Origin of the sequence: Paenibacillus solani, assembly GCF_050475945.1 — a bacterium.
Classification (GTDB): Bacteria; Bacillota; Bacilli; order Paenibacillales; family Paenibacillaceae; genus Paenibacillus_AQ; species Paenibacillus_AQ solani_A.
In genome coordinates, this window is sequence record NZ_JBCMXJ010000005.1 from 173,015 (window position 1) to 634,387 (window position 461,373).

Genomic DNA, 461,373 nt, shown 5'->3' on the forward strand with positions numbered 1-461,373 from the left:
ATATCGGCATCAGGCCGCAGGCCAAAACTTCGCGTTGTTTTCGAAGATCCTCCCCATGGAAAATATCCGCCACACTATCTTCGTGCAAATTACCGACACTGAATTCCGGGAAGAACTTGCACGGATTCACTTTGCCATCCGGCATCACGTCCATCCGGTTAGAGATTGAGAAACACTGCGTCCGGTTCATGGCCGGCTTCTCGCTGCCCCGGATAAATCCCTCCACTTCCTCAGGCTCCAGTGCAGGCTGATAGCGGATGCGCACATTCCACACGCGGGAATTAACTCGTTTAAGCTCTTCGATTAGCGTATCGTAATTGTCCGGTGAGATATGGAACGTAAAGGAGTGCCAGCTGTTCTTGTGACCGTCAGCAAAGCGGGAGGCAAGATGCGGAAAATGGGCATCGAAATAGGTGTCCATTTTCTCCGCTGTATCGGAAGGGATATACCAAGGGAAGCAGAAGTAGACGGAATCTACGCCCATCTCTTCGAAAAACTCCATAAAACTGTATAACTGACCAACCATTTGGTCGTTTACCGTCAGAGCGACAGACACCTTGCCTTTATACAGACCCTGCTTCTGCAAATCGAGCAGCAGCTGTATGGCATGAATCACTTTTTTGAACGTGCCTTTGCCCCGGATTGCGTCATTCTCCTTCTCGAAGCCTTCCAGGCTGACCAGCATGACCAAATTTTCTGACATCTTCAGAATGGAATCCAGCTTCTGCTCAATGAGAATAGCGTTTGTGCAAATGGTCGTATATCGGTCTTCCTTGGCAAGCAGCTCGGCCAACTCATCGAACTTGGAGTAGAATAGAGGCTCCCCGCCCCATAGGAACACACGCGATTTACGTTCCCTCGTCTCCGCCAACAGCTTCTCCACGACGGGAATCTCAATTTCATCATTCTTCACTTCTCTGGCAAAGCCATGATGGAAGCCATCCGGATTCCATTCGAAGCAATGCTTGCAGCGCAGATTGCAGCCGTTATTGAGCTTGATGCCGATCTCGTAAGGTACAGGGGCTGCATAGGTCGGGTCTTCCCGGCGTTTCCTTCCTGTTTCAGCGAGTGGAACTAAAGTTCTCTTCATATTACGGAATGTCTGTGGGTCAAACGTAACTGCTGTTTTCGGCTGCATAGGTATTCCTCCCAAAATGGTTGATTTTTGACCGCTGCTCAAGCAGACGTCTGCATATCTCCTCCAGAAGATGTTCTGAACAATTCCGTGCTTTCCATTCCGCAAACCGGATACCCAGACCGCGGGTTTCCCAATAGGTTGAATTATGAAGCTCATGATCTCCGAACGGCTCCAACATGACAAAAGGAATTCCGTACGACAGTGAGTCGTTCAGAGTCGCTCCCCCCGGCTTGCTGATAATCGCGGCACAGTTCCTTATCACGTTAGTAAAAGCGGCGTAATCCCGTAGCGGGTATTCCTGAAGAGCCCCGCCTTCACGAACATAACGTGCCATAGGAGGGAAAGTATGATGTCCCTGCGTATCCCGGTTCCATGGATCCCAAGAAGCCACTGTTCCGAAGTAGCGTGTAACGCCGTCATCTTCCTCTACCTCAGTAGGATCATACACAATCACATCAAGGCAGTAACCAAGCTGATTAAGCTCTGAGATAGTTCCCGCATAGGTCCCGATCCCCCAGCCACCACCATGGATCAGCAATCGCCCTGATCGCTGCTCGTAAGGTAAAGGCTCCGTTTCATCCGAGGCAATGTAGCTGCTAGGAGACAACTCAGAGGGATCGTATAACCAGACGTTTTCGTAGTTAGGATACAACTGCTTATGTACCTTGAAGGACGGTGTATCCCACGCATCCAGCCGAATCAGACGAATGTCCAAAGGTTCCATAACAATTGTCTTGTAGCGTTCCAGAATCGGCAGCCAGAAACCAGTAAACACTGCAAAGCTGGTGACTTCGGCTTCCTTCCAAACGTCCAGCAGCTTCAGAACTGCCTCCTCATTCAGTGAGTTGTCGATGGGCTTGGCTAGCTTATGCCCCATACGGGCAACAGAAAAATCAGCATGAAATGCTCTTTTGGTGGATCGGATTTTGTTCCGGACTTCTTCGTGATACAAGTTCTCCAGCACATGAACGTCCGTCTGGATTCCTCTATCATGTAGGTACATATGCAGATGCATGGCGGGAATGTATGCACCGAGCGAATTGCCCGACGCCAGCAAGGCAACCTTGGATGAATTCATGCGTACCTCCCCTGTTCCAGGTTTAGTTGTACACTTTAACGAACATATCGGCGAGCACCTGCCTCAGGCTTTCGACCAGCTGATTGCGATGTTCATCGTCACGGCCAAGTACCGATACATACAGTCTGCCCTTCGGCATGCCTCGGTTGATCTGTAACCCCTCGGACACGAGGCGGCGGTTTATAATCTCATTTACCATTACAGTATTGGATGAGAGAGGAACGATTCCGTAATTCCCCATGGCTGTCACTAAAAGCCCGGAATTACCCAGTACCTGCAGCAGCTTCCCGATCGTGAATCCTTCCGGAAGACCAAGGGACAAAAAGGTAAGCAAGCCTGTCTGCCCGTATGGTTCCCAGTGCTTATCGAGATACGAGTTAATCAGGCCCATAGACTTGCGGGCGTTAATCTCCACGATGGGTACGACTTCACCATCCATGAGTATCATCGAGTCGAAGCAAACGAAACCGTGGTAGCCATCCTCCACCAGAAGCCGGAGGGCTTTGTCTATTACGTTGAAATAGCCGGCATCCTCCAGCAGTCGGATCAAATCTTCATCTGCTTTGATCGACCCGCTATAATTTTGCTGGTGATTCATCATCCGCTGAACGGAGATAAACTCTGTCTTACCATCCTCTTGAATAAACCAATGTGAACTGAAGTCGGTTTCTTTATGCAGCAGCGGCTCCAGTAAGAATTGAGAGCGCAATCCTCCAGACTCCTGAGCACGCAGGTGCTTAGCTATAATTCGCTGCATGGTTTCGCTCTCAATTAGCAGGTTCCCCTTCCCGGAAACTCCGAAGGGATCTTTCAACAAATACGGCCCCTGCTTTAGAAGTATATTACCAGTTGCCTCTATTTCTGCTGCGCTGTTTGCCTCCGTGCCGTAGCTTTTCTCGCCAATTTTAGCCAGGAGCTGATTGGAGTACAACTTGGAGTTAACGCGTACAACTGTTTCAAAGTTCGGCAAAGGTCCAAACGGTTCGGTGGTGTGCAAGTAAGCCAGCGTATCAGCCGTAATCGCGTAAGGAGACAGAATATGCGTGGCGTGGGTGGTTGCAGCTTCATCCGTTGATTGCGCTTGCTGTATTTCTCCGGTGGCGTTCATAAGTGAGATAAAACCCGGCAAGACCGCGTTCTCAAGATAATTCGAACCGGCCGTTTGCAGCACCCTGTTTTCTGATGTGAAATTCTGAGCTCGATCGGCCGCAAGCATGAACATGCACTGCTTAAAAACATCCGGTCCAGGCAGAGGCATCTTATCATCGTTTAAATCATAGAGATAGCGCGTATGAAAGGAAAAGTTGAGTCCATTTAGGTATTCGTATAACGCCGGATCGATTCTGCAGCGACTATAGAGTACATCCTGAGGTCTACAAAATGGAAAAAGCAGCTCGTCCATACACAGTACAATTGCCTCTCGCTCCTTATCAGGCATAGCGGGCAGGCGGGTCAGATTCGAATCTCTCCAACGGGTTTCAGGGTCAAAGGTACCCATAATGATTTTTGGAATCACATCGGTTTCACTGCTTGACATCTTCGTATAATGGCTGCGCCTGTGGCTGGCAGCTTTTCAGAAAAGTAATAAAAGCGTCGATCGACCGGAGATGTTCGTAATCGAATTGATCATAATCAATGACTACGTTTAACTGATCTTCTACCTTGAGCATAAACTGGATCATTTGTAGGGAATCGAGACCTATATCGTTGTTTAGATCCGTTTGGGGGGATAGGGATTGGCGGAGTTCTGGCTGATCATCTTTGATAGAGCACAAAATATCTACGATTTTATCGAACATGACTACACTCCTTTAGGGCTAATGTGTATGGGGAACCGAATCCTTACATACCTAATCCAATCAACTAGAAGCGTACTTCAGTGCTTCCCCCTTCCTTTTCCTGAGTTACTATTATTATCTTTATTATGTTAAAAACTGTCAACTGTTAATAGAGAATGGCTAAAAGTCTTATAGCAAAAAAACGCGCCCCCCCTTCTTTAGGAGAAACCTAGTTCATTGCTTGAAGGTCATTGTTATCTACCTCTACTCTTTCAATCAATGGGATGCCATTATGATCATTCACTTTCATTACAAAATTGGAAGGCAGCTCTTGAATGCATAAGCGAATATCCTCGCGTAAAAACTCCGGTCTCTCATCGTCGTAGAACTTTTCGGCTGCCGCTGACTGTGAAATCCGGGCAACGATTTGATCGGCCAATATCCGATCGGAACTTTGGAGAATCTCCGCCATATACTGCGCGCATGCCAAGTCGTCATCCCCTGTAGGATGCGAGGCGATTAAGTTAATGGTCATGTTCTCCTCTTTTAATAAACTCCTCTTAATATACGCTGCTGTTGTTCTAGCATTAGAGAAACCAGTAACAAAAACGTGTTTGGCATTCAACGAATTTATGGTTGCCCTCACTCCATTCGTTGTTTTCTGGATCAGGATTTTTCCATTAAGATCCGAGGCTTGTAAACGTGCAGGTGAATTGTCGATTTCGAACCCGGGTATGGGCAGCCCCTTTATTTCGCCTGCTAATACATACTGAGGGAATCGTTTTTTAATACGCAAAGCCTCGTCTACAGTGCCTGCAAGCATGATCCCTTGTGCCCCGTTCATAAAAGCATAATGTGCGACGGTAAAAGCTCGTATTACGTCTATGACAACATTAATGTTTGATGCTTCCAGCGAATGGTCGTGTCCTTGAATAATTTGTATCGCCCTCATGTCATTTCCCCTCTCAATCAGCATCCTTGATGTCAATTCATTACAGTATATTGAGCCGACCGTAAGGAAGTGCCCATAAATAACCGAATAGATATTCGCGATGTGGTGATAATTAGGAAGCATGATAAAATGAGCAATTTTCTTTTTTAACGAACTTCCAGGCCAAGGAGCGAAATCATGGAAAAGACCAAAAAACGAAAACTGAACATCAGTTTTATAAGCGATATCGAACTGCCAACCGATTCTGATGAAAAGAATGAAAGCGAAGCTGCCGAAAGCTCACATTCTTCTGGCCGTTCAAAAGGTAAAATCTCAGAATTTATTGCACTCGCGACAATTCCCATCGTGCTTGTGTTCGGAAACTCCATGCTAGTTCCGGGACTCCCTGAAATGCAAAGGGAACTTGGTATCAGTAAATTTCAAAGCAGCCTCATCATCTCCATCTTTTCACTGGCAGCGGGCTTATTTATACCAATCATCGGGTATTTATCCGATCGATATGGTCGTAAAATCATTATCATTCCGGCCTTGATCATATATGGAGCTGCTGGTATCCTGGCTGGTTTTGGTGCGATATGGGATTCCTATGCGGTGATCATTACCGCCAGGGCGATTCAGGGGCTGGCAGCTGCTGGAACTGCACCGATTGCGATGGCACTCGTAGGGGATTTATATGATGGCGGAACAGAGAGCAAGGCATTGGGTCTTATCGAAGCGTCTAACGGCGCAGGTAAGGTACTCAGCCCGATCATTGGTTCCCTGCTCATGTTGATCGTGTGGTATGCCTCTTTTTTCGCGTTTCCCGTGTTCTGCGCGTTATCACTGTTAGCCGTCATTTTTATGATCAAAGAATCAAGTCATAATTCAAGGCAGGAATTAGGGAAATATCTCGCAAAAATTCGGGGCATATTCAAAGAAAAAGGACGCTGGCTCATAACGGCTTTTTTTGCCGGTTCACTAGGGCTTTTTATCTTGTTTGGCGTACTTTTTTATTTATCCAACATTCTTGAAGACAAACCTTACCAGATCGACGGAGTTAGAAAAGGCCTGGTCCTCGCTATTCCTCTATTGGGACTAGTGATTACTTCATACACTACAGGAAGCTTAATCAAGAAGAACGGCAAGCTGATGCGCTGGTTAATGAATATCGGGCTGCTCGCCATGACCGTTTCACTGGCGCTGACTCTCCTCTTTTTTAAGAACATTTATGTATTCATCGGACTGCTGACAGTCAGCAGCATCGGAACCGGAATGCTTCTTCCCTGTTTAAATACGATCATCACTGGCGCCGTTGAAAAAAGCGAGCGTGGTATGATCACTTCACTTTACAATAGCTTGCGATTTTTAGGAGTTGCTGCAGGTCCTCCTTTATTCGGCTGGATGATGGATCTGTCGGATTACGTCGTGTTTATCACGGTTTCGTCTCTATCCTTGATCACGTTAGGGTTGGTATTCTTTTTGATTAAGCCTCCTCGGCAGATTGGGTAATGACAGTCCAAATGGCAGATAGCATAAAATGGGCACCTGTCATTAGGAAAGCGCATATGATACCAATGTCACTTGGATGAAACGACTAAATCAAAAAGGAATTGAGGAGATCCAAAATGAACAATTCCCTGCGAACATTTTGGCCCGTGGAGATATGTGATCCGAGCGGGCTGCGCGAAAATCCCGAACACGGTAAGAAAAACTACGAAACCTTCGGGGTCATGGAACGCGGGATGACGATGATCATTGACAAAGGCCTTGGAAGAAACATGTTTTCGGATGTGATCGAAACAGCTTCCGATTACATCGATTGTCTCAAATTCGGTTTTGGAACGGCTCCGCTTTATCAAACGGAGATATTGCTCTATAAGATCAATCTAGCCAAACAATATGGAATCACCGTAATGCCCGGTGGGACCTTGCTTGAGACGGCCGTACAGCAGGACGTGGTCTCCTCATTTTTCAACACGATATCCCGTCTCGGTTTTAATTCCATAGAAGTATCCGACGGCACGATTGAGATGTCCCGCAAGAAACGAACGGAGCTGATCCGGGAAGGCAAACAACGAGGATTTCGAGTCTTTACAGAGTATGGCAAGAAACAATCCGGTTCCCTCATCGACGCTGATAAGCTTGCATATACGATGGATGCTGATTTGGAAGCTGGTGCCGAGTTTATCACGGTTGAAGCTCGCGAATCAGGAATCGGCATTGGTATTTTCGATAAGGATGGCGAATGTCGGGAGGAAATGATTGATAATATTATCGAAACTGTGCCGGATGCAAGTAAGCTGCTTTGGGAAGCACCTCTTAAACAGCAGCAAGCGATGCTTCTGCGCAAATTTGGATCCAACGTGCATTTGGGTAATATCCAGCCTACAGAAGTTCTTGCCCTTGAAACGATGCGCCGGGGACTTCGTCAAGATACGTTTGAACTTGGAGTGAAGGAACCATCGGCTGATGATTTTTGTTACATTATTTAGCCCCTGTCTGCAACAAGAGTATAACGAACAGAGTCCACTCTTACACATATCTTAATGAAATCCCTTTCGGCTCACCTTTTGCCGGCATTCTGACAAGGCGTTATGCCCAGAATGCCGGCATTATCTTTTTAACCTTACCGGTATCCCCTTCATATGACTAGCATACATTTAAAAAAGCAGGACTAGCTCATCACTCCATTTCAACGAAGGATGATATTGTGTGAACATACAGAAAATACGCCATCTAAGAAATACATATTCCTATGGCCTTATTTTCAGGAGGTTCTTCCTCATTACTGCTGGCTCCATACTACAAGCTTTTGCCATGTCCGTATTCTTGTTTCCTCACGCCATTCCCTCCGGGGGAGGTGCCGGAATCGCAGTCATTCTCAACCACGCATTCAGTATTCCCATCAGTATCGGGCTGTGGTTAGCCAATTTTGTTTTCCTAGTCTGTACAGTCTCTTATCTTGGCAGCGTTAGTGCCTTCGGGACCATATTTGTAATAACAGTTACTTCCGTGTCCGTTAATTTCTTCGAGGTGTTTGTAGAACCTCCGTTTGGAAACGTATGGATCGATCTTCTATTCGGCTCTGTCCTTCTTGGAAGCGGCGTCGCCATCCTCATCAGGCAGCGGGTGTCCAACGGAGGAATAGGATATGTAGCTCTGGCGATTTACAAATACAAAAGAATCAACCCAGGCACCTCTTTATTCTGGATGAATGGTATTATATTCGCCTTTACCGCCTATGTAATCGATTGGAAAATTATCATTCTTGCCGTAATATGCCAATGGCTATCGACCCGGATGATAAACTGGATTCACCAGTTCCCTTCGCCCAAATCGACCTATAAACCCGCTTGGCGCAAAAAGTGAACGTAGACATTTCCTTTATTTTAATCTATGGTTTCCAGAACAACTGTCTTTCCGAAGTCATCACTTAATAGGATTTCTATTAATCTAGACGCTGTATATTCTGGCGATTGCAGCTTCCCTTCCTCTGATAGCTTGATAAATTCATTAACATACGGAAAATGTTCCAAACTTACGGATCGAATGTCAGATTGTAGTTTGGTATCTATCATGCCGGGATAAACAGCAGCAATTTTCGCAGGAAAATCAACAAGTTCTTGTTCTAGGGCCATACTTTTTGTAAATGAGTCAAGACCCGCTTTAGCAGTACTGTAGCAGCTTTGCGATGGCAGCAAATATTTAGCTGAGGCAGAGGAGATATTCAGGATTCTCTTGTCCGCATTCATATGTTTCGTCCATTTTAGATAATTGGAGCTAATAACCATCGGAGCTACTAAGTTCAAGTGAATATTGTCTATGATTTGCTCAGTTTCTATAAGCTCAATGGGACTGACTGGATTCAACATCGCGGCATTATTGATCAAATAGATGGCGTCATCATTGGAATTCAGGTGAACCTTATGAAAAATATCACCAAAGAGCTGGTCAATCCCGCTCAAGTTAAGTAAATCATAGCTAATATAATCAAGTGTAGCGTTCTTCTCCTTCGCTTGATCCACCAGCCCTTGGTTAACTGACCGAGATATGCATAACAAATGATGGTTCTCATCCATCAATTGTGCAGCCAACGATTCACCGATCCCTCTTGACGTACCTGTAATTATAAAATACTTCATCTATCAAACTCCTCTACGTCTCTGGATATCAGCCTTTGGTTTCAAGAGGCCTATTGAGAAGCTGTTTCACTTTCAGGCCAAATAGGACACAACAAGTCAAGACGGCACAGAAATCTGCGATCGGTTCTGCAAGAATGACAGCATCGGTTTTCGAAGTAAAGAACATAGGAAGTAAATACACCAACGGGATCAGCAATATAATCTTACGCAACACAGCAATGAATATCGAAACTTTAGCTTGACCAAGCGCAATAAATACTTGTTGAAACGCTAATTGCAAACCATAAATGCAGGTCCCTAAAAAGAATACTTTCATTAGCTTCGCAGTTAGTGCAATCAACTCAGGATTGTTCGTGAAAATCATAATAGGCAGCTCCGGCAAAAAAATAGCTATGCTCCACATCGCTAGTCCGAATACACCACAAAAAATGCTGCAAAACACTATGGTTGATTTCACTCGTTTTAGATCACCAGATCCGTAATTGTATCCGATAATAGGCTGTGCTCCTTGTGCAAAACTCGTCAACAACAATGTGAATATTTGCATAAGGCTGCTCATAATTCCCATGGCTCCTATGTACAGATCTCCACCATATCTGGCAAGTGATGTGTTAAATACAATTTGGACAAGGCTTTCTGTCGATTGCATGATAAACGGGGAGAGCCCTAATGCGAGCACACTACCTGCTATTTTAGTACGCAAGCCCATGTGTCTTATTCGAAGGCGCAGATTCGATTTTTTCGAGATTAAAAACCTTAATACCCAAGCTGCCGAGAATGTCTGCGAGATGACAGTTGCCAGCGCTGCCCCTTGAACTCCCATCTTCAGACCAAAGATAAAAATAGGATCAAGAATGATGTTAATAGCTGCACCTACGCATATCGTAAACATGGCAGTTTTCGCAAAACCTTGAGCAGCTATAAATTGATTCAAGCCGAGCGAGATTAATACGGGCCCCGTTCCGATCAAACAAATGGTGAGATAATCATTGGCATAGGGTAATGTGTCAGGACTTGCTCCGAATAAAGTTAGAATCTGACTCTTAAAGAACAACAAAGCTATCGTCAATCCCAAGGACGCGATCAACAACATTGAAAAGCAGCTTCCCAATAATTCCTCGGCCTTATCGTGTTTTCCCTCCCCCATCTTAATCGAAGCTAACGGAGCTCCCCCAAATCCGATAAGTGCAGAGAATGATCCGATCATCATAATGATCGGAAATACAATCCCAATGCTGGTCAAAGCAATTGTACCGGTGCCCGGCATCCTGCCGATAAACATTCGATCGACCACATTGTAAAGCGCATTAATTAACTGAGCTACAACGGCCGGTGCTGCGAGTGAGAGAATGAGCTTGGGGATTTTTTCATTAGCAAATCGGTTATTCATCATAACGTTCATTCCATTAACTCCTTATGAAACAGTTATTAAGTGAATAGTCGGAGTATGGATATACTTAAGTCATTTCCTCTGATTATATCCTCTATCATTATAGCATAATATTTATGATGAAATCGGGCTAACACAATATGATTTTGTATCATTAAACCCTTCTATTTTTGATTTTAAAGGACTTTAAACACCGCGTTAATGATCCTATACAATAATTGAATATAAATCCCGTACAAAGGAAGTTAGAAGGTCATTAGAGAGATGGTTTTGATGGTGGTTTTCAAATTAAATTGCTAATTTACATTGGTAAATTTATAAAAGCCGCCAATATGGCGACTTTCACACCTTCAACTTATATTTCCTCAAACATCGCATCCGCGACAAGAAACGATATGCCATCGTACACATAACGCAGCCTTACCGCGACCGGGAATTCGCCTTGCCATACTTGAACCGGCATGGACGCATACAGGGTGTTTCCTTCCACTGAGAAGTTAACAATACTGCCAAGAGCCGGCTCACCCTGCCAAATGCCAGCCTCCTCTTCATTATATTTGAAGGTTCGTGTCTCATCATCCAGCTTAATTCGAACGATGCGTTTCCCCGCTTCCGTTTTGACATCAGCCTGTATCTTGGACTCTGCCGTGAGCACCGGATCAGCAGCTTTCACTTCAGTGAAATCACTCCTAAGCAGCCTAAGCACAGACTCATGTACACCGGTACCATAACCGGTTGTCAAAATGATAGCCAACACATCCTGCTCATTATCCAGGGCGGTCAATAAACCGGCTTCCGGATAATAGGAGTCGTTGTTCACATTGCTCCAATCTTGAAAGATTCGTTCCTTATCTTTATATTGAACGCGGATTGAGCGAATCATGCCCTCATTCGGTGATAGAGTTCCCGTTATCTTCAGGCCCATCTTCGGATCTTCTTTTAAAGTTACCGTTCGTCCCTTTACTGCTTCAGACTCATATTCATCTAACGGAGTGCCCGTTTCGTCCGTATTCACCAGCTCGATAAGTGAAATTTTGTGAGTATTATTACGAATCGTAACGTCTATCGTCTCCTGATAAACCATAGGAATTGAATCTCGCAGCTGCAGTCGGAGTCCATACACGGTTTGCCCCTCTTCTGTACGGACCTCTTGTACGTAAACTTCGTATACCCATGGACTGGATACGTCAAAGCGTTCGAGGGGCTCCTTAACCTCAGGAGTCTCCCAAATGTCCGGGGTTGGTCCGCCCCAGATGCCTAATTCCCGATTCATGAACGCAAGAGCCAGCTTCACGATGGTGTCATCATTACCCTGAAGTCCCTCACGATCGAAGCTCCACCACTCAAAGCCGCCTCCGCCTCCTGGCTCAAAGCTCGATTCATAAGAGCCTCCCCCCTGCGTAGTCGGACTTGGGTCAGCCGGATTGTGGTTAGGAGCTTCCTTGATTCCGAACCATATCCCTGCGCCCAGTATAAGCAGCAAAGCAGGGATAAAGACCATAGCTGTACGACGAAAGCGATGCCGAGAACGTTTCCCTTCTATAACCTTAATCCGTTGTTCTACACGTTCCATCAAATCTGCATGAAATTGCTGCTTCTTAAAAGGGCGTATTGCCAATCTGCGATTCCAATCAGGTCTCCAATCACTCATCGTCCTTCACTCCCTTCCATTCAGCGGCTACTTTCTTTTTAGCTCTGTGAATTCTGGATTTAACTGTCCCTGTCGATAGTCCTGTAATGGTCGATATTTCCTTCATAGACAGCTGATAATGGACACTTAATACGAGCGGGTCACGAAATTTACCAGGCAGCTGCAGAACCTGATGCCACAATTCATCAGCGATTTCCTGCTCAAAGTATTCTGACTCCGCAGACGGCGAAGATGGTCCCCGATTTATCCGGTTCAGCCCATCGTCAGATGTTCTATCGCCAACCAGCACGACTCTTCGCATAAACGTCCGTTTCAGATAGGATAGTGCAGTATTTCGCGTGATTTTGAGCAGCCATGTCTTGACTGAGGACTCACCTCGAAACGAAACAAAATGTTGATAGGCTTTTATAAACACATCTTGTGCGACATCATCTGCTGTATGTGTATTTTTAGTGATGACATAAGCATAACTCCACACGTCTTCGCCATAGGTTTCCATAAGCATTCGAATATCCGGTAGGTCCTTTTCCGCGGCATGCAGAATCTGCATCTCTCTCAAGTCCTTCTCCTCCCCCTTTAATCAAACTGACTCCATGAGCAAGGTGAAAGTTCCCAACCCAAGATAATAAATATCAAAGACTGCTCAGAAGATAAATTGAAAATGTGTAGGACAAGTACATACACTATAATTAATGTCATTAATAACACTAACAATAGCAGCATCAATGCGCTTTTAACGAAATTTATATTAACGTAGAAAAGTGAAATGTAATGATTGGATCATCTAATGCCAGAAAATTATTTCTTGGGTAATCGCAAAAATCACACACTTTCGACAGATGATTCGACTCCCACCAATCCGACTTCCTTCTGCACCGGCTCATACGCTACAACTGTGGCTGTAAATCTCCCCCTCCCTACCTAGCCGTTCCATACATAAAATACGCCAAATGAGGGATACTCTCTTTACTAACCAAAAATATATCCCTACATATGGAGATTAGAATCCATGGCTACGATAAAAAAGCTGTCTCTGATTGATGTTTACTTTATTATGCTGTTATCTTTAGGGATCACCAATCATGTTACGCTTATCCCACTAATCCTTCAGACTTCAGGCAGGGATGCATGGATGGGCACCCTGCTGACCATGATTCTTCATCTAGGCTGGGTTTATATTTTATATTTCATAATGAAGAGAACCGGTCAACAATCCATCGTCACCTGGTTTAAAGATCATTTTGGTCCTATCGTTGGTTGGATTTTTATTATTATAACCACGCTCTATTTTTTTTGGATGACCATGGTGATTCTAAGAGAAACCACAACATGGATCGGAGTCACCTATCTGCCCCAAACACCAAAAATAGTCGTCACCCTGTCGATAATGCTGCTCTGCTTGTATGTGGCGAATAACGGTCTTCGCTCTATCGCCATTATATCCGGCATATTGCTGCCGATTGTATGGGTGCTGGGTCACTTAGTGGCAATATCAAATCTCGAATACAAGGATTACTCCTTGTTGACTCCGTTGTTTGTGGATGGATATACCCCTTTGTTCAATAGCATGATCGTGGCAGGCGGAGGATTTATGGAGATGATTCTGCTGATCTTCCTTCAGCATCACATGAAACGAACCATGCATTACCTTCACATCGTAATATTAGCTATATTGCTGGGTGGATTAACGCTGGGACCTTTAATGGGCGCAATTGCCAGTTTCGGTCCTGTTCCGGCAATGGAATCCCGCTATCCGGCATATGAACAATGGATGCTTGTGACACTTACGAAATATATAAGCCATGTAGACTTCCTTGCTTTATATCAATGGATCTCTGGAGCACTTATCCGAATTTCGTTATTTTTGTTCATCATTGCTGAGGGTATTTCTATGAAATCGTCCAAACGTCGCTTTTGGTCCATTTTGGCCACAAGCGTAATACTATGTTTCGTCCCTCTCATTCCCATAATCGATAGACAACTTGAGTTATTTGTACTGGGTGCATACTCGCTTGAAATTCTCGGTTTTCTATCCGTACTTACAGTATGTATTGCCTTTGCAGTTATATTTAAGACTAAAGCAAAAGGTGGATAGCAAATGCGCAACCACAAACCTCGAATTCAGTTCCGATCAAATATGAAACCAAACGAATCAGATATGGAACGTACTTCCTCTTCGAAACTGTTGGACGAGGAATCTCTGCGTTCCAAGTTTTCTTCTTCTGCCGATGTTGTTTTCAAATCCTTCCCGGAAACTCAGGACTCTCTCCCGGTACGAATGCTGTATAGCGAAGGAATGATTGATTCCAGAGTTATGACTCAATATGTGCTGCCTGATCTGATGGATAAATTACAGCGTTTCCATAATTGGGAGTCCCTGGATAGAGATTTGGAAAACTCGATGCAATGGAGCAAAATCGAGCAGCTCGATGACATTGAAAAGCTCTTGTTCTCTGGACGGGTGATTCTATATCCTCCTTCTGTAAGCAGCTGTTATTCCATTGATATCGCAGACCTTCCTAATCGACAACCCGAAGAGTCCAACACGGAGGTTTCAATCAAAGGAGCGAAAGATGCTTTTACGGAGAATCTGAATACAAATGTGGCACTTGTGCGAAAAAGACTGTGTACAGCCTCACTTCACAATGAGAAATGGACGATCGGAGTTCGCAGCCAAACGAGAGTAGCGCTGTTGTATATATCGGATATCATAAATCCGCACTTCATTGACGAGGCTAAACGACGATTAGAAGGGATCAAAGTCGATGCACTAGTAACCAGCGGTCAACTGGAGGAGGCACTTTCAGATTCTTCGCTCTCCTTGTTTCCGCTTATCGATTATATCGGGAGACCGGATTTTGTCGTTGAGAATTTGCTCCGTGGCCGTTTTGTCATCTTAGTGGATGGTTCGCCAATGGCCTTGATTGGACCTTGCAATTTGCTGGAGCTGTTAAAAACCCCCGAAGATTCCTATTTTCCTTACCATTTCGTCATCTTCGAGCGACTCCTGAGAATACTGGGCCTCCTGCTTGCCATTATGCTTCCAGGATTCTGGGTTGCCTTAACATGCTATAACATGGATCAGCTTCCCTTTTTGCTCCTTGCAACTGTCACCGTCTCCCGATTCGGGCTTCCGCTATCCGCTCCCATAGAGATCCTGTTGATGCTGGGCATGTTTGAATTATTCAGAGAGGCTGGCATCCGGCTGCCCAAAGCTGTCGGTCAAACTCTTGCGGTCTTAGGCGGTTTGATTATCGGTGATGCAGCCATCCGTGCGGGCCTGACGTCACCAACCATGCTGGTAGTTTCAGCCACAACTGCAGTTGCAACCTTCACCTTGGTCAATCAGACACTAAGCGGAACTGTCAGCATTATTCGTCTATATGTGTTGCTGTGGTCTTCCTTGCTTGGCATGCTCGGCTTCTTTATCGGATTATTCAGTATCATTGCATACCTCTCCGTATTGGAATCCTTCGGGCTTCCGTATCTTGCTCCTCTATCACCACTGACTTTCAAGGATCTAATGAGTTCTCTCTTGAAAAAACCGTGGGCTTTCAACAAAGAAAGACCCGAAATGCTTAAAACGATAGATAACACATCTGAAGAGAAGGAACCTGTATGAGATGAGAAGCTGCATCAGCATCATAAAATTCATGTGGTTAATGATAGTACTCAATATGCTCACGGGCTGCTGGGACATCAAAGAAGTGCAAGACATAAACTACATCACAGCGATTGGCATTGACCAAGAGGATGGTAAATTTGTCGTTTACACGCAGATGATGGACTTTTCATCTGTAGCCAAAAGCGAATCGGGAAAGACGGACAAGCCCGCCCAAGTATGGACGTCCAAAACCAGTGGCAAAACGTTCGATATGGCAGTAAACTCAATGTATAATTCGGCGCAGGTACGCACAAGCTGGAGCCACGTCTCTTGCATTCTCATTAGTAATAACGTATTGAAATCGAATGTTCTAACCAAACTGGATACCATCGGTCGCTATCAGGAAATTCGGATGACACCATGGGTATATGGAACAGAAGAATCAATCGAACAATTATTTAATGTTCCCGCATTCTTTAATCTCTCTCCATTAAATACGTTGGCTCATGAACCTGCCGAGGAGTACAAGCAGAGATCCTATGTTCTTCCGCTTCGATATTTCGACTTCATGTCCTTGATGACAGAACCAGCAAGTACGGTGCTCCTCCCTAGTCTATCGGTCGATAACAAGACTTGGAGTCTAAATCAAAAAGAAAATCCGAAGCTGACTATTAACGGAGTATTCGCAATATCTAATGGAGTATCCAAAGGCTTATTCACCAATGACAAACTCACAGGTTTACGCTGGTTAGAAACCAGCACAAAACGATCACCGCTACCAATCACAAGTAAGAACGGTGAGTATGCTGGAGTCGTGGTATTAACCAAACCTAAAGTTCGTAAGAAATTAGACATAGTCAACGGAATACCCAAATACCGGGTGCATGTAAAGTTGCACGGTAATGTAGTAGAAGCTCTTAATAACCTAAACAAAACTCAACTAGAAAAGCTGGTTGCATCCGAGGTTCGTGATGAAATCCTGGCTACGTTTAAAAATGGAGTAGCTATAGATACGGACCTGTACAGCTTGGAGCATGTGTTGTTTAAGAAGGACACCCGTCTTTGGAAAAAAATCAATAAGTCGTCAGCCCAGCCGATTGATCCAGATTCGCTGGAAACCGTCCATGTAGAGGTTCATCTGGATCATGCAGGCATGAAATTGCTGCACCATCACAATGGCTCGCTTAATCCTGCAAACCAATACGAAACTGACCCCTGACACTCTGCGACTTAATAAGAATATCAACGATACAGGCAGCCCTTTCTTATCACTAAGAACGGCTGCCTGTTTGTTGCGGATTATTCCTTAATGTATATATGTTAAAGATCTTAATCGTCGTCGTTGTTCAAGTGAACCACCATGCCTGTTTTATCGTCGGATTTTTTGAATCTGGCATGTGTCAAGCACTCGGGGTCAGCTTCTTCAATTCCCAGTAAATCATGTGCATATTGCTCCAAGCCCTTCTCAAGTATACGCTGTGCGGTATATTCCCAATAGGATTGGTCAACGGGTATATCCTTAGGAGGCCAGAATAGTCCGTCCGTTAAGAGAATTACATGCTTTAATCGTGATTTGTTAATATTTCCATATTCTAGAAATCGAACAGCTTGGGGCTCACCGTTCAGTACTCCATAACCTTCATCCGTGTTACTCTTAAAACGATTTTCCCTGATCGTGTCAATAACTGTCTCGTGCAGGTCTTTTTGACTTGATAATCCCTGACTCACACCTTCCTCCCATTTTGCGATAGCCGAGGATTCTAAATGAGCGACTTGTCTCCAGGTTAACGGGCGCACTGCTCCATCTTGGTATACGGCAATAATCATGCAGTCGCCGGTCTGTATAAATTCCAATCGATCCTCATGAAGACGTACAAGAGCCATGGCCGTACCCCAGAGCCCGTCTTTCTTCTCCATATCGATATTGGCTTTCAGCATTAGTTCTCTTAGCTTTTGGTTCGCTTCCGCAGCATGCTCTATAAGTTGTTCAGCTCGTTCCAGAGATTCGAAGTAATTCTTCACCGCTTGAGCCGCAATGAAACCTCCAGTTTCCTTCTTGTCGCTGAGGTAGGGGACAATGGATGAAACTCCATCTAACACGCCATACAAAGCGGCTCGTTCGTTTATGATAAGTGCGTCTTCATTTAAGAAATGGATTCCCCTAAGCGTGAATTGCTCAATGATTACCATTATGATCCTCCTGTCGTGGATACAATTTTATTACGAGATAGGCTATTTGCTCCTCGCAGCCCTCCAAAACACTAGACATGTTATTAGCAGCGCAAGCAGAAAACTACTGATTGCCGGGACGACAAGCTGCAGCACATATCCCAGTCCTTCCCCTTCAACCACGGATACCCATGCAATAAGCATAACTACAACATACACAGCGGCCATTAGACACCAGAAAGGGAAGCATGAATAAGTAGAATGCTGTCTTCCATGATGCGGTACGAATAAATGACGGTGAATCCACCAAGCGATAAGTACCAAGCCCACTAGACTGCTGCCATGCTGGCATATTTTATATACCGGAATTTGAAGAGAATCAATGTATATGACTTGGCTCAAAAGAGAAATCCAATTAACGATCCATGCTCCCTTATGCGTAAACTGATCCCACAGCAGATGCGTACCTACACCTGTCATTCCCAGCAAGAACACGGTTAACCAACCGATTGGAGTGGCCGGCAGCTTCCCGTTCCGATTCCACCGGTAAGGGAACCAAGAAGGTAAATAGACATATAGCACCGGTCGAACCACTATCTCGAATATAATATACAACAATACAACCAAGGGAAGATTAAACGTCAGAATCCCTAGTCCCTCATGACTCCAAACGGCTGAAGCACGAAATCGCAGGAAATACTCAAAATCGGGGGCCATGCACCCGATGATGAGAGCGGATACCGGCAAAGTCTTCTTCTTCCACCAAGGCATCGTGATTACGGGGTGAGCGAATGTAAACGGCATGTTATCTCCTAACTGAGGTATAATATGATATCTAGCCATCCATATTTTACTATTCTATCATTTAAGAACGCCATAGGGATAACTTCGCCAACTAAAAAAGGGACAGGCATCAGCCTGTCCTTTCATGTCCTTCTATTACAGCAGTTCGCGCGCGAGCAGGCGGTAGACCTCCAGCCGTTTCTCTTGCGAATGCGGTATGCTGCATATCATTGCCTCGTGGAATCCATAATGTGCTTGCTCTTCTTGTAAACGTGACGCAATATCTTTAACCGCGCCGACAAGATGAATCTTGCGTCCTTCCTGAATAGCCATCCGGTCGATCTCAGTAAGTGATACAGCCTGTGCTTCTTCTGGTGTCAGCACCTGCGTAATGCGGCCCTTACTCATCATCAACCGAAATATATCCTGCGGAAGCGCCTCATACTCGGCCTCTTCCTTCGTTTCGGCTGTCGTCACCATATAGGATACGTTAATTTCCGGCTTCTCCATGAATTTGGATGACTTGAAGTTATTACGATATTGATCCAATATATCATTGCTCATCGCACCATTAAAGAATTGCGCAAAGGAATAGCCGACACCCATCTGAGCCGCTTGCTGCGCACTGTTGCCGCTGGACCCAAGCAGCCATACTTCAGGCAGGGCGACACCCGTTGGAGCAGCAGCGTTCTTGGCATACAGTTCATCATCCGGTATCTCATCGCACAGAAGCTGCATGGTAACTGCAAGCTTATCATACATGTTATGAAGCATAAGCTGCCGACCTTCCGACAATGCATACATGGCGCTTGTATCACCGCCGGGTGCTCGGCCTACGCCGAAATCAATCCTACCAGGAGTATAAGCACTTAATGTCTTAAACACTTCCGCCAGTTTAAGAGGAGAATAATGCATCATCATGACGCCTCCGGTGCCGATACGAATTCGCTGAGTTCTTGCGGCAAGCCGTGCAGCTGTCACTTCAGGGGCGGAGCTGGCAAACGTATGACCACCATGATGCTCGGCCATCCACATTCTGCTATAACCCAATTCATCTGCGAGAATCGCCAGCTCTTCGGCTTTATGCAAGGCACCTTCCGCCGTGTTACCGCTTGTTACAGGTGCCTGATCCAATACGCTTAATCTCATGCAATTCCATCCCTTCTTCGGTCAGATGACCATTCTCTTGCTGACCCATTCCTCTAAAGCAACTATTTTGTCCTTAAATGGTTCACTGCGCATTTCTTCTGATAACGAAGCAATAGTCTCTCGCTTCAATACCTCTTTCCAGGAGGATTCAGCCTCTTCCATCAAATCGGTTAGCAGGCAGCAGCTCTCCTCTCTCTCCAATTCCAGCATGTCCTTGAGGATACCGTGGGATGAGTACAGGGATTGCTGTCCTTCCACTGCGAGATACACATCATATACACGGATATGCTCAGCCTTCTGTTTTAACCTGAACCCGCCCTTCATACCGGGAACTGATGTAATTAGGTTGGCAGTTACCAATTTCCTCAACAATTTTTGAAAATAAGTTGCCGATGTTCCGAGCTGCTGGCTTATGGCTTCACCAGGCAGCACTGCTTTACCCGGAAGCATATTCAGCAGCAGCAGAGCATACACCGACTGCTCCACGCCGGTTTTCATGTGCACGACTAACACCTCAATAATAGAGAGACATAAGGAATCCCAAATCAATTTCATTCGATTCTCTAAAAGTGGATAATGATTATCCACGTTATATCTTATTTTAAACAGTAAACACTTCAATAGCAAACCCAACCACCAGCGTCAGGTAGTCGTAATTGGGAAACACCGAGATTTGGTCATGCTCCTCTTAATCCCTTATACTGGATAAGAAACTATCTTTTTCGAGAGGAGACCATATCCAATGCATGCGAACGAATCTCTGAAAAATAAGTTGTTTACGAAGGAATTTACACATAATCCATACCCTGTTTACGAGAAACTAAGGCAAAGCGAGCCCATTCTCAACCTGCAATTTCCGGATGGACGATTCGGCTGGCTTATAAGTAACTACGACCATGCCGCAGCTGCTCTTAAGGATAGTCGTTTTATTAAAAATGTCGCAAAAGCATTCGGTGAGGAACACACCAGTGTATTCAGTACCAACATGCTGTTCTCCGATCCTCCCGATCATAAACGGCTTCGCGGTTTAGTACAGAAGGGCTTTACACCGCAGAGGATTGCGGATATGCGGGATCATATCCAGGAAATTGCAGACAGTCTTCTAGACGCTGTCTCATCCAAGGACACCATCAACCTTATTGACGAGTATGCCTTCAAGCTGCCCATTATCGTCATTAGTGAAATTCTTGGTGTACCGACTGAGGACCAGGATATGTTCCGAGTATGGTCCAACTCCATCATCGGCGCTTCTAATCGGGTAATGGATGAGCAAGTTGGCCGCCATATGAATGAGTTTATAGCTTATTTGAAGAATTGGTTTGCCAAGGTTCGCGAGAATCCCGGCGACGATATGATCAGTCAACTGGTCATTGCCGAGGATCAAGGTGATCGATTATCCGAGCAAGAACTATACGGCGTTGTGACATTAATGATCATCGCTGGTCATGAAACGACCGTGAATCTGATTGGAAATGGTGTAATCACACTCTTGGAGCATCCGGATCAGCGCAAGCTATTGCAGGAGCAGCCCGAACTCATTCACAGTGCTATCGAGGAAATGCTTCGATATAATGGACCCGTGGAATTCAGCACGTCCCGCTGGGCAGCTGAAGATATGGAATTCCACGGCGTTCACATGAAAAGAGGGGACCTGGTGGTCATAGCCTTGAATTCTGCCAATCGGGATGCCGCTCAATTCGAGAATCCGGAAATATTCGATATCTCTCGAGAGAAGAGCCAACATTTAGCCTTCGGCAAAGGGATTCATCTCTGCCTTGGGGCACCGCTCGCCAGGCTGGAGGGTGAAATCGCAATCAACACCTTACTCAGGCGTTATCCGCATTTCGAGCTTCAGTCGGATATCGATCAGCTTGAATGGCGACCTGGTATGATTGTGCGGGGCGTAAAGGAAATCCCCCTGCACCTTCATCCGAAAAGCACGACTTAGGAACTCTTTTCCTTAACCTTAATTCCATATTCCTTTACCCTTACATCATATATTTGAGGCGGATCCATTCGTTGGATCCGCCTTTATCTTTTCCCAAGCTATCGTTTCCACTTACAAAAATCATCTGTTGTTAACATAATATTTAATATGTTTACACTTTAAATAGCCGTTATGGTTATGGAAAGAATGGGCAAGCTAAACACTATAACTATGAAAAGGAATGAAGTGTATGGAGCAAGAAAAAACAGCGGATTATGCCATGCAGCGTGCGAGATTCTCAGCTCGTAATCTGGGATCCGGCGTTTTATTCGGTTTGGGACTGGTCGGTTTTATCGACGAGGCGGTGTTTCACCAATTGCTGCACTGGCATCATTTCTATGACAAAGCCACAAGCGATATCGGTCTTGTCTCCGATGGCTTATTTCATGCTTTCAGTTGGTTCGCAACCATCGGCTCATCTTTTATGCTTGCTGATGTGCACCGCAGGCATGCGTTTTGGCCAAAGCGGTGGATCGGTGGGGTTCTACTAGGAGGCGGTATATTCCAAATGTACGACGGCATTATCCAGCATAAATGGATGCGATTGCATCAAATTCGTTATAACGTGGATATCCGTCCCTATGATTGGATCTGGAATGTGATCGCTGCAATCATGATTATCGTTGGCATTATTCTCATAGTCCGCACTCAAACACGCGTATCTATGACAAAAGGCAGTAAGTCATAATGAGTAAACAGATGATGAGTTTCGTGTCAGTGATGCCTAATTATTCGGTGGATTGGCTCCTTATCGATTGGATCGGAGTTCTATTCATTTTTGTGATGATCTTTATCTATATAGCAGCTGCTTTAATATCCAATCGTAATTATCGAACATGGCCAACCCATCGTTATATTTGCTGGTTAGCAGGAGCAGCATGTATTGGTTTGTCTCTATCAGGACCATTAGCACGACTAGCTCACACGAATTTCACCGCACATATGGTAGGACATTTGCTGCTTGGGATGCTGGGCCCGCTGCTTATTGCGTTCTCGGCTCCTATGACCCTGCTGCTCAGGACGCTTCCTGTGCCTGTCTCCAGACGAATCACGAATGGGCTGAAGAACCAGGCGATCCGTACTCTCATGCATCCAGCGACAGCATCAGTATTGAATATCGGAGGCTTATGGGTCCTGTATACAACCGGGTTATATATGTTAATGCATCACAACCCTTCATTGCATATATTGATTCATATTCATATATTTGCAGCCGGGTATTTCTTTACCGTATCACTAATCTACGTAGATGTGACCCCCCACCGATACAGTTATCGGGTTCGGGCCGTTATCCTGATCATTGCCATAGCCGGACATGGGATACTATCCAAACATATCTACGTCCAACCGCCACAAGGCGTGCCTGCTGAACAAGGAAGACTCGGCAGCATGCTAATGTATTATGGAGGCGATGCCATCGATTTAATTCTGGTATTTTGGCTCTGCATGCAATGGTATAAGTCGGCTCGTCCACTGACATTCGTAACAACTATTCACAACAGAGACTAATGACCATTAACCGGATTATGCTTGGTGTTATCACGGATTTCCTCTGGCAAATGGTTGGAAATGCTCGGTACATTCCGCGGTTTATACTCGATGAGCTCCGACGAATATATGGAAACGGTCATTCTTCCCCCACTCCCGAAAGCCCGGATAAGAACAGGTTGGTTATAAATATTCTCAAATACAAAATCAGGCCCGCCCCAGCTCACGGTAGCATCTCGTCCTGGCAATACATAAGGCACATTTCGACTATGGGAATACCGCTTCACAATCTTAAGCCCCGCCCGATCGATCGCATTATACAATGTAGAAGATACCTGACAGATCCCTCCGCCGACACCCTCAGACAACTCACCTCTCACAATCACACCTGCGCGTTTATAACCTCTGTCCACCGTTCTCATGCCAACCACTTGATTAAACGAAAATGTTTCTCCCGGGAATACAACAGCACTGTCAATGGCTTTGGCGGCTAATGCAATATTGTGCGAACGATTGCTATTATTCGAATTAAAATAGGTGACATAGTAACCGATTGGTTTCACTCGAAGGGAGGCAAGAAGCTCCGTATCCACTTTTGGATAAATAGGATAACTAGGCACTTCGATGGATCTTGCGCCAGTACCGTACCAATACGAATAGTATTGCTCCATTAGCTTACGTCGATCTAGACGGCTTCCATTCTGTCCTGAAACAATCTGATTATTGCTGCCAATTTTAGCGTTCTGGGCTTCCCGGTAAGTTTTCCGCTCAATTGCGTCCACCCACTGATCATATTTCTCCATATCCAGCAACGGAAAAACCACAAGTGCATGCTCGCTTCGATTGACGCTTCCCATGACCTTCCCGTCTTGCGTAATCGTTAAATCATGATTCTCTGGTTCATTCCCTTGCAGGAACAGAAGCGATAGTGCTATAACTGACATCCATTTCAAGCTGGCTCACCTGCTTATCTCTGTGTTTATCCTACTTTAATCTACTCGAATGCTTCGATGCAGCTGTTCTTCTCTTAAGGTATTATGATTGCAAAGACCTTAATTCATTCAAATCTGATCATTCACAAGAAAAAAGAAGCCCCGGCGTCAAGATGGCGCGGACTTCTACTTAAAACCATGAATCAGACTTACCGATTACATCGTGATATTCGACTTTGTATTACGGCTGCGAGGCACAACAAGGAACAGGAAGGAACACACAGCAAGCCATTCAGCAACCCCGATAACCGTCCCCATCGGCGCAGCAGTAGTTCCATCTCCAAGCCCTACAAGAGGACTTGCCGCTGCTCCAAGCAATAAGGGCAGCAATCCCAGAAGTGCAGACGCACTGCCTGAAGTATGTGCTGCTTGCTTCTGCATCGCCAAGGACGTCGTTGTTGCACTAACCATACCGACAGCAGAAACTATAAGGAATAACATCGGTGCAATCAGCATTAATCCGCCCCCAAGCCAAGTAATGGCGAACAGCGAGGTTCCGCCAAATACAGCAATGAGGAGACCGGCCTTCAGCAGCTGGGTTTCACCAGTGCGTGAGGCAAGTCTTCCTGTAATTTGCGAAAAGAGTACGATACCAATGCCGTTCACAGCAAAGAACAGACTGTACATCTGAGGAGAGACACCATAAATATCCTGTAATACGAATGGCGAACCCGAGATATACGCGAACATACCGGCTGATACGAATGCTTGGGAGAGTGCATAACCTATGAATACGCGATCTCGAACCAGCGTACCGAAAGTACGAAAGGTTTGCTGAATGCCTCCGCTGGCTCTCTTCTCCCGGTTTAGAGTTTCAGGGAGACCAAACCATACCGCGAGCAGCATAAGCAGTCCGATCACAAACAGAACAACAAACACGCCTCGCCAAGATACGAAGTTCAGAATAAAAGCGCCAAATACGGGCGCGATAATCGGAGCTAAACCATTGATCAGCATGAGCAATGTGAAGAACTTGGTCAATTCCGTACCGGTGTATAAATCCCGAACAACTGCCCTGGAAATGACAATGCCCGCTGCCCCGCTCGCTCCCTGAATAAACCGGAGCGTAATCAGAATCCATATGCTGGGTGCAAATGCACAGAGCAAAGAAGTGATCGAATAGATCATTAAGGATATAATAAGAGGTCCCTTTCTTCCTCGAATATCGCTCAGTGGTCCTGCTACAAGCTGACCCAGTGCAAGACCCAACAAGAAAGCGGTCAAACTTAACTGAGCGAGTGACGCTGTCGAGCCCAAACTTTCGGAAAGCTTGGGAAGTGCAGGTAAATACATATCAACCGATAGTGGGCCAAAAGCCGATAGCGAGCCAAGAATCAAGGCAAATCGCATTCTTTTACTACGTGTTAACACTAAGGTTGAGCCTGCTTCATTAGTGGAAATCGACATACAATTTGCTACTTCCTTTCCTTTTGCAACACAAAGATGCATGATATATGATAGGAGCACCCCTGCCCGGACTGCTCAATAACTATCCTATCATAGGATAAAAACGATGATAGTGCCATCCGAAATTTCTATGCAAGTGGAAATCGCAAGGTAAATGTCGTCCCGATACCAAGCTCGCTTTTGACGGATATTTTCCCCTCATGGTCCTCCACGATTTTCTGACACAATGAGAGTCCAAGCCCCGTTCCTTCTTCTTTAGTTGTATAAAATGGATCGAAAATTTTGGATAAGTCTTCAGCAGGAATCCCTTTTCCGGTATCCGATACTTGTACTACTGCCATATGTCCCTCCATGCTTAAGGTGATTTGAACTGTGCCCGTAGATTCCATGGCTTGGAAGGAATTACGTATGAGATTGATTAGGACCTGAATGATTTTGTCGCGATCCATAATAATATCCACCGGTATATCACTTAATTCAATTTTAAACAAGTGACCATATGAAGCAGCCTCCGATTTGCATAAGGAATAGACGCTTACCACACAATCCGTTAAGGATTCCTTCTTCATATTGCTGGCATGGGGTTTGGAGAAATGCAAAAACTCTGCTGTCAACTCACCCACCCTTGTAATTTCCCCCATAATAACCTCATACCACGGCTTAATGTTATAGCCCTGACTCTTTGAAAGCTGAATGAAACCTTTAATGGATGTAAGAGGATTTCGTATCTCATGGGCCATGCCGGCAGCCAATTCCCCCACCATTTTCATTTTCTCCGTGCGGAGCACTTCTTCCTGACCCTTCATCCAGGAATTTCGGCGCATCTGAAAGATCCGTTCTTCTGCGGTAGTGATCATCTCTTGATATGTTGTCGCTTCCTGTGGATAGCATGTAATGCTGTAAGTTACCTGTATACCAATATGATCAAAATTAAACTTGCTGCTGTCAATCTCCACATCCACCGGCAGCAATACGGCGAAGCGATCTCCTGCGTACCTGGATGCAGCCAGCATATCCTTCAGGAATAACTCGCGCAAGGCACGAGAAAAGCTGATGAGAATTTCATTGGCGGTCGTAATATTCATCGCGTTTAATGACTTGAAATTGTTGATATCCAGCAATACCAGCTGAAAGGGTTGGTTCGCTTCAATGAGTTGCTGCATTTTATGCAAATAGCCATCATAATTCAGCAAACCCGTTAAAGGGTCATGAAAAGTTAGATAATCATTTTGTTTATATAGCTTCTTCTTCTCGGATTCAAGAAAGCTCACAAAGTAAAATGAGATTACAATCACAAGAGTTGATAAGAAATCAAAAGCAATGACCATAATTTGATACTTGTTAAACGGCATGTAAGTTAAGCGGATAAGAGAATACTGAAGGATGATAAGGAGACAGAGTGGCAGCATTTCCCTGAACCGCTTTTTCTTATGTATGAGATTAATAATCAGAAAGTAATACAACAAAATACACCAATTCAATTGGCTGACATAGTGAAATACACCAAGTAAAAAAATCTGAACATAGCGTAGCCACTCATACTTTCGATCATAGATGACGGACAAACCTAATAGAATCGCGCTGACCAGCAAGGTCAAAACCGATGTATGGTATCCCAGAATCATCGACGAAATCGTGATGAATAGCAATATCAAGGGCACAAATAGGAGCTTAAGCACGATAAATGGCACATAAATCACTCCTGAACGCGAAGTACTAGCGCATAATGTTGAAATTCGGAGGCAAGTTTCACCAAATATGGTACACCATATGCAAGCGTCTGAACAGCAGGAAAACAAGACTTCGGGTAAAATAATGGTATTTTTTCCCGATTATCTTGTTATTCCTGTAAGTAAGAAGCTCATATCCAGTTAGAACTCTTCGAAACGTATCGATAGAAACTGCTTCTTTATGGGATGGTAGGCAACAGTCGCATAAACACCGAACTCTTGTGATCCCTTCTTCAGCCATAATTTGAATTTTTCCTCTGCCAATACGCTGGTCCTATTCGCTAGCGCTTGGGAGAGGTTGGATAAATATCAGACAAAATACACACACTGTGACAGACTATCCAGGAAATCTGAGGTGAATGACTCGTGAGGATCAAGCAGAAGTTACAGTCCATCTTTCTAGTTAGCGATGAGCAATCGGCCCCCCCTCCAACCCCTCAAGAGAATCAACAGGAGGAGAATTTAATAGGAGGAGAACCGGTCACGCTGCAGCATATTCTGGATCAATTCGATGATTCGGCTGACTTCATTCACAAAACGTATCAGAGTGAACATCTGGATCTTCTATATTTCAGTCATTTAGTGAATGAGGACCGACTGGAACGTGATGTTCTCCCCCCTTTGTTAAATGCGGAGTCGCCGGTCGACGTTCTATCTGAACAATCAAAATATGTTCGAGTAACGAATGCAAAGAAATGCGTGGAAGGCATTCTAAGCGGCATGGCAGCTATCTTTTATCAAGAACAAGCATACCTGATCGATGTCATATTTCCGGTATCCCGGACGGTGGCTGAATCCGAAACAGAGTCCATTATCGTTGGCCCGCACGAGGCTTTTACCGAACAGGCTTACACCAATCTGTCATTAATCAGAAAAAGAGTTCAGAGCTCTCATCTCAAAGTCATTCAACTATCCGTAGGCGAGGTGACCAAATCGAGAGTCTATGTTCTTTACATAGAGGACATCGCTAACGAAAAATATATACAAGAAGTCATTAATCGCATCAATCATATTGAGATTGATGCCATTCATGATACCAATATGCTGATTCAATGTATCGACGATGATCCCTATTCAATTTTTGCTCAGTATCTCACAACAGAACGTCCGGATACAATAGCATCCAAGCTTGTCTCGGGTCGAATTGTAGGCATTATGGATGGGAGTCCCACAGCCTTCAGCGCACCGGTCAGCTTTTTTGAATTCTTCTCATCTTCCGATGATTACTACCAGAGGTGGAGCATCGGTACGGCAACATTATTCTTGAGATTTGCGGCTCTGATCATAACCGTGACTTTGACAGCCCTTTACGTCGCGGTAACGTCCTTTCATTATGAGATGGTTCCACAGAATTTGCTCCTGACACTTACGCAGTCGAGAAGCAAGGTGCCTTTTCCCCCGATTATTGAAGCTCTGCTGATGGAGACAACCATCGAGTTGCTGCGAGAGGCGGGGGCACGGCTGCCAACCAAGATCGGTCAGACCATTGGTATCGTTGGTGGTATAGTCATCGGACAAGCGGCAGTACAAGCTGGACTAACCAGTAATATCCTGATTATTTCCGTAGCTTCATCCGCTATCGCTTCATTTGTCATTCCCAATTATGTCATGAGCGCCGCATTTCGCCTGTTCCGATTTGGGCTTATTATTATGGCGGGCTTATGGGGTAACCTGGGATTAGCCATAGGTTTGGCATATATTGTAATACATTTGAGCGGATTAACGAGCCTTGGCTCCTCATATCTGACACCGGTTGCCCCTTTTGAGCCCTATGATTGGAGGGATGTATTCCTGAGACTCCCATTTTCCCAACTCAAAAAGCGGCCAACTCAAGCCAAAACTAAAAATAAGGTCAGACTAAAAATGAAAAGGTGAGGAACATTGAACGAAAAACTATCCCAATTTCACACCGCGATCCTCATCTACATGATTCAAACGGGTGTCTATGTTTTCAGCTTTACGCAGACCGAAGCCAAATATTTTGGTACGAATGGCTGGCTTATCATGATTCCCGTATCCATTCTGGTGTGCCTGAACATCTATGAGATTTATTGGGTATACCGACTCGGAAATGGGCAATCAATCTTCGAAATATTGGAGAAAAGCATACCGAAGTTTATTTTGACCCCATTCTATCTGGCGTTCAGTACGGTCTGGGCGCTGATCGGTTGTCTCGTTGCGAAACAATATGTGCTGATTTTCCAGATGTTTGCATTTCCCACAACTAATCCGATGATATTCAAAATTGCCATAGATATTCTCGCTTTTATGCTTCTGACGAAGGGGTTATATAACATCTCCAAAGCATCGACCGTCTTCTTTTGGTGTACTATCTGGCTGAGTTTTCTCCTTCTTTACTTTATTGGAGATATCCGACTCGTGAGATTAACACCTTATCTTTTTAAGGAAAGCACCAACATGGTTGAAGGCTTTTTTCAAATTTATATGGCCTATTTAGGGTATGAGCTCTGCTTGCTCTTGTTCCCCTATACCGATAAGAAGACTCGATTATTCAAAGCAGTCCTCTATGGACACCTATTGCGTTCAGTCTCCTATGTGATTCTGGGCTTCGTCTCGTTTGGCGTCATTGGAGCTGACATGCTGAAGGTCATGATGTTCCCGTCATTAGATTTGCTGGCTTATATCAAGCTTCCATTTATAGAACGAATCGAGAATCTCTTTTACGGTTTTTTCTTGTTTACGACTCTCATTACCCTTGTGCTTTACTTCTGGGCAGCCGGTGAAAATACCCAGAGAATCTTTCCGAAGATTAAAATGAATGTCCAGTATTTTTTTATCGTTCTGACAGCCTTGCTCATATCCTACATTCCAACCGTATTGGATACCATTCGGGAATGGGTGATGATCCTGAGTTATATCCAGATCGGTTTTGCCTATATAGTTCCCTTGATCTTAATTCTGCTGCTGCTGTGGCAGCGGCGAAAAAAGGCAGTGTGAGATCTTTATGTTAAGAAAAAGTATATGCTTACTCTTTCTATTATGCCTCATTCCTATATCAGGTTGTGGCGATCAACGGATCCTCGAAAAACTGGGGTTCATCCAAACAGTCAGTTACGATCTCCGTCCGGATAATAAGCTAGCCGTTTCGTTTTCGATCCCCCAGGCAGATCCGGAAACATCGGCTAAACGGGAAGTGCTGTCGGCAATAGCTGCAACCAGTAAAGAAGCGACAATGCTGATCTCACGTGAAACAGGCATGATGGTGGTGAGCGGACAGCTGCGCAACGTATTATTCAGTCAAGATATGGCTGCAATTGGTCTCCATGGGCATCTGGATACATTGTATCGAGATCCTTCCATCTCATCTCAGGTAAAAATCAGTATAGTTGAAGGCAGCGCAGGCGAACTTTTGAGTGAAGACTATAAGCAGCATCCGCGTACAGGTCGTTATATCGATTTGCTGCTTAAGAAGGAAGCTATGGGACAGACCATTCCGAGGGTAACATTGTTTACCTTTGCCAGAGACTATTTCGATCATGGTACAGATCCCGTGGCACCCATCCTAAAGCAGCATGAAAACAAATACATTAAGACAAATGGAATTGCGTTGTTTAAAGATGATCGTTATGTAGCTAAGATTGAACCTGAGAACGCATTGATCTTCGCCTTTCTGAAGGACAGCTTCAGAGAAGGTCAGATCAGTCTTGACTTGGCAGAGACCAATGGCGAGAAAGAAGTCGTTATGTTCAGTTCGTTAATCAGTTCACGTAAAGTCAAAGTCATACATGATGCTGAAGGCGCTAAAAAAGTAACATTTCACGTGAAAATTAGTGGATCCGTTCTGGAATACATTGGTGAAGCCAGATTAAGCAATGACCGGGAGCGACATGAGCTGGAGCGGCGGATCAGTAAGAAAATTTCCGAAAAAGCCGATGCCATGATCTCACTAATGAAACAGCATCAGGTAGATAATCTGGGAATCGGTAGGTACGTCCGCAATTCGATCGGTTATGAGCAGTGGAAAAAGATAAATTGGCGCGAGGAGCTGCAGAAACTGCCGGTGGAATGCTCATTTGACGTGAAGATCAAAGATTATGGTAAGTTTCGATAGAATGACCAATCGGATTCGCTTTACGCATAAAAACCATGAACCCCTATGAGGAGTTCATGGTTTTAGCGTCGTTCAGTCGTTTCTTAACAGAGCATGTGAGCATGCCGTCTGGAGATCTCTCCAGCAGCGATTAACTTCTGTATCCTCCATGGCTGCAGACAGTCCTAGCAGCGGAAAAACATGCTGGCCGCAGAATAGTGCGGCTTGGGCTGCTGCTAGACTTGTCGCCGTCACGCCTGCTTCGGTAGCCTCCGACAGCCTGCCTTCCTGCAAGAGTTCCTTCCACGAGTCCTCTACCGTTTCATAAAAAATCGAAAGTGCTTGCTCAAGTGCAGCCTTGCATTCGCTCAACTTATCGAACACCAAAGCCGAACGGTTCCGCTGCCGCGCAAGCGACTCGGCTGCCTCAAGAAAATGATCCGCAATTCCGGCTCCAACAGCGGCAAATGATACCTGCGCAAAGGGTAGAAAGGGATACTGGTAGATTGCTTCTTCCTCATATGCTATGGATTCAGTAAGAGAGAACGTCATCTCAGTCGGGACGAATGCTTCAACAGCCGATATAGTATGGCTTGCTGTTGCCCGAAGTCCAAAGGCATTCCAATCCTCCACGATCTCCACCTGATCCGGATGCAGAATGAAGGAACGAATCTCGGACTCGACACGAGTCGATGAGGTTTCATCACTTCCAGCATCATGATCCGTACAACCCGAATCAATGACAGCATTGGCTGTAAAGGTCGTTGCATAAGTTGATCCACTGCAGTATTTCCAGCTCCCGTTAACGATATAGCCACCGTCCACCTTCCTTGCCGTACCTGTCGGCATACCGCTGCCCGCGATCACAGCTTCGCGATGTGCAAATACGCGCCGGCTGATCTCGTTAGACATGTACGCAGCAAAAAAACCTCCGCCTGCACCTATCGTAACCAACCATCCTAAATTACCATCGATTCTGGCGCTTTCCTGAAAGATACGCGCGGCCTCAGTAAGCGACGTCATTCTTCCCTCAAGCTCATCGGGAACAAATAGGTGAAACAATCGATGATCATAAATCGTCCTCAGCATTTCTGGAGATACTCGTCTATGCTTGTCCATCTCAAGCGCTTGTTCTCTAATGGTCTGTATTTCCTCTATTGAAAAAAACATATCCCCACCGCTTTCTGTTTATATTCTCTGTGTTGTTATGATTGTCCCAAGGTACAACGGGCTTCTTTACTCTTCGGGATCTGCTTCATCCAGCCGGCTCAACATCTTCACCAATGAATCCATCATGGAGCCACGTTGTTCTATATGAGTCTTGTATGTAATCATTAACCTATCGATATGGGCTTGTATATCACTCCCTGTTGATCCGGTTTCTGTCGTGCAAACAGGATGATTAAGTCCGGCAACATCCATCTGACCTAATTGTTCCATGATTCCTTGCTCTGAAAGATGAATCTCCATCATCTCTTCAAGCAGCATCTTCACCTTCACGCTCTTGGCTAATCGCTGTTCGTTGCTCCACTGCTCCTCGAGTGTTGAAGCATCAACAAGAGAAATACTGTAATTTCGCATTGCATCCAGATCACCGGTATAGGTTAATGCTCCTAGTTGGATCAAGCAGCGAACCCGATATTCGATAAAAGAATCGGAAACAGCTAATTCACTATGGCCAATTACCTCGCCTACAATGCGAGCTGACTTCTTGAAGAATCCGTTTCTGGCTTCAATGCGATATGCTGCCTTCAATATTTCATTATCATAATAAGACTCAGGAACCGTAACTAATACGTCACGTTGCAGAACCCGAAAGGTCCCGTCTTCGTTCAGGAGTCGCTGCCAATCTTCACGGTAACTAGCCTGTTCTTGCCTTGTTAACCTAACATACTCGGTGGTGTCCAGCACGTTCTTTAGTGAATCCGGCCCAATCTCAAATGTACCTCTATATGAAACATTCGGATTTTGATTGTGAAGAATACTTGCCGCATTCACCAGCATAACGTTAGGATGATCCGGTATTAGAGATAACAGCCTGCGCAGCCCTAACTGTTCCGAAGCAGCATTCCCTGCCCATATAACACAAGGCCATTCCATCAACTGACGCGGCCATGTCAACCAATCCACAGCCGACTCCAGCAGCATTGACTTTTTCTCATCCGCATCTGAAACGCTATACCGCGCTTGAAACCAATCCTTCCGGGCAGCTAATGAACGGGAGAAGTCTAAGTCTTGGTCCTTCACAAGCGGTCCTACCATTAGGTCATCGCTAAGCGTGACTACCATCTCACCGGGTATTGATCGCAGCATAATTCGTAACGATCCTGCCGTCGAATCATCAAATGCTATATGAACCCTTGATACTTGTCCCCGATGGATCGGAGATTCATGCAGGTATGACTCATTTCCCATTGCCCATTCTTTATCGAACGCCCTAAGGAACAGTTCGACTTCTTGGTGCTTGCCAGTCGCAAGGAGCTTAGCCGATTCTGTATTCAAGAGACCTTTCAGCTTTAGAAGCTTTTCATAGAAATGGTTTATAACAGTGCTGCGGCCCTTACGATATTCCTCACTTGTCATTTGTGTACGAAGCGGGATAGCAGGATCATACATGCTCTGTCCCTTCCATCCCGAATATGCAAATGAACGGGCAACCCCGATGGCGCCAATTGCATCCAGACGATCAGCATCCTGTACGATCTGACCTTCCAAAGTGCGCATCGGCTGCCCTGAACCGCCTGAGAATGACATTGTATGGATGATCTCCAGCACAAGCTCCTGGTCTGTAGCTTCGACTCCGGTCTGCATTAGCCACTTCTGAACCCGTTTGTAACCCGCTTCCTTCGACTCATTCAGTTTCTCATCAGCGATGTCATGGAGATACGCAGACAATACACACAGGTATGAATTAGCACCTTCAAGATATGCCAGAATCCTGGCGAGGCGTGTAACACGCTCAATATGCCACCAATCATGGCCGCTGGAATCTTCTCCATGAACGGCGCGTGCAAAATGTTGGGCTTGTTGAATGATATAACTTTGAGTCGAGTTCATCAGATTTTATTTCCCCTTCCCAAATTCATGTCTAAGCTATATTATTTCCGATATATCTCGGTACCGCAACAAATAAGACGACTGAAAACAATATGGTATAAATGATGAACTGGTCTAAATTCCACAAAAAAGAGCCGGACCTTTACAGCATTCTGCATGGATACGACTCCTTGTATGGATATCTTGTACGGGTGCGCCTATACTTTTTTATCCACAATATGCTTGTTTTCTTTGAGCTCCTTCATGTCTTCACGCAGCAACCGCATCTCTTGGAGCATAGCATCCATTCTAATGATGACTTTGGATGAATTGATTGCGTAACGAATGACGATGATGGCAACGATTATACTGATTACTGTCATGAACAATCCGATTATTTCCATATTAATATGTAACCTCCAAATCTATTTCTGAATGAATCCCTTGAGCAAGCCTTGCATCATCGCAAAGATCAGTTCAGAATCCTGAAGCTCGTTATCTCTGATTTGACGCAGGCAATCTTTCACACTCATCCTAATGACGTCAATGTTCTCGTAACCTTCCAACTGTTGTTCCGCTTGGCTGATTACCTCATCTGTGTAATAAACATGAGCGATCTCATTACATCTCCAGGATGCCGGGTATAACTTCCCAAGATAATGAAGTTTACCGCAGCTGCAGCCTGTTTCCTCCAGCATCTCGCGACGGGCTGCTGATTCCAAGTCTTCTCCATGGTCTACGCCCCCTCCAGGGAGCTGAATGACGTAGTCATCCACAGGAGCGCGGTACTGGCGGATCAACAACAACTGATCATTCTGCTTGGCCAGTACCACAACCGACACTTCATTCTCCTTGGTATAATACACTTTACCTGATGCTTCCTCATAAATCGATATACCATTATGGTGTGTCAACAATTTCGTATCTCTCATGATAGACGCCTGCTCCTTCTCAACCTTACATTAACAACATTTGTATTAGATTTCGAAATCTTCCCGCAGAACCGAGAACAAATAAGAGTCATGAAAAGCGCCTTTGAACCACAGATGCTGCCGGAGATGTCCTTCCTGCTTCATGCCAATCTTACGCATAACATTTGCTGATCCGACGTTGCCTGGGCGGCAAGTAGCATAGATGCGGTTTACCCCCAGCTCCTTAAAGCCGAAACGACACATGACGAGGGCAGCTTCCGAAGCGTAACCCTGTCCCCAATAAGCGGAATTCAAGCAATACCCAAGCTCTGCATTCGTCTTCAAGCGGTGAAGCCCTACGCCCCCGATTAAGCGGCCGCTATCTTTGAGGACAAGCGCCAGCTCATAGCTGTTGCGAGGGTCCTGCTCCTTCATTCGGCGTATTTCTTCTAAGTAATTTACAGTCTCCTCTTCTGTGTTCGGCCCCCACATTGTAAACTCCGTAACGATGGGATCCGCTGCATAAGCATGGACACTTGCAAAGTCCCCCTCTTCGAATTCACGGATTATCAGCCTTGTTGACTCCAGCTGCATCTGCCATCTCCCCTTCATGATTATGTCTCTACTTATAGCCCATTACGAAAATTTTCCCAATTATACCACAACAATAAAGGATCGATTGGAACAAAAAATGAAGCCTGAGTGTTTTACCACTCAAGCTTCATCAAGCGCTTTGTATCAGGATATTCCCTTTAATTTCTCCTTATTGTGATGCGCACCGAATCTATGAACATGGCGGGAAAGCATACCGTGTTTCGGAGAGCATAGAAAACTGACAACAAATACAATTCCGGTAGCAAATGCCATAGATCCAGAGATGGAGGTGTCCAGCCATACGGCAATGTAGTAGCCCATGAATGCGGACATCACACCGAAAGCGCCACTGAGTACCAGCATGATGGAGAGCTTATCTGTCCACAAATATGCGGCAGCAGCAGGTGTTATAAGCATGGCTACCACCATAATCGCACCGACAGCATCAAATGATGCAACCGTTGTGATGGAGACCAGTGACATAAATACATAGTGCAAGAGTACGACTGGAATGCCGATACTGGCCGCAAGGGCTGGATCAAAGGAGGTTATTTTCCATTCCTTATAGAAAGCCAGAATCACAATGAGAACGACGAGTAGAACGGCTGCCAGCATGAATGTAGCCTTTGGCACTTCACCCAATAGCGGAACATGCATGACATCCCAAGGTACAAACGTAATCTCACCCATGAGGGCGTGCTTGGTATCCAAATGCGCATTACCTACCTGGGTAGCGATCAGGATGACGCCGATGGCAAACAAGGTAGTGAACACCACGCCGATCGATGCATCCTGCTGAACGCCGCGGGAATGAAACCATTGAACAAGAACCGCTGTCAGCAGTCCTGCGATAATGGCGCCGATTAGCATATGCGGCCCGCTTAATTCTCTAGTGACTAGATAGGCTGTAACAATGCCCAGCAGCACAGTGTGGCTGATGGCATCAGCCATCATCGCCATTCTTCGCAGAATCAGGAACACGCCGACGATGCCGCAAGACAAACCAACGAGAGAGGCGGTGAGTAATATCCATCCTGTATAAGTCATTGATTGCTCCCCCTCCCAGGCAAACGAGGGCTTAGAACCGAAGGATTCGGATTAGCAGCTTCCAAATGTTCTTTTTTCTGCGAGCGAAGCAGCATTGCTTGGGTTAACAAGCCTTTCTCCACACCGAAGACCAAAGATATCGTGAACAATACGGAGGACGCCACCACGATGAATGGTCCTGTAGGCCATCCCTTACCCATGGTACTGACCAACGTGCCGACAAAACCCGATCCACCTCCGAAAATCGCCGACAGGATGACCATCATCCTGAAGGATTGCGTCCAATACCTTGCGCTCACAGCAGGTATGATCAGCATAGCCGCCATAAGTATGACACCGACCGCCTGGATACCAATCACGATAACGAGCACAAGGACTCCCATGTATAAGCTATTCATCAGTCGACTATTCAAACCTAACCCTTTGGCAAAATCGGGATCGAAGAGAAACAGCTTCCACTCCTTGAAACCAATGAAGACGACCAGCATTACCAGAACAGCCAGAATTAACATCGTAACCACATCCTTGCGGACCATGGATGCAGCCTGACCGAAAATAAAGTTATCGAGTCCACTCTGATTTCCGCCCGCTGTTCGATTGACGATCGTAAGCAGCATGATGCCTAATCCAAAAAACACAGATAAGATCATGCCCATGGCGGTATCCTCCTTAATGCGGCTGGTGGAGCGAATCCACTGGATCATCCACGCGCCGATCAGAGCGCTAACAGCTGCTCCAAGGATCATGACGAGCAAGTTCTTGCTCCCGGTCAGCGCAAAAGCAACTACGACACCAGGCAGCGCTGCGTGAGACAGCGCATCACTCATCAAGCTTTGCCGTTTCCAATAAGCGAGACATCCAATCATCCCAGCAGCCATTCCCAGTATTAACGTGCTTAACAGCACCCATTGCGTATTCGGTGATAATAAGGAATTCAGCATGATTACGCCTCCTTCATCCAGCGAAGCGAACCACCGTATGCGCGGTACACCTGCTCTTTCGTGAAGACATCTTTCGTCTTCCCGTGTGCAATGACCGTGCGGTTCAGGAGCAGCACATGGTCAAAATAGTCCTCTACGGTTTGCAGATCATGATGGACCACCATGACGGTTTTGCCCGCCATCTTCAAATCGTTGAGCGTAGTCATAATTGCCCGTTCGGTTGCGGCGTCCACCCCGGCCAGCGGCTCATCCATGAAATATAGATCAGCATCCTGGACGAGCGCCCTCGCGAGGAATACACGCTGCTGCTGACCGCCTGAAAGCTGACTGATCTGACGATCGGCATAGTCTGCCATGCCCATTTGGTCAAGCGAAGCCATCGCTTTTTCCTTGTGATGCTTGTTTGGCCGTTTAAACCAACCCACCTGACCATATAGACCCATCATGACAACATCCAGGGCATCGGTCGGAAAATCCCAATCTACGGACCCCCTCTGCGGAACATAGCCGACCCGGGTTTTCATACGGCTTAAGGTTGAGCCGAAGAATGAAACATCTCCGGACAATTTGGGATGGAGCTCCAGCATGACCTTTAACAGTGTGGATTTACCGGCGCCGTTTGGTCCTACGATGCTGGTCAGGGAGCCTTGCTCCACTTCAAAAGTGACATCGTGCAGAACTTTGTTTTTACGATAAGAGGCATTTAGATCTTTAACTTGAAGTACGGACATTTTATTCGTCACCTCCGCTTAAAGCATGATAAATCGTTTCGACATTATGACGATACATTCCAATATACGTCCCTTCTGTTGTGCCTTCCTCACCCATGGCATCCGAGAAGAGCTCCCCTCCAAGCTTTAAGTCCAGCCCTTTCTTAGACGCACCTTCAATAACGGCATTGATCGAAGCAGGATTCACACTGCTCTCAACGAAGACGGCAGGGACCTTGTGCCGAAGCAGAATATCAATCGTTTCATTAATATCCGAGAGTCCGATTTCAGCCTCTGTGCTCAGCCCCTGCAGACCAACGACTTCCAGACCGTGCATGCGGCCGAAATATCCGAACGCATCATGCGCAGTTACCATAACTCGCTGCTCTTCAGGAATCTGGCTCAACTTATCCTTGGCCTCCGCCTTCAATTCATCTAATTGGGCAAAATATTGCTGCTTGTTCTTCTCGAAATAATCAGCATCCTCCGGGTACAGTGACTTCAGCTTCTCTACAGCAGAATCCAATGATAATTTCCATAGATCAATGTCAAACCACACATGCGGATCAGTGGCCTGCGCGTCATCCTGAAGCAGCTGATCCTTCGGGATCGCATCGGCAATGGCTAACACAGGCTTGTTCTTGCCGATCTGTTCGAAGATTTCCGTCATGTTGCCTTCCAATAATAGACCGCTATAGAAGATGACATCCCCGCTATCCAATTTCTTAATATCGCCTTGCGTAGCATTATATAAGTGCGGATCAACACCTGGTCCCATCAAGCTCAGCACCTCTACCCTATCTCCGCCGATCACGGAGATAGGCTCGGCAATCTGACCAATCGTGGTGACTACACGAATCTTATCTCCCGCCTGCTTTCCTGCTGCACCCTGCTGCTCGGCTTCACCCGAAGCACAGGCTGATAATACCAGCAGCAAACTAAGCATGGCTGCTCCGATGAGTTTCCTGCTTCTTATAATCCTCCGATGTTTCATTTCTCTTCCTCCTCCACTCTACCTCAATTAGGTTTGCTTTTTGCTTATGTACAATTGAAAATATCATCCTGCGCATAACCAATAAAATTGCCTTTGTGCAACTTTAATTGCCATGTACAAAAAATAATCCATATTCAGAATTTTGTCAACATGTCTTTTGGTTTTTCAAATCTCATTCAATAGATTTTTCCTCCATATTTCCTTGTCTATATTGGGTTTATGTGAATATAAAAGAATTTATTTTTCCCTAACGAAAGTTATTTATCTATACGCAAATAAATTTACGATTTCATCTTCTCCTTACTTAGAACACAAAAAAGACGACTTCCCTGTGAGAGAAATCGTCTTACTTTCATATGTTCAGCTATCGCTAATACTCTACATGCTTATCCAAAAAATCGAATATGGGCGAATTTGGTTTTGATCCGATCAAATTTTTTCTTAGTTGAACCGCGATGATCCGGCAATAATTCCACTTGTGCCATAGTACCGATAGTCTCTACCACTTGGTCAATTGATAGATGATCGGTGTCGATATGATGTTGGAACACTTCGCTCGTGAGTCCGTGAATACAGCGGTCAATCTGATGTGCAGCCCATGAATTAGAGCTTTCTCCTCGGCTGCGCAGACGTCTGAGTAGCACTTCCTTGGAGGCGCATAACGTAAAATGCTGTATAACCACACCATCACGTCTTAATTTCCCCACGATTTCATCGAAATAATCCACGTTCGTGATGGTCATCGGTGCCAGGATCAATTGATCGGATTCCTGGTCCAAATACTTAAACATGGAGTAATTGAACTCCCTCCACATCGGATAATGCTGAAAATCATCACGCTTTGCATCCAGCGGCACATTATCCCGAATGAAGTAACCTGCATTCTCTGGATCATATACGTAGGAGTTCGGTATTCTTCGCTGAAGCTCAAACGCTGCCTGGGTCTTACCGGAACCGAACGCGCCGTTAATCCATATAACCATCTCTGTCCCCTTTCGTTTGTTAACAGATCAAACTTATGTATACAGGGTGATAGGGAATCTAATCCTTTCGAAGAAAGTCAGGCATCCGGGTCAAGGTTTTGCCATGATCACGGACGAAACCGAATTGCTCGTATAAACCATGGGCATCGCGTGTAGCCAATATACCGAACAGATTACGATAATCATTGTGTGTGGTAATCGTTTCGATCAGTTTCTTGCCAACTCCTTGTGACCGATAAGCTTCATCCACGAATACATCACATAACCAATAGACAGTTGCACCGTCAGACACGACACGAGCAAAGCCGATCTGCCGGTTATCGTAATATGCGCCAAAGCAAATGGAACCCTCAAGGGATTTCTTAATGAGACCATCAGATCGCTTGTTAGCCCAATAGCTTTGTCGCAAAAAACGGATAATTGCGTCCATATCCAACAGCGAAGGGTCGCTGCTGATGAGTATGCGATTTATATCCATGTCCGCCACCACTTCCACTATTCCTTTTTTCCGCTACCAAATGCAATGACATAGTTATCCGGATCTTTAATCGCAAAATCCTTCCATACTCCCCAGTCAGCTTCTGTTAATTGGGGTTCTTGTACCACTTCAGCACCTCGTGAGATGAGTTCCTCGTACCATTCATCCAACTCTTGGTGTGTATCCACGTAAGCGTATGTATCCCATGGCGTAACTTGGCCCTTGCCTGGGGGATTGGGCTTAATATCACTGCTCGATGCAGCTTGCATCAGCTTGAATCCGAGCGCAAAATCATCCCGGACTGCCCATACGTCATTCACTTCGCAACCCAGCACTTCTTCATAAAATTGTTTGGAACGGGTAAGATCAGATACCAAACGAACTTGAACTGAGAATTGAATCCTGCTCATCACATCATCTCCGTCTATTTTTTTTACTTCATATTACAACCAATCAATTCACATAACAAGAACTTTTCAAGCACAAGATTTTCAAATATCAGAGATGTTGGAAAATAATACTAGTCACACTCAACATATTGGCCCGAGTCATGTGGACATCGGTTCAAGGGATCCGTTTATGCGATAGGTGTTCCATTAGGGAGGTCGAATTCCGGCTTCAGGAGCACAACATCCCCCTGTTCCGGAACACCGCCGAGTACGAGAACTTCGGATAGGTAGCCGGCAATCCGTCTGGGAGGAAAGTTGACGATGGCCGTTACTTGGCTTCCCACAAGAGATCTGGCATCATAACGTTTCGTGATCTGAGCGCTTGTCCGCTTGATTCCAAGGGGTCCAAAATCTATCTTCATCTTGATGGCCGGTACGCGAGCTTCCGGAAATGGTTCTGCTTCCACTACCGTTCCGATTCGAATATCCAGTTTGCTAAAGTCTTCAATGGTTGCCATTGTATATCTCCTTTACAGATAGGTCGTCACATTAAACATATAATTCGAGTAACGAACCAAGTTTATGACTCATCATATCAACCGAGACGACGTGTGAGCAAGAGTCAAAATGGCTTAGTCCGTTTTATACTGACATTTTTAAACCGTGATAATCCTCACATATCTACTTCCTAAATCTTCCTGATATGTTATCATTGCTATGAATGTAACCTTACAGAAGACGCTGTAAAGACAGCTTCTCTATAAGGTATGCAAGTCATTTAGAAGCTTTAATACATATCGACAAGGGAGAGAATCATTGTATGATCAAGAATGAAACGCAGCGGCCGACCCGTGCAGTTATCATCGGAGCTGGAGCAGTCGGAACAACAACAGCCTATACCTTATTTTTGCGTGAGAGAGTATCAGAACTCGTATTAATCGACACCAACCATGATAAAGCTTTGGGCGAAGCTCTGGATATGAATCATGGACTCCCCTTTGCCGGAGGTGTCAAGCTCTGGGCTGGAGATTACAGCGATTGCAAGGATGCCGATATCATTGTCATTGCCGCAGGCTCCAACCAAAGACCCGGTGAAACGCGAATTGATTTATTGAAACGGAATACAGCTATTTTCGAAGACATTATTCAAAACATTGTAAAGTATAACGATCATGGCATTATTCTTGTCGCAACGAACCCGGTGGATATTTTATCCTATGTCACTTTGAAGAAAAGCGGATTCCCTGTCAATCGGGTTATCGGATCAGGTACACTGCTGGATAGCGCTCGTTTCCGATATTTGATCGGTCAGAACAAAGGCATTAATCCTCGCAGCATCCACGCCCATATCATTGGGGAGCACGGCGATTCTGAGCTGCCGTTATGGAGTGTTGCCAACATCGCGGGAATCGGGATCGATCTTACAGATGACGAGCGAACGGATATTTTTGACCGCACAAAAAATGCAGCCTATGAGATTATTAACGCCAAAGGCGCGACTTCCTATGCTATTGCGTTAGCCCTAGATCGTATCATCGCTTCCATCCTGCTGAATGAAAGCTCTGTGCTGAATGTATCAACGTTGTTAACAGACTACCATGGTGTGTCTGACGTATACTTGGGCGTGCCTTGTGTGGTTGATCGTACAGGAGTCCGGGAAGTTCTTAATCTTGAGCTGAACGATGAGGAATTGACGCGTTTCCACGCATCGGCTAATAAGCTCAAGGAGCAAATCGCAAGCATATTTGAATAATACAAACAAGGCTTTCCGGGTAAACACCTTGGGAAGCCTTGTTTATTGAGTAAGCATTGTTATGACGATGATAATGCGAGAATATCAGTTCACGGCAAAAATAGAAACTGCACTATATATCAGAAGTAAACCCATAACCAGATTAAACGGGCGCTCATACCGAGATAACAAATTCTTGAACAACGAACCGAACAACGCCCAGGTCATATTGGCGCATATGCCAATGATCGTGAGCCCTAGAGAGTAGAACAACAACTGTATAGGCGATGTGGAAAGCGGCATCACGAAGGAAGATATGGCTGTAATCCCGTATAATATCACTTTTGGATTCATGAATTGAAAAATAAAACCGAAGGTAAAAGTACATAATCCAGCATTGCTACTTTCTGCATCTTGTGGCTTGCTTCGCATAATCTTTATGGCAAGATAGATCATATACAGGCATCCGAGTATATTCATCATAAAATTAATCCTGGGTATGAAAGGATTAAGTACAAGGTTGAAATAACTCCACAGCAACATGATGACCATACAACCGGCTGCCACGCCTCCGATAAAGCGCATCGTTTTTCTTACACCTTGGCTTCGTGCATTGGTCATCGAAATAATATTATTGGGTCCTGGCGTAAAGGAAGAGACGATGGCATAAGTCAACAACGGAATGATAAACACGATATGACCCCCTTCAATTATATATGTTATAGTGTATTGAAATGTACGCCAAAGCGCACGTACGTTGTAATTATACATTATGTACGCTATAACGTACAATATACAAATAGGAAGTGAATTCTATTGAAGCCCATTAACGAAATATTAGCGGATAATCTGAAGAAGCTGCGGGAGCAAAGAAAACTTAGCTTGGATAAAGTCGCGGAAATGACTGGCATCAGCAAGACCATGCTGGGACAGATTGAACGTGGAGAATCAAGTCCCTCCATAACGACCGTATGGAAGATCGCGAACGGTTTGAAGGTTTCTTTTACTTCACTGATCCAAGAACCTCATTCTGATACCGTCGTTGTTTCTCGTGAAGAAGTACAAGCATTAATTGAGGATAATGGGAAGGTAAGAATCTATCCTTATTTCCCATTCGAGGACGGGCGGCGTTTCGAGATGTACACATTAGAGATGGAGCATAACGGTTATATTAGCGCAGAGTCGCATATCCAGGGGACCGAGGAGTTTATTACCGTCTTTGAAGGAGAGGTCACCATTTGTATCGATAACGAGGAATATTGGTTAAATGAGGGGAAATCCATTCGATTTAAAGCGGATAAGCCTCATAGTTACCGCAATACGGGTGAATCCATGAATCGATTAAGTATGGTGATTCATTATTCCAATTAAGGAATGAGGTATGTAAATATGAGAAGCAGCACCCTATTCATAAAGGGTGCTGCTTCGTACTCTCATGCAACATAATTAACGACGCAGTGAATTCGTGCTGACTACGCCATATCGGGACAGCAGCTTACGTCCCAGCAGCCCAACCGCACGATCCGTTAGGAATCCCATTAACCCCAAGCAGATCAATCCGATAAAGATCCAATCGGTACGAAAGAACAAGCGGGAATTCCAAATCAGGTACCCTACCCCTTCATTGGATGCGATCATCTCCGCTCCGATAATAGCCATAAACGAGGTTCCCATGGCAAGCCGGATACCAGTAAAGATGTAGGGCACGGTTGCCGGGATCATGACATGGATGACGATCTGCCACTCTGATGCCCCCATACTGCGAGCGGAACGGACCTTATCCTCTTCCACGGACAAGATGCCAGTCAATGTGTTTAGCACTACAATGAAGAAGGTCGCATAAAGAATCAGCATAATCTTTGACGTTTCTCCGATGCCGAACCAAACCAGAAACAGAGTAATGAACGCAATGGGCGGAATGAATCTGATGAAATTAAGGAACGGTTCGGCAAAAGACCGGATGGGCCCTACCTTTCCGATGACGATCCCAACCGGAATCGCGATCAAGCTTCCTAGCGTCCAGCCGAGCAACACCCGGTATGAACTGATCCCTATGTATTGGAGCAGCGTACCGTCCATCAACAATTCGTAACCGCCCCTAGCGGTATAGATGGGTCCTGGAAGGATTTCCGGACCATAGGCAAGCGATAAGATTTGCCAGAGGCCAAACCCGGAGATCCATAACAGCAAGTGAAGCGACCATTTTTTAAGTGGAATATTCAATGGTCTTCCCTCCTTTCTACTCACCAAAATGGGATTGGATTACGTTATACAGTGCATGAAAGCTTGGATCGGCCAGATCCCGCGGATAAGCAAGCGGCACCTCATAAATATCCGTAATCTTCGAGGAGGGTCCCGCTGACATAATGCCAATGCGCCCTCCGAGCAGAAGCGCCTCCTGAATATCGTGCGTGACGAAGATGATCGTCTTATCTGTATTCTGCCAAATGCGTACTAACTCCCGCTGCATCGTTCTTCTCGTCATAGCATCAAGTGCGCCAAACGGTTCATCCATGAGCAGAATTGCTGGATCGTTCGATAACACTCGCGCCAGCTGTACCCGTTGTTTCATGCCACCTGACAGCTCGCGAGGATATTTGCTTTCATGTCCCGCTAGGCCTACAAGCGCTATATATTGGTCGGAGATTTCCTTTCTCTGTGCGGCAGGTACGCGTTTCATCCGGAGACCAAACTCAACGTTCTCCCTCACGGTTAGCCATGGAAACAAGGAAGAGTCTGCCTGCTGAAAGACGACGGCGCGGTCCTGACCGGGCCGCTCCACCTCCTTCTCTCCCACTTTGACCTGACCCGATGTTTTGGACACGAAACCAGCAATCATACTAAGCAGTGTCGACTTTCCGCAACCACTCGGGCCCAGCAGAACAAAGAACTCCCCGCCCTTCACAACCAGGTTGACGTCCTGAATAATATAATGCAAATCACCCGCTGCAGCGTGCTGTGCATAGCTTTTATCCAGCCTTTCAATATGGATTTCATTCTGTCTTGATGCTGCTCTCATGACCACCCTCTCCTTATTTCAGGTTTATTACGCGATCAGGAAAAGCCTCCCGTACCAAATCGAGGTTCAATTTGTCGTTCAATTCGAAGTCTTTCTCGATAATGCCGTTTGCGACCATATACTCCTTCTGCCCTTGCAAGCCAGCGTAGGCTTGCTCCGTAAAACCGAGGTTCCATGGATTCTTCGGCAAATCCTTCAAAGTCGCCTCTCTTGGCTGCTTCACTTCTTCATACATCAAGTCAGCCGTCTCCTCGGGATGGGTCTGTGCATAAGCAGACGCTTCATCCAGTGCTTTCAAAAGGTTTACAAAACCTTTCGGATTACTGCTGATAGCATCATCCGAAGCGATCAACCCCGTGCCAAGACGAACAGGCGTCTTGGACATATCCGATAACTCTTTGGCTTCCGACAGTGCGCCAAACTTCTCGTTCAGCACAGCGCCGTATACCCATGCTGCATCGATTTCACCTTTTTTGAGCGCCACGTAAGCTTCATCGAAACCACCCTGTCCGATGAGCTCCACATCCGACAGTGCAACCCCATACTCGGCTAGATAAACATCCCATAAATAAGGAATGAAAGTCCCTCTGGAGAAACTCAGCTTCTTGCCTTTAAGATCCGCGGCACTTCCGATTTCTTTACGGACGAACAGCTTCCATTCGCTGGCACTTAAATCCGTTGCAGTTCCCGATGAAGCGAAGATGGTGTAGTCGCCTTTACTGACGGCATTCAGAAGTGGAAAGTCTGCACCAAAGGCAACGTCTACCTGCTTGATAAATAACGAATTAACGCCTTCAGCCGGCGTAGCAAAATTCACAAGCTCGGCATCAATCCCATGCTTGTCGAAGAACCCTTTACTCTTCGCCACGCGAAAAACGGTGTTCGTAGAAATATCGGCTATTTTCAGCTTAAGTTTGCCCTCTTTATCCTTACCAGTAGCAGTACCGCATCCGCTGATTACACTGATTGCAAGAATAGAACTTAGTATAAAGGCTATCCATTGCGTCCTTCGCTGTTTGCTCATTGTGATCTACCCTCTTTCTGGGCAGTTTCATCACTTCTGGCTACGCATAGAGCTCCCTCGCCATAAGAGATCGTACCCTCCACTTCCACGGCGGTTATGGCACCCCGAGGGGCAGCACCGGGAAGACGGAAGTCAGCAACATCAATTGGAGTTATTTCCGTTTCCACAGGCAATTCAAGCTGAGGTACCCATTCATAAGGAACCCGATACGCACGATAAACCATGTTGGAGTTACGAATGTTCTTGTAAGGTGAGATATATTCCCATACCAGCTCGAATTCTCGCGTAATCTCGAAAATCCTGCCGTCAGCCCCTTCCGTGATTAAGGTGTTACCGTTTGGCAAGCGCTGAGCCGAGCTGATGTAAGGGCTGTAGAAGCGGTAAGAGTCAAGCGGCGCTTGAAATCCCGCTTCCGTCGGTGTGTATTGCCATTCAATCTCCAACGTAACCGGATTAATCTCCAGGATACGGGAATGGTCGCGTCGCGCTATTTTCAGCCCATCCGCTGATTCCGGGTTTGGACGCCCATAACCACCCCAGCCTCCATTGTCAAAGATCAGAATATTTCCTTCCCCTGGCAAACCCTGCGGAATCAGATGAGCATGGTGCTGTCCAATAATCCAGCCGATATGCTTCGTTTCTTCTGTAGAGTAGTCAGGTCCCAGCTTCCAGACGATTTTGCCCGTTCTTTTGTCGGTTATGGCTATAATGTTGCTTTCTCGTGCATCCCAGATAATATTATCAGGATGGAATCGTTCATCCCCCGCATCATAGAACTTATTAGGTCCGAGTACCGAGGCCGAATTGATGTGCATCCAGTCCCCGGCATGCGCACCGAATCCCCGAGTGTTCGGGTCGCGAGATATCGCCAGCTTGGCATCTTCATCGAAGCCCAGCTCCTCAAAATGATCACTAACAGCCCATTCCCAGATGACGTTACCCTCCCAATCGACTTCGATAATCGTGTCATCCAGCAGTTCAATATCGGATATCTCGGAACGATTTACATTTTTATGAGCGAGAATCAACGTATTGCCGGAATCCACTTTTGGCTCCTGCCCGGGAACATAATAGCCAACGGGGTTGCCTTCCCGCTGATAATCATGATGTTGACGAGCCATCCATTGAGCCGGGTGACCCGGATCCTCTATGTACTCATACCGATCGAATTTCCAAACAATATTGCCGTCCCAATCCACCTGGACCAGATTGGTCTCATCCTGGAACCCGTATTTCGGATCGCGTTCGGATGTACTGCCAAGAACATAACCTCCAGGAAACAGCTTGTTCGGGAATCCTCGCAATCCTTTCCATAAGCGGACCTCTCGGCCATTCATATCAATCAAGAGCGCCCCTGTTTCCGCAGCTTGATAAATCGTGTAGCCGCTCCAAGCTTTCTGCGGATTGTAAACCGTCGTACCTGTTGGATAAATCGTTGGATGTCCCATATTTCCCTACTCCCTCTCCAATTATTTTTTTAGTAAGAAATATATTTATTCGAGCGTTTGGCTCTGTCTTTATTAGCCGTCTGGACGTTTGTGTTCCATGTTCCTGTAGAGGATTGGGATTGGTCAAGTACAGCTTCCGCGAACCCATCCAGATGTTCATTCAGCCGCTCAAATAAACAGATTAATTCTCTAAGCTCCTCTTGTGAAAAAGAACCAAATAAAAGATCGATCATGTACCCGCCAATATGTTCGTTGCGCTCCAACATCTCTCTTCCTGTATCCGTAATGTCCAGGACGATCGCTCTCCGGTCGTTCTTGCTTCGCCTTCTAACCGCAAATCCGGCAGCCTCCAGTTTGTCACATACAGCTGTTACCGCTCCGGATGTGAAATCGAGCTGGTTCGCAAGTTCGCCAAGTCTTTGCGCTCCCGTGCGATGAATCGTGTTTAAGATCAGCAAGCCGGGCAGTGATATGCTTTCGACCGAAATTTTGTCACGCTCTCTAACAAATCTGCGTACAACTCTGCGAAAATGCCAATCCGCTTCCTCCAGTAAAGCCCAGTTTCTCTCTTCCATGTCGCTCCTCTCTCATGGTCTTCGTCCTTGTCTGTCAGTCCATTTCCATTCATGGCAACCCACGAATAAACGTAAAAGACCCCCGTCTACTCCTCCGTTGTCAAAACGAAATTGGAGTAAACAGGAGCCTTTGGTGGACCAATCGGCTGACCTATAGTTTAAAGTTAAGATAATGAAAGTTCATTAAATGAATGACTGATTGATGGCTTGTGGCTAGATTAAACCAATTAATACCACCTGTCAAGTAGGAATTATCTTTTTCAGATACAGAACCTGATTGTCTAATGTGGATGGCGTCTAATTTGGAAGCGAAAATATTTATTTGTTGAAAGCTAGAATACTCCGGTGAGTACTAACCTCTCCACACCACAACTAACAGTACAATAATTCCGAGCCAAATCAGCCAGCTTACTGGGTGACCGAAATTTAATCCCCAGCCGACTCCGAACCTTTTCTCGACGATAAGGTTTGGATCCTTGCGATTGAAATAAATCATACCTAATAGCCATTTATCATCATCATGGACAGGTCTGACATTGGATCGATCGGCAGATCGCTCTAATCTGCTTCCGCCCTGACCAGCCCAGAACGATAAGGCGAAGGCGTATAGCATGATAAAGGCTATTATGATTAGGATAATGGGGATAACGAAATTGATGTTAAGCAGAGATATCATGTTTAGTTGCACGATGGAAATCAGGATAACTATTAAGAAGCTTGCTGTAATCATAAAACATGACCAAGCACGGCGGAAAGTTACGTCTTGTCTGATGGAACGGCTCGGATCAGTGGGTTGAACCTGCTGCTTTACTCTGCGAATACTCCAATTCTCAAATAGGAACACAAGTGTTATGAACACTTGAATTATCGTAGGCATAAACACAGAACTATTAGATTTAGCTGCATAGCGGTCTACGTTCCAACTGCTGTTGTAATGGATCGGAATCTGATCAGGAATCTGATCGTAGTTGCGTAACACAGTTACAATACTAACAACCATAATTAAAGCATGAATAAGGAACCAATAACTAGACAAGCCAATGTTTCTTTTTCGAAAAGCAGTGTCCACTGCCATGATCGATGGTTCAGGAGCAATAGGAAGCATAGGTAGTAAACTTTTCATTTTGAAATGATAGCTAATGTTTGTGACTAGGGAGATTACGACCATGGCGAGTGAATAAGTGACAATGATCCAACTTTGTTGCTTGGAATGTTCATCACCGTATATTAGGCAGATGATACAAACAATGAATAGGATGGTATGCAAGGTACCACTAATCCTAGCATATGACTTCCGCATCTGGCGCAGAGGTTCACTGTGGAATTGTACAGCGCTGACGGTGACCCCAAAACTAATCGTCTCTCTAGTTAAATAAGGCATGCTTACCATGAATACAATGGTAGGTACAAATACAAAGATCATAACTATAACAGGCATTATCGTCATATCATTCGCTTCCTCTTATACATTAGTATGTATTCGAAAACTCTATAACCCTTAAAGCATAGGCGATTCATCACTATGCCTTTTTGCGTATGATTATCCTATTACTTAGGATAGGTAATCCACTTGAACATATATTTAATTATAATCGATTTTAGTGACTATAAGGGTTAAATTAACAATTTAACCAGATCTTTTTGCTACGCAGAGCTACTCATCTGACAATTGAATTATGGCAAGTACATCTGTTTGAAATTCTGTGTAGGTAAAAGGATCCCAATTTTTTTTCGATGCTTAGCCACGAAACGATAGTCAGGATTTCGGATGAAGGGTGGGATAACCAGCAGCATAATTGGGCGAAATGCTCGCCTCGTATCTGCAATGGCGCGGATTAAGTCCGTCCATGCTTAAAAAATCCGAGATCATTCTCGAACAGCTTGGGTACCAACCGTATCGGGTTTAGCAAAAAATCAATAAATTCCTGTTTTCTTCGATGTTTGCTTTATGACGTTTGTACCATCCTCAGCAAAATCAGCAATCCGGACCTGCGCTTCGACAGAATTGTTGTGAAGGGGCGAGATTATCTATCGATCCTCCGTATCAACCATATAACCAGACCCTATTCCATCGTGTAAAAAAAAAAAGGCAGCTGCTATCACGCAGCTGCCTTTTTTATTTAGCTGAAATGGAAGTTTTGCTGTCCTTCCAAGCCAGATCAGGTCGCGTTAAGGAATATACGGCACAGACTAACGACACCAAGACGATCCCCCCGCCTACCCAAGCGGTGCTGACCACCGTGCCCCCCTGCTCTAATACGAGACCACCGATGGCGGAGCCTAGGGCAATTCCGATTTGCAGGGCGGAGTTGTTGAAGCTCTGCTGAATATCGGACGAGCCCGGATCCACTTGAATCAGATAGTTCTGTAGTGGAGGAGCCAGACTCCAGCTCAATGCACCCCACAACATCATCACGACTAAAAATACACCAATGGAGAATGTGGATAATGGCAGCAGGAACAGTACCAGCATGAATGAAGTAATGATGATCAGGATGCTTTTATGCGATCCAATCTTGTCAGCAAGCGTACCTCCGAATGCCCCGCCGCCGACCGCGGATAAGCCGAACAGGAAGTAACAAATGCTGATCCAATAAGGACTGAGTCCAAGTTCTGATTCTAGAAAAGGCGTAAAATACGCATAAATCGTGTAATGTCCTGCAAGCATGAACAAGGTGGCCAGATGTGCACCCGCTATTTTTGATTTACCCAGCGCCTTGATTTGAACAGATAACGGCGTAACATTCTCAGGCTTGATACGATCCAGGAACATATAGATCAAGATCATGGAGCCGATCGATAGAATACCGATGCCAAGGAATAATACCCGCCACCCGAAAGCTTCGCTGATCAAAATGCCAAGCGGCACGCCAAGCACCAATGACGAGCTGATCCCCATATAGATTACACCAAGTGCCTTTGCCCGGTGGGCAGGCTCAACCACTTTGGCAGTCATCGTTAGTGATAATACAATGATAAGTGCTGTACTCATCGCGGTTAGTATTCTGGCCACCATAAGCAGCGGAAAATTCGGGCTAATAAAAGCCAGTACGTTGCCAATGAAAAAGATAAACAAAGATATCATGTAGAGTCGTTTTCTTTCCACTTTCGCCGTAAGCGCAAGGAGAACCGGACCAGATATCGCGAAGACCAGAGCGAAGACCGTAATCAGCTGTCCTGCTGTACCAAGTGAAATATGCAAATCATTCGCTATGAGCGGCAGTATTCCACCTACAATGAGTTCAACCAGCCCGACGCATATCGTCGAGATTGCTAGAATAATTACTTTCAGATTCATCTGGAATGGCATCCCCTTTCATCGTTGTTTAATAGCCTATGGCCAACCAAAAAAATAAAATCCTGACTACAAAAAATGAGAAACATTTTCTGTAGTCAGGATTTTACGGTTCCTGGTAGAGACCCTCAGACCATATTAATGAGGTTATACATTTAAAAAAACAAACTTTATTCATGTAAGCAACAACCGTTGACTAATTTATCACATTCATTATGAAAGATCAACCGTCTTTACCCGAATAAAATCCCCTATTCGCTTTGCAGCTGCCTCTAAATCCGATTCTTCCTGTACGAGCGCAATCCGCACATAACCTTCTCCTTCGGAGCCAAAAGCATCTCCGGGTATTACCGCGACGCCTGTATCAAGCAGCAGATCCCGAGCGAATCGACGCGAGTTCCATGCTGCATCATGAAAAGCTTCTGGCAGCCGAGCCCATAGAAACATGGTGGCCCCCGGTTTAGGGACGACCCATCCTGCTTCGGCAAGCGAAGCTATGAGTAGATCACGTCGCTGCTCATACAGTGAAGCAACGCTCCGTTCTTCGCCGGTAGTTGACATGGCTTGTCGCAAAGCATGAACGGCTGCTTTCTGAATGGGCTTGAAGATACCAAAATCGATGTTACTCTTGAAATCCCGCAGCGCCCCCACTACAGCTGCATTTCCGGCCAGAAAACCGATACGGCAACCCGCCATATTAAAGCTTTTGGAGAAAGAGTGAAATTCAACCGCGATGTCAATGGCATCTGGTATTTGTAGAACACTCATCGGTCTATAGCCGTCAAATCCCATTTCGGAATATGCAAGGTCATGCACTATGAGTACATCCCATTTTTTAGCCAAGTGGATCAATTTTTCAAAAAAGACAGCATCGGCCTTCACGGCAATCGGGTTACCCGGGAAGCTAAGCAGAATGAACGTTGCTTTTGCCCAAATCTCATCCGGAATAAGATCAAGCTGGGGTACAAATCCGTGCTCTTCCCTAAGCGGAAGATACCAAGGCGTAACGCCGGCAATAGCAAGTGCACCGGTATATATCGGATACCCCGGATTCGGCACAATCGCAATATCACCTGGATTGCATATCGCTTGGGTCAGATGGGATAATCCGTCCTGAGAACCCATCAGGGACAGTATTTCGTTATCCGGATTGACTTGTACACCGAATCGGTATTTCATCCAAGCCGCTGATTGTTCTCGAAATTCAACGCTTCCTGTAGTTCCCGGATATGTATAGTTATCCTCCTTCAGCGCTTCCTGACTAAGCACCTCACGGATATCTAGGGCAGGTCCCCGGTCAGGGCTGCCGATACTCAAATCAATGATCGACCTTCCTGCTGCAAGAGCCTCTTGCTTCCACTCGTTTACCTCGGCAAATATGGAAGATCCGAGGTGCGCTAATTTATCTGCACGCCATGAAGACTTCTTAGTTGGGTTCATCCAGTTATCCACCTACTCCATTCTTTTTCTCATCATTATAGCATGAAGACTGAACAATCTAGTGATAATTGACAATTGAGGCTTGACTTGAAAGGCCTTTCATAGCGTAAGATCAGATCATAAATAGAGATATCAGGAGAAGAGACTACCATGACTAGAACGAGAGAAACCCTCTTTATAATCGCTTTTACCTTTGCAGCTTTTGTACTCGGAACCACGGAATATGTTATTGTCGGACTGTTAAAAGACATTAGTATGAGCCTCAGCATTTCGCTGGCAGCCGCAGGCGTCCTTGTGTCAAGCTTTGCCATTGCGTATGCAGTCGGCACACCATTCGCCGTAACATTACTAGGCCGTATACCGCGACATGTGACCATATTCGGTGCTTACACCGCGGTATTGCTATTCAATTTCTTGACCATTTTTGCAGCCTCATATCCTGTCATGTTATGCATCCGTATCATAACCGCGATGCTATGTGGGTTAACCTTATCCTTGGCCATTGCCGCCACCAGCGAGCACATGAGTCCCTCACGCAGAGCCGGGGCAGTTGCCTGGATTATCGGTGGTTTTTCGATTGCCAATGTGCTGGGCGTACCCGTTGGAACTCAAATCGGCCAAATGGCAGGATGGGAGACAGCATTCACCGTGACTTCACTCGTTGGCATCATCCCGCTTGTTCTGATGCTTGCCGTCATGCCGAAGAGCAATACCATCAGCGTAAGCTCGATGAAAGACCAGTTTGCCTTGTTCAAGAACAAGCGAATTCGCCTGGCTTTCTTCATTCCGGTTCTGGGCGTAGGCTCCGTGTTTATTGTGTATACGTACATCACCCCCTTGTTAGAGAATGTTATGGGGATTTCTCAGCAATGGATCAGCACCGTATTGTTAGCCTATGGTGTTTTCACCATCTTAAGTAATTGGCTCGGTGCCAAAGTGGCGCAGGGTAACTCGAGAGTGAAGTTAAAAGTAATCTTCATCATCCAGGCGACGATCATGGTCATCCTGGCGCTTACTCTATCGCTCACCTGGATCGCCTTAATAACCTTGATGCTGGTTGCCTGTTTCTCTTTTGCGCTCAGCACCGCTGTTCAGCTCTACCTTATTGATCTTGCGGATGAATCATCTCCAGGTTCGAAAGATTTCGCTTCTACACTCATGCCGGTTGCTTCCAACTTGGGTATTGCTCTCGGTTCTCTACTGGGCAGTGTTGTCGTAGATCGTATAGGACTTCAATATCTGCCATGGGCAGCAGTTGCTTTTGCAATCGGAGCATTTGCCGTTACTTCACGTTGCCATCAACTGGATCAAGAGCAGCTTGATCTCACACTGCTGGCATCCGCTAAAGCTTCTTAAGAACGCTGATCCCAGATCCTTCCTGTTTCATGAGAAGCGTTCTCTTCATCATAAAAGGCTGCCGAGTGGCAGCCTTTTATTGTACAAGATTGTTCTATTATGTTATTTCCCGTGTTAGGCAGCCATTTCCCGGCACACTTTTGCACATCGAAGACATGCTTCCGCACACTCCTGACAGTGCTTCATATCATGCTTCTTGCACTCATTCCCGCAAGCTTCACATACTTCCGCACAGATTCTGCATATTTCTCGGGCATACTTGCTGTTCGTGGACATGGCCTGAGCCGCAAAACCGCAAATATCTGCACATTGCCGATCCAGCCGGATACATTCTTTCATCATAGCAACGTCTTCTTCTTCCAGACATGCAGTGTAACAATGATTACACGCTACCATACAGCGCAAACATTCCTCGATACATTGTTTAAATTGTTCATGTGACATTCAGCATTCTCCCTTCAAGTATCTTACAAGGTTAATTTCCTCCAGACGAGGTTATATGTCATTAACCAGAACTTGTGAAGATCTTATGAGGAATACTTACATTCCACAATTTACCGTGATGAGTTTGGCGTTGACGCTATCCTAAGAAGATGACAGCTCCTTCTGATGTATCGAGTTCCACACCATAAAACAAGAGACCTCATCTCTCATGGCAGCGACTCGGCTATAACCGGATCGTCCTGCTTGAGAGAGAAGTCTCTTGTCATCTTCTTAGCGGTTTTTTTCAGGCATTTGGGTAAACAGCAAGTTAACCGGCAGATTGCTGCCCGGTGCTGCTGTAAGCATGATCTCAACCTTCTGTTCAAAATCTCCTGTACGATACAGAACCGCTTGTTCGCCCGGAGATACTTGTCCAAGAGAATAGATCGGCACAATCGTTCCGTTCATCATGGCATATCCCGAGTATTTGCCGCCCCGCGGATTGAAGGAGATCAAGGTGTCAGGCGCAACGCGATCCAGTGTAATTTTATACAAAACACCGAAGTTGCCGGTATTGTGCGTGATGTCTCCCACCATAGGATCCGTGCCTTCCAGGTTAGGATCGTCCTGGTTATCACCTAGAATGAGACGCTCCGAGTCAGCTCCTACCAGCTCAGAATATTGAATAACACGCGTTGAATTAGGATAGGTTCCGCGGTTATGAACACCATCCCGATTCAGGATTGGCAGAGTATTCAGCACTTTCAATGGATCCGATTTCTCGTCAATCATCACAACATCGAACTGAATCGGCAAGTTGCTATACATATCGGCGTACAGAGAAATAACATGTCCCTGCTTCATTCTAACATCGCTCAATTCCGTCATAACCAGCTTTTGTTCCCCTGGCTTAAGCGTGATCGATGCTTTCTTCGAATCATCCTGCATGGACTCGAAGTAGTTTAACACTGATTTCTTGCCCGCTGCCGTGGCGATTGGCGATGGACCTGCGAAGCCCAAGTAGTCTTGTCTAAGTGTTACTGGGGTGCTGTTCTTATTCGTAGCAATGACGTACATCTTCACATTTTTGTTCAGATTGTTTACATGGTGGATCATGAAGCGCATGTCGCCAGATGCTGTTTCCCGGTATACGATACCCTCGGTATTCACGGTTTCCGGGCTATTACTGCGAATCAATGTGCTTGGCTCATCATAGAAATCATAATTGATTTTTTTACGCGATGTAACATTGCCTATGAACGAGAACTTTTCTCCTTCAGGGATGAAGAGCATATTGAAATCTTCTTCTTCATACAAGGTCTCTTGTGTAATATTGACCGTTACTTCATAAGTCGAGCTCAGCCCCTGCTTGTCCGTAGCGGTCAGTGTGATGGTATGAACGCCCGGCGTGAAGAATGCGTACTTGTTGTTCTCCCACTTGTAAACCAAATCCTCAGGCTTGTCCTGATCATCATAACTTTGATTCGTATAAGTAATCAGCTCACCCATTTTATATTCGGACTTGTCCGTCTCGAAGAGGGCTGTAGGCGGCTGGTTTGGCATGATGACATTGATCGTTTGGCTATAAGGATCACTCCATGCCCCGGTTGAATCTTGTACCGAGTACGTGACTATGTATTGACCTGGCGATTCGAAGATTTCCTCGCGGCCTTCCCAGCGTTCATCGATAATGGCACCTTGTGCATTTTCCACTTGAGGTGTGTAAATTACGGTAGTTTCACCAGCAAAGATTTCTTTAGGTCCTACCGTAAACTTGGCGATCGGCTTGGTCTCCAGATTCATGATGACACGCTTTCCCACATTATCCACTTTATATTGGATGTCCAGTGCCTGGGTAATCGCTGTCAGCGGAACCATGAACGTGCTGTTCGTCTGGTATGAAGTCCCTTTCATTTCTTTGGTTACGCCATTCACGGTATATTTACTGCTGTCCGTTTTGAAGCGAAGTTCGTTGCTTCCTTTTGTAATGACGGTTTCTTTTGTCTTCTTATCATAAGTGACCTTGAAGCCTACACGGTCCACGAGGGCACGAATAGGAACGTAGGATACACCTTTTTTGACCTGCATTGGCTGTGGTGCATTATAGGTAACACCGTCTTGAACCATCTTCGTACTGTTAAAATAAAGGATAAGTTCCTTGCCCGTTCCGGTTTGCTGACTAGGCTGTCCATCTTGATCATCCGTCGTGACTTCGCCCGTAACTTGTTCTGGAACCTCGGTTGCTTCTTCTATAGGTACTTCCGTTACTTCCTCAGCAGGAACCTCGGTTGTTGCTGCATCAGTTGGAACGCTAGCCTTTTCGGTATCTGTAACATCCGTTGTCTTTGGAACAGATGCCGATTCCTTGGTTTTTGGATTGGATGATGTTGCCGTGTCTTGCTGCTCATATACTTCTTGCGTGACTGCCGGTTGCTTGTTGCCTGCGGGGTTTGTATCCGCGCTCGCCGGATAAGCTGCAGCTAATTGGGCAACAACCAAAACGGTTAGCAATGATAGTCTTCTCAGTTTCATTCCATAACTCCTTCTAATCCATTTTGATATATTTATTTAGGTCATACTATTAGACGTAAATTTTGGTAAAAAAGTTTCTCTATTCTATGAATTATATTTCAATCATATAGAACACTGCGGAAAACAACGATTAAACCCGTTACAGCTGCTTGGCCGAGTGCGGGATATATAAAGCTAGTTATGGCGTATTGTGTTTATGCAGGACGTAAAGCTGCCATGATCCTTATTTTACCGTATACAGATGATTATTGTTTGTTGCCAACCGCGATCCAGCGCCCGTCCACATCCTCAAAGACAAATTCATGATTGCTATAATCTGTAGTAGATAATGGCCTTACAATCTTCACTTCCAAATCTATTAACTCTTGCTCGATTTCAAGTTGATTATGGGTTATAAAATAAGCATCGTAGCCATAGCCGTAACGAATTCGATTCGGAACGACCTCAACCTCTGTCTTGGTTAATACGATCTCAATCGAATCCCTATACAGACACACATGAGGTTCAGCAGCATCCCAATAATTCACAGCACGGAACCCGATTCGCTCATAAAATTGACTTGTTTTGTTGAAGTCAGAGGTGGGAAATATTTGCAGGCAATGAGAAAAACCCTTATTCATCATTCTATCTCCTATATGATTCAAAATTTACGGCCATTCATTTCTAAGTATACGTCTTTATCAACCTACTTGGAATCAAATGCCCTAACCGTTTCTCAGTCCGCCAGATGCGCCTTCAGTTCGTGTTCTCATTCTTGGCTGTCACAGCTGTTCCGAACCCGTGCAGGACCGCCAAGAAAAATGGATACAACCCGAGTGCTGCCAGCGCAATGAGTCCTGTTACCGGATTCGGTTTATCCGCCGGGTTCGTGATTGGAATCCAAGAAGCGAGAATTCGGATCAGGATCAAAAAGTAGGGTATCCATAAAACAAGTGAAAAGAAAGATGCTTTACGTCCACCCAGCCAATGCCTGATCAGCTTTGGAAATCCGAAGCATGAGAATAGAACTCCACAGATGAAGAAGCCCAAGGTTAGAGCATTCACCAATTCCAGACCCCATCCTGTCACTCGACTTATGCGATAAACATTGACCATGAGCTCGATGCAGGCAACAGGAAACAGCGCGTATAAAATACTCGACATATTTAAGCGAATGAAGAAGTTCATCTCTCCCCTCCTCCCCATCAACACATCTAATTGAAGCTTACTCTCGGTAATATGCTGAATATCCCTGTTCTTATTAGACCAATTCCTTAATCAAATACAGATTCAAATCGTCATCTGCGCATACCATGCTGCCAGGCACTACAGGCTTATGGTGATACATGAGTCCGTTGCCGTCAGGAATGTAACCGCGTCGTACATATACTCTTTGAGCTGCACCATAGTCTTTGTATAATCCCACTCCAATGCCTATGCGTGGTAATCGCTCACGAACGATATTCTCGAATTCCTCGATAATCCTGTTAGCAATCCCGTTCCTTTGATATTCCGGAAACACATTCAGGTCATTGATTTCGGGGATGTTCTGATCTTTGAAGTAAGGATAATCCGATTCGAATTTCAAGTGGGACACACCGGTCAGCTTCTCTTGAACAAAAGCCAATAGCGTGATACGAGTTCCTATTTGATTCTCATACTCACATCGATCATAATACGCTTCGGGCCGAGGTATGTTGTGCTGTTCGAACGCTTCCTGCCAAATGACTTTATACTCTGGTTGATCCAGAACTTTCAATGTAATGTCCATTCGTATACCTCGCTTTGATTATAGTATGAAATGGCGATTATAACTTCGTAATGAATAGGGTTCATCGATTGAGAATTCGAATACGAATAATTCACAACACAAACCAAGCTCCTTATTTCTGCGCTGATATAAGCAAGAACATGGGGCGATGACACTCTTCCTCCCATTCAGGATGTGCTGCCAACTGTTCATCCGAAGGGCCCCAATCCTCGACATGAGTGATGGTAAAACCAGCCTTGATCATCATGTTCAGATAGGAGCCCAGCGTTCGATGCTGCTTAATCACGCCTTCAGCAAGCCAATTCGTCGTTCGCGCTCCCTCTTCTTGGTAGTGATCCACAGGCCAGGTACGATGCCCGCTCGGATGCTTAATCCATTCAGGATCGCTGGACGCCGTATAAATTGGATGCTCAACCGAGCATACCAGGCTTCCCCCCGGCTTAAGAGAACTGTACACTTCCTGTATCAGGCACTGCAAGTTTTTAATATAATGAAATGCAAGCGAACTGTACACCAAGTCATACGATTCTGATTCTAATGCCAGTGTCTCCATGTCCGCTCGAATATAGCGGATGTGCGAATCCTCCGTTTTGGCCTGAGCTCGTGCCAGCATGTTCTCAGACACGTCAACCCCCATGACCTGGTTCGCGCCGTGTTCTCTCGCCCAGCGGCTAAACCAGCCGAAACCGCATCCCAAATCTAGGACATCAGCTTCCCTCAGATCTGGCAGCATTGATTGAAGTGTTGCCCATTCGGGAGCCCCATCAAGCCCATGTACTGAACGGCTTAGTTGACTGTACCCCTGGAAAAATTCAGCATTGTCATATATATTTTGCGTCATAAAAACTCTCCCTCTCTGCCTTAATATACCTCCTCTAACTTACCTCTTACATCAGAACTTCTCAAGCTTATAATGCCTTCTGTCTTGATGCCAAGGCTTCGCTCTGCAGGTTTAGCTCCCACTGGACTGAACAATACGCTCCACCGCTTCTTGCAAAGTGATGGTAAGCTCCGTACCGTCGTTCATTCTCTTAAGTCGCACCACTCCAGCTGCCGCTTCATCTTCGCCGATCAGGATGGCATATGGAATGCCTTCAGTTGAAACTGAGGCAAGTAATTTTTTCAATTTGCGCTGGTTGCTTGCCAGTCTTGTACGTATTCCCCGGTTTCTGAGCTCTGCTGCTGTCAGCAAGCCTTCAGGGATGGTCTCCCCGATCGGGATGATCACAGCAAGCGGTTTACTTAACTCAAACGGCCGGTTTCGGATCATTTCCATAATGGATTCCATGCCAAACGAAAGCCCAACTGTTGGATAAATAATATCATCACGTCCCACGAGCTGCCCAATGATCGCATCATATCTTCCGCCTCCGCCCAAGCTTGATCGAAATCCGCTTGTAGCATCAAAGATTTCATAGACGGTTCCCGTATAGAAAGACAAGCCTCGAGAAAGAAACGGATCAAATACACAGATGTTCTGCAATCCCACACGCCGGATCATTTCCTCCAGTACTCGTACTTCTTGTACACCTTGCTCCTGTTCAAAACAATATTTTCTAGAAATCTCTTCGTACGTTGGCTCGCTCAGATCAACAAAGTCCAGAACTTGTTGACAAACATCCGGGGCGAGCGCCTTATTCGCAAGCTCTTGCCCTACCCCTTCCCTGCCGATCTTATCCAGTTTATCGAGTGTCAGCATTACGGATGGTTTCATATCAGCCGGTACACCTATTTTCCCCAACACTTCACCCAGAAAGCTTCGATTATTCCATCTGAGTATAATGGGTACATCAAGTCTTTGGAAAACCTCGGCTGCAAGCTGCATCAGTTCTACCTCCGCTTCTGGACCCGCCACCCCGACTACATCTACATCGCATTGTAAGAACTCTCGCAACCTACCGCGTTTTACTGGCCCATCCCGGAATACCTTCCCCATCTCGTATCGCCTAAACGGCTGAGAGAGGCTAGGATTAAGTGCAACCACCTTGGCAAAAGGGATCGTCAGATCATATCTCAGCCCCAAACGTCGTGAACCCTGATCCGTCAACTGATACATTTCCTTCAGGATCTCTTCGCCACCTGCATATTTGGAAGTCAATAATTCCGATTCATTCAGAATGGTTGACTCCATTTCCGTATAATCATAACATTCAAATACTTTGCGGAGGGTAGACTGCACCTTTCTTCGAACGGCCTGTTCCTGTCCAACATAATCATAAGTTCCTTTAACATTCTGCATCGTAAATCATCCTTTCTTCTTAGAAAATAAAAAACGCGCCGGACCTCTTGGTCCCGCGCGCTTTTATATGCGGCAGGGAGGCCAACGCGAACAGCGTTAGCCCGCCCTGTAGATTTACAGGAGTGCTAACGCTGCTTGTGATGATGAAGTTGATTAAGTTTGATGTTTATCATGATATAATCCCCTTCACTTTCAGCAAATGATTTACGGGAATTATACCGGAATCACTCTCTATTGACAAGTGTTATCAAATCAAGGGTTATTAAGCCCTACCCTGTTTAAATGGCACGCGACCAATGGCGATGCGCGGCAATCGCTTCTATGAAGGCTTGTCCAAACGGTTTGAGATCCTCACCCTCAGCTGCAATCACGATCCCATCACCACTTGCGGAAGGCAGCAAGTTTACCCCTTCGGCTATGGCAGCAATCGGTTTGAAATGCTGATATGCTTCCTTAATGAAGTCTAAAACCTTCTGCTCGGTCAGAAGCTCCGATACGCTTAGGGCACCGCCTGCAACCAGCACCGCGTCGAAGAGTACAGAGTCCGCGCCAAGTAGGGAATGCTGCACTTCCAATTCTCCACCGCTTCTGCCTTGAATGAGGCCAAGCTTCGCGCTGACTACTTCGGTGATGACCCCGGCTTGCTGCAGCTGAGTTAGCACGAACGGTAATTCGTCCGTGAATCCATTGCCTGCCAGCACGGCCACTTTACGGGTTAACGGCAGCTTTACGGTATTCATCATGCTAAGTGCCGGAGAGGATTCGCTGGAAGCGGAACCGCGTGTTTGCGGAGGGATGGTGCCAAGGCCATCCGAAATCCGTGTCGCCAGATCACTGTCGACATTCGCGAACATATCGACAACCTGCTGGCGGATTTCTTTTCGCTGCACTTTACCGAGCTCAAAATGGAACGCAGAAACGATATGCTGCTTCTCAACCTCGGACATGCTGTTCCAGAACAGAGCCGCCTGGCTGTAATGATCCTTGAAGCTGTCACTACGGGCCCGTATCTTACGGCCTTCCACCTTCTCGGAATAATGTTCATAGCCGCCTTGCTCAGGTGGAACAGGCTTTGGAGTATTGCCAGCAATGCCGTTCTTATGGTAGCTGACAGGCCCCTTATTAATGGTCATACGGTGCATCCCATCCCGCTGGTTGTTATGAATGGGGGCAACCGGACGGTTGATCGGAATTTCGTGGAAATTCGGTCCGCCCAGCCGGGACAGCTGCGTATCGGTATAAGAGAACAGACGTCCTTGCAGCAGAGGATCATTGGTGAAATCAATCCCCGGTACGACATGTCCGGGATGGAATGCAATTTGTTCCGTCTCGGCGAAGAAATTTTCCGTGTTGCGGTTGAGTGTCATTTTGCCGATAATTTTCACCGGGATGATCTCTTCCGGCCAGATCTTGGTTGGATCAAGAATATCAAAGTCAAAACTGAACTCTTCTTCTTCCGGGATCATCTGTACGCCAAACTCAAACTCAGGATAATTCCCTGATTCGATGGCATCCCATAAATCCCGGCGGTTAAAGTCGGGGTCCTTCCCAGCCAGCTTCTGCGTTTCATCCCATACAAGCGAATGCGTACCGAGCACCGGCTTCCAATGGAATTTCACGAAATGCGCCTTACCTTCCTCATTCACAAATCGGAAAGTATGCACGCCGAAGCCTTCCATCATTCGAAAGCTTCGAGGAAGTGAACGGTCCGACATTGCCCACATAATCATATGTGCGCTTTCTGTATTGTTAACAACGAAATCCCATAATGTATCGTGAGCGGTTTGGGCTTGCGGAATCTCATTGTGAGGTTCGGGCTTTACGGCATGGATGAAATCAGGAAATTTCATGGCATCCTGAATAAAAAAGACTGGCATGTTATTGCCTACGAGATCATAATTGCCTTCTTCGGTATAAAATTTGGTTGCAAAACCGCGGACGTCACGAACGGTGTCGGCAGATCCTCTGGACCCTGCCACTGTGGAGAATCGGACAAATACCGGCGTAACTACGGAAGGGTCCTGCAGAAATTTGGCTTTCGTATAATCCTTCATTGATTCGTATAACTGAAAATAGCCATGTGCACCAAAGCCGCGGGCATGTACGACGCGTTCAGGGATTCGTTCATGGTCGAAATGCGTCATTTTCTCTCTAAAATGAAAATCCTCCATTAAGGTCGGACCGCGTTCGCCAACCTTTAATGAATGTTCATCCTCAGAGACGTTCAATCCCTGATTGGTTGTCAGATTCTTACCGTCATTGTCTACCGTAAATTGCTCCAGCTGTTGGTCCTTGCTTGTCTTGATCTGTTTGTTGTTAACATTCGGATTCGAATTGTCCATTTGTCGGGAACCTCCTGGTATGTAGTAGATAACTAACTGACGAGTGTTTCTCATGGCAACAGATCCGCTTGGCGAACCCGAGAGTTAATTACCCTGCAAAATGGAATACGAATCCAGATTTAGAATTCCTTCACGAAATGCTCATCAAACCAGACTCTCGTTATGATGATACGAACACTTAATTCCTTTGCTCCTTGTCACCTTCTCTATATGAACACTCTAATATATGATATATAGTATATTTTATATAAAGCTTACTTCTAACAAGCTGACAACAACGAAAGATGTGGTGATCGAATGAGTAACCCGGCAAATAGCCTGGATGTAAACCTGTATCTCGATCGGATCGGATACACGGGCCCCATCGTTAACAGCGCATATATGCTTGCCAGATTGCAAGAACAGCATGTGCATACCGTGCCGTACGAGAATCTCGACATTCTTAATCAAGTTCCCTTATCTCTGGACATACCCGATTTGTACGATAAAATTGTAAACCGTCATCGCGGTGGTTATTGCTTTGAGCTCAATGCGCTGTTTGGCTGGCTGCTTGCGGAATTAGGTTATACGGTCACACACTACTTCGGACGCTTCTGGAGGGATGAAACTCATACTCCAGCTAAGCGCCGTCACCATATACTTCAGGTGGATATCGACGGCCAGCGATTTATTACCGATGTTGGCGTTGGTGGAGCGGGGCCCAGACAGCCACTGGAGCTGGTTGATGGTCTGGAACAAACCCAAGGGGATGAAACCTACCGTTTCACTCATACCGAAGCGTATGGCTGGATGCTGGAGGAATGGAAAAAAGAGGCTTGGGATCCCGTTTTCTCATTTACAGAGGAACCAAACCTCCCCCAAGATTTCATCACCACCTCCTATTGGTGTGAGCATGCTCCCGATTCGCCATTCAATAAAACAGCACGGATCTCCATCCGCACGGCAGAAGGTAGAAATACAGTGGATGACAGAGAGTTCAGAATATTTAAAACAGACGATGTGTACACCTTTGTACCAGGGAATGAACAGGAATATGCCGCGGCGCTTTCTGCTTACTTCGGGATTATCGTCACATCGTAATACAACATACAAACCCAAAAACCAGGCTTCCTATACAGGAAGCCCGGTTTGTTTTCATCCTAGTATTCTATTTTATTCTCTGCAGCACTCCATGCTTGAAATGGCAGAAAATAATCATCAATTTGAAGCTGCTTCATGGAGATGGAGCGCTGATCCATCGGCTTTGCGATTTCATCGTATATGAATTGATCATCAAATCCGACTTTTGCAGCATCCTTTTTCGTGCTTGCATAATAAACCGCATCAGGTCTGGACCAGTAGATCGCACCCAGACACATCGGGCAAGGTTCACAGCTGGTATAAATGATGCAGCCAGTTAATTGGAAATCGTTAAGATGTTGGCATGCTTCTCTTATGGCCAGGATCTCAGCGTGAGCTGAAGGATCATTTAATACGGTAACCTGATTCCTCCCCCTTCCGATCACTTGCCCATCCTTTACTACAACGGCTCCAAAAGGCCCGCCCTCCACGTTTTGAACGTTCCGATGGGCTTCTGCGATCGCTTGCTGCATCCATTGCTCATGTTGATGTTTGCTCACTATGTACAGCTCCCTCCTATTGTTCTTTCCGCTCCCGGTGCGCCTATTCACTACTCTTTAACTTCTATGGGCACGGCTCGCTTCTATCATAGCATAACTCCTGACATTCCCTGCATAATTCAGTTGTATTTATATCGGTAAAAGGGATTGACGAATTGTATACATATGTATACAATAATCAGTATCGGTATACAGATGTATACATACCAAGAACTAGGAGGCTGATGATATTGCGAGAAGAGAGAGGAAATTCGAATAGATCTGATCAGGAACGTTTTGAGCAACGCGAGCGGGAGCAGCACCGCCATGGCGGGAGACATGGAAGACGCCGTGAGTCAGGTTATGGTGGCAGAGAAGGTACAAAGATGGCTCAAACGTTTCGCAGGGGCCGCGCACTGTCGTTTTTGGACCAACTTATTGTGAAACGGGATACCTTGAAGAAACAAGTCAATGACCCGGATTTTCAAGCCATAAGAGAAGTGGTTAGCGGCGAACTTAAAGCGGTGGATCAGATCATACAGGAGTACATTCAGGCTTTTGAGTTGTATGATACAAAGCTGTCAGATGATGACCAATAATGGTTATCGACCTGGCCCTGGGAACGAACAAATAACTCGTCAACGATAGGACTTGGAGTGTGATTATTTTTGATTAAACAGTTTTTTTCGTATTATCGACCCTATAAGGGTTTATTTATTCTAGACTTCACCTGCGCGGTGATTGCCGGTCTTCTGGAACTGGCTTTCCCGCTGGCCGTCAGCAAATTTATTGATGATTTGCTGCCAAGCCAGGATTGGCCGCTCATTCTGATTGCCTGCCTGGTACTGCTCTTCATCTATGCATTGAATACAGCCCTGCAATATGTCGTGACTTACTGGGGGCATATGCTGGGGATCAATATCGAGACCGACATGCGGGAGAACATGTTCGCCCATATTCAGAAGTTATCCTTCCGCTTCTTTGATAACAACAAAACCGGTCATCTCATGGGCCGCATTACGAATGATCTGAATGATGTCGGAGAAGTTGCCCACCACGGACCCGAAGACGTATTTATCGCCGTGATGACACTGCTTGGTTCGTTTTCATTAATGGCGTACATCAATCTTGAGCTTGCGCTGATGACCTTCATCATCGTGCCGTTAATGGCATGGCTGATCATTAAGTTCGGCGGCAAAATGACCTCGACCTATCGGCAGCTGTTCCGTAATGTCGGTAATTTTAACGCCCGGATCGAAGACAATGTGGGTGGTATCCGTGTTGTTCAATCGTTCGCTAATGAAGAGCATGAGAAAGCTCTTTTTCAGGAAGAGAATAAACAATTTCGGGCCACTAAGCTTATGGCGTATAAAACGATGGCCAAAAGCATCTCCGTCAGCTACATGCTGATGCGCTTAATTACGGTATTTGTCATGATCAGCGGTGCTTGGTTCTTCCTGCAAGGCAAGATCGAGATCGGGGAATTCATGGCCTTCCTACTGCTATCCAACATTTTCTTCCGTCCGATCGAGAAGATCAACGCAGTTATTGAGAGTTATCCAAAAGGGATTGCCGGCTTCAAGCGCTACCTGGAGATTATGGATACCGACCCGGAGATTGCCGACGTACCTGATGCCGTTTCCCTATCCTCAGTACGGGGAGATATCCGCTTTGACGGGGTTACTTTCGGTTATGAACCATCCCGGACCATATTGAATAACATCCAACTTTCGATCCGTGCAGGGGAAACGGTCGCATTCGTCGGTCCATCCGGCGCGGGCAAGACAACCATCTGCAGCCTTCTTCCCCGCTTCTATGATGTGGATCAGGGCAGGATTACGGTGGATGGGATCGATATCCGAAATATTAAATTGCAGAACCTCCGCAAGCATATCGGAATCGTTCAGCAGGATGTATTCTTGTTCTCCGGGACGATCCGCGACAACATTGCCTATGGCGACTTGCATGCAACGGACGATCAAATTTGGGAGGCCGCACGGCGCGCATCCCTAGATGATCTGATCCGCAGTCTGCCTGAAGGTATGGAGACGGTGATCGGGGAACGCGGAGTCAAGCTGTCAGGCGGACAGAAACAGCGTTTGTCCATTGCGAGAATGTTCCTTAAAAATCCGCCGATTCTTATCCTGGACGAGGCCACTTCGGCATTGGATACGGAGACGGAAGCACAGATTCAGAAGTCCCTGGCTGAGCTTTCTGTCGGCAGAACAACACTTGTGATCGCTCACCGATTGACCACGATCCAGAACGCGGACCGCATTATTGTCATCCATCCCGATGGCATAGCCGAGCAAGGCACGCATCAGGAATTGATTCATTCCGGCGGCGCGTACAGCAGACTTCATCAAGTTCATTAATGATTGCATATGCATTCGATGGTTGCGGATGCGCTCAACTGCAACATTCCCGTTATCCTCTTTATAAAAGGATGGCTCCCTGCCTTGGGAGCCATCCTTTTTTGTCGAGATCGTATTGAGTTAAAACTGAGTGCTCGGTATTTATGCCGTTACCACTAAATTTATTGTCCATGGATAATAAAGTTGTTACGAGGAAACATTAGTGGCGTACTGCAATTACATTCATACAGGAGGACCTCTATGTATTATCTTTACAGTGCCGGTTTGCTCTTCGGGGGATTATCGATCATTAACCTTGTTTTCTCCTATCAAGCCAAACACATTCAACATCTGTTCTGGCCTACACTGCAGTTTCAGTTGGTTATGCTTCCTCTGTTTCTAATCGCCAACATGTGTATCGGTTACGGAATTCGCTATGGTTTTAAAGCTACCGATCAATTAGGGTTCACTCTGATTTTCTCCAAATGTCTGGAAATTCTGATATCGTTAGGGGTGGCTTATGTGTTCCTGAAGGAAGTCCCTACATGGAAGAACTGGGCAGGGATCGGCATCATTGCACTGGGCATTTTCCTCGTGAAACAGAAGTGAATGCAACATGATCTAAATGTGCCTGCTATAACATTCATGAACCTCTCTCGTAGAGCAGAATCTGTCTATTACCTTCTTTTCCTCATCCAGCCTTGCTCAAAGGCATAGCGAGTGAGCTGGACCCGGTTCTCCAAATGCAGCTTTTGTAAAATGTTTTTCAGATGGTTCTTCACGGTATTCTCCGATATGCACAAGTCGACTGAAATATCGCGATTGGACATCCCCTCGGCTACAAGTTCCAATATTTCTATTTCCCTTGCGGTTAAGGGACTGTCATTGGGATCGGGCTTTTCATACTGGGAGAATTCTTTCAGAATGCGAAAAGCCAACTCCCTGCTCATCGGTGCTTCATCCACGGCAATGGCTTTCAGGTACTCATGCCACGACTCGGGATTAAGGTTCTTCAACAGATACCCCTGAGCGCCGCGTTTCAACGCGTCAAACAGATGGGCGATGTCGTCGGACACCGTAACCATCACAATCTTAACGTAAGGAAACTTGTCTTTTACCAGCTTTGTTGCTTCCAAGCCGTCCATGTCGGGCATCTGAATGTCCATCAGGATGATATCAGGCATCCAAATTTCGGTCAGTCTCAGTGCTTCCTCCCCGCTCTTTCCTTCGGCCACAATCTCAAATGTTGGATCACTACTCAATATCGTGCGGATACCTTCACGTGCAAGATCGCTGTCATCGATGATTAATACGCGAAATGGCTGTTGTATCATGTTGCATTCTCCTTCTGTATGCTGACCATCGTTTTGTCATACTGTCTTTCCATCTTAAATGTCCATCCCATTGTCTTGGCTCGATCCTTCATGATGTTGATTCCATAACGATTGCCGCTTGGCTGTTTATCAATGTCAAAGCCTTTGCCGTCATCGCTCACCGTACACAGCCAGCCTGTCGATGTCTCGGAAGCTGTAATGTATACATGATTTGCTTCGGCATGCTTATGGATATTTAATAAGGATTCCCGGATCGAAGCCAGCAGCTCCGCCTTTTCTTTGGCAGACAGCATCGTGTCGGGAATATCCCATTGTATGGTGAAATGGAGGTTCGTCTCCTGCTTGATTTCCTCAATCAAGCTGTTCATGCTTTGCATCCAGGGGATAGCTAGCGGATCAGCGGGATACCGGAGATTGGCAATCGCCTCTCTTACGTAGACATGCGTGCGGTGGACGCTTTTCTTAATTTCCTGATATGGAACTTCGCCCATCGCTCCCTCCCTCTCCAGCCGGTCAATTTGTGCACTCAACAAGAACAAGGATTGGGCAATACCGTCATGAAGCTCTCGGCCCATCTTCTCCCGTTCCTGCATGGCTGCCTGCAGCGCCCTGGATTGATTCAGCTCCTCCTGATTTCGTTCAATCAGCGAGAACAACTGAGTGAGGAACAGGATAGATACCAGAAAAACGATGACAGGTGCGAGCCAATTACCGAGGTCCATAGATATATAGGGAAGCAAAAATTCATGACGGACATATTCCCAAAGACCAATCGTTAAGGTTGGAATAATCAGAATCAACCATTTCATTTGTTTATAGGACATACGCTGCCTCCTGAATGTTTATAATGAAGATGAGCAGCAAGCTCCTCTTCCATCATAGTATCATGAGTGATCCCTACATTCTAATGAAGTTTTCCTGTTTACGATATGACTCTAAAGAGCTACAGATTATGTTATTATTTGTCTTATCTGCAATAAACTATTTACAAGTCGAGTGCATATCGCTTATATAGAGTTTAAGTTATCATTTTTTTCCACTTCCGATGAAGGGGGCTGCAGTTATGAAGACGCAAAAAATTGCAGTGATCATAGTACACGGATTGGGAATACAGAAGAAAGACTACGCAGATAAATTTATGAAAAAATTGAGAGAAACCTTCTCTCAAATCTCAGGAATTCCTGATCAAGAACTGGCCATGGAAGCCGTACATTGGGCCGATGTATTCGCGTTACGCGAGGAAGAGATCATCAGGGGCAGCATATTACCACACCGTTTACGTTATCGACGACTTCGGCAATATGTGATTCACCATCTGGCGGATGCTGTGGCTTATCAGCCTGTTGAATCGGAAGATCAGAACTACGAGGCCGTGCATCGAACCATTAGCGAGGCGCTGCATAGACTTTCCATGTCAGCAGGCCCCTCTGCTCCGCTATGCGTCATCTCGCACAGTTTGGGATCCGTGATCGCCAGTAATTTTTTCTACGATTTGCAATTCTCCTCCCGTGGCCATCGCCTGGTCATTGATCCGACTTCCCCGCTAGAACGGGGAGAACTCCTCACAATGTTCTACACACTCGGAACGACCTTGCCACTGTGGAGCATGCGTTATCGTGATTTCGATAAACCGATAGAGGTTCCTGCTGAACAATTAAAGCAATATCATGCCCAGCTTCTAGGCGAATGGGTCAATTTCTACGATCAAGATGATATCCTTGCTTATCCGCTAAAAAGCATTAATGAAGCATATGATCGCACGGTGCTCCAAGATATACCGGTTAATGTGGGCAACTGGTTGACCAGCTGGAACCCGCTGTCCCATAGTGGTTACTTCTACAGTCAATCGATTCTTGACTACATCGCCTCAAATTTGGAAATCACCTGGCGCGCAACTAATCCATATAAATAACAACAATGCCGCCAAGACGCTACTTCCTGGCGGCATTGCTATCAAATTGCTGATCTCACACTAAAAGACCAGCCCTTCAGGAGGGACTGGTCTTCAAAACCTTTGGGTTATGGATCATTGTGACTCGCTTATGTCTCAGATACTATTTTCAAAAATTGATTCATCATCTCAGGAGTAAGGATTGAGTTCTCCTGCCCATTTGCCGCCGCTCCTTGATCGGCTGATTGGGTTGCTGCATGGGATTGGCCAGCACTTGCTAAAATATTGGACCGTGCCTTCCCACCAAGGACATCAATATGACCATGGTTGGCAAGCATAATCATGAGAGCCACACTTCCAAGTCCTACCGACCAAATATTCATGATGTTCTTCTTGTTCATCTGCGCTGCTCCTTTCATCACTTGTGGTGACATACATAGTATAAGGCGGGAACCTTAGCGAGAGATGAAACCGATATAAAAATCATTTAAGCAATCAAAAAAACAACCACCTCCATCTTGTAAATAACCTTGAGATGAGGTGGTTGTCACAGGAAATATCATTAATTCAAATGACTAGGATGTATGCTCAATAGTTGTTGCCGATTTCTCATCCGTCATGTTATGAACCTTGCCTGGCCAAAACGCCCACTTGCCGAGCAATGTAGTAATTGCCGGTACCAGGAATGGTCTCACGATGAATGTATCAAGCATAACGCCGATGGCTGTGATAATACCAAATTGTACTAATACCTGGATCGGTAGCGATGCCAGTACAGCAAATGTGCCGGCTAAGATTAACCCAGCGGATGTGATGACAGAACTGGTCTCGCCAACACCCTCCCGTATGGCCTGCTTCAGCGGCATTTGTTTTCGCTTTTGCCAGATGCTTGAGATCATAAATATGTTGTAATCTTCGCCTAAGGCAACCAGGAATACGAAGGAATATAGCGGTATGGCCCCTTGAATCGCATCTGCTCCCAGGCCATAGTGAATGATGATCCAGCCAAGGCCTAATGCCGAGAAGTATGACAAGATAACGGTAGCGATCAGATAGACAGTGGCTACAATAGATCTCAAATAGATTAACAGCAGAAACGCAATTAACCCGATCACCACAGGAATGATAATTTTGGCGTCATGTTCACCAGCAACCTCTGTGTCATACTGGGTAGCCGTTTGCCCGCTGATCCACACGGCCTCAGCCGGGTTGCTTATTCCTGCCTCTTGAAGGGAAGCTTCTGAGATTTCCCTAAGATCAGGAATATGCTGCATCGCTTCCATGGAATAAGGATTCATGGAGAGCTCAATCTCATAACCGATAATATTGCTGTTCTCGGCCCCATTCTGAGGCTCGGATACCTGATCCACATATGTTTGAGCTTTCAGGCGCTCTTCAAGATCCAAGGATTTCCCCCCACTGTCCACCATTAACCGGACAGGTGCAAGCTCTCCTTCCGAGAACTGCTCTCCGATGATTGTAAATCCTTCTCGTGAAGGAACATCCTCAGGAAAAGAAGAGAGCAGATCGTAGGTAAACTTGATTTGGGATGAGAATGTCGCAAGACCACCCAGCAAGACTAACGCGACCAATACAACCGTCCATGGTTTGGTGGTTACGATACGGCCGATCCAGCTTTCCTTCTCCTTGTGAGGAGCGGGTACAGGCTTGCCTTTTTTCCGTGCTCGTTCCGCTTGCATTTCCGGTGTGCGCGGAATGAAAGGATAGAAAGAACCTCTGCCGAATATAGCTAACAATGCCGGCACCAATGTCAGACTGGCAATAAACATAATCAGAATCGATAAACTGAATGGCACCGCAAAGCGTTGATATGCTCCGTACTGCGCCAATAGCAGGGCGAACAACGATAACACGACCGTAAAGCCGCTCATTGCAATGGCGCCAGAAGAGCCCGTGATTGCTTGAAACAAGGCTTTACGTTTATCAGGCTCATGCCATAGCAGCTGTCGGAATCTCGAGATAATGAATAAGCAATAATCCGTTCCGGCTCCAAACAGCAGCACGGTCATAATGGCGATGGATTGAGAGTCCACCGTGATGATACCTTGATCAGCCATGAAACCGAGAATCGGACTTGTTACCATATAGGCAAAACCGACTCCTACCAGCGGGATTAACGCCAGGATTGGAGAGCGGTAAATCAAGAGCAGCAATATCAATACTAGCAGCACGGTGGCTATCATGAGCGAAACATCCGCATCCGCAAACAAACCGGTGGCATCGATTGATATTCCGACAGGTCCCGTTACACGGGCACTGATTTCTTCACCACTTTTGACAGCCGTCTGGAATGGGTTGCTGCCCAGTATTTGTTCGGACCGCTGCTCAAGCTCTGCAATTCCTTCCTTGAGCTCATCCGTTTCCTGATCTTCATCAAAGAAAACCGGCAGCACGATTGTACTTTGATCCTCCGATAACTGGGCACTTAATGCTTGCGGAGGCAGCTGATGGAAAGGAACAACGAATGTCTGATATGGAAGAGGATTTGACTCAAGATTTGCTGTCAATTCCTGCAGCTTGATCAAGTCACCTTCCTTAAGTCCATTTTCTTTGTGCCATACGATAAGGGCCGGTACACCACCATTGCTAGGGAATTCTTTATCGGCCACGGCTTCTGCTATAACGGATGGAACATCTTCCTTCAAGTTGGCCGCATTATTATCCTCTTTATCGCCAACAGCTGGCCATAGCAGATTCAATGCCAGCGCAAGGAGCACCCATACACAGAGCGTAACCCACTTGCTTCGCTTTCCCGCAACCCATCTGCCATAATCCGGTCCTGATTCGTGCATTTGTAGATCCTCTCCATTCCATGCATGATTTGTGTGTAATCCTAATTCTTCCTGAAAAAAAGCGAAAGATATCAACGCAAAATTAATTATATATACCGGTAGGTTAATTTTCAATATTTATTTTGAAAAAGAACCCGGCATGTCTTACACTATAGACAGGAGGTCATCATGACAAAAATACGTAACCCCCGCAATCCTGGACGTCCCAAAGCAGCAGCTGATCAGGCACCGATCCAGGAAACCATCCTATGGACTGCCTCCATGCTATTCATGGAGAACGGCTACGAATCCGTGTCCCTGCAACATATCGCGAAGGCTTGCCAAGTGACCAAGGCTTCTATATACTACCATTTCACAAGTAAACCTGAGCTGTTTAAAATAGCGGTCACCACGATTTTAAATAAAGCGTATGCATCCACTCGTCGGTTTCTGGAAGAAGCCGAAACCCTTGAAGCCGGATTAATCAAGGTGGCGGAAGCAAAGATTGCACGCCCCCATGCCGAGATGGAAACCATGATGCGAGAAGCGGAGCCTTTTTTATCCCAAGAACAAATGGCCGCGATTCGTGAGGCCGAACAGCGAATCCATGAAGTCCTTGCTGAATATATCAGTCAAGCGATGCAATCCGGCGAACTACGGGCAGGTAATGCCATGTTAATGGCCCAAGCCTTCTCGGCCATGCTCATGCTGGGTAATCGCGAAGATACACGAAGCGGATATGACAGTGCCCGTGACATGGGAGCCGAAATCGTCGATCTATTCCTGCATGGAGCTTTGAAGCTTCCAAGATGACATGGGGTTCCTTACCCTTGAATGACACACCTGAATCGGGATATCTTTTAATGCTTTGGAGATCGAGTCCATAGTACAACTAAAGAACGGGGATCCAGACAGGATCCCCGTTTTTCTCGTTAGACTTAAATTTCGTTCCAGAATGCGACGTCCTCTAGCGGCAATCTTACCGTCGGCCGGCCTGGAGCAGCTGCCTTTCCGATCGCAATTAACATCACGCTGCGATAGTGGGAAGGTACTTTAAATTCCTCTATGAATTGAACCTTATTATATCCGCCCATCGGTACGGTATCATAACCTCTTGCCCGTGCGCTCAGCATCAGCTGCATGGAGATTAACCCTGCGTCCACGTCTACGATGCTTTCTTTCACGGATGAGTCCATATTCGCATAAATATGTTCTGCTGTATAGATAAAACGCTGTTTCACTTCTTCGGTCATATATCCCGCTTCTTCGGCCATGGAATAGATTTTCTCGCCCTTCTCATACCACTTCATATCTCCTAATACGGCAATGACAGCAGATGCCTGAAGAACTTGCTCCTGATTGTTAGCAATCGGGTGAAGCTTCTTTAAGCGTTCAGCGTCATCAATTACAAAAAAGCGCCATGGCTGCAAATTACTCGAAGATGGTGCCAATATGGCGTCCTTGAGAATCTCTTCCATCTCTTCTCTTGAAATTTTTACGGACGGGTCGTATTGTCGAACAGAGTGCCGTTCACGAATCACGGTTTGAAAATCGGGTTTAGTTATGGTAGACATGGTAATCCCTCCAAGTTTATATTGTGCAATTTAATGCACAGTTCAGCACGTAATTAACTGTGTTGTTTAATGCACAGTATAATGCAGCCTTAATTTCATTGTCAACATTAAAATTGATTGCTTAATTCGCCATATCAGCAATGGTGCGGGATCCCAGAATTTGCAGCGTGCTCTCCTCAATTTCAGCTAATATCTCGTGAAAAGACTCCTTGATCCCCTCTGCAAAATCATGTCTTCCTGTCGCATCCATCATGCTGCTGCTGATCGAGTCATGAACCTGAAGAACCGAATATACTTCAGCCAGTGTGATATCGCTGGCACTCTTGTTCAGACGGTATCCGCCGTCTCGTCCTTCACGCGATACAATAATGCCTGCTTGGGCAAGCGTCTTCATTATACGTCTGATGAGTGTAGATTCTGAATGCATGTATGAAGCGATATCACTGCTTGAGCATTTGCCAGCGTGTCTCTCAAGCGCCACTAGGGCTTGCACTGCCAAGCTGAAGGTTTTATATGTAGACGGACAGGTCATTGTCGTTTTCTTGGAAGCCTCTCTGTTGATGCTCATATTCCTATCCCCTTTGTGAGAATGGGCTTGCCTTGGTTGCCATTCATGGTCCGGCATGCTTTTCATTATTGTAGCCCAAACCTAAGGTACCATCAAGCAGAACAAGGACCATATCTTAAATGGTCCTCTGCTCCTTTTCTTGTGCTTATGCTTGCGATTCATACAGATGGGCTTCGCGGTAGTTGATGTCCATTCTCAGGTGGCTGGCCTGCGCTCGATCAATCTCTCCTTCTTCAAACATGCTCTGAATTTGGTTTCGCTCCGCCTGAATCGCTTTGAGCTCGAGCTCCATGCTTTCACTGGTGAATTCCCGTTTCCTCCGGCTCCACACACGATCATTCAAGAGCTCATGCTCCATCGCACGATAGTCTGCAATCACGGCTCGCAAGATCGCTGGTTTTTCTACGTTTTCCATCGCTTGAATCTTATGGATAGCTGCCTGAATAGCCTCTTGCTTTAATACTTTATACTCCTCCCATTGGGGGTGATCTGGAGACATGGGTATCTCGTTAATCTCAGAAGACTTGTTCGTGAGGCGCTTTAACTGTCTCCATAAGCTTCGTATTAACAACTTGAACTTATATCGGCTGGTCAGCAGCATTTCGACTTTATTTAGTGAAACCAGGAACCCCTCCACCATCCTAGAAGATCCCCTGCGTTCTTTAAGCCATGTTTCGGCCACATGCCGTTCGGCATCCAGTCCGATTTGTCTGATGGCAATTGTGGATGACCAGAATTCACGCATGTCGCTTTTATTCATGATTTGGGCCTGCTGAATTCGCTTGGAATAGGTATAGATCAGCTGCATGGCTTCATCTTTGTTCTCATCCGACATTTCTTCACGTATGGCGCAAAGGCCTGCTTTCAGCATTTGAACCCGGGCATTTCGTTCATCATGCTTGGCGTCAACCACATCATCATGACTCTCACGCGTTAAGATCGGCAGCAGGATGCTGGCGATCATCAGTGTTAAGAGAATCACTCCAGCGCATATAAAGAGCATCAGGTTCCGCTCCGGAAAAGGGCTGTTATCCGACAGAGTAAGGGGTATCGAAAATGCCGCAGCGAGCGTTAAAGCACCTCGGACACCTGATAGGGCAGTCAGCAGAGAAGATTTAAATTGACGATTCGTCGAGGCCCATACCCATACAAACCGCAGTAAAATGAGTACAGCCGTGATTAGTAAGACATAGCCGATGACCTGCCCATTATTGTACGCGGGGTCACTCCAGATTTCATTCACGACATCGGGTATTTCATGACCTAATAAAATAAAGACCAGTCCGTTTAACGTGAACAGAATAACAGACCATGTGCTATCGGATACGACCCGCAATTTAATAGATGCCGACCGCATCCGGTCTCTCTCAACGGCATGAGTGACACCGGCAGCTACAACTGCCAAAATGCCGGATACATGAAACTCCTCGGCTACGAGATATATGATAAAAGGCGTCAAGATGATGATCAGCATATGAAGCGTCACATCTTCCATACCAAAACGGCGGAGGAGCATGCGGAACCATATCACAAGAAATCCTAATAAAGCTCCGATAACGATGCCTCCAACTGCAATGACAACGAAGCTGCCTATGGCTTTTGTCAAGGAGAAATAGCCTGTCACTGTAGCCGCAATCGCGAAATTAAAAGCGACAAGACCCGAAGCATCGTTCATGAGGGCTTCACCCTCAAGCAAACGCATAATCTTTCCAGGAAGCTTCACTCTGCCGGACAAAGAGCCTACCGCCACGGCATCTGTTGGTGACAGTATCGCAGCCAGTGCGAAAGCAGCCGATAATGGAATCGCCGGAATGAGCCAGTGAATGAAAGGCCCTGCAATGAGGACGGTAGCAAATACCAGACCAAGCGCAAGCAGCAGAATGTAGGATCTGAGCTTCCATAACTCGTCACGTGGAGTTAGCTTCCCGTCATTAAACAGTAGCGGCGCAATAAACAGGACCAGGAACAATTCAGGATTCAACTCCACATGATGGAATCCGCGGACATACGCGGCACCAATCCCGAGCGCAATCTGTATCAGCGGAACCGGGATAAAGGGAATGAATCGATGAATGATATTCGATATTCCGATAAGGACCAAGAAAATAAGCACCATAATAAATAGTTCCACAATCCGCCTGCCCCTTTTCTCAAAGATGTAGATCACATGCTCTGTCATGGATTCATTTAGAATATGTAGAATAATGCAGGTTTATTTACTTCCTGGAAAAATATCAGAAATCATACTTATGCATCTTAATAGATATACCTCATAATTATCATTCTAATCACCCATTCTTGGGAATTCGGATATAGAAGCAGCTTCCGCCATTGTCCCCACCGCTCTCGGCCCATACCTGACCGTCATGTTTGGATACGAGCTGTTTCACGATAGCAAGTCCCATGCCGCTGCCTCCGCTTAACCGGTTCCTTGATTTATCACCCCGGTACAGTCTCTCGAATATATACGGCAAATCAGAAGAGGAGATACCTCTTCCTGAGTCTTTGATCCTGATAAGCGCATTTGTCCCTTCGTCTAAGAGCTCCGCATGTACTTCCCCACCCTCTGGCGTATGAAGCAGCGCGTTACTTAGCACATTGATTAATACTTGTAGCATCCTGTCAGCATCAATGTTGGCTATAATCGATACACCGCTGCTGCTATATTGCAGATCCACTTGTTTCTCATGATACATCGCGATTGATAGATTGATGGCCCTCTCTAAGATCTGTCCCAAATCTTGATCCGTTCGGGATAACTGGAACTCAGGAGATTCCATATCATGAAGATCTTCAAGTTCGGTCACAAGTTGAATCAACCGGTCGATTTCTTCAAGACAAGTTCGAAATCGCTGAGCGGTTGGCTCCCATACCCCATCCTCAAGTGCGCGGGTGTGACTCTTTAAAGTGGTAAGCGGCGTGCGCAGTTCATGAGCGATATCTTGTGTCATGTTGCGTCGCAGCTGTTCCTGTTTCTGCAGCTGCACAGCCAGCTCATTCAGCGAAGACCCCAGCCCTTCAATTTCGTCATAACCCCTCGTGTTGACACGGATATCCAGATCCCCCTGCGTCATTTTCTCTGCTGCTTTCTTCATCTGCACCAAAGGAGCGGATATCTTTTTGGCTACATATATTCCGATAATGCAAGCAACAGCAATAGCTAGCAGACATGTCAAAATAATGGACTGCATTAGTGCCTGCTCCAAGTGAAAGTTCAGCTGTTCCATTCCATGCTGCCCGGCAGATTGCTGCTGAAACATGGTGATATGATAATGATTGGTTATGATGTTGATGACGGTAAAGACAATCAGAATCCCTGCCGTGATGCTAACGATAATGGCAGCCAGCTTAAGGTCTAGCCGATGCTTCACGCTCCGTCACCCCCAAAGCGGTATCCGAATCCGTAGACGGTAATAATAAACTTGGGCGCTTTAGGATCCACTTCAATCTTCTGCCTCAAATTCTTGATATGCTGATCAATAATGCGATTGTCGCCAATAAAATCATAGCCTAGTACCCGCTCGACCAGTTCTTCACGAGAAAAATTCCGCTGAGGGTACTTGGCCAGCAGAAGCAGAAGTTTATATTCACTTGGCGTCAAATTCACGATCTGTCCATGGCAAGTAACTTCATGTTTTAACGAATGAATAACAAGCGCGCCTTGCTGATATGTAATCACGTCGGCCAGCAGCTGATGATCATCCCCTCTTCTCATAACGGCTTTCACTCTCGCCACAACTTCCCGAGGGTCAAACGGCTTCACGATGTAGTCATCAGCACCGCTGGTCAATCCATCAATCCTGCTGCTCTGTGCCACTTTGGCGGTCAGCATAATGATCGGTACCGAGCTGAACGTTCGTATGTCCCGGCACACCTGTTCACCATCCAAATCCGGCAGCATGAGATCCAGAATAACCAAATCCACCGTACGGTGCCGCAAAGTGTCTAACGCTTCAGAGCCGCTCCCCGCCTCCAGTGTCAGATAATTTTCTTTGTTCATATAGGATACAAGAACTTCCCGAATATTGGGCTCATCATCCACGATTAGTATGGTCTTCATTCAGGTCCTCCTTATCGCATTCTTCATTGACATACACCCACTTTAACATAGGGTTTAATTGTAACTAAAACTTGTGAAGAATCTGTGAGGACATGCCGAAAAAGGCCCCTCTAAATATCATGGGCCTGCAGAACTGAACAGCCACCGTAATTCCAATATCCCTGCACATTATCACAAAGGCATCCCTCCTAATTGAAAGGAAAAGCCGAAGGATATGCTCCTGCGGCCAGGTCACTTCTTATTTTTTTACCATATATTTGCGAATATCAAATGCCACTGCAGCTACAATAATAAGCCCTTTAATGATCAATTGCCAATACGGACTGACCCCGATAAAAGTTAAACCGTAGTTGATCACACCGAATATGAGTACACCGGCCATGACACCGGGAACGGTACCGATGCCTCCTGCAGTGGATACACCACCTACCACACACGCGGCAATTGCATCAAGTTCATACATGTTGCCGTAGTTGTTCGTCGCGCCCCCAGTTCTGGCAGCTTCCAGCACACCAGCGATGCCGTACAATGCACCCGAGATGGCGTAGATCGCTATGAGGTTTCGGGCGACATTAATACCCGAGACATGAGCAGCTTGCACATTCCCGCCGATAGCATACATATTTTTACCGAGCCGAGTCTTATTAAAGATGACCCAACAGATGAATGCAACAAAGATAGCAATGATGACGATGTATGGAAGTGAGTAGCCGCCGCCGAAATCGATATAGCCGCTCCCCCACACGGTAAAATCAGGTCTTAAACCGCCAATCGGCTGGGATTGATTCGGCTCCATATCAAAATAGATTGAATTGACGCCGTAGATCCCGACCATCGTTCCGAGCGTCGCAATAAAGGGCGGCACATGGAGCTTTGCGACGATAAAACCATTGATTAAGCCAACGATAAGCCCTGCTAATACCCCGATTATCATCGGCATCATAACCCATACCTCAGGCAAATCCGGGAAGAAGCGGTTCGCGTATACCTCCGTTTGCAGCATCGAGGCCGATACAACCGCAGTTAATCCAACGACGCGTCCGGCGGAAAGATCCACCCCTCCCGTAATCAGAATGAATGCCGCGCCAAGCGCGATAATTAATCTTGTAGAAGATTGCTGCAGTATATCCCGCAAAGTGGAGAAGGCCAGAAAATTGGGGTCTGCTACGGCAATCCCAATGACGAGTAATATCAATACTACGAATATGGCGCGCTGCGCTAAATAATCTTTAACCTTTACGATGGATGGTGTATTCATCGATTTCCCCTCCTGGATCAACTGATCGCTGCTGGGCAGCTAGCCGCATGATTTCCTCTTCATTTGCTTGATTCCTGTCAAGAATTCCGGTCATTCGCCCTTCACTCATCACCATGATTCGGTCGGACATTCCGAGCAGCTCTGGCATTTCGGAGGAAATCATTATGATGCTCTTCCCTTGCTTGGCTAACTGCATGATAATGGAATAAATCTCGAACTTGGCCCCGACATCAATTCCACGTGTCGGCTCATCCAGAAGCAGGATATCAGGCTCCGTAAGCAGCCACCTTGCCAGCAATACCTTCTGCTGGTTGCCGCCAGACAAATTTCTAATCTGGGTATTTACTGATGGCGTCTTGGTTCTCAACTTCTCCACATTCTTTCGAGCATCCTCGATGCCTCTGCGTTCATTCAGCAGAAACGCGAAGTTCTGATACCTCCGAAGATTGGCAATGACCGTATTCTCATAGACAGAGAGTACCGGGAATATGCCGGTGACTCTACGCTCCTCCGTCAGTAGTGCCATGTTGTTTTTCTTCGCATCGGAAGGCGACTTGATTTTCACCGGTTTTCCGTTAATTGATATGGTTCCAGAGGCCACCGGACGTAACCCGAAGATAGCCTCAACCAATTCCGTTCGCTGAGCGCCAACAAGCCCGCCAATGCCCAGAATCTCGCCCTTTTTCAACTCGAAGGATACGTTCTGAAACGATTTTGGGTTGGTGGAACTCAATTGGCGAACCTGCATCCAAATATCGCCCGGAATGTTCGTCCGTTCAGGATACCGCTCCGTCAATTCCCGCCCCACCATACGGGTTATGATCAAATCGGTCGTCAATTCTCCTGCCTGCCAGGTTCCCACGTATTTGCCATCACGCATGATGGTTACATCATCGGATATTCGTAAAATTTCTTCCATTTTGTGCGAAATATAGACGATCGACACACCTTGTGATCGCAGCCTGTTCATGATGCTGAACAGATGCTCCACCTCATTGCCCGTCAGAGATGAGGTCGGTTCGTCCATCACAATCACCTTGGAGTGATAGGAGACCGCTTTGACAATCTCAAGCGATTGAATCTTAGATACAGACAGAGCTCCCGTTCTGGCGCGAGGATCAATATCAATATCGAGCTCGTGGAACAGGCGGAGCGTGTTCTCTGCCATCCTCTTCTCGTTCACGAATTTCAAAGGCCAAAAACCCATCATAGGGAATCTTCCAAGCCAGATATTCTCCATCACACTGCGGTGCGGTACGGGGTGAAGCTCCTGATGAATCATGGATATTCCGTGATCTAATGCATTCTTGGAGCTGTTGATCGTTACATTGCTCCCGTTTAGGTAAATGTCGCCCTCATCAGGCTTATATATCCCGAATAAACATTTCATCAGTGTAGATTTGCCTGCCCCATTCTCGCCCATGAGCGCATGCACCGTTCCAGGTCTTACCTTGAATGTTACGTTGTCCAACGCCTGAACACCTGGAAATGACTTCGATATATTCCTCATCTCCAATACGTACGGTTCTGCCAATTTGGATTCCTCCTTCGCTTTCCGGTCCAACAAAAGCCAATATAAAGGGACAACGGTATGAATAGCCGCTGCCCCTTCATATAACCAAGACATTATTTCGCGTCGGCGATATTGTCCTTCGTTATTTTTTTGTAAGCGATCCACACATATTTGCCATCGGTAATATCAAAGCCGGTATTATCCTTGTTTGGCGTTTCCCCTTTGGATAGCGCCGCAGCAATCGCTACGGAAGCTTTGCCTTGACTCTTGGCATCATTAAGCACGGTTCCAAGAAGCGTGCCGTCTTCAAGCGCCTGAATAGCAGGGGCTGTTGCATCAACACCTACGACCGGCATATATTTGTCACCGCTGTAGTAGCCTGCTGCCTTCAATGCCTCAATGGCTCCAAGCGCCATATCGTCATTGTTGGCGAGAACCGCTTCAATCTTATCGCCATGAGATGCGAGGAAGGTCTGCATCTTCTCCTGACCTTTCACGCGATCCCACATCGCGGTATCCACGGCGAGAGCTTCCACTTCAATGCCGGCATCTTGAATGGCCTGGACAGAAAATTTGGTTCGCAGTTCCGCATCCTGATGGCCCGGCTCGCCCTGCAGCAGCACGTACTGAAGCTTGCCATCCCCGTTTTTATCCGCCTTCGGATTAGCCTTCCAATAATCGACGATGAGCTGACCCGAGATCGTCCCGGATTCCTCTGCTTTCGCTCCCACGTAGTACACCTTATCCCATTTGTTCATATCTTCAGCCATCGGTTCCCGGTTCAAGAAGACAACCGGCATATTTGCCGTCTTGGCCTTATCGATAATGACGCCGGCGGCCGTGCGATCCACAGGATTGATGATCATAGAGCTGTATTTTTTCGAAATAAACAGATCGATTTTCTCATTCTGTGTAGGCTGAGCATTTTGGCTATCCACGATATCCAGCTTGGCCAAGCCATTTGCCGCGTCAGACATCGCATTTCGAACACCTGTCATAAAGGTATCGTCGAATTTGTAAATCGCAACGCCAACTTGAGGCGTACTGCCACCCGCTGCTTCACTTCCCTTGCTGTCACCACCGGTTGAACTGCTGCTCCCGTTACTGCATGCCGCCGTGGTCAGCATCATGCTTGCCATAAGGACAAACAACCATTTTTTCTTCACCTGGGTTGACCTCCCTGTTTCATTCGGTATTCAGTGATCGGTACGGCAGACCATGGCCGCATCACACTGTCTACGGTTATTATGCCGCAATGGTTAGAACATTCGAATTCAAAATCCTCATGCTTTCTATCAAAATCCTCATCACTTTAGCTTTTGAGAAAAGTCATTTCACAAAGGGAAATAATACCTTCTGATTATCCATCCAGAACATGTTATCAGCATCAATCACCTTGGTTTCGAGTACGATCGGTTCATCATACCTGGAACCATCCAATACTTTCACGGCCTGTTCTACTCCCAGATAGCCCGTGCTGAACCCGTTCTGTACCACCAGCTTGTGAATGACACCATCTTGTAGAAGCTGCAGCTGCTCCAGATCGCTGCCGAACGTGACAATCTTGATCTTTCCCTGCTCTTTACGCCTAGCGACCTCCTTGGCGGCTCCTAATGATGCCTGAATATCAAGTGCCAATATCCCATCGATAGAGCTGCCTTCCAGCAATTGTTTAGCTGCCTGCCAGCATGCATCCTCACGTTTACCGCATGCGGCACCGTCCGCTATTTCAATTCGACCGATCTCTGACCATGCCCGTTTGGCTCCCTCTTCACGGGCGATTAAGTCGGGGTCCTCCCTGTCGGAACGCAGGATGGCAACTGTACCCCGACCTTTAATCAAGTCGGCCAGCTGCTCGCCCGCTTTATGTCCGGCAGCTTCATTATTGATCGCAATAGCGGATAAGATGCCTGTGGTCATTCGTTCATCATTCAATGCAATCACGGGGGTACCCGCTGCCGCTGCCTTATCGCCTAATTCCTGAAGCACAGCCTCCGACGCCGGGTCGATCAAGATCGCGGAGGTGCCCTTCTCCAACATCTTCAATGCGGCCTGCAGCTGCTCCGCCTCATCGTCGCTAGGCTCCAGGAAAACATAATCGAGCGCCAATCCGTATTCCTTGGCGGCCGCCTCGGCGCCTAAACGGATCGCATCCCCCTGTTCTTCGGCGTGTACGGGAGCCACAAGGGCAATATGTTGAAGCTCGGGCTCCACATCCGGGTCCTTATCGGTTGAACACGATGTTAAGAGGATCAGGACTGCGACAAGCACAGCGATACAGCCCATAGGACCAATCGGTAACTGTTTCGGCCGAAAAGTTCTAATCATGCTCGCGTTCCTCCTCGTCCATATCTTGAATGAGCGGAATCCGTATGCGAACGGTAGTGCCCTCCTCCTGCTCGCTCACGAATTCCAGCCCGTACCGTTTACCGTAATACAGACGAATCCGGTCATGAACATTTCGAACGGCCACGCCGGAACCGGCCGTATTGATAAATTGAGCCGGGTTATGAGGCGTCTCTTTAGCATCCAGGATTCCTTCAACCATCTCGGGCGTCATCCCAACCCCGTTATCCGTAACCGTCATTTCCAACAATTCGCCGTTTACAGCTGCTCCAATGTGAATATGACCCTGATCCACTATATACTCGATGCCGTGTACAATGGCATTCTCGATTAAGGGCTGAAGCACCAGCTTGAGGGTATAACAAGATAGCGCGGCTTCATCCGCTTCGATCGCAAAATCGAATTTCTGTTTATATCTCATCTGTTGTATGGTCAAATAATGCCGTGCGTGCTCCAGCTCTTCCCGAACGCTTATCGTCGTCTTCCCTTTACTCAAGCTCAAGCGAAACAGCTTAGACAAGGAAGTAATCATCGTAATGACCTCCTCCTTTTTGCTCATTCCTGCCATACGAACAACCGAATTCAGGGTGTTGTACAAAAAATGTGGGTTGATCTGGGCCTGCAAGGCTTCCAGCTCGTATTTACGTTTCGATTCCTGCTCCTTCATAATCTGTTTCATGAGCTGCCTGATCTTATTCAGCATCAGATTGAAACGACTGGACAGCTGCACTACTTCCAGAGGTCCCTGCAACGGGAGCTCCACGTCGAAATCACCCCGTTCCACGGCTTTCATCGTTCTGCCCATGCGGCGGATGGGCCGGGTGAGCATGGCCGAAAGAATCAGGGATACCGCGATGGCCAGTACCAGGACAATGGCAACCACCCGGACCAAATAACGGTTGACCTCTTCTCTTGTGGTCATGATCTCATCCAAATAGGATACGCCAACGATTTTCCAGCCTATGTTGACGACCGATTTGACTGTATTAAGCCGCTTGACCCCATCCGATTCATCGATGTAACTCTCCGAGGAGGTTAGCGCCCGCTCAACGCTCTCATTTCGAAGTCCCATGTAGATTAATTGCTGCTGTGGATGGTACACGATATTTCCCGCTCCTTCGTCGATGATGTACGCATATCCGCGCTTCCCCAAACTGATGCGGCTGCTGAGCTCGTCGATCTTTTTGAAGTTGATATCCACCAGCAGAATGACGTACATCGGCTCCCCGTCATGAACGACCATAATGCCTTTGCTCATCGTGACGACCCATTTAAATGTTTGGTCGTATAAATTCTGAACATGGGGCAGGGAGAAACTCAGATGGTCGGAGACTCTCATGGCCGAGTGAAACCAGCTCTGTTCCGTTACCTTGGCGCTGGGCTTGACCGGAATAGCCGGATGGTTCCTCAGCATTTGGCCCTGTTCATTAAATAAAGCGATCGAGACGATATCATCACGGCTGCGCATGATGGTATCCAGCTGTTTCGTAATTTCCTCATCGTTCCACTGCCCGTCTGCCAGCATATTTTCCTCAATTGCCCGATACAACTGCGCCATCCCGTCCACATAATCCTCAAGATTATAGCTTACCTGATCCACGATTTGCTGGGCATTCAGGAAGACGCTTTGCTCTGCTGATCGAGAGAATTTATTGAAAAGAAGAATGGCAACCACGATCACAATGAATAGAATAAAGATCGAGAAGGACCACATAATGATGGATTGAATGCTATGTGCGCGAAATCGCAGAGCCCATCGGTGAATGATCGGCTTGATCGAGTATCGCTTCGTATAGGTGATTTTCACCGATGCTTTACCCCCTCGCTTGCGACCGGTATTCCTTAGGTGAAACGCCGACCTGCTTCTTGAAGCAGAAGCTGAAATAATTCGGATCGGCGTATCCGACACGCTCAGCGATTTCGAAAGCCTTCAAATCGGTAGATCGCAAAAGCTCTTTGGCCGTTTCCATTCGTAGAAGTAACAAATAATGAACGTAGGTCATTTTCAACTCTCTTTTAAACACGCCGCTAAAATAGCCAGTACTGATATGAAGCTGCATGCACACCTTCTGTAGGGAAATATCCGGGTCACCGTAGTGCTCCCGTGTATATTGGAGTGCCTTCTCCACAATATCTTTGTAGGCATGCTGCCTCGAGCTGGAGATATGCTTGCGAATGGTCAGACTAATGTCCTGAAGCCAAATTTCAGCCTCCTGTAAAGTAGAAAACTTGAAGATCGCAGCATGCAGCTGAAATCCCGCACCGAATAATTCCTCCATCTCGATCCCGGATGCTTTCGCTGTCCGAAGAACAGCTGTTACCACTTCAAGAACATAGACCTGAACTTCTTGAATGGTGTAGGAAGCACCATTTAGCTCATCAAATATGTTCGAGATAGCATCGTTTAATTCTTCTGCTGTTCCAAGCTTGAGATTCCGGATCAGAGCCTGCTCCTTCAGTTCATCCAGCTGTAGCCCTTCCTTCCTCGGACTTTCCACGTCATCGATAAAGATGACTTTTTCAGCGCCGAGAATGAGGCGGTAGTCGAGCGCCAGCAGCGCGTCCTGATAGGACTGCTTGAGATTAGACAGCGTCCGGACCTTTGAGCCCACCCCAATCGTAACCGACAGCTTCAAATAGTGAAGAATACTTTTTAATAAACGGTCTAACATTACTTGCAGGTTACTAAACCATGCTTCATCGTCGCAGCCATCATTCGTCATCAAAAGAACAATACTGTCTTGATATATGAATGCGCTTCCAAAATACTGGAGATCCACAACCTCTTTCGCGATGTTCAACATGGCGTGGAGCATCAAATCCAAATCACCCGAATGTCGTAGTGAGCTTGAAGACGTCTTCTCCTTATCCTGGGCTGCCGGGTATAAAGCCATTACCGCCGTCAAGTAGCAGCCTCCATTCAATAGTAGTCCATAGTTTCGAGTTTTTTCTTCAATGATGGACCAGGGCATTTTGCGAGTGAGCAGCGACGCAAGAAACGATTCCCGAAGCAAGGGCAGGCTTGTGCGATAATGTTCCTTTAGCAGACGAACGTCTTCACGCTCCGCCACTTCCATATCGATCTTGTCTTTGATTTTCCGCAACAGCTCCATGAAATGCTCAGCTGAGAATGGCTTAAGCAGATACTCATCCACGCTGAGCGTAATCGCTTGGCGGGCGTAATCAAATTCATCATATCCGGTTAAGATTACAATTTTACATAGGGGTTGATGCTCCCTAAGCCATGAAGCCAACTGCAGCCCATCCTGGAAAGGCATGCTGATATCGGTAATGACAACATCGGGCTCCAATCGTTCAGCAAGCTCCATGGCCTCTCTTCCATTCTCGGCCGTTCCCTCGATCATAAATCCGCATGCTTCCCATTGAATTTCCAGTGCAAGCCCCTCTCTCACATCCGCTTCATCATCCACTAACAGCACTTTATACAAAGCGACCCCTCCTGCTTTTTTTCTTGTTCAATAGCTAACTAAAGAATCTATTGTGATCTTACCTCGCCACTTCAAATTTTGGAAAGAAGCACTTTTACGTTAAGAAGCCGATTAAAAAAAGAACGAATGCACGGCTCTTTCAAAACAGAGGAATATCTGTTCTTGGAGTCGTGATTCGTTCTGAAGTCGGATGTGTTTCTTCTCCTTATGCCTGAACAGGTATGGAGACAGGTTTTGCTGGGGTGCTCAATCTCTTAATGCTCAGATAGTAGGCAATTCCTAGCGGGATCACGGCTCCCAGCCAAGCAAGCGGGTTGGCCAGGCTCGCTCCGAGAAATCCGATTCTAGCGGTCAGGAAGATGGCAGCCAGTACCCTCATGATTAATTCCATAATGCCGGCAACGGTTGGGATCAAGCTCTGTCCCAGCCCCTGCAGCGTGAAGCGGTAAATGAACAGCAGCGACAGAAGCAAGTAAGTGCTGCCGTTCGAATAGAAATACAGGCGGCTTAGAGAGAGCAATTCCTCCTGTCCTTGGCCGACGAAGAGGCTGACAGCTAGCGGACCCGCGAATATGACCAACAATCCAATGACGATGCTGAACGATCCTGATACCCAAATACATTGTTTAACTCCGAGTTTGATCCGATCCATTCGCTTGGCTCCGAAGTTCTGGGCTGTGAACGTCGCCATCGTGATGCCAAAAGAACTCATCGGCTGCGTAGCGAGCATATCAATCTTCTGGGCCGCAGTATAGGCGGCTACGGCTGTAGCCCCGAGACCATTCAGGGTAATCTGCAGAATAATGGCACCAATCGCAATGATGGAAGCCTGGAAGCCCATTGGAAAGCCAACCCACATATGCTGGCGAATAAATTTCCAGTCGATGGACCAATCAGCATTCTTAAACTGCAAGAGGGGTACCTTTTTGTGAATGTAGATCAAACAGAGAAGGCAAGAGAACAACTGTGATATGACCGTTGCCAATCCCGCTCCGGCTACCCCCATTTTAAATACGAGAATAAATAATAAATCAAGCACGATGTTCAGAATGCTCGCCACAATCAGGAAGAGCAGCGGCGTCCGGCTATCGCCAAGTGCTCTTAGCAAGTTCGCCAGTAAGTTGAACAAGACGGCTGCGCCAACACCCCAGTTAATGACGATTAAATACGAATAAGCATCATCCAAGATTTCTGCCGGTGTGTTCATCATGACGAGGACAGGCCTCGTAAATATTACACTCACAATGGTGAGGAAAATTGTGAATACCAGGCTAATCCACATGCTTGTGCCTACGCTTTTTCGAACACCGGCAATATCCTTCGCGCCGAAGCGCTGGGCTGTAATAATGGACAAACCAGCTGTCAGACCTTGGGCAAAACCAATAACAAAAAACAAAATACTGCCCGTCGAACCGACGGCTGCAAGGGCGTTCACGCCTATAGTGCGACCTACGATTAGCGTGTCAGCCATATTGTAAAATTGCTGAAAAATATTCCCGATCAAAAGCGGGATCGTAAACATGATGATCAGCTTGATCGGATTACCTTGTGTCATGTCTCTCATGTAAATTCTCCTATATCGTCAACGTTTTCTATATTTAACCATAGCCAGTCTATAACTGGCATTTAAAGTTCTGTCTTTATGTACAGATACAGAATCTCCATCGTTTGTTTTCTTGTGTATCTTATCATGAACAGCTGCAAAATTCCCCACTTTTATTTTCAGCACGGTAACATGGTAGCGAATCATAAAAAAAGGCCCGCCGATGTATCCGGCTGACCTTATTTATGGCTTCGATCTAAGCAACTGCGCTGCCGCGTTTACGCTTCTTCAACAGTGAGCTTATCCAACGCCAGCTTCGCGCGCAAACGAGCTTCTTCAATGCTGTCGGCAGTGGACAGAGCGACGGCTACGCGTCTTCCGACCTTCGTTACCGGCTTTCCAAAAATACGCAGCTGCGTATTCGGAACAGCCAGCGCTTGTTCCGCTCCGGTAATCGTGTAATTCTCCAGCTCATGCGCTGCTTTCAACGGACGGCTGGCACCTGGCGTGATCAATTCGATCTCTGGAATTGGAAATCCTAGAATAGCACGGACATGAAGAGCGAATTCGGATAAATTTTGCGTAACTAGCGTTACCAACCCTGTATCATGCGGGCGGGGTGACACTTCACTAAAATATACTTTATCCTCAGTCAGAAACAGTTCAACCCCGAACAAGCCATACCCTCCAAGCTCGTCGGTAATCGTTTTTGCAATCCGTTTAGCTTCCTGGATCTGCGCTTCCGACATATCATGGGGCTGCCAGGATTCGATATAGTCTCCACCCTCTTGAATATGTCCGATAGGCGCACAGAAGCTCGTACCATTAATTGAGCGTACGGTTAACAGCGTAATCTCTGACTGGAACGTAATGAATTCCTCAATGATCACTCTTCCGTTCTGAACGCGCCCGCCTTCCATCGCAAGATTCCAGCAGGATTCGATATCCGCTGCTGAGCGGCATACGCTCTGACCTTTGCCGGAAGAGCTCATCAAAGGTTTAATAACACACGGATAACCCATTTCCTCAACAGCCTGTTTAAACTCCTCATACGTATCGGCAAACTGATAGCCCGCAGTCGGCAGTTCCAATTTCTCTGAGGCAAGCCGGCGAATCCCTTCACGATCCATCGTCAGCTTCGCTGCTCTGGCGGTAGGAATAACCCGATATCCCTCTTCCTCCAGCTCCACGAGTTCTGATGTAGCCAGCGCCTCGATCTCGGGTACGATCAGATCGGGCTTTTCCTGCTCAATAATTTCACGCAGCTTGGCTCCATCCAGCATATCGATGACATGGCTTTGATCGGCAACATGCATGGCAGGCGCATCGGCATAACGATCAACGGCCACAGTTTCAACACCCAGTCTTTGGGCCTCAATCACGACTTCCTTCCCTAGTTCTCCAGATCCTAGCAGCAGTATTTTTTTCGCTTTCAACATCGTGTTCATAACCCCTTTTCATAGTTTCAAAAGACGAATAAAAGCATGGAAATCATAAAGAGGCAAGGGAAATAATCTTCCCTTACCTCTGCCCAGGCGTACGGCCGTTGTCATCGATGTGCTCCCTCATGGTTCCCCATGTTACGCCAGTTACACATAAACCTATATATTATAAAAGAATCATACTTAATCTTTTCTTTAAATGCAATATCATTACACACACCACACACCGAAATTCAAGCTTCTGATTTCAATAGTTCAATCGCATCCCGCAGCGAGTTGGACAGCCACTTTTTGGGATGAACCGCCATTTGAATGTCTAGTCGAATGTCAGGGTGGGTAAAGGGAAGAATCGCCAGCTCACCCCGCTTGATTTCCTCCTCTGCAACCATCCTCGGCAATAGAGAAATGCCTGTTCCGGACATCACATATCTTTTGATTGCCTCGGGGTTGCCTAGTTCGAGCCCTATTCGCAGAGGAACTCCGCTCGCACGAAGCACCTTTTCCAGCATCAAACGGTAATTACAGCTATCCTCGGTCATAATCCATTCAACATCAGTCAGATGCTCCAGCTCTATGACGGGCTTTGCAAGCAGCGGATGATCCGGACGGGCAATCAACAGTAGAGGTTCTTCGCGGATTGAGATCCAATTCAAGGAGGAGTCTTGAGGTTTATTATCCAAAATAAGACCCAGATCGTACTCGCCCTCTCGCACCTTATGCACAATACGATCTTCCCGATCCGGTTGCAAGCGAATCGTAAGATCCTCGTGCTTTTCTCTTAGATGATGGATGACCGAGGGGAGAAAATAAGCAGCCAGTGAGTCTATCGCGCCTATTGATAATGTACCTCCACTTTGCTTCGTCAGCTTTTCCTTCGATTGCTGGTACAGATCCAGAATTTGAATCGCATACTTAAGCAGCTCTTCTCCGGACTTCGTCAGGCGCAGGCCTCGCCCATATCGTTCAAACAGCTTGACACCGTATTCCATCTCCAGCTTCTGAACCTGGGTGGTAACGCTGGATTGTGCATAACCCAACTCCTCAGCAGCTTTGGTAAAGCTTTGGCGGGCAGCTACTTCCCTGAACGTGTGCAGGTAATTGAGATCCATCGCCCTCCCCCTTATCAATTATTTTGATAATCATTATCTATTATTATAGATAACGTTGATTATCGAATCCATGATAAAGTAATCTCACACCTCAAGAATGGAGGAAGGATCATGATGAATCAGCAGGATTTGCAGGGGATTTATGTTCCGGTGATCACGCCTTTTTTAGAAGATGGCGAATTAGATTTTCTGTCTTATCATCGTTATTTGAAAAGTTTACTGACACATGATATTCAAGGCTTGGTCATCAATGGGACGACCGCAGAAGCTCCAACGGTAGCATGGGAAGAAGTCGTTCAGATTGTAAAGGAAACGAGGAAAGGTCTGGACGAACGGCAATTGCCGCTCATCATAGGTACGGGTACGAACGATACGGTCTCCAGCATCAAACGGACGGAGCTGGCAGGTCAGATCGGGGCAGATGCAGTTATGGTAGTCACACCCTATTACAGCCGCCCTTCGATTGAAGGCATCCTTCAACATTTTCAAAAAGTAGCCGAGGTAGGGGTACCGGTTATTATGTATGAAGTTCCTTCGCGTACGGGAATCCGCTTACCTGTCGATGCCATCAGAAGGATCATGGACATCCCCGGTGTCATCGGAATGAAGGACAGCACTTCAGGTACCGAGCTTATAAGAAGCTTAGCACCCTATGATACCAAGCCAATACTCTGTGGAGATGATATCCACTTTCATGAAATGCTCTGTCATGGAGCAACCGGTGGAATATTGGCGTCAGCCAATGTGAATACCGAGGTTTACATTCAAGTTTATCAATTAGCGCTTCATAGAGATTATACACGTGCCCTGAAGCTGTTTGAAATTTTGAAACCCTATATTTATAAGCTGTTCGAAGAATCAAACCCTGCGCCGCTCAAATGGCTCCTATCCAGGCAAGGTCTTATCTCATCGGACACCCTTCGTCTACCAATGGGTCCCATCACGGATGAACTTAAGCTGTCTTTTGATAAACTCCTTCACGAACAGCATGATCCGATCCATTAATAAACATCACTTCGAAAGGGGGAAACAAGCTGATAACCAATATAATAAAAGACTTCCCTAAACAAGAAAGGGACTTTGCTTCTTAGACTCCGGTACGCGCTTTCGCTTGCCGGGGACGGGTTCGCATGGAGCTTCATATCTTCTGCCATCATCATGGCCCTCTTCATATGCAGCGGGTCACTCACGATAAGATACGAAGATAAGCCTGCCTTCTCACCGATCTCTTTAGCATAATAAAGATTCTGCTCGGTGATTGTCGACTTGGTCTCTATCAGGATGTCACTCTCAGGAACACCATGGGCGATGGCATATTGGTGGGCTACTTGAGATTCGGCAGGCTCCTCTTGCGATCCCCGTCCCCCTGTAAAAATCAGCTTATTCACAAGCTCCTGCTCATACAGCCATATGGCATGATCTATGCGTCCCTGAAATACAGGCGAAGGTCTCTCGTCCCACACGGCTGCGCCGAGCACGATCGCTGCATCTGACGGCAAACTCACCGTTCGCTGTGCATAATTCCAAATGGTGCATCCAACATACAAAGTATATATCAGAACGATACCAATCAGTGTCAGCAAGGCTCGAATGAAGAAGCGCTTTCTGTTAACTCGTATCTCTCTAGCCGGGTTATCCCGTATCATGCTGCACCTCCACTATCTACTCTTCGTATGAGATTGCTCCCATTCTATCACGCTTGAGTTCCTTGTTCATCGACAGCACAACAAGAAGCCTGATATTCCGCTAAGAATATCAGGCTCCCTGCCCGGCCTTGCAGTGTAACATCGGTCTGATGGATCAAGCCATCGATCCCATAGCTGCCTCAAGGCTGGCCGCAGATTGAAACAACTGTGCTAAGCCATTCGCCATTCCGACGCTAGCATAGCGTAGAAATATTCATCCCACCAGCTATTCCCGTGAGGGATACACTCTTTAAAATAGCCTTCTCGCCTCATGCCGAGCTTCTCCATCACCCGGTACGACGGTGTATTCTCAGGCTGGCATGTGGCAATAAGCCGGTGTATACCCAAAGTCTCGAATCCATATTGAAGCAAGGCCCTCGCTGCTTCCGTAGCATACCCCTTACCATGATAGGCGGAATTGAATATCCAACCGATCTCATACGTATGTTCTCCGAACCACGGGAAGAATACGATATGACCAATTACTCGCTGTTCATTAGGAAGCACGACCGCATAATTGCGGACTTGATCACCCTGATTGTCCTTCAGGAATTGCTTCACCGTTTCTTCTGTATAAACCTGATCCGGCATGTAATGCATTACCAAAGGATCCGATGTATATTGAAGAACATCCTGCCAATCCCCCGGTACAAACTCACGAATGATCAATCTTTTTGTTTCGATACGCATTTGCCTTAACTCCTTTTTTGTTGTATTCAAGTGTCCTCTTCAACCCGCACACTTAATACAGTGGCAAATGCGATTCGCCGTGTATACAGATATGTATCTGTTTGGATAACGCCGGTTCACCCTCTTTCATGAGACGCTCTATTCTGTATATTCGATCCGAATCAAGAAACTCCTTTAACCTGTGATCATCTTATTTTAAAGGCAAAGAAGACAAGCAATTTCTCTAAATGAGACTGTCGCTTGCCTTCTTTATTATATGTGGGCTCCCTAACTTTATAGGGGTCACGGATTTTTATCCCTGCGCTGCCACATGTGTCATTTCAATCAATCCAGAAGGCGGCACCTCAAGAACATGGGCACCCTGCTTCATGGTTACAATCTCATCTTTTACCGTCAAGCCATAGCAATTCCTCACGATCATTCGCAGATTGCTGGCAGCTTCTGTCCAGTTTACGATCAGACGATCTTGAGACGTGCCGTTAACCAACCAATAACTTCCACTTACTGTGCGATCCATCGAGGCCACGAAGTTCTCGCCATACACTGCCGCCAGCCAATCGTTGTCGTGATAGGCATATACGATCGGATACATCATCTCAGGGGACATGGGACGAAGCGTACCCTCCAGCAAAAGTGAACGATGCTCTTTCCAAAAAGCCAGCCAATAGGCAGCAACCTGCTGATGTGTTTCCGGGATTTCATCCAGCCGTACCGATATTTGGGGCACGGAGAACAGCGAGTGGATAAACTGCAGAGCTACATTCTCATCTAGGTCTCCCTTATTCCACATCATCATGTCGGAATGAACGGCTGTGTTCCCGCTAAGCAAGCGAATATCCAGCGAGCCGATCCGGTTTTGATTGTGATGGTTTGGACAGTCCGCGACCCGGAACATATTACCGTATTTACGCATCAAGGGACCGATATAGTTTTGACGGAACTCAATCATGACATTAGGCTTAATCGCTCGCAAGCGGGCCATGACATCAGTAAGCAGACGGTCTACTGCCTCAGGTACAGAATCATAATCTCTTCCTTCTCCGCCCGAAAATCTCATATCCTCGGATAACAGGAAGGAGTCGACAAAATCCAATTTGAACCCGTCAATTCCCCAAACGTTCAAGGCCTGCTCATACGTATGAATCAGATATTCTCTCACCTCTGGAAAACGAGGATCAAGAACCGCTGTATCCTTCCCGCCATATGTATTGATGTACTTCCCTTCAAATCTCTTCCACGCTTGAGAATGTACACCTACAAAAGGCACCGAGTACCACAACATAAATTTCATGCCCAGTTGATGAACACGGTCAACGAATTGCTTCATATCCGTTATCCGCTCAGGGCTAACCTGCCAATCACCGCAAAACGCATATCCACGCTCATCGTTTGCTGTTTGCCAACCATCATCTACGATGACCGTTTCACAGCCGAGCTCTTTCGCAAGCAAACACTGGCGCTCAATCTCATCCGGATCGACTTGCTGGTGAAAGCTGTACCATGTGGAATACATCGGCTGATATGCTGCCTCTGGAACATGGGATGGCGTATATCCCGGCAAGCCTTCCCACCATCCGCTGACCTCCCTTAAACTCTCCGCATAGAACATATTCCGTGTATCAACACGCATGATAACCTCATAGTCTGTCATCTGTGGACTTGCTTCCGTAAAGAGCTTGATCCACACTTCAAACTGGGCTGATTCTTCGTGGATGCCTACACGAAACTGCATTGGACGAAGTGCGTCAGACAATGCAACGGTCAAGCGGTTAGCTCCAGCCGAGTTATAAAGACTGAAGACCGGAGCAGAGAAAGTCGCTTTGCTTGCTGAAGGCTCACTGAAATCAATCCGAAGCCCTTTATCCCGGTTAGCGGTAGGATCCCAGTATCCATGAATATCCACAGCCGGGTGTTTCCAGGACAGAGTAACCGGATCTGGATAGTGTGCTTTATTTGCATGCTTCGAGAATCTTATATAATCCACGCCCTGATCTGAATATAGATGCTCTACCTTGTATTGGAATTTCCCCTCTCCGCCTGTTACGGAAATGATACGACCACCTGCTGAAAAATCCATTTGTTTACATCCTCCATTCCGATTTCTCTAGTTATCCTTTTACTGCCGAACTTACGGTTAACGCGTTCTCGACCTGTTCAGAGAACAACAGATATACGAGGATGGTCGGTACGGTGGACAAGACCATTACAGCGCCCATAGCCCCCCAATCGGAGCTGAACTGCGTCTGGAAATAGAGCAGACCGAGCGGCAGTGTTTTTAGAGCATTATCACTGATCATCACAAGTGCGACCAAGAATTCATTCCAGGCGAACAAGAATACGAAGATGCTCACCGAGGCAATGGCCGGTACGACAAGCGGTACCATAATGCTGAAGAAGGTCCGATACACGTTGGCACCGTCAATCGCAGCCGACTCTTCGATTTCTTTTGGCAAGGACCGGAAGAAGGCATAGAAGATAATACATGCAAATGAAAGCTGAAATGCTGCATAAGGAACGATGACCGCAAGATAGCTGTTTTGCAAATGCATGGAGCGCACGATCATTAACAGCGGAATCAGAATAATTTGCATCGGAATGAACATGCCTGCGGTCATGTATATTCGCGCCGCGTTGGACAGTCCCCATTTCATCCGGGCTGAAGCGTAGGAGAACATCAAGCCAAGCAGTACTGTTAAAACTACCGTTCCGATGGATACGATGAAACTGTTTTTGAAATACATAATTAAATCGAATGATTGGAAGGCGTTAACATAGTTTTCAACGCGCCACTCTTTCGGAATGCCGAATACATTCGTCGAGAAAATTTCCTCGTTGTTTTTAAAAGAATAGAACAGCAGCCATACCAACGGGTACAGACTGACCAATACGTACAACAGGAGCGAACCGTATTTTAAGGTTCCGTTCGTAAGTCGTTTAATCATTGTGTCATCCTTCCCATCTAATAGCTGATTTTTTCCCGGGCTACGAATTTGTTAATCAGGATCGTGAACAACAAGCATTCAATAACCAAAATGGCTGCTGCCGCTGAACCATATCCATATTCGTTAGACCGGAATGCGGCTTTGTACATCATAAATGTGAAGGTGTACGAGATATTGCCTGGTCCGCCATTCGTCATGACAAACATGTTTTGGAAGGCGTTCAGACCCCCGGTAATTGCAATAATTAAGCCGAATTTATAAGTTTCACTCAAAAGGGGTATCGTTATTTTGCGATGAGTGTGCCAGAACGAAGAGCCATCAATTAATGCAGCTTCATACAGATGCTCAGGTATCGATTTAATGGCTGTATAGATCAGCACAAGCAGGATACCCATGTTCTGCCACGCGTTTGTGAAGGCAATGGCCCAAATAGACGTATGCTCCCCGCTCAGCCAGGCCTGCTGATAATCCATGCCGAGGGCTGCGAATATACTGTTAAGCAGTCCCCCCTCCGGATTATAAATAGCAATCCACAGCTGTGATACCACGACGCCGGAGAGTACAACCGGAATAAAGAAGGTGGTCTTAAACCATTTCCGGCCGCGTACAGCCTTGCTGCTCAGCACAATAGCCAGAATCGTTCCAAGCCCGATTTGATAAACGACTAGTACGAACGCAAAGATCAGACCGTTTTTCAGAGAAACCCAGAAATCAGGATCATCAAAGAGCCTGAGATAATTATCAAATCCGATAAATACGGGAGTGCTCAAGCCGTCCCAATCAAAGAAGCTTTTCTGGAAGGTTTGCAAGATAGGTATAAACACAATGATCGTAAAAAAGAGTAGTGTGGGTACGGTAAATACCAGCAGAGCCACTTTATTTTTCCATTTTTCTGACATGGGACCTCCTTAGTCAAAGAGGTTATTCTTTGTCAGAATAACCTCCCTGTCACCGTACCTATTATTTTCGTGCCAGTTCAAGAGATTTGTTCATGGTGTCGATAAATGCATTGGTGTCGTAATCCAGCATCAGCTTTTGAACATTATCTTCAATCGCTGTTTTGAATTTGGCATTAACCAATCCCCAAGGGAAGGTAGTCATCGTTTTGAAATTTGCAGAATCCTGCTTATACTTTTCTTGGAGCGGGGAAATTCCATTTAACGGTTCAGGGTTTTCCTTCAGGATCGGGTTAGGGTCGCCCAAATGAATAACGCGCTGCTTCGCAAATTCGATCGAGAACAATGCGGCATATTTAGCTGCAACCTCAGCATTTTTGGAGTTCTTCGACACAGAGAAGCCCTGGTTAAAGCCGCCACCGCTGACGTTCCACTGTACCTGATCCACTTTATCAGCATCCGCAAGTGGCGTGTACAAAATGTCGGCCTTGTCTCCCATCGCTTTCGCAATGTCACTCATTGCCCATGCACCGTTCAGCACCATTGCCGCTTTTCCGGAGGTAAACTGGGCCAATGCATCATCCCAAGTCGTGTTGAACGCGTTCTTGGACAGCATTCCTGCTTTGGACAATTCGGCAATCTTCTCAGCTCCTTGACGATATGCCTCATCGGAGAAGGTTCCTTCACCGCCATCAAGCTTTGTCAGACCAGCTGGTTCAGAGCCAACAACAGCCATATCATACAGCTGCACGCCTGGCCATTTTTCTTTGGCGAACAAGGCCAGCGGGGTAATTCCCTTGGCACTGAATCCTTTTACAGCTTCGAGGAACTCATCATAGTTAGCAGGAACCTTAATGCCGTTTTGCTCGAACAACTCCTTGTTGTAATAGATCAAGGATGACCATTGTCCAACGTTTGGTACTGCGTAAATATGACCGTCTTCATGACGGAGCATTGCTTTTGAGGTTTCATTCAGCTGATCTTCGATTTTATTGTCTTCCACTGCCTTATCCATCGTATAGAGATTGTCCGAATTTTTGAGAGCTTCGATCAGTCCCGAGGATGCGAAGAAAATGTCAGGCAAAGTGCCGCCGGCAGCATACGTTTTAATCTTCTGCTCATCGTCCTGTGCAGCAACCTCGAATTCCACATCCACTTCAGGCATGATCTTTTTCATTTCTTCTTTGGCTGCATCGTATACAGCCGTATTTTCTCCGCTGTATTGTGCATAGAACTTCAATTTCACTTGTTGATTTCCACTCGAAGCTTCTCCAGCGGAACCGTTTGTGCCGTCATCTTTCGCGCCGCATGCAGAAAGCGCTAACATCGCGGTGGCCAATAGAATCGGCAAAAATATTCTTCTCTTCTTCATTGCCTTTTGTTCCCCCTTATTTCTCTTGATGGGTTCATTCTACCTAATATCGGGCTAGTGCCGTGAGGGACAAAACGGAACACATTTGTATATTTCGACCTACTTTTTATGCAGTACCTCATACTCACTTGGCGGTAATCCAGTATATTTCTTAAAGCTTTTACTAAAATGAGACGGATCGCCGTACCCAACCATCTCTGAGATTTCGGATAATTTCAAATTATGCCCAGCTAGCAAAAGCTCCTTTGCTCTCTGCATGCGGACATCCGTGATATAGTCACTGACGCCTATGCCAAGCTCCTGCTTGAATATCCTTCTTAAGTATCTGGACTGGATATACAGGCTTTGGGAGACCTCCTCAACTTTTAACTGGCTGTCCTGGTAATGGTTCTGGATATATTCGCATGCGGCCGCTAGTATTTTTGCTGATTTAGAATGTTTTACGCTCTTTGAATACTGCATAGCTGTCGTGTATAGATTCGTAATCCATTCAAAAGCCTCTTTTAACGTAGGTTGATTGGTGATTTCCTGAAACGGCGAGAACTCCGGAGTGAATATTTCCTCAACGGTTTTGCCAATCTCATAGATGTAGGTAAGACATAACGAAACAAGCCCGGCAAGGATCATATGAATATAATCTCCGGACAGTTGCCGATCACGAATATAATGCTCAATGGCCGCAAGTTGTTTACGAATTTCTTCTTCATCATGAAGGCGGAGTGAAATCAGCAGATTCTCATTCATCTCACTCGGGTAGAATCCAACATTCGATGTGCGTGTTGCCGTATCCCGATAATGAACGACGTTTGCTTCTTCTGTTGATATTCGGTTTTTAAGTGCGATGACAGACTCCATGTAAGACTTGCGAATCGATGAAATTCCTTGTCCTGCATTTCCGATTCCGATTGATACACTAAAGCCGAAACGATCGCGAATCAGCATAAACAATTGATTGTATCCTTTTAAACTGAACTGTTCATAGTCTTCGTCAGCGGCAAACTGGAGCAGTGATACGATTCGATTCTCCGGTCCGTTGAAAATAAACTGATGACCCTCCAGCTGCACCAAATCCATCAGCAAGTTGGATATAATATATTTCTTGAAACGGATATCGTTTAACTGCTCCCATTCATGTAATAAATCATCGATTTCAACCGATATGACCTGGAACACGGCGGGATACTCAGCAAAATCAAACTTAGTCATCTGGTGCAGGATATATTCGTCATCATCCCGGTATTCACCGCTGATAAGGAGATTCAGGAAGCTTTCCCGCCATAATTGACGTTCCTCCTGTTCCTGGTGTTGTCCGATTATGGTCTTTTGCAAATTGTTTTTCACCTGATGTAGAGCCGATAGCAGCTCCTCCTCATCAAAAGGCTTCAGGATATAATCCTCAATCCCGATTTTGATCGCTTTGCGTGCGTACTCAAACTCACTGTGACCGGTGACTAATATGACGACCATATCCGGGTTGAACTCCTTCAGCTTCTGCGCTAAATCCATCCCGTTCATGTAAGGCATATTAATATCGATCAGAGCGAGATGCGGCTTCTCTTTCTGTACAAGCTCCCAGGCTTCCATGCCGTTCTTCGCTTCCCCGCAGTATTCAAAGCCCTCCGCTTCCCAATCCACCACACCACGTAGGTACTTGCGAAAAACCGCTTCATCGTCTGCGATCACAACTTTATACATCTTGTAAATCTCCTCTCGTTGTTAGCGGGATGACAACAATGACCTCGCTGCCTTCACCCGGTTCGCTGTGAATGCGGGTTCCATACCGTTCCCCGTAATACAGCTTTATTCGTTCGTCCACACTGCTAAGTCCAAAAGAACCGCGTTCCTCGCTTCGCTTGCGGTGCATCTGCTTCAGCAAATTCGGTGAGAAGCCGATACCGTCATCCTTGACAATCAGCTCCAGAACATCGTCTTTCTTCACACCTTCAATCTGTATATGACCGAAGCTTCCCTTCTCTTTGAGACCGTGATAAATCGAGTTCTCTACAAGAGGCTGAAGTGTCAACTTGGGTATCGCATAATCCATCATGTCATCCTGAATCTTAATCTGGAAATCGAATAGATCGGAATAGCGTGTACGCTGTATCGATAAATAGCTGTTCACATTTCTGATCTCCTCGCGAATGGTAATGATCTCCTGTCCATTGCTGAGCGCAACCCGGTAATAATCGGCCAGAGATTTCGTTGCCTTGCCTGCCGTTTCGCTCTCACCGGATTTACATAACACATAAATCAAGTCCAAGGTGTTGTAGAAAAAATGGGGTTTGATCTGATTTTGGATGAGTGCCAATTCATACTCTCGCTTCTTCTTCTGCTCATCCTTTACTTTGACAAGCAGATCATTAATCCGGCCCAGCATAACGTTTAGGCCTGAACCGAGAATTCCAATCTCATCATTCGTCCTTACATCGATCGGCTGATCAATATTCTCCTCCCGGATTCGCTTCATTTGTTTACTCAGCTGCATGATCGGATTCCCGATAGATCGCGACAGCATGATGGCTCCAAGAACAGCTAGTATCAAACAGATGCCTCCGATCATGAGAATGATCTGAGATACCTGCCTCGTGTCCCGAGTCAGTTCCCGGACCGAAATCTCATTGATAAGCTTCCAGTTCATCTTGCTAAAGCCCACGGAGGATAATAAGATGTTATGGCCATCTGGTCCCGGTATTTCTTCCATCATGGACTCCTGACTCATCACATCTACCCTGCTCATTTCTTCCATCGGCTGCAGCATTTCGCTTTTATTCTGGGATGAGATAATGGTTCCTTGCTCATCGATGATATAGTAACCGTTCGGCTGCAGCGGCCCGATGCTTCGGTATACGGAGGATAATGTCTCTTCCTTGATATTGACGAGCAAGATCCCGAGCGGTTCAAGCGTCTCGGTGTCCAGTATTTTTTTGCCAATGGTTAGAATAGGCTCTTCGGTATGAGTCACCCAGTAATCCCGATTTTCCATCGGAAACCATATAGGTTTACCGTTACTCTTGTTCACATCTCGGTATATCTCACTCCGCAGACCCTTCTCGGTACCGTACTGCATGTTGGAGTTCGTACTGTATACGTTTTCAGCCCTGTCAATGAAAAGAGCGGATTCTACCTCCGGAAAGATCATCTTCGCAAAATCCAGTCTGTTCTCGATCGCTCTAAGAAGCTCATAGTCGACAGGATCACTATTCAGCTGATCCCCCTTTTGCTTCAGCTTCAGCTTCTCTTCCTTGTTCAGCTCCAGCATCGAGACATTTGCAAAACTTTCCGCATTGGACAATATCGTATCGATCCTAGTGGTGATCAAACGGGACTCATCCTGAACATTCTTCTTCGTTTTATTTATGGATGAAGCCGTATTGATCTGATAGGAGAATATCCCCAAGGTCAGTAATGGTATAAAGACCAGCGGGAGGTATATCGCAATAATCTTCGTTTGAATCCGCTGGTTTCGAAACCAATGAACAATTCGTGTTCTCATGGTATCTTCTGTCCCCTCTATGTCAATTACATCGATAAGTATACCTCATAATTCGACTTTGTTTTACAAAACCTGCACGGGCCTATGTATATAGAACCCTCTCTATAAATTGTTCTATTGAACAATTTCGATCGGCTGTGCAACATTCGTAAACTTTCTCCGTCTATGGTTATATAACAGCCAGTACATTTTTCCAGCGCGACTTGACTTGGCTGTATCCTGCTTCACAGGATAATCGATAATTGGAGGAATCTACCATGAACAACATCTACAAAGTACTGGCAACCACTGCAATTCTCGCTATGGCAGCTCTGCCGGCAGCAGCACATGCACAGGCCGTCCCTCCCGCTTCTATACATGCAGGACAAGGGAATTTCGTAAACCAGGAGAAGAAAGTGGTACCTGGAACTATGGGATACATAACAGACTACGTTAATGACGAAACAGGCAAATGGATTACTGTGACTGGCCGCGGCCTGGGAACAGCCGATCAATCAGAAATAAAGCTCTCTATATCCAAAAATACGAAGATCGTTGACGCCACAGGCAAAAAAGTCCAATTGCAGACTATCGTGGACCAGAACAAAGCGGTTAAAGCGTTCTATAGTCCAAAATTGACGAAGAGCCTTCCCGCTCAAGGGTCTGCACTGACTATCATCGTTCAGGAGCAAGACTTCTCTGCTATTGATGGAACGATTACCGAGGTAAACGACAAAGCAATCCTTGTCGAGGGTACGAATTTGTATCGCGATGGCGAAGAAACCATTCTGTTGCATCTGGATCCAAAAGCGAAAATCATCGCTCCTGATGGTAGCACGCTGCAAGCCAGTGATCTTAAGACTGGTATGAGCATCCGTTCCTTCTATGGACCTGCGGTTGCATTGAGCTTGCCGCCTCAATCCACCACCAACTATATTCAAATTCAAGCTGAAGCGGAAGCACCTGTACAAGAAGAGCCGGCTGGAACGAATGGTATTATTACAGCTACGTCCGATAACAATATCACCTTGATCGGTCAGGCACTTGAAACAGGCGGTGTTAATTATGTAATTCTAACCGTCGATAAAGAAACAGAAATCGTGGACGCGAATGGTAAAGCGTTGACGGCTAAAGCTTTGAAGGAAGGTCTTCGTATAGAAGCCCATTACAGCCAAGTCATGACGATGATTTATCCTGCCCGCACGCATGCGGACAAGATTGTGGTTTCGGAAGTTTCGGCTCCCAAGATTGAAGGCACCATCGCAGCTTCAGATCGCACGTCGAAAGACCAGCTCTACATTAATGTAGGTTCCGACCAATCTACGGACAATGATATCATCCTCAACATTACGGAAGATACACAAGTGATTACGGCTCTTGGTATAGAATCAGAACTGAAACCAGGTACAAAAATCGTGGCTTACCACTCCCTAATGATGACGAAATCTATTCCAGCCATCACCTCAGCCGAAGTAATTCTGGTTCAAGCTGACGAATAGACTGCTACCCCTGTTGGCAGAATTAGAATCCATCGTGTAACAGCAAAAACCATCGTACTCAGCAATGCTGGGTACGATGGTTTTTTAATGAATCAAATTGTATATGGTTATTCTTCGAATTCAACGTTGTGATACACCTGCTGAACATCCTCAAGATCCTCAAGTGCATCTATCAGCTTCTCAAATTGCGCCTGTCCATCTTCCGGAAGGGAAACAAAATTCTGTGCCAGCATCGTAAGCTCGGCTACGGTGAAGTCAGAGATGCCAGCAGCTTTGAACGCCTCTTGAACCGCGTGGAACTGATCTGGTTCAGCGTATACAATCACTGCTTCATCCTCTTCAAGGATATCACGGACATCCAGATCGGCCTCAAGCAAGAGATCCATAACTTCCTCGGCTGTCTTGCCTTCCACGCCAATTACTGCCGTTTGATCAAACATATAAGATACCGATCCGCTGACACCCATATTACCGCCGTTCTTGTTAAAAGCAGAACGAACAGCCGGCGCCGTACGATTCACATTGTTGGTTAATGCGTCCACAATGATCATGGAACCATTCGGACCGAACCCTTCATATCGCAGCTCTTCATAATTCTCATCACCGCTGCCTTTGGCTTTATCCAAGGCGCGGTCAATAATAGCTTTAGGCACATTATACGTTTTAGCACGTTCAAGAACGACCTTTAGGGCGCGGTTGGATTCAGGATCCGGTTCGCCTTTTTTGGCGGCAACATAAATTTCCACACCGAATTTCGCATAGACGCGACTTGTATTAGCATCCTTGGATGCTTTCTTTTCTTTAATATTATTCCATTTACGACCCATATATTTCGCTCACTTTCATTGTTGAATCTGTAACTGGTATTCGATAAATACCCTTGTCCATTATATCTCTATTAAGTCCTGTGAACAAGGTTAAGAGCGCAGATCCGGAAAATAGAAACATGCCCGTAATAATCAATCAGACTCGAAGGTACTTCAAGCGCATGAACCGATGCGGGAAGTGCCTTTTTGGCGAGCGATATATAGGAACCACAAAATTAATGTTGATTATTTATAGACAAAATATTATTATGTCTATGTATTAACAAACGAAATGCGCATTCGATTGTTTTTTATAATGTCCGGCCTGAAATATGCGGGCCACGAAAGGAGTGTCATTCATTATGCTTAACAACCCGTATGTCCGAACGGTTGTGTTCTCACGCGTACTCTTGAACCTCGGCATTTGGGTTCGCAACTTCGCCATTCTGTTATACGTTACGGACATGACAGACAACAATCCAGTGTATGTATCTCTCATATCCGTAGCCGAATTCGCCCCTATTTTCTTGTTTGCCTTCATCGGCGGTACTTTCGCGGACCGCTGGCGTCCTAAACGTACCATGGTCTGTTCGGATGTTTTGTCTGCGTTATCGGTATTTTTCGTGCTGATCGCCGTTCATAATGGGTCGTGGCAGGCATTGCTGGTACTCACGTTCTTCTCTGCCACCGTGTCACAATTCTCCCAGCCCTCGGCGATGAAGCTGTTCAAACAGCATGTGCCCGCTGAACAGCTTCAGTCCGTAATGGCTATGTTTCAATCCATGGTTGCCTTCTTTACGGTTATCGGCCCGATCGCAGGCGCATTTGTATACCAAAAGTACGGCATAGAAATATCGCTGATCGCCACAGGCACGCTATTCCTGGGCTCTGGCTTGATTCTGGCTTTGCTGCCTCGTGATATGCTGGAAGAGGCACAATCCAAGCGACAGAACCTGCAGCAAGAACTTATCGAAGGCCTTCGTTATGTATGGAGTAATCAAACGCTCCGAACACTAGGTGCGGCCTTCGCCGCCGCTGGCTTGGCATCGGGACTTATTCAGCCGCTCGCGATATTTGTGACGATGGAGAATCTCGGTCAGGATAAGTCATTCTTGCAATGGCTGTTAACCGTCAATGGGGTGGCGATGCTAGTTGGAGGCGGGTTCGTCATGGCATTTGCCAAGAAAATCCGCCCTCAAACCTTGCTAGCTCTTGGCCTGACCGTTAGTGCTGTCGGAAACCTCGGAATCGGCTGGTCAACAAGCATCATGTTTACGCTGCTGCTTCTAGTGCTTAACGGATTCTTTTACCCCACCATCCACATTGGAATCAACACCCTGATCCTAAACAATACGGAAGGGCCATATATTGGTCGGGTAGGCGGCGCCCTCACCCCGATCTTTATGGGCATGATGGTGCTGGGCATGTCGCTGGGCGGATTGCTCAAAAACCAGCTGTCCCTGTTCTTCGTCTATGCAGCAAGCGCACTCTTGCTCCTCATAGGTTCAGCACTGCTGATCCCATTGTTTAAAAAGAAAACGAGCACCACCGGCGTATTGGAGCAATGAGTAGCAAAAAAGAGCCGCCTCCCAATTTCAAGAGGCGGCTCTTTGGTTTGAAGTATGGGGCGAGACAGAAAAGAGGTGAGATGAACATAACAACCCGGAGCCCTTCTAGAAGAAGAGCTCCGGGTTGTTAATAACTAAGTATAATTACGCGTGAAATTGTTGACCATCCAATACTTCCTTTACAATGCCTGCCCGAATCACAAAATCACCAAAATGTTCGCCCTTCTGACGCTCTTGGGCATATTGCTTAAGGATTGGACGCAGCGAATCAAGAATCTCCGCCTCGCCAATGTTCTCCTTGAAGAGCTTATTCAAGCGATGTCCGGAGAAACCGCCGCCCAAGTACATATTGTATTTCCCTGGCGCTTTACCGATAAATGCGATCTCAGCCAGCATCGGTCTGGCGCAGCCATTCGGGCATCCTGTCATACGAATAACGATATCCTCTTCGATAAGGCCATTTTCCTCCAGTATCGGATCAATTTTGTCCAATAGGGTTGGGAGATAGCGTTCGGATTCAGCCATTGCTAAACCGCAGGTTGGCAAGGATACGCACGCCATAGCATTTCTTCTTAATGCAGAATAATGATGGCCATCCGTAAGTCCATAACGATTGATAAGTTCTTCAATCTTTTTCTTCTTGTGACTGCTGACGTTGGCAATGACCAAATTCTGATTTGCTGTTAAACGAAAGTCTCCGTTATGAATGTTGGCAATCTCTCGAAGACCTGTCATCAAGAGGTAATCGGCCTGGTCCTTAACGCGACCGTTCTGAATGAACAGGGTAAAGTGCCATTTGCCGTTGCTGCCTTTTACCCATCCATAACGATCTCCATTATGGTCGAAATGATAAGCTCTTGCCTCCTCCAGCTTCCATCCCAGACGATTACTGAGCTCATTAACAAACCAGTCGATCCCACGGTCATCAATCGTATATTTGAAACGAGCATGCTTGCGCACCGCGCGGTCTCCATAATCCCGCTGGATCATGACCGTCTTCTCGGCCAAATCAATGATCTGTTCCGGTTTGCAGAAACCGATAACTTTTGCCACTTGTGGGTAGGTTAATGGGTCACCATGCGTCATTCCCATACCGCCACCAACCGAAACGTTGAAGCCAATCAATTTCCCGTCTTCCACGATAGCAATGAAGCCAAGGTCTTGCGAGTACACATCAACATCATTGGAAGGCGGAACGGCCATACCAATCTTGAATTTCCGCGGCAGATATACCGGACCGTAGATTGGTTCCTGTTCTGCTCCATCCGCAAGGCTGTCTACAACTTTCTCGCCATCAAGCCAGATCTCATGATATGCACGTGAACGTGGGTCAAGATGATTGCTGACTTTGCGGGCCCACTCATACACCTCGGAGTGAATTTCGGATTGATAAGGGTTTGGATTACACATCACGTTACGATTGACGTCACCACAAGCAGCCAGTGTACTAAGCATTGATTCATTGACTTCTTGGATTGTGCTCTTCATATTCCACTTCAGCACACCGTGCAGCTGGAAAGATTGTCGCGTTGTTAACCGAATCGTCCCGTTCGCATATTTCTGGGCAACGCGATCCATCATCAGCCACTGCTCGGGTGTTACAACTCCGCCGGCAGCACGAACCCGCAGCATGAACTGATAAGCGGGCTCCAGCTTTTGCTTATGTCGTTCGTTACGCAAATCCCGGTCATCCTGCATGTAACTTCCATGGAACTTCATCAGCCGGTTATCATCTTCCGGAATGGATCCCGTTATACGATCCTCTAAAGTTTCTACAAGGCTACCGCGCAAATAGTTGCTGCGACGCTTTATATCTTCCACATCACTGTGGGGTGCACTATTTGGCGATAACAGATTATTATCAGACATGTTTCTTATCTCCTCTCGCAATCACGGTATGCACCTCAATATACATCCCGTTGATAACGTTTCTGCTGCTGCATGAGCGCCAGATATTCCGTTGCTTCTTCAGGACTCATACCGCCTTCTTGTTCAAGTATAGTGCCAAGGGCGGAATGCACATCATGAGCCATCTTCTTCTCATCGCCGCAGACGTATACGCATGCTCCTTCTTGCAACCACTGATACAGCTCCTTGCTCTTCTCCAGCATCCGGTGCTGTACATATACTTTCTTGTCCGTATCCCGTGAGAAGGCCACATCCATGCGTGTCAGCACCCCATCCTTTAACCAGCGCTGCCATTCAATCTGGTATAAGAAGTCGGTCGCGAAATGCTGATCTCCGTAGAACAGCCAAGACTTTCCTTCTGCGCCCGTTTCTTCCCGCTCCCCAAGGAAGGCCCGGAATGGAGCAACGCCTGTACCAGGTCCGATCATAATAATCGGCGTGTCCGGATTCTCAGGCAGCTTAAAATTCGGATTGTGCTGGATATAAACAGGAAGCGAGTCTCCGGCTTCCAGTCGTTCTGCCATTTGGACCGAACACACTCCATATCGTTGTCGGCCATGAGCTTCATAACGAACACTCCGAACGGTAATGTGGACTTCATCCGGGAATGCTTTCGAGCTGCTGGCAATAGAATACAGGCGAGCTGGGATCTTGCGTAATATGGATACAAAATCGCTTGCAGGCAAGTGTTGAAGTCCATAATCCTGAACCAGATCAAGCAAATCCCGCTCGTCGATATAAGTTCTCAGTTCTTGTTCATGACCAGGCTCAAGCAGTTTGCTCAGCCCCTCATTTCCTGAGAGTTTGGCCGCTTGCTCAATTAGAGGTTTCGTAAGAACCGTAATTTCATAATGGCGCAGTAAGGCGTCCCGAAGCGTTCTTGCTTCCCCGTTCTTAACTACGACCACCTCATCTGCATTCCAGTTCATGATTGAGATAAGGTCATCTACCAGCTGAGGATGATTCTCCGGGTAGATTCCAATGCTGTCTCCCGGTTCATATTGTAAATTCGATCCTTCAAGAGAAATTTCCAAATGGCGCGTCTCTCGGTCGGATCCTCTTCCATTCAAATTCAAATTCTCCAGGATCTCGGCTTGAAACGGATTGCTTCTCGAATATTCCGACTCCGTATCCTCGCTCAAGGCTGTAGCACTCACACTGATTGTTTGGTTAGACCCGGCGCCAGCCTCATTCAACGACGACAATACTTGGTTCATCCATTCTGCGGCAGACTCATCGAAATCCACGTCACAATCCACTCTAGCCGTCAAGCGTTTGCCGCCTAATTCCTCTAGTCGCTTGTCAAAATCTTTACCCGTCTGACAGAAGAATTCATAAGAAGTATCTCCCAGCGCCAATACCGAATATTGCAGCTGCTCTACTTGAGGTGCACGCTTGCTATGGAGGAATTCGTAGAACGGAATCGCATTATCTGGCGGCTCGCCCTCTCCGTGCGTGCTTACAATAATAAGAAGATTCTGCAGCTTCTTCAGATTATTCGGTTTAAAATCGCTCATTGAAGACAAAGTGACCGTAAGTCCTGTCTCTTCAAGTTTCTTAGACAATTTCTTTGATAATCCGTGCCCATTGCCTGTCTGCGATCCGTATAAGATCGTAACTTCTTTAGGTTCGGCTGCTACCTTTGTCGGCACCGCTCCCGCAGTGTTTTGCTGTGGTACAGCTGCAATGGCTGCACTCGCAGCCGTTGTCTGCAGCGCAGCGATAAAACCGCTGAGCCAGGTCGCTTGCGATTCCGTCAAAGTCGGCAGCAAGCGGTTTAGCAATTCCACCTGTTCCTGATTAAAAGGACTGTTCGTTACTTGGAGTTCCAAACTATATCCACCTCTCAAAAGCGCCCATGATTAATTCCTACTATTACGATACAATTAATTTATTTCTCCTCTGAACCTATCACAGCTTGATGGAAGGGTCAATTCCAATCTTCTTATAGCATTTATCAGTTTTATTGATAAATTGACGAATCGTGTTTAACTAGATGTGGAGAACGGCCCTCAATATAGAATATCGATATGGGGAAATGGTCATCATAAACATGATAAGGAGGGATAACGGATGCTAGATCAGAATTGTAATTTTACACCGCTTAAACACAAATTGAAGGAACAGCTCACGGACATTACAGGACATTTAACAAAGGTGATCGTTCATTTAGACGATAACAGTTCTTGTCTGCTGGGCGAACTCCACATGGTAAGAACAAAATTTATGGAAGCTGAATCCATATCCTCTACGTATTATCTCAATTGTTTTCTCTTTCCCTTCACAAGCAAATATCAGGAAATCGCCAGATCCATATATCATCTCGCTCAAAAAAAGCGGGGCGCACTCATCGTCATTCAACGGGAAGATCAGCTGGACTCGTTAATGACGCCAGGTATCCCTTTATCCGCCGAAATTACAAGTCCCCTGCTTGAATCCATATTCGTTCCCGGCAGTCCCCTGCACGACGGAGCCGTGCTTGTACGTAAAGATATGATTATTTCTGCCGCAAACGTGCTGCCCTTAACATCCAAAACCTATGGTGACCGGAAGCTTGGTACGCGTCATCGTGCAGCTATTGGACTATCTGAAATGTGCGATGCCTTGGTACTCGTTGTTTCAGAAGAGACCGGAAAAACTTCCTTCTGCCTAAAAGGAACACTATACCCTCTTTCCATCAGCAGTCCATAGTGCCTGAAGTTGGATTCAGACACTGCCTGCTTTAGAGGGACCCACCAAGCCATAACATAACAGACCAAACAAAAAGAACCACAGATTCCTGTGGCTCTTTCTATCGTCCATTACAAGATGGACATTATGCGAATGTATACGTCCAGAAGCGCTCTGTTCCGAAGCGCTGCTCAACTTCCTTGGCTTTCATCTGTTTCTTACCCATCAACTCGGCTGCTTGGAACTGAGAGCGATGAGCTTGAATGGAGTTCAACTTCTGCACCATAAACATGGACACATCTTGGTAAACATCCGGTTTGCCAAGCTCCTGCTCGCAGTTGTTCGAGAACGCCAAGCATTGAACCAACGGTCTATCCTCTGCTGGCATCTTCTGAATGGTACGAACGACAGCTGCGCCTGTGGCATCATGGTCAGGATGAACGCTGTATCCTGGATAGAAAGTGAAAACCAATGACGGTTTTACTTCCTCAATTAATGATGCAATTACGCTATCCAGTCTTTCTTGATCCTCAAATTCAATCGTTTTATCATGAAAACCAAGCAATCTTAAATCCTGTATGCCGATAGCTTTACAGGATTCTTCCAATTCTGCCTTACGAATGGTCGGCAGTGTAATACGGTTCGCAAACGGAGGGATACCCATGTTGCGCCCCATTTCTCCAAGTGTTAAACAAGCATAGGTAACATGCGCGCCTTCAACAATATATTTAGCCAACGTGCCGGATAAACCAAATGCTTCGTCATCCGGATGCGGCAATATGACCAGTATGTTTTGCTCCATAGTCTCGTCTCCTTCCCCTTATTAAAAAGGCTTCCGGCTCAGCTGTAAAGCAACGACCAGCTTGCCCTGATTGTCATGACCCGCCATGATCAGACGGTCCGTATCGGCCTGTTCAAAATGGGTGAGCCCTTCCGTGTACACCCAGCCATGATTCATCTTCAAGCCAACCCGATAAGGTCCATTACCGGATATGGCACCATGGCTGTAACGAATGATGGCATTCGTTATAAAGTTAGCTGCAGGATGCTTGGTGCTGTCATAATGTGCTGCATAGGCACCTGTCGTCATCTCAAGATGAATATATAAATCCTGATCCTTCAATTTATCAATCATTTGCTGTACTTCTGTTTGATTAATAAGCTCCATAGTTCCCTCCAATATAAAGAATCTCAACACTATAAGAAGTTGATATGATAATTCTATCATATTTAATGGATCAGGACGAAATCGCATATACCATTAATAATACTACAACTTAACTTGCTGAAAAAAGGGATGCATATTCCGGCTGGGCTGCATAGGCACTGAGCTCATGTTCAGAGATCACCGTGTAACCTTCCCTGCGCAGAAGTGCTGTTGTTACGCCCGAGCCGGCTATCTTCTTATTGTCAAATTCACCGTTGTATATCTTTGAACTGCCACAAGATGGACTGTCCTCTTTCAATACGATCAATAAGGCTCCAAGCTCCCGTGCCGTTCTGAGCGCCTGCTGCGCACCTTCTATATACCTCTCAGTCACGTCTCTTCCCGACAATTCAACCACTCTGGCATGCCCAGATAGAACATCATCCCCTGTCCCACCAACAATTTCGGCAGGCTCACGCGGAATTGAGAATCCACCAAGGAGCTCAGGGCATACGGTTACAGCCTTCTGGGCTTTTACAAGCTGTTCGATATTCTTGTCCAAGCAGTCTGAACCATTATAACGAACCTTCAAACCGGATAAACAAGCACTTACAACAATCAAAGATGCCACCTCATATCTATTTGTTCTTACAAAGGAACTGCCCAGGCCATTTGTGCTCATATCAGCAACTTGATCTATCAAAAATATCAATTATATGCACCATCGGCATGGCTCCAGTCACCTTCACACGAAGAACAATTGTTCGCGCTTATACTATCATATCCCTCAAATAAATGGAATCTTTTTCTTGTCGGTCAAGATTATATTATCAGAAAAAAAGCCGCGCTGGTATGCGCGGCTTTCGTCTCTTTTTATAGATCCGGAATATGAATCTCCACTTCTCTCTTGCTTTGCGAAGAACGGAGGATTCCATCCAAAATCGCTTGATTGCGAAGCACCTCTTCACCCGGAATGGGAGCGGGCTTACCTTCACGAACTGCGCGGACGAAATCCTTGATTTTCTCCTCAAATACGTTGAGCTGATGGTTCATCAGCGGAATAGGACTCTCCGTGTGATGTCCTTGTATATCGTGGAACAAAGAGATGGATCCTACCTGCCCATCCCATACACCGCTCCAAGGTCCCGAACCTGCCGGCGTAATTTTCAAGCCTGCATCGGTCCCGAGGAACATCGTCGCACCTAAGGTATCCATATGCATAGCCCAGGATGTTTTGAAGTTCAAGACAAGATCCCCTTCGAACCGAACGATGGCTACGCCGAAATCCTCCACATTAAATGATGCGTGTTCCGCATGATATTTGGGATTCGTTCCAAAATAGTTCGAAGTGTAGGCCGATACCGTTAGAGGTTTAGGATACCCTAGGGCACTAAGCGCCATATCCAGAGAATAACATCCGATATCCGCCATAGCTCCGGCCCCGGAAATTTCTTGTCGGATAAATGTACCGCCCGGCATGCCTCGGCGACGCCCGCCACCGGTTTCAACATAATAGACTTTTCCGAGCTCACCGTTCTGAACAAAATCTCTAATGATTCCCATATTGGGGTCATAACGTGGCTGGAAGCCAACATTCAGCATGTTCCCGGTCTTCTTTGAGAGCTTAACCATCTCGATCGCTTCATCTAAAGTGACCGACATCGGTTTCTCAAGCATGACGTGTTTACCCGCCGACAGTGCATCAATGGTTGTTCTATAGTGAGCGACATTTGGCGTACAGATGCTGACGCCATCCAGGTCGAGATCCAACAATCTGCGATGATCATCGAACCCGATCGCTCCCTGCAAACCCCAACGCTCAATAAATTGATCGGCTCTACCAGGTAAAATATCAGCCACGGCGACGATCTGTACATCTTCAATCTTTTTGTAATATTTAGCGTGCTCCCCCGCAATGCCGCCGCTTCCAATGATTCCAATTCGTATGATTTTGCCCATGGCTGATACTCCCCCTACACTTTCACATTCTTTGCACGATAGGTTGATGGTGTATACCCATATCGTTTACGAAATACAGTATGCAGATAACTGCCGCTTGAGAATCCCTCATGCATGGCGATTTTATCGATCGGCCATGTGGTCTCGATCAGTTTCCGGCAGACCGCTTCAAGTCGCACATGCTCAAGGATTTCACTGAACGAATGCCCGTCCGCCTGTTCCTTGAATATACGCTGCAGCTGCCTTGAGCTGATATGCAGCTTCTCAGCGACGTCATCCAGCACGATCTCACCCGATGAGTTCGCATAAATATATTCCAGTGCCAGTTGATAACGGTAAGCCTTCATATCTCTTGAGGGTAATTCAGCCTCCGTTGGCTCGGACTCATATGCGCGTACTGCACGCAGTAATATCTGGATAATGCACTGCTTGATCGTGGTGTACAGACCCGGATACCTCTCCTGGGAAGCTTGATAAGCCTCATGAAAATAAGGCATCGCACGATGGATATCCATCGTTGGCTTCAGAGGCATCCCCCGCAGCTTCTCCATGCAATCATCAGCTTCTGCAATTTCCCATGGGTCCGACATCGGCCTTACCTGATTCGTATCATTAGCTACCTCTTCAAGCGGAATAATGTCCACATGCAGACATAATTCATCCATCGCTTCCGTTTGATCAGCCTCCTGATAATGAAGCACATTCGGACCCGTGAGATAGAACATGCCTTCACGCAGGGCATAAGGCTGCTCGTCCATAATAACCGTTCCTTTGCCGCGTGGTATGAAATGGAATTCATACTCTGCATGTTTATGGAAGGACACAATCTTTCCTGGCGGGAAGGTCGTGAGATGGAACCGTAGAACCCGGATCTCATAGCGTCCCCAATACACCTTCAAATCGAGTCGTTCCAAAGCATCCTGCCGATCTTTCATTCGTTCATACGAAAAATGATTATTCATATGGCAGTATCATCCCTAATTCTTATCCCTGCAATTCATCCAATCGAACGGCGCGATGCTCCTTAGCCGAACGGTTGGACGCCTCCATCAGTTTGGTTAACTCAACCGCATAAGCGATATTCTCTTCTGCCAATGTACCTTGTTGAATATGTGTCACCCATTGTTCAAATGCACTTGCACGGTTTGCAGGAACCGGCAGTTCCACCCACTTGTTCGAATACTCTTCTTTCTTCGTTGTACGAATCAGAAGCTTGTCGTCCGGTGTTCCGTACAGAATCGTTCCATCCGTTCCATGAATCTCAATAGTAAACGGCGAGAAGCTGTTCACAAAACCGGCCTCTACCACGCCCACAGCACCTGAAGCCGTGGAGAGAGTAGCTACCGCGTTGTCTTCAACCTCTTTACCTGTAATGTATCCAAAATTGGCATGAACATCGACCGCTTCTTCACCGAGGAACAGGCGTGTCAAATACATTGGATGACATCCCAGGTCAATCAATGCTCCTCCTCGACATTCCTCCAAGCTGTAAAAATGTTCAGGCAGCCAGCCGGCAGTTGCGCCATTATGAGATAAACGTACCCGGACAAGCGTTACAGTGCCCAGTAATCCTTCTTCCAATACCTTGCGAATTGCCAATGTATAGCCGTCGTTCAGACGCGGCAGCGAAACCGTTAATTTCACCTGATTCTCATCCACAGCACGGATGATGTCATTGACCTCTTGCAGGGTAGCAGCGATTACTTTTTCCGTGAAAATATGTTTGCCTGCCGCCGCAGCTTTCAGCATCACTTCTCTATGCATCGATGTAGGAGCATCTACGATTACACCATCGATCTCGTCGCTTTTCAGCATTTCATCCAAAGATTCATAAAAAGTCACACCCTGCTTCTCAGCGGCTTCTCTTCCGCGCTCGGGATTCTCATCCCATACCGCTACGATTTGAGTATCCGGATGCTCCTGCGCTTGTTTCGTATAATCCCATGCATGCACATGCCAATAACTAATTTTACCGATTCTAATCATTCTGGTCACCTCAGTATCTAATATTAAGACATCATGCAATTAATCTATCACACGAATCGCCTGATTCACAGTGTAAGATTGCGACAACCAAGTTAGATATTACGACATCGGGATCCATATAAAAAACTCCGCCAGAAGGCGGAGCAGTAAACTCGTTATGTAGGGTGCTCATACTACATAAAATCAAAAGCACTTCAAAGAAAATACGTCCCATGCTATGCCATATTCATCCGCATTTTTCAGTAATGATGCCGAGACTCATTAGCATAAACTTCCCTGTTAAGCACCTCATATGGCACCGGATTCACATCAGCCCACTCTCTTGAAGGACGGTAATTTTGCTGAATATCCATCAATCTTGTCAGAACTGATCGCGCCGAATCCTTATGTGTATTCATGGCTGCTTTTCGCTTCATCTCTTGCAGAATGGAAGGACTCGTCATTAAAGTCAATAATTGATGCTGTAGTTCTCCTGCCATTGCTTGGCGTGCCACCCCAATGCCAACCAGATAATCTGCGTTATCCTGTTCTTGGCCAGGCAAAGGTTTAACCAGCAACATAGGGCACTTCATCGTAAGCGCCTCGGAAATCGTAAGTCCTCCCGGCTTGGTCACCATCAAATCGGCCATCGCCATCAATTCATGCATGCGGTCCACATAGCCCATGACTTTAATTTGTGGATGATCGGCAAAATCCTCCAGCAGCGTTTGATATAGCTTCATATTGCGACCGCATACCACCATAAAACGTACATGTTGCGGGTATCTCCTTGATTTCATTAGCTCGATAATTTCTTTATCGATCATTCCTTCCCCGCCGCCCATAATCAGGACTACCTTCTCCGATGTTTTCAAGCCATAATACGCTCGAAGCTGGTCCTGATCCACCGGTTGACTATAAAGCGGATGGACAGGAATACCGGTCATGGATATTTTGGCGCTCGGTACGCCTTTGCGCTCCAACGCTGACTTCACCCTGTCGGAACCTACCATATAATAATCCGTATGCGAATGAATCCAGTAACTGTGATCTGTATGATCCGTCATCACGGTAACTGTTGGTACATCTGTGTACCCCATCGCCTTCAGCAGGGACATCCCCGCCGCTGCCGGAGGAAATGTGCTGACCACGATAGCTGGCTTTTCCGCCTCCAGCATCGTTCCCAGTTTATGCAGACTAAAGGTGCTGGAACGTTTCAGCATATGGATCAGCGCGTTTTCTTCACGAGTTTTTTGAAAAAGATATCCGTAAACAGATGGGAAATGCTTCATCCACTGCACAAAGAAAAACTGTCCGGCCACATGCAGCCTGGGATGGGTTAATTCCATGTAATCAATAACTTTAACGCGCAGATGAGGGTAGTTTCTTTTTGCGGATTCCATAATGGCCTTTGATGCCTGGTTATGACCCTCTCCCAGACTTCCGGTTAATACGATGATTTTTTGCTCATTCATGGATCTCATGGATATTACTCCTTATCTAACGTTATATGATAATTGCAATCAGAGGGGGATACCCGAAGATCCGCTCTTCGAGCTCCCTCAATCATTCATTCTTACCTGCCGTAACGTCAATTGAATCCTCTTGTCCTTGCACGCTTTGGACTTCCGAACGTTTTTTCTTACGGTTCTTTACGTAGCGTACGGTTAGCCAGATACCCCCAATCAGAGCACCGACTGACAAAAGAATAATGGTTAACACACTGTCCACCATATTCTCAGCTGTACGGCCATACACGTAGAACAACACACCTACAGTATAGAACTTCACAGCACGTCCGAGAGCTGCATAACTGAGAAGCTTCCATAGGGGATAACTCATGCAACCGGATAGAATGGTAAAAATTTTGAAGGGAATTGGCGTGAATGCACCGACTAGAATAGCGGCTTCCCCATGCTTGGTGAATAAGGCGGTTGCAGAATCATACCATTTTCGCTTCATGATCTTGTTTAGGACCAGGCCCCCGGAAGCCTTGCCAATTCCATATCCGATCGGCGTACCGATTAAGCATCCGACAAAACCGATTGAGGCGAGCCAGATCGCACGATCCGGACTCAAAGCACTCAAAGAAAGCTGTGAGAACAATGCCGGAATTGGAAAAATAATCGCATCGATCATAGCATGAATGAATAATCCGATATCGCCTAAATTACGTAGAAAATCCATCCAGGCTTTTCTCCTCTGCTTGGCTGCCAATCAGGCAGCAAGTATATTGCGTGACCTCGTTGGTCAAACTCAAGTTCGAATTCATTCGTTCCATTCCCTCTCTCGTACCATGTTAATGTAAGGATATCATGTTTGAAAAAGGATGCCTTCCGTCTTCAGACGAAATTGAACCTAGACTTAGGTCTAGATACTAATAGTAGATCTAATATAGTAGATATAGTATAAACGAGTTGTATGATCAAAAAGTTGGGTTTATAACCTGCAGGATCAAATAAAAAACAGTTTAGCCAAAACACGCGGCCAAACTGTTAAACTCTTTCATCTTTTTAACTATTCAAATTGGCAAATCCCTGGGACTTCCCGGATCGAGTTCACGACATAATCAGCTTGCGACAAATCCTGATTGCCCGAGTTCGGGTTTACGAAGCCGATGCATTTCATTCCGGCTGCCTTTGCTGCTGCGACGCCATGCCGGGCATCCTCCAGCACCATGCAGTGCTCCGGTTTCACACCCAACAACTCAGCAGCCTTAAGGTATACATCCGGGGCCGGTTTTCCTCTTTCCACCTCTTCACCGCTCACCACGCATTCGAACTGATCCAGAAGATTGAACTTGCGCAATACGGCCGTAATAAATACGGGCGGCGATGATGATGCTATGGCAGCTGGGATCTGACGCGCTTTCAGTTCCGCTAGAAGTTCGTGTATGCCGTCAATCGGCTCCATTTCCCTACCCGTGAGAATTTCTATTTTATTGGACAATTGATACTCAATAATTTCGGCAACGGATTGGCTAAGCTGATATTCATTTTTAATGACGGCCCACATCTCGGGATTGGTCATGCCTACATACTTCTCCAGATCTTCATGAGTGATGGCTGACCCAAAGTCTTTCATCACCTGAATATCCACTTCAAAATGCAGCGGTTCACTGTCAATAATGACGCCATCCATATCAAAGATAAATGCCTGTATCATGCTTTATTCTCTCCTATTCTGAAATATAATGCTAACGCCATATGATATCTAACACCGTTCCGAGCACACCGGACTTATGACCTCTAAGCACATCGGGATTGAATACTTCCACGAACCCGCACTGTCTGCAGGATACGAAGAGATAATGGTGATAATCGATATCGAAAATTTTGCTTAAACCTGTGCGCACGATGTACTGTACAAAATGCATGTACCGTCTCTCCTACGTCATCCCCTGCTGGTCATTCCGATGAAATTATATCACGCAGCTCTCCGAGCGTATGAATCTCATACTTGGGCTTGATGGATGTCGGATTTGACTTGCGCTGCGGGTTATACCAGCAAGTATCAATCCCGTAACGAATGCCTCCTAGTATATCTGAAGTTAATGAGTCACCAACAATGAGAACATCCATCTTCTCAGGAGAATCCAGTTTATCAAACGCATAATCAAAGATGCCTTCGTGAGGCTTTTGAGACCCGGCATCCTCTGATACAATAATACATTCAAAGGAATCACATAGCGGCGACACGCTGATTCGATTAAATTGCACTTCCTTGATTCCATTTGTGATGATGGCCATTCTTTGTCCGCGTTCGGCCAGTTGCCTGCAGATCTCTTCTGCTCCTTCCGTCAGAAAGGAGCCTTGTCCTAGATACTTTATGTAGGCATTGCTAAAAGCTTCAGCATCCAAATCGCATTGAATGTCGTGTTCGGCGAGCAGGCGTTCAAACCTGGCCGTACGCAATTCGCTCTGAGTAACGCTCCCCTGCTCAAATTCGTTCCACAGCTTCTGGTTAATGCTTCGGTAACTGTCTACGATAGCATCTGTGCATTCCTGATCAATCTCGCCAAATACACCGGATAACGCGAATGCCTCCGCTTTGGCATAGTCGTATAACGTATCGTCTGCATCAAATAATATGACCTTATATCGCAATGCTGTGCCTCCTTACATGCTGCTTACCTTTAACAATTCGCCCTATTAGAGTTGTTAGTCTCCATGCTGCCTTATGTCCACTTTGCGAAGTTTATAGTGATGATGTCGCTCCTGATCCAGTTCAATCTCACCCACATACTCAAACCCGTTTTTTTGAATGACTCTATTGGAAGCGTGATTATGAAGAGCAGCGACAGCATTAAGCTCGCGCTCCCTTGTATATTGAAACAAGTAACGGATTAACGCTTGTACAGCTTGAGTTGTATATCCTTTATTGTAATACCGGTTGGAAATTCCGTACATGATCTCTCGGTTGGGAAGGGGCATTTCTTCTTTGGGTCCTGTATTGCACCATCCGATACACTCGCCGGTTTCCTTTAACACGATAGCCAACCGCAGGCGCAGCTGCCCAACATCCCCGCCATCTTGAGCGGCTTTCAAGAACTGCCGATTCTCCACCATTTCATAGTTAATTAGCCATTCCTGCCGCTGTTCTCTGGACACGTCCCAACCGGGCAGAAACGTCCGGATCTCCGGTTCATGTGTGATCTGGTAGATCGCATCAAGGTCTTCCATCATATACTCTCTGAGCAGGATGTCCTCACATTCAATGATAAAGGGTTTATCTTGGCAATCATTAGTAGGCTTGTTATACAAAATCGTCCTCCTGCATCTATTCGTTTAATTACTTAGGCTCCCGGTAACGAGCGCGATCAACTGATCGGGCCGCGTATAAATATCATCGGGTTTAACGCCGAAATGTGCATTCTGAACCGTATCAAACCAATGCGCCCCAATGGTCAATACCTGGGCTGATTTGCCTGCTGTTATATCCGCATCGCTGTCACCGACAAAGACTACCTCTTCCGTGCTCAATTTCAGGGTCTCAAGCGCTTTGAATATCCCTTCAGGGTCGGGCTTGGATCGCTTGACCTCATCTCCCGCGATCGTAGCGACAAAATAACCCGTCAATTTAAGATTTTGCAGACAAATATCCAGGCATCTTCTACTTTTGCCAGTAATAATTACCATGGGTATTCGTAAGGCAGATAACTTCAATATAAGAGCTTGGATCGCTTCTGACAATTGAACATGTTCATGCAAATCCTTCTCGAAGACTTCGTAATAATATTCGATGGCTTCATCTACGTGTGCTGGGTTCGAAATATGATTCGTAATAATTTCTTCCTCCGTCGGACCGAAGGTCTGCACGATCTCTGCATCTGTCAGCAGCTTTCCTTCATATTTCAAGAATACCGCTCGGAAGGCATTAAACGAGACTGGCAGCGTATCGGCTAAAGTACCATCAAAATCAAACAACACCGCTTGCACGATCCTCATACCTAGTTCCCCCTTTCACCCTAATAGCAGATGAAATTCATACATATTCATCTTAAACCAAATTCAGTCTCATCTGAATAGTAATCATTTTTCGATGACCATCTATAGTTGTAATACGCACATCAAAAGGCTCAAAACCAAGCTTATGATAAAAAACAAGCCCTCTTGAATTCGTGTTATGACAGCTAAGATGAATTTGTTTCATCCTATATTTGTCCCTGGCAATGGCTATCATGGTCTGCATCAGCTTCTGAGCTGCTCCTCGTCCTCTGTGTGATGGAGCAACGATAACATTGCCAAGCCACAGAGTCCCATCCGTCTCTTTATAAAAATTCGCATAACCGATCACCTGCCCCGTGGTTTCCTCTATCAAAACCGTAGGCTCATAACGATTCTCGAGCAAACTCAGGATTTGCTCGGGCGTCAAAGGAAACTCCGATCTGGGACTTATATACAGCAGCTCTTCTGGCGTTTGGGGAAAGTTGCAAATCGCTAGTAGATCTTTGTCCATCAGCGGCCTATAGGTGTACATATCGCTGCCTCCTTTTTACTTCGACACACGGGCAATATACATACCTCTTCCAATCAAGCCTTGTGGATCATGCTCCACATCCAGTCCCGCCTCTTGGAATGCCTTGATCATCTCCTCCACGGTGAAGAGCCCCAAGCGATGCTCCTCTGTGTTATGCTCAATTCCATGCTCGCTGCCAAACAAATATTCGAATTTCATAATCGAGATATTGCCTTCGCGATCCGAATGACTCATCCTGCTCATATGGATGCCTTGACGCTCAACCGTGATTGTATCGACTCTTCCAACAGTCCATACATCCGGAGTAAACCATGGCTCAACCAAAATGACTCCATCCTCGTTCAGATGTGTCTTGAACTGTATAAGGGTTTTCACCAGCAGATCCAGCGTCCTCACATAACCGATAGAGCTGAATAGACACATAACTACATCATATTTCCTTTCCAAGTGAAATTGGGTCATATCAGCAACTGAATAATGATCCTCAGGATGTTTCGAGTTTGCAATCAAGATGAATTCGGGATTTAGATCAATTCCATCCACATCATAATATGGCTTTAGGAAAACAGCATGCTCTGCTGTTCCGCAGGCAACGTCGAGTATGGCCCCACACTCTTTTCCCTGATTCACGAGATAATCACGAACCTGCCGTGCTTCCTGCTCATAATCCTTAGAGCTATAGATGACATCATAATATTTGGAAGATAAATCGAACATAATATAACCTCTTTCTACTAGAATTGACCCGGTTTAGAGAGCATAATCCAAGCTTAGCTCATCCGGCATAGTCTTTTCCATGATTATACATCTGCTGTCAAACGGGACCCTTTCGTAACGCAAATATCGAGGCGATTTCGCTGAATGCCTTAATCCCTTACGTTCTTACATCTATACCAATATGTATAAATCTCTTTATATTGCAGACCATCATACAGACGGTTAGCTGGAACATTATGTTGTACCACTTGTAGATAACTGCTTGAAGCTCCTTTCGCTTTGGCCCATTGAAGAATATGAAGCATCAGCTGTTTGCCGAATCCCCGATTTCTTGAGGATGGCAATACAGCAATATCATAGAGTCCCAGGATTCCCTCTTCTATTGAACCTATTCCGCATGCTACCGGTTTGGATTGATCATAAAGCGTAAAGAAACCATATGGTATAACGGATTGACTTAATAGCTTTCTAGTTATCGCTAGATTCTTATCTGGGAGCCCCGTTATTTCACCCAAGATTGTTAGCCAACGCTCGTCTAAATGCTCTTGAATCAGGATTTCATCATGTGTTGGAATGGCGATATCATTCAGATCATCCAATACTTTTACGCTGGATGGCTCAAGCAATGAATAACCCAAACCATCTAAAGCAGAGTCCAAACCGGGCGGATTAAACGGAGTGATTTTGAAAATAACATCAAGTCCGGCTTGAGCATAGTATTTCTCACATTGAAGAATCTGTGCATGCAGGTCCATCGATTGCTCTGAGTACAGTGCGTTAATCGAGTTAGCTCTCTTCGTATACCCATCAGCAAATCGTAACAACCAGCCATGATGGACCACGGTTTGAAGTGCTGGCCAAGCATTTAGCGTCAATTCTTCGATCCGTTTGTGCATGTATATCACTCCCGTTAATATGTTGGGAATAAATATACATTATAATAGATTTTTATTCAAAACTTATTTCACACATATTTTTTGCATGTTTAATTCTTGAGAATCACAATCCCCAAGCATATCCAGCAAAAAATATGATCGTGGTTTTACCACTCGGAGCTCATCCCATTAGAGCAACTGGAGGGATCAATCTTCAGGATCTCCGCCTTCTATCCGTTATCCTGGATATATTTTGTTTTCTCTGACTAGTGGTCCCCCCCCTTATCTTTCCTTAACTCGTTTCGGATGTCCCACAATGCAATCAAGATCGCCCTTAAATATACGATTACCAATACAAAACCAATGCACAAAATAAATGCGATCGACTCCAATGTTTCTCCCTCCTTCCATCGCGTTGGGAGGCCTAAAACAATCCGGCCTAAATGTAATCCCGCTCACCCTCGGCATTTTTCCGTATCCTCAGCTGATCAAACAACCGACCTTCATCGTCGATAGCACGAATCTCCAAACGATCCTCCGTTACAATGACCTGCAGAAAATGAGGCACCGCCAAAGACTGCGATGTATGCCATTCTCGCTTAGGGAGAAGCCAGTTCGGCATGGCACCAGCACCGCCCGCAACGATGTAGACGATCCCGTTGTCATAATCCACTTTTCCTTTGGTTAGCGGGTGACTACGTTCGTACACAATGGTGTGCGAGTTGAGAACCAGATCTACCCCATATTTCTCCAACAGCGGGCATAGCTGACGTAAATCCTCAACCTGATAACCACCTGAAACATAAGGCGGGTAGTGAAAGAATACAATTTTCCATCTTGAAACGCTGCTCGATAATTCGTGCACCAAGAAATCATACTGCGCATTCCCCGGACTCATCTCGCCTGAGCTGTGGGGATAATCTTCTTTTCTAATGAAATCCGTACTGTCCAAGCAGATGAAATGAACATCCCCATAATGAAAGGCATAAAAATTCTTCGGTTCCGGAAATGCAAAGAGATCATAATACCAGGAAGCGTTGTCCTCGTGATTCCCCAAACAGCTATAAAAGGGTGTATCCACGAGAAAATCACGGCCAGGATCGAAAAAGTACTTATTCCAATCTTCCTCATTCTTTCCATCATTGACGACATCTCCTACAAACAAAGCGATATCGGGCCGATACTGCTTCATCAAGCTGAAAATTCTCTGATTGATACGACCGTCAGTTGAATCGAACCCGCTATAACCTCCAGTTTCACTGGTCACCGTAAAAGAGAATGGCTTACCTTGTCCTGCTGCCGTCTTGAATATATAAAAATCCGACTCAATCTCATCCGATTCATGCTGGGAGTAGACCTTGTAATAATAAGTGGTTCCAGGCTCGAGGCCCTCCACGGTGATTTGGTGTATCCGTGTTGGAGACTCTTCAGCAAAAGTACCGAATAGGTCTACAGGCTGCTTGTAGTTCCCTTGATGTCCGCTATGTATTCTCTCGGCATGCAAGACGTCCACCCTGGAAGTTGCTGGGTAAGTTGTTTCCCACATTACGGTCATGGTGTGTCCGGTCGGGTTTTGCAGGTACGGCCCTTTCACAATGGAAAGCATGTTACAGCCTCCTTCGAATTTGTTATTCGGAAAATGATGATTGCCTGACTTCGCTACCTCTCTAATTATAACTATCTTTTCAGCTGAAAAGTTACTCTTAACCATCAGCATCCTGACGTTGATGAGTCTCATGCTAATGGCATGCAATGGGAGTAGTGAGCCCGCTTCGTTCAGCAAGATACGGCTGGCACCACCATTCAGTCAACCGCCCGTACAATTTCGACTGAGGAGCTGCCCTTCTACGCCGGTGACCGTATCTTTATGCTTATTCCCGGCAATTCCATATCGAAGCAAGCCGCGAAAGTCATGATGCAGTCCCCGTTATGGGGCAACTTGCCGGCTGTCCGAAACGGACTCGTTCATGTGTTGGAGGCAGAACGCTGGAACAACGGGCCCATACGCTGGTAAAGCTTCTGAACCTGCTGCCTGAACTACTATGGTCCTCTTCCAGTACCACCTTATAGTTTCTCAATAATACACAGAAGAATAGGAAAGCCATTCATCCTATCCGTTAATATAATCCGTTCCGCCACAACTTTATCCGCCAGCAGGTAGCGAGTAATCGATAGTATACTTTAGGCTTATGAATAGCAATGTTCACAACGTAATGTTGCTTCAAATCGGAACGATAGGAGGAAACAATAGAATGGCTAGAATCCGGATCGGCATGTTCTTCAGCGTATTTGTCGCCATGGTCGGATTAATGATCATCGCTCCCGTTATGCCGCCCTTGATCAGAGAATTGGGATTAAGCGAGACGCATTCCGGCTTAATCATATCCCTAGGTTCCATCGCAATGGCCGTCATGGGACCGGTATGGGGAGATTTAAGTGATTCCAAGGGCAGGAAGCCTGTCATTGTATTTGGTTTTATTGGCATGTTCGTTAGTTATATGTTATTCACTGCGGTTATGTACCTGGGTCTTCATGATAGGATCTCCGGTGTGCTGCTTATTCTTCTGCTCATTGTTACGCGGGCTATGGTGGGTTTCTTTATTCCGGCGGTTCCCTCTTCGGCTCAGGCGTATATCGCCGATGTGACCGACGAGAAAGGCCGCTCCGCCGGAATGGCACTGCTTGGCGCGGCTAACGGGTTAGGCTTAGTATTGGGTCCTGCTATTGCCGGCGGGTTTGCGCTCATCAGCCTGATCGCCCCGCTGTATGCTGGTGCCCTTCTGCCGGTAATCGCTGTGGTTGCTGTTCTTTACCTTGTCCCTGCCACAAAACCGGTCATTCAGCAGAAGGCCCCCCGTGTGAATCCGTTCCAAAAAGGAGTTCGTCTTTATTTATTTGCGGGCCTGGCCACCATGCTGGGCATCATTACGGTACAAGTCATCGGCGGGTTTTATTATCAGGATCAGCTTGGCCTGGCGACCCAGGAAACAGCCCGTATGATCTCCCTTAGTTTAATGATCAGCGGAGTCGCCATGATTGTCACGCAGGGCCTGCAGATGAAGAAACTCAAATGGTCTCCAAAAGCGATGATTCTGATCGGCGCTGTTCTGCTTATGGTCAGTATGCTGCTGCTGCTCATCACCGGAAGCTTGATAAGCTACTTCATCGCATTCTTCTTATTCGGTGTAGGCACCGGACAGATGATGCCTGGATTTATGGCAGGTGCTTCGCTTGCGGTTAACCGCGAGCAGCAAGGCGGTGTAGCCGGTCTGGTGTCTGCTGTTCAAGGCATTGCTGCCATGATCTCCCCGATTCTCAGCACGACCCTCTATCGAGTGGACAAACATATCCCGTTTGCGCTGATCGGGATCATTGTCCTTCTGATGGCATTGGTTGTGCTTGGAACACGGGATCAAAACTCTGCGAAGTCCTGGCAGCACAACATATAAGCCGTATAATTAACATATCGATTTGTCGTTATCATGGATCATTGAGGCTTGATTCGACGACTTAAACGAAATAAGGCGTCCCCAAACGGGGATGCCTTATTTCGATCACAAGAAAGTTAAACGAATTCGTGTAAATCTCCGTATCAGTAGTATTTCTTAACTTTAGAAGGGCTGACACCATAAGTTTGGCGAAATGCCTGCGAGAATGCACTCACATTGCCATAACCTACGGCCAAGGCTGCCTCGGTCACGTTAGCCTCCCCGTTATGCAATAATTCCATCGCCCGCTCCATCCTGATCTTCCGGATGAACCCATATACGGTTGTTCCGTAACATAGCTTGAAGCCCAGCTTAAGTTTATAATCATTCAGCCCAATTTCTTTGGCAAGCTCCAGCAACGAAGGCGGTGAAGCATATCTCGACTCCAGAATCCCATGAGCGAGGTTTAGCTTGCGTACATCCGCCGCTGATAGCCCTTCAGGTAAGGATTCATGACCGAACAGCTGCTGGATCATTCGATCCAGCAGTTCATAAGCTGTACCTTCAACAAGCAGCATGGACCGCATGGGCTGACAGACATCATGAATCAATCTCTTAACCAGTTCTTGTTCAAGGGAGCTGGAAGACAAGTGGATTTTTTGAAATTCGGAAACGTCCAGCAGCTTCCTGAAATGATTCTCTTCACGCCCTGCAGCCTGTGCCACCGCAAAATTAAACAGGGAGACAGGGACTCCGAGCGAGAATGACTGATGCCGCTCTTGGTTCGGCAGCGTAAAGCGAACGTCAATATCCTCCATCAACAGCAAGGCGCTTGTCCCACGGTCCAAGGTGCGATCCTTTCCGCCAATATGGATATGCCGTTCTCCGCTAAAATTGAACTGAATTTCGACCATGGGCTCTTTCGATTGAAACCGGTTCGTAAACCGGCGATGATATTGATAATCCGAATAGCATATCTGTAGGCCGCTAAAGGTCCGCAAACGGTAGAAGCCACCTTCTCCCGCAGATGGAGCGAGCATATAGGCATTGCTGCCGGACTTTTGAATATTTAAAGTGGCAAAATAAGCATCATAGATCATCTGCAATGATTCCGAGCAGCGTGAAGCTGCTGAAAAATCCGGCTGCATGCCGGGCACCCCCCACCTTGGATTACAATGTTGATTTCATCATGAATTGCATAAATCACATACCTTTTTCTACTATTAATACAGCTCGGTTGACCTGCATGCACAGATCACATACCGCCCATAGATTTGCGCTCCCTGATAACACCATTCACGTCCGATATAAGGATGTACATAGCGCGATATGCAATCCTGACACTTTGCCCGCTGTCCCGGAGGGTCGCTCGTATACCACCAACCAGCGGGATAAGGACATAGACCTTTGCAGTCGTCGATCACCGACTTTGGGGTGCAAATGACATAATCAGACGGACATGAAGCATCTGCACCACAGCCCGAGCAGTATTGTCCATGCGGAGGCCGACAAGGACCGGCAGCAAACGAGATTTTGACGATATCGTTTTCATCGGGCCTGACTAATACTTTGGCAAGCGTCTCCGCCGTTTTTTGCGCAAATTTATTCAAGAGAGACTTCCGATTCATCTTTCGCGTAACCCTGCTGATCAATACTTGTGTCTCTTCGTCATTGTTCTCCGGCTTTCGCCACATACACTCACCCCATCTTATGAAACCCTTGATGCTATCGCATATGCTTCAAGCTGTTCCCGGCTGTTCACCAATCCCTTATGCCTGATGACGCCGTTCATATCCACCGCATAGGCATAGGGGGTGACCTGTACATCCAGATGATTCGCAAACTCTGAACTTACGATCAGCACCTCATCATCATACGCTATTTTTCGGATATAATCAGATGCAACATCTACAGACGAGAATAACAAAAGAATCGGTTTCACATTATTGTTACGGGCAATTCGCTGAAAATCCGGCAGAATATCGGCGCATTCCTTACATGTGGGCGATCCAAACAGCAAGATGGAAGGTGTGCCAATCAACTCGCTCGTGGACCACTCAGCTCCTTGCAAGGTCCTCGTTGTGGCCCTGGATATTTTTTTGCCAACCGGAATACCGGACTGATTCACGCCTCTCGCAGTCCCCATCACCATAATCCCCAACTGGCGGAACAGGACCAAATTCAGAATGATCAAAGGTACGACCAGAATCCACAGCATGGTATATGAGATCCAGAAGAACGTGTTCATCGCGGCCTCCTTACAACCTTTTTATTTTGGAAACATGAGGTGCGGCAACCTCGCGGTATACCCGGATCGCATATAGCGCATCCGGAACTCCTACAATGATTAACAGGGTTACCAGCAGCAGCATTCCTTCTAGCATCAGGCCAGTTATTGTGAAAGAGTGACTATGCACAAACCAGACAGGATGGCTATAGAGCAACCCCATGAGACCCATCAGCAGGTTAAGCACAATCAATGGAAAGCCAAGCTTGGAGTTGATCTGAGGTCCGAGACAGCCGCAGTCTACTCTTCCTTTTTTTCGAATGAAATAAGCAACGCCCAATCCCTGAACGAAATAAAGTAAAGAGATGCCAAGGAAGCTAAGCCGTGATGGATAACAATATACCATGGTCACAGACAGGACTTGCAGCAGGATGAGCAGAACATGCAGACGGCCACTTCCAGGGAATAGATCCGGATCACCGAATACACGGCTCCAACCAAAACTCACAACCGACAACAGTATGGGAAGAGTCACGGATATCGCTAGCAGTTCATGCATGTGCTTGTATGCTCCTCTCTCTTCAGTAGAAGATAATCCAGATGATGGAACCGATAAGCAGCAGCTTGGAGGCAGCTTGTCGCACCGCGGTTAGCAAGGTGAGGTTACGTACCCTTAGTTCAAGCATACGGAACACGATGGATCGGGTCAGCGGGAGACTAAACACGGTACCGCGAACGATCCCAAATATGGCTCCAGCCAGCGGACTAAGCCACCATGGAGCAGCGAATAAGGAAACCAGAATATAGGCATGAAAGAGAACACCCACCTGCAGGGTGATGAAACCCAAACCTAGAATCAAGCCCCATAATGCCGCGGAGCGGTACCCCGCGTGCTTGATCCATTCGGAGGGAACAATGAAATTGCCGGATGGAAGAATGCCCGTCTTATGAATGAACTCCAAGCACAAGAGTATGGCCAATAGCACAACCAAAATATAGTTATGAAATAAATCAACAGAGGCTAATTTCAGCAAAAAATTTATAAATCCAATCGCCAGTCCCGTCACTGCGCCGCCCAGGGCACAAGATAAAATATACACCAGCGCATACTTGGATCTATTGACCTTCGTGCTCTCCAGACTGCCTAACACATTCAGGCCGCAGGTGGTGTCCACACTGGCCACTGCGGCACAGACAGAAAATATAAAGAGCAGCATCGGCAGCAAGTTATGCCACCTCCCCATCATCCTTAGAATTGAAATGAACCCTTCACTTCTTCATCTTATGAGTCACAGCCTGTCGATTATTTGCACAATATTTAAGAAGCGTGGCTTAAGACGATTAGGAACCATAAGTAACTTTATTTAGAATAAAAAAACGTCCACGGACTTTCTCCGTAGACGCTTCTAAAGTAAGACGACTTGACCCTGTGGCTCCAATTGTCTTCTTTCCGATATCGAAAACCTCCTCTTCAGCGAGGAACGAGTGTGAATTAACATCAACGGTACGAGTTGCTCGGTTCTGCGATCGATACGGCTTTTACCCTCTGGGTGCATAACAGTCAATAAAATGCGCAGGTAGGAAGTAGTCAGCTTCTGAAACAGGCCCGATTTCATGGCTCGATGTTCAAAACCGAGTCCGTGCGTTAATCCGCGATGCAGCAGCGTAATCCCCACCAAGGCGTTGACTTTGCTGAATTCGGACTGGCTTTCATAAGCACGGCTAATCTGCTGCATGGACTTTCTTCCGAGTCTCGCTATTTTCAATGCCGCGCGATCCGCTCCCTCCGATCGAATGAGCTTCAATATGGTCTCATTATCCAAATGAAGCTCGCCTACCAAATCTCCATTCTGAATGACCGTTGCATCCTCGCAAATGATAGATTCCCCCCGGTGCTTCTTGATGATGACCGTGCATATGCCAAAGCGCGAAATATGGACGCTTCGAAACCTCGATAAGAAGCTAAAGAGGCGTTCCCATATCATCCAGGTACTTTGCATTATAGTTTTCAATAGCTTTTGCAGCAGATAAACTCCCCCGCTCATAATTTAGTAAATTCTCTATACCACCATTTTCCTATCTAATCCTATCATAGAGGAGTCACGTATGGTATTACACAGTCCCAAGTATAGGATCGGGCTCGGTCCTGAGACTGATATGCGTATTGAGCGATCTTCTGTCGGTCCGCTTTATCTGCCTAGGGTTCTATTTTCTTTTTTTTGCAATATAAGAAAGTAAGCGCTTCAAAAACCAGGTACAATATTTCCTTCACCAACAAGCTATGCTGCCCGCCGGTAAAGTCGATTCAAATTACACCAAATTGATAAGGATGTGATAACATGATGCTCTTACAAATACGAAGGTATGTCCTTGTGTTATTGGCAGTAGTGTTACTTCTTCCTGGAATCTGTATTCGAATTCCAATATCCCATGCTCAGGCTGGGACGTTCATCACCTTGGATTCTCATCAGAATGGACAAGCGATTCAACCCGGAGTTGCCGAGTTATTCGGTACTTATTCCGGCGTATATGATCTCCAACTGATCGTAAACGGTAAGTTCATTGCTGATGTTCTGATGGATGATCCGAATGGCGATGATATAGGGTCATGGTCGTACAAGCTGGACACTAGTCAACTTGACGGTACCATTGAACTGGTTCTGAAGGGTAATGATACGGTTTCGCGTTATGGTATTTGGTCTCCTTGGACCCACCTCAACATCGATAATCCCGCCGCTCATATTCCCGAAGTACAAATTACAAGTTCATCCGGACCTTCCCAGCAGCTGAACAAGCTTGACATCAACATATCAGTCGAAGGTAAAAATCCGATATCACTAGTTGAGCTCCGCGTTAGCGGCGGTGATTGGCTCCAGGTCCCCCCCGCCAAGAACGGGTATCATTACAAATTTAAGTTGCCTCATGCTCGTCAGCCCGTTTACAGTTTAGAAGGCAGAGCTACCGATACATTTGGCAATACGGGCTATAGCTTAACGTACTATGCCAAAGTCGGTTCCCATCCCCGTGAGAACAGCAGCAATCCTGCGTCAGTAACAGAGAATGTCTATCAAGATCAAATACTTTCTCCGGCTCCTGCTGGCTTAATGGAGGGTGACGATGCTTCCTGGGAGAACAAAACTGAAGCGCCAATAGGCAGAATCTTTAGCTCTCCCCCGCTGCCGGATCAGGATCGCGCAATCTGGATTTGGGAAAATGCATCCTATCCTCTAATACTGAATCCTAATTCACGGGAAGTCCTTTCTTCCATGGCGAAGGATACAACAACCTTCCAGCAGCGCCCTATAACAACGTTGTATTTGGCCGTAGGACAATATAACCGAGCTACTATGCTGGAAGACTATCGGTATGAAGTTCAACAATTCATCGAATGGGCTCACGAGGAGGGCTTTCAGGTTCAAGCCTTAATAGCCGGAGGCACCTCCCCTCCCTATTTCGGAGCTTATCAGCGCTATCATACCCAAGCGGTAAAGGAGTTTGAGCAAATCTTAAATTACAACTTGGCTTCCGGTACATCTGCTCGCTTTGATGGTGTAAATGTGGATACCGAACCTTATATACTTCCGGATTTCAAAACAGCAAAGCCTTCTGTGCAAATTCAATACCTGGATATGCTGCAGCTTCTCATGGAGCGCAAAGAAGCATCGGGACTCCGTTTGTCTGTTGGCGCAGCTATTCCAAGATGGTATGACACTTCGCCAGATGCCAGTGATATCTCCTGGAATGGAGAGACCAAATGGCTGTCTGAGCATATTCAGGACACTGCCGATTATATCTCGATTATGGATTACCGTGATCAGGCGGAAGGAAGTGTAGGTATTATCGCACAAGCACTGAATGAACTGGCCTACGCCAATAAGATTGGCAAGCCGAAGTCGGTTGTAATCGGCGTTGAGACAAAAGACATCGCAGATGGCGGGGATCCGGAAACTATCAGCTTCCATGAAGAAGGGCGAACCTATATGGAGGAAGAGTTAATCAAGGTATACCAAGCATTCCAGAATGATTCGGCATTTGGCGGCATTGCGCTCCATCATTATTCATCGATTCTTGATTTTCCTAGCGAGTGGGGACCTGGAGGCTACACTTGGCAGCCGCCTGCCGACCACGAACCGCCAAGTACAGTTCAGGGGGCAATGGCAGCAGCATTTGATTTCCAGCGGATTCAAATCACGTATGATATGGCAATGGATAATACAGCCGTGAATTCGTATCGTATCTATCGTGGAACCGAAGCCGATTTTCATATCGGACCCAATACTTACGCAGGTACTTCAAAAGGACTTTCTTACAAAGACAGCGGGCTGCTGCCGGACACCACATATTATTATAAAATCACTGCCGTCGATATCAGCGGCAATGAAGGGGCACCCAGTATGGCTGTATCGGCAACGACGGAGCCATCGAGCATGAAGCCGATGGTTATTGAAGAGATGAGCATCGTGTACTCCTCTGGCATTGCAACCGTAACCGTGAAAATGGTCGACATGGTAACAAGAGAGCCTGTTACTGCCAAAATCAACGGGCGTTTCACTCATATGGCAGGTAAGTATGTTAATGCTGCGACAAACGCGGAGGGTCTGTTCCAAGCACAATCCGAGACAATCCCAGCGCTCCGTGGTGAGATCGGCTTCCTGCCGCGTCGTATCATGGCAGACTCCTATTATTGGGCTAGTGCCTACGACCAGCTTCCATATCCGACTGTAATATGGGAGCCATAAGACGCACAATGCTGCGGAATTTCTAATACAGCAAGAATAAACCCAGGCCGTGTCCTGGGTTTATTTATTTTTTCGATAGCATCGGTCCACCAATTGTCTCGTCTCACCTGAACCTTTTATTTGGTATTGTTGATGTTGACGGTCGAATAGATTCCATTCTCGTAGATTAAGCAATTCAGCTGCATGCCATATGCACAACCACCATCAATACCAATCTTGTCATCCTGGAACCATACATCTGCCGAATCATGGAGTTCAATGGCTCTGGTATGTCCAAACACTACCGGTTTGTCTAAATCTAGCCGGGCATCATGGAATTCCTTTTTAATATACATGAAGTCATAATCGGGTTGTGTACGCCATTCTGCATAGCTCGGATTTATACCGGCATGCACGTAAATATGATGCGGATCCTCATGATATAGCGGTAGGGCCTCCAGGAACTCAATATGATCTATGAAGTTTTGTTGAATATGTATTCTTGCTTGATTAAGTAACTCTTGATCAACATCCGTGCCAATAAAATCGCAATAGCTTTGGAGCGTCTGCAGTCCTCCGTGCTCCAAGAACTTAGCCTGAACAGCAGCATCATCCGTCCGAATCAAATCGACCAGCCGCTGATCATGATTGCCTCGAAGAGCAATAACATGATGATCAATCACCAATTTTTTCACTTGTTCCACCGTCTCTTTACTCATAGGCCCACGGTCCACATAATCGCCAAGCAGTACCAAGGTGTCACGATCAGGACGATAATCCACCTTCTCCAGCAGTTTCAGAAACGGGTCATAACAGCCATGAATATCACTTATCATAAGAATTCTTTTCAAAAAGATCATCTCCATCACTGTGATATAAAGGTATTTATCAAAATATTTATCTTGATGAAGGCCAGAATTCCAAATATGGGCGGATTGAATGGTCGTCCCATATCTGCGCTTCAATATAGCGCTCCGGTCCTAGATCTCCATGTTTGTTCCAATCCTGCGGCCAACCATATTCATTCACCAGCCCAAGGATTTCATCCTTTAAGTAGATCTTTCCTCTGTATGGCTTGTCGTCTTTATAACGCATGGTAGGAAATAAATCGCCATACGTAAAACTCATGATCTCAGGGTCAACATCATCCAGCAGAATCTTAATTTCCTCCCCATTCGGGTACCAGCGTTTAATCCACTCACAGGGACCAAGAGTCATATAATGCGGATGTTCCTTCGTTGGTCTGCCGCCCTTCGCTATGAATTGCTCTCTTGCTAGCAGTTCTACTTTCCGCCGGATGGACACATAATCATCAGCTCGTTGACTTGCATACCAATCTGTATTATGTTTCAGTCTTTGTTGTATTTGCTGCGCTTCATTCACAGGGAGAGCTGACAAATTCCGAAAGGGACCCGTTGTTGCATCATAATAATGATATAAAAACAATGCCATGCTACCCTCTTTTCACCGGACTTTTTTCACATCGAATAACTGTCGATTTTCTTCTTTTCCCTGTCTATGTAGTCATATACTTTGTGTATCTCTTCCTCGTAATTATTCTGAATTTCAAAATAAGCCACACCCGATGCCAGACACTTCTCTCGGAATACCTCATGCTCAAGTATAAAATCAGCGGCAGTACTCTCTTCGGGGTACATACGTGTTTCGATAACGTTTCGATGGTGAATGATGTTGGAATGGAAATGCTGCTGTATGTATGAGGTTGAGAACCCTAAGAAAACGGCAATAATCTGCTCTTTGTAAGGCGACTCCATTGTCCTCAAGATGATGAGGCAGTATGTAACAGCCCTCGATGATAAGGTTTTGCTTATTCTCGATGTTCGTCATCATGATCCCCTTAAGAATCGGCCATAATTTTTCTCCGATATCCTCAGTTGAATCCATCGGCGTAAAGCCACAGTTCATATCGGCTCGATACAGCCCCATTTTCAGATGATCGATCGACAGATATGGAACATGATATTTCTCAAGCAATCGTTGAGCCATATAAGTCTTGCCCGTGGAGCTATTCCCGCTGATTAACATGATCATGAACAATCCTCCCGTATCAGCAAAGCCATGTGATCGTCGTTACGTTTGCTACTCAAAGTACCTTTTATAGTTATCCAATAATTCTACAGGACTTACCTCATCTTCATCATTAAAGGTATCCTGATCCGATTCAACCTGATAGACGCGGGCACTTACCTGGAGATCAATTACGCTCTGAAGCAATCTCATGAGACTATGATTGAAGTCATACTCAAGAACATTATGGTCTCCGTCTTCGTGAACAGATCTATAGCCGTCACCGTCGCTTAAGATCGAAAGAGATCCATGTGGGATGACTACGAAGATCTTCGTAATTTCAAGATCCGTAAGATCCTGAAGATATTTACTTGTCTCAGCATTTGATTCTTGTATATTCCAAAATTGCTCGACTGACATTTCCTCACTAGAATCCTCATCAAAAAGTTTGATTGTTCCTCCTAGTTCTTGAACAGCGGTGATTATATTATTTACGACCTCACATTCATCATTATCGTGGGAGTTAAACGTAATAATGGTCTGCTCATTCAAAAATCTATTGGTAAGTTCCGCGATCCCAAGTCCTGTATACTTTCTCAACACGGGTATGAATTTGATAGGACTATCAACACGACATAGTTTCATATGTATTATTGAAATCTTGATCACCTCGTAAAGTTAATGCTTGACCCCAAAACTCACAAATAGAGAACTCCATTATACGATTGTTGCACAATAACCATTTTCTTTACCTTTTATAACAGCCTGCATGTACCCTTCGAAATAGAAAGGAATATGATCCTCAGCACCATTTAATATTCTTCCTCTTACTTTATCAAAAGCCAATATGGAGATAGAAAAATCCGGTTCACCCGTAACAAATACAGGTTGATTTCTCTCTTCACTCCAATAATATTTCCCGCCATGTTGTCTTCTTGCGATTTCCATGATGTAACACCCCACCATAGAAGAAACCGAGTTTACATGGTCCTCTTCAAGTTCATAATCACACAACTCGTCTAAAATATCCTCAACAACCTGTAAGCTTTCAATGCTAAAATCAAGGTTTCCTCTATCTGAAAAGTTATTCTGAAAGCTCTCAGCTGTCGATATGATATCTTGTTCTAATTCGCTTCTCATAAATTCCTCCCCATTAAACAATACATCTTCGTTTTATGTTACATATACGTTTCTGAATACCATAAGCTAATAAAAAAAATGATTTCAAACAAGAACAACATCATAAACAATAGGATGACAATAACTAAAATGATTTTCATCACTTGCTTAAAAATATTTTTCAATCGGATCGTGTTCATATTTTGGCCCTCATCATTCATTGTTATAAGAAGTATACAGTATCTATCCTATAAGAATGAATATTTTCCATAACTATTCAGAAAAAAAAGAAATAAAAAGCTCCGCTGCATGATCCGCAGCAGAGCCTTCCTCTCATAACTCCACTAGTGAAATCTCCGATTCATTCGCACTTGAGTGCTATGGATTTTTATTCATCTCCCTCTCCTTCTCGTTCCTGCTATCCTTGACCGCCTTATCACGCTCTTCCCAGGTTTCAGCCAAAAGAACGACTGCCCCTTCCTGCCGGAAGACAATCGCCTTGTAATACTTAAAAAGAGAAGAACCCTTTTGTTACAATATACCATACCAGAATATTCTGTAATCAAAATCCGGGATCATACCAATGGCTTCGGCAATTCGAATAGACCCTGTATTTTCCGGAGAGCAGTCCCAATAAGGTTGAATCCCTGTTTGATTACATTCTTTCACGTAGGCTGTGGCTGCTTGCACGCCATAATTCCTTTTTCTATATCCTTCTATAGTTTCAATGTCGATCGCATGGGTTTGACCTGCAACAAAAGCTGAGAAACATAAGCTCACTAGAGTATTATTTTCTTCGATATAATACCCGAATCCTTGCTGTAAGAAAGCATCCACGGAATCCCAAAAATGAAGAAGCTTCTTCTCCAAAAATGAATGGTTGCCCAATCGTCTTGATTCCAGCAGATCTCTATCGATTCTATGAATCCCAGGAGGATGAGGTATATCAGGTTTTTTGGCTAGTAGATTGCTTTCTGAACAAAATACATGTTGAATATCGCTTAGAACATTGCGGTTATTAAATATGGTATGGATCGCGCTATCCCATGTATCCAAATCCGCACCAATCTCCACCACGCTGATATTTTGCTTCTTTAGTACAGGTTCAATGTGGGTAATCATATAGTCGTTCAAACCTGTTAGAAAGCCTTCACTCTGCGGATCGCCAATCATCTGAAACCCTTGTTGACCTTGAATCCAAATCAAGGCTGCGGTTGGTTCGGTTTCTCGATCTACATAGATGCGTCCCGGACTGTTCCCCTGAACCACTGCTCTGACCTCGATATTCCTGCACTGTTCAGCAATGTAACGTATTCTGTAATACTCCTCTTTCTTTAGTTCTAATATCATAGCTTAGCTCCAATTCTAATCATATGTCATATGTACTCCGTCAAATCATCCCATAGAATAACAAATTGTCCTTGTTGAATATGTGAAAGTCACACTACTACATGAATCTCAAAGGTGCCCTCCTTAAAAAATACGGAATCCTCCTCTGGAAATGATCATGATTTCGGTTCAGCATGAGAATCCGATCTCCATCCTGGATCATGCATAAGGTCCATATTTTATAGTTAATGTTATTCATAGAATCCTCTGTTTTCCTAGAATAGGTTCTAATTTCATGATCCCCAGTTCAACCGATGTCTCGATATAGCCAATAATTTGTACCATCGTAAAAAGACGCAGGTCTTCGTTTATTGTTTCCTTATCGTATTCCATATCACCTAATACATAGGGTATGAATGCATCAACGTCTTCACGCTTGACCTCTTCCAAATCTACGATGTCAGGGACATGACTAAGCAATCTTTTCAGCTCATCTGCACATCCATAATGCTCCAACAATTTACCGTTTAATGATCGAAAATCCTGATGAGATACATCATATAAATGCGGGTCAGCTTCCATTCTGTTTCTTAACCAGGGAAGATTGAACCCTCTTAACCAAATATCGTCAGCAATTAAATGGGTGTAATAACCCAATACATAGGGGCTAGTCCTCTCCGATTGATATGTAACTAAGAATTCCTGATATTCAATATATCTTGTATAGTCCTGTACTTCACCTTTGAAAAAATGGGATTCGTTTTTAGTCGAGACGGCATCCGGAGCAACACTCCCCACTAAGAATGATGTTCGATCTTCGATCGACAGATTCTCTGCAATTCGATTGGCTATGATCGCGTGCATGATTCTTGAACCCATGGTTTCCATCCCCCTTTCGATTGTTGAGAAACCTCCATACGATACATATTACTGGATGTTAGCGCTTTCTAAGGGATATGCAGATTTCTTGAATTTTTGCATTCTATGTTTAATGCGTATCGATTTGTTCAGATGCAAGAAGATATGTCTTGTTGCTGGCATCAATATTAATCCTGCTATCGTTTTATTCCCCCAATAATCAAGTAACCACAGAGCTTCATCTTTAACAGCATTTTGCTCTTTAAGCTCATTGATTCTGTTGGCTTCGACTTTCTGCTTAAAATCACCTGGGGATAAACAACTCACGATTTCACGAGTTTTACGTCCAACTTCCATGCGATATTCCATAAGAGCTTGAATATCCAGTTTCGCACTTAAATCAGCAATCTCGGCTTCTGTCATTTCATTTCCAGAATGCGCATAATAGGTTTGAAGTTTCTTGCCCCATCCTCCCAAGTGCCAAACTTGCTGGTCGTGATGGACCAGTACATTCATGGTCATATCTTCGATTCGTGTGATATGCCACATATGCCAAGCTATCGAGTTTTTCGTATCCGGGGCCGATACAGGATAGTTCCGCCACGTTTCTTCTCTCAGATTCGTCACTAATTCATCTTCCAACGTAGCAATGGGTGAATGACTCATCTCAGATGCATGCAGCAAACTATGCTGCTTCAGGAACAAATCCACAGCCGCCTGATGTTCAGCTGGTTTCAAAATGATGTTTGTCAGTTTCTTATGATTCGCATTCCATTGCTTTCTCTGACTTAAATCCATATAGAACCTTCCTATTCTACCACTTCGTTTTATATACTCCTGCTTCACCTAAGAAATCATCCCGGGTCAGTCCTTCTTCCCCTAACAACATACGATAATTCGTGATCGTACCATCATGGGAAATGATGATGAGACGCTTCTGCCTTTCTTGGCACCAACTTAATAATTGCAAGGCATATGTCTCAAAAAGCTTTTCATCTATTCGATTGATTCCTTCACGCCAGCAGTCCAAACCGAGGTCGAGGATTTCTATGCCATGATAATGTGCAGCTAGCTCATCTTTTGAGTAAATCTGGTCACACATCAATGCTGGAAGCTCTGGAAGCAGCGGGAACATTCTCGGACCAACAAGAGGAGAAATCATAAAATCATTGGAATTCGTCAGGATGTGCGCTGTTTCTATCGTTCGTTTAGTCGGGCTTGCCAGGATCAATTCATCATTAGTCCAATCAAATTGTTCACGAAGCTTCCTCACCTGCATTTTTCCTAATTCCGTAAGGCCTGGATGTAAGGTATGTAAACGATTTGGATAGTCTTTGAGATGTTCACCATGTCCATGGCGAATGAATATAATTTCCATGAAGTCACCTCATTCATATGTATGATGGTCACGAACTGCCTACCTACTTTAAAATATGGCTTCTTGGCTAAGGGGATATTCGAACGATTACCTTCCATAATTATACATAGAGCTACCAGACTGTGGAAGCCATTCAGTATAATTATCAGGGCTAGTCATTATTCTTCGAATCTAATTCCAATATCCATTTCACAGCTTCATTTACATCCTCAGCGATAAAGTCCGGGTAAGCTTCTAACCAATCACCAACATATTCGTTATTTCTATATTGATCAAGATCCCTCTGACCAGATCCTGTTTTCACAAGAACTTTAATACACCCTGCTTCTTGTGCTGCAACCATATCCGTCCATCGATCTCCAACAACAACACATCTCTTCAAATCCAGATCATTCTCTTCAGCTGCTTTTAAGAGCATTCCTGATGATGGTTTTCGGCAATAACATCCCTCACCATGCTTATGAGGACAAAGATACACCTTATCAAAGCCAAATGATCGTAATTCTGCCTCAAAGTCTTCACGCTTTGCTTCTCCATCTGCAATTGTTGGCTGGTTCGTAAAAGAATAAATTCGTATACCTGATGTTTTCAATGAATCTATCGAATCCTTTACCAATGGAAAAAGTTTAAAATCACCTGGTAGGATGACATGATCAATTCCGCCGATTGTCCCATCCCGATCAAGAAATACGGCTTGGATTGATAATAATTTCAATATGTATTCTCCTTTATTTCATATTACTAACCTGATTGTAATAAAGATTCCTTTCAGCTAAAAATCCCCTTTAAGTCTACTCCTCTCGCCCTCTGGATAGAGTGTCACTTAAAGGGGATCTCGCTATAATAGACTTTATCATTGTACTACCAAGTCTATGCCCAATACGGAGTCAATTTTAAGTAGTCAATGTTGAGTTCGTGATGTTATGTAACTGTACTTGTGTAGCGTTAGCATTAACTATTTGAATCGTAGTAGGAAAAACCACACCGCCAACGATCAGAAGGGTCCCTCCATCGTTTCCTGTAAATGGATCAGAAGGAACGGCTGTTCATAGCGAGCTGGTTATATGTCAAGTCGAACTTTTTGACTATTTAGCTGGATGCCGAATTCGTCTACTAATTAGCGTGCCTAACGTACCAGTCTGGAAATCAAAGAATTCTTCCTTAAAAAAAACCTTGAATGGCATTTCGCCAATCAAGGTTAGGTAAAATCAATCTTTATATTTTTCAGGCAAATATTCTATGTTCATAATGGTTTTAATAAGACTTCTTAAATCATTTTGATAAGAAGCCAGTTCTTCCCGATTTTCACAACCGGTAAGTTCGTATATTTGCTTCTCAGAACAACTGTTTAATACAAACTCAATACAATTTTCATAAACCATCAATTCGCCCTCTGATATTCTTAGATCAAACAAAGTGACACTTGCTATTTCCTCTTGTTTTAACAACTCCATTTTACCACCTCACATATTCGGAGAATATCTTTTTAAATTCCTGAAGTTCATTTTCTGAAGGTCTCCTCCATCTTCCATCTTGAATCCGCATATTAGTATTTTTACTTGGATTTTTAAATGAAGTTACAACTTGGCTTCCATTAGGTTCAATAATATGAATTCTTCCATTTTCCCCCTTAATAACCCACCTACCATCTTCTTGTTTTAAAATATCTGCTTGTCTAGCTTTTTGCACATCATTTATTGCAGAACCAACTGGCCTTCCCTCTTTACTTCGTAGTACGGCATGTTCACTCCTCTCAAGTTTACCCGTCACCTTATTCTTCTGAATCTGAGCTATAGCCTTTTCAAGCTGCTTCTTTATAGGGTTCGTCATGGTCACAGGAGGTAGTTTTGGACTTGTTACTCTGTTCGGTAACTTATAACCTCCTCCGCCTCTAATAGCTGCATTAGCACTGTAACCAGATAAGCTTCCACCGCTTCCTCTAACACAATTGTGTGTCCAAATTTTTAAATTCGAAACAAAGTAGGTATGATAGTCACCCACACTGAAATTATATACCGGAATCTTTTCCTGTTTAATTTCAATGTGATCTAAAACATATTCAGTACCTTCATCAGTAACGAAAACATCACCTTCATACAAGTCTCTTGACTCTACCCACCCTTTTCCTACTACCCAGAATGGATGCTCAGCTGTCGTTACTATCGTGACCCCACCTACATAAAGATGGTAAGTTTCTTCAGTTATCCGATTGAAGGTTTCTTCCACTGGTTTATAAGCTACATCTCCAGTCTCATCGCTCTTCGCTAATACATAGTCTCCGACATTGATCTCTTCAATAGCTTTCAAACCATCTATGGTTTCAATCATCGTACCGGCAGCAAAACAAAGAAACGCGCATGTTTTGGCTGTAGCCGGGCTGTTTCCACTTGGATCTACATAAATCAGTGGATTATTCTCCACATAGGTATACAGATTCTGACTTAACGGATTCTCTAACTTCCCTTCATACGTATCCTCATTCATAAAGCGTCCAACACTTGGATCATACCATCTAGCTCTTAGATATTGCAGCTTGCTCGCTTCATCCCAATATTCACCTGAATATCTGAAAGGATTATGCACCCTTTCCTCCTGTGAGATTATATTCCCCCACAGATCATAGGAATATCGATTAAGAACTTGGCCTGACTCGTCTTGAAGCTCCGTGATATCCCCGTGACCATTAGATAACACATAAGCTCTTGAGCCATCAGCATAATCAATGGCTTCAAGTGCATTCCCTCTGATATAAGTTGCTTTATGAATAGGTTGACCATTCACCACATTTGCTTCCGCTATGATCTGATCACCATCATAATAATATCGACTCTTTACTCCATTCTCAACACGTTCGACGAGAAGTCCGTCACCGTTATATACATACTGAACGGCCTTATTTCCACTGACTACTTCCTTCAAACGATCCTGATCGTCATAAGTGTTATTTATTGTATCGGTTTCAATCAATTTATCCGAACTCATAGTTAGTCGATTACCTAACTTATCGTAAGTATATATCTCTCGAAACACACTGGATTCTGCTATACGGTTTAGGGCATCATAGGCAAATGTATCTTCTACATTATTTTGAAAACGTTTGTTAATATTATTGTTGGCATCGTACTGATACTGGTAACGATTTACAAGTTGCTGTCCACGCACCTGCTCTTTCTCCGTCAATTTTGTACCATGGTAACGATATTTCGTTGTCAAGAGCCCATTCATTGTAGATTGATTGAACAAGCCGTTAGCATAATATGAATACTTGAATTCATCTATTCCAACTTTAGTCCCCATAGACGTCAGTTGATTCATAGCATCATATTTAAAAAATCTCTTGGCACCGAAAGGACCCAACGCTTCGGATTTATTGCCATTTGCATCATACTTGAGTCGTAGTTCCTGTCCATCTGGATACTGAGTTCGAGTCAACAGCCCTTGTATTGGATCATACTCATATAAAGTGGTACCTGTTTGATCTGACATAGAGACTCTTTTACCAGTTGCATCGTAGTTGAAAGCTGTCGTTTCGTCTGCACTTACTCGCTGTACTAAACGATCACGATTATCATAACGATAACTAAGCGATTTCCCGTTACGATCCGTTTTTCGTATCAAGTTGCCGTTACCATCATAATACAGTTTCTCTTGTTGGCCTTTCTTGTCTCGCTTTAGAATTACTCGATTGAGTTCATCATATGTTTTATACGTTTTCACACCGTTTGGATCTGTTACAGTAATTAAATTGCCATTGGTATCATAGTCATAGTTAGTTGTGTTACTTAATGCATCTCGTACAAATTTCAACTGTCCTAGTGGTGTGTATCCATATTGCGTTATGTTTCCTTTAGCATCGGTTTTCCTTAGAACTTGTCCACCGATCGCATCAAAACTTTGCTGAACCATTAATTTTCCGGTTTGATCCTGGGGCGACTGTTCCTCTGATTTAAGCACTTGACCGTAGATATCAAGATATTCTCTTTGAATATATCCTTCTGCATCTCGAACAGAACGAACCCGATTCACATCATCGTATTGGGTTGTTGCTTGTGTTGCATCTGCAAATACAGTAAGAATCTGGCGACTCCATCTATCATAGCTGTTTTGAGTACGTTGACCAAGCGCATCCTCATTCCATATCGCTCGCCCATGTGCATCATAACCAGTCCGGGATTTAACATATAACCCCTTATCCGTAAGGATTCCTTCTTCTATTTCCCAACCAAGTGAGCTCCAACGTGTTTTCGTTTTCTGTCCAAGTTCATCCGTTACTATTAATGTATTGTTGATGTCATCATATTGTGCTACCAGCCTAGTAAGATCTGGATACGTAACGCCCACGACTCGTCCAAGAGCATCATACTGGTAGGTTGTGTTCTGCTGGCGTGCATCAGTAAATGAAGTTACTTTACCAGTAGCTTTATCATAGGTTGATAAGACGGCGGTTTCCGAAACATTACCATCAGCGTCCGTCACTGACATACTTTGTCTGGTTGGATAAGCATAGCTGTACACTGAATTGTATTCTGTAATTACGGTGTTTCTCTTACCGCTCTGTATTTCTGTCTCACTTATCATGTTTCCATACGTATCATAGCCAAACTGGGAGTGTTTTAAGATTTGTCCTGTCGCATGATCTTGGCGTACGATCAGCTCCGTAATATCTCCCTGTGCATTTCTGCTATACGTTGTGTGCAGATCCACTCCCGTGGCTACACGCTCTGTTGATTGAATCAACCAGTGACGGGCATTGTCATAAGTATATCTGGATGTGGCTCCTCGTTCATTCGTTTCCTGTACCACATTTCCGTAATCATCATATTGGATCGTTCGTGTTAGCGTATCGTTATTACGGTTATTTGTGTCTGTTATATTCGTTGGTACCGGAACAGCATAACTACGGCTTCCAACCTTTTTAGTATAGTTATAACTAGTCTTCTTCTCCATTCCTTCTGCACTTGTTATAATCTGATCCAAATAATACTGCGGATTAATATTTTGATCGATATGCTTTTTGGTATATTGATATCTGCTCGATGTAAGCCCATCGTCAAGAACTGTTGAAAATGTGTGATTTTGACCATATGAACTTCCTAAATCACCTGAGTAAAAATACCCTATTCGATTGAAATCTTCTTTGCTTCCGTTTTGATATTGAACCTGATCCTTTCGTGCTAAAATACGGTAACTTTCATTCTGGGAGCTATCACCAATATAGCGTTTAATAGGCTGATCTTCATACGAATATTGTGTAATTGCACCTGTCGGATGCAAAACGGAAGTCAACAACGCATAAGGATTTGAAATAGCTCGTTCAGGGCTTTCAGTGAACAAATTAAAACGTGCAGGTGCAACTTTGTAAGTATAGGTTGTTCTTCTTCCCAGCTCATCTGTTATTCCGCTTAATAACTCGGCACCATTTTGTGTTTGTTTTTCATAAGTGATGACTTTTTGTCCCTGTCTTATCGTTACGTTACTTGTTGTATAGTCGAGTTCTATCGTGTTACCTATTGCATCTTTTACCTGGGATAGCAACTTCCGACCGTATTGCGGATTCTGGGTGTAAAAGAATTGAGTATTGTTATTGTATGGATCCGATACTTGGATAATACGACCATCCGATGTAAAGTATTGACGCGTTTGACCGTCATCCGTATATAATTTATATTTTGATGTTTCATTACCAACCACCACAGTGGTATCCGTTGTTAAACTCACTCCTTCCCAATCATAGCCTTTCAGTTTGGTTCCTTCGACTTCATAGGACCCACCTTCTGTAAGGTATACATATTGTTTGCCTTCCTTGGTTTTCACAGATGGCAACTTCCATGACCAACCTTTGCCTATCGGATACAATTGTTCCTCATACTTAGGCAGCGTCTGATTATGGTATGTAACCCCGGTACCAATCCCTGCCACATAAGCTTGTACAGAAGCACTTGGTTGAGAAGCTACATAGTAACTATATTGATCATCATACATAAGGAATTCATTGGGAGAAGTATTAATTAGATTTCTGAGTTCCTCAGCTTGTGACCAATAATCATAAGTTATCGATGTTAGGGTAGTGTGACTACTTGCACCTTCCGTGATGATTGTCTCTACCCAAGGCTGTGCCGATACATTGTAAGCATAGCGGTATTGGTATGAAGGCCCTGTTGAAATCCATGGTCCATAACGCCGATCGGACGTCTGAGCTGGTTTAATAACTATGCCCGTAAATTTCTGTCCCCATTGCCGTGTATCATATCCGGGTTTAGTCACCGTTCCGGAATAATTCGCTTGGAAACTCTTTGTACAAACATAATTGGGTGTACCCGGTGATAGGCACGCTTTTATTGTAGTCGTCGATGTACGGTTTAATGTTCCGCTGAAACCACCACTATTGTAAGTTATAGTACTTGGGCAATCAGTTCCAGGACCGGTTTGAACCCATTGACCCGAAGAATTGTATTTTCCAGGTATATTATTGGTGCAGCTTGACGTTTCAGTTCTTGATTGCGTCGGCACATAGGATCCTGATACAACATAGGAATCTCCGTCTCTGGTGAGTGTTCCGCTGAATCCTTGCTGACTGTAATAAATAGATCCCGGGAAACTATTTGTTCCACTATATCTATGCTCCGATACCGTTCTTCTTTCTTCCGGGGTGGTATAGGTAATGCGCTGGCTAGCTACCTGCCTTGCTTCATTTTCAGTATTATAGATTCCCTTAGTCCTGTCATATGTATTCATAATGGCAGTTTCATAATCTACAATGCCATCCCCGTTTCGATCCTCCTGTATCCATTCATTTTCTGTATAATTAACTTCGTATTTCGTGATAAGCTGCCTTCTTAAAGCAGTAAACTGCACATAATAACGATACAAATTATAATCATAGGTAGTATAACCATAGTCCATATCATAAAATTGAGAGTTGCCAGAATCGTATTTTCTTGTCAGGGCAAAAGACAATCCATTCCGACCAGGTAATGTGATATCTGTTTGTTCGATGGATAGGTTTCCTGAAAGACTGGAAATAGCTTCACCGCTTGATCCAATAGAATACGGGGCTTCATTAAATGAAGAAACATTATATACAGGTGCCTTTTCTAAGATTGGATTTTGCTCCCCACTTCCCTTGGCAGCATTTGTTGCCATCCTCATATTTTCTACGTTTTCTTGTTCAACATCCAACTCTGAAGCGCTTTCTTTTTCTGGTTCTACATCAGATTCCAGTGCGTCGGTAGACTGCTCTTCCTTATTTTCCGAATTAAGTTCGCTTGAATTATCTTCTTCTTTAGGACCGCTTTCCTTCTCTGGCCCATAAACCTCTTCTGTGACGGTAAAAGAATCATAATATCGTACTATGCTGGAATCTTCCTGTTCAACGAATGTAATGTCAGTTAAACCATAGACCGCTGATGTAACAGTGTTTTCAGATAAACTATTTATTCTTTCTAACCCATATACCGCTGAAGAAACTGTCGGTGTTACGGTTGTAGATAAATTGATCTCCTCAGGAAATAGGCTGCTTAGAGCCTCCTCAAAAGTCATATTATTTATTCGAGCTTTATACAGTGCTGAGACTATATGATTTAAAGGATATCCTTCATCCAAATAGCTCTGTATCCAGGAAGGAGAAACAGAGAATTGTTCGGATATTTTTTGAATCTGATTCTCTGAATCTGAAACTACATCGGAAGCTAACGCTTTGGGGTAAAATGCGAGCATTTCAAATAACAAGATCACAATAAGTAATCCGGATAAAATTCTATTCCCTTGAGATTTTTTCTTCACCAAAAAAATCCTTCCCCATTCTAATATTATTTTGGATTCTTATTTTATTAAGGATGAGCTATCGTTTTAATAAGATTACCGTTCCTATCATACTCGAAGCTTTTGATAGTTTTACCGGAACCATTGACGATAGATATTAGTCGTTGATTCTCATCATAGATGTATCTATAAGTTCCTGATGTCTTTACAGCCAAAATACTAGGTTCAGAAGTATTGTCCGATAAATCCACTGCAATAACCGAGAATGTGTGCAAGGTATTATCTTTCAATCCTGTTGCTTTATAAGTAGTTGATGTTGTAGAACCTAATAGCGAACCATCCTTATAGATTTTATACAACTTTATTCCGACATTATCAGTAGAGGGCGACCACGAGAACGCAACCGAATTAGAATCAACTGAAGTAACGGTTAGAGCCCCTGGTTTTGTAGGCGGGACATTATCAGGGGTAAAGGATACTGTATTGCTAGTCCAAGATAAGGTTCCTCCCCCATCGACAGCCTTTACAGAAAAATTATAAACAATTCCACCTTGCAGACCTCTCACTTCATATCCTGGAATATTCGAATCAGTAGACCCTATCTCTATACCGTCATTATAAATTTTATATTGACGTACCCCTAGGTTGTCTGTTGAGGGATTCCATATAAGGTTAGCAGAGGTTGAAGTTGAACTTCTTACAACTAACCCCGTTGGAGCACTAGGGGGAATTGTGTCTTCGCCTTCCACATCATATGTAATAGTAATAGTTAACTGAGTTACGGAAGGTACTATTTCTAAACCGTTATATGTATCACCTGGTACATCACCAACCCCAGCACCCGAGATGTATTTTACTTGAGGATACCTTTCTCGTAACGAGCTACCTAGTATTCTAAATGATTTCCATCCGGCAGTTATTGGATAGGTATCTACTTGAATCAATTTTTTATCAGCGTCCGAAACATAGACCCCAATATCACCACCAGCTGGGTGGGATGGCCAAGAACTATTATGACCACCCGTTACAACTCTAAAGCTTACAACTTCCACGTCAAGAATTATTTGATGAATATGACTCACAGGCATATTTTTATTCATTAAGGAATGTAAACCTGTAGAAAATTCTCTTGCATAATTTTTCATAACCCCCGTAGTAGGATCAATTAATATAGGATATTCAAGTTCTGAATCATCCAAACGAAGTGTGATAATACTTCCTTTCTTTGAAGGTGATATATCTACCTTTAGTGGTTCATACCTCAGTTCCTCACTCGAAGCATCTTTCACCCACATTGGAGGTATCGTGAACTCTACATCTCCATTACTGTCAATAAAATCGATAGATCCATCATCATTCTGTTTTGTAGTTACATTATGAACACCAATTTGAAATTGAAATTTCTTAGGGCTATTCTTATCCTTTAGAAGGATAAACATTTTTACTCCTGCAGGATTTACCGTATAAGATACATCCGTATTTTCCCACATATTTTCATATACAATTGTATTATCAACAACCTTGCCAGTTACTGAATTAGCGCCTATGGCCTGATAGGATACTGATGCATTCTCATAACTAATTTTAATTGGTTTTTTGCTGTTTTTATTTAACTTAGTTTTGTAAGCGTTCTCTGTTACACCTAAATCAAAACCTGCTTCCGACTGATCTTTTAAAATGTCAGTATTGATTTCATTCCATTTGCCACCCGCTCTGTAATGCTGAGGTATGTTAGAGATAACAGTGGTGTATGTATTGTCAGTATTTTCAAATGTTTTACTAAATTGATTCCTCTTCGCCGAAATCTCCTTGCTATTTTTTTTATTGTTTTTTATTTTTTCAGGTGGAGGACTATACTCTGCTACAAATTCCTCAATAGATTTCTTTTTAGAACTTGCTTCTACCACATTACTCATCACAAAGCAGGCCACTATAAAAAAGACCCCAGTAATTATGGGAATAAACATTTTATTAAGGACCTGAGTATTATTCGTGTATTTATTCATTTTCGACTCCTTGTTCTTGTCTTTTTTAAACATGTCGTTCTTAGTGTTACAGAGTGCTCTGATCTACTAATTCTTATCAAAATATTGCCATTTGAACACCTCACTCCATCATTTATGAATAATGAAAACAGATGTAAAAACCATCAATGTTGTAAAATATACCCTTTTTCTGTCTTGCTTTAAAATATAATAAATATCGAGTCGGAAGCTGTCAGATTGTGATGTCGAATAATCTTTATTTATAGAAAGATAAGGTGCTTTTATGTACACAATACTTAATGCGCACTTGACAAAAACCAACACAGATTATGTTTATAAGTACATCTAGTAGCGTCCAAGGAACACCGTCCCTCAGACACAACAAAAAAGGCCAGAAGCGATCTTCCCGCTCTGGCCCTTACACCCCCTCAATCCTCTTACGATCCATTCAAAAACTCACTCATTTGCTAGACTTACGACATTCACACTTACGTTAAGGTTCAAACCCCTTCTGACTTACAAACAACTGCTCCTTCGGAAATACCTTGCTGAAACAATCGTAGACCACTTCATATGCAGCCGGATCATACCACTTCTCCTCACCGAGTTCCTCGTACAGCCCCTGAATAGGCAGTCGCTTCGTCCGTTTACCACCGCTGCCGTCCCCCATGAAATAATCGTCAATGCAAACACGATGAACGAGCGGTCTCAGTAGATGAGGAAATTGCTCCGTACTTGGAAGCACTGGGGCAATGGCGACCTGAGTGGGAATGCCTGCGTCTCTCAGCAGCTCAAGCGTTTTCAGTCTGGCCTGGATTGGCGGGGCTGACGGCGTAAAATGCTTGCGTATATCCTCACGATCCGTTTCGACCGTTATGCTCACCCGCACGCGCTCCCCTAACTGCTGCAGCAGATCGATATCCCGGCGGACCAGCGGACTGCGTGTCTGTACCAGCAGAAAATCCGGCGATTCGCTAACCATGACTTCCAGTAGAGTGCGAGTCACTTCTTCCTTGGCCTCAGTCGGTTGGTACGGATCGGTGCTGGATGACATGAATATCGTGACAGGTCCTTTGCTCTTGGCACGCTGCAGCTCTTTTCGCAAGATGGCTGCAGACTCGAGCTTCACATCAACCCAGCTGCCCCATTCCTGTTTCCGAAATAACGATACCGGCATTTGCCGGACATAACAATAAGAACAAGCGAAGGTACAGCCCGTATACGGATTTAAGGTATGACTGTATCCATTCAAGAATCCTGTTCCTTTATTGAGCAGGGTCTTCGGCGTTTTATAGAGCACCTCATGTTTCACCTTGAACACCCCATTTCTACACTTTCTTCTATTATACTATTCCCCTCCCCACATCCATAACGAATGAATGAGCACCCTTATGCCCCCTTACTTAGCATCATGAAAAATAATCCCGAGACTGTATCTTGTCCCCGACGTAATCGTGCTGACGCCATGCCGGAGTGTGGTCCGATAATACCCACGCGTCCCCTCAACAGGACGTTGACTGGTCGGAAAGATCAGCCCCGCTCCCTGTTCCAAGGTAATCACATGTCCTCGGCTTTGTGCTCGCGGCCGCTGCTCCATGAGCAGAAACTCTCCTCCAGTGAAATCGACTTCCTTCTCATTCAGCACAAATAACACTTGAAACGGGAAGAACTCATCTCCGTACAAATCCTGATGCAAGCAATTATAACCGCCCTCTTCATATTTCAAAATTAACGGCGTTGAACGCTCCTGCCCTTGCGCATGGCACATCTCCAGATACTCATCCAAGCTCACCGGGTACCTCTCCTCATGCCCAAGCTGGGTCAACCAGCGGTTAGCCGTCAGCGCAAGCTCGGGATAGAAGCCCTCGCGAAGCTGCTGCAGCACTTCCGGCAGCGGTGCTTGATAATACTTGTATTCTCCCCGTCCGAACCGGTACCTCTCCATATTGATCGTGCTCCGAAACCGTTCCTCATCCGAATAGCTGTTCATCATGTCTGTGCATTCTTCAGGCAGAAGCAGCTTTGGAAGTACAGCAAATCCCTGTTCATCCAAAGCTGCTTGTAACGCTTGCCAATCCAGCTCCTCTATACGCTTCGGTAACGGTTTAGACATACTCCATTGTCTCCCTCAATGAGACGTGCTCTCGCTCAAGATCAAGCAGCCGGGTCTTCATGTCCAGTCCCCCGCGATAACCCGTCAAGGCACCACTTTTGCCAATTACCCGGTGACATGGCACAGTAATAAGCAGGGGATTGGCCCCGATAGCCGCTCCTACCGCTCGAACAGCCGCCGGTTTTCCGATCTGGTTGGCGATGTCTGAATACGTGAGAGTTTCTCCATAAGGGATCTGGCAAAGAGCATTCCATACCGCATTTTGAAAAGCGGTCCCCTTATAATCCATAGCCATCTCAAATCGTGCACGCTTTCTTTGAAAATACTCCTGAAGCTCAGCAACATAAGGTTGCAGTTTTGCATCATCCTGCACTAGTTCACTACCTGGATATTTTGCCTTAACCCAATCCGCCAGCTCATCAAACGGCTTATCCTGTGAACCGACGTAACATAATCCTTGCTCTGAAGCTGCTATATACACATTCCAATGATCATGATGCAGTCGAGTCCAGCTTATGATCGAATGATTATTTTTCATGGTCGTGTACCTCCGCACTCGTATTTTTTGAATATTGTCCTCGATAATTAAGGGGGGTCAACCCCGTCTTCTTCTTGAATAACGTGATAAAATAAGCCGGATTCTCCAGGCCCACCCTTGAGCCGATATCAGAGATCGACAGGCTGGAATGCTTAAGGAGCTCCTTGGCCTGATCGATTCGGAAATTCTGAATGTATTCCATTGGCGTTACCCCGGTGACGCGCTTGAATATCCGGTGCAAATGGTAAGGACTGCCGTGACTCACATCCGCCAATACCTTGAGCGTCAAATGATCTGTATAATGTTGGTTGATATACTCCATGACAAGTTCAATCCATTCATGGTCCGGCAGACGCTCGCCCGTCGGCTTGCACCTTTTGCATGGCCGGAAGTGCTCCGCTTTCGCTTCATCGGCCGACTGAAACACACGTACATTTTCAAACCGCGGAGGTCTGGATTTACAGGATGGTCTGCAGAAAATCCGGGTAGTCTGCACCGCATAGAAAAACTTGCCGTCACTTTCTTTGTCATTATGGATAATGGCCTTCCACTGGTCTTCGGTTGGCTGAATGCGTTCTGCCACGTTTCCTCACCTCCGCTAACATTATAACCACAGGATCGTCTTGTTGTACGCTTTTTGGAATAGAAGAGCAAGATAACAAAATGATAGCATTCATAGTTATGGTACAACTAGTATAGAAGAGATTAGGAACCGAAAGGAGACGCTGACCATGCAGGAACCCAACCAGACTCATTGTAACAATCACTACACCAAACATGACCAGCTTCCCTCTGACAGCTGGCAGGACCATATCCATACAATAAAGCTGTTTGTTCCGCAGGAATTCAGCTTTACGCAGAACCTCCATTATCTGCAAAGATCGCCAAACGAATGTCTGTACCATATTCGAAATAACAGCATCTACCGTGCTATCCCGCTTGGGGAGGACATAGTTGTGATTGAAGTCAGCGAAGCTCCTGAAGAGCAAGCCATCATGGTTCGTTTTCTGGGAAACACCGCACCAACCGATCCAGCTAGACGTTCGGAAGCAGCGGCTTATGTTCGGGACTGGTTCGATTTGAATACGGATCTCGTCCCGTTCTATATGATGGCTGAGACAGATCCACTGCTCAGTCAAGCTGTCCAGTCCTTCTACGGACTTCGTAACATGGGCATTCCCGACCTGTTCGAAGCCCTGTGCTGGGGAATTCTCGGACAGCAAATTAACCTGGCTTATGCTTACACATTAAAGAGACGTTTCGTTGAAGCCTTCGGCCACAGCGTAGAGTGTGAAAATGAAGTTTTTTGGTTATTTCCGAAGCCTGAAGACATTGCTCGATTGCAAGTTGAAGACCTGGCTGGTCTGAGAATGACCTTGAAAAAATGTGAGTATCTCATCGGAGTTGCGAAGCTGATGGCAGATGGGGAATTAACGAAAGAGCAGCTGCTTGCAGCAGGCAGCTTGAAACAAGCGGAGAAACAATTGGTCAGCATCCGTGGCATCGGCCCGTGGACAGCTAACTATGTGCTGATGCGCTGCTTGCGCATGCCAAATGCTTTTCCCATCGACGATGTTGGGCTGCATAATGCCATCAAACACCTCATGGGCTTGGAAGCAAAACCGACCAAGAAGGAGATATTAGAGTTGTCAGCCGCCTGGGCGAATTGGGAGTCCTACGCGACCTTCTATCTGTGGAGGTATCTCTATTAATAGTCAATAAGAGGAGGTCTCCTGATCTGCATGGCAGATTGCTAGGGGATCTCCTCTTACTCATTATTTTTTCAGTTAAATGTCACTATTCAATAAAATACAGCTTGCCGTCAACCTCAACCGAAATAGCTTCTTGTGCGAGATCGTCCTTGAGCTTCTTCGCGTAGTCCACCACTTGATTGAGCGAATTCTTATCCAGTTTCTCGGCAAAAGCGTAAACAATCGTCACTTTTTCCTTGATTAAAGTTTTGCTATTGTCCACCCATGCTCCTTCTCCAGGAATGGCAGTCGCACCTCCAAACCAAGCGGACAGCTGCTTCAGCGTCTGATCTACAAATTTCTGATGAGCCGTATCCGTAATCGGGATATCTCCCTTCACGGTCGAAGGCACATAAATCTTTACGACATGATCCAAGTGAAACTGATTGTTCAGAGCACTCTGTGTGATCGCTGATGCCGATGGATTTCCTTCCGCACTATAGGACTGCTGAACCGGAATTAAAATAAACAGTAACAGTACGGTCGCAGCGAATGCGATAAGCCAACCTTTTCTCTTCATTCCCATTTCTCCTCTATGTATGTTCTAGTTCCTCCATAATCAAGCAATCAATAAAGCATATACATCAGCCTTCTCGATATCCTCGTGTAGCAAGAACTAGACCATATTATATACCGGACTATATCTGTCAGCTATGGGACAAATGAAGTATATTGGTTGGAGTAATATAAAAATACATATTAAACCGATAAGTAAAGTAATTGTATCGACTCACCGCGATTGAAAACTTCTATTTTATGGTCCCAATCCAGGTTAAATCTCTCACCGTCCGATGATCCATGCTGCCATTCAGAATCGCCTGAACATCTTGCAGCATATCTTGCAGCGGCACCCGCTCACCCGGCAATCCTGTATAAGCCTCGGCAACAAAAAAAGGCTGCGTTAGATACGCCTCAAGCCGTTCTCCTCGCTCGTAAACTTCTGTTTCCGACGCCGGAATGGCCTCCATTCCACGTACCTGAACCAGGGAACGGAGCTCGCGATAACGGCGCAGCAGCTTCTGGCCCCGCTGCTGGGTGGATAGGTGGTTCTGCTCCAGATGAACACCTTCCAGGACGGATGATGTGGAGTATAACGGGTTCACAGCCGGGAACATTTGCCTTGCCGCAAGGTCGGCATCGAAATACCAGAGCGTCTCCAGTGGCCCGTAAGGCAAATCTTCGTCAACAACGGCGCCTTTAAGATCCACCAGAAAAGTTGTAACCTGCGTCAAACCTTCCACTTGGAAACGTTCCTGAAGATCGTAGATTTTGCCCGTCAAGACATGCTCCCGGTCCGCAGCAAATACGATCTCGCGACTGGCACTCGTATCTGCCACAATTGAATAGGCTTCTTCGATTGAATAGACAATCCGTTCAGCATCATCCAGCAGCTCCTGCAACCCGGGATATTCACCTTCAGGCTTCAGAATGATCGTCAGATAACCTTCCTGCTTGAAGTGATGAAACAATTCGCTAAGCAGCACCAGCTGTCCCATGCCGGGACGGGCAACCAGCCCGACTGTGCCGCCTTTTGCCAGAGGAGCAAACAGATCAAGCGGCTTGATACCTGTCTCGATCATGTCCACTCGCTCGCCGCGCAGAATTAATTCATCAAGGCTGCATTTAGCCAAGGATGCCAGAGCTGCTATTGTTCGGACTTCTGCACGTCCCACAGGGATCTTCCCGGTGCACAGATTAGAAACCGTGGCTGGCCGTAATCCAACAGATTTGGCAGCACTGGTCAGGTTCGGAACCCTTTGCCGTAAAAGTGATACATTAAGCTTCAAATGATCCACATGCTTACACCCTTTTAATAGTAGATTAATGGTTGCTTGTAATTTCGCTCATAAAAGTATCGGCCGTTTGGATAAACATATCCGCATCCGGTTCAAAAATATTGTGATCATGCTGCTCGAATTCTACGATTTGAGCCTGAGGCAGCACAGTCTTGTAATGTTCCACTGCTTCTAATGATAACCCGGAATGGGGTTTGGCGCCACGGATCACCAGCACGGGACAAGTCAAATGAGCCAATTCATCCCACAGCTTTACCTTCTCTGACTCCTTCTGCAGCGCGTGTAACGTCTGTAGTTTCATCCGATCAAAGAGCGCTTTTCCTCTCCAAGGCGGAAGCGAAGCTAAGAACTCCACCCACCCCTCTGGTAGCTTGGTATGAACCGCTGGATAGTCCCCGATGATCAGTCCTTGAATGCGCTTAAAATTCTGTACGGCGTAGCCTAGTTGATAGGACACTCCCCGGGAGTAACCCATGAGAACGAATGAATGGAGTCCAAGATGCCGGATGACAGCATCGATGTCGTTAATATGATCGTCCAACGTATATCCCGAAGCAGGAACATCACTTTGGCCCCGGCCGCGAAGTGTAATGACAACCATATGCCTTGGCGACAGTTTTTCCATAATACTAATATAATCTTCAAATGACTCGGATAGCCCCGGAATAATGACCAGCGGAACCTGTTCGTTCCGGAGTTCTCGATGCATCTCCGTGACATGAATAAGAACCCCATTGTTATTAACCATCGTTTCATACAATTTCATCGGTATGTCCTCCTTAATATAATAGGAATGAATATATCTTTAAGATCAATTCTCTCAGCCGGGATATCCCTTCTCCCCTATCTCATCGCGTCAAAAGGTAAATATGCATGAACGCCCTTTACCATATTCACGATCTGAGTTACCCGCAGGTCAACAACCAAGGTGGCATAAGCATACGCCTCCGTTCTTGAAATTGAGTAAATCTCGGTCATCAGATCCAGCATCCCGCTTAATGCTATCCACATCGCTTCATTCAGGTCCTCATGCAATCCCATCGTAATCCAGCCCGTGTTTGTTTTAGCTCTTGGCATTGTTAATGGCATATCATCACGGACATGGAAGGTGAGACTCACCTTCTCCATGGGACATTCTAGCGCGGGTCCGCTAACTTCACCATCTCCCTGTGCCGCGTGACCATCTCCTGTCGAGAACAGCCCGCCATCAACAGGAATCGGCAGGTACAACGTACTACCAGCGGTAAGCTCTTTACAATCGAGATTGCCTCCAGAAGGACGCGGTACAAATGTCGAGTGCTGACCTTTTTCCGTAGGAGGCATGCCCATTATCCCCATAAACGGTTTCAGGCCAACACTGTATTTGAAATTTCCGAACTGACTCCGGGCGATCATCGCTCTTGTATCCAATTCAAAATCCAATAAGACTTCCTCGCTGTCGACCATACCGAGCTTCTCGTTCCAATAGCTAGGAAAGCCCCCGGCAGAAGTCCACCCCCATGATCCTGGAAGGATCTCGTTGATCTGGACTTCCAATGTATCCCCGGGTTTCGCCCCATGAATATGTACGGGACCCATTAATGCATGGCCAAACTCCCTCTCCTGCCGCTCTGTCTTCCGCTCTGTAAACTTCGTTCTCGGCCGCCCTGGGGCCGCTCGCTTCTTAAGTCCCCAACCCGCATCCAACGTTTGATATATAACCGTATCTCCTGGCTGAATACATAGGGCAGGCTCCAACTCCCTGCTGAAAAATCCATGCAGCGTGTGAATATCCGGCTTTAACATATGTACCTTGGACATCTGATCTCCTCCTTTGCTCACAAAATGAATGTAGTATACAACCGAACACTTCTATGATGTTACTTTATAAAGTAATTAATATTACTTCATAAGTCAATCACAAATTACTTTGAAAAGTAAATTATATTACTCTCTGAATATAAAAAAGCAGCCCTAGTTATACCAGAACTGCTCTTCTTCTGCGAATTAAGATAAAGACAACCTCGAGCTTTCAAGCGTTTGTAGTGAACTCGCTGATCATGTCATCCAATAACCGACTGACTGCATTCTCTGAAACGGCTGGAGTGTGATAACCAACGGATAAGGTAAGTGTGTTTTGATAAGTGCTGGCCCCCACACTAAAAAATGGAGAGTACATAATAGGCGCCGTCATATAGCTCTCTTCCACTTCGAAATCTCCAAAATGAATGGATGACTCCGAAATTACGCCTAGATTAGTCAACAAGGGCAATGCCATTTGTGTCTGCTTGGCCATCTCCACCTGAGTTCCCAACATCGCCTTTGCCGATGACAGCGGCATAGAGGCCATTTTTTCCAATCCGACTGCAGAGGAAATTCCAGGTTTATTCTCTTTGATCATATCCATAGCTCGTTTCGCCTTATGCAATGTCATATCTAACGGCTCTTTTTCATCCATCTCAATGACGGGCACTTCTATGGCAGACAAATTACACAGGGTGCCCGTGGTTCGGTTCGGTAAATAACGTCTCAGATTGACCGTAATGCCAATCGCCTTACCAATGGTGCGTGGCTCCATATAGATAGCCTGTTTAGCGATGGAACGAAAATATGCAGCGAGTAATCCGTCATTAACGGTTGCACCGTTAGCTTTAGTAATGCTGATCAGCCGCATCATCTGCTCCCTACCCAGTGTCCGGGTTGTGATTGCCGGAGTGAGATTATCAAGTGTGGAAGGAATAGACCAGAGCGAAGCCGTTACTGGCTCCTGAAGAGGAAACGTAGAGATATCGGCAATTCCTGCTGCTTCGAATAGCGGTCCTTGATCCCGAAAGCCCGCTTCCTCTCCAAGCAGTTCATTCTCGATCCAGTCGTATGGCTCCTTCTGGTGCAAGCGAGTGTACAAGGAAGCTATCAAATGGGTATATTCCTTCAATCCGGCTGCATCCGAACATAAATGCGAGATCTTGATACATAGTACATCACGTTCAGACCTGAATAAAGTAGCCTGAACCATCGGCCCTGTTATCCAGTCCATAGGCTCAGCAAGATGTGCTTCCAACCAAAGTGCTTCTTCTTCTCTAGTACAGGTTTTAATTTTTAAAATTGAATCTTCAATCTCGCCAGTGAATTTCTCCCAATACGGAACCTCGTCCTCCACAAAACGGCAGCTTAGAATCGGATACTTCTTAATGGTCAGACGCACAGCCTGCATGAACAAGTCTGTATCAAGCTGATCGGATAATTTCATTACAATGCCAATCTGCTGTACTGCCGAAAACACTCCCAACAAATAGTTCATACGATCTTGCGGTGTAACTGAATAAGAATGGACGTTAGTATGCTCCGTCATTATGTTCATCCTCCTACAATGAATATTCATTTCAAATCAATAAATTAAACTGCAAATTATAATAACGTCTATTAATATAATAGATATATTTATTTTTGTCTATAAATTTAATAGAATCAACTAAAAAAAGAAGATGCACATTTATTGCGCATCTTCTTCCGTCTATTCTAATGGAATAGTCACTCCGTTTTTTCCTGAAAAATGTCAATTATTCTTCATTCTGTTTCTAATAGACAATATGTTCTGGATAATCCCATAAATCAACAGGACATTAAACAAATAAAATAGCAATTGAATTTGAATGTCCGTGATTAACCAAGGATTGGTATATAAAGAGTCGGACATATGATTCGGGTAATGCTTAATAATAAATCTAAATGGAAAACCATATTCAATACGTGCTACGTCTCCACCCTCGATGATTACTTTTCCAGGAGTGAGTAAAATCGTTAGCAGAGCTAACCACGCTGAGAGATTAAATATCCTCCTCCTAATAATTCTCATTCGTTCTCCTCCTTTAGCGAGTTGAATTTAGAAACTTCAAACAGAGCTAATCCCATTTTTCCAACAACTACATATTATGTTTATTTCTAAGCTGCGTAAACACCCAGTGTAGATTCAATCAAATCTTAACAACAAAAAAACCGCGTTTTATGCGGTTCTTCGTAAGATTCTATCCATCCTGACGAAGAGCCGCGTAAGCTGAGAGCTTGCGCGGCTCTTCCAACCTTACGAGGTTGGGGACTGTTTCATAACTTCCTCAATCCATTGTATCATTTCCGCTTCGGTAGCATCTTCGCTTGACACCTGACTATTCCACAAATAATCCAATCCGTCTTTTGTGAAAGTTCCATTCGAACCGTCAGAAATATCTTTTACATAGGTATGACTTGTGACGACACCTTCCGAAGGAAAAACGGAATATTTAAAGTGATGCTGCACCTCATTTACGAAATCCAACTCAATCTGTTGCGCTTTTTTGTTCGCTGGAATAATTTCATAACCGAATTCTTGCCCGGATGTAACCGAACTTAAAGCGTTATACCCCTCGTTCACATGGTAGCGGCAGCGTGCGCAGGTTCCTCAGTACTATTTCGATATCTTTCCTCAGCGTTTACCCACCTTTTTAAACTTTGTTATGTCACTTAGTAAAGTTGTATGGAGGAATACATGAGCAGTATCTAGATGACATAAATCATGTTGCTTTTCTGTTGTGAATTTTTCATATGTTGAAATAATGTAATAAATGGCGATGTAGGCTCAGTCTCATCTTCACAACAAAAAAACCGCGTTTTTACGCGGTTTTTAAAAGGATCTATCCATTCTGACGATGATATGGTGCCTGCTGATTACACGATGTGAAACTCACATTCTCTAAGCCGGAATCCCGTTCATTACGATAGAACCCCCACAAATCACGGGCACACTCAAAATACGCTTCGTACCAAGCCACCATCAATTCGGAGCGCCGAACCGTTGATTGCGGAGGATTTGGGACAGCTAAGATAGGTGACAAAATCGGCGATCTCTTCCGGACGAATCAACCGCTGAATAATGGACGTCGACCGATTTTCCTTCATAAAACGCTGCTCGGCTTCTTCAATGGTGAGGTTCTCATTGGGATAGAGGGTATCCAGCATCGTTTCAACGCCTTCGGTGAGCGTGGACCCAGGCATGACGGTATTTACCGTTACACGGGTACCTGTCGTAAGCTCCGCCAGGCTCCGGGAGAGGGAGAGCTGCATTGTCTTGGTTGCGCTGTAATGCGCCATCTCCTGGGACGGCATGACAGCCGCTTCACTCGCGATAAAAATAACTCGTCCTTCATTGCGATTGATCATATTCTTCAAATAGTGCCGGGTTAACCGAACACCGCTCATAATATTGGTCTCAAAGAACTTGAACCAATCCGCATCTGAAATATCGAAAAATTCAGCAGGCTCAAAGATCCCCAAATTATTGATGAGTATATCAACAACCGGAGCAGCTTCCCTGACTTGATGACAGCCCTCCTCCGTTCCGAGATCAGCCACAACGGAGCGCAGCTCGGCATCCGGATGTACGGCATGAATGTCATGAATCGTCTGTTTAACTTTATCCTCATGTCTTCCATTAATAATAACGGAAGCCCCCTCTGCAGCAAGCGACATGGCAATCGCTTTACCGATGCCAGACGTCGAGCCTGTGACCAATGCAACTTTGCCCTTAAGATCCAGATTCATTTCGCTCTCTCCCTCCAATTTATGTAGGAATGGACTCTCCTGAATCCATCGTTACTGTCCGAGGTTCAGGAGAGCCGCAATATTCATTAATCTTCTATTCTTGTATGAACACAGACTTCTTTAGAAATCAAAGTTATCCGGGTCCGGTCCTACTCTGTGATTTTGATTCAAGCTATCGATACGCTGCATATCCTCATCGGACAATTCAAAATCAAAGATGGATGCATTTTCGATAATGCGATGTTCCTTGGTCGATTTCGGAATCGTGACCACACCGTTCTGCAGATCCCAACGAAGAATGACCTGGGCGATGGATTTATGATATTTGTCTGCAATTTGCTGAAGATCCTCCTGATTCAGCAGCTCTCCCTGCATTAATGGAGACCAAGCCTCAAGCTGAATTTCGTTCTCCCTGCAGTACGCCTGCAATTCTTTTTGCGTTAGACGTGGATGATATTCCACCTGGTTTACCATCGGTTTGATTTCTGCTTCCTTCATCAGCTTCTCCAGATGATGAATTTGGAAGTTGCTCATGCCAATGGCTTTTACGCGCCCTTCCTTGTATAACGTTTCTAACGCCTTCCACGCCTCTATATATTTTCCTTCAACTGGCCAGTGAATAAGGTACAAGTCCAAATATTCCAGACCCAGCTTTCGAAGGCTTTCCTCGTATGCCTTCAAAGTCGATTCATAACCCAGATCGGCATTCCAAACTTTGGAGGTTACAAACAATTCTTCCCGCTTGATACCTGCAGCTGCCAAACCTTCGCGGATGCCTTGTCCAACTCCTTCTTCATTACCGTAGATGGCAGCCGTGTCGATGCTGCGGTAGCCATGCTTAATGGCTGTACGAACGGCATTTACCAGCTCCGGTCCTTCCTCTACTTTAAATACGCCTAGTCCAAACCAAGGCATGTTGACGCCATTATATAAAGTGGTTGTATCTTGTAAGTGTTTTGCTGTCATGTTGATAAACCTCCATATTTTTTCTAGTTGGTAAAAAAGTTCAGCCTAGTTACAGTATTTCCGATGACACGTTGAAACATCACCCCCCTTTATCATAAAAATAAATATTTAAGCTGCCTGCAAAGCCTGCTGATCAGAGTTTTCCGAATCTTTTCGTTCCAGCTTCAGGCTCCAACCCGTGAGCAGGACCGCACCGAGTACCATCAGGGCTCCGATCCATGCTGTATGAATCAACCCCAATGAATTTGTGATCAAACCTCCGAGAGAAGCGCCTATGGCGATGCCGGCATTGAATGCGGCTATATTAAGAGCAGACGCCATATTCACGGCCCCTGGTGCAAAACGCTCGGCCAGCATCACGACATAAACCTGTAATCCAGGCACATTCATGAACGCTAGAAAACCCATAAGAATAATCGTGATTAGTCCCGCGACTTTAAACGGCACTGTAAAAGTGAGCACCGACAGTACTAGCGCCTGGGCGATAAACATATAGAGCAGAGCTCTCAGAGGCCTGCGATTGGCCGCCTTCCCGCCGATCACATTGCCAACAGCAATTGCAATCCCGTATACAAGCAGGATGAGTGTCACCGTATTTTCCTTGAAGCCTGTTATATCCTGCAGTAATGGGGATAAATAAGTGAAGACAACAAAGGTTCCGCCATATCCAAGAGCTGTGATCAGAAGCATAAGCAGCAGTCTGCCATTCGTGATCAATTTAGCTTGGTCACGTAATGAGGTTCGTTCTCCTTTAGGAAGGTCCGAAGGGACAAGGATACTGTTCGCAATGAGTGCAATAATACCCACCACAACAATAGCGACAAAAGCCAGCCTCCAGCCCCATTGTTGACCTATAAATGTTCCAAGGGGAACACCGGTGACCGTAGCTACCGTAAGACCCGTAAACATGAAGGAAATCGCCGATGCCCTGCGGTTCTCTGGGACCACGCTTGCGGCAATGATTGAGCCGATCGACATGAACACACCATGAGAGAAGGCTGAAAGGATGCGAGCGGCAAGCAATATGCCAATGGAAGCTGCACCCGCTGCCAGGCTGTTACCGATAATAAAAATGATCATAATCCAAAGCAGCAGCGTCTTCCTGGACATCCTGGATGTTAGCGATGTAAGAATCGGTGCGCCGAAAGTAACGCCAAGTGCGTACATCGAAACTGTTAACCCGGCGGTTGTTACGGATATGTTCATATCATTGGCAATCAACGGCAGCAGCCCTACACTGATAAATTCTGTTGTGCCGATGGCGAAGGCACTGACGGCAAGCGCTATAAGCGCAAGCAAACTTCTTCTTTTATCTATAAGCATGATGTTCCTATATTCCCCCTATCCTATTCTCTTGCTTGTGTATTGTAAAAATATTGTGTATGGCGTTATCCTCTCGGCAAATGCTATTATGATTCATATCATCACTTGTGTGAAGAACGTACTTTTTTGTAATGTAGGCACCTTGGGGTACCCTAGGTACTTTTCAGTGCCTATTAGAAATAGGAGGCTGAATATGCAAACGAAGAAATACAACATCGCCGTTGAAGCGACATTGGAAGTCATCGGGGGCAAGTGGAAATGCGTCATACTATGTCACCTGACTCATGGCCGTAAACGCACTAGCGAGCTGAAACGCCTCATGCCGAATATTACGCAAAAAATGCTCACACAGCAGCTGCGAGAGCTAGAGGAAGATGGTGTGATTAATCGCATTATTCATAATCAAGTACCGCCTAAAGTCGAATATGAGCTCAGCGAGTATGGCAGGAGTTTAAGCGAAATTCTGGATATGCTCTGTACATGGGGCGAAAAACATATTACGAAAGTTTACGGAGACAAATTCAGTGTGCTTGAGGACAGCATCCTGAATGATAAACTGAAGGTCTCGGACGAGCCCACATCCACAGAGACACGCTAAACCTGATTAATAAACAATCCTGATACAACAAAAAGGGCAAGGTCTGGATCACGGACCTTGCCCTTTTCATATTCTCTCTATTGCATCTTCAAAGAAAGTAAATTATAAGAAACTGAGACGAATCGTGAATGGGATACTGATCCCGGAAATAGCGTTTCTGTAAATGATAGTCCTTACAGATCACGAGACCGCTGTTTAATTCGCGTTTTCCTTCTCTTTTTGGCTGACGATCATTTCCGTCACTTCCTCGGCCTGAGCCAGGACAGCTATAGGATCAAACGGCCAGAATCGTTTGGCATCGAGATAAAACACGCGATCCTGTTTGACGGCATCAATCGAAGTCCATACTTTGTCCTTCTTATCCATCTCCGCTCCTTTGGACTCATCAAAGAAGATGTAATCGCCAGCATAATCATTCAGAACTTCCAAGGATACCTCTTTGAAGGTCTCACCAGGGGCAATCAGTTCTTTCTGGATTCGTTCTGGAGGCGTAAGCTTGAGCTCCTTGTATATCGCCAATCCTCCCCGATAAATGCCATCTCCATACAGATAGAAGGTTTTGCCGAATGCGCCAAAGATAGAAAAGGTTTCTCCCTCTTCAATAACGCCGTTCACTCTCGTGCGTAGCCCTTCTATTTTCTCATCAAAATCAGCGAGCCACTTCTTCGCTTCTTCTTCTTTGCCAAGAATAGCACCCAATCCCTCGACTTCTTCGTGCACACTTCGATAGGTTTCATAAGGAAGAATGATCGTAGGAGCGATTTTTGACAGCTTTTCGAATACTTCCGGATCGGAGTTAGCGCTAATTATCAGGTCGGGGTTAAGTTGCAAAATTTTCTCTGTCGCGTTTTCCCCTGTGCTCTCTATTCCTGCAATTATATCCTGGATGTGGACATTCTCAAGGTCTTTCGCTGTTGCACCTATCGGCTTCTCTCCTAGTAACAATAAGGTAGGTAAATAGGCATCGACTACAATCCGTTGTGGCTCGGCGGGATACTCGATGGCACCATGAATCGTATCAACCTTTCTAGTCGTGGCTACTGAGGCTTCAATCTGGAGCTTGTCCGTGCCTGTAGCTGTTTCACGTGAAGTACCAGCGCTGTTGGTGGTATTACCATTCCCGCCACATGCGGAAATCAAGAATGAGCATACGATGAGCATCGAGAGAGCTGCTCGAAATTTATACGTGAACATATTTTCATACTCCTCATAAAATTTATGCTTGGATCAAGCACCGAATTGAGCCCGATGCAATCGGCTATATATACCATGCGCTGCGAGCAGATCTTCATGGACACCTTGTTCGGCGATGCCTTTGTCTGCAACCACCACAATGCGGTCTGCATTCTTGATCGTAGCAAGTCGGTGTGCAATCACCAGCGTCGTACGTCCCTCCGACAGTTCGGCCAGCGCTTGCTGAATCGCTGCTTCGGTCTCCGCATCCAATGCAGACGTTGCTTCATCCAGAATAAGAATCGGCGGGTTCTTGAGGAACATCCGAGCTATCGACAGGCGCTGCTTCTGTCCACCGGACAGCTTAACGCCTCTCTCGCCAATTAAGGTGTCCAGCCCATCCGGAAGCGAAGCAACCAGATCTTCAAGCTGGGCACGTCCCACCGCTTTCATAATGTCGCTGTCTTCAGCATCCAATCTGCCATAGGCAATATTTTCACGGATGCTGCCATCAAACAGGAATACATCCTGCTGCACGATGCCGATATGGGAACGAAGGGATTGCAGCGTCATGTCCCGGATATCGATCCCGTCAATCGTAATCCGACCAGCAACTGTATCATAGAAACGCGGCAGCAGAGAGCACAGCGTGGTCTTGCCTGCCCCGGACGGACCTACAAGCGCAACGGTTTCACCAGCTCGTATGGACAAATTGACATCCTGCAGTACTTGATCTTTATTCTCATAACCGAAGGATACACCGTGAAAGCGAATATCTCCCTGCAGATGGTTAACGGGCTTCGCATTAGGCGAATCCGCAACATCCGGTTCGCTCTCAAGCAGCTCCAAATAACGCTTAAATCCGGCGATTCCTTTCGGATACATCTCAATAACCGCATTGATCTGTTTGATCGGACCGAGGAACACATTGGACAGCATGACAAAAGCGATAAATTCCCCGTTGGTCATCCGCCCCTCAATCACGAACCAAGTACCGCACACCAGCACGAACAGGGAGATGAATTTCATCAGGATAAAGCTGATCGAAGAATTCCACGCCATGATGCGATAAGCAATCAGCTTCGTTACGCGGAAGCGGTTGTTGTTCTCGGCAAAACGTGCCATTTCATGCTCCTCATTCGAGAAGGCTTGTACCACACGAATACCGCTGACGTTGTTCTCCACCCGTGCGTTGTAATCGGCAATATCGGAGAACATGCGCTTAAACGCAGCCGACATTTTCCCACTGAAATACAGCGATAAATAGATCATCAAAGGAACAATCACAAACGTCATCACGGCAAGCTGCCAGTTGATCCCGAGCATGATGCCCAAGGCTCCGGCAAGCGTCATGACAGCAATGAACAGATCTTCCGGTCCATGGTGGGCAATTTCCCCGATATCCATCAGGTCATTCGTCATCCGCGAGACTAAATGTCCCGTCTTGTTGTTGTCAAAAAAACGGAAGGATTGCTTTTGAACCCGATCAAACAATTTTTTGCGCATATCCGTCTCAATGTTGATACCGAGTTTATGCCCCCAATAGGTGACAACATAATGTAGGAAAGAACTGACAACATAAATGCCGAGAAGACCCAGACAAGCGTATAAGATCCACTTCCAGTTGCCGCTCGGCAGCAAGTCATCAATCACGCGGTTGACAGCAACCGGAAATATTAATTCAAGTAAAGCCGCAAAGATAGCGCAGCAAAAATCCAGGATGAACAACCCTTTATAAGGCTTGTAATAAGAAAAAAATCGACGCAGCATAAGGTCCTCCTTAATCCGATATTCCGTTATAGAAATGAGCAAGTCCTTCCTTTTAATAATCGCCCATATTTAGATCCGTCACGAACTTATCCTTATTAAGCTCTCGACCTGGATAACAGGTACAGAAAATAGGGAGCACCGATCACCGCAACCACGACCCCCGTCGGAATCTCAGAAGGCTGAATGAGCCAACGTCCAAGGGTATCTGCTGTGATAACCAGCAGTGCACCGACCAGCGCCGTTACCGGCAGCAGCATCTGATGCTTCGCACCGACCAACCGTCTGGACAGGTGGGGTGCGATAAGTCCGACAAATCCAATGCCGCCGCTTACCGCGACGCAGGAGGCCGCCAAGCCAACCGCCGCTGCCAGCAGTTTCAGCTGCTCCCTGGTGACGTGAGCACCGAGTCCGGTTGCCATCGGTTCTCCAAGATTGAGAACGTTCATCACCTGCGCTTTATACATGACGAAGGGCAGAAGCACAAGAATCCATGGGAGCAAAGCCAATACAAACTTCCAGCTCGAACCCCAGATGCTGCCCGCTAACCATGTGGCAACAAACTGATATTTTTCAGGACTCAAGCGCAGCGTTAGCACGATCATAGCCGCACTGATGCCAGCCGCAACGGCAATCCCCGTTAATAGCAGCCCCGTCGGCTTAAAGCCTTCATTCTTCTTATAGGCCAGCACGCATATTAATGCAGCGGTTAAGCTCGCCCCAATCAATGCAAGCACCGGCAGTAGATAGACAGGGGCCGCCGTCGTACTTGGGAAAAATGAAATGAACAGCATCACCATCAAGCCTGCTCCTGCATTAATCCCCAAGATTCCCGGATCCGCCAGCTCATTACGGGATATTCCCTGCATTACACATCCCGATATCGCTAACCCGGCCCCAATAAGCAGCGAGATAACGATCCGCGGCAAGCGAAATTCGAACAGCACCAGCTCCTGCTTATCCGTCCCGCTCCCAAACAGTGTTTTTATGACCTCAAGCGGCGATAAACGAATGACGCCCGTGTTCATACTGATCAGAAATATCAAAACGATCAGTGCAGCCAGCATAGACAGGATGATGATTTTGCGTTTTTTGTCTTTTCGCCCATGCATGGTGTTTGTGACGGTCTCCATTTTACAGTTCCCTCCTTTCTTTGCGTGCCAGGTAGAGGAAGAAGGGCACCCCGATCAACGCGATGATAGAGCCCACCGGTGTCTCGTATGGAGGGTTCACCATCCGTGCTGCCAGGTCGGCAATGACGACCAGTAAGCTCCCAAGAACCGCCGAGCAAGGAATGATGAGGCGATAATCCACACCGACCAGCTTCCGGGTGACGTGCGGAATCATGAGACCGACAAAGCCTACCGCACCGACAACCGAGACGGCAGCCCCTGCCAGCACCAGCACAATCACCGTTCCGGCCAGCTTGACGAGTCCCGTCCGCTGCCCGAGCCCGCGGGCGATCTCATCGCCAAGGCTTAGCATGGTAATAGAGCGTGACAATCCAATAGCTCCTAATATAGCAACGACGATCCATGGCAGCATAATCTTCAGATGGAACCATTTAATCCCCGCGGTTCCGCCGGCATACCAGAATGCCATGTCCTGTCCGACCTGAAAATACAATGCAATGCCCTCGCTAAGCGCACTTAACAAAGCACTAAGGGCAGCACCCGCAAGAACGAGGCGTACCGGTGTTAGCCCCCCTTTTGCCATGGAACTGACCCCATAGACGAGGACCACACCTAATCCTGCTCCAAGGAATGAGAACAGAATCAGATACATATAAGGCAGTCCTGGAAAAAACGAAAAACAGAGGGCAATGGCAAAACCAGCTCCCGCATTTAAACCAAGCAAACCTGAATCAGCGAGCGGATTGCGGGTCATCCCCTGCATGATCGCACCCGATACGGCAAAGCAGGCGCCTACCATTGCCCCACCGAGAACCCTCGGCAAGCGCAGTTCCTTTATGATCTGATGCTCCGTCACATCAGGATTAAAGAAGAACACCGCCTCCCATACATTTCGCAGATCAATCTCAGCCGCTCCGAGCGAGATCGATAAAGCTATGCCAAGCACCAGCGCTGCCACGCCTCCCGTAAGAATCAGGGTCGCAGCCCATGGTCGCCCCTTGAGTTTAACGTGGGTCTTGGAATCTGTAAGACTTGGATTGGACATGTTTGATGACATCATTTTCCCCTCAATACTATGATATTGATTCTCATTATCATTTGTAACTATAAAATAAAGCTCTTCCTTCGTCCATGGACATATTCAAGTTCTTATCTGAAAAAAGTCCATGCCCAAGATTTTTTTCCAAAAAAAGTGATACTTCTTTGGACTCAATAAAAAGCTCCGCTCCTATGGATTGTGCCATTGACATAGAAACCTATATTCCATTACAATAAATGCAAATTGTATGAGGCGATGGAGTTCGCCATAACCGCTTTCATAGCTAATGACTCCTACCAGAGGTTGTTTCCCTGGTAGGAGTCTGTTTGTGTATAGAGAGGGTAGCGGCGAATTTACAGAAACGGGTGAGTTTACATGATGAAGAAAAGGTTTGAACAGATCAACCAGTGGTCTTACGCAATGCTATCTGGATACTTGATCAAATGGATATTTCTCGGGAGCTTGGCAGGGCTGTTGATCGGAAGCGCTTCCGCCTTTTTTCTGTATAGCCTGGATTATGTAACTTCCCTTCGTGTGGACAACCCATGGCTTCTCCTCCTCCTACCGATAGGAGGTGCATTCGTCAGCTTCCTGTACTACAAATATGGCAAGAGCAGTACCAAAGGAAATAATCTGATTATCGAGCAGATCCATGGCGGAAACGAGTCTATTCCCTTCCGTATGGCTCCATTGGTTCTGATCGGAACACTGATTACGCATCTGTTTGGAGGCTCCGCAGGACGGGAAGGCACCGCAGTCCAGATGGGGGGCAGTTTATCGGAGGGGCTAGGTAAGCTTCTTCGGGTCAAGCCGCTGGATCGAAAAATACTGCTTATATGCGGGATCAGCGGTGGTTTCGGCTCCATCTTCGGTACGCCGCTTGCAGGAACGCTGTTTGGTCTAGAAGTGCTTGCCATCGGATTGATTTCACACCAGGCATTGCTCCCGGCATTCGTGGCCAGCGTGGTCGGAAACATAACCGCAACTTCTTTATGGGGTGTTACTCATTTGCATTATCCGATCGGAGAAATTCCTGCGCTGAGCTTGATCGTGTTACTAAAGGTCATTCTAGTCTCCATTCTCTTTGGCCTGACAAGCAGACTTTTCAGTGAGTTGACCCATGCCCTGAAGCGTTGGTACAGCTATTTCTTCGCAAATCCAATGATAAAGAGCGCTGTAGGCGGCGTCATCATCATTGGACTGGTTTATTTGCTCGGTACACGAGACTATCTGGGTCTCGGCATTCCCCTGATTGAAGAATCCTTCGCTGGCGATGTGTCGCCATTTGCTTTTCTGGGAAAAATTATATTCACTTCGCTCACGCTTGGAGCAGGGTTCCAGGGCGGTGAGGTAACCCCGCTGTTTGCCATAGGGTCGACACTGGGCAACGCTTTATCAGGATGGGTCGGATTGTATGCGCCTTTCCTGGCTGCCTTGGGATTTATCGCTGTTTTTTGCGGAGCAACGAACACCCCGATTGCTTGCTTTATCATGGGAATTGAACTGTTCGGAGGGGAAGGCGCTGTATATATGTTTATGGCCTGTGTTATCAGCTATTTGTTCTCGGGACATACCGGCATCTACACCTCGCAGGAGATCGGCACTTCCAAACATCCATGGCTCTTGTTCCCTCAGGGTACTACACTTGCAGGAGCGAAGGCTGTAACTAAAAAGAAGCCCAAACAAAAGACGTCCGAGTAATCGGACGTCTTTTACTTGGTGTAACAGCGTTAACAGGAATGTTTCGTACACGGAGCGTTTCAGAAGCATCTATTTGTTACTAAGCAGTCACTACACCGTTGACTTACGCAGAAACTGACGAGAACACACCGTCAGGGTCAGCACAATCGGAATGATCCATAGTGTCAGATCAAATGCAGTTTGCTTAGTAAACCATATAAAGATCGTTCCCCACCATTCATACCGCATCGCGATTAAGCTCAAGCCGGAGATAATAATCATTACAGCGGCTAGCATGATAAAAGTTCTGAGCCCTCTGAATCTTAAGAAAAACGCACCAATACCAAAGCCTAACATAGCAAACATCATGAGCAATATGAGATTCACAACAAATTGGACGAGCCATGATCCATCATTGAGATATGGTAGATGGAAGAAATGGACCGTATCCCCCCATGCCCCACTCCATACCTCAACGTAGGAGAGCACCACCAGCGCAGCCGAGCTAAATATACTGATCAATAGAATAAAGACAAAAGTCCCCAGGAAAAAGTCCATTCTCCGTATGCTAAACCCCATAGAAAAAGGAAACAACTGCACTGCTGTGACCAATGAGGTAACAAACATAAATATATAGATCGCCCCTAGACCACCTGTGTATAATGTCTCCCCGTCAATCAGCACGCTGATCAGCAGATTAACCAAGAAGTTGAAGGAAATGATGATCCAAGGCAAATAGAACCAACTTAGTTTATGCCTTAGATGAATCTTCATAACACTGGATATTCCTCTCATCAGCGGTTCGCCACCTTTCCGTTTCTCGTTAAATGAACAATTAATTGTTGCAGGGATACAGGCGCCGTTTCCAAGCCAGCTTGTTTAGCTTCTTGTTTCACAGCAGTTTCTGAGGTTCCCATCACCGTCGCCGAAACCGTCGACCCCAACATTTCCCGATGGATGACTTCCCGGCCTTGTATGAAGGACTCAACCTCAGATTGTTGTCCGATTACGGTATAAGTGCGTCCACGCAGTTCATCTGTATCCGTGTCCAGCAATATTTTTCCGCCATCTATTACGATGATATGCTCCAGCAGTCTGCTAACCTCATCAATCAGATGAGTGGACAGAATAATGGTACGCGGATGATTGGTGTAATCCTCGATCAATTGATCATAGAACAGCTCTCTGGCTACTGCATCCAATCCGAGATATGGCTCATCAAAAACCGTGATGGGCGCGCGGCTGGCAAGCCCGACGATGATACCTACTGAAGACAGCATACCCCGGGATAATTTTTTTACAAGCCGCTTCATTGGCAATCGAAATACATCGATCAGTTCCTTGGCATATACCGTATCCCAGTTCGGATAAACGTCGGCTGCCGTTTCCATGACATCCCTAACCGTATATAAATCCGGATACTTCTGGCCTTCCTTAATAAAACATACCTGTTGAATGACGCTACTGTTTTCATAAGGATGCTCTCCGAATACTCGGATCTCTCCTTGCGTTGCGAATAGCTGTGCTGTAATCATGTTCATGATGGTTGTTTTACCGGCTCCATTTCTCCCCAGTAAACCATAAATCTTATTTGCTTCGATTTTGAAGCTCACATTATCGACGGCTGTTGTATCCTTGTACACCTTACTCAGATTCTTGACTTCGATCACGGTTTGGCTCATCAGTCTTGCTCCCCTCTGCGGATCATTTCCGATAATTGATCTTTGGTAATGCCCAGCTTAGCTGCTTCCTTAACCATGGAAACAACATACTGTTCATAGAACTCCGTCTTCCGCTTCTCCATCAGCTGTTCACGAGCTCCTGAAGCTACAAACATGCCAATCCCCCGTTTCTTATACAGAATTCCTTGATCTACCAAAAGATTGACACCCTTGGCAGCTGTAGCTGGATTGATCTGGTAAAAGGCCGCAAACTGATTTGTTGATGGAACCTGTGTCTCTTCAGGCAGTCGTGCTTCTATGATGTCGTCTTCAATTTTGTCCGCAATTTGCATGAATATTGGCCTGCTATCATCAATCTGAAATGCCATTTACCTCACCACTTTCAATTATGACCTTATTTGCATAACTGGTTAGTTACTCATGTAATTAACCATACAAGAGGCTAAGTGTATTGTCAATGGTTTACCGACACTTTTTAACAAAAATAAACGAGAACCCAGACTTTTGAACTAAATAAATAGTCCTGATCATCCGATAAAAAATAGGCGCAGCAACTGCGCGGCTCAATACAGACACAGATGAGAAAAGGAGCTTAAGAGGAAACATGAGAAGAATCATTGCAATCGTATTACTAGCTATGCTGATGGTAATCACACCACTGTATGCTGCATCACCGCCCAAGAATCTAGCTTACGTCGACAAGAACAGCCACTCCTATATTTCGGTTGGGGTTCTCAAAACCTATGATGGAGTGAATGTCGTTTATACCCCTGCCGAGAAGAAGCTAGATATTACACGCGAAGATACAGCGCTTACGCTCTATTTGGGTAGTCGAAAAGCATATATTAACGGCAAGCAGGTTCAAGCCAACGCAGCTCCGTTCTCAGAGAATGGCTCGACATACGTTCCGGTGCAATTTGTCAGCCAACACCTTGGATTAACATTATCTTGGGGCAAGAACAGATCTACCTTGAAAATCACGGATGGCAGTGTGGCTAATACCCTGCCTGTTATATCGGGAACCATGATATCCAGCCAATCCAAACCCGTAACTACAGCTAGGAAAACCTTCAAAGTAGGGTCGCGCTCGTTCAGCGCGCAGGTTGTTACCGTTTCACTTCTTCACCCGAAAGTGGAGCTTGATGTTGTCCTTGCAGGCAATAAAGCTGGAAAAGTTGAGGATTTGCGCAGTATAGCGAAGCGCAGTAATGCACTCGTGGCTATTAACGGTACATACTTTGATGCTTATACTTCTGGTTCATATAAGGCTCCGTACGGATATTTAGTCAGTAAGGGGAACATCTTTCACAAAGCCTCAGGCGATAATCGGACCATCTTTACTTACGACAGCAACAATCTGGCTTCTATGATGCCAGGACTTGATTTCAAATCCGTCTACGAAGCCGGACATATGGAAGGAGCTCTTCAAGCCGGTCCTCGTCTGCTGACAGATGGCAAAGTGACGCTAGACGTCAAGAAGGAAGGATTCAAGGATCCAAAAATTCTGACAGGCGGCGGAGCACGAAGCGCGCTTGGCATCACGAAGGATCATAAGCTGATTCTGTTAACGACAGGCGGGGCAACCATTCCCCAACTGGCAGAAATCATGAAGCAAGCTGGCGCATATCAAGCGATGAATCTGGATGGCGGTGCCTCCAGCGGTTTGTATTATAACGGGTCTTACCTGACTACGCCTGGCCGGCAAATCAGTAATGCAATTGTCGTCAAATATAAATGATCTACCCAAACCTTCTCTGGCTGTCTGGAACTTTCTCTTCCGGACCTGCCTAGAGGAGGTTTTTTCTATTGCAAAAATAGGGACAATTTTTGGAACAAAACACATCAGGGAATAAAGGAACTGTTTCAGGGAGAAGCACCGTTGTGTAAGTATAAGGAAAACTGTTTATTAGCAGCAATAGTAGAGCTGAGGACAGATCAATCTATTATAACGACAAGGAGAGCGATTTCATGTTTGAATTTCACGGCTGGGCTACGATCCGGCAGAATCCTGCTGAATCGGATCAGGAGCAGCTCGACATCATCATTCAGAAAATCCAGCTTAAGATTACCGAGTTTGCCTGGGGCAGCGGGTTGCTTTCCTTGAATGCGGCTAACGGCTCCTATTATCTTCATGTCGGAGGCTTTACGAATCGCAGGGAAAAAGAGGCTGACGAGATTGTAGAATTGTACCAATGGATTGGAGAGATTGCTCCGGGTTCATACGGTCTTCTGTACACCAGGGATGATGAGAATATGGAAGGTTTCGATAACGAATTCCGTGTTCAAGTGTTGTCCCGCGGCCAATTACAGGACCAACGCGACCCGTTCCTCTCCCCTTGCATCCCGGTGATCGAAGATCAAGCTGTTTCGAGAAAGCCTGAACGAATGTAACCAGATAAATAAATCCCGCAATCCTGCCCTACCATGTCCTCATGGAAAGCGGATTGCGGGATTTTTATGATTCTCAAATAAGTAAAGGAATTGTGATTACAGGATACTGCTTAAATTCTAATAGCACGCACTACGAGTGTTCGATTAATTGGTCAATCGTGGTCTGTATGATGATCCTAAGCCCATTCAACATCATTTCATGGGACAATGTCGGCAAGGAAGGCTTCTCTACAGCCATCTCGGTTGAAGCCGGAAAATGCACGAAGCCGCCAATCGTCTTATGCTGCCGCATCCGGATTTCGTTTAAAACGGCGTACATCGTATTGTTACAGATATAAGTTCCTGCTGTGTTGGACACCGTTGCCGGAATCCCCACTTCCTTGAGTCGAGTCACCATGGAGCGGATCGGCAGCGTGGAGAATAATCCATCAGGACCATTGGGATCAATGAGTTCATCCTGCGGTTTGGCTCCCCGATTATCCGTAATTTTGACTTCCGGAGGTATATCCTTAATGTTAACAGCAATTCGTTCAGGTGTGATAGCTGTTCGGCCACCCGCAACGCCACAAGCAATGACGGCATCAGGTTGGTATAGATTCATCTCCTTCAAGAGAATATCAGCGCACTCGTCGTAATGAACGGGAAGTAGAATCGTTTTAATTTCTGCATCAGCAAAAGAAATAGAGCTAATCTCCTCGATGAGCCTTTCCGTAGGATTAACTGAATCTCCTCCAAAGGGTTCAAACCCCGAAATCAATATTTTCTTCATTCAATCAGGCTCCTGTTCTTGTGATTATTGAGCTTATCTTGTCTTGTATAAAAACCGCAAAAATCTGCGTACTCTCCCTGTGAGCACGATGCTTGGTTCGGCATGCTTGGACAGCGGCCATCTTGTAGACCATACTCGTTTAGAAAAAAGCTTGTACACTCATGCCTTCCGCTTCAAGTCTGGCTCTTAAGGTACGAGCAAATAAAGATGCATTTGCCCCGTCTCCATGAATGCAGATCGTGTCTGCTTGGATCGGTATCATCTTTCCCGTCAGTGTAACAACCGTACGTTCTTTGACCATCCTGACCACCTGTGCGATCGAATCTTCAAGCTCGGTGATGATGGCATTCGGCTTATTTCTTGGCGTGAGGGAACCGTCTTCCTGATATGTACGATCCGCAAACACTTCACTTGCCGTGCGAAGTCCTGCAGCCTCCCCTGCCTTGATCAGCTCACTGCCTGCCAATCCATACAGGATAAGCGTCGGATCAAGACGGTTAATTGCAGATGCAATCGCATCCGCAAGAGGCCTGGAGGCTGCTGCCATATTATAAAGAGCACCGTGAGGCTTCACATGCTGAAGCCCGGAGCCCTCTTGTATCGCAAAAGCCATTAGCGCGCCGACCTGGTAAGTTACCATATCATAAGCTTCTTCGGGCGTAATATCCATCCTTCTTCTTCCGAAACCTGCCAGATCCGGCAAACCGGGATGTGCTCCGATCGCGATCCCCTTCTCGATTGCCTGGCGAACGGTTGCTCGCATGACGGCCGGATCACCTGCATGATAACCGCAGGCAATGTTTGCAGAGGTAATGCTGTGAAGGAGCTCCATATCATTACCTAACGAGTAGGCACCGTAACTTTCCCCCATATCACAGTTCAGGTCTACATGAATCATGCTGACTCACCACTCCTTCAGTTTCCTTTTGATCATCGCTTCTATGAGTCGAACTTCTCGAATGCGGGCCCTGCTTAGCTGCTCTGCTTCTGGCAAGGATATTTCCTTGAAACGGATCCTACCTCCCGCTGGCAGCTGGGCAAGCAGTGGAACATCGACAGAAGCAATCTGTGCGATCTTCGGGTAGCCTCCTAGCGTCTGCCGATCCGCCATGAGAATGATCAGCTGGCCATCAGCTGGTACCTGAACCGTGCCGAGGGCTACCGGCTCAGATATGTATTCGTTGGAGTGACTTACTCGAAGCGTAGGGCCAGACAATCGATAACCCATGCGATCCGATTGCGGAGTTACAGTGAAGCATTCATCGAACAAAGCCTGCTGACTCAACTCGGCAAAGTCATCATATTGGCGTCCTTTAAGCACACGTATCTCGGTCTCCCGATTGGAGTCAGTATACCCGCCTGCTGAAACAGACCATCTCACGGTGAAAAAACTGCCATATTCAACAAGAAATCGTCCCGGAGCATCTAGCGAGATCTTGGAAGGGTGAACAGACAGCGTATCTCCTTTCTTCAGAGCTCTCCCCTCATAACCTCCGATGCCAGCCCTTAGATATGTACTGTAACTGTTCATCATGATTGGAACATCAAATCCGCCCGACACGGCAAGATATGCACGGCAGCCAGAAACCGGCTGTTGAAAGCTCAAGCAGCTGCCAGCCTTAATCAACACGGGGCGCCACATCGGAACCCTCTCTCCGTCAATGGTTGGCGTCAGATCTCCACCTGTTATCGAAATCCACAAGGAACGCTGGAATTCCACGACGAATCCCGACCATGTAATTTCCAGAGTACCCTGTTCATCTTCATTACCGACCAGCCGATTGGCAATGAGGCAAGCAAAGCTGTCCATGGCCCCCGCCGGGCTAATTCCGTGTTTACCATAACCATATCGCCCAGTATCTTGGAGGGTAACAAGCAGTCCCGGCTTGATGACGGTTATACTCATACAATCACTTCCCTCAGATGTTCATACTCCTCCGCTGCAATTGGCCGAAACCGGATATACTGCCCACTGTTCAACAACGTCGGCGACTGAGCTTCCGGCTGAAACAAAGCAAGCGGTGTTCGCCCGATGATCTGCCAACCGCCAGGTGTCTCAATCGGATAAATGCCGGTTTGCATACCCGCGATTCCTACGGAACCCGCTGGAATACGCAAGCGCGGCGTCTTCTTCCGCGGTGTTGCGATCTTCTCCGAAACCCCTCCGACATAGGGGAAACCTGGCGCGAATCCGATCGCATAAATGAGGTAATCCTGTCCGCAATGAAGCCGAATAACCTCTTCAGGTAAAAGTCCATTCGTCTGCGCTACTTCGTCCAGATCCGGACCATAATCGCCTCCATAACAAACGGGTATCTCAACAATCTCTTTATCCGCGCCGCCATTCTCTGCTGCTGCATCGGTATCGATCAGCTGCTCCAGCATGTTACAAACATAAGCATACACCGTGTCGTAGCCATCAGGCTTTATGATCTTACGAGGATCATAGTACACCGCAATGCTGGTAAATGAAGGAATACTCTCGACCCAGCCTAGAAACGGCATTTGTTCCAGCGCCTTTACGGCCGCTGTGACTTGCCGATGAACCTCCTCGCTGACGATATCTGGGAATTGAATGAGAACCGCTGCATCTCCGAGAGGATAGAATGAATAAGACTTACTCATATGGCATTCTCCGTTCTGTTATTCCAAACCTGATATCCACGAAAATTTCAAAGATTACTCCTATGATAGCAGAGAAACAGGCATTCCTTGAATAGGTAGCTCGTAATTTGCTGTGTAAAAAATCGCTTATCCTGTATGGAAAAACTCCTGCCTTGCTGCTTTTTTTACTGCATAATATGAGGACAGGATTGGCAAAATACAGAAGTCGTATTTGATAAGGGAGGTGCCAATATGAGCAAAGAAAACCGTAATAGCAATGAACCAACCAAAGCAGAAGTACAAACGACTAAATTAAACAAAATGCCGCTTCCAGGTGATTTTGACGTCGAGTTCTCGGCTGAAGAAGCAGCTGAAGTGTTTGAACAACAGCCTAACGAGGGTCATAATTCCGAGAACCAACAATAATACATGTCGAAGACCTCCGTGTGCATCATGATTGATGATGCCCGGAGGTCTTTTATTATCATTCTAAATATTTCAAGTATCCTATGCCTCGCCCAATGATCTGATGGTTAGCTGATCGTCGCATTCCATGCTTCCAGCTTCTCCTCGATAAATCGAATCCATTTACCGTCGGAATCGGCCAAGACAGGAGTCCATGACAATGACTCGGCTGGAGCCAAATTTCTCATTTGATCATCTACATAAATGATGTTGCTTCCTGAAGCCAGTTTGGATGCAATGATATGATAAAATTGAAGATCCGGCTTACAGCGCCCCGCCTCACTTGAAATCGTGACACTGGTGAGATAAGGCTGAATTGGCGCAAGCAGCACTTCCAACCATTCTGATCTGTGATTACTGAGTAGATGGATGTCAGCTTGCTCACTCCATTTTGGAATCAAATCGAAGGCTCGCATAGTTTTGAGATTATTGAACAATTGCTTTTTCAGTTCTAATGGTTCTATCGGACAGTATCTTGCTAGCCAAAGCCAGAAGTCCTCTTCGCCTATTTGTCCGGTCCATAGCGGCTTGCGTATTTCTGCGGCAAACAGGCGTTTCAACTCTTCATAAGTGATTTCGCTGACACGTGCAGTTTCATCCCAGAATCCAGGTGAGAAGTTTGTGATTAATACACCGGCAACATCAAGGACCAATTGTATATTCTTCATGTTCCATCTCCATGAATATTAGATTTTAGACCGCCTCACATTCTGGGTATTTTCCGCAAACTACCTAAGTTTTCTCTGTCATTCCTATTTTTTGACCTGGTATCGCCCTGTTCTGATCTCAAGTATGTACTCTTCAGGATGAGGCATTCCGGACTGAAGAGCATCCTGTACCGCCTGCTCTATGGGGTAAGGCACCCGAATGAATTGAATATTCAGCGGAGCTGGAATTTCGCTATCATAGGTCCCTTCCAGAATGACATAAGAAGCTTCAGGCAATTCAAGGGGATTCCCGACGCTGCCGGTATTAAACAGAGTTCTTCCCTCCAGATGCTCTTGAAATGCATTGTGAATATCCGCATAACCGGCGACATCTGCTATTCTAGGACTTGTGCATAGAGGAGAACTATCAAACAGGGTAGCCCGTTTCTCCTGGTCATCCCAAGGCTGAATCCGCTCATACACGCTGCGAGGCGAAGCATGAAATAATCGGATCCATTTGCCGCTCATCATAAATTCTATCGTGAAGGGAAGACTCGCAAGATACTGAAGCCTCTCGCTTCCCAATCTATTCTGATGCCATAACAGAGTTGGGTCGTCGGTTTCCTTGCCGATAAAGTCATCCCAGTTCCCCCTGATAACCTGCTGGCATTGGGCTCTCACCATATCAACCGCAATATCTCCATGCGGGCCTTTGCCAATCAAGTCACCAAGGCAGTATATCGCATTGATTTCACGCTGCTGGATATCCTTCAGAACGGCCTCTAATGCAGGGATGTTTCCGTGTATATCAGCAATCAAAGCAATTCTCGTCATGACCCCGCCTCCTCTGTTGATTAATTTGGATTGCATTATATATATTACAAGATATTAGTTCTTTCAATTCAATCTGCCAGTCCACATTTCTTTTTCCATACAATATTAACTTATTATGAGAAGGGTTTGAAGCATGCAAAGAAAAAGCACCCAACAGGATGCTTAATGATGTATCTAACTTTTCTCCTTTTTCGCATACTTAAAAGGCAAAACGGATTTCATAAGAGGCTTGGCAGCAGCCTCCCCATTCGTAAACACATCTGATCTTAACCGGAAAACGCCATATTGCTTTCAAGTCCAAAAACTGCTTGCCTAAAGTTCTTATCTGCATGCTGTTGAACGAAAAGATCAAAGAGGGCCGCAACAGCTGCCTCTCAGCAGCCTGTCACAACCCCCAAACCCGCTTACGATGCGGCAACAGTACTAATATTTAGCGTGCAAATAAAACCAATTAACGGTTCCTTCGTTGCCTTCAAATTGGGCTTGTACAACTACAGGATTAGCGTAAGGATTTGAATACGTTGCAGAGCAGCAATAAAGATCGGGACCATAAATCACTGCGCTTCCGCTGGAGTCAAGTGTAACGGTGACGTCAGAACCATAGACAGGTTCACGTTGTCCCGAAGGTCCTTTGTACATCAAAGTGACAGTTACTTCGGTATTCGGTTGTCCCGTAACAGACACTTCGTAGGCATATTTATAGTGATTCACCGAGCCATATCTCGTCTCTTGTGATTCCGCAGTATATGCGGCAGAAGCCGAGCTGGAGAAAGCTAGCATCGCAATGAGGACTAATAAAACTACTCTTTTCATTATTTTCACCTCCTCTCTGCGAAAGAATCGTAAAGAAATCAGCACACTATTTGATGAAATAAATGGTAAATCATATATATTATATAAAAAATGACGGAAATAAGAAACGAATATTTCATTTAGCATTCCATCCTATTGGGTCAGGCACGAAACGCCGCATCGTGCGCATGCGCCTTCCTGTTAGAGTTCCTCGATTTAGAAAGCGAGACTTTAATAAATGAAGAATTAATATGGGAGATTAATCCCTGTGCGCAAGGCATATGTGGGGCATGCTTGGATGGCTGTCGGCCACATGTTAGAATGAAATGGATATCTGAAATGGAGGAATACTACATATGGACCATTTTGACAAAAATCTGGAGAAATACGCAGAGCTGGTCGTCAAAGTAGGCGTTAATATTCAGCCTGGCCAAGTGCTGCTTGTCAATGCACCAATCGAAACAATAGAATTAACACGCCACATCGTAGCCAAAGCTTATGATGCAGGCGCCAAATACGTTCAGGTCGACTGGGACGATGAGAAGATCACTCGCATTCGCTATGAAAGAGCAGCCGATGATTCTTTCGGATATTATCCGCAATGGCAGGCGGATGCCATGCAGCAGCTTGCTGAAGCAGGAGGAGCCCTGCTGCGGATCAAGGTTCCGGACCCCGAGCTGTTCCGCGGAATTGATTCCAACAAAGTATCCACCGCGGTTAAAGCTGCTGCTGTGGCTAACGAGAAATACCAGGGATACGTGCGAAACAATAAAATCAGCTGGTCACTCATTAAGGCTCCTACCCGCGCCTGGGCTGATAAAGTATTTGCGGATCTTCCCGAAGAAGAACGTATTCCAGCTATGTGGGAAGCAGTATTCCAGATGAACCGTGTTGGCAGCGATGATCCGGTTGCGGCATGGCGGGAGCATATCTCCCGATTGAAAGAGCGCCAGCATCATATGAATGGCAAACGTTACAAGAGCTTTCACTATCGTGCGCCGGGAACCGATCTGCGCATCCAAATGCCTGAGGGTTACCTCTGGCTCGGAGGCGGTGACGAGAATGAGGCTGGTGTGTATTTTGTAGCGAATATGCCGACAGAGGAAATCTATACGATGCCTCACCGTACAGGCGTGAACGGAACGGTTACCAGCACGCTTCCGCTTAATCTGAACGGTCGTCTTGTTGAAGGGATTAAGCTTACCTTTAAGGACGGCAAAGTAGTTGAATATGAAGCAGAATCCGGCCGGGAGCACCTCACAACACTGCTGGAGACCGACGAGGGAGCATCTTATCTTGGTGAAATGGCGCTCGTTCCGCATGACTCGCCTATCTCCCAGCTGAATCGCGTCTTCTATAACACAGGTATCGATGAGAACGCATCCTGCCACTTCGCACTGGGCAGTGCCTATCCCGTCAACATCGAAGGCGGCACGAAGATGAGCAAGGAAGAGCTGCTCGCACACGGTGCCAATGTAAGTCTGACTCATGTCGATTTCATGATCGGATCAGCAGAACTGGACATTGACGGCGAGCTGGAAGACGGGACATTTGAACCTGTATTTCGTGGCGGCCGCTGGGTATAAATGCAATCTAGAGAATAAATCGAACATCCTTCATACCAGTCAATCACAATGAGAGAACTGAACCAAAAGAGGCTGACACTAAAGCATCCGCTCTAGTATCAGCCTCTTATTTGAATTCATTTACTGTTTCTGCTGCTCCTCATTCTCCAACATGCGAAGAATCATCATCACCGCTTCCGCGCGGGTCGCCGATTCCCGAGGAGCAAAGCGATTACCCGAACGGCCATTCACGATACCAGCCTCGGCCGCTGCCGCAATTTCCTTCTCTGCCCAAGCCGGAATATCCTGTTGATCTTGGAATCCCGTTTTGGTTCCTTGTGGTACAAGACCTAGGAAACGCGTGATCAGTGCTGCCATCTCTGCCCGATTGACCGATTGATTCGGCCGGAATGAATCGTCTTCATAACCCTTCACCAAGCCTTCGGACACTGCCCATTGGATCGCTTCAAGTGCCCAGGAGCCGATAAGAGAGCTGTCCTTGAAGCTCAACTTCCCAGAATTCCCCTGACCGTTCAGTGCGTTGGCCATCATCACCATAAACTCAGCACGAGTTACCTGACGGTCCGGTTTAAAGGACTGATCTGGATAACCATCCACAATCCCCAGTTCAACTGCTTGTTCTATCGCTGAGGATGCCCAGTGCCCAGCTGTATCTGTGAACAGCAGCGGCTTTGGTTGTTCCTCTACAGCTTTCGCCTTGCGATGAATGTTCAACTGATATGTGCGGGTAGTACCGTTCTCTGCCCGAACTACAAGTTTTAACAGGTTATCCCCTTCCATTAATTTGATAACCTGATCCTTCTTCAGAGGTTGTTCTCCAAGAATCACTGCTGCTTTGTTATGAGCTGCTTCAACACGGAGCTGCACGGATTCAGTTTCGGTATCCAGACGATAATCGGTTATGTTTTCGTTGAATGCAGGCGTAAGTACAGCTGCTGTGCCACCGATCATGACTTCAAGCTGCTTTAATCTGGAGTCACCAGACAATACAGGACCTGTTGGTGGAGAATCTGGTCTTGATATCGGCGGGGAAGGATTCTCTGGTAAAGTAGGATTCCCCGGCGATGGAACAACCGCAGCGTCATACGATCTGATCGCAGCTTGCAGGGCGTTAATCGCCTCTTTTACATCCATAGCAGTTACATCTTCTCGTTCAGTTAATGCACGTGCACTTTCAATAGCAGCTCGGAGACGGGACCGAGCATCAGCAGGATACTGCCCAGGAGAAGATCCTTCACTTGTTTCATCAAGTCTTCGCTGTGCTGAATCGATCCATCTATTCAATTCACTCTTATCCACTGCCGCCGCTTTTGTTGTGACTGAGCCATGCAGCCCGGCACTCTCTCCAGCGGCATTATAAGCTTTTACCGTAAAATGATATTGAGTATCCGGCTTAAGTCCGGAAGCGGTATAGGAATATACATCGTTAGTGACGCTAACGATCGGTTCGGTAAGACCCTTCAGATAAACGCGGTATTCTTCCACTCCATCATCCGCCGTTGCCTCTGGCCAGCTCATGGTTACACTGTCTTCCATGATATCCGTAAAATCAAGTTCGCCAGATCCCCATACTGGAGCACCTGGGATTTCTACAGATTCAGTGATTACTGTTAAAACATCACTTCGATCGGATTCCGTCCCTTGAGCATCCAAAGCGCTTACTTGGAATTCATACAGCGTATCCGGCGTGAGCTCTGTTGCTTCATACACGCTATCCGTAACTGTAGCTACGCGTTGACCGTCTTGATACACATTATAAGTAATGGGCTGCTGGTCCTGACTTGTTACAGGGTCCCACCCCAATTGGACCGTCGACGATGTCACATCAAGCACCTTCAGATTCGTGGGAGCAGCCAGATTCCCTTCATTTGTAGTGAATGTCCACACATCTGATCGAACGTTGCCTCCGAATTTGTCCTTGGCAAGCACAAACCAGGAATATGTTCCGTTCGATTGTAGATCGGTCCATGTCTGTGCAACCTCAGCACCGCTCGCTACGGTTTGCGATGCACCGATGGACTCGCCCCGCAGATGATTCACTTGGATCGAATCGGTTGCTACGCGTTTTAATTTAGGTTCCAAATCCAGATTCATCGTAAATTCATCCACACCCGGTTTCTCATAATAATTATACTTATCCAGGTAAGGAGAATACGTATTTACATAAATCTCCTTGCTGTCTTGATTAAAATGGAGCAATCTCAAATACCCGCTGCCGCCTTCGGCATGTCCTTGATAGTCTGCAAGCATTTGATATACGGTCCGATCTATTATGCCATCCCCGTCATCATCCAGCTCATTTTTAAGCAAGCTCGCACCTGTATAGTGTCCGCTCAGGACAGCAACCACATTTGGATTCGGCACAACTACTTCTTTGTATAACCTGTTTCCTACACCAGAGCGGGAACCGTTCGCGAGCATATAATCATGGAAATTGAGGAAAGCCATATGATTTGGATACTGCTTAAGGACTTCATTCATCCACTCGATATCCTCGTCCTCAATCCCCCATCCCATATACAACATGATGAAGTCATTGCCTTCAACATTGATCAGGTCATAATGCCCTCGGTTATCCTTGTAGGAACCACCGTAATACGGCTGATTCTTATATCGGTCTTCTCCGAAATACTGACTGTAGGTGGTGTAATCCCAATCATAGCTCCCCACATCGTGATTACCGGCAAGCACGCCATTTGGCAGATTGGCATCCTCCAGCATTTTCATGTAATTACTGGCCCGATTCCATTGATACTGCGCAGTAGGATCGTTCACAAGGTCACCGGTATGGAATAAATATTTGATGTTCATTTTCTCAATAGAATCAACAATCCAGTCGAATTGCTTCTGTTGAATATGCGGATACAGTTCTGTGAGAAATTGAGTATCCGATACCCAGACAAAGGTGTAATCATAATCCTCACGGGAGACGATCTCATCTTGTACAATGACATCAACTTTGTTGTTCTGTACGTAGTCTCCTGCAGCCAATTCGCCCCGAAGTGTAAAATCCGCCTCGGATTGGGCTACCGACTTGGTTATTTCCTTCCACTTGTTCTCATTGTGGTTCCAGGCATACATCGTTACTTTTCGCCCCGGAACCGTATGACCTTCCCATGCAACCTCGATACTGTCGCCCGGCTGGACAGAATGCTCCAGCTCTACTTCAAACCGGATATAAGGGAACTGAGACGTTGAATCCACAGTCACATACTGATCATTAGATTCGGATATCGTCTTCAATTCCTCTGCGGTCAGCAAGGTTTCACCAGCAGGGAACCGATCTTTAGGAGGTTCTTCATCCGAGGCGTTCTTGGACAGTTTCACGCGATCGCCACTTAAGGGATGATACGTATAAGCCTGATGGAAGGAAACCTCAAGCTCGTCATCCGTAGGATCACTGACTTGAACCCTCAGCTCAGGAGACAGCCCGGCACTGGTCGCCTTATCTGCTGGTGATACCAATTCAGGGGCATTCGGCTGCTCCTGTGCTGTCTGAAACTTAATCGTGCGTTCTGATTGATTGCCACTCTTGTCTTCTGCACGGATTTCGAGTTTATGCTCACCTGGATCAAGTTTAGATGATGATGTTTCATACGGTATCTGGATCGTGCGGCCATCAAGCAGAACCTTTACTTTGTCTACGCCGGACACCATGTCTTCGACAGACACATCAATCATGAAACTTCCCTTGTAGCTTTTTCCCTCTTCAACGGATGCAGTGATACTCGGACCATTGTTGTCTACCCGGACCGTAGCATGGGCTTCAGGCTGACCTTTTACATTCAGCTCAATCCGGTGCTCACCGTCCGAAACCGCCTGGGTATCCCATGTATGGGATAACGCTGTTAATTGATTGGCAGGAATTTCGAAGTTGAATGTCACATATGGCAGAAAACGTCCGTCATCGCCGAGGTCATAAATAACAGTGGGGTCACTATGTAGCGGATCTCTTATCTCCGACCCATCCCCTAAGAGCAGGCGTACATTCCGGACATTAAAATCATCCAGGTTCCCCGTTGGCTTATCATCTTCAAAATAGGTTTTGTCGTTATCGCCTGCCCGAAGAGTAATTTCGTTCACACCATTTGTCAGCCACTCTGGCTCAATCGGAGCCACGATGGTTTGATACCCATCAATGTTAGGATCGGTCTGAAACAGAACGTGCTTGCCGATGGTAACCGTGTTGATTCCGTCGTCAATGCCATCCCCTTCAAACATAAAGTAAGCACTGTGTTCCATAACAGGTGTTCCTTGAACGGGTTGTCCATCGATTTGAAGCTCAAGATCTGCAGGACCTGCTCCATCTGCAGCGCCACGGATATAGGTGGTTCCGCTGACTGTTTGCTGATCGTCAACATTCAGGCTAGCTGGAGCACCGTTGCCTGTAAGATCGACTTCGTATGTGGGGCTATTTACTTCTTTAAAGGTGTTGGACGCTGTGAAGAAGTACTCCAGCTTTTTCTTGCCTAGAAGCTCCAGATAAGAAATCGTATGGCGGAAGCCTTCCTTCCCTTCCTGTAGCTGTACAACTTGGTAAGTGCTCTGTCCATCGACTCGATAGTTTAACGCAAGTGAAGTCACCATACGCTCATCGTGCGCATCTGCGATGATCTCCAGATCATCTCCAGGCTCCACATTTGTAGTAGTTGTCAGGTTGGTTACGGTCGGTTCCTTATCAACGTTGATCTTTACCGGTTGGGTGGGCACCTCGGAATGTACTAGAGAGCCGGGTGTTGCAAAATGCTCTTTAAACGAGATCGTCTGCATTTTAAGACTTCCATCTTCCGGGTACTTGTAGAAGATTCCTTGGTCTTCAGCGTTCTGTACTTCCCCGTCATTGTAGAATGCAGATACAACCAGGCGTCCGGTGTTCGTCACAACGACGACCTCCCGCATGCGTGAATTGGACATGCCGCCTGAGAAGATCTTTACGATCTCTGTGTCTTCTTGCAAGTTGGTTCCGTAATTTTGATTAAAATCGGCAACTGTGGAATTCTTGTTCTGACTGTTAATAATCCAGAACACCAGCGTGCCTTGAGAGGGGATCGTCACTTGGTCGGGCACATGCGCCCATAGCGTATCACTCTCCAAGTAACGGTAGCGAATCTTGTAATTACTGAAATCAATGTCTTTGTCCGTATTGTTATAGACTTCGATAAACTCATAACCATCTGCGGTGCCTACATTCGTAGAATCAGGCACAAGCTCGGTAATCAGGAGTTCAGGCATACTATTCACTACATTGGATGGTTGTGCTGAGGCTTGTCCGGCTCCTAGGGTAAACGAGGCCGACAAGATAATACAGAGGATAAGGAAACAGGATAAACATCGATTAAGGACAATCTTAAACATGGATAACCTCCTAGAAATGATGTTGTGGAACAATCAATTCAGTTTCCCAATTCTCCAGGTCTCCATGGGATTTCCAAATTATTATTTAATAAAGCGCTTACATTACATTATCCCTCACGATCTTATTTTAGGTTTATCCCCAGAGGGATGTATTCAGCTGTTCACCTCCCAAGATCCATAATTACATATTCCAGCCGTTTTTGAAACCACTTTATGTAAAATCTGATAAATGATACATAAGTCCCGCTATCCATCTACGAACTAGTTATTTAGGTTTAAATGGATAATATAACTTCTTCACTATACTATTAGCATCTTCATATAACATAGGATCTATATACCTTTTCTGAAAGATGTATATGTAAAAGAGTCTTCCTGCCTATCCCTGTCTCTTATGTGTCTGAGTGACCACCATTCTCAATTCTTGTTACAGATGATGTGTGAAAGCTAAAATTAAACAAAAAAAGACCCTGCGAATATATCGCAGGATCCTTATGCGTGGGAAGCGATTTAACATTCATTATGCAGCGATTTTCCAATTGCTAGGGTGCTTTACCAGAAAAGAATCGAAGAAACCTCGCTCTTCTTCTCCTTTTACGAGTGTTCATGGTGAATCAACTGCCTTTCGGAATGACATCAAGTTCTTCCGTCCGTCGATTGACAATACCACTTCCCACTTATTCTATATATACCCGGTTCTTCTATTTACGAAACACTTCTGTCCTCATAATTTTCTGATAAATCCGTCTCTGGTATATTTCCTAGGCTCGATTAATCTGTTTAACAATAAGACTGGCCGTCTTCTCCCCGTTCGCTATGCAATCCGGGATCCCAACACCATAATAAGAGCAGCCCGCTAAAATTACATTAGGATATAAGTCCTCCATTTTGCGTTCCAATGATTCTACAACTTGTCTGTGCTTCAAATGATAATTCGGCATATTATCATGCCATTTGGTAACTTCACATGAAACAGGCTCTGCTGAAATGCCTAGACTAAGTCTGATATCGTCCATTCCGACCCGTTTCAATTCCTCATCAGTTAATTGGATCAATTCCTCATAATGCGGACTGGAGCTCTTGTAGAACAACCGCATTAATAAACGCCGATTCTCCGATGTGTGCTCCCACTTGCGGCTTGTCCACGTGCAGGCATCGCACTTCACCCCGCTATCCTGGGACGCAATAAACCCCGTTCCATTATAGGTAAGCTTATCATCCGAAATATCATAAGCAAGATACACGCTGATAAGTGATTTGGTATACAGCTGATCAAAATCCTCGTTTAGCCGGGGATCCTGCAACAGTTCTTTTGCAGCAGATCCAAGCGTGCTTATTACTACATAATCCGCTTCAAGCACTTCCCCATTAGACAGGTCCAGTCGATAACCATGAGTTTTTCTCTCCAGCTTCTTGGCAGCGGTGCCCTTGTAAATCTTCGCACCTCTTTGAACCGCCGAGTGTTCCAATGCGTCAATTAGTTCCGAGACGCCTTGTTTGAAAGAGATAAACTTCTTGTTTCCCGAGCCCAGATACTTCTCCTTATTCGCTGCCAGGCCTCCCATAATACTGCCGTACGTATCCTTGTATTCGAGCAAATAAGGGAATGTGGAAGCAATCATTAGATCATGCAGGGCTCCGGAGTAGACGCCTGAAATAACGGGAGCAATCTGCTTCTGTACAATTTCTTCACCTAGAAATGCTTCCAGGAATTCTCCGAGAGAATCATGCTTGGTAAAGGACTCATTCGGTGTGTAATAGTCCTTGAGTGCCTCAACCTTCCCCTCTGCCGACACCAGTTCGCTCTCGGCCAGAGATTGCAGGCTTAGCGGGATGCCAAACACACTTTCATCGGGAATTTTCTTCAAGCCCTCATTCGTATAGATGAACGAGGTACCCGTAGCATTATATACAACCTGATCCGACAAATTAAGCTCCTCCAGAAGAGGAGCCACATTCGTTTTTCGGGATACGATCGAATCCGCACCGGTCTCCATTATAAATTCACCGTCGCGAACGGTCCGAATTTTGCCTCCAAGCGTTTCGTTTGCTTCGATTAATACCAATTCTATATCCTGCTGCTGATCCTTTAGCTCATTTTGCAGATAGTGCAGGGTCGAAAGTCCAGTGATTCCTCCGCCTATAACTACGATAGTTGTCACTTCATATACACCTCGATTATGTAGGTTCATCACGTTTCGCTCAACTACTATTACCATTCTCTCCAATTGTTAATTATATCATAGTCACTTTGAAATCATAGAACGCCAATCCCTCAAAATTGTGACAGCTGCACAGGATTGAGACCACGAATTTCATATCCACCCGTTATGAAGCAACAAAAAAACTCCACGAGATAACTCGCAGAGTTTTTTCTTAGGTGGGAAGCGGTTAAATCCATTCTAATGCAATCATTACATTGCTTAAGTTGTACTTTGGGAATAAATCAGGCTAGGCCTTCCTTATTCCTCATCATGTTGTCCATGGGTATCAAATCCTTTCGGTCAGTCCGACAATACGTCTTGTTTCCGTCTGGTGTTGATGTGTTTCCACTTCCCACTTAGGATATATATACCCGGTGTCGCCGTGATGAAACAAAGAACACATAAATTTTCTTCAAGTCATCGCAGACGCTTATTGATCTTCAGTCAATACTTCAAGCAGACCTGCCGGCAGCTCGTATTTGCGGTTATTGATTTGAATGCTCTTCAGTTCTTCCAGTAAGGAATCATTACTGTCGGAATCCTTAATGGCTTGTACCTCATGATGCAGCTGCTCCATCTGACGATCCAGCGCATTCGCTGTGTCCGCCGCTTTCTTAAGCTCTCCCAGCAGAGCCTCTGGTACCGATTTATTATATTTGTAAAAAATCTTATGCTCCAAACTCGCCCAAAAATCCATGGCAATGGTCCGAATTTGTACTTCTACGCATACCTTCTCCACCCGATCTGAGAAAAAAACAGGAACTTGAACTAACAGATGCAAACTCTGGTATCCGTTTGGTTTCGGATTCTTAATATAATCCTTAACATCGAGAACCGTTAGATCGCTTTGCTTCTGCAGCATATCACTGATTTTGTAGATGTCGGTAATAAAAGAACAAGTAATTCGAAGTCCCGCAATGTCCTTAATGTTATGCTCAATGGAAGAGAGTGATATGTCTCCTCCTTTGCGAATCAGCTTCTTCATAATGCTTTCGGGCGATTTCAGACGGGATTTCGTATGTTCGATCGGCGTATAATCATGAAGAGCTTGAAACTCCTCTTTTAATATTTCGATTTTGGTTTCAATCTCGTCTAGAGCGAATTTGTATTTCATCATAAATCGGGTAATTTCATTCCGAATGATTTTGAGCTGCTCGATCTGCATAGAATTCATGGAATACTTCCTTTCAATTGTGTGATTCTTTAAACACTATCTCTATAAAGTTTAGATGATAACGAGGCATGCCTGCAACTTTAGTACGATAACGTGAAAAAACACGCCACAATCACAAAGCAGCAGCGTCTTCATCATATGCTGGCACAGAGCCAAGTGATTCACCTTATAGCCTATCTCTGTGCCGCCGGTACCCCCGCCTACCTCTGCGCAGCCATTTGCGGATAGGCGATGCCCAGCAGGATGACAACGACGCCTATCCATTGCAGTACGGTTACCTGCTCACTCAGCACCATCACGGAAGCGATAACCGCGACGGGTAGTTCCCCTGCTCCGAGGATGGTTGCCAGCCCCGTGCTGATTTTGGGAGCACCGAGAGCAAACAGCAGCACAGGCAGTACAACGCCGAATAATCCTAAGATAAGACCATACATCCATAATCCATTGTCGAATATAGAGACCTCTGTGTACACTTTTGGCGTGAGCAGAATCGTCAACAGGATAAGACCACCTGTCGAGGTATAGAAGCTCCGTGTTATCGGTGACATCTGAGTCTCAACCCGGCCGCTGAAGAAAACGAACAGAGCCATCATCAGCGCTGCAGCCAGTCCCAGTAAAGTCCCTACCCAGTTCAGTTGGATCTCACCCGCACCCATAATACCTCCTGCCATCAACGTCCCAAAGAATAGGATGACAACCGAGATGATCGTCGGTTTATCCGGCCACTGCCGGTTCACGATCGCTTCAATCACGACACCAATCCAGGTGAATTGAAATAGAAGAACGACGGCAATCGATGCCGGTATGCTCTGCAAGGCGAGATAATAGGTGACGCCTGTCAGACAGGTACACAATCCAACCCCGGTAAGGCGCAAGAATTGTTTACCTGTAACTTTTTGCCTGCCAAACAGAAGCATAAGAACGAGCAGGATTAACCACCCTGAGGTAAATTGACTGATCATGACCTCTTGAAATACAAAGCCATTCTGATACGCAAGCTTGACTACGGTCGATAGAATGCCAAAACAGCAGGCACCCAAAAAAACAAACAGCGAATTTTTCAACAAATGAAACAACTGAACTCCTCCTAACACAACAAAAGCCCCATTTTTCACTGTTTTGGAATCCAGAAAACAGTAAAAAGTGGGGCTGCCTCAGTTTGATATCGAATTATGATCAATCTTAAGATAAAATCTCTACATTGTAAATACTAAATTGTAGATAGCATCCTCTACGGGAGTTCCTAATTGTTGACCTGCATTATTTGGACAGCGCTGCATACATTTCTTTCAGCTTGGCAACAACATCGATCTCAAGCTCCTTTATTTCTTGTATCAGGGATATCGCCTTTGTTGCCTGAGCTTTCGATTTGGGGTCACCGCCCTCCGGGAAAGGAAACATCTGATGCAGAACACTGAACCTTTTGCACATTTCTGTATATAACACACGCGTTTGTTCAAATTTCGGCGCAAGATCCGGCCATTCCCCAATCTCACTCGGCCAAACAGACGTCAGTTCCTTGAAGAATTCAGCACCGTAATACCTTGCATCTCGTAATACTTCAATGTTATAGGCATGGCCATTCGGTTCAATTCCATTTCCCTGCAGCGCTTCAATCCAGGCATCATAAGCGGCTACCCCCTTCACTGCATTCGGCACGGCGCCCTCTCTTCCTTCATAATGCTCAATGGCCGTTTCCAGCGCACGCTGCACCTGCTGCCCGAGTGTTACATCCATGGGGCTCTCAATGGCCAAGACAAACAAATCTTCCATGACGCTTCTGCCGAGATTTTCGTACGCCAGCGTATCCACTCGTCCGCATACCTCTCCATAAAGGGTTCTGGTTTCATCGTCGTAGCCATACAGTAATCCAAACTCCGGGAAGAAAATATCCCAGGCCAGCACCGGATATCCCCGGTCAAGTGAAGCGTGAATTAGATCGAGTGCCCTTGGCAGCTCCTGATGAATGCTGCGTTTGTTCATGGCTCCCTTATCCAAGGCGGTTGAATCCAGAAGATTGGCATTGGGACCGATGCCGTCTGACATACCATCTACATATTTGCAGGTGAATCCGAGATTATGAAGCCCGCGTGATAATACCTCGCCGAAATAGAAAGCGGTCGGTCCGGCAATATGAACATCGTTTGGTATAATATTGATGCGGAAAGCGTGCCCTGTAAGCCCCATCACCATCGACAGCGACAAGCTCCGATCTGTAAACTGCAGCATCTTGTAAGTGGCATCCGCAGCGGAAGTCCATGTTCTGCTTTCTCTCCGTGACTCTTCATAAGGAAGTATCTTCTTTTTCATAATTCCCAAATCCCTTCTCGTCTTAATATAGGAGTCAACGGTGACGCGAATTTTCTCCTGGACCACCTTCTTGCGTGATCTAGATATAATCTGATACACATTGGCCGAGGAGAGTTGAAACAGTTCCGCAATTTCTTGTGGAGACAGCTGATCGAAAAAATGGGATTCGAAAACAAGCCGTTCACGGGGATTCAGGCACTTTATGATATCCGTTAATACGCGCAGCGTTTCCTGTTGAACAATTCGTTCCTCCGGTGCGTTGATATCTGCCACAGCTTCACATGCAGAATGGTTGAGTCTGCCGAGAATGCTGTCCAGGTTGTTCCATTTGCCCAAGTCTGCTCCCGGATCATCAAGCCTGGCGATGCCTTCAAGCTCGGTAAAGGTCTGTTCTCTTCTGGCTGAGTTCCCTTTAAGCCGGGTGTATGCATGATTCCGAACGATTCGATGGACCCAAGGCAGGAACCGTTGAACATCGACCAGCTTGCCCAAGTGCATAAATGCCCGCATAAGCGCTTCCTGCACAATGTCCTCTGCCAGATAGGACTCACGCGTGATCGTTCTGGCATAACCATATACCTTCGACCGATGACGCCGTACGAGCTCACCGAAAGCCTCGCGCTCCCCTCCCTGCGCATATTTCACCAAATCACGATCTTCCATCTCATCCCACTGAAACTTCTTGACTGTCTGCTCCAATTGTTCAAACCCTCTTTCGCGTCGTTGACTACTTATATGACTCGAGAAGTTTATCATTTCTGACATTTTCATCGAAAAATATTATACCTTTTATTAATCAGGAGTGAACAAAAAGAACGTTTCAAGATGACCTTTAATCTCAGTCACATTGAAACGTTCTTTAGCCTGCCATACTATTTTAGATTATTTCGGCCGCCTGAGGAGCTTCCTGGCGAAAATGTCCCACTTCGGGACGCGCCAGACCCAGATGCTCTCTCAGCGTTGTGCCGCTGTACTCGGTACGGAACAATCCTCGCTCCTGCAGTACAGGGATCACCAAATTCACGAAATCGTCCAGATCACCCGGCAATACAGGCGGCATAATGTTAAACCCATCGCAAGCATAATCTTCAAACCACTCCTGCATCAAATCAGCTAATTGCGAAGCTGTACCCACAAACTGCATATGGCCCCGTGAGGACAAGATCTTTCTGCCTAACTCCAGAATGGACAGATTGTCCTGATACGCCATATCCATGTATAACTGAACCCTGCTCTTCATGCCGTTGGAAGCCGCAACAGGATCCGGTATGTTTCTTGGCAGCGGCTGATCCAGCGGATAACCGGTCAGATCGTAATTCAAAAATCCGGACAGAACGGTAATGGCCGAGGCTGGAGGGATTAACTCCTGCAGCTCGTGGAACTTGCGCCATGCCTCCTCCTCTGTAGCTCCAATGACAGGCGAGAGCCCCGGCATAATTTTTAGACTGCTGCTCTCCCTGCCATAGCTTGGCAGCTTTGAGTGAACACTTGCGTAGAAATCCTGCGCTGCCTTCTTGGACTGCTGTGCTGTGAAGATGACTTCGCCATACTGTGCTGCAAAGTCCTGTCCTGGTCCGGAAGAGCCAGCCTGAATGAGCACGGGATAGCCTTGTGGAGGCCTGGGGACATTCAGAGGACCTTTAGTGGAATACCATTTCCCGGTATAATCTACCGGGCGCACCTTGGACCCATCCGCATATCTGCCCGATTCCCGATCGAGCACCAATGCATCATCTTCCCAGCTGTCCCACAAACGGGTTACCACTTCAACAAACTCACGTGCCATTTCATAGCGAAGGCCATGCTCGGGATGCTTCGGCTTCCCGTAATTATGAGCTTCAAGATCCAATTGGGACGTCACGATATTCCAGCCGGCTCTCCCCCCGCTGATGAAGTCGAGGGAAGCGAATTTCCGCGCCACATTATACGGCTCATTGTATGTGGTGGAGACTGTTGCGGTCAGACCCAGTTTGTCCGTAACAGTTGAAAGTGCTGATAGCAGCGTTAAGGGGTCCAGCATGCCGGAAGCGGAATTCTCGACATGAGTCACATACAGCAAGTCGGCCAAAAACATCATGTCGAACTTTCCCCGCTCCGCGGTAGCGGCAAGCTGCTGGTACAATTCGATGCCAAACATCCCCTCCACGTCGGAATCAGGATGGCGCCATCCTGCATGATGATGACCGGTATAATAAATGAAAGCACCCAAGTGCATCTGTTGATCTCTGCGATTCTTCGTTACCATGGCTATAACACTCCTTCTCATCCCATTGACTAAGCTCTGAGTTCCCTCCGGTTAGCCCTTATAAGTCTCTCTCCAGTTCAATAACCTGGTTTCAAGCAGACGCACACTGGAATCGGACAACTTGCCTATCATTGCAAAAATGATAATGCCTACAAAAACGATATCGGTCTGCGAATAGGCTCTGGCATCTTGAATCATATAGCCGACGCCAGCGCTGGTCCCCATCATCTCCGCAACGACCAGAACAAGCCAGGAAACGCCGAGTGACAAACGGATGCCAAGCAGTATATTCGGCAAAGCGGAAGGGAGGATCAACCGGGTCAGCAGCTGCAGCTTGGAATATTGGAAGATCCTCGAAACTTCATACAGCTTCGCATCCACGCTTCGAATGCCAAGAAATGTGTTCACATAGACTGGAAAGAACGCACCGAGAGAAATCATCAATATCTTCGAGAACTCCCCGATGCCAAACCACAAAATAAACAGCGGGATCAACGACAAAAGCGGCACGGTGCGAAGCATCTGGATCGACGGATCCAGGGTGCGCTCTGCCATGCTGCCAAGTCCGGTAAACAACCCTAGAGCAAGACCCGTCAAACCACCTAAGATAAAGCCTGAGAGCGCCCGCAGGATGCTGACCTGAAAATGCCCCCACAACTCACCGCTAGCTCCCAAATTTACGAATTGCTTGGCAATCATAAGCGGAGTGGGCAGCAGGGTCTGTGAGATCCACCCCAATCCACCAGCCATTTGCCATAGCGCTGCAATAGCCACTGGTACAAGCCAGGCATGCAGTGACCAAGGGATGAAGCTCAGCCACCCCTGCTCTGCGGTTCCACGAATGGCTGCTTGTTGATTCTTCAATGTTTGTCAGCCCCCTTATAGCTGTCCTGCCAGCTCAGCAGCCTGTGCTCAAACCATTTCACAATTGAATCCGAGAATTTGCCGAGAAGTGCGAATACGATAATTCCGACAAATACAACCGTCGTCCAAGAGAAAGAGCGGGCATCGTTGATTAGATAGCCAATCCCGGAGCTTGCTCCCATCAGCTCTGCTACGACCAGACCAAGCCATGCAACCCCAATCGACAGGCGAATTCCGAGAAATATATTGGGCAGAGAAGCTGGAATGATCAGCCTGCAGATCAGGTCCCAGCGGCTGAATTGCAGAACATGGGCAACATCAAACAACCTGTTGTCCACGGACCGGATGCCGAGGAATGTGTTTACATAGAGCGGGAAAAATGAGCCTTTTGCGATTAAAAGTATTTTCGACGTTTCCCCAAAACCGAACCACAAAATAAACAACGGCGCAATCGCCAGATGGGGAAGGGTTCGCAGCATTTGCAGCGAGGGATCGACGAGCCGTTCTGCTTTGTAGGAGAATCCCACCCATATACCCGCAGCCAAACCCAGACTGCCGCCAAGCAGGAATCCAAGCAAGGCACGCCAGGACGATACCCCCAAATGGCTGATCAATTCGCCAGTGCTCACCAACAGAACGAATTCGTTCCAAATCTCCAGCGGAGTCGGAAGCAGGATCGGATTGAGCAAACCAAATACGCCGGCAATCTGCCACGTCAATACGAACAGGAGCGGAATAAGCCAGCCGATGAGTACATTTGTCAGCTTCAACAGCCGCTTGCGATCAAGTTGCTTCTTTAGAGGCTGGGCAGGTTTGGCCGGTACAATCACCGCCCCATCGCTGATCCTTTCTTGAAGCATTCCAGCTCCCCTCCTTTTAAATTTGTTGTTTGATGTTTTATTTGGATGCTGCCTCAATATATTGATTGTCAAATACCTCTTGAACCTTAATCTTTTTGCGGATCGTTTTCTGCTCGAATTGGAAATCGGCTGTTTTCTGCTGTTCGGCAATAATTTCATCCGATACCGGGATGTTAATGGACCTGGATCGATTAAAAGTCGCTTGGATCACTTCTTGGGGAATGCCGCGTTCATCGGCATAACGCTTAAGGGCTTCCGCTTCGTTGTCCTTCTCCCATGCCAGCGTACGGTTCAACACTTTTAGATACAGCGTAACCAGATCTGGATATTGTTCCGCGAATTCCTTGCGTACAATCTGGAACGATGGGGACAGAACGCCGAGCTGCTCGCCATCTACCAGCACTTTGCCTTTGCCTGGAAGGGTGTTCAGTGTAATATAAGGGTCCCAGATTGCCCAGGCATCAATGCTCCCTGAATCAAAGGCTGGCTGAGCTTCATCAGGCTGAAGCTGGATGATCTCAATATCAGACACCTTGATCCCCTGATCCACTAAGCCCCGGTAGAGAAAGTTGAAAGCATTGCTTCCCTTGGTTACTGCAACCTTTTTCCCCTTCAGATCACTCAGCGTTTGTGCTGTACTGTCCGGCGGTACGATGATAGCTACATTCTTCTGTCCGTGCAGGCTCTGTGATATAACCTTAAACTTAATATCCGCAGCTTGTGCGGCAATAATCGGCATATTGCCAAGCCCTGCGAAATCCAGCCGATTGGAGGCCATCGCTTCGGTCATCGGGGGACCGCTCTGGAATTCCGCCCACTCGACTTTGACTCCCAGCTTGCCAAATTCCTCTTCGAACCACTTCTCTTCACGCGCCTTACCGAACAATCCGCCGCTTCCTTGAACTCCAAGTCTGACCGTTACATCTTGATATTTACCATCCGGCCCTTTCTCTGCGGCTTTAATATTGGACTGGCCAGCGTTGCCGCATCCTGCTGCCAGAATGGCTATGACTAGAAACAGGATGATGGTTATTTTGGTATGAATAAATCTCATAATGAAACTCCCCCCTGGTTATCTATCTTTCATCTGGCCGGATGGCCGATTATGGATCTTGTATTTCGAATTTAAATACCCGCACCTGTATCGAACTCCGGTTCTTCCACTTTCTCAAACTCGCGCAGAACCTTGGTCCGCAGTTCCTGAAAGGATGAACTGGTCCGTTTGCGGGGAAATGGCAGATCGATGGGTTGGATGGAACGGATGTGACCAGGTCTGGGATTCATAATGACGACACGCTCGCCAAGGAATACAGCCTCATCCAGATCGTGGGTAACAAAGAGCATCGTTGTACGGTTATTTTGCCAAATATCCAGAAGCACCTCCTGCATGTGGGAGCGCGTGAACGCGTCCAGGGCGCCAAATGGCTCATCCAGCAGCAGCACGTCAGGATTCCGCAGCAGAGCACGGGCGATTGCTACTCTCTGAGCCATTCCACCCGACAACTCCCGTGGATATGCCTTCTCGAAGCCTTCTAGCCGGACAAGTGCAATAAATTCCTCCACCTTCTTGCGAACGTCTTTGTGCTTGAGCGACAGATTGCCTGCAATATTTTTCTCCACCGTCAGCCATGGGAACAAGCGCGGCTCTTGAAAAATAAATCCTTTCTCAATGCTGGGGCCCGATATAGGTTTGTCGTTCAGTAAGACGCTGCCCTCGTATGATGTATCCAGCCCGGCAACAATTTTTAGCAAGGTGCTCTTGCCGCAGCCACTCGGACCAATCAAGGTGATGAATTCTCCCTTTCGAACCCGCAAATCGATTCCTTTGAGTGCAGTAACTTTTCCAGCCGGGGTTTGAAAGACTCGGTTTACCTGTTCAATGATTAACGTGTCCGCTGACATATCCATACACCCTCCAGTCCATAAATTTATTATTCCTACATGTTTACTTGGTTAAAAGGCATAAAAAAAGAGATATTACGCATGTCTAAGTACCTCGAATGAGATGTACTTAAATCTTGGCGTTATATCTCCAGTTTACTGGTCGATTAACTCGGTATTAAAATGGTATGAGGCTATATTACAACTGTCGTGTAAGGCTGTCAACCCTTTTTTCTCCAATCTATCCACCATTCAGAACCTACTTATCCTCGTGAGCCCCATGGACAAATAACTCCCAAAAATGCGACAATATACTCTGTATGTCATGACCAAACGCGATAGAATATGAATATGCTATTCATTGATGCTGTATGGCACCACCTAATAAGAAGGGAACGAAATCATGGCTCAATTGTTTTTTAAGTATGGTTCTATGAACAGTGGTAAATCCATTGAAATTTTGAAAGTTGCTCATAACTATGAGGAGCAGAACAAACCGGTCCTTCTCTTTACGTCCGCTATCGATGACCGGGATGCTGTCGGCTACATTTCTTCTCGAATCGGACTGCGCCGCGAAGCGATACCGGTGTCGGAAACAACCGATATCTACGGGATCGTAAAAGAGCATAAACCTAAACCCTACTGTGTACTGGTGGATGAATGCCAATTTCTGTCCAAGCATAGCATTCTTCAGCTGGTCCGTATTGTAGACGAACTTGATGTGCCTGTAATGGGCTTCGGCTTGAAGAACGATTTCCGCAACGAGCTGTTCGAAGGCAGTCGCTGGATGCTGACTTATGCCGATAAAATCGAAGAAATGAAGACGATCTGCTGGTTCTGCGAGCGAAAAGCCATCATGAATCTTCGCGTCATCGACGGCAAACCCGTGTATGACGGTGAGCAGATTCTAATCGGCGGGAATGATACCTACTTCCCCGTCTGCCGCAAATGCCATACCCATCCTCCTTTAGCATAGATCGATTACCAAGCCAAGCTATCCTCACCCTTAGGAAAGGAGCAGGAAGAACCATGCCTATTGTCAGACCATTATTGACCGATACGGACTTTCAAGAAGTAATGGAGCAGCAGATCCGCATACGCATCTTCAAGGATAACCATCTGGTTGATTCGGGAAGTCTGGTTATCCGATTTACGGACGAGACCATCATTACCCAATCCAGTGTTAGCTCATTAGGTTACCATAAGCGGGATGAATGTGAATTTTTTGAAGTACGGAAGTAGTTGTCGGATTGCCTGGATGCCATCTTGTTTCCCATCTCTTTAATAGAACTATCGATACTCTCCCCAGGCAATCCGTACCTCTCCCACGCATAAAAAACAGCGGTCTTCTGCAGACATAGCTGCAAAAAACCGCCACTAACTCATGATCATCCTAAATTTCTAGTGTATGTCGGACTTCGCCATGCTTCCGCCGAGCACATCGGCAACATTCTGAATCGAAATAAATGCACTCTTGTCAATCTCCTGCACAACGGTTTTTAGCTTCGCAATCTCAAGCCTCGTAACGACGCAATAAATCATCTGTGTCTCCTCTTGCGAATACCCGCCCTTGGCATAGATCATTGTCGTGCTTCTGCCCAGACGCTGCATGATGGCGCTGGAGATCTCTTCATATTCATTGGATATAATCGTAACGGATTTGGATTCGTCCAAGCCCTCTACCACAATATCCATTACTTTTGCCGCTATGTAATAAGAGAAGATCGAATACATGGCCGAATCCGCACCGAATACAAATCCTGCCGTGATAAAAATAAATATGTTGATAAACATAATGATCTGTCCGACCGGAATCCGCAGCTTTTTGGACAATAAAATCGCTACGATCTCCGTCCCGTCCAGTGCTCCCCCATAACGGATAACCAAACCCACACCAAGACCTAATACCAGTCCGCCGAACAAAACTGCCAGAATCTTCTCGTTCGTAAACGGTTCGAAATGATGCAGAAAGGATGTCGCAACGGATAATACGATAATCCCATATAAGGTAGAGAAAGCAAAAGTCTTACCGATCTGTTTATAACCGATGAACAGAAACGGCAAGTTAATCAGGAACAGGAATATTCCCAGATTAATGGGTGTAATTGCCGATAGAACAATGGAAATACCCGTGATGCCACCGTCGATAATTTCATTAGGCACCAGGAATATTTCAAGCGCCACGGCCATCATGATAGCACCCACTGTAATAAAGATGAGTCGCTTAACAATTTCGCCGATTGTCAATTTCTTGTGATTTTTGACCATGCCATTCTCCTTTTTTATCATGTTTCATGCAAATAATGCCTGTCGAAGAACAATTGTATTAAAAAAAGGAACAGCATGTCAACTTAGGAAGCTCTTCACCTTCATATCAACTGTCATTTCCATTACTAGCTTGCCGTTTATGATATCGAATCCATTTATGCTATAATATACTTCATCCGCAATCGACCAGAAATATACATAATTTCACCAAATGCAGGAAAGGATTTACTCATCATGTTGGAATGGCTACAGAACTTATGGACCCATTTGAAAGAAATTAATATGGATCAAGTACAGGGCTGGCTAGAGCAGTATTCACAGCTTGGGCCCATCCCGGGCATACTGCTTCCATTTATTGAGGCGTTTCTTCCCATCCTGCCCCTCATCGTGCTGGTGATGGGAAATTCCGCAGCCTATGGATTATGGTGGGGATTCTTCCTGTCCTGGATCGGGGTTTGCCTGGGATCCATTTCGGTGTTTTGGATTGTTCGCAAGCTGGGAGGCAACCTGGGCATGTATATTCAAAAGAAAATGCCAGGATCACAGCGTTTCTTCCACTGGATTGAAGAAAAGGGCTTCACGCCGATCTTTATCCTGTACTGCTTTCCCTTTACACCTTCCTCGCTGATCAATATCGCATCAGGTATCAGCACGGTCTCGGCAACAACCTTCACGATTGCCGTTATGGCAGGTAAGTCCGTTATGATCTTTATGGTTGCTTTCATCGGACATGACTGGCAAGCTTTTATTCACCAGCCTTGGCGGATCCTCATCGCAGCCTTTGTACTCTGGCTGCTGTGGTTGGCCGGCAAGAAGATGGAGAACCGCTATCACCACGAGGAACACACTGACATTGTTGTGATAAGCAATAAGAAGAAGAAGCGTTAAGCTGCAGCATAACAAAACCCGCTCATCCGATAAGCAGGACAAGCGGGTTTTGTTATGTTTAGTTGATGTATCAGAATTCTTCTACAAATACATTACAGGTCATCCCTTCTTGGAACCATCAGCGTTTGAGGACTCGCGCATCCGCTCCCGTTCGCGCTTGAGTGCAGGCTTCAAGTCATCGTGAACACTTTTCTCCCACATGGACACGCCTGATCGATAGGCCGCCCGCCCGTTCAAGTGACCCGCGACCGGACCTGTAATAAATACGAAGATAATCCCTAACAGCAGCTTTGCACTGACATGTTCCAGATAGAAGGTGAAATATAGAAATGCGCCTGCAAGAATCAGGAGTACCCCCAGCGTAGCACTTTTCGTAGCTGCGTGCGATCTCATGTACACATCCGGCAGACGAATCAGGCCAAATGCGCTAAGAGCACCAAGTAAAGCCCCAAGCAGCACCATCAGTGCAATCAGGAACTCACCGATCTGACTCATCGTCTGTACGTTCAATGACATCACCCCTCTCAATATATCTCGCGAGCGCTGTAGTACCGATGAACGTTAGAATTCCGATCAGCAGAATAATATCGAAATAAACCGTAGTCCTAAACAGCATACACAAGACAGCAATCATGGATAGCAGAATAATACCGATCGTATCCAGCGACATGATTCTGTCATTCATGGAAGGCCCTTTGATGAGTCGGTACAGACAGCCGAGAATCGCAAGCGACAGGATCACTAATGAGGCAATCAGCATGCTCTGAATCATGTGCGGGTCACCTCCTTGATCGCCTTCTCGAAGGTGTTGCGTATCTGATTCGACAGCTCATCCACGTCTTCGATATCCATCGCATGAATGTATAAAGTTTGACCATCATGCGAAACCTCCAGTGTCAGCGTACCTGGTGTCAAGCAGATAAGGCACGACAACACTGTAATTTCCCAGTCGGATTTCAACTCGGTATTGTACGCGAAGATGCCGGGTTGAACATTGAGCTTGGGTCTTAGAATCTGACGGATGACCGTGATGCTGGATTTAAGCAGCTCACTCAGAAATAACAGCAGAAGCAGCAGTATAGACCACAGCTTGCGCAAATAGAAGTCATTCGGCCAGAACCGTCTTAACAAATAGATCAACAGAATTCCAATCAGATACCCGACAATAAACTGCTGAGGCGACCAGTCACTGTTCAGGAACATCCAGACAACGGCAATCATGATATTTAACAGGATTTGTTGGCCCATACCACTACTCCTTTAATACAGCTTGAATATATAGTGATGGATCAGATAATACGGCACCAGCCTGAGATGTATAGGAATAAACCCATTCGGAACCGACCCCCAGGACGAAAACTATCACCGTTAACCCGATCGCTGCGACATATGCCGTCCGCGGGATGATAACGGTCTGTGATTCTGTATGTGCTGGTGATTCTCCCCAGAATGCTCCCATAAACACTTTAATTAGAGAGTACAGCACCGCAAGGCTTGAAGCCAGTGCAAGCCCCGTTAGCCAGTAATGGCCCTCGCTCACTCCGCCGCGTACAATGAATACTTTACCAAGGAAACCGCTAAGAGGCGGAATGCCGACCAGAGCCAGTGTAACGATGAAGAACATCCATCCGATCAAAGGATGGCGCTTCATTAGGCCTCCCATCTCACTCAGCTTGTTCGCGCCAGCAGTGGCAATGATGATCCCGCCCAATATAAAGAGCAGCGCCTTGGAGATCATGTCATGCATCAGATAGAACACAGCCCCGTTCAAAGAGTCCGCGTTTGCTACGGCTACTCCAAATGCGATGAAACCGACGCTGATGATGATGTTATAATTCAGAATTCGACCAAGGTCCTTGTACGCTACTGCACCCAAACTTCCGAGAATCATGGTTGCCGCAGCCATCCATCCAATGACAGCGTGGATTCCGCCGGTGTCATGATAGAAGATCAACGTAAAGGTGCGGATAATCGCATACAATCCAACCTTCGTAAGCAGCGCTCCGAACAAAGCCGTAACCGCTGCCGGTGGGGCACTGTAAGAGCCGGGCAGCCAGAAGAACAGGAACAGCCCAGCCTTCAAGGCAAATACGATCAGGAACAAGAGTCCGATAACCGATAATACTCCATTCTGATCGACCTCGGCCACGCGCAGGGACAGATGCGCCATATTCAATGTTCCAACCGTGCCATATAAGTAAGCTACCGCGGCGACAAACAAGGTGGACGAAATAATATTAATTAGCATGTACTTCAAGGTTTCTCTAAGCTGTCGCTTGGTGCCACCCAGCACGATCAGTGCATAGGACGAGATGAGCATAACCTCAAAGCAGACGAACAGGTTAAACAGATCTCCTGTCAAGAACGAACCCAGAACACCAGCCAGCAAAAATTGAAAAAACGGATAGAAGTAGTGCTTCTCTCTCTCCTCTCCAATGCTCCGGAAAGCATAGAACAGGCAGCCTGTTGCTACGATTAGCGTCGTGAGCACAAGCAGTGCCGCGAGCATATCCGCAACGAACACAATCCCATACGGCGGCAGCCATCCTCCCATATGAAGCGTCTGAATGCCTTGATGGTCAACTTGATTGACAATAAATAGCGCAACGAGCAGGTTTGCGATGAGACTAAACGCACTGATCCAGCGCTGAGCGCGGACGTATTTGGAGCAGAATACAAGAATAACAGCAGTAACCAGCGGAATGAGAAGCGGGAGAACAATTACGTTATTCATCGTACTTCCCCCTTAACTCCTCCATGTTGTCCGTACCCAAACGTTGATAGGCTTTATACGCCAGAACGAAAAAGAACGATGTAACGCCAAAGCTGATAACGATGGATGTCAAGATCAACGCCTGTGGAACCGGATCAACGTAGGACGAAGCCTCTTCTCCTAGCAGCGGAGCAGCCCCGGTCTTCAACCTCGACATCGTGAGCAGGAGCAGATGGACACCATGGGTTAACAGGGAAGTGCCGAGAATGATCCGCAGTAAGCTTTTGGATAAAATCTGATAGATCCCTACCGCAAATATGATTCCGATGGCAAGTGACATATAAAGTTCCATGATCAGTTATCCCTCCCTATCGATTGAATGATGGTCATCGTCACACCAACGACGGCTAAATAGACGCCGAGGTCAAAGATCACCGCGGTCGCAAGCTCGGTTTCGCCAAGCAGCGGCAGGTTGAAGTAACCGAAGGAATGACTTAAGAACGGCGCACCAAATACGAAAGAGCCGATTCCAGTAAGCAGTGCGATGGCAAGTCCTGTCGCCGTAACCTTTCGGAACTCGAGCGGAACGATTTTGCGGGTCATATCCATCCCGAAGGACATCGATAACAGAACCAGCGCGGCAGAAGTCATCAGACCTCCAATAAATCCTCCGCCAGGCGCATTGTGTCCCGAATTGAACAGGAACCAAGAGAAGGTTACGACGATAAAGATGACCACCTTGGAGATGGTTCGCAGAATGACATCATTACTGTCGGGTAGATACGCCCCTTGGTAACGCTCTCCCTTACCCAAAATCCCTTCCCCCATATCGACTTTAATCAAAGCATATATTCCCAGGGATGCAATGCCGAGCACCGTTATTTCAAGCAAAGTATCAAATCCACGGAAATCTACCAAAATGACATTGACGATATTTTTCCCGCCTGCCAAGTTATAGCTCTCTTTAATGAAGTAATCGGCGATAGAGTCGAAACTTCTGCCGCTGCTTGCAGCCAGTGCAATCAAAGTAACGACAGCACCGACGCCAACCGATATGATCAGATTCCTCCACTTCAAACTCATTGGCACCCTCTCCCGCTTCAGCTTCGGCAGATGGTAGAAGCAGAGCAGGAACAGCATGACCGATACCGTCTCAACAACCATCTGGGTCAGTGCCAAATCCGGAGCCCGGAACAGAACAAAGAACAAGGTAACCATATAGCCTGCAGCACCGGTTAGAATAATGGCCATCAGTCGTGTACGAACGAATGGAAGCGCGATGACCGGAATGACAAGACCCAGAATAGCAACTGCTTCATAGAAGGACATCGGTGCGTAAGAGGTCATATCAAATCCGATCTGATCCACCAGCAGCAGACCACCGCCTAGTACGGCGATAAAAAACACAAAAATGTAAATGACGTAATGACGAAGCGAACCTGTCATGTAAGTTGAAGTCAGCGATTCCCCGCCTCTTTCAAGAAAACGCAGTCCACTGTCATACACATTGTTTAGTGTCCATCGCTTCGTTAGTGCTGAATTCAATATTCTAGTTCTACCGTGAAGCTTATACAGTACCGTTCCAAGGATAATGATTCCGATTGTCATAAATATTTCAGTCGTCCAGCCGTGCCACATCTCGATGTTCACCTGGAACCGATCCTCTGCACCGAGCAGTCCTGGATGAATGGCGGCCATCGCCGGTTCAATCAGGGTTTGGGATAAGAGATTTGGTAACAGACCGAATACGACAGCCAGCGATGCCAGAATAACCGGGGGAATCAGCATGCCAAGCGGTGCTTCGTGCGGTTTCTTCTCCAACTTTTCAGGCTGGAAGCGTCCCGTGAAGGTTTTGAAGACCAGGATCATGCTGTACAAAAATGTAAATACGCTGGCGAGCCAAGCTACGACAGGTATCAGCACACCCCATGTTTCCGCATTCCAGAAATTCATATGAGACGCTTGCAGGACCGCCGTAAAGAACATTTCTTTACTGAGGAAGCCGTTGAACGGAGGCAACCCCGCCATGGAAAAAGCCCCTATCACCGCCACGGTGAACGTGATCGGCATAAGCGACATCAGTCCGCCAAGCTTTCGAAGATCCCGGGTGCCTGTCTCGTGGTCTACAATACCGACAACCATGAACAACGCGCCTTTGAAGATCGCATGGTTGATCAAATGGAAGATGGCAGCAGTCGTTGCTTTCGTATAGAGCAGCGTATCCACGCCGCCTCCATAATAAGCTGCAGCTGAGCCAAGGCCGAGCAAACTCATAATCAGTCCCAATTGGCTGATGGTCGAGAATGCCAGTAGTGCTTTCAAATCCGTCTGCTTGATCGCACGGATCGATGCATAGGTAAGTGTCGTCAATCCCGTGATCGCAATGATCCAGAACCAGGAAGCCTGTCCCGCAAATACCGGGCTAAAACGGGCAACGAGATAAATCCCTGCCTTGACCATTGTTGCCGAATGTAGATAAGCACTAACCGGCGTTGGTGCTTCCATGGCATCCGGCAGCCAGATATGAAATGGAAACTGCGCGGATTTAGTGAAAGCTCCGAGTAAAATCAGTATCATGGCTGGAATAAACAACCCATGTTCGGCAATAGTCCCGACATTAGCTGCAATCTCTCTTACACTGAATGTACCTGTCATGATATACAGCAGGATAAAGCCTGCGAACATGGCGAGTCCGCCAAACACCGTAATGAGCATGGATTTCAGAGCTCCGTATTTGGAGCGGTCACGATGATACCAGAACGCGATCAGCAGGAATGACGAGATGCTGGTCAACTCCCAAAATCCGTACAGCACCATCAGGTTATCGGATAAGACAACACCAAGCATGGCGCCCATGAACAGGAGCAAATACACATAGAATCTGTGAACGGCTTCCTTGTTTTTATCCATATAGAAGATGGAATACAGAACGACAAGCGAACCAATACCGGATATTAATAGTGCAAAAATCATACTCAATCCGTCTAAAAGAACAGTAAAATGAATGCCTGCGCTTGGTATCCATTCCAGAACCGCCCGAACCTCTTCACCTCTCTGAACGGCAGGAAGAAGACCCACAAAATACGCAAACAGAACAACCGGTACCGGCAATATCACCCATCCGGTATGGACGCGGCCGATGAGCTTGTAAGTCAACATAATCAATAACGCTACAATAAAAGGTGCCATAACGGCGATGTGCAGCAAAGACAAAGTCTACTCCTCCTTCTATAGTCCGATTTTTTCCTTCTTACCTAGTATTTCCCCTTTTTATAAGGCATAAGTCCAAAAAAACACAAAAAGAGCCCGCTGTTGGCAGGCTCCTCCAGGTAAAACCATATGGTATTTTTTCGAATCACACTGAAAAACAGTATATCTTGAGATTAAAGCTTTGTCAAAGGGTATGTCGGAATAAAAAAGAGACCATCCGGAAATCACTGTTACAAAGGAGTGGTATCCATTATGATCAAAAAAGTGATCGTATGCGCTTTCACATTTATTGTTATCCTAGCTGCGGCAATTGCGGCAACCATCCTTTCGCATCCCGATGGACAGCAGGAAACCTACTCAACCAGAATAAATCAATGGCAGGATGATCCACAGGCCGGACCTCTACCTTTCTCACCAAGAGAATATGTAAGAATCATACGATGGTCACCAGGCACCACATTACCAAACGAACGTTGATGCTATATACGAGTCGAGCCGAATTACCCATGCAACTGTATCTCTGAATTCTCTTCCTTTTGTTTTTTCCTTCGAGTTACCCGCAGAGTGACCAATATAGCGACCAATACGACAACCGCTCCCCCCGCATAATAACCATAACGGTTGATAAGAACACCAATATGGTCTACGACCTGATCTCCCACATACATCCCCAAAGAAAAATAGCCGAGAGTCCATACAAACGCAGCAGAGTACGAGTATAATGCAAACCTTCCATAAGGCATGCCTTTCATGCCGACGGCATAAGGCGTAACATTGCGAAGAATGGGCATAAACGCGCTGATGCAAATGGCATAATTGCCGTATTGCTGTGTCAGCCGTTCGGACACAGCAAGAAACTGGCGGATCTTTGACTTGTCCCCTACACGTTGTAACAACTTAGTAGCTGTGAAACGACTCAGCAAAAAACCTACCGTCGATCCCGAGCATACCCCGAGAAATGTCATCGTAAAGGACGGAAGCATTGAAAGTATGCCAGAGGACGCCAGAGCACCGCCGGTCATAGCCACGACTTCATTAGGCACTGGAAGACCGACCAATCCAAGGCATAACACGAGAAATAATGCATAGTGCCCAATCTGTTCAATGAAATCGAGAAGCGTATCCACTCCCCTGGCCCCCTCAATCGAGCTGGAATATATGTTATAGCTTATATGACAAGAAAGTCTTATCAAACATCCTGCAGACGAGGATATGTACTGGACTTTAGGCCAGGGTCATTCCAAGCTATACATTAAGATTTTTAAATGCGGTTATGAACGATTCGGGGTCATCCTTCAATGTATAAGAATATACGCCTTGCTGGGTGTGCAAGTATAATAAACCTACGCCATCCCCCATGGGTCGATAAGACAAGTCAAACACCTGCTTAATCGGAAAATGACGATGCTTTGTAACGATTCGGTCCTCATACAAAATCATTTCCCGAGCTTGCTCCTCCATCCGTTGGTCAGGTCCATCCACCGTCCGGATGATTTTGTAATAAGGCTGTACAGCTACCCGATTCATAAAGTCCCTCCTTAGTGTTCGTATTTACTTGGAAGAACCCTCCTTCTTCTTTTTGCTGCGGTTTTTGATTCGTTCCAGCAATTCGAGCGCCCCAATAAACAGGACAAAAACAATAAAAAGCGCAATCGCCCGACCAGGCGTGATTAAATCTAAATATGATGCGATGATGCCGGTAATACCCACGATAACAATACCCAGAATGGATAGTTTCCAACCTGTAAACATATGCCTGCTCCTATACTCCATGTAATTGTCATTCAAGACACACACGAAAATGTATCATATAATCCCCTACGCGTTCAAGTTATATCAAAACCCACATATTCGATTGTCAACACGCATCATATTTGCCATAATTTATATTGGTGATCCATAAATCAGCCTTTGGTATACCAAAGACCGACAAGACAGGAGGTACATAAAATAAACTCACCAAGCTGGATAAAAATTTTGCTAGTCATAGTGCTCCTTAGTTTCATTATTGCTTTTTGTAACTTCATCTGGAAGTCGTTACGTAAAATTAGAGGCCGACAGCTGCCTGGAAGTCGTAAACATTCACCACACGTTACACCTGAATTGCCTCCGATCATCAAAGCGGACAGTCCGGCAAGTGAACTTGCCAGCAGATTGGAAGCCGCGCTGCCTGCAACCTATCAGGATATGCTGAAACAACGTGTATTCAGCGAGCATCCCGACTTGACCGAACAAGAATATGATTGGAGATGGCAAGAGCTGAAAAGGTTCTTTATCCTGTGTGCCATACTGGATCAGGTGCCGATGTTCAGCAAAGAGGTCGATGAAATATGGCATGAGATGTTGATGTATACATACGAATATCAGCAGTTCTCGGAACGGTATCTCGGCCGTATGCTCCATCATGCTCCCAATACCGGCAACGAACAAACTCTCTTACCCACCCAGCGCGCATGGTTTGATACCATCTATGTAGAATTGTTCGGCTGGCATGAATATAGCGCAAAACTCTGGGGATCTTTCTTTCGCGTTCCGCTGCCACGTGAAGAGCTGGAGGTCATTACTTCCTCCCATTTCAACGTGAATCATGGACAGAAGCGCTTTAATACTTGGACCTATGAGAAACTTACGGCGGCACGTACTGCTATTGATGCGGTCATCCGGAATCTTCAGGAGAGGGTTCAAAGCGCACAAGCGGAAGCTCCCCGTCAAGAGAAAAGAGTCAGCTTCCAAAATAGTGATGTGCTTCTAGCAGCCGCCGTCTATTTTGCCTGGTACTCACCGGATCAATTTAGAGAGCATATGATTCCAGATGAACAGGAGCTTCAGAATCACCATAGCAGCTCCTCATGCACTTATTCTTCCGCTTGTGGATCCGGGGGCCCGGACCCAGGTGACAGTTCTTCATGCAGTGGCGACTCTTCATGCAGCAGCGGGTCCTCATGCAGCAGTGGTTCTTCCTGCAGCAGTTGTGGCAGTGGCTGCAGCAGTTAATCTAGATTGACAAATATAGCTGTTCGCAATTATTGTATGGCTAATCGAGCAGGAGCCTGAGATCATCTCACGCCCCTGCTCATTAGATTTATGGGTATACTGCACGCTATCCATTCAATTCCCAGGCATATACAAACAAAGAAGCGCCTGAGACCATCCTGTATGGTCCAGACACTTCTATAGGGGTAAATCTCGAATTAAATTCATCATATTAACTGTTGGATGACGACAGCACCATACCGGTACGGGTTTGCGGTCCGACCTTACGCACAGAGACTTGATTTCGTTCAGCCCAGCGCTTAAGACTCCGGATTCCTTCACAATTCTTGTCATCAAATTTAAAGCAGCAGTACATCGGATTCAAATTCTTGTCCTTGAGACTGATATGGAAAGTAGCTTTATGGCATCCGGAAACCTTAATCTCCCGGATCTGATCCGCCTGAATCTCTACGCCGTTAATCTTAATCGTCTTCGAATCTCCCTGAACTTCCACTTCCCGTTTCACCAATCGGGCATACCCTTCAATAGCCAGCGCTGCAACAACAACGACATTGACAACCATCTGCATATAGAAGAATACAGGATAGGAATATTGCGTCACCGTTGCTACCTGGAACAGGATAACACTAATGACAAGAGAGAATAAAATAACGTCTTTCATTCTTGTAGAATAGTGGATTGCGTATTTCATCATAATCAGCTCCGTTCTTTCGGTAAGGGTTTTCATTTGACTCTTACCTTATTATAACACCATTGTACATAATTTTGACACATATAATTCACACTTTCGTCAAAAAATGATTTGCTTCGTTCATCATCCTATGCTTATCCTTATCTCTAAACAAAAAAGGGTTATCCTAAACGGATAACCCCCATCACTCTATCTGTGAGTATTCTATTTTGTAAGAACCGTTTTGGGGACTTGACGAGTTCCACGATATTCGAGATAGGCAACAATGACTGTGACCCAAACAAATCCTTGAATCTTCACGCTCAACACTCTGCATCTATAGATAACTTGCCTTACAAACACAAAAAAAGGTTATCTTAGGTCGGTTAAACCCTAAGATAACCTTTAGTAATAATCATCAGATCGTGAGTTTACAGGATGCCATCCTTACATCCTAAGTCAAAGCTCAGCCCATCTGCTGACAACAGCATATTTGTTTCCACATTATCTTGAAACTCGTGGAAATCCATTCTGGTATTGTGTTGGGATTGCAGTCTCCTTATGAAGTACGGTCGCCGCCTCCAATGCCCAGTATGGATTACGGAGCATGCCTCTTCCTACAGCGACGAGATCTGCCTCCTCGTTTCCGATCACTGCATTCGCTAGTGATGGTTCATCCAGACGCCCAACGGCAATAACCGGAACTTGCAGCGCTTCTTTTAATTTTCTTGCCAGTGGAACTTGATAGGCGGCATGCGTGCCCGGTCTTCCTGCTGCTGCGATCGGTCCTTCACCGCCTGCACTGACATGGAACATATCAACACCAGCAGCCTGGTATTCCTTGGAGAACGCGATGCTTTCCTCGATGCCATAACCGCCAGCTACGTATTCTTGTGCAGATATCCGCATGATTAATGGCATATCGGCAGGCATTTCACGTTTAGCTGCTTGAATGACTTCTTTACCAAACTTGGTTAAATCCTGTCCATATTCATCCGTTCTCTGGTTGGTGAGGGGAGAATGAAATTGATGGATCAGGTACCCGTGAGCTCCATGTATTTCAATCGCATCAAATCCAGCCTTGACCGCACGTCGCACTGCCATTTGAAATTTCTCCACCATCTGCTTAACTTCTTCTGTTGTAAGTGCTCTTGGTGTTTTGGAATTCTCATCAAATGGAATCGCGGATGGAGCCACAGGTGTTTCAGCATCCTCCGCTTTGCGTCCAGCATGCCCGATCTGGATCGCTGCCTTCGAGCCATGCTGGTGAATTGCATCCACAATGCGTGACAAAGCCGGGATATGATCATCTGACCATAAACCGAGATCATAATCGGAGATGCGACCATCCGGCTCAACATCTGTCATTTCTACAATAATGAGACCCGTTCCGCCGATTGCTCGGCTTGTATAGTGCAGATAATGCCAATCGGTTGCAATACCGTCTTTGTTCGTTACGGAATACTGACACATCGGTGGCATAACAACCCGATTCTTCAGCTCCAGAGATTTCAAGCGGTATGGGGTAAATAAATGTTCCATCGTAACACACTCCCTCAACTAAACGATATCAACTCATTCTCAAATAAATAAATGCATGCACATGCATTTAAAATAACAAAATGATAACCATTCGTCAAGAATGGTTATCGAAATCCAGCTAATTCTGGATCTGCTTTAATACATTTTCTAACCCATGTTTCATTTTTGGCGATGCGAAATGCTGCTCCAATACTTCCTGAACTGTGCTTTTGGCCCGTTGCAGCTTCTCCTCACCAATGGAAGTCAGAGACGTATAAATGCCTCTTCTGTCATTCTCGCATATCGCTCTTTGCATTGCGCCGCAGCCTTTAGCTTCAAAGCGGCTGACCAGCCTCGACATCGCGCTTTGGCTCAGTCCTACCATCGTTTGGAGCTGCTGAAGCCGCAGCTGCTGACCGGGAGCCTCGGACAGAAATAATAGAACATAAAACTCATTTAACGATAGATCGTGTTTCTGCTGGAGTGCTTGTTCCAGCTCGCTTGTAATCATCGCCTGAATCTGCGTCAAAGATAACCAGTTCGTTATCAAATTATGCGTGTGATCGGCTGACATCATGTCTCCACCTGTTCCGGTAAATTCCCGCACGATGAAACATTTCGCCATCTGACGGGTCACTATTAGTTATTAATAATAACAAGCCCCTGTTTCCGCCGTCAAACCTCACTCTGCCAAAACACCAGAAAAACTATCAATTCAATTAATTCCTATATACCCAAAAACTCGCCAGCCTTATGACTTCATACATTATCTATTGTGTGGCAGGCTTTAAGATGTCCTACTCGGCATCAGGCTCATATGTTCGTATTCAATTCCTTATTCAACAAACCCAGCATGCGAAGGCCGTGCTGTATTCCATCTTGATCAACATCCCGTGTAACGTGTCTGGCCGCCTGTTTCACGATTTCGGGTGCATTGCCCATAGCTACCCCATGGCCCACGTAAGCGAGCATTTCCAGATCATTGAGATAATCACCAAAGGCAATCGTATCCTCCAAATTGAATTCAAGCAACTGTACCAGTTGTTTGATGCCGCCAGCTTTGGAGCCGCCGGCAGGCAGCACATCAATTCCGAAAGGCCCCCAACGTACGAAATCGAGCTGCCCTGCGAATCTATTGATGTAAGCCGCCTCTTCTTCCTCCGTACAGAATAAAATAGCCTGGTAAATATCTCTGCCCACATAATATTCGGGATCATATTCCGGAATCGTTAGCTTTAATTCTCCCCAGCTGGAATCAATATGAACATGCTCGGTTACGTTCATCTTCATCGCTTCGCTGCCTGCATATATGATGGGATGGTCAAGCTGTACGGCTTGCTCCGTCAGCTGCTGCAAGGCGTCTTGCGCTATCGGATTCCCGTATACCGGTTTTCCTTGATAAACAACATACTGACCGTTTAAGCATACGTATGATTCGATGCCAAGCTCCTCGCGCAGCTCTGCAAAATGATAAGGAGCGCGCCCAGTCGCTATCGCAACGATATGGCCTGCTTCCTGCAATTCGTGAATGGACTCCTTCGTTGTTGCCGGTACTTTTTTGTCATGATCCAATAATGTCCCGTCTATATCAAAAAATATTAATTTCTTCATCCAGGAAATCTCTCCACTTCTATATAGTTATGCCTGCACAGGCATTATACAGGATGAAAAGCATTTCAGAGCAAGACTTTTTCCAAGTGGCAGCAAGAACAAGCCGCAATTCTCATTCACCAGGATAGCTCATTAACCATGTGTGGCATTGATTCTCTTGTACAATAAATACAAAAAAGCCCGCGCTGACAGGCGGACTTCTTCAAGTCTTATTTTGCTTCCGAACGAACCTCATCCAGCATTTTATCATTAAATCCGAACATCCAAGTCAGAACAAACGTAATGGCCATCGCTGTAATGTTACACAGAATGTAAAGCGGGAGCTGATTATTCAAGTATAAGAGCGTTCCCGGAATAACGGTGATTGCCATACCGGTGGCCTTGAGTTGGAAGATGGAAGCCATGAAACCACCGATACCGCCGCCGATCAAGGCAATAACAAAAGGTCTTACATAACGAAGGTTTACCCCGAAGATTGCCGGTTCCGAAATTCCCAGCATAGCCGAGAAAGCGGATGGCAGGGATAAAGCCTTAAGTTTCTTGTTTCTAGTCTTGAGTCCGACAGCCAGACAAGCAGCACCTTGAGCTGCCATGGCACTTGTCACAATCGCATTAAACGGATTGCTGCCCGTCTGTTCAAGCAGTTGTATTTCCAGGAAGTTGAAAATATGATGCACTCCAGTGACAACAATAATCTGGTTAAAGAAGCCGATCACGAGACCCGCGATGCCGAACGGCAGTGCCAGCAGGTACGTTGTTACGTTCATCACGACCTCTTCCAAAGAGTGGAAGACAGGCCCAATCGCAAACAGACCGAGAAGAATCATGACTAGCAAGGTTAAGAATGGCGTAACAATCAGATCAATGGCCTCAGGTATCCGTTTTCTTAAGAATCTTTCGAATTTAGCACCGAGCAGCCCGATGAAAAAGGCTGGAAGTACGGATCCCTGATAGCCGACAACCGGAATAAAGTCGAAAATCATGAGCGGCTCAGCCGAGCCGTTGGCCACGGCATACGCGTTAGGCAGAGCCGGGTTAACTAACATCAGCCCCAGCACGATACCAAGCACAGGACTACCCCCGAATACCCTGAATGCGGACCATGCCACCAAAGCAGGCAGGAAGGCAAAAGCAGTATCCGTCAGAATTTGAGTAAAGAGCAGGAAATTGGCCGATATATCATCCGGGACCAAGCCGAACCATGCGAGGACGGTTTCTTGTGTCAGCAATCCCCTTAATCCCATGAACAAGCCCGTGGCGACCAGCACCGGAATAATTGGGACAAATACGTCACCAAACGTACGAATCGCGCGCTGGAACGGATTCCCCGCTTTTTTCGCCTCGGATTTCAGCTCTTCCTTGCTTGTGCTCTCCAGTCCGAGTGATTCGACCGCTTCAAAAATCTGATTAACGGTTCCTGTTCCGAATATGATCTGGTATTGACCGGAGTTGAAGAAGGCTCCTTTGACCTTATCGATATTCTCAACCTTCTTCTGGTCGATCTTCTTCTGATCGTTAACCATAATTCTAAGTCTTGTGGCACAGTGGGCAAACGAAGCGATGTTCTCTCTTCCACCAATGGCATCAACTACCTGCTTAGCGATTTCCCGATTATCCGCTGCCATCTTCATTCAATCCCTTCTTTATCATATACAGCTTGGCAAAGATCCCATTTCGCGACCTTCAAGCCGGTACTGCCGTTCTTAGCAAAAAAACGAATATTGCGGCTGTCCTGATTGGGAAAGATACGGCTTGTGAATACCTCTTCGCCATCATTGATAAACAGCTCTGCTGATGATACATCCACAAAGAGATGGATTTTGATCGAATTCCTCTGTTCTTGCAGCAAGCAAGATCGTGTCGTTCCGTAGTTACTGACAATGGTCTCTCCTGACGAAGAGCGATCCAGCATAATCTTTTGTTTCAGCGTGTCATACCAGATGACCGTGCGCTCCGATTCGCCTGCTCGAAATTCAATGCCTACGACGTCTGCCTCGATATCATGAAATTCACATATCATCTCGAAGACTTCCCCATGAATCCCATCGTAACTTTTCGCTTCACTGTGAAGCTTATCCGCTGCCTCCACTGCATTTTCACGCAGCATCTCCAGCTCAGGAACCGGCTGCTGTATCAGCTTACCCTCCCGGAAAATAAGGACACGCGGGAGAGTTAGACAATGCGCCCAGCCATGGGAGTCCGTTGGATACTCGATCTCCGGCAAGCCCATCCACCCTACCATAATGCGTCTGCCCTTCTCATCCAGCATTGTTTGCGGTGCATAGAAATCAAAACCTCTATCCAGCTCGTGAAATGCTCCGTGCTCAAACATCAGCGTATCTCTCTCAAGCGGTCTGCCCAAGATGTAACCGGATTGGTATATGTTCTGAAACTGGTCATCCTGCGGACTCAATCCTTGCGGCGAGAACAACAGCACTCCCTGGCCATCCAGCTCAAAATAATCGGGGCATTCCCACATATAGCCGAAATGGTTGAGACCGGTTTGTATCTCCCCTTTATATGTCCAGGTCAGCAAATCGGGCGATTCATACACTAGTGCTGTTCCAGTCTGATCCACCCTTTGGGCCCCGATAACGAAGCGATACTTATCCTCGTCCTTCCATACTTTCGGGTCACGAAAGTGCTCGGTATATCCGTCGGGGACATGATCAATCAATGGCTTATCGAGCTTCGTAATGGTACCACCCCGGTCCATCACCGCCATGCATTGATATGAATGCCGATTCCACTCTTCATCCCAGCTATTTCCGGTATACATCAGATGCAGCCTGTCGTCTTTCACAATTCCACTTCCCGAATAGGCACCATACGCATCATGCGGGTGTCCTGGCTCAATAGCAATGCCGTTGTTTTGCCAGTGCACGAGGTCCTTCGAAGAAGTGTGATACCAATATTTCAAGCCGTGAAACGTACCAAGAGGAAACCATTGATAGAACAAGTGATATTCCCCGTTATAATAAGAAAATCCGTTAGGATCATTCAGCAGCCCCATAATAGGCTGGATATGAAACCTCTGCCTCCATTCACTTTGACTCACTTGGGCCTTCAAGGAAGCAATCTCTTCGGGAGAAGCCTGATCCAGGCGTCGGTATTTCCATTCTCTGTCCATATCTCTTCTCCTTATAAATGGGCTTCTCAAACATCCAACATTTCTTGAAAAACAATGATGAGAAACAGCAGTATTCAAGTTTTGTTGGAACCGGTTCCAATTAACGTTAAAAATAATGAACTCAGTTCCAACGCTAAGCAAATCAATCATTGGAACCGGTTCCGCTTTTTCAGTATAAAATAGCTACTTTAGATTGTCAACGCTTTCGCGCTGAATAATTTCGCAGTTCATCACTGTCAGCAAATCCACTGGATCATCGTTAACCAGCTTTATCATATGTTGTGCAGCAAGGTGGCCTGCTTGTGAATACCCATATTTAACCGTTGTCAGCCCCGGATGAATCACCTCGGTTACATCGTATCCGCCAAATCCTGTAACTGAGAGGGTGCCGGGGATTTGAATGCCTTTTATGTGTGCTGCTTTCATCACTCCCAGTGCAATGTTATCAGTGGCACAGACGACAGCAGTCGGCAAAGTATGATCATGCTCAAAAATGGCCAAAGCAGTCTGAACGCCATCTGACATCTTAAACCCACTCTCATAGAAATGCGCATCAGCGTCTTCATACTCGCTTAACGCCTTCAAGAACCCTTCCTTCCGCTGCACTCCGACAGCGACGTCTTTTTCCGTCACGCCGATATAGGCGATATGGCGATGACCTTTGGACATGACATATCGACCCATGTCATAACCTGCGGCAAAGTCGTTATAAATCATGCTGTGGACATCCTTGTGCTCTTGTCCGAGCAGGATGACGGGAATGTTAATCTCTTCGATTGCGGTAAGATGTGCTTCCGTTACTTGTGTGGCGAACAGGATAATACCCGATATTTTCTGTCTGGCGAGATCATACAGTGCCTCGATCTCCCTGGATAAATCCTGGCTTGCGTTGATGATCAGAAGCTGATACCCTTGCTTCCTTAATTCTTCATCCATACCGGCCACAGTCTGGGATGCTGAAAAAGAATCCAAACGCGGCACAATGGTGCCAATCATGCTGTTCTTCTTCGCCTTCAAGCTCTGTGCAAAAGAATTAGGAATATACCCTGTTTCTTGAATGACCAACTCAATCTTCTGTCGTGTTGCCCGACTGACGGATCCTCCGTTTAGGAAGCGGGAAACTGTGCTTTTGGCAACACCAGCTTTGTGAGCAATATCAGTTATCGTAATATTCATTTGAAATCCCTCTGCTTATTATTCGGATGATATCCGGAATGGACGGCTCGCTGCTGCACCCATAACAGATCTGCCATAAGCCGGTCATATTTCAAGGATATAAAGCGGTGCATTAATCTCTCTCCTTCATGTTCTCTTCTTTCTAAATATACCATGACGTTCGGCTTGCGTGAAATTCGGACTCCAAGCAATTTCATAGAAAAAGGCATCACCTTGGCTTTCCCCTATCGGGATACACCAAAGGTAATGCCTTTTTTAGATTAATCGAAATTACACTTAAACTTACAGGGTCCGCTCTGCTGATTCAACCGTATGCTTTAGCAGCGTGGCAATCGTAACAGGACCGACGCCGGCAGGGACCGGGGTAATGGCGGAAGCTACCTTGGCGCAGGCCTCATAATCGCAGTCGCCGATATTTCCTTTATTATAACCGGCATCCAATACGACAGCGCCCGGCTTGATCCAATCTCCTTGAATAAAATTAGGCTTACCTACGGCCGCAACCACGATATCCGCCTGAGACACAATCTCCCCAAGGTTCTTCGTTCTCGAATGGCAGATGGTCACGGTAGCATTACGGTTGAGCAGCATCATAGAGACCGGCTTACCCAGAATCGGGCTGCGTCCAACCACCACGGCATGTTTGCCTTCAATAGGAAGGCTGTAATAATCCATAATCGCGATAATAGCAGCAGGCGTGCACGATGGATATTCGGCAAAACCAAACGCATTTTGCGAGAAACCGAGCGTGGTTACGCCGTCCACGTCTTTCGCGATGTCGATGGAATCAAAAGCTGCTCTTTCATCGATCTGATGCGGCACAGGGTGCTGAAGCAGAATACCGTGGACATTCGGATCCTCATTCAACTCTTGAATTGTGGATATGAGCTCCTCGGTCGTTGTCGATGTTTCCAGCGTCACTTTCCTGGATATAATGCCAAGCCGCTCACAGGCATTTCCTTTCATACGGACATAAGTTGCCGAAGCAGGGTCATCGCCTACCAGAATCGTCGCCAGACAAGGGGTCACCCCTTGCTGCTTCAATTCCTGTACCTTCACCGCCAGCTTTTCCTTAATATCATCGGATACTTTTTTTCCATCCAAAATTACGGGTTCCATACTCATACTAATCATCCGCTCCTTCGCCATTGTAGTAAAAAAACATAAAGAGGCAAGGCGACTCGAACGTCTCCTTACCTCTTGCCCAGGCGTACGGCATATGATCCTATGTGCTCCCTCTTGGTACCCCAAGCTACGCCAGTAACACATAGATAACTTTTTATTAATATACCACGACTTTGGACTTCGCGCTACCGAATTTACTCGGGATCTATATGACTGTCACTCGCCAAGCTTACCGATTAATCTCTGGGGTAATTCACTTCCATGATATCCATAAAAGGAACTTTTGTTATTACGCCATCCTGTTTCATGTGTACTTTCCCTGTACGGGAATCCATTTGGTCGATTTGCCCACGAACCGTCTCTTCCCATCCCCACACCGTCAGTACAATTACGGATTCCTCCTGAAACGCCTCAGTGAGTTGATTGCCAAGCTCCTCAAGTACGAATTCATCTCTGGTAGGTCTCTTAGGAACCTTTGCTTTTGCCATTACATTGTCCTCCTGATTTATGCTGTTCGTGCTTCAGTTTTACATTCTCAATGAAAAATTAGTTTTTCATCCATTCATGAATTATGAATCTACTACCTATTATACATGAAATTCGATTCAGAATACTTAGGTGATCCTATTCAATCAGTACTAAAAAGCCAACCCGTTTAGACGAGTTGGCTTCTCAGTATTATTACTGCATTCCATAATCGGATTGAACAGATGAGCAGCCTTACAGCGATAGCTCTTCGATGTCCATCCATGGCAGCGGATTGTTAAACATTGACCAGTCCAGCTGCATTTCCCGGTCGGTCAACAAACACTCATCCAGCTCCTGCTCGATTTGTTCCTGTTCCATCCCAATCCCAATCATCACGAGTTCGGTCATCCGATCTCCCCAGACGTCATCCCATTTTCTCCGAACATCAGGCTCACTTCGTAACAGCTCCTGCTGCTCCTGCTCGGTTAAAGCCGCAACCCAGTATCCTGCAGGCCCGAACTGAATCGAGGGCCCCGCCTGGCTTACACTTGCCGCAACATCCTGGCGCACGGCCAGCCAAGCGATCCCTTTCGCACGTACGACTTCTTCCGGCCATAAACCCATGAAAGCTGCCAGCCGCTCCGGATGGAACGGTCTTCTTCTCCGATAGACAAAAGAGCTGATGCCGTATTCATCCGTTTCCGGCACGTGCTCCTCCTTCTGAAGTTCCTGAATCCAGCCGGGAGACTGACTGGCTTTTTCAAAATCGAATAAGCCGGTATTCAGAATTTCCGCTGGTGCCACTTGCCCCTTCACGGTGCGTATGATTTTGGCACTTGGCTGAAGTTTTCGCAGTATACCCTCTACCTTGGCCAATTCGTCTTCGCTTACCAGATCGCATTTATTTAACAGCAGCACATCACAAGTCTCTACCTGGTCGATTAACAAATCCACCACTTCCCGCGTATCTTCGTCACCCAGCGCTTCCTTCCGATCAAGCAAGCTTTGCCCCGAAGAGAAGTCTTTCCAGAATCGGTTCGCGTCCACCACCGTCACCATGCAATCCAGCCGGGCGAGATCGGACAGCTGTACGCCGGACACCTCATCCGGGTAAACAAAGGTCTGCGCAACGGGCACAGGTTCGCTGATTCCCGTCGATTCGATCAGTATGTAATCAAAACGGTTCTCTTGAGCCAGCTTCTGAACTTCCTGCACCAAATCTTCCCGGAGCGTGCAGCAGATGCAGCCATTGGACATTTCGACTAGCTTCTCATCCGTTCGGGACAAGCTTCCTTCACCTCTAACTAAATCCGCATCGATGTTCACTTCGCTCATGTCGTTAACGATGACCGCTACCTTCAATCCTACCCGATTATGAAGCACATGATTCAGGACCGTCGTTTTGCCTGAACCGAGGTAACCGCTAAGGACAGTAACCGGAATTCTATTGTTGTTATTCATCAAATGAACTACCTCCATTCCTTAATCGTAATTATTACGATTAACATGATATGATGATATAACTCCACCATTAAATTGTCAATCCATCACGCATAAAAACATTTCTTTAAACAAAACAGACCTCCGCCATGTGATTATGAGACGGTCTTTCAACCGTCAGTCAGATTGCTGAACGTCTTCATATCCGGCAGCCTCGGACTTCCAAACTCGCTGAACACCTCCAAAGCAGCAATAATTACATTAAATGAAGGAAGCTCAAACCAGCTGAGTTGAACCTATTGGATCGTTTTTTTAGATTCTTCAGATTTCAGCATCATCTCACTCGAAAACCCCCCTTAAAATTTAAGGGGGGTTCCATATTTGCATTGCTCTAAGTTATCTTATAGCCAATCTTGCTGTCACTGGGATCCCGCCGAATAAACGACAGGCTTCCTTGTTAAATAAACCTCGGAATGTATAAATCCGCTAATTACAGCCGGATGAATTTTGGTCGCTCCCGTTGCTCATGTATTCGCATGCACGTTCGAGAAATTACAGCTTTTGGGCGACTGCTTGCTCTGCTGCCTGTCCCCCGTCTTTATTCTCAGGTAACTCGCCATCTTTCCAGACGACTTGTTCGCCGTAATCTTTTCCCCAATCGTACATCAATTTCAAAATCGGCATCAAACTCTCCCCGTAAGGCGTAAGCGAATATTCGACCCGAGGGGGAACCTCAGGGTAAACCACGCGATGAACAAGCTGATCTTCCTCTAATTCACGAAGCTGATTGGTCAGCATTTTTTGCGTGATGTGGGGAATCATTCGGTTCAGTTCACCGAAGCGTTTCACGCCCTCCAAACCTAGATGCCAGAGGATGATCAGTTTCCATTTGCCTCCGATGACCGCCAGGGTTAACTCCTTATGGCAGTTTATTTCCTTCAGATTAATTCGCTGCTTGACCTCGTTTGCCATAATGTATCACCCCTTCTTCCCTATAGTATACAATGGTTACAGGGATATCATCAAAGCGGCAAACTTATCATCTCCGGCTATTCTTATTCCAAATTAGCATGAAGGCTGAACATTTGGTCTGAGCGAAGCTGGCTTTTCTCCATCAATCTCAGGATAACCGCATCAAGCACGATCAGCATGCTTTGCTCAAATAATGAAGCCATTGGTTGAACGGTGACGAGGATATCCTGATTCTGCTCCTTCGTTGTTCCCGGAAGCTGGACGATGGCATCCGAAAGCTTACCGATACTCGATTCAGGTTTCACGGTTACAACCGCAACGGTGGACCCGATCTCTTTGGCTCTCCGGGCCATAGATACCAATCCTTGCGTTTCGCCGGAGCCTGAACCGATTAGAAGCAAATCACGCGCTCCGATGGCCGGTGTTACCGTATCACCGACGATATGAACCTTAAATCCCATCTGCATTAACCGCATGGCAAAAGCCCGGATCATAAGAGCGGATCTGCCTCCCCCTGCCAAAAAAACGGCATCGGATTGCATGATTCGTTCAATCAATTCCTCGATCTGGCCCGCATCCACCTGCTGTACGGATTCCGATAACTCTTTGGCAATAACGGATGCATGTTGAAAGATGTTATGACTCATAGTGACTTATGCCTGCTTCACAAGCTCATTCATTTGAGCCGCTGTGGCCTTCTTGTCGGTTTGGCTTGTAATTCCTCCGCCGACGATCACAAGATCGGGATTGGCCTGAATCACCTCAGGGAGTGTCTCCATTTTGATTCCGCCCGCAACGGCAGTTTTGGCTTGTTTAACGACACGTTTGATCGCCGCCAATTCCTCAAATGAATTTTTGCCTTCCGCCTGGTGGTCGTAGCCGGAATGAACGCAGATATAATCCACGCCGAAAGCATCAATCTCCCGCGCCCTGGCTTCAATGTCCTTGACATTGATCATATCCACCATCACTTGCTTTCCTTGTTTGAGGGCTTCCGCCACTGCGCCTTTGATCGTGGAATCATCGGATACGCCAAGCACCGTGATGATATCCGCACCGGCTTCGGATGCCTTCATCACTTCATAACCGCCGGCATCCATAATTTTAAGGTCGGCCAGCACGCGCAAATGCGGGAACGCCTCTTTAATCGCTTTGACGGCATGAAGCCCTTCGTTAATGACAACCGGCGTGCCGATCTCCACGATATCGATAAACTCCGCTACCTCTGCCACGACTTCTTTTGCTTCCGGAATATTCACCAAATCCAATGCCAATTGAAGTTCCATATTATCAATCTCTCCTTATGAGTGTATTTGTTAATAACTACACGCTCATTGTAGAGTAGACAGTTTACTTTACGGAAGTACGTACTTATAAGTGAGATACTTACGTAGAAGTAAGTAATACGGAGGGACAAGGGTTCTTGGGTTTTTGTTTATTTGCAAATCTTTTGTCTCGATCGTGGTAAAAAACAATTAAGCCTGTTTTTTCACTTCAGGAGCGCTGAAAGCTATGGTTTAATATAGATGTCAGGCCGGACAAAATGATCGGAAAGGAGGCTGAACGAGTTGATTCAGAATATGGAGGTGGCATCCGTTTAAGCGGGTGTCACGTTAAGAGGAGTCCTGTATCAGGGCTCCTCTTCATTTCGGTTCCGACAGAACAGGAGGAGTAATAATGCCTTTTTTACGTCAACCATCTGTTATCATCATCACTGGCGTAATGGCTGCAGGGAAGTCTACCGTTGCGCAGCTGCTAGCCGAGAAGTTTGAACGCGGAGTCCATTTAAGAGGGGATTCTTTTCGAAGAATGATTGTTAAGGGCAGGGAAGAAATGCTTCCGGATGCTTCCACTGAAGCTGAACGACAGCTCTCATTACGGTATCACTTATCAGCTGCCACTGCCAGAGGCTATGCGGAAGCCGGTTTTGACGTTGTCTGGCAGGATGTCATTCTTGGCCCCTCCCTGCTAGAGATAACCCAAATGCTTAATGATCTCCCCGTCTTTGTCGTAGTGCTAAACCCTTCCGAAACTGCCATCAGCACACGCGAGCAGACTCGTAACAAAAATGGCTATGGGGTTTGGACCATCCAGGAGTTAAATCGGCGATTAAACGACGAAACGCCGAGAATCGGCTTGTGGCTGGATACCTCCGATTTATCTCCTGAAGAGACGGTAGAAGAAATCTGGAAGGGAATTTGGGATGAGGGGAGAATCCGGCAGTCTCAACAATGAGATAGATCATGAGCGCCTCTATAAAAATAAGAAAACTCGGCTGATTCATTGAATCGGGTCTATAGTACCCTTCATTTTCATTGTAGATCCCCGTTAATAACATAACTCCTCGTTTAGGGAATCATTTATTTCATTCCTAGAGCTAAACATACAAGAGAAAGCCCTTTGGCAGGTGCTGCCAAAGGGCTCATAACATTGTATTTATTTGCGGTTATTCATCCAGTTGATGAAATTGTTTACTACGATATCGATGAAACCGATGGTCGGTTCATGAATCAGTTTCCCGGACTCATCCATTTTCTCGTGTACTGCACCAATATATACTTCATTGTTTGGAAGCAGAGGCGAAGAAATACCGATAGAAAACAGGATATCCCGCAAATGCTCTTGAGCGCGGACCGTTCCCAGCTGCCCCATCGATGCCCCCATAATCCAGGAAGGTTTGCCGTTCATGACCTTATCTACACGGGACAACCAATCCAGTGCGTTCTTGAGCACCCCAGGGATGGAGTAATTATATTCTGGAGTGATCCACAATACCGCATCAGCCGCAGCAATCTGCTCCTTGAATTCCCGAACAGAAGCAGGCGGGTCCAGCTCAATATCTTCATCGTAAAACGGAAGCTCATGAAGCCCCAAGATTTCAAACGTAATCTGATCCGAGTAACGCTGCTTTAAATATTTTGCCAGTTTCATATTGTACGATTCTTTTCTTATACTTCCTACTACGATTGCAACTTTCATGATACCCTCCATTTTCTATGCCTTCTAAGCATATACCATTCAGATTTTAGCAACTATTTTTAGACTATCACCATTTTTTACCAAAGTCAAAACACCCTTTGTCCTGTTCATTATGACTGAGTTCACCTCCTTCCCTCAAGGGACATTCGGCAGATTCAGCCTGGCTGCGATGTCTATGGGGAAGCTTGTTATTTTCATTCGAATTCTGTATCCATACATTTTAAAGATCAGACCTTCATCGTCATCCGCAATAATCAACCGCCGATCCAGAGAGGAACGAATTTGATCCACATAACTCTCATCTGACACACCATAAGTAATCTCCATGGAAGGTGCCAGCGCATACATCGAGATAGGAATCCATTTGCGTTTTGTCGAGACTACAACAGCATGGGCGGTTCCCCCAATGACAAAAGCGAATTCCTCCGACTCCTTGGCAATCGATAATCCAAGTAACTGCTTCATCCATAATCTTGCGGCTACCGGATCCTCCACAGGCAATCCCACCTCCCGCAAGTATAGAATGCCATAGGTACCAAACGGAGCCAGCACCCCTTTTCTCAGATCATCATGCGCGATAAACTCAAGCAAATGCCCATCGCCATCCCTAAAGTAAACATTTACGCCAGAATCGAAGCGATCGACCGCTTCGCCATTCGGCCATTTCAGCAGCGGTATCTGCTCAGATAGCTTCCGGATTGCTGATTCGAACTTAGAACTCGCCACTTCAAACGCGAGATGGACAGGCGCTATCGGTTCATACGCTTCTTCAAACGTCAGCGTGAAATCAGGAGTAGGCTGAAACACGATCTCAACCTCGCTTTCCCTTGCAACCGGGAAATGAAGCACGCCATGGTAGAACTGCTTCACACCCTGAATGGAGACGGTTTTTAATGTTAATCCGGCAAAATGGGTAATCATGAGGCTTCGACCTTCTCTCCACTGCTGATCTTCCTGACCAGCTCCATAAAGATGGAAAGTGCCTCTTTGGCCCGATAATCCAGTACGATCACGCCTTCGGCAGCTTCGGTTTCATATATCAAACGCTGCGAACCGCCGATAGAGATCCATTCCGGACTGTTAATGCCGTGTAAATTGCGTACGGTAGCCTGCATCTGCTGCAATGAACTGACCCCGACCGCGCCTCCGGCCGAGCTTACCGATAGAACCGGCTTACCCGAGAAATGCAGCTTTCCCATATGATCCAGAGCGTTCTTCAGCACACCACTCATCCCTCCGTGATACTCCGGTGTAGTCAAAACTATGCCATCCGCCTCCAGCATCAAGCGCTGCAGCTCTCGCACCCCATCATGGGAATTGAATATATCGTCTGGGGAGTAGAACGGGAGCGGCGTTTCATACAGATTGAACAGCTTCACTTCCACGAATAACCGATTCATTTGAGCTTCCAGAGCTTTGGCCAGCATGGTACTCGTTGCATCCTTGCGGTTGCTGCCCGCGATAATCACGATCTTCATCGTATAACCTCCCTTGTTCGTAAACGATTGTTTTGTTAAGTACATTGTAGAGGAGGCAAGCGATCTAAATCGTCATTATTTCGAGTGATTTTACAAGCAAAAAGCTCTCATGCCTTTGGCTGAGAGCTTCTACAACTTTAGTCTTACAAATGATCGTTATGTACCTAACTTTCTAAACAATACCATGCTTGAGCGCGTAGATGGCCGCCTGGGTCCGGTCTGCAACCCCCAGCTTATCCAGCAGATGGCTGACATGAGTTTTAACCGTCTTTTCTGTAATGTAGAGCGCTTCGCTAATTTCCCGATTATTCATGCCTGAGGCAATCAGCTGAAGTACTTCTTGCTCGCGGCGGGTAAGCTTATCTAACAGCAGAGTCTCATCGTGATGGCCAAGCTCTGTGGCTTCATCTGCTCCCTCTGTTGTGGTAACATGAGTCATCAGCAGCCCGGCTGCATCCGGATGAAGCTCAACCTGCCCTTGATGCACACGTCTTATAGCCGCAACCAGATCTTCAGGCTCAATATCCTTCAGTAGATATCCTCTAGCACCTGCGCGAATGGCTGGCAGAACATGGTCATTATCTATGAAAGAGGTCAGCACGATGACTTTCATGTGAGGCTGCTCTTTTGCTAGCCTTGCTGTTGTTTCGATTCCATTGAGAAGAGGCATATTCAGATCCATCAACACAACATCTGGATTCAAAAGCTGGGCTCTCTCCAACGTTTCCTTACCGTTCGCCGCTTCGCCAATCATTTCAATATCTGGCTGGGTAGCTAGAAAAACTTGCAGCCCTCTGCGTACCATGGCGTGATCGTCAGTGATTAACAATCTTATCATCAGTAATCCCCCTCCTTATCAGATGATCTCGCCTCCAAGGGGATCATTACTTCTACAATTGTACCTTCTCTGTAAACACTGTACAGACGAAATTGCCCTCCAATGGATTCTGCCCGCTCCCGCATGCTCGACAATCCAATAGAATGTCTCGTCAGCTCATTCAGTCGTTGTTTGGTAATCCCGCGTCCATGATCCTCAATCCGCAGTTCAACATGATCATCTTGTATGATCAGTATCAGCAACACATCCTTCGTAGCTGCATGTTTGCTTACATTATTCAATGCTTCTTGACCTATTCGCCATAAAGTTTCTTCCACGCTCCTCGGCAGCTCCTGAATACCGCTGACATGAGACCGCACCATAAGTTTCAAGCGTTCACCGTATTGCTTCAGGCCAGTGATCAGCCCTTCTTCAAGTCCCGGTGGCCGAAGCTGCATGATCATTTCTCGCATTTCCTTGAGAGCACTTTGTGATAATGACTGGATGTCATGGAGGGTATCCTGCAGCAAACTGTTCTGCCCGTGCGACTGCGTACCAAGCATACCTCCGACTCCTTTGGACATCATTCCAAGCGAGAACAAGGTTTGACTTACGGAATCATGCAGGTCTCGGGCGAGGCGGTTCCGTTCATCCATCCTGGCAAGCTCCCGTCGATTCTCTTCCAAACGAATACGCTGAAATGACATGCCGATTTGTTCAGCCAGAGCCACGATTACCTCAGAATCTCCGTGATTCGAGCTCCCATACGTATCATATCCGACCATTAGCAGTTCATATGAAAAGTCCCCTGCCCCTGCAAGCGGAACAGCGATTACTTGCTTGATCGGGGATATCCAACCCTCTTCAACTAATTGTTCCGAAAGCCGCTGTGCATCTTCGTCATGGATTGTATCCACCTTGTGCCTGCCAATACCCGGGCGCGCTGAACTCATTCCAGCAATCGTAAATTGAGCATGCGGCAGGGTGGTTTGGCCACCAGTATATAACGCACGCAGTTTCATTTCATTACCGGTGAGCTCCAGCAAAGCAGCAACTGGCCAATCAAAATAGCGTCCCATCAGACTCATGACTTGCTTCGTTAATTCAGACCGATTCACTGCCTGAGAGGCATAGGCACCAAGAGCGCTGCTATACTCCCCAAGCCGGGTGAACAAGTCGGCACGACGCTGCTCGGCAGCATATAGCCGCATGCGCTCCATCGCGGTGCCGATTTGATAAGCTACGGATTCCAGCAGTTCCAGCTCCTCTTTCGAAAAATGCAGCTTTCCCGGCGCTGCCACATTCAATACACCAAACCTGCGATTGCCGGATCTGATCGGAACGGTTGCATGGTGAGTAATTCCTTCCGTATCGCCCCATTGATACCGAACCGCGTTATCCAAACGTTTGCAATTCAGAATGTTCACGGCATTTTTCAGACGACCATCATCATAGCGCTCCAAGCACCAGCAGCTGCCGCAGCGCATGGGCTCGTTATCCCCCCGGCTCAGGCCTGGAGGCAAATTTCGGCTGGCTACGAATTCATGCGTTCTCTGCTCTTCCACCAGAAACATCCAACCTGTCGTAAGCCCCGTCAACTCCAGCAGCTTGCCAATAACTACATCCAGCATAGGAGTTAAGTCATTGGATTCGTTCAATGTTTCCGCAATGGTCTTCAATGTGATTAATTCCTGGATATGCGGATCATATTCGGCCATACACACTTGCTCCTTCTTTGTATTGCATTCTGAAGTAACTATAATATATAATCCTGTCACACACCAACCATTCCTTATCGAGCCCACATTCGCCTCTGGAAGATCATTCATCCCATGAATTATGGTAAAGAACAATTAATATTGTTTTATCTCTTGCAAATTTCCACCTACATATGGCTTAATATAGAAGTCGGGGCCGACGAAATGAGCTGAAAGGAGGCTGATTGCAATGATTCAGATCCGTGAGGTGGTATTCGCGTAAAGCGAATATCCGTTAAATGGGAGCCCGCTGCGGGCTCCCTATATCTATTTTTAATACCAACGAATTTTAAAAATCCAAAAACCAAAACCAATATCACGAAAGGAGGAGGGCAAGCATGATCAATGCAATTGTTTTGAAACTCAGCGATAGCTTAAATATGTTTACAGAAAGAGGAGGGCATCGATGGGCCATTACAAGAACGGAAGAGAAGTGCTTCCCCCCGAGCTGCTGCAGCAAATTCAACAGTATATAGACGGAGAATTACTCTACATACCGAAACAAAGCGAGCAAAGAGCCGGCTGGGGAGAGTTAAGCGGTTCCAGACAACGCATCGAAAGTCGTAATAAAGAAATGTATCGCGCTTACTGCAAAGGACGGTCTATTGAGGAATTGGAACGGACCTACTTCTTATCTGGAGAAAGCGTACGCAAGATCATAAGTAAACTTACTCGCGTAGGGACCTAAGTCGATGAGACGAGGCGGTCTTCACACGGATTAACATAGGACTGTCCCCTTGGGGTGCAGTCCTTTTCATATTGCTCTATCCACTATCGTCTACAGTAAGAGTATGGTTCTTTCTGGGCAGCACTGGGCGTTTGACCATCCATCTCACGACATAGAACATGCCCGGCTGCATAGTAATCCGCAGTCGGGCATCATAATACTCTATTGATCTTCACGCTTCTCCCCAGCTACATCCCATCGATGGCGAAATTTCTCCAGCCTAGGATGCAAGTACTGCGGCTCAGACAACAGGATCAGCCTCAGCTTAACAATCCATTCCTCAAATGAAGAATACGATGAAAAAGAATTAGCCACCTCTGGTGTCAGTAGAAGAAAATGGGGACCTTTATATTTCTCCGCCAGATGATGGAGCGCGGTATCGATCGGCGTGTATTTTTTTCGTTTCGACTCAAAAGATTCAATCACAACCGACCGTGCAGCATGCTCTAAGGTCCATTCTTTAAGCTGTTTCTCCCGTTTGTAATAGGGGCTCACCGCCCCCTTGAACATCCGCCTTGCCGTCTCTTCATGCAGCGGATACAAGACCAGCTTTTCAAAAGACCTCTCCTCTTTGATAGTTACAGCCTGTTGCAATTCCTCTTGAATCTGCTCAAACAGATCATAAAATATCAAGGTTCCCTTGGTAGTCGGTTTCGGGGGCTCGTAGCCGTAAGGTACGTACTCCAAATTGCGTGGCATGATGAAACTTCACCTCTCCTTACTCGGATGACTGCAATGAAAGCTTTGGGGGTACTCGATGCTTGGTAGCTTGTTCATAGCCATAGGCTAACTTTATCAGCACGGGCTCACTATGCGCCGTCCCGACAAATGTTATTCCTTGAGGACCTTTTGTGTTATATCCTCCCGGAGCAATGACGCCATGCTCGGCATAACCTCCAGGAACGGTAATTGACGGATATCCCGCCCGGGCAGCCAGATCCGGTCCATCTTCATTACCCAGAAACAGCAAAGCATCCAACTGATATTCCCTCAGCACATGGTCGATGCCTTTGGCGCCTGCCATCTCTTTATTTTTTCGCATGCTCTCAAGATACTCTTCTTCGGTCAGCGAGCCGCTCGTTTCCTCAGCCCATAGCAGCGTACCTTGCCCATACTTCAGGGCAATGTCGGCATGCGCTTCATTAAAAGCAATGACATCAGTCAATGAATGAACCGGCAGCGACGGGTCAATATTCGCCAAATAGTCGTTAACATATTTCTTGAACTCATAGCGAAGAACATTGGCATCCCAGCGGGTGTCCTGGCAGGGCAGCTCTATCGGATCGATAATCGCAGCCCCCTGTTCACGCAGAACCTCAATCGCGGACTCTATAATATGTAGTCTATCCCGATCCAGGTGCTTATAGTAGTATCGTGGAATCCCGATTCGAGCTTTCTTTAAATAACTGGAATCCAAAAACTCTGTGTAATCCTTGATCTTATACTGTGAATCTATCTTGGTCGCATCATCCGAATCATCAGTTCCCACAATTGCGCTAAGCAAAATGGCGGCATCCTCCACCGTTCGAGTCATAGGGCCTGCTGTATCCTGTGTACGTGTAATGGGGATGATGCCAGACCGGCTCACCAGTCCGATAGTCGGTTTAATGCCAACCAGACTGTTTTGACTGGCAGGACTGATAATCGAACCCGATGTTTCGGTCCCGATTGCCCCCGCGGCCAAATTTGCTGCCACCGAAGCACCAGAGCCCGAGCTCGAACCTCCAATGAACATTTCACCTGGACCATAGGGATTTAATGTGAGTCCATGTCTGGATGTGTAACCCGCCCACATGGTTGGTGACATGAAATTTGCCCACTCGGTCATGTTGTTCTTGCCCAATATAACAGCACCCGCGTTGCGCAGCTTCGCAGCTACAAAGGAATCTTTAGCAGCATACGAATCGGCAAGAGCGATGGAGCCTGCGCTTGTATGCATTCGATCCCCGGTATCGATGTTGTCTTTCAACAAAATTGGAATACCATGGAGCCAGCCTCTTGCTCCGTGGTCACTGCGCTCTCGATCCAGCTCCTCGGCAATCTGCAGTGCATCCGGGTTCACCTCAATGATCGAACGAAGAAAACCGTCATATAACGTTATTCGCTCCAAATACAATTGGACCAGTTCAGTGGAAGTCATCCACCCTTCCTCCATTGCTTGCTGCATATCTTTAATGGTTGCTTCTACAATCCATGTTTTTTTATCCGTAATCATATAGACCCTCCAGTGTTCGTTATCTTGTAAGAGTTAGTCATATATTAGAGTCTTGTTAAAGTTTCATATTTTAGCCTCCAGACCGCACTATTCTTTCACTACTAATTCGAGTTGCAGGAGCAGAACTCCTCTAGTTGCGCGGAAGAGAAGGAATTCAAATTAGGCTTCAAAAGCAAGAAACGGATCAAGAATGTCATCTTGATCCGCTTCTTCAGCTCCTTCATGAGGTTTTATTTTAACTGATGATCGTAATCACTGGCGCAGATATGGTGGGCTGTGTCGTTATCGAAGACGCTGCATTGGTGAAACTTGCAATCTCTAACAGAACCGGTGTACCCACTAGAACATCTGTCGTATCAAGAACCAAGCTCTCTGTTGTTAAAGTGGATAAGGCAAGCTGTTGAAGCATGCCGTTAATATACACATTATAATATTCAGTACCTGTTAATGCTGGAAATGCCGTCACGGCTGCTTCAGTATCATCGACAAAACTCGTTGCCGGCATCGTAATTGAGTCCGCTCCAATCATTGCCTCGGTGATCAGCGCAAAATAACGGGTTACGATAGGCGTTACTGTTGTGGTGATCGTTCCGCCTGTAGCCACGGGGACCGATGCAACAGCAGTAATAATTGGTTTGATAACTGGCATATCATCCCTCCTCTTCTTAGATATGATAAAAATATGGCAGTGCCACAATATAATTAAATGATAGTTATTGAATTTTTGATTCTGGTATTCTCCCAATTATTTAATTTTATTTAGTGAACACCCATGAATTAGACGATAAATCCTTGAATTAAGGACAAATACCCACTCCGCTTCTACTCATCTAACATAAACTAAGCACATACATTCAGACCGGGCGGTGATAAGACTGAAAACTCCCATAATGAAACGGAAACAATATCCAATACTAAAAGCAATTCGACATCATAAACATAGGAGCTTTAAGAAACACAAATGCAAACATGTCATGTCAACAGACAAAACTAAACGTAGATACAGATGCAAATGGAAATACTATTCCAAAAATAATTCTAACTCCCGATGCCCTCACTTAACCAACCCTTCACCTGTTAAGTGTAGACGTCTAATGGGGAGCTGTGCTGTGAGGTTTCTAGGTGCACGCGGACCCCGAGGGGCTCGGGGCACTCCGGGAAGGGATGGGCTTCCAGGCATCCCTGGGCCGGTAGGCCCTCAAGGGACTCAAGGTGCTCCGGGAAGGGATGGGCTTCCAGGCATCCCTGGGCCGGTGGGCCCTCAAGGGCCTCAAGGTGCTCCGGGAACGGATGGGCTTCAAGGCATCCCTGGGCCGGTGGGACCCCGAGGCCCTCAAGGCGCTCCGGGAACGGATGGGTCTCGAGGTATCCCTGGGCCGGCGGGCCCCCGAGGCCCTCAAGGACCTCCGGGAACGGATGGGTCTCGAGGCATCCCTGGGCCGGTGGGTCCTCGAGGCCCTCAAGGCGCTCCGGGAACGGATGGGCCCCCAGGCGTTCCTGGGCCAGTGGGTCCCCAAGGGCCCCAAGGCGCTCCAGGCATCCCCGGGCCGGTGGGCCCCCAAGGGCCTCAAGGTATACCTGGTAGCGCAATTGTACCGGAGGTTAGAGTCCTCCCGACCACGCTTCGTTATTTTTACCAATTGAGGACCGAGGTTAGCCTGGATGTTCCCTTTATTATCACAGCTGAGCAATTTACAGATGATAACGGCAATCATTCGTTCCAGAGTTTAGAAGTCGGTTCGGACAGCTCCTCCACGCTTTATATCAATGGCATGATTCAGGAAGGCCGCATTTACACGCTTACTTCCGAAACGCTGACCTTGTATTCTCCAGGTGATATGCTCCAGTTGGGGACACCGATTTTGCTCGAAGTACTGTATCTCACCGTTCAGGTTGTGACCTGAACTTGGCCGCAAGTGCACAAAGAACCCACTGCAGCTCATGCTGCGGGGTTCTTTGCGATTCTCAATATGTTTATTTTCTTCAAGATGAGACTGGCATACAGTGCTCGCTCGCCTTATTATTGTACCTGCCGCTGCTTGATAATTGACTTGTAATGCACGAAGGCAGCCTCCCATGCTTCTGTGCACTCAGGCTCAAACCAGGCAAGTGGAAATGACCGCTTAACAAGCTCCACTCCCTCATTCCGATTACGCAAGATGCCATTCGCTACGAATTGAACCAGCATATTACCGATAGCGCTGGCTTCAACCGGCCCGGCCCACACCGCTTTACCCATAGCATTCGCCGTATAACGGCATAATAACTCGTTCTGAATGCCGCCGCCTACCATATGGAGCCCCTCATAATGCCGCCCTGTAAGATCCTCCAACCGTTCAAGCACTTCTCGGTATCTTAGTGCCAAGCTTTGCAGAATGCACTGTACATATTCCCCGGTGCTCTGAGGAATAGGCTGCCCTGTCTCGCTGCAGTATTCCCGAATTTCAGCCAGCATGTCGGAAGGATTCATGAAACGCAGGTCATCCGGATAAATGAAGCTGCGGAAAGGTCCTGCCTCCCGCGCCAGTTCGATCAGCTCCGCATAAGAATACGTCAGCCCCTCATTCTCCCACTGCCGCTTACACTCTTGAAGAATCCACAGACCCATAATATTCTTGAGCAGTTGATAGGTTTGATAGGCTCCGCCCTCATTGGAAAAGTCTTCCTCCAGCACCTCTCTATGGACAAGCGGCTTTGAAAGCTCTGTTCCGAGAAGTGACCAAGTTCCGCAGACGAGATAGGCAAAATTCGATGAATTCGCCGGCACAGCAACGACGGCTGATTCTGTATCATGCGACGCTACGGTAATAGCCTCAATCGCCGGTACCCCCAGCTCTTGGGCTACCGAATCTTGCAATTTTCCAATCATCGTTCCCGGCTGTACAGGATCCATAAACAGGGATGCAGGAAGTCCGAGCTCTGCCATCAACTTCTCATTCCATTTGCCTTCAGTAATATGATATAGCTGAGTTGTGGTGGCCATGGTAAACTCACATGTCTGTACTCCAGTAAGAAAATAGTTTAGAAGATCTGGAGTGAGCAAAATTTTATCCGCAATCTTCAACATGGGTGACTTGGATTTGAGCATCGCCTGGAGCTGGAAGATCGTGTTGAACGGCATGAATTGCAGACCGCTCTCCTGAAATAAACGTTCTCTACCAACCTGCTTCCAGGTGTGCTCCATCATACCTTCTGTCCGCAGGTCCCGGTAATGGTAAGGCACCCCGATGAGTACCCCGTTACCGTCAATAAGCCCATAATCGACGCCCCATGAATCAATCCCGTAGCTGACTGGCTCATAGCCGGCCTGGAACGCTTTGCGGATGCCTTGCTTAACTTCCTGAAGCAGCATAGGGAAGTTCCAGTGCAAATGTTCTCCAAGCTGAACAGGTGTATTGTTAAAACGGTGAATTTCCGTAATCTTCAGCATGCCGGGCGAGTCATGATCAGTGAAGGTGATTTCCCCCAGCAATGCCCGGCCGCTGCTGGCCCCTAAATCAAACGCAAGCACTGCAGATGATCTGCTCATAAGTCGCTTCCTTTCTTACCTGTACTAAAACAACTCTAGAAGAAACAACCCGATCGTAATCCTGTATTATTTCATCTTCTGTAAGAGTTGAATTCGATAATCCTCGCTCTCCAGTGCAGCGATATCATCCACTTCCTGGTCCGTCAACGGCACCGGTGTGCCGGCAGCCTTGGCACTCAGATAAATCTTGGCACTCTCTTCAACCACCTGGGTTCTGTAATACGCTTCGCGTAGATTCCGTCCTGTTGTGACCAGTCCATGATTACCAAGCAGAATGGAACTGGCCGTTGTCACTTTCTCAGCGACAGCATTTGCCAGCAAATCTGTCGTAGGAATAATGTAAGGAATGTATGCCGTACGTCCGACTAACGCCGCCTGATCGGGAAACATCACCGGCAGGTTCTTTTCCACCAGCGTAAAGGCAATGCAATGAGACGGATGCGTATGCACCATAGCCCCGATATCTGGGTTGCTGCGGTACCCATACAGATGCATAAGCACTTCAGAGGAAGGCCGCAGTCCCACATCGGTTATATCGCCCGTAGGAATATCGACTTCAATCCACTGCTCCGGTTCGATCTCCTCCAGCGCGAAGCCGCTCGGAGACAAGTACATCTTGTCTCCTGCTCTGGCGCTGATATTCCCTCCCGGTCCTACGACGAGACCACTGTCGACGATTTTTTTGGCATATTTGCACAGCTCATTCCTGGTTTCTGCATTCAGCATGGTGTTCTCTCCTCCCTGTTGAGCTTACTTATATAAAGGCCCGAAATTCTGACAAGCACGGAAATCCGCGCTTTCCGGGTCGGATGTTCCGAACATCCCCCATGCCCGGGGACGAAACACCTGTTCACCAGACACATTATGCATGTTTACCGGAATTCGCAGCACGGAAGCCAGGGTGATCAGGTCCGCACCAATATGACCAAAACTGATAACGCCGTGGTTCGCTCCCCATTGGTTCATCACTTCATAAACACTTGTGAATGCCCCCTGTCCTGTAAGGTTCGGAACGAACCAGGTTGTCGGCCAGGTTGGATCGGTACGCTTATCGAGCGTATCATGTACTTCCTCTGGTAGATCAACGGAATAGCCTTCCGCTATTTGCAGCACAGGACCTAAACCCTTCACCAGGTTTAAACGGAACATCGTCATCGGCATGCCGCCGCGTGTCAGGTAATCCGTGGAGAAGCCGCCGCCCCGGAAATATTCAACGGAGGCAGGACGCCACTGGGTGGCCTTGAGCGTACGCTCGACTTCTTCATCCGTGATTTCCCAGAACGGCTTTATGGCCGGCTTTCCGTTTATCTCCTGCTCTCCTGTTCCGTCTAGTGCCGCTGAACCGGAATTGATCAAATGCAGAATGCCGCCCGCTGCCTGGCCTTCAAGCTTATAACCAGTCACTCGCTCAACCGAAGCCGGACTCCAATAGGTTCTTACGTCTGCAAAAATCTGTGCCGTATTGGTTAACAAATATCCAAACAGCATGCTTACACCATTCAGGCTGTCATTCTCAGTAGCGACGATATATGGCGACCGTTTGCCGTTCCAATCGAAGGAGGAGTTGAGCATCGTCTCCAGAAAGTCACCATTCGGCGAGTGATCCGTCCACTGACGCTGACCCTGAAATCCGGAAGCGATAGCACTGTGGCCTTGAGCTTCCTCTTCGAAGCCAAGCTCTTTCAGACGCGGATTGCCGATCATCAAATCGCGCGTAATCAGCGTCATTTTGACAACGGTTTCCCACTCCAGATCCTTGCGCTCCCGGCTGTTCTGGAGATGATCCGGGTTGTTATCCTTCCCTTCCGCACAGTTCTCCTTCACCCAAGCCAGTGCCTTCTCATACTCTTCAGGATCGTAGATGCCTTCCTCTAAACGACGTGTAAACTCACTCATATCGACATACTCGTTCCGCATGCCCAAGTATTCTTGAAAGAAGCTGTCATCTACGATCGATCCGGCGATGCCCATTGATACAGAGCCCATGGACAAATACGATTGTCCGCGCATATAAGCCGCAGCCAAACCACTCCGCGCAAAACGCAGCAGCTTCTGTTGTACATCATCTGGTATATGGGTGTCCCCTTCATCTTGAACGTCTTCCCCATAGATCCCGAATGCAGGCAGTCCTTTCTGAGCATGTGCAGACAACACAGCAGCCAGATACACCGCACCAGGGCGCCCTGTTCCATTAAAGCCCCATACCGCTTTTGGTCGCGAAGGATCTGCATCCATTGTTTCGGTTCCATAACACCAGCAAGGTGTAACGGTTATAGTGAGACCCACCTCGGCATTTTTAAATTTTTTGGCGGCTGCAGCCGCTTCTGCTGCTCCACCGATGCAAGTATCCGCAATCACGCATTCTACAGGATCTCCATTCGGGTATTTAAGCTCTTTCGATAAGAGTTCAGCAACAGCCTTGGCCAGATTCATGGTCTGATCCTCGAGCGATTCTCGAACTCCTCTTCGTCTTCCATCTATCGTAGGGCGAATACCAATAGTCGGAAATCCATCCCGCCATCTGTAATCGTTTTCAAATGTCATAAAATCCGCGCCTCCTCTAAGGAATATGTCAACATTGTAAGTTTTTTCGCCATGATGGATAACCCACTATTTTGTTCGATCACCTCACAATTTCAGCAAGACAGTGAACTTTATCCTTATCGAGGTGTAAACGATTCCAACACGGAGGGCAATTATGCATTATAATAAGAAGAGATGCTGCTTGCAGGAGGGACAGACCGTGCCAAAGATCGAAATCACACATAGCAAAAGCGATCACTTCCGCTTCATCAAAGAGCCTCAATTACTCTTTGCCGGGCAAGTCTTAGATGAAGAATTCTTCTATGGTCCACCCCAGATTCACGATTATTGCGAAATTATCTATGTAGTAGAAGGACGCGGAGAATTCAATATCGCTGGAAAGAATTATGAGCTCCATAAAGGCGATGTTGCCATATACAATCCCGGTATTCCCCATGAAGAGAAATCCATCACGGACGGACCATTCAAGGTCATCTACTGCGGCGTAGATTCGCTTCACATTGAAGGAGTTCCCCAGGGCATGCTGCTGCCGGCTGCTGTCGAGCCCGTCATATCCTGTGAGAAGTATGCTTACAAAGTTGAGAGCTATCTATCTGAGATCCTTCGTGAATGCGATTCTCAGGTGCTGGGATACGAAACCTTGAGCACCAACCTGCTAATGTCATTGATTACCGTCATCTACCGCATAGTAGATGTTAAGCACCAGTTTAAGTCCTTGAAGGGCAAGAATGAAATCGCGCTGCGCACCAAACACTTTATCGACGCGAACTATACCCAGAGCATCAGTCTCAAAGATATCGCCGATACCATGTATGTCAGTCAGCACTATCTCTCCCATCTATTCAAAAAAGAAGTCGGAGATTCTCCCTTCAATTATTTGATATCCCGCCGAATAGAAGAGGCCAAACGGCTTCTGGCAGATTCCAGCAAGCCGATCCATGAGATTGCTTCTCAAGTGGGCTACGGCAATGATAAGTACTTCTCCATGCTGTTTAAGAAAATGACTGGCCAAACGCCAAGCTCATTCCGGGAACAGCGTAAAACAATTCTGAAATAAGAGATTATCCATGGTTATCCATCCTAAAAAAGCAGGCAGCCACTATTTCATGGCTGCCTGCTTGTATTTTTAAACGTTTCTCTTGTTCATCCCCATCGTCAAAAGTAGGGAGCATGCTTGATTTTAACGGGACCGACCATTTCGATCTTGCTCTGGCATCCCAGACGGTATCCCTCGTCCAACTCTTCCGGATCAAGGCGGCGTTCTTCAGCCAGATTGGGCTCGGATAAATACTCGATTCCCTCAACCACCAGGCATCGACAGCGGGCGCAAGTTCCTCTTTTGCAAAATGAGTTCCAGTCTACTTCATTCCGCTCGGCCAGATCAAGCACCGTGATCCCCAAGACGGGCGCTACGCTCCGCTGAACCTCACGGCCCGAAAGCTCAATCAGCAAATCCGGTACCGCCTCGACCATTTCTGCCGCTGCTGGAGTATGCTGCTTCTCTACGCTATCCCCACTCTTATTATTCTTCCAGAATTTAAACACCCTAATCCCCCTATGCATGTAACCATCAGGCTATGTATGAATTCCTGTATTTATTATACTTGAAAGTTTAATAAATCAACACGTTTACTCTTATCGATTCTATGACACTTGGAATTGGAACCCTATGAAAATTTTGTTATACTAACGTATGCTAGATTCTAATGACTTGAAAATAATACCACTCTATTAAATATGGGTTGGGAGGAAAACAAAGCATGCTGTACAAAAGAATCGGAAAAACGGTTGTCGCCTCAGCTCTTGCCTTATCCTTGCTTGGAGTTGCGTATGACCCTGGTCAGACATATGCCGAGCCGGCCATATCGGTAAAGCTGGATAATGTGCCGCTGACATTTGATGCCGCTCCACGCATAGACAAAGGGGTTACCTATGTCCCGTTTCGAACGGTCGGGGAAGCACTAGGCATTGATATCAAATGGAACAACAAGACACAAACCGTAAAGGCCACAGGTAGTGTGCAAGGACAATCCACTGAGGTTCTGCTCCAAGTGGGAAGCACTACGGCAACGGTTAACGGAGCAAAGGTTACACTCGCCGCTCCGCCGGTCCAGCGGGATGGCCGCGTGCTGATTCCGCTCAGTTCCTTCAGCAGCCAATTCGGTGTTGATGTTGGCTGGAATCAGGCAACTCGTACGGTCTCCCTTGTGTCTCCAAAGCGCGAGATGCATCTTAGAGCCTTCTATGCCGTGAGAGCATATCAAGAACTGGATCTGGTGAAATCCCTGAACTCCGTTGCATTTGGATGGAGCCGTATTGATCGTAATGGTCAGTTTACGCTTGAAGGGGATGAATACCGCCTGCCTGCTTCGGATGGGGATGTTACTCCGCAATCCATTGTAGCGGATGCAGCCAATCAAAGCATTAAACCTTACCTTATGGTCTATGCCTTGGATGGAAACGGTGAGCTGACCAAGGTTTTGAGCGACAGCAGTCTGCGACAAAAATCCATTGAAGGCATTACAACAGCAGTTGCTGAGAATGGATTTGGCGGGGTCGTACTAGATTATGAAGGACTCGGTTTTAAATTGGACGCTGTAGAACAACAGAAACTGTTAAACAATTATGCCAAACAATTGAGAGCTGCATTGCCGAATGACATCGCCCTGTCCTTAGCGGTGCCGCCGCTGAACAGCGCCTATAAAGGCTATGATTACAAGACGCTTGCAACCATCGCCGACGATCTTATTCTTATGGCGTATCAATATAACCCAGTGGGCACCAAAGAGCAGGTTCCTGAACCGAATAGTTTGGTTGACAAAGCAATACAACTGGCGCTTGAGGCGGGTGTACCTAAACAGAAGCTTCTGCTTGGCATCAATTTAAACAGCGAAACAGGCAGTTCCGTGAACGATAAGCTCGGTTTGGCCAAGCGCTATGATCTGAAGGGTGCTGCTTTCTGGCGTCTTGGATTGTTCCGTCTCTATAACAATGGAATGGACGCTGCCGTGAATGCTTCGGTTGTTAAGGAATAACAGGCCGGATAACCCGTAAAGTTTATGATTTAAAAAAGAAAGCCTGACAAGAGATATCTCTTGATCAGGCTTTCTTGTTATGTATCGATACCTAAACTACCAATTAGCTTGCACTTCCTACCAGCTTCGCATAGTTTTCTTGATTCAATACACGACGTGCTGTAACATAACGAGGCTCATAATAGGAATCGCTAAGTTCGCTGATTCTTACTCCCTTGCTGCTGGAAGCATGTGCGAATTGCCCATTGCCAATGTAAACGCCTGCATGAGAAATACCGCTACCGCTCGTATTGAAGAACACCAAGTCTCCAACCCGCAGATCTTCACGATCTACATGGACTCCCGCTTGAGCTTGTCCTTGGGATGTACGCGGAAGATCAACGTCGAAATTTCTAAACATGTAGAGAATAAAACCGGAGCAATCAAATCCGCTAGTGGTTGTTCCGCCCCACTTATACGGAGTTCCTACCAATTGCTTCACTTGATGCTGAAAGTTCGGTTGTTGATCAGCAAACGCTGTCACGGCACCTGAAGAAAAAATAATTGCAGACCCGAGCAATGTGATGGCAAACTTCTTCAAAATATATTCTCTCCTTCGATGCCTACGGAGTTAGCTAAGGGTTCGGTTGAAGGTTCCCTATACTCTCTACGGTACAAGAATAATTCACCCAAGACGGTTCCCCCGTTTTCACAAACGAAATTCGGCAAAATTCATTAACATTTTGTAACCTTCTCTTAATATAGTATACAAGCAAGGATGCTGTCAATAATAACCTAGCAATCTATCATATTATGTTTGCGGCTGTCGTAAATATCCATATTTTCTGACTGACTTGCACCTTTTTACGAGTCTGTATTCATGACAATTATGTAACTCTGAGTGTTTTTGCGCCGTGACTTTTTGCACATCCAGCAACTTTTCATTAAGTAATACGTCTATATGGTCAGATACGTAATCTGAAGAGGTGATAATCATTTGAATCAAATAACGATGGCCGAAGCGTTAGCTGTCCGGGCAGCCATTAACCGTCTCATGAATCAATTGATATCGGAGCGAATGAATAACAGCAGCACGATTATTGAAAAAGGAGAAACTGCTGAGTATCCATCGCGCAGCGTGGATGTCATTACGGAAGAACTCGAAGCCGTCGCCGCTGATTACAGAAAACTGGATCTGCTGATGGCCATTTCCAATACAACGCAAACCATTCCGTGGAATGGCACGGATATTACAATTATGGAAGCCATCGAGATGGCCAAGCAAATACGCAGTGATATCGGTCAGCTTGCCCATCTTGGCGCTCGTAAGAAGCTGGAGCGTCAAAGCAGCCGCGGAAGCGGGGATGGTGCCGTAACGCTCTTCAACGTTGCTTTATACGATCCTGAAGCTTATCAAATGCAGGCACGGAAGAAGGAGCGGGAAGTTACAAAGCTCTCTGCGTTAATCGAACATGCTAATCATTCAGCGATGATTACGTTTGACGCATCAAAATATATGGACTAGCGACTGCCGCCGGCTCCAAGCAGGCAACTCGCCTTACTTTGCGTGTTTGGAGCCGGCGGTTACCGCTGGCGGGCGGGAAAGTGCAGGCAACCGCTTATTGTTTGTCGGATACAAACAAACCGATAGGAAACCATCAAATCGACTACAATGAAAAACGGATGACGACTTACGGTTCACGCTTATCACATGTTACATGTAACGGACTTCGCTTACGCAAATATGATCGCTCCGTTTCCCGCTCTCTCCATTACCAGCACAAAGCCGCCCTCTATGGGCGGCTTTTTTGTAACTTTCCAGATGAATAATAAAAACGTACAAATGTCTTTCCATAACCTTCTCTGTACGTTATCTATTGAAACAAGGCAGCGGCCCCTACCAGACCCACATCGTCCCGCAGTTCCGCAGGTACGAGCTCATAGGTGCCTAAATAGGATGGCATGACCAGCTTGTCTGTCATTTCCTTTAGCTGCGGGAAGAGCAAATCACCTGCTCTGCTGACACCCCCGCCAATGACAATACGATCCGGGTTGAAGCTGTGAATGACGTTAACTAATCCAAGCGCCATGTAATAAATGGCACGGTCGATGACCTCCACTGCGACAGGATCGTTAAGACGCTTTGCTTCAAATACATGCTTAGCGCTTACGCCGGGTTCTTCAGCAGCCAGCTCAGACATGATACTGGACTGTGTGAGCATCCGCTCGGATGCTGTAAGACCAATCGCTGTACCTGAAGCAAACACTTCCCAGCAGCCATGGCTGCCGCAGTTGCAACGCGGACCGCTCGGATCTATAATATGATGCCCAAGCTCACCAGCAAAGGAATTGCTGCCGAGGAACAACTTGCCATCCAGAACAATGCCTGAACCGATCCCTGTGCTGAACGTCACGTATACCATGTTGGTTGAGCCCCTGCCTGCACCTCTGACATACTCTCCCCAGGCCGCTGCATTAGCGTCATTCAGAACCTGGACCTCGGTATGCAGATCACGTTCCATCCAAGCTTTGAGAGGAACATGAGACCACTCAGGCAGGTTCGTTCCGTGAATGACGATGCCTTCACGGCTGTTAACCGTTCCTGGTGAAGCCATACCAATCCCTCGCAGCAGGCGACCGTCAGATACACTGCGGATCATGGACGTAATTCGGTCAACTACTTCTTCCGCAGTCCTTGCACCTGCAGTCTCCATCTGCTCTCGGTTCAGCAGCTGTCCCTCCGAATCAAAGAGCGCTGCTGCGATCTTCGTTCCCCCAAGGTCAACGCCAACCACAAATTCTTGTTGTTTATTCAATACGGTTTGCAATTAATGTTCACCTGTTTCCGATAGGTTTGCTACTTCTATTGATGTATACTGTCTGCCAGTGATCGCAGCTCAACCGGATCGATTGGCTTCAGTCCTGACCGACCATAGCGAACGGCGGAGCCAAAATGCACTTCGCTCACACCCGTTTGGTTTATAAAATCATGAATAATTTCCCATTTGAGTCCATTGCCGGCCAATATTTTCAGCCCGCTGCCTGCAGATTGTTCCACAAGCTCCCGGATTCTCGGAATGGCCTGCGGCGCAGGCTGCGGTCCGCCTGATGTCAAAATGCGGGTGACAGCCGGATACTTCTGCAATGTGCGCAGTCCTTCGAACTGATCCTCCAACTCATCAAAAGCCCGGTGGAATGTCACTTGCATATCGCCAGTCCATTCCAGCATTTTAGCCAGCGATACCTCGTCAATCTTTCCTTCCGGTGTCAGCATTCCCAGCACAACACCAGCCGCTCCGGCCTCGCAAATCGCCTTGATCTCGGCAATCATCGTGACAATGTCATGAGAGCTATACACAAAGGATCTGCTGTGAGGTCTTACCATGACATGAACCGGAATTGATACGGCTTTTACTACCTCTTTAACCAGGCCGATCCCTGGTGTAAGCCCACCTTCGGTTATTGCGGTGATCAATTCCAGACGGTCTGCGCCATTCTTCTCTGCCGTGATGGCATCATCCACGCAGGTTGCGATAATTTCTAGCAGCATCATCGTCACTCCTTACTGGTATGGTTCTTTTAAGCATGGTGAAACTGCTTCTCCACATAATCCGCCAGCAATCGGGCGCCATATCCGGTAGCCCCGGCTGCAGAGTGAGGAAACTCACGCTTATATTGCACCGTGCCTGCCATATCGATATGCACCCATTTCATCGAATCCGCTACAAAATTACGAATGAACAGTGCTGCCGTAATGGCCCCTGCCAGTGTTGAGGTACCAACATTCCTCAAATCTGCGTAATCACTTTTGAGCTCCGACTCGTACTCGTCTATCAGCGGCATAGGCCATAATCGCTCGCCATTACGCTCGCCAATTTCAACCAGATCGGACGTTATTTGTTGGTCACCCCAGATACCCGCAATTTCCAAGCCAAGCGCGGCACCGACATTGCCTGTCAGCGTAGCGATATCAATCACCTTATCTGCGCCCAGTTTGGCTGCGTGTAGAAGGGCATCCGCAATGATCAATCGTCCTTCACCGTCCGTATTTGCTACCTGAACACTAAGACCGTTCGGATAATGAATAACGGATGAAGGAAGTATGGCATCGGGTCCCGACAAATTATCAGCGACGGCGATTAATGCCGTAACGCGAACCTTCGCCTTTTGGGACACCAGAATATCCATAGCACCAATGACGGCTGCAGCGCCCCCCATATCCATGCGGGCATCGCTGATGTCTCTGCCAATCTTCACGTTCATGCCGCCCATATCAAAGGTTACGCCTTTGCCGATGAGGACAATATGAGGGCCCTCGTTATCGGAATCTATACCATTATAAGATAACTCGATCATGGCAGGCTCGTATTTGCTGCCTGCACCCACAGCGAGCAATCCGCTCATCTGACGATCGACAAGCTCTTGTCCACGGTACACATGAAGCTGAACGGGCGCCTTCTTGAAACGTTCCTCAACAACCGCAACGAACGCTTCCGGATTTAATGTTTCTGGCGACTCATTCACCAAATCTCTAGTGAGCTTTGTCCCTTTGATCCGCTTCTTCGCAGATTCCATAATGGTTTCCATGGCTTCACGGGATAGCCCCTGCCAATCGTCCTGTCGAAAATTTAAGGATACGGTTTGCACATTGGCCGTAACCCCTCGATGCTTATTGAATTGATAGAGACCATACATCCAGCCCTCAACCCAAGCCTGAAACTCATCCGCAACGGAAAGGGAGGATGCTCCAGGAGCAGCTGCAGTGCGGATCAGCACAGCGCTCGATTTATTCTCCTTAAGCAGCGTTCTTGCCGCTGCTGCACTTGTTCTGCGAACTTGCTCAGACGTCAAGTTTGATTGTTGTCCCATACCGGCAATGAGATCGTCGGTTTCGTCATTCGTTCTGCCATAAAACCATGTCAACACCTGGCTTTTCTTCCGGGAGTCCTTTAAGCGGAATGGTGTCTCTTCACCCTCGTATACCGCATAAATCGAAGTTTCCATCGAATGAGCTTCATCGATTGTTATTTTCATTTCGAGCGCTTCCCTTCTTCATCAGACCATCCAAGAGCCTGTTAAGCTTTTTTCATGATCTCTTCGTCATATAAATGGCAAGCTACCTGATGTCCCGGCTCAACCTCGCGGAATACAGGTGTAATCTGCTTGCATACTTCCATGCAGGAAGGACAACGAGTATGGAAACGGCAGCCTGTAGGCGGATTCACCGGACTTGGCAGATCCCCTTTCAGAATGATCCGCTCCTTCTTCTGCTTCGGATCCGGTACGGGCACCGAAGACAGAAGCGCCTGTGTATATGGATGCAGCGGGCGTTCATAGAGCGTATCTTTATCAGCCGTCTCTACCAATGCGCCCAAATACATAACGCCGATCCGGTCGCTGATATGCTCAACGACACTGAGGTCGTGAGAAATGAACAGATAGGTTAACCCGTACTCTTCCTGAAGATCCTGTAGCAGATTCAGCACCTGAGATTGGATAGACACATCCAGAGCCGATACAGGCTCGTCGGCAACAATCAGATCCGGACGTACGGACAGAGCTCTTGCGATCCCGATCCGCTGTCGCTGCCCGCCGCTGAATTCATGAGCATAACGTTCAGCGTGAAAGCTGTTTAAGCCTACCGTTTCCAGCAGCTCGCAAGCCAGCTTGTCCCGCTCCTTGGTACTCAGCTTGGTATGAATAAGCAGCGGCTCGGCTACTAGCTCTTTAACCTTCATCCTCGGATTCAGAGAAGCATAAGGATCCTGGAAGACCATCTGCATATTTTTACGCAGCGGACGCATCTGATTCTCATTGTATCCGCTGATGTCGGTCCCGTTAAAAAGAACCTCGCCACTGTTGGGTGTCAACAGACGGGTCACCAAACGACCGGTCGTCGATTTACCACAGCCGCTTTCGCCAACCAGGCTGAAGGTTTCACCCTTATGGATCGCAAAGGAGATTCCGTCCACGGCGCGAAGCTGCTTGGTCGTACCGAAGAAACCTTTTTTTATCGTGAATGATTTCTGCAAATTCTTTACTTCTAATAAAGGCGTTTCGTTCATGCCGTTTCTCCTCCCTTCGAGTGACCTTCTTGTGTCAGCCAGCAGCGGCTCTTTCGCTGCTCATCATTTGCTACCGGAAGAAGGTCCGGCTCTTGGGATAAGCATTGCTCCATCACATACGGACACCGTGGAGCGAATTTACAACCTTTTGGCATATTCCGCAAATCCGGCACATTACCTGGGATGGACTCCAAACGGTGTACCTTTTGTCTAAGCTTCGGCACCGAACTGATAAGTCCCTTCGTATACGGATGCTGAGGATTCTCAAATAACTCTTCCACCGTCGCCTCTTCTACAACACGGCCAGCATACATAACGACCACTCGGTCACACATTTCAGCTACGACCCCAAGGTCATGCGTAATAAGCAGCATACCCATCTCCTGCTCGGTCTTCAGACGATTCATCAAGTCCAAGATTTGAGCCTGAATTGTAACGTCCAGGGCGGTTGTGGGCTCATCGGCGATCAGCAGCTTCGGATTGCAGGACATCGCCATTGCGATCATAACCCGCTGCCGCATTCCCCCTGACAATTGATGCGGATAGTCATCCACGACCTCATCCGCTCTCGGAATGCCTACGAGCTTAAGAGAGTCGATGGCATGCTGACGCGCTTTCTTCCGGCTGTAACCCAAATGAAGCATAATCGACTCTTCCAGCTGTTTGCCGATGCGAAGAACCGGATTCAGCGAGGTCATCGGCTCCTGGAAGATCATAGCCAGCTCGTTTCCGCGATAGCGGCGCATTTCTTTTTCCGATAATTGCACAAGATCCTTGCCCTCAAAGCTTACCGAGCCTCCGGAAATTCTGCCGGGCGTATCTTTAAGCAGCCTCATGATGGACAGGGAGGTCACGCTTTTGCCGCAACCGGATTCACCCACGAGCCCAAGCACTTCGCCTTTATTGATGTGAAAGTCGACTCCTGCTACGGCAAGCACTGATGATCCATCGCGTTTGAATTCGGTTTTAAGACCTTTTACTTCAAGCAATGTTTGCGTCACGATCTATCCCCCCTACTAGTTTTTCGTTTTCGGATCCAGGGCATCGTTCAGTCCGTCACCGATCAAGTTGAATGCAAGCACGGTCAGGAATATCAATAAGCCCGGGTAGTACACGATATGAGGTGCAATACTCAAGTAATCGCGTCCCATACTAAGCATCGCGCCCCAATCCGGTTCAGTAGCCTTAGCTCCAAGTCCGAGGAAGCTTAAGGATGAAGCCGCCAGAATAGCGCCGCCGATTCTCATGGACACGTTGACAATAATGCTCGGGATCGTCTCAGGAAAAATATGCTTCCATATAATACGGTTATGTTTGGCACCCATCGATCTCGCAGCTTCTACATATAAAGACTCCTTGGAAGAGAGCGTCACACTTCGAATGATTCTGGCAAAGGACGGTGTGCCGAAGACGGCCACCGCGATGACCACATTGGATAAGCCAGGCCCCAAGATCGCCACGATACCGATGGCAAGCAGCAGATCTGGGAACGAGAACATCACGTCACTGCCGCGCATGATGAGACGATCGATCCATCCGCCATAGTACCCGCTGATCAGGCCAAGAATTGTTCCAAGAACTGCAGAGATAAATACTGCGCTTAGGCTGACCGCCATCGTCAATCTGGTTCCGTCAATCAAACGGCTCAGAATGTCACGGCCATACTCGTCCGTACCTGCCCAATGGGCTGCCGACGGGCCTTGCATCATCGCATCATAATTCGGCTCATTTGGCGGATATGGAACGATATGCGGACCAATCACCGCGAGCACTAACAATAATAGAATAAATCCGCTAGATATAACGGCAAGCTTTTGCTTCATAAATTTGGACATAAACGCTCTAAATTTGCCCGTCGTCGGACTCTTTGCAAGCGTATCCTCCGGTACGGAGGAATGGACCGTCACTGTTGAATTATCGCTCATGGCTTCCCCCTCCTATTTCGATGCATACCGGATTTTTGGATTCAGTACACCGTACAGTAAATCGACAATCAGGTTAATCAGAATAAATTCGGTTGCGAACAGAAGCAGCAGCGCTTGAATAACGGTATAATCACGGAAGCCAATCGAATCTATCAAGAGACGTCCCATACCGGGAATACTGAATACGGTCTCGACCATAACCGAACCGCCCAGCAAGAAGCCGAACTGCAGCCCAGCAACGGTTACCACCTGGATCAAGGAGTTGCGGAGTGCGTGCCTTCCAACTACGACAAATTCTCGCAAACCCTTTGCGCGTCCTGTCCGGACATAATCCTCACGCATGGTCTCCAGCATCGAAGTACGGGAATATCTGGCCAGCATGGACATTATCCCGGCTCCCAATGTAAAGGAGGGAAGGATATAGGATTGCCAAGTATCGACGCCGCCTGTCGGGAACCACCCCAGCTCGACGGAGAAAATTTGAATAAGTACAAGTCCCAGCCAGAAGCCCGGCAGGGAAATACCGGATATCGCAGTCAACATTCCGATATAGTCTGGCCATTTACCGCGATTAACGGCAGATATGATACCAATGACAAGACCAATAACCAGAGCCCAGCCAAGACTTGTAAAAGTCAGTATAATGGTGGGGAGGAATCGGCTTGCGAGCATGTCCGTCACCGGCAGACCGGAAGTAACGGATACACCCAAGTCACCCTTTAATAGATCACCCATGTAGTTCACGTACTGCTGCCATAACGGCAAGTTCAAGCCCAGCTGCTCTCGAATCCCGTTGATCTCCTCAAGGGTGGCATCCTTACCTGCAACTAATCGCGCCGGATCCCCAGGAATCAGGTGAATAAACATAAATACAAGGATGGATACAACAAACAACAGCGGGATAACACCCAGCAGCCTCTGAATTGCATATCTTCCCAAAGGATGTGCCTCCTTTCAACATGCCAGCTTAATAAAATAAGACGGGCCGCTTCCTTAATGATTCAAGAGGCGGCCCACCACAAGGTATACGTTTAGCAAGCTCTTCGCTGCCTGATTATTTCACTTCTGCGTCGATCACGCTGATCGATCCATCCGGCAATGCCTTAACGCCTTCCAGATAAGCACGTTTGCCCGTGATTACCTGATCTACACCCAGGAATGCCCATGGTGCATCTTCCCAGATTTGTTTTTGGATATTGGCATAGATTGCGTTAGCATCTTCAGCTTTCACGGATGCGTTGGCATCCTTGATCCATTGGTCTACATTGTCGTTCTTGTAATAAGCTGTGTTAGCACCAGCTGGCGGGAAGAACTCGCTGCTGAACAGACCTTTTGTTGCGCCGTCAGCATCGCCTGATGATGGGGACCAGCTTACATACCACATTTGAATTTTTGCATTATCCGGCGTAGCCGAGTTGATCTGGTCGGACAATGTTGCACCTTCCATCGATTTCACATCGACTTTGATTCCGACAAGAGCCAGCTGCTGTGCAAAGAACTGCATGCCTTTAATCGTTTCGGAATCGTTCTCGCCCCACAGTTCAGCTTCAAATCCGTCCGGATAACCAGCCTCTGCCAGAAGCGATTTGGCTTTCTCTACATCATAATCGTAACCGGATTGCTCAGAATAGTATTGTGTCATGGAGGACATAGATGAAGTCAGTTTCGAACCCAATCCGGATTTAACAACTTTAATGTAAGCATCTTTATCGATTGCATAGTTGATCGCTTGGCGAACTTTCAGATCGTCATATGGCTTCTTCATTGTATTGAGCGTGACATAACGAACGATGGTGGAATCGATCTTGTCGATGACGATATTAGAATCGCCTTCCACATCAGATACTTGCTCGGTTGGCATAGGATAGATGAAATCCGCTTCGCCTGTTTTCAGCATCGCAATACGGGAACCGTTCTCAGGTACCGGTTTAAATGTAATGCTGTCTACCTTAGGCAGTCCTTCCTGCCAATAATCTTCGTTCTTCACTACGACCAGACGGTCGCCTTGAACCCACTCTTTGAACTTGTAAGCTCCTGTACCCACAGGATCTTTCGTGATATCCTTACTTTCCTTAAGCGCCTTAGGACTGATCATCAGGGCCATGGCCGCTTTATTCAAGAAAGCGTTATATGGTTGGCTAAGGGTGAACACAACCGTGTGCTCATCCGGAGCTTGAACATCGGCAACGGTCGCGAAGCTTTTACGCATCCGCAGGTTATTTTCTTCGTTCATGATGCGTTCCATATTGATTTTTACGGCTTCAGCATTGAAATCTGTTCCGTCATGAAACTTAACGTTCTTGCGTAGATTGAATGTGTACGTCAGTCCATCATCACTGATCGAGTAATCTTCAGCCAATACTGGAACAAGTTCCATCTTATCGTTGAAGCCCATCAAACCTTCGTACATCGTGCGAGCACCGGAAATGGAATGTGTATCGCCCGCATTGTGAGGATCCAGTGTAATGAAGTTTGCGTTGATCGCAATGACAATATCTTTATTATTCTTCGTTACCGGCTTGGATTCCCCGCCGCCTTCACTTGCACCTTTGCCACCTCCGCTGTTTCCGCAGCCTGCAGCAACAATCGTAAATGCGAGCAGCAGCATGAGCAGTGACCATGTTCTACCTTTGAATCTCATGGTTGATTTTCCCCCTTTGATGTGTAAGTATCTATAGATTCACTCTTTCGCCTCGGCAATCTGCCTCCAGCCTTGAGTTCCTCACGGGCTTAAGCATTCCATTCGTAAACGGCTTTTCGTTCTCCAACGAGCGTACCGCCATCATTCAAGATTTCATTAGGGACAAGCTCATACAATCGGTCAATCGTCGCTTGATCGCTGTAACCCAGTCGCTCCAGAATAGAGGCAATGATGCATGGCCATACCTGTTCCGAGCCATCGGAGACTTTAAGCGAGATTGCCAGGCGTTCTTTCCGAAGACCGATACCATATACCCCTTTCGCACCGCCCTTGGCAACCAGGTTGTGGTCACGAAGCAAGGCAGAGCATACAAACTTCGTATCTGCAATGATATCCGGATACTCATTCATCAGCTTGGCCATTCGGGCAGCTGCATCTGCAGTCTCTGCATCATTGATCAAATCTGGGCAAGCCAGCTTGAGGAAAGAATAACCGATGCGGTCCAGAGGAAGCGCGAAGATAGGAAGTCCGCAGCCATCAATGCCTTGCGGGATCGAGGATACCGGCACTTCAGCGAAATATGCCAGCGTCTCGATAATCTCTTTCTGGACCGGATGCTCCGGCTTGTAATATGTGTCCTCATCCCAGCCCATATACTTGCAGAGGGCAATCAAGCCGCTATGCTTACCAGAGCAATTGTGGAAGATTCGACGCTTCTCCTCATGGTCCCGGTGTCGTTCTGCTTTGGCATCCTCATTCAGTGGGTAAGTTGCGCAGCAATGAAGCGCTTCTTCCCGAATGCCGGTCTTTCTCAAAATAGACTCCAGTGCGTCAATGTGGAAACGTTCACCGCGGTGGGAAGCTGCAAACAATGCCGTTTCTTCCCCGGTAAGTCCGTACACTTCGTCAATGCGGCGCTTCATAACCGGGATTGCCTGGAACGGTTTAGCCGCTGATCGCAGGAAAGTCATGTGATGCGGATCACCCGCAGAATAAATTACCTGTCCCTTGTCATCTACAACGCTGATCGCTCCGTAGTGGATGTTCTCCAGTACATTTCCGCGATATTCCTCTACTAATGGTACAAATCCCATGATGATGATCCTCCGATCTCCTGATGAATTTAATTCAATTGAAAATATAGGTCCTGAGCTACTAGTCCCGATCCGATAACAACGCCATGCTCATGAAGCTTGGAGCGGACAATCGTAAAGGAATCATGCAGCGGTTCCCATATGTACTGCGAATAGCATAAATTCGTAATCTCTTCATATACTTCAGGAAACTTGTCCAGAATCTCGCCGCTTAGAATGACGCTGTCCGGATTGTACATGCTGACGACGTTATTAATCGTAATCGCCATATAGGCAAGAGCTCTGTCGATTAAATAGTTCGCCCATCGCGTTCCAGCCTGTCTCTCTGCAAACAATTCTTCAATCGAATGAATTGGTTTGATCTTGCTGGCTTCTGACAACAGTGACGGTATATTAATATATGTTTGAAGGCATCCTGCTTTGCCGCAGTCACACATCATACCTTCAGGGTCTACGGTCGTATGTCCGATTTCCCCGGCACTGTTGGTTACTCCTCGGTAAATCTCCCCATCCAAGATGAGCGCGGAACCAACGCCGTTACCGAAGCCGAGCAAAACGGTCCGGTTGGATCCGTATGCCGAGCCCTTCAACTGCTCTGCCAACGCCTTTACCTTCAGCTCATTATCTACGACCGTTTGAAGACCTGTTAATTCCTTAAGTCTCTCGGATAAACGTACATTCTTCCAGCCAAGCTGTACCGAGAATTTAACAATACCTGCGTCAACATCGATAATTCCTGGCAGACCTACACCAATTCCCACGACCCGTCTGCGATCAATATCGCAATCCAAGATGAGCGCTTCGATGGTGTCTGCTATCCGAGCAATCGTGACCTCCGCCGTATCATTCGAAGCTCTGGGACAACTGCCGCTGCATAACACATTTCCTTGTACATCGATAAATCCAATATTGACTTGATGACGATCCAGCTCAATGCCGATCGAGATCACCGCTGTATCCAGCAGCTCGATGAGAGAAGATTTCCTTCCACGACCTGTGGAAGCTTGTTCTTCTTTTTCGTGTACGTAACCCTCTTCCGTCAGCTCGGATACGATGCGACTGACTGTGGTTGGACTCATTCCCGTCTGTTTGGCAATAGCTGCTCTTGAAATCGGCTGTTCATTCTTGATGATTTGAAATACTGTGAGTCTGTTCTGCCGCTTCATAAAGTCTTGATCATGCTTTTTCATGAAAGACATCCCCTAATTAATTTCACCAGTAGATTAAATAGATCATTTTACCAATTTAAAAGATCTACAATCATCAAAAAACAGTGATTTTTATCATTTTTATGAATTTTATTCTCCAGTGATATTAATAATAAAACGCGTATTATAAAAGTGTCAATATATATGACACATTTAAATATTATTTTTTTATCTATGGAAATGTAAGCATTTCAATTTTTTGCGAAAGAAATTCTATCTCCTACATGAAAACAAATGACCTCGCAACGTGCACAACATGACATGAACTTGACATGGTATCTCCTAAAATGTAGATAACAACGCTATTGCAAACAACAATTAAGCCACCCCGGAAAAGAATAAATGGAACATTCTTCATCCAGGATGGCTTGAAATGGTAGATATAATTAAACCACCCGAGAAATGAATTCAAGGTTGCCCTTGCTCATCCCGGATGGCTTATGTATTTAGAAATATTTTATGTGCATGAACACTTCTGCTTGATGCTCTCTTAATTCGACTATTTATCTTAGCTTCTATATATGTGATCACATAATCTAATCTTTTAGTCTTTTAACTTTAAGTAATCTATCTTCTCTCATTTCTCAAATCTTTTGATCTTTTCAATCTTTTATCTTTAGTATTTTAGATCATTCTCTCCAGCGGAGGTTTGAGGATAGCCGATCCTTTGGAAGTCCGTTTCTACCTTGCCTGTTTCCATTCGAGAAACGGACGGACAACAGAGCGGATAGACTCAAACCGGAGCGTCCGATAGACTCAAACCGGAGCGCCAGAGCTCCCTACTTATTTTTGTAATATTCTACCGCTTTATCAAAGTAATGCTTCTGGTCTTCCGGCAGATCCTCAAAATAAAAAATGGCTGCAACAGGGCAAGCAGCTTCGCAAGCACCGCAGGAAATACATATATCGGTATCGATGTAGAACTGGTCATCCCCTTCTTCTATGCAATCAACAGGGCATACATCCACGCATTCTCCCGCTTTCTCTTCAATACAAGCTGAACCAATAACATACATCCGCAATTCCACCTTCCTAATTATAATCGTGCTTCCTACTTTCCAAACTTCCCATTCGTGAAGGTATGCTTCACAGATCATGTGGATTTCTATACTTTTTATACTATAATATATAATAATTATGTGGTTAATCTTCCCAGTTGTCAACAAACCGTGTTATGACAGGTTCCAAAAATCCGCCATTCCGGTTGACTTATGGTAGGTAAAGACATAAGATGAGACATATTGCTTTTTAAACTTTTTTGTTATAAATGAGAGATTCATCGAGAATCAAGGCGGTGATTATAGTGAATCAAGAAGTTGCATATTCCACCCGCGAATATATCATGCAAATGTTAAAAATAAATGGTGAGCTCAGCACAAAGTCCATTACCGAAGCACTTGGCATTACAGGAATGGCCGTACGGCGTCATCTCGAAAGCTTGAAGAATGAGGGCTACATCACATACCGAACCGTGAAGCAGCCGATGGGAAGACCTGTATCTTTATATCGTCTTACCGATTCCGCGGAGGACTTTTTCCCTAAGAATTATCATGCGCTCGCGCTCGATCTGCTTAATGAGCTGCAAGAAGAGGCTGGCGATGAGATGATTTCACTGCTGTTTGATAAGCGAAAGGATACTTTGTTGAACAAGTACACGCCGACGGTCAAAGCGGAGGCCCTCGAGGATCGGGTGGCTGCCCTTGCCCAGATTCAGAACGATAACGGCTATATGGTAGATTACCAAAAAGTCACTGAAGAGGAGTATCTCCTCGAAGAGCTGAACTGTCCCATATCCCAGGTAGCCAACCGGTATCAGCATGCCTGTCGCTGTGAGCTAGACCTGTTTCAATCCCTGCTGGAGGCAGATGTGGAACGTACCGAGTGCCTTGCCAAGGGCGGTAAAAAGTGCGTGTATCGCATTCGAAAACAAACCGAAGCCTAGCAAACATAATATCTGTTATTGCCACTTCAGGCTCCTTCCATACAGGGAAGGGGCCTTTTTAATTGCTGTTCTTAATCTATTCTATTCTCTGAATCAGCAGACATGTCCACTTAATGGAATGATTCTAACACAAGCAGTCGATCATCCTGATCGGAGGGCACTCCCCGGCCATCGGTATTGTTCGTAATGACATAAATTCGCCCGTTATGGATTTTGACATCTCTTAATCTGCCCTCACCCTCAATTACCACCTTAAGCGAGTCATTCTCCGGCTGATATTCATACAGCTTCTGACCGCGAAGGGTTGCAACGTACAAGTGATCCTCATCATCAAAAGCGATCCCGGAAGGCGCAATAGCCGTTTCACTGCTGTGGTAAATTGGTGATTTCATGCCCTCTTGCTGTTCATCTCCAATAATTTCGGGCCATCCGTAATTACTGCCTGCTCTGATCTCATTTATTTCGTCATGTCCTCCCGGCGTACCGGATGGTCCATGCTCAGAACTGTACAATTCCCCCTTCGAATTCCAGGCCAGGCCCTGAGAGTTCCGATGCCCTAATGTAAAGACATAGGAGCCTGCGTTCGGATTATCCGCCGGAACTTTTCCATCCAGCGTCAATCGTAATATTTTGCCTGCCAGACTCTCCTGGTTTTGCGCAAGTTCTCCTTCACCCGAATCTCCTGTCGTTACGTAGAGCATCTCGTCAGGACCGATCGATATTCTCCCTCCATTATGCACATTAGAGCCGGGAATACGCTCCAGAAGGACATTAGACTCTCTCCATTGACTCCCCTCCTGCTTCAGAAGAATCAACCGGTTCATTAGCTTTTTACCTTGCTCATAGGTATGGTAGGCAAAGGCATTTCCGGAATCCTGAAAATCAGAAGCTAACGCAAAGCCCAGGAATCCCCCTTCCCCTATCTGTGCTACCGGCTTGTTGGTATGAACCGACTGTCTGGTCATTACACCGTTCTTGATCTGAACGATATTCCCTTCCCGCTCGCTGATATAAACCGTATCACCGTCAAAATCGATAGACCAGGGTGTTCTCAACTGCTCTGCAACCACTCGGTAGGCTCGATCGGTTTTCTTCTCCTGAATTTCTTCCTGCCTCCCTTCTTCCTTAGAAGAGGGAGACCCTGTACAGGCAACAAGAAACAGCAAAGCCGCGATTACGACTGCTCCAAACTTCTTTTGTTTCATAATCCAGCACCTCCGGGTAATTTTTATAGCTCCGGTGTCATGATCTGGATGCCTTGCTTCATACACTCCAATGAATTCAACACAATATCCACATCGCTATACGTTTCAATTTGGCTGCCTGCTATATAACAGGTCTCATGTCCTCGTCCCGTAATAATGATCCGATCATGGTCACCTGCCAATTCCACTGCCCGTTGAATGGCTTCTTTACGATTCAGGATAACCTCCCAATTGCCGGCCTCATGCGAGATTAATCCACCCAGCATCTCCGCCATAATCTGCTCCGGATCCTCCGAGAACGGATTGTCTGTTGTGAATAACACATAATCCGAGTATGAAGCAGCAATATCCGCCATAATCGGTCGTTTCAATCGATCCCTCTCGCCTCGGCACCCCATCACGCATATCATTTTGCCACTGGTAATTTCCTTGGCGGATTGCAATGTAGCCTTGAGTCCATCGGGATTATGAGCATAATCTACAACCACGCGAAAGCTTCGTCCTGTTTCTATTTCTTGAAACCGGCCTTCAACCCCTGAAAATTGTTCAAGACTTCTGCGGATTTCTTCAAGCGATATCCCTTCCAGCAGGCAAGTGGTCACCGCGGCAAGGGCGTTATACACATTATGAGCACCATGCATCTTCATACTGATTTTGCCGTGCCCCCATGGCGTTTCAACATGAAACTCGCAGCCTTCGGGTATTATTTGAATATGCGTTGCCTGAACATCAGCCATATTATGAATGCCATAGGTGACGATCTGTGCGGATGTGCGTTTCGCATAATAGGACGATGCTTCATCATCAGCATTCAAAACTGCCTTCTTAAGCATGTCAGACTCGCTGTTGCCCAGCTGGGTAAACAACAGCTCTTTCGTGTTGCGGTAACTCTCCATATTCGGATGGAAGTCCAAATGATCATGTGATAAATTCGTAAAAACAACGGTCTGAAAATCACACCCCCGAACCCTCCCCATATCCAATCCATGCGAAGACACTTCCAACACGGCATAGGAGCCGCCCTGTTCGACCATGGTATGTACATAACGCTGCAGCTGGATCGTATCCGGCGTCGTATTCAGCGTCTTCACAACATGATCTCCGATCTTCATGTACAATGTACCGATCATGCCCGTTTTGCAATGAGCATCGTTAAGGATCTTTTCAATCATATGGGTTGTGGTTGTCTTGCCATTCGTTCCGGTAATTCCGATCAGTTTCAAACGCTGTGTAGGACTATCATAAAAAACGTTTGCGAGAATCGGCAATATTCTTCGGGTATCCGGTACCACAATAAGGGTAATGCCTCCTGGCAGCAACGGCAGCTCCCGCTCAGCGACGATGGCAACCGCGCCGTTTCGTATTGCATTCTCGGCATAGTCATGGCCGTCCACGTGAAAGCCCGGAACACAGACAAACAGGCCGCCGGGCCTTATCTCTCGTGAATCTGTATCTAGGTTCGTGATATCAACAGAAGTGCTGCCCGTTATCGTCTTAAGTATCAGCCGCTCCGTCAGTGATTTCAGATTCATATCGCCATCCTCGTCTCGTGATGTTATCTTAATGCCAGGGCATATGTGATATATAAGATGTAGAATGGACGACTAAGTACGGTTTTAACCAGCTTTTCTAATTATCCTAACCAAGCAGCACTATTCTGAATCAAGTAAGGGGTGACGGGAATGAAGAACCATGGTACTCTCATTGTAAGCGATTACAAATTCGTGAAGATTATTATAGCTTTCCCGTATCTTTATCTTATCCGTCTATCTTTGCTTTGCCTCTATCCATCACCTGGATGAAAGGAGATTGATCCATGGGACCGTTCACCGACGATTTGCTGCTTAATAAAGTCGTATTAATTACAGGAGGTGCAACAGGACTTGGGCGAGCCATGGGTGAGAAATTCGCACAGCTCGGCGCCAAGCTCGCCATCTGCGGACGCCGTGAGGAAGTTCTGCGTCAGGCTGCCGAAGAGTTAAGTCAACAGGGCTTCGAGGTATGGTACAGGAGCTGCGATGTTCGGGATCCTGCGCAGATCGCTGCTCTCGTTGAAGCGGCAGAGCTTCATTATGGAGGCATTGACGTGCTAGTCAACAATGCCGCCGGGAATTTTATCAGCCCAACGGAGCGTCTCTCTCCTCGAGCTGTAGATGCGGTGCTGAACATCGTTCTGCATGGCACCTTTTACGCTACCCTGGAGGTCGGCAAGCGCTGGATAGAGCAAGGCAAAAGCGGGACGATGCTTAACATCGTCACAACTTATGCTTCAACAGGCTCTGGCTACGTGGTTCCTTCTGCAGCTGCCAAAGCAGGCGTCATCGCGCTGACACGTTCCCTTGCGGTTGAATGGGCCGCTTACGGTATCCGACAGGTAGCAATCGCTCCAGGTCCGTTTCCGACCGAAGGCGCCTGGTCCAGACTATCGCCCACGCCTGACCTGGAGCAAAAGATGATCGACCGCATCCCCCTTCGCCGTGTAGGGGACGCAGAGGAGCTAGCCCATCTTGCCGCGTATCTCATTTCCGATTATGCCGGTTATATTAATGGCGATGTCATTACGATTGATGGGGGTGAATGGCTCCAGGGAGCGGGGCAATTCAACGACTTGGCGGAAGTGACTCATGAGCAGTGGGACCATCTGGCTGAACTGACGCGAAAGGGCAAATAATCTCCCTTGCAAGAATAGATATGTAAACGAGTAGCCAGCTACTGATGGATTCCCCTTCCCCACTCCTTGCTTTCACATAGGAGTGGGTTTTATTTTGAGTTTAAAGGAATTTCATCTATTAGTTCGGAACCCACTACTACAACCATTCTATAGCGGAAACTTTCTTCCAACCGTCAAGACCAATCTTATTTAAAATATCTTCTTTTTTCAGAGAACCCTGATAGGAATCGTAAGAACCGTTATATTCAAATTGCTTTATATAGTTGTTTCCTTCGCTGTCCGTTACGTACATAAAATACTCCGATCTTGGGTTGGCTCCTTCGTATGAATATTGGAGGACATAAATACGATCAATCTTATCAGGGTAAGGTAAAGCAGCCTGAATGCTCTGAATGCCATCTTTTTTCCAATCGTAAGCCTGTTTCAATAAATGAGGGTCGCCTACGCCTACCACATTGATCAGTTCCGGTTGAACTTTTGTTGAATCAGTTCTGTAAAGAGAGATATTAATGGTGGTTGGATTTTGATTGTGTGTCTCCTGGTTTTTGTTGTCTCCCGCTTTTGAACAGGCGGGCATAAATGAAACGATGAGCAAAACCATTATAAATAGCATTCTTATTTTCATAGATTCCCCCTTGATGATTGTACCGCAAAATTCTCCGCCGCTCCTTCCCTAATTAACAAATATAGTTTTTTACTTTTTTGGCAACAAATCAAACGAATCTTGCGTTTGGGAGGGACTTATGCTTTTGGATCTGGGAAAATTAAAATCGTCGTGAATGGGAACAATATTGCGACCGATGTTGCTCCAAAGAATGTAAATGGCCGAGTTCTCGTACCGATCAGCACGATCTCTAAGGCACTTGGGGCTAATGTCTCATGGGATTCCAAAACGCAGACAGTCTCCATCCAACAGGGAACTTCTAATCCAAAAACAACCGATGTTTGGAGTCAATCCCTCAATGATACGTCTGCTGAAGAGTGGGCTGCAGTCAAGAGAACGATTGACCTGTTTATTATAGGGTATGATGGCCAGGATGAAGAATTGGTTAAGAGCCTTGTCGTTGAAGGTAATGCCCCAAGCCGTGAGCATATCGTTACTGCTCCCGCTTGGGGCTATTTATTAATAGAATATCATTCGTTAATTCTCAAAGGAATCTACCAGCAAGGCATATACAATGCCAGGACCGTGAACGCCAATCGTAAGATCGTTCTCGATATCAGCGGAGCGGCTTGGTCCTGAGATAAAATGAATGCCTGCGGGAAGCTGCTCACGCCCGGCCTGATCGAACTGCACCAATATCTCGCCCAGTCGGGTAACCATTCGGTCAACGGGGATGACAGCCATTAGCACGGTCGGCAGCAGACTGACGGATCTGCCTTTATTCGGGGCAGATTTCACCACTATTGAACCGGTATAAGCCGCCGCATAATCGGCCATGACAATACCAAAGTCTGCTCTGGCAGCTACAGCCCTCCAATCGGTGTCTGCTTCATCATTCCAGGAGCGTACCTGTGCTCCCGGCAAACTCTCTTCGAGCCCTAGGTGGTCCAGCGCCTCTTCCTGCTGACGGAGAATTGTAGCCGCACTCATCTCCAGCGATTTGTCCCTAATGAACCGGCTGACCTCATCTCGATTGCTCAGCCTGACTACATGGCCGCCAGCTGCTTCAAAGTTGGCATTAAACTGCGTAATCCTCTGCTCCAGCGGCCATTCGAACTCCTTCCAAAAGTCGGGTGCACCGCGGAAGGGGTGCTCCGGAGCAGTGCGTACCCGGTCTCTCCCCAGCTTGGCCGCAATACCGTCCATGAATTGCTCTTGTTTCAGACGTGACTGTTCTTCAAGGCGGTTAAGCCAACTGCGATCCGTTTCGCTAGTCATGGGACTTCTCCCCCTTTTGGACTTCTGCTCCCGATAGACGCTCCTTCAATCGCGCTGTGATTTCAGGGTCCATTGGTCCAGATGTGCTCTGAATTTCCTGCGCAACTTCCGGCCAACGATCACGGAAGGATTGCTCTGGCAAACTTGGTGTTACCCTGTAGGAATTCCATCCCTTTAATGGGCCGATGCGCGTCCTTATTTCCCCGCCTCGTACGACTAATTTCTGTCCCCACTTTCCAAGCTTTATCGCACTGCGATAGCGTTTGGCATTCCCCATGACCGCTGAGAAGCCCTTCATCCCCATCGCTTCCAGCTTGTCACCGCGCCCGGACTCAATCTTTCGGCGGCGCAGGGATACCAGCATATCATGCAAGGGAATCTTCACGGGGCATGCTTCATAACAGGCGCCGCACAAGCTGGAGGCGTTAGCGATATCGTCCCATTCCGCTACGTTCTTGTTCAAGGCTGGCGTTAATACAGCACCGATCGGTCCGCTATACGTACCGCCATAGGCATGCCCGCCAATATGACGATAAACGGGACATGCATTCAGACATGCACCACAACGAATACAGTTCAGCAGTTCCTGAAATTCAGGATCGCCGAGCTGCAGAGAACGTCCATTATCGATGATAATAATATGCATTTCGTCAGGTCCATCTGCATCCGCTTCTCTCTTCGGCCCACTAATGCCGGACATATAAACAGTCAGCTTCTGACCAGTCGCCGACCGCGGCAGCAAGGTCGCCATTACTTCGAGATCTGCCCATGACGGAATGATCCGCTCCATGCCCATCAGGGTAATCTGAGTCTTGGGCACGGTCGTGACCATGCGGGCATTGCCCTCATTCTCGAACAATACCATGGAGCCTGTCTCGGCAATTGCAAAATTACACCCCGTCATGCCAATATCCGCCTCAAGGAATTTTTCGCGCAGCTTCATGCGGACAAAACCTGCCAGAATCGTTGTATCGGGAGGCAGCGTCTCGCCTGCCTCTGCAGATAACAACTCCGCGATCTGATAACGGTTCTTGTGAATGGCGGGAATAATGATGTGAGAAGGCGTTTCATCTGCAAGCTGGATAATATATTCGCCGAGATCCGTTTCCACTGCTTCCACACCGATGGAATCCAGGGCTTTGTTCAGATGCAGCTCCTCGGAGACCATGGATTTCGATTTCACGACGGACTTCGCCGACTTATGTTCCGCGATCTGGAGCGAAATCGCCACCGCTTCCTCCGCTGTCTCAGCAAAATGGACATGGGCTCCGTTCGCCCTGGCCTGTTCAGCAAACTCATTCAAATAGTAATCCAAATGAGCAATGGTATGGAGCCGGATCTGGCGTCCACGCTCTCTCCAAACATCCCAGTTGCCATGTTCTTCGGACGCAAGCTTTTTGCCAAGCCGCAGCCGCTCTGTCGTAAACTTCACCGCATTCCGCAGAAAATCATTGTTAAGGGCTTGACCTGCACGTTCCTTAACCGTCTTGGCTTTCAATTCAGATGAGCTCATGTGCACACACCCCCTCATACAAAAGCTCGGCAAGATGCATGACCTTAACCCTCTCCCCCCGATGACGAAGATTGCCGGCAATGTTCATGAGGCAGGCCATGTCAAGACCGACCAGCACAGAGGCTTCAGTTTCCAACACATGATCACTTTTCTCCGTTACCATGGCACCTGAAATATCCGCCATTTTTACGGCAAACGTTCCACCGAACCCGCAGCAATCCTCAGCAAAAGGCAATGGAACAAGCTCCAGACCCTTCACATATTGCATCAGCTTTAATGGCTGCTCCTTTACGCCAAGCAGTCGACTTCCGTGGCAGGAAGGATGATAGGTAACCTTTTGCGGATAAAAGGCTCCTACATCAGTTACACCCAGAACATCAACCAAAAATTGTGTGAACTCGTAGCACTTGGATTGAAGCGCTTTCGCTTTTTTGAAATATGTTGGATCATCTTTAAATAAATCCGGATAATGATGAATCATATACGTACAGGAGCCCGAAGGAGCCACAACAAAATCACTATCTTCAAAAGCATCCAAAATGGTTTTGGCACTGATCCGCGCCTCATCCCAATACCCGCTGTTGTAGGCCGGCTGGCCGCAGCAAGTCTGAATTTCCGGGAATTCCAAATGCACGCCGTACCTTCCCAGGAGTCTTGCCATCGCTTCAGCTACACGCGGGAACAAGGCATCGCTGAGACAAGTAACAAATAATGAAATCTTCATCAAGTTCACCTCGCCATCATCAGGATAATGACCGATACCGATGGATCCGCCGAAACAAGGAATCCCCCCGATTCGTGGGGGGATTCCATATCGGTATCATATCGTAGTGTTTCTATATTCTAAACAGACTCGATCGGAATGCCCAAAGCTCGATATGGAGCCGCTTCCGCCTCCGTCAAACGCTGATCCGTAATGATCAAATTCACTTGAGATAGATCGGCAACCTGCGCAAAAGCTTGCATGCCGAATTTGCTGGCATCGGCGAGCAGAATGGTCTCATCGGCCATGCCGATCATTTGATGCTTGATTCTTGCTTGAAGCTCATTGGATTCACTAAGACCCCGTTCAAAGTGCACACCCTTGCAAGACAGAAAAGCTTTATCCACGTAATAAGCATCAAGTGAGCGTTCCGCGAGCGGACCGACAAAGGAGAGAGAGCGATGAGCCAGAATACCACCTGTCGATATGACCTGCACCCGTTCCTTGGTACTAAGCTCAGCAGCCACCTTTATTGAATTGGTGAGTACGGTAATCGGAATGTCCGGAATAATCTTCGCCATATACCAAGCTGTTGAACTTGCATCCAGCAGAATGCGATCATTCGTCTGAATTCGCTTGACCGCTTCCTCCGCAATCTGCTGCTTCTCACGGGCATTCGTGATTTCCCGCTCCGCATACGGTATTTCCGGCTGCGAACGCTGAATCTCCGCTTGATCCTTCACGCTAACCGCTCCTCCGTGGGAACGACGCAGACGCCCAGCATGCTCCAGCCTGTCGAGGTCACGGCGAATCGTTTCCTCCGTCACACCGCACAGCTGGCTCAGCTCGGAGACACGAATACTTCCTCTTTCGTTGACCAACTGTACTATTTTTTCATATCGTTCTGCTACCAGCATCATACCGCCCATCCTTACTATATATTCTCTCTATTCTCTGCTTTCGCTGAACGAGCGAACCGCAAGCTCGCCCAGGTAGGCTTCTTTCTTGCATTCGAGTTCACTTTACCTAGTAGTTTCATTATGAATGCCGAAACCTACCCGATGCAAGCATGAATGAGCAATCGGAAGAATTTCTTCTACCCTATTGATCAGCGAGTAAACGCAGCAGGTACTCCGCCGTCAATCGTCAGCATACAGCCGGTCGTCTTCGAGGATCTGGATGAAGCAAAATAGGCAATGCCTTCGGCAATATCCTGCGGGTAGATGTTGACAAGCAGCGTAGTGCGTTTACGATAGTGTTCTTCCAGCTGCTCCGGTTCAATGCCATACGCTGCTGCCCGTTCGTTTCTCCAGTTCGAATTCCAGATCGCGGAGCCTTGCAGAATGGCATCAGGCAAAATAGTGTTAACTCTGATCCCATACTCTCCGCCTTCTGCAGCAATGCAGCGGGCCAGATGGGCTTCCAAAGCTTTTGCCGAACTGTATGCTGTGACATTCTTTCCGGCATATACAGAATTTTTCGACCCTACGAATACCATGCTTCCGCCAAGTCCTTGCACCTTCATCATTGAGAAGGCTTCTCGGGCCACTAAGAAATAACCGGTTCCGAGCACATTCATATTCAGGTTCCATTCCTTTAAAGACGTCTCGTCAAAAGGACTGGATGTCGCAAGCCCAGCGTTATTAACAATCACATCAACACCGCCATAAGTAATGGAAGTTTCATGATAAGCGCGCTGAACGGCATTTTCGTCGGTTACATCCATTTTAACGGCGAATGCCCGGTTCTCTCCGTACTTTGCATTGATTTCCTCAGCTACCTGCTGTGCCCCTTCCAGGTTCAGATCGGCAAGAATAACATGGGCTCCTTCTGCCACCAATCTACGGGCTGTTGCACTGCCGATTCCGCCTGCTCCCCCGGTAATGAAGGCAATCTGGCGGGAAAACTCCGTTTCGGCCGGTGCCAGACTCAATTTATATAACTCAAGTGGCCAATACTCTACGTTGTAGGATTCATTCTCGCTCAGAGAGACGAAATCACCCAGAGCAGTTGCACCGCGCATCACAGCGATCGCTCTATGATACAGTGCACCGCTGACTTGTGACATCGCCCAGCTCTTCCCGGTGTTAATCATACCGATTCCGGGAATGAGAATGACACGAGGCGCTGCTTCAAACATGACATCTCCTTCATGGTGGTTACGTTCAAAATAAGCGATATACTGCTCTTTATATTTGGCTATGCCTTCAATAAGCTTTGTCTTTAGACCTTCAACATCGTCAGCATCGGGTGTCCAGTCGATAAAGAGAGGAACGACCTTGGTATGAACCAAATGATCGGGGCAAGCTGCGCCGACCTGGGAGAGCCTTGGCGATTCCTTACCACCGACAAAATCAAGTACATCCTTCTGATCATCAAAGGACAGAATCATCTTCTTCACATCACTGACTGCGCCGCGGATGACAGGCATCACTTTAGAAGCCAAACTGCGGCGTACATCTGATGCAAGCGGTGCATGCTTCGGGCCACCGAACAGCTTCTCATCGCTTACTCTTGCCTCAATGTAGGCTTCCGCTTCACTAATGACTCGAATGGTTTGTGCATAACAATCTTCAGATGTATCTCCCCAGGTTACGAGTCCGTGCTTTTCCATGAGAACAAGCTCTGCTTTTGGATTTGCCAGAACCCCTTCGGCTATCATCTTAGACAGCGTAAATCCGGGACGGACATACGGAACCCATACGAAACGGTCGCCAAAGATTTCCTGAGCTATTGCTTTGCCGTTATGAGCGCAGCACAAGCTGATAATGGCATCCGGATGTGTATGGTCCACGTGTTTAAAAGGTAAAAAAGCATGAAGCAGCGTCTCGATGGATGCACGCGGGTCCTTAGCATCTACCATACAGTGGCCCAGATAAGCCACCATTTCCTCATCCGACATCGAATCTCTATCAAACAATGGCCGAATATCCTCCATACGCAGGCCCGTGAAATTGCCAGATTTCATGGTTGCAAGATCAGAGCCACTGCCCTTCACATACATTACCTCTACGTCGTTGCCGCGAAAATCCTGTATCTTTGTTTTGCTAGATGTGTTGCCACCGCCCCAGTTGCACACTCGCCGATCGGCACCAATCAAATTTGACCGATAAACGAGCTCATCCAATGTACTCTTAGCCTGCTGTGCCTTTGACTTTTCCCATAAGCTCTGAACCATGCAGCTTCCCCTCCGATTGAACAGACGAAATTTTTGTTTATGTTTGTTTATTATGATATCATGTCCGTTTATATTTGAGTAGACTGTAACAAAAATAAAAACAAAAGAATGTCGATCTATTTGCGTTTTTCATATGTGTTATTCACACAAAAACCAACTAAAACAGGCATGCCGGCCTGCCTTCGTATATACGACGCTCGCATAATGACACACATATAATTCTCAGCCCACATCCTCCTGCTATCCCACGCCTTCAGAATCACGACCTGAGGAGTAAGCTTCACCCATATTGTTCCGGGTTAAAATACTACTGTACTGTACACTTAGAGACTCGACGACAGGAGGGATAAGCATGTACAAAGATCTTGAAGGAAACACTGCTATCGTAACGGGAGCTTCTTCCGGCATCGGACGAGCTATAGCGCTAAGATTTGGGCAAGAGAAGATGAATGTCATCATCAACTACCTGGGCAACGAGCAAGAAGTACAACAGATGGTCAGCGAAATTGAATCCTATGGAGGTAAAGCTGTAGGGGTATATGGGGATGTCACCAGTGAAGAGGATGTGAGAAAGCTGGTGGCTGTTGCCCATGACCAGTTTGGATCCCTCGACATCATGGTTAACAACGCAGGGATTGAGAACGAAGTCCCTTCCGAGAATTTGTCGTTAAAGGACTGGAGAAAGGTGCTGGATGTGAACCTGACGGGCACCTTTTTGGGCTGCCGTGAAGCGATCGACTATATGATCGAGCATCAGATCAAGGGAAGAATTATTAACATATCAAGCGTTCATGAAACCATTCCATGGCCGCATTTCCTTCATTATGCCGCGAGTAAGGGCGGGGTCAAAATGATGACCGAAACGCTGGCGCTGGAATTTGCTCCGAAAGGGATCCGTGTCAACAACCTCGGCCCAGGGGCCATCGATACCCCGATTAACGCTGCCAAGTTCTCTGATCCTGAAGCGAAGAAAGGCGTTGAATCTCTTATTCCCCTCGGATATATCGGACGTCCGGAAGAGATCGCCGCTGCCGCAGCCTGGCTCGCTTCTTCCGAATCCAGTTACGTGACGGGAATTACCCTATTTGCTGACGGAGGCATGACCAAATACCCGTCCTTCCAGGGAGGACACGGATAAACTTCCATAACACCATTGCTACATGACAGGAGGAATGCACACATGAATGAAACTTGGTGGAAGGAAGCGGCCGTTTACGAGATATATCCAGTCAGCTTTAAGGACAGCAACGGAGATGGGAAGGGTGATCTTCAAGGGATTATTTCCAAGCTGGATTATTTGAAAAACCTCGGAATTGATGTCATCTGGATCTGTCCGATTTACGATTCCCCCGGTAAGGATAACGGATATGATATCAGCGATTTTTATGCGATCAACCCCGAATTTGGCACCATGAGTGATTTTGATGAACTCTTGAAACAGGCTCATGCCAGGGGCCTCAAGATCATGATGGATCTGGTGCTTAACCATACATCCGATCAGCATCCATGGTTTAAGGAATCCCGATCTTCTATCGATAACCCGAGGCGGGACTACTATATTTGGAAGAAAGGGGTTAACGGATTGTTCCCTAACAACTGGGAGTCTTACTTCAGTGGATCGGTGTGGGAACTTGATGAGAATACCGATGAGTACTATATGCATCTGTATTCTAAATTTCAGCCCGACTTGAATTGGAACAACGATGAGATGGTGCACGAATTATACAAAATGATCAGCTGGTGGCTGCAAAAAGGTGTTGATGGTTTTCGACTAGACGCCATCGCTCATATTGTTAAGGCAGAGGGCCTGCCAAATGCGGATAATCCTCAGCATCTTCCCGTTGTGCGTGCTTACCAGTTGTTCTCCAATCTCGAAAAGGTCCACTGGATGCTGAAGAAACTCAATGAGGAAGTTTGGATGGATTACAACATTATGACGGTGGGTGAAACTTCCGGATTGGGTCCCGAGCAGGCATTGGAGTACGTAGGGGATGCTCGCCATGAACTCAACATGGTATTCCAGTTCGAGCATATGAACCTGGATTGTGCCTCACCAGGCACAGGCAAGTGGGTACCCCGAGCGTGGACACTGCTTGAACTCAAAAAAATAATAAGCAACTGGCAAACAACCCTTCACAAGAAAGGGTGGAATGCCAACTATTTAGGAAACCACGATCAACCAAGACCCGTATCCCGCTTCGGCAATGATCAACAGTATCGTGTTGAATCAGCCAAAATGTTAGCCACCTTCATGCTAACCTTGGAGGGTACCCCTTATATTTACCAGGGTGAGGAAATCGGTATGACCAACGTGACTTTTGAAACAATCGGGGATTACCGTGATGTCGAGACCTTGAACTATTATGAGTATTCTCATCTTCATGGCAAACCAATGGATGAAACCATGGCGGCGATTCGTGCCAAGAGCCGGGACAATGCCCGCACCCCGATGCAATGGGATGCCAGTCCTCAGGCCGGTTTCACTACAGGTGATCCTTGGATTAAAGTGAATCCCAATTATTCAGAAGTGAACGTTGCGGCCGCGATGAGTGACCCGAATTCCATTTTTAATTACTATCGCCGTCTCCTTGCTCTGCGCAAGACCCACAAAGTAATGGTGTATGGCGAGTATAAATTGCTATTTCCGCTGGATCCAGAGCTTTATGTGTATACGCGCACGCTGGACGAGAGTAAGGATCAGATCATCGTGATCCTTAACTTTTTTGGAGAGAGACCGGTATTTGAATGGCCCGAAGATCTTCGCGATTTGTCCAGAGAGCTATTGATTTCCAATTACAGTCCGAATCTGGATGAAGAAGCAGATAAGATTCAGCTGCAGCCTTATGAGGCAAGAGTATACCGACTTTATTAAATGTTAGTCTGAAGCGAACCTAATCATGGGCACCTCAGCATTACAAAAAAACGGCCTCTCATACCCTGTCAACAGGATGAGAGGCCGTTTTTTGTAATGCAAAATGATCCTACAGATGATCTCTATGTTACGAAGGGTCTTCCCCTGTTGCTGCGATTTGATCTGCTTTCGCAATCCCCTCCATCAGTGCATCGCGAAATGCAATCTCATCGTCGTTAACATACCCCATAAATACGATTTCTGAAATGTCCTGATGATTGAAAAAGATATTGGAGTCTGCGGTAAGATTGCCATGCGGGTAAAAGCATGCAACGTAATCCCAACGCTTGAGCGTTTTGGAATCATTCTGCATTCGCCCATATATCATCAGAGTCTGGTTCCAATCCTTGAACTTAACAACAGATCCGATAGGCAGCAGCTTCTGTTCTGTGTTATCATGCTGTTCCATGTTCATCAACCCTTCAATATTTTTTTGCCGATCCCATATACAATCGAGACGATGAGCGGTATACCCACCAGATAAGATAAGCATATCACGGTCTTCTCAGCAGCCGCATATTCCGTGCTCAACAGATTAGGAATGACTGTTCCTAACACCCCTACGATTCCAATGACCATCATTATGTATTTGAATTTGCGCTGTTTATCGTTCATTGGCGCCTGTGCCTCCTTCTTACTTAACAGTTACAGAACCGCCTAAGCCGAACAAGCTGATTCCTGGCCCAAGGGGAATGTGGAAGCTTAATCCGTTTTTACCTACTTCAGCTGATCCGCCAACCACGCCCAGTGATGCAGAACCGCCGATATTCAACGATTTATCGGTAAAAGGCAAAGGTATCTTGAACCCGCCTTCATATTTGGTAATTGTGGCTTCAGCGCCCAAGTTTAAGGTACCATCCTTCACGGATGCTTCCACTCCAGCATGCATCAGGCTGACTGAACCCTCGGTATAATCGTTGTCAAATCCAGCTTCAACAATTGAACCGCCGACCTCTACTCCTTCTTGCAGGTTGGCACTCACTTTACCGTTTATGGCATTTGCAAACAGGCCATTTTCTTCATTTCGAACGACGCTAGCATCAACCTCATAGCCTTCAATTAATTTATCCGCCAATGTTTTGGAGTCCCCGGCTGATCCCTTCAACGTTTTGGCTCCCGTGGCGGCATTTCCACCATTCCCAGCGCCGCCAGCAGTCCCAGCCAGAACGGCTGCACCTGCAGCTGCACCGCCCACAACGGCTCCATTCACCTGTTCATCTGTTGTACGGAATTTGACCGAAATTTGACTCAATTCCGTAGAGATCGATTGCAAGCATTCAACAAACTTAAGCATTGTTGATCTCGCCTGCTGGTATTCTCCGTAGAATCGCTCCCGTGTCATACCTTGCCACTGACTTTCCAATTCATGAATGCTTCGTTGAAGCTGCTGCACCATATCGCTGCTGAGTTGTCCCGACTGGGCAAATTGCGAGGAGACCTGCTCCAGCTGCTCAGGTGTAACTAAAATACGATTAGACATAAATATGGACGCCCCTTCTGTCACGCTGCCATTACTCCATCAGGCAGTCTATACATTTTTCCAATTCGCTTCATTAGACTATTAACCGATTTATCAAGCGAATAACCACATTTTTCAATTCTAGTAGGTAATAAGGAAAGCGACAATCAAGCGAAGGGTTCATTTCCATGTGTTCGGAACTAGTAAAATAGAACTGGCCTAGATCATAAAATAAAGTCAAAAAAAGACGGTACGGAACGCTTTCCGCACAGTCTTTTCTTCATAAGATATGAACTTCTGCTGTTGATATATGCTCTCTATCGCTTTAGATAAACAAAAACGGAATGAGGAACAATAACGCGATGGCACTCCAAGCAAACACATTGGCTCCATAGCCATACCCTCCATAAGGACCATAGCCATAAGGCCCGAATGCAGAGGTTTGGACTCCACTTTTAGTCGATTTCACAGATTTTTTTCCCTTTTTCCCCTTAGTGGACAATGTATATGCTGTTGGGTTCCCAAATTCAAGCTCAAGCCCATGGTCGTGAACACCGCGAATTGTCCCCACGACTTCTCTTCCATCATGCATGACTGCACAAACGGTTTTACCGATATACCCTCTACAGCCTTCTGCCGAAATTGGTATTGGTTGCACTTTTTCATCTCCTCCCCAGCGTTTGTGTATTATATTCTTGCTGAGGTCAAGAGGGCAGAGATAGATGTCCGCGTCAGCAAATTTCCGCTCTTTTACCTGCCTACATCACTAGCCTTCCTTAAAGCTCTAACCATCAGATCTTCGTCAATCGCGCCTTGAAACCGCTCAGAGATTATACCATCAGGGGAAATGACATACGTGGTCGGGTAGGCCACCACCTCGTAACGGTGAGTACTATCTCCGTTCTGATCGTACAGGACAGGGAAGGTTAACCCGTTCTTCTCAATAAAAGAGTCGACTTCACTCATGCTCTTCTCCAAATGCATCATGTTAACAGCCAGTATAATGACTTCTTCTTTCTGGTGTTTAATGTAAAAGTCCTGCATATAAGGCATTTCAACCTTGCAAGGAGGACACCAGGATGCCCAGAAGTTAAGAAACACCGTTTGTCCTCGATAGTCGGACAGCTTAACCTCCTGCCCCTTCTGATTCATCAGTGTAAAATCCGGGGCACGTAGGCCGGGCTTCAAACCTTCCGCTGTGACTTCCTTGCTTCCCTCTTGCATCGAAGGCGAGGCAGCTTCACGCTTATTGGTCGTGCCAACAGTGAAATCATAGATAACCCATACCATAAGGGCTGACATAACAACCCATACCGCTCCGTTACTTCCTAAACCCAAAGTTAGGAATTTAGTCAATGAAGATTGGAAGAGGAGCCAGCTGAATATGAACAGCACGCCAAACAATATGGTATACAATAAGGAAGACGTTAGGTCTGCCCCGTCTCTCCATAACCATAGAAACAGATACCCTGCGAATCCGCTCGCATATACCGCCAAGATAGCTGACTTCAATAGCAAGGCGGAATCTTCCCGATGCTTCCTCCAGCGAAGAGCCGCATAGATAAGAGCAAGAATCGTCCCTAGCCATATGCCTTTAGCTCCGCCTGTCATATAAATAAGCGCAGCCGGATGCTGAAGAGTCCGGATCGGGTCGAATACCAGCATTCCGAATTTCCAAGAGACAAAACCGATAATCAGTACAGATAAATAGGTATCCTGAATCCATTCTCGCTGTGGCATCTGGCGTAAGCGAATGCGTAAAGCGGCAAACCCAGCCGCAGCGCATATTAGAAAAAGCACGATATCTGCTCGGATCATCAAAGGACCGATTGGAATTATACTCAAATGTGACCTCCTATGGTGCGGCATAGCCTATACATTACCCACCGGGGTATATCAATATCATAGTAGATTGGCATTCGAATGTAAACTTGCCGCAATTCCCTAAAAGGGCGATCGATCAAATCTGGTCGAAGGAATTCCACAACAAAGCGATTTCGGTATGCGTTTTACCGCCAATTACGATCTCCTTCCGCTTCAATTCCTTACCACCCATGTATCGATAGAATTGTTCTGCCTTATTGCCCTCCAGTACCCATACCAATAAAGAGCGATATCCTCTGTCAGACAGAAACTCCTTCATCCTGGCAAACAGCTGCTTCCCCCAGCCCTGACCCTGTATCTCTTCCAATAAATAAATCGCATAAAGTTCGCCTTCATGGGGGATCCTCTGCTCCCGCTCCGTGCCATAACACATGAATCCGTATATCCCGCCGGCCTCATCTGCTATGACCAATAATTGCTCGTCTGCCGACATATTGGCAAGCTTCCAGCGCCAGCCTTCGATTCGGTCAGCAGCAGACAGCTTTTGTAAGTAGTTGTCATCCACTATTCCGGCATATGTTGTCTTCCAGCTATTCACATGAACATTTGCGATGCCTTCAGCATCCAGTGTATTTGCTATTCTAATCTGCATGTATTCTCTCTTCTCCTCGTCTCTCATTTCCTTTGTTATATTCTTGGACATGTTCTGTTTTCCTTCTTTAATTATCCAAGCCGTACCGGACAATGTGATACGTACATGATATACTTCTACACAATGAATATTTATTCCGATGTTTGGAGGTAAACTCATGTCATCGAACAACCATACTGACAAGTCGTCAGCACCGGTCAAAATCGTGAAACCCAAGCTTCCGAAACAGCTAGAATCTGTGATCCTCTCAGATGCAGTTCTTGATGATGAATCCTCATTCGTACAATCCGCTTGCCAAGACGAGACGGTATCCTATATTTCGGCAGACAAGGTTCAATTCGACCAAATGACATTCCATAATGTTACATTCCAGCACGTAACACTGGAGCATGCCGAGCTTACGGATCTCGTGTTTAACCATTGCGATTTGTCCAACGTAAATCTGAGCGAAGCCATCATGTACCGAGTCCAATTTAATCATTGCAAAATTCTGGGGCTCGATTTGACGGCGGCAACGATTCGGAATGTCGTATTCCATCAATGCACGGGTGACTATGCTACGTTTCGGTTTGCTAACATGAAACAGGTATCCTTCCAATCCACCTCGCTCGTGAAATCGGACTTTTATCATTCCGAGTTACATAAGGTTGAATTTCTGGATTGCCAGATCGACCAATCGCAGTTCTCCGGCACGAAGCTGGCGGGAATCGATCTGAGCCGAACGGACTTCCATAATATCGGCGCCACCCTGGAAGATCTTCAAGGCTGCATCATTTCACCACATCAAGCGATTCCGTTAACCAAAATCTTCGGACTCGTCGTAAAAGAATAGTGAAGAGCTTTGTCCCTGATTCCTACATTCCTACATTTTGAATGGATGATTGAATGGATGATGAACTCAGTCAAATGCATCATAAAAAAATCGGCTTCCCCGTTGATCCAATGGACCCTTCGAGATAAGCCGATTTTATTGTATGAAGTATTATTGATCCAGCGTATATTTCGGTAAACCGAGTGGCAATTGCGCCGGGATATCACAAGTGCTAACCATCTCATATCTTTTGCCTTCATCGGAGGCATCATGGAACCCCCACATGGCTTCCAGCACATGATAAGCAAGCTCGCCGCTCGCACGATGCGCTCGTCCGCTGCGAATAGCATAAGCCATATCCGCCGGGCCGATTCCTCTCGTATTCTCATTATATCCCGGAAGCAATGGTGCCTCCGTCCAATCTTCTTCACCTATCCGCCGATACTTAACCGGTCCGCCAAAACCGTTGGGATCCGGAACAAGCATCGTACCTTCAGTGCCATAGATCTCAATATGTGGCAGCGTACTGCCTCCGAATATATCAAAACTCGTGATCAACGTACCGATTGCACCGTTATGGAACTCCATTAAACCTGCCACGTGTGTCGGAATGTCTACCTGAATGTTCTGACCATGTTTCTTCTCACTGGTAATCGTCCGCTCCGTAAGAGCCATTCCGGTCATGCCGCTAATACTTCGTATCGGTCCCAGTAATTGAACCAGCGCCGTTAAATAATAAGGTCCCATGTCAAACATCGGTCCACCGCCCGCGGCGTAATAAAATTCCGGATCAGGATGCCAGTGCTCATGTCCGCGGCTCATCATGAAAGCGGTCGCTGCGACTGGCCTTCCGATGCGTCCGTCTTCCATCAGCTTCAGGGCTGTTTGGATGCCGGCTCCAAGGAAGGTCTCGGGAGCGCAGCCTACTCTGAGTCCCTTGGAGGCTGCCAAGTCCAATACCGCCTTGCCTTCTTCACGGGTTACACCCAGCGGTTTCTCCACATACACATGCTTGCCAGCTTCCAAAGCATCCATCATAATTTGTGCGTGCAGAGCAGGTATGGTCAAATTAATAACCAGCTCAATCTCGGGGTCTGCCAGCAGTTCCTCGGTAGTGTACACATGAGGAATGTGGTACTTGGTAGCCTGTTCCTCAGCACGGGTGCGATCAATATCCGCACAGGCCGTCAGCTCCAGGATGTCAAACTTTTGGCAGTTTTCCATATAAATGCCGCTGATTTTTCCGCAGCCGATTATGCCAACCTTTACCTTTTTCATCATCCAAGTCTCCTTCTTATTGGCTGTCTCCCATGCCTGTGTAACCTTGGCCTTTCGTAAACAAATCCATGTCTGAACCGGCATACAATGATTTGCCTTCAGCCGCCCAGATGAGCCCTCTCCGCATCATTTCCTTCACCTGCGGCATATCAACGATATCTGCATGGTGGCCGAGTGAATTGTAATACACCCGTCCATATCCCCAGCGCTTTGTCCAGGCGATCGGCATGTCGACGGCTTTGTTCAGCAGATGAGGTCCTGCTGCCACCGGGAAGCGGGTGGTCGCCAGCACTTCAACCGCCGGGTCTACATGCAGATAATACTGCTCGGAGACTACGGTGAAGTCCTCCATACCAGCTACCAGCGGGCTGGAGCTTGATTTAATCTCGACACGGTACTCCACTCCATCGTTACCTGGATGCGCGACCCAGTTTCCTCCCGTCATGAACTGCCAATCTACATTTTGGCGGAACGAATCACACATTCCGCCGTGACAGCCGGCCAATCCGGTCCCCTTCTGAACGGCAAGCGATACGTTCTCCACTTGCTCCTGAGATATATTTCCCATTGTCCATACCGGCACGATCAAATCCAATGCCTGCAGCTTCTTTGCGTCATTAAAGGCATCCAGTGTGTCGGACACCTCGACCTCGTATTGTTCATGACGAAGCAAGTCTGCGAAAATGCCGGCAACCTGCTCCGGCTCGTGTCCGTCCCAGCCGCCCCATACGATTAAAGCCTTTTTCATATCTAGCACTCCTTTTTTTATGTGACCAGCCATATGTGGCCGAATGGCATGCTTACATTTCCGACAATTGCACCCAACGTCGTTCCGCTATGGATTTATCCACGGCTTCCAAAACAGCCTGACATTTCACGCCATCTGCAAAATTGGGAACGGGCTGTCTCCCCTCCGATATGGCGTTTGCCAGCTCCAGAATTTCGTGCGTAAAGGTATGTTCAAAACCAATGGTATGTCCTGGCGGCCACCATGCCTCCATGTAATCATGAACGGGATCCGTTGCGAGCACGCGGCGGAAGCCCTGAACATCTTCATCGTCGGAGGTGAAATAAACTTCAAGTTCATTCATCCGTTCGAAATCGAATTTGACACTACCCAGGCTGCCATTGATCTCGAATGAATTAGTGCTGCGGTGACCTGCAGCAAAGCGCGTCGCCTCGAAGCTACCCAGTGCGCCGTTCTGGAAGCGGGTCAGGAACAACGTAGCGTCATCTACTGTCACTTTCCCCATGGGGCCGCCTTCGCTTCCTTTGGCGCTTAATCCCGTCATCTCACTGGCAAGCGGACGCTCTTTGATGAAGGTTTCGCTCATTCCGATGACCTCTTTCATATCGCCGACCAAATAATGTGCAAGATCAATCAGATGGGCGCCCAAATCTCCATGCGATCCAGAGCCAGCCACTTCTTTCTGTAACCGCCATACTAATGGAAACTGGGGGTCCATGATCCAATCCTGCAGAAACCAGGCACGAAAATGATAAATCTGACCCAATCTGCCGCTGTCCACCAGCTTCTTGGCCAATCTTACTGCTGGAGAGAATCTATAGTTAAACCCGACCATGTGGGTGACTCCCGCTTCTTCGGCAGCATGCAGCATCTCCCTGGCGTCCGCCAAGGTCAGGGCAAGCGGCTTCTCACAGAAGATATGCTTTCCTGCCTTCGCTGCGCTCAAGGCTATCTCCTTATGAGCATCGCTTGGAGCATTGATATCAATCAGATCAATGTCCTTCCGATTCACAAGCTCTCTCCAATCAGTAACGCTTTCATGCCAGCCCAGCTGATCTGCTGCTTCTTGCACAGCCCCTGCATTGCGGCCGCAGATGGCCACCATTTCGGGCTTCAGCGCATCCGGGAAAAACATCGGCAAGCTTCGGTAGGCATTACTGTGAGCTTTACCCATAAATTTATATCCGATCATGCCAACACGTAACTGTTTCATCCTTCATTCCTCCTTCAATAAGGGTTCATTGATTTCGATGAAGCGAAGATGCACGGACGACCAGACGGGTAGGAAGCTGACGATGAAGCACAGCTTCTGTCCTGTCATCATTCTGGGAATCTGCAGGTTCGAGCAGATGAAGTACATGCTCTGCTGCGAGACGTCCCAGCTCGTAGAAGGGAACTCGCACGCTTGTAAGTGGCGGGGTACACAGTTCGGCAGCCTCCGAGTCGTCATAACCGACGAAAGCAGGCATACGTTCCTCTGTAACACCCAGCTCGCGCAATCCTTGTTGAAGTCCGATCGCCATGCGATCATTGGCAGCAAATACCGCCTCAATTCCGTCAATCTTCAACGCCAATTGTTCAGCTGCGGCATAACCGCTCTTCCGGCTGAAGTTGCCTTCAAACAATAAGGATTCATCTGGAATGATGCCAGCTTCATTCAGCGCCTTGATGTACCCCTTCATTCGGTCACGACTGTTGGAATATTGGGGCGGCCCATTGAGGAAAGCAATCTTCCGAAATCCTTGCTCCGTCAAATGGTGAACCGCCTGATAACTGCCGTCTACATGATCTGCATCCATGACATGGAATGACTCACCTTCGAAGTATTGATTAATCAGGCAGTAAGGATGATCTGCTTCACTCAGCTTCAGAATGGCTTGTCGTTCGCTTCCATCATCACGCGCCCCGAGGATAATGCAAGCGTCCACTTTCTGTGTACGAAACAGATTCACATAATCCATCGAGCCATCCGGCTGGCGAAACAGCATTAATAGATCATACTGACTCTCCAAGGCCTTACTTCCAATTCCGCTTAATATCTCGGAAAAATAATAGGCAGAGAAGATGCGGGCTTTCGGTAAATAAGGCATCACGACTCCAAGGTTGCCGCTTCGGCGGCGGGCAAAACTGCGGGCAAGCGCACTCGGGGTATATCCAAGCCGGTCGGCTGCTTCCAGCACCCTCCGCTTGGTCTCCTCCTTGATCGGACCAACCCCGTTCAGAACACGGGATACCGTGGCTTCTGAAACGCCGGCAAGCGAAGCTACCTCTTTACGACTAGCGATAAAAATCAATCCTTTTCTGATTTATGTACGCGCGTACATTTTCTCATGGAGTCTCGCTATTGTCAATGGATATCTGATCAGTGTTACCAACCAAGCTCTATCAAATCTATCGAATCACCACGCTACATATCTTGTAATGGATACCCCATGGATGCGTCATCTCCATTTTCATGTATAATAGTAAAATTGAAATGAATATACAAGGAAAGAAGAGGCTCTCATGAGTATTTTCATCACGATGTTATTTCTGGGCGGGCTTCTCGGTTTTGTAGGGGCCGGCGGATCCGGCTTTATTATCGCACTTCTGGTGACCGTATTTCACGTTCCTGTCCATACTGCTCTTGGCACGTCCATCGCAGCCATGGTATTCACCATGATCTCCGGCTCCATCAGCCATATCAGGGAGAAGAATACCATTTTATCAACCGGACTAGCCGTTGGATTATTCGGAGCTATCGGTTCATATGCAGGCAGCTTTGCCGCCCGGCTTATGCCGGAGGATCGGCTGGTATGGTGTACGGCAATGATGCTGTTTCTATCCGGCTTACTCATCATGCTGAGGACCCGTATGAAGCTCACGCCAAAGCCCATGCTAACCTCCATTCGTTCCTCCCGGTTCTGGATGATGGCCCTAATCTCCGGCTTAATCACCGGCGGAATGTCTGGTGTGTTTGGCATCGGTTCGACTCCGTTCATTCAGCTTGCCTTAATGGTTCTGTTCAACCTGCCAATCACATTGGCAGTAGGCACAACGATGATGGTGATCATGCCAATCGCCCTCTTTGGCGGTCTCGGTTATTTTCAAGCAGGATATATTGACGGATTGCTCCTTCTGCAAGTCGTTGCAGGCACGATGATCGGTTCCTACATCGGAGCCAAATTCACCAACAAAGCACCCCGCACACTATTGCGGTTCTCCATGATCCTCATGCCGATTCTCGGCGGGACCATTATGCTCCTCCGCTAACGGCTCCTAATTATCACAATAAGAGCGTACGCAGTCCTTCTTATCACCGGCGGGCGCTCTTTTTTGATTTGTCTCCTCCCCCATAACCGTGTCATAAAATTGTTCTTGCACCATCGTACTCGGTATGCAATAATCATCAACAGACACTTATTAAACGGATTTAATAAGTAAGAAAAAGAGGTGATGACTACGCGCAAGGAAGCTATACCTACGCCTCAGTCCATGAAATTTGCCGTGCGGCGGGCCATCCGCTCTTCCCTGCTAGAACGTGGGAGCGGAACCAAGGCGGAGCTTAGTGAACAACTCGGAATCAGTTTTCCTACCGTAAGCAAAGTGCTGGAACAGATGACGGAGGAAGGTGAAGTCCACCTGCTCGGATTGGATGAGTCCAGTGGCGGAAGGAGGGCAAACCGTTATGCCTTTAATCCGGATTATATGCTCGGTCTGGCCGTTTATTATGAGAAGGAACAGAGCGTATACACTCTCTTTAATTGGAACGGCGATTTGATTGAGAGGACCATTGAAGACGGCATTCTCCATGCTGGACCGGAAGCGCTGTCCTTCCAGCTTGAAAACTGGATTCGCCGATATCCGAAAATCCGTTCAATCGCCGTCGGTATGCCGGCTTCGGTGCGGGATGGAATTATTTTCCACGTACCGTCTTACAGCGCTTTCCAGGACTTCAACCTCCAATCCTATTTGGAAGAGATGTACTCTATTCCTGTGATCGTGGAAAATGACATGAACGCAGCCGTCCTCGGCTACCAGAATCTTAGCCAGTCGGAGGAAGCCTCCCTTGTATACGTGTACCTTGGACATAATGGACCAGGCGCGGGGCTGCTGATCAACGGTAATGTCGTTCGGGGGCGATCTTTCTTCACGGGAGAGATCGGCTATCTGCCGATGGGTAGTGACAGCAACCTTCATTGTGTATTGGACCGCAGAGACTCTGTAATGAGCAGTCTGATCGAGCCGGATGAAGAGCAAATCGATGCGTTGAGCCGCTTAAGCGCCACCTTCACTGCGATTTTAAATCCCGACGCTATTCTGTGGTGTGAGCATAACCTGCTGCCCTCCACCCTGCGTGCCATTAAAGACCGGGCTTCCACCTACATACCCCAGACGCATCTGCCTGAAATGCTGCTTCGTCATTGGGAACATGATTATATAGCCGGCCTGCAGCGGCTTGCGATGGATATGATGATATCCGATACAAGCACACTAATAAATTCAACAACAACGAATGGGGAATAACCGTGAATTCAGACCTGCAAACGACAACCAAGCCTAAGTTCAGCAAAGACTACACCCTGCACTTGGCAACGATTTTTCTTGGATTTATCATTTTTGGAATATCGGAAAATATTAAGGGACCAGCGATCCCGAGAATTCAGTTCGATTTCAATCTGGATGAGATGCAGATTGGAACCTTGCTTTCACTGAATGCACTCGGATACTTGATCGCTTGCTCTTTTACCGCTCTGTTAACTCGCAAGATTGGAATCAAGTGGGTTTCCATGTTGGCCTTCGGTTCGATGGCTGTCTCGGGCATTTTTATATTTCTGTCACACAGCTATCCCTTGTTTACGGCGTCCTATTTCTTCATGTACATCGGAAATGGAATGCTCGAGATCGGACTCGCCATACTGGCCGCACGTATCTTCGTGAGAAACACAGGCACCATGATGAACCTGTCCCATTTCTTCTACGGAATCAGCTCTACCGTGGCACCGATGATCGCATCCGGTCTCATGACCGTAACCGTGTTTCAGTACACGCTGGATTGGCGGGGGATGTATCTGGCTATGCTGATGTTATCCGTACTGCCAATGATCCCGGCACTCATGAGCAAGTTTCCGGGTGATGACTTAACGGAAACGGAGCGGACTCCGCTCAAGTTATTGGTCAAAGATCGCGCGCTGTGGCTTGTCGTCCTGATTCTGTCCTTTGGTGTCGTGTCGGAGATGGCCGTTGGCGGCTGGCTCGTCAACTTTCTTGAAAAATCGTACAAGTGGGAGCCTGCCGCTGCAGCCGGGATGCTGTCAGCCTTCTTCCTCTGCTTCTCGGCGGCCCGCCTGCTGCTGGGCCCAATCACGGACCGGATCGGCTTCACACTATCTATTATCATCCTGTCCGCGTTGACAAGCTTGTGCACCTTTATCGCCATTTTCGGCGGCGAGTCCTATGCTTTCCTGTTCGCTGCGGCAGGCATTGGAATTGCGCCGATCTATCCGACCGTCATGGCTCTGATCGCCAAAAGATATCCCAAAGAGAGTGACACTGCAATTACGTTCATCGTCACCATGATGGGAATCGGCAGCGTCATCGGCAACTACGCGATCGGAGCGATCACGAACGGATTCAAGCAAATGTACGGCAGTGGAACGGAGCTTGGTCTGCTGCGCGGGCTGCAGGCAGGTTATGGCTTCATCGGACTATGCGCCCTGCTCTGTTCATTCTTTGGCATTCTTCTATACCGATATTTGAAAGTGCGCAAGCAATTGATCTGATCATTCGAACGTTAAAGAAGGAGTCCTCTTATGCGAGAAGAGGACTCCTTTTAACATTCTCAGCAGATGGCTTGCTTCATGTACAGAAGTCAGATTCACCTTGCCTGTATGCATTTTTCCGAAACATATTCACGAAACGGAGCTGTCAGCTGTCTCCCCTGCCGGGGGTGTTACCGCATTTTTTTGCAGCTTCAAGATCATAAATGACAATCCGGCCGATATGGCAATACATACAGAGCCCGCAATGTATACCATACGAATACCAAGCGTATCCGCTATTAAACCAATAACAGCAATGGATAAACTCGTTATGGTAGATAGCAAAATATCACGTGATGCATATACCTTCGGCAGCATCTGATGATCCACAGCTGATTGGAACGCCGTTTGCTGGGCGACATCCCTCAGCTGATAAGCCGGGCCCATTGCAATACATAGAATCAAGGCCACCACAGGGACACTGTTCAAGCCATACCATAAGGTCAGCAGACTGAATACCGCAGAACCAGCGGCCATACAAGCAATCAAGTTTTTCTGGATGAACGAAGATATCAGCAGCGTCAGCAAGCCGCCTGCAATAGCGCCGATATAATAACTGGCATTAATGAATCCCCACCATGCCTCACCTTGATGCAGCACTTCTTTTACATATACCAGCGTAATCGCCCCTACCCAGATAGTTCCGGCAACACCTTCAATCATATCCATCATCGTAATCCATCTTAAGGTAGGAATTCTCCAGAGGTATAACCAGCCTTCCCGAATGACATCCCAGCTTGGTTTCTCTTGCCCACCGCCAGCCAGCTCCTTCTCCTTCATAGAACGCACGGCAATCCATAGGCAGATCACGGACAGCCAGACCAATAAACAGCTCATGATTAGAGTGGGCATATGTCCAAATCTTATGACAACAAAGCCCGTAAACGTGTATCCTGCGATCTGCAAGGATTGACTAGTCACAGATAATGAGCTGTTGGCCTTCACCAAGCGGTCTGATGCAACTATTCTTGGAACCATGGACTGAATTAGCGGATTTCCCCATCCTTCCGTAAAAGCTATCAATAAAATGAAGATACACAATATGTAAACCTGAGAAGATATGTATGGAAATAGAATGACAAGCATCGTTAGCAATAGAACTTTCATCACTTGAAGCCGCACCAGAAGTTTGGAGAAACCGGACTTTTCCATAACAAGTGGAGCCGTAAAGCCAGCCGCGAACCGTGCAACGGCATTGAATAGCGGGAACAGCGCAGCAATGAATGCCGATCCGGATTCTTGATACATAAAGGTTGTCAGTACCATAATATAGACTACGCCTGCCAGCGAGATGCTGGAGTGCGCGATCCAGTAATATAAAAAGCTTCTTCTTTTCATGTCCACACCCTGTCCCCTCCCGCAAGCAATTCATTTTATTAGTCATACCATGGTTGTATATTTCTGTAAAGAGGCGTGGCAGTCACATATCGCAAAAAGCCTGCCCCTCAGGAATGATCCAGAAGAGGCAGACTTGGCAATAAAACGCTATACAGAATGAACGGCCGCTAACCAGCGGTCTTCTCCAGGATACGGACAGTGCTTATCTTTGAGCTTGGCGGAGATCTGTACGATACAGCCGCACATGGTACAAAAGGAGGGAAAAGGCATGCCCGATATCAAAGAAATCGCGAAGCTTGCGGGCGTGTCGGTATCCACGGTACCCCGGTTACTCAATGAGCATCCTTATGTCAGCGAGGAAAAGCGAGCGCGGGTCCTTGCGACGATGAACTGCTTCCGTCTTTTCTCTGATACTATCATGATCCGGCAGCTAATTCAAAAGAGTGCTTCATTCGAAATTACAACGCTAAGAAAATCAAATATAAAAAGTCTAATTCCTCACTTATAGCACTGAGAAAATTAGACAGATTGGGCTAAAATCAGGACTTCACCTCAAGCCTGTTCCCGAGACGGGCGGAGGCGTCTTCGGCCTGCTCCATATTCGCCCAAAACAGCTTCAACTCATTTCGGAGTCGGTGCAGCTCCTCCATCGTTATGCCCAAATCCGCATAGCTGCTGAAGGTTGGAACGATCTCGCGGTACAGGTTAAAACGCGATGGCCGATACATCTTCTCCGGACCGTCCCATTCCGCCGGAGATTTCTTGGCAGGAATACTCAGCGTCTCCTTGCGGATATGCAGCTGGGCCGATGCCGAGCTAAGAAAATCGACCAACAGCCCCGCTGCTTCCTTCTGCTTCGATTGCCGGTTGATCGCAAGGCCAGTCACGAGCAGTAACGTTTTCGCGCTGTTTTCATAAGGCAGCGGAGCAAGGTCATAGGCGAAATCGGCATGCTTCAGCATTTTTAATCCATAGTACGTCGTCATAACCATGGCCGTCTTCTGTTGTATAAACAGTTTTTCAGCGTCCCCGTCCGATTCGGAGAGAAAAGAGGCCGACAGCCCCTGTCGGTAGATAATATCCCGGAACATGCCTAAGCTTTCCCACAGCTTCGGATCGTCATAACGATATTCGCCGTGCTCTTGTGCGAACCGAAAGTGCTTCTGCAGCAGTAGGATGGGAAACCGGTTCGTCGAGGCGATATGGGCGTAGAAGCCGAATAGATGATGGTCTTTCTGGATTTGGACCGCTGTCTCCGCCAGCTGCTTCCATGACCAGCTGCTATCGGGTTCAGGTATACCCCACTTCCTGAATAAGGTTTTGTTATAACATAGCACAACCGGCGAAAAAGTGAGCGGCCGGGCGTACAGTTTGCCTTCATGCGCAAAATAATTCCGCAGAAACGAATACGCTTCCGGATCCGGTTCCTGCGGAACGAATCGGTCCAGTTCGCCATGCTCCAGCATTTCGCGGAAATTCCACGTATTTAGAGAGAGCACATCCAGCCATCCGTTATCCAGATACCCCGAGATTACTTCAGGATAGTTCGTGTAAGGCAGCGCGATTGTATCCACCAAGATGTGAGGATATTGCTGATGAAACTGCTTAAGCAATCCTTTCAAATCCATCTCATCATCCAAAGAAGGATAGCATCCGAGCTTCAGCGATACCCTCGGCACAGGAGCAGGATCGTTGATCCTGTTGCCCACGCGCGGCTCTTTCGTTATCAATCCTTCCTCCACAAGCAGTTCAAGTCCCTTGCGGACAGACTTTTTACTAAGCATGTACTGCTCTGCCAACGCCAGCTCAGAGGGCAGATAATCCCCAGGTGGGCGGACCGAGGTGAGAATGTCGCGGCGAAGTGTGCTCACCATCTCATCCAAACGCTTCTGAAATGTGACTCGATCAGGTTTGTTGCTCATCTTCAATACTCCCCGTTCACCAAAATAGGCAATGTTCATGTAGGGATAGTATACCATATCAAGGATTTTTCACACATTATTTATACCACATATAACCCAGTTTATTCTCTATTTAAGGACATTGACAGTATACTTGATAGCATTTATCATTTTTGTATACCTCATAGGAACCACGATGCATAAAGAATTAGTCTGTAATGAATTGTTAAGAAAGGAGGTTGTACCTCGCCAGTCGGCAGGCATTTTGCTAAAGAAAAACATCCAATCTCACTGGAGGTGTATCACGTTGAGAAAAAAATACGGCCTTGCTATCATGATCTTCATGCTGTTCTTCAGCCAGTTTGCCCCATATCAAGCATCAGCTTCAGGCGGATTACTTGAGTTAGAAAGAGTGCCTAATGCTCTCAAACCTGGATCCAAGATTAAAATCCGCGTTAACGCCTCACAAGTACAGGATTTATATGGTTTGCAATTCCGTCTGAATTACAATTCCAGCCTACTTCGATATGAAGAAATGAAGATTTCGAATCGCTACATCAACTATCAATCCGGTTCGCAGAACGAAGAGGGACAAATTACAGCCGCATTGATCCGCAAGGACAGCAAGGATACGTCCTATAAGAAAAAGCTTCAAGTAGCTGAAGTGACATTTACAGCCTTAAAATCGGGCCCAGCCACTCTTCAATTGGACAACTTGAAAGCGGTTACAACGGAGAACTATTTAAATGGACATGAAAAGAATGATCTCCGGATTCTGCCGCTCGAGATAACGAAGGAGCTGTCTTTCCAAATCTCCCCGAGTCCAGGTAAGAAGTCCAGTCCTTCAATCAATTCGTCTGTACCGAGTCAGGTAAGTGCATTTAATGGGAATATCGAGGCGGGATTAACCTTTTCCTTAGCAGTAAATTCTTCATCTTTCAACCGGGAGGGATTTCTTTGTACACCTGCTTTCGCAATTTGAAGAAAAGTCTCGCTTCCCTGCTGTCCATAACGCTGGCAGCTTCGTTGTTTCTATCCATGTCCCCCGCTGCTTCGGCTTCAGAGCTTGCGCTCGCGGGTGATATAGCTGCTTCCGAATCCGTCAACATGCCGCTGACGAATCCTGGATTTGAGGATAGCGCTCCGGGAGCAACCATTCCGGGCTGGAGCAGCATGTTTGCCGTGAAGGAGGGCGATTATACTTATACCGTTTCCACGGAGAACAGCCATAGCGGCAATCAGAGCCTGAAAATCACCGATACATCGCAAACGAATTCCGTCGCCCTCATGAGCGGCAAGCTTTATGTTACGAGTGGTGTCACGTATACCGTGACCGCCTCGGTGTATATGGAGGACAGCGGCACGGCAAGCTTGAACCTCCGCTATTTTGATGCGTCCGATAAATCCATTGCTGAAAAGCCTCTTCATAACGAGACCTCAAAGGGCTTCCCTGTGAAGCAGTGGACCTCGGCGTCTACAAGTCTGGTTGCACCGGCGAATGCGGCGTATGCCAGAATTATTTTATACACGACCGCTTACAGCCGGGCGACCGCTTATTATGACGACATCACGATGTCCTACGAACAACCGATCCAGGTTCCAGGGAAGCTGAATTTGTCGGCTCCTCCTACGGCGGAGCAAGGGGATACCATCAGCACCATGCTGAGTTTGACGGAAGGCATGGATATTTCAAGCGTTACCGCCTCCATTCATTACGATCCGTCCATGCTTGAGATCGCCAAGGTGGAGCCTGCCGGTGCGTTTGGCGATGAAGGGGCCACCTTCTCGTCGGAATTAGAGAACGGTATTATCCATCTGGAGGGAAGCTTGCTGGAGGAAATCGATGGAGACAGCGATGTCGCCAAAATTACATTCAACGTCATAGAGGATAGCGGAAGCACATGGCTTATGCTAGCCAAGGGAGCGCAGCTTAACGGCACCCAGTCCGTTTTCGAAAATATTGTGAAGCTGATTTCAATCGGACAGAATACGGGCCAGCCGGGAGCAAGTCTCGACGACATCAAGTTCGGCGAGCCAGAGTTCAGAACGCTGCCAATTTCTGATGTTGTCGGTTTGATGGACGGCGAAGCCGGCATTGAGGACGGCAAGAACATCATGTATACGACTGTAAAAGGCATTCCACCAATGTTCCACGTCGTTGATCTTGACGACTATCGGGTCATCCGCAGTCTGCCGCTTGAAGGCGGCGGCGAAGTATGGAATCATGAGATCGCGCCAGACGGCACGGTGTACATCACATCGGCCGGACAACTGTGGGCTTACTCCCCCGTTGCCAAGGAAGTCAAGAAAGTATATACGCATCCGACCGAGAGCGTGTTCTGGTGTCTTGCCATCGATGAGGCAGGTGCTGTCTATATCGGCGCAGGGCCAGGAGGACGGGTATTGAAGTATGATCCGGCCACCAAGGAGAGCCGCGATTACGGCATTATGGTCGATGGTGCAGGGCAGCAGTACGTGCGTTCCATTGATTACAGCAACGGGTATATTTATGCTGGGACATCCCACAGCAAGGTGTATAAAGTAAATGTCGAGACCGGGGTAAAGGTTGAGATTGCTTCCTCCCTGAACGAAACCGGTTATGTGTATGATCTCAGCATTGTCGATGACAAGTTCCTTATCATCCGTTACGATACACCGCAGAAGCGCTACATTTACGATATTGAAGCCGGGGAGTGGCTCGATGTCGTGATCGAGAAGAGCTCGTCAGGTCTTCATCTGCCGAAAGAATCTTTAAACGGAAAGATCTACCTTCCAGCCGACAAAAAAATCAAAACCTTTGATACCGTGACATATGAAGTAGGCGATTCCGGAATGGAATACGAAACAGCGTTCAGGGGCGCGAATTGGGTGCAGGTCGATGATCCAGATTTGCCGGGCACGAGTCTTGTCACGATGAATTTCAGCGGCATCATCGTGTTCTTCAATCCGCAGACGAAAACCGTGAAACGATATGAAAATATTTTACCATCTTCAGCAACCATCACTCACAAATTCGTCAACGGGCCAGACGGCAAAATTTATGTCACCGGCATGCAGGCTTCCAAGGCGGCAGCATACGATATCGCATCCAATACCGCTAAGACCTTCAGCATGGGGCAGGCCGGCGCAGTCGAGACTCACGGCAACCGGATGTACTTCGGCGTATACCCTGGCGGGGACATCTACGAATACGATCTGGATCAACCGGATGGAACCGGCAATCCGAAGAAGCTGGTCACCTTGGGCAACGGTCAGGATCGAATCGGTGCAAGCGTCCTTGCTGGCGAAAAAATCTACTTCGGTTCCGTCTCGACCTACGGCGAGCTTGGTGGAGCCATTACCGTTTTTGATCCGACCGCAGCGGATCCTTCCACCGCTTACCGCGTGTTCCGCAACGTCGTGCAGGATCAGAGCGTCGTTTCCCTTGCCTACAGAGACGGGAAGCTGTACGGATCCACTAGCATCAACGGCGGCATGGCCGTTGATCCGAAAACCACGGAAGCCAAACTGTTCGTATGGGATACGGTTAAAGAAGAGAAGATCATGGAAGCATCCCTGGACATTCCCGGTCTCTCCAACCCGCCTGCGATCGGCGGCCTGACCTTCGGTCCGGATGGACTGCTGTGGGGCGGTGTGAACGGTTATGTATTTGCGCTCGAGCCAAATACGTTTCAAGTCATCAAATACTTTCACATCAATCCTGCCGACAGCGGGACCGCCCTGCGCTGGGGCAACTATGATCTGGTGTGGAGCAAGGAAGGCATTCTCATTGCCAACCTGACGAAGAAGCTGTATGCGATCGACCCGGCTACGTTCGAATTCATCGAACTGGCTGATACCGAATCATTCACGCTCGGACCGGACGGCCATATATACTACGCCCCGTCCTTCAATCGAACCCAAATGTATCGGATCACGATGAATTTGGCGGAAGAACCGGAGACCCCAGGGAACGACCGAATTAGCTTCGATCTTGCGGCACCTGCGGAAGCCAAAACCGGTGAAACATTCGAGGTCACCGTTAAGGCTGCGGATGCCGATCTTTTGTACAGCGTACATTCGCTGATCAGCTACGATGCTTCCAAATTGGAATTGGTCGACGTTACGCAGGCGGGCCAGTTTGCAGGTGACGGCACGTACATGAACATCGCCTCGGAGCCTGGCAAAGCGGTTGTTACATCCAGTCTGACTGGAGACCGCAGCGTTACCGGTGACACGGATGTGTTCACGCTCAGCTTCAAGGCATTGAATCTGGTCGGGAATGCCTCCATTACGTTTGCAGCAGGCTCCTCCTGGACACTCGCAAATGCGGACGAGACAGGGAAGCTTCATTATATCAACGAAGATATCGTAAAGCATGTGAGCATTGTCAAAGTAGTGGCGGAGGATGTCAACAATGACGGCACCGTTGACCTGCTGGATGTGATGATGGTCGCTAAATTCGTGGGCACCATCGTAAACGAGGATACCCGCGACTTGGACATCAACGGTGACGGTCTTATCGATATCGCCGACCTGGGGCTGGTCATACTCAAACTCCATTCTGTCGCATAACCGACTTAAGCCGCCCATGCCATCGTCCAATGGCGGGGCGGTCTTTTCTCTCTTGAAAAAACACTTGATCTGGTATGCTTTTCATATTTTACTTACGTGTATCTGTAAACCAAATGGAGTGCTCATTCGGCCAATGACAGTATGCTTATCTCGTGCCTAACTTCTCATGTAATGGAAAAATATATGCAACCTCGCTCTTGTCTTCCACGTTGTCTTAAACAAAGGAGCTGATGGAAGATGGAGACGTTCGGAAGAGGCTGCCTCTATATTATTATCGGGTCGGTTGTCCTTTTGCTGCTGGCGATGCTCCGCAAATGACTGCCAATATGAAAGAAAAGGCCTCCCAAAAGTTGATAAACTAATGGAAGACCTTCTCTAATTTAACAACATGACTAATGACTCAATCCGCTCCTCGCGTTATTTGGTAGAGGTATAACATGAATCCGTCAAGCTATCTTTTTTAAAGATAATACGTTGTTACATAAAAAACTGACCGAAAGCCGATCTTCCGATCCAGCCCCAGCCAGTACTCCCTATCGCGTCGCCCGGTTTAAGAATTCCCGAGTCCGCTCCATTTTCGGTTGGTTAAATATTTGATCCGGTGTTCCCGATTCGACGACTAGTCCGTTATCCATGAAGATAATCCGGTCTGCCACTTCCTTGGCAAAACTCATCTCATGCGTCACAATCACCATCGTCATATGCTCCTCAGCCAGCTGTTTGATGACCGCTAACACTTCACCTGTCAATTCCGGGTCCAGTGCTGATGTCGGTTCATCAAAGAGCATAATATCCGGATTCATCATGAGTGCTCTCGCGATGGCAACACGCTGCTTCTGTCCACCTGATAGATTGCCTGGATATACATCTGCTTTGTCCGACAATCCTACCTTCTGCAATAGTGAAGCAGCATTTACCCTAACTTCTTCCTTGGTTTGTTTCTTTACATATTTAGGAGCCAGTCCGAGATTTTCTTGCACCGTAAGATGAGGAAACAGATTAAAATGCTGAAACACCATGCCCATCCGGGATGTAATCGCCTTAATCTGTGCTTGGCTTGAATAGATCCCATCCTTCACGAGATACTGATCCTGCACCTTGATTGATCCCCCATTGACCTCCTCCAAATGCACCAGACTGCGGAGCATGGTGCTCTTGCCCGAACCGGAAGGCCCAATAACGGCAATCACTTCATTCTTCTGAATTTCAAAGCTGACGTCCTTCAGCACATCCAATGAGCCAAAAGACTTTTTCATCTGCGTTACTTCAATAATGGCCATCACACGACAGTCCTTTTACTCATATTTAAATCGACGTTCCAAGAATTTAAAGAATACTGTTAACACAAGTGTCATCAGCAAATAAATAACCCCGGCAATCACGAACGGCATGATCGTAAAGTCACGATTGACCGCCGTATAGGCGAAATGAAGCAGCTCGGGTACAGCCACAGCGTACAACAGTGCCGTATCCTTTACCAGTGTAATAGATTCGTTAGAAACAGCCGGCAGTGCTACGCGGAACATTTGCGGTAATATGACCTTGGTCGTGGTCTGAAATCGATTCAGCCCCAGTACCTTGGAAGCTTCGTACTGCCCTTTGTCAATTGCCAGTAATCCTCCACGGAATATCTCAGCAAAATAAGCAGCGTAGTTTAATACAAATGCCAAACAAGCAGCGACAAAACGATCCAATACAAGATACTCCCCGATGATCGGTAATACCGGCAATCCGAAACAGAAGAACAGCATTTGCAGCAGCAGCGGAGTCCCGCGAAACACATAAATATAGGCATTAGCGAACCAAGCCAGCGGCTTAATGGCACTTCTGACCATTAGCGTGAATACAAAGCCGAGCGGGATCGAGGCCAGAATGGCGATGAAGAATAACAGGATCGTCGTCTGTGCACCTTCCAGCATCGGCTTGCCGATTTGAATGATATAATCCATACTCATTATACTTAACTCCTATTAGAAGAGCTTCATAAAGGATCGGAACTCTTCCTATTTTCTTCGTAATTCCAAGGATGGGAACAGAAAACCGGATCCTTTGATAAAGTCCGGTTTCTTAGAGAATTTATGAGAGGATCGATTAACATCCTCGGTGAACATCCTATTTCAGTACTTTATCCTCGCCGAACCATTTCTCGGAAATCTTGGCTGCAGTACCATCGGCGTTCATATCATCCAGAGCCTTCTGCAGACTGTTCAACAGGTCCTCATTCCCTTTTTTAACTCCGATTCCGTATTGTTCAGGAGCCAAGTGTTCGTCAAGGATTCTATAAGTGCCTTCTTCCTTGGACATGTAATATTTCAATACAACTTCGTCAATGACTACGGCATCCACACGCCCATTCTTTAAATCGCCCAAAGCCAGTACATTATCCGGAAACTCGTTAATTTTCTTGATTTGATCATGAATTTCATTTGTGCTTAGAGCATCCGCCGCCGAAGATAAGGCCTGCAAGCCGACTTCTTTCCCAGCCAAATCGCTGAGGGAGCTAATATCGGAATCCGCCAGTACCGTCACAACCTGACTGTTCTCAAGATAAGGCTTTGTAAAGAGCACCTTCTCTTTGCGCTCGTCAGTGATCGTATATCCATTCCATATCAAGTCAATGCGCCCACTGCTGAGCTCAGATTCTTTCGCTTTCCAGTCGATGGGCTGAAACTTGATTTCCTTGCCCATTTTTTCAGCAGCTGCGCGTGCATAATCGATATCAAACCCTACAAGATCATTGTTCTCATCCCGGAATCCCATAGGCGCGAACTTGTCGTCAATTCCGACCACCAGTTCATTTCCCCCGCTTGCGGATTTTGAGCATCCAACTACGGTCAATAAGAGCATAACCCCCGCTAATACTAATGCTATCTTTCTCACCAAAAAAGCCCCCTTGTTGTCATAAACGCAGTGATATTCAGGATTTCTAGCAATCCAGTAATATACAAAACTGCTTTTACACTTTACTACGTTATCAGGACTCCATGATAGCATATTAGCGAAAAAGAGTCGATAGTTTCATAGAATGACGGCTTCTTCACTAGTTTTGAAAATTATGTATGTTTGACTAGTATTAAGGATACTTTATAGATGATTCAGATTTCCGGGTAAAACAAAGAACGCAAAAACTAACACCAAGCAAGAGAGGCGGTAAATAACAATGGCAACATTCTTGAAATTAATACAGCGCTCGGCGGTTCTCGCCATCGCTGTCGTCATGAGTTTTGCTGTACCTTCCACGGTTTCTGCAGAACCGCACGGACAGCCAGGGGATTCCACAGTAGTCCCGTCGGCCAAGAACGAACACAGACCACAAAAATTCGGTCATATGTTTATGGACCTATCTAAATTCCTTAAGCTGGAACCTCAGGTTCTCAAGGATAAACTCAAGACGTCAACCCTGGCAGACATCGCCAAGGAGCAAGGCATTGCACGCGAAGCTATGAAAGCTAAACTCATTGAGCTGTTGAAGGCCCGGGTTTCCTCGCATCCGCAAAAGTTGGGAGAAACTATGGATTACTCGGCTGTGGCGGACAAACTGCTTGACGCCAAGGGTGGCTGGCATCAACATAAAAGCCCTTATCGGCATGGAAGACTGATCTCAGATCGAGAAGAACTGGCGAAGCTTTTAAAAACAACACCGGAAGAACTCAAACAATCGCTGCATTCCGGAAAATCACTGGCCCAAATCGCGAAAGAACGTGATGTGCCTGTCCAGGCTGTCATTGATCAGCAAGTCCAGGCACTCACTAAGAGACTTGATCGAAAGCTCACCGAAGGCAAGATTACAAAGGAAGAATACGCTGAACGCAAGTCCCGCATTGCACCATTCGTCAGCGATGTCGTGAATGGCAAACTCAAACCGATGAAGCATACCCGATAACATTTCTGTTTCTAAGTGGGTATTTATTGTAAGAAGACATAACAAGAGCCGCTCCACGGTTATGATTAACCGAGATAGAGCGGCTCTTATTTATCATCTGTTTTATTCGTGCATTTACGGAACATATTGCTGGATAATCTTCACTACCTTGCCATCTTCAATCGTGAGATGGAATGGGAACCATTTCATATCCACGATATCGTCTTTTTTATAAATATTAATAAATTTGTTCAAATCCACTAATTGGTTCCAGGAAATCTGAGCATCCTCATACCGACCAGTATGGTCGTATAATTGAAGCAGTACTTCTGCGTCATCGGCTACCGGTAGTTCAATCTGCTCTTCCGTATCGTTTACGATATAATAACCGTCAGGAGCTTCCGTCATTTCCGGATCCTGTTCACGTTCACGGAATACCCGATTCGCTTCCTCTCCTTCATACCACTCGATCGGATCCACTTCCAGATAGACCTTGCCGTCTCTGATCTCAAGTTTATTTATGTAAGCAGCTTCTTGATTCGAAGCATCCGGAACCGGCTCATATTGGTTGCTAGAGGCCACGCCAACAGTTGTCATCATGAGGAGTACAAGCAGCATCATCGATCCCAATTTCCAAGCCGACTTCTTCATCTTCTAATCGCTCCTTCTAATTCTTGACGTAATGTCGATTAATCCAATACCATCTGCGCCCGATTCAATATTCATTGATCAATATTAACCCAATTCCTGGGACTTGAAACGCTTTGGCAGATCAGTATCTTCATTATAAGAACATTCGCTGGAAAAAGGATGTCATTTCGTCGTAAATTCATTACAATGCTTCAATCTTTCCATCTTCGTAAACAAGCCCTTCAAGCCACATTCGAATGTTACGAGTCGACAAACGTCCCAGAGGGATAAGGCTGACAACTAAGCACAACAAAACAAGCCCGACCCGCTGAGTTCCTCAGTCATAGTCAGACTTGTTTATATGAGAAAATAATTATTGAGTAAATGCTTCAGTCAGAACAGGAACGATCTGCGATTTACGGGAAACAATGCCTTTAAGAAGAGCCTTATTATCAGATAAGGATACATTATACGCCTTCTCAACCGCTTTGGACTCTTTACCAAGTGCAAGAGCGATAGAATCGTTGTTAAGAATATCAGTCACAACCAATACGAACAAATCAAGATTCTTCTCCGCGATAATCGCCTGAATAGCATCTTCAAGTTCGGCTTGACGGGACAGTACATCATTCGTATCGACTGCATTGACCTGAGCAATTTCAACCTTGGCTCCACCCATTTGGAATTCCTTGGCATCCAGGGAAATCAATTGCGCGATGGATTTATCACTCAGATCTGCACCAGCCTTAAGCATGTCCAGTCCATAGCTCTCTGCATCCACGCCTGCAATCTCAGCCAGCTCACGTGCAGCTGCTACATCTTCCTCTGTGCAAGTCGGGGATTTGAACAACAGTGAGTCTGAAATGATCGCGGAGAGCATCAGACCAGCGATCTCTTTACGAACGGAGACGCCTTTCTCCTTGTAGATCTTGTTCAGAATAGTAGCTGTGCAGCCAACAGGCTCGGCACGGTAGTATAGCGGCTGGCTTGTTTCGAAGTTCGCGATGCGGTGATGGTCGATAACCTCAATCACGCGAACTTGATCAATATCGCTCGCACTTTGCTGACGTTCGTTATGGTCCACGAGAATAACTTCTTGTGCTTCGTTCGCTACCGTCTCGACGAAACGCGGCGCCTCCACCTTGAAGAAATCGAGCGCATATTGCGTTTCGCCATTAACGTCACCAAGCCGTACAGGCTCGGCGGAAAGCCCGAGTTGATTCTTCAAATCAGCATAAGCAATAGCAGAACAGATCGTGTCCGTATCCGGATTTTTGTGTCCAAAAATTAATGTTTTAGCCATACATGGTACCCCTCTCGCAACATGAATTTCATCGTTTATTCCAATAAACGGATGATTCCTATCTGATTATAGCGTTTTATATCATTAAATTCTACTTATTCCAATTTCTTTACAGAGATTATTTTACTGCCGATTTAGACCAGTACAATCTCCGGCTCGGGAACAAATCCATAGTGGGTATTAATCGACTCGGAGATCAAATTTATCAAGTACAGAATATCAGCAGCCTTGGCATTCTTCTGGTTCAGTATCATATTTCCGTGATGAGGGGAAATAATGGCGCCACCATATTCCGTTCCTTTCATATTCAGCTGATCTACGAGCGAGCCTACTGCAACACCATAATCATAATTATTCTTAAATACCGAACCACAGGACGGGAAATCGAAATGGCGTTTACTCGTCCGATACTTAATGATATCCAGCATCGCCTGTGGTGTCTCAATCCCTTTTCCGGCCAGCGCATGAACCTCTCCCAGGAAGAATGAGAAGAATGATGGCAATGAGGATGGATGGCTGCCGCGAGCTTTCCAATCCTTAAGCAGTACGGAGGTCATATCGATCTGTTCTTCCGAGCTTACCGGAATGTTGAGATCAGCGCCTACGATAATCCATGGGTTCATCTGAAAAATCGATTGTTTGTAAGCAAATAAACAGTCCGCTGCCGCGAGTGACTGCACCTTCAAGCTCGGGTCTGTTGTATCAATATAATAAACGACATCCAATATATCGCATATCTGACGGGCGTTATATTTGGCATTCATATAGATGCCCGCTCCTAAACAGCCCGGCAGCAAAAAAGTAAAATCCAGCAAGTCCGTCCCGCCCATTAAACCCATCAGGGAGAGCATAGACATGGGGGTTCCGGAGGAAACATACCATTTTCCATTGGACACCTGAAGCTCTACTAAGTTTTTGAGCGATATAAATACCAGATCATGTTTCGGTTCATCTGGAAAAAGGATATTAGAACCCATTCCGAAAATATACCAAGGGATCCCGCGTTTATTGCAATCCTGAAGCAGGTCCGCCAGGTCAGAGGAGGATTCAGGCATGGCGAGATAGTTGGCCATACCTCCAATTCCGTAAGTTGAAAAAGCCGCCAACTCTACATTGCGTTTGCACAGTCGGTCGATAGCAGATGTATGTAAAGTCATCGTAGACATGTCACTCCCTATTCTTCACATTCAACACAGCAAAAACCTTACCCATGTAGGGATGTTACATCATTATGATGCAACTTCTTATGTGGTGTCAATTGGGGGAGAATCTCCTGGGAGAACAGCAAAAAACCTTGGTGTACAGCCGGCAGGCCGTACCCAAGGATTTATCACTTCAGTTCGTTCCATTTATTACAAAATTATTCAAGGAAGTCCTTGAGACGCTTACTGCGGCTCGGATGACGCAATTTACGGAGTGCTTTCGCCTCGATCTGCCGGATGCGTTCACGAGTAACACCAAACACCTGCCCCACTTCTTCCAGCGTACGGGTACGTCCATCCTCAAGTCCAAAGCGTAAACGAAGTACGTTCTCTTCACGCTCAGTGAGTGTATCCAGCACTTCTTCCAGCTGCTCCTTCAGCAGCTCAAACGCCGCAGCATCTGCAGGTGCCAAGGCATCCTGATCCTCGATGAAATCTCCCAGATTAGAGTCACTTTCTTCACCAACCGGCGTTTCCAAGGATACAGGTTCTTGAGATACTTTCTGAATCTCCCGCACTTTCTCCGGGCTAATGTCCATCTCTTTGCCGATTTCTTCCGGTGTCGGTTCGCGTCCAAGCTCTTGAAGCAGTTGTCTTGATACACGTACCAGTTTGTTAATGGTTTCTACCATATGCACTGGAATCCGGATCGTTCTTGCTTGGTCTGCAATAGAGCGGGTAATAGCCTGACGGATCCACCAAGTGGCATACGTACTAAATTTAAAGCCTTTGGAGTAGTCGAATTTCTCCACAGCCTTGATCAAGCCCATATTGCCTTCCTGGATCAAATCAAGGAATTGCATTCCCCGACCGGCATAGCGCCTTGCTATACTTACAACGAGACGAAGATTCGCTTCCGCCAAACGGCGTTTCGCTTCTTCATCTCCCTCCTCTATTCGTTTGGATAGTTCCACTTCTTCATCGGCAGATAGAAGGGGAACACGACCGATTTCTTTTAAATACATACGAACTGGATCACTAATCTTGATGCCTGGCGGTAGTGTGAGATCGTCGTGAACAGAAAAATCCTCTGTCGGAGAATTTGCCGTTTTCTCTGTATCCGCAACCTCTCGTTCCAATGCAAAATCCGCGCTCTGACGGTTCTCCATTCTATGCCCCCCTGTTGACAATCCCAAATTTTCATGCTATTCTAGCATTAGGTTATTATGACTTAAGCCAATAGTTATTTATCCTTCATTTTAGCACGTTTTTTACTTTATATCAACTTCTAATATATTCTAGTCTATTCACCCGATCTCAGCTGAGATCGGGTTTTTTACTCACTCTACATTTTTTGATGTTAAGAATGAATTGTGAATTGATGGAACCAGTGAGAATTTGTCCTCATTCATAATTACGTTTATTTCATCTCTTCTAGTACTTGTTTTGTCTTCTGATTCAACCGCTCTACATTCGGTGCTTTCACTGGCTCATCGTTCAACTGATATTTCTGCTTAAGTACAAGCGTGGTCCTTACTCGATCGTCCAGCATTTCCTCCGAGATTACGCCTTTCTCAACCGCGTCGGTCAATGCCTGAATGACGGCTATCTCCATATCGTATTCATGTCCGATCAGTACGATATTACTCCCCGCCAGGATGGATTTCACGGAAGCTTCGCCAACATCCGTATTACCGGAAACAGCACCCATCGTCATATCATCCGTGATAACAACACCCTTAAATCCCATCTCTTCTCTTAATAGATCGTTGATTACCGGTTTTGAATAGGAGGATGGAGTATCCGGATCGATGCTTTTCATCAACAGGTGGGCAACCATTACCACATCGGCACCCTCATCGATCGCTTGCTTGAATGGAACCAACTCCATCTTGTGCAGCCGTTTCAGATCATGTTCAACAACAGGAAGCCCAAGATGAGAATCGACCGAAGTATCTCCATGGCCGGGAAAATGCTTCACGACAGGAACAACTCCACTCTCCTGAATTCCTTTCATGGAGGCGATACCCTGTTCGCTTACGACATCTGCGCTCGAACCGAAGGACCGATCGCCGATAACCGGATTGTTTGGATTGCTATTAATATCGAGCACCGGAGCAAATACCATATTGAGTCCGAGTCCCGATACTTTCTCTGCGATAAGACCGCCAACACGCTTGGTCAGTTCTCGATTCTGTTGGCTGCCTACCTTACCGCTGGACGGCAGTTTGACGTACTCCTCTGGAAAACGGGTAACCCGTCCACCCTCTTCATCAATGCTTAGCCATAGCGGCACAGGATTCACTGCATTGGCTTGTTTGAGCTCATTAAACAGCTTCACGGATTGCTGTGTGCTCGTGATATTGTCTTTGAAAAAGATAAAGCCGCCTACTTGATAATCCTTGATCAATTTAAGCGATGTCTCATCCATCTTCGTACCTTCAAGTCCGACCAGAACCAACTGACCGATCTTCTCCTTCACAGTCATACCGGACATCAGCTCAGTAACTGCAGCTTCCGTTTTGCTATTGCTCGGCAAATTCCCGTTCTCGACTTCCCCGGCGCTGCCAGGAAGAGGTTGGGTCTTATCCGGTTCTTCTTGCGGCGGCTCCTGCTCCTGTTGTTTCTGCCCTTGCGACGATGGAGCAGCTTCTTGACCATTATCTCCGGAAATGCCCCTTCCGGATCCGTCCTTGCAACCTGCCAGGGCAAGCAGCAAGACGGCTGCCAGTATCGATATCCATATCCACTGGAGTCTACGCCCCAATTGGGTCACCTTCCTTCTATCTCACCCTAAATATATTCGTTCTCCTATCACCAGAGTCCTTCCATGACAAGCATGAAATTAATTCCAGTCCAAGCTCCTGATCAGATGAGAACAGCCGCAACCGATGCGGCTGTTGGCCATCTATTTGAGCAGACCAAGCTTTCGCGCCTGCTCCTCTGTTAAGATGAACTGCTCCGTATCCCACACTTCATCCTCATCAGTTCTGCCAAACATCAGCATAATATCATCCCAGATATTCTTTTGCATGGCCTCGGCTTGCGTAATGATTACCTTCATCTTTACCTCCACCCTTTCCTGGAACATTCTTTATTACATATTCAACCACATTGCTGTTACAGAATCGGGGGCACGGTAAAAGCCTGCAGATATTATCTGCAGGCTTATCTAAAATATTACTAAGAAAAAGCGGAATGATTTCTAATCCACGACATGGCGATCGTGCCTTCTCCTGCATGGATGCCCGCAACCGGAATAAAGGTCATAATTTCGGTCTTCAGCCATGGATGCTCGCCTCGGATCTCCTTCTGAATCTCCTCAGCCTCTTCAACATTGTTCGCGTGCATAATGCACACCTTCTTAATTTTCTGTAGATCCGTTTTCATAAGCTCGAGCATCTTCTGCTTGGCCTTCTTGAACGTTCGAATCTTCTCTTCCACAATAACTTTACCTTCATCAAAACGCAGCAAAAGATGTATGCGCAGCAAATTGCTCAGAATCAGCTGGGTTCCGGACACTCGGCCGCTGCTGTGAAGACGGTGAAGGCTTGCCGGAATGAGATAGAACGACATATTTTGTACCATGGACTGAATTTTATCTTTGATTACCTGAACAGTATCCCCTTGACGATACCACTGAATACCGGACATGATCATTTCACGCACCGGAAACGCCCCGGCTTGGGAATCAATGCCAACGACGGATACCTCCGCAATCTCTGCCGCCTGTATGGATGAATTCAATGTGCCACTAAGCTCGGACGAACAATGAATCGCAATGATATCATCGTATTTCTCTTTCAGAGCTTCATACAAATCGATAAATTCACCGATCGGTGGCTGTGAGCTGCTGACGTTTAGTTCATCTTTCATTCTTTCATAGAAGGTTTCCGCGGAAATATCGATTCCTTCCCTGTAAGCCTCCTGTCCAAGAATCAACCTCAATGGTACAACATAAATATGATTGTCCTTGGCAAATTCAGGATCAATGGTACTCGTGCTGTCGGTCACCCATGCAATGGATCTCATTATCGTGTTCACGTCTCGCTTTCGTGTAGTAAAAAGTAGGAAAGGAAGCGATTTAAGCCGCTAAAATCATCATATCTTACCCTTGCACGGCATTGCAATTGAAAGGCATGCGATTTCATATCCTACAAGGCATTTGCCACACAAAAGCCTTATTTTCTTACCGAGTTATATCCTTTTTCTCCAAAAGGCTCGAGCTTTTCGATCCAAAACGCTTCCCGCTTGCTGATAACATCCTTCAGATCATAATACGGATCTTCCTTCGGTTCGATCTTCTCCAGAATCTCAAAGACAAACGCATCTTCCCCATACTCTTTCCATTCCTGCTGCAGCGTCTTATTGTAACTAGTTCCCATCTGCAGCTCAAACCGCTTGCCGTTTATAGTTTTCAGGTTATTCGTCCCGGCAACCCATATTTTCCCGTTCTTTGTATTACGAATCTGATAAACACCAGCTTCTATCTTGATTTCCTTATATATTTGATTCAGTTCCTGTCTGCGACTCATGGTATGATCCTCCCTATCTTGGCATTTTAATGCTTATGTCGTTAACCAGTACTGGCTTCCATCATCCTTACGATCCAAAAAACCATATTCAATCAAATATCGGCGAATCGTAACATAATCGGGGTTTTCCCTGCCGATCATGTCATTAACCTCCTGCTCCGAATAGATGACTCCAGGCTCCAATCGAGCAGCAATTTCACGGAGTACAACGTACTTCTGTTTCTCTTTGAGCTTAAACGTCTTAAGTGGTCCATCGGTTCCTTCTGGAAACACTTTGGCCAATATCGTCTGTCTCTCTTCCTCCGTAACATTGTAACGCTCATCTATCATCTTAGCTTGCATAGGTATTTCAACGAATGCCGGTGCATGATTATCCTTATCCTTCAGCAGTTCCATCAAAGTCAGCAGGACCTTGGACTGTCTTTCCTTCTCCTTCAAGGCAAACCGGTGATTACGTATCGTCGATGCGCTGCCTATACCGAGCACTTCCTGTACCTCCTTATCATTCTTTCCTTGATAAAAGAGCTGCAGCAACCGGTTCTGATGTTCAGTAAGTCCAGTCAACTTCTTATCAAGACTGGACAGATACTGAAATACCGAACCATGCTCTCGGCGGATGTGAACATTCATATATCGTTCCGATTCATACAATACCTCTTGATCCGGGTAGATGATCCCTTTCTCCAACGTCTTGCCGCACAGAAGACATACCCATACGGGACCTTCGTCAATGTATCCATGTTTAAGTTCATCTATAGACGCATTCCAGAAACGATCGTTAAGATCCAAAATAAACACCACATTTCTACTTTATTTATAGACATATTATAATTTCGTCTATAATAATTGTCAACCGAACGAATAACCCCCTATCACAAATAAAACCATACCCGATAGAAGAGAGCTAAAAATGAGGCCCACATCCATGTAGATATGATTTTCGAATACTAAAGTACAACGTTTGTATCAAACTGTTTATAATAATGCTTCCTCACTACTGTCCAACCTGCTAGAATAGGAGATGCTGCTGTCAAATTTAGGAGGTATCATCATGGGTTTCATACATCGGTCGGCAAACGAAATCCGTTCTTGGCCGCGTAACATCAAGCTATTTTTTCTGGCTAACGTGCTGTATCAGTTCGGTACCGGCATGTTTAGCGTTCTCTATAATCTGTACATACAAAGCCTGGGATATAATGACTCCATGAATGGAACAGTGGTCAGTATTCAATCCCTGGCTACCGCGTTGATGTTTATTCCAATCGGTCTGATCGGAGACCGTGGCAGTCGCAAGCGGATACTGATCCTTGGTGCGCTGCTAAGCGGCGCAGGACTGATTGCTCGTTCATTTTTGGAGAGCGAATTCAGCCTTCTGGGCCTTGCGATTTACATTGGTCTGTTTGCATCTTTTTTTCAGGTATTGGCCATCCCGTTTCTGGCGGAAAATACGGCAAAATCGGCTCGCATGCGCATCTTTAGCATTCACGCCTCGCTTGTCCTGGCTTCCCAAGTGTTAGGCAGCATGGGAGGCGGATTCCTGGCCGATGCCTTGCAGGCAATAGGCATGGATAAGGTTAGCAGCTTGAAAACCGCACTATTCATTGGCGGTCTGACAACCTTTACCGCGTTCTTGCCGCTCCTGTTCACGATGGAACGAAAGCCCGGGGATACTGGGTCACTTGATGGAGAGTGTCCTGCCGAAGCACCCGTGCAATCCCGAGATGTTGTAAACACCTCTGCTGCAAGGGATTTCAAAATCATCGGACAATTTGCGCTCGCCCAATTGTTAATTGGACTGGGCTCAGGACTCGTCGTGCCTTATTTGAACTTGTATTTCACTAACCGTTTCTCGGTTTCATTATCAGCGGTTGGGATCTTAATATCACTTGGACAAGTCATGACGATCGTATCCATGATGATCGGACCTTCTCTTGTGAACCGGGTTGGGGCTGTCAGAGCCGTAGTCCTCTTTCAAGTCTTGTCCCTGCCCTTCCTACTGTTAACCGGCTTCACGAATGTGCTCCTCATAGCATCTGTTGGATTTCTGTTCCGCCAAGCTTTGATGAATGCCGCCAATCCGATTCAGTCCTCGATTCTGATCGATCGTGTGCCGGATCACCGCAGGGGCATCGCAAATTCGGTTACACAAACAGCCTTTATGCTGGGCTGGGCCACCATGGGGCCGGTCCAATCCAGATTGGTAACGACATATGGGAGCTACTGGGGATATGCAATCACCTTTTGTATTACCGGGACGCTATATGTCTTGTCTTCGTTTCTATACTATCGCATGTTCCGTGAACGCAAGGGCCGCAGCATCTCTTCGGATGTCTCCTCTACTCTCTAATCTCAACCCGCAGGGGTTTGACATGAGGCGGAACACCATCTTCCCCTACTTCAATCATCCGGGCCTGAAAGGTTCCCTTATACCGAAAGACAGGCCCGAATACTGGATTGCTCACCTGAACGGATATCCGGTATTTCTGAGACACATCATCATACCATTCACATACGTCAGCCGTTCCGGTAAACCATGGAGGGACTCTAAATCCCAACAGCCCTTCATAGAATCTCTGCTCTCCCGACTGAATGCGAATTCCTCCGTTATCACCCGCAGTGATCCTTAGGTCGACAGCCAAATGCTGTTTGTTCCCTAAGTAATCCACGACACGACTGCGCTGTTCACTATATATCATCGTGGCATCAAAGCGTCGCTGAATACCAGGGAAGTTAAAGGTGCGGCACCACGTGACGGTTTCCCTCCCCCATTCATCCCGATAAGCATAGTTCTCAATCTGAAATGGAACTGTTTCTCCCCGATTCGGAAACATAATATGCCTTATCGTCCCTATATATAGCGGTAGAGCAGCCCATTGGGCACACCAGATCTCTTCCATAATACCTTCGCCGATCGAAGCGATATGGTTTTTACTGCCGAACCCGAACCGCTCCTGAATTTTGGGATGAAGCTGCTTAAACCCTGCTCCCAGCGCTCGCTCATAGATCGATGTCATCGTTCGTCACTCCTTTGCGGGATTTAAGCCTGGAAGCAGGTTTTCGCACACATCGAAAAGCACTCGGAAGCTCTTCAGCCGACAGCGAGGCGATGAAGCACAATCCGATCATGGGTAGACTCAGTGTTATCGGATTGAACGGAGCTTTCATAAGCTCGGGCTCTATCATCCAAGCTCCAAGCATCAGGACCATGAGCAAGATGATCAGCAGTCTGTACCACAACCGACTCTTATGGAAAAACAGTGTCAATAATCCTGCGCCAATCTCGCTTAAACCAAGTAATGTGAGGGTCAGACTTTCCTGACCCACTGCCAAACCCGATTGCCGGAGAAGATCAAGCTCACCCGCTTCCGGAAACAGCAGCTTGGGAACCAGCCCCTCGTAGCACCAGAGTATGACCAGAAGTAATACGCTCAAAGCATGGATGAATGCCTTCCGAATGGTAGCTGAAGGCCGTATATCCTTCTCCACCCACAAACGCAGCACATCAAAACTCCAAGCCGTCGCTGCGCCGAACAGAGGGCGAAACAGTAGCCGGTCAAACCAGGCGCCCAGCATACCGAACCGTGTTCTGTAATCATACCGGGTACAGAAGGTAACGGTGCCTTCCCCTCTATCCGTGTACTTCCAATAGCCGCTCCCCTCTTTTATAAGAGAAATGCGCTGATCCGAGCTGAATCGCAGCGTAGACAGGCGGTTTCCCGATCCCCGATGTTCAACCGTCTTCGCAGCACCTACTCCTGTCACTTCCAGTCCAAACCCGATGCGGGTTTTATATAAAAAGCGCTGGATATCTGAATCTGACCTCGGCAAATAATGAATCTCCGAAAAGCGTAAATCCCACTGTGTATGTTGCTCTGGTATTTGCGTTAACGACCACAATGTATCCATATCCGTCTTTATATCGAGTTCTATATATATCGGACTTCTCTTCATGGGTGTTCAACTCCTATCAGAATGTCCTCTTCTTTTCTGCTGGACATTCCTGCTATTTACAAGTCATTTTACAACCATGCCGAATACACCGTCAGACCTCAATTTTGTAGAACACACAAAAAAGAGGTACTACATTTTGTAGTACCCCTCCGCATCTTACCTATGTCAACTCGGGCAGAATCATTATTTTAAACCTTATCCATCGTTTCCTTTCACAATCCCTTTGCGACGAACCTTTTCCACGGCCTCCTTGCCGCTCTTGGCCCCGAGCTTTTTCAAGATTTTATTAATTTGATTCTTTAGTGTGCTCTCGGTTTTGTACAATTTCTTCTCCATTTGGGCATGAGTATATCCTTCTTCCAACAGATCAAACACTTCACGTTCCGCGGGTGTCAAGTTCCGCAGCTGCTCTTCACGCTTGAGGCGGGCGAATTCCTTAAGCAGCACATCCATGGACCCGGGATGAAGAACAGCTTGGCGAATAGCTGTCGGCAGTTCCTTAAATCTTGACTTTTCAATATAATTAACAGCCCCAGCCGTGAAAGATTGCGTAATGACCCGCTCATCATCGAGCGAAGTCAGCATGATGACCTTGGCATGTGGCTTTCGCTCCATAATCTCGGCAGCCGTGTAGATGCCGTCAAGCCTGCCTGAGGTCAACTGAATATCCATCAGTACGATATCAAACGACAGGATTAACGCCATGTCCACTGCTTTCTCCGGCGATTCAGCCGCACCAACCACGATCATATCTTCCTGCGAATTCAGATAATAGGTCATCGATTTAATCCAATCCGGGTCATCTTCTACCAGCAGGATCTGTATGCGATTCATAACTCATCCCTCCCGGTCAAACGAATGATTTTGCTGCGAGGAAAATATAACGTAATCTCCGTTCCGACCGATTCGCTGCTTTCAAGTCCTACAGAGCCTCCGCTTCGCGACATGACATTATACACATAGGACAGGCCTAGCCCGAAGTTAAACCGCTGATGACCTTTGGTGCTGAAAAAGGGCTCAAACACATGAGCCTGCTGCTCCCTTGGAATGCCCATTCCGTTATCCTTGATCGAAATGGCTGCTCCTTTGCGATTGGTCGTAACCGTAATGGTAATCAGACCTCCCCCAGGCATCGCCTCAACGCTGTTTGATATGAGATTGCTCATCGCTTCCTGTACGTGGACGGCATCGATGAGCAGCCACGGACGCTCACGGCTTATCACCTTCAATTCGATACCATGTCTGCTTAACAGCTCCTGCTCACGAAGCATAAGCTCAGCCAGCATCTCATCTATGCGGACTGGCGCCTCCTCAAGCTTAAACACCTTCATCTGCCGCTGCATCCGTTCAACCATGGCCAGAAGATGCTCCGAGGAATGGGCAATGACCTCCAGCTGTTCCAAAGCGTTATCGTTATCCGGAGGAAGCATCCGCCTTACATTTTCAGTGCTCAGCGCAATCTTTCCTATTTCGTTCTTAATGGTATGATTCAGCATTGATGTACCGGAGCTGACAGCCTGCATCGTGCGATCCAGCGGGTCGCGCTCAAACCGGAGACGAACACCGAGAACGCCATATACAAAAGTACAGATTAACGCAACACTCATCGAATACACGATAAATAGGGACACATACCGAAAAGAATCATAACCAGGCGCGATTAAGTTTCCCACATTGATCAACAGCATCACACCAAGCAAGGTAGGCACCATGATCCAGGTCGTGATCCACATATTTTTGCGTTTCTGAGGGTTCATCTCTTCTGATAATCCGCGAATAAGCAAGGCACACGCAGCCACATAATAGGGGCCTGTCCATATGAATAACAATCCGTAATGAATTCCATGATCCGCAGACAACAGAACCTGAACCAGCATCACGAACACCGGCAATAACAAGCCTGTTTTGAAATGACGCATCCGCTTGGGATTACGAGGCTTCCGGGTGTACACCAGGCAAAATATCAACACGCCGTACGGAGTCAAGCTATGGTTCAGAAACTGAATCCAAGGCTCATATCGGACTGCAATAAAGCCGTCAGGTACAAGCCAATCCGTCAATCCGCCAATTCCGGCACTCCATAGAAAAAAAGCGGCCCAACGGTTCACCTCGCTTCGAGGCTGACTCACTAACAGTACGGCCGCTGCACACCAAAGGGCAGCCACATAATACATCATGATCCATCGTCCCATTCTCTTCCCGTATATAAACTCATCCTACCACAATTGCAGCAGCAGGGGGACCACCCCTTTTGCGCCCTCCTCTCTTCTTCTCAATACGTGACTCAGCCAACAGATACTGATTTACCCCCTGTTTTTACATTGCGAAAACATTCAGTTTACATTCAGCCACGTTTAAGAAAGATATCAGGAACGATTGATAGCATAGATTTTGTAAGCAAACAAGCATACGCATGACAGAGAGAAACGAGGTGGAATTATGACAACCCCATTAAAATATCGGAACGAGCTGAAGTTCTTTGTGAATGTTCATCAGTATCAAATCATCCGGGCGCGACTGAGTAATCTGGTAACCCACGATGACCATGCTGGCCCTGGCGGGGAATATCACATTCGCAGCTTGTACTTTGACGATATCAACAACAAAGCTTTATACGAGAAGTTAGCGGGTGTCCGGGACAGGGTGAAATACCGCATGCGGATTTATAACGTTGCCGACACCACCATCCATTTTGAGAAGAAAATCAAATACCGGGATTATATCGCGAAGCTGAAGGAGCCGCTCACAAGGGAGATGGCGGATCAGATCATGGCTGGTCAATATGAATGCCTTTATCAGCCGGATAAACCTCTGATGATGGAGCTGTATCACGAAATGAAACACAAGCTGCTGCGCCCTAAAGTCATTGTCGATTATGTCCGCGAGCCGTATGTCTGCCCTAACGGAAATGTACGGATTACGTTTGACAAGGAGCTTCGAACCGGCCTGCACTCGACAGAGCTGTTCAGTCGAGATCTAAAACCCATTCGGGCAATAGATGAGAATCTGATCATACTCGAAGTCAAATATGACGAGTACATTCCGGATTACATCAAAATTGCGCTGCAGCTGGAAGGGCTGAATCGGCAATCCGCATCCAAGTATGTGATGTGCCGCAAATTTCTGAAATATAACACTTGGGAGGATCAATAATTCATGAACACAAACGCTGCAACAAGCAATACCAATACTACCAATTTCTCAGACATCATCAAGAAGTCCGTTTTGGAAAACTTCGTATCCGATATCAGCATCGCCCAGATTCTGATCACGTTAGCCGTCGCTTTTGCTATCGGTCTATTCATTTACTTACTCTATAAAAGAGTCTTTAGCGGAGTGCTGTATTCCAAGAGCTTTAATGTTTCTCTGATCGGGATGACCATGATAACTGCGGTAGTTATCATTGCCATTAATTCGAATCTCGTGCTCTCGCTCGGTATGGTCGGCGCTCTCTCCATCGTTCGTTTCCGTACACCGATCAAAGACCCTACCGATCTGATCTTCCTGTTCTGGTCCGCGGTTGCGGGAATTGTAACCGGAGCCGGATTCTACACACTCGCTGTCATCGGTTCCATCGTCGTCGGTCTGATCTTGTTCTTCTTCATTAAGAAGGCTTCGGTTGATACACCTTATTTGCTAGTTGTTAATTGTGACAACGAAGAAAGTGAGCAGGCTGTTACAGGTCACATCCACCAAGCCGTTAAGCGCTACAATCTGAAGCAAAAAACCGTCACTCCGGGCAGCATTGAGTTGACACTTGAAGTCCGTCTGCGTGATGCCGAAGGCCAGTTCGTGAACAAGCTGTCTGAGCTGCCAGGTGTTTATAATGCGGTGCTGATCAGTTACAGTGGCGACTATGTATCTTAAGTCAGGCGGTGGTCAGAGATGACGAAGAATAGAACAACAACACTGTTGTCCCTTGTACTGGCCATAGTTCTTCTGCTCTCGGGTTGTCAGGGGAGTCCCCTGGCCACAGGCACAGTTGGCAGTACGGAGAATGAAACGCTGCAAGAGCAAATCGATTCAACGGTTTTTCCAAAGGATAAGGTTATTGATGTTAAAATCACGATCGACGAAGCCGATTTCCAGGATATGCTGGACAACGCCAGCGCTGAAGAATATAAAGAAGCGTCAGTCAATTATAACGGTATGCAGTTTGATCATGTCGGCATTCGCACCAAAGGCAATTTAAGCCTGCGAAGCGTGGTTAATTCCGACTCCGACCGATACAGTTTCAAGATATCATTTGATGAATATCTCAATCAGACTTTAAACGGGATCAGCAAAATCAATCTGAACAACAACTACAGCGATGCTTCGTATATGAGAGAGTTCCTGACTTATGAGCTTGCAGAATCCGTAGGACTGCCGACACCCGGCTTTTCCTACGTCAACGTCTATGTTAATGATGAATTGTGGGGTTTCTATCTTGCAATCGAACAGATTGGTCACTCCTATCTGGAGCGTCATTTCGATAATGCATATGGGGCTTTATACAAGGCAGAGATGACAGGCACAGGCAGTGATTTAACATGGCTTGGCAATGACCCCGATTCCTATACTGGTCTTGTCATGAAATCGAAATCCTCCAATGACAATGTATTAATCGACATGCTGGATGAACTTAATAACGGCAGCGATTATGAGAAGGTGCTGGATGTCGATAACGTACTCAAGTACGTTGCCTTGAACGTCGTCGCTTCCAATATGGACAGTTATCTGGGGATGAATAAACAGAACTATTACCTGTATGAGAACAATGGCATTTTCTCCGTGCTTCCCTGGGACTATAACATGGCCTTCGGAGGATTTGGCGGCTCGGGCATTCTCATAGACGAGCCAACCCAAGGAGCTCTGGCGGAACGGCCTCTGATCGCCAAGCTGCTCGAAGTTGACGAATACAAGGAACGCTATCACGCCATTATCAAGCAGATGCTGGAGGGCTACATGCAGCAGGACGCATTTAATGCACGAGTGGCACAATTAAAAGAATTAATATCTGAGGATGTTAAGCAAGACCCAAGGCCCTTCTATTCCTATGAGGAGTACGAGAAGTCCATCCCGACATTAACCTCATTCGCTCAAACGTCAACGAACAACATTCAGCAGCAGTTGGATGGAATGATTCCCTCCTCAGGTGACGGAAGCGGCAGTGGCGGAGGCATGGGTCCAGGCGGAGGTGGCGGGGGTATGAGGCCGAGCCGTGGGGACGCAACCATGACGCAGAGCGGCGCTACGGGTGGCATACCAGGAGATTTCGGCGATTTGCAACCGAGTGGTACTGGAGCCATGCAGCCTGACGGCAATAAGGGCACGACTCCTGATTCCAATGATGCTGCTCAGGACAACACTGCTGACACGAACGCAAGCAAGACATCAAGCAATGCGTCTGGCAACATGTCCCCGAATAATGCAGGCACAGTACCTAGTCGTACGGGCAACACGTCAAGCATGAAATCTGAAGGTACCGTGGCCGCTGGCAATATTCAACCACCAGCATCGCCAGAATCGGCTGTCGCATCGGACACAGATAGTCCTACTGCCAGCACTAAAACCGATGCTGTTTCCGGGGCAAATACGGAACCAACATCAATGACAGAGGATCAGTCTGCAGATCAAACGCAAGCTCCAACCCAGCCTCCTTCCAATGGCAATCAAACGGATCTACCGCAAAATCCGGGGCAGAATGGTCAAGGCCAGATGCCTGATTTCCCTCAAGGACAGATGGGAAATGGATTTGGCGGCGAGTTTGGCGGCCAAATGCCGGGAGGACGCGGAATGGGCCGACCTGGTGATGGACCAAGCGGGGCTGCCGAGCAACAAGGCAGCACCCGGGAAGCTATCTATGCCGGAGTATCCATTGTGCTGCTGCTTCTCTCCTGTCTCTTTGTGACTGTGTTTAAACGAAAACGACTGTGATGAGAGGCTATCTCCAACGACTGTAAGAATTAAGCAAGGGGCCATCCCAAGGTATCGACCTTGAGGATGGCCCCTTACTGTATTACGGCAAATTCAGCGTATTCCAACTGTATTACAGCCCTGCTACGAAGCCGAACATCTTATTCAACGCCGGTGCTGCAATAAAGATCGTACCCAGAGACATTAAGATCCACGTCGATTTTCTAGATAATTTCTCCTGCATCTTCGATCGATACCATCCGCTAAATTGCAGGCGATTCCGATAAAGTACCGCAAACCACAACACGTTCCCTATGAATAAGAAAAAGTAATACAGCCCTTCCCATGGAATCCATTGCTTCAGTATTTGATGTTCGATGTTACTCAAAATCATCACAAATATCATCATGATGATATTCATTCGAATCATTTCCAGAATGGATGAGGCCAGTTTAGCCATAAGCACACTCCTTACTGCTTGTATTGGTTAGGATTAATCTATTTTTCCATTATACAGCAATAAAGAGGTCGTGCTATGCAAAAAAGGCAATATGGTAAATGAATCACCATACCGCCTGCTTTATTTTTAACATGAATTAATGAATCCAGCTCAGTATTATCAACAGACAGTTAGGCCAATTAATTGGACTGCAGCTCTGCTTGTGTATCGTGTACCACTTGTTTTCTTACAAAGTGGGCATCCAATTTTCTACTGGCCCATAAGGATAAAATAATAAAAGCAAGAACTCCAAGCAGTTTATAGGGTTCCGCGATAAAGTCGGACAGGTTGGCACCAATGTAAGAAACGCAGAATATCATAATGCCCTTGCCCAAACTTACAGCCAAGAGATAAGAAAGCAGGTTCATTCTCGCCAGCCCGGCAGCGATATTGACGGCGACAAACGGGCCGACAGGAAGTATGCCGAGCAAGAAGACGTAACTGAATCCATTCCGCTGAATCCAACGCATGCCGCGCTGGACTTTGGGTTTATTCGCCCAGCGTTCGATCAGTGCCGAACCGGATATTTTACGGACCAGAAGAAATGTCGTCAAACATCCTGCCACCATACCGATCCAGGAATAGAGAAACCCTGCCCAAAGCCCATACACCGCCGCATTTACACCTACGATCACCATCGTGGGCATCGGAGGTATGAAGGATTTCAAGAAGGTTAGCAGTATGCCTGGCAGTGGTCCTAAAGCTCTAAACTGTTCTAAAAACCATTCCAGATTACTCTCGGTAAAATAGGACATGATGTCCAAGTAGCCATTCAATGACTTCACCCATTTCTACGTTTGTATTGCCGATGAACCTGATTGAAGCACTCCATTCAGTTGAGCCAGATGGTGCTTGTCATGCCAGATGAAATCACGCATAAATTGCTCCACTTCGAAAGGATGCCCATCTCCATCCGTATATTGCTGGTTATATGCCGTTTCAGACAAGGCTTCAATTGCCCTAACCAGCCTCTCTCTTGCTATAATTGTCTGATCTACCAGAGCTTCGGTCGACAACGTCTTGGCATAACGCCTCGCCTCATCATTAAATTGATCATAATCCAGATGTTTTACGGTAAGCGATGTACCTGATGAAATTTTCGCGATAGCCTCTTCGTAAAAATATTCATCCCAGCGCATGATATGATATACGACATCACGTACTGTCCATTTTCCTGCGGAAATCGGACAGTCCCAATACGCCTCATCCTGCTCTGCAAATTCTCTAACCTTGCCCATCCACTCGGAATACTCGTTCAACAGCTGCAATTTTTCACTCATGACACCGCTCCTTATCCATATCAAGATTTGATATATAGATATCCAGTTGATCCTCCGACCAGGATGACATGTTCAGCAGTTCTTCATAAGGATCACCCGGAATATTCAACAGCTCTGCAAAGGCAGGCTCGGTCTTAAAACCCGACCTCTTCAGCTCGATAATTCTTTGTTTTGCAGCTTCATCCAGCCGACTCAGTAGCTTGTATTCAATCATCATATGCCGGTAACCGTTCTGCTTAAGAGAAGGCACGGGCTGAGCAAATATTTCAAAGTCCCAGTCTTTATACTGAAACCGTACAACCATCCGTTCTATCTTGTTTACAATCCGGGATGCACAGGTGAGCTCAGGAATTAACCTGCTGTAGCGAGCTTTGATTTCCCTTTCAAACCTGGCAAAGTCCCACACACAGCATATAATATCAAGATCACTCCCAGCAATATCGATGCCGATCGGTATGGTTCCAACCAGTATGGGATTGTAGGATTTCAAATGATCCAATATTTCAAGCTCATCGATCACCAATGCCGCATCCCGCTGTTTGGCAGAGCCGCGGCGCAAGTATTCTATATTGCGAAAAAGGATGTCTTCCTGCATCGATCACTGCCCCCTGCCTAACTCCTAAGATCTAGCCTACTGGCGCTCCGTCCACGTTGTCCGTACATAAGCCAGCTTCATACCTATCGCCTCCATGTTTCGGTGACTCTGAGATAGGAAGGCACACTGCGAGACAACGAGATTACACCCTTCAAGTTTTGCTTCCTCTATTCTCTTACGAAGCAACTCCTGATGCAAGCCCTGTCTTCGATACTCAGGAAGTGTCGCCGCAAATGTAAGTGAGGCCGTAGAATGATTCACATGCATTACGCCTGCTGCTGCTGGCTGTCCCTTGATATAGGCCATATAGAATTTCCAGCCCGGACGCGAGTATAATACTCGATTGTTCGATGCAACAGAGGGAATCCCCTGGTCAGGCAATCCTGTTCCACGGCAATGTACTTTAGCATAATCTTCAAAGTCATCATTGTCTATTGTTTTGATCACAATTCCGGTATCTGGTACTTCCTTCAGCTCTTGTGGATGTATGTACATGGAATTATGAAACCCGGATTGGTAGAAGCCTCGCTTTGCTAGCTCCGCTAGCAGTTCTTGATTTACCATGCCGGGAACAAGCTCGAACTGGAAGCAGCGGTTTCTGGATTTATAGAAATCGAGGATAGCATCCAGATGGCTCACATCCTCCACCCGGATCCCTTTTACCGTGTTAAAAGAAGGCCACGGCATGGTCTTGCTGTATAGGCACAAGGCATGGCCAAAATACGCCATCTCCACACCCTCCGGATTTCCGGGCCGGTCGATGATTCCTTTCATACGATCATACATGTAATCCGTTTCCGACTGCTGGATACGAACCATAAGTTCCTCAGATGGAAGCTGCATCAAGTAGTCCCCCTTTGCTCATCGTAGTGCCAGTAAATGAATAAATGAGCCCGAAAACTCGCTTTTCGATCTTCGGGCTCATGAATAGATTTGAGTTATGAATTTATTTCGCTTGGTCCGGGAGATCACAAGAGCCGTCGGTACACATGCCTCCGTTTTCTCCAGAGTCATTCATCATAACCAGCGGATTCGCTTCACGATAAGCCTTATCCAAAGCGTCCGTGAAAACCTCAAGCGGTTGTGCGCCGGAAACGGCATATTTACCCCCCAGCACAAAGAATGGCACTCCTCGGATTCCTAGCTTGGATGCAGCTGCTTCATCTGCGCGCACCTCGGATTGGAAGGCATCACTTTGGAGCGTAGCCGCGGCTTGTTCACGGTCCAGACCTACCTCTGCTGCCAGATCGGAGAGCAAATTTTTGTCTTCAAGATTTCCACCCTCTGTAAAATATGCGTGGAATAACCGCTCCGTCATCTCTTTCATTTTACCATGCTGAGCTGCAAAATGGACAAGACGGTGAGCATCAAATGAATTGGCCGGGATGATACGATCCATATGATAGGTCAGCCCCACACCAGCTGCTTGCTGGGTCACGTTCGCATTGGCTGCCTTGGCCTGTTCCAGGCTCATGCCGTATTTGGTTGCCAATAACTCATCCATACTGACACCCGGCTTGTACGAAGCGTTGGGATCAAGCTCAAAGCTACGGTACACCACTTCAACCTGGTCTCTATAAGGGAATTGCTCCAATGCTGATTCAAAACGGCGTTTACCAATATAACAGAACGGACACATAAAATCCGACCATATTTCAACTTTCATTCTATTCGCCTCCTAGCGAGCTTATTAAACACTTACTTATTGTAACCTGCTTGCAGTATGACATCAACAACATATCAATATCATCAAGATAATAGGGATTCATCGGCTTTCCAAAATATGATGTAACTAACCGCTTAAGTTTGTATCCGATTCTCCTGAATTCTGGCCAAGATCCACTCTGTCACAACCGCGCAGCCAAGATTCCCCTCTATAGAACCATTCAACACCACATCCGCATACCATCGGGTAGGTTCTACGAATTCATCATGCCGGTATCGAACGAGCTGTAAATATTCCTGAAGGACTTCCTGCTCGCTATGACCCTTTTCCGTAAATCGCCGGTTACGGCGAATCATTCTTTCGTCCGCTGGACAATCGATGAACACTTTCAACTGCAAAAGCTTCCGCAGCTGCTCGAATTGGTATAAAAGAAATCCCTCGATGATGACCACATCATGCTCGCCGCTATGTACGGCTTTGCCCACATCCTCAATCAGCCGTTGTATATGGACCGCATCCGGATGATTGAAATCCTCAAAAAGTTGATTCGTGAAGGGCGCCTTAGCTATAGGTCTCTCGGGTTTGTAATAACGATCCATATGAAAGATCTCTACCCGGTACATGCTTAACTTCTGCTTGAGCTGAAGGCTTAGCGTCGTTTTGCCGCTTCCGGAGCCTCCGCCAATCCCGATCGTTAAAGTCTGATTATATTCCATAATCCGTTAACCTTCCCCCGCATAGGTCAAATAGCAGCTTTTCTCCTACAGATGATTACCATGTAATTCATATTTCAAATTATACATTCGATTGTCAGCCAGCTTAGTGATTCTTATCCATTTATAAAAAAACAGACAGCGTAAAGCCGCCTGTCATTTATACTTCTTCCAATCCATCTCGCTATGTTCCAGCAAATATTCAAAGTCGTTATCGCGACGCTTCTGCTCGGCCTTGCGCTGAGCTTCCCGCTCCTGTCTCTCTTTCTCAAGCCGCTCGGTTTCGCTTGCTTTCAAGGTTTCGGTTGTCGCCTTCAATTTTGCCAAAACTTGCGGGTCCAGCATATCCTTTAACGTTGCGGGTTTCTCCGCAGCTTCTTTACGTGGCAAGGGGGCTGTCCGATTCTTTTTTGCCATTAGACTCACCTCGATTTCCACATCATTATAACACTTAATATGCACACTGGCATCTGGTTCTGCTTCAGAAATAACACAAAAAAGAGAGCCATTCGGCTCTCCTTCTCGTTATGAATAATTACTAAAGGGCGATCGATGGGACTTGAACCCACGAATGCCGGAGCCACAATCCGGTGCGTTAACCCCTTCGCCACGACCGCCATGGCAATGGACAAGATGATCATGCCCGAGTTACTAATTTACCAAATGATCTGCCGTTTAGCAAATTGTAATTCCTTACATGGATTCATTGATTTCAACAGCAGGAAAATACTATACTTATTGGAACTCATTTTTGTAATTGCGAAACCAATCCACGAAGTATCAAGATGATTAAAACTGGAGGTAGAGCCACCATGATCTATCACATTGACTATGTCTCAGATGGACTGCAGGTTAAGGGTTATCTAGGACTGCCCCCACAGTTATCCCACTCGCAAGGCCGGGTGCTGATCGAAGAAGTAAACGATGTCCAAGGTGTAAGGATAACCGAAACCCTGGCTTGCTCCCTGAATATGTACCAAAATTCAAATCAAGAATCTTTAAGTACAACAGCAATTAAACTGCCTCTGGTCATATATTGCCGCGGCGGCATCGGACGTGTTGGAGCAGTCCGGTTAAAATGGATCGAGGAGTTCGCAGCGCAAGGATACGCTGTATTTGCCCCTGCCTATCGCGGGAATGAAGGCAGCGAGGGCCGTGATGAATTCGGAGGTGCCGATACGATGGATGTGATTAACGCCATCGATTGGCTATCTCACCTCTCCTGGATCGATAACAGCAAAATCCATCTGTTGGGATTCTCCCGTGGTGCTATCAACGCTGCCGTAGCAGCCGCCGTATCGCCTCATGTATCCAAGATGATCCTCTGGAGCGGTGTGTCGGATCTGGCCCAAACGTATGAAGAGCGCATCGATCTGCGCAGAATGATGAAACGCGTCATTGGCGGTACACCTGCCAAGGTACCTGAACAGTATATGCTCCGATCCCCCATCCATTACGCGGATCGTATCCAGTGCCCAGTTCTGCTCGTCCATGGAACGCTGGACGAGCAGGTTCTGGTTGAACATAGTTATCGCATGCTTGAGAAACTGCGGGAACATGGACATCAGCCGGATGCCCATCTGTATGAAGGACTTCAGCATCATTTCCCGCCGCCGCAGCATGCTGCGGCGATCAACAGGATGTTTGATTGGTTGAAGAGAGTATGAATAGTAGAAGCTCTATTTCCCTGCGGTTTATTTTACTAACCCCATATTCCTAACAATCTCTTCTAGACATGTCCTGTGAAATATCAATCCAGTATTTACACTTCCCGTCGGCTATGGAACTTAGCTCGCCATGGCTGCATTCAATGATGCGACGGGAAGCCAGGTTGGATTCATCGCAGGTTAAGAGCACCCGGCTTATATTCATTTCATGGGCTTTCTTAATCAACCCGGCCAGCATCTGCTTGCCGTAGCCCTTCCCTCGCTCAGAAGGCCTGATGACATATCCGATATGCCCTCCTAACTCCAGCAGCTTCTCGTTTAAACGGTGTCTGAGCTTGCCGTAACCCACAGGCTTGTCGTTATGGTACAGCCAATAAATCGTCTGGGGAACATACTCATCAGGCAAGTTGATGCTTCGCGCTATTTCATAATTCCGTTGAACCTTGGACGAGAATTCTTCCATGTTAATGCTGTTTAAGCTGTTAACAAAGCCATTTCCACCATCGCCAATTTCCTGAACCATAAGCAGAAGACTCTCATCCTCTGTCTCCAGCAGTTCCCTTAAGATTAACATTATGCCCTACTCCTCCACTTGAAAAATCGAATCCACAATGACAGGCAGCTGATCCCGCAAGGATACCGCTCCGAATACGGATCTGGCATGAATCCCTTGATCTCCGAACACCTCTAGCATCAAGTCCGAAAAGCCATTCAACACCTTATGGTGTTCTTCGAAATCTGCAGTTGCGTTAACGAAACCTTGAATCTTAACAACCCGCTTCACTTTATCAAGCGATCCAAGGCCTTCTTTTAATACAGCTAAGACTTCAATTCCGGTGAGGCGAGCGAATTCGTAACCTTGCTCTGTCGTGTACTGGTCGCCTAGCTTACCCTTTGGCTGTCCTGAGGGACCCTTGCCTGAAACATACATTAACCCATCAACGATGACATAGTTAGCGTATTTGGCGGCTGGCGAGCTGGCTTCCGGCAAGCTGATGCCCAGCAGCTTCAAGCGTTCCTCCGCATGATTAGCCATATCCACACACCTCTCTCTTGAAAAATATCCCAAAAAAAGATTTTTATTATTGTATCACGGAATATCGGCTTTACAAGTAAAAAAGACGAACCCCACTCTGCGGGGGTTCGTCTTGTGTTCAATAGGAGGAATGTTATATCCCAAAGGAATAAGACGCATAACGTTCTGCGTTGTAGATGGACTGCCATACGTCTGTTGTCTCGGCACCCGGGTACCAATAGGCATATCCTGCAATTTGATATCGGGCCGCCATCAGATGTTTCCATGACAGTGAGCGGGCATCCTCGGTCCATATACGATGCTGAACCCCATTATTTCTATAGGCTGCTTCATACTGTCCCACATCGGCATTCCATGATAAGGAGGCCTGCTTCAGACGAATACGATGTCCTTGTTCGACCAGAGTAATGTCCTGTGAGGACACCGAAGACGCGATCCGCCAATCCCTGGTGTAGAGCGGATAGGCGATAATGCTTTTCTTAGCCGGAACTTGAGTCAACAGCTTGACCAGAGCAGATTCGCTCCATGGCAGGGAGGATACGGAGCCAGCAATTGGTGATCCGCCCCAATGCTGGTCATAACTCATGAGCACCATGTAGTCCACTTGCTTGCCAAGCGACGCATAATCGAAGGCAGCCGTCCAATCTGTATTCAAGTCGGGAGAGACATCGATGGATAACTTGGCCCCAAGCCGCTTTAATTCGATAGACAATTGCGTGATAAAGGTCGTCAAATTCTGCCGATCAGAAGGCATAACATTCTCAAAGTCGATATTAATCCCGTCCAACCGATATTGGGCCACATTCGCAGCAATACGATCAATGACGGACTTCCTAATTTGTGCACTGCTCAAAACCTGGTGAGTTCCTTCATCATTACCGCGGTTCCCCACCATCGCCCATACCTGACGACCATTATTATGCGCCCAATTCAACAGTTCGATGTCCGTGTTGTCGGACACCTTTCCGTTAGACTCCATGTAAAACCAGCGGGGTACAAGCACATTCAACCCGGCTCGTTTGGCATAGGAGATATATTGTTCCGCCGTGGCATCGTACAACCAGCCCATATGAATATTCACTGGAGTCTGACTGTCGATTCTGGACTTCACACTCCCCGTTTGAAGAACTCGGTCCAATAGCGCTGCAGTCTCTTCGCGAGTGATCGCGTCCTGTGGTCTGAATTGCCCTTTGCTTCCTTGCAGCCAGCCCGTATTAGTCGCTTGGCTAACAGCATTCCAGGCCCACTGGGCAATAGAAGCAGAATCTGTATAGATGGCGGCTGTATTTGTGGAATTTACTCCGCTCTGCTTCATGGCACGAATTACGATTACAGCGGCCTCTTGACGAGTTATCGGATCATTCGGGTAGAAGCGGTATCCATTCCCTTCAACGATAGACAAATTAAGGGCTGCATGAATCCAACCATAATACCATGCCGACTTCGATACATCCCGAAAGGCCGACAGATCATTCTGAACAGGCTCCATCTTGAGCATTCTGACAACCATCGTGACAAACTCGGCGCGAGTAACGTGATTTCGCGGCAAAAAAGCCCCTGTGCCGTCACCGCTTACGATACCCCGCTTAGCCAGACGATTAATCGCCTCTTTGGCAAAGCTAGCTGAAATATCATGAAAAGCAGTGGAACCAGGAGCTTGCGCCGCTGATGTCGGAGCAGGGCTTAACAGCACTGTAAATGACAACAGCAAACAAAGTGACAGGATATATTTCTTCAAAGGGACGCCTCGATTCTATCATCTGATACTCTCAGCATATCAGATGAAGATAGAATCAGGCATTATTCATTTCTTGGTAATATTAGCTGGCTGTGAGTGGTTTAGCAGGATAATATGACAGCGCCAATTCCAGAGACGACAAGTGAGTCCCGACTTATACGCTTGATATGCTCCTCCCCAAGAAGAACCTTCCAATCGCCCAGCTGGGGTAAAACGAGAGAAGACTCTTTGCGAGCCGCATAATACAGTACATATATATGATTCTCTGTGTCACCACCTGCATGATTGCGAAGAGTGAAGGCAACGGCATGCTCAGGACAGGGTTCAAACTGTAGATGCTCACGAATCAATGCAGCATCTTTCATTCGAAAAGCCGGATGCTCCTTGCGAAGCTGAACAAGCCGCTGAATATACCTCACTCCATCCTGATGCTGTGATGCCATATCCCAATCAAGTCGATTGATTTCATCACTGGAGTTATAACTGTTCTCTACTCCATTCTTAGATCGGTAATATTCTTGGCCGGCATGCAAGAAAGGGATACCTTGACTGGTCAGAATCATGGCTGATGACAGCCGATGCATAGCGCGGCGTACGGTGTCAGTATCCCCTTCCGTGGACAGCATAATTTTGTCCCATAGGGTATGGTTATCGTGACACTCCACATAATTTACACACTGATCCGGCTCAGATGCAAATGACTTGATGTCTTTGGAATACGAAATGCCACCCACGACACCTTGCTTCACCTTGTCTTGGTAGCCAACACCTCCACTTACAAAGCCTTTGTAGTCGAATTGGAAGATGTCCCCCTTAACAGCATCCCGGAATCCATCGTTAAAATGCGCGATCCGCGGCATCAAAGCCGCTTGCTGCTGATTCGCCCGCTTCTTCTCTTCCAGCTCGGTATTCATAACCCAGCCCTCGCCGATTGTAATGATCGATGGGTCAATCTCATCCAAACGTGACCGGATTTCATTCATTGTTTCAACATCCAGCAACCCCATCAAGTCGAAGCGAAAACCGTCAATCCGGTACTCCTTCACCCAATGCAGGACGGACTCCACAATGAACTTTCGCATCATCGGCCGTTCGGAGGCTGTATCATTACCACATCCCGATCCGTTGGAAAATTTGCGATCCTTGTTATAGCGAAGATAATATCCAGGGACCAGCTTAGTGAAATTAATTAAATATCCGTCATAGACATGGTTGTACACCACATCCATAATGACGCGAAGCCCATGATCATGGAAAGTTTGAATCATATGCTTCAGTTCGCGAATCCGCACCTCGGGTACGTATGGATCTGTAGCGTAAGAACCTTCCGGGGCATTGTAATTTTTAGGATCATACCCCCAATTGTACTGAGGCACATGAAGCATGGTTTCATCCACGCTTTCTGTTGAGAAATCATAGATCGGGAGCAGCTCCACATGCGTAACTCCCAGCTCAACAATATGATCGAGTCCTGTTCGAATTCCTCCTGGCCCGCGTGTGCCTGTCTCTGTAAGACCTTTAAACTTGCCCTTATGCTCCACCCCGCTGTTCGAATGGATGGTATAATCCCGAACATGCAATTCATAGATAATGGCATCCACCGGACTATGTAGTGGCGGTTTGTCTTCGGTCCACCGCTTAGGATTAGTTGTCGCCATATCTACAATGCAAGCTCGGTCCCCGTTGACGCCAACGGCAACTGCATAGGGATCAATGGCTTCGTTCCTCTGGTCCCCGATAAGAACCTGGTAGGTATAATACATACCCTGGAGATCTTCTGCGATGGTCAGCAGCCAGGTCCCCTTCACATCCCGAGTCATCGCGTATCGACGGGCTTCTGCTGTCTGCCAATCCGTATACAATAGAACATAGGCCTCGCTGGCTGTTGGCGCCCACAGACGGAACGTAGATTCTTGAGAACGATAGGTTAATCCCAAATCGGTTCCCTCATAGTAAAATAGCTCGTCAAATTCTTTATCAAACACGGAGACTCCGCCGGTTACGGCGAGATCCCCATAGTGAATAACAGCATCGCTTTCTTTTTGTACGGACAAGATGTCACACCCCTTATGTAGACTTCCGTTCTTGTTGTAAACGTTCAACCTCTTCTTGCGTAATGGTACGGTTTCCATAACGAGCTTCCTCATAAAGCTCAATCAAGGAGGGCGATATTCTACCACTCTGACCGTCCCATTCCATAAGATCGCTTTTCGTTTCCCTCGGCGTTAGGGCTACCTTCCAATGATAGCCTTCCCTGATACTTCGTGAAAGTATCATCCGATACATATGGCGAATTTTCTCATTGAGCTGCTGAGGTCCTTCTCCTGACCGTAACTTTCCACCGATTCGCATACCCGATAACAACCGTCTCAAACGCTTGGAGGCCGGATCATGTTCAATCTTCTCCACCTCATCTTCATATCCAAGAGAGGAGTGAGCATGCTGCCTGTTCATTAACCTGTTCATCCATGCAGTGAATCTCCTGTATAACTGGGGCAGGACTTTACCTAACCTATACAAACCATAGATGATACCGATTCCAATCCCAATGAAAACGGCATAGAGCAGAATTTGCTCCGTTACTTTCAACCATGGGCTTGGCTGCTTGATTTCTTCATCCAAGAAAGGGATTTCCGGCTGAGGTTCCGGTTCTGAAGGCGATTCAGGAACCTGCTCCGTTCCCGTACCCATTATGCCAATGATCCATGATATAATCCCTCTGACCAAATCAAAGACCCATTGCTGAAGCTGCGGAAGGAAAGCAACAATTCCGATCAGAAGCAGTAATATGATTACAAACCAGCGATTGTAACGCAACACACGCCGTTCCAAAATGGGCTGGTCATTGCCCGGCAGGGTTTCCTCAAGCACGGATTGGCGATTGACAATCAGTAGAGTCGTAATTAGCGCCGCTGCCCCAATCCAGGTAAGTAGCGCCATTCCATCCTGAAAGGAAGCCAGATAACGTAATACAAAGCTGCTGAGCCCATACAAGATCAAGCCTACCAGGAAATAAATTCCCGGGAACATCTTATTCCAGTCCACTTGCTCCATGCGGCTCCCTCGATAACTGGCTATAAACAATACAGGAATGAGATAAACGAGCGCCCGATCTACACCTGCAAAGACGATGGATACCACAATAGCCATCAGGCACGCCCATAATAACGCCTTGAACTGACGATCGAACTTGAACCATACCGAACCTAGATAACCTACTAGGTACCCGCCTAATACCACTGCAGGCCAGATCCATCGGTACGTTTCGGGCAGCAAGTAAAATGCCGGAATAAAAAGTACAGGAAAATAGAGTAAGCATTCAACGAATCCCTGGAAGAAGACTTTTATAAATCCTCTGGAACCTTGACCACTCATGCCGACACCTCCTTCGATGGAGAAGGTACATTTTCAAGAGGAACGACCTGGATCGTATGGCCAAACTCCCGAAATCGCTGAAATACTTCTTCCAACCTGGGGCTGACGTATGTGCTCAATATGAGAATATCAGTTGCCTCTGTATGCCGGGAAAGTTCTTGCACCATATAATCATGGAATGATAGCCTGCGTGTCAGCTCAAGCTGAGCAAGCATTTCCAATATGAGCTGCTGCTGCGTCATGCCGCCTGCAACCGGGACAAACGCCTCTAGACTCGTCTCCTCACCTAGCGTACCGTTCGTCCCCATCCCGATTTCCATCCCTTGCGTCAACAAATGTGCCGAAATACCGGCTGCCAGCCGGATACCAAACTCGATTGGCTCGGGGCGAGTCGCTTTGTTCCACATCTGCTCGTGGTCCTCGATATTCAGATAGATCAAGAGTCGGCTGTCAGCTGTCGTATCCCGTCTGTGGACCTGTAAGCTGCCAGTCCGTGCCGTTGCTTTCCATTGTATATCCTTTAACGGATCTCCGTCCCGATATTCACGTACACCCGATATTAGGAAAGGATCCTCCAATATCCATCGTCGAACCAGCATCTCACCCATCCACGTTTGGACCGGCAGGTCCATCTCCGTTACATCCATGGGCATAGGATATACGATAATACCACCTGTCATCGTTTTGCTCTGTACAATGGAGACTATTCCGACCAGATCACCCGCGGTCATCGTAACGGAACCCAGCTTATACAGACCTCTTCGCTGAGCGGTAATCCGATGTCTGCGATGAATTTTGGTCCATGGCAGCAGACTGAAAAAGCTTTTGTGGTTCTGATTGAATTGGCCTTCACTAATATCCAGGTTAAGTTGATTATCAAATGCCAGGCCTGAGCGGAATTGAGACTCCACCCTGAGCCAAGGCACTGGCAATGCTTTACGGTTCTCGATGATCTCAATCAACTCCACGGAATCTCCTTCGTAACAGGTAGACACCTTGAAGGAGCGGGTGTAGTTCAGCTTTTTCAATGCCTGGTTAAAAATCTTGGCCTGCACTACGACCGCCACAGCGGCGATTAACAATATCCAGTAGGCTCCCATGCGATTTCGCCCCCTACGACATGATGCCTTCTTCGGTCGGTACGGCAACCTGCTGCAGCAGCCGCTCAATGACCTCCTCGGATGCGGCAGCACCGCCACGGCTATGTAGCGTCCCCTTAAGCTTTATGCGATGTGCCCAAGCCGGCACAGCCAAATCCTTCACGTCATCAGGCGTTACAAACTCCCTGCCCTTCAGAACAGCCTGAACCTGCACGGCTTTCAGCAAAGCTTGGCAGCCCCTTGGACTCACGCCGGAAAGTACAGCTTCATCGCGTCTGGATTGCTCAGCTAACGCAACGATATAGGCAAGTATTTCGTCACTCACATGGACTTTGCTGACGATATGCCTGGCTTCTACGATGCTGTCAGACGTAGCGATTGCCGTAAGAGTTTCCAAAGGCTGAGCATCTTTGAATCTTTTCAGAATATTTACGCTTTCCTCTGAAGAAGGATATCCCATATTGAGTTTAAATAGAAAACGGTCCAGCTGTGCTTCTGGCAGCGGAAACGTTCCTTGCTGCTCAAGCGGGTTCTGTGTGGCAATGACAAGAAACGGTTCTTTCAGTTGATGGGTGACCCCGTCAATACTAATCTGGCGTTCCTCCATACACTCCAGCAGACTGGATTGTGTACGCGGGGTCGCTCTGTTAATCTCATCGGCCAGAAGTATGTTGGTAAACAGTGGTCCGGGACGGAATTCAAAAGCCCCGGACTGTTGATTATAGAAATAAATACCGCTCAAGTCTGACGGCAGTAAATCTGGTGTGAACTGTACTCTCTTAAACGTGCAATCAATGGATTTTGAAATGGACTTGGCCAGCAAAGTCTTGCCTGTCCCGGGCACATCCTCCAAGAGTACATGACCGGAAGTAACCATGGCGATAAACAGACGGTCAATCAGCTGTTCTTTACCGACCATTACTTTGGAAACGTTTGCTCGAATGTCGTCAGCAAGACGGCGAACACCATGATAATCTATAGTAATAGTAACCCACTCCTTATATATAGTTTTCGCTTCACAATAAAATTCGTCACGACACTCCAATATTCCTGTTCAATTGACCCAAAATCCGATCAAATATCCGTGCTTTCCCGCATATTGCTTGTGACACACCAAGAAGCTGTCCGCCAGACAGCTTCGAGTTACATGGATATATTTATGACTGAACATGGTTCAATCCTCAGACTTCGTCTCTTCCGGCTCTGTGAATGTCACACCTTTAGCGAGCAATATTTTCATCAGCACCTGATCTGCTTCGTCACGACGATCCACACGGATGTCGATATAATGCTTAATCTCAGGAGGACGAGCATAAAACGGATCGAGAGAGTCCGACCATTTCTTGTAATCCGGGTGCCCCCGGAAGCCGATTAAGCGGTCTTTAATGCCGCTCCAACGAGCGAGAAATATATACTCGTCCCGGTTCTCTACGCACTTGTGAAGCTCGTGGTCTATATAACCTTTTTTCGATAGCAGTACACTTGAGGCCTCGCGGAAGGCACTCTCAAACTCACTTGCCAGCCCAGGTTTGATATAAAGTATCGCTGATTCCAGTATCATATCGCTTCCCCCTCTTCGATATCCATCCCATCAACGTTCAGATCAGGGTAAACTTCATATAGACAGCATACAGGACTATTTCTTAGTACCCAAGATGCTGTGGTAAACTAATAGGTGCAGTCAAGTATATGCTGATATAATAAGAAGAATGAATATACGAATGAGGATGAGACAACTATGGCATTCGGCATCTCGAAGCAAGAATTGCAGCAATGGAAGTTGAAGGTGAAGCAAGGAGACATCGCTTTTTTGACTCATTACTGGTATGACAAACGGTTTCCACAGTTTAACACGGTGACCAAAGTAGGCTGCTCTGATATTCAGCGTCTACAGGATTGGTGCGTATCCAACGGCCTTAACCCGGACTATATTCATTACCGCCTGCCTTACCCGCATTTTGATCTGATCGGTCCCAAGCAAACCGAGTTACTGCATAAATACAAGCTTACAGACCATATCGCAAGATTCGGTCTAAAATAAAACAGAAGAACCGCCTGATCTCACGGTCATGAAGCATCGTTGCCGTGTCTGATCAGGCGGTTTATTTATTGATCCGTTCCGTTATTCATTTTCTTAAGAGCTTTATGAATCCAGATGGCTGCCACCGAGCCGTCCCCCATCGCCACCGTAGACAATTCGGAATGGACACCCAGATCACCTACGGCCCATAGTAACTCGACATTCGTCATTTTGGACCGGGGATCGGTTTTAACATGCCGGTTGTGCTCAAGCTCCGCCCCCAGCTGCTCAGCCAACTCAGAATATATCGTGTTTCCGCCAAAGGATATAAATCCCCGCTCTGCTGCCATTATACTGCCATCCTCCAGTACGACGGCCGATAGGATACCTTCTTCCTCACAGCGAATCTCGGACACCTTCTTCTCAACATAGGGAATCTCGAGCTTCACTAATTGAGACAGATATTCAGAAGATACAGACTTCCCTTCATGATTGATATAGATTAAATCCCTGGTTCGTTCCGATAACAAAACGGCCATGCTGGCTCCGGAATCCCCAGAACCTATAACAATGGTCTTTCGATCCTGGATTTCATATCCATCACAATCGGGGCACACAAAGATGGAAGTCCCGAGGGCAGACATGAGTCCGGGAAGCTTGGGAAAGCGGTCCATCAAGCCTGTTGCCAGCAGCAAGGTTCTCGATTTGTATTGCTTTCCGTCTGTACCGGTTAACACAAAATGCTGTGCTTGGTCTCGCTCTGCCATCCGGATATCATCATCTGCAAACGTTACGCCAACCGCTTCCGCTTGCTTACGTCCTAACTTCCTTAGCTCATCACCGGATACTCCGTCCGGCCAACCTAGTATGTTGCGGTAGTTCTTGCAGAGGGAAGAGCGTCCCCCGCCACGGTCAATGACCAGAATATCATGGACAGAATACCGGCCCAATTGTAATGCTGCTTGCAGACCGGCAATTCCTCCGCCAACGATAATGCAATCCTTCACTTCTTTGTCCATCATATATCCACTTTCACTCATTTCTATATAGTATTAAGGTTTGATACTCTAGGAGCCAGCAAAAACGGTAAGAAAACGTACACCCTAATACTTAACCAATCTGCAAGGATTTACTCCTGCACAACAAATAGACCTTGGATAGGATGCCAAGGTCTTAGCTAAATCACACTTTACAGAAACAACTGTCCGGCTAATGCTCCGATGAGAACCACAAGCCACGGGGGGCATTTCCAGAACATCAGCATTCCGAACAGCCCCGCCCCGATTACAAATTCTAACGGACTACGGATGGAGGATGTCCATATGGGGTGATATAATGCTGCCAGCAAAATCCCAACCACAGCAGCATTCATCCCTATCAACACGCCTTGTAGCTTGGGATTGCTGCGCAAGCTGTTCCAGAAGGGCATGGTCCCTGCGATCAATAGAAACCCTGGCAAAAATATGGCCAGTGTAGCTATGATTCCCCCGGGAACTCCTGAAATCAATACACCAAGGTAAGCGGCAAAAGTAAACAAGGGCCCAGGCACGGCCTGGGTCGCTCCATAACCAGTTAGGAAATCCTCTTTAGACATCCAGCCGTTGAGAAGGATCTCATTTTCCAAGAGCGGGAGAACGACATGTCCGCCTCCAAATACAAGCGATCCCGCACGGTAGAAGCTGTCAACAATCCCTATCCATTCAATATGAGTCATCCCATTAAGGATTGGGAGACCTATCAATAACAAAACAAACAGACCTAAACAACGAAGACCAGCTCTCCGACTCATTGGCATTCGGATCACAGAGGCGTTTTCTTTGTTTACCTGCTGCTTAAACAACCACACCCCCGCTATACCTGCAAGAGCAATTACGGCCACTTGAGTGATGGGACTCTGCCACAGAAGGACAATAGCCATCGCAATTAGCGCGATAGCTGCCCGCACGGGTCCAGAGGCCAGCTTGCCGGCCATGCCCAGTACCGCCTGTGCCACGATAGCCACAGCAACAATCTTGAGTCCTTGAATCCACCCTGCCGAACCAGGGTCAAATGTTTGCATCACGTAAGCGAACAGCATCAGCATGAGCACAGACGGTAAAGTAAAGCCGAGCCAGGCGAGCAGACCGCCCCACAGCCCTGCTCTCATAATCCCAACACCAATGCCCACTTGGCTGCTTGCAGGACCCGGCAAGAACTGAGCTAGTGCCACCAGATCCGCATAACTCTTCTCATCCAACCACTGTTTACGCCGTACATAAGTCTGATGAAAATATCCAAGATGAGCGACTGGCCCTCCAAACGAAGTAAGCCCCAGCTGCAGAGCTGTCCACCAGGTTTCGTTCAATGCACGCCACTTGCCAGTTGGCAGCGTATTCCCCATTTGGGTTTGTGCTTGATCTATCTCTGTTTGCGAATTCAATATCATCGCTCCCTGTAAGCTTGATAAATGAAAGAACATCATCCATTGTGTCTGCTACCATGTATAGCGCATGATCAAATTTCAGATTATATGAAGACTGTTGTCCAATCTACCGCTTTATGTAAACAGAGTGTAAAATTTTGCGCATTTGGATGTGGATCTAAGGGAAACAGGAGCTGTCCATAAAAAAACGAACCGTGGACTTGTGTGTCCATGGTTCGTTCCTAGGTTATTGCGCAAGAATAATATTTGTTGGTGATTACCAATCTAAGTTAACCTTTTTGCTTCTCATCGTTTGGTACTGAGATATAGCCTGGCTTCGCTGCCATAAAACCGGTAATGAACAATACAACGACAGCGCCTGACAACAACGTCAGCGGGATTCTCCATGCTCCCGTGGCATCATGCAAGTAACCGATAAGCAGCGGGCCGACAGCAGCCAATAAATACCCCAATGACTGCGCCATACCGGATAACGCAGCGGCTTCTTGAGCGGTTTTGGTACGCAAGGTGAAGAACATCAAACATAAACTGAAATTCGCACCACCCGAAATACCAACCAGCATCACCCATAAGAGGTTCAATGAGGACATTCCCGTTAACAAGCCGCCATAACCAATCAACATACATAATGCCGAAATGGTCACCAGCAGCCGCTGGTTAGGGTTCCGCCCCGCCAGCACAGGTATGATGAAGGAAAACGGCAGACTGACAAATTGAAGAATGGAGAGCATCCAGCCTGCAGCACTATAATCGATGCCCTGGCTCCGCAGAATCTCAGGCAGCCAGGAAATGTTCACATAGAACGTAAACGATTGAAGCCCCATAAACAAAGTAATATACCAAGCAAGTGGTGATTTAAACACACTTTGCTGTTTGGTCACAGCAGAGCTCACTTCAACGGTTCTTCCCGAACGACCACGCCGGATAATCCATACCGCGCTCGCCACCACAGATAACGATGCCCATAAGATAAGCGAGCCCTGCCATCCAAGCCCTGCTTGGGTAGCCAGCGGAATACTTAAACCGGACGCAATCGCTGCAAGCAGGTTCATCGAGGCAGAGTATGTGCCTGTCATTAATCCGATATGTCTCGGAAAATCTCGTTTGACCAGACTCGGGAGCAGCACATTACCTACCGCTATAGCCATGCCGAGGAATGCGGTACCTAGCAACAGTGTATATGGCGAGGATATCGAGCGAATGCCAATACCAACCGTCAAAACGACCATGCTCAGCAGCAGGGTTGTTTCCAGTCCCCACTTCTTGGCCATGGTCGGTGCCAGCGGTGATAATAAAGCGAATGCTAATAACGGCAGTGTGGTCAACATCCCGGCTAAAGTGCTCGAGATGCCCGTATCTTCACGAATGATCCCGATCAGCGGGCCCACCGAAGTAATCGCTGCTCTCAGATTAATGGCAATAAGAATGATACCTGCAAAGGTCAGCCATGTACGCCCTGCTGAATGTGAATCTTGAACTAAAGAATTTCTTGATGTCATGACATGGACTCCTTACTGTAAACCAATATGCAAAAACAGACTTATCCGAGTTTATCATAAAGCTGACTTTAAGGCTATAGCCTACGGACTGTCTACGCATCATATGTTACCCGTCCCAGATCGTTCGAAAACCTGGAAACTGCAGAGCATACCGCCCTATACAACAGGGCTCCAATCATACACGGATAATTTTTGAACGGCACGAATTAATTTTTCATACCGTTGTAGTATTTCCTCGGATGCTGATTGACGGAACTGCTCAAAAATCCCCATGCACCGCAGCATGCCATTATCACTTTTGATCCTTATCGAAAACTCCAGAGAGTCCAGAATATAGGATAAACCGCGATCATATTGTTTTGAATTCAAATAGTAAATTCCTAACTCAGCTAGAAGGCGTGTATATCGGCCCCTTGTCACATGCTCGCTAACTTTACCAAGCTGGTTTTTCTGTGATCTATACTGCAGGTGCTCCTTAAAGCGCTCCAAAATAGGATCGACACGGAGTTGGTAACGATTGGCTGCAATCATAATATTGCATATAGCCACGAAAATCTCATCTTCTTTTGATTCGATGTAGTCTACATACTTACTTAAAGCATCTGGCTTCCCTCTCAATAGGTCATACAGATATCGGTTAGCTTCTGCCCATTCCCTAAACTGCTCAATAATTATATTTTCATCTTCCGTAGGATTTTTAATAAAGTCTGGGTTTTCATATAACCCAACATAGTACAAAGCTTGTTCATAATCCCTATATTCAGCATAATGAGTTGACCTAGCTAAATAGGAGTAAAGTATATAGAATATGTGTGGATCCCTGCCTTGATATCCACTTTGTGGATTCTCATAACCTGCCTTAGCCTTTGTCCCCATCCTCACTGCTAAATAATCCACTTTATCCCACTGTGTTAGTGAGCCATAAATATTGATTAAATTTTGATATGCATCGAGTTGGTAGCTTTCATTCAACCTTTCAATGTATGGCTCGAATAATACCACGGCTTGCCAATTCGTCTCTTGATTATCGCTTAAGCTATGTATGAAAAGACGATAATGACAGAGGGCTAACCTCTCAGAGTGTTGGAACTTCTCACTCTCAGCCACACATTCATACAGAATTGCCGCAGCTTTGTATCTTTCCTCGTTATAGAAGGTTTCAGCTAAATCGAATAACATCGGTGCATAAGTCATATTCTCCATCGTCATCCGCGCAGCTATATGAAGACAATCCAGGTTATTTAATACAGCACATCGTTCAAGAAAAGCTCCTAAACGCCGCCAATCAGGGGTTGTATGAAATATACATTCGTAAATATATCGATCATAAAAATGCCCAGCTGTCAGACCCATGCTCTCAGTAATTCGATCAATTTGATTCACTGACATAGGTCGATTTCCATTCAGAATACTGCTTAACGATCCACTATTAATACTGGATAATCTCGCAAACTGATTAATCGTCATATTATTTTCTTCCATAAATTTTATGATCTCGTGGCGAATCGTTGCTGTCCTTTTCACATAACAACCCCCCAGAAAAAGCCCTTATTAGTATTGAACCTACACTTGAGGGCTCCAAGCATACACGGATAATTTTTGGACTTCACGAATTAATTTTTCGTACCGTTGCAGTATTCCCTCGGATGCTGAATGACGGAACTGCTCAAATATCCCCATACACCGCAGCATCCCATTATCGCTTTTAATTCTTATGGAATACTCAAGAGAGTCCAGGATATAGGATAATCCACGATCGTAATGTTTTGAGTTCAAATAGTATATTCCTAACTCTGATAAGAGGCGAGTGTATTGGCCCCTAGTCACATGCTCGCTGATCGTGCTGATTTGATTTTTCTGAGGTCTATAATGCAGATACTCTTTAAAGCGATCCAATATAGGATCAACATAAAGTTGATAACGATTAGCGGCAATCATAATGCTGCATATTGCCAAAAAAATCTCATCTTCTCTTGATGCGACATAGTCCACATATTTATTTAGAGCATCTAGCTGACCACTCATTAGGCCAAATAGATATCGATTAGCTTCTGCCCATTCCCTAAACTGTTCAATAATTTTGCATTCATTTTTCGTAGGTTTATTTATCCAGTCTGGTTTTTCATATAACCCTACATAGTACAAAGCTTGTTCATAATCCCTGCATTCATAATAATTAGCTGCTCTTATTAAATAGGAGTAAAGGACATAGAATATGCGTGGATGTCTGCCTTGATATCCACTGTTTGGATTCTCATATCCTGCCATAGCCTTAGATCCCATTATCACTGCTAAAGAAGCCGCTTTATCCCATTGTGTTAGTGAAACATAAATATTGATTAATTTTTGATATGCATCGAGTTGGTAGCTTTCATTCAACCTTTCAATGTAGGGCTCGAATAATACCACCGCTTGCCAATTGGTCTCTTGATTATCACTTAAGCTATGTATGAAAAGACGATAATGACAGAGGGCTAACCTTTCGGAATGTTGAAACTTCTCAGACTCAGCCACACATTCATACAATATTGCCGCAGCCTTATATTTTTCTTCGTTGTAAAAGGATTCAGCTAAATCGAATAGCATCGGGGCATACGTAATATTCTCCATCGTCATACGCGCGGCTGCTTGAAGACAATCCAGTTTATTTAATACAGCACATCGTTCAAGAAAGGCTCCTAAACGCCTCCAGTCGGGGGTTGTATGAAATATACATTCGTAAATGTAACGATCATAGAAATGCCCAGCTGTTAGTCCCATGCTCTCAGTAATTCGATCAATCTGATTCACCGACATGGGACGATTTCCATTCAGAATACTGCTTAACGATCCACTATTAATACTGGATAATCTCGCAAACTGATTAATCGTCATATCATGATCTTTCATAAATTGCATGATCTCTTGTCGAATCGTTGCTGTCGTTATCACATAACAACCCCCCAGACAAGCCAATAATTAGCGTTTCCCTTCTACTTGAGGGCTCCAAGCATACACGGATAATTTTTGAACTTCACGAATTAACTTTTCATACCTTTTTAGTATTTCCTCGGATGATGAATGACGGAATTGCTCAAATATCCCCATACATCGCAGCATCCCATTATCACTTTTGATTCTTATGGAATATTCGAGACTATCAAGTATATAAGATAAACCGCTGTCATACTGTTTTGAATTTAAATAGTATATTCCCAATTCTGATAAGAGGCGATTATAACGACTGATTGTAATGTGCTCGCTGATCTTACCCAGTTGGCTTTTCTGCTGTTTATAGGTTTGATACTTAGAAAACTGCTCCAAAATATGATCTATGTTGAAGTGATGACGATTCGCTGCCACCACTACATTACATAAGGCCACAAAGATTTCATCTTTTCTCGTTTTTATATAATTCACATATTCCTCAACAGCCTCTGAATATCCAGACATCATCCGATATAGGTACCTATTCGCGATTGCCCAATCTTTAAACTGAGAAATTATTATTTGTTCCTGGTCGGAAGGAGCGATTATCCAATCCGGATATTCGTATAATGATATAAATTCTAATTCTTCTTCAAAGTTTCCAGCTTCTCTACAGACATTAGCTTGAATTAGATAAGAATAAAGTATATAAAAAATCACCGTTTTTTCTTGGCCATCGTGCAAGATCGTAACCCTTTTATTATTCTTATAATGTAATCTAGCTATATGACCCAGTTTTCTAGCAAGGACTTTCACAGTATTCCACTGCAGGAGAGATAAATTTATATTAATTAGCCTTCTATAAGCTTCTAGTTGAGAAAATTCATCTAACTTATCAATATAAGGCTCAAAAGTTATTGCAAGCCTTAAATTTTTTTCTGCATCATCACCTAGCTCCATAATAAAGATGCGATAATGGCACAATCCAAGTCTTTCGGAATGCTGATACTTTTCACTCTCAGCCACACACTCATAAAGTATAGCGGCTGCCTTATATTTTTCCTCATTAAAAAAAACCTCAGCCATTTCAAACAGCAACGACGCATAATTAATATTCTCCATCACCATCCCTGCTGCTCTATGCAAACTCTTTAATTTATCCAGTTCCGCACATCGCTCAAGGAAAGATCCAAGCCTCCGCCAGTTCGGAATGGTATTAAAAATACATTCGTATATGTAAAGTTCATAGAAATATCCCTCTTCCAGTTGCATCCCTTCCGTGATGCGTTCTAACTGGTTCATGGAAATGGGGCGATTCCCATTTAGAATACTACTGAGTGTGCCGCTGTTAATACCCGTTACCCTTGCAAATTGATTAATCGTCATACGCTGATCCTGTAGAAATTTATTGATCTCTCCGCGAATCGTGGTTGTCGTTTCCAAACAACAACACCCCCAGGTTGAACCATATATTAGTAATTATATGCTATTATTTTGTATAACTGTGGTCAATAGGAAATACACTCTTTATAATAGAAATATCTTATAATTTTTTTAAATATTCACAAAAAAAAGATGACTTTAAGATACTGTATCTTAAAGTCATCTTTTTATTTTATTGAGCATCAAAGTCAGGAATATTCTTAAAGTTCTCCACCATCACCATGATGACTAAGGATTGTTATTGACGGAGGATTACTATTTTTATCCTTAGGTATTAATACAGGATTCGTAGTTATCCAAACAATATTACAAATAACTAACAGATAAGCCAATTTTCTTTTCATTTAATCTATACACCTCACTGACTAAATTATTGAATTTTTCTTCTGTTTCAGGTGTGGAAGCAGATCGGTATTGCTCAAACAATCCTATACACCGTAGCATACCTTTACTACTATTGATTATAACTGAATTAGATAAGCTTTCCAATAAATAATGTAAACCTCTATCTATGTCTCTTTTATTTAAATAATATATTCCCATTTCTGCTAACAGACGAGTAAACCTATCTAATGTTACTTGTTTATTAATCTTAACCATATGATTCTTCTGCTCTCTATAGACCAAATAATCCTTAAAACGATCAAGAATTTGATCCACATCTAGATCGTATCGATTTGCAACAATCATAATTTGACACAACGCAGGAAATATTTCATCTTCTCTTGTTGAAACATATTCTACATAATCACCAAGAACTTCAACTTGTCCGGCCATAAGTTGATATAAGTAACGATTCGCGATTCCCCACTCTTTAAACTGCGTAATAATTTTAAGCTCCTCTACACTTGGTTCGCTTACAAAATTAGGATCAGAATATAAAGACACATAGTGTAGAGCATCTTCATAGTCTCCATTTTCACAATAAAACTTTGCTTTGATAAGATATGAATAGAGAATATAGAAGACAAGTGAGTGCTTAGGATGATCTACCTCATAATTTAAGAAGTTCCTTTGCTTGTACTGAATCATGGATCTATTTCCCATTTTTTCTGCTAACTCATTCATTTTGTTCAAACGATGGAGAGATGAATTTACATTGATTAATTTCACAAGCGCTTCCAACTGATACATCTCATCCAACCGATCCACGAAAGGTTCGAAATAAACAGCTGCTTGTAAGTTAGCTTCCTGATCATCCGAAAGCTCAAGCGTAAATAACCGATACTGACACAGGGCCAAACGCTCCGAGTGCTGAAATCTTTCGCTTTCAGCCACGCTCTTATAGAGGAGTACAGCCGCCTCACGCTTTCCTTCTTTGAAAAAATGTTCAGCCGTATCGAATAACAAAGGCGCATAGGAAGTGTTATCCATGGTCAATCGGACACACTGGTCCAGACAATCCAGCTTCCCCAGCTCGGCGCAACGGTGAAGAAATGGCCCTAAGCGACGCCAATCCGGCGTAGCATGAAAAATACATTCATTTATGTATAAATCGTAAAAATAACCCTCTTCCAAACTCATGGCCTCTGTGATTCGATCTAATTGGTGCATGGAAATCGGCCGATTCCCATTGAGAATATTGCTCAGCGTGCCGCTGTTAACCTCAGAAATCTCGGCAAACCGATTAATTGTTAATTCGTTTTTATGTAAAAAGCCTTCAATTTGTTCTCGAATCGTGGCAGTCATCACCAAGCTAACACCACCTTAGTATATAAACCAAATATTAGTATATTTTTCTATATCCTATCATATTGATTAATATTCCAGCGGTCAATAGTTATTTCCGGCATCTATCCAAATAATAATTTAAAAAGAATGATATCTCATTTTACATACTTCTATATCTAACTATGAATCAAACAAAAAACGTTCCGTAATTCTCGGAACGCTTTTTGTGTTAAACTTCATCGACAGTCCTATTCCTCGCTAGAGGATAAAGAGACGTCATCTGGAACAAGAGTTATCCCAAAACCAGACGATCATCGGACAGCTTGTGACCGCTGATCTGCTCAAATTCCCCGAGCAGCTGCTCTACCGTCAACGATTTCTTGCGTTCTTCGTTGACATCCAGAATGATGCGTCCTTTATCCATCATAATGAGGCGGTTGCCAAGACGGATTGCCTGCTCCATATTGTGCGTGACCATGAGCGTTGTCAGCTTCATATCACGGACGATTTCTTCGGTGATGCGAGTGATCAAATCAGCACGTGCAGGATCCAAGGCAGCGGTATGCTCATCCAGCAAGAGGATTTGCGGCTGCGTAAAGGTAGCCATCAACAGGCTTAACGCTTGACGCTCTCCGCCTGAGAGCATCCCAACTTTCGCCCGCAAACGACTCTCAAGTCCAATGCCGAGCCTCTCTAAGTGCTTCCGAAAGGTAGCACGCTTGGCGGCTGTAACGCCAATACTGAAGCCCCGGGACTGGCCGCGGCGGTATGCCATTGCCAGATTCTCCTCAATGGTCATATGCGGTGCCGTACCCGCCATCGGGTCCTGGAATACCCGTCCGATCCAGCGGCTGCGTTTGAACTCAGGCAAATGTCCGATGGACGTACCATCAATGCGAACTTCTCCGGCATCCGGCTTCATTACGCCGGAAATAATATTCATCAGCGTGGATTTACCTGCTCCGTTACTACCAATAACCGTTACAAAATCCCCCGGCTTCAAATGAAGATTAACGTCCATTAGGGCGATCTTCTCATCCACCGTTCCCGGATTAAACAGCTTGGACACATGATTCATCTCCAGCATTAGAGCGCACCTCCCTTGGTCTTCCCTTGTGTAGCCAACAGCTCTGTGGAGCGCTTTCGTGCCTGTGAACGTTGTTTCATCGCCCGGTTGATGGTTGGAACGACCAGTGCGATGATGACGATAACTGCCGTGATTAATTTCAAATCTGAAGCTTCTAACCAAGGAATCTCATAGGCAGCAGCTACAACGATCCGGTAGATTACGGAACCGCAGATAACAGCCAGCGTCGTCCGGAAGACCGAACCCGTTCCGAGCACTGCTTCACCGATAATAACCGATGCCAGACCAATCACAATCATACCGATTCCTGAGCTAATGTCGGCAAAGCTGGATTGCTGGGCAACCACGGACCCGGATAAAGCTACCAGTCCATTGGAGATGCTGAGGCCCAGAATCGTTGTTGTGTCGGTATTGGCACCAAAGCTGCGAATCATCCGCTTGTTATCTCCGGTTGCTCGGAGTGCGAGACCAAGATCCGTGCGGAAGAATGCATCCAGCAGCAGCTTTCCGATAACTACGATCACGAGCATGATATAGATCGGATCAATCGAACCGAATATAATCTTTTCCTGACTGAGTGAAATATTAGGCTTGCCCATGATTCTCATATTAATGGACCACAGGGCGATCATCATAATAATACCGGACAGCAGGCCGTTAATTTTGCCTTTCGTATGAAGTAAACCTGTACATACTCCCGCAAGCATACCTCCGCCGAATGAAGCCAGCGTTGCAAGCCAAGGGTTCACTCCGCTCGTTATCAGAACGGCTGAAATCGCTGCGCCTGTTGTAAAACTTCCATCCACCGTTAGATCCGGGAAATCCAGAATCCGAAACGTTATATACACGCCAAGTGCCATCAACGCATACAATAGGCCCAGCTCAATCGGACCATCCAATTTCATTATGAAATCCAGCATGTCATGACCCTCCTTATAGAATTAAGCAAGGCGCGGGCAGTCATGTCCGCGCCTTACAGTTACTCGATGATGTTGTTGTCCGGGTCTTTGACTTCCTGTTTCATGGCGTCCGTTACTTCAATACCATAGTCAGCCGCAACCTTCGCATTCAATATCAAATCAAGCTTATCCGGCTTTGTAACCTCCATATCAGCCGGGTTCTTACCATCCTTCAGGATCTCTACCGCCATTTGACCAACCTGGTAGCCATGGTCATAGTATTTAAATCCGACGGTTGCAAATGCCCCCTTCTCCACTGTATCGCGGTCACTGGAGAAGAACGGAATTTTATTCTTTTGTGCTGTCTGGATAATGGTATCAACGCCGCTGACCACAACGTTATCCAACGTTATGTAATAGGCATCTACCTTTCCTACTAGTGATTCAGCTGCTTGTTTAATTTCGGAAGTATTGGTAACAGCAGCCTTAACCAGCTCAATGCCATGCTCAGCAAGCGCCTCTTCAGCTGTCTTAGCCATGACAACCGCATTTGCTTCCCCTTCATTAATTACAAGACCAACCTTCTTCACATTCGGAAATTGGGCACTGACAAAGTCCATCAACTGTTTGGCTGCTTCAGGATTCGTATCCGATGCTCCGGTCACATTGCCGCCCGGCTTCTGCAGGTCGCTTACAAGCTTCGCATCAAGCGGATCCGTAACAGCTGCAAACAAGACAGGCTTCTCTTTCACATTATCAGCAACAGCCTGTGCGGATGGTGTTGCAATCGCTATCACCAGATCCGATTTAGTATCCTTTAACTTCTGACCAATTGACAAGTTATTTGCCTGGTCGCCTTGAGCATTGTTGTAATCGATCTTCAGTGTTCCTTCATCCTCTGAGATACCGGCGTCTTTCAATGCTGCCAGTATGCCTTCCCGTGTTGCATCCAGGGATGGATGTTCTACGATCTGTGAAATAGCAATGCTATACGTTTTCTTCTCGGCATCGCCACCGCCAGCGGTCTTGGTCCCTTCGCCTCCCGGCTTGTCTCCACAACCGACTGCTGTCACGAGCAGTGCGGAGAGCGTCAGTGATAACCACATTTTTCTCTTCATCAATGTTACCCCTCTCTTTGTTCACCAAATTCATAACTCAATTTTCTACATAAAGCGACAACGCTTCCCCGCTTTCATAGACGAAAGCATTAAAGTCAAAAAATAGGTTGTTCCTATTGAACAACGGTCTATTATGAACATTTTATATGTACCCAATTGTATTCGTCAATCAAGATTTTATAGTGAAAGTGCTTCTTATAAAGAACTTCGCCTTTTTCACAGATGTCTTCACAAAAAACGACCCATATTATAGAAGATAAAGTTAATTATCCATTAAATAGATATTCTATAGTTGTCGTTTTTAGGCAAACCTGCCACGTTATACGTTTGACAGGACAAGGCGGAATGTACAAGACCAACGTCTGTCCATCCCACCTTTAAAAGCTGTGTTCGATCCCAAGAGCCATCTCGGCGGTCTTAACTCACCTGAATAACTGCTCTTTGTTAACATTTAACACAGGCAAGTGTTAAAAAAGTCATTGCAACATAGCTTGTGAAATTTGACACAGGTTATCTCGATGAGTATAATTTATCATTACTTACTCAAATTTGAGTACTTTAATATAAATATTATATGCAGAGGAGTACACAGGAAATGAAGAACTTTCTTACTTTATTGAAGAATGGATCTGTCATTGGCGGTATCGTCATGATCATTTTTTATCAGATCGCATTCATTGCTATTTTCATGTCTGGCTATTCCGCCATCCCAAGAAATATGGACCAGCTATCCATTGCCATTGTGAATGAGAATGCTAAAGCCGGAGAGCAAATTGCCAAGCAGCTTCAGGAACAACTGCCATTTAAGATGGTAACAAATCTTCCACTGGACCAGGCCAAAGAAGATTTGAATAACCGTGATATTCATATGGTTCTGCATATTCCGGCAGACTTTGGTGAAAAGCTATCTAAACAAGGTGAGCATCCCCAATTGGATTTTATGATTAACCAATCCAATCCGGCGATGGTAACCAGCACAATGGACCAGATTTCTACGCAAATTACAAATAGCCTGAATCAGCAGTTTGCTGTTCAGGGTGCTGAAGGAATTATGCTGAAGCTGAATATGCCCGCAGATCAAGCCAAGGCACTTGCAGCTGATATTCCTACCAAAGTAACGCCAAATGTCGTTTATTCTAACCCGGTACCTGCAGGAATGCATAATCAGATGGCACCCTTCTTCCTGACGATGGTTTCCTATGTAGGTGCCATGATTTTCTCCATGATGATTGTGGGAGGAATGAATACGGTCAAAGGAAAAATGGGACTATGGCCCGCTTTTTGGTCCGCACAAGGTGTGAATGCTGTTGTCTCATTGCTAGGACCGCTCATCGGGCTGACGATTTATTTCCTGGTGCAAGGTGGTTATGGAGCCGAGACCTTCGTGAAGATGTGGCTGCTCCATTCTCTGGAACTGTTTGCAGCTATTGAGTTCATGTCGATCTTTAGTATTCTGTTAAAAGATAAAGCGATCTTTGCTAATCTCACTTTAATGCTCATTCAGACCATTTCGAGTGGTGCCGTGCTTACTTACGGTATGATGGACGGATTCTTTAAGTTCTTTAGTCATATTTCTATTATGTTTTATACCGTTCAAACCGAGTTCAGCATCCTCTTTGGTGGTGGCAAAATCGGCGAACATCTCACAGGACTGATTATTATGGCCGTTGTGTCTACCGTTCTTGTCGCATTATCCTTTAAATTTATGTCTCCTGAGGCAGATAAACAAAAATCAGCAATTTCTGCTGCATCTTAAAGCATTTTAAGATAAAATATACGTATGTTCTAAAGAGCCTGCTGCTTCCTCCTGGGAAGTAGCTGGCTCTTCGTATGTTCGAAAAAGGGAGGTCTTTGCCGATGTCGCTTCGCGTATTTATTTTGGGGAATCTGTGCGAGGGAAACCATCATCCTTACGATATCAAAAAAATGCTGAAAAGCGATAACCTGGAGGATGTCCAAAAATTAAATGACGGACGTTTATATTACAACTTTGAAGTGCTGCTGAAACAAGGATATATCGAGAAGATTGAGGTCACTCGGGAAGAGAATCGACCTGAGAAAACAACCTATGGTATAACGGATGCGGGACGAAAAGTACTTGAGGAGGAAATTTACGCCGCCTTTAAGAACTTTAAAGATGTAAAGTCCCTTTATTCTTCGACCGTATTTCTGAAGCATGCTGATCCAGTCAAGCTGGCTTTTCTGATTGAGGAGGCTATCCAAAAACTTCAAGCGGCAAAGAAGAGAATTGTCGAGGATTGGAATTTGCTAAAGCACAGAACGCCTATTAACGTTCATTTAATTCAGGAGCATTCCTTAAGCTATATGGAGCTTGAAATCTCTTGGCTAAAAAAGCTGCTGGCATACGTACGGGGAGAGCTGACCGAACTATAAACCCACATTACAAAAGAACCAGGCTACATACCAATCCTTCGAATCTTGTGATAACGAGACACGAAGGATTGTTTATTCCCTATTCAATCTTCAATACGAGCTACTGCGAGATTCTCAATTGATGGCAAACTTTCTATACATTTAAGTTGACTATGTGGATTGAATTCAATACAATTCTATAAGGTATGGAAGTGGCTGAATATAAGAAAAGAACAGGTGATGAAATCATGTCAGAACAACAGAAGTATCAGATTCTTCTCTATTATAAATTTGTTCAAATTCCGGACCCCGAAATGTTCAAGAACGAACATCTTCAATACTGTAAAGACCTGGGTCTCAAAGGACGCATCCTTGTTGCCTCTGAAGGTATTAATGGTACGGTATCCGGTACGATTGAACAAACTGAACAATATATGCGGGATATGCACGCGAACCCGCTGTTCGCGGATATGGTCTTTAAGATTGATCCATCCGAAGGACATGCATTCAAAAAAATGTTCGTCCGTCACCGCGAAGAGCTCGTTACTTTCCGTGTGGAAGATGAACTCGATCCCAACGTGATCAGCGGAACCCGCTTATCCCCTCAGGAATTTTATGAAACCTTGCAGCGTGACGATGTGATCGTGATCGATGGCCGAAACGATTATGAATACGATATCGGACATTTCCGCAATGCGATACGCCCAGAAGTACAATCCTTCCGGGAGTTTCCGGAATGGATTCGCGAGAATCTGAGTGAGCACAAGGACAAAACGATCCTGACTTACTGCACAGGGGGCATTCGCTGTGAGAAACTGACCGGCTTTATGCTCAAGGAAGGTTTCAATGACGTTGCCCAGCTTGAAGGCGGGATTGTCACCTACGGAAAAGATCCTGAAGTGCAAGGACGTCTGTTCGATGGAAAATGTTATGTATTTGATGAGCGTATTTCCGTGCCAATCAATCAGACAGACGAGGATGTTATCGTGGGCAAATGCCACCACTGCGGCAAGCCGGAAGACCGGTATATCAACTGCGATAACGACGCTTGCCACCTGCAGCATGTATGCTGTGAAGAGTGTGAGGAGCTTCACAATAGCTGCTGCTCCGCGGAGTGCGAAGAGATTGTCTCTGCAAGCCACAACGCTTCTTAAGAACTGCACCTATTTCGTCTTGAACAAACGAAAGGGCAAGATGCGAACCATTCGCATCTTGCCCTTTTTTATATAGTAGGATCACGTCATGAGACGCATTAATCATCTTGGAAAACTGACAACTCTTCCTCAATGGCTGCTTTGATCTTCTCAACGCATTCCTCTGTCGTAGCCGCGAACACACGCTTGCCATTTACCAATGCATAAGGCCGAAGCTTGCATAGCCCGCAAAGATTCATGCAATCTGCCCGCAGGACAGCGATTTCGGGATATATGTCCTCAAGATGCTCAAGTTCCAAAGCACTCATCAAGTTACTGTCGCATATTTCCACAACGACAATTCCCATCCCCATCTCAATCACCACAATTCTATTTGACAATTCGTTCATTCATTATGATGAAAACGACCGGTTTTGTCAAATAATCGATCTATGTAAGTGAGATTAATGGATGAGGGATTCTGCCCCATCGATATAAATTTCAGTGCCGGTAATATGGGAGGCATCATCCGATGCTAGAAAGGACACCAGCTGGGCTACCTGTGCCGGTTGTCCCGGACCATCCGCCAAAGGCTGGTCGCCTTCCGGGTACTCAATCGGGATTGTCACCTCTTCAAGCTCCGGCTTCGCAATCGTGCTCTCATCGATATTAGTCGCGATAGCACCGGGACAAATCGCATTCACCCGAATTTTGTATCGAGCCAGCTCTAGAGCGGCCATCTTCATAAAAGCAACCTGCCCTGCCTTCGTCGTGCTGTACGCCGAGAATCCGAACCCGGTAAACACCCGGTTACCATTAATGGAACTGGTTATTATAATGCTGCCGCCTTTATCTTTTAAATAAGGAATCGCGTACTTCACCGTTGCAAACGTTCCTCTTAGGTTCGTATTGATGGTAGCATCCCATTCGTCCAGCTCCGTAATCTCGATCGGAGCCTTGGTGCCATTGATTCCCGCGTTGGCAAACACGATATCAATCTTGCCCCACTGCTCGGCTGCTTGACTGAAGCAATCCTTCAACGACTCTGCCTTGGAGATATCGCAGTTGCCTGTCAGCGCTTCGCCTCCGCCTTGTTCAATGGTTCTTCTAACTTCTTCCACACGTTCATGATCGATATCAATCAATAGCAGCTTAGCACCTTGTTCCGCCATAAGAAGGGCTGCGGCCCGGCCGATTCCGGAACCAGCACCGGTTACGATGGCTACTTTTCCATCCAAACGTTGATTTGTTGACATTGCCACAACCTCCCTGTCTTAAGTAATCATGATATTACATACCCTTACGAGTCCTTCTCTGAATCGTATTGGAACAAACTGCCTAAACTCCTATCAAGTCATGGAAGCAGCTCTCTACACATCCCCTCCGGTATCTGAACTTACAAAAAACTAAAAAAATCGTTCCCTCGCTTCAAGGCAACCATATTGCCAAGCATCTGTGGGAACGATTCTCCATATTTAAATTACGCAGTTATAAGATTATCACCAAGGACTAAACTTGAAATACCGCAGGCTTTACACATACCGGCTTGGATTGAGTGACTGTATAACCTGTGAATGTCAGCTTGCCATCTTCCGGACTCACGCTAAATAGGACAAGATTATTTCCGTCTCTGTTGGCAACAACAAGGAACTTGCCGCCTGGCATCAACGTAAAATGGCGCGGATGACCGCCTTCTGTTGAGATATACTGAATAGGGTTTAACCGGCCGTTATCTTCATTCACAGAGAATACGACGATGCTATCGTGACCACGGTTAGAACCGTATACCGTTTTTCCATCTTCCGATACGGCAATTTCAGCACAATAACTTTCTCCTTCAAAATCAGGCGGTAAAGTCGATACCGTATCCACTACCTCCAAACGACCTTCATCCTGGATATAACGAAGCACGGTTACGCTGGAGTTTAGCTCATTGATCACATAAGCGTAAGCCCCACTGGGGTGAAACGCCAAGTGGCGTGGTCCCGCACCCGCTTCAAGCTGTGTAAAGCCATGAAAGTTTAACTTCTGGGCAGCTTCATCTACCGTGTAAGCAAGAATCTTATCCAGGCCCAAATCTTGTACGAACACATACTTTCCATCCGGACTATAGAATGCCGAATGCGCTCTTGGCTGCTGATCTTCCCCAACAGGTACGAGATCAGCATGTTTCTTCTCATCCAGCAGTTCACCTGCTTGTCCATCCTTAACGATCGAATGAAGCCCTACCAAACCTCCATGATAACTCGAAACAATCAAGTGCTTACTCGCCTCATCACGTTGGATGTGGCAAGTAGAACTGCTTACGCTGCGAACACGGCTCTGCTCGGTTAGCTTACCAGCAACAGGGTCAATGTCAAAGCTGATAATCTCGCCTGCCTTTCCTCCTTGCTCCGATATTTCGCCAATGGCGTATAAACGCTGGGATTTCGGATCCACGTTTACAAACGTCGGATTTTTAATGCCAGATACTTTATCAAGCAATTTCATTTCGCCGTTATTTTCGTTAAATTCATACACGCATACACCGCTTTCATCACGTTCCGAATAGGCGCCTGTAAACAGCAATGTACGCTGGGAAGGATTCGTCGTCATACTCATATTCTCCTCTCATAAATCCGTAATCCAATGATATATGTAAGATGGTTACCACCATCCATGTTAACTTTAACCCTCATGAAAATCAAATTCTTGAGGGATGTTGCCTGTTTTTCTTTTGTCCTATCGGGTATGTATTCTATATACTCAATTGAAGGAGGTATTCCCATGACACAACCAAGTGGCGAGGAAGTACGCAATCACCAAAATTCGGAGAACAATTCAAAGGAACAACAAGACAAGGTGAATAAACATCAGGATGTGGAGCCTCAGGCTGAGAATTGGAATCCTCGGGATCTTCCAGATCCAAACGATAAACAATCCAAATCATAAATTCAGTTATATGAAAGAAGGCCGCATGGATATAACCCATGCGGCCTTCTTATTTAAACATATCTCTGCGCTGATCTTAACCTTCCAGCAGCAGGGACTCTGGATCTTCCAGAAGCTCTTTCACAGTTACCAGGAAGCGAACGGCTTCAGATCCGTCAACGATCCGGTGGTCATAAGACAAAGCGATGTACATCATCGGGCGATTCTCCATACGCTCAGCATCAATCGCTACCGGGCGAAGCTGGATCTTATGCATGCCGAGAATACCCACCTGCGGTGTATTCAAGATCGGTGTGGACAGCAAGGAGCCAAAGACGCCACCATTCGTAATTGTAAAGGTACCTCCTTGCAGCTCTGACAATGACAGAGCATTATCACGAGCTTTAGCAGCAAGAGCACCGATTTCTTTCTCAATCTCAGCAAAGCCAAGACGATCTGCATCACGAACGACAGGAACGACAAGTCCTTCTTTCGCTGAAACAGCGATTCCAATATCATAGAACTTCTTCACAACAATATCGTCGCCATCGATTTCAGCGTTGAGGTGAGGGAATCTCTTTAATGCCCCTACAACGGCTTTGGTGAAGAATGACATAAATCCAAGACCAACATCATGCTTCTCCTGGAATGCTTGTTTACGACGCTTGCGCACATCCAGAATCGCTGTCATATCCACTTCATTGAATGTTGTCAGCATAGCAGCCGTGTGCTGAGCTTCAACCAAACGATTCGCAATCGTTTGACGACGGCGGGACATCCGGGTGCGCTCTACCGGTTTGCCGTATTCAGCAGCCGGTGCAGGTGCGGAAGCCGCTGCTGCAGGCTTGCTTGCAGCAGGTTGCTTGGCTTCATTGTGATTCTTCACATCATCATGGTAAATCCGACCGATCGGGTCGCGACCCTGTACCTGGTCCAGATCAATCCCGCGTTCACGAGCCAGTTTGCGTGCGGATGGCGATGCGGTCAGACCGGATCCTTCCTCACTCTGGGATGGTGCCGGAGCTTGCGGCTTCGGTGCTTCCGCAGCCGGTGCCGGGGCAGCCTCCGCTTGAGCGGATGCAGGAGCTTCAGCTGCCTTCGGTGCCGGTGCTTTAGCAACACCTTCCTGTGGAGAAATTTGACCGATCACTTCACCGATCGTTACATTTTCACCTTCTTGACGAAGGATTTTTTCCACAACGCCTTCAGACTCTGCGCTAATTTCCAGATTAACCTTATCCGTTTCTAACTCGAGCAGCACATCACCGATGTTAACGCTATCCCCTTCTTTAACATGCCATTTGAATATCGTTCCTTCGGTGATGGATTCGCCCATAGCTGGTACAGTAATTTCGCTCACAGCCGCTACCTCCCCAATGAGATCTGTTGATTTATAGTTTTACGATTAAGGGCAAAAGAAATGATGGTCTGTTGCTCATAGGCATGAACATCCTGATAACCGCTAGCAGGGCTTGAGCGCTCAGGACGTCCGCTGTAACGGACCTCTGTGCCTTTAGGTGCAATTTCACGAATTCTTGGTTCCATATAGCTCCAGCTGCCCATGTTCTGAGGTTCTTCCTGAACCCAGAGAATCTCTTTGAGGTTCGGGAATTTCTGCATTACACGGGAAATTTCTTCTTTAGGGAAAGGATACAGCTGCTCCACCCGAAGAATATGCAGCCAGGATTGATCAGGGTCATCCTGCTTAGCCAACGCTTCTTCCAAATCGATGGCAATTTTACCCGAGCACAGAACAAGACGCTCCACCTTCTTCGGTGATTTGCCAAGGCCCGGCTGTTCCATCACTTTCTGGAAGCCTCCCTCGCTAAATGCATTCACCGGTGATGCTACCCGCGGATTACGGATCAAGCTCTTCGGAGCCATAATGACCAGTGGACGAGCATCTTCGGTTTCCGTAGAAGCGGCCTGCTTACGCAGCAGGTGGAAATACTGGGCTGCAGAAGTCAGATTCGCCACGGTCCAGTTATCTTCTCCGCTGAGCTGGAGGAAGCGTTCCAATCTTGCACTGGAGTGCTCCGGTCCGTTTCCTTCATAGCCGTGAGGAAGCAGCATAACCATGCTGGACTTCTGTCTCCACTTCGAACGACCCGCTGAGATGAACTGATCAATGATAACCTGAGCACAGTTGACAAAGTCGCCGTACTGCGCTTCCCAGATAACCAAGGTTTCAGGTGAATACACATTGTAGCCATATTCAAAGCCAACAACAGCAGCTTCCGTCAACGGGCTGTTATGGATTGCGAACGAAGCTTTCGCTTGAGGCAATCGGTGCAGCGGACAGAAGGTATCTCCATTAACCGAATCATGGAGCACGAGGTTACGATGCGCAAATGTAGCACGCTCGGCATCCTGACCAGTAATCCGGATTGGTTTGCCGTCAGCAAGGATCGTAGCGAAAGCCAGAGTCTCTGCATGACCCCAATCGACCTTTTCGCCCTCGTCAAGCGAGTTGCTGCGACGCTCAAGAATACGTTTAAGCTTCGGATATACAGTAAAGCCGTCCGGCCACTGCAGAAGCTCGCGATTGATTCCGCGCAGCACCTCGGCAGATACGTTCGTAGCTACTTCCGTTTTCGGCTTGCTGTCAGCCGGGCTCAGTCCGAGCAATATCTGATCAACAGGATCCTTCGCTTTTACGCTCTCGTAACAATTCTTCAGAACGTCAACAATATCATTTTTCAAACCATCCACTTGCTCTTGGGTCAGATAACCACCATCTACCAGTTTCTTCATATAAATAGTACTTACGGTAGGATGATTCTTCACCTTTTGGTAAATCAGCGGCTGGGTTGTTTCCGGATCATCCGTCTCATTGTGGCCGTATTTACGATAGCCGACAAGGTCAATGAGAATACTCTTCTTAAACTTGTTGCGATAATCACTGGCAAGACGGGCTGCAGCGATACATGCTTCCGGATCATCCGCGTTCACATGAATGATTGGAATTTCATATCCTTTTGCCAAGTCACTTGCATAATGAGTAGATCTGGAATCCTTGCCTTCGGTCGTAAATCCGATGCGGTTATTCACGATAATGTGAATCGATCCGCCCGTACGGAACGCTGGCAATTTATTGAAGTTCAGGGTTTCCGGTACAATCCCTTCGCCAGGGAAAGCGGAATCACCATGAATCTGTATGCTCAGAGCTTTGCTCACATCCTGCTTCGGATACCCCGCTTTACTGCGATCCTCCTGAGCAGCACGTGCAAATCCTTCCACCACAGGATTGACGTATTCCAAATGGCTCGGGTTATTCGCAAGTGTAATTCGGATCTCGCGCGCTTCATCATTCTTCAAATAACGATCCGCACCCAGATGGTACTTCACATCACCCGTCCAGCCATAGTTTATGCCCATAGAGCCTTCGGATGGCACCAGATGTTTATTCGGCGAATGCATAAACTCCGAGAAAATTTTGCTGTAATCCTTGCCCAACACATGAGCCAGGACATTCAAACGGCCCCGGTGAGCCATGCCCACCAGAATCGAGTTAACATCCGCTTCGGCCATTTCCCGCACAATCTGATCAAGCAGCGGTACTAGCGCTTCATTGCCCTCTACGGAGAAGCGTTTGGCTCCTACGAAGGTACGATGAAGAAATTCCTCGAATTGTTCAGCTTCAAGCAGCTTCTTCAGAAGCCCTCTGCGCTCGGCCACACTCATCTCGGCCAAATAATGTCCAGACTCGGCCTGCTGGTTAAGCCATTTGCGTTCTTCTTCATCGTGCACATGGCTAAATTCATAGGCAATGGTGCCTGTATATAGTTGTAACAGCCGCTGGATTGCCTCAAAGCCGTTCTTGACATCGTCAGGAGCCTCCTCCCAGACGATCTCTGCAGGCAGTGCTGCCAAATCCGCTTGGCTGAGTTGGTAGCTTTCTGGTTGAAGCAGACTTGTGTCAGCTTCATTTCCAATCCCAATCGGATCGATGTCGGCGGCCAGATGACCGTATGTTCTTATGTTCCACACCAGTTTGCCGGCAGCTACCCCTTTTTTCAATAATTGCGGGTCATAGCTTACACCTTGTCCCTGCGAATCCGCTTTCTTTTCATTGTTTTCCAAAGATGGAGGCGGTCCCCAGCTGGCGAACAGCTCATGGTATCCCGGTTCCACGGATTGCGGGTCTTGCAAAAACTTCTCATACTGATCTTGAATGTAGCCCAAGTTTGGACCGTAGTACTTCTGCCAGGGTCCCTCTGTCATTCTGTCAAGGGTCTTCATCGCTGACTCCCTCCGTCAGATTATTTTGATTGTTCAAGGACGGAATTTCTAATTTTACATGAATTAAATGTTTTCTTACAATTACATTATAATACACTTGGCCTTAATACCGAAAATACCCTTTATATATAATATTGATCTCAGAAACAGATGAATTTGCGTCAAATTTTTGACGATTTGTTCGATTGCCAACCAGTAAACTGTATAAATTCCATTTAAAGTTATATATCGCCTGTTATATCCCCACTCAGCAAGTCCATCTGCCTTAATGGCTCCGGTCCGCTATCCATTCCCATGAGCTTAAGTAGCTGTTTCGCATTGTCGGAAGCATCACCACCCGAGTTGTTGTTAAAAATAACCCAACACTGCTTCGAGTGTTCCAGCAACTGCTCGATCCGTTCCTTCCATTGCTCCAATTCCTCCAAACTGTAACGGTACAAATACCGTACCTCTCGCCAATTGGGCTGACCGCTGGAATGCCACCCTTCAGTATTTCGCCCATGCATGCGGATCATCACGGCATCGGTCCCCGAAGTTTCAAGGACGGCCGGCACGGAGCCAATCCCTGCTTGAGGTTCGTCAGCTATACTGTGAATCCAGCCCTCACTACGCATAAGTTCCATGGTCTTCTCACGGAATTCAGGAGTATACCAGCTCTGATGGCGAAATTCCAGGGCGATTGGCACATCCTTCATCCACTCTCGTGTGCGCTTCAGAATGTCCACATGCTTGCGCTCGCATCCGAACCATGGCGGATATTGAAATAACACGGTTCTTAATTTGCCCGCACTCCGCAGCTCCTCAATAGATACAAGCATGTGATCAAACATCGCCTTGACGCTTGAATATCGTTCCTTGTCCTTTCCCCGTGCATGACCCGTCATCCCCTGGTAAGCTTTTACGATAAAACCGAAATGATTCGGAACCACGGAGGCCCACTTCTTCATCTGTTCGGGTGAAGGAATAGCATAGAAAGAGTTATCCATCTCCACAATGGCGAAGTGCCTGCTGTACATTGCCAGCTTATCGGACGCTTTTGTGCCCTCATCATACAATTTGTCGTGGTCTCCCCACCCCGATACACCTACTTGAATCTGTTGTTCGAGCTGTTCCTTCTTTGACATAACAATCCTCTCATCAACAAGATTTTTCATGCTTGGAACTTCTATTCATTAACCTCATTCGATCATTTTTAAAAGCAAGCATCATGTGGGTTATTCTACCAGGATAGCTATTACTTCTGATCGAAAAAGACATGCTTCGCTTCCAAGCTGCCGTCCTGGATGTAGATTCTCCCATATGAATACTGCGGCTGTCGCCTTTTGTCCGTAGCAGAGCCGGGGTTAAACAGCAGCACCCCTTCTACCCATTCTTTGAAGGGTATATGAGAGTGGCCGAACAAGATACAATCGACTTCCACATCGCTAAATGCCTTCCTTGCACGTATCGGCGTTGTCCGACCCTGTCCGTCGTGTCCATGCACGATGCCGATTCGCTTTCCTTCGATATCCAGCAGCTTTTTGTAACCGAGCCGTTCCACGATTCGATCGTCATCCACATTCCCCGCCACCCCGTCCACCGGAGCATATTGGCTAAGCTGCTCATAGAGTTCCCAGTTGGACCAGTCACCCGCATGAAGAATCAGCTCTGACTGCCTTAAATCGGCAAGCAGCGCTGCAGGAAGCGCCTTCGCTTTTCTTGGCATATGAGTATCTGACAACACGGTAATGCGATAAGGATGATCTATCATGTTTCGCCCCCTTTTTTAGACATATCAGACTTACAGACAAATCCTCTCTATCGTATCAAAGATGTGAACACAATCAAAGCCGCGGGAGTGGGCTCGCGCGGCTTTGATAACTAATTCTTATTTTTTTCATTCTTGGTTTTAGTTTGCCATGCTGCTGAATACAATGTACAAGAGTAGATGTACAAGCATCCTTATTCACGTCAGTGTTACGAGAGGTGAAATAGAAATAATGAGTATTTTTTTAAGCTACATGATCTTGGGCCTTTCCCTGTCTGCCCCTGTAGGTCCAGTCAATGCTGCACAGCTGGATAAAGGGATAAAAAAAGGGTTCTGGCATGCCTGGTTGTTCGGCATCGGTGCCGTGTTGGCGGACATCTTGTATATGGTTCTCGTCTATCTGGGGGTCGTTCATTTCCTGAACACACCGTTTATGCAAACTTTTCTATGGTTATTTGGAGCCTTTGTTCTTATCTATTCGGGAATGGAAAGTATTCTGAACGCCAACAAAGTAACCATCAGCCAAGCAAGTAATGAAGATACGTTATGGAGAAGCATGTTTTCCGGGTTCCTTTTGTCTGTATCCAATCCCATGACCATTCTGTTCTGGCTCGGCATTTACGGTTCGATCCTCGTAAAAACAGCTGCTGACAACAGTTCTGGACAATTGTTTCTCTACAGTGTGGCTGTCATCTCAGGAGTCGTCATCTGGGATTTGTTCATGGCTTCGCTCGGCAGCATATTTCGCCGCTATTTAAGTAATAAAGCCCTCTCCCTGATCTCCATACTTTCTGGATTTTCCTTGATCATCTTTGGTGTTTATTTCGGAATTCGGGCGATAACCCTCTTGTATCCGCTCTTGTCCTAACGCGCAGGCTTGGGACGAAGCTTAGGCTTGTCCAGCTTGGCTGCATTGCCTTGCTCGGATTTTTTCCATACTGAGCGCATGCACAACACAACAATACTGATTAATCCAATAAAGCCAAGACTGATCCATAGCCCTGGACGACTAGTGGCATGGAGTGCGGTGCCGCTGACGGCTGCAGCGATCAATAGCATTCCGATATATCTTTTGATCTTGCCCCATATTGTAAGTTCCATTAACCGACCTGCCGATACCAGGATAAAAAACCAGTTATACAGCAGCATCAGCCCTGCAGCCGTCGTTAAATACTCATAAATCTTGCCTGGCATAAGCAAAGATAACACAATGGACAAGATCAATCCGGCGGCTGTCAGAGAAAGTGCATATAAGGGAGTCTTCCGTTTAAACATTTTCCGTGAAAACAGACGAGGCGCATCCCGATCCTCCGATAACGTAACCAGCATTGTAGTCACGGCATACAGCGAGGCAACCATGGTTGAGAAACCGCCAATAATCAATACTGCATTGAAGATATGGGGTATAAATGGCAGCTTATAGGAGCTAAGCGCCACCACAAAGGGGCTCTTGGACTTTGAGAATTGATTCCACGCTACCATCATCACCGCCATACCAATCGAGAGAACGTATACGAAAGATAACAGCAGTATCATCACTTTCCCCGACTTAGGCGCTTCCTTAGGATTCTTCAGCCGCACGGCCATGACCCCCATGACCTCAATTCCGCCGAACGCATAAAAGGCAAAAATCAAAGAGGACCAAGCGCCCATTCCGCCCGCTGGAAAAAAAGAGTTTATGCTGTTTGGCACATGCGGTTTTGTACCGCCTTTAAGCAACCCCATCCATGCAGCGGCTGCAATAACGAGAAACATGACAATGGCCGCGACCTTGATTACAGCCAGTACATTCTCCAGCCGATCAAATCCCTTGTTCCCAATCCATATTACAAACAGCCCCAGTACGGCATAACCTGACGCAAAGATCCACATCGGGATACCGGGAAACCAAAAACGGGAAAAAATCGCGAGTGCTGTCATCTGACTTCCCATAATCAGCACTTCGGAGCACCAGTACATCCACCCTGTAGAAAAACCGGCCCATCGGCCATAGGCTTGCTTAGCGTAGGTTCGGAAGGAGCCCTTCTGCGGATCTTCCGCCGTCATTCTTGCCAGCACATCAAACACAAAGTAAGTGGCTGTTGCTGCCAATATAATAGAAAGAAGAAAAGCTGGTCCTCCCATTCGAATTCCAAGCGCCGATCCGAGAAAATAACCCGTACCTATTGTGGACGCCACTCCCAGCAGTGATAACTGCCACCATCGTAAATCCCCTGCTTTTGTACCCGCCCCTTTACTCATGATCCGATCCTCCACATCTATGATTGTGCCTTTACAGCCTCTAGCTATTATGTAGAGATCCTTCATGCTTTATGTACACAGAACGACGACGATCCATTTTTTTCTAATTATTCTCACTCCACAATGTGAAATAAAGCGCAAATAGACCTTTACTTGTGTTTTCTCGCATATTTTGGCTGACCCCCGAGAACGATAAACAAAAGAGAGCAGGAGGGGCACAGGATGGCAGGATCACGAAATATTCCTATGAATCAGTTATTTATGATTATGATGCTGACGGCCGGTTTGACCAACCATGTCATGATCATTCCTGTTCTTGTGGAGAAGTCTGGACGGGATTCATGGATTACGATTATTCTGTCTGCTTTTTTATTCCTGCCCATGATTGTACTCACATATGGAATTATTCATAAGATGGGAAATCGCACGATTACACAGGCACTGGAGGAAAGCAGCGGCAAATGGGCACGGCTATTGATCGTTAGCATGTCCGGCCTTTATTTCTTCATGTTTGCCTTTTATACCTTGAAGGAAGTCATTGATTGGACCAAGTCCACCTATATGATCCAGACTCCTGTCATCGCTACCACCTTGCTGCTGATCATATTATGTTATATCACAGTGAACCACGGCATGAAGACGATTGGCATATCTGCCGGTATCCTGCTCCCTATAGTCGTTTTACTTGGCATTTTTGTATCCCTGGCGAATCAAAGAAACAAAAATTACAGTTATCTGCTGCCTGTTCTTGAGGATGGGTTCCTTCCTGTTCTGAGCGGGCTTCCCGTTATGTTTGGAGGGCTGTCCCAATGCGTATTCTTACTGTTTCTTCGCCCACACCTGCAGAAAAAGCCTCGTTTTGCCGTGGTCCTGCTCATGCATGCTGCCTTCATATTTCTGACTTTCGGGCCCACGATTGGCGGCTTAACCGAATTTGGACCTGATGAAATGCAGCTGCAGCGATATCCAGCCTATGAGCAATGGCGACTCGTAAAAATGGGGAAATTTGTGGAGCATGTCGATTTTTTATCCATCTTTCAGTGGCTTAGTGGAGCCTATATTTCGATATCTGTTTCCATCTATTTACTCAAAGAGAACCTGTTTCCCACAACAAAGCAAAAGGCAGGCGTACTGGCCGTATCTACATTACTTGTCATATTGTGTGTTTCTCCCATCAGCAATCTCAAAATGTATTATGCGATAGCAGATTACTTTCTCCCCTTATCCGCTGTTTATATTACAATGTTAAGCCTATTGATGTTCCTCCTAATCCGCAAAACACCGAAAGAGCACCATTCCAGCTCTATGAAAGGAGAAACTGAGCCATGAACATGACGGAGCAGCAGCTTCAAGAGCGTTATGCGAAATCTGATGACATCCGCATCTCGACCTACCCTGGCAAGGAGAGTACAAGCATGCCCTGGGTTATACTCATATACAGTCCGAAGATGTGCGATTCCGATCTGATGTCAGAAGTCTTTGTGCCTGCACTCCTTAAAGAGTGGCAGCTCGCATGCATGCAAGAGCATCCAACCCGTCCGACCAGACTTGTTTACGAGCTCACCTTGGAAGCATCTGATGCCAACGCAGAGTCAGTTGATGAGATTGTATACGGTGGGTATGTCGCTCTTTATTTCCCGCAGTTCGATTTATTATATTCCTATAACACCTGCAAAAATACCGGCCGTTCACCTGAAGAAAGCGCCTCCGAAATATCCATCAAAGGACCTCGGGATGGCTTTGTCGAAGATCTGGATGTCAATGTGGGACTCATACGCAAACGGCTCAAATCTCCAAACCTTGTTTATTCCTCTTACAAGCTCGGCGACAAAAGTAAAACCTCGGTTGGCATCATGTATTTAAAAGACAAAGTGATTGCCGAAGCCGTTGAAGTCGTTATCGATAAACTGAATCAGTACACCGGCGATCCTCCCGTCGGCATTGGGGAACTGGTTGAGATCCTAACGCCTTATCGATTTACCATCCTTCCGATGTTTGATTACACAGGCAGAACCGACCTAGCTTACGATTCATTAACTCGCGGCAGATTGCTCATCCTGATGCAGGGATGTCCCGTCGTGTTGATTGCACCGGCCAGTTTCATGCAGCTTCTGTTTGCCGCAGAAGACCCTCAGATGCCTTTTTATTTCGTATTTCCTTGGAGGGTACTCAGGCTGATCGGTTTCCTTATATCCATCCTGCTCCCGGGGTTTTACATTACGCTTGTATCATTTCATCAAGATCAGATTCCTTTCCCGCTGCTGGCGACCGTTGCCAATACCCGGTTAGGAATGCCTATACCTACCGGGATCGAGATGCTGGTCATCCTGTTTTTGCTTACTCTGCTGCGGGAAGCCGGGATGCAGATGCCTTCTCCCATTGCTTCCACGATCACGGTTGTATCTGGTATCATTATTGGCGATGCTGCGATTCGTGGTGGCTTTTTCTCACCGACGATGACGGTCATCGGCGCACTTTCCTTTGTAGCCGGTTCTACTCATTCTAATCAGGATTTTGTAGTAACCCAAACCATGCTGCGGTTTTTTGTTCTCGCCTTATCCTCGATATTCGGTCTGTTCGGTTTTTTCATTGCCATCTTCATGATGGTTCAATATGCTGCTAACCATAAGCCTTATGGCCAGCCGTTTCTCGCTCCGTTTTCTCCGTTTTCCTTGTCCAGAATCATTCGCAATCTCATGCGGTATCCTGGAAAAAGAAAAAAAGGCGGCGCATTATGAAACGAATCCTGATAACGGTATGGATCATATCCCTCTTGCTCACCGGCTGCTGGGACAACAAAGAAGTGCAGGATATCAACTATATTACGGCGCTCGGTGTCGATTACAAGGATAGACAATACATCGTGTACGTTCAAATGCTGGATTTTGCTACGGTTGCCAAGCAACAGGACAGCAAGCAGACGAATCAAGCACCGATCTGGATAGGCCGTGGAAAAGGGTCTACGCTGGCTGGTGCTCTGATCGATCTATATACAACGAATCAGCAGCGAATTTCATGGGGACATGTTACCGCGTTAGTCTTATCTGAAACAGTGCTTGATCCAGAGCGTTTATCCCAGGTATTTGACCTGACGAATCGTTCGCAGGAAATACGGTATACCAAATGGATATATGGCACTAAGGACAATATGGAGGATTTGTTCTCCGTATCACCGTTTTTCCAATTGTCCCCTCTTCATTCCCTGCTTCATGAACCCAAAGAAAGCTATGCCCAGTTCTCGTTCATACGCCCGATCCAGTTCGTGAATTTCATTCGGCAGTATCGAGAAAAAGCCGCCACTGTCGTATTGCCCTCTCTTCATATAACAAAACAAAACTGGTCAGAGAACTTAAAGCAGCACCCGATCCTTGAAGTTAACGGCGGGTTCCTTATTAAGAACAAGAGTCTTATGGGATGGATGAGCCGGTCAGACTTGTTAGGTCTTCGCTGGTTAGCCACACAGACAACCCGTGCTTCTATCATCGTGCAATCCGACGATGGTGTGACCGGAAGCATACGTCTGGAAAATCCGCAGTCCTCGATTGATGTTATTCGCAAAGGTGAGGAGGTTTCATATCAAATTCACCTCAGAGCGACTGGCACGGTACAGAGCATGTATAGTCAAGTCAGCATCCAGGAAATGAAACAGCTTACCGAAAAGACACTCCAGAAAGAAATGTTTAATACGTTTTTGAAAGCCGCTTCCCTAAATGCGGACCCTTATGGGCTATCTCTTCAACTGTATCGAACCCATCCAAAGCTATGGAGAAAACTGGCGGAACAAAAAGAAGAGATTAACGACGAAACACCGCTTAAGCTTAACATCGACGTGAACCTCAGGTATTGGGGGCAGCGCAAAAATTTAAACCGATAAAAGCTTTATAAATTCAAAAAAGAAACCCGGTACTTTAAGAAAAGTACCGGGTTTCTTCTATTTAAAAGGCAGCTGTTTTAGGACTACATCATCTTTTTAATTTCATCCTTAATGGATTCCGCAGCCGGTCCGAATACGACCTGAACCGCACCCTGACCCAGACGCATGACTCCAGAAGCGCCCAGCTTTTTCAACTCGGAATCTTTAACAGCCTTCTCATCCTTAACTACGAGACGCAGACGTGTAATACAAGCATCGATAGGGATAGATTCTATGTTGAAGATCCTTTTTATAGGCCATGTGGTTCTCCAAAGTTCAGCAGATTCATTCTCAATCTAAACTTAGTGCAAATCACCTAAACCCATTACTTAAAACTTAGGATAATTATCAAATGTTTTTATAATAAGTATCCTCTCAAACTTTAAACTATTTATAAATTTTCCATCAACCACTCCTTTAAGTCAGATTGAGGTAGCCCTTTATTATTCTCCCATTCTATTAAATCTTGTATAGAGCCGTTTGAAAAATGAATTATCGCAGGCGTTTGAGAAAACTCATACTGTTCCTTGAAATAATTCCATTTTTCAGGATTTTCTTCTCGAAACTTTTTAACATTTAAATACCATATATCCTCAAATTTATGGTTATTTATCAATTTGATGAATTGTGGTTCAAATAATTGACAATCACCACAATCTGGTCTTCCAATATATACTATAAAATCTTCTTTATCAGATACCTTATTTTCAAAATTTGAGATGGTTAATGAATTCAAATGATGATAAATTTCTGGTACTTCTACATTACTATCTTGTATTTCGAAATCTTTAATTTGAATATACTGTTTAATAGAAATAATAATTACTGTTATACACAAACCTAAAAGAATTCCAAAAATTATATTCTTATTATTTGTTTTCATTTAATCACTCCTTAAAAATTAAATTTGCTTTTTCATCAAACTCTTCTTTGTTGAATACTGAAATAAATCGAAATTTTTCTTCTCCTGATTTATAAAAAATAACTGTAGGCGTTCCCTGAATCTCAAAATCTTGTATCAGTAGATTTTTATGATCATCACTGTTTATATCTACAGCGAAAATATCTTTTCCAGACTCTTCGATAAAGTTGTTTAAAATGGGCTTAATTTGCTTACAAGACGGACAATTTTTTTGATAAAAATAAGCAATAAATGTTTCGTTTTCCTGAATCATCTTTTCTATCTCAGTCGAAGGAACTTGCTTATAAAGAGCTAGTTCACTATTTAATAAGTTATTAATAGAGTAATAAGCTATTAATAATATGATTACTGTTGCAATACAAAAGGTAATAGTTTTTTTCAAACTGTCTCACCCTTTCCTATATTAGCTGAAGAAAATGTTTTTAAGTCTCCATTACTTAATATATATTTTTTTTGACACATGGTAGATAAATTTATATCATGAGTAATAAATATAATAGTACTCTTTGCATTTAGAAGATAATTAATAACTTTATCTTTTCGCTCTATATCTAATCCGTTTGTTATTTCATCGAGAATTAAAATTTCTGGAGTAAACAAAGTATATCGTACAACATTTAATAATTGCTGCTGTCCTGTAGATAGCTGAACCCCTTTGGAACCAATGACTGTGTTATATTTTTCTGGTAAGGAATTTACAACGTTATCAAAACCAATTTTTTCAGAAATTTCTTCAATTCTCTCTAAATTTATACCCTCCCTCTTTAAAGTAATATTATTTAGAAGAGTGTCGTTGAATATCTGGGGATTAGGTGGGACATATAATATTTTTTTTCTTATTGATTCTTGTGTAATATCTATAGTATTTTTATAATTAATAAATATATCTCCCTGATTTGGCTTGTAATAATTTGCTATAATTTTTGCTAATGTAGATTTACCAGAACCGCTACTACCTATTAAAGCAATCTTCTCTCCGGCATTTATTTTTAAATTAATCTTATCTAAAACATGTGAATTGACATTATAGGAAAATGTGACATTTTTAAGCTCTATTGAATGTATTGTTTCTGATAAGTTTAATTTATCATCATCTAAACAGATACTAGAACACGCTATATCAGAATAACGTAAAGTAGCAACTTTTCCTTGCTCCAATGATGCTTGTAAATTAGCTAAGTTAATGAAGGGTTTAAACATATTAGAAGCTAAAGTATTAAACATTAATAATAATCCAGAAGCTAAATTATCATTAATAACTAGATATGATCCTAAAGAAAATAAACAAATATTGAATATACTCACAATCAGGTTCTTTCCTAAATTTTGGTAACTATCAAATGAAGAAAATCTTTCTTTTGTTGAGAGAAATTGTTCAACTCTATTTATAAGCTCTGTTTTTTTATCTCTTGTGATATTATAATTCTTTATACTTTCTATATTATTAACTGTTTCAATCAATTTAATGTTTAGTTCTTCTTCTTTTTCATACAGATTAAAACTTAAACGTGCATAATGTTCTTTTGAAAAGTAATAAAGAAGGAAAAAAATAATAATAGGTATTATTGCTAATAAGGTTAAAAAAACATTCAACCTCATTAAAATGAAGGTAGTAACTAAAATAGTTATAATCTCCAAAGGTAAAGTTTGGATCAAGAAAATATATCTGCTTCTTATGTCACTTATTTTGTTAAAGCGACTTATAAGTTCACCACTACTAAACTGTTCTATGAAATTAAAATCTTGTCTAAAATATTTTTGGGCAAGATTTTCTAAAAGAAATTTATCCATATATTTATTTGTTTTAATTCTTATTTTTGCATTAATTGCATTTATTATAAACTGCAAAAGTACTAAACCTAAATATAAGATGGTTATACTTCCTATTATACCAATAAATTTATTTGGTATAATCAAATCAAAATACATAGAAAACATTCTTGCTAAGTATATAGAAATTAAATAAGCAACTATGGAAAGTATCCACGAACTAACAAAGTATCTTTTTACTTTTAGTATAGAAGTAGTAAATATTTTTCGTATTTTCTCAGAAGAATTCAACTCTAATTTCTTTGGATCAGTTAATTCTTTTATCTCTAATATAATTGGATTCCACTGCTTCAAAAATTTTTCAATTGAAATAATACTGACTTTCGACTTAGATGGATCCCCGATATAGATTTTTCTTTTCGTAACTTTAAAAATGGTAACAAAATGATACTCTCTTCCCTTAACCTGTGTTATGCAGGGGTAGGTAATTTCTTGAAGAGCTTCTCTTGAACATTCACATTTTGCAACTGTTGATTCTATACCTAAAGCTTCAAACCCCTTTTTTATACCTAAAAAGCTAGTACCATTTTTAGTTGTAGAACAAATTATTTTTAATTGTGATAAAGTGATATCGATTCCCCAAATATTTTTTAATATCATTGATACCGTAGCTGGTCCACAATCATATTCTTCTAACTGTTTAGTGAAGTTCATTTTTTTCATAATAGACTCCTATATTCAGGCTCAATAAAAAATCAGTTCTTGGCAGTTTCTTGACAGTCTGTCCGATATCCAGTGACGTTTGTATTCAATTAGAATGTTAGCTTTACAGTGATCGGGATCTCGCGTAAAATAATGACGGCGTTAAAAACTTTATCGCGATTTCTTTTCTCCAAATTGCGAATTGTCTTGAGAATGCTTCAGGCGGTGAGATACTTCATTGGTTCCTTGCTTGCACCAACGTTCATTTTCACAGTTGAACAACACTAACTCTGAATAAATAACCATACCAATTTGTGTGCTTTTTTTTTCATTCCTACGTGTTTTCTAAAAAGATGAAGATGTTTTTATATTATTCACTCATGATAGATTCTACTTATTGCAACCGATGATTTGCTTGTAGAATAGTCATTGTTCTAAATCCATTTCAACCTAAATATTTCTCTAAACTTTTTTCTAGTAAGCTGTAATCTTTCTTATAATTCCCAAACCCAATATTTTCAAGCTTGCTTAAAATGCTAAATGATTTTTCATATTCTCTTATATTAAAAAATAGTTTAGATAGTAAATAATCTAAGTGAAACCCATTAGAATTTAAACTTCCATATTCTACTTCTGTATGCTCATTTTTATATTTTATAATCTTCTCAATAAAACTTATTTGATTATATTCTGTAATAATTAGATTTATAGTAATCTCCCAAAATAACACATCTGATAAACCTACTTCGGTTGCTTTTAAGTTTTCAAAAATCGAGTTAGCTTTTTCAATATTTCCTTGACTAAGGTAGTACTCTATTAAATCACTTAAAGCTCTGATTTTATACTCTTCAAATTCATCTAAATTCTCACCTAGTCTTATTGCTTTAAGCAAACTTTCTTCGTATAAATCATTATCAATTAATCCTTTTCCATCTCTGCTATATAAATAGAACCATCTAGAATTTTCAGGTTCTTCTTCTATAACAGACGCTAGCAAGGTAATGTTTCTTTGTTGTTTATTTTTTTCTAAGATAACAGATTCCGTATAACCATCATGATGTAAAATAACATTATCAAATGCTATAAAATCGCAAGGTTTACCACTTTCTACATATTTTGGTTCTTCGTGTATTTTTCCATAATACTTAATTTTCACAGTATTAGGAATTATTCTTCTAACAGTTTGAACTACATGCCTTCCTTCAATATTTATAATGGCAGGACAACAAACGATATCAAGATTTAACAAATTTATTTCCTGTAAATTGCTTTTTAAATTAGCAATTGAACCTTTTTCAATAATTTCATCTGCGTCAATAAAGAAAATCCATTCTTTCTTAGAGCTTGAAAGACCATGGTTTCTTATTTCAGAAAAATTTTCAGCCCACTTCTTCTTTAATATTCTAATTCTACTAAAATATTTTTGATTCATAATAATTTCTAATGTTTTATCTGTTGAACCAGTATCAATAACAATTACTTCATCATTAAAGCCTATTTCATCCATTATTGCATCTAAACACCTTTTTATACATCTTTCTTCATCTTTGCATAATACGATAATAGAAATACCTATATTCCTAGTTTTATATCCCCTTATTTTTTCAACTTTCCCCTTTAAATCTCTTGAATATAATTTAATGTGTTCTGATATTTTTTTTGTCATAATAACTCTCCTTATCTTTATTCACAGGAAACATTTTTCTTATATCTGTCCTCTTTAATATATAATCGAGGTTAGTTTCATAATAATCTGCTAATTTTGTTAATAAATGCACTGGAATATCTCTTTCTAATCTTTCGTATTTCGAATATAAGGATTGATCACAATATAAAAAAGCAGCTACTTCCTTTTGAGTCAATTCTTTTTCTTCCCTCAAATCTTGTAGTCTTATTTTTTTCATCATCATTATTTCCTCCTTACATTTTCCCTCCTCATAAAAAATATAATAAAATTCTTCTTGTTTTTTCTCTTTTAGGACAAATTGTCCTAAAAAACAAAAATCAGTTACTAGATTGTTATACTTTGTTTGTCTTTGTAAGTAGAATCGTATTTTTTTAAAAAAGATAAGGAGGAGGAAAATAAATGGCACAATTAAAAACATTCTTATCCGAAGAAGAAATTCAAGAGTATTCATCTGAAGGAAAAGGATTCTCTAAAGCGGAATGCCTTTATTATTTAGGATTATGTAGTTCTGGGTATGATAGTGGGACATGTAGCTTCATTTTTGAGCAATGTGGATTTAATGGTGGTGGTAATCCACCGTGTTCGACATGTACATGTCGCTAAAATGGTTTAGTTAGGTAAAAAAATTCTACTTACAAAGCAAAAAACACTCCAATTTTACTTCATTGTAAGATTGGAGTGTTTATTTTTTAACTCCTTACTATAACTGATGGGTGTCTACAAGCTTAATTATCAATACTTCCAAATAAGAATAATTATAGAGCTGGATAGTGTGTTGCCACTCAGTTCTCCGGTCGGAAACGATTTTATTTTTTTGCCAAAGGTGATGGCGAGAATAGAAATTAAATTGAGTGTTAGGTCAATGACTACCGCTATTCATTGTCTATGGGTATCAGAAACAAAAGTTAATCGGCCTTACTCCGATGGAATTCGGGAGCAAGGCCACTTAAAATTATTATTATACCGTCTACTTGACGGGGCAGTTTACTTTTAAACAGGCCCTTACATCCTTTATAACATTTTCTTGATATCATCCTTAATCGATTCAGCCTGCGGTCCAAATACAACCTGTACAGCACCTTGACCGAGACGCATTACACCTGAAGCTCCAAGCTTCTTAAGTTCAGCGTCTTTAACAGCCTTCTCATCCTTAACTACGAGACGCAGACGTGTGATACAAGCATCAATGCTCGTAATGTTCTCAGGTCCGCCGATATTTGCAAGGACTTTAGCCGCTTTTGATTCTCCGGAGATAGCAGCAGCGGGATTTCCGACAGACGCATCATCTACCACCTCGTCTTCATCATCTTCACGACCTGGAGTCTTCAGGTTAAACTTTACGATAATGATCCGGAAAAGGAAGTAATACAGCACCCCGAAAGCCAGCCCAACAGGTATGAGCAGCCATGCATTGGTGGACAGCTTCAGATATAAGAGATAGTCGATCATACCTGCCGAGAAGGCGAAGCCCAAGTGTACATCCAGCAAGTACATGATTAAACCTGATAGACCTACCAAAATCGCATGCACAATGTATAGTACAGGAGCGAGGAACATAAACGCAAATTCTAATGGCTCTGTAATACCGGTCAAGAACGAAGCAAATGCGGATCCAAAAACTAGTGAGCCGACGAATTTACGCTTAGAGGGCTTCGCCGTATGAACGAAAGCCAGTGCTGCTGCAGGCATGGCAAACATCATAATTGGGAAGAATCCTGACATAAATATGCCTGCCGTTGGATCTCCAGCGAAAAAGCGGGACAAGTCACCTTGGACAACTTCACCAGCAGCGTTTGTGAATTCTCCGATTTGGAACCATGCAATTGAGTTCAAGACATGGTGCAGCCCTAGCGGAACCAGGAGACGGTTTGCGGTACCAAATAAAAACGCGCCAGTACCACCTAGGCTTACAATCCAGTTGCCGAAATCAGCAATAACGAGTTGAACCGGGTACCAAACCATACCGATCAGAACCGCTAAAACCATCGTAGTAGCAGCCGTAATGATTGGTACGAACCGTTTACCAGCAAAAAAACCGAGCCAGTCTGGCAGTTTAATTTTGTGATATTTATTATACAGATACGCAGACCATACACCTACCAATATACCACCGAGCACGCCCATATTCAGCTTTACATCATCTGCAATAAAAGGCATTTGCAGCGGTACTTGCTCTAGGATTTTGGAGAGCACCAAATAACCAATCAAAGCAGATAAAGCGGCAACGGCATCACCTGCGAAACCGATTGCAACACCGATAGCAAATATCAATGGAAGGTTTCCGAATATAACCCCTGCTCCAGTAATCATAAATGGAGTTACATATTGATTCAAGAACTCACCGACTACACCCAAAGGAATACCTTTCTGATAGTCGATCATACCAAGACCTTGCAATATACCTGCCGCAGGCAGTGTAGCCACAGGTAGCATGAGGGACTTACCAAGCTTTTGTAATTTTGCCAGCATGTCAATCATCCTTTCAATTTCAATAATTTAGCATATAACTGAAAACGTTTACATAATGCACCGAATGAATAACCTATTTTTTCCAGTATATTCAGTATAAATACCTATCTAAAAATACCCCCTCCTTGATATGGGAAGTTTATTTAACATTTCAAGGCGGCATATCTCTAGCTGTCATAACCCTTCGGCAGTCAACAAAAAAAGCCAAGAAGAACGGTGACTAAACAAAAATAGTCCGTTGCTTCTTGGCTCATGCCCATGCTAATGGTAACACGCCTTAAAACGTATTCATTTGATGTTGATATCTTAATCCACATCTTCTTGTTTTGTCAATGACCAATATTTATTGCTACTAACTATTTTAATTCAATGGTCAGGACGGTATCTTGTCCTGCTACGACATCACCTGTCTGACTGTCTACATTGGATGCCAGCTCATCCGCATTGGTTACGATGATCGGTGTAATGGTTGGATAACCTGCAGCTTGAATAGCAGCCATGTCGAATTCGATGAGCGTCTGACCCGACTTCACCTGATCGCCTGCTTGCACATGGCTTGTAAAACCTTCACCTTTCAAACCTACGGTGTTAATGCCGATATGGAACAAATACTGCAGACCTGTTGCTGGATCCTCCAGCATTACGGCGTGCTTGGATTTGATAACATGGGCAACCGTACCGTCAAAAGGCGCTATCAATTTGCCCTCTGAAGGCTCAATGGCAATCCCTTTACCCATATGTCCGCCGGCAAACGCCTCATCTGGGACTTGTGCTAAAGGTACGGCTTTCCCCGTTACTGGAGCTGTGACTTGAGTAGCAGTTGCTGTTTTTTTCTTTTTCCAACGATCAAACATGTTATGATTCCTCCCTAGGTTGTTGATTCTTTTGCTGTAGTCGGCCTGTGAATAAACGATATAGATGCATTGCGAGAAAGCAAACCTCCGCTTCGAGAACCTTCTTGCCCAGCTCTTGCTCCATCATTGCGGAGAGTCGGGTGGCCAGATCGTATTCATAAGGAAACTTGGTGCGGATTTGCTCCGCAAACGGATTGTCCACATGGATCTCTTGGTTCAAGATTCGATCTACCGAAAATCTCAAATGCATAAGAAGACGAACATAATCCATGCTTCCGCGATCGAAGGAGATCTTCCGCTCCTCTTCAATATATTTAACCAATTTTCCGACCACATTCGATGCTTTTACCAAATGGCCTACAGGCACATGGCTAACAGCCGAGTACACATGATAGGTCAGGAAACCGATCTCGTCCTCAGGAACCTCAATATGGAAAGCATGACTGATAAGCTCTGCTGCCCTGACGGCGATATCATATTCCTTCGGAAAGCTGATCCGGGTCTCTTCAAGGAAAGGATTAATGATATCCATACCTTTACGAATCCTGTATATCGTAAATTGGATATGGCTGGGCAGGGCCAAATACACTTTATCATTTAGAGTGCCGGGAAATTCCTGTCCGATCAGGTTAAGGATCTGATCTGTAATCTCCAAGACCTGCGGATCAAATTCTTCAAGGAGATGGTGTGCCTGGCTCCATTGATCCTGATCCTCCAGTCTGAACAGCTTCTCAATCCGCTTATCATCTGAAGCAATAGTACCGCCTGATTTTGCGCCAAAGCCGATTCCTTTGCCCAGAATGACATACTCTGATCCCTTCTTGCCACCAGTCACCATCACGACATTGTTACCGATAACGCGTACAACTGTAAACAACTCGATCCCGCCCATTATCTTCCCCCTTTCCTTTAAGTTTAATCAATGAACCGCCGAAGGATTCAATAGCCAGGAGTGTTTCTTGCTAAAAAAATAAAAGCCAAGAAAAGACCCCTTATGAAAGTGTCTCTTCTTGGCTCATGCCCTGTTAAGGTAACACGCCGTCTTTTGTTCAAACTATGATTCCATCATAAAACAATTCTCTAACATTCGTCAACATCTGACATGGCCAAAACGCACCCTTCTATAAGGATCTGGCCTCTAATTCTAACCCTGATTTTGACGCTGCCGACCTATACCGAAATCCATTTCTGAAGTATACGAATCACTTCATCAATATGGATAGGCTTATGAAGAGAATCATTTGCTTCGCTGGTAAGAAGCTGTTCATTATTACTATTCTTATTCGATGTCATGACAATAATGGGCAGCTCTGACCATTCAGGATTCTCACGAATCCGTTTCAATGTTTCTACTCCATCCATTTCCGGCATGAGCATATCGAGCAATACTGCATCCATATTCGAATGCTTGTTGAGCAGCTCCAAACACTCGAATCCATTATGTGCTGTGTGTACGTTCATCTGGAGCTTCTCAAGTGCATTGGTTAAACGATACACATTTCGAATATCATCGTCTACGATCAAGACCGTTTTGTGTGCCAATCGCTTGATTTCATCCGCCCCATATTCCTCCATTGGAGTATCATTCAAGCTGGATGTACTCGCAGTAGCAGCCACTTCCGGCAGCATAAAGAGATTGTCGGTTTGGCTATCCTCCGTAAGCAAAGGCAGATATAAGACAAACTTGCTGCCTACCCCTTCCTTACTCTCCACGGTTATATAACCGCCTAGCAGCTTAGCCAGATGCAGCGAGATGGATAAGCCAAGCCCCGTCCCGCCAAATCTTCTGGCTGTCGTTTCTTCCCCTTGCTGGAACGCCTCGAAGATCGCCATTAAATGTTCTTCCGAAATTCCAATTCCTGTATCTTCAACGGAAAAAGCAATGACTTCACCATTTATCATAAAATCTGCAGATACAATGGAATCCATCTTCTGCACCTGTAATGTAACGCTACCTCTCTCGGTAAATTTAATCGCATTTGAGAGCAAGTTGCGCAAAATTTGATGGAGCCGCATCCCATCACTGTATATCATATCAGGGAGGCCGTCCGCCATTTCAATCTTAAAATTCAGATGTTTAGATTCAGCGCTCTTCGCAAAGTATCCTTCCATTAATTCAGGAATTTCTGTCAAATTAACGAGGCTCATGTCAATTTGCAGCTTTCCTGCTTCTACCTTGGACAGGTCCAGAATATCATTAATCAGATTCAATAATTCACTGCCCGAATTATGAATCACAGAGGCATATTGCTGCTCTTCTTCAGAGAGGTTACCTTGTTTGTTCTCAGCCAATATCTGAGAAAGTATGAGCATGCTGTTGAGCGGAGTCCGCAGCTCATGTGACATATTCGCCAGAAATTGAGATTTATACTTAGAGCTTTTCTCCAGCTCCTTAGCGTATTTCTCCAGCTCTTTGGCTGCTATTAATGCGGCTTCCTTCTGGGCGCCTAGTCGCTCGTTTAACATATGCATCTCAACGGTGTGGGTTTGAAGTTCTTCTGTTTGTGTCTGCAATTCTTCGGTTTGACTTTGCAGCTCTTCATTCAAAGATTGGGACTCATGGTATAATTGCTGAATTTCCATTTTACTCTGAATTGAATTTAAGGTTACACCTAGCTGTTGATTAAGCTGCTCCAGCAATTGTATTTCCAGCTCGTCAAATGGCTGAAATTTAGCCAATTCTATCACACCAAGAACTTGTCCTTCAAACATGACAGGTGCAAGCAGGAGCGTACTCGGCTCAGCATCACCCAGCCCCGATTCGATCCGTACATAATTGGGAGGAATATCATCTACAATAATCATTCTCTGTTCCAGCATGCACTGCCCCACCAAACCTTCGCCTGGCAGAAAACGATCTCTGACCTTGTTCCATGGCTCTCCATCCGGATCGGCAAAGGCTGCTGCCTTTACCAGTCCTATACCTTCGTGATTAATAAATACGGCTCCATAAGGCAGTTTCAAGATCACAGCCAGCTTATGAATGAAGAATTGGACGGCAGTCTCCACGCGATCAGATGATTGGAGGAGTGTGGACATTAATGACACATGATCTTTGGCCCAGTTCTGTCTACCGACTTGGGCCAACAGTTCGTTGGTCGTATCCGCCAATTGGCCGACTTCATCGTTTGACCGAACACGTATCCGTTGTGACATATTGCCACCCTTGGCAATATCGGAGATGATATGGGTCACCATGGAAATCGGTTTTACAATACTTTTGGATATGAGCAAAGCCGCGCATATCGTAATTATTAACGCACCTGCCCATAGCAGGTACATCGTATACAATAAACGGGTGTTGTTATCCTTCATTACCTCAATTCTGTGCGTGGTCAGCTCGCGTTCCTTGCTTCTAAACGAGAGGAACAGCTCGTTAATGGAGTTCATGGTTTGCTTTCCTGGATCGTTAATAAAGAAATGCAATGCTTCTTCATCCTGCCCAAGCTGTTTCAATTGTACTGCAGGCTGGCCGGCAACCGTAATCCAATCCTTGATATTCTCTTTAATATTCTCAAGATGATTGGCTTGCTCCGCATTATCACTGACAAGCTGATACAACTTGTTGTACTTGATCTGCCAAGCCGACAAGGCTTCATTAAAGGGCTCTAGATAGCTGTCATCGCCTGTGATGACAAATCCTCTTTGGCCCGTTTCCATTTTTAGCAAATCTTTCTCGATCTCATGCGTGAGATTATGTACTTCCATGTCATGAACCTCTATAAAATCCGCCTCTTCCTGCAATGAAGAGATATGGAGCGATACAATCCAGAGAAAAACTCCGAAACACAATAGTATTAATAAATATCCGATAACAATCTTGCTGCGAATGTTGAATTTCAGGTTGTTAGACAAACGGCTAACCTCCCTTATCATCTGTCAAAATTAGTCTGCTCATATTCTCATAGTAATTGTTATGAAAATGGTTTACAAGCAAAACCATTATCCATTCCATCAATGATACTTTAGTCTTAGGCAGTCAGATTTATATATTTATTTGCATATATTGTATTAAACAAATTGTATTCCCGCAGCCTGACAAGATAAGAGCCTAAAGATATAGAAATTGGAGGTGGCCTCAAGATGACAACCTTAAAAATAAAGTCGGCGTTACTGCATTGACAAAGCATTTATCCAATCCAAGAAAGCAGGCTGAGGGTAAAGCCAGTCATGGAGCTGCAGCTGTGTCATCACAGGAGCTTCCCCTTCTGCAAGGGATGTATATGTCAGAAATCCATCTCGGACGGGGAGAAGGCCTCTCTCCTCATGGCCATCCGGACTGCGACGAATTATGCTATGTCATTCAGGGCGAAATCAGTTATTCCTTAATTGATCCGGGAGATCAACGAGTCCGTCTAATTCTGGCCGAATCCGGCCAAGTATTACATGCACCCGCAGGCTGGTGCCATTGGCTGACCTCATTAACTCCCGATACGATTCTGCTCATAATCTATGGTGCTCAGCATCCGCATCAAATGGATATTGGGCCGGCATGGTCATACTCACTTCAGGAGGCAAAGATTCCACAACAAAAGGTTTCATCCAAGCAATCTCATTCCTTCGGCAACCATAACCTTCCCCCGCAGCATAAAGAGTGGATGTCCACAGTCTCTGAGCCTTCTCATCCGGAACCGCCATGGCTTAATACGATGCACCAGAACAATAAAACCACACGCGGCCAATGATGGGCCGCGTGTGGTTTACGAGGTACCTAAGAGACTTTCATATGTAATGGATCAGTCAATATAAAATCGTTGTTCGGGGCGAATTTGTTTCTTAAGCAAATGCAAGTCTGCCTCCAGCTTCGCAACGGTTTCTTCAATCTCCTCCGGATTCAATGCCGGACGTTCAGCCTCCGGCTTGATCCCCGCCTTGAGATCGCGTATGGTGATCTGCTGCTCCTGCCATTTATCCATAAGATCAGATATGGTCGCATAGAACCGCTCATAATCTTGAATAACTTCATCCAAAAAGGAATCCACTTCCTCCTGGTCATAACCTCTTAGTTTATTCGAAAAATCCTTCTCATGGATAGACAAAGCGTCCAGTTGAATGCCTAGCTGCCGAAATAGCTTTTTCTGTTTATCCAAACGGCGTTTCATGTGTTCATCCATTTTGATTTACCTCCAAATATTAGCACAATCCTACTTTTTGAGCTTTCTCTCTATCTTTGTTTATATCATATTCAGCACGATGAATAAAATACTCGGGGGCTTTTTTGGAGAATGTTCCAAAAACAGCAGGCTGCTTTCGCCATGATTCATGTGATTGTTACCAAACCTTTTCGGGTATTGATTTACATACAAATATTATTACAGTGCAACCAGACTGGAGAGGAGCGACTATAGATTATGACTTCCATTACAAAAGAACAATACAGTGAACTACGAAGACGGTTGCTCGGCGACCAAGAACGATTGGAGAAGCAGTTGGACTCCCGCGATGAAACAATTAGGGATGCTTCCCTGAGGGAATCCACGGGGGAACTGAGCGCTGCTGATAACCACCCTGGAGACGTAGGAACCGAAGTTTTCGAACGTGAACGGGATATGGCAATTGAAGAAACACTGTCTGAAGAACTGGATGAAATTAACTCTGCTTTACAGCGAATGGACGAGGGTCAATACGGGATTTGTATTATATGCGGACGAGAAATTCCGTATGAACGTTTAGAAGCTTTACCATATACCGCCTATTGTGTTGAAGATACACCCCGAAAGGATATAAGTGACGATCGGCCGGTTGAAGAAAGCGTAATGACTCCGCCTCCGTCAGGAGCAGGAATTAACCGTCAAAGAAATGATGGTAAATTCGATGACGCAGACGCATGGGAAGCCGTAGAAGACTACGGCACGTCTACTTCGCCCGGCATGTCTGTTGACCCTGGACAAGACGACTATAAGAAGGGTGTATAAACCTTGATTTTTTACAGAAATCTAAACGAAAGCTGGTACCTGTTTAGGTACCAGCTTTTATTAATATTGACAAATTTCTTCGTAACCTCAACATTCCGTGCATTCACCGAAACCATGCTTGTACTCTATCAAGAAATACCCATAATAGAGTTGATTTTCTTACCCGATCTCTACTCGAGACGAGGATCTTGCTGATTGCAGACACGCTTCGATTGCCCTTATATTGCAGATGGCATCTTCCGGGCCATAAGGCAGCGGAGTACCATCCATCACAGCGGCCGCCATGGCATCCGCTTGCAGTGCGAAATGATTATATATTCCCACCTTCTCCTCGCGAGTGCCCTTTGCCGTATGAATGAAGATCTGGGCCATATCCTCCATCCGCTCCCAGCCGAAAGCTGAAGGAAGCTCGATTCTGCCATCGGTTCCCGCGATTTCTAATGAACACCGGGAGTAAGTCCACATGCCGCATTCAAATGTAAGTCCCAACCCATTCCCAAACTCCATCATTCCATGCACCATCATATCTACTCCATCATGATCTTCCGAGAAGAAAGCATGGGCTGTTACAGCCTTTGGCTCCTGTCCGTAAATCATGCGCGCAGCTGAAATAGGATAGCACCCCACATCATAGATAGAACCTCCGCCCATATTTTTACTGTAGCGGACATTCCCCTTATCCTCCGCATTGTTGAAGGTGAAAGATCCATGAATTCCTCGAAGCTGACCAATCTCACCACTCTCGATAATTTCTCGAACACGGGCATGCTTGGGATGATAGCGGTACATAAAAGCTTCTGCAAATAGCACATTATGTGTTTTGGCTGCTTCCGCCATTTCCCTTACATCTGCTTCCGTCAAGGCTGCTGGTTTCTCACACAAAACGTGCTTTCCAGCTTCTGCAGCTTTGATGGTCCAAGGCTTATGAAGATGATTCGGCAGCGGAATATACACAGCATCAATCGTAGGGTCGCGCAAAAGCTCGTCATAAGATCCGTAATATTTTCCGATATGATATCGTTCTGCGAGCTCGCATGCCTTTTCCGCATTCCTGCTTGCAACTGCACCGATCTCACAGCGTTCCGATTTCAATAAGCCTGGGATCATCGAATTTCTTGCAATACGGGCCGTACTCATAATTCCAAAGCGCAGTTTTTTGCTCACGAGGTCATTCCTCCTTTGGCTGCTTCCACTCTGTAAGTATCCTAAAAGTTATCATTAACCGCTTTGTGAAGAATCCCCAAGCACCGGTCCAAATCCGTCTTCACCTGTTTCTTATAAAGCTTGGCCTTCTCTGCACCTTCATCTGTAAAATGATAAAGAACGATTTCCTGAAAATCCACCCGGGGGTCATTCCCCTTCAACTGCTTGGTGCGGTATAGAACACCTTCCTGAACCAATTCATGCAGTGCCCGATAAATCTCGCTCTGTGGTGGTGAATACCCGTAGCTCTTGAACTCTTGTCGCAGTTCCTCCAGCATCTGATATCCGTAGCCTCGTTGTTGTTCAACCTTGGTGATAAGATATACTTTAATAAAAGCGCGCTGAGCAATCATAAATGCCACGGTACGCCTCCCCCTTCATGCGACTAATGAAAATCCATAATATCCCTCATTATAACTCGCAGTTTCCCAGTTTGCACAATAGGGTTCATTCTACTCTTTTAAACCAGTAAGAAGGTAATTGAAACGTTGGGAGCCATGGTGTATAGCTGGAATGATGCGAGAACGTTATTCATGGTTTCCTGTTGTGAATTTTTCATATGTTGTCTTTTAATAATGATTAAATATTCATCTATTGTCATTTGGATGTTTGGGTTTTGCCACTCGCGAAGGTTTATGCTCAACAAAAAAACCACCCTTGGTGGGTGGCTTTGTAGGCTATATGCCAGCCGATGTGCCTGTATTGGTTGATGGCTGCGATTTGCCGCCGATTCGCCGTCTATGATGAGGCTGCCTTGGGCCCGCAATTCCGACCAGCCACTTTCCGAACGGCAGCTTAGCAAGCAGGCGTGTAAGACTATAAGCCACAGCTGCGCTAATGAGCCAGGAGGCAAAGATTCGAACAACCGACGGCATGTGAATCAGCAAAGTTTCATCCGCCACATAGCTTATACGCAGCGTCAACAGATGCATCAGATAAGCTCCATATGAATACATCCCAATGGAGGTTAGAAGCCCATTCACTCGCCCGCCAGCATAACGACAGATCCAACCCGCCACATCGTACATAACCAAAATGGAGCTGATCAGAAAGATAGCCATCGAAGGTTTCAAGAGTGACAGGCTATAGAACGTAATTACGCCATTTTGAGCTGAACGAATCTCATTCACAGCTTGAATAAGCATATATCCAAACATAAACACGAACACGATCCATATGCCGGGCCGGGCCTTCTGCAGCCATTTACTCCAGGAGTCATGGTATAACCCGGCTGCAGCTCCGAGCGCAAAATAAAAGAAATAATATAAAACATTCCGATCCGCATAGGTTGTAAACAGATCGCTCCATACCGATATATTCAGGCTGCCCATCCATTGGCCGATATCATTAATAATTCCCATTAAACCCACGTACATCAATCCGGATAAAATCAAGATCGCTAACTGTGTTCTCCAATTCCAGCGTTCTTTTATTCCCAAAATAGCGGATCGAAACAGCGGGTACAACAAATAGAATTGAAACAACATAATAATATACCAAAAATGCGAGCTCGATTTCCCTGTTAACCATACTTCCCCAAGGTATTTCCAATCATCAAGCCGAACAGGATTAAATATATGATTAAATAATAGCGTAATTAAGCTCCATACAGCAAACGGGACATAAATATCACCGAAACGCCTCTTTATAAATTTGCCGTAATGCAATGAACCCTTATCATTATAAAACAGCACCATGCCGGTAATAAAAACAAAGACGGGAACAGCAAATTTTGTTGCCATTAGAAGTACTGCCATCCACAATCCATCACCTGCCGTCATTCCCGGTGCTACTGAGTAATGCGCTATGGAGTGCTGCAAAACTACGGCCAGAAAAGCTAATCCTCGCAGTCGCTCAATTTCCGGTATTCTCTCTTTGGACATACCGCTCTCCTCTCATCTTAGCTTGGTTCAGTAATCTCGTGCGCACGATGCGTGGTTCGGGGCATGCTAGGATGGCTGGTCGGCCATATACTCATTGTAATAGACTTGGCCCACCATCAGTTAATCCAAATTATAACGGACGATCCTTGAAATCATCAGTGGCATCCTATGTACGCACTTTAAGTGTCTATTGATGAACTTTGATCAAAAATTTGGAGGAAAATCGGCTTAGAAGCACCGTTCTTTCTCTAGCAGAAAGCTTCTTCTTCTGATAAACACTTTCATTGCTCATTAAAAAACCGGTTCCTTACCGGAACCGGTCTAAGTTTCTTACAGCAGATAAGTTCCGCCCGGTGGCAGTGTATCTTCTCGATCTTGAGAAACCACCCCGTTTCGTTCCCCGTATCTGTCATCATAATCGCGGAATATATCGTAAATGCCTGTATTTTCTTGATCGGCGTCTACCATCACCAAGATTCGGCCCTGATCTATATAGGACTCATATTCCTTTGCCTCATCCTCCGGAATACCAAGACCAATGAACCCCCCGACCAATCCACCGGTTCCTGCACCGACTGCTGCGCCTGCAAGCGTTGCTGCAATCGGACCTGCTGCTAGAATCGGGCCAATGCCAGGAACGGCCAAAGCTCCCAAGCCTGCCAGCAAACCTGCTGTTCCTCCTAGTATGCCGCCGGTTGCTGCACCTGCAGCCACACCTTCGGGTGCCATAGTCCCTGTCTGCTCCGCGATCGCCTCGGCTTCACGTTTATCTTTTGCTATGATCGAAATGGCATCATTCGGAATACCATGCCGCTGAAGCTGCTCAATTGCCTTGGCTGCTTCCTGTTCGGAACGAAATACTCCAACCATTTTCTTTTCCATGATAAACCCTCCTAATCGGTGGTCTTTCTCTTTAACATTACCCGACCGAAGGTTATTTTAAACGTGTCCAAGATGATATCAAGATTTCGGCTTGGTCCGACGGGTCGCTGTTGCTTCCAGGGGATCTTCTGGCCAGTAATGCTTCGGATACCTGCCCTTTAAGTCTTTTTTTACCTCAAAATATCCATTGCGCCAGAAGCTTTGCAGATCCGATGTGACTTGAACAGGTCTTTGTGCGGGTGACAACAGATGAATAGTAAGCGCGACTTTTCCGCAGCAAATACGCGGGGTATCCTGCTGCCCGAACATCTCTTGCAGGCGAACCGCCAGATATGGTTGGTCCGGGTCACTGTAGTTAATCGGAATCATGGATCCGCTCGGTACCCTGATATGGGTGGGTGCTTCCTTTTGAAGCTGCTGCTTTTGTTCCCAACTGAGCATATGTTCCAAGAGAGTTCCGGGCGCAAGGCGCCTAATATCATGACGATTCCGCATTCCATCCACATAAGGAAGGAGCCATTCCTCCGCTTGCTCCAGCAAGCCGTCATCCGAAACGTCAAACCACTTGCCCTGGGGATCATGGCGATGCATAAAGGCCATCCGCTCTCTAAGCTGAAGCGCGGCCTTGCTCCACTGAAGCAGCCCAAGCCCCTCCTGCCTAATTCCTTGCAGCAACGCCTGCCCAACTTCCTCACCGGACGGATTCGGATAAGCTTGTTCCTTCATCACGATAGCTCCGAGCATCAGCTTCAATCTTGCTCTGATGCTGCCTGAGGCTGCATCCCATACAACTTCCTTATACTGCTCCATCTCACCGTGATAATACTTATCAAGCCATGTTTCATTCAGTTCCGCTGCAAGCTGAATAACTCCGTCTGCACCTTTGTCATCAACGGCTGCCGCCACTATAAATGGAACGCGGCTCAGAGGCTGCGCAGAAGCTAGTCTCACGCCCCGGCCACTGCGCATGAGAAATCCACTCCCTCCTCTGTTCTTGGCAATCCGGTCCGGATAAGCGAAGGAGAGCAGTAATCCGCAGAGATCCAGCTTTCCGCTCGTAGTATATGTTATATTCAGCCCAGCATGGAGCTTCTTGATCTCTAACTTCATTCTCTGCAGCACACTCTCTTTAGCCGAATCTCCTTCAACAGCTTGGTGACCCTGCTGCTCATACATAAGCAGCCGCTCGACACGTGTGCGCAGGTCCTGATCTCCCACCGCAAGACCTCTCCCCAGAATATCACGTTCCTGAAGCAATACGGCAATCCGAATTGCTAATGACGCCTCACCTATTTCTTCAGCCTTCAGAAGCATATGAGCCAGCCGAGGATGAAGTCCAAGAAGCGCCATCTCTCGTCCATGCTGCGTGATTTGCCTCGACTCGTCCATAGCGGATAACTGCATCAACAATGCTTGACCCTGCATATAAGCTGAACGGGGAGGCACATCAAGCCAAGCAAGCTCCTCTGGATCACGTGTCCCCCATACAGCCAATTCCAAAGCAAGAGGCGCCAGATCGGACTCCTTAATCGCCGGAATGGTGCTCTCCGGTAAGTGACGATGCTCTTCCTCACTCCACATGCGATAGCATGTTCCGGTTGACAGCCGTCCTGCTCTTCCCCTTCTCTGATCTGCCGATGCCCTAGAACAGCGTCTTGTGATTAATTGCGGCAAACCCGTTCTCGGCGAGAACACCTCAGTACGCATATAACCACTATCTACGACCGTTCTGATCCCATCAATTGTAATGCTGCTTTCAGCAATACTAGTTGCCAGAACAATTTTGCGTCTGCCGTTTGGATCAGATCGTATGGCTTCATCCTGGCGCTCCGCAGGAAGTGCACTGTATAACTCGCGGATCACAACATCGTAGCTAATTCCCTTTTTCATCAATTCATTGGCGGTCCGCCTGATTTCTCGAGCACCCGGTAAGAATACAAGAATATCGCCTTGTTGTTCAAAGAGTGCACGCTGGATAGTGTTTGCAGCACCTTTATGTAGTTCGTCCAGAGAAATGGAGTGCAAATAATGAGTAGACACGGGAAAAGCGCGCCCTTCACTAAGGATAACCGGCGCATCGCTCAGAAGCTTCGCAACTGGCTCTGCCTCCAGGGTAGCGGACATAACCAGCAGCCTTAAATCTTCCCGAAGTACCGTTTGCGATTCCAGTGCAAGGGCGAGACCGATATCGGCCTGCAAATTCCGTTCATGAAATTCATCAAAAATAATCATGCCGATGCCGGTTAATTCAGGATCATCCTGCAACATGCGTGTCATGACGCCTTCCGTCACGACCTCGATCCGAGTGTTCTTACCAATCTTGCTGTCCATCCGAACCCGATAGCCGACGGTTTCCCCCACCGCTTCGTCCAAGGTAGAAGCCATGTAGCTTGCAGCTGTGCGGGCAGCAAGTCTTCGGGGCTCCAGCATGATGATCCGCTTGCCTTCAAGCCAAGGTTCGTTAAGAAGCGCAAGGGGGACCTGTGTTGTCTTGCCTGCTCCCGGTTCAGCGATCAGAACAGCGTTATTTCTTTGGGATAAAGTTAATTTCAGTTGTGGAATTACACGGTGAATCGGTAGCTCAGTCATGAATACATCTCCGTTATGCTATCAATTATCAATGCTATAGTTCCTTAATTATATTAAAGTGCCAATTGACGTCAAGGGCGAAAGCATAGTTCACAAGCTGGAAAGAATCGAACCATATACGCTACAATAAGAAGAACAATCTCGCAGTTACATTATGACAACTAGTCGGAAGGTGAAATGTATGGAGCAGCAAACCACATTTCGCGGTCGCTTTGCCCCGACGCCATCAGGCAAAATGCATATTGGCAACGCGTTAACCGCTTTACTCGGATGGCTGCAAATGAGAAGTTTGAATGGAATATATGTACTCCGCATTGAAGACATTGACGTTCAACGTTCTCGCCAGGAGCTGGCCACTCAGATCATGAGAGATTTGGAGTGGCTTGGCTTGGACTGGGATGAGGGTCCTGGCTCTGGGGGTCCGAGTAGACCTTATCATCAGGCCGCACGTCTCTCGTTATATGAACGGGAAATAGAGAAGCTTAAGGAATCGGAGGCTCTGTATCCCTGCTACTGCAGCCGGGCTGATATTGCAGCGGCTGCCCGCGCTCCACATGGTATTGCCTCAGAAGGTTTGCGCTACCCGGGAACTTGCAGGGATCTGACCGAGGAAGAAGCTGCCCTCAGAGAGCTGCGTAAGACACCTTCGCTGCGTATGAAGGTGCCTCAAGCCAGTATCTCGTTTATTGATGGCATCTCCGGAGAACAGAACTGTCAGCTTTCTGATGGAGGAGATTTTGTTGTACGCAGAGCCGATGGCATCATTTCATATCAGCTTGCCGTAGTCGTGGATGACGCATTAATGGGCATCACTCATGTATTACGAGGGTCCGATCTTTTGGATTCCACTCCTCGTCAGCTTCTCTTATATCAAGCGTTAGGCTATCAGCCTCCTCAGTTTGCACACACGCCGCTGATGGTAGACGCAGAAGGCAGAAGGCTTGCTAAGAGAAGCCGCGGGCTAAGTATATCGTTTCTTCGCGGTCAGGGGGTCATGCCGCAGCATATTGTCGGCTGGCTGGCTTGGACAGCAGGACTTATTGATCGAATGGAGCCAGTGACTCCTGCAGAATTAATTCCTCGCTTTGACTTATCGAAGGTACCTTCTTCTCCAATAAGAATGACCGAGGCTCTCACAAGCCAGCTATTTAAATATTGATGACTGTTCACTCAAATGAAGAAAAATGAGGGTACTTTCGAATCCCATCGATGTATTTCAAATCAAACAGACAGCGCCAGTCTTTCATTCTCACATGAGAAGAAAGACTGGCGCTGTCCGTTATTCCTCAGGGGCTAATCGTTCCCTGACCTTAGTCTCATACTGTGTGAACGCGCTGCTGCCGCTAAGTCCCCGCTGTTCCAGCAGCATTTGCAGCCTTAGCTGCTTCTCGCTGAGCTTGCGTCTGATCTCCTCGTGCTTACCAACATTGCTGGCAGCAGAGAGCAAGTCATGAAGCTGGACGCATTCTTTGCGAAGTGTAACTTCTTCAGGTACATAACCTGCATTTTTCATGATACGATAGGACATTCTCATATCCTCGGGTATATGTGAGAGATCATCGATCGATAGCTTCTTGCCGGCCAGAGGCAAATCATCCAGCTCGCCATTGCGTATCGCTTCTTCAATCTTCTGTTCAGCCAATCTGGAAAACATACTCATGATACCCCAGCCTCCTGTGTCCTTCTTAATTCTAATATAAAGGGGCATCGTTAAAATGCCAACCTCAAGTGGCCGGTTCTTCATGGTAATCCTGTGGCTTCATAGCAATTTATAAAAGTGATTCTGCCCCATCAATGAAAATTTGCGCCCCGGTAATATGCTTCGACTGGTCGGAAGCGAGAAAAGCTACCAAATCCGCAACCTCCTCAGGCGTTCCTGGTCCGTCAGACAGCGGCTGGCTGCCCTCCGGATATTCCACAGGTATTGCAATTTCCTCGAGATCTCCCTGTTTCTTCGTGCTTTGATCAATATTGGTGGATATCGCTCCCGGACAGATTACGTTGACTCTGATCTTGAATTGGGCGAGCTCCAGTGCAGCCATCTTCGCGAAAGCCACCTGCCCTGCCTTCGTTGTGCTGTAAGCGCTCATCCCGAAATTCGAGAAAGTTCTGGTGCCATTTACCGAGCTGGTAATGATGATGCTCCCTTGTCCCCGTTTTTTAAGGTGAGGAAGCGCAAACTTGACGGTTAAAAAGGTACCATTCAGGTTCACATTCAGCGTTTTATTCCAGTCCTCCAGTTTCATATCATCAATCGGTGCCAACACGCCGTTGATTCCTGCGTTCGCAAAAACAATATCGATGCCACCAAAAATCTCTACCGTTTCCAGGATCGCTTTCTCGACCCGTGCCGGATCTGTTGTATCTACATCAAAAGCTCTGGCAGAACCATCTCGAATGGAATTGATTTCCGCTTCTACTTCATTCGTACGGTCATCCAAGAGATCGAATAAGGCGACATTCGCGCCTTCCTTAGCCAGCTGAACAGCGGCTGCCTTCCCGATGCCTGACCCAGCTCCCGTAATGACAGCCGTTTTTCCATAAAAACGTCCATGTGCTCCGTTCATGTTCATATCCAACTCACTCCTTCTTATCATAATCCGATATATACCTTCATCTGTCACAAGATTACCCAAAAGGAGCTGTTTTATAATCAACAATCTAATTATTTTCTAATTGCAGATACAAAAAAAGCCGGGCCGAAGGCCCAGCCGCATTGAAGATAAGCACAATGCACTGCTTAAAGCTACCACATAATCTCAAGAAAAGAGGCATCATCTTCCAACCCGCCTGTATGACGGGCATTCATTAATACTTGCACTTGTTCATCAGGGACCGGATCTTTCATGGAGTCCAGATCAAGGAGCCCATCACTATATAACTGAAGCCGATAATCGATATCGGAGTCCAGTTTACAGGAGAATACATGAGGGCTGCCCCCAATCGGTCCTTGCCTTGAGGACCATCGTTCTGCCGTGCGAAACCGGTCGCCGAGCAGCGAGGTGATCTCCTTGTGCTGACGCCATAATCGCACTCTGGAATCGCCCTGCCAGGCCAGCCATATTCTCCCCTTTCGTCGAAATCCTGATGGCAGCTCTATACGTCCGCATATATACATAGCTTCGCTGCCCTTACGCTGCTTCTCCTCCAGAACTTCACGTAGGAGCTGCGGCGTTTCCGAACTCAACGAAAGAGCATCCACTTTTCTCTCTGCTTCATGAGTCAATTCCATCAGCCTTCGTTCAAGTGATGTGGAAGTAAACTCTACGTTTGTCTCCAGCCAGTTCATTAACCCCTGACCCAGCAAACGCGAGGCCACATCGCCGCGGTAACTCAATCCGACTCCATCGCACAATACAAAATGGCACACATCTTCATTTACCCTTAGGGCAAGGTAATCTTGACCCCTCTCGGAGAGCATGACTGACTCAGCTGCTCTGCCATAGGCATAACGACATGTGAAAGAATCTGTAATCCTTGTAAGCGGTTCTTCCCCGGTCTGTTTGCTTTCGTAATAATAGGAGGCAGCTTGCGCCTCTCTCCTGCCAATTCCCAAAGACGCTATGCTTCTAGCATATGATCGTTTCATCCTGACCTCTTACCTTACCGGAGTAGCCGCTGACATTTGAAACCCAATGGACACCAGTTCCGAGCATGTGCCTGGCAGCATCATTAAGGCCCCGGGACTCAGTTGATAGTCCGCTTCAACCAGCATTTCACGATAGCTTTCTGGCAGAACCGAGGACATCATCTTCAGCTTCCGAGCATGCTCATCTTCTAGCGAAGAATCAGGTAATATTCCCTTCCAACGACGCGGCTCCGATATCGGTTGGCTCATCAAATGATCCGATATAAAAATATTCTCCACAAGGACGTTGCCGTCCGGTACGCTCATGCTCATGATTCGGCGGGCAATCGGCTCCGGATCATCTCCTGTTGCCACGCCATCCGTCATATGACATACAAGCGGTGCAGGGCAATCCTGCATATTTGGTATCTCCGATTGCAGAATTTTCTCGGCCTGCAGGAACGCTTTAGCCGAATCAGAGAATCGCTTAGGCGTTAGATCAGGAAGTGAACCGATCGCAGCTATTTCATCTATCCCTTTGATACCGTTTAATAAATCATAGACATCATCGCTATAAGCGAGTATCGCAATCCGATACCTGGGGGTCAATCGATTCCCCTTGGTAGATCGGAAAACCATTTGTCTTATCGCCAAAGACAGTGCCTCGTATACAACATCGATCCGCCTGCGATTCTCCATCAGCATATTCATGGAAGCGCTGATATCGATCAGGTATATAATAAGCGCTGGCGTGCGCTGTGATGCTTGAATGGTATAGTTCATCGTGAGTAACATTCACCCCTGCATTCTCGTTATCTTTACTTTGTTACAGTTTTGGTATCCAGTGGTTGTTGTCACTTATGAAGTGCTGCAGGTTGTTGCGGCGACTGCTCATTTTACCAACGGTTTTGTAATAGGCCTGATCCTTGTTGTACAACGCAATAAATTCGCGTGCTGCATTCGTAGCTCGGTCTTTGTTCCCGGCCACCTGGGAATTATATGCTTTGTTATATAAGGCAACCAGTTCAATTACGTTCTGAGAGCGCTGCTGTTGAATCTTCGCCGCGCGCGCTTCCTCGGCTGCCTTCGCTTTCTCCTTCGCCTTGCGCTCTGCTTCCGCTTTGGCGGCTGCAACTCTGGCAGCTTCCGCTTCCTGAGCCGCGCGCTTCTTCTTCTCTTCTTGCTGAGCTAAGTAGGCTTCGTACTTTGCCTGATTATCATATTTCTCTTGCAAAGCCTGCTTTTTCTTCTTCTCTTCAAGGGATGCAAGATAAGCATCATATTTGGCCTGTTTCTCATATTTGGCTTGGAGCTCCGCTTTTTCCTGTTCCTTTCGTGCCAACTCCGCTTCTTCAGCCTTCTTGGCTGCTTCCGCCTGCAAGCGTTCTTCTTCGGCTTTCTTGGCCTCCGCTTCTTTCCTCGCAGCCTCTTCCTGCTGTTTGCGTTGCGCTTCCTCGATTCTGCGCGCTTCCTGTGCCTGTTCTTCCGCTAAGCGCTGGGCATCCAACTGGCGACTCTCGGCTTTTTCAGCCAAGATCTGATTCACAGTAATGGCGGACCCTGCCAATATCATGATAGCGGCAGCAGCCGACAACATAAATTTACGGGATAACAGCAATGCTTTAATACCTTTGCTCGAAGAGTCTTCATCTGGACGCAGCTGCTCCTCCAATCCCTGTATTGCGGCCGCAAGCTCAACCTCAAGCGGGCTGTCCTTTTTGACAAAATGATACGCAGAACGAAATATTTCCAGCGCACCTGAAAGATTACCTGCCTTCTCCAGGTCACGTGCTTGATGAAATAAGCGTCCAACCACATTATCATTAACTTCTCTGGAGGCAGGCTCCAATCCAAATGCTCTAATCATCTCTGCTTTCGCTTCTTCTGCCTGCTTCCCATGGCTATGCTTGGATTCGTCAGCCTGAGGCTCGGAACTGTTAATGGCTGGAACTTCTTCAACCACCACTTCTTCCTCACTTAAGGAAGAAAGTGCAATCAGCCACTCACCAAAAGTGGGACAACTGCTCAGATCCTGACTATCCCAAGCTCGGCCGAATAAATCCGAAATCTTTGCATCCCATTTCTGGCCCAAAGACTTCTTCAACAGAAAATAACGCTCGCACGGAGTCTGCATTTCATGCTGATCGAAATAACTTTCTCCCCAAGCTCGATTAACGATAGCTGGATCGCTCCATCCCAGCATTTCGGCAATAATGACGGCACCGGCAAACCGGTCGGCATATGCGCTCCATAATCCGCTATGGACCGTTCGATGGGCTGCATAGCCTGGCGAACCGGCGAGAAGAACATCCGGCCGATCCATTTTGGGGCTGTACATCTGCTCCACATCGACAAGCTCCACAGCAGCCGCGCCTTCCGGCAGCTTCACTTCCGAAAAAAACGGAAGCATGACATTGGGCGCAGACAGATCACAATGCGCTAATCCGCGCTGCTCCATGCTTGAGCCGATGGCTGCCAATGCTTTGGCAAGCATCAGGCTTTCAGAACGCCCCAGATTACGCTGATCACTAATTACATCGAACCAAGTACAACCATGAATCCATGGCATGATGACCGCGTATAGTAAATCCGGATATTCCGCTATCAGATCTCCGTTTCTTTCGGGAGTGAGCACCTCACGACTGCTTACCTGCAAACCCGGTATTTCGCGATAATTCCCCATATGCTCAGATTGATAAACCATTGCCGGAATTCTAAATTTAGGAAAAAACACTTTGAGTGCCTTAGCTTCATGCAGCTGCCCATCCACAGGAATCAGCTGATAGACGATCCCTTGCCTTCCTGCCTGGGCATAGGCAACGCCTGGTGCTGCGGGATGCTGTCCTACTGTATAAGACTTTCCATTAATAACGATCCCATCGCCCGGGTTTGGCTGAAATGTCATGAACATCACCCTTCCTTAACTCCGTTACCTAACTCCAAAACTCATTCATATCAAATCATACGCTACTCATCTAAAATTGCAAGAAAACCGGGTTGTCTCACACCCGGTTTACTATGACTATTAAACTATTATAAAGCGATCTTGAAACCGTAAGTAGCTATTAACGGGATTCGTCAGCCATACGGAATTTCTGAGCGATCGCTTTCAGCTCATTACTAATGCTGTCAAGCGTTTGAACGAAGGAGTTCATCAAGCGGCTTGCTTCCTGGAATTCCTGGAAAAAGCGCTGCTTTGTCATACCATCCCATTGACCTTCCATTCCGTTGATCGATTGAGTCAGACTGTTTACGATTTGCTGACTTTGATCACCGCTTTGCTTAAATTGATTTGCGACTTGCTCAACTTGTTCCGGCGTAATTAAAATACGTCCTGCCATTTATGTAACCTCCTCGAAATCGTTTTCTGGTGACACTTGAAATCTTAGCCTAAGCGCTTTCCTTAATCAAAATGTCCTCAGACCTAATTTCCAGTTACCCAATACGTCCCAATTTGAAACATTTTCCATACCCTTAATCCCATTTTCAGGTAGGGAATTAGTTGGCAATTTCAAATGAAGACGGGTCTGTAAAGGTCCAACTCTGCCCGGCTAACGCGGCTTGTTTGGCTGAATCCCCATTGTCTCCACTAGTCATACCCACGGCAGCGGCTGCCGAGCTCGGGTTGGATATCACGGTAGAGTTATTACCGTATTCTGGCAATATCGCTCGACTATCCATTCCAGAGGCTGCAAACAGTGCTGTCGGTGATACAGTGCTTATCATAGCGTGTTCCAAAATCGTATGGTACTGATGATCCGTTTCTTGAAATTGATCGGCTTTGCTTTGAAGATGCTTGCCCAATTGAGCAAGAAGAGCTCCCAGATGCTCTCCCAAACTCCGGGCGGACTGCCATTCATCAATAACCGCCGCTTTCAGAGACGTCTCCCAAACGAGTGAATTCATCGCTTGATCGAGCGTTCTCGTTATCGCTAAATATTCTTCGCTACTGTGCTGCAGCTGACGGCTTAACGTCCGGAGAGACTCCGGCTCGACAGAAATACGCATTGGTCCTCACCTTTCATACAGGCTCTGTTACTGTTTCAGCCACATGAGAAGCATATGCCGAAACTGCTCTTTGGTCGCTGGTGCTGCTGTTAACCAGTCCTGGTCTCCCTCCAGGCTCATACGCAGCAGCCAGTTCATGGACTCGTTCACTATAAATGCTGCATTTTGACTTTCCCAGCTGGTTCCGTTCCAAATCGACAGCTGGAGTTCCCCCGAAGATACCTTGTTTTTCATACATTTTGCTAACGCGATTGAACCTTCCGCATCATCTGTTAACCTGGCCAGGCGATCACTGATATCCCCGCTATTCTGTTGGGAAGCTGAAGTGTAAATATCTCCAAACTCCTTCCGGCTTAGCAATAAAGCCGGTATGTCCCCCCAGTTGTGCTCGCTAAGAGCAAGATCTTCAACGAGCTGATCACAGGTTTCTTCAATCGTACCAAGTTCATTAAGCAGATAACGCCGGTTGCCTTCGCCGCTTCTGCGCACTTGGATAACCCGTTCATCGGTTACATGCAAATATCCTTCAAACGCAGTATCCTGATTCTCATACTTCAACCAGCACGCACGCTCCGCCAGTCCAGCAATAGCTACTCTTGAGAAGACTTCGGGTGGAATCGACAATTCCCCGCCATCCTCTTGAATCAAATATTGCTTGCTTAGGAGTGATTGCTTGGCTTTCTCCCATTCAACTGCGATTTCTTCAGTTAAATAACCGGCGAAAGGATCTTCCACACCAAGTAATCGGTCCGATCCGATAATTCCAGCCAAGAAGAAAAATTCCTTGTCATCTAGTGTGATCGTCTCTTGTTTGGAAGCATGAATTGTCAACATTATGAGCCACCTCCCCTCAAACTACAACATGCCATCGGTCGCGAATTTCTGTGACCCATTTCTGGGCATTCCACTCATCGTCAAACGGAACTGCGCCTTTTATTCTGGAAAATTTACGTTTCACGTAGTACCCTTGTCCCGGAGGAAGGATTTTTAGGCATCCTGGACTATTGGAAGATTCAGAAAAAGGAATCCTGAAGAACGATAAATCATTGGAGTCCAAAGTTCCAAATAAAAATCCGTTCTGTGCCGCCTTGATATCTGTAAACCAGTCGACGCCAAATGTCGGGAAATCTGCCGGTACACCGGCAACAACCACATGTACCCCGCGGTCCCTTCCTTGTCTGACAATCGCTGATAGCTGATCCTTAACCGTAAAATCCGTAAGCTGCTTGCTTAAAACATCGGCATCATCAATCATAAGCAGGATTGCCGGTTCCTGATTATCCTTCGTACGAACCTGAACCCGTTCATAAAGGGTCGAAATCAGCGGTGCCAAATCCTCCTCATTCTCGGCATGTCCGCGAACGTGAGGGAGATGGTTCATCCGACTTAGACCGCTGCTCCCATAACGCGTGTCTACCGTGTAAATCTCCAGCTGATCAGTCGAATTGTGGTAGGCAAGCGATAACATCCAGCTTAGGAGGAATGAAGTTTTACCGCCTTCCATTGGACTCGCCACAATGAAGTGCGGCCCATCATCCAGATGAATGGAAAAAGGCGACAGATCATCCGTCATCACGCCAACAGGGACCTCATAGTTCGCTCTGTCTGAATCATTGGATTGGGGCTTAGATACCTCCAACAATACGTGAAGCGGTATTCTATCTGGCAGTGATTCGATACTAGGGGCTGTTATACCGTGCCAAGCTTCATGATGAGCGCGAATCTTTTCGCGAAGTGAAGCTGAACGGTCCCCCTCCTCCAGCCCTGGAGCAGGCAATGCTGTCTGGAATTCAAGCGGAGGAACCTGCCCCTTCACCAGTCCTCTTCCCGGAGGAAGCTGACTCGGCGCTTTAGAAGGACGTCCAACAGCATAATAATAATCTGCCGGATCAGCAAGCTCAAACGTAACAGCCTGTGAGATATTGCTTCGTACCTTCTCGAACATATCCGAAATCCGATTCGCCGTAATGATAAACGTTATTCCCAGACTGCCGCCTTCACGGAGCAGATATTCCAGAATTTCGTTCTCATCCGGATAAGTATTGCGGAAGTTAAGATAACCGTCAATAATGACAACGTATTGGGGCACAGGTTCGCTGCTACCACGTCTGTAGGAAGCAACCGTCTTAACTCCAGCTTCAGCGATCATGTCCTTGCGGATTGCCGCTGTTTTGGTCAGAAAGCGGAACAAGCGCTTGATTCGATCCTCTTCCTCTGCATTCATGACGCCCCCGATATGGGGCAGCCCGGCAAAGTCACGCATCATTCGTCCCATGTCCACAATGTAGCCATGCCATAGATCCGGATTATACCGGTTAACCAACGACATCAGCATAGTTTGAATAAAAGTGGTCTTGCCAAGTCCAGGCATTCCATACACGGCCCAGTGCCCTTGTTCCAAATTAAGCATCAGCGGCCTTTGACACTGATTAGGCAGATCATCCACCATTCCCACATAGGAAATCAATGTTGACTCGAAGGAGCCTGGAATCCCCTGCTCGCGATCAGGCTGTACACTGTCCAGATCCAGCATCTCCGGAAGAGGCGGGAGCCATGGACCTTGAAGTCTCTCTATCCCTTGCTGCTTTGCTGTCTCGGCTAAATGATCTATAAACACCTGCAGCTGCTTGGGCACTTCAAGATGCGCCCCTAATGAAGGAGTAGATGCAAGCAGTGGCTCCGTCTTCCCGTTGATTCGCAGCTCGCGAACAACGACTGCCCCAGGGGTATCCTTCTCTTCGATGTATGGTGCACCGCTCCAGGCAAACTGCATCTCCTCAAACACTTCATCACTGCCTACCTGGAAGTAGCCTCTACCTGGCTTGTTAATCCAGGCAGCATTCGGAATCTTCAACATGTCACGGCTATCGCCTTCGCTTTGTACCCGCAGACAGATTCGAAAGCGAGAGTTACTCCAAATCTTATCATCGACAACTCCTGCCGGCTTCTGCGTTGCTAGAATCAAATGGACGCCTAGCGTCCTTCCGATGGCTGCAATGCTGATCAATTCATCCATGAATTCCGGCTGGTCTTTCTTCAACTGAGCAAATTCATCAATAATAATGACCAAATGAGGAAGCGGTTCTCCGTGCCGGTTACGCAGGAGTTTGTAATACTCATCGATATGCTGAAGATTCCCGGCATCGTTAAGTATTTTCTGGCGTCTTACAAGCTCCGCTTTCAGTGATACCTTGGCCCGCTCGATCAGATTATTATCCAGATTGGTTATAGTACCTACGACGTGCGGCAAGTTTACGAATGTATTGGACATGCCGCCGCCCTTGTAGTCAATAAGCATAAATGCCAGGTCATGAGGGTGAAATTCGGATGCCAGCGAGGCAACAATCGATTGAATGACCTCACTTTTCCCGGAACCCGTTGTTCCCGCAATCAACCCGTGAGGCCCATGACCCTGACGTTCTATTTTATCATGAAGATTCAAATTAATCTTTTTACCACCTGCACGAACGCCCATGGGTACGGGTAATGATTCCGGATACCGATTTTGCTGCCAGCGTCTGTATACATCTAAATCATCAATTCTTTGAACATCCATCATTTCGAAGAGTGCCAACACACTCGGAATATCGGATGCGGAGGAACGCTTCAGCCGGATGGGGGCCATATACCGTGCCAACGCTTCAATCTGATCCCTGCTAATATGATGGGATTGGAGGGATTGCTTGGAGATAGTACCATCTGGCTTCTTAATCGTGTACGCTGCCTGTTCACGCTCCACCTCGATGATAAGCTGACAATGCATCGGCAAGCTTTCCTTGCGGTCTGACAAAATGATCGTGACAGCATCGGTCGCTTCGGCATCCTCCAGCAGGAGAGGCAGCAGCGGCTCTTCCTCGATTAATTGAGCAGCAGATAGAATCACGACATAAGCAGGCGTTTCAATTGTTTTCTTCCCATGCTCGGAGCGATTGTTTTTACGCCGGTATAAATGGGTAAATATTTCATCTGCAAGCTGATGAGCATGGCTCCTGCGATCAGCAAGATAACGGCTGGAACGATCATCATCCCATACATGGGGAAGCCAGCGAAGCCATTGCCACTCGCCTGCTTCCTTCTCTTCATAGAATGCAGCAATCTTTACTTCGTCAGGAGAATGTCTAACCGTTGTCTGTGCCATCATGACACGCAGCATGTTCAGCACATTCTCTCTCCCGCCTACTATGCCAATCACTTTGGATTCGAATAGAGGCAAAGCGATCGAAGCGTCTTCCACAGTCTGAAATTCGGAAGATAACAGTTCGGCTGCCTCAATCAGAGGGTCCTTGTCGTATCCGTCCGCACGGGGAGGCTTTACATTGATGTGGAAGGGGACTTGCCCATGTCCCACGGAGATTTCCAGAAAATCCTTATCTTCGGGAGAACGTTCCCACAGATTGCTGCTCCGATTCTTTACGATGTTGTAGCACACATTCGGATCACCATGGATGTCAAACAGGATGTGGACCTGATCTTCCTGTCGCTCCTTCAGCTCTTCACGATGCAAATCCAGCTGCGCCCTATACTTCTCATTTCGTTCGGCCATTTTCTTCTCATAGGTCTTCTTGTTGCTCAGATACATGAAGAAAGGCAATGTATAGGATGTCAGCATCATAAAGATGGAGAGAATGAAAAAATTGTTGCCCCTCCCCATTTTTCCGCTCATGCTCATATAGATATAAAAACCAATCGTCACTGCCGTCATAATCACCGGAATAATGATGGCAATCATTGAAAACGACGGTTTGCTCGGCTCGGTTGGAGGTCTCAGAATCTCCATTTCTTCATTCGGCAAAGCCGGTCTTATTCGTGGAGAACGTTGATATAACACGTTCATATATACTTCCTCCTAATCCAGGGCATCTGAAAAGTAGTATTATGTATATTGCTGTTTCAGTTAAAACCAATGGGTTACTTACCCAATTTTAACTTTCTTGAAACAACAATCTTCTGCCATAGACAGGAGCCTCTTCTGTTGTCGTTGAGAATGCACGCTGCAAACGAATATAGGAACCTTCTCTTAGTCCGGCCTCAACAAGGCTTGACTGATCATTTACGGTAAACCACAAACCTTCCGGAAATTTTGCTTCTAATATATATTGAACACCTTCCCCAGAAGGCTCACGAAAAAGACGCAGTCCAAGCAGCTCATTCAGCCGTTCAACAGAGCATTCATCGGGTACGTCGATATCAAACCAATCATCTTCATTCCGTCCGCTGATCACGGTGAGTATCATCTGGCAACCGCCTTTCCCCAAATGTAATGTCTTATCTGTTTATTCCATATGCAATGCCTAAACACCTATTTCAATAGTTGCAAAAAATAGTTACATTATTGTAATAATATCACCCTAGGGACAGTTCTGTCAATTTGTGTCATATTTCCTATTTCCTATTTTCAAGTCATATTCATTGATTCGGAAGAACCATTTATGTGTTAATTATAGGGGAAATCCTCATTGATCGCGGGTAAAATACCAGTGTTCACAAAAATGTCACGCTCATAAAAAGTATGCTGATTAATTCTATGAATTTAAGGTTATTTTAAGATTGGCAATTTATAATGCAAATATCATGAAAAATCTTTCGTGAGGTGATTGATATGAAAACTCTAATTATGTTCCAAAACAAGCCGGTCCCCGTTTACTTTACAACGGACAGCAAACAGCCGGTGCAAAAGGTACTGAAACTGCTAACCAGTGCGCTTGATAATAAAATTCAAACAGGCAAAAAGGCGCTGCAAAAATGCCTCAACTCCCTCATCAGCATTGAAATCGAGGGATCCGAGGCCATTCTTCACAGCAAAAGCGAAAACGATTCTCTTGCGCTATCTCTCTTTTAATAGAGGGGTAGCCCTTTTTTTGATTCAAGACTTTATTGTAATCCATAATGGCGCTCTTCGGCCAGCTGCGCTCTTTGAATTCGAATCTGAAACAACTTCACTAGATTTCTCCGCGTCGTAATCTCCTGGCAATCGTATAACTTCTTTAATATGAACCGATCGATAGACATACCGTACATCCCTCCATTTCCTCACTCGGGAAAAATGTCCTTATGTTCTGATAACTTCTATTAACCGTGCTTTTTCAGGATTAAACGAGACCGCCTTCCTTATACAAAGGTTCCCATGATTCGACCCCTTTTTTTATTTTTAATTATTCTTTAGTCAGTACCTTGCATTGATCAGTATTAAATGATATCTTAGTTATCGTGATAGCTACTGAATATTAATTACTACTTGATGATACCACATAATGATGGACCTACGAAGGGAGGCGCACTACCGCATGAATGTCAATATTCAATTTAAAAAAGGGGTTCTGGAACTATGCGTATTGGTGTTAATCCATCGCAAGGACCAATATGGCTACGAGCTGGCTCAAGCGGTATCCCGCCACATCGAGGTAGCCGAAGGTGCTTTGTACCCCCTCCTTCGCCGGCTTGTTAATGAAGGTTACTGCACCACCTACCTTCAGGAATCGAATGAAGGCCCGCCTCGTAAATATTACAAGCTGACTGACAGCGGCGTAACTTATATGAGATCTATGGTAAAGGAATGGCAAACTTTTGTGAGCAACGTAACCAATCTGATTGAGGAAGGGGATTTGTATGAATAAGAAACAGTTTATTGCTATTTTGGAATCACGTCTGTCGGTGCTTCCCCTGGAGGAAAGCCGAGAATTCATAGAGGAAGTCGAGACCCATTTTGAAATTGGCATCCAGAATGGGCGTACCGAGCAGGAAATTGCCCGGGAACTGGGTGATCCTTTTGAAATGGCCAAGGAAGCATTAGGTGATCGGTATGTGGATATGGAAACACCTTCGCACTCAGCCGTGAACAAGACGTCAGCCTTTGGCAAATATGCGATTGCAACGGGATTGTTCTTCTGTGCCTTGGTTGCTATTCCTTTTCTTGCTGCACTATGGTCAGGCGGTGTCGCCATTGCATTGGGATCCTTGGTTACGATCCTTAGCCCTGTGCTTGTACTGCTTGATTATTTGGTTAACGGGACGTTTTATCCAGCCAAACTGTTCCTGTCCATCTCCTTGATCGGAATCGGGATTTTCCTCGGGTATGCCACACGATCCGTTCTGGTTGGATTAGTATCATTAACATCGAAATACTCCAAATGGAATTCTCGTATGGCGAAAGGTCGTGAAGCGTAGTGAAACGGAAATGGTTATTCAGTTTGGCTATTGCACTTATATTCATAGGAATTATCGGCATGGCAGCAAACAAATTCAAATTCGGAGAAGATCTTATCAGCTACCAGAACAGATGGGGCCTCCAAGATGCGGACAGCCTGAAAAAAATCAAAATAATCAGTGATGCGAAAATGAACTTCGCCTTTGAAGACAGCAACGATTCTGAAGGTTATATTGCTATCGATGGTACACTTCAACCAAAGCAGGTCGAGGTTCTACAAGCTTTTAGTCCATCAGGAAGTGAAATCAATTTAGATCTGACACTGCCTGATTCAATCCAGTTTATGAGCGTGGGCTTTCGTTCCCCGAAGGGCAAAGTTACCATCGCCCTCCCTTCCGGGACAAAGCTAGACGAACTCGAGTTATCCACGTTATCTGACAACATCCAGGTTAGCGGAGCATCCTCCAAGTCGGTTTCCATCTCCGCTAAGTCAGGAAACATTACTATGAACGACATACGAGCCGAGCATTTAAATGCTGAAACATATTCGGGTAATATTCGTGGATCTGATATCAAAGCCTCTTCCCGGCTGATCAACTTATCCGGTAATGTTGTAATGAAAGATTTGGAAGGACCTTCGGACATTGAGGTCACTTCCGGCAATGTGAATGTAGGCCTGCTGGGCGTCTCTTCCGTTAATATTCTGAACAGATCCGGCGACGTGAAAGTTCAGCCCGACCCGTCATTCCGAGGTTTCTATGACCTTAAGTCATGGACCGGATCCATATCGGCGCCCGAGTCGTTGAAAGAAACAACCGATACCATTCAAGTGCAAGCATACTCCGGTGATATCCGTATCGTGCAGGCTAACGCGGTTGACAAACGATAGAAATGAAATATACTATAATTTATAAAGTAAACTACACAACAAGGGGAGTTCTCATACATGTCTAATGTACTATTCATCAAAGCAAACAACAGAGCAATCGAGCAATCGGTAAGCGTGAAGATGTATCATGAATTTTTGGAATCTTTCAAGGCAGCTCATCCAGAAGATCAAATCACGGAGCTGGATCTCTTCGCCGAGAACCTTCCTTATTATGACAGCACAGCTATCAATGGCATGTTCAAAGCAGCCAAAGGATTCGAAGCTACTCCTGAAGAACAAGCGGCTGCTGCTAATGTCACTAAATATATAGACCAGTTCCTTGCTGCAGATAAGATCGTGTTCGCTTTTCCATTGTGGAACATGACCGTACCTGCTGTCCTGCATACGTATATCGACTACCTGAACCAAGCAGGAAGAACATTTAAATATACACCGGAAGGCGTTGTTGGCCTTGTAACCGGCAAAAAAGTGGTTATCTTGAATGCACGCGGCGGTAACTACTCCGAGGGACCAATGGCTGCTGCAGAGATGGCCGTCAACTTCGTAATGGGCAATCTCCGTCAATGGGGTGTACAGGATATCGAGACGTTGATCATTGAAGGCCATAACCAATTGCCGCATGAAGCAGATTCGATTATTTCGCAGGGCCTTGAGCTTGTTAAAAAGGCTGCTGCCGGCTTCTAAACAGCAATTCTTATATAAGACTTAGATCATTATAGATAAGCCACCTCCACTGTTTAGACAAGGGGGGTGGCTTTTTACTTGTAAAGCTGTCGCTCCTTCAACGTCCATCCTTTTGTATTGTGAACTACCTGTCCTTTTTTTCGGATTCTTCCTGTACGCTTCACTTTGCGGGACCTGGATTTATCCGTATATTTGCTGTAGGATTATTAGTGCTTATAGTTAGCTAATATTATGACACAAGCATTGACACAATGCTGACCTTAAGGAGGTTCACCATGCTCGACGTCTTAATTATTGGTGCTGGCCCATGCGGCCTCTCTGCTGCCATTGAGTGCAGCCGTCAAGGCCTCAGCAGCGAGATCATCGATAAACATAACGTAGTTCATTCCATCTATCTCTATCCGACACATATGCAATTTTTCAGCACGGCGGAAATGCTTGAAATCGGAGATGTTCCTTTTACGATTTCTAACGATAAACCATTTCGGCATGAAGCGCTGGCCTACTATCGTAAAGTTGCCCAGCATTTTAATCTCAAGATATCCCCATATGAAGAGGCTCTCGCGATTACCAAGCAGCCAGATGGCAGTTTTCAAGTGAAAACGCAGCGCCGCGGCGGGGTAGAATCCATTCGACAAGCCAAGCATGTCATTATTGCTACCGGATATTTTGACCATCCGAATTATATTGGCATTCCCGGAGAAGACTTGGAGAAAGTCACTCATTATTTCCGCGAAGCCCATCCCTATGCCGGCATGAAAACTGCGATCATCGGCGGCAGTAATTCCGCAGTAGACGCAGCGATGGAGCTGATCCGTGTGGGTGCGGAGGTTACGATGGTATACCGGGGCGAAGAAGTTTCGCAGAACATTAAGCCTTGGGTGCGACCACTATTCGATAGTCTGGTGCAGAAGGGTCAAATTCAGCTGCATCTGAACTCACGTGTCGTGCAAATCACAGAGTCGGCCATCACTGTTCTTTCGAATCAAGGTCAGGAATCGATCATCGAGAATGATTTTGTACTGGCGTTAACCGGATTCCGTCCAGATCGTAAACTGCTTGCCTCCTCCGGTGTAGAACTAAATGAAGATATGGAGAAACCGCTTTTTAATCCGGACACGATGGAAACCAACGTACCTGGACTCTATGTAGCCGGTGTTATTGCATCCGGTCGTAATGCCAATGAAGTATTCATAGAGACAGGCAGGCTCCATGGTCGTCTGATTGCTCAGCATTTGGCCTCAAATAGCTGATACACAACATTTCTCAATCCTTTCGATTGATAGATGCTGTCTTCTCGCGATATCAGAGAGGCTTGCGGCCCCCAGTTTCTTGCTTTCTGATATCTAAAACATAAGGAGTGTTCCCATGGACATAACTTCACTCATCCTACTGGCGATGGCAGGTCTTGGCATTATCAGCAGCAACACCGCTGTCACGGTCGCCATGCTGGTCTTGCTGTTCATTCGTGTGACCGGATTTCAGCAAGCATTCCCCTGGCTGGAGAAATACGGACTGACAGTCGGCATCATTATTCTCACGATTGGCGTAATGTCGCCGCTGGCCAGCGGCAAAATGAGCCTTCAATCGATCGGCGAATCCTTCCTCAACTGGAAGTCGCTCCTCGCAATCGCCGTTGGCATGCTTGTCGCTTATCTTGGCGGCCGGGGAGCCACACTGATGGGCAGCAATCCCACGGTGGTTGCTGGTCTTCTCGTCGGTACTGTGCTTGGAGTAGCCTTATTCCGAGGCGTCCCTGTAGGCCCGCTTATCGCTGCTGGTCTGCTGTCCTTGATTATTGGCAAATCGTGAAGAACAGTTGCAACCTTCTAGAGAAAAAACATTACGACCGTTCCCCGGTGGAATACCGGGAAACGATCGTAACATATTCTCTTTATTCTTTATACTTCACAGGTGTATAACCAATTTTTCAGTTCGCATGTCGTTTTTTTCTGTACTCGTCCAAACGTCTTACTGGCATTATTCATTGAGGATAAACAGTTCCTCCACTGGAATGCCGAATATCTTGGCAAGTTTTAGTGCCAATAGCGTACTAGGGATAAACTTTCCGTTTTCAATCGTATTAATTGTTTTTCTTGTCACGCCAACCCTTTCGGCCAGCTGCTCCTGGGTCAGTTGGAGCCGGGCCCGATTCATTTTGATCGTGTTCTCTAATCTTTCCTCGCTCATCGTCTTCACCCTGGCATTATTCTTTTTCAAAGCTCATGTAGGCAATCATTGAAGCAACTACTCCTATAAATAAGACCGCATGCAAAATAAAACTCGTCGGAGCTTCGATCCAGAAGCTTAGGGGAAACAAAACAGCCATCGAACCCATCAGCACCCAAAATCCAACCGCATAACTTCGGGTCCGGATCAATCGTGTATATTCATCATTTAACGCTTTAGCCATCTCCCGATTTTTGCGAAGAGACCATGATCCCAGCTGTATTCTGATCAAAAAATACACCCAAATAACGCTTCCTGTTACAGAAACCCAGGTCATCCAACTACCAGATAACGACATATAGTTATTCCCAGAAATTAAATAAGAAATCAGATACGGAACTTGCCAGATAATAAATCCCACGATAATGCCAATTAAAAATCTTTTACGCTGCAATTCAATTTTTGAAATTCCCGTTACCAACATTATCTTCCCCCTTAACATGTAACCTTTACTACTCATTATATAACCCTAAGGTTACATCTTGTCAAGAATATTTTTCCAGGACAATGCCTTATATTATCAATTACATGAATGCACTGGATTTCAATGTCTTTGATAATAACAATAATCTTCATCCTGGTTCGTGAACGTATTAGGAGGTTTATTTGTTCTATATATGAGTGTATTATCGGATGGCATATTACTATATATAGTCTATTTTATGGTATGATAGCTATCGTGTTTTAGCGGCTCTTCTATAATCCCTTGTAAAATATGATCCACCAGGAGGTAACGCTTTGTCTTCAACGAATACAGAAACGACCGCAGCCCCGCTAAGACAGATGCCTCTGCTGCTCTTCAGGCAATTACGACCGAAGCAGTGGACGAAGAACCTGTTAATCTTTGCAGCTCCTTTATTTTCATTTGAAACCGTAGGCCCCAGATCACTGTTCGAAACCATCATCGGTTTCTTCCTGTTGTCCTTCGTTTCCGGCTGCGTATACATTGTGAACGATTATGCCGACCGCGAAGCGGACCGCAACCATCCGGTGAAGAAACACCGTCCTATGGCTTCTGGAGCGCTGCCGCCACAGCTTGCGATTGTGTTTGGCGCACTGCTACTCATGGTTTCTTTAGCTGTGTCTTATGTACTGAATCCGCTGTTTACCGGCTTATTACTGCTTTATTTTGCCATGAATGTTGCCTACTCCTTCCGGCTGAAGCATGTTGTCATTATCGACATTATGATTATCGCGGCAGGGTTTGTACTGCGCGCTATCGCAGGTGGACTGGTTATTCATGTCCCGTTCACACCATGGTTCCTGCTCTGCACCATGCTGCTCTCCCTCTTCCTCGCGATCGGTAAGAGACGACACGAGCTATATCTGCTTCAGCATGACAAGGGCTCCCATCGCAAAGTGCTGGATCAATATTCTTTTGATTTGTTGGACCAGATGAGCAGCATCGTAACCACAGCAACCATCATCAGTTACTCGCTGTTTACCTTTACGTCCGGACGAACCGTACACCTGATGTGGACCATACCGCTAGTGATTTACGGGATGTTCCGTTATCTTTATCTGATACATATCGAGAAAAAAGGCGGCGCACCTGACCGGGTACTTCTGGAAGACACACATATCCTAGTCACCGTAATCCTTTATGTAATTAGCGTCATTGGGATATTGATTTATTTTGAATAATACTGAATGGTTAAACGAGGGAAATCTTATGAAGCAGAAATTCGCAATCTTTGACATCGACAAAACGATTATACACACGGACTCCATGTTTCAATTCCTGAAGTACGGTATCCGAAAAAAACCGGCCAGTTCGCCGGTCATTCTGAATGTCGTGCTGCGTTCCCTCCTATACAAACTGAGGCTCATGGAAGCCGAAAAGGCGAAAAGTGTTTATTTTCATGCCATGCGTCACCTGGAGGATAGCGACCTGAAGCATTTTTACGAAATGGAATTAAAACCAGCGATTTATCGCAATGCGATGAAGGAAATGCAGGATAAGAAAAGCAAAGGCTATCATGTACTGCTCGTAACGGCATCCCCTGACGCATATATGAGATACTTTGCAGAGCTGCCTTATGTCGACAAGGTGATCGCTACGAAACTATCTGTACAGAACGGACGCTTTACGTCTATGATCGAAGGGAATAATTGTAAGGGAGAGGAAAAAGTACATCGGATTCAGCAATATTTAAGTGAACAGCAGCTAACCATAGACTATGAATCTTCCTGTGCTTATTCCGATTCTTTATCCGATCTGCCGATGCTGGGACTTGTCAAACACAAATTTTTGATCAATCACAAATCCGCTCATGGATGCGAGGGATTAAGATGGAACAGATAAAAGCAAAAAGCACACCTCGACATCTGGGCAAGCTGTTCATGATCATGTCGGCTTTTTTGACGGCTACCGGCCAGCTGTTCTGGAAATGGGGACATTCCAATCTGCTATACATGGGAATCGGTTTTATCTGTTACGGTCTTGGAGCCATTCTCATGATCAAATCATTTTCCCTGGAGAAGCTGTCCGTCGCCTATCCTCTCATGTGCATAAGCTATATCGTCGCTCTGTTCTATGGCGATTGGTTTCTTGATGAACCGCTAACCCTGCAAAAGCTGGTTGCCGTAGCGCTGCTTGGAATCGGGGTGACTTTAACTTCCTATGAAAAATGACGGGTTTCTATACATACTTCTGCTCCTGATGACTTTACTGGGCTCCTTGGGCAGCGTATTCTTCAAGGGCTATACCGCGCGTAAACAAATCAAGCTGCTGCTGATCGGTTTTCTTAGTTACGGTCTGGGGGCCTTGCTGAACATTTACCTGCTCGGGGAACTTCCCTACACATTAGTAATGCCGGCCAACGCACTCACGTTCTTGTGGGCGCTATTGTTTGCCAAACTGGTATTCAAGGAAACCATCGGGATTCAAAAAATTGCCGGTGTGGCCTTCATCATCTCCGGATTGCTTCTTCTCATCTGGTAAGATGAGCCGGCTAAGTGTTGGTCGGTACATATCAAGGAAAGACGGTGGGACGAAAACATGACTTTTTTCTATTATTTATTTCGAAATAAAAAAGATAACTACACGGCGATCGGCTTAAGTGTATGTTTGGCCATATGGTATATTTTCATGAATCTTCCATTCGTGAATTATATTAAGGATCATGCTGCTGAGTTGATGCCGCACAGCCCGTTCTACGGAGCGCCTTTTACACTCAACCTGTTTAACTTCGATCCTTCTATGGAATATGGTCCAGAGAACATCTCGATCATTCATCCTTTTATCAATTTCCTGACCAGTCCGTTGGTGACGATGATCGGAGGCTCTAACCTCCCCTATCTGCTGATTCAGTCCATCTTGAATGCCTTCAGCGCTGCACTGGTCTATTACATTATCAGGAGATGCGGCGCCGGCTGGACGCTGTCCTTTGTGACAGCTGCTTTCTTCGGTATTAGCTCCTATTCGCTGTTCACGACACTCATTCCAGATTCATATGCTTATGCGCAGTTTATGATTATCCTCTCAGCTGCATATCTGCATTATTGCCGTGTGGAGAAGCGCTTTGCCGTCATCCCGAATGCCTTCCTGGCTCTGTTTAACTTCGGTATTACTTCTACGAATGTTGCGACGTTCGCGGGATCGCTGCTGATCAGCCAATTCGACAGACGGCAAAAGGGTACATTTAAACGTTTCATGATCATCATGCTCGTTTTTCTGGGGATGGCGGCGATCGTTACCCTGCTCCAGCACTTGCTGTTCTCCGGTAAATCATGGATCGGAAATATATTCTCAAGCGTGCAGAACGGTGCACTCAGCTATGTTACTCCTTTTTCATTCGAGCATCATTCACGAGTCTTCTACATGCTGTTTGTGAGCCCCGTCCTGTCGCCTGAGCTAGCCATGATCGATCCAGGAATCGCTGCCTTCGTAACGAACTTGGCCAAGCCGTATCCAATTTATGTTCATATCGTCGGGCTCGGAATGCTTATACTTGCGATTCTATCTTTCATAAAGGGAATCCGGTCGCGAGATACCTGGGCGTTCAGCATCTACATTCTGTTTGCCATACTGCTGCATATCATCGTGGGGTTTGGTTTGGCTACTTATGCGTATGATCTTTACTTGTACGCAGGGCATTATCTGTTCGCCATATTTGTGCTTGCCGCGATGTTTATCGCGAGCACAAAGCACCTCCGGATTCAGCAGGCTTTAACCGGCATTATGACTCTGTTCCTCCTTACCACCTTGGTGAACAACATCATCTTGCACGGACAGATACTGGATTATATTCAGATGACCTATGACACGGTATTCAAGAATATCCAGAAATAATCTCTTGAAACATGAATAGACCCGTCCACAATAAACTAGGCCTCCAGGGCCTATCTATTGTGAACGGGTCTTCTCGTCGTTTATGGAATTTAAGCAGAATATTTATCAATTCTCCAGATGCTGAACGTTGTACAGTCTGGCATAACTCCCATCACGATCCATGAGCTCGCTATGTGTTCCCTGCTCGGTAATCCTGCCGTTCTCAAGCACAACGATTTGATCGGCATGTGTAATGGTGGAGAGACGATGAGCTACAATCAGTGTCGTTCGGTTGCTTGACAAGGACTGCAGGGCCTGCTGAATCAAATGCTCGGATTCCAAATCCAGAGCCGAGGTGGCCTCGTCCAGTACCAGGATGTCCGGATCTTTCAGAAAGACACGTGCGATCGCCAGCCTCTGCTTCTGCCCTCCTGATAACTTGACACCCCGTTCTCCCACTTCCGTATCATAGCCTTGTGGCAGCTGGGTGATGAAATCATGGGCATTAGCAGCTTTGGCAGCCGCGATAATCGCATCGTCATCTGCATCCGGGTTACCAAACAGAATATTCTCTCGGACCGTACCGCTGAACAGGAAGTTGTCCTGAAGCACCATACCAATCGATCCGCGTAAACTGTCCAGGGTCAAGTCCCTAACATCGTAGCCACCCATCTTCACGGCTCCCTGCTGTACGTCATAGAACCGCGGGATCAGCCCAATTAACGACGATTTGCCGCCGCCGCTCATGCCAACGAACGCTACCGTCTGGCCTTGCTGAATGGTCAGGTTAATGTCCTCAAGCACCCAGCCTGCCTCATCATTATATTTGAAGTATACATGTTCGAATTCGATCTGTCCTGCCGTCTTGAGTGTCTTGGCATTTGGACGGTTCACAATGTCATAAGGCTCGTCCAAGAGCTCCTTGACCCGCTCCAGCGAGGCTGAGGCCTGCGTCAGAACCGTAGAAGAGTTGATCAAGCGGCGCAGAGGCGCATACAAGCGGTCGAGATAACCAAAGAACGCAACAAATGTACCCAATGTCAGATCTCCTTGAATGACTCGGTAGCCCCCATAACCGATAACCAGAATCGGAGCAATATCGGTCAGCGTATTGATAATGGAGAACGTAAGTGCATTCCAGCGCGTTGCGGCCATTGCTTTATTCAGAAAATTGCCGTTGATTCCTTCGAATTTCTTCTGGTCGTACCGCTCCAGAGTAAAGCTTCGAATGACCGAGATGCCTTGAATCCGCTCATGCAGGTACGCCTGAATGCCTGCGAGCGCTTGCGATCGGTCTTTAGTCAAACGCTTAAGCCGCTTATACAGCAGATTGACTGCAAGTCCATACAACGGAAGAACCGAGATAGCAACCAGTGTCAGCACCGGATTCATAAAGAACATAACGATCAGTACAAACAGCAGAGTAAACATATCCAGCCATATGTTCATCATGCCAACTTCCACCAGGTTTTTGGATTGCTCCACGTCATTGATAAAACGGGATATCGCCTCTCCGACCTTCGTGTTCTGATAATAGCGAAGAGATAGACGCTGAAGATGGGCATAAAGCCGATTTCGCATATCAAATAAGATCCTGCTGGTAATGAACTGGGCAAAATACTGCCGCAAAAATTCCACCGGTCCGCGCACGACAATAAATAACACAAGTGTCCCCGCCAGAATCCACATCAAATCCTGAATTTTCTGTTCTACGGAAATCTGCTGGTTGATCAACAGATCGTCCACGACATATTTCATGATCATCGGCAGCAAGAGCGGAATTGCAAATTTAATCATGCCGATGATGAGTGTTAGAACGATCCACTTCATATAGGGCTTAACAAAAGGATAATAGATTTTCCATGACTTCAAAGGTGATAACAGCCCCTTTCTTAAGTAATATCCGCTTGGTTGTTAAATGCAGAGCAGTTGACATTTATGAACTTCAATGCTTTATTAGTTCTAATCTTATAAATTGTATCATGTCTTGCAGGAGGATTTAGTCATGACCCGAGTTTTCGTGACGGAGGCCGTTATGCTCGCCATATATGGTCAGTTGTTAATACCAACCAAATCCGTCGAATATATTATCCCATACACTACCATTCTGGAATTATATGAACTGCATACAACTGAGGAACACCTCATGAATAGCAGTGCCGATGATGAGCATGTCAAGACCAGAATCGGCGAATTGATTTCCTATTTTGAAGAGCCTTTGAACCGAAAGAAAATCGAACGCGCCTTGCAGTCTCCCTGGGCCAAGAGCCCTTTCATTCCCGTGAGTGAAACTACTCGGGTATCGGTCATGAACACCCTTGATACCGCGCCATATGGGGAATCCTTTGACCCTGTGGAAACCGAGCTCCTGCTAGCATCCCAAAGAGCGGAGGCACCCATACTGACAGATCAATACGAATTGATCCAACGCATCGTGGAAGGAGCGCTGCCTGTTCAGGTATTTGATATTGATGACTTTGATTTCGCGCTGGAATTCCCCGTTTCGAAGCAACCTTGATAGTCAGAATACTGCTCCATACTCAAAAGGAGTCCCTCCCCGGTTGAATGGGGCTGGGACTCCTCATTATAACCGAAAAAAATTCCCCCTGCGGGGAATTTAAGTCGCAATAATGCCGCATGAATATGCTTTTAGCACTTCTTTTTTACCTTATCCAGCAAACGAATGGTAATCGCATCCATCGCGGGCAGCGCTGAAAAGTCAAAATATTTAAGTGATACTTCCGTATTGGGGGACAAATGAATTGCACTGTGCAGACCGGTTGCTTCGTAGACCCCGATCACATAATACACCTCATCCCCGCCAAGATGCTTCTTCATATATTCCGGACCTGATACCAGATCCAAGAGTCGCATATCATCCGCTGTCAGACCGCTCTCTTCCCACAATTCTCTGGACGCTGTGTCTTCAAGAGCCTCACCGGGCCTCAGGTTTCCGAGCAGAATTCCCCATTCGTCCCTGTTCTGCCGTTTCAGGAGCAGAATCTCTCCATTCTCGTTCAGCACCAGCACTGCCGCCTTCACACGGACCACCGAACGTTTGCCGATGTATTGGCGAATATCACGGTGATATACGCTCACCTTGGGAGCCTCCTTTCCCTAGATGACGCTGCAGTCTCACTTCATGTTAATTTACTGCGCCCTCTTCTTCATAAATATACAAAATATCATCCAAGGATTCCTCATATTTCACACGGAGTGTATACCCCTTCAAATACCATAGATCCTGCTCTTCCATAAAAAATGTTAGCTCATCGGATCGCTCTGTCAATCCAGCTTCTCTTGGTTCCTCCACCGAAATACCTAGCGAGAAACCGGGATGAAGCCCCCCGCCGGAGCTATATCGTGGAAAGAAGCGCACGAACGTGCCTGCTTGAAGATCAAGCTCCCTCTTATACCAACTTGCTGCCTGGTCACTGACTTGAATTTGCATGCTGTCGTACTCCTTCCTTGGATATCTTATAATTGGGCCCCTGTCTTCTTAGAGACTGGAGATCTTAGGGACGGTATCATCCAGTGAGTTGTAATATTATCATAACGCATACATATGCTCGGTTACAAATCATTTTGATAAATAAATAGTGACATAAAGTGCTATCCAAATAGGCTTTTGCAAGTATCATCGAGCGAAACGAAAAAATAAGTTTGACACATTCCAGTTCATGGTGATAAAATTCAGTCCATAACGAGATCAGATTGAATAAAATGTAAATTTAAAAAGAAAGGGTGAGTGACATGTTGAAACTGTTTGCAATGGATCAAGATCATCTGGATCATAAGTTCTTACAATTTAATATGGATCGACTCCCCACAGATGCTGTGTCATCGTCATCCAGCCTCGTTCATACTTCTGCAATGATGCAACGATAAGAACGAAGCTGTTAACTGCTGCACGGAACTCATGGGAGGTCATGATCACCGTGCGTAATGATAAGTTCAAGATTAATGAAGCATATCTTCCGTCGCCGGATGATGTGCTTTTTTTGGTTTTGTAGATGATTACGATGCCATAACGACATACGAAAGGAAGGGATAATGTGTTTGCCGTACTAAAAAATTTAGGCTGGTTCTTCAAACAAGAGAAAAAACGTTATTTAATCGGTCTAGCGCTGCTCATCTTCTGCGGACTGGTTGAGCTGGTTCCGCCGCTGCTGCTCGGAAATGCTATTGACGATATCGTAAGCAGTTCCATAACCTGGGCCTCCCTCATCAAATATTTGCTCATGATCCTAGGTATCGTTGCGGTTGTATACTGTGCTACTTACATATGGATGCATCGTTTGTTTGGGGGCGCAAACCTTGTAGAACGCTTGCTTCGTACCCGGTACATGAATCATCTGCTGCGGATGCTTCCGCCGTTCTTTGAACGTAACCGTACCGGCGATTTAATGGCCAAGGCCACCAATGACCTTCGCTCCGTAGCAGCGACTGCCGGCTTCGGCATGCTTGTCATGACGGACTCTACCATATACCTGATCGTCGTTCTGTTCGCCATGGGATTCATTGTCAGCTGGAAGCTGACACTCGCGGCTATTCTACCTATGCCGATCATTGCCATTGGCATGGTCATCTACGGAAGAGCCATTCATAAGCGCTACACGCTGGCGCAGGATGCTTTCGGTGACATGAACGACCAGGTTTTGGAATCTGTTGCCGGCGTTCGTGTCGTACGTGCCTATGTCCAGGAGCGCGCGGATCAACAGCGTTTCCAGGACATTACGGACGATGTATATCGCAAAAATCTTGCGGTTGCCAAGGTTGACGCCTTTTTCGAACCTACCATTAATTTTTCTATAGGTCTCAGCTATGTTATCGGTTTATCCTATGGGGTGTACCTGGTCTTCCAAAATCAGATCACACTCGGAGATCTCGTTTCGTTCAATATGTATCTCGGGATGATGATTTGGCCGATGTTCGCGATCGGCGAATTGATCAACATTATGCAGCGCGGAAACGCCTCCTTGGATCGGGTCAACGAAACCTTAATGACCCCGCCGGATGTTACCGACGCCGCAAACCCAGTTGAAGTAAAGATACCGGAAACCATTCAGTTTAAGGATGTTACCTTCCGCTACCCGACCTCGACAATTAATAACTTGACGAATATTAACTTTACACTAGAAAAAGGCCAGACACTCGGCGTCGTAGGCCGCACAGGGAGCGGTAAATCGACGCTGCTGAAGCAGCTTCTGCATGAGTACCCTACCGGAACCGGCGACATCCTCATATCGGGTGTACCGATGGAATCTTTGGCGACCGACCAGCTCCACAGCTGGATTGGCTATGTCCCGCAAGAGCAGATTCTATTCTCCAAGACGGTGCGCCAGAACATCCAGTTCGGCAAAAAGAATGCCAGTGACGAACTCATCATGGAGGCTATCACTACCGCCGCGTTTGACCGCGATCTGGTTACCCTCTCCGACGGTCTTGACACCATTGTCGGCGAGAAAGGCGTAGCCTTGTCCGGTGGACAAAAACAAAGAGTCTCTCTGGCCCGAGCATTTATCGGCGATCCTGAAATCTTGATCCTGGACGATTCCTTGTCCGCAGTGGACGCACGAACGGAAGCCAGAATCATTGATAATATCCGGAGCAAACGTGCTGGCAAGACGACCCTGATCTCAACACATCGTCTCTCTGCCGTCCAGCATGCCGACCTGATCGTTGTGCTGGAAGACGGTAGAATTACGGAGCACGGAACCCATGAAGAACTGCTGGAGCTCGGCGGCTGGTACCGTGAGCAATTCGAACGCCAGCAGGTAGAAAACAATTTGACCTCGGAGGAGGTGTCTTAATTGACTCCCAGTGACACGACCATATCGAATGAATCCGGAATAGCCAAACGGCTGTTTCGATATGCCTTAACGGCAAAAGGTACCTTCATCACTGCCTTGATTCTACTCGCTATCGGAGTAGCGGCAGAGCTCGCCGGCCCCTTCATCGCAAAAACGATGATTGACGAGCATATTCTGGGCATCGAGCGCCCTTATTACCAAACGTCGCATGCTCAAGGTGCCGCATCCTATAACGGGACTTATTATAAACGTCAGGATCGCTTCCAGGAAGGTGAGACGAAGGGACAGGAAGTACGCCTCGTTCAGGCAGGCCGCAGCTTTTATTTCATTGATGAGCCGGTAGCCCGAACTGAAGGCAACCGCTCCTTTAAAGACGGTATTATTACCATTTCTTACGGTTCGGAAGAAATACAATATCCAGCTGTCAAGTTAACCAAGGACCAGCTGTTTCAATTTTATAAACCAGAGCTTCCCAGCATCTACAAGCTGGTCGGACTATTCCTGATCTGTCTGCTGATCTCCATGATAACGGTGTTCGGCAGGACTTACTGGCTGCAATCCGCAGCCAATCGGGTCATCCAGAAGCTGCGTACCGATGTATATGCCCATATTCAGCGGCTGCCCGTCAACTTCTTTGATAATCTACCTGCAGGCAAAGTGGTTTCCCGGGTAACTAATGATACCGAAGCAGTGAAAGACTTGTTCGTTGCAGTATTATCCAACTTCAGTTCTGGCGCCGTGTATATCACGGGTGTTTATGTCGCCTTGTTCCTGCTGGATGTGAGACTTGGCCTGATCAGTTTGTTTGTCATCCCTATGCTGGTTGTATGGACCATCCTGTACCGTAAATTTGCTACCAAATACAATACGGTTATCCGCTCCCGACTGAGCGAGATTAACGCCATTATTAATGAATCCATTCAGGGAATGGCCATTATTCGTGTATTCCGCCGCCAAAAAGCGACCCAGGAAGAGTTCGAGGCGTTGAACGCGGACTATATGGCTCATCAGAACAAAATGCTTAATCTGAACTCCTTCACCACACACAACCTGGTGACTGTGCTGCGTAACATTTCCTTTGTGGTCGTGCTTTGGTACTTCGGGTCGGCCTCATTGAACGGGGCGGGCATCGTCTCAATCGGCGTACTCTACGCCTTCGTTGATCTCCTTGGCCGCATGTTCCAGCCGATAACCGGCATGGTTAACCAGCTTGCCGCCCTCGATACCTCCATCGTCTCCGCCAAACGGGTATTTGAGCTGATGGATGAAACAGGCGAAAAAGTAACGGACGGCAGCATGCCGCGTTATTTAGGAAATGTGGAGTTTCAGGATGTATCGTTCGCTTACAAGAAGGACTATGTACTTAAGAACATTTCATTTGAAGCAAAACAGGGGCAAACCGTGGCGCTTGTTGGACATACCGGCTCTGGAAAGAGCTCTATCATCAATCTGCTGTTCCGCTTCTATGACCCACAGAAGGGCACGATTACCATTGATGGGGTGCCTGTGACCGATATTCCTAAGCAGTGGCTCCGTAAGCATATGGGAATCGTCCTGCAAGACCCGTACCTCTTCACCGGTACGATTGCTTCGAATGTCAGTCTGGGTGACCCGAGTATTACACGGGAACAAGTGGAGCAGGCACTTCGCGACGTGGGTGCCGATAGACTGCTCGCTCATCTTCCACAAGGCTTTGATGAGCCGGTACTGGAAAAGGGCAGCACACTGTCAGCTGGTCAGCGCCAGCTAATCTCTTTTGCCCGGGCTTTGGCGTTCAACCCGGCCATCCTGATCCTTGATGAAGCCACCGCGAACATCGATACGGAAACAGAAGCATTGATCCAAGAAGCGCTGGAGGTTCTGAAGCGTGGACGTACGACATTCATCATTGCCCACCGCTTATCTACGATTCGCAGCGCCGACCAGATTTTGGTCCTTCATCGCGGAGAAATTGTAGAACAAGGATCCCATGATGAATTGATGGCCTTGGGCGGAAGATACTTTAAAATGTATCAGCTTCAGCAAGGCAGTACGGCGTCGATTTCAGAGAATAAGGAAACCGTGATGGCCGCTGCCAACAGTAACATGGCCGGTGGTCAGAGGTAAACTGAGAACTCCATGCTTCTATGGAGACATTAATAAAAGGCTGCCCCAAATGTAGATCTGATTTTTTTGACGAGACACCTCATTAGATGATAGATTCACAAAAAACAAATAAATGGTGGTACCAGAGATCAATTCTGTGCCACCATTTCTTTATTTTGGTCAAACGCCGCCTTCTCAAAGAAATTGTGAGGGCGCTTTCTTTGTGTTAGCTGTTTATAATGGTTCGTACGCGGAGCGTCTTGCACGCAAAAAGAAGCTGTCCCTGAGATTCTGGTGATCTGTTGGGACAGCCTTTCATTGGAGATTCTATCTTCAATTCAGCGATCACATTGGCAGCTTACTTCGTAAACTCTATGATACCCGCTGCTTGGACATTCACTTTTGTATATTTGGATGGCACGAGGACGTCATCGGAAGCTGACGAGATGACTTGTGGATAATTCATGTCCGGATCGGGCTGAAGAACTTTGTAATAAATCACAGCTTCGCTGTCACTAACATAGTCCACCGAAGTGATTTTGATGCCATACCCGGGATGCGCTAACTCATGTTTGGTTACCGTTACTTTGTTCTGAGCCTCATCTACTCTCGAGATGCTAACACTCACATTTGGATCCATCTTACCTGGCTCCTTGGGTATGTTGTTCTGCTGATGCTGCTCAATGAATCGAACCGATCGGTACGCAAGTTCTGCTGCCTCCAAGCGTGTCAAACTCTTTGCAGGATAAAACTTATCTTGTGCATCGAGCTTTGCTATTTTGGTTAACAGCAGAAATTGAACAGCCCCCCGGCTCTCCTCTTTCATCTGTTCCTCGTCAGCCACATGCAGATACATCATAATCAGTGGATAATTGCCCGTCTTCTGAATCGCTTCCGAGAGCAGAACCGCGAATCCTTCACGCGTTATGGGTTCATTCCATTTCATATCAGCGGATACGGATAATCCGTTCTGAACCGCAATATTGACAGCGTCAGCATACCAGGCATGCTTCGGCACACTCTCAAAGGAGCGCCCTGTAAAGTTCGGCTGTACCTTAAGGTCCGCAAGGTTTACAATCATCTGTATCGCTTGTGCGGTCGTTATTGTCTCAGCCGGAGCAAATCGGTCTGCGCTAATACCTTGGATAATTCCTTTGGCTTGCAGCTCTTTCACCATCGAAATAGAGTTCTCCTCTTGGATATCGGTGAAGGCAGAGGCGCCGCTGGCACCGAGCAAGGAAGATGCGACAAGCACTGCCGTCAACCATTTCGTCGTTTTCTTCATATTTACACCTCCTATGATCTCAGACGCAGAGGTGCTGGAATATGTTTCATTTCAGCGCTCATTCCTGCTATACACTTTTCTCGCCGTCCAAGCCCAGCTTCACGTACATTTCCCGGGAATAACCCTGCAGCTTCTGCTCAAGAGCCTGGGCCTGATCTTTGAATGCGGTTAACTCCCGAATCATCCGGGAACGCCCCGCCGGACTGAATGTTTCATGAATCCGCTCTTTAAAATAATCATGGACAATATAGTTTCGCTGCTTCCAGACTTCCTTTAATTGAAGCGTTTCTTCTTCGGAGAACGGAAAATAATGCTGTATCTCATGTACCAGTTGGCCCAGAGAGCTGCTTAATTTCCGCTGATATAGTTGGGTGAAATCTTCTTCTGAAGGCACATTTCCTTGGGAAAGCTTGATCAGCATCAACAAATTTGCAAGCTGCTGTTCAAGGGCCTGTGAATAATACACCGCTAATCCGAAATAGGCAAACAGCTCTTTGGAGTGGTCACTGTCCAACAGTCGAGATTGTTTCATGGTATCCTCCTCTAGTATTGGCTGTCTTTACCGTTTCTATTTGTGTATATCCTTATGGTAAAGGAAGATCCCCTCTACTTCAACCTACTTTTCGAATCAGCGCTGCCGCGTCTTTGCGGCAGACCGTCCAGAGATAAATCGCAAGTAAAATGAAGCTGTATAGGTATGAATATAATATCGTAACGAAGGTGCTGTTCGCAGGTCGATCTTCTATATGCATGAACAAATCGATCATGGTAGAGACAGGGGGCAGCACATAGATAATAAACCCAATATTAGAAGGGATTTTCTGCTGGAGAGTCTGTCCCGCTAAGGAAATTACCATGAGGATGATCAGCATACCTGCGGCTCTGCCCTGGTTCTCTATAAAACCGAATTGAAAAAAAGCCGAGAGAGAAATACCGAGCAAAGCTAAGGCCACATGTCCCAAAAAACCGAGCGCAAACTCCGATAACGAAATCGGCTTATCAAACATCCCAAACATCACTGGAAAGAGTACCGCAAACAAACTAAAAACAATAGATAATAGAGCAGCGGTGAAAAACTGGGCGGCATAATATCGGATGGGCCCTCCGCTATGAATAATCAGAAGCATCGACTGCCGTCCTTGATCGTGATTGAAAAAGTTCAGGCCAAGCCATGCTGAGCCGATAAACAGAAGAGCGGATGTTACCGCATAACTGCTCATGATCGGATTGGGCCGATAAGAATAGATCAGCATAACCGAGATGATTATAAAAGCGATGGGAGCAAAATATCGATAGGACCTTGTATAACTGACCAGCAGATAACGAATCATTGATATCATTACGCCTCTCCTCCCGCTATCTCCGGTCCCGTCGAGTCCGCAGCGCTTGTCATCTCTCGGTCCCAGGGCTCAAGCCGAATCATGGACCCTCCTGACTGTAAAATCTTCAGTACAATCTCGTCTGCGGCCTGTCTCACAACGACCATGGATGCAGGAGTACCCCGTGATATCCAATAGAGAAAATCCCTGTTGTTCTCCAACTCTATCATCGTGTCCGGATGCACACCAATGAACTCCAGTTTCATTCTGGCGAGCACCGGTTCGTTTTCCAGCATTCCATCCCGCTGGATTCGTCCCAGTCGGAGTCTTGTCTCCCGGTCAGCTAACGATGTTATGAGCAAGGGCTCATGCACAGACATCGTTATGGCAGTGCCTTGTCTTTTGACTTCACGCAATATGCCGATCATCTCCATCTGTGATGACTCATCCAACCCTGAAAGAGGCTCATCCAGAACCAGAAGATCAGGCTGACGCAGCAAAGCTTGCATGATATTTACCTTTTGCAGCATTCCTTTAGAGCATAGTGACATCAATATGTCCTGAAGTTGAAATAGATTCAGCATTGCCTGGATTCGCTTCCTGGCTTCCTGCTTGTCCATTCCCTGAATGCGCGCTATATAGCCCAGATATTCAGAAGGGCGAAATCGGAGTGCAGGAAATCGTTCGGGTACATATCCTACTCGTAAAGGGGCTACTGATTCGATTCGGGAACCTTCCGAGGGAAAGGCAAGCCCCGCAATCATATGCAGCAAGGTGCTTTTCCCCGCCCCGTTGCTTCCCGTAATCGCAACACACTCACCTCGGGCGATGCTCCAATCGATGTTATGTAAGACAACAATTTTACCAAAGCGCTTAAGCACTCCTTTTAATTCCAGCAGCTCTTGCAACCAGATCAACTCCCGTTAACATCTTACACCTGATTCGATAACATACTTGCTCCCCGCTATCTCGACCAATTCATATCTTCATCTCAAACGATATCCTATATTAAATAATTGAGGCAAATACAGATAAGTTCTACTCCTTGTCGCCCATTTCGCTGAGGTATTTTTCAAATACAATGGTTCCGGCACCCACCATACCCGCATGCTCGCCTAATTCCGAAGGTTGAAGCACCATTTGATTATGGAAGCTGGAGAGGCTTCTCTTATACGCTGTTTCTTTTACATGCTCGAAGAAATCCGGATACTGGTTAGCCAGACTGCCTCCAATGATGATCGTTTCAGGTGTCAGTAAATTCATAATATTCGCGAGGGCGATGCCCACGTATTGTGCCGAATTAATTAGACACTGAACAACATTAGGATCTCCATCGTGTGCAGCAGGGATCAAATCGGACATATTTAGACCGTGTTGATCATTTACTAATGAAGATTCATGAGAGCAGTGAGTCCCCAGTCGCTTCTCATTCACACTGTTGATGATCGCCATACCCGATGCCATCGCATCCAGACAGCCGTGATTGCCGCAGTAGCAGCGGGGCCCGTCCATATCAATGGTACAATGACCGATCTCACCCGCTCCAAAGGGAGAAACTCGATATAGCTTCTGATCAAGGATCAATCCGCTTCCGATACTCATATCTGCATTCACGTATAACATACTGTTAAAATGTCTGCCGTTACCATACCACTGCTCACCTAGCGCCATTGCGTTAGCATCCTTCTCCATATAGGTCGGAAGCTCCGTATTCTCCTCGATCAGCCCCTTCAATCGTACCTGATGCAAACCCGGAATATTCGGAGGTGACAGAATTTTGCCTTGTATCGGATCAAGTGGTCCTGGCGCTGCGATGCCAATGCCAATAATCCGGGATTTCAGTTCAGACTGATCTAATACCGCTTGTATGGTCGATATAATGACATTAACTACACTGCCTCGGTTAGCGTTATCTTCAAAATCTCTTCGTTCTTCCATGATCATGTTTCCTTGCAAATTCATAACACCCGCACGCACGAATGTTGGGTCAACATGAACTCCAATTGTGTAAATATCGTCAGGATTCAGGGATATAAGTTTAGGCTTTCTTCCGCGGTATGCATCAACATCATACCCGGCATCCATGATCCAGCCTTCTTGCATAAGTTCTTCCACCAGATTGTTGACAGCCGTAAAGGTTAAATCCATCTTGGCCGCAATTTCTGCCTTGGTTAAGCTACCGTAATCCCGAAGCAACGAGATCACGCCGATCCGATTCATGTTACGGACATGTCGATTATTCTTGCCTACTGAATTATTCATTTCATTACCTCATTCTCTTTAACCATCTTTCTTCTCTACCCAGTCTATTCTAGGGGAAATCTTCGGGTTAGTAAATTAAGGGCATCAAAAAGCCTGATTTCCCCTATGGAAATCAGGCTGCGTTGTCTTCGTGCAGGGAACTTTGTATTATATGTGCTTAAGCATTTCGCGACAAGCCTCGGCGCATTGACGACACGCTTCCGCACATTGTTTGCAATGATCGTGGTCATGTTTCTCGCACTCCTCGGCGCAAGCATCGCATGCCTTGATGCACAGCTCACAAATTTCCTTAAGGAATGGACTTTTTCTTGACATGGCTTGGGCTGCAAATGCACAAATATCAGCACACTCTCTGTCGAGTGTTATGCAATCTCGAAGCATGGCCAGCTCGTATTCTTTCAGACAGGATACATAGCAAACATTACAAGCGTTCATACATTGGAGACATGCTTCGATACATTCTTTGTATTTGAGTTCATTTAACATTTCAATATCCTCCTTGTATTTATTAACGCTATGCCTCTGTATTAAACTGTGGAGGATCGTCTGAAACAAGCAGCCGCTAGAAAGCGAAGTGGAATCATAGCCCAATTAAACCCCACCCGAGGTTTAAGCTTCCGAATGCTTCCCCTCCAGCTTCTCGAGCTGCTCTTTAAGCAGCGACTTCTGAAAGTGCTCTCCGATTAACACCACGACATCCGGAACTTGGCCTTGGGGGTTGATTTTCATAAAGTCAGATTCCCGAAATGCGTACTGAAACAGAAACCGACTGTTCGTATCGCTAAAGGTGAGAATGCCTTTGGCTCGATAAACATCCCTTGGCAGCCCAGCTATAAACTGTTCAAACTCCACGCTGTCTATAGGATTGCTAAAATAATAAGTGTAAGACATAACGTGATCATGCGTTTCGTGAGCATGTCCATGAGTAGGATTGTCGTCCGTTAGCTCATGATCATGTCCGCTTTCTTCACCATGATGATGCACGTCCCTATGATGCCCCTGTGTCTCCTTCTTGAGCAATTCATCCATATTCAAGTCACATCGAACCGCAGGTACGATTGGCGCATGCGGATTCCATCGCTTCAAGCATTCCATAACCGTTTCCTTTTCGAGATCGGTGACCTGGTCCATTTTATTCAACACGAGGAAGGAAGCTGCACGAATCTGCTCCTGCATCAAACGGTATGACTTTCCCTTCTGCTCGTTATTCAAATGTAGCAGATGCGCTGCATCCACCACTGTAATCAACTGGTTGACTTGAATGCGCATATATAACGATGCTTCTGCCACGGCATCGAGTATTTCCATTGGATTTGCGATTCCCGTTGCCTCAATGATGATCACATCCGGGTGCTCACGATCCACCAGCATTGCAATTTCAGATGATAAATCTGATCGAATGGTACAACAAATACAGCCGCTCAGCATCTCTGCTGTCGGCACTTTCTCATCGCCAACCAATCCTTCGATATTGACCTCGCCAATCTCATTCATAACAATGGCAGGTCTCAATCCCTGGTGCTTAAAGTGAGCAATTAGACGGCTTAGTAATGTCGTTTTCCCACTACCGAGAAAACCTGATAAAATATATAGAGGCGTTACGTGCTCCACGTTTCCTACTCCTTTGCGTACATCGTTGATTATGCTAGCGAGTTTACTATATTTCATCCATTCACTGCAAGCACCAACTAAAATCTAAAACAGGAGTTGCAATAATATGAATACAGCACAAACCCATAAACTTCAATCCTCCGCTTCCGTGAACTGTATGGTAATAACCGTCTCGGATACGCGAAATCAGGAAACGGATAAGAGTGGTAAATTGATGATCCGTTTGCTTGAAGAAGCCGGACATGCCGTGACGGCTTATCAGATTGTACAAGATGATTTTGAAGCCATTCGTGAGATCATCGTAGCCGCAGTAAGCAACGCAGAAATTGATATCATCCTCTTAACCGGCGGCACAGGCATATCGAGCCGAGATACCACCTATGAGGCCGTCTCTTCCCTGCTGGACAAAGAGCTACCTGGCTTTGGTGAGATTTTCCGCTACCTGAGCTTTGCCGAGGATATCGGAACTGCAGCCATATTGAGCCGGGCGATCGGCGGCACGCTTAGATCTACCGCCATCTTCTCGATGCCAGGTTCTACCGGAGCGGTAAGCCTGGCCATGAACCGTATTCTGCTGCCTGAGCTAAGGCATATTAAATATGAGCTGGACAAGCATAAACCTCAGCAATGAACACACAGAAGGATTCGACAACATAAAAGGCCGGATGCTTAAATGCATCCGGCCTCGGTTTCACGCTAACTGCTTGCACGCCCTTGATGTTTGGCAAGCAGAGAAGGCGCTATTTTCTTAACCTGTTCATAATAGTTATCTGTCTTATCGCCAGTCGAAGTATACACGATGGACGTTTCGTTATTGCTGATAATCAAATTGTGCCCACCTGCCGCATTAGCATCCCCCTCGGTGACGCCGAATATTTCGGTCATCCCCTTTTCTCTGGCTGCTTGGTTCTGGTAGATGTACACGGTAATAAATTGACTGGCATCGTAGTTAATCCTATATTGATAGGTAATATTACCGATGTCATCCTCCACATACGTCTCATTAGTGAGCGGCATTTTTGCCTTGCTGAAGGATGCCTGAAGATCCTCAAGAAATCTCCCGTTCAGGCCCCGGCCTGAAATCCGGGCCTCCCGCGAACCTTCTTCATAAGCCTTCATATTATATAGGCGCGCTTCATCCTTGGCAACCTGCTTGGAACAACCGACTGATATGGCAAACATGCAGCATAATATTACTACACCTACGATTCTGCGGTACATCATGTTCACTCATCCCTTCTTAAGCGTCAAACGCAACCTAACATTAGGATGCCGCGAATGAGGAACATTATTCGAGATTTCATTCATTTATTACAGAGTAATAACGCTTCTTCCAACCGCTCCACCTTGCAGAATTGTTTTCAGCACTTCGGGCAGATCCGTTAGCCCATATTCTGTAATTCCTTCTCGCAGGACGGATGCAGGATTCCAATTGTCGGCAAGCTTGGACCAGATCTCCCGGCGATAGGACATAGGGCAGTATACCGAATCGATTCCCAGCAAACTAATACCCCTGAGAATAAACGGAAATACCGTTGATTCAAATGCTCCACCGCCTGTCATACCCGAAACGGCAACGCTTCCACCATATTTTACGCACTTCAGGATGGAGCTCAATTGATTTCCCCCGACTGGATCTACTACTGCAGCCCATCTCTCCCCTGATATGGCACCCTTGGAGACTTCTTCAACGACCTCTTCTCTGGATATCACTTCATGAGCCCCCAGTTTCAATAGCCAGTCCCTTTGACTCGCTTTACCCGTAGAAGCTGTTACCTGGTAGCCTAACTGACTGAGTATGGATATGGCAAAGCTTCCTACACCTCCGGTTGCGCCTGTGACAAGTACTGGCCCCTGTCCCTGCTCTAATCCGTTTCGTAGTAAACCATCGATCGATAAGGCAGCAGTAAAGCCAGCAGTTCCTATGGCCATCGCATCACGCAAAGACAAGCCTTGGGGTAAAGGGACAAGCCATTCTGCCTTAACCCGTGCATACTGACTGAATCCCCCTTCATGAGATACGCCTAATTCATAGCCAGTACACAGAACGGAATCGCCTTCCTTGTAATCGGGGTGATCAGAATTCACAACTGTTCCTGCCAGATCAATGCCTGGAATGAACGGGTACCGGCGGACGATTTTCCCTTCCGGTATACTGGCCAGCCCGTCTTTATAGTTAACCCCGCTGTATAACACCCGTACAATAACGTCACCTTCTGGCAGCTGCTTCAAACTCAGATTCTCCACGCTGCCCCGCGCCCCCTGCTCATCTCTTCGCAGTACATAGGCCTGAAATTCGGTTTCGTTGTTCACACGGATCACTCCTTTGGTTAGTTGAGATACTGGATACCAAGCTGGATTTGAAATATGAATGTCGAAGCTTCCTAAATGTCCTCGGAATATGGCGACTTGTGCGCTTTCCCGAGAAATGATCTCCCGTCAGTATTCCGTCAGATGCCCATGTCATAGGTTCAAGAATGATTCAGTCTCAATCTTACAGGTACAAAAAGACGCTCCTTCACATGCCCTTCAGCAGGATACGGGAAACGTCTGTTTCATCAAATATACTATATCACTTAATCTTCATGCTGTTCCATAAACTCTGCCATCATCTGATGTTTCACTTCCCAGACCTGTTCGCTTAAGTTCACACGGTAAATCTCCGGATTCAACTTACGCAAATACTCCGGCCAGAACTGCTCCAGCTGCGTATTATGATAGCTTCGGATCTCTTCAAGCTCCGGCAGGTCATACATCAGTTCACCCTCTACGAATATAGGTTCGAGCATACGAACTGCTTCAAAATTCTTCACATTCTTACGCATGTACGGATGCAGCGGATTAAACAGCTTTAACTTTCCGCTATCCGGCGGCATCTCTTCATCCGGGAAGCAAATATAATCCGCAATCGCTTTGCCGCTCCCCTTGGAGATGATGCGATATACTTCTTTTTTGCCTGGTGTAGACACTTTTTCAGGATTGCCCGAGATTTTGATGGTCGGTATCATCTTGCCATCAACCTCGCGCTCCACCAGCTTATAGACGCCTCCTAGAGCAGGCTGATCGGCAGCCGTGATCAATTGGGTTCCGACACCCCAAGTATCCACCTTGGCACCCTGTGCCTTGAGATCCAGTATCGTTCCTTCATCCAGATCATTTGAGGCAACGATGCCGACATAATCAAGTCCGGCCTCATCCAGCATCTTGCGGGCTTGAATGGACAAGTAAGCCAAATCTCCACTGTCCAAACGGATCGCGTTCATCCGCTTTCCCTGAGCTTCCAGCTTCTTCGCCGTTACAATGGCATGAGGAATTCCACTCTTCAACGTATCGAAGGTATCCACCAACAGTGTTACTTGATCCGGCATGACCTCAGCAAATATATCAAACGCTTCCTGCTCGCTCCTAAATGTCTGTACCCAGGAGTGTGCATGCGTACCTTTAGTTGGAATGCCGAATTTCTCACCGGCAAGCATATTTGATGTGGCATGGAAGCCGGCCAGATATGCTGCACGCGCCCCCCAGACGGCCGCATCCGCTTCCTGAGCACGCCTTGTGCCAAACTCAAGCAGCGTGTCGCCGCTGGCAACCTGGCGGATACGGGAGGCTTTCGTAGCAATCAAGGTCTGGAAGTTCATAAAGTTTAAGAGCGCGGTTTCGACCAGCTGTGTTTCAAAAATCGTGCCTTCAACGCGAATGAGCGGTTCATTCGGGAAGACGAGCGCTCCCTCTTTCATCGAATGAATATTTCCTTGGAAACGGAAATGACGAAGCTCCTCTAGAAACTCTGGTTTGTACTTCTCTTCCTGTTTGGCCAGATACGCGATATCGTCATCCGAGAAACGCAAAGACTGTATATAATGCACAATTCGTTCGAGACCGGCAAATACGGCATATCCGTTACCGAAAGGCAGCTTGCGGAAGTATGCTTCAAATACCGCTCGCGTACGATGCGAGCCGTTAATCCAGTGTGCGTACATCATGTTGATCTGATATTTATCCGTATGTAATGCCAATCCTGCTGTCTGCATCATGATCATCCTCCATGTTACCCGATAATCTTAAGCTTTACGGGTGGTTCAAGCAGTCTATTGAGTTTGAACTTCTTCGCTTCGCACAACTTTTGCTCCGAGGCTGCCTTCAAAATGGCTTAGAGCCCACTTATGTCCTTCAGGATTAAAGCTTGCGACCGCAGCTTCGTAAACTGTGATCTGGTATCCGTAATTATAAGCATCCACAGCGGTATGCAGGACGCAGATATCAGTACACACTCCCACGAGGGCGATTTCTGTAATTCCGCGTTCCCGCAGCTTTTGATTCAAATTCGTCCCGCAAAAAGCACTGTACCTCGTTTTATCCATCCAGTAAATGCTGTCCTTGCGATCTTCATATACCTGTTGGAGCTCACCATATAATTCCCTTCCCTGAGTCCCACGAAGATTATGCGGGGGGAATAGCTTGGTTTCCGGGTGGTAGGTATCCTCACGCTCATGCAAATCAACGGCCATGACGACAAAATCACCACGATCATGGTATTCCTTGGTCAGCTTGGCGATGGTTCCCTGAATATTGATTGCAGGCTCCCCTACCGGAAGATTACCATCCACGAAATCATTCGTGAAATCTATCACGATTAAAGCTTTCATCTGACACACTCCTCTTGAACATGATTAATGTGATCGATAGAATACAAAGGATTTCCTCCCGTGCTACGTATAGATGGATAGCAGCGGGGCATGATCCGTAAAGCGATACAATTGTGCTGGCCGCTGGGAGTATTGATTCGAGCTAAGCGGCTTTCCGTCCTCATCCCGGGCCTCTTCCAGAATTCCCTGCCTGCTTCGGGTAGATGTGATCTTTCGGATAAAATTAGGCTCATTAAACTCAGGCACAACCGTTTGAATGACCTGATACAGCTCACTCAATGTGAAGTGTTCGGGCAGGAACTGTCTGGCAATCGTCGTCTGCAGCATCTGCATTTGAATCTTGCGGTACGCATCCATAATAATTACCCGATGGTCAAAAGCGAGCTCCAGCTTCTCCAACGCTTCTCCAACTGTAAACAAACCAACTTCTTCTGCATCGTCAGCAGCTTGCCGGTGCTCAAGCATCCACTCCTCAACCAACGCGTAGAACGCGTGGCTGATGATCCATCCGCGGGGATCGCGTCCAGGCGCGCTGTATACGCCCAAATACTCCAGATGACCGCCATCGACACCGGTCTCTTCTTTCAATTCGCGCTTGGCTGCATCGTAGATCGACTCGCTCTCACGGCAAAATCCGCCAGGAAGCGCCCACATGCCGGCACAGGGCCATGATCTGCGCCTGATCAGCATCACCTTAAGCTCACGTATAGGCAGTGTCTTGGTGAAGGTCTTCCGCTCCCGCTTCGTCAAGGTAAACATCACAATGTCAGCGGGTACACCGTCCGGCGTTCTATATTTCTTGGTGCTATTCATAGGCATCTGTTCATGATCTGTCATTTCCATCACCATAACTATTATTTTGATAATTTCATTATGACATATTTACTGATGATGTCAAGGATTTCCTGATCGGTATACGCACTTCTATATTTACTATGCCCTATATATACCCATTTACGTGCATCCTTTTTGTATGAACAGAAAAGGTGCGGAAGCATTCCGCACCTTGTTTCTTCTACCCGCAGCTGCTTGGCGGCGTATCTTTTCCTGTTTCTACGTTCACTTTTTCCGAAACGGTGTCATGAATCACGGAAACGACCAGCTGAAGCAGATAATTAATGTCGCTTTGACTTTGCTGGAATTCCATTACAAGCGGAATACCGTCGATTTCCTCTTGCAGCTCTTCAATCTCGCGTTCAATTTTGGCAACCATGTCCTTGTTCTGGAACGTTTCAAAAGCCACAATCTCTTTTTGCTTTTTCTTAATCGTTTTGATCAAGCCTTGGACCCGTTCATGATTCTGGATCTTCTCTTCAGCCTGCTTAAACATCTGAACTTCTTCACTCGTGGATATTAAATCGGCCAGCTCACCGGCTTTAGCTAAAATATCTTCACGTATAACCAAATCGCGGCTATTGTATGTTGCCATACCGTGTGTGTTTGTACGAACATGATCTTGTTCCAAGGTTCATCGCTCCAATTCTTCATCATCTATATGGATATACGCAGCATGAACGTTTTGCCTGACCGCCACTGCTGCAGCAAATGCTGTTTTGTCTACCCCATTATACCGCATCTGAGGCAGTAACCGCGTTCTGAATCATATCCCCTTTGATATACCAGGTTTTCGTATCCGTAATCCGCACGTTCACGAAGCTGCCTACGAGGTCCGTCGAGCCTTCAAAATGCACCAGCTTATTCGTGCGCGTACGCCCCGACAGCATAGTGTCATTATTCTTGCTGACTCCTTCTACAAGGACCTCAACCGTAGCCCCCAGCAATCTGTCGTTACTCTTGCGGCTGTATTCATTAATGGCTGCATTCAAGCGCTGAAGGCGTTCACTCTTGACCTCCATCGGTACATTATCCTCCATCACAGCTGCCGGCGTTCCTTCGCGCGGAGAGTAAATGAATGTATACGCGGAGTCATAGCCTACTTCCCGAACCAGGGACAGCGTCTCTTCAAACTGTTCATCTGTTTCCCCCGGAAATCCAACAATAATGTCCGTGGTAAACGCGACATTCGGAATCGCCTTCTTAATTTTATGAGCAAGTTCCAAATACGACTCACGCGTATATTTGCGGCTCATTTTCTTAAGCACCTGTGAGCTTCCCGACTGCACCGGCAGATGAATATGCTCAACAAGGTTCCCACCCTTCGCCAGAACTTCGATCAGATGATCATCAAAGTCTCTTGGATGGGATGTGGTAAACCGAACCCGTGGAATATCAATCTTGTGAATATCATCCATCAAATCGCCGAAACGATATTGTATATCTTCAAAATCTTTACCGTAGGCATTCACGTTTTGTCCAAGCAGCGTTATTTCCTTATATCCCTGACGGGCTAATTCACGCACCTCAGCAATGACATCCTCGGGACGCCGGCTGCGTTCCTTCCCGCGGGTATAAGGAACAATGCAATATGTACAGAATTTGTCACAGCCGTACATAATGTTCACCCAGCCGCGGAGGCCTTCCCGTTTTTTCGGGAGATTCTCAACAATGTCGCCCTCTTTGGACCACACTTCAACCACCATTTCCTTGCTAAAGAGTGCTTCCTGAATAAGATGAGGCAGACGATGCACATTGTGCGTGCCAAAGATCAGATCAACGAATCCATGTTTCTGAAGAATTCGATTAACAACCGACTCTTCCTGGGACATACAGCCGCACACCCCAAGCAGCATATCCGGCTTCTCGGTCTTCAAGTGCTTCAGATGGCCGAGCTCGCCAAACACTTTATCCTCCGCATTCTCACGAATCGCACAAGTATTGAGCAAAATAATATCCGCCTGCTTGCGATCCTCCGTTGCCCGGTAACCCATCTGCTCCAGCAATCCCTTAATAGTCTCAGAATCGTGCTCATTCATCTGACAACCGTACGTATATACAATATAATGCTTGCCAGCCCCGATGCTGCGGAACTCTTCAGTCAGTTCGGTATCGTACAGGACTTCAACACTCTGTTTGCCGCGTTGTTTTTCCTGTCTATGATTAGGCTCCGAAAGAATATTGATCTCCCGGCCATTAATACGTATTCTCTTCCCGTGTTCATCTTCTGAGAGAACTTTGGCTCCTGAAAAATCAAAATACTTGGAGTAGTCCTTATTTTCTTTTGACATGCTGGGTCACTCCTTAAGAATCCGCTAAATCTTTGGTATACATGGTCATTCTTCTTAAATAGGCACTGCTTTTAATTATATCATGATCTCAAAAGCGAAGCTACCACTCTGAAGGTAATAAGAATTGAAACGATCTTCATCGTTCGCTCAGCCTGACATGCGCTCTTATTAGATTAAAAAAAGAGCCTGGAATCGATATGATTCGATTCAGACTCTTTCTCTCGGTGCATGATTGCATTCTATGAATGCGCAGCACCTACAGTATGTTTTTGATGATATGCTTAGGCTATAGACTAATCAATAATTTCAGCAGTGTCTCCATTTTTCGCGCCTGCAGCGTTTGCTTCATCGGTATCGATATGCATGTCGAGCGCAAAATTATCAGATACGCGAGCAATTACATTCTCAAGTACTAGCCCGCGTTCGCCACCAAGACGCACTTTCAGCAGATCCTTGTCTTTAATGCCCCATTTCTCAGCATCCGACGTATGAAAATGAATATGACGAGCGGCTACAATTACACCTTGGTCAATCGTCACTTCGCCTGCCGGTCCTTTAATGGTGATTCCCGGAGTTCCCTCAATATTTCCCGATTCGCGCACAGGTGCCTTCACACCGATGGCAAATGAATCGGTACGCGAAATTTCAAGCTGGGTTGCAGAACGCGCAGGCCCCAAAATTCTTACTTTATCAAATTGACCCTTGGTACCAATGACCGCAACCGTTTCGTTAGCCGCGTATTGTCCTGGCTGGGACAAAGGCTTAAACTCTGTAAGCTGATATCCAGGGCCGAACAAAGCCTCAATATGCTCCTGGGATAAATGAATATGGCGGGCTGATACACCCACAGGTACAGTTTTACTCATCTGTCTCACTCCTTGTTTTCTCTATATGCTGTACATGCCACCATCTATTATACTCTATTACCCAAAAATAAAAAGGCACACCCACTGATTCTGGCGGCCTTCTTCCGATTTCCTGCTAATTGCAACAGGATTGTCATAGTTCTTGTCAAAAACAGGATCTTGTCAAGAGACGGGTATTCCCAAACTTTTCTATCCTTGCGAATTCAATGAGGGCAAATTCCGTTCCAAAAATTGCAGCGCATATTCAGATATCCAGCCTTGAACCATCGATTCAGGATAATGCTTCAGCAGCAGCTCCTGAAAATACGGATAGCGGCCTGGATGCTCAAGTCCGGAAACCCACTGATCAATTCCGTCGAAATCGGAGCCGAACATGATATGCTTCTCGCCGCCCAGCTCACATATTTTCTCGATATGCGGCAGCAGGTCCTCCGGCTTCACCTGCTCGGTTCCGCTGCGAATAAACCAGGGCACAAACGTAATCCCGATCATCCCGTCTATCGCGATTAACGCCCGAATCTGCTCATCACTTAAGTTGCGGGGATGCTTGCAGATGGAGTATGCGTTGGAGTGCGAGGCTATAATAGGCCGCTTCGTAAGCTCGGTCAATTCCCAAAAGCCGGCTTGGGACAGGTGGGATACATCCAGAATGATGCCGGTTGAATTACACTCTTCTATCAACCGACGCCCTCGTTCGGTGAAACCGCCGTTTCGTTGTTCCAAAACTCCATCAGCTGCCCAATTGGCATAATTCCAGGTAATGCCCATAAAGCGTACGCCTAAATCATAGCAAAGCCTCACATAGTGCAAGCTGCCCTCCAGCCCGTCCACACCTTCCAATGACAAGGCGCCATATCGTCCCTGTTGTCCCCCTCTGATCTCTTGCACTTGTTCCCGCCAGAGCAGGGGCTTTAAATAACCCCGATTCACGATACGGCTGCGATATGCCTCGATCTGTGCCAACACCCGTTCAAAGGAGGCTCTGCCATATTTCTCGCTTAAAAAGATAGCAAATATTTGAAGAGCAATATCTCCTTCCTCCAGACGCTGCATCGTGACATCCATATGCGGGTCATCTACGAAGGAGGCTTTAGGCTCTTCCCACATTTTACTTAAAGCATCACAATGAAAATCTACCGTGCGCATAAAGCTGCACATCTCCCTTCTGCATGTTCACAGCAAAAAACCTGTTTACACGTCAGGGAGTAAACAGGTTCATAGCCCACCATCCGAAAACTCATCTAGGTTCTACGATTAACTTTATCGCCGTCCGGTCTTCGCCATCAATCACAATATCCGTAAAAGCAGGGATACATATCAAATCCACCCCGCTCGGTGCTACAAATCCCCGGGCAATGGCTACGGCTTTGATGGCCTGGTTCAGTGCTCCTGCCCCAATGGCTTGCAGTTCCGCTCCGCCCCGCTCCCGAAGAACTCCAGCGAGCGCCCCTGCAACTGAATTAGGATTGGATTTTGCTGAAACTTTTAATACTTCCATGGTAAGTACCTCCCCTGGGAATGTTGAGTGATGGTTTGCTTCCGCTTACTAGATGTTATTCATGAGGGGAAAAAAGATTCCTGCTATTTTCCATCTGTTCCTAATTTAATTAAACGAATTTCTATATTTTTAATCCATTCGCCATTCATCTTCGTACATTCTGATCTTTTGGATCTTCCGGGCTTTACCCGTCTCTTCATCCATATCCACGCATACAGCATGGAGCTGCCACTTACCTTCATCTACCTGAAAGCGGGCAGGAAGCTGCGTCTTGAACTTGTACAACACGGCATCGCGCTGCATACCAAGCACACCTTCCTTAGAGCCCACCATACCGGTATCTGTAATATAGGCTGTTCCTCCCGGAAGAATGGTATCATCATTGCTTTGCACATGAGTATGCGTTCCAACCACCATGGAGACCCGACCTTCCAAATGCCATCCCATCGCTATTTTTTCCGAAGTTGCTTCAGCATGGAAATCCACCAGGATACATTTATTCTTCTGACGCAGCTCTTCCACAATCTCATCAGCTGCCCGGAATGGACAATCGATCGCTGGCAGGAATGTTCTTCCTTGTAAATTGACGATGGCTAACTGCTTTCCATTCGCCTTTACGACCGTGTAGCCGCGTCCCGGTGTACCTGGGGGAAAATTAGCCGGACGAATCATACGAGATTCATCATCGATAAATTCAAAAATGTCCTTGTTATCCCAGGTATGGTTGCCCAAGGTGATACCATGGATGCCCCAATTGAAGAATTCGTTGGCAATAGCTGAGGTGATGCCTCGTCCTGATGCTGCGTTCTCCCCATTAGCAATAATGATGTGGGGTTGATATTTGGATTTCAGCTCTGCAAGGGAAGCTTTAAGCGCTTTGCGTCCTGTGCTGCCAACAATATCTCCGATGAATAATACCTTCAAGACCATCTACTCCTTCAGGGACGCCTGTCTTCACTCCCGGCAGAAATCGTTCCCTATGATTTGATATCTAAAACACGGCTGACTCAAAGATAAAAAGTGGCCGGATTGCGGCCACTTTTTAAGGTCCAAACTCTATTTTGCGTAATCCACCGCACGGGTCTCCCGGATGACGGTGACTTTGATATGACCTGGATAGTCCAGTTCATTCTCAATGGTTTTGGTAATGTCGCGAGCCAAGCGGAATGCTTCGGCGTCGTCGATTTTTTCAGGTTGAACCATGACACGAACCTCACGTCCTGCTTGAATGGCATAAGATTTCTCAACACCTTCAAAGGATTCGGAGATCTCTTCGAGTTTCTCAAGACGACGGATATACGTCTCAAGCGTTTCTCTGCGTGCTCCCGGTCTGGCTGCAGACAATGCGTCGGCAGCGCCAACCAGCATGGCAATAACGGAAGTTGCTTCAGTATCACCGTGATGTGAGGCAATGCTGTTGATAACCACCGGATGTTCCTTATACTTTTTCGCCAGTTCCACGCCGATTTCAACGTGCGATCCTTCCACTTCATGATCCAGCGCTTTACCGATGTCATGCAACAGTCCTGCTCGTTTCGCAAGCACGATGTCTTCGCCCAATTCGCCAGCCATCAGACCAGTCAGATAGGCCACTTCCATGGAATGCTTCAACACATTTTGTCCATAGCTTGTACGGAACTTCAGTCGACCCAAAATTTTGATCAAATCTGGATGCAAACCGTGTACGCCAACCTCGAATGTGGCTTGTTCCCCATATTCGCGAATGCGTTCGTCCACTTCCTTGCGGGATTTCTCCACCATCTCTTCGATGCGAGCCGGGTGAATCCGTCCGTCCGCCACGAGCTTTTCCAAAGCCGTACGGGCAATCTCACGGCGAATCGGATCAAATCCGGAGAGAATGACAGCTTCCGGCGTATCATCGATAATAAGATCAATCCCTGTAAGGGTCTCAAGCGCACGAATATTCCGGCCTTCACGTCCAATAATCCGGCCTTTCATTTCTTCATTCGGCAAGGTGACAACAGAAACCGTGGTCTCAGCTACGTGATCAGCCGCACAGCGCTGAATCGCCAGCGTAATGATCTCGCGTGATTTCTTATCTGCTTCTTCCTTCGCCTGCTGCTCAATTTCTTTAATCATTTGAGCTGTCTCATGACGAACTTCCTGTTCAACATTACTAAGAATGATGCCGCGGGCATCCTCCATCGTAAGGTTGGAGATGCGTTCCAGTTCTGTCGTTTGCTTCTTGTAAATCGTGTCAATTTGCTGCTGGGTTTCCTCTATTCGTTTCTCTTTGTTCGCCACTTGTTCTTCTTTACGTTCCAAAGATTCTATTTTTTTATCCAGCGACTCTTCCTTTTGCAACAATCTGCGCTCCTGCCGTTGAATTTCATTCCGGCGCTCGCGAGTGTCTTTTTCAGCTTCGGCTCTAATTTTATGAACTTCATCTTTTGCTTCGAGAACCGTTTCTTTTTTCAATGCTTCTGCTTCCTTCTTCGCACTTTCAACAATCTGCAAAGCGGCATGCTCGGCACTGGAAATTTTAGCTTCTGCAAGGGATTTGCGAATAAAATAACCGAACCCAAAGAATATAGCGGCTACAACGAGAACGATTACGATCCACCAAATGGAATCCATCTGATCACCTCCTCGTTGGTTCCTCCAAGGCATTCCTTGGGAAATGTTCAATTGTCAGGTTACTCATTCATACATAAAATTTTCCGGCAGTGGAAACTGCCGTCCAAACTGCGCACGCCACGAAGCTCGTACGCAAATCCCGCCTCAGCCAGCGGAATACATTTCACTATGAATTGGCGTTTTAAGAATCTTTCACAAAGTAGTCACTTTTTTGGAAGGAAAAAGGTTTCTAATTTATGATAAAAAGATTCATATTTATTTTAGTATTTATAAAAAGATATTGTCAAGGGAAAGCGATGGGTAAACATCAGTTTCATCTTACGAAACCACTTCTTTTTGTAAAATCCCTTCTCTCATTACTGATTTATTCAAAATCTTCCATTTCTGCATCCCACTCGAACTCACCTTGATCCTCTTTAATCAAAATGTTGAGTGTTTGACGCACCTGCTCGCCCCCAAAGCCCCGGCGCATGAGATATGCTCCCGTTTTTCGTTTACGTTCCAGTAGTTCTCCAGAAGTTTGCTGCCATTTCTTTCGTCCTATCGTCAATGCACTTGCCAATTCCTCATCACGGCTAACCCCGTCTAATGCATGAGATATGAGTTCCGGGCTTATGCCTTTCTGCCTTAGCTCCTGCTTGACCCACAGCCGCCCCTTCTTATGGCTTGTCATTCGCTGCTCTGCCCACATCTTAGCATATAAAGCATCATCAACGAGCTTGTCTCTTACAAGACGTTCCAATGCGTTCTCTATACTGCTCGGCCCAAAACCTTTTTGCAGCAGACGCTGTTCGATTTCCCGAGCCGTTCTCGGCTTCCGGGCGAGATGATTCAATGCTTCCACATAAGCCCGTTGTCGCTCATCCGCTACGATAATTTCTTGCAATTCATCCTTTCGGAACACATTTCCCTTCAGCATCCGGTACTTGAGCATAACATCTTCATGAACGGTCATTAGGTAGGGTCCAAATGCGATTTGATAACGATGCCGGGGCTTTTTCAGCATTTCAACGGAAGTTATAACCAGATCCTCATCATCCGGAAAATGCCCGATACCCGAAGCGTCTTCCAGCTCCGACTTGTCTTTATTCTCCTCCATAAGACGCTCCTTTCACCATTCTCGTATTTCTAAACCAGATTTCATACCAGAGGTTTGAAATAAATGCAAAGAAGACCGTCAGGCGTTACAAAACACCGGACGGTCGTATCACTGAAACTCTTAACCAGCGACGATTACTCTACTTTGAATAATTCTTGCTCTTCCAGTTCTTCTTGTTCCTTCTCTTTGTCGGAAGGCTCAGGAACAGCCGTCGTCAGATTACTCGCTTCACGGATTTTGTTCTCAATCACACTTGCAATCTCCGGGTTCTCTTTCAAGAACTGCTTCGCATTCTCACGCCCTTGGCCGAGACGATCACCAGAATAAGAATACCATGCCCCGCTCTTGTCTACGATATCCAGTTCTGTTCCGATATCAATCAGGCTTCCCTCTTTGGAGATGCCCGCACCATACATGATATCCACCTCAGCCTGCTTGAAAGGTGGAGCTACCTTGTTCTTAACAACCTTGATCCGTGTGCGGTTACCCACCACATCATTACCCATCTTAATGCTCTCAATGCGGCGTACGTCCAAACGAACAGTGGAGTAGAACTTCAAGGCACGTCCGCCCGGTGTCGTCTCAGGATTACCGAACATAACGCCAACCTTCTCACGAAGCTGGTTAATAAAGATGGCAATCGTTTTCGATTTATTGATAGCGCCCGACAACTTGCGCAGCGCTTGAGACATCAAGCGAGCTTGCAGACCCACGTGAGAGTCACCCATATCGCCTTCAATTTCAGCTTTCGGTACAAGCGCAGCTACGGAGTCAATAACGATGATATCGACAGCTCCACTGCGTACCAGAGCTTCCGCAATTTCAAGCGCTTGCTCGCCCGTATCCGGCTGGGAAAGCAGCAGCTCATCGATGTTAACGCCCAGTTTGCTTGCATACGATGGATCCAAAGCATGCTCCGCATCGATAAACGCAGCTTGTCCACCAGCCTTCTGTACCTCGGCGATAGCATGAAGAGCTACTGTTGTTTTACCGGAAGATTCCGGGCCATACACTTCAATAATACGGCCTCTAGGCAAGCCCCCGGTTCCTAAAGCTATATCCAATGCCAACGATCCGCTTGGCACAATCTCTACCTGCATATGGGTCGATTCACCCAGTTTCATAATCGAACCTTTACCGAACTGTTTCTCTATTTGACGAAGCGCCATTTCCAGCGCAGCACGACGATCTGACATTGCTCCACAACCCTTCACTGTTGATAGTTATATCATACCTTGTTTTGACACGTTTGCCAAGCTTTTTTTCGAACATACATTCGTTTTTTTTATTCCATACCCCTTCCTCTATATTCCCTATCATCTATGTATAAAGAACAAGAACCGTGGCAGCATCATACGATAAGCCACGGTTCTTCCGTACTTTTCATTATACTTGGAGCTGTCCAACATTACAAGAATCAGCAGCAAGCAAGGTGTAAATTATTTACTTTTTCTAATGAACATGATCTGGTGATTTGCCGAGTATCAATCTTGTTTTGAAGCGACGAGTCGCTGCCAAAGCCGGTATAGAAGTGCCTTGGTTGCACGGAGCCGAATCGTTTCCCGGTTGCCTTGAAGATTCAACTCATGCACTTCGGTTTCCTTACCCCGCTCTGACAAACCAATATAAACTAGACCTACAGGCTTGCGTTCGGCATAACCCGGACCTGCCACCCCGGTAACTGATAAACCAAAGTCACTATCCGTCACCAAGCGAACATGCTCGGCAAGCGCCTGGGCAACTTCAGCACTCACGGCTCCAGGTGCATCGTCTCCCTCAAGGAGCGCATGCGGGATATGTACAAGCTTCTCCTTGATCTGGTTGGTGTAACATATAACACCGCCGAGAAACATCGTCGCACTCCCAGGTACGGACGTAACAGTCTCCGCCACAAGGCCTCCTGTGCAGCTCTCAGCAGCGCTAAGCGTCCAACCTCGATCCGCCATCATGTCGACGATGACCTTCTCGATCGGCACATCCTCACTGGCGTACATATATTCAGAGCCTCTTGCCTGGATCCGAGCTTCTAATTCATTCAGCCGCTCCATTGCATCAGCCTCACTTGCCGCCTTCGTGGAGATGCGAACGGTAACTTCGCCATCCTTGGCATACAGCGCAATCGTCGGATCCGTCTGGGCTGTAATCAGATCTTCCAACCGCTGATCCAGTGCTGACTCGCCAATACCCGCAAATTTGAGCATCTTTGAATAGATGGGGAGCTCGTTCGTGAGCACATGCTGCATAAGCCAAGGCTTGGCCTCCTGTTCGAACATCGGGATCAGTTCTTTCGGGGGTCCTGGCAAAACAATATAATGGGTACCTTCATGTGAGATTGCATTACCTACAGCCAGACCTGTTTCATTGGGAAGAGGAGTCCCTCCTTCGATAGCCAGAGCCTGACGCCGATTATTCTCGGTCATTACGGCTCCTCGTTCATGGAAGAAACGCTCAATTGCATCCATCGCCAACCGGTCAATATGCAATGACCGATTTAAGAATGCTGCCAGGGCATCCTTCGTCAGATCGTCCTGTGTCGGACCAAGCCCACCCGACAAGAGTATGATATCAGCTCTACTGCTGGATAGCCGCAAGGCCTCTTTAAGCCTCTCCAGATTGTCTCCGACGACGGTTTGATAGTATACGTCGATCCCCATTGACGCAAGTTGTCTGGATAAATACTGTGCGTTGGTATTCACAATCTGTCCGAGCAGAAGTTCTGTTCCAACCGCAATAATTTCTGCTTTCATATTCCGTATTCCTCCTGTAGCTTCTGTCTCAACACATGATATTTACCTTCATTAATCACTTACTCATAATCACTTACCCACCCTACGGAAGAAAAAAGCAATAGGATAGCTCCTATTGCAATTATGCCCCAGTACCTTTAAGGAGGTGCCTGTTCTGGACAAAATATTCGATTCCTGAATAGATCGTAATGATGGCGGCAGCCCAAATTGCAATGACGTCAAACGGAATCCCCAGAAAAACAAACGGGAAATTGTTGATCAGAAGGGCAACAATTGCCACGATTTGAATCACCGTCTTGATTTTTCCTGATTGACCTGCTGCAACAACGGAACCTTCCAAAAGTGCGATCTGCCTCAATCCAGTAACAGCAAATTCTCTGCTAATAATCACGACAGCAATCCAGGATTCGCATTTCCCCATTTCTACGAGCGATATGAGTATGGCCGCCACCAGCAGTTTATCCGCAAGCGGATCCAGAAGTTTCCCCAGATTCGTGACCATATTGTTCTTGCGGGCCAAATACCCGTCAATCCCATCGGTGCTCGCTGCTAATATAAATATCAATGCCGCAATCAATTGATTATAGGGCAGGACAAAATCGTTCCACTCCAAGGGGGCAGGATAGAAATCAAAATCCACCAGCAGGAAAATCATCATGACAGGGATCAAGCAAATGCGGGCCAGCGTGATGCGGTTGGGTAAATTCATGCAGCAACCTCCCTTGCGACGGGTTGTCTTGAAATCTCGGCGAACCTCGCAGTGGTAATCCTTCTGTACTTCATCTGGGTTGCTCTTCCCGAGAGCCTTAAGGGTTTGAAGCTTGAATCACTATCTGTCATATTCATCCCCCAGTAATCTATGTATACGTTAATACTTATATATCGTTTTTTAGTATAATATTTCAGCTGATGCGCTGTCAAAATTACAATGCCCCGCTCCTTCCTAAGGACATCCCTGCATTAGAAAGGAAAGGCTTTTATTTGAAATTTGTGAATTGCAAATCCACCGTTAGATCTGCTTTGCGAAGCATCTGCATGACCTGTTGAAGATCATCTTTATTTTTTCCGGTTACCCGAATTTGGTCTCCTTGAATCTGGCTCTTGACCTTCAACTTGGAATCACGAATCAAAATATTGATCTTTTTGGCGTTTTCCTGATCGATCCCCTGTTTTAAAGTCAAACGCTGACGCACAGTACCTAAGGAAGCCGGTTCGATTTTTCCGTAATCAACATTCTTGAGCGATAAGCCCCGTTTTACCATTTTGGTTTGCAAAATATCAATAACAGCATTGAGTTTATACTCGTCATCGGAGGCGATGACCAATGCCTCCTTGTCAAGCTTCAAACTGCTCTTGCTCCCCTTGAAGTCAAAACGGTTCTCGATCTCCCGCTCCGCTTGGTTAACCGCATTGTTAAGTTCCTGCATATCCATTTTGGATACGATATCAAATGAATTTTCTGAAGCCATGGTGAATCCTTCCTTTCATAAACGATATGATTTCTATTATAGGAAAAACCTTGAGACAAGTCTAATCTTGCATGATCAATGCCCCTATATGGCGAAAGAGACTTCGTTATTCACCACCAGTCTGGCGAAAACGAAGCCTGCTCCATCAATGTTCAGCCTTCTCATTCTGTACCGGACGACGGAACATACTCAGTATGCCTAGTAGAATATGTGCCAGCCCAAAGCCTAAGATGCCATATCCCCAGTCGTTTGGTATTAAATAATATCCCAAAAGGCTGACGATCATACCTAATCCGAATACAATCCAGTTCACCGTCACCGCGTATCGCCTCTTTCAGGAAGTGAAATAACAGCATGCAGCCGCATGCTGTTATGATGACCTGGGTAGCAGGCAATTATTCTGTATCCGAAGTACCTGCTGAGCCTTCTCCCGGCTCCAGCACAATACGTGATGTAGATTTCCCATCTGTTACGGTCTGACCGCCTACTGTGATGGTCGTTGCAGCGGAATTCCCCGATTTCACGAATAGTCCCTGTCTGTCCATGTCAAAACTCAGAGACTGACCGTTCTCGAGCATTTGGAAAGCCAGCTTCTCTCCGGAAGTATTGTTGCCGCGGTATACCTCAACCCAGCTCTTACCTTCACTCGTGGCCACGATCTCCACCTTCACGGAAGTGCCGGTTACCTTAAAGACAGTGTTCTTGCCCTCCGTTCTGTCCTGGGTCACCGTAGTTTCCCCAGGTACAGTGTCTTCCGGCTCATCCACTTCCGTTCCCTCTGTTCCATCCGTACCTTCACCCGTAGTATCTTCGTTAGCTGAATCGTCCGGTGTGTTCTCACCGCCCTGTGCTCCATCACCTGGCGTATTTGTATCCGGTGTCTGCGGTTTCTGGGCTTGATCGGTCTGTGTCTGATCATTGCTGCCAGTTGGAGGTGTATCCTTCGGCTCGTTAGAGTTGATAGCCACCAAATAAATAACAACGACGATCAGTATCGGAAACGTCCACATCAGAAGCGTAGGCAGCCATTTCATATTCCGTTCAGCTGTAGGTCTGCTGGCGCGCTTTTGGATAACCGGCTCCATAGTCGCCTCTGGCTCTGTTTTAGGGACATCCTGTTTATGCCCTTCAAGCAGTTCATCCGAGTCCATCCCCACCGCTTCCGCATAGGTTTTGATGAATGCCCGCACGTAAAAACTGCCGGGAAGTACTTTGTAATCCCCTGCCTCGATGGCTTCCAAGTATCGCTTGCGTATTTTTGTCACTTCCTGCACGTCATCAAGGCTCATCCCTTTTTGCAGACGTGCCTCCCTTAATTGCTGTCCCAGTTCGGACATGCCATCACCTCCTACTTTAGAAATTCGTGGTCAAATCAAAAACAAATATTATAAATCGTCACTATAAGAACCCGTGAACGTATCATAAACGATTTCCTCTTCCGGATTGTTTCGCAATTCGATTATAATGTCGAAATCATCATAGGAATATTCGGATTCGCGAACGAATATATCAGGATGTTCGATCACTTTAGTACTGTCCATTTTCATAATATCCTGAAGCAGCTGATAGTGGCGCTCATTGGAGCGAATCGTGCTGACAATTCCGTCTATAATGAAAATGTTGTTTGAGTTCATCTCATCCTCAGAGAGTTGACTGCGAATGGTTTGCCGAAGGAGCGTTGAGGAAACGAAGGTCCATCGCTTCATCGCGCAGACACTGCCGGCGATAATGGACTCCGTTTTGCCGACACGAGGCATCCCGCGTAGGCCGATAACCTGATTGCCTTCCCTTTTGAACAATTCACCCAAAAAATCAACAAGTAAACCGAGCTCGTCACGAGTAAAACGAAATGTTTTACGATCATCCGAGTCCCGGTCAATATATCGTCCATGTCGGACAGCCAATATATCTACCAATTTAGGGGGTCTCAAGGCTGTAACCGTAATATTCTTCATCTTGTTTAGCGTTTTGCCCATCAGAATTATTTTCTCTTCATCATCCGTTTCAAGCAGCATTCCGCGGGTTCGACCTTCTACGCCGTTAATCGTCAATATATTCACTTCAAGCATACCGAGCACAGAAGCAATATCACCTAAAAGGCCAGGCCGATTCTTATGTATCTTGTATTCCATGTACCATTGATTCGATTCCACAAAGACACCTCTTTGTTACTTCTTTTCCATCAATATTCGACAAATTCCAGCCAAAAAGGCACACAAAACAGGTCAAATTAAAAATGGGTCACGTTAATGATATATAAAATAAAAATGAAAGGCAAGTATTAACGGTAACATGAAAATTACATTCTTTTTCCTTGACAAAAAGCCCCCTGTAAGCAGGGGGCTTTTTGCATTGAATTAGGCGTGGTTCTTGGCCAATTTCACCATGAGACGTGCGATCACACGGCGTTCTTCCTCGTTACCCACATCCCATATTTCTTTCAGAGCCCGGTTTGACGAGTTTTGCGGATCTACCTTCTCATCAAGGAAATCACCAATCTCATAAGCAAGCTGGGAAATCGTGTCTTCACTCATACCTGCCTTCTCAGCTTGAACGACGCGCTCCCCCAGAAATTTTTTCCAGGAGTCAAAGTTTTTGATTACGGATGACATAAGTTAAATCCTCCTTTTGCTTGTGGCAATTCAGATTTAAATAACAATAGTAATATGTCCCCGCAGCCAAAACTTATGAGTGGTGAATAACACCACGAATAATCATCAAGTCACCCAGCCGCCATTAGGGCTGATTACTTGACCTGTGATGTAACCTGACTCAGGCAGTGCCAGAAAATACACCAGAGATGAAATCTCGTCAGGCTGAGCCAGTCTGCCGACAGGAATTTCTTCCTCCAGCATGCGAATTTCATCCTGTTCCAGATGTCCCAACATGGACGTATCCACTGCCCCTGGAGCAACGGCGTTAACGGTTACGCCTGAAGGTGCAAGCTCCTTGGCCAGCGCCTTGGTAAAAGCATTGACGCCGCCTTTGCTTGTCGAATACAGCACCTCGCAAGAGGCGCCCGATAATCCCCAGATAGAAGATACATTAATGATTCTGCCAAAGCGATTGGAGACCATCCGTCCCATGAACGCCTGGGAACACAGAAACATCCCCCTCAGATTAATAGACATGAGCGTGTCCCACTGTTCCTCTGTCACATCTGACAAAAGCCCATAGTGGGATACCCCTGCGTTATTCACAAGGATATCCGGCTCCATATCATGACTTTGAAGTTTCTCTTTCATCCGCATGATTTGCTCTTTGTCCCGAAGGTCGGCAGACACAGTCAACACCTTGGCCCCATATGCCATGCAGCGCCGTGCAACTTCGTTGGCCGCTTCATGTGAATTCATATAGTGGATTACGACATTCATGCGAACTGAGGCGAAACGCTCCGCCACGGCTGCTCCAATCCCTCTGCTGGCACCTGTGATCAGTACCGTCATATCTCCGATCGGTTTCAAATCTCTCCCCATGTCTTGCTTCATTATGGACTCACAACGATCGATACAGCCAGTTGATCCCAATCAATATGCTCCTGCAAACGTCGGTTCACATCGTCCAAAGTGATGGATTCATAAAGCGGCAGAACCTTAAAGAAGTCGGCCCCCCGGAATTGATAACGTGTAAATTCATGGGCAATGTTCTCCGGAGAATTGAGCATACGCAAATAACCGCCCATTTTCTTTTTGCGGGCACGCTCGAAGTCCGTTGCCTGGAAGCCAGCTGACTTCAACTTATCTACTTCGGTGCGGATGCGTTCAAGCAGCTGATCGGGGTCCTTCGTATCGCCCCCCACGGCAGAGAATGCATACTGCGGCGAGCTATTATATTCATGACCGAAACTGTCAGAGATCAGATCCTCGTCATACAGCTTCTGGTATAGTTCTGTACTGGAGCCAAACAACAGGTCCATCATCAGCTTTGTTGTTAAATCGCGACGCAGCTGGTCCTCCGGATTTAAGCCAACCTGCTTCTCCTTGAATCCGAACAGACATTTCGGGAGCGAGACAGCCAGGCGGCTTTCTTTCCGCTTCTCGTTGACTTCCAGCGGCTCCTGATCGAATAGCCGTTCAATCGAGCCTTGCTTGTCATACGACTTCGCTGCTTGATTCGATCGAATCACGCTCATCGTTTCCTGAGGGTCTACCCCCCCGACCACAAACAGCAGCATGTTACTCGGATGATAGAACGCATTGTAGCATGTATACAGATCTTCCTTCGTAATGGTCCCGATGGACTCCACTGTGCCGGCAATATCGATATGCACTGGATGTACCTTGTACATCGCTTCGATTAAACCAAAATACACGCGCCAATCCGGATTGTCTTGATACATGTTGATTTCCTGTCCAATGATACCTTTTTCCTTCTCCACGTTTTGGTCTGTAAAGTAGGGGTTCTGAACGAAATCGATCAGTGTCTCCAAGTTCTCATGAATGTTCTCCGTTGCAGAGAATAGATACACTGTCTGATCAAAGCTTGTAAAGGCATTCGCAGAAGCACCATTAGATGCAAACTTGGCAAAAATGTCGCCTTCCGGCTCCTCAAACATTTTGTGTTCAAGAAAATGCGCAATACCGTCCGGTACCCGGATCTCGGACTCCCCTTCGACCTTGAAGTGGTTATCCACCGAGCCGTATTTGGTTGCAAAGGTCGCATAGGTTTTCTGGAAGCCGGGTTTAGGCAGCACATACACATGCAGACCATTATCCATTACTTCGTAATACAGCGTTTCCTGCAGGTTGTCATAATGAATGCTCTCCACTGGCTATTCCTCCTTTTGACCTTTCAGGAAATAGATTGTATCCAGTGAAAATGCTGAAGCTGCCTGCTTCACATCATCCACTGTAATGTTCTCAACCTGGTTTAGCAGTTCATCAGGCGAGCGTTCACGTCCAGACAGCGTCCGGTTGAAATCATAGGCGATCATCTCAAAGGCAGAATCCTGCATTTCTCTGATCACATTGCGGATCATCGCTTTCGTCTGGGACATCTCGATATCCGTTATGGCACCTTTCGCCATATCATCAAGCTGCTGACGAATAATTTCGACGGCCTTCTCGAAATTCTGAACTTCGATCCCCGACTGGATCGTCGCAATGCCTTTATGACCGTCATAGCGGGAAGATGCGTAATACGCCAGACTTTCCTTCTCCCTCACGTTAACGAACAGCTTCGAATGCGGATATCCGCCCAAAATACCATTATAGAGAAGCGCCGAGGCGTACTCATCATCTCCGTAAGTAATTGTACTTCTAAGACCCATATTGAGCTTACCCTGGTTGATGTCCAGTTTCTCAACAACCGTCTGTGTCTCGTTAGATGCAACTCGGGTGGAAGAAGGAACATAATCCTTACCACCTGTTCTATTCAGTTTAAAATGCTCCTCTACAAGCTTCTTCACTTCATCCAAACTTGTATCGCCAACCACGTATAAATCCAGTACGGATTCATTGAGCCACTTCTGATAGGACTCATATAAGCCTTCCGGTGTGATTCCATCAAGATCCTTCCGTTCTCCTAACGGATGCAATCGATACGGCTCGTTCTTGCACATGACCTCAATACAGCGCTCAGCTGCATAACGAATCTTGTCATTGACGATGGATTCCAGCTTCTTGCGGACTGTGTCACGCTCGGTCTGCACATAAGATTTGCGAAACACTCCATCTTCCAGAGCAGGCTGCGTGAAAGCTTCGCCCAGAAAGGCAAAGGAAGAACGAAGCAAGCTTTCTGAACTTTTAACAAAAGAATCATTGATCGTGTCCATGCGGAAATGCACGATCTGGTAATCGCCGCGCTTATACACATCAAATCCAAACCCGGCCCCGTACAGCTGCTCCAGGCGCTCGCGAAAAGCCCTTGTTTCCGGATAGGAAATGGTGCCTCGCCGTAGTACAAAAGGCGTAAGTGCCGTTGGAGTCACGGTTTCTTCAGCTAACGGACTTCCCGCGTAAAGCGAGATCGCAAATGTCTTGAATCGGTTCGTGGGTAATACATGAATTCGTATTCCCCCGGCTGTTCCGTGTTCAAATTCCGTTTTTGTCAAGGTCCAAATCCCCTTACATCATGGATTGTCGTTGCCATAGATTTACTTCATTGTTAAGTTTCATTCTAACCCATTGCAAAGTGAAGAAGCAACCGAAGACAGGCCCCGGTTGCTCTGAGGATGGATGCGGCTTACATGCAAAATATATGTTGACCGATGGTCTTCACTTGAGGGCGAGTCCATATCCAAGGGGAGGTGGCCGTTTTCGGATTGAAATAGTACAGACAGCCCCCTGTCGGATCCCAGCCGCTCAGCGCCTGCTGTACTGCTTTCTTCGCCTGCTCGTTCGGTTCAAGCCATATTTGACCGTCGGCTACCGCGGTAAAGGCTCTCGGTTCAAATATAACCCCATGCGGAGTATTCGGGAAGTTTGGAGATTTGACGCGGTTCAGAATTACCGCCGCTACGGCTACCTGTCCTTCGAAAGGTTCCCCACGAGATTCACCATACACAGCATTCGCCATAATTCTCAGATCATTTTCCGAGAGCCCCATGTTATTGGAAGAGCCTAAGTTGTTGTTATTACTATTATCCGTTGAAGCGCCGCCGTTTCCTGTACCAGCTGTTTGTCCTCCTTCATGAAGCTTGGGAGCGGTCGGACGGAAGTCCTTCGTTGCATTATACAGTTTAAGCTTAACCTTCGGTCCAACGACACCATCGACTTCCATGCCAAACTCCGATTGGAACCATTTAACGGACCCTTGCGTCTTGGAACCAAATACACTGTCAATTTTCCCGTAATAAAACCCCAGATATTTCAGACGGCCTTGCAGCTCATATACATCTTCACCTGTAGAGCCGAATTGAATAACCTGCTGACTGAAGGTGGGCAAAGCTTCCTGAGGATTCGAATAGGGATCTGCTGTTACTTCTCCCGGAACCAAAACAACAGCAGATAAGAGAACTGCGATACTTATCGTAATCCAGATTTTTGAGTTTTTCATCTGCGCTCTACCTTTCTCTTGTGATTTACCATGTCTCACTGCTGTTAGTATGACAAGACTGCCAATTTCCTATGCACCCGCCTCCATTAACCAGGCGGGAGAACAAATGTCACCATGACAAAAAGGAGCCGCTTCTCCGAAGAGAAACGACTCACGATTATCTGTATAGCCAGGTAAAACTTAACAGCATGCCGGATTATCACTTTTAACTGATTCGATTCTGCTGCTGTTGATATTGCTCCATCGACATCAACACTTCACGCGGCTTGCTGCCCTCATAAGGACCAATAACTCCGCGAGCCTCCATGGAATCAATCAGACGGGCTGCACGTGTATAACCGACACGCATTCTGCGCTGCAGCAGAGATACCGACGCCTGCTTAGCTTCCAGGACAATGGTTACCGCCTGCTCATACAGCTCATCCAATTGTTCATCATCCGAATTCGCTGATTCCTCAACCTCCGGCACCAACGACTCATCATATTCAGCCTGACCTTGATCGCGGACGAAATCCACGATATTCTCAACCTCCTGATCACTCATGAAGGCTCCTTGCACCCGAATCGGCTTGGACGAGCCCATCGGCATAAACAGCATATCCCCGCGACCGAGCAGCTTCTCGGCTCCCGCCATATCCAGGATCGTTCGGGAATCAACCTGAGAGGACACACCAAAAGCAATACGCGACGGGATATTCGCTTTAATAACGCCGGTAATGACATCGACCGACGGACGCTGTGTCGCAATGATGAGATGGATCCCGGCAGCACGCGCCATTTGGGCCAATCGCGTAATCGCGTCTTCAACATCATTGGCTGCTACCATCATCAAGTCTGCCAGCTCATCCACGATGACAACGATATATGGCAATACCGCGGGCAAATTATCCTTCATCAGATTGTTGTAGCCTTCAATATTTCGTGTCCCCGATTTGGAGAACAGCTCATACCGCTTCTCCATCTCAACCACGATTTTTTTCAGTGCGAGCGATGCCCGTTTCGGGTCGGTTACAACCGGCGCCATTAGATGGGGAATCCCATTGTAAACATTAAGCTCGACCATCTTCGGATCGACCATCAGGAATTTGACTTCATCCGGCTTCGCTTTATACAGAATGCTGGTAATGATGCCGTTGATACATACGGATTTACCAGAGCCCGTTGCACCAGCTACAAGTAAATGGGGCATCCGGGCCAGATTGCCGACGATCGTCTGACCTGAAATGTCGCGGCCGAAGGCAATCGACAGTTTGGATTCCGCGTCCTGAAACGTCGGTGTTTCCATAACCTCTCTCATGGTCACGAGCGATACTTCATTATTTGGGACCTCAATCCCGATCGCTGACTTACCTGGGATCGGGGCTTCCATCCGAATATCCTTGGCTGCAAGCGCAAGCGCGATGTCATCGGTCAGATTAACGATCCGACTGACCTTGACGCCAATGTCCGGCTGGATTTCATAGCGAGTTACAGACGGGCCTCTCACTACCTCCAGAACTTTAGCCCGGACGCCGAAGCTTTCAAGCGTTGCTTCCAGCTTGCGGGCGGTCTGCATATAATCGTTCTGATCGCCGCCCTTACCGCCATTATTCGGTTTGGATAGCAGCCGGAACGGCGGCAGCTTGTACGGCTTGGGCGGTGGAGTGGGAGGTACTGCAGCCGTCATAATCTCCAGCCCGTCGTTACCCGTCATGGCGGTTTCACTTGCTGTCTCGGGATCACCTACAGAATCAGCAGCTATGTTAGCATGCGCGTCTTCCTGTACTGCAGGTATCGTTGCTTCCGGTTCGTCGTACTCCTCATCCAGCTGCCCTTCTTGTTTTACTTGCTCGAAGAAATCGCGGATAATCGGTGAAGATGGTACTGCATCCGCTGTAGAGATGGCAGCATCGTTTTCCCTCTCCGGCTGATCCTGACGGCTGAACAGGACAACTTCACCCTTCTCATGCGCATCCAAACCGTTACCAGCTGTAAATACAGGTGCACCCTCGTCCATTGCATCCTCGACCGCTTGTGCGCCCTCGTCCTGCTTGTTGCCCTTAAAACCAAACAATTGAAAGAATTGCGGAGTTTTGCGGCGCGGCAGCTTTATGTCTTCCATATCATCCAGATCATCTTCCTCATCCAAATCCACAGGCAATGGTATGCGCTGTTCCTTTGCATTTAATTTGGCTGCGGCTCTGGATTTGGTTTGCTGGCTGTTCATTTTTTTCTGCATCCGCTCCCCGGCCTTCACAACCCTTACCCGGAACATCCGCATCAAATCAACGTAGGACAGATTGGTAATCAGCATAAAGCTGATAAACAGCATGACGATCATAATCAGCTTAGCCCCTATGCTGCCGAACAGCATGAACAAAAGGGCAAACTGCAGGGCTCCGACATAACCGCCGCTAATATCTCTGCCCATCACAGGATGACGACCATCGTCCTCTGCTCCATGCAACAGTTCACCCTGCAAATCACTATGTATTTGGCTCAGCGCATTGGATGCGCTCAATTGTCCGATCGGGGCCAGCTTAGACTCCAGACCTGAGATACTGCTCATTAAAGTGAGTGATAATACCAAGAGAAGAACACCGGTACGTCTGCTGTTCCATCGCTTGGGCCATTTCCGGTGAATCATCACCATTAACCCGTAATAAATACCAATTAGGGGGATGATAAAATAATACTTGCCCAGCAGAAATCCCGACATCTTGGACAGGGAACGCCCCACCGGTGCTTCTCCGGATAACGCGATGACCGAGAGTGTCATCAACACAATTCCATAAATTTCATATTTCAGTACAGCTGCAAAGGCTGCCTTCTTCTTTTTCTTCCGTTTTGCCAAAAGTGTCACCCCCGAATCCATATTATAGCATAATATTCGGTGGCGTACCTATGTTCTGTTTTCAGCCTTAAGCCTCATCTTTCATGGTCGGAATATAGCGAATAATGGCCCCTGGAGCATACCTAGGATTCAAATAATCCTGGAGCATACAATCCAGTAAGCGGACAATTTTCGCCTGATCCTCTGCAAGAGGCTCAACCTCCATTAAGATTCCCTCCACCCGGACCTCCTTGGACAACACGGCTGCCTGTTCACCTAAATGCACCCCTGTATAATCCAATGGCATTACGCTGTACCAGGTCATTGTGTGATACCTCCAGGATGGATCGTTTTGCGTTCAGCAATCATGCTGTTCAAGCGGCTTAATGCCTGTCCGATTCCACCTACTTCATTCATCAGGCCGTATTTTACGGCGTCCGAACCCGAGACCGCTGTACCAATATCTCTGTTCAGTTCTCCCGTCTTAAACATCAGATCCTTAAACATTTCCTCCGTTATTTCCGAATGGCTCGTGACGAAACGTACGACGCGCTCCTGCATTTTCTCCATATATTCAAACGTCTGTGGTACGCCAATGACCAAGCCGCTCATCCGAATCGGATGAATTGTCATCGTTGCGCTCTCAGCAATGAAGGAATGGTCTGCAGCAACCGCGATGGGTACACCGATACTGTGTCCTCCTCCAATAACGACTGTTACGGTAGGTTTGCTGAGAGATGCAATCATCTCGGCAATAGCAAGTCCAGCCTCCACATCACCACCTACGGTGTTCAGAATGATCAGCAGCCCTTCAATTCGCGGATTTTGCTCCGCTGCCACCAGCTGTGGGATCATATGCTCATATTTAGTTGTCTTGTTTTGGGGTGGAAGCACAATATGGCCTTCGATCTGACCGATGATGGTCATGCAAAATACATTGGATTCTCCACCGTTTGGGAGGCCTGTTTGCCCTAACTGCTGAATGGTCTCCGTCACGGCCGCTTGCTTGCCACCCTCGTTAGGAATGATGGATGGAGCTTCTGTCTCGCCACTCCATCCTGCTTTTTTGGTGCCGGTATTCACTTGATCGTTATCCATCACAAATCCCTGCCTTTACATTAATGTCTTGCTGCAACTATCGTATAGCTGTTCATTAGTATGGCAAATGAAGGTACTCCTTTATGCTTCGAGCATCCACAACATCTCTTTGCTGGTCATGCCCAAACCAAAGAATCCCTTCTCTGAGAGGGGTCACTTCAACTGTTTGCGCAGGTTTTAGGTAGGTGATTCACCTGAAAAACCATATAAAAAGCCCCTTTTTCGCGGAAACCGTCCAATTATTACCTGCGAAAAAGGGGCGACTGTGTGCCTGATTTATTAGATTGTCCTGATTAGACTTCCATAATGATCGGCAAGATCATAGGTCTGCGGCGAGTTTGTTCATACAAGAAGCGTCCCAAAGCGTCTTTTACGCTCGTTTTTAGTGACGCCCACTCATTTACGTTCTCACTCATCAGCTTCTGAAGTGTGCTGGAAACGATACGGTTCGCTTCATCCAGAAGACCTTCGGATTCCCGAACGTATACGAATCCACGCGAAATAATATCAGGGCCGGAAACGATAGAGCCGTTTTGCTTGCTCAAGGTAACAACTACGACCAGAATACCATCCTGGGACAGAAGTTTGCGGTCACGCAGCACAATGTTGCCTACGTCGCCCACACCAAGTCCGTCAATCAGAACGTTACCCGCAGTTACTTTACCAGCTTTACGAGCTGAACCGCCTTGAATTTCTACAATTTCACCGATGTCGGTAATAAAAATGTTGTCCGGTTCTACACCGACGGACTCTGCGAGGAGTGCGTGACGACGCTGCATCCGGTATTCACCATGGACAGGAATGAAAAATTGCGGTTTCATCAGATTCAGCATCAGTTTGAGTTCTTCCTGACTGCCGTGACCTGAAACATGGACACCTGAATTAGATCCGCTGTAAATGACATCTGCTCCCAGACGGAACAGCTCATCAATGGTACGGCCAACATATTTTTCGTTTCCTGGAACAGGTGTAGCGGCGATAATAACCGTATCTCCTGGTAAAATATCCACCTTGCGGTGAGTAGAACGCGCCATTCGTGTTAGCGCTGACATAGGTTCTCCCTGACTGCCTGTACATAGAACAACTACGCGATCCGCGGCCATTTTGTTAACTTCTTCAGGTTCGATCAACATTCCGTCTGGAATGTGAAGATATCCCAGCTCAGAGGCAATCGATACAACGTTTACCATGCTTCTTCCGATAACCGTAATCTTGCGTCCGGTGGATTCGGCAGCATTAACGACCTGCTGAATTCGATGCACATTGGATGCAAACGTTGCTACAACTACACGCTGCTCCGCCTTGCGGAAAATATCTTCCAATACGATGCCCACATTTTTCTCAGAAGGCGTAAAGCCTGGTCTCTCTGCATTTGTACTATCAGACAGTAGAGCCAATACCCCTTTGCTTCCGATCTCAGCCATACGCTGCAGATCTGCATATTGGTCATTTACCGGAGTGTGATCAAACTTAAAGTCTCCTGTGTGAACTACATTACCTTCCGGTGTTTCGATACAGATACCAACGGAATCCGGAATACTGTGATTCGTTTTGAAGAAGGTCGCCTTTAATGTGTTTCCAAGCTGTACTTCCGAATCCGCATTGATCAAAATCCGTTTTGTTTCGCCGAGGAGATTCGCTTCTCTAAGCTTGTTCTCCACTAATCCGAGCGTCAATTTCGTTCCATACACAGGAACATTCAGATGCTTAAGCACGTACGGGAGGCCACCAATATGGTCCTCGTGACCGTGAGTCAGTAGAATCCCTCTCACTTTGTCACGATTTTCCGTTAAATAGCTAATATCAGGAATAACAATATCAATCCCAAGCATATCTTCTTCTGGGAACTTCAATCCCGCATCCACGACGACGATGTCGTTGGCATATTGGATGACATACATATTCTTCCCGATCTCACCGACGCCGCCCAAGGCAAAAATCGATAGTTTATCGTTGCTTATTTTCTTAGACAAATGTATCTAACCCTCCTATAGTTTTGGACGTCGTACCATTGTTATATTAAATTTCAAAAAAATACCGCACCCAGTCACTTGAACTCATTATACATGATGAAAAAGTGAAAACACAAGTCAGCCACCTTCGTGTGTCATAGGATGCCCCGAAACAGAAAGGTTTAAAACGCAGAAAAGCCATCACCCTCTTGGAAGGCAATGGCTTGTGATTGGTTATCGACTAGCTTTATAAAGAAGACAAGATATTACGGATAAAAGCTACCTCGCTCTCACTTGGCGAAACGAGTGGCAGACGAACACCACCCATCTGATAGCCCCGCTCATTAAGTGCAAACTTGACCGCAGCGGGGTTCGGAAGCGGGTCAGGACATTCAAAGAGCCCTTTAAACAGCGGGAACAAGGATTGATGAATCTTGGCAGCTTCTGTTACTTTACCATCCACATAAGCCCCAATCATCTCCTTCATCTGAGCGCCAGCGATATGGCTGGCCACGCTTACGATACCGTAGGCACCAACTGCAAGCGCAGGCAATGCAGCGGAATCATCGCCGGAATATACAGTAAACCCTTCCGTAGCACCTGCGACGATGGCGGTAACCTGGTCGATCGAAGCACATTCCTTGGTCGCAACGATATTCGGAATTTGAGCTAGACGCAGAGTGGTAGCTGTACTTAAGCTGATGACCGTACGTCCAGGCACATTATACAGCATGACTGGCAGCGAGGTTGCTTCTGCAATTGTCTTAAAATGTTGGTACAGACCTTCCTGGTTCGGTTTGTTATAGTAAGGAGCCACGAGCAAAATACCGTCGACCCCGCAGTTCTCTGCCTTTTTCGTCAAATCTGCTGAATGTGCAGTATCGTTGCTTCCGGTGCCAGCAATAATTTTGCTTCGTCCCGCCGCCTGCTTTACCGCAAACTTAAACAACTCGAGCTTCTCTGCTTCGCTTAGTGTAGGTGATTCGCCGGTTGTTCCAGCGATGACCAGTGAATCCGATTTCTGCTCCACGATCAGGTACTCAATCAGTTTCGCGGTCTCGTCCCAATTAATCCCACCATTCGGCTCAAAAGGGGTTACCATAGCTGTAATCAATCTTCCGAAATCCACAATGATTCCTCCTTAAGCCCTCCAGAAATGAAGAGCTTCTTTCGTAAGTAATCTTATAAATAAATATTATGTTTCATAAGAAACGTTGATCATATAAATATAGCTGGAGCAATAGGGGTTATCTGTGAAGTTCAAACGTGTGATGCAAAGCTCTTAGGGCTTGCGCCATATCTTCCTTCTTCACCAAAACCCAAATCGTTGTGTTCGAATCTGCCGATTGCAGGATCGGAATATCATGCTCACTCAATGATTCTACTATTTTGGCCATGATGCCCGGAACTCCATTGATGCCGCCGCCGATCACCGATACCTTAGCGCATCCAGACAAGCTTTTCGGTTTCAAATCCAAGCCTTGCAGCACCTCGATTGCCTTCTCCGAATCACTGTCAAATACCGTATAAAGCACCCCGGTTGAGGTTACATTAATAAAATCAACGCTGATGGAATGTTCGGCCATCGATTTAAACACCTTCAGTTGGAGACCCTCCGTGCGGTCACATTCCACTGAGATTTGCGTAATATTGCTTACATATGCAACTCCCGTCACAAAGCGGTCCACGATTCCGGAATAGGAGTCTCGAAAGCCCTCAGGCTGGGTAACCAAAGTTCCCTCATTATCCGAAAAGGTTGACCGCACTCTGACCGGAATTTGGGACTGCATAGCAATCTCAACTGCTCTAGGATGAATAACTTTAGCACCTTGGTGAGCCATATTGCAGATTTCCGTGTAGCTTACGTTAACAAGCGGCTTAGCGTCTTCTACAATCCGTGGATCTGCAGTGAGAATTCCGTTGACATCCGTATAGATATCAACCATCTCCGCACGAAGCGCAGCGCCTAGTGCAGTCGCCGACGTATCGCTTCCGCCCCTGCCCAGTGTCGTAAAATCACCGCTATCGGTTTGCCCCTGGAAACCAGTGACAATCACGACTTGGTGAGATTCCAGCTCATTTAGAACCCGTTCAGGCTTGACATCCTTAATGCGCGCATTTCCGAAGTGATTATCTGTAAGAAATCCGGCTTGTGCTCCAGTCAGTACGGTTGCAGTGATTCCCTCATGCTGAAGCAAGCTGCACAGTGTCGTAGCTGAGATAATCTCACCGCAGCAGAGCAGCAAATCTCGCTCCCGGTCTGGTAAGGCATTACCATTATGCTCGATCCAGTCCAAGAGAGTATCTGTAGCGTAAGGCTCGCCGCGGCGTCCTATCGCTGATACTACCACAACCAATTGATATTGGTTGGCCAGCTCACGCTGGATATGCCCGATGACATGATTTCTTGCTTGCGGTGTAGACAATGATGTGCCGCCGAATTTTTGAACTAAGATGCGCATATAATATTCCTCCGTTTAAATATGCCCGGGAAATGTAAAGGGGCAAGACCGACTGAAACGGCCGGCTATTCAGCCTGGCCGTTTACGTATGATCACAATGATGATTCAGCGATTCATATAGCGTAACACCGACACCGGATTACGCTTATGCCATTATTTAAACGTCTTCCAGCGTAAACCGGGCGCATTCGACAAAAATCGCTCAGAGTATGCCGTTATTCTCTATATTGATGGGTTTGCTTCACTTAGGCATTAAGTTGCATATTCCACGATCATCGGTTGCAATTGTTTACCCTCCAGAGCCGCGTAACACGCCTCCGGGATCAGGTTCATTTTGGCCACCAGCGAGTTTGGTTTCTGCTGCGGATTATCCTGTCCGTACGGAACAAAGTAGATGTTCTTCGTGACCAGCAGCTTGGCGATATTGGCCGCATTTAATCCCAGGCCATCATTCGTTGAAATCGCCAAAACGAGCGGTCTGCAGTTTCTCATCTGTGCTTTGGCCGCCATTAAAACAGGACTGTCTGTCATCGCATTGGCCAGTTTGCTAGTCGTATTGCCCGTGCAAGGTGCAATTACGAGAACGTCCAAAAGCTTGGATGGACCTAGCGGCTCCGCCTCCACAATTGTAGAAATAATATCATTCCCGGTTATATCTTTCAACTGTGACTGCCAATTTGCCGACGTACCGAATCGAGTATCCGTAGTCATGATGGTGCTCGATACGATCGGTATCACATTCGCTCCCCCATCCTTGAAACGCTGGATCTGCGGCATCACTTCTTCAAGTGTGCAGTGTGATCCTGTCAAGGCATACCCCACGGTAATTCCATTCCAATTCATCTACGCATCCCCCCGCATCTTGATTTCTTCAGAAATCAGCTCCACCAGCGTGTTGGCCATAATGATGCCTGCTGTTTTTGGAGCCACGATTCCGGGTAGTCCGGGTGCGAGCATGGCTTTGATTCCCCGTTTCTCGGCATAGCGAAAATCGCATCCGCCAGGTGCGGAGGCGAGATCGATAATGACAGCCTCCCGAGGCATTTTTGAGATGATTTGTGCTGTGACTATCATAGTTGGAATCGTGTTAAAAAGCAAGTCAATATCCGTCACATAGGACCCCAAATCCCTTATCATGAAGGGCTTCCAGCCCATCTCTTCCGCCCTTGCATAATGCTCTGATCTGCGTACTCCCATCCTGATTTTGGCACCCAATCCTTGCAGGCTGCGCGCCATGGTGAATCCTGTACGGCCCATACCGAGGACCATGCTGGTTGATCCGTGGATGGTAAAATCGGTATTTTGGATTGCCATCATCAGAGCCCCTTCCGCTGTCGGAATGGAATTATAGATGGCGACATCGTCCCTCTCCAAAATCTCAACCAGCTTGATCTTATATTTGTCACATAGCGAGCGCAAATAAGGTTTCGCCATACCAGTATAGATCACACCATGCCCGGGCATCGCTGCGATATGCTCCTCCTGTAGTCTAAGCGCCCCTTCAGAGAAGAGCGCGCTGACACGGCCTTCATCATCACATCCCACAACAGGCAGAATTAGAGCATCAGCCCCCGATAAAAGCTCTGGCGTGAGCGGCTCCCTTGTCACTCCCTGAAAAGAATCCTGCAATTTCTCAAACCCGGCGATCATGACAGAGGCATCCATCTCAGCACATTTGCGAATGACTTCAATTTGCCTTGCGTCTCCTCCAACAAAGACGGTCCGGACTCCAGTCAGCATGGAAGGCCTCGCTCCTTTCTTCAAACCAATGTATAGACCATCTTATGCCGCCGCCTATGGGGAGGTGAAGGTATTTCCCTTAAACTACCGCCTTAACGCATAAAAAGAAGCGCTCTATGAGCACAAATGGATTCAAACTATTTGTTTACAACTGAGCATCGACATACAAAAAAGCACCGTTCCGGCTAAAGCCGAAGCGGTGCTTGATGATAATGGTTATTGCCATATTCCCGTTTAAAGCCAACTGACAAAAGGGATCATTTCCCAGTATGACCAAACCCGCCTGATCCGCGTACCGTATCAGACAATTCGTCCACCTCTGTAAATTCTACAGCAGGTACCGTTTTGAACACCATTTGAGCAATTCGCTCATTGCGCTCGATAGTAAAAGCTTCTTGTCCCAAATTCACGAGCAGCACTTTCACTTCCCCGCGATAATCAGCATCGATTGTACCTGGGGAATTCAAGCAGGTGATACCATGCTTGAAAGCCAATCCGCTCCGAGGGCGGATTTGCGCTTCTAATTCTGCCGGCATGGCAATTGCAAAACCGGTCGGAATTAATTGACGTTCGCCCGGACTCAGAACGACCGGTTCGGTCACAGCTGCATGCAGGTCAAATCCTGCAGCGAGTTCGGACATTTTCACCGGAAGTTTAACATCCTCATTACCTGGTAATCTATTGATTTGAACGTAGTGCAACAAACTCATTCCTCCCAAGCCCATCAAGTGCTTTATCTGAAGTTCCTACCATTGCCAGCGCATAAGGTGTACCAAACATACGATCAAGAACGGCATTCACGTCCTTCATGCTGACTTGTTCAACACGCTCAATAATTTCATCCAGGCTGAAATGACGACCCAGCATCAATTCGTTCTTACCCAAGCGGTTCATCCGGCTGCCTGTGCTCTCCAGACTTAAAATAAGACTTCCCTTCAACTGTTCCTTCCCTTTGCGCAGCTCATCTTCCGTCATGCCGTTCTGAGCCAAATCTTGCAGCATTTCCGTGGTCAGCTGAAGCACGTCTTTGGTCTGCTTGGGCGCCGTTCCCGCATAGATGGTAAACATGCCACTATCCGCATGAGAACTGTGATACGAATATACTGAATAGGCCAAACCGCGTTTTTCTCGTATTTCCTGAAACAAACGGGAGCTCATACCGCCGCCAACCGCATTGTTTAGCAGTGCCATCGCATATTGGAGCTCATCCCCGATGGAGCAGCCAGGAAACGACATGCAGATATGATTCTGCTCTGTTTTTTTCTTGCGGAACTGAACACCGTCCAAAAAGGTTGGCACAGCCAGCGACTCGGAGCTTCCTTGATTGGCAAAGCCACCAAAATGCTTCTCCAAAAGCTCAATAACTTCATCATTAATGTTGCCGGCAAGGGCAATCACCGTGTTCTCAATAGTATAATGTTTACGCATGTAAGCTTTCAATGCCTGCGAATCCATGGATTCCAGCCGTTCTTTCGTACCGAGAATCGGATAGGCCAAAGGATGATCCCCATACACCGATAAAGACATCAAGTCATGAACCAAATCATCCGGGGTATCCTCATACATGGCAATTTCCTCTAGAATGACATTCTTCTCCTTCGCCAGTTCTGCTTCATCCAGCTTCGAGTTGAAAAACATGTCAGACAGTACATCGACTGCAATCGGAAAATGCTCATCCAGCACCTTGGCGTAATAGCATGTATACTCCTTGGACGTAAAGGCGTTTACATTGCCTCCAATTGCATCAAATTCTTCAGCAATGCCACGAGCATCAAAACGTTCCGTCCCTTTGAACATCATATGCTCTATAAAATGCGTAATCCCGTTAATATCCGCGGATTCGTTGCGAGAACCGGTCTTCACCCATATCCCGAATGATACCGAACGGCTTGTCGGGATCTGCTCCATAACCACTCTCAGGCCGTTAGATAATAGTATTTTTTTCACGAGAGGCCCCCCTAACTGTTCCATCCAGGCTGACTGAGCTGATCAACAGCCTCATGCCATCCATTCATTCTATCAAACTTTACCAAGCGGCTCAACTTCCCTGTGGCATGATTCGCTCCGATGAAAGCGTCTGACTGACTGTTCCAATCTGAAGGCCTTTGGCACGTATCCCATCGATCATTCCCTTTAGCGCTTGCGACGACGAATCTGTGGGATGCATCAAAATCAAGAAACCCGGCTCTACCTTTGTGGATATCTTTTGAATGACCGCTTCCGGCGCAGGATGTTTCCAATCCACCGTATCAAGCGTCCACAACACCGTCTTTAAACCCCTTGCATGAGCGATGGACACAGTTTGCTGATTAAAATCACCGGAAGGCGGGGCAAACCACTTGTTCTCCACACCCAGGCTTTCTTTGAGCAAATCCTGCGTCTTCTTTATCTCCATCTCTGCCCGCTCTCTGCTGAGGCGGCTCATGTTCGGGTGCGTGTAAGCATGATTCTCGATCTCATGGCCCCTTTTCATAATTTCAGCAGCCAACTCCGGGTTTTTCTTCAACCAGCTTCCATCCAGGAAAAAGGTAGTCTTGATGTTTTCTGCATCCAGTGTATTCAGCATGGGCACCAAAAACTCATTTCCCCAAGCCACATTAATCATTAATGAGACCATCGGCTTGTTCGGATTTCCGCGATAAATCGGTTGCTCCCCCAAATCATCGAGCGTTACTTTGGCCGGAATTTGCCGATACACGTAGGGTATGGCATCCCCGGCTTTTCTTTTTTTCGATGATGCCGCTTTGTATGTAGCTTCAATATCGATCTCAAGCCCGTTGTAACCGGGGATGGCTTTCCATACCGAATCCACTCTGGCATCGATCGGCTCGATACGCGATTTTGCTGCCTCGGTTTCAATCTGACTCAATAAATTCAGATCTATTGCTGATTCTGAGCCGTTAACCAAGTGCGTCTCAGGCTTATTCTCCAGACCCGTTATGTATCCCCAAGCGCCGCTGAACACAGCAGCAGCCGACACCATTGCGGCACCGGTCAGCAGTACAGCCATCTTTTTTCCATCCATCGGCCTATCCACCTTTCCTCGAGAAGCTTTGTCCCATTCTATGAGGGAAGAGGCGGAAATATGTGATGAAAAAAGAGCCAGAATGATAGGTTCTGCCTCTTTTCCTTCTATCTATATGCTGTTAAACCTGAAAGCTCGACTTAAGATCCGCTTTTGGCGCCTTCCGCAGTCAGAACAGCTTTGCGAGAAAGATTAATCCGTCCTTGCTGGTCGATTTCAGTAACTTTCACGGTAATAACATCACCGATCGCTACCACATCCTCGACCTTCGCTACGCGCTCTGTGGACAGCTGGGAGATATGAACAAGCCCGTCCTTGTTAGGCAGAATCTCAACAAATGCACCGAATTTCTCAATCCGTTTCACCGTACCTGTATAGATCTCGCCAACCGCTACTTCACGCACGATACCCTCGATAATCGAAAGAGCTTTCTTATTCATCTCATCGTTGGAAGATGCGATAAATACGCGGCCGTCTTGTTCGATATCAATCTTCACGCCGGTTTCTTCGATGATTTTGTTGATGATCTTGCCGCCGGCCCCGATAACATCACGAATTTTATCCGGATTGATCTGCATCGTAATAATTTTAGGCGCATATTGCGACAAGGTTTCTCTTGGCTTTTGAATAGCTTCTGCCATTTTTCCAAGAATGTGCATGCGTCCTTCTTTTGCCTGCTGCAGTGCTTCCTGGAGGATTGCACGGTCGATGCCGTCGATCTTGATATCCATTTGGATAGCTGTGACCCCTTCAGGCGTACCTGCAACTTTAAAGTCCATATCACCTAGATGGTCTTCCATACCTTGAATATCCGTCAGGATGGAAACATGCTCTCCGTCTTTAATCAAGCCCATCGCAACGCCGGCCACAGGTGCTTTGATCGGCACCCCTGCATCCATCATAGCGAGTGTGCTTGCGCAAATACTTGCTTGAGAAGTCGAACCGTTCGATTCGATAACTTCGGATACGAGACGAATGGTGTACGGGAATTCCACTTCATTCGGGATAACCTTGGACAATGCACGCTCACCTAGTGCACCGTGTCCGATTTCACGACGTCCTGGTGCGCGAAGCGGGCGAGCTTCCCCTACGCTGAACGGAGGGAAGTTATAGTGGTGCATAAAGCGCTTGGTTTCTTCCAGATCGATGCCATCCAGAATCTGGACATCACCAAGAGCACCTAAAGTACATACGCTAAGAGCCTGGGTTTGTCCACGTGTAAACAGACCGGAACCATGCGTTCTAGGCAGCAGGCTTGTATCGCAATCGATAGGACGGATCTCGGACAGGCCACGGCCATCCGGGCGAACCTTGTCATGCGTAATTAAACGTCGAACTTCTTCCTTCACGATATCATGAAGAACTTCTTTAACATCCTTCAACAGCTCAGGTGTCTCA

At 46.4% G+C, this 461,373-nt stretch carries 436 protein-coding genes, 1 tRNA gene, 2 pseudogenes and 5 riboswitches (2 of these 444 only partly in view); of the genes and pseudogenes, 93 read left to right on the forward strand and 346 right to left on the reverse strand.

Going from position 1 to position 461,373, the window contains the following annotated elements; translation table 11 throughout:
* The 5 genes from ABEQ74_RS02480 to ABEQ74_RS02500 all read right to left on the reverse strand — a co-directional run.
* Positions 1-1,138, reverse strand: the 5' portion of a protein-coding gene (locus tag ABEQ74_RS02480) for a radical SAM protein (RefSeq protein ID WP_430119096.1). The gene continues 38 nt to the left of window position 1, outside the view; only the first 1,138 of its 1,176 coding nucleotides appear in the window; it begins with the start codon at positions 1,136-1,138; its stop codon lies beyond the left edge, outside the window.
* Positions 1,110-2,216: a hypothetical protein gene (locus ABEQ74_RS02485; RefSeq protein ID WP_430119098.1), complete on the reverse strand. Its 1,107-nt coding sequence runs from the start codon at positions 2,214-2,216 to the stop codon at positions 1,110-1,112. The genes ABEQ74_RS02480 and ABEQ74_RS02485 overlap by 29 nt, the downstream gene beginning before the upstream one ends.
* A gap of 22 nt (positions 2,217-2,238) precedes the next feature.
* Positions 2,239-3,732: a hypothetical protein gene (locus tag ABEQ74_RS02490; RefSeq protein ID WP_430119100.1), complete on the reverse strand. Its 1,494-nt coding sequence runs from the start codon at positions 3,730-3,732 to the stop codon at positions 2,239-2,241.
* Between the two features lie 7 nt (positions 3,733-3,739).
* Entirely contained in the window at positions 3,740-4,015 is a 276-nt protein-coding gene (locus ABEQ74_RS02495) for an acyl carrier protein (RefSeq protein ID WP_430119102.1), read from the reverse strand.
* 208 nt (positions 4,016-4,223) lie between these two features.
* On the reverse strand, positions 4,224-4,946 hold the full coding sequence (locus ABEQ74_RS02500) for a 2-phosphosulfolactate phosphatase (protein ID WP_430119104.1): 723 nt from the start codon (positions 4,944-4,946) through the stop codon (positions 4,224-4,226).
* Between the two features lie 177 nt (positions 4,947-5,123).
* Between ABEQ74_RS02500 and ABEQ74_RS02505 the strand changes: the two genes are divergently transcribed.
* The 3 genes from ABEQ74_RS02505 to ABEQ74_RS02515 all read left to right on the forward strand — a co-directional run bounded on the left by ABEQ74_RS02505 (position 5,124) and on the right by ABEQ74_RS02515 (position 8,294).
* A complete protein-coding gene (locus ABEQ74_RS02505; protein WP_430119106.1) occupies positions 5,124-6,434 on the forward strand; it encodes an MFS transporter in 1,311 nt (436 codons plus the stop codon).
* 116 nt (positions 6,435-6,550) lie between these two features.
* Positions 6,551-7,417, forward strand: coding sequence for a phosphosulfolactate synthase (locus ABEQ74_RS02510; RefSeq protein WP_430119108.1), 867 nt, complete (start codon positions 6,551-6,553; stop codon positions 7,415-7,417).
* A gap of 220 nt (positions 7,418-7,637) precedes the next feature.
* Complete coding sequence (locus tag ABEQ74_RS02515) at positions 7,638-8,294, forward strand: YitT family protein (RefSeq protein WP_430119110.1); 657 nt, start codon at positions 7,638-7,640, stop codon at positions 8,292-8,294.
* Between the two features lie 20 nt (positions 8,295-8,314).
* Here the strand turns inward: ABEQ74_RS02515 and ABEQ74_RS02520 are convergent, their stop codons facing one another.
* The 4 genes from ABEQ74_RS02520 to ABEQ74_RS02535 form a co-directional block, all read right to left on the reverse strand.
* Positions 8,315-9,067: a (S)-benzoin forming benzil reductase gene (locus tag ABEQ74_RS02520; RefSeq protein ID WP_430119112.1), complete on the reverse strand. Its 753-nt coding sequence runs from the start codon at positions 9,065-9,067 to the stop codon at positions 8,315-8,317.
* A 28-nt stretch (positions 9,068-9,095) separates the two neighbouring features.
* Positions 9,096-10,469, reverse strand: coding sequence for an MATE family efflux transporter (locus tag ABEQ74_RS02525; RefSeq protein ID WP_430119114.1), 1,374 nt, complete (start codon positions 10,467-10,469; stop codon positions 9,096-9,098).
* A gap of 343 nt (positions 10,470-10,812) precedes the next feature.
* Positions 10,813-12,108, reverse strand: a complete 1,296-nt coding sequence (locus ABEQ74_RS02530; protein WP_430119116.1) for a hypothetical protein — start codon at positions 12,106-12,108, stop codon at positions 10,813-10,815.
* Complete coding sequence (locus tag ABEQ74_RS02535) at positions 12,101-12,658, reverse strand: RNA polymerase sigma factor (RefSeq protein WP_430120875.1); 558 nt, start codon at positions 12,656-12,658, stop codon at positions 12,101-12,103. Before ABEQ74_RS02535 ends, ABEQ74_RS02530 begins: the two co-directional genes overlap by 8 nt.
* Before the next feature lie 459 nt (positions 12,659-13,117).
* On the opposite strand from ABEQ74_RS02535, the gene ABEQ74_RS02540 reads away from it, so the two are divergent.
* From ABEQ74_RS02540 to ABEQ74_RS02550, 3 genes are read left to right on the forward strand one after another with little or no spacing between them, the layout of a single operon-like run.
* On the forward strand, positions 13,118-14,203 hold the full coding sequence (locus tag ABEQ74_RS02540) for a GerAB/ArcD/ProY family transporter (protein WP_430119118.1): 1,086 nt from the start codon (positions 13,118-13,120) through the stop codon (positions 14,201-14,203).
* Between the two features lie 3 nt (positions 14,204-14,206).
* Entirely contained in the window at positions 14,207-15,730 is a 1,524-nt protein-coding gene (locus ABEQ74_RS02545; RefSeq protein ID WP_430119120.1) for a spore germination protein, read from the forward strand.
* A gap of 1 nt (position 15,731) precedes the next feature.
* Positions 15,732-16,931 (forward strand): Ger(x)C family spore germination protein, encoded by a 1,200-nt coding sequence (locus ABEQ74_RS02550; RefSeq protein WP_430119122.1) that lies wholly within the window; start codon positions 15,732-15,734, stop codon positions 16,929-16,931.
* Between the two features lie 110 nt (positions 16,932-17,041).
* Here the strand turns inward: ABEQ74_RS02550 and ABEQ74_RS02555 are convergent, their stop codons facing one another.
* From ABEQ74_RS02555 to ABEQ74_RS02570, 4 genes are all read right to left on the reverse strand, one after another.
* A complete protein-coding gene (locus ABEQ74_RS02555) occupies positions 17,042-17,902 on the reverse strand; it encodes a protein phosphatase 2C domain-containing protein (protein WP_430119124.1) in 861 nt (286 codons plus the stop codon).
* A 42-nt stretch (positions 17,903-17,944) separates the two neighbouring features.
* Entirely contained in the window at positions 17,945-18,685 is a 741-nt protein-coding gene (locus ABEQ74_RS02560; RefSeq protein WP_430119126.1) for a DUF4184 family protein, read from the reverse strand.
* Between the two features lie 135 nt (positions 18,686-18,820).
* The gene (locus ABEQ74_RS02565) at positions 18,821-19,813 is read right to left on the reverse strand and encodes an MsnO8 family LLM class oxidoreductase (RefSeq protein WP_430119128.1); all 993 of its coding nucleotides are present in this window, start codon (positions 19,811-19,813) and stop codon (positions 18,821-18,823) included.
* 21 nt (positions 19,814-19,834) lie between these two features.
* The gene (locus ABEQ74_RS02570; protein WP_430119130.1) at positions 19,835-20,317 is read right to left on the reverse strand and encodes an RrF2 family transcriptional regulator; all 483 of its coding nucleotides are present in this window, start codon (positions 20,315-20,317) and stop codon (positions 19,835-19,837) included.
* A gap of 238 nt (positions 20,318-20,555) precedes the next feature.
* Here ABEQ74_RS02570 and ABEQ74_RS02575 point away from each other — a divergent pair, with 238 nt between their 5' ends.
* From ABEQ74_RS02575 to ABEQ74_RS02585, 3 genes are all read left to right on the forward strand, one after another.
* Entirely contained in the window at positions 20,556-21,761 is a 1,206-nt protein-coding gene (locus ABEQ74_RS02575) for a cytochrome P450 family protein (RefSeq protein WP_430119132.1), read from the forward strand.
* A 229-nt stretch (positions 21,762-21,990) separates the two neighbouring features.
* Entirely contained in the window at positions 21,991-22,488 is a 498-nt protein-coding gene (locus ABEQ74_RS02580; protein ID WP_430119134.1) for a DUF2243 domain-containing protein, read from the forward strand.
* Positions 22,488-23,309: a cytochrome c oxidase assembly protein gene (locus ABEQ74_RS02585; protein ID WP_430119136.1), complete on the forward strand. Its 822-nt coding sequence runs from the start codon at positions 22,488-22,490 to the stop codon at positions 23,307-23,309. Before ABEQ74_RS02580 ends, ABEQ74_RS02585 begins: the two co-directional genes overlap by 1 nt.
* On the opposite strand, the gene ABEQ74_RS02590 is transcribed toward ABEQ74_RS02585, so the two are convergent.
* From ABEQ74_RS02590 to ABEQ74_RS02605, 4 genes are all read right to left on the reverse strand, one after another.
* Positions 23,306-24,232 (reverse strand): VanW family protein, encoded by a 927-nt coding sequence (locus tag ABEQ74_RS02590; protein ID WP_430120877.1) that lies wholly within the window; start codon positions 24,230-24,232, stop codon positions 23,306-23,308. The genes ABEQ74_RS02585 and ABEQ74_RS02590 overlap by 4 nt on opposite strands.
* Positions 24,233-24,436: 204 nt before the next feature.
* A complete protein-coding gene (locus ABEQ74_RS02595; protein WP_430119138.1) occupies positions 24,437-25,687 on the reverse strand; it encodes a multidrug effflux MFS transporter in 1,251 nt (416 codons plus the stop codon).
* A gap of 128 nt (positions 25,688-25,815) precedes the next feature.
* The gene (locus tag ABEQ74_RS02600) at positions 25,816-27,378 is read right to left on the reverse strand and encodes an ATP-binding protein (RefSeq protein ID WP_430119140.1); all 1,563 of its coding nucleotides are present in this window, start codon (positions 27,376-27,378) and stop codon (positions 25,816-25,818) included.
* 180 nt (positions 27,379-27,558) lie between these two features.
* Positions 27,559-27,681 (reverse strand): DUF3889 domain-containing protein, encoded by a 123-nt coding sequence (locus ABEQ74_RS02605; RefSeq protein ID WP_430119142.1) that lies wholly within the window; start codon positions 27,679-27,681, stop codon positions 27,559-27,561.
* Positions 27,682-27,882: 201 nt separating this feature from the next.
* Here ABEQ74_RS02605 and ABEQ74_RS02610 point away from each other — a divergent pair, with 201 nt between their 5' ends.
* Genes ABEQ74_RS02610 through ABEQ74_RS02620 form a run of 3 tightly spaced genes read left to right on the forward strand, consistent with a single transcriptional unit; the run spans position 27,883 to position 31,489 of the window.
* Positions 27,883-29,292 carry a spore germination protein gene (locus ABEQ74_RS02610; protein ID WP_430120878.1) on the forward strand — a complete coding sequence of 470 codons (1,410 nt, stop codon included), beginning with the start codon at positions 27,883-27,885 and terminating at the stop codon, positions 29,290-29,292.
* Between the two features lie 6 nt (positions 29,293-29,298).
* Complete coding sequence (locus ABEQ74_RS02615) at positions 29,299-30,375, forward strand: GerAB/ArcD/ProY family transporter (protein ID WP_430119144.1); 1,077 nt, start codon at positions 29,299-29,301, stop codon at positions 30,373-30,375.
* A 7-nt stretch (positions 30,376-30,382) separates the two neighbouring features.
* Positions 30,383-31,489, forward strand: a complete 1,107-nt coding sequence (locus ABEQ74_RS02620) for a Ger(x)C family spore germination protein (RefSeq protein WP_430119146.1) — start codon at positions 30,383-30,385, stop codon at positions 31,487-31,489.
* Positions 31,490-31,561: 72 nt separating this feature from the next.
* Here the strand turns inward: ABEQ74_RS02620 and ABEQ74_RS02625 are convergent, their stop codons facing one another.
* From ABEQ74_RS02625 to csaA, 13 genes are all read right to left on the reverse strand, one after another.
* The gene (locus ABEQ74_RS02625; RefSeq protein ID WP_430119148.1) at positions 31,562-32,638 is read right to left on the reverse strand and encodes an acyl-CoA dehydrogenase; all 1,077 of its coding nucleotides are present in this window, start codon (positions 32,636-32,638) and stop codon (positions 31,562-31,564) included.
* Positions 32,639-32,704: 66 nt separating this feature from the next.
* Entirely contained in the window at positions 32,705-34,525 is a 1,821-nt protein-coding gene (locus tag ABEQ74_RS02630) for a DUF3658 domain-containing protein (protein WP_430119150.1), read from the reverse strand.
* Between the two features lie 197 nt (positions 34,526-34,722).
* Positions 34,723-34,908: a hypothetical protein gene (locus tag ABEQ74_RS02635; protein WP_430119152.1), complete on the reverse strand. Its 186-nt coding sequence runs from the start codon at positions 34,906-34,908 to the stop codon at positions 34,723-34,725.
* Positions 34,909-34,929: 21 nt separating this feature from the next.
* Positions 34,930-35,436 (reverse strand): NUDIX hydrolase, encoded by a 507-nt coding sequence (locus ABEQ74_RS02640; protein WP_430119154.1) that lies wholly within the window; start codon positions 35,434-35,436, stop codon positions 34,930-34,932.
* A 45-nt stretch (positions 35,437-35,481) separates the two neighbouring features.
* A complete protein-coding gene (locus ABEQ74_RS02645; RefSeq protein ID WP_430120880.1) occupies positions 35,482-36,009 on the reverse strand; it encodes a GNAT family N-acetyltransferase in 528 nt (175 codons plus the stop codon).
* 144 nt (positions 36,010-36,153) lie between these two features.
* Entirely contained in the window at positions 36,154-37,056 is a 903-nt protein-coding gene (locus ABEQ74_RS02650; protein WP_430119156.1) for a metal ABC transporter permease, read from the reverse strand.
* Complete coding sequence (locus ABEQ74_RS02655) at positions 37,053-37,997, reverse strand: metal ABC transporter permease (protein ID WP_430119159.1); 945 nt, start codon at positions 37,995-37,997, stop codon at positions 37,053-37,055. The genes ABEQ74_RS02650 and ABEQ74_RS02655 overlap by 4 nt, the downstream gene beginning before the upstream one ends.
* Before the next feature lie 2 nt (positions 37,998-37,999).
* Complete coding sequence (locus tag ABEQ74_RS02660) at positions 38,000-38,728, reverse strand: metal ABC transporter ATP-binding protein (protein WP_430119161.1); 729 nt, start codon at positions 38,726-38,728, stop codon at positions 38,000-38,002.
* Position 38,729: 1 nt separating this feature from the next.
* Positions 38,730-39,701 carry a metal ABC transporter solute-binding protein, Zn/Mn family gene (locus ABEQ74_RS02665; RefSeq protein ID WP_430119163.1) on the reverse strand — a complete coding sequence of 324 codons (972 nt, stop codon included), beginning with the start codon at positions 39,699-39,701 and terminating at the stop codon, positions 38,730-38,732.
* A gap of 386 nt (positions 39,702-40,087) precedes the next feature.
* Positions 40,088-40,684 (reverse strand): AAA family ATPase, encoded by a 597-nt coding sequence (locus ABEQ74_RS02670; RefSeq protein ID WP_430119165.1) that lies wholly within the window; start codon positions 40,682-40,684, stop codon positions 40,088-40,090.
* A gap of 58 nt (positions 40,685-40,742) precedes the next feature.
* Positions 40,743-41,162, reverse strand: a complete 420-nt coding sequence (locus ABEQ74_RS02675) for a GNAT family N-acetyltransferase (protein WP_430119167.1) — start codon at positions 41,160-41,162, stop codon at positions 40,743-40,745.
* A 17-nt stretch (positions 41,163-41,179) separates the two neighbouring features.
* The gene (locus tag ABEQ74_RS02680) at positions 41,180-41,572 is read right to left on the reverse strand and encodes a VOC family protein (RefSeq protein ID WP_430119169.1); all 393 of its coding nucleotides are present in this window, start codon (positions 41,570-41,572) and stop codon (positions 41,180-41,182) included.
* Between the two features lie 167 nt (positions 41,573-41,739).
* Complete coding sequence (csaA, locus tag ABEQ74_RS02685) at positions 41,740-42,069, reverse strand: chaperone CsaA (RefSeq protein WP_430119171.1); 330 nt, start codon at positions 42,067-42,069, stop codon at positions 41,740-41,742.
* A 302-nt stretch (positions 42,070-42,371) separates the two neighbouring features.
* Between csaA and ABEQ74_RS02690 the strand changes: the two genes are divergently transcribed.
* On the forward strand, positions 42,372-43,304 hold the full coding sequence (locus ABEQ74_RS02690) for an L-lactate dehydrogenase (protein ID WP_054402659.1): 933 nt from the start codon (positions 42,372-42,374) through the stop codon (positions 43,302-43,304).
* Positions 43,305-43,388: 84 nt separating this feature from the next.
* Here the strand turns inward: ABEQ74_RS02690 and ABEQ74_RS02695 are convergent, their stop codons facing one another.
* On the reverse strand, positions 43,389-43,976 hold the full coding sequence (locus ABEQ74_RS02695) for a LysE family transporter (protein WP_430119174.1): 588 nt from the start codon (positions 43,974-43,976) through the stop codon (positions 43,389-43,391).
* 123 nt (positions 43,977-44,099) lie between these two features.
* On the opposite strand from ABEQ74_RS02695, the gene ABEQ74_RS02700 reads away from it, so the two are divergent.
* On the forward strand, positions 44,100-44,654 hold the full coding sequence (locus tag ABEQ74_RS02700; RefSeq protein WP_430119176.1) for a helix-turn-helix domain-containing protein: 555 nt from the start codon (positions 44,100-44,102) through the stop codon (positions 44,652-44,654).
* A gap of 75 nt (positions 44,655-44,729) precedes the next feature.
* Here ABEQ74_RS02700 and ABEQ74_RS02705 read toward each other — a convergent pair whose 3' ends face one another.
* The 8 genes from ABEQ74_RS02705 to ABEQ74_RS02740 form a co-directional block, all read right to left on the reverse strand.
* Positions 44,730-45,506 (reverse strand): ABC transporter permease, encoded by a 777-nt coding sequence (locus tag ABEQ74_RS02705; protein WP_430119178.1) that lies wholly within the window; start codon positions 45,504-45,506, stop codon positions 44,730-44,732.
* A 16-nt stretch (positions 45,507-45,522) separates the two neighbouring features.
* Positions 45,523-46,302 carry an ABC transporter ATP-binding protein gene (locus tag ABEQ74_RS02710; RefSeq protein ID WP_430119180.1) on the reverse strand — a complete coding sequence of 260 codons (780 nt, stop codon included), beginning with the start codon at positions 46,300-46,302 and terminating at the stop codon, positions 45,523-45,525.
* A 13-nt stretch (positions 46,303-46,315) separates the two neighbouring features.
* Positions 46,316-47,326: an ABC transporter substrate-binding protein gene (locus tag ABEQ74_RS02715; RefSeq protein WP_430119182.1), complete on the reverse strand. Its 1,011-nt coding sequence runs from the start codon at positions 47,324-47,326 to the stop codon at positions 46,316-46,318.
* A complete protein-coding gene (locus ABEQ74_RS02720; protein WP_430119184.1) occupies positions 47,323-48,774 on the reverse strand; it encodes an aryl-sulfate sulfotransferase in 1,452 nt (483 codons plus the stop codon). Before ABEQ74_RS02720 ends, ABEQ74_RS02715 begins: the two co-directional genes overlap by 4 nt.
* Positions 48,775-48,803: 29 nt before the next feature.
* Complete coding sequence (locus ABEQ74_RS02725; protein WP_430119186.1) at positions 48,804-49,349, reverse strand: MarR family winged helix-turn-helix transcriptional regulator; 546 nt, start codon at positions 49,347-49,349, stop codon at positions 48,804-48,806.
* A gap of 352 nt (positions 49,350-49,701) precedes the next feature.
* Entirely contained in the window at positions 49,702-50,796 is a 1,095-nt protein-coding gene (locus ABEQ74_RS02730) for a DUF1648 domain-containing protein (RefSeq protein ID WP_430119188.1), read from the reverse strand.
* A 669-nt stretch (positions 50,797-51,465) separates the two neighbouring features.
* Positions 51,466-52,647, reverse strand: coding sequence for an MFS transporter (locus ABEQ74_RS02735; RefSeq protein WP_430119190.1), 1,182 nt, complete (start codon positions 52,645-52,647; stop codon positions 51,466-51,468).
* Positions 52,648-52,719: 72 nt separating this feature from the next.
* A riboswitch (purine riboswitch) is annotated at positions 52,720-52,819 on the reverse strand.
* A 38-nt stretch (positions 52,820-52,857) separates the two neighbouring features.
* The gene (locus ABEQ74_RS02740; protein ID WP_430119192.1) at positions 52,858-54,084 is read right to left on the reverse strand and encodes an aminotransferase class I/II-fold pyridoxal phosphate-dependent enzyme; all 1,227 of its coding nucleotides are present in this window, start codon (positions 54,082-54,084) and stop codon (positions 52,858-52,860) included.
* Positions 54,085-54,234: 150 nt separating this feature from the next.
* Here ABEQ74_RS02740 and ABEQ74_RS02745 point away from each other — a divergent pair, with 150 nt between their 5' ends.
* Complete coding sequence (locus ABEQ74_RS02745; RefSeq protein WP_430119194.1) at positions 54,235-55,440, forward strand: MFS transporter; 1,206 nt, start codon at positions 54,235-54,237, stop codon at positions 55,438-55,440.
* A gap of 114 nt (positions 55,441-55,554) precedes the next feature.
* On the opposite strand, the gene ABEQ74_RS02750 is transcribed toward ABEQ74_RS02745, so the two are convergent.
* From ABEQ74_RS02750 to ABEQ74_RS02785, 8 genes are all read right to left on the reverse strand, one after another.
* Positions 55,555-55,884 carry a four-helix bundle copper-binding protein gene (locus tag ABEQ74_RS02750; protein WP_430119196.1) on the reverse strand — a complete coding sequence of 110 codons (330 nt, stop codon included), beginning with the start codon at positions 55,882-55,884 and terminating at the stop codon, positions 55,555-55,557.
* 270 nt (positions 55,885-56,154) lie between these two features.
* A complete protein-coding gene (locus tag ABEQ74_RS02755) occupies positions 56,155-58,395 on the reverse strand; it encodes a stalk domain-containing protein (RefSeq protein ID WP_430119198.1) in 2,241 nt (746 codons plus the stop codon).
* Positions 58,396-58,640: 245 nt separating this feature from the next.
* Entirely contained in the window at positions 58,641-59,015 is a 375-nt protein-coding gene (locus ABEQ74_RS02760; protein ID WP_430119200.1) for a VOC family protein, read from the reverse strand.
* A 115-nt stretch (positions 59,016-59,130) separates the two neighbouring features.
* The gene (locus ABEQ74_RS02765; protein ID WP_430119202.1) at positions 59,131-59,562 is read right to left on the reverse strand and encodes a hypothetical protein; all 432 of its coding nucleotides are present in this window, start codon (positions 59,560-59,562) and stop codon (positions 59,131-59,133) included.
* Between the two features lie 73 nt (positions 59,563-59,635).
* Entirely contained in the window at positions 59,636-60,145 is a 510-nt protein-coding gene (locus ABEQ74_RS02770) for a GNAT family N-acetyltransferase (RefSeq protein WP_430119204.1), read from the reverse strand.
* Between the two features lie 112 nt (positions 60,146-60,257).
* The gene (locus ABEQ74_RS02775) at positions 60,258-60,986 is read right to left on the reverse strand and encodes a class I SAM-dependent methyltransferase (protein ID WP_430119206.1); all 729 of its coding nucleotides are present in this window, start codon (positions 60,984-60,986) and stop codon (positions 60,258-60,260) included.
* 111 nt (positions 60,987-61,097) lie between these two features.
* Positions 61,098-62,384, reverse strand: a complete 1,287-nt coding sequence (locus ABEQ74_RS02780) for a histidine--tRNA ligase (protein ID WP_430119208.1) — start codon at positions 62,382-62,384, stop codon at positions 61,098-61,100.
* 278 nt (positions 62,385-62,662) lie between these two features.
* Positions 62,663-64,726, reverse strand: coding sequence for a catalase (locus ABEQ74_RS02785; protein ID WP_430119210.1), 2,064 nt, complete (start codon positions 64,724-64,726; stop codon positions 62,663-62,665).
* 297 nt (positions 64,727-65,023) lie between these two features.
* On the opposite strand from ABEQ74_RS02785, the gene ABEQ74_RS02790 reads away from it, so the two are divergent.
* Positions 65,024-65,806: an arylamine N-acetyltransferase family protein gene (locus tag ABEQ74_RS02790; RefSeq protein WP_430119212.1), complete on the forward strand. Its 783-nt coding sequence runs from the start codon at positions 65,024-65,026 to the stop codon at positions 65,804-65,806.
* Positions 65,807-65,865: 59 nt separating this feature from the next.
* On the opposite strand, the gene ABEQ74_RS02795 is transcribed toward ABEQ74_RS02790, so the two are convergent.
* Positions 65,866-66,345 carry a nucleoside deaminase gene (locus ABEQ74_RS02795; protein WP_430119214.1) on the reverse strand — a complete coding sequence of 160 codons (480 nt, stop codon included), beginning with the start codon at positions 66,343-66,345 and terminating at the stop codon, positions 65,866-65,868.
* 230 nt (positions 66,346-66,575) lie between these two features.
* On the opposite strand from ABEQ74_RS02795, the gene ABEQ74_RS02800 reads away from it, so the two are divergent.
* The 3 genes from ABEQ74_RS02800 to ABEQ74_RS02810 all read left to right on the forward strand — a co-directional run bounded on the left by ABEQ74_RS02800 (position 66,576) and on the right by ABEQ74_RS02810 (position 69,287).
* A complete protein-coding gene (locus tag ABEQ74_RS02800; protein ID WP_430119217.1) occupies positions 66,576-66,923 on the forward strand; it encodes a hypothetical protein in 348 nt (115 codons plus the stop codon).
* Positions 66,924-66,992: 69 nt separating this feature from the next.
* On the forward strand, positions 66,993-68,699 hold the full coding sequence (locus tag ABEQ74_RS02805; RefSeq protein WP_430119219.1) for an ABC transporter ATP-binding protein: 1,707 nt from the start codon (positions 66,993-66,995) through the stop codon (positions 68,697-68,699).
* Positions 68,700-68,939: 240 nt separating this feature from the next.
* A complete protein-coding gene (locus tag ABEQ74_RS02810) occupies positions 68,940-69,287 on the forward strand; it encodes a hypothetical protein (protein ID WP_430119221.1) in 348 nt (115 codons plus the stop codon).
* A gap of 68 nt (positions 69,288-69,355) precedes the next feature.
* On the opposite strand, the gene ABEQ74_RS02815 is transcribed toward ABEQ74_RS02810, so the two are convergent.
* Both ABEQ74_RS02815 and ABEQ74_RS02820 read right to left on the reverse strand, forming a co-directional pair.
* Complete coding sequence (locus ABEQ74_RS02815) at positions 69,356-70,012, reverse strand: response regulator (protein WP_430119223.1); 657 nt, start codon at positions 70,010-70,012, stop codon at positions 69,356-69,358.
* Positions 70,009-70,836 carry a sensor histidine kinase gene (locus ABEQ74_RS02820; RefSeq protein WP_430119225.1) on the reverse strand — a complete coding sequence of 276 codons (828 nt, stop codon included), beginning with the start codon at positions 70,834-70,836 and terminating at the stop codon, positions 70,009-70,011. Before ABEQ74_RS02820 ends, ABEQ74_RS02815 begins: the two co-directional genes overlap by 4 nt.
* A 239-nt stretch (positions 70,837-71,075) precedes the next feature.
* On the opposite strand from ABEQ74_RS02820, the gene ABEQ74_RS02825 reads away from it, so the two are divergent.
* A complete protein-coding gene (locus ABEQ74_RS02825) occupies positions 71,076-71,924 on the forward strand; it encodes a chemotaxis protein (RefSeq protein WP_430119227.1) in 849 nt (282 codons plus the stop codon).
* Between the two features lie 128 nt (positions 71,925-72,052).
* On the opposite strand, the gene ABEQ74_RS02830 is transcribed toward ABEQ74_RS02825, so the two are convergent.
* Both ABEQ74_RS02830 and ABEQ74_RS02835 read right to left on the reverse strand, forming a co-directional pair.
* Positions 72,053-72,304, reverse strand: a complete 252-nt coding sequence (locus ABEQ74_RS02830; RefSeq protein ID WP_430119229.1) for a hypothetical protein — start codon at positions 72,302-72,304, stop codon at positions 72,053-72,055.
* A gap of 174 nt (positions 72,305-72,478) precedes the next feature.
* On the reverse strand, positions 72,479-74,716 hold the full coding sequence (locus ABEQ74_RS02835) for an MMPL family transporter (protein WP_430119231.1): 2,238 nt from the start codon (positions 74,714-74,716) through the stop codon (positions 72,479-72,481).
* Positions 74,717-74,884: 168 nt separating this feature from the next.
* Here ABEQ74_RS02835 and ABEQ74_RS02840 point away from each other — a divergent pair, with 168 nt between their 5' ends.
* Positions 74,885-75,508 carry a TetR/AcrR family transcriptional regulator gene (locus tag ABEQ74_RS02840; RefSeq protein WP_430119233.1) on the forward strand — a complete coding sequence of 208 codons (624 nt, stop codon included), beginning with the start codon at positions 74,885-74,887 and terminating at the stop codon, positions 75,506-75,508.
* 125 nt (positions 75,509-75,633) lie between these two features.
* Here ABEQ74_RS02840 and ABEQ74_RS02845 read toward each other — a convergent pair whose 3' ends face one another.
* The 14 genes from ABEQ74_RS02845 to ABEQ74_RS02910 form a co-directional block, all read right to left on the reverse strand.
* Positions 75,634-76,269, reverse strand: coding sequence for a nitroreductase family protein (locus tag ABEQ74_RS02845; RefSeq protein ID WP_430119235.1), 636 nt, complete (start codon positions 76,267-76,269; stop codon positions 75,634-75,636).
* A gap of 121 nt (positions 76,270-76,390) precedes the next feature.
* Positions 76,391-76,837 carry an RrF2 family transcriptional regulator gene (locus ABEQ74_RS02850; RefSeq protein WP_430119237.1) on the reverse strand — a complete coding sequence of 149 codons (447 nt, stop codon included), beginning with the start codon at positions 76,835-76,837 and terminating at the stop codon, positions 76,391-76,393.
* 145 nt (positions 76,838-76,982) lie between these two features.
* A complete protein-coding gene (locus ABEQ74_RS02855; protein WP_430119239.1) occupies positions 76,983-78,968 on the reverse strand; it encodes a Na+/H+ antiporter in 1,986 nt (661 codons plus the stop codon).
* A 157-nt stretch (positions 78,969-79,125) separates the two neighbouring features.
* A complete protein-coding gene (locus ABEQ74_RS02860; RefSeq protein ID WP_430119241.1) occupies positions 79,126-80,208 on the reverse strand; it encodes a sensor histidine kinase in 1,083 nt (360 codons plus the stop codon).
* Entirely contained in the window at positions 80,205-80,897 is a 693-nt protein-coding gene (locus tag ABEQ74_RS02865; RefSeq protein ID WP_430119243.1) for a response regulator, read from the reverse strand. The genes ABEQ74_RS02860 and ABEQ74_RS02865 overlap by 4 nt, the downstream gene beginning before the upstream one ends.
* A gap of 238 nt (positions 80,898-81,135) precedes the next feature.
* Positions 81,136-82,155 carry a galactose/methyl galactoside ABC transporter permease MglC gene (gene mglC, locus ABEQ74_RS02870; RefSeq protein ID WP_430119245.1) on the reverse strand — a complete coding sequence of 340 codons (1,020 nt, stop codon included), beginning with the start codon at positions 82,153-82,155 and terminating at the stop codon, positions 81,136-81,138.
* A complete protein-coding gene (locus ABEQ74_RS02875) occupies positions 82,127-83,665 on the reverse strand; it encodes a sugar ABC transporter ATP-binding protein (protein WP_430120882.1) in 1,539 nt (512 codons plus the stop codon). Before ABEQ74_RS02875 ends, mglC begins: the two co-directional genes overlap by 29 nt.
* Before the next feature lie 116 nt (positions 83,666-83,781).
* Positions 83,782-84,807: a galactose ABC transporter substrate-binding protein gene (locus ABEQ74_RS02880; protein WP_430120884.1), complete on the reverse strand. Its 1,026-nt coding sequence runs from the start codon at positions 84,805-84,807 to the stop codon at positions 83,782-83,784.
* Positions 84,808-84,997: 190 nt separating this feature from the next.
* The gene (locus tag ABEQ74_RS02885; RefSeq protein ID WP_430119247.1) at positions 84,998-85,996 is read right to left on the reverse strand and encodes a substrate-binding domain-containing protein; all 999 of its coding nucleotides are present in this window, start codon (positions 85,994-85,996) and stop codon (positions 84,998-85,000) included.
* Positions 85,989-87,821, reverse strand: a complete 1,833-nt coding sequence (locus ABEQ74_RS02890; protein WP_430119249.1) for a cache domain-containing sensor histidine kinase — start codon at positions 87,819-87,821, stop codon at positions 85,989-85,991. The genes ABEQ74_RS02885 and ABEQ74_RS02890 overlap by 8 nt, the downstream gene beginning before the upstream one ends.
* A gap of 7 nt (positions 87,822-87,828) precedes the next feature.
* On the reverse strand, positions 87,829-89,463 hold the full coding sequence (locus ABEQ74_RS02895) for a response regulator (RefSeq protein WP_430119250.1): 1,635 nt from the start codon (positions 89,461-89,463) through the stop codon (positions 87,829-87,831).
* A 205-nt stretch (positions 89,464-89,668) separates the two neighbouring features.
* Entirely contained in the window at positions 89,669-91,027 is a 1,359-nt protein-coding gene (locus tag ABEQ74_RS02900; protein WP_430119252.1) for an MATE family efflux transporter, read from the reverse strand.
* A gap of 257 nt (positions 91,028-91,284) precedes the next feature.
* Complete coding sequence (gene purT, locus ABEQ74_RS02905; RefSeq protein ID WP_430119254.1) at positions 91,285-92,445, reverse strand: phosphoribosylglycinamide formyltransferase 2; 1,161 nt, start codon at positions 92,443-92,445, stop codon at positions 91,285-91,287.
* A gap of 83 nt (positions 92,446-92,528) precedes the next feature.
* Positions 92,529-92,609, reverse strand: a riboswitch (ZMP/ZTP riboswitch).
* Positions 92,610-92,681: 72 nt separating this feature from the next.
* Positions 92,682-93,557 carry a LysR family transcriptional regulator gene (locus ABEQ74_RS02910; protein WP_430119256.1) on the reverse strand — a complete coding sequence of 292 codons (876 nt, stop codon included), beginning with the start codon at positions 93,555-93,557 and terminating at the stop codon, positions 92,682-92,684.
* A 111-nt stretch (positions 93,558-93,668) separates the two neighbouring features.
* Here ABEQ74_RS02910 and dapA (ABEQ74_RS02915) point away from each other — a divergent pair, with 111 nt between their 5' ends.
* A complete protein-coding gene (gene dapA / locus ABEQ74_RS02915) occupies positions 93,669-94,562 on the forward strand; it encodes a 4-hydroxy-tetrahydrodipicolinate synthase (RefSeq protein WP_430119258.1) in 894 nt (297 codons plus the stop codon).
* Here the strand turns inward: dapA (ABEQ74_RS02915) and ABEQ74_RS02920 are convergent.
* The 8 genes from ABEQ74_RS02920 to ABEQ74_RS02955 all read right to left on the reverse strand — a co-directional run bounded on the left by ABEQ74_RS02920 (position 94,559) and on the right by ABEQ74_RS02955 (position 104,635).
* Entirely contained in the window at positions 94,559-95,203 is a 645-nt protein-coding gene (locus ABEQ74_RS02920) for a YdcF family protein (RefSeq protein WP_430119260.1), read from the reverse strand. The two genes, dapA (ABEQ74_RS02915) and ABEQ74_RS02920, sit on opposite strands and share 4 nt — an antisense overlap.
* 210 nt (positions 95,204-95,413) lie before the next feature.
* Positions 95,414-95,932: a GNAT family N-acetyltransferase gene (locus ABEQ74_RS02925; protein ID WP_430119262.1), complete on the reverse strand. Its 519-nt coding sequence runs from the start codon at positions 95,930-95,932 to the stop codon at positions 95,414-95,416.
* Positions 95,933-96,224: 292 nt separating this feature from the next.
* Positions 96,225-98,009, reverse strand: coding sequence for a glycoside hydrolase family 36 protein (locus ABEQ74_RS02930; protein WP_430119264.1), 1,785 nt, complete (start codon positions 98,007-98,009; stop codon positions 96,225-96,227).
* 31 nt (positions 98,010-98,040) lie between these two features.
* A complete protein-coding gene (locus ABEQ74_RS02935; protein WP_430119266.1) occupies positions 98,041-98,874 on the reverse strand; it encodes a carbohydrate ABC transporter permease in 834 nt (277 codons plus the stop codon).
* Between the two features lie 17 nt (positions 98,875-98,891).
* Positions 98,892-99,773 carry a carbohydrate ABC transporter permease gene (locus ABEQ74_RS02940; protein WP_430119268.1) on the reverse strand — a complete coding sequence of 294 codons (882 nt, stop codon included), beginning with the start codon at positions 99,771-99,773 and terminating at the stop codon, positions 98,892-98,894.
* Between the two features lie 61 nt (positions 99,774-99,834).
* Positions 99,835-101,142 (reverse strand): ABC transporter substrate-binding protein, encoded by a 1,308-nt coding sequence (locus ABEQ74_RS02945; RefSeq protein ID WP_430119270.1) that lies wholly within the window; start codon positions 101,140-101,142, stop codon positions 99,835-99,837.
* Positions 101,143-101,241: 99 nt separating this feature from the next.
* A complete protein-coding gene (locus ABEQ74_RS02950; protein ID WP_430119272.1) occupies positions 101,242-102,837 on the reverse strand; it encodes a response regulator in 1,596 nt (531 codons plus the stop codon).
* Positions 102,830-104,635: a cache domain-containing sensor histidine kinase gene (locus ABEQ74_RS02955; protein WP_430119274.1), complete on the reverse strand. Its 1,806-nt coding sequence runs from the start codon at positions 104,633-104,635 to the stop codon at positions 102,830-102,832. Before ABEQ74_RS02955 ends, ABEQ74_RS02950 begins: the two co-directional genes overlap by 8 nt.
* A gap of 257 nt (positions 104,636-104,892) precedes the next feature.
* Here ABEQ74_RS02955 and ABEQ74_RS02960 point away from each other — a divergent pair, with 257 nt between their 5' ends.
* A complete protein-coding gene (locus ABEQ74_RS02960; protein ID WP_430119276.1) occupies positions 104,893-106,113 on the forward strand; it encodes a peptidase in 1,221 nt (406 codons plus the stop codon).
* Between the two features lie 107 nt (positions 106,114-106,220).
* Here ABEQ74_RS02960 and ABEQ74_RS02965 read toward each other — a convergent pair whose 3' ends face one another.
* Positions 106,221-106,940, reverse strand: coding sequence for a YebC/PmpR family DNA-binding transcriptional regulator (locus ABEQ74_RS02965; RefSeq protein ID WP_054402712.1), 720 nt, complete (start codon positions 106,938-106,940; stop codon positions 106,221-106,223).
* Positions 106,941-107,281: 341 nt separating this feature from the next.
* Between ABEQ74_RS02965 and ABEQ74_RS02970 the strand changes: the two genes are divergently transcribed.
* Entirely contained in the window at positions 107,282-108,487 is a 1,206-nt protein-coding gene (locus ABEQ74_RS02970) for an MFS transporter (protein WP_430119278.1), read from the forward strand.
* 144 nt (positions 108,488-108,631) lie between these two features.
* On the opposite strand, the gene cysI is transcribed toward ABEQ74_RS02970, so the two are convergent.
* Both cysI and ABEQ74_RS02980 read right to left on the reverse strand, forming a co-directional pair.
* Positions 108,632-110,356 carry an assimilatory sulfite reductase (NADPH) hemoprotein subunit gene (gene cysI / locus ABEQ74_RS02975; protein ID WP_430119280.1) on the reverse strand — a complete coding sequence of 575 codons (1,725 nt, stop codon included), beginning with the start codon at positions 110,354-110,356 and terminating at the stop codon, positions 108,632-108,634.
* 35 nt (positions 110,357-110,391) lie between these two features.
* Entirely contained in the window at positions 110,392-112,227 is a 1,836-nt protein-coding gene (locus ABEQ74_RS02980; protein WP_430119282.1) for an assimilatory sulfite reductase (NADPH) flavoprotein subunit, read from the reverse strand.
* A gap of 241 nt (positions 112,228-112,468) precedes the next feature.
* On the opposite strand from ABEQ74_RS02980, the gene cdaS reads away from it, so the two are divergent.
* Entirely contained in the window at positions 112,469-113,086 is a 618-nt protein-coding gene (gene cdaS / locus ABEQ74_RS02985) for a sporulation-specific diadenylate cyclase CdaS (protein WP_430119284.1), read from the forward strand.
* A gap of 124 nt (positions 113,087-113,210) precedes the next feature.
* Here cdaS and bshB2 read toward each other — a convergent pair whose 3' ends face one another.
* From bshB2 to ABEQ74_RS03070, 17 genes are all read right to left on the reverse strand, one after another.
* Positions 113,211-113,867: a bacillithiol biosynthesis deacetylase BshB2 gene (bshB2, locus tag ABEQ74_RS02990; protein WP_430119286.1), complete on the reverse strand. Its 657-nt coding sequence runs from the start codon at positions 113,865-113,867 to the stop codon at positions 113,211-113,213.
* A 21-nt stretch (positions 113,868-113,888) separates the two neighbouring features.
* Complete coding sequence (locus ABEQ74_RS02995; RefSeq protein WP_430119288.1) at positions 113,889-114,233, reverse strand: YojF family protein; 345 nt, start codon at positions 114,231-114,233, stop codon at positions 113,889-113,891.
* Between the two features lie 109 nt (positions 114,234-114,342).
* Positions 114,343-114,834, reverse strand: coding sequence for a DUF523 domain-containing protein (locus ABEQ74_RS03000; protein ID WP_430119290.1), 492 nt, complete (start codon positions 114,832-114,834; stop codon positions 114,343-114,345).
* A 251-nt stretch (positions 114,835-115,085) separates the two neighbouring features.
* Complete coding sequence (locus ABEQ74_RS03005) at positions 115,086-116,171, reverse strand: Gfo/Idh/MocA family protein (RefSeq protein WP_430119292.1); 1,086 nt, start codon at positions 116,169-116,171, stop codon at positions 115,086-115,088.
* Positions 116,172-116,185: 14 nt separating this feature from the next.
* Positions 116,186-117,133 carry an AraC family transcriptional regulator gene (locus ABEQ74_RS03010; RefSeq protein ID WP_430119295.1) on the reverse strand — a complete coding sequence of 316 codons (948 nt, stop codon included), beginning with the start codon at positions 117,131-117,133 and terminating at the stop codon, positions 116,186-116,188.
* A gap of 22 nt (positions 117,134-117,155) precedes the next feature.
* The gene (locus ABEQ74_RS03015) at positions 117,156-118,157 is read right to left on the reverse strand and encodes a Gfo/Idh/MocA family protein (RefSeq protein WP_430119297.1); all 1,002 of its coding nucleotides are present in this window, start codon (positions 118,155-118,157) and stop codon (positions 117,156-117,158) included.
* Between the two features lie 239 nt (positions 118,158-118,396).
* The gene (locus tag ABEQ74_RS03020) at positions 118,397-119,620 is read right to left on the reverse strand and encodes an MGDG synthase family glycosyltransferase (protein ID WP_430119299.1); all 1,224 of its coding nucleotides are present in this window, start codon (positions 119,618-119,620) and stop codon (positions 118,397-118,399) included.
* An 82-nt stretch (positions 119,621-119,702) separates the two neighbouring features.
* The gene (locus ABEQ74_RS03025) at positions 119,703-120,323 is read right to left on the reverse strand and encodes a YqaA family protein (RefSeq protein WP_430119301.1); all 621 of its coding nucleotides are present in this window, start codon (positions 120,321-120,323) and stop codon (positions 119,703-119,705) included.
* Positions 120,324-120,653: 330 nt separating this feature from the next.
* Positions 120,654-121,301, reverse strand: a complete 648-nt coding sequence (locus tag ABEQ74_RS03030; RefSeq protein ID WP_430119303.1) for an HAD family hydrolase — start codon at positions 121,299-121,301, stop codon at positions 120,654-120,656.
* A 31-nt stretch (positions 121,302-121,332) separates the two neighbouring features.
* Positions 121,333-121,512 carry a zinc ribbon domain-containing protein gene (locus ABEQ74_RS03035; protein ID WP_430119305.1) on the reverse strand — a complete coding sequence of 60 codons (180 nt, stop codon included), beginning with the start codon at positions 121,510-121,512 and terminating at the stop codon, positions 121,333-121,335.
* A gap of 31 nt (positions 121,513-121,543) precedes the next feature.
* Positions 121,544-122,242, reverse strand: coding sequence for a YjjG family noncanonical pyrimidine nucleotidase (locus tag ABEQ74_RS03040; RefSeq protein ID WP_430119307.1), 699 nt, complete (start codon positions 122,240-122,242; stop codon positions 121,544-121,546).
* A 54-nt stretch (positions 122,243-122,296) separates the two neighbouring features.
* The gene (locus ABEQ74_RS03045; RefSeq protein ID WP_430119309.1) at positions 122,297-122,899 is read right to left on the reverse strand and encodes a GNAT family N-acetyltransferase; all 603 of its coding nucleotides are present in this window, start codon (positions 122,897-122,899) and stop codon (positions 122,297-122,299) included.
* A gap of 24 nt (positions 122,900-122,923) precedes the next feature.
* Positions 122,924-123,583, reverse strand: a complete 660-nt coding sequence (locus ABEQ74_RS03050) for an HAD family hydrolase (RefSeq protein ID WP_430119311.1) — start codon at positions 123,581-123,583, stop codon at positions 122,924-122,926.
* Between the two features lie 52 nt (positions 123,584-123,635).
* Complete coding sequence (locus ABEQ74_RS03055) at positions 123,636-124,115, reverse strand: GNAT family N-acetyltransferase (RefSeq protein ID WP_430119312.1); 480 nt, start codon at positions 124,113-124,115, stop codon at positions 123,636-123,638.
* Positions 124,116-124,130: 15 nt separating this feature from the next.
* Positions 124,131-124,832, reverse strand: a complete 702-nt coding sequence (locus ABEQ74_RS03060; RefSeq protein WP_430119314.1) for a class I SAM-dependent DNA methyltransferase — start codon at positions 124,830-124,832, stop codon at positions 124,131-124,133.
* 149 nt (positions 124,833-124,981) lie between these two features.
* Entirely contained in the window at positions 124,982-125,728 is a 747-nt protein-coding gene (locus ABEQ74_RS03065; RefSeq protein WP_430119316.1) for a GNAT family N-acetyltransferase, read from the reverse strand.
* A gap of 418 nt (positions 125,729-126,146) precedes the next feature.
* A complete protein-coding gene (locus ABEQ74_RS03070) occupies positions 126,147-127,313 on the reverse strand; it encodes a metallophosphoesterase (RefSeq protein ID WP_430119318.1) in 1,167 nt (388 codons plus the stop codon).
* Positions 127,314-127,574: 261 nt separating this feature from the next.
* Here ABEQ74_RS03070 and ABEQ74_RS03075 point away from each other — a divergent pair, with 261 nt between their 5' ends.
* Both ABEQ74_RS03075 and ABEQ74_RS03080 read left to right on the forward strand, forming a co-directional pair.
* Positions 127,575-127,721, forward strand: coding sequence for a hypothetical protein (locus tag ABEQ74_RS03075; protein WP_430119320.1), 147 nt, complete (start codon positions 127,575-127,577; stop codon positions 127,719-127,721).
* Between the two features lie 238 nt (positions 127,722-127,959).
* The gene (locus tag ABEQ74_RS03080; protein WP_430119322.1) at positions 127,960-129,156 is read left to right on the forward strand and encodes an MFS transporter; all 1,197 of its coding nucleotides are present in this window, start codon (positions 127,960-127,962) and stop codon (positions 129,154-129,156) included.
* 143 nt (positions 129,157-129,299) lie between these two features.
* Here ABEQ74_RS03080 and ABEQ74_RS03085 read toward each other — a convergent pair whose 3' ends face one another.
* The 6 genes from ABEQ74_RS03085 to ABEQ74_RS03110 all read right to left on the reverse strand — a co-directional run bounded on the left by ABEQ74_RS03085 (position 129,300) and on the right by ABEQ74_RS03110 (position 133,407).
* On the reverse strand, positions 129,300-130,283 hold the full coding sequence (locus tag ABEQ74_RS03085) for a helix-turn-helix transcriptional regulator (protein ID WP_430119325.1): 984 nt from the start codon (positions 130,281-130,283) through the stop codon (positions 129,300-129,302).
* 75 nt (positions 130,284-130,358) lie between these two features.
* Entirely contained in the window at positions 130,359-130,829 is a 471-nt protein-coding gene (locus ABEQ74_RS03090) for a hypothetical protein (RefSeq protein WP_430119327.1), read from the reverse strand.
* Positions 130,830-130,843: 14 nt separating this feature from the next.
* On the reverse strand, positions 130,844-131,383 hold the full coding sequence (locus ABEQ74_RS03095; RefSeq protein WP_430119330.1) for a methylamine dehydrogenase: 540 nt from the start codon (positions 131,381-131,383) through the stop codon (positions 130,844-130,846).
* Between the two features lie 10 nt (positions 131,384-131,393).
* Positions 131,394-131,921 (reverse strand): MauE/DoxX family redox-associated membrane protein, encoded by a 528-nt coding sequence (locus ABEQ74_RS03100; RefSeq protein ID WP_430119332.1) that lies wholly within the window; start codon positions 131,919-131,921, stop codon positions 131,394-131,396.
* A 22-nt stretch (positions 131,922-131,943) separates the two neighbouring features.
* Positions 131,944-132,579, reverse strand: coding sequence for a hypothetical protein (locus ABEQ74_RS03105; protein ID WP_430120886.1), 636 nt, complete (start codon positions 132,577-132,579; stop codon positions 131,944-131,946).
* A gap of 189 nt (positions 132,580-132,768) precedes the next feature.
* Positions 132,769-133,407 carry a YkoP family protein gene (locus ABEQ74_RS03110; RefSeq protein WP_430119335.1) on the reverse strand — a complete coding sequence of 213 codons (639 nt, stop codon included), beginning with the start codon at positions 133,405-133,407 and terminating at the stop codon, positions 132,769-132,771.
* Positions 133,408-133,701: 294 nt separating this feature from the next.
* Between ABEQ74_RS03110 and ABEQ74_RS03115 the strand changes: the two genes are divergently transcribed.
* Positions 133,702-136,101, forward strand: coding sequence for a fibronectin type III domain-containing protein (locus tag ABEQ74_RS03115; protein WP_430119337.1), 2,400 nt, complete (start codon positions 133,702-133,704; stop codon positions 136,099-136,101).
* 116 nt (positions 136,102-136,217) lie between these two features.
* Here ABEQ74_RS03115 and ABEQ74_RS03120 read toward each other — a convergent pair whose 3' ends face one another.
* The 17 genes from ABEQ74_RS03120 to ABEQ74_RS03200 all read right to left on the reverse strand — a co-directional run bounded on the left by ABEQ74_RS03120 (position 136,218) and on the right by ABEQ74_RS03200 (position 155,772).
* Positions 136,218-136,940, reverse strand: coding sequence for a metallophosphoesterase (locus ABEQ74_RS03120; RefSeq protein ID WP_430120888.1), 723 nt, complete (start codon positions 136,938-136,940; stop codon positions 136,218-136,220).
* Between the two features lie 37 nt (positions 136,941-136,977).
* Positions 136,978-137,532, reverse strand: a complete 555-nt coding sequence (locus ABEQ74_RS03125) for a hypothetical protein (RefSeq protein ID WP_430119339.1) — start codon at positions 137,530-137,532, stop codon at positions 136,978-136,980.
* A 177-nt stretch (positions 137,533-137,709) separates the two neighbouring features.
* Positions 137,710-138,132: a hypothetical protein gene (locus tag ABEQ74_RS03130; RefSeq protein ID WP_430119342.1), complete on the reverse strand. Its 423-nt coding sequence runs from the start codon at positions 138,130-138,132 to the stop codon at positions 137,710-137,712.
* A 48-nt stretch (positions 138,133-138,180) separates the two neighbouring features.
* Positions 138,181-138,528: a hypothetical protein gene (locus ABEQ74_RS03135; RefSeq protein WP_430119345.1), complete on the reverse strand. Its 348-nt coding sequence runs from the start codon at positions 138,526-138,528 to the stop codon at positions 138,181-138,183.
* A gap of 297 nt (positions 138,529-138,825) precedes the next feature.
* Positions 138,826-139,248: a hypothetical protein gene (locus ABEQ74_RS03140; RefSeq protein WP_430119347.1), complete on the reverse strand. Its 423-nt coding sequence runs from the start codon at positions 139,246-139,248 to the stop codon at positions 138,826-138,828.
* Positions 139,249-139,758: 510 nt separating this feature from the next.
* The gene (locus ABEQ74_RS03145; protein ID WP_430119350.1) at positions 139,759-140,577 is read right to left on the reverse strand and encodes a GNAT family N-acetyltransferase; all 819 of its coding nucleotides are present in this window, start codon (positions 140,575-140,577) and stop codon (positions 139,759-139,761) included.
* A 234-nt stretch (positions 140,578-140,811) separates the two neighbouring features.
* On the reverse strand, positions 140,812-141,435 hold the full coding sequence (locus ABEQ74_RS03150; protein WP_430119352.1) for a zinc dependent phospholipase C family protein: 624 nt from the start codon (positions 141,433-141,435) through the stop codon (positions 140,812-140,814).
* A 48-nt stretch (positions 141,436-141,483) separates the two neighbouring features.
* Complete coding sequence (locus ABEQ74_RS03155; protein ID WP_430119355.1) at positions 141,484-142,212, reverse strand: DinB family protein; 729 nt, start codon at positions 142,210-142,212, stop codon at positions 141,484-141,486.
* A 16-nt stretch (positions 142,213-142,228) separates the two neighbouring features.
* Positions 142,229-142,792: a phosphoglycerate mutase family protein gene (locus ABEQ74_RS03160; RefSeq protein WP_430119357.1), complete on the reverse strand. Its 564-nt coding sequence runs from the start codon at positions 142,790-142,792 to the stop codon at positions 142,229-142,231.
* 151 nt (positions 142,793-142,943) lie between these two features.
* On the reverse strand, positions 142,944-143,507 hold the full coding sequence (locus ABEQ74_RS03165) for an HAD-IIIA family hydrolase (RefSeq protein ID WP_430119359.1): 564 nt from the start codon (positions 143,505-143,507) through the stop codon (positions 142,944-142,946).
* Between the two features lie 493 nt (positions 143,508-144,000).
* Positions 144,001-144,246 carry a hypothetical protein gene (locus ABEQ74_RS03170; protein WP_430119361.1) on the reverse strand — a complete coding sequence of 82 codons (246 nt, stop codon included), beginning with the start codon at positions 144,244-144,246 and terminating at the stop codon, positions 144,001-144,003.
* 1 nt (position 144,247) lies between these two features.
* The gene (locus tag ABEQ74_RS03175) at positions 144,248-150,574 is read right to left on the reverse strand and encodes a polymorphic toxin-type HINT domain-containing protein (RefSeq protein WP_430120890.1); all 6,327 of its coding nucleotides are present in this window, start codon (positions 150,572-150,574) and stop codon (positions 144,248-144,250) included.
* A 47-nt stretch (positions 150,575-150,621) separates the two neighbouring features.
* Positions 150,622-152,559: a fibronectin type III domain-containing protein gene (locus ABEQ74_RS03180; RefSeq protein ID WP_430119364.1), complete on the reverse strand. Its 1,938-nt coding sequence runs from the start codon at positions 152,557-152,559 to the stop codon at positions 150,622-150,624.
* Positions 152,560-153,031: 472 nt separating this feature from the next.
* The gene (locus tag ABEQ74_RS03185) at positions 153,032-153,850 is read right to left on the reverse strand and encodes an SPL family radical SAM protein (protein WP_430119367.1); all 819 of its coding nucleotides are present in this window, start codon (positions 153,848-153,850) and stop codon (positions 153,032-153,034) included.
* An 87-nt stretch (positions 153,851-153,937) separates the two neighbouring features.
* Positions 153,938-154,651 (reverse strand): 2OG-Fe(II) oxygenase, encoded by a 714-nt coding sequence (locus ABEQ74_RS03190; RefSeq protein ID WP_430119369.1) that lies wholly within the window; start codon positions 154,649-154,651, stop codon positions 153,938-153,940.
* Positions 154,644-155,189, reverse strand: coding sequence for a methylated-DNA--[protein]-cysteine S-methyltransferase (locus ABEQ74_RS03195; RefSeq protein ID WP_430119372.1), 546 nt, complete (start codon positions 155,187-155,189; stop codon positions 154,644-154,646). Before ABEQ74_RS03195 ends, ABEQ74_RS03190 begins: the two co-directional genes overlap by 8 nt.
* Positions 155,179-155,772: a bifunctional transcriptional activator/DNA repair enzyme AdaA gene (locus tag ABEQ74_RS03200; RefSeq protein ID WP_430119375.1), complete on the reverse strand. Its 594-nt coding sequence runs from the start codon at positions 155,770-155,772 to the stop codon at positions 155,179-155,181. Before ABEQ74_RS03200 ends, ABEQ74_RS03195 begins: the two co-directional genes overlap by 11 nt.
* A gap of 148 nt (positions 155,773-155,920) precedes the next feature.
* On the opposite strand from ABEQ74_RS03200, the gene ABEQ74_RS03205 reads away from it, so the two are divergent.
* Positions 155,921-156,901, forward strand: a complete 981-nt coding sequence (locus tag ABEQ74_RS03205; protein WP_430119377.1) for a DNA-3-methyladenine glycosylase 2 — start codon at positions 155,921-155,923, stop codon at positions 156,899-156,901.
* Between the two features lie 85 nt (positions 156,902-156,986).
* Here the strand turns inward: ABEQ74_RS03205 and ABEQ74_RS03210 are convergent, their stop codons facing one another.
* From ABEQ74_RS03210 to ABEQ74_RS03250, 9 genes are all read right to left on the reverse strand, one after another.
* Entirely contained in the window at positions 156,987-157,460 is a 474-nt protein-coding gene (locus tag ABEQ74_RS03210; RefSeq protein ID WP_430119379.1) for a DUF3574 domain-containing protein, read from the reverse strand.
* A 229-nt stretch (positions 157,461-157,689) separates the two neighbouring features.
* Positions 157,690-158,736, reverse strand: a complete 1,047-nt coding sequence (locus tag ABEQ74_RS03215) for a hypothetical protein (RefSeq protein WP_430119381.1) — start codon at positions 158,734-158,736, stop codon at positions 157,690-157,692.
* Between the two features lie 25 nt (positions 158,737-158,761).
* Positions 158,762-159,502: an alpha/beta fold hydrolase gene (locus ABEQ74_RS03220; protein WP_430119383.1), complete on the reverse strand. Its 741-nt coding sequence runs from the start codon at positions 159,500-159,502 to the stop codon at positions 158,762-158,764.
* A 77-nt stretch (positions 159,503-159,579) separates the two neighbouring features.
* Positions 159,580-160,536 carry an acetamidase/formamidase family protein gene (locus tag ABEQ74_RS03225; RefSeq protein WP_430119385.1) on the reverse strand — a complete coding sequence of 319 codons (957 nt, stop codon included), beginning with the start codon at positions 160,534-160,536 and terminating at the stop codon, positions 159,580-159,582.
* A gap of 211 nt (positions 160,537-160,747) precedes the next feature.
* Positions 160,748-162,067 carry a condensation domain-containing protein gene (locus ABEQ74_RS03230; RefSeq protein ID WP_430119387.1) on the reverse strand — a complete coding sequence of 440 codons (1,320 nt, stop codon included), beginning with the start codon at positions 162,065-162,067 and terminating at the stop codon, positions 160,748-160,750.
* Between the two features lie 729 nt (positions 162,068-162,796).
* Positions 162,797-163,123 (reverse strand): hypothetical protein, encoded by a 327-nt coding sequence (locus ABEQ74_RS03235; RefSeq protein WP_430119389.1) that lies wholly within the window; start codon positions 163,121-163,123, stop codon positions 162,797-162,799.
* Positions 163,124-163,494: 371 nt separating this feature from the next.
* A complete protein-coding gene (locus ABEQ74_RS03240) occupies positions 163,495-164,289 on the reverse strand; it encodes an SDR family NAD(P)-dependent oxidoreductase (protein ID WP_430119392.1) in 795 nt (264 codons plus the stop codon).
* 120 nt (positions 164,290-164,409) lie between these two features.
* A complete protein-coding gene (locus ABEQ74_RS03245) occupies positions 164,410-165,255 on the reverse strand; it encodes an aldo/keto reductase (protein WP_430119394.1) in 846 nt (281 codons plus the stop codon).
* Positions 165,256-165,363: 108 nt separating this feature from the next.
* A complete protein-coding gene (locus ABEQ74_RS03250) occupies positions 165,364-166,578 on the reverse strand; it encodes an MFS transporter (RefSeq protein WP_430119397.1) in 1,215 nt (404 codons plus the stop codon).
* Positions 166,579-166,771: 193 nt separating this feature from the next.
* On the opposite strand from ABEQ74_RS03250, the gene ABEQ74_RS03255 reads away from it, so the two are divergent.
* Complete coding sequence (locus tag ABEQ74_RS03255; RefSeq protein WP_430119399.1) at positions 166,772-167,176, forward strand: winged helix-turn-helix transcriptional regulator; 405 nt, start codon at positions 166,772-166,774, stop codon at positions 167,174-167,176.
* Between the two features lie 195 nt (positions 167,177-167,371).
* On the opposite strand, the gene ABEQ74_RS03260 is transcribed toward ABEQ74_RS03255, so the two are convergent.
* From ABEQ74_RS03260 to ABEQ74_RS03275, 4 genes are all read right to left on the reverse strand, one after another.
* Positions 167,372-168,370 carry an ABC transporter substrate-binding protein gene (locus ABEQ74_RS03260; protein ID WP_430119402.1) on the reverse strand — a complete coding sequence of 333 codons (999 nt, stop codon included), beginning with the start codon at positions 168,368-168,370 and terminating at the stop codon, positions 167,372-167,374.
* A 33-nt stretch (positions 168,371-168,403) separates the two neighbouring features.
* On the reverse strand, positions 168,404-170,119 hold the full coding sequence (locus ABEQ74_RS03265) for an ABC transporter ATP-binding protein (RefSeq protein WP_430119405.1): 1,716 nt from the start codon (positions 170,117-170,119) through the stop codon (positions 168,404-168,406).
* Between the two features lie 95 nt (positions 170,120-170,214).
* Positions 170,215-171,249, reverse strand: coding sequence for a FecCD family ABC transporter permease (locus ABEQ74_RS03270; protein WP_430119408.1), 1,035 nt, complete (start codon positions 171,247-171,249; stop codon positions 170,215-170,217).
* Between the two features lies 1 nt (position 171,250).
* On the reverse strand, positions 171,251-172,306 hold the full coding sequence (locus ABEQ74_RS03275; protein ID WP_430119411.1) for a FecCD family ABC transporter permease: 1,056 nt from the start codon (positions 172,304-172,306) through the stop codon (positions 171,251-171,253).
* 224 nt (positions 172,307-172,530) lie between these two features.
* Positions 172,531-172,591: riboswitch (Fluoride riboswitch) on the forward strand.
* Between the two features lie 72 nt (positions 172,592-172,663).
* Here ABEQ74_RS03275 and ABEQ74_RS03280 point away from each other — a divergent pair.
* The gene (locus tag ABEQ74_RS03280; RefSeq protein WP_430119414.1) at positions 172,664-173,989 is read left to right on the forward strand and encodes a voltage-gated chloride channel family protein; all 1,326 of its coding nucleotides are present in this window, start codon (positions 172,664-172,666) and stop codon (positions 173,987-173,989) included.
* Positions 173,990-174,079: 90 nt separating this feature from the next.
* Here the strand turns inward: ABEQ74_RS03280 and ABEQ74_RS03285 are convergent, their stop codons facing one another.
* From ABEQ74_RS03285 to ABEQ74_RS03295, 3 genes are read right to left on the reverse strand one after another with little or no spacing between them, the layout of a single operon-like run.
* A complete protein-coding gene (locus ABEQ74_RS03285) occupies positions 174,080-174,763 on the reverse strand; it encodes a hypothetical protein (protein WP_430119416.1) in 684 nt (227 codons plus the stop codon).
* Positions 174,763-175,650, reverse strand: coding sequence for an ABC transporter ATP-binding protein (locus ABEQ74_RS03290; RefSeq protein WP_430119418.1), 888 nt, complete (start codon positions 175,648-175,650; stop codon positions 174,763-174,765). Before ABEQ74_RS03290 ends, ABEQ74_RS03285 begins: the two co-directional genes overlap by 1 nt.
* On the reverse strand, positions 175,650-176,018 hold the full coding sequence (locus ABEQ74_RS03295) for a GntR family transcriptional regulator (protein WP_053492920.1): 369 nt from the start codon (positions 176,016-176,018) through the stop codon (positions 175,650-175,652). Before ABEQ74_RS03295 ends, ABEQ74_RS03290 begins: the two co-directional genes overlap by 1 nt.
* Before the next feature lie 236 nt (positions 176,019-176,254).
* Here ABEQ74_RS03295 and ABEQ74_RS03300 point away from each other — a divergent pair, with 236 nt between their 5' ends.
* Together ABEQ74_RS03300 and ABEQ74_RS03305 are read left to right on the forward strand one after the other, a co-directional pair.
* The gene (locus ABEQ74_RS03300; RefSeq protein WP_430119421.1) at positions 176,255-177,388 is read left to right on the forward strand and encodes a phosphodiester glycosidase family protein; all 1,134 of its coding nucleotides are present in this window, start codon (positions 176,255-176,257) and stop codon (positions 177,386-177,388) included.
* Between the two features lie 230 nt (positions 177,389-177,618).
* A complete protein-coding gene (locus tag ABEQ74_RS03305; RefSeq protein WP_430119423.1) occupies positions 177,619-178,041 on the forward strand; it encodes an Imm7 family immunity protein in 423 nt (140 codons plus the stop codon).
* 130 nt (positions 178,042-178,171) lie between these two features.
* On the opposite strand, the gene ABEQ74_RS03310 is transcribed toward ABEQ74_RS03305, so the two are convergent.
* The 4 genes from ABEQ74_RS03310 to pxpB form a co-directional block, all read right to left on the reverse strand.
* Positions 178,172-178,810 carry a pyroglutamyl-peptidase I gene (locus tag ABEQ74_RS03310; RefSeq protein ID WP_430119426.1) on the reverse strand — a complete coding sequence of 213 codons (639 nt, stop codon included), beginning with the start codon at positions 178,808-178,810 and terminating at the stop codon, positions 178,172-178,174.
* Positions 178,811-178,949: 139 nt separating this feature from the next.
* A complete protein-coding gene (locus tag ABEQ74_RS03315; protein ID WP_430119428.1) occupies positions 178,950-179,708 on the reverse strand; it encodes a LamB/YcsF family protein in 759 nt (252 codons plus the stop codon).
* A gap of 6 nt (positions 179,709-179,714) precedes the next feature.
* Positions 179,715-180,716 (reverse strand): biotin-dependent carboxyltransferase family protein, encoded by a 1,002-nt coding sequence (locus tag ABEQ74_RS03320; RefSeq protein ID WP_430119431.1) that lies wholly within the window; start codon positions 180,714-180,716, stop codon positions 179,715-179,717.
* Positions 180,713-181,435, reverse strand: a complete 723-nt coding sequence (gene pxpB, locus ABEQ74_RS03325; protein ID WP_430119434.1) for a 5-oxoprolinase subunit PxpB — start codon at positions 181,433-181,435, stop codon at positions 180,713-180,715. Before pxpB ends, ABEQ74_RS03320 begins: the two co-directional genes overlap by 4 nt.
* Positions 181,436-181,666: 231 nt before the next feature.
* Between pxpB and ABEQ74_RS03330 the strand changes: the two genes are divergently transcribed.
* On the forward strand, positions 181,667-181,840 hold the full coding sequence (locus ABEQ74_RS03330; RefSeq protein WP_430119437.1) for a hypothetical protein: 174 nt from the start codon (positions 181,667-181,669) through the stop codon (positions 181,838-181,840).
* 107 nt (positions 181,841-181,947) lie between these two features.
* On the opposite strand, the gene ABEQ74_RS03335 is transcribed toward ABEQ74_RS03330, so the two are convergent.
* From ABEQ74_RS03335 to ABEQ74_RS03345, 3 genes are all read right to left on the reverse strand, one after another.
* Positions 181,948-182,547 (reverse strand): haloacid dehalogenase, encoded by a 600-nt coding sequence (locus tag ABEQ74_RS03335; protein WP_430119439.1) that lies wholly within the window; start codon positions 182,545-182,547, stop codon positions 181,948-181,950.
* Positions 182,548-182,631: 84 nt separating this feature from the next.
* Positions 182,632-183,360, reverse strand: coding sequence for a metallophosphoesterase family protein (locus tag ABEQ74_RS03340; protein ID WP_430119442.1), 729 nt, complete (start codon positions 183,358-183,360; stop codon positions 182,632-182,634).
* 423 nt (positions 183,361-183,783) lie between these two features.
* The gene (locus ABEQ74_RS03345) at positions 183,784-184,173 is read right to left on the reverse strand and encodes a hypothetical protein (protein WP_430119444.1); all 390 of its coding nucleotides are present in this window, start codon (positions 184,171-184,173) and stop codon (positions 183,784-183,786) included.
* Positions 184,174-184,508: 335 nt separating this feature from the next.
* Here ABEQ74_RS03345 and ABEQ74_RS03350 point away from each other — a divergent pair, with 335 nt between their 5' ends.
* Positions 184,509-185,738, forward strand: a complete 1,230-nt coding sequence (locus ABEQ74_RS03350; protein WP_430119446.1) for an aminopeptidase — start codon at positions 184,509-184,511, stop codon at positions 185,736-185,738.
* 120 nt (positions 185,739-185,858) lie between these two features.
* Here ABEQ74_RS03350 and ABEQ74_RS03355 read toward each other — a convergent pair whose 3' ends face one another.
* From ABEQ74_RS03355 to ABEQ74_RS03400, 10 genes are all read right to left on the reverse strand, one after another.
* Complete coding sequence (locus ABEQ74_RS03355; RefSeq protein ID WP_430119449.1) at positions 185,859-191,093, reverse strand: S-layer homology domain-containing protein; 5,235 nt, start codon at positions 191,091-191,093, stop codon at positions 185,859-185,861.
* Between the two features lie 761 nt (positions 191,094-191,854).
* Positions 191,855-193,255 carry a protoporphyrinogen oxidase gene (locus ABEQ74_RS03360; RefSeq protein ID WP_430119452.1) on the reverse strand — a complete coding sequence of 467 codons (1,401 nt, stop codon included), beginning with the start codon at positions 193,253-193,255 and terminating at the stop codon, positions 191,855-191,857.
* A 472-nt stretch (positions 193,256-193,727) separates the two neighbouring features.
* Complete coding sequence (locus ABEQ74_RS03365) at positions 193,728-194,471, reverse strand: GTP pyrophosphokinase (RefSeq protein ID WP_430119454.1); 744 nt, start codon at positions 194,469-194,471, stop codon at positions 193,728-193,730.
* A 200-nt stretch (positions 194,472-194,671) separates the two neighbouring features.
* On the reverse strand, positions 194,672-195,547 hold the full coding sequence (locus tag ABEQ74_RS03370; protein ID WP_430119456.1) for an EamA family transporter: 876 nt from the start codon (positions 195,545-195,547) through the stop codon (positions 194,672-194,674).
* Between the two features lie 184 nt (positions 195,548-195,731).
* Positions 195,732-197,480: an RNA polymerase sigma factor gene (locus ABEQ74_RS03375; protein WP_430119458.1), complete on the reverse strand. Its 1,749-nt coding sequence runs from the start codon at positions 197,478-197,480 to the stop codon at positions 195,732-195,734.
* A 178-nt stretch (positions 197,481-197,658) separates the two neighbouring features.
* Positions 197,659-199,026, reverse strand: a complete 1,368-nt coding sequence (locus ABEQ74_RS03380) for an LLM class flavin-dependent oxidoreductase (protein ID WP_430119461.1) — start codon at positions 199,024-199,026, stop codon at positions 197,659-197,661.
* Positions 199,027-199,077: 51 nt separating this feature from the next.
* Positions 199,078-199,842: an ABC transporter permease subunit gene (locus ABEQ74_RS03385; RefSeq protein ID WP_430120892.1), complete on the reverse strand. Its 765-nt coding sequence runs from the start codon at positions 199,840-199,842 to the stop codon at positions 199,078-199,080.
* A 44-nt stretch (positions 199,843-199,886) separates the two neighbouring features.
* Positions 199,887-200,750, reverse strand: a complete 864-nt coding sequence (locus tag ABEQ74_RS03390; protein WP_430119464.1) for an ABC transporter permease — start codon at positions 200,748-200,750, stop codon at positions 199,887-199,889.
* Between the two features lie 37 nt (positions 200,751-200,787).
* A complete protein-coding gene (locus ABEQ74_RS03395) occupies positions 200,788-201,804 on the reverse strand; it encodes an aliphatic sulfonate ABC transporter substrate-binding protein (protein WP_430119467.1) in 1,017 nt (338 codons plus the stop codon).
* Between the two features lie 71 nt (positions 201,805-201,875).
* Positions 201,876-202,652: an ABC transporter ATP-binding protein gene (locus ABEQ74_RS03400; RefSeq protein ID WP_430119469.1), complete on the reverse strand. Its 777-nt coding sequence runs from the start codon at positions 202,650-202,652 to the stop codon at positions 201,876-201,878.
* Positions 202,653-203,034: 382 nt separating this feature from the next.
* Between ABEQ74_RS03400 and ABEQ74_RS03405 the strand changes: the two genes are divergently transcribed.
* Positions 203,035-203,607, forward strand: a complete 573-nt coding sequence (locus ABEQ74_RS03405) for a thymidine kinase (protein WP_430119472.1) — start codon at positions 203,035-203,037, stop codon at positions 203,605-203,607.
* A gap of 53 nt (positions 203,608-203,660) precedes the next feature.
* Positions 203,661-203,873 (forward strand): hypothetical protein, encoded by a 213-nt coding sequence (locus ABEQ74_RS03410; protein WP_430119474.1) that lies wholly within the window; start codon positions 203,661-203,663, stop codon positions 203,871-203,873.
* A gap of 159 nt (positions 203,874-204,032) precedes the next feature.
* Here ABEQ74_RS03410 and ABEQ74_RS03415 read toward each other — a convergent pair whose 3' ends face one another.
* Complete coding sequence (locus ABEQ74_RS03415) at positions 204,033-204,899, reverse strand: YitT family protein (RefSeq protein WP_430119477.1); 867 nt, start codon at positions 204,897-204,899, stop codon at positions 204,033-204,035.
* Positions 204,900-205,133: 234 nt separating this feature from the next.
* Here ABEQ74_RS03415 and ABEQ74_RS03420 point away from each other — a divergent pair, with 234 nt between their 5' ends.
* Entirely contained in the window at positions 205,134-205,787 is a 654-nt protein-coding gene (locus ABEQ74_RS03420) for a TVP38/TMEM64 family protein (protein WP_430119480.1), read from the forward strand.
* Between the two features lie 99 nt (positions 205,788-205,886).
* On the opposite strand, the gene mnhG is transcribed toward ABEQ74_RS03420, so the two are convergent.
* From mnhG to ABEQ74_RS03450, 6 genes are read right to left on the reverse strand one after another with little or no spacing between them, the layout of a single operon-like run.
* A complete protein-coding gene (mnhG, locus tag ABEQ74_RS03425; protein WP_430120894.1) occupies positions 205,887-206,282 on the reverse strand; it encodes a monovalent cation/H(+) antiporter subunit G in 396 nt (131 codons plus the stop codon).
* Positions 206,266-206,559, reverse strand: a complete 294-nt coding sequence (locus tag ABEQ74_RS03430) for a Na(+)/H(+) antiporter subunit F1 (protein ID WP_053492896.1) — start codon at positions 206,557-206,559, stop codon at positions 206,266-206,268. Before ABEQ74_RS03430 ends, mnhG begins: the two co-directional genes overlap by 17 nt.
* Positions 206,556-207,035, reverse strand: a complete 480-nt coding sequence (locus ABEQ74_RS03435; protein ID WP_430119482.1) for a Na+/H+ antiporter subunit E — start codon at positions 207,033-207,035, stop codon at positions 206,556-206,558. The genes ABEQ74_RS03430 and ABEQ74_RS03435 overlap by 4 nt, the downstream gene beginning before the upstream one ends.
* 4 nt (positions 207,036-207,039) lie before the next feature.
* Positions 207,040-208,521: a Na+/H+ antiporter subunit D gene (locus ABEQ74_RS03440; RefSeq protein ID WP_430119484.1), complete on the reverse strand. Its 1,482-nt coding sequence runs from the start codon at positions 208,519-208,521 to the stop codon at positions 207,040-207,042.
* Positions 208,514-208,852, reverse strand: a complete 339-nt coding sequence (locus ABEQ74_RS03445; RefSeq protein WP_053492893.1) for a Na(+)/H(+) antiporter subunit C — start codon at positions 208,850-208,852, stop codon at positions 208,514-208,516. Before ABEQ74_RS03445 ends, ABEQ74_RS03440 begins: the two co-directional genes overlap by 8 nt.
* A gap of 2 nt (positions 208,853-208,854) precedes the next feature.
* The gene (locus ABEQ74_RS03450) at positions 208,855-211,713 is read right to left on the reverse strand and encodes a Na+/H+ antiporter subunit A (protein WP_430119486.1); all 2,859 of its coding nucleotides are present in this window, start codon (positions 211,711-211,713) and stop codon (positions 208,855-208,857) included.
* A gap of 249 nt (positions 211,714-211,962) precedes the next feature.
* On the opposite strand from ABEQ74_RS03450, the gene ABEQ74_RS03455 reads away from it, so the two are divergent.
* Entirely contained in the window at positions 211,963-212,187 is a 225-nt protein-coding gene (locus tag ABEQ74_RS03455) for a hypothetical protein (protein ID WP_430119488.1), read from the forward strand.
* A gap of 23 nt (positions 212,188-212,210) precedes the next feature.
* Here ABEQ74_RS03455 and ABEQ74_RS03460 read toward each other — a convergent pair whose 3' ends face one another.
* From ABEQ74_RS03460 to ABEQ74_RS03470, 3 genes are all read right to left on the reverse strand, one after another.
* Complete coding sequence (locus tag ABEQ74_RS03460; protein WP_430119491.1) at positions 212,211-212,837, reverse strand: DedA family protein; 627 nt, start codon at positions 212,835-212,837, stop codon at positions 212,211-212,213.
* Between the two features lie 118 nt (positions 212,838-212,955).
* On the reverse strand, positions 212,956-213,237 hold the full coding sequence (locus tag ABEQ74_RS03465) for a hypothetical protein (RefSeq protein ID WP_430119493.1): 282 nt from the start codon (positions 213,235-213,237) through the stop codon (positions 212,956-212,958).
* Between the two features lie 24 nt (positions 213,238-213,261).
* Positions 213,262-213,462, reverse strand: coding sequence for a hypothetical protein (locus tag ABEQ74_RS03470; protein ID WP_430119496.1), 201 nt, complete (start codon positions 213,460-213,462; stop codon positions 213,262-213,264).
* Positions 213,463-213,687: 225 nt separating this feature from the next.
* Between ABEQ74_RS03470 and ABEQ74_RS03475 the strand changes: the two genes are divergently transcribed.
* Positions 213,688-214,704, forward strand: coding sequence for a hypothetical protein (locus ABEQ74_RS03475; RefSeq protein ID WP_430119499.1), 1,017 nt, complete (start codon positions 213,688-213,690; stop codon positions 214,702-214,704).
* Positions 214,705-214,915: 211 nt separating this feature from the next.
* Here ABEQ74_RS03475 and ABEQ74_RS03480 read toward each other — a convergent pair whose 3' ends face one another.
* The 14 genes from ABEQ74_RS03480 to hxlA all read right to left on the reverse strand — a co-directional run bounded on the left by ABEQ74_RS03480 (position 214,916) and on the right by hxlA (position 228,103).
* Positions 214,916-215,431 carry a hypothetical protein gene (locus ABEQ74_RS03480; RefSeq protein WP_430119502.1) on the reverse strand — a complete coding sequence of 172 codons (516 nt, stop codon included), beginning with the start codon at positions 215,429-215,431 and terminating at the stop codon, positions 214,916-214,918.
* A 447-nt stretch (positions 215,432-215,878) separates the two neighbouring features.
* Positions 215,879-216,916 (reverse strand): NADH:flavin oxidoreductase/NADH oxidase, encoded by a 1,038-nt coding sequence (locus tag ABEQ74_RS03485; protein ID WP_430119504.1) that lies wholly within the window; start codon positions 216,914-216,916, stop codon positions 215,879-215,881.
* A 118-nt stretch (positions 216,917-217,034) separates the two neighbouring features.
* A complete protein-coding gene (locus ABEQ74_RS03490) occupies positions 217,035-217,469 on the reverse strand; it encodes a MarR family winged helix-turn-helix transcriptional regulator (RefSeq protein ID WP_430119507.1) in 435 nt (144 codons plus the stop codon).
* Between the two features lie 239 nt (positions 217,470-217,708).
* Positions 217,709-218,506, reverse strand: a complete 798-nt coding sequence (locus tag ABEQ74_RS03495; protein ID WP_430119509.1) for a Cof-type HAD-IIB family hydrolase — start codon at positions 218,504-218,506, stop codon at positions 217,709-217,711.
* Between the two features lie 209 nt (positions 218,507-218,715).
* A complete protein-coding gene (locus tag ABEQ74_RS03500) occupies positions 218,716-220,137 on the reverse strand; it encodes a sucrose-specific PTS transporter subunit IIBC (RefSeq protein ID WP_430119512.1) in 1,422 nt (473 codons plus the stop codon).
* Entirely contained in the window at positions 220,134-221,636 is a 1,503-nt protein-coding gene (locus ABEQ74_RS03505; protein ID WP_430119515.1) for a glycoside hydrolase family 32 protein, read from the reverse strand. The genes ABEQ74_RS03500 and ABEQ74_RS03505 overlap by 4 nt, the downstream gene beginning before the upstream one ends.
* Positions 221,637-221,819: 183 nt before the next feature.
* Positions 221,820-222,812, reverse strand: coding sequence for a LacI family DNA-binding transcriptional regulator (locus tag ABEQ74_RS03510; RefSeq protein WP_430119517.1), 993 nt, complete (start codon positions 222,810-222,812; stop codon positions 221,820-221,822).
* The gene (locus tag ABEQ74_RS03515; RefSeq protein WP_430119519.1) at positions 222,809-223,009 is read right to left on the reverse strand and encodes a hypothetical protein; all 201 of its coding nucleotides are present in this window, start codon (positions 223,007-223,009) and stop codon (positions 222,809-222,811) included. Before ABEQ74_RS03515 ends, ABEQ74_RS03510 begins: the two co-directional genes overlap by 4 nt.
* A gap of 85 nt (positions 223,010-223,094) precedes the next feature.
* A complete protein-coding gene (locus tag ABEQ74_RS03520; RefSeq protein ID WP_430119521.1) occupies positions 223,095-223,937 on the reverse strand; it encodes a bifunctional 5,10-methylenetetrahydrofolate dehydrogenase/5,10-methenyltetrahydrofolate cyclohydrolase in 843 nt (280 codons plus the stop codon).
* A 70-nt stretch (positions 223,938-224,007) separates the two neighbouring features.
* Positions 224,008-224,087, reverse strand: a riboswitch (ZMP/ZTP riboswitch).
* An 86-nt stretch (positions 224,088-224,173) separates the two neighbouring features.
* The gene (locus ABEQ74_RS03525; RefSeq protein ID WP_430119523.1) at positions 224,174-224,425 is read right to left on the reverse strand and encodes a YolD-like family protein; all 252 of its coding nucleotides are present in this window, start codon (positions 224,423-224,425) and stop codon (positions 224,174-224,176) included.
* Between the two features lie 232 nt (positions 224,426-224,657).
* Positions 224,658-225,866 carry a GTP-binding protein gene (locus ABEQ74_RS03530; protein WP_430119526.1) on the reverse strand — a complete coding sequence of 403 codons (1,209 nt, stop codon included), beginning with the start codon at positions 225,864-225,866 and terminating at the stop codon, positions 224,658-224,660.
* Between the two features lie 531 nt (positions 225,867-226,397).
* Positions 226,398-226,817 carry a winged helix-turn-helix transcriptional regulator gene (locus ABEQ74_RS03535; RefSeq protein WP_430119529.1) on the reverse strand — a complete coding sequence of 140 codons (420 nt, stop codon included), beginning with the start codon at positions 226,815-226,817 and terminating at the stop codon, positions 226,398-226,400.
* A gap of 83 nt (positions 226,818-226,900) precedes the next feature.
* Positions 226,901-227,464 (reverse strand): 6-phospho-3-hexuloisomerase, encoded by a 564-nt coding sequence (gene hxlB / locus ABEQ74_RS03540; protein WP_430119531.1) that lies wholly within the window; start codon positions 227,462-227,464, stop codon positions 226,901-226,903.
* A gap of 6 nt (positions 227,465-227,470) precedes the next feature.
* Positions 227,471-228,103, reverse strand: a complete 633-nt coding sequence (gene hxlA / locus ABEQ74_RS03545) for a 3-hexulose-6-phosphate synthase (protein ID WP_430119534.1) — start codon at positions 228,101-228,103, stop codon at positions 227,471-227,473.
* Between the two features lie 391 nt (positions 228,104-228,494).
* Here hxlA and ABEQ74_RS03550 point away from each other — a divergent pair, with 391 nt between their 5' ends.
* Positions 228,495-229,052, forward strand: a complete 558-nt coding sequence (locus ABEQ74_RS03550; protein WP_430119537.1) for an AAA family ATPase — start codon at positions 228,495-228,497, stop codon at positions 229,050-229,052.
* A 201-nt stretch (positions 229,053-229,253) separates the two neighbouring features.
* Here ABEQ74_RS03550 and ABEQ74_RS03555 read toward each other — a convergent pair whose 3' ends face one another.
* The 5 genes from ABEQ74_RS03555 to ABEQ74_RS03575 form a co-directional block, all read right to left on the reverse strand.
* Positions 229,254-229,796: an NADPH-dependent FMN reductase gene (locus ABEQ74_RS03555; protein WP_430119539.1), complete on the reverse strand. Its 543-nt coding sequence runs from the start codon at positions 229,794-229,796 to the stop codon at positions 229,254-229,256.
* A gap of 135 nt (positions 229,797-229,931) precedes the next feature.
* Positions 229,932-230,717, reverse strand: a complete 786-nt coding sequence (locus ABEQ74_RS03560) for a VOC family protein (protein WP_430119542.1) — start codon at positions 230,715-230,717, stop codon at positions 229,932-229,934.
* On the reverse strand, positions 230,714-231,274 hold the full coding sequence (locus tag ABEQ74_RS03565) for an NADPH-dependent FMN reductase (RefSeq protein ID WP_430119544.1): 561 nt from the start codon (positions 231,272-231,274) through the stop codon (positions 230,714-230,716). The genes ABEQ74_RS03560 and ABEQ74_RS03565 overlap by 4 nt, the downstream gene beginning before the upstream one ends.
* Before the next feature lie 172 nt (positions 231,275-231,446).
* Positions 231,447-232,112 carry a response regulator gene (locus tag ABEQ74_RS03570; protein WP_430119547.1) on the reverse strand — a complete coding sequence of 222 codons (666 nt, stop codon included), beginning with the start codon at positions 232,110-232,112 and terminating at the stop codon, positions 231,447-231,449.
* Entirely contained in the window at positions 232,112-233,809 is a 1,698-nt protein-coding gene (locus ABEQ74_RS03575) for a GAF domain-containing sensor histidine kinase (protein WP_430119550.1), read from the reverse strand. Before ABEQ74_RS03575 ends, ABEQ74_RS03570 begins: the two co-directional genes overlap by 1 nt.
* 445 nt (positions 233,810-234,254) lie before the next feature.
* On the opposite strand from ABEQ74_RS03575, the gene ABEQ74_RS03580 reads away from it, so the two are divergent.
* Positions 234,255-234,536 (forward strand): CD3324 family protein, encoded by a 282-nt coding sequence (locus ABEQ74_RS03580; RefSeq protein WP_053492866.1) that lies wholly within the window; start codon positions 234,255-234,257, stop codon positions 234,534-234,536.
* A gap of 201 nt (positions 234,537-234,737) precedes the next feature.
* Here the strand turns inward: ABEQ74_RS03580 and ABEQ74_RS03585 are convergent, their stop codons facing one another.
* From ABEQ74_RS03585 to ABEQ74_RS03595, 3 genes are all read right to left on the reverse strand, one after another.
* Positions 234,738-235,274 (reverse strand): hypothetical protein, encoded by a 537-nt coding sequence (locus ABEQ74_RS03585; protein ID WP_430119553.1) that lies wholly within the window; start codon positions 235,272-235,274, stop codon positions 234,738-234,740.
* A 19-nt stretch (positions 235,275-235,293) separates the two neighbouring features.
* Positions 235,294-236,790, reverse strand: a complete 1,497-nt coding sequence (locus ABEQ74_RS03590; protein WP_430119556.1) for an amidase family protein — start codon at positions 236,788-236,790, stop codon at positions 235,294-235,296.
* Positions 236,791-237,025: 235 nt separating this feature from the next.
* Positions 237,026-237,439, reverse strand: a complete 414-nt coding sequence (locus ABEQ74_RS03595) for a DUF4183 domain-containing protein (RefSeq protein ID WP_430119559.1) — start codon at positions 237,437-237,439, stop codon at positions 237,026-237,028.
* Between the two features lie 460 nt (positions 237,440-237,899).
* Between ABEQ74_RS03595 and ABEQ74_RS03600 the strand changes: the two genes are divergently transcribed.
* The gene (locus ABEQ74_RS03600; RefSeq protein WP_430119562.1) at positions 237,900-238,694 is read left to right on the forward strand and encodes a DUF4183 domain-containing protein; all 795 of its coding nucleotides are present in this window, start codon (positions 237,900-237,902) and stop codon (positions 238,692-238,694) included.
* Between the two features lie 116 nt (positions 238,695-238,810).
* Here the strand turns inward: ABEQ74_RS03600 and ABEQ74_RS03605 are convergent, their stop codons facing one another.
* From ABEQ74_RS03605 to ABEQ74_RS03615, 3 genes are all read right to left on the reverse strand, one after another.
* On the reverse strand, positions 238,811-240,319 hold the full coding sequence (locus tag ABEQ74_RS03605) for a rhamnulokinase (protein WP_430119565.1): 1,509 nt from the start codon (positions 240,317-240,319) through the stop codon (positions 238,811-238,813).
* A gap of 66 nt (positions 240,320-240,385) precedes the next feature.
* Complete coding sequence (locus ABEQ74_RS03610) at positions 240,386-241,045, reverse strand: class II aldolase/adducin family protein (protein WP_430119568.1); 660 nt, start codon at positions 241,043-241,045, stop codon at positions 240,386-240,388.
* A gap of 24 nt (positions 241,046-241,069) precedes the next feature.
* Positions 241,070-242,863, reverse strand: a complete 1,794-nt coding sequence (locus ABEQ74_RS03615; protein ID WP_430119570.1) for an L-fucose isomerase — start codon at positions 242,861-242,863, stop codon at positions 241,070-241,072.
* Positions 242,864-243,062: 199 nt separating this feature from the next.
* Here ABEQ74_RS03615 and ABEQ74_RS03620 point away from each other — a divergent pair, with 199 nt between their 5' ends.
* Complete coding sequence (locus tag ABEQ74_RS03620) at positions 243,063-243,920, forward strand: AraC family transcriptional regulator (protein ID WP_430119573.1); 858 nt, start codon at positions 243,063-243,065, stop codon at positions 243,918-243,920.
* 98 nt (positions 243,921-244,018) lie between these two features.
* Here the strand turns inward: ABEQ74_RS03620 and ABEQ74_RS03625 are convergent, their stop codons facing one another.
* On the reverse strand, positions 244,019-244,408 hold the full coding sequence (locus tag ABEQ74_RS03625) for a 2Fe-2S iron-sulfur cluster-binding protein (protein ID WP_430119576.1): 390 nt from the start codon (positions 244,406-244,408) through the stop codon (positions 244,019-244,021).
* Between the two features lie 215 nt (positions 244,409-244,623).
* On the opposite strand from ABEQ74_RS03625, the gene ABEQ74_RS03630 reads away from it, so the two are divergent.
* Positions 244,624-245,898, forward strand: coding sequence for a stalk domain-containing protein (locus ABEQ74_RS03630; protein ID WP_430119579.1), 1,275 nt, complete (start codon positions 244,624-244,626; stop codon positions 245,896-245,898).
* Positions 245,899-246,001: 103 nt separating this feature from the next.
* Here the strand turns inward: ABEQ74_RS03630 and ABEQ74_RS03635 are convergent, their stop codons facing one another.
* Complete coding sequence (locus ABEQ74_RS03635; RefSeq protein WP_430119582.1) at positions 246,002-246,478, reverse strand: C40 family peptidase; 477 nt, start codon at positions 246,476-246,478, stop codon at positions 246,002-246,004.
* A gap of 3 nt (positions 246,479-246,481) precedes the next feature.
* Positions 246,482-246,615, reverse strand: a riboswitch (cyclic di-AMP (ydaO/yuaA leader).
* 259 nt (positions 246,616-246,874) lie between these two features.
* On the opposite strand from ABEQ74_RS03635, the gene ABEQ74_RS03640 reads away from it, so the two are divergent.
* Positions 246,875-247,402 (forward strand): hypothetical protein, encoded by a 528-nt coding sequence (locus ABEQ74_RS03640; RefSeq protein ID WP_430119585.1) that lies wholly within the window; start codon positions 246,875-246,877, stop codon positions 247,400-247,402.
* 349 nt (positions 247,403-247,751) lie between these two features.
* On the opposite strand, the gene ABEQ74_RS03645 is transcribed toward ABEQ74_RS03640, so the two are convergent.
* The 11 genes from ABEQ74_RS03645 to ABEQ74_RS03695 all read right to left on the reverse strand — a co-directional run bounded on the left by ABEQ74_RS03645 (position 247,752) and on the right by ABEQ74_RS03695 (position 259,826).
* Positions 247,752-248,705 (reverse strand): ROK family protein, encoded by a 954-nt coding sequence (locus ABEQ74_RS03645; RefSeq protein WP_430119588.1) that lies wholly within the window; start codon positions 248,703-248,705, stop codon positions 247,752-247,754.
* Between the two features lie 35 nt (positions 248,706-248,740).
* Positions 248,741-249,427: a copper homeostasis protein CutC gene (locus tag ABEQ74_RS03650; RefSeq protein WP_430119591.1), complete on the reverse strand. Its 687-nt coding sequence runs from the start codon at positions 249,425-249,427 to the stop codon at positions 248,741-248,743.
* Positions 249,428-249,456: 29 nt separating this feature from the next.
* Positions 249,457-250,911: a leucyl aminopeptidase family protein gene (locus tag ABEQ74_RS03655; protein WP_430119594.1), complete on the reverse strand. Its 1,455-nt coding sequence runs from the start codon at positions 250,909-250,911 to the stop codon at positions 249,457-249,459.
* A 41-nt stretch (positions 250,912-250,952) separates the two neighbouring features.
* Positions 250,953-251,942 carry an ABC transporter ATP-binding protein gene (locus ABEQ74_RS03660; protein WP_430119596.1) on the reverse strand — a complete coding sequence of 330 codons (990 nt, stop codon included), beginning with the start codon at positions 251,940-251,942 and terminating at the stop codon, positions 250,953-250,955.
* Positions 251,939-252,943: an ABC transporter ATP-binding protein gene (locus ABEQ74_RS03665; protein WP_430119599.1), complete on the reverse strand. Its 1,005-nt coding sequence runs from the start codon at positions 252,941-252,943 to the stop codon at positions 251,939-251,941. The genes ABEQ74_RS03660 and ABEQ74_RS03665 overlap by 4 nt, the downstream gene beginning before the upstream one ends.
* Positions 252,944-252,958: 15 nt before the next feature.
* On the reverse strand, positions 252,959-253,867 hold the full coding sequence (locus ABEQ74_RS03670; RefSeq protein WP_430119601.1) for an ABC transporter permease: 909 nt from the start codon (positions 253,865-253,867) through the stop codon (positions 252,959-252,961).
* 12 nt (positions 253,868-253,879) lie between these two features.
* Positions 253,880-254,806 (reverse strand): ABC transporter permease subunit, encoded by a 927-nt coding sequence (locus ABEQ74_RS03675; RefSeq protein ID WP_430119603.1) that lies wholly within the window; start codon positions 254,804-254,806, stop codon positions 253,880-253,882.
* A gap of 115 nt (positions 254,807-254,921) precedes the next feature.
* The gene (locus ABEQ74_RS03680) at positions 254,922-256,508 is read right to left on the reverse strand and encodes a glutathione ABC transporter substrate-binding protein (protein WP_430119605.1); all 1,587 of its coding nucleotides are present in this window, start codon (positions 256,506-256,508) and stop codon (positions 254,922-254,924) included.
* Positions 256,509-256,597: 89 nt separating this feature from the next.
* Positions 256,598-257,602, reverse strand: a complete 1,005-nt coding sequence (locus ABEQ74_RS03685; RefSeq protein ID WP_430119607.1) for an asparaginase — start codon at positions 257,600-257,602, stop codon at positions 256,598-256,600.
* Between the two features lie 29 nt (positions 257,603-257,631).
* The gene (locus ABEQ74_RS03690) at positions 257,632-258,792 is read right to left on the reverse strand and encodes an ROK family transcriptional regulator (protein WP_430119609.1); all 1,161 of its coding nucleotides are present in this window, start codon (positions 258,790-258,792) and stop codon (positions 257,632-257,634) included.
* A 797-nt stretch (positions 258,793-259,589) separates the two neighbouring features.
* Positions 259,590-259,826, reverse strand: coding sequence for an indolepyruvate ferredoxin oxidoreductase subunit alpha (locus ABEQ74_RS03695; protein WP_015736133.1), 237 nt, complete (start codon positions 259,824-259,826; stop codon positions 259,590-259,592).
* A 287-nt stretch (positions 259,827-260,113) separates the two neighbouring features.
* On the opposite strand from ABEQ74_RS03695, the gene ABEQ74_RS03700 reads away from it, so the two are divergent.
* Positions 260,114-260,752: a helix-turn-helix transcriptional regulator gene (locus ABEQ74_RS03700; RefSeq protein ID WP_430119612.1), complete on the forward strand. Its 639-nt coding sequence runs from the start codon at positions 260,114-260,116 to the stop codon at positions 260,750-260,752.
* 110 nt (positions 260,753-260,862) lie between these two features.
* Here ABEQ74_RS03700 and ABEQ74_RS03705 read toward each other — a convergent pair whose 3' ends face one another.
* Positions 260,863-261,957 carry a PQQ-dependent sugar dehydrogenase gene (locus tag ABEQ74_RS03705; protein WP_430119614.1) on the reverse strand — a complete coding sequence of 365 codons (1,095 nt, stop codon included), beginning with the start codon at positions 261,955-261,957 and terminating at the stop codon, positions 260,863-260,865.
* A gap of 23 nt (positions 261,958-261,980) precedes the next feature.
* Complete coding sequence (locus ABEQ74_RS03710; protein ID WP_430119616.1) at positions 261,981-263,489, reverse strand: UDP-N-acetylmuramoyl-L-alanyl-D-glutamate--2,6-diaminopimelate ligase; 1,509 nt, start codon at positions 263,487-263,489, stop codon at positions 261,981-261,983.
* Positions 263,490-263,773: 284 nt separating this feature from the next.
* On the opposite strand from ABEQ74_RS03710, the gene ABEQ74_RS03715 reads away from it, so the two are divergent.
* On the forward strand, positions 263,774-264,628 hold the full coding sequence (locus ABEQ74_RS03715; protein ID WP_430119618.1) for an SDR family oxidoreductase: 855 nt from the start codon (positions 263,774-263,776) through the stop codon (positions 264,626-264,628).
* A gap of 136 nt (positions 264,629-264,764) precedes the next feature.
* Here ABEQ74_RS03715 and ABEQ74_RS03720 read toward each other — a convergent pair whose 3' ends face one another.
* The gene (locus tag ABEQ74_RS03720; protein WP_430119620.1) at positions 264,765-265,253 is read right to left on the reverse strand and encodes a hypothetical protein; all 489 of its coding nucleotides are present in this window, start codon (positions 265,251-265,253) and stop codon (positions 264,765-264,767) included.
* 150 nt (positions 265,254-265,403) lie between these two features.
* Here ABEQ74_RS03720 and ABEQ74_RS03725 point away from each other — a divergent pair, with 150 nt between their 5' ends.
* Positions 265,404-265,871 carry a stalk domain-containing protein gene (locus tag ABEQ74_RS03725; RefSeq protein WP_430119621.1) on the forward strand — a complete coding sequence of 156 codons (468 nt, stop codon included), beginning with the start codon at positions 265,404-265,406 and terminating at the stop codon, positions 265,869-265,871.
* Here the strand turns inward: ABEQ74_RS03725 and ABEQ74_RS03730 are convergent.
* The 5 genes from ABEQ74_RS03730 to ABEQ74_RS03750 all read right to left on the reverse strand — a co-directional run bounded on the left by ABEQ74_RS03730 (position 265,770) and on the right by ABEQ74_RS03750 (position 271,904).
* Entirely contained in the window at positions 265,770-266,510 is a 741-nt protein-coding gene (locus ABEQ74_RS03730) for a LutC/YkgG family protein (protein WP_430119623.1), read from the reverse strand. The genes ABEQ74_RS03725 and ABEQ74_RS03730 overlap by 102 nt on opposite strands.
* On the reverse strand, positions 266,503-268,023 hold the full coding sequence (locus ABEQ74_RS03735) for a LutB/LldF family L-lactate oxidation iron-sulfur protein (protein WP_430119625.1): 1,521 nt from the start codon (positions 268,021-268,023) through the stop codon (positions 266,503-266,505). The genes ABEQ74_RS03730 and ABEQ74_RS03735 overlap by 8 nt, the downstream gene beginning before the upstream one ends.
* Complete coding sequence (locus ABEQ74_RS03740) at positions 268,010-268,747, reverse strand: (Fe-S)-binding protein (RefSeq protein ID WP_430119627.1); 738 nt, start codon at positions 268,745-268,747, stop codon at positions 268,010-268,012. Before ABEQ74_RS03740 ends, ABEQ74_RS03735 begins: the two co-directional genes overlap by 14 nt.
* 119 nt (positions 268,748-268,866) lie before the next feature.
* Entirely contained in the window at positions 268,867-269,643 is a 777-nt protein-coding gene (locus tag ABEQ74_RS03745; protein WP_430120896.1) for a DeoR/GlpR family DNA-binding transcription regulator, read from the reverse strand.
* A gap of 191 nt (positions 269,644-269,834) precedes the next feature.
* On the reverse strand, positions 269,835-271,904 hold the full coding sequence (locus tag ABEQ74_RS03750) for a bifunctional aldolase/short-chain dehydrogenase (protein WP_430119629.1): 2,070 nt from the start codon (positions 271,902-271,904) through the stop codon (positions 269,835-269,837).
* A gap of 352 nt (positions 271,905-272,256) precedes the next feature.
* On the opposite strand from ABEQ74_RS03750, the gene ABEQ74_RS03755 reads away from it, so the two are divergent.
* Both ABEQ74_RS03755 and ABEQ74_RS03760 read left to right on the forward strand, forming a co-directional pair.
* On the forward strand, positions 272,257-273,042 hold the full coding sequence (locus ABEQ74_RS03755) for a glucose-1-dehydrogenase (protein WP_430119630.1): 786 nt from the start codon (positions 272,257-272,259) through the stop codon (positions 273,040-273,042).
* A gap of 42 nt (positions 273,043-273,084) precedes the next feature.
* Positions 273,085-274,776: an alpha-glucosidase gene (locus tag ABEQ74_RS03760; protein ID WP_430119632.1), complete on the forward strand. Its 1,692-nt coding sequence runs from the start codon at positions 273,085-273,087 to the stop codon at positions 274,774-274,776.
* 127 nt (positions 274,777-274,903) lie between these two features.
* Here the strand turns inward: ABEQ74_RS03760 and ABEQ74_RS03765 are convergent, their stop codons facing one another.
* From ABEQ74_RS03765 to ABEQ74_RS03790, 6 genes are all read right to left on the reverse strand, one after another.
* A complete protein-coding gene (locus tag ABEQ74_RS03765) occupies positions 274,904-275,224 on the reverse strand; it encodes a DUF4176 domain-containing protein (protein WP_430119634.1) in 321 nt (106 codons plus the stop codon).
* A 5-nt stretch (positions 275,225-275,229) separates the two neighbouring features.
* Positions 275,230-275,430, reverse strand: a complete 201-nt coding sequence (locus tag ABEQ74_RS03770) for a hypothetical protein (protein ID WP_054402837.1) — start codon at positions 275,428-275,430, stop codon at positions 275,230-275,232.
* A gap of 19 nt (positions 275,431-275,449) precedes the next feature.
* Complete coding sequence (locus ABEQ74_RS03775; RefSeq protein WP_430119636.1) at positions 275,450-276,295, reverse strand: WXG100 family type VII secretion target; 846 nt, start codon at positions 276,293-276,295, stop codon at positions 275,450-275,452.
* A 304-nt stretch (positions 276,296-276,599) separates the two neighbouring features.
* The gene (locus ABEQ74_RS03780) at positions 276,600-276,932 is read right to left on the reverse strand and encodes a hypothetical protein (RefSeq protein WP_430119638.1); all 333 of its coding nucleotides are present in this window, start codon (positions 276,930-276,932) and stop codon (positions 276,600-276,602) included.
* Positions 276,933-277,024: 92 nt separating this feature from the next.
* Complete coding sequence (locus tag ABEQ74_RS03785) at positions 277,025-278,119, reverse strand: redoxin domain-containing protein (protein WP_430119640.1); 1,095 nt, start codon at positions 278,117-278,119, stop codon at positions 277,025-277,027.
* A 115-nt stretch (positions 278,120-278,234) separates the two neighbouring features.
* A complete protein-coding gene (locus tag ABEQ74_RS03790) occupies positions 278,235-278,750 on the reverse strand; it encodes an N-acetyltransferase family protein (protein ID WP_430119642.1) in 516 nt (171 codons plus the stop codon).
* 157 nt (positions 278,751-278,907) lie between these two features.
* Between ABEQ74_RS03790 and ABEQ74_RS03795 the strand changes: the two genes are divergently transcribed.
* Positions 278,908-279,582 (forward strand): pentapeptide repeat-containing protein, encoded by a 675-nt coding sequence (locus ABEQ74_RS03795; RefSeq protein ID WP_430119644.1) that lies wholly within the window; start codon positions 278,908-278,910, stop codon positions 279,580-279,582.
* 150 nt (positions 279,583-279,732) lie between these two features.
* On the opposite strand, the gene ABEQ74_RS03800 is transcribed toward ABEQ74_RS03795, so the two are convergent.
* Genes ABEQ74_RS03800 through ABEQ74_RS03815 form a run of 4 tightly spaced genes read right to left on the reverse strand, consistent with a single transcriptional unit; the run spans position 279,733 to position 283,878 of the window.
* Positions 279,733-280,839, reverse strand: a complete 1,107-nt coding sequence (locus ABEQ74_RS03800; RefSeq protein ID WP_430119646.1) for a Gfo/Idh/MocA family protein — start codon at positions 280,837-280,839, stop codon at positions 279,733-279,735.
* Between the two features lie 16 nt (positions 280,840-280,855).
* Complete coding sequence (locus ABEQ74_RS03805) at positions 280,856-281,587, reverse strand: ThuA domain-containing protein (protein WP_430119648.1); 732 nt, start codon at positions 281,585-281,587, stop codon at positions 280,856-280,858.
* A gap of 52 nt (positions 281,588-281,639) precedes the next feature.
* Positions 281,640-282,800, reverse strand: coding sequence for a Gfo/Idh/MocA family protein (locus ABEQ74_RS03810; protein ID WP_430119650.1), 1,161 nt, complete (start codon positions 282,798-282,800; stop codon positions 281,640-281,642).
* Positions 282,801-282,825: 25 nt separating this feature from the next.
* Positions 282,826-283,878: a LacI family DNA-binding transcriptional regulator gene (locus ABEQ74_RS03815; RefSeq protein ID WP_430120898.1), complete on the reverse strand. Its 1,053-nt coding sequence runs from the start codon at positions 283,876-283,878 to the stop codon at positions 282,826-282,828.
* Between the two features lie 214 nt (positions 283,879-284,092).
* Here ABEQ74_RS03815 and ABEQ74_RS03820 point away from each other — a divergent pair, with 214 nt between their 5' ends.
* The 3 genes from ABEQ74_RS03820 (at position 284,093) to ABEQ74_RS03830 (ending at position 287,349) form a co-directional block, all read left to right on the forward strand.
* On the forward strand, positions 284,093-284,839 hold the full coding sequence (locus tag ABEQ74_RS03820; RefSeq protein ID WP_430119652.1) for a sulfite exporter TauE/SafE family protein: 747 nt from the start codon (positions 284,093-284,095) through the stop codon (positions 284,837-284,839).
* Positions 284,840-285,022: 183 nt separating this feature from the next.
* Positions 285,023-286,093, forward strand: a complete 1,071-nt coding sequence (locus ABEQ74_RS03825) for an ROK family protein (protein WP_430119654.1) — start codon at positions 285,023-285,025, stop codon at positions 286,091-286,093.
* 2 nt (positions 286,094-286,095) lie between these two features.
* Positions 286,096-287,349, forward strand: a complete 1,254-nt coding sequence (locus tag ABEQ74_RS03830) for an MFS transporter (RefSeq protein WP_430119656.1) — start codon at positions 286,096-286,098, stop codon at positions 287,347-287,349.
* Positions 287,350-287,478: 129 nt separating this feature from the next.
* Here the strand turns inward: ABEQ74_RS03830 and ABEQ74_RS03835 are convergent, their stop codons facing one another.
* Complete coding sequence (locus ABEQ74_RS03835) at positions 287,479-288,726, reverse strand: MFS transporter (RefSeq protein WP_430120900.1); 1,248 nt, start codon at positions 288,724-288,726, stop codon at positions 287,479-287,481.
* A gap of 268 nt (positions 288,727-288,994) precedes the next feature.
* Here ABEQ74_RS03835 and ABEQ74_RS03840 point away from each other — a divergent pair.
* Positions 288,995-289,117, forward strand: a pseudogene (locus tag ABEQ74_RS03840) (LacI family DNA-binding transcriptional regulator); the annotation flags it as partial.
* A gap of 148 nt (positions 289,118-289,265) precedes the next feature.
* Here ABEQ74_RS03840 and ABEQ74_RS03845 read toward each other — a convergent pair.
* Positions 289,266-290,648: an extracellular solute-binding protein gene (locus tag ABEQ74_RS03845; protein ID WP_430119658.1), complete on the reverse strand. Its 1,383-nt coding sequence runs from the start codon at positions 290,646-290,648 to the stop codon at positions 289,266-289,268.
* Between the two features lie 286 nt (positions 290,649-290,934).
* Between ABEQ74_RS03845 and ABEQ74_RS03850 the strand changes: the two genes are divergently transcribed.
* Positions 290,935-291,609 (forward strand): cohesin domain-containing protein, encoded by a 675-nt coding sequence (locus ABEQ74_RS03850; protein ID WP_430119660.1) that lies wholly within the window; start codon positions 290,935-290,937, stop codon positions 291,607-291,609.
* Entirely contained in the window at positions 291,585-295,181 is a 3,597-nt protein-coding gene (locus tag ABEQ74_RS03855; protein WP_430119662.1) for a cohesin domain-containing protein, read from the forward strand. Before ABEQ74_RS03850 ends, ABEQ74_RS03855 begins: the two co-directional genes overlap by 25 nt.
* Positions 295,182-295,714: 533 nt before the next feature.
* Here ABEQ74_RS03855 and ABEQ74_RS03860 read toward each other — a convergent pair.
* The 3 genes from ABEQ74_RS03860 to ABEQ74_RS03870 form a co-directional block, all read right to left on the reverse strand.
* The gene (locus tag ABEQ74_RS03860; RefSeq protein WP_430119664.1) at positions 295,715-296,461 is read right to left on the reverse strand and encodes an amino acid ABC transporter ATP-binding protein; all 747 of its coding nucleotides are present in this window, start codon (positions 296,459-296,461) and stop codon (positions 295,715-295,717) included.
* A 15-nt stretch (positions 296,462-296,476) separates the two neighbouring features.
* Complete coding sequence (locus tag ABEQ74_RS03865) at positions 296,477-297,136, reverse strand: amino acid ABC transporter permease (RefSeq protein WP_430119666.1); 660 nt, start codon at positions 297,134-297,136, stop codon at positions 296,477-296,479.
* Between the two features lie 157 nt (positions 297,137-297,293).
* Positions 297,294-298,061 (reverse strand): amino acid ABC transporter substrate-binding protein, encoded by a 768-nt coding sequence (locus tag ABEQ74_RS03870; RefSeq protein ID WP_430119668.1) that lies wholly within the window; start codon positions 298,059-298,061, stop codon positions 297,294-297,296.
* Between the two features lie 280 nt (positions 298,062-298,341).
* On the opposite strand from ABEQ74_RS03870, the gene ABEQ74_RS03875 reads away from it, so the two are divergent.
* A complete protein-coding gene (locus tag ABEQ74_RS03875) occupies positions 298,342-299,064 on the forward strand; it encodes a hypothetical protein (RefSeq protein WP_430119670.1) in 723 nt (240 codons plus the stop codon).
* A gap of 114 nt (positions 299,065-299,178) precedes the next feature.
* On the opposite strand, the gene ABEQ74_RS03880 is transcribed toward ABEQ74_RS03875, so the two are convergent.
* The 9 genes from ABEQ74_RS03880 to ABEQ74_RS03920 all read right to left on the reverse strand — a co-directional run bounded on the left by ABEQ74_RS03880 (position 299,179) and on the right by ABEQ74_RS03920 (position 307,442).
* Positions 299,179-299,694, reverse strand: a complete 516-nt coding sequence (locus ABEQ74_RS03880) for a hypothetical protein (RefSeq protein WP_430119672.1) — start codon at positions 299,692-299,694, stop codon at positions 299,179-299,181.
* 352 nt (positions 299,695-300,046) lie between these two features.
* Positions 300,047-300,976: a manganese-dependent inorganic pyrophosphatase gene (locus tag ABEQ74_RS03885; RefSeq protein WP_430119674.1), complete on the reverse strand. Its 930-nt coding sequence runs from the start codon at positions 300,974-300,976 to the stop codon at positions 300,047-300,049.
* 134 nt (positions 300,977-301,110) lie between these two features.
* Positions 301,111-302,133 (reverse strand): UDP-N-acetylmuramate dehydrogenase, encoded by a 1,023-nt coding sequence (locus ABEQ74_RS03890; RefSeq protein WP_430119676.1) that lies wholly within the window; start codon positions 302,131-302,133, stop codon positions 301,111-301,113.
* 203 nt (positions 302,134-302,336) lie between these two features.
* Positions 302,337-303,287 carry an RNA polymerase sigma factor RpoD gene (rpoD, locus tag ABEQ74_RS03895; protein WP_430119678.1) on the reverse strand — a complete coding sequence of 317 codons (951 nt, stop codon included), beginning with the start codon at positions 303,285-303,287 and terminating at the stop codon, positions 302,337-302,339.
* A 251-nt stretch (positions 303,288-303,538) separates the two neighbouring features.
* Positions 303,539-304,894: a beta-N-acetylhexosaminidase gene (nagZ, locus tag ABEQ74_RS03900; protein WP_430119680.1), complete on the reverse strand. Its 1,356-nt coding sequence runs from the start codon at positions 304,892-304,894 to the stop codon at positions 303,539-303,541.
* A 132-nt stretch (positions 304,895-305,026) separates the two neighbouring features.
* The gene (locus ABEQ74_RS03905) at positions 305,027-305,182 is read right to left on the reverse strand and encodes a hypothetical protein (protein WP_165593394.1); all 156 of its coding nucleotides are present in this window, start codon (positions 305,180-305,182) and stop codon (positions 305,027-305,029) included.
* A 119-nt stretch (positions 305,183-305,301) separates the two neighbouring features.
* Positions 305,302-306,150 (reverse strand): DegV family protein, encoded by an 849-nt coding sequence (locus ABEQ74_RS03910; RefSeq protein ID WP_430119682.1) that lies wholly within the window; start codon positions 306,148-306,150, stop codon positions 305,302-305,304.
* Between the two features lie 149 nt (positions 306,151-306,299).
* The gene (locus ABEQ74_RS03915) at positions 306,300-306,653 is read right to left on the reverse strand and encodes a GIY-YIG nuclease family protein (RefSeq protein ID WP_430119684.1); all 354 of its coding nucleotides are present in this window, start codon (positions 306,651-306,653) and stop codon (positions 306,300-306,302) included.
* Between the two features lie 33 nt (positions 306,654-306,686).
* Positions 306,687-307,442, reverse strand: a complete 756-nt coding sequence (locus ABEQ74_RS03920; RefSeq protein ID WP_430119686.1) for a DUF2087 domain-containing protein — start codon at positions 307,440-307,442, stop codon at positions 306,687-306,689.
* Between the two features lie 262 nt (positions 307,443-307,704).
* Between ABEQ74_RS03920 and ABEQ74_RS03925 the strand changes: the two genes are divergently transcribed.
* The gene (locus tag ABEQ74_RS03925) at positions 307,705-309,000 is read left to right on the forward strand and encodes an MFS transporter (protein WP_430119688.1); all 1,296 of its coding nucleotides are present in this window, start codon (positions 307,705-307,707) and stop codon (positions 308,998-309,000) included.
* Here the strand turns inward: ABEQ74_RS03925 and ABEQ74_RS03930 are convergent.
* The 4 genes from ABEQ74_RS03930 to ABEQ74_RS03945 all read right to left on the reverse strand — a co-directional run bounded on the left by ABEQ74_RS03930 (position 308,990) and on the right by ABEQ74_RS03945 (position 312,781).
* The gene (locus tag ABEQ74_RS03930; RefSeq protein WP_430119690.1) at positions 308,990-309,667 is read right to left on the reverse strand and encodes a DUF4166 domain-containing protein; all 678 of its coding nucleotides are present in this window, start codon (positions 309,665-309,667) and stop codon (positions 308,990-308,992) included. The two genes, ABEQ74_RS03925 and ABEQ74_RS03930, sit on opposite strands and share 11 nt — an antisense overlap.
* On the reverse strand, positions 309,651-310,604 hold the full coding sequence (locus ABEQ74_RS03935) for a DoxX-like family protein (RefSeq protein WP_430119692.1): 954 nt from the start codon (positions 310,602-310,604) through the stop codon (positions 309,651-309,653). Before ABEQ74_RS03935 ends, ABEQ74_RS03930 begins: the two co-directional genes overlap by 17 nt.
* 195 nt (positions 310,605-310,799) lie before the next feature.
* The gene (locus tag ABEQ74_RS03940) at positions 310,800-311,438 is read right to left on the reverse strand and encodes a response regulator (RefSeq protein WP_430119694.1); all 639 of its coding nucleotides are present in this window, start codon (positions 311,436-311,438) and stop codon (positions 310,800-310,802) included.
* Positions 311,435-312,781, reverse strand: coding sequence for an ATP-binding protein (locus tag ABEQ74_RS03945; protein ID WP_430119696.1), 1,347 nt, complete (start codon positions 312,779-312,781; stop codon positions 311,435-311,437). The genes ABEQ74_RS03940 and ABEQ74_RS03945 overlap by 4 nt, the downstream gene beginning before the upstream one ends.
* A 262-nt stretch (positions 312,782-313,043) precedes the next feature.
* Between ABEQ74_RS03945 and ABEQ74_RS03950 the strand changes: the two genes are divergently transcribed.
* Genes ABEQ74_RS03950 through ABEQ74_RS03960 form a run of 3 tightly spaced genes read left to right on the forward strand, consistent with a single transcriptional unit; the run spans position 313,044 to position 316,523 of the window.
* A complete protein-coding gene (locus tag ABEQ74_RS03950) occupies positions 313,044-313,757 on the forward strand; it encodes a polyphosphate polymerase domain-containing protein (RefSeq protein ID WP_430119698.1) in 714 nt (237 codons plus the stop codon).
* Positions 313,758-313,760: 3 nt separating this feature from the next.
* Positions 313,761-314,471, forward strand: a complete 711-nt coding sequence (locus tag ABEQ74_RS03955) for a DUF4956 domain-containing protein (protein WP_430119700.1) — start codon at positions 313,761-313,763, stop codon at positions 314,469-314,471.
* An 18-nt stretch (positions 314,472-314,489) separates the two neighbouring features.
* On the forward strand, positions 314,490-316,523 hold the full coding sequence (locus ABEQ74_RS03960) for a CotH kinase family protein (RefSeq protein ID WP_430119702.1): 2,034 nt from the start codon (positions 314,490-314,492) through the stop codon (positions 316,521-316,523).
* Between the two features lie 112 nt (positions 316,524-316,635).
* Here ABEQ74_RS03960 and ABEQ74_RS03965 read toward each other — a convergent pair whose 3' ends face one another.
* The 9 genes from ABEQ74_RS03965 to ABEQ74_RS04005 form a co-directional block, all read right to left on the reverse strand.
* Positions 316,636-316,962, reverse strand: a complete 327-nt coding sequence (locus ABEQ74_RS03965; RefSeq protein WP_430119704.1) for a hypothetical protein — start codon at positions 316,960-316,962, stop codon at positions 316,636-316,638.
* Positions 316,963-317,141: 179 nt separating this feature from the next.
* Positions 317,142-317,756 carry a TVP38/TMEM64 family protein gene (locus ABEQ74_RS03970; protein ID WP_430120902.1) on the reverse strand — a complete coding sequence of 205 codons (615 nt, stop codon included), beginning with the start codon at positions 317,754-317,756 and terminating at the stop codon, positions 317,142-317,144.
* A gap of 36 nt (positions 317,757-317,792) precedes the next feature.
* Positions 317,793-318,281, reverse strand: a complete 489-nt coding sequence (locus ABEQ74_RS03975; RefSeq protein WP_430119706.1) for a DinB family protein — start codon at positions 318,279-318,281, stop codon at positions 317,793-317,795.
* The gene (locus ABEQ74_RS03980; protein WP_430119708.1) at positions 318,274-318,876 is read right to left on the reverse strand and encodes a DUF4269 domain-containing protein; all 603 of its coding nucleotides are present in this window, start codon (positions 318,874-318,876) and stop codon (positions 318,274-318,276) included. The genes ABEQ74_RS03975 and ABEQ74_RS03980 overlap by 8 nt, the downstream gene beginning before the upstream one ends.
* A 36-nt stretch (positions 318,877-318,912) precedes the next feature.
* Positions 318,913-319,722 carry a GNAT family N-acetyltransferase gene (locus tag ABEQ74_RS03985; protein WP_430119710.1) on the reverse strand — a complete coding sequence of 270 codons (810 nt, stop codon included), beginning with the start codon at positions 319,720-319,722 and terminating at the stop codon, positions 318,913-318,915.
* A 100-nt stretch (positions 319,723-319,822) separates the two neighbouring features.
* Positions 319,823-320,542 (reverse strand): DsbA family oxidoreductase, encoded by a 720-nt coding sequence (locus ABEQ74_RS03990; protein WP_430119712.1) that lies wholly within the window; start codon positions 320,540-320,542, stop codon positions 319,823-319,825.
* Between the two features lie 134 nt (positions 320,543-320,676).
* The gene (locus ABEQ74_RS03995; RefSeq protein WP_430119714.1) at positions 320,677-321,258 is read right to left on the reverse strand and encodes a uridine kinase family protein; all 582 of its coding nucleotides are present in this window, start codon (positions 321,256-321,258) and stop codon (positions 320,677-320,679) included.
* A 153-nt stretch (positions 321,259-321,411) separates the two neighbouring features.
* On the reverse strand, positions 321,412-321,672 hold the full coding sequence (locus ABEQ74_RS04000) for a YqkE family protein (RefSeq protein WP_054402865.1): 261 nt from the start codon (positions 321,670-321,672) through the stop codon (positions 321,412-321,414).
* A gap of 127 nt (positions 321,673-321,799) precedes the next feature.
* Positions 321,800-321,872, reverse strand: a tRNA-His gene (locus ABEQ74_RS04005).
* Positions 321,873-322,067: 195 nt separating this feature from the next.
* On the opposite strand from ABEQ74_RS04005, the gene ABEQ74_RS04010 reads away from it, so the two are divergent.
* Positions 322,068-322,922 (forward strand): alpha/beta hydrolase family protein, encoded by an 855-nt coding sequence (locus tag ABEQ74_RS04010; RefSeq protein ID WP_430119716.1) that lies wholly within the window; start codon positions 322,068-322,070, stop codon positions 322,920-322,922.
* A gap of 49 nt (positions 322,923-322,971) precedes the next feature.
* Here ABEQ74_RS04010 and ABEQ74_RS04015 read toward each other — a convergent pair whose 3' ends face one another.
* The 8 genes from ABEQ74_RS04015 to ABEQ74_RS04050 all read right to left on the reverse strand — a co-directional run bounded on the left by ABEQ74_RS04015 (position 322,972) and on the right by ABEQ74_RS04050 (position 331,732).
* The gene (locus ABEQ74_RS04015) at positions 322,972-323,499 is read right to left on the reverse strand and encodes a GNAT family N-acetyltransferase (protein WP_430120904.1); all 528 of its coding nucleotides are present in this window, start codon (positions 323,497-323,499) and stop codon (positions 322,972-322,974) included.
* Positions 323,500-323,502: 3 nt separating this feature from the next.
* Positions 323,503-323,958 carry a RidA family protein gene (locus tag ABEQ74_RS04020; RefSeq protein ID WP_430119718.1) on the reverse strand — a complete coding sequence of 152 codons (456 nt, stop codon included), beginning with the start codon at positions 323,956-323,958 and terminating at the stop codon, positions 323,503-323,505.
* Positions 323,959-324,091: 133 nt separating this feature from the next.
* Positions 324,092-325,696 carry an S-layer homology domain-containing protein gene (locus ABEQ74_RS04025; protein ID WP_430119720.1) on the reverse strand — a complete coding sequence of 535 codons (1,605 nt, stop codon included), beginning with the start codon at positions 325,694-325,696 and terminating at the stop codon, positions 324,092-324,094.
* Positions 325,697-325,797: 101 nt separating this feature from the next.
* Positions 325,798-327,750, reverse strand: coding sequence for a type I pullulanase (gene pulA, locus ABEQ74_RS04030; RefSeq protein ID WP_430119722.1), 1,953 nt, complete (start codon positions 327,748-327,750; stop codon positions 325,798-325,800).
* Between the two features lie 13 nt (positions 327,751-327,763).
* On the reverse strand, positions 327,764-329,071 hold the full coding sequence (locus ABEQ74_RS04035) for a DUF4129 domain-containing protein (protein WP_430119724.1): 1,308 nt from the start codon (positions 329,069-329,071) through the stop codon (positions 327,764-327,766).
* Positions 329,068-330,171, reverse strand: coding sequence for a DUF58 domain-containing protein (locus ABEQ74_RS04040; RefSeq protein ID WP_430119726.1), 1,104 nt, complete (start codon positions 330,169-330,171; stop codon positions 329,068-329,070). Before ABEQ74_RS04040 ends, ABEQ74_RS04035 begins: the two co-directional genes overlap by 4 nt.
* A gap of 13 nt (positions 330,172-330,184) precedes the next feature.
* Complete coding sequence (locus ABEQ74_RS04045) at positions 330,185-331,150, reverse strand: AAA family ATPase (protein WP_430120906.1); 966 nt, start codon at positions 331,148-331,150, stop codon at positions 330,185-330,187.
* Between the two features lie 195 nt (positions 331,151-331,345).
* Positions 331,346-331,732: an antibiotic biosynthesis monooxygenase family protein gene (locus tag ABEQ74_RS04050; RefSeq protein ID WP_430119728.1), complete on the reverse strand. Its 387-nt coding sequence runs from the start codon at positions 331,730-331,732 to the stop codon at positions 331,346-331,348.
* Positions 331,733-331,909: 177 nt separating this feature from the next.
* On the opposite strand from ABEQ74_RS04050, the gene ABEQ74_RS04055 reads away from it, so the two are divergent.
* Positions 331,910-332,212 carry a hypothetical protein gene (locus ABEQ74_RS04055; RefSeq protein WP_430119730.1) on the forward strand — a complete coding sequence of 101 codons (303 nt, stop codon included), beginning with the start codon at positions 331,910-331,912 and terminating at the stop codon, positions 332,210-332,212.
* A 65-nt stretch (positions 332,213-332,277) separates the two neighbouring features.
* Here ABEQ74_RS04055 and ABEQ74_RS04060 read toward each other — a convergent pair whose 3' ends face one another.
* The 10 genes from ABEQ74_RS04060 to ABEQ74_RS04105 form a co-directional block, all read right to left on the reverse strand.
* Positions 332,278-333,213 (reverse strand): NAD(P)/FAD-dependent oxidoreductase, encoded by a 936-nt coding sequence (locus tag ABEQ74_RS04060; RefSeq protein WP_430119732.1) that lies wholly within the window; start codon positions 333,211-333,213, stop codon positions 332,278-332,280.
* Between the two features lie 167 nt (positions 333,214-333,380).
* Positions 333,381-334,571 carry a chromate transporter gene (locus ABEQ74_RS04065; RefSeq protein ID WP_430120908.1) on the reverse strand — a complete coding sequence of 397 codons (1,191 nt, stop codon included), beginning with the start codon at positions 334,569-334,571 and terminating at the stop codon, positions 333,381-333,383.
* A 311-nt stretch (positions 334,572-334,882) separates the two neighbouring features.
* Positions 334,883-336,112, reverse strand: coding sequence for a CynX/NimT family MFS transporter (locus ABEQ74_RS04070; RefSeq protein WP_430119734.1), 1,230 nt, complete (start codon positions 336,110-336,112; stop codon positions 334,883-334,885).
* A 156-nt stretch (positions 336,113-336,268) separates the two neighbouring features.
* Positions 336,269-337,636, reverse strand: coding sequence for a transcriptional regulator (locus tag ABEQ74_RS04075; RefSeq protein ID WP_430119736.1), 1,368 nt, complete (start codon positions 337,634-337,636; stop codon positions 336,269-336,271).
* A gap of 39 nt (positions 337,637-337,675) precedes the next feature.
* Positions 337,676-339,043, reverse strand: coding sequence for a transcriptional regulator (locus tag ABEQ74_RS04080; protein ID WP_430119738.1), 1,368 nt, complete (start codon positions 339,041-339,043; stop codon positions 337,676-337,678).
* A gap of 27 nt (positions 339,044-339,070) precedes the next feature.
* Positions 339,071-340,462: a helix-turn-helix domain-containing protein gene (locus ABEQ74_RS04085; RefSeq protein ID WP_430119740.1), complete on the reverse strand. Its 1,392-nt coding sequence runs from the start codon at positions 340,460-340,462 to the stop codon at positions 339,071-339,073.
* A gap of 306 nt (positions 340,463-340,768) precedes the next feature.
* Complete coding sequence (locus ABEQ74_RS04090; RefSeq protein ID WP_430119742.1) at positions 340,769-342,157, reverse strand: helix-turn-helix domain-containing protein; 1,389 nt, start codon at positions 342,155-342,157, stop codon at positions 340,769-340,771.
* 268 nt (positions 342,158-342,425) lie between these two features.
* The gene (locus ABEQ74_RS04095; protein WP_430119744.1) at positions 342,426-343,220 is read right to left on the reverse strand and encodes an ABC transporter ATP-binding protein; all 795 of its coding nucleotides are present in this window, start codon (positions 343,218-343,220) and stop codon (positions 342,426-342,428) included.
* Positions 343,220-344,140: an ABC transporter permease gene (locus ABEQ74_RS04100; RefSeq protein WP_430119746.1), complete on the reverse strand. Its 921-nt coding sequence runs from the start codon at positions 344,138-344,140 to the stop codon at positions 343,220-343,222. Before ABEQ74_RS04100 ends, ABEQ74_RS04095 begins: the two co-directional genes overlap by 1 nt.
* 59 nt (positions 344,141-344,199) lie before the next feature.
* Positions 344,200-345,237, reverse strand: coding sequence for an ABC transporter substrate-binding protein (locus tag ABEQ74_RS04105; RefSeq protein ID WP_430119748.1), 1,038 nt, complete (start codon positions 345,235-345,237; stop codon positions 344,200-344,202).
* Positions 345,238-345,832: 595 nt separating this feature from the next.
* Between ABEQ74_RS04105 and ABEQ74_RS04110 the strand changes: the two genes are divergently transcribed.
* From ABEQ74_RS04110 to ABEQ74_RS04120, 3 genes are all read left to right on the forward strand, one after another.
* On the forward strand, positions 345,833-346,993 hold the full coding sequence (locus ABEQ74_RS04110; protein WP_430119750.1) for a YhgE/Pip domain-containing protein: 1,161 nt from the start codon (positions 345,833-345,835) through the stop codon (positions 346,991-346,993).
* A 101-nt stretch (positions 346,994-347,094) separates the two neighbouring features.
* Positions 347,095-347,631 (forward strand): PadR family transcriptional regulator, encoded by a 537-nt coding sequence (locus ABEQ74_RS04115; protein ID WP_430119752.1) that lies wholly within the window; start codon positions 347,095-347,097, stop codon positions 347,629-347,631.
* Positions 347,632-347,858: 227 nt separating this feature from the next.
* Positions 347,859-348,764 carry a rhodanese-related sulfurtransferase gene (locus ABEQ74_RS04120; RefSeq protein WP_430119754.1) on the forward strand — a complete coding sequence of 302 codons (906 nt, stop codon included), beginning with the start codon at positions 347,859-347,861 and terminating at the stop codon, positions 348,762-348,764.
* A 98-nt stretch (positions 348,765-348,862) separates the two neighbouring features.
* On the opposite strand, the gene ABEQ74_RS04125 is transcribed toward ABEQ74_RS04120, so the two are convergent.
* From ABEQ74_RS04125 to ABEQ74_RS04135, 3 genes are all read right to left on the reverse strand, one after another.
* Positions 348,863-349,111 carry a DUF1450 domain-containing protein gene (locus ABEQ74_RS04125; protein ID WP_430120910.1) on the reverse strand — a complete coding sequence of 83 codons (249 nt, stop codon included), beginning with the start codon at positions 349,109-349,111 and terminating at the stop codon, positions 348,863-348,865.
* Positions 349,112-349,207: 96 nt separating this feature from the next.
* Complete coding sequence (locus tag ABEQ74_RS04130) at positions 349,208-349,999, reverse strand: SDR family oxidoreductase (protein WP_430119756.1); 792 nt, start codon at positions 349,997-349,999, stop codon at positions 349,208-349,210.
* 253 nt (positions 350,000-350,252) lie between these two features.
* Positions 350,253-351,338, reverse strand: coding sequence for a lactonase family protein (locus ABEQ74_RS04135; protein WP_430119758.1), 1,086 nt, complete (start codon positions 351,336-351,338; stop codon positions 350,253-350,255).
* 171 nt (positions 351,339-351,509) lie between these two features.
* Between ABEQ74_RS04135 and ABEQ74_RS04140 the strand changes: the two genes are divergently transcribed.
* Entirely contained in the window at positions 351,510-351,674 is a 165-nt protein-coding gene (locus ABEQ74_RS04140; protein ID WP_430119760.1) for a hypothetical protein, read from the forward strand.
* A gap of 76 nt (positions 351,675-351,750) precedes the next feature.
* On the opposite strand, the gene odhB is transcribed toward ABEQ74_RS04140, so the two are convergent.
* The 4 genes from odhB to ABEQ74_RS04160 all read right to left on the reverse strand — a co-directional run bounded on the left by odhB (position 351,751) and on the right by ABEQ74_RS04160 (position 357,642).
* Positions 351,751-353,013: a 2-oxoglutarate dehydrogenase complex dihydrolipoyllysine-residue succinyltransferase gene (gene odhB, locus ABEQ74_RS04145; protein ID WP_430119762.1), complete on the reverse strand. Its 1,263-nt coding sequence runs from the start codon at positions 353,011-353,013 to the stop codon at positions 351,751-351,753.
* A 5-nt stretch (positions 353,014-353,018) separates the two neighbouring features.
* The gene (locus ABEQ74_RS04150) at positions 353,019-355,895 is read right to left on the reverse strand and encodes a 2-oxoglutarate dehydrogenase E1 component (RefSeq protein WP_430119763.1); all 2,877 of its coding nucleotides are present in this window, start codon (positions 355,893-355,895) and stop codon (positions 353,019-353,021) included.
* A 221-nt stretch (positions 355,896-356,116) separates the two neighbouring features.
* Positions 356,117-357,019: a DUF72 domain-containing protein gene (locus ABEQ74_RS04155; RefSeq protein WP_430119765.1), complete on the reverse strand. Its 903-nt coding sequence runs from the start codon at positions 357,017-357,019 to the stop codon at positions 356,117-356,119.
* Between the two features lie 110 nt (positions 357,020-357,129).
* On the reverse strand, positions 357,130-357,642 hold the full coding sequence (locus ABEQ74_RS04160) for a metallophosphoesterase family protein (protein WP_430120912.1): 513 nt from the start codon (positions 357,640-357,642) through the stop codon (positions 357,130-357,132).
* A 232-nt stretch (positions 357,643-357,874) separates the two neighbouring features.
* On the opposite strand from ABEQ74_RS04160, the gene ABEQ74_RS04165 reads away from it, so the two are divergent.
* A complete protein-coding gene (locus ABEQ74_RS04165; RefSeq protein WP_430119767.1) occupies positions 357,875-358,510 on the forward strand; it encodes a LysE family translocator in 636 nt (211 codons plus the stop codon).
* On the opposite strand, the gene ABEQ74_RS04170 is transcribed toward ABEQ74_RS04165, so the two are convergent.
* Positions 358,507-359,883, reverse strand: a complete 1,377-nt coding sequence (locus tag ABEQ74_RS04170; RefSeq protein ID WP_430119769.1) for an amino acid permease — start codon at positions 359,881-359,883, stop codon at positions 358,507-358,509. The genes ABEQ74_RS04165 and ABEQ74_RS04170 overlap by 4 nt on opposite strands.
* 222 nt (positions 359,884-360,105) lie before the next feature.
* Here ABEQ74_RS04170 and ABEQ74_RS04175 point away from each other — a divergent pair, with 222 nt between their 5' ends.
* Genes ABEQ74_RS04175 through ABEQ74_RS04185 form a run of 3 tightly spaced genes read left to right on the forward strand, consistent with a single transcriptional unit; the run spans position 360,106 to position 363,757 of the window.
* Positions 360,106-361,212 (forward strand): GerAB/ArcD/ProY family transporter, encoded by a 1,107-nt coding sequence (locus ABEQ74_RS04175; protein WP_430119771.1) that lies wholly within the window; start codon positions 360,106-360,108, stop codon positions 361,210-361,212.
* Positions 361,209-362,621 (forward strand): spore germination protein, encoded by a 1,413-nt coding sequence (locus ABEQ74_RS04180; protein ID WP_430119773.1) that lies wholly within the window; start codon positions 361,209-361,211, stop codon positions 362,619-362,621. The genes ABEQ74_RS04175 and ABEQ74_RS04180 overlap by 4 nt, the downstream gene beginning before the upstream one ends.
* A complete protein-coding gene (locus tag ABEQ74_RS04185) occupies positions 362,618-363,757 on the forward strand; it encodes a Ger(x)C family spore germination protein (protein ID WP_430119775.1) in 1,140 nt (379 codons plus the stop codon). Before ABEQ74_RS04180 ends, ABEQ74_RS04185 begins: the two co-directional genes overlap by 4 nt.
* An 83-nt stretch (positions 363,758-363,840) precedes the next feature.
* Here ABEQ74_RS04185 and ABEQ74_RS04190 read toward each other — a convergent pair.
* The 6 genes and pseudogenes from ABEQ74_RS04190 to ABEQ74_RS04215 form a co-directional block, all read right to left on the reverse strand.
* Positions 363,841-364,023, reverse strand: a pseudogene (locus ABEQ74_RS04190) (PTS transporter subunit EIIB); the annotation flags it as partial.
* 164 nt (positions 364,024-364,187) lie between these two features.
* Positions 364,188-364,679: a thioredoxin family protein gene (locus tag ABEQ74_RS04195; protein ID WP_430119777.1), complete on the reverse strand. Its 492-nt coding sequence runs from the start codon at positions 364,677-364,679 to the stop codon at positions 364,188-364,190.
* 4 nt (positions 364,680-364,683) lie between these two features.
* The gene (locus tag ABEQ74_RS04200) at positions 364,684-365,100 is read right to left on the reverse strand and encodes a thioredoxin family protein (protein WP_430119779.1); all 417 of its coding nucleotides are present in this window, start codon (positions 365,098-365,100) and stop codon (positions 364,684-364,686) included.
* Positions 365,097-367,211: a peptidase domain-containing ABC transporter gene (locus tag ABEQ74_RS04205; protein WP_430119781.1), complete on the reverse strand. Its 2,115-nt coding sequence runs from the start codon at positions 367,209-367,211 to the stop codon at positions 365,097-365,099. Before ABEQ74_RS04205 ends, ABEQ74_RS04200 begins: the two co-directional genes overlap by 4 nt.
* A gap of 424 nt (positions 367,212-367,635) precedes the next feature.
* Positions 367,636-368,856: a tetratricopeptide repeat-containing glycosyltransferase gene (locus tag ABEQ74_RS04210; RefSeq protein ID WP_430119783.1), complete on the reverse strand. Its 1,221-nt coding sequence runs from the start codon at positions 368,854-368,856 to the stop codon at positions 367,636-367,638.
* The gene (locus tag ABEQ74_RS04215) at positions 368,828-369,097 is read right to left on the reverse strand and encodes a helix-turn-helix domain-containing protein (protein WP_430119785.1); all 270 of its coding nucleotides are present in this window, start codon (positions 369,095-369,097) and stop codon (positions 368,828-368,830) included. The genes ABEQ74_RS04210 and ABEQ74_RS04215 overlap by 29 nt, the downstream gene beginning before the upstream one ends.
* 179 nt (positions 369,098-369,276) lie before the next feature.
* On the opposite strand from ABEQ74_RS04215, the gene gccF reads away from it, so the two are divergent.
* Positions 369,277-369,480, forward strand: coding sequence for a glycocin F family RiPP peptide (gccF, locus tag ABEQ74_RS04220; RefSeq protein ID WP_430119787.1), 204 nt, complete (start codon positions 369,277-369,279; stop codon positions 369,478-369,480).
* Between the two features lie 408 nt (positions 369,481-369,888).
* Here gccF and nagE read toward each other — a convergent pair whose 3' ends face one another.
* From nagE to ABEQ74_RS04240, 4 genes are all read right to left on the reverse strand, one after another.
* Positions 369,889-371,346: an N-acetylglucosamine-specific PTS transporter subunit IIBC gene (nagE, locus tag ABEQ74_RS04225; protein WP_430119789.1), complete on the reverse strand. Its 1,458-nt coding sequence runs from the start codon at positions 371,344-371,346 to the stop codon at positions 369,889-369,891.
* Between the two features lie 356 nt (positions 371,347-371,702).
* Positions 371,703-372,200 (reverse strand): PTS sugar transporter subunit IIA, encoded by a 498-nt coding sequence (locus ABEQ74_RS04230; RefSeq protein ID WP_430119791.1) that lies wholly within the window; start codon positions 372,198-372,200, stop codon positions 371,703-371,705.
* 1 nt (position 372,201) lies between these two features.
* The gene (locus ABEQ74_RS04235) at positions 372,202-373,092 is read right to left on the reverse strand and encodes a PRD domain-containing protein (RefSeq protein ID WP_430119793.1); all 891 of its coding nucleotides are present in this window, start codon (positions 373,090-373,092) and stop codon (positions 372,202-372,204) included.
* 278 nt (positions 373,093-373,370) lie between these two features.
* Complete coding sequence (locus tag ABEQ74_RS04240) at positions 373,371-376,055, reverse strand: CHASE3 domain-containing protein (RefSeq protein WP_430119795.1); 2,685 nt, start codon at positions 376,053-376,055, stop codon at positions 373,371-373,373.
* A gap of 263 nt (positions 376,056-376,318) precedes the next feature.
* On the opposite strand from ABEQ74_RS04240, the gene ABEQ74_RS04245 reads away from it, so the two are divergent.
* Positions 376,319-376,885 carry a cupin domain-containing protein gene (locus tag ABEQ74_RS04245; RefSeq protein ID WP_430119797.1) on the forward strand — a complete coding sequence of 189 codons (567 nt, stop codon included), beginning with the start codon at positions 376,319-376,321 and terminating at the stop codon, positions 376,883-376,885.
* Positions 376,886-376,936: 51 nt separating this feature from the next.
* On the opposite strand, the gene ABEQ74_RS04250 is transcribed toward ABEQ74_RS04245, so the two are convergent.
* Positions 376,937-377,314, reverse strand: coding sequence for a DivIVA domain-containing protein (locus ABEQ74_RS04250; RefSeq protein WP_053492751.1), 378 nt, complete (start codon positions 377,312-377,314; stop codon positions 376,937-376,939).
* Positions 377,315-377,551: 237 nt separating this feature from the next.
* On the opposite strand from ABEQ74_RS04250, the gene ABEQ74_RS04255 reads away from it, so the two are divergent.
* Complete coding sequence (locus ABEQ74_RS04255; protein ID WP_430119800.1) at positions 377,552-378,115, forward strand: TraR/DksA C4-type zinc finger protein; 564 nt, start codon at positions 377,552-377,554, stop codon at positions 378,113-378,115.
* 159 nt (positions 378,116-378,274) lie between these two features.
* On the opposite strand, the gene ABEQ74_RS04260 is transcribed toward ABEQ74_RS04255, so the two are convergent.
* The 5 genes from ABEQ74_RS04260 to hrpB all read right to left on the reverse strand — a co-directional run bounded on the left by ABEQ74_RS04260 (position 378,275) and on the right by hrpB (position 384,672).
* Positions 378,275-379,279 carry a Gfo/Idh/MocA family protein gene (locus ABEQ74_RS04260; protein ID WP_430119802.1) on the reverse strand — a complete coding sequence of 335 codons (1,005 nt, stop codon included), beginning with the start codon at positions 379,277-379,279 and terminating at the stop codon, positions 378,275-378,277.
* Positions 379,280-379,320: 41 nt separating this feature from the next.
* Positions 379,321-379,680 (reverse strand): helix-turn-helix transcriptional regulator, encoded by a 360-nt coding sequence (locus ABEQ74_RS04265; RefSeq protein WP_053492748.1) that lies wholly within the window; start codon positions 379,678-379,680, stop codon positions 379,321-379,323.
* A 315-nt stretch (positions 379,681-379,995) separates the two neighbouring features.
* Positions 379,996-381,201, reverse strand: coding sequence for an acyltransferase (locus tag ABEQ74_RS04270; protein ID WP_430119805.1), 1,206 nt, complete (start codon positions 381,199-381,201; stop codon positions 379,996-379,998).
* A 330-nt stretch (positions 381,202-381,531) separates the two neighbouring features.
* Positions 381,532-382,083, reverse strand: coding sequence for a general stress protein (locus ABEQ74_RS04275; RefSeq protein WP_430119807.1), 552 nt, complete (start codon positions 382,081-382,083; stop codon positions 381,532-381,534).
* Between the two features lie 78 nt (positions 382,084-382,161).
* Positions 382,162-384,672, reverse strand: a complete 2,511-nt coding sequence (hrpB, locus tag ABEQ74_RS04280; protein WP_430119809.1) for an ATP-dependent helicase HrpB — start codon at positions 384,670-384,672, stop codon at positions 382,162-382,164.
* 181 nt (positions 384,673-384,853) lie between these two features.
* Here hrpB and gluQRS point away from each other — a divergent pair, with 181 nt between their 5' ends.
* Complete coding sequence (gluQRS, locus tag ABEQ74_RS04285; RefSeq protein ID WP_430119811.1) at positions 384,854-385,831, forward strand: tRNA glutamyl-Q(34) synthetase GluQRS; 978 nt, start codon at positions 384,854-384,856, stop codon at positions 385,829-385,831.
* A gap of 120 nt (positions 385,832-385,951) precedes the next feature.
* Here gluQRS and ABEQ74_RS04290 read toward each other — a convergent pair whose 3' ends face one another.
* The 10 genes from ABEQ74_RS04290 to ABEQ74_RS04335 all read right to left on the reverse strand — a co-directional run bounded on the left by ABEQ74_RS04290 (position 385,952) and on the right by ABEQ74_RS04335 (position 397,482).
* Positions 385,952-386,332, reverse strand: coding sequence for a DnaJ family domain-containing protein (locus ABEQ74_RS04290; protein ID WP_430119813.1), 381 nt, complete (start codon positions 386,330-386,332; stop codon positions 385,952-385,954).
* Between the two features lie 109 nt (positions 386,333-386,441).
* Positions 386,442-387,239, reverse strand: coding sequence for an SDR family oxidoreductase (locus tag ABEQ74_RS04295; protein ID WP_430120914.1), 798 nt, complete (start codon positions 387,237-387,239; stop codon positions 386,442-386,444).
* Positions 387,240-387,418: 179 nt separating this feature from the next.
* Positions 387,419-388,261: a hypothetical protein gene (locus ABEQ74_RS04300; protein ID WP_430119815.1), complete on the reverse strand. Its 843-nt coding sequence runs from the start codon at positions 388,259-388,261 to the stop codon at positions 387,419-387,421.
* A gap of 9 nt (positions 388,262-388,270) precedes the next feature.
* Positions 388,271-389,023 carry a vWA domain-containing protein gene (locus ABEQ74_RS04305; RefSeq protein ID WP_430119817.1) on the reverse strand — a complete coding sequence of 251 codons (753 nt, stop codon included), beginning with the start codon at positions 389,021-389,023 and terminating at the stop codon, positions 388,271-388,273.
* Positions 389,024-389,066: 43 nt separating this feature from the next.
* Positions 389,067-391,145 (reverse strand): hypothetical protein, encoded by a 2,079-nt coding sequence (locus tag ABEQ74_RS04310; protein ID WP_430119819.1) that lies wholly within the window; start codon positions 391,143-391,145, stop codon positions 389,067-389,069.
* Positions 391,146-391,305: 160 nt separating this feature from the next.
* Entirely contained in the window at positions 391,306-391,581 is a 276-nt protein-coding gene (locus ABEQ74_RS04315) for a WXG100 family type VII secretion target (protein WP_006211202.1), read from the reverse strand.
* A gap of 157 nt (positions 391,582-391,738) precedes the next feature.
* Complete coding sequence (locus ABEQ74_RS04320; RefSeq protein ID WP_053492740.1) at positions 391,739-392,248, reverse strand: WXG100 family type VII secretion target; 510 nt, start codon at positions 392,246-392,248, stop codon at positions 391,739-391,741.
* 27 nt (positions 392,249-392,275) lie between these two features.
* Complete coding sequence (locus ABEQ74_RS04325) at positions 392,276-393,082, reverse strand: hypothetical protein (RefSeq protein ID WP_430119821.1); 807 nt, start codon at positions 393,080-393,082, stop codon at positions 392,276-392,278.
* Between the two features lie 16 nt (positions 393,083-393,098).
* Positions 393,099-397,082: a type VII secretion protein EssC gene (gene essC, locus ABEQ74_RS04330; RefSeq protein ID WP_430119823.1), complete on the reverse strand. Its 3,984-nt coding sequence runs from the start codon at positions 397,080-397,082 to the stop codon at positions 393,099-393,101.
* Between the two features lie 88 nt (positions 397,083-397,170).
* Positions 397,171-397,482 carry a hypothetical protein gene (locus ABEQ74_RS04335; protein ID WP_430119825.1) on the reverse strand — a complete coding sequence of 104 codons (312 nt, stop codon included), beginning with the start codon at positions 397,480-397,482 and terminating at the stop codon, positions 397,171-397,173.
* A 365-nt stretch (positions 397,483-397,847) separates the two neighbouring features.
* Here ABEQ74_RS04335 and ABEQ74_RS04340 point away from each other — a divergent pair, with 365 nt between their 5' ends.
* Positions 397,848-398,087, forward strand: a complete 240-nt coding sequence (locus ABEQ74_RS04340) for a hypothetical protein (RefSeq protein WP_053492736.1) — start codon at positions 397,848-397,850, stop codon at positions 398,085-398,087.
* A gap of 32 nt (positions 398,088-398,119) precedes the next feature.
* On the opposite strand, the gene ABEQ74_RS04345 is transcribed toward ABEQ74_RS04340, so the two are convergent.
* Entirely contained in the window at positions 398,120-398,257 is a 138-nt protein-coding gene (locus tag ABEQ74_RS04345) for a hypothetical protein (RefSeq protein ID WP_430119827.1), read from the reverse strand.
* Between the two features lie 275 nt (positions 398,258-398,532).
* On the opposite strand from ABEQ74_RS04345, the gene ABEQ74_RS04350 reads away from it, so the two are divergent.
* The 6 genes from ABEQ74_RS04350 (at position 398,533) to ABEQ74_RS04375 (ending at position 402,777) form a co-directional block, all read left to right on the forward strand.
* Positions 398,533-398,862, forward strand: coding sequence for a PadR family transcriptional regulator (locus ABEQ74_RS04350; RefSeq protein WP_430119829.1), 330 nt, complete (start codon positions 398,533-398,535; stop codon positions 398,860-398,862).
* A complete protein-coding gene (locus ABEQ74_RS04355) occupies positions 398,855-399,412 on the forward strand; it encodes a DUF1700 domain-containing protein (protein WP_430119831.1) in 558 nt (185 codons plus the stop codon). The genes ABEQ74_RS04350 and ABEQ74_RS04355 overlap by 8 nt, the downstream gene beginning before the upstream one ends.
* A 59-nt stretch (positions 399,413-399,471) precedes the next feature.
* On the forward strand, positions 399,472-400,281 hold the full coding sequence (locus ABEQ74_RS04360) for a DUF4097 family beta strand repeat-containing protein (protein ID WP_430119833.1): 810 nt from the start codon (positions 399,472-399,474) through the stop codon (positions 400,279-400,281).
* Between the two features lie 57 nt (positions 400,282-400,338).
* On the forward strand, positions 400,339-400,965 hold the full coding sequence (locus ABEQ74_RS04365) for an FMN-dependent NADH-azoreductase (protein WP_430119835.1): 627 nt from the start codon (positions 400,339-400,341) through the stop codon (positions 400,963-400,965).
* A 275-nt stretch (positions 400,966-401,240) separates the two neighbouring features.
* Positions 401,241-402,218, forward strand: coding sequence for a YpdA family putative bacillithiol disulfide reductase (locus ABEQ74_RS04370; RefSeq protein ID WP_430119837.1), 978 nt, complete (start codon positions 401,241-401,243; stop codon positions 402,216-402,218).
* Between the two features lie 115 nt (positions 402,219-402,333).
* Positions 402,334-402,777, forward strand: a complete 444-nt coding sequence (locus ABEQ74_RS04375) for a DUF441 domain-containing protein (RefSeq protein ID WP_430119839.1) — start codon at positions 402,334-402,336, stop codon at positions 402,775-402,777.
* 168 nt (positions 402,778-402,945) lie between these two features.
* Here the strand turns inward: ABEQ74_RS04375 and ABEQ74_RS04380 are convergent, their stop codons facing one another.
* Together ABEQ74_RS04380 and ABEQ74_RS04385 are read right to left on the reverse strand one after the other, a co-directional pair.
* On the reverse strand, positions 402,946-403,155 hold the full coding sequence (locus tag ABEQ74_RS04380; RefSeq protein ID WP_430119841.1) for a helix-turn-helix transcriptional regulator: 210 nt from the start codon (positions 403,153-403,155) through the stop codon (positions 402,946-402,948).
* Positions 403,156-403,171: 16 nt separating this feature from the next.
* Positions 403,172-403,618, reverse strand: a complete 447-nt coding sequence (locus ABEQ74_RS04385; RefSeq protein WP_430119843.1) for a hypothetical protein — start codon at positions 403,616-403,618, stop codon at positions 403,172-403,174.
* Positions 403,619-403,932: 314 nt separating this feature from the next.
* Between ABEQ74_RS04385 and ABEQ74_RS04390 the strand changes: the two genes are divergently transcribed.
* From ABEQ74_RS04390 to ABEQ74_RS04410, 5 genes are read left to right on the forward strand one after another with little or no spacing between them, the layout of a single operon-like run.
* Positions 403,933-404,838: a decaprenyl-phosphate phosphoribosyltransferase gene (locus ABEQ74_RS04390; protein WP_430119845.1), complete on the forward strand. Its 906-nt coding sequence runs from the start codon at positions 403,933-403,935 to the stop codon at positions 404,836-404,838.
* A 28-nt stretch (positions 404,839-404,866) separates the two neighbouring features.
* Positions 404,867-405,499, forward strand: coding sequence for an HAD family hydrolase (locus ABEQ74_RS04395; protein WP_430119847.1), 633 nt, complete (start codon positions 404,867-404,869; stop codon positions 405,497-405,499).
* On the forward strand, positions 405,487-405,828 hold the full coding sequence (locus tag ABEQ74_RS04400) for an EamA family transporter (RefSeq protein WP_430119849.1): 342 nt from the start codon (positions 405,487-405,489) through the stop codon (positions 405,826-405,828). Before ABEQ74_RS04395 ends, ABEQ74_RS04400 begins: the two co-directional genes overlap by 13 nt.
* On the forward strand, positions 405,818-406,138 hold the full coding sequence (locus tag ABEQ74_RS04405) for an EamA family transporter (RefSeq protein ID WP_430119851.1): 321 nt from the start codon (positions 405,818-405,820) through the stop codon (positions 406,136-406,138). The genes ABEQ74_RS04400 and ABEQ74_RS04405 overlap by 11 nt, the downstream gene beginning before the upstream one ends.
* A gap of 57 nt (positions 406,139-406,195) precedes the next feature.
* Complete coding sequence (locus ABEQ74_RS04410; RefSeq protein ID WP_430119853.1) at positions 406,196-407,488, forward strand: DUF6080 domain-containing protein; 1,293 nt, start codon at positions 406,196-406,198, stop codon at positions 407,486-407,488.
* Between the two features lie 105 nt (positions 407,489-407,593).
* Here the strand turns inward: ABEQ74_RS04410 and ABEQ74_RS04415 are convergent, their stop codons facing one another.
* Positions 407,594-409,339, reverse strand: a complete 1,746-nt coding sequence (locus ABEQ74_RS04415; protein ID WP_430119855.1) for an ABC transporter ATP-binding protein — start codon at positions 409,337-409,339, stop codon at positions 407,594-407,596.
* 133 nt (positions 409,340-409,472) lie between these two features.
* Between ABEQ74_RS04415 and ABEQ74_RS04420 the strand changes: the two genes are divergently transcribed.
* The gene (locus tag ABEQ74_RS04420; protein WP_430119857.1) at positions 409,473-409,985 is read left to right on the forward strand and encodes an ADP-heptose synthase; all 513 of its coding nucleotides are present in this window, start codon (positions 409,473-409,475) and stop codon (positions 409,983-409,985) included.
* A gap of 131 nt (positions 409,986-410,116) precedes the next feature.
* Here ABEQ74_RS04420 and ABEQ74_RS04425 read toward each other — a convergent pair whose 3' ends face one another.
* The 3 genes from ABEQ74_RS04425 to ABEQ74_RS04435 all read right to left on the reverse strand — a co-directional run bounded on the left by ABEQ74_RS04425 (position 410,117) and on the right by ABEQ74_RS04435 (position 411,425).
* The gene (locus tag ABEQ74_RS04425; protein ID WP_053492723.1) at positions 410,117-410,566 is read right to left on the reverse strand and encodes an NUDIX domain-containing protein; all 450 of its coding nucleotides are present in this window, start codon (positions 410,564-410,566) and stop codon (positions 410,117-410,119) included.
* Positions 410,567-410,612: 46 nt separating this feature from the next.
* Positions 410,613-410,918, reverse strand: a complete 306-nt coding sequence (locus tag ABEQ74_RS04430; RefSeq protein WP_430119859.1) for a HesB/YadR/YfhF family protein — start codon at positions 410,916-410,918, stop codon at positions 410,613-410,615.
* A 357-nt stretch (positions 410,919-411,275) separates the two neighbouring features.
* On the reverse strand, positions 411,276-411,425 hold the full coding sequence (locus tag ABEQ74_RS04435) for a hypothetical protein (protein WP_430119861.1): 150 nt from the start codon (positions 411,423-411,425) through the stop codon (positions 411,276-411,278).
* A gap of 97 nt (positions 411,426-411,522) precedes the next feature.
* Here ABEQ74_RS04435 and ABEQ74_RS04440 point away from each other — a divergent pair, with 97 nt between their 5' ends.
* Positions 411,523-413,280 carry an ABC transporter ATP-binding protein gene (locus ABEQ74_RS04440; protein WP_430119863.1) on the forward strand — a complete coding sequence of 586 codons (1,758 nt, stop codon included), beginning with the start codon at positions 411,523-411,525 and terminating at the stop codon, positions 413,278-413,280.
* Entirely contained in the window at positions 413,281-415,386 is a 2,106-nt protein-coding gene (locus ABEQ74_RS04445; RefSeq protein ID WP_430119865.1) for an ABC transporter ATP-binding protein, read from the forward strand.
* Positions 415,387-415,723: 337 nt separating this feature from the next.
* On the opposite strand, the gene ABEQ74_RS04450 is transcribed toward ABEQ74_RS04445, so the two are convergent.
* The 7 genes from ABEQ74_RS04450 to ABEQ74_RS04480 all read right to left on the reverse strand — a co-directional run bounded on the left by ABEQ74_RS04450 (position 415,724) and on the right by ABEQ74_RS04480 (position 421,842).
* Entirely contained in the window at positions 415,724-416,650 is a 927-nt protein-coding gene (locus tag ABEQ74_RS04450) for an S-layer homology domain-containing protein (protein WP_430119867.1), read from the reverse strand.
* A 67-nt stretch (positions 416,651-416,717) separates the two neighbouring features.
* Positions 416,718-417,182, reverse strand: a complete 465-nt coding sequence (locus ABEQ74_RS04455; protein ID WP_053492718.1) for a hypothetical protein — start codon at positions 417,180-417,182, stop codon at positions 416,718-416,720.
* 79 nt (positions 417,183-417,261) lie between these two features.
* Entirely contained in the window at positions 417,262-417,990 is a 729-nt protein-coding gene (locus ABEQ74_RS04460) for a hypothetical protein (RefSeq protein WP_430119869.1), read from the reverse strand.
* Entirely contained in the window at positions 417,990-418,877 is an 888-nt protein-coding gene (locus tag ABEQ74_RS04465; RefSeq protein ID WP_430119871.1) for an ABC transporter ATP-binding protein, read from the reverse strand. The genes ABEQ74_RS04460 and ABEQ74_RS04465 overlap by 1 nt, the downstream gene beginning before the upstream one ends.
* A 130-nt stretch (positions 418,878-419,007) precedes the next feature.
* On the reverse strand, positions 419,008-420,231 hold the full coding sequence (locus tag ABEQ74_RS04470) for an ROK family transcriptional regulator (protein ID WP_430119873.1): 1,224 nt from the start codon (positions 420,229-420,231) through the stop codon (positions 419,008-419,010).
* A 147-nt stretch (positions 420,232-420,378) separates the two neighbouring features.
* A complete protein-coding gene (locus ABEQ74_RS04475; RefSeq protein WP_430119875.1) occupies positions 420,379-420,717 on the reverse strand; it encodes a four-helix bundle copper-binding protein in 339 nt (112 codons plus the stop codon).
* A 123-nt stretch (positions 420,718-420,840) separates the two neighbouring features.
* On the reverse strand, positions 420,841-421,842 hold the full coding sequence (locus tag ABEQ74_RS04480; RefSeq protein ID WP_430119877.1) for a CobW family GTP-binding protein: 1,002 nt from the start codon (positions 421,840-421,842) through the stop codon (positions 420,841-420,843).
* Positions 421,843-421,948: 106 nt separating this feature from the next.
* Between ABEQ74_RS04480 and ABEQ74_RS04485 the strand changes: the two genes are divergently transcribed.
* Complete coding sequence (locus ABEQ74_RS04485; protein WP_430119879.1) at positions 421,949-422,473, forward strand: MogA/MoaB family molybdenum cofactor biosynthesis protein; 525 nt, start codon at positions 421,949-421,951, stop codon at positions 422,471-422,473.
* A 65-nt stretch (positions 422,474-422,538) separates the two neighbouring features.
* Here the strand turns inward: ABEQ74_RS04485 and ABEQ74_RS04490 are convergent, their stop codons facing one another.
* The 37 genes from ABEQ74_RS04490 to pnp form a co-directional block, all read right to left on the reverse strand.
* Positions 422,539-423,066 carry a hypothetical protein gene (locus ABEQ74_RS04490; protein WP_430119881.1) on the reverse strand — a complete coding sequence of 176 codons (528 nt, stop codon included), beginning with the start codon at positions 423,064-423,066 and terminating at the stop codon, positions 422,539-422,541.
* An 87-nt stretch (positions 423,067-423,153) separates the two neighbouring features.
* Positions 423,154-424,155, reverse strand: a complete 1,002-nt coding sequence (locus ABEQ74_RS04495; protein ID WP_430119883.1) for an NADPH:quinone oxidoreductase family protein — start codon at positions 424,153-424,155, stop codon at positions 423,154-423,156.
* Between the two features lie 263 nt (positions 424,156-424,418).
* Positions 424,419-425,873, reverse strand: a complete 1,455-nt coding sequence (locus ABEQ74_RS04500; RefSeq protein WP_430120916.1) for a nicotinate phosphoribosyltransferase — start codon at positions 425,871-425,873, stop codon at positions 424,419-424,421.
* A gap of 57 nt (positions 425,874-425,930) precedes the next feature.
* Positions 425,931-426,488 carry a cysteine hydrolase family protein gene (locus ABEQ74_RS04505; protein WP_430119885.1) on the reverse strand — a complete coding sequence of 186 codons (558 nt, stop codon included), beginning with the start codon at positions 426,486-426,488 and terminating at the stop codon, positions 425,931-425,933.
* 63 nt (positions 426,489-426,551) lie between these two features.
* On the reverse strand, positions 426,552-427,337 hold the full coding sequence (locus ABEQ74_RS04510; protein WP_430119887.1) for an NUDIX hydrolase: 786 nt from the start codon (positions 427,335-427,337) through the stop codon (positions 426,552-426,554).
* A 166-nt stretch (positions 427,338-427,503) separates the two neighbouring features.
* The gene (locus ABEQ74_RS04515) at positions 427,504-427,953 is read right to left on the reverse strand and encodes a RicAFT regulatory complex protein RicA family protein (RefSeq protein ID WP_430119889.1); all 450 of its coding nucleotides are present in this window, start codon (positions 427,951-427,953) and stop codon (positions 427,504-427,506) included.
* Positions 427,954-428,053: 100 nt separating this feature from the next.
* Positions 428,054-429,613, reverse strand: coding sequence for a tRNA (N6-isopentenyl adenosine(37)-C2)-methylthiotransferase MiaB (gene miaB / locus ABEQ74_RS04520; RefSeq protein WP_430119891.1), 1,560 nt, complete (start codon positions 429,611-429,613; stop codon positions 428,054-428,056).
* Between the two features lie 293 nt (positions 429,614-429,906).
* Positions 429,907-430,479: a phosphate propanoyltransferase gene (gene pduL / locus ABEQ74_RS04525; RefSeq protein WP_430119893.1), complete on the reverse strand. Its 573-nt coding sequence runs from the start codon at positions 430,477-430,479 to the stop codon at positions 429,907-429,909.
* A gap of 189 nt (positions 430,480-430,668) precedes the next feature.
* Positions 430,669-431,625 (reverse strand): dipeptidase, encoded by a 957-nt coding sequence (locus ABEQ74_RS04530; RefSeq protein ID WP_430119895.1) that lies wholly within the window; start codon positions 431,623-431,625, stop codon positions 430,669-430,671.
* 91 nt (positions 431,626-431,716) lie between these two features.
* Entirely contained in the window at positions 431,717-431,977 is a 261-nt protein-coding gene (locus ABEQ74_RS04535; RefSeq protein WP_006211249.1) for a stage V sporulation protein S, read from the reverse strand.
* A gap of 129 nt (positions 431,978-432,106) precedes the next feature.
* A complete protein-coding gene (locus tag ABEQ74_RS04540) occupies positions 432,107-432,907 on the reverse strand; it encodes a TIGR00282 family metallophosphoesterase (protein ID WP_430119897.1) in 801 nt (266 codons plus the stop codon).
* 126 nt (positions 432,908-433,033) lie between these two features.
* Entirely contained in the window at positions 433,034-434,575 is a 1,542-nt protein-coding gene (gene rny / locus ABEQ74_RS04545; RefSeq protein ID WP_430119899.1) for a ribonuclease Y, read from the reverse strand.
* A 364-nt stretch (positions 434,576-434,939) separates the two neighbouring features.
* Positions 434,940-435,674: a regulatory protein RecX gene (locus ABEQ74_RS04550; protein ID WP_430119901.1), complete on the reverse strand. Its 735-nt coding sequence runs from the start codon at positions 435,672-435,674 to the stop codon at positions 434,940-434,942.
* Positions 435,675-435,808: 134 nt separating this feature from the next.
* Positions 435,809-436,870: a recombinase RecA gene (recA, locus tag ABEQ74_RS04555; RefSeq protein WP_430119903.1), complete on the reverse strand. Its 1,062-nt coding sequence runs from the start codon at positions 436,868-436,870 to the stop codon at positions 435,809-435,811.
* Between the two features lie 288 nt (positions 436,871-437,158).
* Entirely contained in the window at positions 437,159-438,421 is a 1,263-nt protein-coding gene (locus ABEQ74_RS04560; RefSeq protein WP_430119905.1) for a competence/damage-inducible protein A, read from the reverse strand.
* 121 nt (positions 438,422-438,542) lie between these two features.
* Positions 438,543-439,130 carry a CDP-diacylglycerol--glycerol-3-phosphate 3-phosphatidyltransferase gene (gene pgsA, locus ABEQ74_RS04565; protein WP_430119907.1) on the reverse strand — a complete coding sequence of 196 codons (588 nt, stop codon included), beginning with the start codon at positions 439,128-439,130 and terminating at the stop codon, positions 438,543-438,545.
* Between the two features lie 268 nt (positions 439,131-439,398).
* The gene (locus ABEQ74_RS04570) at positions 439,399-439,890 is read right to left on the reverse strand and encodes a YajQ family cyclic di-GMP-binding protein (protein WP_430119909.1); all 492 of its coding nucleotides are present in this window, start codon (positions 439,888-439,890) and stop codon (positions 439,399-439,401) included.
* Between the two features lie 145 nt (positions 439,891-440,035).
* A complete protein-coding gene (locus ABEQ74_RS04575) occupies positions 440,036-440,209 on the reverse strand; it encodes a hypothetical protein (RefSeq protein WP_165593399.1) in 174 nt (57 codons plus the stop codon).
* A gap of 76 nt (positions 440,210-440,285) precedes the next feature.
* A complete protein-coding gene (locus tag ABEQ74_RS04580) occupies positions 440,286-441,227 on the reverse strand; it encodes a RodZ domain-containing protein (protein WP_430119911.1) in 942 nt (313 codons plus the stop codon).
* A gap of 48 nt (positions 441,228-441,275) precedes the next feature.
* The gene (locus tag ABEQ74_RS04585) at positions 441,276-442,043 is read right to left on the reverse strand and encodes a DUF3388 domain-containing protein (RefSeq protein ID WP_054402935.1); all 768 of its coding nucleotides are present in this window, start codon (positions 442,041-442,043) and stop codon (positions 441,276-441,278) included.
* Between the two features lie 204 nt (positions 442,044-442,247).
* A complete protein-coding gene (locus ABEQ74_RS04590; RefSeq protein ID WP_430119913.1) occupies positions 442,248-442,502 on the reverse strand; it encodes a DUF3243 domain-containing protein in 255 nt (84 codons plus the stop codon).
* A 105-nt stretch (positions 442,503-442,607) separates the two neighbouring features.
* Positions 442,608-443,378, reverse strand: a complete 771-nt coding sequence (ymfI, locus tag ABEQ74_RS04595) for an elongation factor P 5-aminopentanone reductase (protein ID WP_430119915.1) — start codon at positions 443,376-443,378, stop codon at positions 442,608-442,610.
* Positions 443,378-444,658 carry an EF-P 5-aminopentanol modification-associated protein YfmH gene (gene yfmH / locus ABEQ74_RS04600; protein WP_430119917.1) on the reverse strand — a complete coding sequence of 427 codons (1,281 nt, stop codon included), beginning with the start codon at positions 444,656-444,658 and terminating at the stop codon, positions 443,378-443,380. The genes ymfI and yfmH overlap by 1 nt, the downstream gene beginning before the upstream one ends.
* A gap of 3 nt (positions 444,659-444,661) precedes the next feature.
* Positions 444,662-445,942 carry an EF-P 5-aminopentanol modification-associated protein YfmF gene (yfmF, locus tag ABEQ74_RS04605; RefSeq protein WP_430119919.1) on the reverse strand — a complete coding sequence of 427 codons (1,281 nt, stop codon included), beginning with the start codon at positions 445,940-445,942 and terminating at the stop codon, positions 444,662-444,664.
* 131 nt (positions 445,943-446,073) lie between these two features.
* The gene (gene sleB / locus ABEQ74_RS04610; protein WP_430119921.1) at positions 446,074-446,886 is read right to left on the reverse strand and encodes a spore cortex-lytic enzyme; all 813 of its coding nucleotides are present in this window, start codon (positions 446,884-446,886) and stop codon (positions 446,074-446,076) included.
* Positions 446,887-447,091: 205 nt separating this feature from the next.
* Complete coding sequence (locus tag ABEQ74_RS04615; RefSeq protein ID WP_430119923.1) at positions 447,092-449,740, reverse strand: DNA translocase FtsK 4TM domain-containing protein; 2,649 nt, start codon at positions 449,738-449,740, stop codon at positions 447,092-447,094.
* 46 nt (positions 449,741-449,786) lie between these two features.
* Entirely contained in the window at positions 449,787-450,023 is a 237-nt protein-coding gene (locus ABEQ74_RS04620) for a YlzJ-like family protein (protein ID WP_430119925.1), read from the reverse strand.
* Entirely contained in the window at positions 450,020-450,796 is a 777-nt protein-coding gene (locus ABEQ74_RS04625) for a ClpP family protease (protein ID WP_430119927.1), read from the reverse strand. The genes ABEQ74_RS04620 and ABEQ74_RS04625 overlap by 4 nt, the downstream gene beginning before the upstream one ends.
* A 293-nt stretch (positions 450,797-451,089) precedes the next feature.
* The gene (locus ABEQ74_RS04630) at positions 451,090-452,769 is read right to left on the reverse strand and encodes a ribonuclease J (RefSeq protein WP_430119929.1); all 1,680 of its coding nucleotides are present in this window, start codon (positions 452,767-452,769) and stop codon (positions 451,090-451,092) included.
* A gap of 226 nt (positions 452,770-452,995) precedes the next feature.
* Positions 452,996-453,877, reverse strand: coding sequence for a 4-hydroxy-tetrahydrodipicolinate synthase (gene dapA / locus ABEQ74_RS04635; RefSeq protein WP_430119931.1), 882 nt, complete (start codon positions 453,875-453,877; stop codon positions 452,996-452,998).
* A gap of 118 nt (positions 453,878-453,995) precedes the next feature.
* The gene (gene dapG, locus ABEQ74_RS04640; protein ID WP_430119933.1) at positions 453,996-455,210 is read right to left on the reverse strand and encodes an aspartate kinase; all 1,215 of its coding nucleotides are present in this window, start codon (positions 455,208-455,210) and stop codon (positions 453,996-453,998) included.
* Between the two features lie 252 nt (positions 455,211-455,462).
* Positions 455,463-456,053, reverse strand: coding sequence for a dipicolinate synthase subunit B (locus ABEQ74_RS04645; RefSeq protein WP_430119935.1), 591 nt, complete (start codon positions 456,051-456,053; stop codon positions 455,463-455,465).
* Complete coding sequence (gene dpsA / locus ABEQ74_RS04650; protein ID WP_430119937.1) at positions 456,054-456,950, reverse strand: dipicolinate synthase subunit DpsA; 897 nt, start codon at positions 456,948-456,950, stop codon at positions 456,054-456,056.
* A 257-nt stretch (positions 456,951-457,207) separates the two neighbouring features.
* Positions 457,208-457,654, reverse strand: coding sequence for a dUTP diphosphatase (gene dut / locus ABEQ74_RS04655; RefSeq protein WP_430119939.1), 447 nt, complete (start codon positions 457,652-457,654; stop codon positions 457,208-457,210).
* Positions 457,629-458,897: a M16 family metallopeptidase gene (locus ABEQ74_RS04660; protein ID WP_430119941.1), complete on the reverse strand. Its 1,269-nt coding sequence runs from the start codon at positions 458,895-458,897 to the stop codon at positions 457,629-457,631. The genes dut and ABEQ74_RS04660 overlap by 26 nt, the downstream gene beginning before the upstream one ends.
* 91 nt (positions 458,898-458,988) lie before the next feature.
* Positions 458,989-459,975 carry a polysaccharide deacetylase family protein gene (locus ABEQ74_RS04665; protein ID WP_430119943.1) on the reverse strand — a complete coding sequence of 329 codons (987 nt, stop codon included), beginning with the start codon at positions 459,973-459,975 and terminating at the stop codon, positions 458,989-458,991.
* A gap of 140 nt (positions 459,976-460,115) precedes the next feature.
* On the reverse strand, positions 460,116-461,373 hold the 3' portion of the coding sequence (gene pnp / locus ABEQ74_RS04670) for a polyribonucleotide nucleotidyltransferase (protein WP_430119945.1). The gene runs 848 nt beyond the window's last position; only the last 1,258 of its 2,106 coding nucleotides appear in the window; its start codon lies off the right edge, out of view; its stop codon occupies positions 460,116-460,118.

Bases quoted from the DNA above. Each gene is read 5' to 3' on its own strand.
- ABEQ74_RS02485 (WP_430119098.1), bottom strand. From the start codon at position 2,216: ATGAATTCATCCAAGGTTGCCTTGCTGGCGTCGGGCAATTCGCTCGGT.
- ABEQ74_RS02495 (WP_430119102.1), bottom strand. From the start codon at position 4,015: ATGTTCGATAAAATCGTAGATATTTTGTGCTCTATCAAAGATGATCAG.
- ABEQ74_RS02500 (WP_430119104.1), bottom strand. From the start codon at position 4,946: ATGAGGGCGATACAAATTATTCAAGGACACGACCATTCGCTGGAAGCA.
- ABEQ74_RS02505 (WP_430119106.1), top strand. From the start codon at position 5,124: ATGGAAAAGACCAAAAAACGAAAACTGAACATCAGTTTTATAAGCGAT.
- ABEQ74_RS02510 (WP_430119108.1), top strand. From the start codon at position 6,551: ATGAACAATTCCCTGCGAACATTTTGGCCCGTGGAGATATGTGATCCG.
- ABEQ74_RS02520 (WP_430119112.1), bottom strand. From the start codon at position 9,067: ATGAAGTATTTTATAATTACAGGTACGTCAAGAGGGATCGGTGAATCG.
- ABEQ74_RS02525 (WP_430119114.1), bottom strand. From the start codon at position 10,469: ATGAACGTTATGATGAATAACCGATTTGCTAATGAAAAAATCCCCAAG.
- ABEQ74_RS02530 (WP_430119116.1), bottom strand. From the start codon at position 12,108: ATGAGTGATTGGAGACCTGATTGGAATCGCAGATTGGCAATACGCCCT.
- ABEQ74_RS02535 (WP_430120875.1), bottom strand. From the start codon at position 12,658: ATGCAGATTCTGCATGCCGCGGAAAAGGACCTACCGGATATTCGAATG.
- ABEQ74_RS02540 (WP_430119118.1), top strand. From the start codon at position 13,118: ATGGCTACGATAAAAAAGCTGTCTCTGATTGATGTTTACTTTATTATG.
- ABEQ74_RS02545 (WP_430119120.1), top strand. From the start codon at position 14,207: ATGCGCAACCACAAACCTCGAATTCAGTTCCGATCAAATATGAAACCA.
- ABEQ74_RS02550 (WP_430119122.1), top strand. From the start codon at position 15,732: ATGAGAAGCTGCATCAGCATCATAAAATTCATGTGGTTAATGATAGTA.
- ABEQ74_RS02555 (WP_430119124.1), bottom strand. From the start codon at position 17,902: ATGGTAATCATTGAGCAATTCACGCTTAGGGGAATCCATTTCTTAAAT.
- ABEQ74_RS02560 (WP_430119126.1), bottom strand. From the start codon at position 18,685: ATGCCGTTTACATTCGCTCACCCCGTAATCACGATGCCTTGGTGGAAG.
- ABEQ74_RS02565 (WP_430119128.1), bottom strand. From the start codon at position 19,813: ATGAGATTAAGCGTATTGGATCAGGCACCTGTAACAAGCGGTAACACG.
- ABEQ74_RS02575 (WP_430119132.1), top strand. From the start codon at position 20,556: ATGCATGCGAACGAATCTCTGAAAAATAAGTTGTTTACGAAGGAATTT.
- ABEQ74_RS02580 (WP_430119134.1), top strand. From the start codon at position 21,991: ATGGAGCAAGAAAAAACAGCGGATTATGCCATGCAGCGTGCGAGATTC.
- ABEQ74_RS02585 (WP_430119136.1), top strand. From the start codon at position 22,488: ATGAGTAAACAGATGATGAGTTTCGTGTCAGTGATGCCTAATTATTCG.
- ABEQ74_RS02590 (WP_430120877.1), bottom strand. From the start codon at position 24,232: ATGTCAGTTATAGCACTATCGCTTCTGTTCCTGCAAGGGAATGAACCA.
- ABEQ74_RS02595 (WP_430119138.1), bottom strand. From the start codon at position 25,687: ATGTCGATTTCCACTAATGAAGCAGGCTCAACCTTAGTGTTAACACGT.
- ABEQ74_RS02620 (WP_430119146.1), top strand. From the start codon at position 30,383: ATGTTAAGAAAAAGTATATGCTTACTCTTTCTATTATGCCTCATTCCT.
- ABEQ74_RS02625 (WP_430119148.1), bottom strand. From the start codon at position 32,638: ATGTTTTTTTCAATAGAGGAAATACAGACCATTAGAGAACAAGCGCTT.
- ABEQ74_RS02630 (WP_430119150.1), bottom strand. From the start codon at position 34,525: ATGAACTCGACTCAAAGTTATATCATTCAACAAGCCCAACATTTTGCA.
- ABEQ74_RS02635 (WP_430119152.1), bottom strand. From the start codon at position 34,908: ATGGAAATAATCGGATTGTTCATGACAGTAATCAGTATAATCGTTGCC.
- ABEQ74_RS02640 (WP_430119154.1), bottom strand. From the start codon at position 35,436: ATGAGAGATACGAAATTGTTGACACACCATAATGGTATATCGATTTAT.
- ABEQ74_RS02645 (WP_430120880.1), bottom strand. From the start codon at position 36,009: ATGCAGCTGGAGTCAACAAGGCTGATAATCCGTGAATTCGAAGAGGGG.
- ABEQ74_RS02650 (WP_430119156.1), bottom strand. From the start codon at position 37,056: ATGACTTATACAGGATGGATATTACTCACCGCCTCTCTCGTTGGTTTG.
- ABEQ74_RS02655 (WP_430119159.1), bottom strand. From the start codon at position 37,997: ATGCTGAATTCCTTATTATCACCGAATACGCAATGGGTGCTGTTAAGC.
- ABEQ74_RS02660 (WP_430119161.1), bottom strand. From the start codon at position 38,728: ATGTCCGTACTTCAAGTTAAAGATCTAAATGCCTCTTATCGTAAAAAC.
- ABEQ74_RS02665 (WP_430119163.1), bottom strand. From the start codon at position 39,701: ATGAAACATCGGAGGATTATAAGAAGCAGGAAACTCATCGGAGCAGCC.
- ABEQ74_RS02670 (WP_430119165.1), bottom strand. From the start codon at position 40,684: ATGGTTATATGGATTAACGGCGCGTTCGGTTCCGGTAAGACCCAGGCA.
- ABEQ74_RS02675 (WP_430119167.1), bottom strand. From the start codon at position 41,162: ATGGATATAAATCGCATACTCATCAGCAGCGACCCTTCGCTGTTGGAT.
- ABEQ74_RS02680 (WP_430119169.1), bottom strand. From the start codon at position 41,572: ATGAGCAGGATTCAATTCTCAGTTCAAGTTCGTTTGGTATCTGATCTT.
- csaA (WP_430119171.1), bottom strand. From the start codon at position 42,069: ATGGCAACCATTGAAGACTTTAGCAAACTGGATATTCGAATCGGAACG.
- ABEQ74_RS02690 (WP_054402659.1), top strand. From the start codon at position 42,372: ATGATCAAGAATGAAACGCAGCGGCCGACCCGTGCAGTTATCATCGGA.
- ABEQ74_RS02710 (WP_430119180.1), bottom strand. From the start codon at position 46,302: ATGAGAGCAGCATCAAGACAGAATGAAATCCATATTGAAAGGCTGGAT.
- ABEQ74_RS02715 (WP_430119182.1), bottom strand. From the start codon at position 47,326: ATGAGCAAACAGCGAAGGACGCAATGGATAGCCTTTATACTAAGTTCT.
- ABEQ74_RS02720 (WP_430119184.1), bottom strand. From the start codon at position 48,774: ATGGGACATCCAACGATTTATCCAACAGGTACGACGGTTTACAATCCG.
- ABEQ74_RS02725 (WP_430119186.1), bottom strand. From the start codon at position 49,349: ATGGAAGAGAGAAACTGGGCTTTACTGGAGGAAGCGGATTGGCATTTT.
- ABEQ74_RS02730 (WP_430119188.1), bottom strand. From the start codon at position 50,796: ATGACGATAATGCCTGTTATAGTTATGATCTTTGTATTTGTACCTACC.
- ABEQ74_RS02735 (WP_430119190.1), bottom strand. From the start codon at position 52,647: ATGAATCTGAAAGTAATTATTCTAGCAATCTCGACGATATGCGTCGGG.
- ABEQ74_RS02740 (WP_430119192.1), bottom strand. From the start codon at position 54,084: ATGAACCCAACTAAGAAGTCTTCATGGCGTGCAGATAAATTAGCGCAC.
- ABEQ74_RS02745 (WP_430119194.1), top strand. From the start codon at position 54,235: ATGACTAGAACGAGAGAAACCCTCTTTATAATCGCTTTTACCTTTGCA.
- ABEQ74_RS02750 (WP_430119196.1), bottom strand. From the start codon at position 55,884: ATGTCACATGAACAATTTAAACAATGTATCGAGGAATGTTTGCGCTGT.
- ABEQ74_RS02755 (WP_430119198.1), bottom strand. From the start codon at position 58,395: ATGAAACTGAGAAGACTATCATTGCTAACCGTTTTGGTTGTTGCCCAA.
- ABEQ74_RS02760 (WP_430119200.1), bottom strand. From the start codon at position 59,015: ATGAATAAGGGTTTTTCTCATTGCCTGCAAATATTTCCCACCTCTGAC.
- ABEQ74_RS02765 (WP_430119202.1), bottom strand. From the start codon at position 59,562: ATGAACTTCTTCATTCGCTTAAATATGTCGAGTATTTTATACGCGCTG.
- ABEQ74_RS02770 (WP_430119204.1), bottom strand. From the start codon at position 60,145: ATGGACATTACATTGAAAGTTCTGGATCAACCAGAGTATAAAGTCATT.
- ABEQ74_RS02775 (WP_430119206.1), bottom strand. From the start codon at position 60,986: ATGACGCAAAATATATATGACAATGCTGAATTTTTCCAGGGGTACAGT.
- ABEQ74_RS02780 (WP_430119208.1), bottom strand. From the start codon at position 62,384: ATGCAGAATGTTAAAGGAACTTATGATTATGTTGGACAGGAACAGGCC.
- ABEQ74_RS02785 (WP_430119210.1), bottom strand. From the start codon at position 64,726: ATGGACAATTCGAATCCGAATGTTAACAACAAACAGATCAAGACAAGC.
- ABEQ74_RS02790 (WP_430119212.1), top strand. From the start codon at position 65,024: ATGAGTAACCCGGCAAATAGCCTGGATGTAAACCTGTATCTCGATCGG.
- ABEQ74_RS02810 (WP_430119221.1), top strand. From the start codon at position 68,940: ATGTATTATCTTTACAGTGCCGGTTTGCTCTTCGGGGGATTATCGATC.
- ABEQ74_RS02815 (WP_430119223.1), bottom strand. From the start codon at position 70,012: ATGATACAACAGCCATTTCGCGTATTAATCATCGATGACAGCGATCTT.
- ABEQ74_RS02820 (WP_430119225.1), bottom strand. From the start codon at position 70,836: ATGTCCTATAAACAAATGAAATGGTTGATTCTGATTATTCCAACCTTA.
- ABEQ74_RS02825 (WP_430119227.1), top strand. From the start codon at position 71,076: ATGAAGACGCAAAAAATTGCAGTGATCATAGTACACGGATTGGGAATA.
- ABEQ74_RS02830 (WP_430119229.1), bottom strand. From the start codon at position 72,304: ATGAACAAGAAGAACATCATGAATATTTGGTCGGTAGGACTTGGAAGT.
- ABEQ74_RS02835 (WP_430119231.1), bottom strand. From the start codon at position 74,716: ATGCACGAATCAGGACCGGATTATGGCAGATGGGTTGCGGGAAAGCGA.
- ABEQ74_RS02840 (WP_430119233.1), top strand. From the start codon at position 74,885: ATGACAAAAATACGTAACCCCCGCAATCCTGGACGTCCCAAAGCAGCA.
- ABEQ74_RS02845 (WP_430119235.1), bottom strand. From the start codon at position 76,269: ATGTCTACCATAACTAAACCCGATTTTCAAACCGTGATTCGTGAACGG.
- ABEQ74_RS02850 (WP_430119237.1), bottom strand. From the start codon at position 76,837: ATGAGCATCAACAGAGAGGCTTCCAAGAAAACGACAATGACCTGTCCG.
- ABEQ74_RS02865 (WP_430119243.1), bottom strand. From the start codon at position 80,897: ATGAAGACCATACTAATCGTGGATGATGAGCCCAATATTCGGGAAGTT.
- mglC (WP_430119245.1), bottom strand. From the start codon at position 82,155: ATGAATACACCATCCATCGTAAAGGTTAAAGATTATTTAGCGCAGCGC.
- ABEQ74_RS02875 (WP_430120882.1), bottom strand. From the start codon at position 83,665: ATGAGGAATATATCGAAGTCATTTCCAGGTGTTCAGGCGTTGGACAAC.
- ABEQ74_RS02880 (WP_430120884.1), bottom strand. From the start codon at position 84,807: ATGGCAAGCATGATGCTGACCACGGCGGCATGCAGTAACGGGAGCAGC.
- ABEQ74_RS02885 (WP_430119247.1), bottom strand. From the start codon at position 85,996: ATGATTAGAACTTTTCGGCCGAAACAGTTACCGATTGGTCCTATGGGC.
- ABEQ74_RS02900 (WP_430119252.1), bottom strand. From the start codon at position 91,027: ATGAGAGACATGACACAAGGTAATCCGATCAAGCTGATCATCATGTTT.
- purT (WP_430119254.1), bottom strand. From the start codon at position 92,445: ATGTTGAAAGCGAAAAAAATACTGCTGCTAGGATCTGGAGAACTAGGG.
- ABEQ74_RS02910 (WP_430119256.1), bottom strand. From the start codon at position 93,557: ATGGATCTCAATTACCTGCACACGTTCAGGGAAGTAGCTGCCCGCCAA.
- dapA (WP_430119258.1), top strand. From the start codon at position 93,669: ATGATGAATCAGCAGGATTTGCAGGGGATTTATGTTCCGGTGATCACG.
- ABEQ74_RS02920 (WP_430119260.1), bottom strand. From the start codon at position 95,203: ATGATACGGGATAACCCGGCTAGAGAGATACGAGTTAACAGAAAGCGC.
- ABEQ74_RS02925 (WP_430119262.1), bottom strand. From the start codon at position 95,932: ATGCGTATCGAAACAAAAAGATTGATCATTCGTGAGTTTGTACCGGGG.
- ABEQ74_RS02930 (WP_430119264.1), bottom strand. From the start codon at position 98,009: ATGGATTTTTCAGCAGGTGGTCGTATCATTTCCGTAACAGGCGGAGAG.
- ABEQ74_RS02935 (WP_430119266.1), bottom strand. From the start codon at position 98,874: ATGATTAAACGACTTACGAACGGAACCTTAAAATACGGTTCGCTCCTG.
- ABEQ74_RS02940 (WP_430119268.1), bottom strand. From the start codon at position 99,773: ATGTCAGAAAAATGGAAAAATAAAGTGGCTCTGCTGGTATTTACCGTA.
- ABEQ74_RS02945 (WP_430119270.1), bottom strand. From the start codon at position 101,142: ATGAAGAAGAGAAGAATATTTTTGCCGATTCTATTGGCCACCGCGATG.
- ABEQ74_RS02950 (WP_430119272.1), bottom strand. From the start codon at position 102,837: ATGTATAAAGTTGTGATCGCAGACGATGAAGCGGTTTTTCGCAAGTAC.
- ABEQ74_RS02955 (WP_430119274.1), bottom strand. From the start codon at position 104,635: ATGAGAACACGAATTGTTCATTGGTTTCGAAACCAGCGGATTCAAACG.
- ABEQ74_RS02960 (WP_430119276.1), top strand. From the start codon at position 104,893: ATGAACAACATCTACAAAGTACTGGCAACCACTGCAATTCTCGCTATG.
- ABEQ74_RS02965 (WP_054402712.1), bottom strand. From the start codon at position 106,940: ATGGGTCGTAAATGGAATAATATTAAAGAAAAGAAAGCATCCAAGGAT.
- ABEQ74_RS02970 (WP_430119278.1), top strand. From the start codon at position 107,282: ATGCTTAACAACCCGTATGTCCGAACGGTTGTGTTCTCACGCGTACTC.
- cysI (WP_430119280.1), bottom strand. From the start codon at position 110,356: ATGTCTGATAATAATCTGTTATCGCCAAATAGTGCACCCCACAGTGAT.
- cdaS (WP_430119284.1), top strand. From the start codon at position 112,469: ATGCTAGATCAGAATTGTAATTTTACACCGCTTAAACACAAATTGAAG.
- bshB2 (WP_430119286.1), bottom strand. From the start codon at position 113,867: ATGGAGCAAAACATACTGGTCATATTGCCGCATCCGGATGACGAAGCA.
- ABEQ74_RS02995 (WP_430119288.1), bottom strand. From the start codon at position 114,233: ATGGAGCTTATTAATCAAACAGAAGTACAGCAAATGATTGATAAATTG.
- ABEQ74_RS03005 (WP_430119292.1), bottom strand. From the start codon at position 116,171: ATGGGCAAAATCATACGAATTGGAATCATTGGAAGCGGCGGCATTGCG.
- ABEQ74_RS03010 (WP_430119295.1), bottom strand. From the start codon at position 117,133: ATGAATAATCATTTTTCGTATGAACGAATGAAAGATCGGCAGGATGCT.
- ABEQ74_RS03015 (WP_430119297.1), bottom strand. From the start codon at position 118,157: ATGATTAGAATCGGTAAAATTAGTTATTGGCATGTGCATGCATGGGAT.
- ABEQ74_RS03020 (WP_430119299.1), bottom strand. From the start codon at position 119,620: ATGAGATCCATGAATGAGCAAAAAATCATCGTATTAACCGGAAGTCTG.
- ABEQ74_RS03025 (WP_430119301.1), bottom strand. From the start codon at position 120,323: ATGGATTTTCTACGTAATTTAGGCGATATCGGATTATTCATTCATGCT.
- ABEQ74_RS03030 (WP_430119303.1), bottom strand. From the start codon at position 121,301: ATGATACAGGCATTTATCTTTGATATGGATGGCGTCATTATTGACAGT.
- ABEQ74_RS03035 (WP_430119305.1), bottom strand. From the start codon at position 121,512: ATGCATTTTGTACAGTACATCGTGCGCACAGGTTTAAGCAAAATTTTC.
- ABEQ74_RS03050 (WP_430119311.1), bottom strand. From the start codon at position 123,583: ATGAGGATCGTGCAAGCGGTGTTGTTTGATTTTGATGGTACTTTAGCC.
- ABEQ74_RS03055 (WP_430119312.1), bottom strand. From the start codon at position 124,115: ATGTACACCTATAGGCCGCTGATGGACAAAGATCTACTAGCGATTTGC.
- ABEQ74_RS03060 (WP_430119314.1), bottom strand. From the start codon at position 124,832: ATGTTCGATTTATCTTCCAAATATTATGATGTCATCTATAGCTCTAAG.
- ABEQ74_RS03065 (WP_430119316.1), bottom strand. From the start codon at position 125,728: ATGCACAAACGGATCGAAGAATTGACGCTAAATGCTTGGCCAGCACTT.
- ABEQ74_RS03070 (WP_430119318.1), bottom strand. From the start codon at position 127,313: ATGCTTTCCATTGTGAAAGGGCCGTACCTGCAAAACCCGACCGGACAC.
- ABEQ74_RS03075 (WP_430119320.1), top strand. From the start codon at position 127,575: ATGCTTATTCCCGGCAATTCCATATCGAAGCAAGCCGCGAAAGTCATG.
- ABEQ74_RS03080 (WP_430119322.1), top strand. From the start codon at position 127,960: ATGGCTAGAATCCGGATCGGCATGTTCTTCAGCGTATTTGTCGCCATG.
- ABEQ74_RS03085 (WP_430119325.1), bottom strand. From the start codon at position 130,283: ATGCAGCCGGATTTTTCAGCAGCTTCACGCTGCTCGGAATCATTGCAG.
- ABEQ74_RS03090 (WP_430119327.1), bottom strand. From the start codon at position 130,829: ATGTGGCGAAAGCCGGAGAACAATGACGAAGAGACACAAGTATTGATC.
- ABEQ74_RS03095 (WP_430119330.1), bottom strand. From the start codon at position 131,383: ATGAACACGTTCTTCTGGATCTCATATACCATGCTGTGGATTCTGGTC.
- ABEQ74_RS03100 (WP_430119332.1), bottom strand. From the start codon at position 131,921: ATGCATGAACTGCTAGCGATATCCGTGACTCTTCCCATACTGTTGTCG.
- ABEQ74_RS03105 (WP_430120886.1), bottom strand. From the start codon at position 132,579: ATGCTGCTCTTTATATTTTCTGTCTGTGCCGCAGTGGCCAGTGTGGAC.
- ABEQ74_RS03110 (WP_430119335.1), bottom strand. From the start codon at position 133,407: ATGAGCGGGGGAGTTTATCTGCTGCAAAAGCTATTGAAAACTATAATG.
- ABEQ74_RS03115 (WP_430119337.1), top strand. From the start codon at position 133,702: ATGATGCTCTTACAAATACGAAGGTATGTCCTTGTGTTATTGGCAGTA.
- ABEQ74_RS03120 (WP_430120888.1), bottom strand. From the start codon at position 136,940: ATGATCTTTTTGAAAAGAATTCTTATGATAAGTGATATTCATGGCTGT.
- ABEQ74_RS03125 (WP_430119339.1), bottom strand. From the start codon at position 137,532: ATGGCATTGTTTTTATATCATTATTATGATGCAACAACGGGTCCCTTT.
- ABEQ74_RS03130 (WP_430119342.1), bottom strand. From the start codon at position 138,132: ATGATCATGTTAATCAGCGGGAATAGCTCCACGGGCAAGACTTATATG.
- ABEQ74_RS03135 (WP_430119345.1), bottom strand. From the start codon at position 138,528: ATGTCAGTCGAGCAATTTTGGAATATACAAGAATCAAATGCTGAGACA.
- ABEQ74_RS03140 (WP_430119347.1), bottom strand. From the start codon at position 139,248: ATGAGAAGCGAATTAGAACAAGATATCATATCGACAGCTGAGAGCTTT.
- ABEQ74_RS03145 (WP_430119350.1), bottom strand. From the start codon at position 140,577: ATGATATTAGAACTAAAGAAAGAGGAGTATTACAGAATACGTTACATT.
- ABEQ74_RS03150 (WP_430119352.1), bottom strand. From the start codon at position 141,435: ATGGGTTCAAGAATCATGCACGCGATCATAGCCAATCGAATTGCAGAG.
- ABEQ74_RS03155 (WP_430119355.1), bottom strand. From the start codon at position 142,212: ATGGATTTAAGTCAGAGAAAGCAATGGAATGCGAATCATAAGAAACTG.
- ABEQ74_RS03160 (WP_430119357.1), bottom strand. From the start codon at position 142,792: ATGGAAATTATATTCATTCGCCATGGACATGGTGAACATCTCAAAGAC.
- ABEQ74_RS03170 (WP_430119361.1), bottom strand. From the start codon at position 144,246: ATGGAGTTGTTAAAACAAGAGGAAATAGCAAGTGTCACTTTGTTTGAT.
- ABEQ74_RS03180 (WP_430119364.1), bottom strand. From the start codon at position 152,559: ATGAATAAATACACGAATAATACTCAGGTCCTTAATAAAATGTTTATT.
- ABEQ74_RS03190 (WP_430119369.1), bottom strand. From the start codon at position 154,651: ATGTCTAAACCGTTACCGAAGCGTATAGAGGAGCTGGATTGGCAAGCG.
- ABEQ74_RS03195 (WP_430119372.1), bottom strand. From the start codon at position 155,189: ATGAAAAATAATCATTCGATCATAAGCTGGACTCGACTGCATCATGAT.
- ABEQ74_RS03205 (WP_430119377.1), top strand. From the start codon at position 155,921: ATGCAGGAACCCAACCAGACTCATTGTAACAATCACTACACCAAACAT.
- ABEQ74_RS03210 (WP_430119379.1), bottom strand. From the start codon at position 157,460: ATGAAGAGAAAAGGTTGGCTTATCGCATTCGCTGCGACCGTACTGTTA.
- ABEQ74_RS03220 (WP_430119383.1), bottom strand. From the start codon at position 159,502: ATGAAATTGTATGAAACGATGGTTAATAACAATGGGGTTCTTATTCAT.
- ABEQ74_RS03225 (WP_430119385.1), bottom strand. From the start codon at position 160,536: ATGTCCAAGGTACATATGTTAAAGCCGGATATTCACACGCTGCATGGA.
- ABEQ74_RS03230 (WP_430119387.1), bottom strand. From the start codon at position 162,067: ATGACGGAGCATACTAACGTCCATTCTTATTCAGTTACACCGCAAGAT.
- ABEQ74_RS03240 (WP_430119392.1), bottom strand. From the start codon at position 164,289: ATGAATCTGGATCTTAAGGGCAAAGTTGCATTGGTCACAGGCTCGACG.
- ABEQ74_RS03245 (WP_430119394.1), bottom strand. From the start codon at position 165,255: ATGACAGCAAAACACTTACAAGATACAACCACTTTATATAATGGCGTC.
- ABEQ74_RS03250 (WP_430119397.1), bottom strand. From the start codon at position 166,578: ATGCTTATAGATAAAAGAAGAAGTTTGCTTGCGCTTATAGCGCTTGCC.
- ABEQ74_RS03255 (WP_430119399.1), top strand. From the start codon at position 166,772: ATGCAAACGAAGAAATACAACATCGCCGTTGAAGCGACATTGGAAGTC.
- ABEQ74_RS03260 (WP_430119402.1), bottom strand. From the start codon at position 168,370: ATGTTCACGTATAAATTTCGAGCAGCTCTCTCGATGCTCATCGTATGC.
- ABEQ74_RS03265 (WP_430119405.1), bottom strand. From the start codon at position 170,119: ATGCTGCGTCGATTTTTTTCTTATTACAAGCCTTATAAAGGGTTGTTC.
- ABEQ74_RS03270 (WP_430119408.1), bottom strand. From the start codon at position 171,249: ATGGAGACCGTCACAAACACCATGCATGGGCGAAAAGACAAAAAACGC.
- ABEQ74_RS03275 (WP_430119411.1), bottom strand. From the start codon at position 172,306: ATGTCATCAAACATGTCCAATCCAAGTCTTACAGATTCCAAGACCCAC.
- ABEQ74_RS03280 (WP_430119414.1), top strand. From the start codon at position 172,664: ATGATGAAGAAAAGGTTTGAACAGATCAACCAGTGGTCTTACGCAATG.
- ABEQ74_RS03285 (WP_430119416.1), bottom strand. From the start codon at position 174,763: ATGAGAGGAATATCCAGTGTTATGAAGATTCATCTAAGGCATAAACTA.
- ABEQ74_RS03290 (WP_430119418.1), bottom strand. From the start codon at position 175,650: ATGAGCCAAACCGTGATCGAAGTCAAGAATCTGAGTAAGGTGTACAAG.
- ABEQ74_RS03295 (WP_053492920.1), bottom strand. From the start codon at position 176,018: ATGGCATTTCAGATTGATGATAGCAGGCCAATATTCATGCAAATTGCG.
- ABEQ74_RS03300 (WP_430119421.1), top strand. From the start codon at position 176,255: ATGAGAAGAATCATTGCAATCGTATTACTAGCTATGCTGATGGTAATC.
- ABEQ74_RS03305 (WP_430119423.1), top strand. From the start codon at position 177,619: ATGTTTGAATTTCACGGCTGGGCTACGATCCGGCAGAATCCTGCTGAA.
- ABEQ74_RS03310 (WP_430119426.1), bottom strand. From the start codon at position 178,810: ATGAAGAAAATATTGATTTCGGGGTTTGAACCCTTTGGAGGAGATTCA.
- ABEQ74_RS03315 (WP_430119428.1), bottom strand. From the start codon at position 179,708: ATGATTCATGTAGACCTGAACTGTGATATGGGGGAAAGTTACGGTGCC.
- ABEQ74_RS03320 (WP_430119431.1), bottom strand. From the start codon at position 180,716: ATGAGTATAACCGTCATCAAGCCGGGACTGCTTGTTACCCTCCAAGAT.
- pxpB (WP_430119434.1), bottom strand. From the start codon at position 181,435: ATGAGTAAGTCTTATTCATTCTATCCTCTCGGAGATGCAGCGGTTCTC.
- ABEQ74_RS03330 (WP_430119437.1), top strand. From the start codon at position 181,667: ATGAGCAAAGAAAACCGTAATAGCAATGAACCAACCAAAGCAGAAGTA.
- ABEQ74_RS03335 (WP_430119439.1), bottom strand. From the start codon at position 182,547: ATGAAGAATATACAATTGGTCCTTGATGTTGCCGGTGTATTAATCACA.
- ABEQ74_RS03340 (WP_430119442.1), bottom strand. From the start codon at position 183,360: ATGACGAGAATTGCTTTGATTGCTGATATACACGGAAACATCCCTGCA.
- ABEQ74_RS03345 (WP_430119444.1), bottom strand. From the start codon at position 184,173: ATGAAAAGAGTAGTTTTATTAGTCCTCATTGCGATGCTAGCTTTCTCC.
- ABEQ74_RS03350 (WP_430119446.1), top strand. From the start codon at position 184,509: ATGGACCATTTTGACAAAAATCTGGAGAAATACGCAGAGCTGGTCGTC.
- ABEQ74_RS03355 (WP_430119449.1), bottom strand. From the start codon at position 191,093: ATGTTTAAGATTGTCCTTAATCGATGTTTATCCTGTTTCCTTATCCTC.
- ABEQ74_RS03365 (WP_430119454.1), bottom strand. From the start codon at position 194,471: ATGAATTCTATGCAGATCGAGCAGCTCAAAATCATTCGGAATGAAATT.
- ABEQ74_RS03380 (WP_430119461.1), bottom strand. From the start codon at position 199,026: ATGGTAACGAAGAATCGCAGAGATCAACAGATGCACTTGGGTGCTTTC.
- ABEQ74_RS03390 (WP_430119464.1), bottom strand. From the start codon at position 200,750: ATGCTTCAAGAAAGGATCAGCGATGGGGCGGTGATTGTACCGGCCAAA.
- ABEQ74_RS03395 (WP_430119467.1), bottom strand. From the start codon at position 201,804: ATGAGATTTATTCATACCAAAATAACCATCATCCTGTTTCTAGTCATA.
- ABEQ74_RS03400 (WP_430119469.1), bottom strand. From the start codon at position 202,652: ATGTCAGCGGACACGTTAATCATTGAACAGGTAAACCGAGTCTTTCAA.
- ABEQ74_RS03405 (WP_430119472.1), top strand. From the start codon at position 203,035: ATGGCTCAATTGTTTTTTAAGTATGGTTCTATGAACAGTGGTAAATCC.
- ABEQ74_RS03410 (WP_430119474.1), top strand. From the start codon at position 203,661: ATGCCTATTGTCAGACCATTATTGACCGATACGGACTTTCAAGAAGTA.
- ABEQ74_RS03415 (WP_430119477.1), bottom strand. From the start codon at position 204,899: ATGGTCAAAAATCACAAGAAATTGACAATCGGCGAAATTGTTAAGCGA.
- ABEQ74_RS03420 (WP_430119480.1), top strand. From the start codon at position 205,134: ATGTTGGAATGGCTACAGAACTTATGGACCCATTTGAAAGAAATTAAT.
- mnhG (WP_430120894.1), bottom strand. From the start codon at position 206,282: ATGAGTCAGATCGGTGAGTTCCTGATTGCACTGATGGTGCTGCTTGGG.
- ABEQ74_RS03430 (WP_053492896.1), bottom strand. From the start codon at position 206,559: ATGATTCAGAGCATGCTGATTGCCTCATTAGTGATCCTGTCGCTTGCG.
- ABEQ74_RS03435 (WP_430119482.1), bottom strand. From the start codon at position 207,035: ATGGGCCAACAAATCCTGTTAAATATCATGATTGCCGTTGTCTGGATG.
- ABEQ74_RS03440 (WP_430119484.1), bottom strand. From the start codon at position 208,521: ATGAATAACGTAATTGTTCTCCCGCTTCTCATTCCGCTGGTTACTGCT.
- ABEQ74_RS03445 (WP_053492893.1), bottom strand. From the start codon at position 208,852: ATGGAACTTTATATGTCACTTGCCATCGGAATCATATTTGCGGTAGGG.
- ABEQ74_RS03455 (WP_430119488.1), top strand. From the start codon at position 211,963: ATGATCAAAAAAGTGATCGTATGCGCTTTCACATTTATTGTTATCCTA.
- ABEQ74_RS03465 (WP_430119493.1), bottom strand. From the start codon at position 213,237: ATGAATCGGGTAGCTGTACAGCCTTATTACAAAATCATCCGGACGGTG.
- ABEQ74_RS03470 (WP_430119496.1), bottom strand. From the start codon at position 213,462: ATGTTTACAGGTTGGAAACTATCCATTCTGGGTATTGTTATCGTGGGT.
- ABEQ74_RS03480 (WP_430119502.1), bottom strand. From the start codon at position 215,431: ATGAAAACCCTTACCGAAAGAACGGAGCTGATTATGATGAAATACGCA.
- ABEQ74_RS03485 (WP_430119504.1), bottom strand. From the start codon at position 216,916: ATGGAACATTTATTTACCCCATACCGCTTGAAATCTCTGGAGCTGAAG.
- ABEQ74_RS03490 (WP_430119507.1), bottom strand. From the start codon at position 217,469: ATGTCAGCCGATCACACGCATAATTTGATAACGAACTGGTTATCTTTG.
- ABEQ74_RS03495 (WP_430119509.1), bottom strand. From the start codon at position 218,506: ATGAAGAAATTAATATTTTTTGATATAGACGGGACATTATTGGATCAT.
- ABEQ74_RS03500 (WP_430119512.1), bottom strand. From the start codon at position 220,137: ATGAAGATGGCAGCGGATAATCGGGAAATCGCTAAGCAGGTAGTTGAT.
- ABEQ74_RS03505 (WP_430119515.1), bottom strand. From the start codon at position 221,636: ATGGACAGAGAATGGAAATACCGACGCCTGGATCAGGCTTCTCCCGAA.
- ABEQ74_RS03510 (WP_430119517.1), bottom strand. From the start codon at position 222,812: ATGAATATTACGATAACTGATATTGCTCACAAAGCTGGTGTTGCCAAA.
- ABEQ74_RS03515 (WP_430119519.1), bottom strand. From the start codon at position 223,009: ATGAAATTGCTTGGAGTCCGAATTTCACGCAAGCCGAACGTCATGGTA.
- ABEQ74_RS03520 (WP_430119521.1), bottom strand. From the start codon at position 223,937: ATGAGTATGGAACCCGTAATTTTGGATGGAAAAAAAGTATCCGATGAT.
- ABEQ74_RS03525 (WP_430119523.1), bottom strand. From the start codon at position 224,425: ATGGCAAAAGCAAAGGTTCCTAAGAGACCTACCAGAGATGAATTCGTA.
- ABEQ74_RS03530 (WP_430119526.1), bottom strand. From the start codon at position 225,866: ATGAATAACAACAATAGAATTCCGGTTACTGTCCTTAGCGGTTACCTC.
- ABEQ74_RS03535 (WP_430119529.1), bottom strand. From the start codon at position 226,817: ATGGCAAACGAGGTCAAGCAGCGAATTAATCTGAAGGAAATAAACTGC.
- hxlB (WP_430119531.1), bottom strand. From the start codon at position 227,464: ATGAGTCATAACATCTTTCAACATGCATCCGTTATTGCCAAAGAGTTA.
- hxlA (WP_430119534.1), bottom strand. From the start codon at position 228,103: ATGGAACTTCAATTGGCATTGGATTTGGTGAATATTCCGGAAGCAAAA.
- ABEQ74_RS03550 (WP_430119537.1), top strand. From the start codon at position 228,495: ATGCCTTTTTTACGTCAACCATCTGTTATCATCATCACTGGCGTAATG.
- ABEQ74_RS03555 (WP_430119539.1), bottom strand. From the start codon at position 229,796: ATGAAAGTTGCAATCGTAGTAGGAAGTATAAGAAAAGAATCGTACAAT.
- ABEQ74_RS03560 (WP_430119542.1), bottom strand. From the start codon at position 230,717: ATGATTACCCATTTTGCCGGATTAACATTAAAAACCGTCTCCATTCAG.
- ABEQ74_RS03565 (WP_430119544.1), bottom strand. From the start codon at position 231,274: ATGAAGATCGTGATTATCGCGGGCAGCAACCGCAAGGATGCAACGAGT.
- ABEQ74_RS03570 (WP_430119547.1), bottom strand. From the start codon at position 232,112: ATGATAAGATTGTTAATCACTGACGATCACGCCATGGTACGCAGAGGG.
- ABEQ74_RS03575 (WP_430119550.1), bottom strand. From the start codon at position 233,809: ATGGCCGAATATGATCCGCATATCCAGGAATTAATCACATTGAAGACC.
- ABEQ74_RS03580 (WP_053492866.1), top strand. From the start codon at position 234,255: ATGGGCCATTACAAGAACGGAAGAGAAGTGCTTCCCCCCGAGCTGCTG.
- ABEQ74_RS03585 (WP_430119553.1), bottom strand. From the start codon at position 235,274: ATGCCACGCAATTTGGAGTACGTACCTTACGGCTACGAGCCCCCGAAA.
- ABEQ74_RS03590 (WP_430119556.1), bottom strand. From the start codon at position 236,790: ATGATTACGGATAAAAAAACATGGATTGTAGAAGCAACCATTAAAGAT.
- ABEQ74_RS03595 (WP_430119559.1), bottom strand. From the start codon at position 237,439: ATGCCAGTTATCAAACCAATTATTACTGCTGTTGCATCGGTCCCCGTG.
- ABEQ74_RS03605 (WP_430119565.1), bottom strand. From the start codon at position 240,319: ATGAGCAGATCATCTGCAGTGCTTGCGTTTGATTTAGGGGCCAGCAGC.
- ABEQ74_RS03610 (WP_430119568.1), bottom strand. From the start codon at position 241,045: ATGCTGAATGCAGAAACCAGGAATGAGCTGTGCAAATATGCCAAAAAA.
- ABEQ74_RS03615 (WP_430119570.1), bottom strand. From the start codon at position 242,863: ATGACATTTGAAAACGATTACAGATGGCGGGATGGATTTCCGACTATT.
- ABEQ74_RS03630 (WP_430119579.1), top strand. From the start codon at position 244,624: ATGCTGTACAAAAGAATCGGAAAAACGGTTGTCGCCTCAGCTCTTGCC.
- ABEQ74_RS03650 (WP_430119591.1), bottom strand. From the start codon at position 249,427: ATGCTGCTAGAAATTATCGCAACCTGCGTGGATGATGCCATCACGGCA.
- ABEQ74_RS03655 (WP_430119594.1), bottom strand. From the start codon at position 250,911: ATGAAAATAACAATCGATGAAGCTCATTCGATGGAAACTTCGATTTAT.
- ABEQ74_RS03660 (WP_430119596.1), bottom strand. From the start codon at position 251,942: ATGAACGAAACGCCTTTATTAGAAGTAAAGAATTTGCAGAAATCATTC.
- ABEQ74_RS03670 (WP_430119601.1), bottom strand. From the start codon at position 253,867: ATGAGCGATAATTCAACAGTGACGGTCCATTCCTCCGTACCGGAGGAT.
- ABEQ74_RS03680 (WP_430119605.1), bottom strand. From the start codon at position 256,508: ATGAGATTCAAAGGTAGAACATGGTCACTGCTCATGCTGCTGCTCGCA.
- ABEQ74_RS03685 (WP_430119607.1), bottom strand. From the start codon at position 257,602: ATGGGATTTGTACCATTAGTAGAGGAATATCGCGGAAATGTACTGGAG.
- ABEQ74_RS03690 (WP_430119609.1), bottom strand. From the start codon at position 258,792: ATGAAAAAGCATGATCAAGACTTTATGAAGCGGCAGAACAGACTCACA.
- ABEQ74_RS03695 (WP_015736133.1), bottom strand. From the start codon at position 259,826: ATGTATGTTATTGGTTCAGCTTGTATTGAAGAGAAAGCGGGAGAATGC.
- ABEQ74_RS03705 (WP_430119614.1), bottom strand. From the start codon at position 261,957: ATGAAACAAAAGAAGTTTGGAGCAGTCGTAATCGCGGCTTTGCTGTTT.
- ABEQ74_RS03710 (WP_430119616.1), bottom strand. From the start codon at position 263,489: ATGAATCTGAAATCACTGACGGAGCGGCTGATACTTAAGACGATAACG.
- ABEQ74_RS03715 (WP_430119618.1), top strand. From the start codon at position 263,774: ATGGGACCGTTCACCGACGATTTGCTGCTTAATAAAGTCGTATTAATT.
- ABEQ74_RS03720 (WP_430119620.1), bottom strand. From the start codon at position 265,253: ATGAAAATAAGAATGCTATTTATAATGGTTTTGCTCATCGTTTCATTT.
- ABEQ74_RS03730 (WP_430119623.1), bottom strand. From the start codon at position 266,510: ATGACTAGCGAAACGGATCGCAGTTGGCTTAACCGCCTTGAAGAACAG.
- ABEQ74_RS03735 (WP_430119625.1), bottom strand. From the start codon at position 268,023: ATGAGCTCATCTGAATTGAAAGCCAAGACGGTTAAGGAACGTGCAGGT.
- ABEQ74_RS03740 (WP_430119627.1), bottom strand. From the start codon at position 268,747: ATGAAGATTTCATTATTTGTTACTTGTCTCAGCGATGCCTTGTTCCCG.
- ABEQ74_RS03745 (WP_430120896.1), bottom strand. From the start codon at position 269,643: ATGCTGGTAGCAGAACGATATGAAAAAATAGTACAGTTGGTCAACGAA.
- ABEQ74_RS03750 (WP_430119629.1), bottom strand. From the start codon at position 271,904: ATGGTTCAGAGCTTATGGGAAAAGTCAAAGGCACAGCAGGCTAAGAGT.
- ABEQ74_RS03755 (WP_430119630.1), top strand. From the start codon at position 272,257: ATGTACAAAGATCTTGAAGGAAACACTGCTATCGTAACGGGAGCTTCT.
- ABEQ74_RS03760 (WP_430119632.1), top strand. From the start codon at position 273,085: ATGAATGAAACTTGGTGGAAGGAAGCGGCCGTTTACGAGATATATCCA.
- ABEQ74_RS03765 (WP_430119634.1), bottom strand. From the start codon at position 275,224: ATGGAACAGCATGATAACACAGAACAGAAGCTGCTGCCTATCGGATCT.
- ABEQ74_RS03770 (WP_054402837.1), bottom strand. From the start codon at position 275,430: ATGAACGATAAACAGCGCAAATTCAAATACATAATGATGGTCATTGGA.
- ABEQ74_RS03775 (WP_430119636.1), bottom strand. From the start codon at position 276,295: ATGTCTAATCGTATTTTAGTTACACCTGAGCAGCTGGAGCAGGTCTCC.
- ABEQ74_RS03790 (WP_430119642.1), bottom strand. From the start codon at position 278,750: ATGCAGATTAGAATAGCAAATACACTGGATGCTGAAGGCATCGCAAAT.
- ABEQ74_RS03795 (WP_430119644.1), top strand. From the start codon at position 278,908: ATGTCATCGAACAACCATACTGACAAGTCGTCAGCACCGGTCAAAATC.
- ABEQ74_RS03800 (WP_430119646.1), bottom strand. From the start codon at position 280,839: ATGAAAAAGGTAAAGGTTGGCATAATCGGCTGCGGAAAAATCAGCGGC.
- ABEQ74_RS03805 (WP_430119648.1), bottom strand. From the start codon at position 281,587: ATGAAAAAGGCTTTAATCGTATGGGGCGGCTGGGACGGACACGAGCCG.
- ABEQ74_RS03810 (WP_430119650.1), bottom strand. From the start codon at position 282,800: ATGAAACAGTTACGTGTTGGCATGATCGGATATAAATTTATGGGTAAA.
- ABEQ74_RS03820 (WP_430119652.1), top strand. From the start codon at position 284,093: ATGAGTATTTTCATCACGATGTTATTTCTGGGCGGGCTTCTCGGTTTT.
- ABEQ74_RS03825 (WP_430119654.1), top strand. From the start codon at position 285,023: ATGACTACGCGCAAGGAAGCTATACCTACGCCTCAGTCCATGAAATTT.
- ABEQ74_RS03835 (WP_430120900.1), bottom strand. From the start codon at position 288,726: ATGAAAAGAAGAAGCTTTTTATATTACTGGATCGCGCACTCCAGCATC.
- ABEQ74_RS03845 (WP_430119658.1), bottom strand. From the start codon at position 290,648: ATGAGCAACAAACCTGATCGAGTCACATTTCAGAAGCGTTTGGATGAG.
- ABEQ74_RS03860 (WP_430119664.1), bottom strand. From the start codon at position 296,461: ATGGCCATTATTGAAGTAACGCAGATGAAAAAGTCTTTTGGCTCATTG.
- ABEQ74_RS03865 (WP_430119666.1), bottom strand. From the start codon at position 297,136: ATGAGTATGGATTATATCATTCAAATCGGCAAGCCGATGCTGGAAGGT.
- ABEQ74_RS03875 (WP_430119670.1), top strand. From the start codon at position 298,342: ATGGCAACATTCTTGAAATTAATACAGCGCTCGGCGGTTCTCGCCATC.
- ABEQ74_RS03880 (WP_430119672.1), bottom strand. From the start codon at position 299,694: ATGAAGAAGTCGGCTTGGAAATTGGGATCGATGATGCTGCTTGTACTC.
- ABEQ74_RS03885 (WP_430119674.1), bottom strand. From the start codon at position 300,976: ATGGCTAAAACATTAATTTTTGGACACAAAAATCCGGATACGGACACG.
- ABEQ74_RS03890 (WP_430119676.1), bottom strand. From the start codon at position 302,133: ATGACTTTACATACATCTGCTATCGACCGACTGTGCAAACGCAATGTA.
- rpoD (WP_430119678.1), bottom strand. From the start codon at position 303,287: ATGGAGAACCGTCAGAGCGCGGATTTTGCATTGGAACGAGAGGTTGCG.
- ABEQ74_RS03905 (WP_165593394.1), bottom strand. From the start codon at position 305,182: ATGAAGGTAATCATTACGCAAGCCGAGGCCATGCAAAAGAATATCTGG.
- ABEQ74_RS03910 (WP_430119682.1), bottom strand. From the start codon at position 306,150: ATGAGATCCATTGCATGGGTGACCGACAGCACGAGTACCATTGATCCT.
- ABEQ74_RS03915 (WP_430119684.1), bottom strand. From the start codon at position 306,653: ATGAGTCGCAGACAGGAACTGAATCAAATATATAAGGAAATCAAGATA.
- ABEQ74_RS03925 (WP_430119688.1), top strand. From the start codon at position 307,705: ATGGGTTTCATACATCGGTCGGCAAACGAAATCCGTTCTTGGCCGCGT.
- ABEQ74_RS03930 (WP_430119690.1), bottom strand. From the start codon at position 309,667: ATGACATCGATCTATGAGCGAGCGCTGGGAGCAGGGTTTAAGCAGCTT.
- ABEQ74_RS03935 (WP_430119692.1), bottom strand. From the start codon at position 310,604: ATGAAGAGAAGTCCGATATATATAGAACTCGATATAAAGACGGATATG.
- ABEQ74_RS03940 (WP_430119694.1), bottom strand. From the start codon at position 311,438: ATGAATCGCATACAGATCCTGCTGGTAGAAGATGACCCGGATTGGATT.
- ABEQ74_RS03945 (WP_430119696.1), bottom strand. From the start codon at position 312,781: ATGATGTATTATGTGGCTGCCCTTTGGTGTGCAGCGGCCGTACTGTTA.
- ABEQ74_RS03950 (WP_430119698.1), top strand. From the start codon at position 313,044: ATGACAACCCCATTAAAATATCGGAACGAGCTGAAGTTCTTTGTGAAT.
- ABEQ74_RS03955 (WP_430119700.1), top strand. From the start codon at position 313,761: ATGAACACAAACGCTGCAACAAGCAATACCAATACTACCAATTTCTCA.
- ABEQ74_RS03960 (WP_430119702.1), top strand. From the start codon at position 314,490: ATGACGAAGAATAGAACAACAACACTGTTGTCCCTTGTACTGGCCATA.
- ABEQ74_RS03965 (WP_430119704.1), bottom strand. From the start codon at position 316,962: ATGGCTAAACTGGCCTCATCCATTCTGGAAATGATTCGAATGAATATC.
- ABEQ74_RS03970 (WP_430120902.1), bottom strand. From the start codon at position 317,756: ATGTCCTATTTTACCGAGAGTAATCTGGAATGGTTTTTAGAACAGTTT.
- ABEQ74_RS03975 (WP_430119706.1), bottom strand. From the start codon at position 318,281: ATGAGTGAAAAATTGCAGCTGTTGAACGAGTATTCCGAGTGGATGGGC.
- ABEQ74_RS03980 (WP_430119708.1), bottom strand. From the start codon at position 318,876: ATGCAGGAAGACATCCTTTTTCGCAATATAGAATACTTGCGCCGCGGC.
- ABEQ74_RS03990 (WP_430119712.1), bottom strand. From the start codon at position 320,542: ATGAAAGTTGAAATATGGTCGGATTTTATGTGTCCGTTCTGTTATATT.
- ABEQ74_RS03995 (WP_430119714.1), bottom strand. From the start codon at position 321,258: ATGGAATATAATCAGACTTTAACGATCGGGATTGGCGGAGGCTCCGGA.
- ABEQ74_RS04000 (WP_054402865.1), bottom strand. From the start codon at position 321,672: ATGGCAAAAAAGAATCGGACAGCCCCCTTGCCACGTAAAGAAGCTGCG.
- ABEQ74_RS04010 (WP_430119716.1), top strand. From the start codon at position 322,068: ATGATCTATCACATTGACTATGTCTCAGATGGACTGCAGGTTAAGGGT.
- ABEQ74_RS04020 (WP_430119718.1), bottom strand. From the start codon at position 323,958: ATGGCTAATCATGCGGAGGAACGCTTGAAGCTGCTGGGCATCAGCTTG.
- ABEQ74_RS04035 (WP_430119724.1), bottom strand. From the start codon at position 329,071: ATGAGTGGTCAAGGTTCCAGAGGATTTATAAAAGTCTTCTTCCAGGGA.
- ABEQ74_RS04040 (WP_430119726.1), bottom strand. From the start codon at position 330,171: ATGGGAGCCTACTGGATATTGTTAATCGCCGCTGTGGCGGTCGTAGTG.
- ABEQ74_RS04050 (WP_430119728.1), bottom strand. From the start codon at position 331,732: ATGATACTGGAATCAGCGATACTTTATATCAAACCTGGGCTGGCAAGT.
- ABEQ74_RS04055 (WP_430119730.1), top strand. From the start codon at position 331,910: ATGGCATTCGGCATCTCGAAGCAAGAATTGCAGCAATGGAAGTTGAAG.
- ABEQ74_RS04060 (WP_430119732.1), bottom strand. From the start codon at position 333,213: ATGATGGACAAAGAAGTGAAGGATTGCATTATCGTTGGCGGAGGAATT.
- ABEQ74_RS04065 (WP_430120908.1), bottom strand. From the start codon at position 334,571: ATGGGGAATACGCTGCCAACTGGCAAGTGGCGTGCATTGAACGAAACC.
- ABEQ74_RS04070 (WP_430119734.1), bottom strand. From the start codon at position 336,112: ATGACATCAAGAAATTCTTTAGTTCAAGATTCACATTCAGCAGGGCGT.
- ABEQ74_RS04095 (WP_430119744.1), bottom strand. From the start codon at position 343,220: ATGCTGGAGATGAATCATGTGTCCAAGCTGTTTAATCCGGGAACGGTG.
- ABEQ74_RS04100 (WP_430119746.1), bottom strand. From the start codon at position 344,140: ATGCTGGATTTCATAATGAAATTGGATGGTCCGATTGAGCTGGGCCTA.
- ABEQ74_RS04105 (WP_430119748.1), bottom strand. From the start codon at position 345,237: ATGAAGAGAAAAATGTGGTTATCACTGACGCTCTCCGCACTGCTCGTG.
- ABEQ74_RS04110 (WP_430119750.1), top strand. From the start codon at position 345,833: ATGAAGAACTTTCTTACTTTATTGAAGAATGGATCTGTCATTGGCGGT.
- ABEQ74_RS04115 (WP_430119752.1), top strand. From the start codon at position 347,095: ATGTCGCTTCGCGTATTTATTTTGGGGAATCTGTGCGAGGGAAACCAT.
- ABEQ74_RS04120 (WP_430119754.1), top strand. From the start codon at position 347,859: ATGTCAGAACAACAGAAGTATCAGATTCTTCTCTATTATAAATTTGTT.
- ABEQ74_RS04125 (WP_430120910.1), bottom strand. From the start codon at position 349,111: ATGGGAATTGTCGTTGTGGAAATATGCGACAGTAACTTGATGAGTGCT.
- ABEQ74_RS04130 (WP_430119756.1), bottom strand. From the start codon at position 349,999: ATGTCAACAAATCAACGTTTGGATGGAAAAGTAGCCATCGTAACCGGT.
- ABEQ74_RS04135 (WP_430119758.1), bottom strand. From the start codon at position 351,338: ATGACGACGAATCCTTCCCAGCGTACATTGCTGTTTACAGGCGCCTAT.
- ABEQ74_RS04140 (WP_430119760.1), top strand. From the start codon at position 351,510: ATGACACAACCAAGTGGCGAGGAAGTACGCAATCACCAAAATTCGGAG.
- ABEQ74_RS04150 (WP_430119763.1), bottom strand. From the start codon at position 355,895: ATGAAGACCCTTGACAGAATGACAGAGGGACCCTGGCAGAAGTACTAC.
- ABEQ74_RS04155 (WP_430119765.1), bottom strand. From the start codon at position 357,019: ATGTCAAAGAAGGAACAGCTCGAACAACAGATTCAAGTAGGTGTATCG.
- ABEQ74_RS04165 (WP_430119767.1), top strand. From the start codon at position 357,875: ATGAGTATTTTTTTAAGCTACATGATCTTGGGCCTTTCCCTGTCTGCC.
- ABEQ74_RS04170 (WP_430119769.1), bottom strand. From the start codon at position 359,883: ATGAGTAAAGGGGCGGGTACAAAAGCAGGGGATTTACGATGGTGGCAG.
- ABEQ74_RS04175 (WP_430119771.1), top strand. From the start codon at position 360,106: ATGGCAGGATCACGAAATATTCCTATGAATCAGTTATTTATGATTATG.
- ABEQ74_RS04180 (WP_430119773.1), top strand. From the start codon at position 361,209: ATGAACATGACGGAGCAGCAGCTTCAAGAGCGTTATGCGAAATCTGAT.
- ABEQ74_RS04185 (WP_430119775.1), top strand. From the start codon at position 362,618: ATGAAACGAATCCTGATAACGGTATGGATCATATCCCTCTTGCTCACC.
- ABEQ74_RS04195 (WP_430119777.1), bottom strand. From the start codon at position 364,679: ATGAAAACAAATAATAAGAATATAATTTTTGGAATTCTTTTAGGTTTG.
- ABEQ74_RS04205 (WP_430119781.1), bottom strand. From the start codon at position 367,211: ATGAAAAAAATGAACTTCACTAAACAGTTAGAAGAATATGATTGTGGA.
- ABEQ74_RS04210 (WP_430119783.1), bottom strand. From the start codon at position 368,856: ATGACAAAAAAAATATCAGAACACATTAAATTATATTCAAGAGATTTA.
- ABEQ74_RS04215 (WP_430119785.1), bottom strand. From the start codon at position 369,097: ATGATGAAAAAAATAAGACTACAAGATTTGAGGGAAGAAAAAGAATTG.
- gccF (WP_430119787.1), top strand. From the start codon at position 369,277: ATGGCACAATTAAAAACATTCTTATCCGAAGAAGAAATTCAAGAGTAT.
- nagE (WP_430119789.1), bottom strand. From the start codon at position 371,346: ATGCTGGCAAAATTACAAAAGCTTGGTAAGTCCCTCATGCTACCTGTG.
- ABEQ74_RS04230 (WP_430119791.1), bottom strand. From the start codon at position 372,200: ATGTTTGATCGTTGGAAAAAGAAAAAAACAGCAACTGCTACTCAAGTC.
- ABEQ74_RS04235 (WP_430119793.1), bottom strand. From the start codon at position 373,092: ATGGGCGGGATCGAGTTGTTTACAGTTGTACGCGTTATCGGTAACAAT.
- ABEQ74_RS04250 (WP_053492751.1), bottom strand. From the start codon at position 377,314: ATGGATGAACACATGAAACGCCGTTTGGATAAACAGAAAAAGCTATTT.
- ABEQ74_RS04255 (WP_430119800.1), top strand. From the start codon at position 377,552: ATGACTTCCATTACAAAAGAACAATACAGTGAACTACGAAGACGGTTG.
- ABEQ74_RS04270 (WP_430119805.1), bottom strand. From the start codon at position 381,201: ATGTCCAAAGAGAGAATACCGGAAATTGAGCGACTGCGAGGATTAGCT.
- ABEQ74_RS04275 (WP_430119807.1), bottom strand. From the start codon at position 382,083: ATGGAAAAGAAAATGGTTGGAGTATTTCGTTCCGAACAGGAAGCAGCC.
- hrpB (WP_430119809.1), bottom strand. From the start codon at position 384,672: ATGACTGAGCTACCGATTCACCGTGTAATTCCACAACTGAAATTAACT.
- gluQRS (WP_430119811.1), top strand. From the start codon at position 384,854: ATGGAGCAGCAAACCACATTTCGCGGTCGCTTTGCCCCGACGCCATCA.
- ABEQ74_RS04290 (WP_430119813.1), bottom strand. From the start codon at position 386,332: ATGAGTATGTTTTCCAGATTGGCTGAACAGAAGATTGAAGAAGCGATA.
- ABEQ74_RS04295 (WP_430120914.1), bottom strand. From the start codon at position 387,239: ATGAACGGAGCACATGGACGTTTTTATGGAAAAACGGCTGTCATTACG.
- ABEQ74_RS04300 (WP_430119815.1), bottom strand. From the start codon at position 388,261: ATGAAACGATCATATGCTAGAAGCATAGCGTCTTTGGGAATTGGCAGG.
- ABEQ74_RS04305 (WP_430119817.1), bottom strand. From the start codon at position 389,023: ATGAACTATACCATTCAAGCATCACAGCGCACGCCAGCGCTTATTATA.
- ABEQ74_RS04310 (WP_430119819.1), bottom strand. From the start codon at position 391,145: ATGACATTTCAGCCAAACCCGGGCGATGGGATCGTTATTAATGGAAAG.
- ABEQ74_RS04315 (WP_006211202.1), bottom strand. From the start codon at position 391,581: ATGGCAGGACGTATTTTAATTACGCCGGAACAAGTTGAGCAAGTCGCA.
- ABEQ74_RS04320 (WP_053492740.1), bottom strand. From the start codon at position 392,248: ATGCGTATTTCTGTCGAGCCGGAGTCTCTCCGGACGTTAAGCCGTCAG.
- ABEQ74_RS04325 (WP_430119821.1), bottom strand. From the start codon at position 393,082: ATGTTGACAATTCATGCTTCCAAACAAGAGACGATCACACTAGATGAC.
- essC (WP_430119823.1), bottom strand. From the start codon at position 397,082: ATGAACGTGTTATATCAACGTTCTCCACGAATAAGACCGGCTTTGCCG.
- ABEQ74_RS04335 (WP_430119825.1), bottom strand. From the start codon at position 397,482: ATGATACTCACCGTGATCAGCGGACGGAATGAAGATGATTGGTTTGAT.
- ABEQ74_RS04340 (WP_053492736.1), top strand. From the start codon at position 397,848: ATGAAAACTCTAATTATGTTCCAAAACAAGCCGGTCCCCGTTTACTTT.
- ABEQ74_RS04345 (WP_430119827.1), bottom strand. From the start codon at position 398,257: ATGTCTATCGATCGGTTCATATTAAAGAAGTTATACGATTGCCAGGAG.
- ABEQ74_RS04350 (WP_430119829.1), top strand. From the start codon at position 398,533: ATGAATGTCAATATTCAATTTAAAAAAGGGGTTCTGGAACTATGCGTA.
- ABEQ74_RS04355 (WP_430119831.1), top strand. From the start codon at position 398,855: ATGAATAAGAAACAGTTTATTGCTATTTTGGAATCACGTCTGTCGGTG.
- ABEQ74_RS04360 (WP_430119833.1), top strand. From the start codon at position 399,472: ATGGCAGCAAACAAATTCAAATTCGGAGAAGATCTTATCAGCTACCAG.
- ABEQ74_RS04365 (WP_430119835.1), top strand. From the start codon at position 400,339: ATGTCTAATGTACTATTCATCAAAGCAAACAACAGAGCAATCGAGCAA.
- ABEQ74_RS04370 (WP_430119837.1), top strand. From the start codon at position 401,241: ATGCTCGACGTCTTAATTATTGGTGCTGGCCCATGCGGCCTCTCTGCT.
- ABEQ74_RS04375 (WP_430119839.1), top strand. From the start codon at position 402,334: ATGGACATAACTTCACTCATCCTACTGGCGATGGCAGGTCTTGGCATT.
- ABEQ74_RS04380 (WP_430119841.1), bottom strand. From the start codon at position 403,155: ATGAGCGAGGAAAGATTAGAGAACACGATCAAAATGAATCGGGCCCGG.
- ABEQ74_RS04385 (WP_430119843.1), bottom strand. From the start codon at position 403,618: ATGTTGGTAACGGGAATTTCAAAAATTGAATTGCAGCGTAAAAGATTT.
- ABEQ74_RS04395 (WP_430119847.1), top strand. From the start codon at position 404,867: ATGAAGCAGAAATTCGCAATCTTTGACATCGACAAAACGATTATACAC.
- ABEQ74_RS04400 (WP_430119849.1), top strand. From the start codon at position 405,487: ATGGAACAGATAAAAGCAAAAAGCACACCTCGACATCTGGGCAAGCTG.
- ABEQ74_RS04405 (WP_430119851.1), top strand. From the start codon at position 405,818: ATGAAAAATGACGGGTTTCTATACATACTTCTGCTCCTGATGACTTTA.
- ABEQ74_RS04410 (WP_430119853.1), top strand. From the start codon at position 406,196: ATGACTTTTTTCTATTATTTATTTCGAAATAAAAAAGATAACTACACG.
- ABEQ74_RS04420 (WP_430119857.1), top strand. From the start codon at position 409,473: ATGACCCGAGTTTTCGTGACGGAGGCCGTTATGCTCGCCATATATGGT.
- ABEQ74_RS04430 (WP_430119859.1), bottom strand. From the start codon at position 410,918: ATGCAAATTCAAGTCAGTGACCAGGCAGCAAGTTGGTATAAGAGGGAG.
- ABEQ74_RS04450 (WP_430119867.1), bottom strand. From the start codon at position 416,650: ATGAAGAAAACGACGAAATGGTTGACGGCAGTGCTTGTCGCATCTTCC.
- ABEQ74_RS04455 (WP_053492718.1), bottom strand. From the start codon at position 417,182: ATGAAACAATCTCGACTGTTGGACAGTGACCACTCCAAAGAGCTGTTT.
- ABEQ74_RS04460 (WP_430119869.1), bottom strand. From the start codon at position 417,990: ATGATATCAATGATTCGTTATCTGCTGGTCAGTTATACAAGGTCCTAT.
- ABEQ74_RS04470 (WP_430119873.1), bottom strand. From the start codon at position 420,231: ATGAATAATTCAGTAGGCAAGAATAATCGACATGTCCGTAACATGAAT.
- ABEQ74_RS04475 (WP_430119875.1), bottom strand. From the start codon at position 420,717: ATGTTAAATGAACTCAAATACAAAGAATGTATCGAAGCATGTCTCCAA.
- ABEQ74_RS04485 (WP_430119879.1), top strand. From the start codon at position 421,949: ATGAATACAGCACAAACCCATAAACTTCAATCCTCCGCTTCCGTGAAC.
- ABEQ74_RS04490 (WP_430119881.1), bottom strand. From the start codon at position 423,066: ATGATGTACCGCAGAATCGTAGGTGTAGTAATATTATGCTGCATGTTT.
- ABEQ74_RS04500 (WP_430120916.1), bottom strand. From the start codon at position 425,873: ATGCAGACAGCAGGATTGGCATTACATACGGATAAATATCAGATCAAC.
- ABEQ74_RS04505 (WP_430119885.1), bottom strand. From the start codon at position 426,488: ATGAAAGCTTTAATCGTGATAGATTTCACGAATGATTTCGTGGATGGT.
- ABEQ74_RS04510 (WP_430119887.1), bottom strand. From the start codon at position 427,337: ATGGTGATGGAAATGACAGATCATGAACAGATGCCTATGAATAGCACC.
- miaB (WP_430119891.1), bottom strand. From the start codon at position 429,613: ATGTCAAAAGAAAATAAGGACTACTCCAAGTATTTTGATTTTTCAGGA.
- pduL (WP_430119893.1), bottom strand. From the start codon at position 430,479: ATGAGTAAAACTGTACCTGTGGGTGTATCAGCCCGCCATATTCATTTA.
- ABEQ74_RS04530 (WP_430119895.1), bottom strand. From the start codon at position 431,625: ATGCGCACGGTAGATTTTCATTGTGATGCTTTAAGTAAAATGTGGGAA.
- ABEQ74_RS04535 (WP_006211249.1), bottom strand. From the start codon at position 431,977: ATGGAAGTATTAAAAGTTTCAGCAAAATCCAATCCTAATTCAGTTGCA.
- ABEQ74_RS04540 (WP_430119897.1), bottom strand. From the start codon at position 432,907: ATGGTCTTGAAGGTATTATTCATCGGAGATATTGTTGGCAGCACAGGA.
- rny (WP_430119899.1), bottom strand. From the start codon at position 434,575: ATGGATTCCATTTGGTGGATCGTAATCGTTCTCGTTGTAGCCGCTATA.
- ABEQ74_RS04550 (WP_430119901.1), bottom strand. From the start codon at position 435,674: ATGGAGGAGAATAAAGACAAGTCGGAGCTGGAAGACGCTTCGGGTATC.
- recA (WP_430119903.1), bottom strand. From the start codon at position 436,870: ATGTCAGATCGTCGTGCTGCGCTGGAAATGGCGCTTCGTCAAATAGAG.
- ABEQ74_RS04560 (WP_430119905.1), bottom strand. From the start codon at position 438,421: ATGAAAGCAGAAATTATTGCGGTTGGAACAGAACTTCTGCTCGGACAG.
- pgsA (WP_430119907.1), bottom strand. From the start codon at position 439,130: ATGAATTTACCCAACCGCATCACGCTGGCCCGCATTTGCTTGATCCCT.
- ABEQ74_RS04570 (WP_430119909.1), bottom strand. From the start codon at position 439,890: ATGGCTTCAGAAAATTCATTTGATATCGTATCCAAAATGGATATGCAG.
- ABEQ74_RS04580 (WP_430119911.1), bottom strand. From the start codon at position 441,227: ATGTCCGAACTGGGACAGCAATTAAGGGAGGCACGTCTGCAAAAAGGG.
- ABEQ74_RS04590 (WP_430119913.1), bottom strand. From the start codon at position 442,502: ATGTCATCCGTAATCAAAAACTTTGACTCCTGGAAAAAATTTCTGGGG.
- ymfI (WP_430119915.1), bottom strand. From the start codon at position 443,378: ATGAAGCAAGACATGGGGAGAGATTTGAAACCGATCGGAGATATGACG.
- sleB (WP_430119921.1), bottom strand. From the start codon at position 446,886: ATGAAAAACTCAAAAATCTGGATTACGATAAGTATCGCAGTTCTCTTA.
- ABEQ74_RS04615 (WP_430119923.1), bottom strand. From the start codon at position 449,740: ATGGATTCGGGGGTGACACTTTTGGCAAAACGGAAGAAAAAGAAGAAG.
- ABEQ74_RS04620 (WP_430119925.1), bottom strand. From the start codon at position 450,023: ATGACCTGGTACAGCGTAATGCCATTGGATTATACAGGGGTGCATTTA.
- ABEQ74_RS04625 (WP_430119927.1), bottom strand. From the start codon at position 450,796: ATGGATAACGATCAAGTGAATACCGGCACCAAAAAAGCAGGATGGAGT.
- dapG (WP_430119933.1), bottom strand. From the start codon at position 455,210: ATGCGCATCTTAGTTCAAAAATTCGGCGGCACATCATTGTCTACACCG.
- ABEQ74_RS04645 (WP_430119935.1), bottom strand. From the start codon at position 456,053: ATGAATTGGAATGGAATTACCGTGGGGTATGCCTTGACAGGATCACAC.
- dpsA (WP_430119937.1), bottom strand. From the start codon at position 456,950: ATGCTGACTGGAGTCCGGACCGTCTTTGTTGGAGGAGACGCAAGGCAA.
- ABEQ74_RS04665 (WP_430119943.1), bottom strand. From the start codon at position 459,975: ATGGATGGAAAAAAGATGGCTGTACTGCTGACCGGTGCCGCAATGGTG.